362 protein-coding genes, 4 tRNA genes, 3 pseudogenes and 3 riboswitches (1 of these 372 only partly in view) are annotated in these 419,486 nt (G+C 30.3%); of the genes and pseudogenes, 116 read left to right on the top strand and 253 right to left on the bottom strand.

Going from position 1 to position 419,486, the window contains the following annotated elements; genetic code table 11:
- The 7 genes and pseudogenes from BTO04_RS12775 to BTO04_RS12750 form a co-directional block, all read right to left on the bottom strand.
- Positions 1-1,366 (bottom strand): annotated as a pseudogene (locus tag BTO04_RS12775) (collagen-like protein); the annotation flags it as partial.
- Between the two features lie 3 nt (positions 1,367-1,369).
- On the bottom strand, positions 1,370-1,855 hold the full coding sequence (locus BTO04_RS12770; protein ID WP_087564867.1) for a T9SS type A sorting domain-containing protein: 486 nt from the start codon (positions 1,853-1,855) through the stop codon (positions 1,370-1,372).
- Positions 1,856-2,135: 280 nt separating this feature from the next.
- On the bottom strand, positions 2,136-6,068 hold the full coding sequence (locus BTO04_RS12765) for a cadherin-like beta sandwich domain-containing protein (RefSeq protein ID WP_198342063.1): 3,933 nt from the start codon (positions 6,066-6,068) through the stop codon (positions 2,136-2,138).
- Positions 6,069-6,093: 25 nt separating this feature from the next.
- A complete protein-coding gene (locus tag BTO04_RS12760) occupies positions 6,094-6,933 on the bottom strand; it encodes a hypothetical protein (protein ID WP_087564865.1) in 840 nt (279 codons plus the stop codon).
- 83 nt (positions 6,934-7,016) lie between these two features.
- Positions 7,017-7,175, bottom strand: a complete 159-nt coding sequence (locus BTO04_RS15380) for a hypothetical protein (RefSeq protein WP_198342041.1) — start codon at positions 7,173-7,175, stop codon at positions 7,017-7,019.
- An 8-nt stretch (positions 7,176-7,183) separates the two neighbouring features.
- Positions 7,184-8,848 (bottom strand): T9SS type A sorting domain-containing protein, encoded by a 1,665-nt coding sequence (locus tag BTO04_RS12755; RefSeq protein WP_087564864.1) that lies wholly within the window; start codon positions 8,846-8,848, stop codon positions 7,184-7,186.
- A gap of 754 nt (positions 8,849-9,602) precedes the next feature.
- On the bottom strand, positions 9,603-9,971 hold the full coding sequence (locus tag BTO04_RS12750) for an MmcQ/YjbR family DNA-binding protein (protein ID WP_087564863.1): 369 nt from the start codon (positions 9,969-9,971) through the stop codon (positions 9,603-9,605).
- 86 nt (positions 9,972-10,057) lie between these two features.
- Between BTO04_RS12750 and BTO04_RS12745 the strand changes: the two genes are divergently transcribed.
- Positions 10,058-11,038: a CorA family divalent cation transporter gene (locus BTO04_RS12745; RefSeq protein WP_087564862.1), complete on the top strand. Its 981-nt coding sequence runs from the start codon at positions 10,058-10,060 to the stop codon at positions 11,036-11,038.
- A gap of 180 nt (positions 11,039-11,218) precedes the next feature.
- Here BTO04_RS12745 and BTO04_RS15235 read toward each other — a convergent pair whose 3' ends face one another.
- The 5 genes from BTO04_RS15235 to ruvC form a co-directional block, all read right to left on the bottom strand.
- A complete protein-coding gene (locus BTO04_RS15235) occupies positions 11,219-11,356 on the bottom strand; it encodes a hypothetical protein (protein WP_157662466.1) in 138 nt (45 codons plus the stop codon).
- Between the two features lie 57 nt (positions 11,357-11,413).
- Positions 11,414-12,163: a cyclase family protein gene (locus BTO04_RS12740; RefSeq protein WP_087564861.1), complete on the bottom strand. Its 750-nt coding sequence runs from the start codon at positions 12,161-12,163 to the stop codon at positions 11,414-11,416.
- 32 nt (positions 12,164-12,195) lie between these two features.
- A complete protein-coding gene (hemW, locus tag BTO04_RS12735) occupies positions 12,196-13,329 on the bottom strand; it encodes a radical SAM family heme chaperone HemW (RefSeq protein WP_087564860.1) in 1,134 nt (377 codons plus the stop codon).
- Positions 13,330-13,362: 33 nt separating this feature from the next.
- Positions 13,363-13,728, bottom strand: a complete 366-nt coding sequence (locus BTO04_RS12730; protein ID WP_087564859.1) for a four helix bundle protein — start codon at positions 13,726-13,728, stop codon at positions 13,363-13,365.
- Between the two features lie 82 nt (positions 13,729-13,810).
- On the bottom strand, positions 13,811-14,365 hold the full coding sequence (gene ruvC / locus BTO04_RS12725) for a crossover junction endodeoxyribonuclease RuvC (RefSeq protein WP_087564858.1): 555 nt from the start codon (positions 14,363-14,365) through the stop codon (positions 13,811-13,813).
- Between the two features lie 110 nt (positions 14,366-14,475).
- On the opposite strand from ruvC, the gene BTO04_RS12720 reads away from it, so the two are divergent.
- Complete coding sequence (locus tag BTO04_RS12720) at positions 14,476-15,390, top strand: hypothetical protein (RefSeq protein ID WP_157662465.1); 915 nt, start codon at positions 14,476-14,478, stop codon at positions 15,388-15,390.
- On the top strand, positions 15,387-16,499 hold the full coding sequence (locus BTO04_RS12715; protein WP_087564856.1) for a glycosyltransferase: 1,113 nt from the start codon (positions 15,387-15,389) through the stop codon (positions 16,497-16,499). Before BTO04_RS12720 ends, BTO04_RS12715 begins: the two co-directional genes overlap by 4 nt.
- A gap of 235 nt (positions 16,500-16,734) precedes the next feature.
- On the opposite strand, the gene BTO04_RS15660 is transcribed toward BTO04_RS12715, so the two are convergent.
- The 3 genes from BTO04_RS15660 to BTO04_RS12705 form a co-directional block, all read right to left on the bottom strand.
- The gene (locus BTO04_RS15660) at positions 16,735-16,866 is read right to left on the bottom strand and encodes a hypothetical protein (protein WP_302849197.1); all 132 of its coding nucleotides are present in this window, start codon (positions 16,864-16,866) and stop codon (positions 16,735-16,737) included.
- Positions 16,867-17,040: 174 nt separating this feature from the next.
- On the bottom strand, positions 17,041-17,703 hold the full coding sequence (gene mnmD / locus BTO04_RS12710; protein WP_087564855.1) for a tRNA (5-methylaminomethyl-2-thiouridine)(34)-methyltransferase MnmD: 663 nt from the start codon (positions 17,701-17,703) through the stop codon (positions 17,041-17,043).
- A 337-nt stretch (positions 17,704-18,040) separates the two neighbouring features.
- The gene (locus BTO04_RS12705; protein ID WP_087564854.1) at positions 18,041-18,550 is read right to left on the bottom strand and encodes a DUF4920 domain-containing protein; all 510 of its coding nucleotides are present in this window, start codon (positions 18,548-18,550) and stop codon (positions 18,041-18,043) included.
- A 120-nt stretch (positions 18,551-18,670) separates the two neighbouring features.
- On the opposite strand from BTO04_RS12705, the gene BTO04_RS12700 reads away from it, so the two are divergent.
- Positions 18,671-19,726 carry a branched-chain amino acid aminotransferase gene (locus BTO04_RS12700; RefSeq protein WP_087564853.1) on the top strand — a complete coding sequence of 352 codons (1,056 nt, stop codon included), beginning with the start codon at positions 18,671-18,673 and terminating at the stop codon, positions 19,724-19,726.
- A gap of 165 nt (positions 19,727-19,891) precedes the next feature.
- On the opposite strand, the gene BTO04_RS12695 is transcribed toward BTO04_RS12700, so the two are convergent.
- Together BTO04_RS12695 and ahcY are read right to left on the bottom strand one after the other, a co-directional pair.
- On the bottom strand, positions 19,892-20,362 hold the full coding sequence (locus BTO04_RS12695) for a DUF1569 domain-containing protein (RefSeq protein ID WP_087565417.1): 471 nt from the start codon (positions 20,360-20,362) through the stop codon (positions 19,892-19,894).
- A gap of 200 nt (positions 20,363-20,562) precedes the next feature.
- Entirely contained in the window at positions 20,563-21,876 is a 1,314-nt protein-coding gene (ahcY, locus tag BTO04_RS12690; RefSeq protein ID WP_087564852.1) for an adenosylhomocysteinase, read from the bottom strand.
- Between the two features lie 62 nt (positions 21,877-21,938).
- Here ahcY and BTO04_RS12685 point away from each other — a divergent pair, with 62 nt between their 5' ends.
- From BTO04_RS12685 to BTO04_RS12645, 9 genes are all read left to right on the top strand, one after another.
- The gene (locus BTO04_RS12685; RefSeq protein ID WP_087564851.1) at positions 21,939-22,565 is read left to right on the top strand and encodes a 4'-phosphopantetheinyl transferase superfamily protein; all 627 of its coding nucleotides are present in this window, start codon (positions 21,939-21,941) and stop codon (positions 22,563-22,565) included.
- 338 nt (positions 22,566-22,903) lie between these two features.
- Positions 22,904-23,629 carry a geranylgeranylglyceryl/heptaprenylglyceryl phosphate synthase gene (locus tag BTO04_RS12680; protein WP_087564850.1) on the top strand — a complete coding sequence of 242 codons (726 nt, stop codon included), beginning with the start codon at positions 22,904-22,906 and terminating at the stop codon, positions 23,627-23,629.
- A 116-nt stretch (positions 23,630-23,745) separates the two neighbouring features.
- Positions 23,746-24,375, top strand: coding sequence for a nicotinamide riboside transporter PnuC (pnuC, locus tag BTO04_RS12675; RefSeq protein ID WP_087564849.1), 630 nt, complete (start codon positions 23,746-23,748; stop codon positions 24,373-24,375).
- The gene (locus tag BTO04_RS12670) at positions 24,339-24,995 is read left to right on the top strand and encodes an AAA family ATPase (protein WP_087564848.1); all 657 of its coding nucleotides are present in this window, start codon (positions 24,339-24,341) and stop codon (positions 24,993-24,995) included. Before pnuC ends, BTO04_RS12670 begins: the two co-directional genes overlap by 37 nt.
- The gene (locus tag BTO04_RS12665) at positions 24,982-25,908 is read left to right on the top strand and encodes a phosphatase PAP2 family protein (protein ID WP_087564847.1); all 927 of its coding nucleotides are present in this window, start codon (positions 24,982-24,984) and stop codon (positions 25,906-25,908) included. Before BTO04_RS12670 ends, BTO04_RS12665 begins: the two co-directional genes overlap by 14 nt.
- A complete protein-coding gene (gene arfB, locus BTO04_RS12660; protein WP_087564846.1) occupies positions 25,905-26,318 on the top strand; it encodes an alternative ribosome rescue aminoacyl-tRNA hydrolase ArfB in 414 nt (137 codons plus the stop codon). Before BTO04_RS12665 ends, arfB begins: the two co-directional genes overlap by 4 nt.
- Positions 26,319-26,494: 176 nt before the next feature.
- A riboswitch (TPP riboswitch) is annotated at positions 26,495-26,586 on the top strand.
- Positions 26,587-26,663: 77 nt separating this feature from the next.
- Positions 26,664-29,006, top strand: a complete 2,343-nt coding sequence (locus tag BTO04_RS12655) for a TonB-dependent receptor (RefSeq protein WP_087564845.1) — start codon at positions 26,664-26,666, stop codon at positions 29,004-29,006.
- 292 nt (positions 29,007-29,298) lie between these two features.
- A complete protein-coding gene (locus BTO04_RS12650) occupies positions 29,299-31,824 on the top strand; it encodes a cation-translocating P-type ATPase (protein ID WP_087564844.1) in 2,526 nt (841 codons plus the stop codon).
- A 115-nt stretch (positions 31,825-31,939) separates the two neighbouring features.
- A complete protein-coding gene (locus BTO04_RS12645) occupies positions 31,940-32,296 on the top strand; it encodes a VOC family protein (RefSeq protein WP_087564843.1) in 357 nt (118 codons plus the stop codon).
- A 48-nt stretch (positions 32,297-32,344) separates the two neighbouring features.
- On the opposite strand, the gene BTO04_RS12640 is transcribed toward BTO04_RS12645, so the two are convergent.
- Entirely contained in the window at positions 32,345-32,743 is a 399-nt protein-coding gene (locus tag BTO04_RS12640; protein ID WP_087564842.1) for a DNA-binding protein, read from the bottom strand.
- 544 nt (positions 32,744-33,287) lie between these two features.
- Between BTO04_RS12640 and BTO04_RS12630 the strand changes: the two genes are divergently transcribed.
- From BTO04_RS12630 to BTO04_RS12620, 3 genes are read left to right on the top strand one after another with little or no spacing between them, the layout of a single operon-like run.
- A complete protein-coding gene (locus tag BTO04_RS12630) occupies positions 33,288-33,596 on the top strand; it encodes a helix-turn-helix domain-containing protein (protein WP_087564840.1) in 309 nt (102 codons plus the stop codon).
- Complete coding sequence (gene dcm / locus BTO04_RS12625; protein WP_087564839.1) at positions 33,586-34,890, top strand: DNA (cytosine-5-)-methyltransferase; 1,305 nt, start codon at positions 33,586-33,588, stop codon at positions 34,888-34,890. The genes BTO04_RS12630 and dcm overlap by 11 nt, the downstream gene beginning before the upstream one ends.
- Entirely contained in the window at positions 34,877-36,301 is a 1,425-nt protein-coding gene (locus BTO04_RS12620) for a MutH/Sau3AI family endonuclease (protein ID WP_087564838.1), read from the top strand. The genes dcm and BTO04_RS12620 overlap by 14 nt, the downstream gene beginning before the upstream one ends.
- A 116-nt stretch (positions 36,302-36,417) precedes the next feature.
- Here BTO04_RS12620 and BTO04_RS12615 read toward each other — a convergent pair.
- From BTO04_RS12615 to BTO04_RS12600, 4 genes and pseudogenes are all read right to left on the bottom strand, one after another.
- Positions 36,418-36,726 (bottom strand): annotated as a pseudogene (locus tag BTO04_RS12615) (hypothetical protein); the annotation flags it as partial.
- Between the two features lies 1 nt (position 36,727).
- Positions 36,728-36,961 (bottom strand): hypothetical protein, encoded by a 234-nt coding sequence (locus BTO04_RS12610; protein ID WP_157662464.1) that lies wholly within the window; start codon positions 36,959-36,961, stop codon positions 36,728-36,730.
- Positions 36,962-37,103: 142 nt separating this feature from the next.
- Positions 37,104-37,490: a nucleoside triphosphate pyrophosphohydrolase family protein gene (locus BTO04_RS12605; RefSeq protein ID WP_087564836.1), complete on the bottom strand. Its 387-nt coding sequence runs from the start codon at positions 37,488-37,490 to the stop codon at positions 37,104-37,106.
- Between the two features lie 164 nt (positions 37,491-37,654).
- The gene (locus tag BTO04_RS12600; RefSeq protein WP_087564835.1) at positions 37,655-38,377 is read right to left on the bottom strand and encodes an SDR family NAD(P)-dependent oxidoreductase; all 723 of its coding nucleotides are present in this window, start codon (positions 38,375-38,377) and stop codon (positions 37,655-37,657) included.
- Positions 38,378-38,669: 292 nt separating this feature from the next.
- Between BTO04_RS12600 and BTO04_RS12595 the strand changes: the two genes are divergently transcribed.
- Complete coding sequence (locus BTO04_RS12595) at positions 38,670-38,834, top strand: hypothetical protein (protein ID WP_368356228.1); 165 nt, start codon at positions 38,670-38,672, stop codon at positions 38,832-38,834.
- Between the two features lie 6 nt (positions 38,835-38,840).
- Here the strand turns inward: BTO04_RS12595 and BTO04_RS12590 are convergent, their stop codons facing one another.
- From BTO04_RS12590 to BTO04_RS12575, 4 genes are all read right to left on the bottom strand, one after another.
- Positions 38,841-39,758, bottom strand: coding sequence for an ion channel (locus BTO04_RS12590; RefSeq protein WP_087564833.1), 918 nt, complete (start codon positions 39,756-39,758; stop codon positions 38,841-38,843).
- Between the two features lie 113 nt (positions 39,759-39,871).
- A complete protein-coding gene (locus BTO04_RS12585; protein WP_087564832.1) occupies positions 39,872-41,902 on the bottom strand; it encodes a dihydrofolate reductase in 2,031 nt (676 codons plus the stop codon).
- Positions 41,903-41,948: 46 nt separating this feature from the next.
- On the bottom strand, positions 41,949-42,710 hold the full coding sequence (locus BTO04_RS12580) for a hypothetical protein (protein ID WP_087564831.1): 762 nt from the start codon (positions 42,708-42,710) through the stop codon (positions 41,949-41,951).
- The gene (locus BTO04_RS12575) at positions 42,710-43,270 is read right to left on the bottom strand and encodes a DNA-3-methyladenine glycosylase I (protein WP_087564830.1); all 561 of its coding nucleotides are present in this window, start codon (positions 43,268-43,270) and stop codon (positions 42,710-42,712) included. Before BTO04_RS12575 ends, BTO04_RS12580 begins: the two co-directional genes overlap by 1 nt.
- Positions 43,271-43,370: 100 nt before the next feature.
- On the opposite strand from BTO04_RS12575, the gene BTO04_RS12570 reads away from it, so the two are divergent.
- A complete protein-coding gene (locus BTO04_RS12570) occupies positions 43,371-43,802 on the top strand; it encodes a DUF6146 family protein (RefSeq protein ID WP_087564829.1) in 432 nt (143 codons plus the stop codon).
- On the opposite strand, the gene BTO04_RS12565 is transcribed toward BTO04_RS12570, so the two are convergent.
- Positions 43,803-44,291, bottom strand: a complete 489-nt coding sequence (locus BTO04_RS12565; RefSeq protein WP_087564828.1) for a dihydrofolate reductase — start codon at positions 44,289-44,291, stop codon at positions 43,803-43,805.
- A gap of 302 nt (positions 44,292-44,593) precedes the next feature.
- Between BTO04_RS12565 and BTO04_RS12560 the strand changes: the two genes are divergently transcribed.
- Positions 44,594-44,890 carry an isoamylase early set domain-containing protein gene (locus BTO04_RS12560; protein WP_087564827.1) on the top strand — a complete coding sequence of 99 codons (297 nt, stop codon included), beginning with the start codon at positions 44,594-44,596 and terminating at the stop codon, positions 44,888-44,890.
- Between the two features lie 55 nt (positions 44,891-44,945).
- Here the strand turns inward: BTO04_RS12560 and BTO04_RS12555 are convergent, their stop codons facing one another.
- The 5 genes from BTO04_RS12555 to BTO04_RS12535 form a co-directional block, all read right to left on the bottom strand.
- Positions 44,946-45,770 (bottom strand): thymidylate synthase, encoded by an 825-nt coding sequence (locus BTO04_RS12555; RefSeq protein WP_087564826.1) that lies wholly within the window; start codon positions 45,768-45,770, stop codon positions 44,946-44,948.
- 58 nt (positions 45,771-45,828) lie between these two features.
- On the bottom strand, positions 45,829-47,577 hold the full coding sequence (locus BTO04_RS12550; protein WP_087564825.1) for a NupC/NupG family nucleoside CNT transporter: 1,749 nt from the start codon (positions 47,575-47,577) through the stop codon (positions 45,829-45,831).
- A gap of 12 nt (positions 47,578-47,589) precedes the next feature.
- Entirely contained in the window at positions 47,590-48,201 is a 612-nt protein-coding gene (locus BTO04_RS12545; RefSeq protein WP_087564824.1) for a bifunctional nuclease family protein, read from the bottom strand.
- A 410-nt stretch (positions 48,202-48,611) separates the two neighbouring features.
- A complete protein-coding gene (locus BTO04_RS12540; protein WP_087564823.1) occupies positions 48,612-49,574 on the bottom strand; it encodes an electron transfer flavoprotein subunit alpha/FixB family protein in 963 nt (320 codons plus the stop codon).
- A gap of 101 nt (positions 49,575-49,675) precedes the next feature.
- On the bottom strand, positions 49,676-50,422 hold the full coding sequence (locus tag BTO04_RS12535; protein ID WP_087564822.1) for an electron transfer flavoprotein subunit beta/FixA family protein: 747 nt from the start codon (positions 50,420-50,422) through the stop codon (positions 49,676-49,678).
- 212 nt (positions 50,423-50,634) lie between these two features.
- Here BTO04_RS12535 and BTO04_RS12530 point away from each other — a divergent pair, with 212 nt between their 5' ends.
- From BTO04_RS12530 to BTO04_RS12520, 3 genes are all read left to right on the top strand, one after another.
- A complete protein-coding gene (locus BTO04_RS12530) occupies positions 50,635-51,612 on the top strand; it encodes a pyruvate dehydrogenase complex E1 component subunit beta (protein ID WP_087564821.1) in 978 nt (325 codons plus the stop codon).
- A gap of 166 nt (positions 51,613-51,778) precedes the next feature.
- Positions 51,779-52,312 (top strand): inorganic diphosphatase, encoded by a 534-nt coding sequence (locus BTO04_RS12525; RefSeq protein ID WP_087564820.1) that lies wholly within the window; start codon positions 51,779-51,781, stop codon positions 52,310-52,312.
- Between the two features lie 151 nt (positions 52,313-52,463).
- Positions 52,464-54,854 carry a sodium-translocating pyrophosphatase gene (locus BTO04_RS12520; RefSeq protein WP_087564819.1) on the top strand — a complete coding sequence of 797 codons (2,391 nt, stop codon included), beginning with the start codon at positions 52,464-52,466 and terminating at the stop codon, positions 54,852-54,854.
- Positions 54,855-54,906: 52 nt separating this feature from the next.
- On the opposite strand, the gene BTO04_RS12515 is transcribed toward BTO04_RS12520, so the two are convergent.
- From BTO04_RS12515 to BTO04_RS12490, 6 genes are all read right to left on the bottom strand, one after another.
- Complete coding sequence (locus tag BTO04_RS12515; protein ID WP_087564818.1) at positions 54,907-55,758, bottom strand: biotin-dependent carboxyltransferase family protein; 852 nt, start codon at positions 55,756-55,758, stop codon at positions 54,907-54,909.
- On the bottom strand, positions 55,751-56,482 hold the full coding sequence (gene pxpB / locus BTO04_RS12510) for a 5-oxoprolinase subunit PxpB (protein ID WP_087564817.1): 732 nt from the start codon (positions 56,480-56,482) through the stop codon (positions 55,751-55,753). The genes BTO04_RS12515 and pxpB overlap by 8 nt, the downstream gene beginning before the upstream one ends.
- Positions 56,475-57,206 (bottom strand): 5-oxoprolinase subunit PxpA, encoded by a 732-nt coding sequence (gene pxpA / locus BTO04_RS12505; protein ID WP_087564816.1) that lies wholly within the window; start codon positions 57,204-57,206, stop codon positions 56,475-56,477. Before pxpA ends, pxpB begins: the two co-directional genes overlap by 8 nt.
- Positions 57,207-58,433 (bottom strand): Nramp family divalent metal transporter, encoded by a 1,227-nt coding sequence (locus BTO04_RS12500; RefSeq protein ID WP_087564815.1) that lies wholly within the window; start codon positions 58,431-58,433, stop codon positions 57,207-57,209.
- A 98-nt stretch (positions 58,434-58,531) separates the two neighbouring features.
- Positions 58,532-60,142 carry a phosphoenolpyruvate carboxykinase (ATP) gene (pckA, locus tag BTO04_RS12495; protein WP_087564814.1) on the bottom strand — a complete coding sequence of 537 codons (1,611 nt, stop codon included), beginning with the start codon at positions 60,140-60,142 and terminating at the stop codon, positions 58,532-58,534.
- 88 nt (positions 60,143-60,230) lie between these two features.
- Entirely contained in the window at positions 60,231-60,611 is a 381-nt protein-coding gene (locus BTO04_RS12490; RefSeq protein ID WP_087564813.1) for a DUF423 domain-containing protein, read from the bottom strand.
- Between the two features lie 74 nt (positions 60,612-60,685).
- Between BTO04_RS12490 and BTO04_RS12485 the strand changes: the two genes are divergently transcribed.
- Complete coding sequence (locus BTO04_RS12485; RefSeq protein WP_087564812.1) at positions 60,686-62,050, top strand: saccharopine dehydrogenase family protein; 1,365 nt, start codon at positions 60,686-60,688, stop codon at positions 62,048-62,050.
- A 441-nt stretch (positions 62,051-62,491) separates the two neighbouring features.
- On the opposite strand, the gene BTO04_RS12480 is transcribed toward BTO04_RS12485, so the two are convergent.
- From BTO04_RS12480 to BTO04_RS12465, 4 genes are all read right to left on the bottom strand, one after another.
- Positions 62,492-63,160: a tRNA1(Val) (adenine(37)-N6)-methyltransferase gene (locus tag BTO04_RS12480; protein WP_087565416.1), complete on the bottom strand. Its 669-nt coding sequence runs from the start codon at positions 63,158-63,160 to the stop codon at positions 62,492-62,494.
- A 333-nt stretch (positions 63,161-63,493) separates the two neighbouring features.
- Positions 63,494-63,580, bottom strand: a tRNA-Ser gene (locus BTO04_RS12475).
- Positions 63,579-64,103 (bottom strand): ribosome maturation factor RimM, encoded by a 525-nt coding sequence (gene rimM, locus BTO04_RS12470; protein WP_087564811.1) that lies wholly within the window; start codon positions 64,101-64,103, stop codon positions 63,579-63,581. The genes BTO04_RS12475 and rimM overlap by 2 nt, the downstream gene beginning before the upstream one ends.
- 19 nt (positions 64,104-64,122) lie before the next feature.
- Complete coding sequence (locus BTO04_RS12465) at positions 64,123-64,662, bottom strand: 30S ribosomal protein S16 (RefSeq protein ID WP_087564810.1); 540 nt, start codon at positions 64,660-64,662, stop codon at positions 64,123-64,125.
- Between the two features lie 324 nt (positions 64,663-64,986).
- Here BTO04_RS12465 and dnaE point away from each other — a divergent pair, with 324 nt between their 5' ends.
- The 3 genes from dnaE to BTO04_RS12450 all read left to right on the top strand — a co-directional run bounded on the left by dnaE (position 64,987) and on the right by BTO04_RS12450 (position 71,371).
- A complete protein-coding gene (gene dnaE, locus BTO04_RS12460; RefSeq protein ID WP_087564809.1) occupies positions 64,987-69,324 on the top strand; it encodes a DNA polymerase III subunit alpha in 4,338 nt (1,445 codons plus the stop codon).
- A gap of 81 nt (positions 69,325-69,405) precedes the next feature.
- Complete coding sequence (locus BTO04_RS12455) at positions 69,406-70,719, top strand: D-arabinono-1,4-lactone oxidase (protein WP_087564808.1); 1,314 nt, start codon at positions 69,406-69,408, stop codon at positions 70,717-70,719.
- Positions 70,700-71,371, top strand: a complete 672-nt coding sequence (locus BTO04_RS12450; RefSeq protein ID WP_232455902.1) for an HAD family phosphatase — start codon at positions 70,700-70,702, stop codon at positions 71,369-71,371. The genes BTO04_RS12455 and BTO04_RS12450 overlap by 20 nt, the downstream gene beginning before the upstream one ends.
- 20 nt (positions 71,372-71,391) lie before the next feature.
- On the opposite strand, the gene gldA is transcribed toward BTO04_RS12450, so the two are convergent.
- The 7 genes from gldA to BTO04_RS12415 all read right to left on the bottom strand — a co-directional run bounded on the left by gldA (position 71,392) and on the right by BTO04_RS12415 (position 79,375).
- Positions 71,392-72,288 carry a gliding motility-associated ABC transporter ATP-binding subunit GldA gene (gene gldA, locus BTO04_RS12445; RefSeq protein WP_087564807.1) on the bottom strand — a complete coding sequence of 299 codons (897 nt, stop codon included), beginning with the start codon at positions 72,286-72,288 and terminating at the stop codon, positions 71,392-71,394.
- A gap of 47 nt (positions 72,289-72,335) precedes the next feature.
- On the bottom strand, positions 72,336-73,106 hold the full coding sequence (locus tag BTO04_RS12440; protein WP_087564806.1) for a hypothetical protein: 771 nt from the start codon (positions 73,104-73,106) through the stop codon (positions 72,336-72,338).
- Between the two features lie 4 nt (positions 73,107-73,110).
- Entirely contained in the window at positions 73,111-74,250 is a 1,140-nt protein-coding gene (locus BTO04_RS12435; protein ID WP_087564805.1) for a geranylgeranyl reductase family protein, read from the bottom strand.
- Positions 74,251-74,354: 104 nt separating this feature from the next.
- Complete coding sequence (locus tag BTO04_RS12430) at positions 74,355-77,126, bottom strand: carboxypeptidase-like regulatory domain-containing protein (RefSeq protein ID WP_087564804.1); 2,772 nt, start codon at positions 77,124-77,126, stop codon at positions 74,355-74,357.
- 39 nt (positions 77,127-77,165) lie between these two features.
- Complete coding sequence (locus tag BTO04_RS12425; protein WP_087564803.1) at positions 77,166-77,996, bottom strand: GLPGLI family protein; 831 nt, start codon at positions 77,994-77,996, stop codon at positions 77,166-77,168.
- Between the two features lie 172 nt (positions 77,997-78,168).
- On the bottom strand, positions 78,169-79,017 hold the full coding sequence (locus tag BTO04_RS12420; RefSeq protein ID WP_087564802.1) for a GLPGLI family protein: 849 nt from the start codon (positions 79,015-79,017) through the stop codon (positions 78,169-78,171).
- A complete protein-coding gene (locus tag BTO04_RS12415; RefSeq protein ID WP_087564801.1) occupies positions 79,007-79,375 on the bottom strand; it encodes a hypothetical protein in 369 nt (122 codons plus the stop codon). Before BTO04_RS12415 ends, BTO04_RS12420 begins: the two co-directional genes overlap by 11 nt.
- Positions 79,376-79,492: 117 nt before the next feature.
- Here BTO04_RS12415 and BTO04_RS12410 point away from each other — a divergent pair, with 117 nt between their 5' ends.
- From BTO04_RS12410 to BTO04_RS12385, 6 genes are all read left to right on the top strand, one after another.
- Complete coding sequence (locus BTO04_RS12410) at positions 79,493-81,070, top strand: sensor histidine kinase KdpD (protein ID WP_087564800.1); 1,578 nt, start codon at positions 79,493-79,495, stop codon at positions 81,068-81,070.
- Positions 81,063-81,740 carry a response regulator transcription factor gene (locus BTO04_RS12405; protein ID WP_087564799.1) on the top strand — a complete coding sequence of 226 codons (678 nt, stop codon included), beginning with the start codon at positions 81,063-81,065 and terminating at the stop codon, positions 81,738-81,740. Before BTO04_RS12410 ends, BTO04_RS12405 begins: the two co-directional genes overlap by 8 nt.
- 65 nt (positions 81,741-81,805) lie before the next feature.
- Positions 81,806-82,420: a deoxynucleoside kinase gene (locus BTO04_RS12400; protein WP_087564798.1), complete on the top strand. Its 615-nt coding sequence runs from the start codon at positions 81,806-81,808 to the stop codon at positions 82,418-82,420.
- A gap of 454 nt (positions 82,421-82,874) precedes the next feature.
- A complete protein-coding gene (locus BTO04_RS12395) occupies positions 82,875-83,738 on the top strand; it encodes an RNA polymerase sigma factor RpoD/SigA (RefSeq protein WP_087564797.1) in 864 nt (287 codons plus the stop codon).
- Between the two features lie 399 nt (positions 83,739-84,137).
- Complete coding sequence (gene rpe / locus BTO04_RS12390; protein ID WP_087564796.1) at positions 84,138-84,794, top strand: ribulose-phosphate 3-epimerase; 657 nt, start codon at positions 84,138-84,140, stop codon at positions 84,792-84,794.
- On the top strand, positions 84,795-86,147 hold the full coding sequence (locus BTO04_RS12385) for a 3'-5' exonuclease family protein (RefSeq protein WP_087564795.1): 1,353 nt from the start codon (positions 84,795-84,797) through the stop codon (positions 86,145-86,147). It abuts the gene before it with no gap.
- A gap of 66 nt (positions 86,148-86,213) precedes the next feature.
- On the opposite strand, the gene BTO04_RS12380 is transcribed toward BTO04_RS12385, so the two are convergent.
- The 4 genes from BTO04_RS12380 to BTO04_RS12365 all read right to left on the bottom strand — a co-directional run bounded on the left by BTO04_RS12380 (position 86,214) and on the right by BTO04_RS12365 (position 87,849).
- On the bottom strand, positions 86,214-86,630 hold the full coding sequence (locus BTO04_RS12380; protein ID WP_087564794.1) for a CBS domain-containing protein: 417 nt from the start codon (positions 86,628-86,630) through the stop codon (positions 86,214-86,216).
- Positions 86,631-86,816: 186 nt separating this feature from the next.
- Positions 86,817-86,890, bottom strand: a tRNA-Arg gene (locus tag BTO04_RS12375).
- A 34-nt stretch (positions 86,891-86,924) separates the two neighbouring features.
- Complete coding sequence (locus tag BTO04_RS12370) at positions 86,925-87,377, bottom strand: GatB/YqeY domain-containing protein (protein ID WP_087564793.1); 453 nt, start codon at positions 87,375-87,377, stop codon at positions 86,925-86,927.
- 4 nt (positions 87,378-87,381) lie between these two features.
- The gene (locus tag BTO04_RS12365; protein ID WP_087564792.1) at positions 87,382-87,849 is read right to left on the bottom strand and encodes a retropepsin-like aspartic protease; all 468 of its coding nucleotides are present in this window, start codon (positions 87,847-87,849) and stop codon (positions 87,382-87,384) included.
- A gap of 391 nt (positions 87,850-88,240) precedes the next feature.
- Here BTO04_RS12365 and BTO04_RS12360 point away from each other — a divergent pair, with 391 nt between their 5' ends.
- From BTO04_RS12360 to BTO04_RS12335, 6 genes are all read left to right on the top strand, one after another.
- Positions 88,241-90,586, top strand: coding sequence for a PAS domain-containing sensor histidine kinase (locus BTO04_RS12360; protein WP_087564791.1), 2,346 nt, complete (start codon positions 88,241-88,243; stop codon positions 90,584-90,586).
- Between the two features lie 76 nt (positions 90,587-90,662).
- Positions 90,663-91,640 (top strand): response regulator, encoded by a 978-nt coding sequence (locus BTO04_RS12355; RefSeq protein ID WP_087564790.1) that lies wholly within the window; start codon positions 90,663-90,665, stop codon positions 91,638-91,640.
- Positions 91,641-92,021: 381 nt separating this feature from the next.
- Entirely contained in the window at positions 92,022-92,999 is a 978-nt protein-coding gene (locus BTO04_RS12350; protein ID WP_087564789.1) for a response regulator, read from the top strand.
- A gap of 324 nt (positions 93,000-93,323) precedes the next feature.
- A complete protein-coding gene (locus tag BTO04_RS12345; RefSeq protein ID WP_087564788.1) occupies positions 93,324-94,301 on the top strand; it encodes a response regulator in 978 nt (325 codons plus the stop codon).
- A gap of 284 nt (positions 94,302-94,585) precedes the next feature.
- A complete protein-coding gene (locus BTO04_RS12340; protein ID WP_087564787.1) occupies positions 94,586-99,499 on the top strand; it encodes an ice-binding family protein in 4,914 nt (1,637 codons plus the stop codon).
- Positions 99,500-100,009: 510 nt separating this feature from the next.
- A complete protein-coding gene (locus tag BTO04_RS12335) occupies positions 100,010-100,213 on the top strand; it encodes a DUF3050 domain-containing protein (protein WP_087565414.1) in 204 nt (67 codons plus the stop codon).
- A 229-nt stretch (positions 100,214-100,442) separates the two neighbouring features.
- Here the strand turns inward: BTO04_RS12335 and nqrF are convergent, their stop codons facing one another.
- The 10 genes from nqrF to BTO04_RS12285 form a co-directional block, all read right to left on the bottom strand.
- Positions 100,443-101,753: an NADH:ubiquinone reductase (Na(+)-transporting) subunit F gene (nqrF, locus tag BTO04_RS12330; protein ID WP_087564786.1), complete on the bottom strand. Its 1,311-nt coding sequence runs from the start codon at positions 101,751-101,753 to the stop codon at positions 100,443-100,445.
- A gap of 8 nt (positions 101,754-101,761) precedes the next feature.
- The gene (gene nqrE / locus BTO04_RS12325; RefSeq protein ID WP_087564785.1) at positions 101,762-102,487 is read right to left on the bottom strand and encodes an NADH:ubiquinone reductase (Na(+)-transporting) subunit E; all 726 of its coding nucleotides are present in this window, start codon (positions 102,485-102,487) and stop codon (positions 101,762-101,764) included.
- 73 nt (positions 102,488-102,560) lie between these two features.
- Positions 102,561-103,214, bottom strand: coding sequence for an NADH:ubiquinone reductase (Na(+)-transporting) subunit D (locus BTO04_RS12320; protein ID WP_087564784.1), 654 nt, complete (start codon positions 103,212-103,214; stop codon positions 102,561-102,563).
- 3 nt (positions 103,215-103,217) lie between these two features.
- Complete coding sequence (locus tag BTO04_RS12315; protein ID WP_087564783.1) at positions 103,218-103,964, bottom strand: Na(+)-translocating NADH-quinone reductase subunit C; 747 nt, start codon at positions 103,962-103,964, stop codon at positions 103,218-103,220.
- 2 nt (positions 103,965-103,966) lie between these two features.
- Entirely contained in the window at positions 103,967-105,166 is a 1,200-nt protein-coding gene (locus tag BTO04_RS12310) for an NADH:ubiquinone reductase (Na(+)-transporting) subunit B (protein WP_087564782.1), read from the bottom strand.
- Positions 105,167-105,170: 4 nt separating this feature from the next.
- Positions 105,171-106,520 (bottom strand): Na(+)-translocating NADH-quinone reductase subunit A, encoded by a 1,350-nt coding sequence (locus tag BTO04_RS12305; protein ID WP_087564781.1) that lies wholly within the window; start codon positions 106,518-106,520, stop codon positions 105,171-105,173.
- A 305-nt stretch (positions 106,521-106,825) separates the two neighbouring features.
- Positions 106,826-110,671: a T9SS type A sorting domain-containing protein gene (locus BTO04_RS12300; protein ID WP_087564780.1), complete on the bottom strand. Its 3,846-nt coding sequence runs from the start codon at positions 110,669-110,671 to the stop codon at positions 106,826-106,828.
- A 3-nt stretch (positions 110,672-110,674) separates the two neighbouring features.
- On the bottom strand, positions 110,675-111,964 hold the full coding sequence (locus BTO04_RS12295; protein WP_087564779.1) for a hypothetical protein: 1,290 nt from the start codon (positions 111,962-111,964) through the stop codon (positions 110,675-110,677).
- A gap of 8 nt (positions 111,965-111,972) precedes the next feature.
- The gene (locus tag BTO04_RS12290; protein WP_087564778.1) at positions 111,973-120,399 is read right to left on the bottom strand and encodes a LamG-like jellyroll fold domain-containing protein; all 8,427 of its coding nucleotides are present in this window, start codon (positions 120,397-120,399) and stop codon (positions 111,973-111,975) included.
- Between the two features lie 21 nt (positions 120,400-120,420).
- Complete coding sequence (locus BTO04_RS12285; RefSeq protein ID WP_087564777.1) at positions 120,421-121,350, bottom strand: phage tail protein; 930 nt, start codon at positions 121,348-121,350, stop codon at positions 120,421-120,423.
- Positions 121,351-121,680: 330 nt separating this feature from the next.
- On the opposite strand from BTO04_RS12285, the gene BTO04_RS12280 reads away from it, so the two are divergent.
- The 3 genes from BTO04_RS12280 to BTO04_RS12270 all read left to right on the top strand — a co-directional run bounded on the left by BTO04_RS12280 (position 121,681) and on the right by BTO04_RS12270 (position 124,446).
- Positions 121,681-122,895 (top strand): DUF5103 domain-containing protein, encoded by a 1,215-nt coding sequence (locus BTO04_RS12280; protein WP_087564776.1) that lies wholly within the window; start codon positions 121,681-121,683, stop codon positions 122,893-122,895.
- Between the two features lie 49 nt (positions 122,896-122,944).
- Positions 122,945-123,331: a Co2+/Mg2+ efflux protein ApaG gene (apaG, locus tag BTO04_RS12275; protein ID WP_087565413.1), complete on the top strand. Its 387-nt coding sequence runs from the start codon at positions 122,945-122,947 to the stop codon at positions 123,329-123,331.
- A gap of 158 nt (positions 123,332-123,489) precedes the next feature.
- Positions 123,490-124,446 (top strand): DUF3667 domain-containing protein, encoded by a 957-nt coding sequence (locus BTO04_RS12270; protein ID WP_157662463.1) that lies wholly within the window; start codon positions 123,490-123,492, stop codon positions 124,444-124,446.
- Here BTO04_RS12270 and BTO04_RS12265 read toward each other — a convergent pair.
- Positions 124,412-125,125 carry an NRDE family protein gene (locus BTO04_RS12265; RefSeq protein ID WP_087564774.1) on the bottom strand — a complete coding sequence of 238 codons (714 nt, stop codon included), beginning with the start codon at positions 125,123-125,125 and terminating at the stop codon, positions 124,412-124,414. The two genes, BTO04_RS12270 and BTO04_RS12265, sit on opposite strands and share 35 nt — an antisense overlap.
- Before the next feature lie 155 nt (positions 125,126-125,280).
- Here BTO04_RS12265 and pruA point away from each other — a divergent pair, with 155 nt between their 5' ends.
- A complete protein-coding gene (pruA, locus tag BTO04_RS12260; RefSeq protein ID WP_087564773.1) occupies positions 125,281-126,906 on the top strand; it encodes an L-glutamate gamma-semialdehyde dehydrogenase in 1,626 nt (541 codons plus the stop codon).
- Between the two features lie 74 nt (positions 126,907-126,980).
- On the opposite strand, the gene BTO04_RS12255 is transcribed toward pruA, so the two are convergent.
- Positions 126,981-130,256, bottom strand: a complete 3,276-nt coding sequence (locus BTO04_RS12255) for a zinc-dependent metalloprotease family protein (RefSeq protein WP_232455901.1) — start codon at positions 130,254-130,256, stop codon at positions 126,981-126,983.
- Positions 130,257-130,325: 69 nt separating this feature from the next.
- Between BTO04_RS12255 and lipB the strand changes: the two genes are divergently transcribed.
- On the top strand, positions 130,326-131,030 hold the full coding sequence (lipB, locus tag BTO04_RS12250; protein WP_087564772.1) for a lipoyl(octanoyl) transferase LipB: 705 nt from the start codon (positions 130,326-130,328) through the stop codon (positions 131,028-131,030).
- Positions 131,031-131,162: 132 nt separating this feature from the next.
- On the opposite strand, the gene BTO04_RS12245 is transcribed toward lipB, so the two are convergent.
- Both BTO04_RS12245 and BTO04_RS12240 read right to left on the bottom strand, forming a co-directional pair.
- The gene (locus BTO04_RS12245) at positions 131,163-132,215 is read right to left on the bottom strand and encodes a nucleoid-associated protein (protein ID WP_087564771.1); all 1,053 of its coding nucleotides are present in this window, start codon (positions 132,213-132,215) and stop codon (positions 131,163-131,165) included.
- Between the two features lie 297 nt (positions 132,216-132,512).
- Positions 132,513-133,112 (bottom strand): ribonuclease HII, encoded by a 600-nt coding sequence (locus tag BTO04_RS12240; protein WP_087564770.1) that lies wholly within the window; start codon positions 133,110-133,112, stop codon positions 132,513-132,515.
- A gap of 195 nt (positions 133,113-133,307) precedes the next feature.
- Here BTO04_RS12240 and BTO04_RS12235 point away from each other — a divergent pair, with 195 nt between their 5' ends.
- Together BTO04_RS12235 and BTO04_RS12230 are read left to right on the top strand one after the other, a co-directional pair.
- Entirely contained in the window at positions 133,308-135,278 is a 1,971-nt protein-coding gene (locus BTO04_RS12235; protein ID WP_087564769.1) for a putative porin, read from the top strand.
- Between the two features lie 89 nt (positions 135,279-135,367).
- Positions 135,368-135,616 carry a hypothetical protein gene (locus BTO04_RS12230; RefSeq protein WP_087564768.1) on the top strand — a complete coding sequence of 83 codons (249 nt, stop codon included), beginning with the start codon at positions 135,368-135,370 and terminating at the stop codon, positions 135,614-135,616.
- Here the strand turns inward: BTO04_RS12230 and BTO04_RS12225 are convergent.
- Both BTO04_RS12225 and nhaC read right to left on the bottom strand, forming a co-directional pair.
- A complete protein-coding gene (locus tag BTO04_RS12225; protein ID WP_087564767.1) occupies positions 135,573-136,025 on the bottom strand; it encodes a GNAT family N-acetyltransferase in 453 nt (150 codons plus the stop codon). The two genes, BTO04_RS12230 and BTO04_RS12225, sit on opposite strands and share 44 nt — an antisense overlap.
- 1 nt (position 136,026) lies before the next feature.
- Positions 136,027-137,493: a Na+/H+ antiporter NhaC gene (gene nhaC / locus BTO04_RS12220; protein ID WP_087564766.1), complete on the bottom strand. Its 1,467-nt coding sequence runs from the start codon at positions 137,491-137,493 to the stop codon at positions 136,027-136,029.
- A gap of 122 nt (positions 137,494-137,615) precedes the next feature.
- On the opposite strand from nhaC, the gene BTO04_RS12215 reads away from it, so the two are divergent.
- A complete protein-coding gene (locus BTO04_RS12215; protein WP_087564765.1) occupies positions 137,616-138,638 on the top strand; it encodes a metal-dependent hydrolase in 1,023 nt (340 codons plus the stop codon).
- Between the two features lie 277 nt (positions 138,639-138,915).
- Here BTO04_RS12215 and BTO04_RS12210 read toward each other — a convergent pair whose 3' ends face one another.
- Together BTO04_RS12210 and BTO04_RS12205 are read right to left on the bottom strand one after the other, a co-directional pair.
- On the bottom strand, positions 138,916-139,548 hold the full coding sequence (locus BTO04_RS12210) for a MarC family protein (protein WP_087564764.1): 633 nt from the start codon (positions 139,546-139,548) through the stop codon (positions 138,916-138,918).
- A 10-nt stretch (positions 139,549-139,558) separates the two neighbouring features.
- Positions 139,559-140,758, bottom strand: a complete 1,200-nt coding sequence (locus BTO04_RS12205) for an aminotransferase class I/II-fold pyridoxal phosphate-dependent enzyme (RefSeq protein WP_087564763.1) — start codon at positions 140,756-140,758, stop codon at positions 139,559-139,561.
- A 155-nt stretch (positions 140,759-140,913) separates the two neighbouring features.
- On the opposite strand from BTO04_RS12205, the gene BTO04_RS12200 reads away from it, so the two are divergent.
- A complete protein-coding gene (locus BTO04_RS12200; RefSeq protein WP_087564762.1) occupies positions 140,914-141,372 on the top strand; it encodes an Lrp/AsnC family transcriptional regulator in 459 nt (152 codons plus the stop codon).
- A 3-nt stretch (positions 141,373-141,375) separates the two neighbouring features.
- The gene (locus tag BTO04_RS12195; RefSeq protein WP_087564761.1) at positions 141,376-142,002 is read left to right on the top strand and encodes a CPBP family glutamic-type intramembrane protease; all 627 of its coding nucleotides are present in this window, start codon (positions 141,376-141,378) and stop codon (positions 142,000-142,002) included.
- 214 nt (positions 142,003-142,216) lie between these two features.
- Here BTO04_RS12195 and BTO04_RS12190 read toward each other — a convergent pair whose 3' ends face one another.
- From BTO04_RS12190 to rsgA, 5 genes are all read right to left on the bottom strand, one after another.
- Complete coding sequence (locus BTO04_RS12190) at positions 142,217-142,855, bottom strand: YceI family protein (protein WP_087564760.1); 639 nt, start codon at positions 142,853-142,855, stop codon at positions 142,217-142,219.
- Between the two features lie 71 nt (positions 142,856-142,926).
- On the bottom strand, positions 142,927-143,646 hold the full coding sequence (locus tag BTO04_RS12185; protein WP_087564759.1) for a ThiF family adenylyltransferase: 720 nt from the start codon (positions 143,644-143,646) through the stop codon (positions 142,927-142,929).
- Positions 143,643-144,287: a TatD family hydrolase gene (locus tag BTO04_RS12180; protein ID WP_087564758.1), complete on the bottom strand. Its 645-nt coding sequence runs from the start codon at positions 144,285-144,287 to the stop codon at positions 143,643-143,645. Before BTO04_RS12180 ends, BTO04_RS12185 begins: the two co-directional genes overlap by 4 nt.
- 5 nt (positions 144,288-144,292) lie before the next feature.
- Complete coding sequence (gene dtd / locus BTO04_RS12175; RefSeq protein WP_087564757.1) at positions 144,293-144,745, bottom strand: D-aminoacyl-tRNA deacylase; 453 nt, start codon at positions 144,743-144,745, stop codon at positions 144,293-144,295.
- Position 144,746: 1 nt separating this feature from the next.
- The gene (rsgA, locus tag BTO04_RS12170) at positions 144,747-145,706 is read right to left on the bottom strand and encodes a ribosome small subunit-dependent GTPase A (protein WP_087564756.1); all 960 of its coding nucleotides are present in this window, start codon (positions 145,704-145,706) and stop codon (positions 144,747-144,749) included.
- 216 nt (positions 145,707-145,922) lie between these two features.
- On the opposite strand from rsgA, the gene BTO04_RS12165 reads away from it, so the two are divergent.
- The gene (locus BTO04_RS12165; RefSeq protein WP_087564755.1) at positions 145,923-146,564 is read left to right on the top strand and encodes a hypothetical protein; all 642 of its coding nucleotides are present in this window, start codon (positions 145,923-145,925) and stop codon (positions 146,562-146,564) included.
- Between the two features lie 281 nt (positions 146,565-146,845).
- Here BTO04_RS12165 and BTO04_RS12160 read toward each other — a convergent pair whose 3' ends face one another.
- The 4 genes from BTO04_RS12160 to BTO04_RS12145 are packed head-to-tail and all read right to left on the bottom strand — an operon-like array spanning position 146,846 to position 150,882.
- Complete coding sequence (locus tag BTO04_RS12160) at positions 146,846-147,928, bottom strand: bifunctional 3-deoxy-7-phosphoheptulonate synthase/chorismate mutase type II (protein ID WP_087564754.1); 1,083 nt, start codon at positions 147,926-147,928, stop codon at positions 146,846-146,848.
- Between the two features lie 21 nt (positions 147,929-147,949).
- Entirely contained in the window at positions 147,950-148,801 is an 852-nt protein-coding gene (locus tag BTO04_RS12155; RefSeq protein ID WP_087564753.1) for a prephenate dehydrogenase, read from the bottom strand.
- Positions 148,802-148,858: 57 nt separating this feature from the next.
- Positions 148,859-150,016 (bottom strand): pyridoxal phosphate-dependent aminotransferase, encoded by a 1,158-nt coding sequence (locus BTO04_RS12150; RefSeq protein ID WP_087564752.1) that lies wholly within the window; start codon positions 150,014-150,016, stop codon positions 148,859-148,861.
- A gap of 38 nt (positions 150,017-150,054) precedes the next feature.
- Positions 150,055-150,882, bottom strand: a complete 828-nt coding sequence (locus tag BTO04_RS12145) for a prephenate dehydratase (protein WP_087564751.1) — start codon at positions 150,880-150,882, stop codon at positions 150,055-150,057.
- Positions 150,883-151,379: 497 nt separating this feature from the next.
- On the opposite strand from BTO04_RS12145, the gene BTO04_RS12140 reads away from it, so the two are divergent.
- Positions 151,380-151,745 (top strand): DUF2237 family protein, encoded by a 366-nt coding sequence (locus BTO04_RS12140; protein WP_087564750.1) that lies wholly within the window; start codon positions 151,380-151,382, stop codon positions 151,743-151,745.
- Positions 151,746-151,751: 6 nt separating this feature from the next.
- Positions 151,752-152,174, top strand: a complete 423-nt coding sequence (locus tag BTO04_RS12135) for a hypothetical protein (protein WP_087564749.1) — start codon at positions 151,752-151,754, stop codon at positions 152,172-152,174.
- Positions 152,175-152,245: 71 nt separating this feature from the next.
- Here the strand turns inward: BTO04_RS12135 and BTO04_RS12130 are convergent, their stop codons facing one another.
- The 39 genes from BTO04_RS12130 to BTO04_RS11930 all read right to left on the bottom strand — a co-directional run bounded on the left by BTO04_RS12130 (position 152,246) and on the right by BTO04_RS11930 (position 197,078).
- Complete coding sequence (locus BTO04_RS12130; protein WP_087564748.1) at positions 152,246-153,445, bottom strand: serine hydrolase; 1,200 nt, start codon at positions 153,443-153,445, stop codon at positions 152,246-152,248.
- A gap of 265 nt (positions 153,446-153,710) precedes the next feature.
- A complete protein-coding gene (locus BTO04_RS12125) occupies positions 153,711-155,354 on the bottom strand; it encodes an alpha-glucosidase (protein WP_087564747.1) in 1,644 nt (547 codons plus the stop codon).
- Positions 155,355-155,404: 50 nt separating this feature from the next.
- The gene (locus tag BTO04_RS12120) at positions 155,405-157,135 is read right to left on the bottom strand and encodes a hypothetical protein (protein ID WP_087565411.1); all 1,731 of its coding nucleotides are present in this window, start codon (positions 157,133-157,135) and stop codon (positions 155,405-155,407) included.
- A gap of 1 nt (position 157,136) precedes the next feature.
- Positions 157,137-158,393 (bottom strand): MFS transporter, encoded by a 1,257-nt coding sequence (locus BTO04_RS12115; RefSeq protein ID WP_087564746.1) that lies wholly within the window; start codon positions 158,391-158,393, stop codon positions 157,137-157,139.
- The gene (locus BTO04_RS12110) at positions 158,393-159,442 is read right to left on the bottom strand and encodes a glycoside hydrolase family 130 protein (RefSeq protein WP_087564745.1); all 1,050 of its coding nucleotides are present in this window, start codon (positions 159,440-159,442) and stop codon (positions 158,393-158,395) included. Before BTO04_RS12110 ends, BTO04_RS12115 begins: the two co-directional genes overlap by 1 nt.
- A 942-nt stretch (positions 159,443-160,384) precedes the next feature.
- Positions 160,385-161,074, bottom strand: coding sequence for a sensor histidine kinase KdpD (locus BTO04_RS12105; protein WP_087564744.1), 690 nt, complete (start codon positions 161,072-161,074; stop codon positions 160,385-160,387).
- 167 nt (positions 161,075-161,241) lie between these two features.
- On the bottom strand, positions 161,242-161,475 hold the full coding sequence (locus tag BTO04_RS12100; RefSeq protein ID WP_087564743.1) for a hypothetical protein: 234 nt from the start codon (positions 161,473-161,475) through the stop codon (positions 161,242-161,244).
- A gap of 1,525 nt (positions 161,476-163,000) precedes the next feature.
- Positions 163,001-163,777, bottom strand: coding sequence for a peroxiredoxin (locus BTO04_RS12090; protein ID WP_198342062.1), 777 nt, complete (start codon positions 163,775-163,777; stop codon positions 163,001-163,003).
- Entirely contained in the window at positions 163,758-164,345 is a 588-nt protein-coding gene (locus BTO04_RS12085) for a hypothetical protein (protein ID WP_087564740.1), read from the bottom strand. Before BTO04_RS12085 ends, BTO04_RS12090 begins: the two co-directional genes overlap by 20 nt.
- A gap of 366 nt (positions 164,346-164,711) precedes the next feature.
- Entirely contained in the window at positions 164,712-165,071 is a 360-nt protein-coding gene (locus BTO04_RS12075) for a four helix bundle protein (protein WP_087564738.1), read from the bottom strand.
- Entirely contained in the window at positions 165,017-166,240 is a 1,224-nt protein-coding gene (locus BTO04_RS12070; protein WP_087564737.1) for an RNA-directed DNA polymerase, read from the bottom strand. The genes BTO04_RS12075 and BTO04_RS12070 overlap by 55 nt, the downstream gene beginning before the upstream one ends.
- Before the next feature lie 121 nt (positions 166,241-166,361).
- The gene (locus BTO04_RS12065) at positions 166,362-166,823 is read right to left on the bottom strand and encodes a hypothetical protein (protein ID WP_157662462.1); all 462 of its coding nucleotides are present in this window, start codon (positions 166,821-166,823) and stop codon (positions 166,362-166,364) included.
- 216 nt (positions 166,824-167,039) lie between these two features.
- A complete protein-coding gene (locus BTO04_RS12060; protein ID WP_087564735.1) occupies positions 167,040-167,924 on the bottom strand; it encodes an FISUMP domain-containing protein in 885 nt (294 codons plus the stop codon).
- A gap of 66 nt (positions 167,925-167,990) precedes the next feature.
- Positions 167,991-168,173 carry a hypothetical protein gene (locus BTO04_RS12055; protein ID WP_087564215.1) on the bottom strand — a complete coding sequence of 61 codons (183 nt, stop codon included), beginning with the start codon at positions 168,171-168,173 and terminating at the stop codon, positions 167,991-167,993.
- 13 nt (positions 168,174-168,186) lie between these two features.
- Positions 168,187-169,743 (bottom strand): T9SS type A sorting domain-containing protein, encoded by a 1,557-nt coding sequence (locus BTO04_RS12050; protein WP_087564734.1) that lies wholly within the window; start codon positions 169,741-169,743, stop codon positions 168,187-168,189.
- 210 nt (positions 169,744-169,953) lie between these two features.
- Complete coding sequence (locus tag BTO04_RS12045; protein ID WP_198342060.1) at positions 169,954-170,700, bottom strand: LytTR family DNA-binding domain-containing protein; 747 nt, start codon at positions 170,698-170,700, stop codon at positions 169,954-169,956.
- A 273-nt stretch (positions 170,701-170,973) separates the two neighbouring features.
- Positions 170,974-171,047: transfer RNA gene (locus BTO04_RS12040), tRNA-Asp, on the bottom strand.
- Between the two features lie 62 nt (positions 171,048-171,109).
- Complete coding sequence (locus BTO04_RS12035) at positions 171,110-172,030, bottom strand: DUF58 domain-containing protein (protein ID WP_087564732.1); 921 nt, start codon at positions 172,028-172,030, stop codon at positions 171,110-171,112.
- Position 172,031: 1 nt separating this feature from the next.
- Positions 172,032-174,593 carry a M1 family metallopeptidase gene (locus tag BTO04_RS12030; RefSeq protein WP_368356226.1) on the bottom strand — a complete coding sequence of 854 codons (2,562 nt, stop codon included), beginning with the start codon at positions 174,591-174,593 and terminating at the stop codon, positions 172,032-172,034.
- Positions 174,594-174,759: 166 nt separating this feature from the next.
- Complete coding sequence (trxA, locus tag BTO04_RS12025) at positions 174,760-175,077, bottom strand: thioredoxin (RefSeq protein ID WP_087564730.1); 318 nt, start codon at positions 175,075-175,077, stop codon at positions 174,760-174,762.
- A gap of 146 nt (positions 175,078-175,223) precedes the next feature.
- Positions 175,224-176,180: a methylenetetrahydrofolate reductase [NAD(P)H] gene (metF, locus tag BTO04_RS12020; protein WP_087564729.1), complete on the bottom strand. Its 957-nt coding sequence runs from the start codon at positions 176,178-176,180 to the stop codon at positions 175,224-175,226.
- Between the two features lie 260 nt (positions 176,181-176,440).
- Positions 176,441-176,563, bottom strand: a complete 123-nt coding sequence (locus BTO04_RS15655; protein WP_302849195.1) for a hypothetical protein — start codon at positions 176,561-176,563, stop codon at positions 176,441-176,443.
- Between the two features lie 3 nt (positions 176,564-176,566).
- Positions 176,567-179,242: a methionine synthase gene (gene metH / locus BTO04_RS12010; RefSeq protein ID WP_087564728.1), complete on the bottom strand. Its 2,676-nt coding sequence runs from the start codon at positions 179,240-179,242 to the stop codon at positions 176,567-176,569.
- A gap of 11 nt (positions 179,243-179,253) precedes the next feature.
- A complete protein-coding gene (locus BTO04_RS12005) occupies positions 179,254-180,267 on the bottom strand; it encodes a homocysteine S-methyltransferase family protein (protein ID WP_087564727.1) in 1,014 nt (337 codons plus the stop codon).
- A gap of 48 nt (positions 180,268-180,315) precedes the next feature.
- A riboswitch (SAM riboswitch) is annotated at positions 180,316-180,444 on the bottom strand.
- 72 nt (positions 180,445-180,516) lie between these two features.
- The gene (gene cysM / locus BTO04_RS12000; protein ID WP_087564726.1) at positions 180,517-181,410 is read right to left on the bottom strand and encodes a cysteine synthase CysM; all 894 of its coding nucleotides are present in this window, start codon (positions 181,408-181,410) and stop codon (positions 180,517-180,519) included.
- A gap of 1 nt (position 181,411) precedes the next feature.
- Positions 181,412-182,170: a serine O-acetyltransferase EpsC gene (gene epsC, locus BTO04_RS11995; RefSeq protein WP_087564725.1), complete on the bottom strand. Its 759-nt coding sequence runs from the start codon at positions 182,168-182,170 to the stop codon at positions 181,412-181,414.
- Positions 182,171-182,178: 8 nt separating this feature from the next.
- Positions 182,179-182,508 carry a 2Fe-2S iron-sulfur cluster-binding protein gene (locus BTO04_RS11990; protein ID WP_087564724.1) on the bottom strand — a complete coding sequence of 110 codons (330 nt, stop codon included), beginning with the start codon at positions 182,506-182,508 and terminating at the stop codon, positions 182,179-182,181.
- Positions 182,509-182,566: 58 nt separating this feature from the next.
- Entirely contained in the window at positions 182,567-183,622 is a 1,056-nt protein-coding gene (locus BTO04_RS11985; RefSeq protein ID WP_087564723.1) for an NAD(P)/FAD-dependent oxidoreductase, read from the bottom strand.
- Position 183,623: 1 nt separating this feature from the next.
- Positions 183,624-184,208 (bottom strand): bifunctional precorrin-2 dehydrogenase/sirohydrochlorin ferrochelatase, encoded by a 585-nt coding sequence (locus tag BTO04_RS11980; RefSeq protein WP_087564722.1) that lies wholly within the window; start codon positions 184,206-184,208, stop codon positions 183,624-183,626.
- 4 nt (positions 184,209-184,212) lie between these two features.
- On the bottom strand, positions 184,213-184,983 hold the full coding sequence (gene cobA, locus BTO04_RS11975; protein WP_087564721.1) for a uroporphyrinogen-III C-methyltransferase: 771 nt from the start codon (positions 184,981-184,983) through the stop codon (positions 184,213-184,215).
- An 8-nt stretch (positions 184,984-184,991) separates the two neighbouring features.
- A complete protein-coding gene (locus BTO04_RS11970; RefSeq protein WP_087565410.1) occupies positions 184,992-187,088 on the bottom strand; it encodes a HEPN domain-containing protein in 2,097 nt (698 codons plus the stop codon).
- A gap of 135 nt (positions 187,089-187,223) precedes the next feature.
- Positions 187,224-188,471 (bottom strand): sulfate adenylyltransferase subunit 1, encoded by a 1,248-nt coding sequence (locus BTO04_RS11965; protein ID WP_087564720.1) that lies wholly within the window; start codon positions 188,469-188,471, stop codon positions 187,224-187,226.
- A 99-nt stretch (positions 188,472-188,570) separates the two neighbouring features.
- A complete protein-coding gene (gene cysD, locus BTO04_RS11960; RefSeq protein ID WP_087564719.1) occupies positions 188,571-189,476 on the bottom strand; it encodes a sulfate adenylyltransferase subunit CysD in 906 nt (301 codons plus the stop codon).
- A 12-nt stretch (positions 189,477-189,488) separates the two neighbouring features.
- Positions 189,489-190,103: a phosphoadenosine phosphosulfate reductase family protein gene (locus BTO04_RS11955; protein WP_087564718.1), complete on the bottom strand. Its 615-nt coding sequence runs from the start codon at positions 190,101-190,103 to the stop codon at positions 189,489-189,491.
- The gene (locus tag BTO04_RS11950; RefSeq protein ID WP_087564717.1) at positions 190,103-190,366 is read right to left on the bottom strand and encodes a DUF2061 domain-containing protein; all 264 of its coding nucleotides are present in this window, start codon (positions 190,364-190,366) and stop codon (positions 190,103-190,105) included. Before BTO04_RS11950 ends, BTO04_RS11955 begins: the two co-directional genes overlap by 1 nt.
- 201 nt (positions 190,367-190,567) lie before the next feature.
- On the bottom strand, positions 190,568-190,981 hold the full coding sequence (locus tag BTO04_RS11945; RefSeq protein ID WP_087564716.1) for an Rrf2 family transcriptional regulator: 414 nt from the start codon (positions 190,979-190,981) through the stop codon (positions 190,568-190,570).
- Between the two features lie 129 nt (positions 190,982-191,110).
- Complete coding sequence (locus BTO04_RS11940; protein ID WP_087564715.1) at positions 191,111-192,277, bottom strand: PLP-dependent aspartate aminotransferase family protein; 1,167 nt, start codon at positions 192,275-192,277, stop codon at positions 191,111-191,113.
- 64 nt (positions 192,278-192,341) lie between these two features.
- Positions 192,342-195,746, bottom strand: coding sequence for a bifunctional aspartate kinase/homoserine dehydrogenase I (thrA, locus tag BTO04_RS11935; RefSeq protein WP_087564714.1), 3,405 nt, complete (start codon positions 195,744-195,746; stop codon positions 192,342-192,344).
- 57 nt (positions 195,747-195,803) lie between these two features.
- Entirely contained in the window at positions 195,804-197,078 is a 1,275-nt protein-coding gene (locus BTO04_RS11930; protein WP_087564713.1) for an O-acetylhomoserine aminocarboxypropyltransferase/cysteine synthase family protein, read from the bottom strand.
- A gap of 126 nt (positions 197,079-197,204) precedes the next feature.
- Positions 197,205-197,313, bottom strand: a riboswitch (SAM riboswitch).
- 441 nt (positions 197,314-197,754) lie between these two features.
- On the opposite strand from BTO04_RS11930, the gene metK reads away from it, so the two are divergent.
- The 5 genes from metK to BTO04_RS11905 all read left to right on the top strand — a co-directional run bounded on the left by metK (position 197,755) and on the right by BTO04_RS11905 (position 204,537).
- Positions 197,755-199,011: a methionine adenosyltransferase gene (gene metK / locus BTO04_RS11925; RefSeq protein ID WP_087565409.1), complete on the top strand. Its 1,257-nt coding sequence runs from the start codon at positions 197,755-197,757 to the stop codon at positions 199,009-199,011.
- Between the two features lie 174 nt (positions 199,012-199,185).
- On the top strand, positions 199,186-201,669 hold the full coding sequence (locus BTO04_RS11920) for a zinc-dependent metalloprotease (protein WP_087564712.1): 2,484 nt from the start codon (positions 199,186-199,188) through the stop codon (positions 201,667-201,669).
- A 159-nt stretch (positions 201,670-201,828) separates the two neighbouring features.
- On the top strand, positions 201,829-202,668 hold the full coding sequence (locus BTO04_RS11915; protein WP_087564711.1) for an AraC family transcriptional regulator: 840 nt from the start codon (positions 201,829-201,831) through the stop codon (positions 202,666-202,668).
- 88 nt (positions 202,669-202,756) lie between these two features.
- Positions 202,757-203,314: a YbhB/YbcL family Raf kinase inhibitor-like protein gene (locus BTO04_RS11910; RefSeq protein WP_087564710.1), complete on the top strand. Its 558-nt coding sequence runs from the start codon at positions 202,757-202,759 to the stop codon at positions 203,312-203,314.
- A 269-nt stretch (positions 203,315-203,583) separates the two neighbouring features.
- Positions 203,584-204,537, top strand: coding sequence for a tRNA-dihydrouridine synthase (locus BTO04_RS11905; RefSeq protein WP_087564709.1), 954 nt, complete (start codon positions 203,584-203,586; stop codon positions 204,535-204,537).
- A gap of 1 nt (position 204,538) precedes the next feature.
- Here the strand turns inward: BTO04_RS11905 and BTO04_RS11900 are convergent, their stop codons facing one another.
- The 3 genes and pseudogenes from BTO04_RS11900 to BTO04_RS15775 all read right to left on the bottom strand — a co-directional run.
- The gene (locus BTO04_RS11900) at positions 204,539-205,516 is read right to left on the bottom strand and encodes an endonuclease/exonuclease/phosphatase family protein (protein ID WP_087564708.1); all 978 of its coding nucleotides are present in this window, start codon (positions 205,514-205,516) and stop codon (positions 204,539-204,541) included.
- Positions 205,513-205,974, bottom strand: coding sequence for a hypothetical protein (locus BTO04_RS15780; protein WP_368356381.1), 462 nt, complete (start codon positions 205,972-205,974; stop codon positions 205,513-205,515). Before BTO04_RS15780 ends, BTO04_RS11900 begins: the two co-directional genes overlap by 4 nt.
- Before the next feature lie 36 nt (positions 205,975-206,010).
- Positions 206,011-206,115, bottom strand: a pseudogene (locus BTO04_RS15775) (mechanosensitive ion channel domain-containing protein); the annotation flags it as partial.
- A gap of 1,127 nt (positions 206,116-207,242) precedes the next feature.
- Here BTO04_RS15775 and BTO04_RS11890 point away from each other — a divergent pair.
- Positions 207,243-207,701 carry a hypothetical protein gene (locus BTO04_RS11890; protein WP_087564706.1) on the top strand — a complete coding sequence of 153 codons (459 nt, stop codon included), beginning with the start codon at positions 207,243-207,245 and terminating at the stop codon, positions 207,699-207,701.
- A 180-nt stretch (positions 207,702-207,881) separates the two neighbouring features.
- Here the strand turns inward: BTO04_RS11890 and BTO04_RS11885 are convergent, their stop codons facing one another.
- The 3 genes from BTO04_RS11885 to BTO04_RS11875 are packed head-to-tail and all read right to left on the bottom strand — an operon-like array spanning position 207,882 to position 210,131.
- A complete protein-coding gene (locus BTO04_RS11885) occupies positions 207,882-208,400 on the bottom strand; it encodes a gamma carbonic anhydrase family protein (protein ID WP_087564705.1) in 519 nt (172 codons plus the stop codon).
- A 1-nt stretch (position 208,401) separates the two neighbouring features.
- Complete coding sequence (locus BTO04_RS11880; RefSeq protein ID WP_087564704.1) at positions 208,402-209,232, bottom strand: glucosaminidase domain-containing protein; 831 nt, start codon at positions 209,230-209,232, stop codon at positions 208,402-208,404.
- On the bottom strand, positions 209,232-210,131 hold the full coding sequence (locus BTO04_RS11875; RefSeq protein ID WP_232455985.1) for a 1-aminocyclopropane-1-carboxylate deaminase/D-cysteine desulfhydrase: 900 nt from the start codon (positions 210,129-210,131) through the stop codon (positions 209,232-209,234). The genes BTO04_RS11880 and BTO04_RS11875 overlap by 1 nt, the downstream gene beginning before the upstream one ends.
- A gap of 193 nt (positions 210,132-210,324) precedes the next feature.
- Between BTO04_RS11875 and BTO04_RS11870 the strand changes: the two genes are divergently transcribed.
- Positions 210,325-211,995: an RluA family pseudouridine synthase gene (locus BTO04_RS11870; RefSeq protein ID WP_087565408.1), complete on the top strand. Its 1,671-nt coding sequence runs from the start codon at positions 210,325-210,327 to the stop codon at positions 211,993-211,995.
- Between the two features lie 4 nt (positions 211,996-211,999).
- Here the strand turns inward: BTO04_RS11870 and BTO04_RS11865 are convergent, their stop codons facing one another.
- Positions 212,000-214,639: a DUF5916 domain-containing protein gene (locus tag BTO04_RS11865; RefSeq protein ID WP_087564702.1), complete on the bottom strand. Its 2,640-nt coding sequence runs from the start codon at positions 214,637-214,639 to the stop codon at positions 212,000-212,002.
- Positions 214,640-214,951: 312 nt separating this feature from the next.
- Here BTO04_RS11865 and BTO04_RS11860 point away from each other — a divergent pair, with 312 nt between their 5' ends.
- The 11 genes from BTO04_RS11860 (at position 214,952) to BTO04_RS11810 (ending at position 227,370) form a co-directional block, all read left to right on the top strand.
- Positions 214,952-216,931, top strand: a complete 1,980-nt coding sequence (locus BTO04_RS11860) for an LTA synthase family protein (RefSeq protein ID WP_087564701.1) — start codon at positions 214,952-214,954, stop codon at positions 216,929-216,931.
- Between the two features lie 102 nt (positions 216,932-217,033).
- The gene (gene rplM / locus BTO04_RS11855; protein WP_087564700.1) at positions 217,034-217,489 is read left to right on the top strand and encodes a 50S ribosomal protein L13; all 456 of its coding nucleotides are present in this window, start codon (positions 217,034-217,036) and stop codon (positions 217,487-217,489) included.
- On the top strand, positions 217,489-217,875 hold the full coding sequence (rpsI, locus tag BTO04_RS11850) for a 30S ribosomal protein S9 (protein ID WP_087564699.1): 387 nt from the start codon (positions 217,489-217,491) through the stop codon (positions 217,873-217,875). Before rplM ends, rpsI begins: the two co-directional genes overlap by 1 nt.
- A 143-nt stretch (positions 217,876-218,018) precedes the next feature.
- Complete coding sequence (gene rpsB, locus BTO04_RS11845; protein ID WP_087564698.1) at positions 218,019-218,885, top strand: 30S ribosomal protein S2; 867 nt, start codon at positions 218,019-218,021, stop codon at positions 218,883-218,885.
- A gap of 51 nt (positions 218,886-218,936) precedes the next feature.
- The gene (gene tsf, locus BTO04_RS11840; RefSeq protein WP_087564697.1) at positions 218,937-219,902 is read left to right on the top strand and encodes a translation elongation factor Ts; all 966 of its coding nucleotides are present in this window, start codon (positions 218,937-218,939) and stop codon (positions 219,900-219,902) included.
- A gap of 131 nt (positions 219,903-220,033) precedes the next feature.
- Positions 220,034-220,744, top strand: a complete 711-nt coding sequence (pyrH, locus tag BTO04_RS11835; protein ID WP_087564696.1) for a UMP kinase — start codon at positions 220,034-220,036, stop codon at positions 220,742-220,744.
- Between the two features lie 27 nt (positions 220,745-220,771).
- The gene (frr, locus tag BTO04_RS11830; RefSeq protein WP_087564695.1) at positions 220,772-221,326 is read left to right on the top strand and encodes a ribosome recycling factor; all 555 of its coding nucleotides are present in this window, start codon (positions 220,772-220,774) and stop codon (positions 221,324-221,326) included.
- A gap of 96 nt (positions 221,327-221,422) precedes the next feature.
- Positions 221,423-223,801, top strand: a complete 2,379-nt coding sequence (locus BTO04_RS11825; protein ID WP_087564694.1) for an RND family transporter — start codon at positions 221,423-221,425, stop codon at positions 223,799-223,801.
- Between the two features lie 54 nt (positions 223,802-223,855).
- Entirely contained in the window at positions 223,856-225,289 is a 1,434-nt protein-coding gene (asnS, locus tag BTO04_RS11820) for an asparagine--tRNA ligase (RefSeq protein WP_087564693.1), read from the top strand.
- A gap of 24 nt (positions 225,290-225,313) precedes the next feature.
- Positions 225,314-226,771, top strand: coding sequence for an RNA polymerase factor sigma-54 (rpoN, locus tag BTO04_RS11815; RefSeq protein ID WP_087564692.1), 1,458 nt, complete (start codon positions 225,314-225,316; stop codon positions 226,769-226,771).
- Positions 226,771-227,370, top strand: coding sequence for a hypothetical protein (locus tag BTO04_RS11810; protein WP_232455900.1), 600 nt, complete (start codon positions 226,771-226,773; stop codon positions 227,368-227,370). The genes rpoN and BTO04_RS11810 overlap by 1 nt, the downstream gene beginning before the upstream one ends.
- Here the strand turns inward: BTO04_RS11810 and BTO04_RS11805 are convergent.
- The 6 genes from BTO04_RS11805 to BTO04_RS11780 all read right to left on the bottom strand — a co-directional run bounded on the left by BTO04_RS11805 (position 227,365) and on the right by BTO04_RS11780 (position 231,751).
- A complete protein-coding gene (locus tag BTO04_RS11805) occupies positions 227,365-228,042 on the bottom strand; it encodes a porin family protein (RefSeq protein WP_087564691.1) in 678 nt (225 codons plus the stop codon). The two genes, BTO04_RS11810 and BTO04_RS11805, sit on opposite strands and share 6 nt — an antisense overlap.
- A 153-nt stretch (positions 228,043-228,195) precedes the next feature.
- Positions 228,196-228,657 (bottom strand): biopolymer transporter ExbD, encoded by a 462-nt coding sequence (locus tag BTO04_RS11800; protein WP_087564690.1) that lies wholly within the window; start codon positions 228,655-228,657, stop codon positions 228,196-228,198.
- An 18-nt stretch (positions 228,658-228,675) separates the two neighbouring features.
- The gene (locus BTO04_RS11795) at positions 228,676-229,296 is read right to left on the bottom strand and encodes a biopolymer transporter ExbD (protein ID WP_087564689.1); all 621 of its coding nucleotides are present in this window, start codon (positions 229,294-229,296) and stop codon (positions 228,676-228,678) included.
- Positions 229,297-229,300: 4 nt separating this feature from the next.
- On the bottom strand, positions 229,301-229,774 hold the full coding sequence (locus BTO04_RS11790) for a hypothetical protein (RefSeq protein ID WP_087564688.1): 474 nt from the start codon (positions 229,772-229,774) through the stop codon (positions 229,301-229,303).
- An 8-nt stretch (positions 229,775-229,782) separates the two neighbouring features.
- Positions 229,783-230,505, bottom strand: coding sequence for a MotA/TolQ/ExbB proton channel family protein (locus BTO04_RS11785; RefSeq protein WP_087564687.1), 723 nt, complete (start codon positions 230,503-230,505; stop codon positions 229,783-229,785).
- 199 nt (positions 230,506-230,704) lie between these two features.
- Positions 230,705-231,751, bottom strand: coding sequence for an asparaginase (locus BTO04_RS11780; protein ID WP_087564686.1), 1,047 nt, complete (start codon positions 231,749-231,751; stop codon positions 230,705-230,707).
- Between the two features lie 105 nt (positions 231,752-231,856).
- Here BTO04_RS11780 and BTO04_RS11775 point away from each other — a divergent pair, with 105 nt between their 5' ends.
- Positions 231,857-232,555, top strand: coding sequence for a zinc metallopeptidase (locus BTO04_RS11775; protein WP_087564685.1), 699 nt, complete (start codon positions 231,857-231,859; stop codon positions 232,553-232,555).
- A gap of 349 nt (positions 232,556-232,904) precedes the next feature.
- Here BTO04_RS11775 and lepA read toward each other — a convergent pair whose 3' ends face one another.
- From lepA to BTO04_RS11760, 3 genes are all read right to left on the bottom strand, one after another.
- Positions 232,905-234,701 (bottom strand): translation elongation factor 4, encoded by a 1,797-nt coding sequence (gene lepA / locus BTO04_RS11770; protein ID WP_087564684.1) that lies wholly within the window; start codon positions 234,699-234,701, stop codon positions 232,905-232,907.
- A gap of 110 nt (positions 234,702-234,811) precedes the next feature.
- A complete protein-coding gene (locus tag BTO04_RS11765; protein ID WP_087564683.1) occupies positions 234,812-235,087 on the bottom strand; it encodes an EF-hand domain-containing protein in 276 nt (91 codons plus the stop codon).
- A 270-nt stretch (positions 235,088-235,357) separates the two neighbouring features.
- On the bottom strand, positions 235,358-236,464 hold the full coding sequence (locus BTO04_RS11760; protein ID WP_087565406.1) for a PD40 domain-containing protein: 1,107 nt from the start codon (positions 236,462-236,464) through the stop codon (positions 235,358-235,360).
- 61 nt (positions 236,465-236,525) lie between these two features.
- On the opposite strand from BTO04_RS11760, the gene BTO04_RS11755 reads away from it, so the two are divergent.
- Both BTO04_RS11755 and dusB read left to right on the top strand, forming a co-directional pair.
- Positions 236,526-237,749 (top strand): M28 family peptidase, encoded by a 1,224-nt coding sequence (locus tag BTO04_RS11755; protein ID WP_087564682.1) that lies wholly within the window; start codon positions 236,526-236,528, stop codon positions 237,747-237,749.
- A gap of 22 nt (positions 237,750-237,771) precedes the next feature.
- On the top strand, positions 237,772-238,773 hold the full coding sequence (dusB, locus tag BTO04_RS11750; RefSeq protein ID WP_087564681.1) for a tRNA dihydrouridine synthase DusB: 1,002 nt from the start codon (positions 237,772-237,774) through the stop codon (positions 238,771-238,773).
- Between the two features lie 2 nt (positions 238,774-238,775).
- Here the strand turns inward: dusB and BTO04_RS11745 are convergent, their stop codons facing one another.
- From BTO04_RS11745 to BTO04_RS11700, 10 genes are all read right to left on the bottom strand, one after another.
- Complete coding sequence (locus BTO04_RS11745; RefSeq protein WP_087564680.1) at positions 238,776-239,978, bottom strand: FtsX-like permease family protein; 1,203 nt, start codon at positions 239,976-239,978, stop codon at positions 238,776-238,778.
- Between the two features lie 15 nt (positions 239,979-239,993).
- Positions 239,994-240,389 (bottom strand): 30S ribosome-binding factor RbfA, encoded by a 396-nt coding sequence (rbfA, locus tag BTO04_RS11740; RefSeq protein ID WP_087564679.1) that lies wholly within the window; start codon positions 240,387-240,389, stop codon positions 239,994-239,996.
- A 464-nt stretch (positions 240,390-240,853) separates the two neighbouring features.
- Positions 240,854-241,147 (bottom strand): F0F1 ATP synthase subunit epsilon, encoded by a 294-nt coding sequence (locus tag BTO04_RS11735; protein ID WP_087564678.1) that lies wholly within the window; start codon positions 241,145-241,147, stop codon positions 240,854-240,856.
- An 11-nt stretch (positions 241,148-241,158) separates the two neighbouring features.
- A complete protein-coding gene (gene atpD, locus BTO04_RS11730) occupies positions 241,159-242,670 on the bottom strand; it encodes a F0F1 ATP synthase subunit beta (RefSeq protein WP_087564677.1) in 1,512 nt (503 codons plus the stop codon).
- 294 nt (positions 242,671-242,964) lie between these two features.
- Complete coding sequence (locus BTO04_RS11725; RefSeq protein WP_087564676.1) at positions 242,965-244,317, bottom strand: OmpA family protein; 1,353 nt, start codon at positions 244,315-244,317, stop codon at positions 242,965-242,967.
- Positions 244,318-245,026: 709 nt separating this feature from the next.
- The gene (locus tag BTO04_RS11720; protein ID WP_087564675.1) at positions 245,027-246,361 is read right to left on the bottom strand and encodes an OmpA family protein; all 1,335 of its coding nucleotides are present in this window, start codon (positions 246,359-246,361) and stop codon (positions 245,027-245,029) included.
- Positions 246,362-246,436: 75 nt separating this feature from the next.
- Positions 246,437-247,630 carry a glycine C-acetyltransferase gene (gene kbl / locus BTO04_RS11715; RefSeq protein WP_087564674.1) on the bottom strand — a complete coding sequence of 398 codons (1,194 nt, stop codon included), beginning with the start codon at positions 247,628-247,630 and terminating at the stop codon, positions 246,437-246,439.
- Positions 247,631-247,678: 48 nt separating this feature from the next.
- Complete coding sequence (locus BTO04_RS11710; RefSeq protein ID WP_087564673.1) at positions 247,679-250,816, bottom strand: exodeoxyribonuclease V subunit beta; 3,138 nt, start codon at positions 250,814-250,816, stop codon at positions 247,679-247,681.
- 77 nt (positions 250,817-250,893) lie between these two features.
- Positions 250,894-251,730: a ZIP family metal transporter gene (locus BTO04_RS11705; RefSeq protein ID WP_087564672.1), complete on the bottom strand. Its 837-nt coding sequence runs from the start codon at positions 251,728-251,730 to the stop codon at positions 250,894-250,896.
- 5 nt (positions 251,731-251,735) lie between these two features.
- Entirely contained in the window at positions 251,736-252,404 is a 669-nt protein-coding gene (locus tag BTO04_RS11700) for a metal-dependent transcriptional regulator (protein ID WP_087564671.1), read from the bottom strand.
- A gap of 96 nt (positions 252,405-252,500) precedes the next feature.
- Between BTO04_RS11700 and BTO04_RS11695 the strand changes: the two genes are divergently transcribed.
- Complete coding sequence (locus BTO04_RS11695; RefSeq protein ID WP_087564670.1) at positions 252,501-254,735, top strand: TonB-dependent receptor; 2,235 nt, start codon at positions 252,501-252,503, stop codon at positions 254,733-254,735.
- Between the two features lie 142 nt (positions 254,736-254,877).
- Here BTO04_RS11695 and BTO04_RS11690 read toward each other — a convergent pair whose 3' ends face one another.
- The 3 genes from BTO04_RS11690 to BTO04_RS11680 form a co-directional block, all read right to left on the bottom strand.
- Complete coding sequence (locus tag BTO04_RS11690; protein WP_157662461.1) at positions 254,878-255,381, bottom strand: hypothetical protein; 504 nt, start codon at positions 255,379-255,381, stop codon at positions 254,878-254,880.
- Between the two features lie 153 nt (positions 255,382-255,534).
- Positions 255,535-255,822, bottom strand: coding sequence for a hypothetical protein (locus BTO04_RS11685; RefSeq protein WP_087564668.1), 288 nt, complete (start codon positions 255,820-255,822; stop codon positions 255,535-255,537).
- Positions 255,823-256,595: 773 nt separating this feature from the next.
- The gene (locus BTO04_RS11680) at positions 256,596-257,186 is read right to left on the bottom strand and encodes a hypothetical protein (RefSeq protein ID WP_087564667.1); all 591 of its coding nucleotides are present in this window, start codon (positions 257,184-257,186) and stop codon (positions 256,596-256,598) included.
- A 617-nt stretch (positions 257,187-257,803) separates the two neighbouring features.
- On the opposite strand from BTO04_RS11680, the gene BTO04_RS15770 reads away from it, so the two are divergent.
- On the top strand, positions 257,804-258,082 hold the full coding sequence (locus BTO04_RS15770; RefSeq protein ID WP_368356380.1) for a hypothetical protein: 279 nt from the start codon (positions 257,804-257,806) through the stop codon (positions 258,080-258,082).
- Here the strand turns inward: BTO04_RS15770 and BTO04_RS11675 are convergent.
- Entirely contained in the window at positions 258,079-258,654 is a 576-nt protein-coding gene (locus BTO04_RS11675) for a hypothetical protein (RefSeq protein WP_087564666.1), read from the bottom strand. The genes BTO04_RS15770 and BTO04_RS11675 overlap by 4 nt on opposite strands.
- A gap of 712 nt (positions 258,655-259,366) precedes the next feature.
- Between BTO04_RS11675 and mfd the strand changes: the two genes are divergently transcribed.
- The gene (mfd, locus tag BTO04_RS11670; RefSeq protein ID WP_232455984.1) at positions 259,367-262,690 is read left to right on the top strand and encodes a transcription-repair coupling factor; all 3,324 of its coding nucleotides are present in this window, start codon (positions 259,367-259,369) and stop codon (positions 262,688-262,690) included.
- Positions 262,690-263,547: a DMT family transporter gene (locus BTO04_RS11665; protein WP_087564664.1), complete on the top strand. Its 858-nt coding sequence runs from the start codon at positions 262,690-262,692 to the stop codon at positions 263,545-263,547. The genes mfd and BTO04_RS11665 overlap by 1 nt, the downstream gene beginning before the upstream one ends.
- Positions 263,548-263,770: 223 nt before the next feature.
- Here the strand turns inward: BTO04_RS11665 and BTO04_RS11660 are convergent, their stop codons facing one another.
- Positions 263,771-264,838 (bottom strand): hypothetical protein, encoded by a 1,068-nt coding sequence (locus BTO04_RS11660; RefSeq protein WP_087564663.1) that lies wholly within the window; start codon positions 264,836-264,838, stop codon positions 263,771-263,773.
- A 62-nt stretch (positions 264,839-264,900) separates the two neighbouring features.
- Positions 264,901-266,001, bottom strand: a complete 1,101-nt coding sequence (gene dprA / locus BTO04_RS11655; RefSeq protein WP_087564662.1) for a DNA-processing protein DprA — start codon at positions 265,999-266,001, stop codon at positions 264,901-264,903.
- Between the two features lie 95 nt (positions 266,002-266,096).
- Between dprA and BTO04_RS11650 the strand changes: the two genes are divergently transcribed.
- The 4 genes from BTO04_RS11650 (at position 266,097) to BTO04_RS11635 (ending at position 269,752) form a co-directional block, all read left to right on the top strand.
- Complete coding sequence (locus BTO04_RS11650) at positions 266,097-267,002, top strand: SPOR domain-containing protein (protein ID WP_087564661.1); 906 nt, start codon at positions 266,097-266,099, stop codon at positions 267,000-267,002.
- Positions 267,003-267,082: 80 nt separating this feature from the next.
- Positions 267,083-267,592, top strand: a complete 510-nt coding sequence (locus tag BTO04_RS11645; RefSeq protein ID WP_087564660.1) for an acyl-CoA thioesterase — start codon at positions 267,083-267,085, stop codon at positions 267,590-267,592.
- Between the two features lie 11 nt (positions 267,593-267,603).
- Complete coding sequence (locus BTO04_RS11640) at positions 267,604-268,104, top strand: mechanosensitive ion channel domain-containing protein (RefSeq protein ID WP_087564659.1); 501 nt, start codon at positions 267,604-267,606, stop codon at positions 268,102-268,104.
- A 58-nt stretch (positions 268,105-268,162) separates the two neighbouring features.
- Complete coding sequence (locus tag BTO04_RS11635) at positions 268,163-269,752, top strand: NAD(P)/FAD-dependent oxidoreductase (protein WP_087564658.1); 1,590 nt, start codon at positions 268,163-268,165, stop codon at positions 269,750-269,752.
- Here BTO04_RS11635 and BTO04_RS11630 read toward each other — a convergent pair whose 3' ends face one another.
- From BTO04_RS11630 to BTO04_RS11615, 4 genes are all read right to left on the bottom strand, one after another.
- The gene (locus tag BTO04_RS11630; protein ID WP_232455899.1) at positions 269,753-271,018 is read right to left on the bottom strand and encodes a murein hydrolase activator EnvC; all 1,266 of its coding nucleotides are present in this window, start codon (positions 271,016-271,018) and stop codon (positions 269,753-269,755) included. It lies immediately after the preceding gene.
- On the bottom strand, positions 271,018-271,719 hold the full coding sequence (locus tag BTO04_RS11625) for a DUF4292 domain-containing protein (protein WP_232455898.1): 702 nt from the start codon (positions 271,717-271,719) through the stop codon (positions 271,018-271,020). The genes BTO04_RS11630 and BTO04_RS11625 overlap by 1 nt, the downstream gene beginning before the upstream one ends.
- A 70-nt stretch (positions 271,720-271,789) precedes the next feature.
- Complete coding sequence (locus BTO04_RS11620) at positions 271,790-272,761, bottom strand: lipopolysaccharide assembly protein LapB (protein WP_087564656.1); 972 nt, start codon at positions 272,759-272,761, stop codon at positions 271,790-271,792.
- Complete coding sequence (locus BTO04_RS11615) at positions 272,762-273,778, bottom strand: sugar phosphate nucleotidyltransferase (RefSeq protein WP_087564655.1); 1,017 nt, start codon at positions 273,776-273,778, stop codon at positions 272,762-272,764.
- A gap of 417 nt (positions 273,779-274,195) precedes the next feature.
- Here BTO04_RS11615 and BTO04_RS11610 point away from each other — a divergent pair, with 417 nt between their 5' ends.
- Positions 274,196-276,052 carry an ABC-F family ATP-binding cassette domain-containing protein gene (locus tag BTO04_RS11610; RefSeq protein WP_087564654.1) on the top strand — a complete coding sequence of 619 codons (1,857 nt, stop codon included), beginning with the start codon at positions 274,196-274,198 and terminating at the stop codon, positions 276,050-276,052.
- Here the strand turns inward: BTO04_RS11610 and BTO04_RS11605 are convergent.
- Together BTO04_RS11605 and BTO04_RS11600 are read right to left on the bottom strand one after the other, a co-directional pair.
- The gene (locus BTO04_RS11605) at positions 276,049-276,768 is read right to left on the bottom strand and encodes a 3'-5' exonuclease (RefSeq protein WP_087564653.1); all 720 of its coding nucleotides are present in this window, start codon (positions 276,766-276,768) and stop codon (positions 276,049-276,051) included. The two genes, BTO04_RS11610 and BTO04_RS11605, sit on opposite strands and share 4 nt — an antisense overlap.
- Positions 276,769-276,869: 101 nt before the next feature.
- A complete protein-coding gene (locus BTO04_RS11600) occupies positions 276,870-277,709 on the bottom strand; it encodes a T9SS type A sorting domain-containing protein (RefSeq protein WP_087564652.1) in 840 nt (279 codons plus the stop codon).
- A gap of 239 nt (positions 277,710-277,948) precedes the next feature.
- On the opposite strand from BTO04_RS11600, the gene BTO04_RS11595 reads away from it, so the two are divergent.
- A complete protein-coding gene (locus BTO04_RS11595; protein WP_087564651.1) occupies positions 277,949-278,644 on the top strand; it encodes a response regulator transcription factor in 696 nt (231 codons plus the stop codon).
- A gap of 13 nt (positions 278,645-278,657) precedes the next feature.
- Complete coding sequence (locus tag BTO04_RS11590; RefSeq protein ID WP_087564650.1) at positions 278,658-279,698, top strand: cell wall metabolism sensor histidine kinase WalK; 1,041 nt, start codon at positions 278,658-278,660, stop codon at positions 279,696-279,698.
- On the opposite strand, the gene BTO04_RS11585 is transcribed toward BTO04_RS11590, so the two are convergent.
- From BTO04_RS11585 to rnpA, 19 genes are all read right to left on the bottom strand, one after another.
- Positions 279,663-280,709: a glycosyltransferase gene (locus BTO04_RS11585; protein WP_232455897.1), complete on the bottom strand. Its 1,047-nt coding sequence runs from the start codon at positions 280,707-280,709 to the stop codon at positions 279,663-279,665. The genes BTO04_RS11590 and BTO04_RS11585 overlap by 36 nt on opposite strands.
- 4 nt (positions 280,710-280,713) lie before the next feature.
- On the bottom strand, positions 280,714-281,988 hold the full coding sequence (purD, locus tag BTO04_RS11580; RefSeq protein WP_087564648.1) for a phosphoribosylamine--glycine ligase: 1,275 nt from the start codon (positions 281,986-281,988) through the stop codon (positions 280,714-280,716).
- A 90-nt stretch (positions 281,989-282,078) separates the two neighbouring features.
- Positions 282,079-282,816: a glycosyltransferase gene (locus tag BTO04_RS11575; protein WP_087564647.1), complete on the bottom strand. Its 738-nt coding sequence runs from the start codon at positions 282,814-282,816 to the stop codon at positions 282,079-282,081.
- A 1-nt stretch (position 282,817) separates the two neighbouring features.
- A complete protein-coding gene (locus BTO04_RS11570) occupies positions 282,818-284,173 on the bottom strand; it encodes an exopolysaccharide biosynthesis polyprenyl glycosylphosphotransferase (RefSeq protein WP_087564646.1) in 1,356 nt (451 codons plus the stop codon).
- Between the two features lie 10 nt (positions 284,174-284,183).
- On the bottom strand, positions 284,184-285,296 hold the full coding sequence (locus tag BTO04_RS11565; protein WP_087564645.1) for a glycosyltransferase: 1,113 nt from the start codon (positions 285,294-285,296) through the stop codon (positions 284,184-284,186).
- The gene (locus BTO04_RS11560; RefSeq protein WP_232455983.1) at positions 285,297-286,358 is read right to left on the bottom strand and encodes an O-antigen ligase; all 1,062 of its coding nucleotides are present in this window, start codon (positions 286,356-286,358) and stop codon (positions 285,297-285,299) included.
- 104 nt (positions 286,359-286,462) lie between these two features.
- Complete coding sequence (locus tag BTO04_RS11555) at positions 286,463-287,713, bottom strand: DUF6418 domain-containing protein (RefSeq protein ID WP_087564643.1); 1,251 nt, start codon at positions 287,711-287,713, stop codon at positions 286,463-286,465.
- Positions 287,710-288,723, bottom strand: a complete 1,014-nt coding sequence (locus tag BTO04_RS11550) for a hypothetical protein (RefSeq protein ID WP_087564642.1) — start codon at positions 288,721-288,723, stop codon at positions 287,710-287,712. Before BTO04_RS11550 ends, BTO04_RS11555 begins: the two co-directional genes overlap by 4 nt.
- The gene (locus BTO04_RS11545) at positions 288,716-289,948 is read right to left on the bottom strand and encodes a hypothetical protein (RefSeq protein ID WP_087564641.1); all 1,233 of its coding nucleotides are present in this window, start codon (positions 289,946-289,948) and stop codon (positions 288,716-288,718) included. Before BTO04_RS11545 ends, BTO04_RS11550 begins: the two co-directional genes overlap by 8 nt.
- 17 nt (positions 289,949-289,965) lie before the next feature.
- On the bottom strand, positions 289,966-290,487 hold the full coding sequence (locus BTO04_RS11540; RefSeq protein WP_087564640.1) for an HAD family hydrolase: 522 nt from the start codon (positions 290,485-290,487) through the stop codon (positions 289,966-289,968).
- A 1-nt stretch (position 290,488) separates the two neighbouring features.
- On the bottom strand, positions 290,489-291,523 hold the full coding sequence (locus BTO04_RS11535) for an N-acetylneuraminate synthase family protein (RefSeq protein WP_087564639.1): 1,035 nt from the start codon (positions 291,521-291,523) through the stop codon (positions 290,489-290,491).
- Positions 291,520-292,260, bottom strand: coding sequence for a hypothetical protein (locus tag BTO04_RS11530; RefSeq protein ID WP_087564638.1), 741 nt, complete (start codon positions 292,258-292,260; stop codon positions 291,520-291,522). The genes BTO04_RS11535 and BTO04_RS11530 overlap by 4 nt, the downstream gene beginning before the upstream one ends.
- 8 nt (positions 292,261-292,268) lie before the next feature.
- Complete coding sequence (gene rfbC / locus BTO04_RS11525; protein ID WP_087564637.1) at positions 292,269-292,802, bottom strand: dTDP-4-dehydrorhamnose 3,5-epimerase; 534 nt, start codon at positions 292,800-292,802, stop codon at positions 292,269-292,271.
- Positions 292,802-293,656: a glucose-1-phosphate thymidylyltransferase RfbA gene (gene rfbA, locus BTO04_RS11520; protein ID WP_087565404.1), complete on the bottom strand. Its 855-nt coding sequence runs from the start codon at positions 293,654-293,656 to the stop codon at positions 292,802-292,804. The genes rfbC and rfbA overlap by 1 nt, the downstream gene beginning before the upstream one ends.
- A 1-nt stretch (position 293,657) precedes the next feature.
- Entirely contained in the window at positions 293,658-294,668 is a 1,011-nt protein-coding gene (gene rfbB, locus BTO04_RS11515; RefSeq protein WP_087564636.1) for a dTDP-glucose 4,6-dehydratase, read from the bottom strand.
- 4 nt (positions 294,669-294,672) lie between these two features.
- The gene (locus tag BTO04_RS11510; protein WP_087564635.1) at positions 294,673-295,710 is read right to left on the bottom strand and encodes a hypothetical protein; all 1,038 of its coding nucleotides are present in this window, start codon (positions 295,708-295,710) and stop codon (positions 294,673-294,675) included.
- A gap of 23 nt (positions 295,711-295,733) precedes the next feature.
- Positions 295,734-297,422 (bottom strand): hypothetical protein, encoded by a 1,689-nt coding sequence (locus BTO04_RS11505; protein WP_087564634.1) that lies wholly within the window; start codon positions 297,420-297,422, stop codon positions 295,734-295,736.
- Positions 297,423-297,461: 39 nt separating this feature from the next.
- The gene (locus BTO04_RS11500; RefSeq protein WP_087564633.1) at positions 297,462-299,093 is read right to left on the bottom strand and encodes a S41 family peptidase; all 1,632 of its coding nucleotides are present in this window, start codon (positions 299,091-299,093) and stop codon (positions 297,462-297,464) included.
- Positions 299,080-299,472 carry a ribonuclease P protein component gene (gene rnpA, locus BTO04_RS11495; RefSeq protein ID WP_087564632.1) on the bottom strand — a complete coding sequence of 131 codons (393 nt, stop codon included), beginning with the start codon at positions 299,470-299,472 and terminating at the stop codon, positions 299,080-299,082. Before rnpA ends, BTO04_RS11500 begins: the two co-directional genes overlap by 14 nt.
- Positions 299,473-299,688: 216 nt before the next feature.
- On the opposite strand from rnpA, the gene BTO04_RS11490 reads away from it, so the two are divergent.
- From BTO04_RS11490 to BTO04_RS11485, 3 genes are all read left to right on the top strand, one after another.
- Positions 299,689-300,867 (top strand): acyl-CoA dehydrogenase family protein, encoded by a 1,179-nt coding sequence (locus tag BTO04_RS11490; RefSeq protein ID WP_087564631.1) that lies wholly within the window; start codon positions 299,689-299,691, stop codon positions 300,865-300,867.
- A 139-nt stretch (positions 300,868-301,006) separates the two neighbouring features.
- A complete protein-coding gene (locus BTO04_RS15765) occupies positions 301,007-301,246 on the top strand; it encodes an SGNH/GDSL hydrolase family protein (RefSeq protein ID WP_157662487.1) in 240 nt (79 codons plus the stop codon).
- 142 nt (positions 301,247-301,388) lie between these two features.
- Complete coding sequence (locus BTO04_RS11485) at positions 301,389-304,835, top strand: hypothetical protein (protein ID WP_087564630.1); 3,447 nt, start codon at positions 301,389-301,391, stop codon at positions 304,833-304,835.
- A 68-nt stretch (positions 304,836-304,903) separates the two neighbouring features.
- Here the strand turns inward: BTO04_RS11485 and BTO04_RS11480 are convergent, their stop codons facing one another.
- The 26 genes from BTO04_RS11480 to BTO04_RS11360 form a co-directional block, all read right to left on the bottom strand.
- Positions 304,904-305,551, bottom strand: a complete 648-nt coding sequence (locus BTO04_RS11480) for a phosphoribosyltransferase (RefSeq protein WP_087564629.1) — start codon at positions 305,549-305,551, stop codon at positions 304,904-304,906.
- Between the two features lie 4 nt (positions 305,552-305,555).
- Positions 305,556-306,206: a dienelactone hydrolase family protein gene (locus BTO04_RS11475; RefSeq protein WP_087564628.1), complete on the bottom strand. Its 651-nt coding sequence runs from the start codon at positions 306,204-306,206 to the stop codon at positions 305,556-305,558.
- A gap of 458 nt (positions 306,207-306,664) precedes the next feature.
- Positions 306,665-307,378, bottom strand: coding sequence for a M48 family metallopeptidase (locus tag BTO04_RS11470; protein ID WP_087564627.1), 714 nt, complete (start codon positions 307,376-307,378; stop codon positions 306,665-306,667).
- Positions 307,379-307,402: 24 nt separating this feature from the next.
- A complete protein-coding gene (locus BTO04_RS11465) occupies positions 307,403-308,248 on the bottom strand; it encodes a universal stress protein (protein WP_087564626.1) in 846 nt (281 codons plus the stop codon).
- Positions 308,249-308,428: 180 nt separating this feature from the next.
- Positions 308,429-308,614, bottom strand: a complete 186-nt coding sequence (locus BTO04_RS11460) for a DUF2892 domain-containing protein (protein ID WP_087564625.1) — start codon at positions 308,612-308,614, stop codon at positions 308,429-308,431.
- 18 nt (positions 308,615-308,632) lie between these two features.
- A complete protein-coding gene (locus BTO04_RS11455; RefSeq protein WP_087564624.1) occupies positions 308,633-308,938 on the bottom strand; it encodes a hypothetical protein in 306 nt (101 codons plus the stop codon).
- Positions 308,939-308,977: 39 nt separating this feature from the next.
- Positions 308,978-312,172 carry an efflux RND transporter permease subunit gene (locus tag BTO04_RS11450; RefSeq protein WP_087564623.1) on the bottom strand — a complete coding sequence of 1,065 codons (3,195 nt, stop codon included), beginning with the start codon at positions 312,170-312,172 and terminating at the stop codon, positions 308,978-308,980.
- Between the two features lie 160 nt (positions 312,173-312,332).
- The gene (locus tag BTO04_RS11445) at positions 312,333-313,409 is read right to left on the bottom strand and encodes an efflux RND transporter periplasmic adaptor subunit (RefSeq protein WP_087564622.1); all 1,077 of its coding nucleotides are present in this window, start codon (positions 313,407-313,409) and stop codon (positions 312,333-312,335) included.
- 106 nt (positions 313,410-313,515) lie between these two features.
- Complete coding sequence (locus BTO04_RS11440; protein WP_087564621.1) at positions 313,516-314,820, bottom strand: TolC family protein; 1,305 nt, start codon at positions 314,818-314,820, stop codon at positions 313,516-313,518.
- A 114-nt stretch (positions 314,821-314,934) separates the two neighbouring features.
- Positions 314,935-315,387 (bottom strand): DUF4405 domain-containing protein, encoded by a 453-nt coding sequence (locus BTO04_RS11435; RefSeq protein ID WP_087564620.1) that lies wholly within the window; start codon positions 315,385-315,387, stop codon positions 314,935-314,937.
- Between the two features lie 9 nt (positions 315,388-315,396).
- Positions 315,397-316,335 carry a hypothetical protein gene (locus BTO04_RS11430; RefSeq protein WP_087564619.1) on the bottom strand — a complete coding sequence of 313 codons (939 nt, stop codon included), beginning with the start codon at positions 316,333-316,335 and terminating at the stop codon, positions 315,397-315,399.
- Positions 316,336-316,396: 61 nt separating this feature from the next.
- Positions 316,397-317,077, bottom strand: coding sequence for a DUF6799 domain-containing protein (locus BTO04_RS11425; protein ID WP_087564618.1), 681 nt, complete (start codon positions 317,075-317,077; stop codon positions 316,397-316,399).
- 434 nt (positions 317,078-317,511) lie between these two features.
- Positions 317,512-319,113, bottom strand: coding sequence for a T9SS type A sorting domain-containing protein (locus BTO04_RS11420; RefSeq protein WP_087564617.1), 1,602 nt, complete (start codon positions 319,111-319,113; stop codon positions 317,512-317,514).
- A gap of 122 nt (positions 319,114-319,235) precedes the next feature.
- Entirely contained in the window at positions 319,236-319,532 is a 297-nt protein-coding gene (trxA, locus tag BTO04_RS11415; protein ID WP_198342059.1) for a thioredoxin, read from the bottom strand.
- Positions 319,533-319,541: 9 nt separating this feature from the next.
- Positions 319,542-320,543, bottom strand: coding sequence for a DUF3365 domain-containing protein (locus BTO04_RS11410; protein ID WP_087564615.1), 1,002 nt, complete (start codon positions 320,541-320,543; stop codon positions 319,542-319,544).
- 52 nt (positions 320,544-320,595) lie between these two features.
- Positions 320,596-321,228, bottom strand: coding sequence for a Crp/Fnr family transcriptional regulator (locus BTO04_RS11405; RefSeq protein WP_087564614.1), 633 nt, complete (start codon positions 321,226-321,228; stop codon positions 320,596-320,598).
- 147 nt (positions 321,229-321,375) lie between these two features.
- Complete coding sequence (locus BTO04_RS15650; RefSeq protein WP_302849194.1) at positions 321,376-321,507, bottom strand: hypothetical protein; 132 nt, start codon at positions 321,505-321,507, stop codon at positions 321,376-321,378.
- A gap of 67 nt (positions 321,508-321,574) precedes the next feature.
- On the bottom strand, positions 321,575-322,894 hold the full coding sequence (locus BTO04_RS11400) for a TolC family protein (RefSeq protein ID WP_087564613.1): 1,320 nt from the start codon (positions 322,892-322,894) through the stop codon (positions 321,575-321,577).
- A complete protein-coding gene (locus BTO04_RS11395; protein WP_087564612.1) occupies positions 322,884-326,081 on the bottom strand; it encodes an efflux RND transporter permease subunit in 3,198 nt (1,065 codons plus the stop codon). Before BTO04_RS11395 ends, BTO04_RS11400 begins: the two co-directional genes overlap by 11 nt.
- Positions 326,082-326,084: 3 nt before the next feature.
- A complete protein-coding gene (locus BTO04_RS11390; protein ID WP_087564611.1) occupies positions 326,085-327,200 on the bottom strand; it encodes an efflux RND transporter periplasmic adaptor subunit in 1,116 nt (371 codons plus the stop codon).
- A gap of 6 nt (positions 327,201-327,206) precedes the next feature.
- Positions 327,207-327,674, bottom strand: a complete 468-nt coding sequence (locus BTO04_RS11385) for a MarR family winged helix-turn-helix transcriptional regulator (RefSeq protein WP_232455896.1) — start codon at positions 327,672-327,674, stop codon at positions 327,207-327,209.
- Positions 327,675-327,739: 65 nt separating this feature from the next.
- Positions 327,740-329,938 (bottom strand): PepSY domain-containing protein, encoded by a 2,199-nt coding sequence (locus BTO04_RS11380; RefSeq protein WP_087564610.1) that lies wholly within the window; start codon positions 329,936-329,938, stop codon positions 327,740-327,742.
- Between the two features lie 9 nt (positions 329,939-329,947).
- Positions 329,948-330,439, bottom strand: coding sequence for a DUF2271 domain-containing protein (locus BTO04_RS11375; protein ID WP_087564609.1), 492 nt, complete (start codon positions 330,437-330,439; stop codon positions 329,948-329,950).
- A gap of 11 nt (positions 330,440-330,450) precedes the next feature.
- Positions 330,451-331,953, bottom strand: coding sequence for an ankyrin repeat domain-containing protein (locus BTO04_RS11370; RefSeq protein ID WP_087564608.1), 1,503 nt, complete (start codon positions 331,951-331,953; stop codon positions 330,451-330,453).
- A gap of 81 nt (positions 331,954-332,034) precedes the next feature.
- Positions 332,035-333,390 (bottom strand): hypothetical protein, encoded by a 1,356-nt coding sequence (locus BTO04_RS11365; RefSeq protein ID WP_087564607.1) that lies wholly within the window; start codon positions 333,388-333,390, stop codon positions 332,035-332,037.
- 13 nt (positions 333,391-333,403) lie between these two features.
- The gene (locus BTO04_RS11360; RefSeq protein ID WP_232455895.1) at positions 333,404-335,827 is read right to left on the bottom strand and encodes a TonB-dependent receptor; all 2,424 of its coding nucleotides are present in this window, start codon (positions 335,825-335,827) and stop codon (positions 333,404-333,406) included.
- 100 nt (positions 335,828-335,927) lie between these two features.
- Between BTO04_RS11360 and BTO04_RS11355 the strand changes: the two genes are divergently transcribed.
- From BTO04_RS11355 to BTO04_RS11340, 4 genes are all read left to right on the top strand, one after another.
- Positions 335,928-336,911 carry an AraC family transcriptional regulator gene (locus tag BTO04_RS11355; protein WP_087564606.1) on the top strand — a complete coding sequence of 328 codons (984 nt, stop codon included), beginning with the start codon at positions 335,928-335,930 and terminating at the stop codon, positions 336,909-336,911.
- 803 nt (positions 336,912-337,714) lie between these two features.
- Entirely contained in the window at positions 337,715-338,884 is a 1,170-nt protein-coding gene (locus tag BTO04_RS11350; protein WP_087564605.1) for a GNAT family N-acetyltransferase, read from the top strand.
- Positions 338,885-338,887: 3 nt separating this feature from the next.
- Positions 338,888-339,757, top strand: coding sequence for an acyl-CoA thioesterase II (locus BTO04_RS11345; RefSeq protein ID WP_087564604.1), 870 nt, complete (start codon positions 338,888-338,890; stop codon positions 339,755-339,757).
- A gap of 30 nt (positions 339,758-339,787) precedes the next feature.
- Positions 339,788-340,141, top strand: coding sequence for an SdpI family protein (locus BTO04_RS11340; protein WP_087564603.1), 354 nt, complete (start codon positions 339,788-339,790; stop codon positions 340,139-340,141).
- Positions 340,142-340,148: 7 nt separating this feature from the next.
- On the opposite strand, the gene BTO04_RS11335 is transcribed toward BTO04_RS11340, so the two are convergent.
- The 3 genes from BTO04_RS11335 to BTO04_RS11325 are packed head-to-tail and all read right to left on the bottom strand — an operon-like array spanning position 340,149 to position 345,678.
- Positions 340,149-342,623: a TonB-dependent receptor gene (locus BTO04_RS11335; protein ID WP_087564602.1), complete on the bottom strand. Its 2,475-nt coding sequence runs from the start codon at positions 342,621-342,623 to the stop codon at positions 340,149-340,151.
- Positions 342,623-343,345 (bottom strand): DNA repair protein RecO, encoded by a 723-nt coding sequence (recO, locus tag BTO04_RS11330; RefSeq protein WP_087564601.1) that lies wholly within the window; start codon positions 343,343-343,345, stop codon positions 342,623-342,625. Before recO ends, BTO04_RS11335 begins: the two co-directional genes overlap by 1 nt.
- Entirely contained in the window at positions 343,345-345,678 is a 2,334-nt protein-coding gene (locus BTO04_RS11325) for a hypothetical protein (protein ID WP_087564600.1), read from the bottom strand. Before BTO04_RS11325 ends, recO begins: the two co-directional genes overlap by 1 nt.
- A 245-nt stretch (positions 345,679-345,923) precedes the next feature.
- Here BTO04_RS11325 and BTO04_RS11320 point away from each other — a divergent pair, with 245 nt between their 5' ends.
- Together BTO04_RS11320 and BTO04_RS11315 are read left to right on the top strand one after the other, a co-directional pair.
- Positions 345,924-346,901 (top strand): class I SAM-dependent methyltransferase, encoded by a 978-nt coding sequence (locus tag BTO04_RS11320; protein ID WP_087564599.1) that lies wholly within the window; start codon positions 345,924-345,926, stop codon positions 346,899-346,901.
- A gap of 57 nt (positions 346,902-346,958) precedes the next feature.
- Positions 346,959-347,432 (top strand): CYTH domain-containing protein, encoded by a 474-nt coding sequence (locus tag BTO04_RS11315; RefSeq protein ID WP_087564598.1) that lies wholly within the window; start codon positions 346,959-346,961, stop codon positions 347,430-347,432.
- 108 nt (positions 347,433-347,540) lie between these two features.
- Here BTO04_RS11315 and BTO04_RS11310 read toward each other — a convergent pair whose 3' ends face one another.
- Both BTO04_RS11310 and BTO04_RS11305 read right to left on the bottom strand, forming a co-directional pair.
- On the bottom strand, positions 347,541-348,179 hold the full coding sequence (locus tag BTO04_RS11310) for a hemolysin III family protein (RefSeq protein WP_087564597.1): 639 nt from the start codon (positions 348,177-348,179) through the stop codon (positions 347,541-347,543).
- Entirely contained in the window at positions 348,151-348,942 is a 792-nt protein-coding gene (locus BTO04_RS11305; protein ID WP_087564596.1) for a 1-acyl-sn-glycerol-3-phosphate acyltransferase, read from the bottom strand. The genes BTO04_RS11310 and BTO04_RS11305 overlap by 29 nt, the downstream gene beginning before the upstream one ends.
- A 104-nt stretch (positions 348,943-349,046) precedes the next feature.
- On the opposite strand from BTO04_RS11305, the gene trpS reads away from it, so the two are divergent.
- Positions 349,047-350,015: a tryptophan--tRNA ligase gene (gene trpS, locus BTO04_RS11300; RefSeq protein ID WP_087564595.1), complete on the top strand. Its 969-nt coding sequence runs from the start codon at positions 349,047-349,049 to the stop codon at positions 350,013-350,015.
- Between the two features lie 60 nt (positions 350,016-350,075).
- Here trpS and BTO04_RS11295 read toward each other — a convergent pair whose 3' ends face one another.
- From BTO04_RS11295 to BTO04_RS11245, 11 genes are all read right to left on the bottom strand, one after another.
- On the bottom strand, positions 350,076-350,606 hold the full coding sequence (locus BTO04_RS11295; protein WP_232455894.1) for a DUF1761 domain-containing protein: 531 nt from the start codon (positions 350,604-350,606) through the stop codon (positions 350,076-350,078).
- A 94-nt stretch (positions 350,607-350,700) separates the two neighbouring features.
- The gene (locus BTO04_RS11290; protein ID WP_087565401.1) at positions 350,701-351,684 is read right to left on the bottom strand and encodes a DUF4837 family protein; all 984 of its coding nucleotides are present in this window, start codon (positions 351,682-351,684) and stop codon (positions 350,701-350,703) included.
- Between the two features lie 4 nt (positions 351,685-351,688).
- Positions 351,689-353,176 carry a lytic transglycosylase domain-containing protein gene (locus tag BTO04_RS11285; RefSeq protein WP_087564593.1) on the bottom strand — a complete coding sequence of 496 codons (1,488 nt, stop codon included), beginning with the start codon at positions 353,174-353,176 and terminating at the stop codon, positions 351,689-351,691.
- A 9-nt stretch (positions 353,177-353,185) separates the two neighbouring features.
- Entirely contained in the window at positions 353,186-353,947 is a 762-nt protein-coding gene (locus BTO04_RS11280) for an exodeoxyribonuclease III (protein WP_087564592.1), read from the bottom strand.
- Positions 353,944-354,174: a hypothetical protein gene (locus BTO04_RS11275; RefSeq protein ID WP_087564591.1), complete on the bottom strand. Its 231-nt coding sequence runs from the start codon at positions 354,172-354,174 to the stop codon at positions 353,944-353,946. Before BTO04_RS11275 ends, BTO04_RS11280 begins: the two co-directional genes overlap by 4 nt.
- 1 nt (position 354,175) lies before the next feature.
- Positions 354,176-354,832, bottom strand: coding sequence for a 3-oxoacid CoA-transferase subunit B (locus BTO04_RS11270; RefSeq protein WP_087564590.1), 657 nt, complete (start codon positions 354,830-354,832; stop codon positions 354,176-354,178).
- Between the two features lie 5 nt (positions 354,833-354,837).
- Positions 354,838-355,536 (bottom strand): CoA transferase subunit A, encoded by a 699-nt coding sequence (locus tag BTO04_RS11265; RefSeq protein WP_087564589.1) that lies wholly within the window; start codon positions 355,534-355,536, stop codon positions 354,838-354,840.
- Positions 355,537-355,610: 74 nt separating this feature from the next.
- Positions 355,611-357,890, bottom strand: a complete 2,280-nt coding sequence (locus BTO04_RS11260; RefSeq protein WP_087564588.1) for a penicillin-binding protein 1A — start codon at positions 357,888-357,890, stop codon at positions 355,611-355,613.
- A gap of 2 nt (positions 357,891-357,892) precedes the next feature.
- Positions 357,893-358,348 carry a gliding motility lipoprotein GldH gene (locus BTO04_RS11255; RefSeq protein ID WP_232455893.1) on the bottom strand — a complete coding sequence of 152 codons (456 nt, stop codon included), beginning with the start codon at positions 358,346-358,348 and terminating at the stop codon, positions 357,893-357,895.
- A 22-nt stretch (positions 358,349-358,370) separates the two neighbouring features.
- Positions 358,371-359,771, bottom strand: a complete 1,401-nt coding sequence (gene ricT, locus BTO04_RS11250; RefSeq protein WP_087564586.1) for a regulatory iron-sulfur-containing complex subunit RicT — start codon at positions 359,769-359,771, stop codon at positions 358,371-358,373.
- A gap of 424 nt (positions 359,772-360,195) precedes the next feature.
- Positions 360,196-361,227, bottom strand: a complete 1,032-nt coding sequence (locus BTO04_RS11245; RefSeq protein WP_087564585.1) for a rhodanese-related sulfurtransferase — start codon at positions 361,225-361,227, stop codon at positions 360,196-360,198.
- Positions 361,228-361,395: 168 nt separating this feature from the next.
- Between BTO04_RS11245 and BTO04_RS11240 the strand changes: the two genes are divergently transcribed.
- From BTO04_RS11240 to BTO04_RS11225, 4 genes are all read left to right on the top strand, one after another.
- Positions 361,396-361,845, top strand: coding sequence for a hypothetical protein (locus BTO04_RS11240; protein WP_157662460.1), 450 nt, complete (start codon positions 361,396-361,398; stop codon positions 361,843-361,845).
- Between the two features lie 147 nt (positions 361,846-361,992).
- Positions 361,993-362,982, top strand: coding sequence for an aspartate-semialdehyde dehydrogenase (locus tag BTO04_RS11235; RefSeq protein ID WP_087564583.1), 990 nt, complete (start codon positions 361,993-361,995; stop codon positions 362,980-362,982).
- Between the two features lie 15 nt (positions 362,983-362,997).
- Entirely contained in the window at positions 362,998-364,044 is a 1,047-nt protein-coding gene (locus BTO04_RS11230) for a ferredoxin--NADP reductase (RefSeq protein WP_087564582.1), read from the top strand.
- Positions 364,045-364,143: 99 nt separating this feature from the next.
- Entirely contained in the window at positions 364,144-364,809 is a 666-nt protein-coding gene (locus BTO04_RS11225; RefSeq protein WP_087564581.1) for a LysE family translocator, read from the top strand.
- A gap of 385 nt (positions 364,810-365,194) precedes the next feature.
- Here the strand turns inward: BTO04_RS11225 and BTO04_RS11220 are convergent, their stop codons facing one another.
- Entirely contained in the window at positions 365,195-368,506 is a 3,312-nt protein-coding gene (locus BTO04_RS11220; protein WP_087564580.1) for a VCBS repeat-containing protein, read from the bottom strand.
- Positions 368,493-369,821 (bottom strand): vanadium-dependent haloperoxidase, encoded by a 1,329-nt coding sequence (locus BTO04_RS11215; RefSeq protein ID WP_087564579.1) that lies wholly within the window; start codon positions 369,819-369,821, stop codon positions 368,493-368,495. The genes BTO04_RS11220 and BTO04_RS11215 overlap by 14 nt, the downstream gene beginning before the upstream one ends.
- Before the next feature lie 105 nt (positions 369,822-369,926).
- Between BTO04_RS11215 and BTO04_RS11210 the strand changes: the two genes are divergently transcribed.
- Together BTO04_RS11210 and BTO04_RS11205 are read left to right on the top strand one after the other, a co-directional pair.
- Complete coding sequence (locus BTO04_RS11210) at positions 369,927-371,951, top strand: T9SS type A sorting domain-containing protein (protein ID WP_087564578.1); 2,025 nt, start codon at positions 369,927-369,929, stop codon at positions 371,949-371,951.
- A 27-nt stretch (positions 371,952-371,978) separates the two neighbouring features.
- Positions 371,979-372,158: a hypothetical protein gene (locus BTO04_RS11205; RefSeq protein ID WP_087564577.1), complete on the top strand. Its 180-nt coding sequence runs from the start codon at positions 371,979-371,981 to the stop codon at positions 372,156-372,158.
- Between the two features lie 84 nt (positions 372,159-372,242).
- Here the strand turns inward: BTO04_RS11205 and BTO04_RS11200 are convergent, their stop codons facing one another.
- From BTO04_RS11200 to BTO04_RS11165, 9 genes are all read right to left on the bottom strand, one after another.
- Positions 372,243-372,797: a HupE/UreJ family protein gene (locus BTO04_RS11200; protein ID WP_302849215.1), complete on the bottom strand. Its 555-nt coding sequence runs from the start codon at positions 372,795-372,797 to the stop codon at positions 372,243-372,245.
- 32 nt (positions 372,798-372,829) lie between these two features.
- Positions 372,830-374,677: a M1 family metallopeptidase gene (locus BTO04_RS11195; RefSeq protein WP_157662459.1), complete on the bottom strand. Its 1,848-nt coding sequence runs from the start codon at positions 374,675-374,677 to the stop codon at positions 372,830-372,832.
- A gap of 75 nt (positions 374,678-374,752) precedes the next feature.
- The gene (locus BTO04_RS11190) at positions 374,753-376,447 is read right to left on the bottom strand and encodes a S8 family peptidase (protein WP_087564575.1); all 1,695 of its coding nucleotides are present in this window, start codon (positions 376,445-376,447) and stop codon (positions 374,753-374,755) included.
- Positions 376,448-376,459: 12 nt separating this feature from the next.
- Positions 376,460-377,305, bottom strand: coding sequence for an MBL fold metallo-hydrolase (locus BTO04_RS11185; RefSeq protein WP_087564574.1), 846 nt, complete (start codon positions 377,303-377,305; stop codon positions 376,460-376,462).
- Positions 377,306-377,485: 180 nt separating this feature from the next.
- Positions 377,486-377,665: a hypothetical protein gene (locus tag BTO04_RS11180; RefSeq protein WP_087564573.1), complete on the bottom strand. Its 180-nt coding sequence runs from the start codon at positions 377,663-377,665 to the stop codon at positions 377,486-377,488.
- 197 nt (positions 377,666-377,862) lie between these two features.
- Positions 377,863-378,015, bottom strand: coding sequence for a hypothetical protein (locus tag BTO04_RS15225; RefSeq protein WP_157662458.1), 153 nt, complete (start codon positions 378,013-378,015; stop codon positions 377,863-377,865).
- Positions 378,016-378,403: 388 nt separating this feature from the next.
- Positions 378,404-378,474 (bottom strand) — tRNA-Cys (locus BTO04_RS11175).
- Between the two features lie 64 nt (positions 378,475-378,538).
- Complete coding sequence (folB, locus tag BTO04_RS11170; protein WP_087564572.1) at positions 378,539-378,895, bottom strand: dihydroneopterin aldolase; 357 nt, start codon at positions 378,893-378,895, stop codon at positions 378,539-378,541.
- A 225-nt stretch (positions 378,896-379,120) separates the two neighbouring features.
- Positions 379,121-379,336, bottom strand: a complete 216-nt coding sequence (locus BTO04_RS11165; protein ID WP_087564571.1) for a zinc ribbon domain-containing protein — start codon at positions 379,334-379,336, stop codon at positions 379,121-379,123.
- A 110-nt stretch (positions 379,337-379,446) separates the two neighbouring features.
- On the opposite strand from BTO04_RS11165, the gene BTO04_RS11160 reads away from it, so the two are divergent.
- From BTO04_RS11160 to BTO04_RS11145, 4 genes are all read left to right on the top strand, one after another.
- Complete coding sequence (locus tag BTO04_RS11160; RefSeq protein WP_087564570.1) at positions 379,447-381,132, top strand: glutamine--tRNA ligase/YqeY domain fusion protein; 1,686 nt, start codon at positions 379,447-379,449, stop codon at positions 381,130-381,132.
- Positions 381,133-381,342: 210 nt separating this feature from the next.
- Positions 381,343-381,648 (top strand): DUF6370 family protein, encoded by a 306-nt coding sequence (locus tag BTO04_RS11155; RefSeq protein ID WP_087564569.1) that lies wholly within the window; start codon positions 381,343-381,345, stop codon positions 381,646-381,648.
- A 156-nt stretch (positions 381,649-381,804) separates the two neighbouring features.
- Positions 381,805-382,053 carry a hypothetical protein gene (locus BTO04_RS11150; RefSeq protein ID WP_087564568.1) on the top strand — a complete coding sequence of 83 codons (249 nt, stop codon included), beginning with the start codon at positions 381,805-381,807 and terminating at the stop codon, positions 382,051-382,053.
- Positions 382,053-382,319 (top strand): type II toxin-antitoxin system RelE/ParE family toxin, encoded by a 267-nt coding sequence (locus tag BTO04_RS11145; RefSeq protein ID WP_087564567.1) that lies wholly within the window; start codon positions 382,053-382,055, stop codon positions 382,317-382,319. Before BTO04_RS11150 ends, BTO04_RS11145 begins: the two co-directional genes overlap by 1 nt.
- Before the next feature lie 106 nt (positions 382,320-382,425).
- Here the strand turns inward: BTO04_RS11145 and BTO04_RS11140 are convergent, their stop codons facing one another.
- Both BTO04_RS11140 and pgk read right to left on the bottom strand, forming a co-directional pair.
- Positions 382,426-383,466: an aldo/keto reductase gene (locus tag BTO04_RS11140; protein ID WP_087564566.1), complete on the bottom strand. Its 1,041-nt coding sequence runs from the start codon at positions 383,464-383,466 to the stop codon at positions 382,426-382,428.
- A 204-nt stretch (positions 383,467-383,670) separates the two neighbouring features.
- Positions 383,671-384,858 (bottom strand): phosphoglycerate kinase, encoded by a 1,188-nt coding sequence (pgk, locus tag BTO04_RS11135; RefSeq protein WP_087564565.1) that lies wholly within the window; start codon positions 384,856-384,858, stop codon positions 383,671-383,673.
- Between the two features lie 177 nt (positions 384,859-385,035).
- Between pgk and BTO04_RS11130 the strand changes: the two genes are divergently transcribed.
- Positions 385,036-386,178: a DNA polymerase III subunit delta' gene (locus BTO04_RS11130; protein WP_087564564.1), complete on the top strand. Its 1,143-nt coding sequence runs from the start codon at positions 385,036-385,038 to the stop codon at positions 386,176-386,178.
- 150 nt (positions 386,179-386,328) lie between these two features.
- Complete coding sequence (locus BTO04_RS11125) at positions 386,329-386,928, top strand: hypothetical protein (protein ID WP_087564563.1); 600 nt, start codon at positions 386,329-386,331, stop codon at positions 386,926-386,928.
- A 104-nt stretch (positions 386,929-387,032) separates the two neighbouring features.
- On the opposite strand, the gene BTO04_RS11120 is transcribed toward BTO04_RS11125, so the two are convergent.
- From BTO04_RS11120 to BTO04_RS11110, 3 genes are read right to left on the bottom strand one after another with little or no spacing between them, the layout of a single operon-like run.
- Positions 387,033-387,590 carry an MOSC domain-containing protein gene (locus BTO04_RS11120; protein WP_087564562.1) on the bottom strand — a complete coding sequence of 186 codons (558 nt, stop codon included), beginning with the start codon at positions 387,588-387,590 and terminating at the stop codon, positions 387,033-387,035.
- A gap of 4 nt (positions 387,591-387,594) precedes the next feature.
- The gene (locus BTO04_RS11115; RefSeq protein ID WP_087565399.1) at positions 387,595-388,362 is read right to left on the bottom strand and encodes an enoyl-CoA hydratase/isomerase family protein; all 768 of its coding nucleotides are present in this window, start codon (positions 388,360-388,362) and stop codon (positions 387,595-387,597) included.
- Positions 388,363-388,384: 22 nt separating this feature from the next.
- Positions 388,385-389,719: an MATE family efflux transporter gene (locus tag BTO04_RS11110; RefSeq protein WP_087564561.1), complete on the bottom strand. Its 1,335-nt coding sequence runs from the start codon at positions 389,717-389,719 to the stop codon at positions 388,385-388,387.
- Positions 389,720-389,814: 95 nt separating this feature from the next.
- On the opposite strand from BTO04_RS11110, the gene BTO04_RS11105 reads away from it, so the two are divergent.
- Positions 389,815-390,609, top strand: coding sequence for a universal stress protein (locus BTO04_RS11105; protein WP_087564560.1), 795 nt, complete (start codon positions 389,815-389,817; stop codon positions 390,607-390,609).
- Here the strand turns inward: BTO04_RS11105 and BTO04_RS11100 are convergent, their stop codons facing one another.
- Positions 390,610-393,363: a PD-(D/E)XK nuclease family protein gene (locus BTO04_RS11100; RefSeq protein ID WP_087564559.1), complete on the bottom strand. Its 2,754-nt coding sequence runs from the start codon at positions 393,361-393,363 to the stop codon at positions 390,610-390,612.
- A 79-nt stretch (positions 393,364-393,442) separates the two neighbouring features.
- Between BTO04_RS11100 and BTO04_RS11095 the strand changes: the two genes are divergently transcribed.
- Together BTO04_RS11095 and BTO04_RS11090 are read left to right on the top strand one after the other, a co-directional pair.
- Positions 393,443-394,243 carry an amidohydrolase gene (locus BTO04_RS11095; protein WP_087564558.1) on the top strand — a complete coding sequence of 267 codons (801 nt, stop codon included), beginning with the start codon at positions 393,443-393,445 and terminating at the stop codon, positions 394,241-394,243.
- A gap of 5 nt (positions 394,244-394,248) precedes the next feature.
- Positions 394,249-394,773: an N-acetyltransferase gene (locus tag BTO04_RS11090; protein ID WP_087564557.1), complete on the top strand. Its 525-nt coding sequence runs from the start codon at positions 394,249-394,251 to the stop codon at positions 394,771-394,773.
- Positions 394,774-395,077: 304 nt separating this feature from the next.
- Here BTO04_RS11090 and BTO04_RS11085 read toward each other — a convergent pair whose 3' ends face one another.
- From BTO04_RS11085 to BTO04_RS11020, 14 genes are all read right to left on the bottom strand, one after another.
- Positions 395,078-396,058, bottom strand: coding sequence for an acyl-ACP desaturase (locus BTO04_RS11085; protein ID WP_087564556.1), 981 nt, complete (start codon positions 396,056-396,058; stop codon positions 395,078-395,080).
- A gap of 6 nt (positions 396,059-396,064) precedes the next feature.
- Complete coding sequence (locus tag BTO04_RS11080; protein WP_087564555.1) at positions 396,065-396,793, bottom strand: 1-acyl-sn-glycerol-3-phosphate acyltransferase; 729 nt, start codon at positions 396,791-396,793, stop codon at positions 396,065-396,067.
- Between the two features lie 2 nt (positions 396,794-396,795).
- The gene (locus BTO04_RS11075) at positions 396,796-397,218 is read right to left on the bottom strand and encodes a hypothetical protein (protein ID WP_087564554.1); all 423 of its coding nucleotides are present in this window, start codon (positions 397,216-397,218) and stop codon (positions 396,796-396,798) included.
- A 103-nt stretch (positions 397,219-397,321) separates the two neighbouring features.
- Entirely contained in the window at positions 397,322-398,899 is a 1,578-nt protein-coding gene (locus tag BTO04_RS11070; RefSeq protein ID WP_087564553.1) for a hypothetical protein, read from the bottom strand.
- 14 nt (positions 398,900-398,913) lie between these two features.
- Positions 398,914-401,475, bottom strand: a complete 2,562-nt coding sequence (locus tag BTO04_RS11065; RefSeq protein ID WP_087564552.1) for a carboxypeptidase-like regulatory domain-containing protein — start codon at positions 401,473-401,475, stop codon at positions 398,914-398,916.
- Between the two features lie 211 nt (positions 401,476-401,686).
- Entirely contained in the window at positions 401,687-403,255 is a 1,569-nt protein-coding gene (gene pgi, locus BTO04_RS11060) for a glucose-6-phosphate isomerase (RefSeq protein WP_087564551.1), read from the bottom strand.
- Between the two features lie 3 nt (positions 403,256-403,258).
- A complete protein-coding gene (locus BTO04_RS11055; RefSeq protein WP_087564550.1) occupies positions 403,259-404,533 on the bottom strand; it encodes a peptidoglycan DD-metalloendopeptidase family protein in 1,275 nt (424 codons plus the stop codon).
- A gap of 108 nt (positions 404,534-404,641) precedes the next feature.
- On the bottom strand, positions 404,642-405,430 hold the full coding sequence (locus tag BTO04_RS11050) for a DUF3108 domain-containing protein (RefSeq protein WP_087564549.1): 789 nt from the start codon (positions 405,428-405,430) through the stop codon (positions 404,642-404,644).
- A 170-nt stretch (positions 405,431-405,600) separates the two neighbouring features.
- Positions 405,601-406,518, bottom strand: a complete 918-nt coding sequence (locus tag BTO04_RS11045; protein ID WP_087564548.1) for a tryptophan 2,3-dioxygenase family protein — start codon at positions 406,516-406,518, stop codon at positions 405,601-405,603.
- A gap of 140 nt (positions 406,519-406,658) precedes the next feature.
- Positions 406,659-407,822: a 4-hydroxyphenylpyruvate dioxygenase gene (gene hppD / locus BTO04_RS11040; RefSeq protein WP_087564547.1), complete on the bottom strand. Its 1,164-nt coding sequence runs from the start codon at positions 407,820-407,822 to the stop codon at positions 406,659-406,661.
- Positions 407,823-408,082: 260 nt separating this feature from the next.
- A complete protein-coding gene (locus BTO04_RS11035) occupies positions 408,083-409,240 on the bottom strand; it encodes a homogentisate 1,2-dioxygenase (protein WP_087564546.1) in 1,158 nt (385 codons plus the stop codon).
- Between the two features lie 249 nt (positions 409,241-409,489).
- Positions 409,490-410,545 (bottom strand): NAD(P)/FAD-dependent oxidoreductase, encoded by a 1,056-nt coding sequence (locus tag BTO04_RS11030; RefSeq protein ID WP_087564545.1) that lies wholly within the window; start codon positions 410,543-410,545, stop codon positions 409,490-409,492.
- A gap of 73 nt (positions 410,546-410,618) precedes the next feature.
- Complete coding sequence (locus BTO04_RS11025) at positions 410,619-410,855, bottom strand: NifU family protein (RefSeq protein ID WP_087564544.1); 237 nt, start codon at positions 410,853-410,855, stop codon at positions 410,619-410,621.
- 3 nt (positions 410,856-410,858) lie between these two features.
- Entirely contained in the window at positions 410,859-411,998 is a 1,140-nt protein-coding gene (locus BTO04_RS11020) for an Mrp/NBP35 family ATP-binding protein (protein ID WP_087564543.1), read from the bottom strand.
- 165 nt (positions 411,999-412,163) lie between these two features.
- On the opposite strand from BTO04_RS11020, the gene BTO04_RS11015 reads away from it, so the two are divergent.
- Positions 412,164-412,601, top strand: a complete 438-nt coding sequence (locus BTO04_RS11015; RefSeq protein WP_087564542.1) for a hypothetical protein — start codon at positions 412,164-412,166, stop codon at positions 412,599-412,601.
- Positions 412,602-412,655: 54 nt separating this feature from the next.
- Here the strand turns inward: BTO04_RS11015 and BTO04_RS11010 are convergent, their stop codons facing one another.
- Positions 412,656-412,985: an MGMT family protein gene (locus BTO04_RS11010; protein ID WP_087564541.1), complete on the bottom strand. Its 330-nt coding sequence runs from the start codon at positions 412,983-412,985 to the stop codon at positions 412,656-412,658.
- A gap of 144 nt (positions 412,986-413,129) precedes the next feature.
- Between BTO04_RS11010 and BTO04_RS11005 the strand changes: the two genes are divergently transcribed.
- Positions 413,130-413,564, top strand: a complete 435-nt coding sequence (locus tag BTO04_RS11005; protein WP_087564540.1) for a hypothetical protein — start codon at positions 413,130-413,132, stop codon at positions 413,562-413,564.
- Between the two features lie 74 nt (positions 413,565-413,638).
- On the opposite strand, the gene trmB is transcribed toward BTO04_RS11005, so the two are convergent.
- A complete protein-coding gene (gene trmB, locus BTO04_RS11000) occupies positions 413,639-414,310 on the bottom strand; it encodes a tRNA (guanosine(46)-N7)-methyltransferase TrmB (RefSeq protein WP_087564539.1) in 672 nt (223 codons plus the stop codon).
- A gap of 9 nt (positions 414,311-414,319) precedes the next feature.
- On the bottom strand, positions 414,320-414,529 hold the full coding sequence (locus BTO04_RS10995) for a hypothetical protein (RefSeq protein ID WP_087564538.1): 210 nt from the start codon (positions 414,527-414,529) through the stop codon (positions 414,320-414,322).
- 41 nt (positions 414,530-414,570) lie between these two features.
- Here BTO04_RS10995 and BTO04_RS10990 point away from each other — a divergent pair, with 41 nt between their 5' ends.
- Entirely contained in the window at positions 414,571-415,500 is a 930-nt protein-coding gene (locus tag BTO04_RS10990) for a DUF6427 family protein (protein ID WP_087564537.1), read from the top strand.
- On the opposite strand, the gene upp is transcribed toward BTO04_RS10990, so the two are convergent.
- Positions 415,495-416,148 carry a uracil phosphoribosyltransferase gene (upp, locus tag BTO04_RS10985; RefSeq protein ID WP_087564536.1) on the bottom strand — a complete coding sequence of 218 codons (654 nt, stop codon included), beginning with the start codon at positions 416,146-416,148 and terminating at the stop codon, positions 415,495-415,497. The two genes, BTO04_RS10990 and upp, sit on opposite strands and share 6 nt — an antisense overlap.
- A gap of 132 nt (positions 416,149-416,280) precedes the next feature.
- On the opposite strand from upp, the gene BTO04_RS15220 reads away from it, so the two are divergent.
- The 5 genes from BTO04_RS15220 to nadD all read left to right on the top strand — a co-directional run.
- On the top strand, positions 416,281-416,445 hold the full coding sequence (locus BTO04_RS15220; RefSeq protein ID WP_232455892.1) for a hypothetical protein: 165 nt from the start codon (positions 416,281-416,283) through the stop codon (positions 416,443-416,445).
- Positions 416,446-416,592: 147 nt separating this feature from the next.
- Complete coding sequence (locus BTO04_RS10980) at positions 416,593-417,489, top strand: DMT family transporter (protein WP_087564535.1); 897 nt, start codon at positions 416,593-416,595, stop codon at positions 417,487-417,489.
- 35 nt (positions 417,490-417,524) lie between these two features.
- Positions 417,525-418,391: a YicC/YloC family endoribonuclease gene (locus BTO04_RS10975; protein ID WP_232455891.1), complete on the top strand. Its 867-nt coding sequence runs from the start codon at positions 417,525-417,527 to the stop codon at positions 418,389-418,391.
- Positions 418,392-418,472: 81 nt separating this feature from the next.
- Positions 418,473-419,066, top strand: a complete 594-nt coding sequence (gmk, locus tag BTO04_RS10970) for a guanylate kinase (RefSeq protein WP_087564534.1) — start codon at positions 418,473-418,475, stop codon at positions 419,064-419,066.
- Between the two features lie 13 nt (positions 419,067-419,079).
- On the top strand, positions 419,080-419,486 hold the 5' portion of the coding sequence (gene nadD / locus BTO04_RS10965) for a nicotinate (nicotinamide) nucleotide adenylyltransferase (RefSeq protein WP_087564533.1). The gene runs 178 nt beyond the window's last position; only the first 407 of its 585 coding nucleotides appear in the window; it begins with the start codon at positions 419,080-419,082; the stop codon falls past the right edge of the window.

The raw sequence follows: 419,486 nt of genomic DNA, 5'->3' as shown, positions 1-419,486 counted from the left end.
CCATCAATTCCTGCGATTCCTGTGCTCCTATTGCTCCGACATCTCCCTGTATTCCATCAACTCCTGCAATTCCTTGTGCTCCTATTGATCCAACAGCTCCTTGGATTCCATCAACTCCTGCAATTCCTTGTGCTCCTATTGCTCCAACAGCTCCTTGGGCTCCATCAATTCCCGCGATTCCTTCTGCTCCAGTATCTCCTTTAACTCCATCTATTCCTGCAATTCCTTGCGCACCTATTGCTCCAACAGCTCCTTGGATTCCATCAACTCCTGCAATTCCTTGTGCTCCTATTGATCCAACAGCTCCTTGGACACCATCAATTCCCGCGATTCCTTCTGCTCCAGTATCTCCTTTAACTCCATCTATTCCTGCAATTCCTTGCGCACCTATTGCTCCAACAGCTCCTTGAATCCCGTCAACTCCAGCGATTCCTTCTACTCCTGTTGCTCCGACATCTCCCTGTATTCCATCTATTCCTGCAATTCCTTGGGCTCCTATTGCTCCAACATCTCCTTGTATTCCATCAATTCCCGCGATTCCTTGCGCTCCTATTGCTCCAGCAGCTCCTTGTATTCCATCTATTCCTGCGATTCCTTGTGCTCCTATTGCTCCAACATCTCCCTGGATTCCATCAACTCCTGCAATTCCTTGGGCTCCTTCTGCTCCAGTATCTCCTTTAACTCCATCTATTCCTGCAATTCCTTGCGCACCTTTTGCTCCAACAGCTCCTTGAATCCCGTCAACTCCAGCGATTCCTTCTACTCCTATTGCTCCAACATCTCCTTGGATTCCATCAACTCCTGCAATTCCTTGGGCTCCTTCTGCTCCAGTATCTCCTTTAACTCCATCTATTCCTGCAATTCCTTGCGCACCTTTTGCTCCGACATCTCCCTGCATTCCATCAATTCCCGCGATTCCTTGGGCTCCTGCATCACCTTGGATTCCTTGTGGACCAGGATTAGAACTTCCCGAACTCTTTGCATAGAATGCATAAGGCACACTCATTAACTGACTAGTACCTGTTATGGTATAACTACTACCTCCGGTTGGATCGGTTTCTGTCTGTATAAAATAAGGACCTGCACTCCAGTCGATATCACTAAAATTAGATGAACTTGTTCCAGAACCAATCGCTATACTTACCAAACCATTAAAATTCGTGGTAGCAGTTTGCCTTTCTGTATACACAGCCGTGCCTACGATGTTTGCCTGCAAGATACTAACCTGAATACCTACTTGTTGATTCGATAAAACTTTATTAGATGCGTCTCGTAAAACGATCTGGTAACTCATCTTTTCTGGCGTTTGTGCTAAAATGCTAACCGCTGCCAATAAAAAAAGCAATAGTGTGTAATTTCTTTTCATACTTTATTGACGTTTAATAATTTTAAAGCCTTTAAAGGATTCATTTTGTTGACTTACTTTTAGCAGATAAGTTCCTATAGATAAATGTTTCAACTGTATTTGTGTACTAGATGCGGTAATCACATCGTTTGCAATAGATTTACCATTTAAATCAAAAAGTGTATATCGTAAATCATTGAAAGTACTATCTGTAATTTTAAGTATAACAAAATCTTTCGTAGGATTTGGATAGACGATTATTGTTAAGTTTACGCCTGTAAGTCCTGGGATGCTGAATGACTGAAAATCAAACACTTGCTGTACGCCTTGCGATACAGAACCAGTGTTAGTTGTGTTGGTTGTATAAAATACTTGGCCCACGGAATAGCTACCTGAGCCTCCAGACCCCGTGGCTTCACCTCCTGAGGCCGTAATTGCTTCTTGTGAGTATACTAATTGAGTAGCAACTAATACAAATACTACGAGGAAACTTTTTTTTAAGAAATTCATTCGTGGGGGATAAAAATCAATGCCAAATATAGTTAATATATATTAATGTTAATAAAAAACAGTTTTGTGAAAAAAGGCAAAATAACCAATGGAGTATCTTCAAAAAATAGTTAGCAAAGAGGTCATTAAAATAACTTGATACCATAAGAAAACGTAGCTTTTACTCTTTAAGAACTTATGTTAGAAATAGCTACTTTAGCTCCTAAAAAAACCACGACAACTTTTACAAAGTTATCGTGGTTTTTTTTTGCCAAATACTTACGCGGTACTAATTAAATAATTAAAAAGCTCGAACTGCACGAATATGGGTCGCATTGGTCTTACCGATGTTGTACTTAATACCACTGAAGAAATTGAGGAACCACGCTTCACCAGTTTTGACCTCCGTAGAAGACCAGTAGGTCTTATTTCCAAAAGTAGTAAACCCAATGACATCCTCTAAAATCTCTCTATTTACATACATTTCTTTTATCGCATTTATACTTGGTAAAAACCAATCAGCACCTAGTGAACGTGCTGCTAAGGCTGCAGGTGCCGTAGGGCAATCTATTAATATATTACTAGTATTACTCTCACCATCTCCTATTTCTGCACCTAAACCTAATGGATCACTTGAAGCAGGAACATTTATAACGTTTTGTAAATCTGTATCACTACACCCCCAGACAACAATACTTTCATAATCTTCGAAAGCACATACTAAGCCATGAGTATTATCTGATGGATCTAACCAAAATACAACACCACCATCTCTTATCTCTCCTATAAAAGCTGGTGTTTTTACTGCCAGTATCGCTCCATTTCGGCTTAAAGCAATGTCTTTTCCAATTCCTCCATTTTTATTAACATAATTAGGGTTCGTAGTAGAAATCTCTCCGTTTTTTGATAAAACTGATACAGCAGTAATTGTTAAGACAGACGTTATACTCCCGCTATTATAATTTACATTCCCCGCTTGGGTGGCAGTAATTGTACTATTACCTGCACCTATAATAGTTACCGTTGTGCCATCAATTGTAGCGACTGCAGTATTGCCACTCGTATAAATGAATTCAACCGGACTATCACTAGTTGGCGCCGTTATAGTATAAGAGCCATCAAAATAAAATTTTGTAACATCATTAAAATTAGTAATGGTTGTGTCTAGTTTTTCTCTTGTTACCGTGAGCGTATACGTTTTTGTAGAAGCATCTTGTGCTGTTACTACAGTTGTAATTGTATTTGAGCCCACAACTAAGGCTAAATCACCCGATACAGCACCAGAAACTACTGTTGTTCCGTTTACAGAAATGGTTGCATTCGCATCTGATTGCGTTGGTGTTACCGTAATACTGGTTGTTGCATTGCTTACACTTGCTGTATAGCTTGTAGTTTCTGATGCAAAAACTGGAGTAATTGCACCTGCTGTGGTTGTTAAAGCACTTAAATCTGCGTTATTTGAAGTTGTACTAGGAACCGTACCTCCATATTCGTATGCTCCTATATCCCTGGTACCCACAATTGAAAACCCTCTTTGGTCTAAAGGCAGACTGGTTGTTGTACCACTATTTATTGCTGGACTCCCAGCGCCAATACTATACGTTTTTGTAAAGCCTCCGTTATCTGTTAAAGTACCTAATAATGGATCAACTCCTACAATACAATCTGCATTATATACGCCATTTAGTTGACCACCGTCAGTAGTACTTTCGATTAAACAGTTAGTGACCTCCCAACTGGTTGTATATTGTGTGTGGAGTGTAGAACCGTCTGAAGAGGCAGTATTGCCATAAAATAAACAATTTGTTATATACGTTGGCTGAAAGTTATAACCCCAGCCCATTTCACTTAGAGCCCCACCTTGTTTAGCAGAATTTCCTGCAAAAGTAGAATTGGTAATTCTAATGGATTTTGTATCCGTTGGTGTATTGAAGATAGCACCTCCAAAAGTATCACTAACATTGTCACTAAAAGTACAATTAGTAATATCCATAAAGCTTTCACTACCATTTTGAACATCGGGTATAAACGCAATTGCTCCTCCACCAGAACCATAGGGATTGTCAATAGAAGCATAATGGTTGTTATAAAAAGTACAATTTTCTGATATAAGATTTGACTTTTCCGCGTGAACACCGCCACCACCTAAATCATAGATAATTGGACCAGGATGTGTGGTAGTATTCGTTTCTATGGCACAATCTTTTAACCTTAGCGTTGTATGCACGGCGTACAGTCCTCCCCCTTTATTGGCGGAATTTCCGTGTTTAATCGTTAATCTTTCGAAGCTATGAAAATTAGTTACAGCATAAGTATCATTCGTAATATTAAAAACTCTGTCTGTTGCCGATCCTGCAACAGCGTGTGCTTGTACTATCGTACTTGCAGGGCTCACACCAATAATTGTAAGTGATTTATTTGCAATAGCAATATTCTGTTCTGTAAAAGTTTCTGCAGCTAATAGCAATACATCTCCATTACCAGCAGCATTAACTGCACTTTGAATCGTAGTATAGGTTTCGCTACTACCTACATTCAATACCTCAACAAAATTTATACTAAGGTTTGCACTAAAATTAGTGGTATTTGGAGCGTCACTATCACTAAAAGCAGCATCTTGAAAAATAATAGTAAGATTACTTATGTCGTTAGTATTTGTGTGGGCACTTGCATTTCCTGTCAAGGAAAAAGTAAGTTGTAGATTATTGTCTCTTGCAATTACCGCTGTTAATCCTGATGGAACTCCGGTAACTACCGCCTTTCCAGAAGTAACAAAATCTTCACCATCTGTACCTGTAAATGCCGCGCTTTCGTAATTGTTATGTGTAATGGTAGTTGTAGCAGTAACAGCACCATTATTTGCACTATTCTCGATGAATGTAGAAGAAGCGTAAGTTACTTTTGAGCCAGCTAATTCAATTACAGGGTTCGGACTAGAGCCATAAAAAGACGACATACTCCATTTAAGTGGATCAGGTTCATTGTAAGCAGAGGCTTGATATTGATAAGAATAGTTATTTTCAGCACTGTCACCTATCCAAGCGTCATAAGTATCACTTGATAAATAGTAAAATCCATATTGCCAAACACCAAATCCATAACTATTTTTTCCTACATAAGTGTATACACCATTAACTGCGGCCGTACCTGCTCCAGAAACTACATAGGAAGGATAAGCAATTTCTCTAGTGACCGTTATAGTATAAATTCTTAGGGTTATACCGTCTGGAGCTGTAACTTTTACATCTACCGTGTTTGCACCCACAATTAATGCCAAAGGGTCTGATTCAGTACCAGAATCTACGTCAGCATAACTTCCCGCATTTACCCGTACTTGTATTGTTGCATTCGTATCTGATTTTGTTGGGGTGACCGTTATGCTTGATCTTGCATTATTAACATCGGGAATTGTATATTCTATTATGCCAGATTCAAAAACTTGAGTATAAGCTCCTGCTGTGTTCGCTAAGTTATCTAAACCTACCATTGAGACCTCATCTGCAATTGCAATTGTTTTATTATAGTTTTCTGAAATTTCAGCAGTAGTCCGCACCACTCTCCACAGCCTTATTTCATCCAATTTACCATTCATCAAATTTCCTCCATTCTGAGCTCCAATAAGTAAATCACCTCCCTTAAATTCTTTACTATTTAAGAGAACTTTCTCATCCGTTAATGCACCATTTTGATAAATTTTTAAGGTTTTAGTAGCCCCATTCCAGGTCACTGCAACATGAACCCATACATTTAACGGTAGGTCAGTACTACTTTTCGACCACCCATCACTGTCAGGACTATATAAACTAATTACAGAAGGTACATTAGCATCAGTTCCATTTCCTTGAAAAATAAAGTCATTATAGCTCTGTCTAGAGATTATAGTGTTATTTAAATTATCAGTTTGGTAATACCACGCTTCTATTGTCATATTGACTTGCAAGTCATTAAAAAGAGCATTATCTGTTACTTGTACGTAAGAACCTTGAAAGTTTAAAGCATTTCCTGCTCCCATGAAAGCGCTAGAAGTACCCCAAGTTAGCGAACCATTATCAACATTAAAGACGCCGTCAAAACCATTCCCACTGATATCAGTAACAGTTGTTCCAGTTCCTTCGTCAAAATTCCAATAACCAACAAGCCCTGTTTGCGCTTGCGCAGAAACGACACTCAAAAAGAAAATAATACCAACACAAATAAGTCTTTTAAAGGACTTTTTTAATAAAATAAACTTCATATTTTTTTTATTTAGAAACATTTATTTAATAAAAATAATCAAACTGTATGCGGTCACCCGCCGTTAACGCATACCCCTCATTATTTGCTGGAATATAGGTTAAAGAGGTTACACTCGAGGTATATGTATAAGACGTGTTGCTAATTCTAATTCCGTTTACATACATTTTTACCTTGCTATTAGCAGATGGAGCTTGTGATAAAGTAAAAGCTGTTTGATTTGCAGTTGATGAAAATTCATCAGCTACTTCTCTAACAGTTGCTGCAGCTGCTTGCCAGCTTGCTAAACCATCTGCATCAGACGTTAATACTTTACCAACAGCAGGTGAACCTCCTGTAATTTTAACCAAGCCTGTTTCTGAAGTCCCTGTAACGGTTAAATCGGTTAAAGTTCCAACGGAGGTTAAAGAGGAACCTATTACAGTTGCATTTAAGGCAGTTCCTGTTAATGCTCCAGCAGCAGTCGCTTTTGCATACAAAGCATACGGCACACTTACTAATTGGGTGGTCCCTATAATTGTGTAGTTTGTACCTCCAGCTGGGTCGATCTCTATTTTTACAAAGTAAGATCCGGTAGACCAAACAATATCAGAAAAAATTCCTACTACATCAGTCGTCCCTGCACCTATATAAATACTTAATAAACCATTTGCATTGGTGGTTGGTGTTTGTGTTTCTTCATAAACTGCTGTTCCGTTTTCCGTGGTTTGCAAAACACTTATTTTCATACCTACAAGTTGGTTGGCAACAATGGCATTAGCGGCATCACGCACAACGGCTTGATAACTTATTTGTTCTGGTGATTGCCCAAAAATACTTACTGTAATTAATAGGGCTGCTAAAAGTGTGAATCTTATTTTATTCATGATTTTTCTTAGGTTTTGAATACTCCATATATATGGAGCTGTTTTTACGATGTTATTGTATTAGAAATTTCTTGTAATTTTAATTAAAAAGGATCGCCACCTGCTTCTGGTGGTGAACCTGCTTGTGCTTTTTGTGGACTTAAAATTATTAAGGTACCCAAAGCGGTTAATGCTGCGTATTTACTTATTTTTAACACCGCTTCTTTGCGAGAAATAAGGTCGTTATCTGTGTTTTCTTTCATGCTGTTTTCTATTGAATAAATAATTTTTGAGTCTTCACTTCCTGATCATTAGATACCTTTATAAGATACAAACCAACACTAAGTCTTGATGCATCTATGCGATGCGTAGTACTTGTCTGTTTTAGTTTCTGGCTTAATACTAAACGGCCATTTACATCATATAAAACGGCGGTAGCATCTGAGTTTAAGCTTCCTTTAATCATGATTTCTCTTGGAGAAATAGTAGTATAAATCTGTATATAATTAAAGTTATTGTTTTCTATGTCTAAAGCTTTAGCGGTATAATGTAGGTAGAAGCGTCCTGCTCCTTCTAAATCTGCCGAAGGTGTAAACGTGTACTCTTTGTTAGTTAACAAGGTAAAAGTGTTTGTTACTCGATCTTCTAAATACACATTTATATCTGCGGGTAAAGTGGTAGCAAGCGCATCTATACTAATAGTTAACGCTGCTAATTTTGCATGTATACCTAAAGGCACAACCACATCATTAAAATCTGCATAGTCTAAACTTTGTATGGCCATTGCTGAGCCTGAATTGTCAGCCACCAGATTAGAGAATATTGAAAAACCAGAAGAACTCTGAGAATACGTAGCGGCATCATAACCGATGTCTAAACCTCTAGTGGTGCCTTCTATAAAATAAATATCGGTAGTTGCTGATTTAGTTCCACTGCTTAAACGAACCTTACATAAAGCAACCTCCAAATTTGTTTGCTTTCCATTAATAAAATCATCTGCATTCCCTGTGGTTTGCATGGCGGTTGTAAATGTAACACTACCTCCTGTTGTTTTAGCCTTTACAAAAAAGGCTTGCCCTGGTGCTATTAATTCTGTAATCGCGGGATCTGCTATGGTGGCTGAGTTCCAGACCGTCCAACCATTTGAGGTACCGTCACCATTATAACCATATACGGCTTGGTATTCACCGTCAGTGTTAAATTGACCCTTATTATCAGTAAAGAAACTGTTAAAATCAATGTAGGAAGGATATGGATTTCCTATAAGGTTCCATGCATTTCCTGCACTGTCATCTGAAATGGATACATTTACATCAGCTGTACTTACGGTTCCCGTAAATTTTAAAGTGCTGCCGTCTGTGGTGGCTGCTCTATATCCTATACCTGAATCTAATACTGTTGCTGCATTGTTAGCAGTATCATAATTTTGATAAGCTCCAGCACTTGTATTATAAGGTGCAAAAGCTCTTAAGTTGCCGGAAGCTGCTAAATTTGTATTTGCAGTGGCAAAAGCTCCAAAAACTTGACCTACAACTGGCGATGAAATTAAATCGTTTGTACCGCCCTCTGCTGAGCCAATTAATGCAGTGTAGCGGTTATAGTTTACCGTACCATTAATGGAGCCCTTAACAATTAGACTTGAGAAGGAACTCGATGTTGAATTTAATGTGGTAGCACTATTAGCAGATATCATAGCACCGGCAGCTACTGTTACAGAAGCCCCAGGGTCAATCGTTAAAGTATCGAAGTAAGTATTGCTATTAGAAAAGGTAACATCTCCTGTAGTTACAACAATGGCATCTTCTGCAAAGGAAAGAGCAGTAGGGTCGATTGGTGACCAAGCAGTGTTAAAAGTATAGGTTTTTTTTTCATAGGGCTGTAGTAACCCTTCATGAATTGTAATACCATTGTCACTTGTTAAATTGGCGTAAAACACTTGACCAATAGTGTGAACTACTGTACCGCCAGCACTAATAACTTCACCTCCTGAAGAGGTTATGGCATTTTGTGAATGTACGAATTGAGTAGCAAATAAGACACACGCTACAAGCGTGTTTTTTTTTAAAGAAATTCATGGGCCCCAGTATAAAATATATTTATAAGTTAACTTTAAATAAATTCAGTTTGATTCATTTATTTAAAGGTGTGGGGGAAGTTCTCTATTACAAAATGTATTAATACATAATGCACTAATGCACTAATGCAAAGAACCTTTTTTTAATATTAAAAAAAGTCAGTATTTATACTGAAATTTAAGTTTTCTGTTGTTGTAAAAGTAGCGTGTAAAGTTCTTGGTTAACTGAAAACATTTTTAAAATATGAATTAAAAGAACTCGCTAACAACTTTCCACTAATTGGAGAGGCACGTGTGCATTTACATGATGTGAATACCATGAATTAAATTATAAACTACGATAAAAGAGAAGTGAGTTTTACTTTGAAATAGCTGCCTATAACAAAAAAGTGCCACTAACCTATAAACAAACAGCTTACGATATCTACTTGTAGTTACCATTAATAGTTTAAAAAAACGCTATTTTAATTACCAAGATAAAAAACGCTTTATAGAGAGCGTTTTTCATCTTTTTATTTTGTCAATGCGAAGAGGTAAGACGTAGAAATCTGTTTGTTTTCTAATAAAATATAAGACTCCTTAGTAATCCCTAATTTTAGGATAACAGAAATTATCTTCATAAATTTCTTAATTCTTCTTTTAGTTTTTTTGTTAATCCACGTGCCACCAATTCATAAGAATGATTTATTAATTCAATTAACAGCGTATCAGAAACATTAGAATTACTAATTAAAACAGTATTCCAATGTTTTTTACTCATATGAAATCCTGCAGTAATTCCTTCATATTCTTCTCTTAACTCTAGAGAACGTTCTGGATTGCATTTTAAATTTACTGCTCCTTCTCCACTTTCCCATTTTTTTAATGAGCTAAGCAAAAACATTTTTCCCATCACTTTAAAAACCAAGGTATCTTCATCAAAAGGAAAGTGTTCCGTAACTCCTTTTTTTGCAATGCAGAAATCTCTTAATTGTTCTATGTGCATAAACGATTAATTTTGCCTGGTAAAAAAAACTTTTTTTATAAATATTAAAAGTATCTTTATCTATCAAATTTACAACTATTTTCAAAATGGAAAATGACTTTTTAGACAATACAACCGTTATTAGTTATTCTGACAAAAATTATGAGAAAACTACTTTTTCTGCAATTTCAGAAATTGAATTATCAAAAAAAAATGGCTTAATAAAATGGTTGAATACTTATGGAACTCAATATAAAGAAGCGTTTAAGAAGATTATTAACGATAATAATTTAGATGATTTTTTAATTAAATTATTAATGGATGAAGATCACCCAAACAAAGTAATCTTATTAGAAAATTTACTATTTATTACCATTCGTGTTTTAAAAACTGAAAACCATAAATTTGATTCTGAACAAATGATTTTTATCGTTTCTGCTGATTTCTTATGGAGTATTCAAGAAAAATCTGGTGATTATTTTAACTGGATTCGTGAGCGTTTAGAAGGAAATAAAGGCATTGTTAGAAAGAAAAATGCAGACTATTTGTTGTTCTTAGTTCTTGAGTCTATTATTGACAATTATCAAGATACGTATCAAGAAAATGCTGAATTAAGTTCAATTAAATTAAACGCTTCTCATATAAAACCAACGCCAGAATTTACTTCGCTTGTAGAAAATAGAAAGCAAGAATTATTCAACTTTAAAAAAGCGACAATCAGTTTAAAAGATGTAATAATAAAATTAGAAAAAACAGAAATTAAAGATTTAGAAACAAAATATTTTAGTGAGTTAAAAGAGCAAACTAATAACTTAATTTCTAATATTGATTTTGAATTACAAGAGTTAGAAAGTAAAATAAATTTGATTTTTAGTATTCAAGGTCACAGATTAAATGAAGTGATGAAAACACTAACAATTTTGTCTGTAATTTTTATTCCGCTTACTTTTTTAGCAGGAATTTATGGTATGAATTTCGAGAATATTCCCGAATTAAAATTTAAATATAGTTACTTTATCCTAATAGGTGTTATGGTAATTATTACTATAATTTCTGTATGGTATTTTAAACGTAAGAAGTGGTTTTAGATAAAGAAACCAACTAAAAAAGAAAGAGCGCGCATTTAATTTAATACGCTTCACTTTTATTTACACCTGTAATTCCAAAAGCAGGCAAGTTCATTCTAATAACGCTATAATTTTTGTAAGTTCTTTACTAAAATCTTCCCAAGTACGCAAAGAAGCAGCTCTTCTGTGAATTAAAACTATTCAAAAACCTTTTCCATCATCTCTATAGTGAACATTCCTTCTATCTATTTCAATGGATTTCGAAAGCTCATTTACATCTGCTGTTTTTAATTCTTCAACAGCAATATCAGCAAAAGAATCCTTGTAAATTAAGACCAAAAGAAGGATACTACTTCCATAAAAAAATCTTTTTTATAGAAGATTTTTAACGTCCATTTACTTTATAATTTTATACAAAATAGGCTTACTGGGCGTAGCATCATTCTCAAAAGGAGCAATCATTAAGTTTAATAAATACTCACCATCTTCTACGTGATTTGGCACATAAATAAACTCTGTTATTGTAGCGTGCATTCTTATTTCTCCTGCAGTATTCCAAAAAGCATTATGAGACAAAAGTGCTCCTCCATCTTTTTCTTTATCTACAGAAGGCAAATCAATTAATAAATGTTTTATTCCTTTTTCTCTTAAATAAATTGCAGCTTCTTCTAATAAATAAGGTGGATTTGTATTCGAGTATTTCATCGATTTTTTATCAGATAAATTTGGTAACGTTCTAATTACAATTGCATCTCTTTTCTTATTCTTTAAAGCTGTTTTTAATTGTTTTTCAGATATAAAAAAATCTTCTCCATTATTTTCTGGAACAACTGTAACCACCTCAGCTAGAAAAATAAAATATTTTAAATTCTGGTTTACAGAATGTACTTCTTTTGTAATATGACCAACACATTCTGTATGGGTAATATGAGAATGTGGATTAAAATGAATGTTATTAAAATTAACAACGGCTCCATTTGCAACACTTATTTCAAACCCATCTTCAACTTCTGGAGAAATCTTTGGATCTTCAACATACCAAGCATTTAGACTCTCTTTAGTAACATCTATTGGTATAGAAATATCTATAGGTTCAGATATGTTTACTTCTATTTTTCTTGAATTATATTCTATAACTGCTTTCATGTTTGCTGTTTTTTAATCTTAAAAAAATATTATTAAAAGGAATCTAGCATAAATAAATCAGAAGAGATTCCGTCTGATAAAAACTTCCCTTTTTTAGTTATTTTTAAAATATCTTTTTCAAGATACAATAAATCTTGATTTAAATATTTTTTTGATTGATTTTGAAGGTATTTTATATATTTCTCACCAAATTCTTGTTCGATTTTTTGCAAAGAAACGCCCCAAATTGTTCGTAAACCTGTCATAATATATTCGTTATATTGATCTGTTTTACTCAAAACTTCTCTTTCTATTGGCAACGTATCTTCTTGTAAACTTTTAATATATTTTGCGTTATTTCTAACATTCCAACTACGTTGTTTCCCGTCAAATGAATGTGCAGACGGACCAATACCTAAATATTTTTTACCTAACCAATATGCCGTATTATTTTTACTAAAATAATTTTCTTTCCCAAAATTAGAAAGTTCATAATGTATAAATTTTTGCTGTTCTAATTCATCTATTAAAATATGAAATTGTTCTTGTGCTAATTCATCATCCACATTAGCAATTTTTCCTTTTTTGATAAGTGATGCTAAGGCCGTTTTTGGTTCAACAGTTAAAGCATAACTAGAAATATGTGGAATTCCAAAACTCAACGCTATTTGTATATTTTCTTTCCATTCTTCATTTGATAAACCTGGAATACCATATATCAAATCAACAGAAATATTCTTAAAGTGGCGCGTTGCAATAGACAGACAGTTTTTTGCTTCTTCAGAATTATGTGCACGATTCATTAATTTTAAATCCTTTTGATAAAAAGATTGCACACCAATACTTAATCTGTTTATTGGTGATGTTGAAAGTTCAATAATTTTATCTTCTGATAAATCATCAGGATTTGCCTCTAACGTAATTTCTGGATTTTCACCTACTGTGTGATTCTTATAGACGGCATCAATTAAGGTTTGAATTTCATCAACAGATAAAACACTTGGAGTTCCACCACCAAAGTAGATGGTTTCAACAATTTCATTTTGATTTTCGTCTTTTCTTATTTCTATCTCTTTTACAAGTGAAGAAATCATTTCATCTTTCTTATTTAACGAAGTAGAAAAATGAAAATCGCAATAAAAACATGCTTGTTTACAGAACGGTATGTGTATATAAATTCCAGACAAAATTAGTTATCAGTTTACAGTTTCAGTTGGCAGTTACTTCGATCCAAATTTACTGGGGTTATTAATCATATAATTAATTAGCTTTCCTACTTCTAAATTTTCGGCAGACAAGTTTTCAAATGCATTTTTATCTAAATATTCACATTTTAAAGCAAACAATAACCAAGTAAATGTTTCAGAATTTTCTGCATCAGAATCACTCAACTTACTCGCAAAATGTTTAGGGTATTGTCTTTTTCTATAAGCTTCAGAAATATTGGCAGAAACACTTCTTGAGGACCTTCTAATTTGGTCTGTTAAAGAGTATTTTTCTTCTTTAGGAAAAGATTTAGAAACCTCAAAAACCTTCATTGCTAAAGAAAATGATTTTTTAAACGCTAACAAATCTGTAAAACTCATGTTCTTTTTTCTTTTTACTTTTTACTGAATACTGATTACTGCTACTGCTTTTGCTTTTACTACTGCTACTGAAAACTAAGTATTATTTCTTAACTCGTTTTTCATTTTGTTTCACAAAACTAGCCCAACCTGTATAACTTTTTCCTCCAACAACTTTTCCTGAATTGTAAAAATGACAAACTGCAGCCGCTAAACCATCTGTAGCATCTAAGTTTTTTGGTAACGTTTTTAAATCTAACAACGATTTTAACATCAAAGCAACTTGTTCTTTACTAGCATTTCCGTTTCCTGTAATTGCCATTTTTATTTTCTTTGGTAAATACTCTGTAATCGGAATTTCACGTGATAAACCTGCAGCCATAGCAACTCCTTGTGCTCTACCTAATTTTAGCATAGATTGTACATTCTTTCCAAAAAAAGGTGCTTCGATAGCAATTTCATCTGGATGATAAGTATCAATCAATTCAATTGTACGTTCAAAAATAAGTTTTAATTTTAGATAATGATCGTCATATTTTTTAAGCATTAATTCATTCATCTGAATAAATTCCATCTTTTTACCTACCACTTTTATCAATCCAAAACCCATAATTGTAGTTCCTGGATCAATTCCTAAAATAATTTTTTCTGTTTTCAGAACCTTAGATTGTTTTTGTATGTATCATCCTCCTAAATGATGATTATTTATTACTTTGCGGATCAATGTACAACTCGCTTTCATACAAAACTAAGCAATTCTTTTGGTTGTTGATAAAACTATCTATTGTAATTGGATGTGGGTATTTTATGTACACAAAGTTGGTAGAGAACGAGCAAATCAATATTGATGATTTTTATCAAAATTTAACCAAAAAAGGGGTTTTATCAATAAAAAACATCCTTTTATTAGCTTTTTTTACATTTTTTAACTGGTTTCTAGAAATAATAAAATGGAAAGTACTAGCCTCTTTTTGCCTAGAAACCAATAAAAAGAATGCTGCCATACAAAGTTTAGCTTCCTTAACAGCTTCTTTAATAACACCTAATAGAATTGGAGAATATGGAGCAAAAGCAATTTATTTTGAAAAACCTTTGAGAAAACAAATTGTTGGTTTAAACTTCGTTGGTAATTTTTACCAAATGTTGGCCACACTATTTTTTGGACTTATTGGCTTTACGTATTTTATAATTCAGCATAAAGTAAAAATTGATTTTCATAGAGTTCTTCAAATTTTAATAGTAGTTTTAATTGTAATTTCTGCTTTCTTTTTTGGCGCAAAATATTTTAACTACAAAGGCTATTCTTTTAAAAAAGCACAAAATTATGTACATAAAATTCCTTTTTCTTTAAACCTAAAAGTTGGAGGTTTATCATTCTTACGATTCGTGATTTTCTCTCATCAGTTTTACTTTTTATTACTAATTTTTAATAGTAACATTTCTTATATCGATGCAATTTCTGCCATAACTTCTGTATATTTTATTGCTTCTATAATACCAATGTTGTCTTTATTTGATGCTGTTTTAAAAGGAACTGTTGCTGTTTGGGTTTTTACCTTTTTTAATATTGATGCACTTGCAATTTTATCAATTACTACAATTATGTGGATTTACAATTTTGTAATTCCTGCTATTCTAGGAAGTTATTTTGTACTAATTTTTAAACCTAATTTTACAAAATGATTTGGTTTTTAGTTTTCATATTTACTTGCTATGCAATTTTAATTATCTCTCTTGCTAGAGGGTTTCATAAAGTTGATGATTTTATAATTGAAAACCTTGATTCAAAAACAACATTTTCTGTAATTATTCCTTTTAGAAATGAAGCTGAAAATTTACCGCTTTTATTAAAATCGATACACCAAATTAAATATCCAACAGCATTGGTTGAATTTTTATTTGTTGATGATGCTTCTTCGGATACTTCTGTTGAAATTATTGAAGCGTTTTTTTCTAACAAAAAAATGACAATTCGGATTATAAAAAACAAAAGAACCTCTAATTCGCCAAAAAAAGACGCCATTACCACTGCAATTCATTTAGCGAAAAATAATTGGATTCTTACAACAGATGCAGACTGTGTTTTACCTAAAAATTGGTTATCTTCTTTTGATCGTTTTATACAAGAAAACAAACCGAAAATGGTTGTTGCTCCGGTAAACTTCAAGGTTGAAAATACTTTTTTAGAACAGTTTCAATTGCTTGATTTTATGAGTATGCAAGGAACTACAATTGGTGGCTTTGGAATCGATTTTCCTTTTATGTGTAATGGCGCAAATTTGGGCTATAAAAAAGAAGAATTTATTTTGAACCATGGGTTTGAAGGCAACAATACCATTGCAAGTGGAGATGATATTTTTCTATTTGAAAAATTCTTAGAAAAAGATAAAAAGAGTGTTCAGTTATTAAAATCTAAAGAAGCTATTGTAACTACATTTCCTGTAAAAAGTTGGTCAGATTTAATTAATCAACGCGTTAGATGGGCTTCAAAAACGGGTAATTTTAAATCTGTAAAAGTTAAGTTGATTGGTTTATTACTACTACTTATAAACTTCTTAGTTATTTATTATTTAGTGATTGAATCTGTAGCATTCCTATGTATTCCTTTTATTTTAAAAATGATAATTGATTTGTTTTTATTGGCACCAACGCTTCAATTTTTTAACCACAAAAAATCAATTTTTAAATGGTATGCACTTGCAAGTTTAGTGTATCCTTTTTTTAGTGTTTATGTAATTTTTAAATCGGTCTTTTTTAACTACAACTGGAAAGGGAGACGTTTTAAAAAATAGAATTTATAAAAGAATTTGCTGAAAATTAATAAAAAGTTTAGCCCTGATTGAAGCATTTGTTTGAGCTCTTTTTGAGATGCTGAACTAAATTCAGCAGAACAAAAAAGCGAGTGCGCAAAGCGGGAAATAGCTTCTAAAAAAAATTATATATGGCTTGGTACTTAGTGGTTTTTAATCCCTCAACTTGGTTGTATGTAGAAGTATTGTGTTTGCTAAAAAAACTAGCAATTCGTTTTTAGAATAACGCTTTCATGATATCATCTGCCTTAAACCAAAGTATAACTGCTGCAGCTAATAAAATTACTAAAAGAAGCCCTTTTGTAGGTTTTGATTCTTTTTTTCTTCCAAATTTTCTTTTAAATATCATATCTATTATTGTTTTTATTATTTAGAATGTAAATCTAGTAAAAGTTACTAAAACTAAGAAATGTTACTAGTTTAAGCACATAATTAGATAAAAGCATTGACACTTTTCCTCAGTTTATTAACTCACTGGTTGTAAACCGCCAACTGAACACTGAAACTGCTTACAGAATGCTACTTAATTCTTGGTTGCTCGTAACATTTCTCTTTTCCCTGGAGGTCCAGGCAAACGTTCTACGATAAAACCAACAGCTTGCATTGCTCTTCTTACGCTTCCTTTGGCTGAATACGTTACTAAAATTCCGTTTTGTTTTATTGCGGTAAACATTTTAGAAAAAATTTCTTCTGTCCATAATTCAGGTTGATTTTTTGCTCCAAATGCATCAAAATAAATGAGATCAAATTGATTAACATCTTCAATTTCATGAAAGAATTGTTTGCGTTTTGTTATTGAAAAATCATTAGAAACAGCTTGTTTTTCATCCCAAGAAACAACATGCATTTTAGTGAAAATTTCTTGGTTATTTTCTGCTTTTAATTCAGAAATATAATTCAGTTTCTCTATTTCTCCATCTTCAACAGGATACGCTTCTACCCCAACATAATCGATTGTTTTATTTGCTTTTTCCGCTTCTAAGAATGTGATAAAACTGTTTAAACCTGTTCCAAAACCAATTTCTAAAATAGAAATATTTTCTTGTGGAAATTGTTCAAAACCAGCTTTTATAAAAACATGATATGCTTCTTGAATAGCACCATTTTTAGAATGATATTGTTCATCCCAATCTGGTAAATGGATGGTTGTAGAACCATCTAAGGTAATCATTATCTCTCTTTTCAAAATTCGTTTATTAGTAGTTTTTTTATCTTAGGAATTGGCCCAACACAAATAGTTTTATGACATGCAACACAACGGTTGATTACGTTGTTGTGCTTCATTATCAATGAATCCTTAGAAGCTTTAAAGACCTCTTATAAATTCATCTGCAAAATCTTCTGGCATTTTACCGTCTAACACCCCGCTTTTATTACCTGCGCTTTTCGCATACATTTGAAGCATTAAAGCGGCCCTTTCAGACTGCTAATACCTCTTATATTTTGTTGCAGCTTCTGCTTTTTCTGCTGTTTTAGATACACATCCAAAAACGAATAAAAGCAAAACAGCAAATAGCGTTTTGTTATTCGTTGTCCATTAAAACACCATGAGCTTCAAAAGCAAATTCTCTTTTAGGTTCCGTAATTTTAGCAATTTCTTCTGCTGTTTTCCCTGCGTCTTCTGCATAGTGACGCAAATCATTAACTGAAGTTTCTGTAACATACGCTTTTCCTTCTACAATTACCTCGCTGTCTTTAGAATCTAAAGGCATAAAGAATCCGTAATCTTTAAAACGAACCATTGTTTCTGTTTCTTCACCTAAAGGAAGTTTCATCCAACATCCTTTTTTAGTACAAACTTCTTTAATAGTTGAAGCAAATTTTACATTTAATGTATCTCCTGCTTTTAATGTTTTAAATTTCTCAAACATTTCTGCAGATGTTACTGCTTTTTCGCTTGTAATTTTATCTCCAAAAGAAGCAAAGGCAACTTCTGTAGTCTTTAATTTTACAGCTGTATCTTGTTTTTTTTCTTCCTTACATGCTGTAATAACCAATAGGGTTAAAAGAAAAAATCGTATAATTAATTTCATATTTTAAATATTTAACAACTTAAAAACAAATGTAATAATTTAAACAAGAAAACCAATGGATGTCTCTGTTATCGGATAAATAAATTGTGTACATTTGTTGTCTTAAAACAATTAAAAGACATGAAATCTCATATAGAAGTTCAACATATAGAAAAATCGAAGATAGATTCTGTAGATTTTAACAATTTGCCTTTTGGTACTGTGTTTTCTGACCACATGTTAGAATGTGATTATAAAGACGGAAAATGGCAAACTCCAGTTATTAAACCTTATAGTCAAATATGTTTAGATCCTTCTGCAAAGATTTTTCATTATGGTCAATCTATTTTTGAAGGAATGAAAGCGTATAAAGACACTAAAGACAACACTTTGTTATTTAGACCTTTAGACAACTGTAAAAGATTAAATAAATCTGCTGAACGTTTGGTAATTCCTCAAATTCCTGAAGAATTATTTATGGACGGATTAAAAAAACTTTTAGAAGTTGATAATGCTTGGGTACCTACAAATGAAGGAAGTTCTCTATATATAAGACCTTTTATGTTTGCTTCTGGTAACGGTTTTCATGCATCTCCAGCAAATGAATATAAATTTATGATTTGTACTGCACCTTCTGGAGCTTACTTTGCAGGAAAAGTTAAGGTACTAATTGAAGAAAAATACGCACGTGCTGCAAATGGCGGTGTAGGTTTTGCAAAAGCTGGTGGTAATTATGCTGCTCAGTTTTACCCAACGCAATTGGCAATAGAAAAAGGATATAACCAAATCATTTGGACAGATGACAATACACATGAGTATATTGAAGAAGCTGGAGCTATGAATATTTTTATTCGTATCAATGATACTTTAATTACAAGTCCTACAAGTGATAGAATCTTAGACGGAATTACACGTAAAAGTATTATTCAGATTGCTCAAGACATGAATATTAATGTTGAAGTTAGAAAAGTTACGGTTTCTGAAGTAATTACTGCTGCTCAAAGTGGAAGTTTAAAAGAAATGTTTGGAACAGGAACTGCTGCTGTTATTTCTCCTATTGCAGGTTTTGGGTATCAAAATACAGATTATGATTTACCTGAGTTAGAAGAAACTTTTGCTGCTACATTAAAGAAAGCTATTACAGATATTCAAACTAATAAGGTTGAAGACCCTTATGGTTGGAGAGTTTTTCTTTAATACTCAAATTTAATAAAATATTTAAACCCTCAACTTTGTTGAGGTTTTTCTTTTTTGTAGCTTTAATCATACCAACCCTGCTTTATAACCAAATAGTAAAGAAAGAAGGAGCGTTCATAAATGAAGCTTCAAGTTTGTTAATGAGGTACTAATTTTGAATTGCAACTATTTCAAAATACTTTTTACAATCTTTAAATGATGATTTGTATGTGTGTCTAAGAAACGGATTACTCGCTGTTTATTTGTATTTCCAAATAATGGATGTTTAAAATAAGCGTTTTCATTTAAGTGCTGAATTCCTTTTATATTTTGTCTCGCTGCTGCTAATTGTGTACTAATAGCTGCTTCCAAAATTATGTCTGGTGATTTAAGATATTTTGGTGCTTTGGCTTTTCCTCTTGGAAAGAATCCAAGTTTTAAAAATAGTTTTCCTAAAAAACTAAAATTAGCTACATATAGTGTTGGGTCTGAATCTTCCATGCTTTTTACAACAGCATTTATCACTTTTAAACTATGATATAAATGCCATGCAACAGCTACTTTAGAAACAGCTGTATTTATACTTTCACTTTGTGGAATATAACTTTCTAAAAGATGTAACCTATTTTCTAAAATTGAAGTATTTACTATTTTCATTCCGAATTTATTTTTTTTGAAAGATACTGTTTTCAGAAATAATACATCTTGCGTTACCGATAGAAACGGCATTTTCAGTAAAAAGAAAAAACCCTTACAGCACCTGAAACGAATTCAGGTCAAGTGCAAGGGTTTATATCTATTTTGCAATCTAAAAATAAGATTGCCACGTCATTACTTCCGCGCAATGACAGCTAGTTTTAGTATCTATAGTGTTCTGGTTTGAAAGGACCATCTACAGTTACACCAATGTAACTTGCTTGGTCTTCACGTAACTCAGTTAACTCAACACCAATTTTAGCTAAGTGTAATTTTGCTACTTTTTCATCTAAATGTTTTGGTAACATATATACATCATTTTCATACGCATCTCTGTTTGTCCAAAGTTCTATTTGAGCCAACGTTTGGTTTGTAAATGAGTTAGACATTACAAAACTTGGATGACCAGTTGCACAACCTAAATTTACTAAACGACCTTCTGCTAAAAGAATAATGTCATTACCAGCAATGTTATATTTATCAACCTGAGGTTTGATAGTATCTTTTGTATTTCCGTGGTTTTTATTTAACCAAGCCATATCAATTTCGTTATCAAAATGCCCAATGTTACAAACGATTACTTTGTCTTTCATTGCTTCAAAATGACGACCTTGAATAATATCTTTGTTTCCTGTAGTTGTAATAATAATATCAGAATTACCAATTACAGTTTCTAATTTCTTAACTTCAAAACCATCCATTGCAGCTTGTAACGCACAAATAGGATCTATTTCTGTAACCGTTACAATAGAACCTGCCCCTTTAAAAGAAGCTGCTGTTCCTTTACCAACATCACCATAACCACAAACAGTTACACGTTTACCAGCTAACATAATGTCTGTTGCTCTACGAATTGCATCTACTGCAGATTCTTTACAACCGTATTTGTTATCAAATTTAGATTTGGTAACAGAATCGTTTACATTAATTGCTGGCATTGGTAAAGTACCTGCCTTTACTCTGTCATACAATCTATGAACTCCAGTTGTAGTTTCTTCTGATAAACCATTGATTCCTGCAGCTAATTCTGGATAACGATCTAAAACCATGTTTGTTAAATCTCCACCATCATCTAAAATTAAGTTTAATGGTTTTCTATCTTCTCCAAAGAATAAAGTTTGTTCTATACACCAGTCAAACTCTTCTTCTGTCATATCTTTCCAAGCATACACAGCAGTTCCTGCAGCAGCAACTGCAGCAGCAGCTTGATCTTGCGTAGAAAAAATATTACATGAACTCCAAGTTACCTCAGCACCTAAAGCTTGTAAAGTTTCAATTAAAACCGCAGTTTGAATAGTCATATGTAGACATCCTGCAATTCTTGCATCTTTTAATGGCTGAGAATCTTTGTACTCTTCTCTCAAACTCATTAATCCTGGCATTTCTGCTTCTGCCAAATCCATTTCTTTTCTTCCCCAAGCTGCTAAAGAAATATCTTTAACTTTGTTTGGTACGTAAGCTATTTTTGTACTCATATTGCGTATATTTATATTCTAATTTTGCGAGCTGCAAAGTTACGACATCCATTTTAAAAATTATGCCTCTTTACAAAACATTAACTATCAGTCCCTCAACAAATGCGTTTATTTGGAAAATTGAAGAATCTATTGAGGAATTAAAACAAGGAATTACGCTCACAGAAAGCAATGAAGCGAGAATGAATTCTATGAAGTCTAATTTACACCAAAAAGGATTTCTAAGCATTCGCCACTTACTAAAAGAAGTTGGTTTGTCTGATGCTGATTTGCAGTATGATGAATATGGCAAACCTCATTTAACAAATGGAAGGTATATTTCTATCACACACTCATTTGAATTTACTGCTATTATTTTTTCTAATGAAACTCCTGTTGGAGTTGATATTGAAAAACAGCGTGAAAAGATTTTAAAAATCGCACATAAATTTACGCCTATTGAAGAATATAAAACCATTGCAAATGTGGATGCACTAATTAGTAAATTAACCATTGTTTGGGGAGGAAAAGAGAGTTTATATAAAATTTACGGAAAGAAAAAACTACATTTTATAGATCATATATATATTAAAGATTTCTCTTTTGAAGATGGAAAAACAACGGGAGAGATACGTTACAATGGTGAAGAAACTTCTTATGAAATTCAGTTTTTAGAGTTTGAAGGTTTTACGTGTACGTATGCGTATTAAAAAGAGTTACAAAGTTATATCAGTTCGAGCGCACGAGAGAACTCTTAGTTTTTAAATGGTACTGAAAAATTAAAATCACAATAGAGACATGGAAATCACCCCTTAATTATTTCTTAATTTGATGGAATATTACACAATGTCAGTTTGAGCGCAGTAGAGAACTCTTGGTTTTTAAATGATACTGAAAAATAAAAACCACAATAGAGACATGGAAATAACCCGTTAATTATTTCTTAATCTGATGGAATATTACACAATATCAGTTCGAGCGATTCCGATTTTTTATCGGAATCGTATCGAGAACTTTTTAAAACCTTGAAGAATAACGTATTTTTGCAATCGTGAATATTTACCAAAACATTTTATCTGCTAAAAATGAAGGCAAAAAACTATTGGCAGTTTTAATTGATCCTGAGAAAATTGATATTAAAAACATCCCTTCTTTCTTTGAGAAAGTGCAGTTGTCTATTGCAACTCATATTTTTGTTGGTGGAAGTACAGATAAAAATAATGAAACTGAAATTATTGTATCTGCTATAAAAAAAGTGACCCAATTGCCTGTAATTCTTTTCCCTGGTGATGTTTCACAAATCACAAATAAAGCAGACGGAATTCTATTTTTGAGTTTACTTTCTGGAAGAAATCCTGAGTATTTAATAGAACAACAAGTAAAAGCTGCTCCTATTTTAAACAAATCAACTTTAGAGATTATACCAACGGGTTATATTTTAATTGATGGAGAAACAGCAACGGCAACTCAAAGAGTAAGTAATACAAAACCAATTGCTCAAAAAAACACAACACTTATTTTAAACACCGCTTTGGCCGGCCAATTTTCTGGAAAAAAACTCATCTATTTAGAAGCTGGAAGTGGCGCAACAGTTGCTGTAAACAAACATATTATTACTCTTGTGCAACGTAATTTGAATATTCCTTTAATTGTTGGTGGTGGCATTAACTCTAAAAAACAACTCGTTGAAGCTTACAATGCTGGCGCTGATTTAATTGTTATTGGAACTGCTTTTGAGAAAGATGAATCGTTTTTTGAAGAGTTGAAAAAATAATTATTTCTTACTTTTCTCTAAAGGTTGAAAAAACAGAAAACAGTTTTTAATCATTTTAATAGAAAAAATTACGCTAGCTAATAGAAAATGGTATTTTTACACTTCAAAAATTAATAATGACTGAGATTTTCAATTTCTTTTTTGGCCAATATGCCAATTCATCAACCTTAGATGTTTCTTTAGAAATTATCGCAGTTATTTTTGGGTTTTTATCTGTTTGGTATTCCAAAAAAAATAAAATCTGGGTGTTCCCAACAGGAATGATTAGCACCTTAATTTTTGTATATCTTCTTTTAAAATGGGGCCTTTTAGGAGATATGTTAATCAATGTTTATTATTTTATAATGAGTGTTTATGGCTGGTATCTTTGGACACGAGTTAAAAATGGTAAAGCAGCAAATCCTATTTCTAGCTCCAACTCTTTAGAAAAAAAACAAAGTGTATTCCTCTTTTTAGCAACTTTAATTTTTGTTTTTATCGTTTATAAAATTTTTGATAAATGGACAAGTTGGGTTGCCTATGTAGATACAATTACAACCGCAATTTTCTTTGTTGGTATGTGGTTAATGGCAAAACGAAAAATTGAAAATTGGATTTATTGGATTATTGGTGACATTATTTCTGTACCTCTCTATTTTTATAAAGGCTTTACCTTTACTAGTTTTCAATATTTAATATTTACTTTTATTGCAATTTCAGGATATATAACATGGAAAAAAAGCTTAGACAAAAACCAATCAACTTAGTAAAGGTTGTATTATTTGGACCTGAATCTACCGGAAAAACGACACTTTCTGATCAATTAGCCCGTCATTACAATACTGTTTGGGCTCCAGAATTTGCGCGTAAATATTTACAAGATAAATGGAATAATGAACGTAAAACATGTGAAGCAGACGATTTAATTCCGATTGCAATCGGACAAATGAAATTAGAAAACAAGCTTGCTAAAAAAGCAGATAAAATTTTAATTTGTGATACCGATTTACTAGAAACCAAAGTATATTCAGAAGAATATTATGGTGGTTTTGTTGATAAAGATTTAGACAAAGCAGCAAAAGAAAATGAGTATGACATTTATCTTTTAACATATATAGACACACCCTGGGAAGCAGATGATTTGCGTGATAAACCAGAAGAGCGTTTAGAAATGTTTACTGCTTTTGAAAATGCTTTAAAAACACATAACAAACCTTATTTACTCTTAAAAGGAGATAAAGAAACGCGTCTTAAAAATGCAATAGCCACTATTGATAAACTTATTGCTGAAAAAGATAATTTGTATTCTTTTTCTGATACTTTAGAAGGTATAGATATGCCTTTTTCACATGAGACACCAACCAACTTTAACTATGAAAACTATTAAAAGCACATTACTAATTACACTGATTCTTTCTACTTTTTTACTAAAGGCTCAAAGCACAAAAAAAATAAAAAAAGATAACATTTTTCAAACAGCTGGTTCTGTTTTTAAAACAAGTTTTAATACCATACCAAGTGATTTTGTTTTTTTAGGAAAAGAACTTTCTGATGATTGGAAAAAAACAGGCTACTATGCAGCTGGTATTTTAGGGTTAATTGCAACTGATAAAATTACGACAAAAGCTTATCATAAATATGTTGAACCAAATATAGATTATACCTTACCTAACATTACCCCTCATTTTTTAAGAAAATCAAAGGAAATGTGGACTAAAGGAGAAAACTCATATCTTACCTACCCTATTATAGGTATCTATTTGGGATCTTTATTTACCAATAGCAAGAAAGGTCAGTTTGCAGCAATAAATTCATTTAAAGCTTTAGCTTATGCTACACTGATAACTCAATTATCATTAAAAACTATTTTTGGTAGAAACAGACCTAACAGACCTTTGTCTGAAACAGCTATAGCTCCTTTCACAAATAATAATTGGGACTTTTTTAATAGTAGAAATGGGTATCTATATGGCGAGGCTCAAGGAACCGGTTTACCTTCTATGCACACAACAGGATATTTTGCTTTGGCCAAAGTGATTCAAATGGAGTTTGATAATTATTGGATCCCTTATAGTGTTATGGCTATTACTTGGTTATCTGATATTAAAAGTCACAATCACTGGGTTAGTGATATAGTAGTTGGTGGAATTGTAGGCACTTTAATTGGAAGATCTATTGTTAAAAGCAGCTGGAAAGCACGTGGTATTTTACCTCAAAAACAAAGAGAAATATCATTGAACTATATTCCTCAATTTTCTTCGGATTTTGCAGGTATTAGAATTATAGCTCACATTGAATGATTTTAAAGGAAAGCGAATTAATCAAAGAACTTAATTTTAAAGCCACCAGAAGTTCTGGTGCTGGAGGACAACATGTAAACAAAGTGTCTTCTAAAATTGAACTTTTTTTTGATCTTGAAAATACTGCTGAACTTTCTGAACGAGAAAAAGAATTACTCTATAAAAAACTGTCAACAAAGCTAACAAAAGAGCATGTTTTAATACTTACTTGTGATGAAACGCGCTCTCAACACAGAAATAAAGAACTTGTTATTAAACGTTTTTTAGAATTATTAAAAACGAACTTAATTAGACCTAAAAAAAGAAGACCTACAAAACCTACTAAAGGTTCTATCAAAAGAAAAGCAGAAGGCAAAAAAAGAACTTCTGTAAAAAAAGCCCTCAGAAAGAAGCCAAAACTCGATTCATAATCTAAACAGTTCGCAAACACGTTTAGCCCAGATTGAACGGTTTGTTTGAGCTCTTTTTGTTCTGCTGAACTAAATTTAGCAGAACAAAAAAGCGAGTAGTGAAAGCTGGAAGTAGCTTCTAAAAAAAAAATACATTTCTTGTTTCTTAATCCAAAAATCCAAATTACATTTGCACCGTTCTCATAAAGGGGTGCCAAATATCGGCTGAGATCATACCCAATGAACCTAGAACAGATAATGCTGTTTAGGGACTGAGTGACATTAGAAATAATGTCAAAAAATTAATTATTCACTATTAATCACAAGAATAATTACCTCTTTTTATTCGTTTTAAAATTATTTAAAATGAAAAAAAACATCTTTTTTTTATTCTTGTTTACAAGTATACTTGTAAACGCCCAGACATTTACACTCCAAGGAAAAGTAGTAGATGAAAACAAAAATGCTTTAGTTGGAACCACTGTTTTAATTAAAGAGTTAAACAAAGGAACTTCTACCGATTTTGATGGAAATTTTCAATTTAAATTAGAAAAAGGAACCTATCAACTTGAGGTTTCTTATGTTGGTTTTAAAACGGTAATTAAAGAAATTACGGTTACCCAAAACCAAAACATGCGCATCCAATTACTTTCTGATGAAAATGTACTAGAAGAAGTTTTAGTGGCTGCCGTGCGAGTAACCGCAGACGTTCCTGTCACTTTTTCTAACCTTTCTAAAAAGGAAATTGCAAAGCGTAATTTAGGTCAGGATATTCCTATTTTGCTAAACTATATGCCTTCTGTAGTTTCGTCTTCAGATGCGGGTGCTGGCGTTGGTTACACTTACATGAGTGTACGTGGTTCTAATGGAGAACGTATTAATGTTACCGTAAATGGAATACCGTATAACGATGCTGAAAGTCATGGTTCTTTTTGGGTGAATTTAGGCGATTTTGCTTCTTCTACAGAGAACTTGCAATTGCAACGTGGTGTTGGAACCTCAACAAACGGTTCTGGTGCTTTTGGCGCGAGTTTAAACATTTTAACAGACGCTGTTTCTGAAGAAGCTTTTGGAGAAATCTCCAATTCTTTTGGTTCTTTTGGTACCAGAAAACACACGGTAAAATTTAGTACAGGAAAAGTGAATGAACATATAGAAATTGCGGGTCGTTTTTCTAATATTTATTCAGATGGTTATGTAGACAGAGCTTTTGCAGACTTAAAATCGTATTATTTACAAGGAAGTTATACCGATGAAAACACCTTGATAAAAGCGGTTACTTTTGGAGGGAAAGAAAAAACATATCAAGCTTGGTATGGTTTGGATGCTACGCAACTAAAAGAAAATAGAAGACAAAACCCATACACCTATGACAATGAAGTTGATGATTATGAACAAAATCATTATCAATTGCATTGGAATGAAAAAATCAATAAAAACTGGTCTACAAATTTAGGGTTGAATTACACAAAAGGAGGTGGGTTTTTTGAGCAATTTAAAGAAGAGGAAGCTGCCGCTGATTTTAACAATTTAATTGTTGATAATAGTGATGTAATTGTAAGACGTTGGTTAAAAAACGATTTTTATGTTTTCAATTTTAATACCAATTACAAAACTGAAAAACTGAATTTTATTTCAGGAATTTCTTATTCTAATTATTCTGGAGATCATTTTGGGGAAGTTATTTGGGGAGAAAATTTAGCTGAAAACACTAAAATTAGAGACAACTATTATTTTTCTGATGCTAAAAAAACAGATTTCTCAATCTTTGCTAAAGCTACGTTTAGTATTAATGAAAAACTGTCTGGTTATGCAGATGTGCAAGGAAGGTTTGTAAACTATCAAACCAAAGGAATCACCTCTGACATTGTACCTATTGATGTAGATGCAGACTTTAATTTCTTTAACCCAAAAGTTGGTTTGACCTATAAAATTAACGGAGACAATAATTTATATACTTCTTTTGCAGTGGCAAATAGAGAACCTAACAGAAACGATTTTGAAGGTGGCGTTACCACACCAGAAACTTTAAATGATTTAGAATTGGGTTGGCGTTTAAAGAAAGACAACATCAAACTAAATACCAATATTTATTATATGGATTATAAAAATCAGTTGGTTTTAACAGGTGCTTTAAATGATGTTGGCGCTCCCATTAGAACAACTTCTGGTAAGAGTTACAGATTAGGGTTAGAAATTGATGCTGATATTACAATTTCTGATAAATTTTCTATCAAACCAAATGCTGCTTTTAGTGCGAATAAAAACAAAGATTTTGTTGCTCAAATAGATGGAACACTTCAAAACTTAGGAAAAACAGACTTGGCTTTTTCGCCTGATGTAGTTATTGGAAATATGTTTATTTACACGCCTATTGAAAATTTACAGATTGCATTTTTATCTAAATATGTAGGGAAACAATTTATGAGTAACTTTAGCAGTACCGTTTCTAAAAACGATGTTTTAGATAGTTTTTTTACTTCTGATTTAAACGTGGTTTATGAAATTACACCTAACAAAATAGTTAAATCTATTGTGTTTTCTGCGTTGATAAATAACCTCTTTAATAAAGAATTTGTAGACAGAGGATATTATGGTACTTATGATGATACTTGGTCTGAAGCAAACCAAACTACAACATTAGATTATGCTGGTTATTACCCGCAAGCAACAAGAAATTTTCTTATTGGAGCTACTTTAAAGTTCTAAGAAAAAACTAAAAAAACCACTAAAAAAGGTAACCAGGGAAGCTTTCTTCTCTGGTTTTTTTTATTGCTTTCAACCTCAGCTTTAAAGCTATTAATTACAAGTTACACAAATTATTGTATTCGCAGAACTTGCATAAAAATGTTCAATTTACAGGGATAACCCTTTAAAAAATTTTGACTTTATATTTGTAAATTCTTCTTTATCTTTATTAGAATTTGGTTTTTATTTATTAAATTAGATGCTAAACCGTATATAAAAATAACTGCCCTCATATAATTAAAATTAGAGTACAATGCCTGTAAATAATTTCGACATATTTGGTCTAACCAATGAGCAGGTAGTTCTTGCAAGGGAAAAATTTGGACGCAACGAATTAAACTACAAAAAGAAAAACGGTTTATTAGACACTTTAAAACAAATTTTCCAAGAACCAATGACCATTATATTATTGGTAGCTGCTTCCATCTATTTTATAAGTGGTAAAGCAGATGATGGAATTTTTCTTGTTGCGGCTATTATATTTATCACCTCCATTTCATTATACCAAGACTCTAGGAGTAAAAATGCTTTAGAAAAACTAAAAGATTTTTCACAACCCATTTGTAAAGTTATTCGCAATGGCATCACGGTAGAAATTAAAAGCGAAGATTTGGTAATTGGCGATAGCCTAATGATAGAAGAAGGTGCATCTATTTCTGCAGACGGCTACATTGTTCATTCTAACGATTTTTCTGTAAACCAATCGATACTTACAGGAGAATCCTTTGCTGTATTTAAAGACAAGACAAAAAAAGATAATTTTATTTACAGTGGCACAACTGTGGCAAGTGGTTTGGCTATTGCTACAATAACAGCTATTGGTAACGAAACCAAATTAGGTAAAATAGGAACAAGCTTAGAAAGTATCCAAGAAGAAAAAACACCCTTAGAAATACAAATTGCCAATTTTGTAAAGAAGATGGCAATTGTTGGCGCGGTAGTTTTTGTAATTGTTTGGGCAATTAATTATTCGCATTCTAAAGACCTTTTAAATAGTTTATTGCAGTCGCTAACGTTAGCCATGAGTATTTTGCCCGAAGAAATCCCTGTTGCTTTTACCACTTTTATGGCATTAGGTGCTTGGCGTTTAATGAAAATGGGAATTGTAGTAAAGCAAATGAAAACGGTTGAAACATTGGGTAGTGCTACCGTTATTTGCACAGACAAAACAGGTACCATTACAGAAAACAAAATGAGCTTAGCAAAGCTATTTTTGTTATCATCAAATAAAATATCTCACCCAAAAGATGTACTCACTAAAGACGAGAAAGAATTAATAAAATTAGCAATGTGGTCTAGTGAGCCAATTCCGTTTGACCCAATGGAACTAGCATTGCATAAAAGCTACAAGGATATTATTAAAATAGATGAACGCCCTAATTATAAACTTGTTCATGAATATCCACTAGGTGGTAAACCACCAATGATGACACATATTTTTGAAGATGAAAATCACAACCGAATTATAGCAGCCAAAGGTGCTCCTGAGGCTTTGATGCTTGTTGCTGAACTTACTGATACAGAGAAACAACAAATACATGCAGCCATTGCACTATTAACAAAGGATGGTTATCGTGTTTTGGGGGTTGGTGTTTCTCATTTTACAGGTGATAATTATCCTTCAAAACAACAAGATTTTCCTTTTCAGTTTAAAGGGGTTATTGCTTTTTATGATCCACCAAAAGAGAACATTAAAAAAGTATTAGAAGACTTTTATAACGCAGGTATTTCAGTAAAAATTATAACCGGCGATAATGCAGCCACTACAAAAGCCATTGCAAAACAAATTAACTTTAGGGGCTATGAGAAAAGCATTACAGGAGATGCCTTAATGAAATTAAACGAACAAGAATTGCAAACCTGTGTAATGAACACTTCAGTTTTTACGCGCATGTTTCCAGAGGCAAAATTGAAAATAATAAATGCCCTAAAAGCGAAGAATCAAATTGTAGCAATGACTGGAGATGGTGTAAATGACGGACCCGCTTTAAAAGCAGCACATATTGGTATTGCCATGGGTAAAAAAGGATCCGAAATTGCCAAGCAAGCAGCATCCTTAATTTTATTGGAAGACGATTTATCTAAAATGGTAGATGCAATTGCTATGGGTAGAAGAATTTATACCAACCTAAAAAAAGCAATTCAGTATATTATATCCATACACATACCAATAATTCTAACCGTATTTATTCCCTTGGCTTTGGGTTGGATTTACCCTAACATTTTTTCACCCATCCACATTATTTTCTTAGAAATAATAATGGGTCCAACGTGTTCTATTATATATGAAAATGAACCTATAGAAGAGAACACAATGCTACAAAAACCAAAACCATTGACCACTACTTTTTTTAATTGGAGAGAACTTTCTACAAGCATAATACAAGGATTGGTAATCACAGCAGGTACTTTATTTATGTATCAGTATGCTGTTGGTAACGGGTATAATGAGGCATTAACAAGAACAATGACTTTTACCGTTTTAATAGCTGCCAACATTTTTCTAACACTTATAAACCGTTCCTTTTATTATTCCTTGTTTACAACTTTAAAGTACAAGAACAACTTGGTGTTATTTATCATTCTTATAACAATTGCCATTGTTGGACTCATCCTTTATGTACCAACTTTAACTTCCTTTTTTGAATTTGAAACCTTAAATTCATTTCAATTATTAACGTGCATAGCAATCGGTTTTATTTCTGTAGTTTGGTTTGAAATTGTAAAACGATTTCACAGAAGAGAAGATAATGTTGCTACAAATAGTAATACAGTGTAAATAGGTATATTTATTACCAGTACTCCTTGTGAAGGTCTTCTGCATTTTGAAGATTAAAATTCATCTTAAATACAATGTGAGAAAACAAGAACGGACTGATTAAAACAATTAAAATATGCTCACCAACATACATCCTAAATTACCAATGCGTAACAAAAATATTACACGAGAATTTTATCTAAACAGTTTAGGATTCAAAGAATTTGGAAGTACAGACTATGATGACTATTTAATGGTAGAAAAAGACCAAATTCAACTTCATTTTTTTAAATTTAAAACACTCGACCCAAAAGAAAATTATGGACAAGTATATATTAGAACAGACAATATAGACCTGTTTTATAGGTTTTTATTGGATAAAAAAACGAAGATTCACCCAAATGGAAAATTAGAAACCAAACCTTGGGCACAAAAAGAATTCTCTGTACTAGATCCAGATAATAATCTATTAACCTTTGGGCAAAGCATTTAATAATATTGTCTGTTGTAGCAACTTGTTAATTTAGGAGAGCTTACCAAATTAAACGCTTCTGCTTCCTTCTTTATAGGTTGTAATACCTGCTTTTAGTTTGCGTTTTAACTTTATAGAAGGCTGGTAATTTACATGGTACTTTTTAATACTACGTTTTGGACTTAACATTTTAGGGTCTTCTTCTGCGGTGCATTTAAAGCCCATTTTAAACTTACCCACATCTCCTAAATCTACAATATTACCTTCTTGCAAATAATAGTCTAACTTAATGCCCAAAGCCATTAACACTGCTTTTACATCTACAGCATGCAAAGTACATTCATTACTAATAGCAGTACTTATAGCATCTAAATCTACAGTGCCTGTATTTACAGCTTGCATAATATACTGCTCCTTTTTATTCTGTATGCTATTGCTTCTTTTGGTAACTCTATAACGTATGGCCATCTATGAATTCTTTTTTGTATCTTTATCTTTCTATAAGTCAATTTACTGTGTGCAAACCTTCTACGTACACCTTTTGTAAAAATACTACTTTTTTTGAAATTTTTTTCTAGTATAATAGTAAGAGTATACTAGTATATTTATGTATTTATACTAGTACTTTTTTAAACTTGTACCGTATGCGTGTTGTAAAAGTATGAGAGTAGTGATAAGAAAGATACTGAGGGGTGTTGAAGTATAATAGTAAAAAAGAAATATTTACGTATAGTTTGGTTTGTTTCTAACCTTATTTCATGATAACTTCGCTAACTTCTGATATAAGTTTATTAAAATGATGCCATATCAGTTTTAATACTTTGTTTAATAATACCAAACGCATATTTGAGCACTTTCGGTTTTTGCCAAAACTGAATACGAACGCTCCAAAAACGAAAAACCTTAAATTTCCCATCACAACAAGCTGAATAAAAATAGTCTGAAATAAAACTTAAAAATCCAAAATGTTTTTTTAAATTTGGACAATATTTGTCTAAAACAATTTTGACCAATGAAAACATTAGGTGATACTTTAAAGTGTGCGAGAGAGGAAAAAGATTTGATTCTGCGAAAAGTTGCGGCTAAAGTTGATATTGACCAATCTTTGATTAGCAAGTTTGAAAAAAATGAAAGGAAACCAACAATGGAGCAAATAGTGAGACTCGCTAAATTTTATGGCCTTTCCGAAAGGAAATTAATAATAAATTGGTACTCGGAAAAAATTGCTGAAGAACTAAAATACACAGATTCAACATCAGAAATACTAAAAGTAGCTGAAGAAAAAATTAATTATTATAAAGCACAAGAAAATGGGAAATAAGAAAATGAAAGTTGCAGAATTATTTGCGGGAGTTGGTGGATTTCGTCTTGGACTTGAAAAAAGTAATAATTACGATATTGTTTGGAGTAATCAATGGGAACCATCGACGAAAGTTCAACACGCATCAATGGTTTATGAAAAAAAATTTGGAAAAGAGAACCATTCAAATGAAGATTTAAACGAAGTTGTAACAAGAAACATAGAGGAAATTCCAGATCACGATTTATTGGTTGGAGGTTTTCCTTGTCAAGATTATTCTGTTGCAACAACATTACATAATTCCAAAGGATTAAAAGGAAAAAAAGGTGTGCTTTGGTGGTCTATACACAAAATTTTAGAAGACAAAAAAAACAAACCAAAATATTTGTTTTTGGAAAATGTAGATAGACTTTTAAAATCGCCAGCATCACAAAGAGGTCGCGATTTTGCAGTAATGCTAAAGAGTTTAAATGATTTAGGTTATGCTATAGAATGGCGTGTTATAAATGCTGGAGAATATGGAATGCCTCAAAGGAGAAGAAGAACTTTTATCATTGGATACCATAAATCAACTGAAGTATATAAAAGAATATCAAAATCAAAAAAAACAGATTGGATTCAAGAAAAGGGAACAATTGCAAATGCTTTCCCTTTAGAAAAAATAAATAAAATTGAAGAATTTGAAATCAAAGGAAGTTTAGAAGAAATAACGACTGATTTTAATAAAGAAAGGAAACTTTCTCCTTTTCAAAACACAGGATTACTTTTTAAAGGAAAAGTTTATACAACTAAAACAAGGCCAAATTATGATGGAAAAAGAGCAGTTTTAGGTGATATTCTCCAAAATGGAGAAGTAACTGACGATTTCTTCATTAAAGACAATAAGTTAAAGAGCCCAAAATCTATTTTGGAAAAAGACGGTAGTGAGAAAATAATAACTACCGAAAAAGAAATGTGGGAATATTTAAAAGGCTCTAAATCTATTTTAAGAATTTCTAAAGAAGGCTTTAAATATAATTACTCTGAAGGCGGCATGATTTACCCTGATGCTTTAGATAATGCTTCAAGAACTATAATTACAGGAGAAGGAGGTAAATCTCCTTCAAGATTTAAACATGTAATCGTATCAGACAGAGGTTTAAGACGATTAACGCCAGTTGAATTGGAACGACTAAATATGTTTCCAGATGACCACACTAAACTGGATGGAATTACTGACACAAAACGAGCTTTTTTTATGGGCAATGCTTTGGTTGTTGGAGTTATTGAGAAAATTGGAAAAGCACTTTATAAACAAATAAATGAAAAACTTTAATAACGTAAAAGAGTTAGAAAATTTTTATAAAAAATTTGAAAATAAAAACTTAGAAAGTATTATTGCTTTTATTAACAATGAATATCCAAATATTTCATTGTCTACCAATAAAGGTATTGCTGGTCAAATTCTTGAAGCAGTAATAGGTAATGCACCTAATTCTGACCCAAATCCAGATGTAAAAAACATAAATATTGAACTAAAAGTGTTACCGTTAAGGAAAATAAGTAATAAAATACAGCCAAAGGAAAGATCCAAATTAAAATCAATAAACTATAATAAAATTATTGATGAAGAATGGAGTTCAGCAGATGTAAAGAAAAAAATAGAGAAAATATTATTTCTACTTTATGAACAACCAATTGGAAAAACTTATAAGGATTGGAAGGAATTTGTTTTTAAAGGAACTTTATTCTATGAACTTAAAAATGAAAGTGAGAATGTAGTAAGAGAGGACTGGAAAGGAATTCAATACAAAGTTAAATCTGAAATTGCTGACCAACTATCTGAAGGTGATAGTAAAATATTAGGAGCCTGTACATCTGGTTCGGGAAAGTTAGTAAAGTATGGCAATAAAAAAGAAGCAAAACAAAGAAGTTATAGTTTAAAACACAGTTACTTAAAAGTATACTACAATCAAAACAAAAACAAAATAAAGTATTCTTCTCTTAATTTAGAGGAAGATATTACACCACAAAATTATGTTATAAATGAACTTAATAAAGAATTAAAAGATAACAAATTAATTAACATTGTTGACAAATACAAAGTTGACTTTTCAAAAAACGCAAAATCTGGATTTAGTTTATTAATCAATAGAATATTAAAAATTGATGATAAAAAAAGAATACTTGAATTAGAGGAAAATGGTATAACAATAAAAACAATTCCTGTTAATAAAGAAAATAAACCTTGGGAAGCAATGTCTTTTCCAAAGTTTAGTCTTATTGATTTAACTGAAGAAGAATGGAATGGTGAAAATGAAGCAGATTTCAAGAATATAATTAATCAAGGTTATATCTTTATTCCTGTAGTTAAAGAAAAGGAAAAATACATTGTTAATGGTAAATCAAAATATCGATATAAAAATTGGAAAACTTGGGAAATAGGAAAATCTGTTTTTTGGAAGGCAAATGAATCGGAATTATCTACTATCTATAATGAATGGGAGAAAGCAAAGAGTATTGTCAAAAATGGGGTTAAAGTCAATGACGTAAAACACGGCAAAGGAACAAGGCAAGAAAATAATTTACTAAAGTCAAGTGATACGGAAATAATACATATCAGACCTCACGCTAAAAATTCTAAAGATATTGATAAACCTTATTTTGAGTTTTCAAAAATTAAAATTTCTTGGCAGAGTTTCTGGTTAAATAAATCATTTACAGAAAAAATTATAAATAAAAAATAGCGGATTAGATGCTAAAACGAAAGTAAAAAAATAAAATAAAGTTCAGTTATAGTCTGAAAAGTTAGCGATTTTAAACCGCTAATTCCAACATACTAGAACATTAACAAAAACTCTATTTACCTATCCAATATCTCACCGATATTCGGCTTAAAGTAGTTCGGTCCTTTTAGTACTTTACCATCTTCTCAGTAAATAGGTTCTCTATCTACCCCTAACTTACTCATATTACTGCGTTGTATTTCATTAAAGACTTCTTCTATTTTGTCTTGCATGCCGTGTTCTATAATAGTGCCACAAAGAATGTATAACATATCGCCCAACGCGTCTGCAACCTCAACCAAATCATTCTCTTGAGCAGCTTCTAAATATTCTTCGTTTTCTTCTTTCATTAAATTAAAACGAAGCCTATTTCTGTCTTCTCCAATACTAGGTATTAGTGCTTACTTCATGCTTCCCAAATTCAAGGTAATATTCTAATTGCATCGTTTGTACTTCATCAACTTCTAAATCTTTAGCATAAACGATAGTAGTCCAAGGAAATGAAATACCTGTGTTTAATGTTTGTATCCTAGCTCTAGATTTCTCTCCATGTTCCATAAATTCAAGAACTAAATAAAGTTGTTCAGGATCTTCATCATAGTTAGGTGTATGAAATTTCACTATTTGACCTGTTTTAATTTCTTTCATAACAAGACTAATTTTAATCAAAAATAGTATGTTATTTAACGTAAGTCAACATACAATAAGTCTCATTTTCATGACTTTACGTAAGGTATATTAAAAAAAACTCTTAAAAAGAATACTACCTATCCAATATCTCCCCAATATTCGGTTTAAAGTAGTTCGGTCCTTTTAGTACTTTACCATCTTCTCTGTAAATAGGATTACCATCTTCGCCTAACTTACTCATATTACTGCGTTGTATTTCATTAAAGACTTCTTCTATTTTGTCTTGCATACCATGTTCTATAATAGTACCACAAAGAATGTATAACATATCGCCCAACGCATCTGCAACCTCAACCAAATCATTCTCTTGAGCAGCTTCTAAATATTCTTCATTTTCTTCTTTCATTAAATTAAAACGAAGCCTATTTCTGTCTTCTCCAATATGTGCAATTGGTTTTTGATTCATGTTTAATTTAAATGCGGTGTGAAATTGGGTTACTGCTGCTATTTTGTGTTTCATATATTTTATTTTTAAGATTCCTCCTCATTCTTCATCGGAATGACATTCTTATTTTATTTATTATTCTTTCTTTGTTATTCTTGTTTTCACTACAATTGCCACGAAAGTCGCAATTACTTGAACTGTCAACTGCCAACTGTCAATTAAAAACTGCCAACTAAACCTTACATCATCTTTTTTAACAACCAAGCGGGTGCAATTTTTAAAACCCAAGCAACTAAGACCCAACGTTTAGAAACATAGGCAACTCTTTTCTTCTTTTTAATGGCGGTGTATATTTGTTTTGCAGATTTTTCTACAGGAACCAACCAAAAAACGTGTTCTCCTAAAGCCATTGGTGTATCTACAAAACCAGGGCGAATGTCTGTGATAAATACCTTTTTAGATTTAATCGTTTTTGTTTTAAGATACAAACTCTCTAAATACGCTTTTTGATAGGCTTTTGATGCAAAATATACAGGCGCAGATCTGCTTCCTCTTATAGAGGCAATAGATGAGATGCCTACTAAATGCCCAAATTGTTGTTTTCTAAATAAATTATATGCCAACACATATAATTTAGTAACGCCTAATACATTGGTATTTATGGTTTGCGATTCTTTGTCCCATTCTAATTTAGGGTTTACATAACCAACACCAGAAGATTGTACTACCAAGTCGATGGTTTTAAACTCATTTACAATTTCAGTAAAAACCTTTTCTACCGCTTCCAGATCTTGTATGTCATTATGTTTTACTAAAATTTGCGTGGGATATGCTGTTTTTAAGGCTTCTAACTTTTCTAATCTTCTACCAGTAACTGCAACGCGATATCCTTCTTTTACAAGAATTTCTGTAAGCGATTTACCAATACCAGAAGTGGCTCCAAAAACGATGGCGTTCTTCATACAGTTTATAATTTAGTAAAAATCAATTTTTTATTGATTTTAGACAGACAATATATAGAAACTTTCTGAAAAATAAAGGCTACTTTTGTGTTAATAAAGATTGCTGATTATTGCCTTGTAAAAGTTCGAAAATCAAAAATCTTTTATTGCGGTTCCTTTTTTCACGGGAATAACAATTTTAATGGAACCTAAAAGCGCCGCTTTAAGGTGTTTTTTTTTATTAATTCACAACTTACAAAGAACCTAAATTATGTTTTTAAGTGCTTATTTTACCACTGGAAGAATTATTTTTATGATTTTTTTTATCATTGCTTTTTTAGCTTTAATGATTTGGAGCTATAGAAAGGATCTTAAAAACCATGAGCGTTATTATAAAGGCGCTGGAAAAAAAGTAATTATTTACGGCGGATTAATTGTCATTATTTTTATGGCAATTCGTATTTTATCTGAAGTGTAAGCTGCCTTACATTTTTTCTACTTCACTTAATTTTTCGTGATTTAAGACGGTATACCCTTCTGCATCAAAACCATAAGAAGGCACATATTTTACATCTACCGTAAGATCATCAAAATCATACGAATATATCTGATATACTTTCTGAGCAAAAGATTCTTCATGATAACTCACCAAAACAGACAAGAACGCGTCTAATTGGGCTATTTCTTCGTTAGAATATTTAAACAATGGGCTTTTCTCATCAATTTGATGCACCACTGTCCAAACTGTTGGCAAATACATAATCTTGTCTCGCTCTAATTTTAGGGTGTAAAAATTACGTATAAAATTGCCTTTTACATCTTTCTCTGTAACCGCTAAAGTCACCTTAATTTCTGGCTCAATCATTACTGTTTTTCTACGATTCATTAAACGAAACATCAAGGCACGTTCTTTTTTAAAATCGCGTAAAATAATGTTATCACTAAACTTAATATTTGCTTTTGGTTTTGAAAAACGACCATACAATAACCCTGTTATAAATGAAAAACTTAACAAACCAATCATGGCTTCAAAAACAGCAATAAAGTTGGCCGCAATGCCGCTGGGCGCAATGCCACCATAACCTACTGTAGTTAAGGTTTGAGCGCTAAAGAAGAATCCGTTTAAAAAATTTTCAAGAAAAGATTCTTTTGGCGAGGTTATTTGCTCAATGCCGATACTTACATACAGCAATCCAAAAAGGATGTTTACCAAAAGATATGCAAGTACAATCAGTAAAAAAAAGTAGGCCCAAGAAATGTCTATAAAATACGAATATAAATCGTTGATATTCTTTTTTCTATTAACATGAATTACATTGCTGCTGCCATCATCATTAATAATATCTTTTGCGTTTTGCTTAGAATTATAACCAAAACCTGGATCTTTTATTTTTATTGCCATGTTGTAAAAATACAAAAACCGACTCTTCTCAGAATCGGTTTTTTTTACTTTATCAATTAAATTACTGCCTTACTGAATCTAGTACAGTACAAATAGCAGGAATAAGAAACCTTTTAATTTTCTGTTCCTAGAAAATTATAGTGTTTAGAATAAAACAACATCTGCTCTTCAAAGTCTTTTGGTTGTTTTACTTCAACTTTTAAAATGTTTCCTTCAGCATCCATTAAAGGTGCTAAAACCGGATTTACAAAACCACTATACGGTTTAGATGTAAATTGCTCGTTTCTTTTTAAAACTTCTTTATGCAACGCTTGGTCTACTTTTACGCCATAGCCTTCTACCAAACTTTTTGCAGCTTCAAAATCTCCTTCTGATTTTATACGTTGTGTTTCACGTAATAATTTTCCAAAAATTTCTCTTAATTTATCATAGTCGTTTATGTTAAAGTAGGTTTTACCCTCTTTTACAACTTTCTCAATTACATTGTCTTTCTGTCCTTGTTCAAAAGACCAAGCAGAAACCCATTGTCTGTTTACCATATGATCTTCTTCGATGTCTTTACCTAACTCAATTCTAATTAATTGTGCCATTAATCCGTTTCTAATGTAGCCATCATAAGCAGCAATTCCCAATTCTTTCCAATTATCCGTTAATCCTAATTCTTGTAATTTAGGGTCCATTAAAAAGTACAAACCAACTAAATCTGCTCTTCCTTCTTCCATGGTAGAAGCATAATTTTGAAGCGTTTCTTTTGGTTGCCCAATGCCTTCATTTATTTTACCAGAAGCATGCCCAACAACTTCATGCAAAGCCGTATGTAATTTGTCTGCAATTTGTCCGTATTTTTCTTCTAATCTAATTTCTTCTTCATCAAAAGCAAACTCTTTTAAACGTCCTGTTCCTCCTGCATTACTGTAAGCGCTAATAATGTTTCCTAAAGAAACAGATTTAGAACCATGTTCTTGACGAATCCAATTATTGTTTGGTAAGTTTACGCCAATTGGTGTACTTGGAGAAGCATCACCAGCTTCACCTGCAACATTTACTGTTTTGTAAGAAACACCTACAACATTGTCTTTTTTATGCGCTGGATCTAAAGGTGCATTGTCTTCAAACCATTGTGCTTTTTCAGATAAAACCGCCATTTTTCTTGACATGTCAAAATCTTTAATTTGTACCATTGTTTCATAAGAACCTCTATACCCTTTTGGGTCATTATACACCTCAATAAAACCGTTAATCCAATCTATATTTCCTTCTGTAGACGTTACCCAAGCAATACAATATTGATCCCAAACATCTAAACTTCCTGTTTTATAATACTCAATTAACAACCCTAAAGCTGCTGCTTGTTTCTCATTTTCTGCAACTCCTTTTGCTTTTGTTAACCAAGCAATAATCTGGTCTATTGCTTTACCATACATACCTCCAGATTTCCAAACTTTTTCTACCAGTTTGCCATCTTCTCTTACTAATTTTGAATTTAATCCTGCTTCTACAGGTCTTCCTTCTGGACCTTTGTAAGCCGTTTTATAGAAATCTGATACTTCTTTGTCTGTAATATCTGGTGCGTAAAAGTTAATTGCGGATGCTAAAATATTATCTACTCCGGCTTTTTTATTTACCTTTTTATTATCTGCATCATTAAAAATAACAGCAATTACGTCTCTTGGTAATTCTGTTCTCGATTTTTTTAACAACTCATCTTCAAAATATTCTCTTGTAAATGCGGGTTTAATTTTATCGTTTGAATAATGGTGGTGAATTCCGTTAGAAAACCAAACTCTTTTTAAATAGACTTTAAAAGACTTAAAGTCAGCTGTTTCTCTATCTCCGCTATAACGATTATTAATTTTTTCTAAGGCTTTTCTTATTTTTAAATTATGACGATAATTCTGGTCCCACATAATATCTCTACCTGCTAAACCTGCCTGTGTTAGATAATACACTAGCTTTTTCTCTTTTAACGTAAGCTCATTAAAACCAGCAATTGTATAACGTAAAACTTTAATATCTGCAAAATCTTCTACAAAATGATTAAATTCTCCTGTTTCTGTAGTAGCAATGTCTTCTTTCTTTTCTATGGCGCATGAAGCAAATAATGCCACCATTGAAAAGGCATAAATAATATGTTTAAAATTCATCTGTTAATTGATTTAAATTGATTTATAAATATACGCTTTTTTAAAATTACTCTTTTAAACTTCTCCATTTTTTTAATCGATTCCAAGCAATTTTATGTCGTTGTGTATAAATTGTAAAACACCCAATATCTAATAAAAAGTAAAACAAACTTATTCCGCTTGGCGGGTTATTACTTGGTAAAAACTCAAAAACTCCAAATGCAGTTGCTGGCCATTTCCAACAGCCAAAAGCGGTTCCGCCAATTTCTAAAATTGCAACTAAAATATACATTGAAAAGAAAAATAAGCGATCTTTTGGTCTTTTCCATAATAATAAAAACACACCTGCTGTCATTACAAATCCAAAAATATCTGCAAAGAAAACTAAATATGAAAGCGCAAAAAGCGAAATACAAACTGCAAAAAATTGCACGATACTTTTCTCATATTTCTGAACAACAGAAGCTTTACTAAACATAAATATTCTTCCGTATAAAGCGGCATGGCCTAAAGGAACATATAATGGCACATTTTCTAATCTATAGGTGTACATGTTTAATCCTCTAGAAAAAAGATACTCACCACCAAAACCCAAAATTATGGCGTAAATCATTAGTTCTTTAGCTCTTGGATTTGACCTATGATACATTTTTATAAACCCTGCGAGCATTAAAACATTAATCAGAATTTGCGAATCTATTACATTTTCAACAAAATAAATACTATCAAAAAACAAGACAAAAACAAAAAAGACAAACCGCCCAATTTCTCTATTAAAGATGCTAATTATTTTTTTTAGTTCTGGTTTAGGAATTGAAAGAACACTCATTATATTTCTTTGTATTTAAAACAATCTTTAGTATGGTCATTGACCATTCCTGTTGCTTGCATAAATGCATAGATTACAGTTGAACCTACAAATTTAAATCCGCGTTTTTTTAAATCTTTAGAAATCATATCAGACAAAGCTGCAGTTGCTGGTATCTCTTCTTTTTTATGAAATCTATTTAGAATGGGTTTACCATCAACATAACTCCAAATAAATTTAGAAAAAGAACCAAATTCATTTTGAACCTCCATAAACAACTGTGCGTTTGTAATTGCACTTCTAATCTTTAGCTTATTTCTTATAATACCTGCATCTTGTAATAAAGACTCGTACTTACTCTCTGGATATTTTGCTATTTTTTGATAATCGAAATTATCAAATGCTTTTCTAAAGTTTTCTCTTTTTTTAAGAATTGTAATCCAACTTAGACCTGCCTGAAACGTTTCTAGCACAAGAAATTCAAACAAGGTTTCATCATCATAAACAGGTGTTCCCCATTCACTATCATGATACTTAATATAAATTTCATCCTTATTTAACCAAAAGCACCTGTTCTTCATATTTTCATTTTTTAAAAGATGAAAATAATGTTAAAAAAATGAAAAAACAACCTAATTTGGAATAATTTTTGCAACTTTACTATGGCTAAATTCCTTGATTATGAAACTTTTAAAACAACTTCTCTTATTGTTTTCTATTAGTATATTTATATGGGCATGTAGTTCATCTCCTTTAAAAAATAAAACTACAGAAAATGAAAAACCTGTAGTTATTGCAAATGATAGTCTGGAGTATGAAGTTATAATTATAGATCCCGGATTTAATTTATTTTTAAATTCTGTTGCACGTCCAGAAGGCTATTATTCTCAAAGTTATTTAGAAACACGTAACAGAATATTTGTTACAAATTGGAATATTAGAGCTAGTAACCCGCTTCAATACAATGCTAATATCTATGAAAACGTAATAGACTACCAACCAAATACAAATTATGGTTATGAAGTAAACTACAAGCTTTATAATTATTTTATGTTTGCGCAACAAAAATATAAAATGCGTTTGGGCGCTGGTTTTTCTGGTAGAATAAGGTAACTATATTTTGTGATAACTTACAAAACTATAATCGTAGCTATTTTTCTCATCTGCTTTAAAGTCTTCACGAGTAACTTCTTTCCAAATAGTTAAATCTATTTCAGGAAAGAAAACATCTGCCTCAAATCCATGGTGAACTAGCGTAATATCTAATCTTTGTGCTAAGTTTTTTTCAATAGCTTCTTTATAAATTTGAGCGCCTCCAATAAGAAAAATGTCAGCATCATTTTCAACTAAATCAATCGCATTTTCTATACTATTCGCAATTAAACAACCCTCTTTAAAATAGCTATCATTTCTAGTGATAATAATGGTAGTTCTATTTGGTAAAGGTCTACCAATAGACTCAAAAGTATTTCTACCCATTAGAATATGATTCCCCGTTGTAACGTTTTTAAACCTTTTTAAGTCTGCAGGTAAATGCCAAATTAAATCATTGTCTTTCCCTAAAGCATTGTTATGTGCAATTGCAGCAATTATTGTAACCATATAACATGTTGATTTTATGCTAAATTACAGCAAATGTTTTGAGATTTGACGTTTTAATCGAATTTTGACGTTAAAAACCATTTTACGAATTCGATTTCGATGTAAAAACACTGAAAATCAAGTAGAAATAATTCCTTAAAATTTTAAAAATAAAGCAAATTACTCATGATTTATTTTAGAAAAACATATAATTTATTGAATGAAATTATTAAAATGATAATTTTTCTCAATTCAGGATATTTATCATTTGCTGTATATCTATTCTTACATACATTTACAAAAAATTATGAAATAAATAAATTATGGCAATTAAAAAACAATTTTTAAAAAGCAAACCAGTTTGTAAAGTAACTTTTAGTTTACTTGCTGAAGAAGCTAACAACGTAGCGGTAGTTGGTAGTTTTAACGATTGGAATGCTGAAACAACTCCATTAAAAAAATTAAAAAACGGAACTTTCAAAGGAACTGTTGATTTAGCGTCTAAAAATTCTTATGAATTTAGATACCTAGTTGATGGTGCCTATGTAAATGATGAAGAAGCTGATGGGCTTACTTGGAATGATTTTGCAAGTGCAGAAAACAGTGTATTAGCTTTATAAAGTAAATGCTATGAAAAGGTAAAAAAGAGCTTTCAAATTTTGAAAGCTCTTTTTTTTATATCGCTACTTTTCCTTTAATATGAGGATGTGGATTGTAATCTAGTAGTTCGAAATCTTCAAAAGTAAAATCTTCAATATTTTTTATTGCTGGATTCATTTTTATCGTTGGTAATTTTCTAATATCTCTAGATAATTGCAGTTCTAATTGCTCTTTATGGTTATTGTAAATATGAGCATCTCCAAAAGTGTGAATAAACTCTCCTGCTTCATACCCACAAACTTGCGCTATCATCATTGTAAATAATGCATAAGAAGCAATATTAAAAGGAACTCCTAAAAAGATATCTGCACTTCTTTGGTATAATTGACAAGATAACTTTCCTTCAGAAACATAAAACTGAAAAAAGGCATGACAAGGAGGCAAAGCCGCTTTACCATTGGCAACATTTTCTGAAAAAGAGGTAGAAGTATCTGGTAAAACTGATGGATTCCAAGCAGAAACTAACATTCTTCTACTATTTGGATTGCTTTTTAATGTAGCAATTACTTCTTTTAATTGATCTACTTCATCACTATTCCAATTACGCCATTGATGTCCATAAACAGGACCTAAATCTCCATTTTCATCTGCCCATTCATTCCAGATTCTAACACCATTTTCTTGCAAATATTTAATATTTGTGTCCCCTTTTATAAACCAAAGTAATTCATATACAATAGATTTTAAATGCACCTTTTTAGTAGTTACCATTGGAAAACCTTCACTTAAATCAAAACGCATTTGATACCCAAAAACACTTTTTGTTCCTGTACCTGTTCTATCTCCTTTTTCGTTTCCGTTTTCTAAAACGTGTTTTACTAAATCGTGGTATTGACGCATTGTTTAATCCTTTATTTGTTTATTTATGTAACCGTTTAAACAATTACACGCTTACATTTTATCCTATTATCATTCCTGCTATCGTAGCAGACATTAAAGAAGCAATTGTACCTCCAATTAAGGCTTTCATTCCAAATTCTGATAATGTTTTACGTTGCCCTGGAGCCAAAGAACCAATACCTCCAATTTGGATTCCAATAGAAGCAAAATTTGCAAAACCACATAACATATACGTTGCCATAATTATAGATTTATTATACGTTAAATGAGTTGCATTTGCTACATTCTTTAACTCTGCTAATTGTATATAACCTACAAACTCACTGGCAGCTAATTTAATTCCTAATAACTGGCCCATTAAAGCCATATCTGGTGTTGCAACACCTACTAACCACATTAATGGTGCAAAAACATATCCTAAAATGGCTTCTAAAGAAAATTGCGCATAAGGAGTATTTGCTGCCATCCAAGAATTTAAAGAAGTGACATCTCCTACCCAGCCTAAAATTCCATTTAGCATTGCTATAAAAGCAATAAAAACTAATAACATAGCGGCTACATTTACTGCTAAACGCAAGCCTTCTGTTGTACCATTTGCAATAGCATCTAAAATATTAGAACCTATTTTTTCTTGCGATACACGTACATCTGTATTTACTTTTTCTGTTTGTGGATATAAAATTTTAGAAATAATAATTGCTCCTGGAGCAGCCATTACAGATGCTGCTAATAAATGTTTTGCATACATTAACCTTAACACTTCATCATCACCACCTAAAAAGCCAATATAAGCTGCTAAAACGGCACCTGCTACTGTTGCCATTCCACCAATCATAACTAAAAGTATTTCAGACTTATTCATCTTTTCTAAATAGGCTTTTATTAATAGCGGAGCTTCTGTTTGGCCTAAGAAAATATTACCTGCAACAGACAAACTTTCTGCGCCAGATATTTTTAAAATTTTAGACAATAACATTGCCAAAGCTTTTACTATAAACTGAATTACACCTAAATAAAACAACAAAGAAGTTAATGCTGAGAAGAAAATAATGGTTGGTAAAACTTGAAATGCAAAGATGAACCCAAAAGAATCCATGTCTGTAATTAAGCCACTAAATAAAAACTCACTTCCTGCTCTTGTATAATTTAAAATTTCTATAAAAATTTTCCCTATAAATTCAAATACATTTTGTATAAATGGTACTTTTAAAACACCCACCGCAATTACAAGCTGAAAAGCCAACCCTAAACCCACTGTTTTCCAATCTATTCCTCTTCTATTTGCACTAAATAAAAATGCAATTAGCAATAAAGAAAACATTCCTAGAAGACCTCTCCATAAACTTTTTGTAGAAAATCCTGCACTTGGTATTATTGAACTAGAGGCTTCTGCTGTATTTATTTTTGTTTCATCTACTACTAATTTTACTTCTTCTTGAGGAAGTAAAGTTTCAGCATATTCTGGTGATGAAAACGTATAAATAACATCATTTTCAGAGAGTGTTAAACTGGCATTGTCAAAAGCAACAATATTGTAATATCTTACAGTATCTTTAGGTTCTTTAAAATTAAAAATCAACAAATTATTCTGACGAATATAGTTTCCTGAAGCTTTTAAATTGTCTTTACCAGAAATAGTGTAATTGAATTTTCCATCAAAAAGTGAGAACAGATCTCCTTCTTTTGTTTCTAAAACAGGGGTTCCATCTGATTTTTCTACGGAAGAAAAGTTCCAATTTTGTTCTATATTTTGAGAAAAAAGAGCAACAGAAATAAAACAAAAGGTAATTAAAAATATTTTTTTCATAAAATTGATAAATTAAGCTCGTTTGCTAATTTCGTCTCTAATTTTTGCGGCAAGTTCGTAGTTTTCATCATCAACTGCAGCTTCTAATTCAGTATGCAATTCCTCTAATGATAAGTTTGAAAAACGATCTTCTTTTTTAGCTATTATTTCATCTATGTCTAAAGATGATTCTTCTGGTTCTAATGTTTCTTTAAGTGATAACTCTTCTTCAACCTTTAAATACACACCTGCTTTATCTAAAATATTCTCGTAGGTATAAATTGGTGCTAGAAAACGAACTGCAATTGCAATTGCATCTGAAGTTCTTGTATCAATTATTTCTTCTACCCCTTCTCTTTCACAAACCAAGCTAGAGAAGAAAACGCCATCTACCAATTTATGAATAATTACTTCTTTTACAGTAATTAAAAAACGATCTGCAAAAGTTTTGAATAAATCGTGTGTAAGTGGTCTTGGAGGTCTAATTTCTTTTTCTAAAGCAATTGCAATAGATTGTGCCTCAAAAGCGCCAATAATTATAGGTAAAGTTCTTGCTCCTTCCATTTCGCTTAGCACTAATGCATAAGCGCCACTTTGGGTTTGGCTATAAGAAATACCTTTTATGGTTAGTTTTATTAAACTCATATCTCTTTCTACATATTACAAAAAAGGAATCTTTTTTTAAGTTAACTGAAAATAGTACTTACTTTTTTGTGGGCACAATTTAATAAAAATAATAGCGTAAATGCTTTATTTCTTAAAAAATACATTTATTGATACAACTTCTGCCTGCGTTAAGGATTGAGGCATTTGTTTGAGCTCTTTTTTATGCTGAATTCGTCTCAATATCTTCTATAAACAATAAATTACTTATAAATAATTACAGGTACTTAAAATAAATTCAGCCTAAAAAAAGCGAGTGCTGAAAGCCTGACGAAATTATTTGAAACTGATTGTCACAAGGACCTTAAAACAAAAAACCTATCAAAAAAGACATTCTTGATAGGTTTATAAAATATTATTTCTTCAAATAATTTGGGAACGCCCAAATACGATTACGAAGCTTTAAATGCTTTTAACTTTTCTATTAATTGAGGTACCACTTCAAAAGCATCACCAACAATACCATAATCTGCTGCTTTAAAAAACGGAGCTTCTGGGTCTGTATTAATAACTACTTTTACTTTTGATGCGTTAATACCTGCTAAATGTTGGATTGCGCCTGAAATACCAATTGCAATATATAAGTTAGATGCCACAGGTTTTCCTGTTTGCCCAACATGTTCTCCATGAGGTCTCCATCCTAAATCTGAAACTGGTTTAGAACAAGCTGTTGCAGCGCCTAAAACGCCTGCTAATTCTTCTATCATTCCCCAATTTTCTGGTCCTTTTAAACCTCTTCCTGCAGAAACTACAATATCTGCATCTGCAATTGTTACTTTACCAGTAACTCTTTCTACTTTTTCTGATTTTACACCAAAATCGGCATCAGAAACAGTCGCTTCAAAACTTTCTGTTGTTCCTGCAACTGAATTTTCATAAACTCCATAAGAGTTTTTTGCTAATCCAATTATTTTTTTATCAGATGTAATTACAGTATTTGAAAATGCTTTACTAGAAAACGCTTTTCTTTTAACTGTAAAAGGACTTGTATTACCTGGCAATGCAACTACGTTAGATGCATAACCCGCTTCTAAACCTACCGCAACTATTGGCGCAAGATACAAACCATTTATACTAGAATCGATGATTAAAACTGTTGCATTTTGAGCAATAGCTACTTGTTTTATTACTGATGCATATGCTTTTGCATTAAACGTATTTAAAGAATCATTAGAAACTGTAACTACTTTCTCTGCTCCATATTTATATAATTCTGATACATCTCCAGCATTTATGGTTAATGCAACAACTGAACTACCTAGTTGTTCTGCAATCTTTTTTCCGTAAGAAACTACTTCTAAAGCAGTTTTTTTAAATTTTCCTTCCGATGAATCGGCAAAAACTAATACAGACATATTTTTATTTTTTTTATCCTGAACTAAATTCAGGATCTTATTAATACTTTCTTTAATCTTAAATAGGTTCCGAATAGAGTTCGGAATGATTTAATTAAAAATTAAATCACTTTTGCTTCGTTATGTAACAAGTTAATTAACTCATCTACATTATCTGCAGCTACTAATTTTACAGCTCCTTTTGGTGCTGGTTTTTCAAATGACTGAATTGTTGTAGTTGCATTTGCATCTGTAGCTTCTATTACTTGTAATGGTTTTTTACGCGCCATCATAATTCCACGCATATTTGGTATGCGTAAATCTTTTTCTTCTACAATACCTTTTTGCCCTGCAACAACTAATGGTAAAGAAGTACTTAAAACTTCATTTCCTCCATCAATTTCTCTCGTTGCAGAAACGTTTGTACCGTCAACTTCCATACCAACACAACCATTAACAAAATTAAAATCTGTTAAGGTTGCTAGCATTCCAGGAACCATTCCTCCATTATAATCTATAGATTCTCTACCAGCAAGTACTAAATCATAACCACCGTTTTTTACAACTTCTGCTAATTGTTTTGCAACTAAAAAACCATCTGTTGGTTCCATATTTACTCTAATTGCATCATCTGCACCAATTGCTAAAGCCTTACGTAAAGTTGGTTCTGTAGCAGAACTACCTACATTTACAACAGTTACAGTTGCTCCTTGTTTTTCTTTAAACCACATGGCTCTCGTTAAACTAAACTCATCATAAGGATTAATTACAAACTGAACGCCATTTGTATCAAACTTTGTATCATTTTCCGTAAAGTTAATTTTTGAAGTGGTATCAGGCACATGACTAATACATACCAATATTTTCATAAATTCTATTTTTATTGATTTTTAATGAAGGCGAAATTACGGCTTTTTTTTAAAAAAATACTATGCATGCATAGTATTTTTTTAATTACTTAACAATTTACGAAAACGATTGAGTGTTTTTTGAAAGAAATATGGCCTTTTCTAAAAGCGAGTCAAAAAAAATGGCAATTATTCCCTACTTTTGCTAGATAATATATAATAACAAAACTTAGATGAAAACAGTTCAATTCAGAGAAGCAATTTGCGAAGCGATGAGCGAAGAAATGCGCAGAGATGAAAGCATTTATTTAATGGGTGAAGAAGTTGCCGAATATAATGGTGCTTACAAAGCTAGTAAAGGAATGTTGGATGAGTTTGGCGCAAAACGTGTAATTGATACTCCAATTGCAGAGTTAGGCTTTGCTGGTATTGCTATTGGTTCTGCTATGAATGGAAACAGACCTATTGTAGAATATATGACGTTTAACTTCTCTTTAGTGGGAATTGATCAAATTATAAACAACGCTGCAAAAATTAGACAAATGTCTGGTGGTCAATTTAATTGTCCTATTGTTTTTAGAGGCCCAACAGCTTCTGCAGGTCAATTAGGAGCAACACATTCTCAGGCTTTTGAAAACTGGTTTGCAAACACACCTGGTTTAAAAGTAATTGTACCCTCTAATCCTTATGATGCAAAAGGTTTATTAAAAGCGGCTATTAGAGATGATGATCCCGTAATTTTTATGGAATCTGAACAGATGTATGGAGATAAAATGGAAATTCCTGAAGGTGAATATATTATTCCTATTGGTGTTGCAGAAATTAAAAGAGAAGGTACAGATGTTACCATTGTTTCTTTTGGTAAGATAATTAAAGAAGCTTACAAGGCCGGTGAAGAATTGGCTAAAGAAGGTATTTCTGTAGAAATTATCGACTTAAGAACTGTTCGCCCAATGGATCATGATGCAATCTTAAAATCTGTTAAGAAAACAAATAGATTAGTTATTTTAGAAGAAGCATGGCCATTTGCTAGTGTTTCATCAGAAATCACATATAGAATTCAAGAACAAGCATTTGATTATTTAGATGCTCCTATTAAAAGAATTACAACTTCAGATACGCCTGCACCCTATTCTCCAGTTTTATTTGAGAAATGGCTACCTAACTCTAACGATGTTATTAAAGCAGTAAAAGAAGTTTTATATTTATAAAATAATAGTTCATTCCTTATATAGTAAAGCCCTTTTTCATCAGAAAAAGGGCTTTACTTTTATGCCTTTTTTATTTTCCGAAAACCGTTGCATAAATTATGTATAAAAATCTAAAATATTCATTATTTTTACACCAAAGTTCAAATTATTAATAGAAAGGAAAACAATGAGTAAAGAAGAAAAGAAAACGGTAACATTTGATGTACTGATAGAGATCCCTAAAGGAAGTAGAAATAAATACGAATACGATTTTAATTTACATAAAATACGTTTTGATAGAATGCTTTTTTCTTCAATGATGTATCCTGCAGATTATGGTTTTGTCCCAGAAACCTTAGCTTTAGATGGAGACCCATTGGATGTCTTAGTATTAGGCCATGAACCATCTTTCCCTATGTGTGTTATAGAAGTAAAACCAATTGGTGTTTTTCATATGACTGATGAAAAAGGACCCGATGAAAAAATTATCTGTGTACCTATATCCGACCCTATTTGGAGTGACAAAAAGGATATTGCCGATTTAAACCCACACCGTTTAAAAGAAATAGAACATTTTTTTCAAGTTTATAAAGATTTAGAAAAGAAAAAAGTTGATACTGGTGGATGGGGAAATGCTGAAGAAGCGTTAAAAATTTATAATGAGTGTGTAGCTCGTTATGACAATAGTGAACACAAGAAAAAAAGAACATTTACTATATAATTAAATTTTTTACTATATAATTACCATATTAACAATATTCTGCAAGAAAAATGAACCATCTTTAATTAAAGGTGGTTTTTTTTATCACATTAATTTAACTACTTTTAACACTTTAAATTTTAATTAACTTAACTAAATTAACTAAACAAGTATGGAATTAATAGTAAAATTTTTACCCCTTTTTGGTATTGTAGCTTTAATTTTCGTTTTTATAAAAAGCGGATGGGTTTCAAAGCAAGAAGTTGGTGATGAAAAAATGTCTCGTATAGCAAAAAACATTGCAGATGGAGCAATGGCTTTTTTAAAAGCAGAATATAAGGTTTTAGCAATTTTTGTAGTTGCAGTAGCAATCTTATTATTCTTTAAAGGAACAAATGAAGTAGGCTCAAACGGAATGGTAGCAGTATCATTTATTATAGGAGCTATTTGTTCTGCCTTAGCAGGTTTTATAGGAATGAAAGTTGCAACCAAAGCAAATGTTAGAACTACACAAGCTGCAAAAAAATCATTAGGCCGTGCATTAGAAGTTGCTTTTGCTGGTGGTGCTGTAATGGGCTTAGGTGTTGTAGGATTAGGTATTTTAGGATTAAGTGGTTTGTTTATGCTATATCAAAGTATGTGGCCTGGAGAAGAAAACTTATCAATGGTACTTAACGTATTATCAGGTTTTTCATTAGGAGCTTCATCAATTGCATTATTTGCACGTGTTGGTGGTGGTATTTATACAAAAGCAGCTGATGTTGGTGCTGATTTAGTGGGTAAAGTTGAGGCTGGTATTCCAGAAGATCATCCACTAAACCCTGCTACTATTGCAGATAATGTTGGTGATAATGTAGGAGATGTTGCTGGTATGGGTGCAGATTTATTCGAGTCTTATGTTGGTTCTATTATAGGTACAATGGTTTTAGGAGCTTTTATTCTAACACCAAATTTTGATGGTTTAGGAGCCGTTTATTTACCTTTAGTTCTTGGAGCTGTAGGTATTATAATGTCTATCTTAGGTACATTTTTTGTAAAAGTAAAAGACGGTGGAAACCCACAAACAGCATTAAACATTGGAGAATTTGGTTCTGCAGGTTTAATGGTTATAGCTTCTTATTTTATTATTAATGCTTTAATTCCAGAATCTATTGAAGGTTTACCTTTCGGAGCAATGGGTGTTTTTTGGGCAACAATTGCTGGTTTAGTTGCTGGTTTAGGTGTTGGTAAAATAACGGAATATTATACAGCTACAGGTAAAAAACCTGTAATGTCTATTGTAAAACAATCGGAAACCGGAGCGGCAACAACTATTATTGCAGGTTTAGGTGTTGGTATGATGTCTACAATGATTCCAACTCTTTTAATTGCTGCTGCTATTATGGTATCACATCATTTTGCAGGTTTATACGGTATTGCAATTGCAGCTGTTGGTATGTTGGCAAACACAGGTATTCAATTAGCAGTAGATGCTTACGGACCTATTTGTGATAATGCAGGTGGTATTGCTGAAATGGCAGAATTGCCTAAAGAAGTACGTGAGCGTACAGATAAATTAGATGCTGTTGGTAATACAACTGCAGCTGTTGGTAAAGGTTTTGCAATTGCTTCTGCAGCATTAACTGCATTGGCTTTATTTGCTGCATTTATGAAAACAGCAAATGTTATTTCTATTGATGTTTCTCAGCCACAAATTATGGCTGGTTTATTAGTTGGTGGTATGTTGCCATTTGTATTTTCTGCATTGTCTATGAATGCTGTTGGTAGAGCTGCTATGGCAATGATTGAAGAAGTTAGACGTCAATTTAGAGACATTCCTCAATTAAAAGCTGCTTTAGAAGTGATGCGTAAGTATGATTCTGATATGACCAAAGCTTCTAAAGAAGATAGAGCTATTTTTGATGCTGCTGATGGTGTTGCTGATTATGGAAAATGTATTGATATTTCTACAAAAGCTTCTATTAGAGAAATGGTATTACCAGGATTATTAGCAATAGTAGTTCCTGTTGCCGTTGGATTTATTGGTGGTGCTGAAATGTTAGGAGGAGTTCTTGCAGGTGTTACCACTTGTGGAGTATTAATGGCAATCTTTCAATCTAACGCAGGTGGAGCTTGGGACAACGCTAAGAAAACAATTGAAGAACAAGGAAGAAAAGGAACTGATGCGCACAAAGCTGCAGTTGTAGGAGATACAGTTGGAGATCCTTTTAAAGATACTTCTGGTCCTTCTTTAAACATTCTTTTAAAATTAATGTCTGTTGTGGCACTAGTAATCGCTCCAAGTATTGCTTTAAATAGCGCTGCTGTTTCTGATTACAATAAAACAAAGAAAGAAGTTAAAATTGAAATTCAAAAAACTTCTGGTGAATTAGCAATGGCTACAATTATTACGACCAAAACTATTGATGGTTTAGTAACTGAAGAAGTTCAAAAAATTGGAGGTACTATTGAAGAAATAGAAATGAAAGCTAAAGAAGCTGGAAAAATTGTTTCTGTAAATGTTCTTAAAAACAAAAATGAAATCTCAGAGAAGGTTGAAGTTATTGTTGAGAAGAAAGAATAAACACCTCAATTCATAAAAAGAAAAAGCATCCAAATTTGGATGCTTTTTCTTTTTATGAATTTTCTATAACAAACCTAAATTTATCATTTGTCGATTTTTGAGAAAGTTTATTAATTCCTTTTTCTGTAAGTTGAAGCACTCTTGGATAACCTCCTGTTACTTGACAATCTCTCATTAAAACAATTAACTTTCCAGAAGTGGTTATTTGTACAGTACCAGGTAAAACTGCTGAGGTTAAAATTGATTGTAATTCATTATTAATGATTTCACTTAATCTATAACCCATTCTATTGTTATCATTTGATATCATAAATAATTGTTCAAAGAGTAGTTTCTTTTGTTTCTCATTTAATAAATTAAATTCTGGACCTTTATAACATTCTATATCATTGGTCTCAAAATGAGATTTTAGAATTTTCATAGAAGAATTAGTCGCATCAAAATGTTCTTCAGTTTTATTTATTGGTAAAACTATATGCTTCTCTATTACAGAATTAGTAGTTATATTTTTATAAAAGCTTCTACTTCCTAAGATTTTTTCAGTTTGAAAACCTCCAAAAACAGCTACATAAGTTCGTACTCCAAAATTAATTTTCCCAAAAGATAAAACATCGTTTTTGGTTATTTTAATTCTTGCGTTTAATTGAATTGAATTATTATTTAGTTTAGGGGAAAAATCACCTCCAGAAAGACAAATAAATGTATCAGATAAAAACTGTAATTGAGTTCCTCCAAAAGTAATTTCGAGCAGCGCATCTTCTAAAGAATTACCTAAAATACTATTTGCAATATTTGCAGAATAACCATCCATTACACCAGAAACAGGAACACCTATAGAAGCAAAACCTACTCTACCTTTATCTTGAATTGAAGCATAAAAACCAGCTTTTAAAACTTTAATCATCTAACACCGTTTTAGAGATTTGATATTGATCTTGCGCTATTTCTTTTTCAATTTGACAGAACAGATTCAAAGAAATTGATTTGAATTGAATTTTATCTCCTGCTTTTGCAAAACAAGGGTTGTCCTTTTTTATATTGAATAAATTAATGGGAGTTTTCCCTATAATATTCCAACCTCCCGGACTTTCAAATGGATACACACCTGTTTGCTTTCCTCCAATAGCCACTGAACCTTTTGCAACGTTTAGTCTTGGGTTTGGTTTTCTTTCAAAATATAAGTGTTCATTCAATCCTCCTAAATATAAGAATCCTGGTAAAAAACCGATAAAGAAAACTGTGTAGAAATTATTTGTATGTAGTTTAATAACTTCATCTATTGATACATTTAACTTTTGAGAAACCGCTTCTAAATCTATTCCGAATTCTAATTCATAACAAACAGGAATTTCCCATATATAATTTATTTTCTTTTGTGCTTTTAAATTTGACTTGTAAATAACACGTAACGCTTCAACTTCATTTAAATAAGCATCAAACTGATTGCTATATTTAATTGTTAGCGAATTATAACCAACAATTAAATCAGTATAAAAACCTTCTCTAAGGGTTTCTATTTTATGTTTAAAACTTAAAATATCTGCTAAGATTTCATCATTTATAATTGAATCCCATTCAATTAAAATTGCTTTCGCTCCAAAAGGTTTATATGTAATTTCTTTAACCAATTATAATTCCCTTTTTAAGAAGTTGATGAGATAGGTATTTTAAAATAGCCAAAGAATTTTTATGGTCTCCATGAAGGCAAAAAGTAGTTGCTTTTATTACTTTTTCGGTACCTGAAGTTGTTTTGACTTTGCCTTCATTAATTATTTTATAAACATGATTTAAAACTTCTTCTGGGTCCGTAATTACTGCATTTTCGTGATTTCTAGAAACCAACTTTAAATCATCTGTATAATTTCTATCAGCAAAAGCTTCCTGTTTTATAGCTATGTTATTACTTATTGCCACTTTTTCAATCATTGAATTATAAGGAACATATAAAAAAACATCTTTGGTATAGTTCTTAATGGTCTCAACAAAATGAATTGCAAAAGCTTCATCAGATGCAATTAAATTATACAACGCTCCATGAGGTTTTATATGATGTAATTTTTCATTGAATTTAGACAGTCTTTTTACAAATAAATCCAACTGATTTTGAATACTTATTCGAAGTTCTTCCTTGGAAATATCCATTACATTTCTTCCAAAATTTTGTGTATCAGGAAAAGAGGGATGCGCTCCAATTAAAATATTATTTTCAATTGCCAATTTGATTGTTTTATCAATAGAGTTTTTATCACCAAAATGGCCTCCACAAGCAATATTACATGAAGTAATATAAGGCATTAACAAATGTTCATTTGTCATCCCTTCTCCAACATCGCAATTAATATCTACCTTCATTTATATAAAGTTAAAAACTTTTAAAATACCTTTTGCGCCTAAAAAAAATGTGATTGCTAAAATTACAAACCCTAAAACATTTTGAGTTTTACTATTAACAAACTTCCCTAAAACAGCTTTTTTATTCATAATCCATAATAAAATCCCTGCAATTACTGGTAGCAACATACCATTTGCAACTTGCGCAAATTTTATAATTTCAATAGGTTTTATACCTATTGATGAAAACAACACTCCTAAAAACAAAATGGTAATCCAAACAAATCGAAATTTCTTAGATTTCAAACCTACCTTCCACCCTAAACATCCTTTTGCTACATAAGCTGCAGCCAAAGGAGCAGTAATGGCAGAAGTTATTCCTGCTGCAAACAAACCCAATGCCAAAAAGTATTTTGCAAATTCGCCATACAAAGGCGCTAAACCTTTTGCTAAATCTGCAGCGTTAGAAATACCTTTAACTTGTATTGCAGCTGCAGAGATTATAATTGCCATAGAAACCAATCCCCCCAAAATTATGGAGATGATTGTATCTTTTCTTGCCGAAGATAAATCTTCTTTTTTATGCCAACGTTCTTTTACTAAAGAAGCATGTAAAAACAAATTATAAGGCACTACAGTAGTCCCAATTAAACCTATAATAGTTAATAAACTTTTTTCTGGAAACTTAGGAATAAACATTCCTTTAAAAACTTCTATAAGGTTCGGTTTTGTTACAATAGCTGTAACTAAAAAAGAAGTACTCATAATTAGAACTAAGGTTATTAAGGCTTTTTCTAAAAATTTATAATTCCCAATATACAAAAGAACAAAAGCAATAAAACCGATTAAGAAACTCATTAAATTAAAAGAAACTGAGCCAATGTTAAGAATTGATTTTCCGAAAATAGTTTCTAAACCTAAAATACCACCACTAATATTTCCTGCTTCATAAGAAGCATTACCTACAACAACTGCAGCTAAAATTAAAAAAGTGATAAACTGTTTAAAAAAAGGAATTTTAATTTCTTCTCTAATTACTTCTGATAGTCCTTTTTGAGAAATGATCCCTAATCTTGCAGCCATTTCTTGCAAAACAATGGTTGCAATTATAGAAAGCAACATTGCCCACAATAAATTAAACCCAAAATTTACACCTGCTAATGTACAAAGTGTAACGGTTCCTGGCCCAATAAAAGCGGCAGCGATTAAAGTACCTGGGCCAACATTTTTAAACCAATTTTTTATCATATAAAAAAATATTTAATTGATCACTAAAGATACTTTATTAAAATAAAAAACACCTCTTAAAAGAGGTGTTTTGAATATTTACAATTGTAAAAGCTATTTTAGAATGCATAACGTTGAGGACCTCCTCTTCTTATGTCTTCACTTGCTACTTCTTCAAATTGAGTAAAATTATTTCTAAATGCGTTTGATAATTTAAAAGCTGTCTTATAATAAGCTTCATCATTATCCCAAGTAGTTCTAGGACTTAATAACTCTGTTGGTACTCCAGGACAGGTTCTTGGTTGTGCAAATCCAAATACTGAATGAATGTGATAATCTTCGTAGTTATAGCTTCCTAAATCACCATTTAAAACCGCAGAGATCATTGCTCTTGTATATTTCAATGGCATTCTTCGTCCAACTCCGTATTTACCTCCAGACCAACCGGTATTTATCAACCAAACGTTGACTCCTGTATCTTGCATTTTTTGACTTAACATCTCTGCATACTTTGTAGGATGTAAAGGCATAAAAGGCGCTCCAAAACAAGCTGAAAAACTAGGTGTAGGCTCTGTAACTCCTGCTTCTGTTCCTGCAACTTTTGCAGTATAACCAGAAATAAAGTGATACGCTGCTTGACTAGGTGTTAACTTAGAAATTGGAGGCAAAACTCCAAAAGCATCTGCTGTTAAGAAAAAGATATTCTTAGGATTCTTACCAATTGATGGTTGCTGAATATTGTCTATATGATAAATAGGGTAACTAACTCTTGTATTTTGTGTAATAGAAGTATCTGCAAAATCGATCACTCCTTTTTTATCCATCACAACATTTTCTAGGATTGCTCCTTTTTTAATTGCTGCGAAAATTTCTGGTTCTTGTTCTTGCGATAAATTGATCACTTTCGCATAACAACCACCTTCAAAATTAAAAACGGTATTTTCTGCTGTCCAACCATGTTCATCATCACCAATTAAACTTCTATCAGGATCTGTAGAAAGTGTTGTTTTTCCTGTTCCAGAAAGTCCAAAGAAAATTGCGGTATCGCCGTCTTTACCAACGTTTGCAGAACAATGCATTGGCAATGTGTTTTTATAAACTGGCAATATAAAGTTTAACGCAGAAAAAATTCCTTTTTTAATTTCACCAGTATAACCGGTACCCCCAATTAAAGCTATTTTGCGTGTAAAGTTTAAGATAGCAAAGTTGTGCTGACGCGTTCCATCTACTTCAGGATCTGCCATAAAACCAGGTGCGTTTATAACGGTCCACTCTGGATCAAAGCCTTTTAACTCTTCCTCTGTTGGTCTTAAAAACATGTTGTAAGCAAACATGTTACTCCAAGGATATTCATTTACAACTCTTATATTTAACTTATAATCTTCATCTGCACAAGCATAAGAATCTCTTACAAATATTTCTTTTTCAGAAAGGTAATCTGTAACCTTATTATAAAGTGCATCAAATTTATCAGAATCAAAAGGAAGATTGATATCACTCCACCAAACTTGGTCTTTTGTGGCAGCATCTTTTACAATAAATCTGTCTTTTGGCGAACGTCCTGTAAACTCACCCGTGTCTACAGCAAGTGCTCCTAAAGAAGATTCAACTCCTTGTTCTTTTTTTAAAGTTTCTGCATGTAAGTCATTAGACGATAACTGGTAACGAACTGTTGCATTTTTGATTCCTAGACTATTTAACGAAATCGATTTCGCATTTGTATCTACCATATCAATATTTTTGTTGTGTTTTATTATCATGCAAAATTAAACAATATTTTTTTACAGGGAAGTTATTTAGTGTTTATTTATAAATATCTTATTCCTTTAATTCCATCCTTATAAAATACACGAGCATACAACCCCAACCTGTTATAAGCATCAATCCACCTAGTGGCGTTACAAACCAAATTGATTTTGCAGTAATTTCTGTTAACTGAATGAGATAAATAGATCCTGAAAAGAAGAAAATTCCAAAGAAAAACAACCAACTGATTCTATTTCTTTGGGTTGGTGAAAAACCTTTATAAGTATTCACAAAAAGCAACACAATTACATGATGCATTTGGTAACGGACCGCAGTTTCAAAACTTAATAATTGGTCTGTTGTTAAAGTGTCTTTTAAAGCATGGGCTCCAAAGGCACCTAAAATAATTGCCAACATTCCTAAAAGGCACGTAATTATTAAATTTTTAAACATTTATGATGGTTTTTGTTAAATTTTAAACAAATGATGTACCTTCGTATTTCATACAAAAATACATCATTTATCATATGAAAAGCATACTAATTATTGGAGCTGGGAAATCGAGTTCTGCACTTATAAAATATTTACTAGACAAATCTAATCAAGAATCTCTTTTTTTAACTATTGGAGATATTTCTACAGACAATGCAAAAAAGTTAATCAATAATCACAAAAATGCTAAAGCAATTGTTTTAGATGTTTTTAATAAAGAGCAACGTGAAGAAGAAATTGTAAAAGCAGACATTGTAATTTCTATGTTGCCAGCAAGATTTCATTTAGATGTAGCTAAAGACTGTATCACTTTTGGAAAACACATGGTTACAGCTTCTTATATTTCAGATGAGATGAAAGCCTTAGATCCTTTAGCAAAAGAAAAAGGATTGGTTTTTATGAATGAAATTGGTCTAGATCCAGGAATAGATCACATGAGTGCAATGCAAGTAATTGATAACATTAAAGATGCTGGTGGTAAAATGTTATTGTTTGAATCTTTTTGTGGAGGAATTGTTGCTCCAGAAAGTGATAACAACTTATGGAATTATAAGTTTACATGGAATCCTAGAAATGTAGTTTTAGCAGGACAAGGAGGCGCTGCCATGTTTATTCAAGAAGGGACTTACAAATACATTCCGTATTCTAAATTATTTAGAAGAAGTGAGTTTATCACCGTGCATGGAAATGGAAAATTTGAAGCCATTGCAAATAGAGATTCATTAAAATATAGAACTGTTTATGGTTTAGAAGGCATTCCTACAATGTACAGGGGTACCATTAGAAAAGTTGGATTCTCTAGAGCTTGGAATATTTTTGTCCAATTAGGAATGACGGATGACTCTTACACAATAGAGGAATCTGAAAACATGAGCTACAGAGATTTTGTGAATTTATTTTTAGCCTATTCACCATCAGACTCGGTAGAATTAAAGTTACGTTCTTACCTTCAAATAGATCAAGATGATGTAATGTGGGAAAAATTAATAGAACTTGACATTTTTAATCCAGATAAAAAAATTGGACTAAAAAATGCAACTCCGGCACAAATGCTTCAGAGTATTTTAGAAAAATCTTGGACTTTAGCCGAAGACGATAAAGACATGATTGTAATGCAACATCTTTTCGGTTATGAACTTGAAGGGAAAAAGTATCAAATAGAAAGTAGCTTTGTAGTTTTAGGAGAAAATCAAACCTATACTGCAATGTCAAAAACAGTTGGTTTACCAGTTGGAATTGCAGCTATAAAAATTCTAAAAGGGGAAATTAAAACGCCTGGAGTTCAAATTCCAATTTCTAAAGAAGTGTACGAACCTATTTTAAAGGAATTAGAAGAACACGGAATAATATTTTCAGAAAGAAAAGTACCTTATTTAGGGTACAATCCTAATCATGTGTAGGTAGAAAATAGTTCTTACATAGAAAGATACAAAGCGTTTTCGCAGAGATTCATAGAGGATATTTAGTTCTTTTGAATTCCTTGTGAGGACGCTTTTCTTTTTAGCTGTGTGCATCTATTTCACAGAGAAAATTTAAAGGATCACAAAGTTTTTTTGACACAAATAAAAAACTACACAAATAAACAATTTCTCAACACTTCAGTTTGATTATTAGCCAGAACCCATTACCTTAAAACTTTGGTAACAGTTAAGCCCTATATCAATTCAAGTGATTTTTAAAGGATGAAAAAAAATAAATTTATATCATTACAAGACACCAAGCAATCTCTGTATTAATACATCTCGATACAAATTTGATGAAAAATAAAATTCACTCGATGTGACGGTCTATTTATGCTTTGCGCACTTCGCAAGAATACTTTGTGTCTTTGGTGGTTAAACCTACATTTTCAAATAAAAATCTTTCGTCAAATTTATATAATCTTGTGTATATTGATGACGCTCAATTTCTATGATTAAATGCTCTTCTATAATTTCAGTTTCATGAAAAGAAAAAGACAATAAACTTCTTTTAATTTCTGAAGTAGCGTTTCCTTGAACACTACAAACTCTATTTAAGAAGAGATTTTTTTCTTTTGCAAAAGTGATAAAACGTTCTTTCTCTTTAAAAGGAAGAATAACTGCAAATTTTCCGTTTTCTGATAAGATTTTTGCAACTCCGTTTATTAATTCTTCAAAAGATAAAGACGATGTAAAACGCGCCTTATTTCTTGCTTCATCCTCAGATTCAAATTCATCCGTATAAAAAGGCGGGTTTGAAACAATTAAATCATAGGTTTCTTCTTCATCAGCAATTTCATCAGCAAATTCTTGAAAAGTACCATTGTAACAGTACAATCTGTCTCCCCAGTCTGAATGCTCAAAATTTTCCACAGTTTGCTCGTATGCATCGGCATCCACTTCAACTGCATCGATTGTCATTGCATCAGAACGCTGTGCAATCATTAAAGAAATAACTCCTGTTCCCGAACCAATGTCCAAAATGGAATCTGAATAGTTATCAACAGTGCACCAAGCTCCTAACAAAACGCCATCAGTGCCAACTTTCATGGCTGTTTTATCTTGGTGGATTGTAAATTCTTTAAATTGGAAAGGTTTAGACAAAATATAAAATCAATTATTTAGAATTAAAAAAGTTCCATGCAACTAAACACAGAACTTATAAACTTTTTTTACTTTGAAAATTTGCAACTCTTCAACTTTGTGACAAATTCTTGCAGAAAGGAAGAGATTCACTTCGTGCGTCCCAAATAGCATCTTGACACAAGCATGAAAACTTAAAAAGCTCCGCTTTAATATCTGTTCATTTTAAAAAGATTTAAAAACGAGTTTTTATCTTTTCAAAATAAATACCTGTTTACCAAATACCAAAGTTTTCTTTTGCAGAAAGGAAGGGATTCGAACCCTCGATACCGTTACCAGTATACTACCTTTCCAAGGTAGCGCCTTCGACCACTCGGCCACCTTTCTAAATATACAAAGCTATCAACCCCTCAGGAGTTTCAACTTCAATTGTATTATTTTCTCTATCTACTTTTTTAATAAACTCGTCTACCATAGGAATAAAAATCTCTGTTCCATCTCTATCTATTTCAAAAAGTGGTTGTGCTGCTTTATCGTTTATATGAACAATCTGACCAACTTCACCAAAATTCACATCGACAACCGTAAAACCAATAACTTCATGAAAATAAAATTTATCTCCAGTTAATTTTGGCAACATTGTAGAAGGTAAATAAATACCACATTTTAAAATCGAATCTGATTCTTCATCCGAGTAAATATCCTCAAACTGAACACGCAATTGATTCCCTTTGTGTAGTGAACTTTTTTCAATAAAAAATGGAACCAGATTACTGCCAAATTCGACGTAAACTGATTCCATTTCTGTATACAACTCAGGCTCATCTGTATCTAACTTGATAACAACTTCACCCTTAAAACTATATTTTGTAACGATTTTGCCTAAATAAAAACAATCTTCTTTACGCATATTCGTATAAATTTAGTTTTTATTCTGCTGCTTTTGCTGCTACATCATCAATTGTTTCAGGAGCCGCCTCAACCGCTTCTTCAACTGCAACCTCAGCAACCTCTTCAACAACTGGCTTAGCTGCTTCAATTCTTGCTTCGTTTACTGCTTTCTCTGCTGCAAATGCTGCTGCTTTCGCATCAGATTGTGCTTTAGATAATCCAGCTTCTTTATCAGAAACTTTCGTTGCTTTTTCTTCTAACCAAGCTGCAAACTTTACATCTGCTTGCTCTTGAGTTAAAGCACCTTTTCTAATACCACCAACTAAATGGTTTTTTAACATTGCACCTTTGTAAGATAAAATGTTTTTTGCAGTATCAGTTGGTTGTGCACCATCTTGTAACCATTCTACAGCTTTATCAATATCTAATTCGATAACTGCAGGGTTTACGTTAGGATTGTAAGTACCTATTTTTTCTAAGTATTTACCATCTCTTTTTGCACGAGCATCAGCGGCAACGATCCAATAGAATGGTTTCCCTTTTTTACCGTGTCTTTGTAATCTAATCTTTACAGACATAATTTGTTAATTTATTAAGGTTCTCGACCTTTATTATTAATAATCTTACCATCTCGTAGTAAGTGGGCGCAAATATACAAATTAATTTAACACAAAAACAATTCGTTTTAAAGATATTTATGCCGTTACCACAAGGGTCGGGCTTTCGCTACTGGCTCTCTTCGAGGAGCTCAAACAAACCGCTCTATCCCTAACGGTGCCCAAACAAAGACAAATCCTTTTTCAATGAACAATAGTTAATAACTTCATCCTAAATTCTATTCAAAAATACCTATTTTTACAACACAATTAAACAGTTAAACACTTCAACATTTACACCCAATAATGTACTTAATTTTTGATACAGAAACTACAGGTTTACCTAAAAGTTGGAATGCTCCAATAACAGACACAGACAACTGGCCTAGGTGTATTCAAATTGCATGGCAATTACATGATGAAATGGGAAACGTTCTAGAACACAACGATTTTCTAATAAAACCAGATAATTTTAATATTCCTTATGATGCAGAAAGAATTCATGGTATTTCTACTGAATTGGCGGCTGAACAAGGAATTTCTTTAGATGAATGTTTAACTAAGTTTAATGAAGTTTTAGGTAGAACAAAATTTATTGTTGGTCAGAATTTAAATTTCGACCTTAATATTATGGGATGTGAGTTCCATAGATTAGGCGTAGAAAATAAAATGATTTCCCTTCCAGTTCTTGATACGTGTACAGAAAAAACGGCATTAATGTGTCAGATTCCTGGAGGTCGTGGAGGAAAATTTAAACTACCAACATTAACAGAATTACACAATCATTTATTTGGAACTGGTTTTGGGGAGGCACATAATGCAACGGCAGATGTTGAGGCAACAACACGTTGTTTTTTAGAATTAATTCGTTTAAGAGAATTCACCAAAGAACAATTAGATGTTGAGGCAGATTATTTCAAAAATTTCTCTGAAGCAAACCCAAAACCGATTCAGGTAATTGGTTTAAAACACATCAACCTTAAAAAAGAAAGTGATAAAATAAGAAAACGTCTTGATAAATTAAAAGACACTAAAGAAACAATATCTACTTCAGATGGTTTAGCTGAATTAGAAAATGTTCAATTTTCACATTTACACAATCACACACAATTTTCTGTTTTACAATCTACCATGCAAATTGGTAATATTGTAAAAGCGGCAGCAAAAGACAATATGCCTGCAGTTGCCATGACAGATACTGCAAATATGATGGCTTCTTTTCATTTTGTAAGCGCTATTTTAAATCATAATAAAACGGCAGAAACTCCTATGAAACCAATTGTTGGTTGTGAGTTTAATATTTGTGGAGATCATAAAAATAAATCGCAAAAAGACAATGGTTATCAAGTTGTTTTATTAGCAAAAAATAAAAAAGGGTATCATAATTTAGCAAAAATGTCTTCCATTGCTTTTGTTGATGGATTCTATTACGTTCCAAGAATTGATAGAGAGGTCATCAAAAAATACAAAGAAGATATTATTGTTTTAACGGGGAATTTAAATGGTGAAGTTCCAAGTAAAATTTTAAACCTTGGAGAAAAACAAGCTGAAGAAGCTTTGCTTTGGTGGAAAGAGGAATTTAAAGATGACTTTTATATTGAGTTGATGCGTCATAATCAACAAGACGAAAATATTGTAAATGAAACTTTATTAAAGTTTTCTAAAAACCATAATATTAAAGTTATTGCTACAAATAACACCTTCTATTTAGAGCGAAAAGACTCGAATGCACATGATATTTTATTATGTGTAAAGGATGGTGAAAAACAGGCTACTCCTATAGGAAAAGGTCGTGGTTATAGATATGGCTTACCAAATAATGAGTATTATTTTAAATCTACAGCAGAGATGAAAACGCTCTTTGCAGATTTACCTGAAGCCATCATCAATATTCAAGAAATTGTAGATAAAATTGAAATTTTTACATTGGCACGTGATGTTTTATTACCTGCTTTTGATATTCCTGAAGAATTTAAAGATGTACAAGACGAAGAAGATAAAGGAAAACGTGGGGAAAATAATTTCTTAAAACACTTAACTTTTGTAGGCGCTAAAAAACGATATGGAGAAATTACAGCATCTATCAAAGAACGTTTAGATTTTGAGCTTTCGGTAATTGAAAAAACAGGATATCCTGGTTATTTCTTAATTGTGGAAGATTTTATTCGTGAAGCGAGAAAAATGGATGTTGCTGTGGGTCCTGGTCGTGGTTCTGCCGCAGGTTCTGTAGTTGCATTCTGTCTTTGGATTACAAATATAGATCCAATTAAATACGATTTACTTTTTGAGCGTTTCTTAAATCCTGAGCGTGTTTCCATGCCCGATATCGATATTGATTTTGATGATGAAGGTCGTGGAAGAGTTATGGATTATGTAATTAATAAATATGGTGCAAATCAAGTTGCGCAAATTATTACCTACGGAACCATGGCTGCAAAATCCTCTATTAGAGATACTGCCAGAGTTTTAGATTTACCACTTTTTGAAGCAGATAGAATTGCAAAGCTTATTCCGCTCATAAAACTTAAAAACATCTTTGGTGAAGATGCCAAAAGTAAAGGAAAAGTTGCTGGCTTAAGAGCCGAAGAAAAACAACTAGTTGAAGAGTTAAAAACCATTTCTTATGGAAATGATTTAGCCGCAGAAACTATAAATAAAGCCACCATTTTAGAGGGTTCTGTTAGAAATACAGGTATTCATGCGTGTGGAGTAATTATTACACCAGGTGATATTACCAACTATGTGCCTGTTGCATTGGCAAAAGATTCCGACATGTATGTTACCCAATTTGATAACTCTGTTGTAGAAGACGCAGGTTTATTAAAAATGGATTTCTTGGGATTAAAAACGCTGACTTTAATTAAAGATACCGTTAAAATTGTAAAAGCAAAACACGATGTTGATTTAGATCCAGAGACTTTTCCTTTAGATGATGTAAAAACGTATGAGCTTTTCCAAAAAGGAGAAACAGTTGGTATTTTTCAATATGAATCTCCAGGAATGCAAAAGCACATGCGCTCTTTAAAGCCAACCGTTTTTGCCGATTTAATTGCAATGAATGCATTATACAGACCGGGACCAATGGAATATATTCCGTCTTTTATTAATAGAAAACACGGAACAGAAGATATAGAATACGATTTACCTGCCATGGAAGAATATTTGGCAGAAACATACGGAATTACAGTATACCAAGAGCAAGTAATGCTTTTATCGCAAAAACTAGCCGATTTTACCAAAGGTGAAGCCGATGTTTTGCGTAAAGCAATGGGTAAAAAACAAATTGCAGTACTGGATAAAATGAAACCAAAATTTGTAGAACAAGCTGCTGCAAAAGGTCATAATCCAGAAAAATTAGAAAAAATCTGGAAAGATTGGGAGGCCTTTGCAAGTTATGCCTTTAACAAATCTCACTCTACTTGTTATGCGTGGATTGCGTATCAAACTGCCTATTTAAAAGCACATTATCCTGCAGAATATATGGCTTCTGTACTTTCTAATAATATGAAAGATATTAAAGCCGTTTCCTTCTTTATGGAAGAATGTAGGCGAATGGGATTAGAAGTTTTTGGTCCAGATTTAAATGAATCTTTTTTAAAATTTTCTGTAAACAAAGAAGGCGCAGTTCGTTTTGGAATGGCAGCAGTTAAAGGTGTTGGCGCATCGGCAGTAAGAGCTATTATCAAGGAAAGAGAAGAAAACGGAAATTATACTTCCATTTTTGATTTGGCAAAACGGGTAGATTTACGTGCTGCAAATAAAAAATCGTTTGATAGTTTAATAAAAGCGGGTGCTTTCGATTCTTTTGAGGATACCCATAGAGCGCAATATTTTCATACGGATGAAAAAGGTTTGACTTTCCTAGAGCGCGCTATGAAGTTTGGAAGTAAATATCAAGAAAATGAAAACTCATCACAAGTATCTATGTTTGGTGATGCTTCTACTGTTCAATTTCCAGAACCAGATATTCCTGAATGTGAAACCTGGGGAAACATGGAGTTATTATCCCAAGAAAAAGAAGTAATTGGAATTTATATTTCTGCGCATCCTTTAGATGATTTTAAAAATGAAATTAAATTTTGCAACGCCACTTTAAAACATTTTAAAGATGATCTTGCAAAATATGTAAACTTGAATTTATCTTTTGCAGGTATTATTACAGATGTTCAGCATCGAGTTTCTAAAGCAGGAAAAGGTTGGGCATTATTTACTATTGAAGATTATGGAGACAGTAATGAATTTAGAATTTTTGGTGAAGAATATTTAAAATTCAAACACTTTTTAGTCCCTAATTCATTCTTATATGTTCGCTCTACAATTCAACCAGGTTGGACAAATAAAGAGGGTGTTAAAGGTGAACCAAGATTAAAATTCACAGACTTTAAACTCTTACATGACATTATGGATGAAATGTGTAAAAAAGTGACCATCAAACTTCCGTTAAAAGATGTAAATGAAAAAACAATTCTAAATTTAGAAAGTATCTTAAAAAATAATCCTGGAAAACAATCTCTAACTTTTACAATTTGGGATCTTAAGGAAGAAATTGAAGTTAGTTTACCAAGTAGAAATACTAAGATTAAAATTTCAAATGAATTTTTATCAACTTTAGAAAGTCAGCAAATTAATTATAAGCTAAATTGATTCTTCAATAGTAGAATAAAACAAATTAAGTGCTTAAGAAAAAAAATATTACTTATTTTTGTTTAATATTTATACAAATAGATGAAACAAAATAAAAATGGTGTTTGGGCAAGTTGGAACGACAACATTAAATACAACTATAAATCTCTTTATAGTATTACTTCTGAAAAAGAATTACAAGAAATTATAAGAGAATCAGACAAAATTAAATTTTTCGGAACCAAACAATCTTCAGCAGATATTGCTTCTGGTGTGCCAACTTTGGTGGATATGACATCCTACAATAAAATACTTTCATACGATGACGATGCACTGACAATTACGGCACAATCAGGTGTGATCTTAGGAGATTTGTTAGAAGCTATTGAATCTAAAGGTTGGTGTATTCCATGTTTACCAGATATTAACACCATTACTCTTGGGGGTGCATTGGCAACGGGTACACACGGAACAAGTGGAAAGCTACTTTCTGAATACGTAACGGAATGTAGTATCGTGTTAGCAGATGGAACACTTAAAAAAGTAACTTCAGAAGATCCATTAATAGATGCGGTTCGCGTATCCCTTGGTGTTTTAGGAGCACTCTCTGAAATCACTTTTAAATGTGAGCCGATATACACCTTGCATGTAAAAGAAGGTCCAGAAAATGACGCTGAATGGCTGCCAAAAATTCAAGAGCGCCTAAAAAAACATGATTTTCTAAGAATTTTATGGCTACCTCATACAGACCACGGCTATGTAATTACAGGAGATAAAATAGATCCAGATGCTAATATTACAGAAAAACTTGGACCTAAGTACTTAAAGCATAGGAGAACAGCCTCTAAGGTATTGTACAAATATTCACATGTGTATCCTTGGATGACTGCTATTGCTAATAAAATATTATTCAAAGCTTTTTTTAGCTCTAAGAAAGAACACAAGGGCTCTTTATATCAGGCAACAGTGACCAAATCTAGAGGGTCTACAATAGAACTATCAGAATGGACAATCGGATTGGATAAATTCCCAAAAGTATTTGAAGAACTGAAAACTGAAATCAATAAATGGTCCAACAAATCTTTTATTCATATCCCAATGGATGTGCGCTTTATACAAAAAGACTCCTCATGGCTAAGTTATGCTTGCAACGAAGATATGGTAACCATGGGTTGTGTTTCTAGAAATGCAGCTACAGCAGAAACTTACGAAGCTTTTAAAAGTATTGAGAAAGTTTTTCTAAAATATGGAGGAAAACCTCATTGGGGAAAACGTTTTGCAGCGAAAGACGCGGAATTATCTAAAGTTTACAGCAAATGGGAAGATTTTAAAGTTTTAAGAAAAAAAATGGATCCAACTAACAAATTTCTGAACCCATATTTAACTCAATTATTTAATGAAAAAAGCCACAATTAACATGTTGCCTAAAGGAATTTTATTTGATTTTGACGGAGTTGTAGTAGATAGTTTCAATAGCCATTATACCGCTTGGAAATCTGCTTTTAAAGAATTATTTGATACTGAAATAATTCCTTTCCCAAAGAGTTGTACAGGGAAATCTCCACTTATAATTGCGGCACATTTTTGTAGCGTAATTGGTAAAGAAGAACAAGCTGAAGCGTTGTTTTTTCTAAAGGATAACCATTTAGATATTAATTTTACAAAACCTAAAGTTTTACCTGGCGTTTTTGAAATCACCAACTTTTTAACAGAGAAAAATATTCCTTACGGAATAGCCAGTAACGCTACCAAATTGTTTCTAAAAAACAGCATTCATCATTTAAACTTAAACTTTACAACTGTTTTTGGTGTAGAAGATTATGAAAAACCAAAACCTTCGCCAGAAGCTTATATTACTTTAGCCAAAGCATTGGGTTTTTTAGAAAATGATTTTAATAATATTTGGGTTTTTGAAGACAGCTTAACAGGAACAACAGCTGCAAAATTAGCAGGCATGAAACCTATAGGTATTTTAACGGTACACTCTGAAAAAGAATTAAAAGATGCTGGAAGTGTAATCGCATTTCCTACTCTTTTTGAAGCTTTTGAGTATTTAAACGATATATAATCAATAAAAAAAGCCTTTGACTAAGAAGTTGTAACTTCTCTAAATAGCGTTTCTAAATTTTTATTTTGAGCATTTAATCCAAGGATTTTTAATCCGTTTTCTTGCGCAAAATCAAATATTTTTGGACGCATATCTTCTTCACTTTCAAAGGTAATGTACCACGTATTATCGTAATTATTTTTATACGAAACTACGTTTGCTAACCTTTTTACAAATTGCTCTTCAATCTTATAATCAAAAGTTACTTCTATTGTTTGCTGATTGTTTTCTTTTAGTTCAGCTAATTTTTTATCAACAAGAATTTCTCCTTTTTTAATAATGATTACACGATCACAAACTGCTTCTACTTCTTGCATAATATGTGTAGAAAAAAGCACCGTTTTATCCTTCCCTAATTCTTTTATTAATGCTCTAATTTCCACTAATTGATTAGGATCTAAACCCGTTGTAGGTTCATCTAAAATTAATACTTTTGGATTGTGTAAAATTGCTGCTGCTAAACCAACTCTTTGCTTATACCCTTTAGATAATTGACTTATTTTTTTATGAGCTTCAACAGTTAAGCCTACTTTTTCAATACATTTTTCAATTTCATTTTTATCAATTTTAAAAATTGATGCTTGAAATTGCAAATATTCTCTTACATACATATCTGTATATAAAGGATTTTGTTCTGGCAAATAACCAATTACTTTTTGAGCTTCAATAGGGTTTTCTAAAACATTAATTTCATCAATAAAAACCTCACCTGAATTAGGTTTTATGAAACCTGTTAAGATTTTCATCATTGTAGATTTTCCTGCACCATTTGGCCCTAAAAAACCTATAATCTGTCCTTTATCCGCAGAGAAAGAAATATTATTTAATGCCTTTTGATTTTTGTAAACTTTAGTAACTGATGAAACTTTTATTGACATTGTACAAATGTAGTTTGAATAATATTTATAACGAAAGTATTCTTTTTTTAGTTTCTATAATTAGAGTTTTTTAAACCAATTTCTCTAATTTTTTTCATTCTTTTCCAAGCTATTTTATGACGCTGTTTATAAAACCATAACGTTCCTAAATCTAATCCAAAATAGAAAAAACTAATTCCACTTGGTGGGTTTGCACTTGGTAAAAAAGGTATTTTATTCCAAGCGATTGTTGGCCACCACCAGCATTCAAAACTTGTACCAATTATTTCTAAATAAGCAACTGATAAAAACATGACTAAATAAAATAATCTTTCTCTAGGTCTATTTCTTAAAAATAATAGTGTTATGACTGTTAATATAAAACCAAAAACATCTATTGAAAAGAGTAAAAAATAGGACGCATATAAAACTACAATAGCTGTACATACTTTTTCTAGCAATTTTAAATTTTTTTTTACATAGGTCGTCTTTGTAAAATACAATACACCTGCATAAACTAAAGCATGACCCATAGGAATATAATGAGGTATATTTTCTAACCTATAGGTATACATACCTAAACCCAAAGAGAATGCATATTCTCCTGCAACAGCAATAAGAACGGCAGAAAGCATTTGCTCTCTAATTCTGGGATTTACTTTAAAAAGTATAATAGAAAAAACCACAACCATTATTAGATTCGCTAACCATTGTAAATCTTGATAATTTTCTACTACATATGCACTATCTATAAAAAGGCCTAAAAATATATAGAGAAATAATATTCCTAATGTTTTACAAAATGCAGGTAAAAATGTCTTAGTCTTTGATACACTCATCTTTTTAAGAAAAAATTGCGCTTTTAAATTTCTTTTTAATCGTTTTCATAATATCTAAAGGATAAGATCTTTCTCCCATTAAAATTTGGGTCATAGCCTCACAAATTTTTTCTCCATATTTTTTCATTAAGAAAGTTCTTACAGTGTCGTTTTCATAAAATAATTTAGATAATTTATACGCTGTTTTTAGTTCTGGTAAAAAAGTAACTTCCAACTTTTTATTATAAATTTCTGCTGATAATTCATTATCAAGATTGCTTTCAATAATAGCTTCTGCAGCCATATTTCCAGAAAAAATAGCATTAGAAATTCCTTCTGCAGTTAATGGGTCTGCAAAACCTGCAGCATCACCAACTAAAAAAACATTTTTTCTAACAAAACCATCAGTTCTAGGAGAAACAGGTATTTGAAAACCATGCATTTCTTCTTTAATAACTTCTGTTATCTTTAAAGTTTCCTTTAAATAATCCTTATATAAATCTTTATAATTTACTTTAATTTTTCTAAAAGAAGCTAAACCAATTGACAAATGATTTTGCTTTGGAAAGCACCATCCATAACCCATAGGAATTGCATCAAAATCTAAACGGACACTTTTAGAAAGTCTTTCAAAGTCATCAGCATTTACCTCAACTTCATATTCTAAAGCAGGAATTAGTAAACGAGTTTCTTTCCAACCTGTTAGTTTTGCAGTTTTACTTAAAGCGCCATCAGCCGCAATTACAAATTTTGTTTTCACATCTCCTTTTGAAGTATGCAAAATAATATTCTCTTGAAATGTAATATCATTTAATTGATGCCCCTCTAATAAAGTAATTCCTTTTTCTTTGGCTTTTTTTACTAAAAAATTATCAAAATCATCTCTCATAACCATGCTAATAATTGGTTCTGACCTTTCAGAAGAAACATGAACCCCTCCTTTTTGGAAAAAAGCATCTACTTTAAAGAACTCTTTTTCTACAACTTCGCTAACATTAAAGGGCATTTCTCTTCTACCTCTATAAGCAAAACCTCCACCACAAGTTTTATACCTGGGCAGTGTTTCTTTTTCTATAATTACTGTAGAAACACCAGCTTCAGCTAGTTTAATTGCCGCAGAAGCACCTGCAGGACCACTACCAATTATTGCGACATCAAATATCATATCTTCACTTTTTTTACAAATATATTGTTTCTTAACTTAAATTTATAATATAAAAAAATGACTCAATTTCTTGAGTCATTTTTAATTTAAAAGTGCAATCTAAATTATAATTGATACCGTACTCTTAAACTTACAAATCTTGGTAAAATAAACGTTTCATTAATATTAAAGGAGATATTACTTTGACTTACTGTGGTTCTAGAACCTTCAGCTAACAAGTTATTACCTACTAGCTCATATTCCCATTTTGCATCCTTATCTTTTCTATACGCTAATTTTGCATTCCAAATTTTAAATGAATTCTGCTTATTTCCTTCTTGTCTAACTTCATTAAAAGTAAAATCTGAAGTAACAGTTACAGCGTTCCATACATATGCATCAAAATTTATTGAAGGAGCATGTGTTATACTTTTTATATCCTCTAGAAGTGAAGCATCTTTTTGGGTAGTAAAACTAACATTATACCTTAAACTAACGTTAGGTGCTTTTGTAAAGTTAGTTCCTATACTTGTGTTAACATTTTGATTAAAAATTTCATTTTCTATTCCGGTAGCATTTCTAAATCTATAGTTTTTATTATATGTAAAACTACCACCAATTGAAGTTCTAATTTTTTTAATTGTTTTACTAGCTCTAGCAAAAGCTGAAAATGTTTCGTTTTCTTCAGGAGAATTTAAACTATTTCTTGCAGAAACTACTGAATTTGGAATAAAGCCAATATTGGTTGCTACTTGATCTATCGTTTTTCTATAATTAACTCTCGCAAAAACATTACTAGCGTTAAATAAATTAAAACTTCTGTAGTTAAGACTCAAATTATGAAAACTAGCATTTATTAAACCTGCATCTCCAGTAAAAAAAGAATTATAATTATTGGCTACAATACCTCTTGCGATTTGATTAACGTCAGTAAAATTAACTTCTTGTTTATAGCTAAATGTTAAACTTTCGCTTCGTTTAAACTGTGCTATCACTTCAAATTCTGGGAGAAATTTTAAAAACGTATCCTGAAAAGATTCTGTCCCATATTGTGTGTTTTTTGAATTGTAAGAGTGAAAGGTAAAACCTGGTGTAAATGTAAAAATACCAGATTTTAAACGATATCTTAATCCCGCATAAATATCTGTAAAATTATACTCTGTATCATTTGTAGTTTGAGCATCATTAATACCTGGAATATCAGGGTTAGGAGTATACTCGCTTCCACTATCTAAAATTTGAAAAAATCTTGAATTAAAGTTTTGTCTACTTAAAATCGTTCCTGCAACAAAATTTAAGTTACTCTTTGTATTTAAAATATAGTAGTAATCTAATTTTGCATCTAATTGATTCGATTTTACTTTTCTGTCTTGTTCTAGGTTATAGAATGAGTTAGACCTGTCTAAACCCAAGCTCTCTGCAGCATCATCAAAACCATCTTCAAATTGGTCTAATGCATCAATATCATTTGGGTTGTTATTATTTGGGTCATTTTCTAAAGAAGCTACATAAAAAGGATCTTCATTCTGTAGTAAATGTTGCACTTCTAAAGCAAAAATACTTTTTTCACTCGCAGTATAAAAATAGCTTAAATTTTGATTTATTTTATAAGGTGTTGCTCTTTCTCTTTCAGCAATATCACTTAAAACGAGAGAATTTACGTCATCTGTTCTAAACTCATTAGAAAAACGACCTGTAACATCATAATTTAACTGATTGCTAAAGTCTTTCTTATACGTTGTACTAAATCGAAACAAACCCGTATTACTTGTTTGGTCTGTAAGACTCTGAACAAAATCATCTTCAGCATCTACATCATTATAATTAATGGTATTATTACTTTTCTGACCATTACTGTTACTTGACCAGATTAAAAAACCACTTAAATCTAATTTCTTATTAGGAGAATAACTAAAGTTTAGTGCAGATAATTTAGTTTCAATTCTATTTGCATTTCTCGCACTAGCATTTAAAAAACCGATACCTGCATCTGCAAGATTAATGTTTGTACCGTTTGATGGACTCTGACTTTGAAAGCCTCCACCAAAACTTCTCACATCTCTCCTACTTAGCACAACATCTCCAATATTATTTAAATCTCCAATAACATTTAAAGTGTATTTTGGTGTATAATAAAATAATTTTGGCTGAAAAAGATACAAACCGTCATCTGGCGAATTTCCTGCACCTACTGTTACATCTCCAAACCAAAAGTTCTTTTTACCTTCTTTTAATTTAATATTAATTGCAACTCTATCTTGATTGTTTTGAACACCACTAAGTTGATTTACGTTTGAATAGTTTCTTAATACTTGAATTTTGTCTACTGCATTAGAAGGAATATTTTTTGCAGCTAATTTTGTATCACCACTAAAAAACTCTTTACCATCTATCATTATTTTTTCAACAACTTTTCCTTCAACTTCAATCTCTCCCGCATCATTTATTTCTACGCCCGGTAATTTTTTTAATACATCTTCTAACTTTCGCTCAGAACCGTTTTTAAAAGAGTCTGCGTTATAAATAATTGTATCTCCTTTAATAGTTACTGGCATTTTATATACAATATTAATACCATCCAACACGTTATCTTCAAACATGCTATAGACTTTAGAGATATTAGTTTCCTCTGTTTTAATAAACTGACTAATGTCTTTAAAACCAACATAACTAATTTTTATGTTATAATTAGTATTTGTTTTCAACTCTAATTTAAAATTTCCCTTAGCATCTGTAAAACCATAAGAAGTAATTTTTTTGGCCACTGTATCTAATGCAATTACGTTTGCCATTTCTAGAGGGTTACCAATAGAATCTTTCACAACACCTATTAAATTAATTTGAGCAGTTGAAACCCAAGACACCATAAAAATGGAGATAAGTATAATTTTTTTCATGTAATTTTTATTAAGTTTAGTTAGAATGGTGTAGATTTATTAAAATCTTCTACCACCTCTTCCTCTGCTTTTAAATTGTTCTCTAATTTCTTCTGTTTTCTTTTTTACAATTTTATTGTATTCTTCTCTGTTAACTTCTTTACCTTTAGTTGGTTTTTTTATTTCTATTGTTTCTGAAGGGTTTAGTACAATTTCTGTACACAACATGGTTGTTCTTCCTTCATTTATCTCTAATATTAAACCAGGTAAACCAAAATAATTTGCTGGCCCTGAGCTTACAGGAATTTGAGGAGTATACCATGCAGTAACTGCTAACATTTTTACAGCTTCTTTTTTATCTTCTGTATTAGTAGAGTCTTTCTTTTTGTTGTCTCCTCTTCTACTAAACATTTTTCCCCAATCTACTTTATTATCTACTTTTACCATTGTTGCTTTGTAGCAAGTATATTGACCAATTTTTTTTGTTTCAACACCCATTTCCCATTTTGGTTGATCCATTTTTTCAACTACTAGAAAGCGTTTACTAAATTGTTCTATATCTTCAATCATTTCACGATCTTTAAGGTTTTTATAAATAGAACCTTGGCCATTATTATTACCCCATCTACGTCCAGTTGTTCCAGGAGCATCTAACTTTACATTTTCTTTAAAAGAAGATTCTGTTTTATTAAAACTTAATGTGAAATTTTTCTCTAAATAATTCTTAAAACGAGCCATCATTTGTTTCTTCTGCTGCTCGCTCATCTCGTCACCAAAGCGGCTCATGTCCATCGTGGTTTTAGACATATAACTTGCTTTACCTTGAAAATTACTTTGAGAAAAAACTGATATTGAACTAATTAAAAAGACTATAAGTAATATTTTTTTCATGATTTTTAAATTTATTTTGACAAAAATATGTGTTATTAACTTAAAAAGTCTTAAAAAAATCTAAATGTTTAATATTTTACTTAAAACAATCAACAAAAAACAACACTTTAGAACACACCTGATAAGACCTCTTAAATATTTATTAAGACTTTAAAAATTACCAAAGGTTTAATTACCCTCCAATTTTAATATTTAAACTATTTCCTAAATCAACACCTTTTCTACTTTTAAACGTCTCCATCATTTCTTTAGATTTTTGTTTTTGAATCTTATTAAACTCCTTTTGTGAAACAACTTTCCCTTTTTCTGGCTCAGCTATTTTAATTTTATCAGAAGGATTTAAAACAATTTCTGTACAAACAATTGTTTTTTTACCATCATTTATTTCCAATATTAAACCCGGTAAACCTTGATAATTATCTGGTCCATTACTAACAGAAACTTGTAGAGTGTACCAAGCAGTTGTAGTGATTATTTCTTTCTTCTCTTCTTTTTTACTTTCACCTTTATCTATGGTCATGATAATATTTTCTACTTCTTTAGTAAATGTTGCTTTGTAACAAGTATAATTTCCAATATTTTTTGTTTCAGATGACAATTCCCATTCGAACTCTGGAAGTTTGTCTTTCACTAAAAAACGTTTTCCCATAATTTCTGTTTGATTCGAAAAACGCTGCTCCTTAATATTTTTGAAATAGACACTACCATTTCCAGAACCTCCAAAAGACATCAACACAACTCCAGCCCCACCAACTTGAGGTTTTGGCGCATCTAGTTGTATTTCTTCTTTATATGTTGAAGCTTTTTGATCAAAATATAAAATAAAAGTTTTCTGATTCATCTTTTGCATTCTTGCATGAAGTCGTTTTTTCATATCATCAGACATCGTAGAATTTTTATCGTCACCAAACGAAAAAGAAGATTTAATGCTTGTTTTGTAAATTGCTTTTCCTGTAAAATTTTGCCCATTTATAATCAATGAGCAAAATAAAATTAATGTTGTTAATAATTTAATCTTCATTTTTTAATTTTTTAGTTACTTTATTTATAACTTTTATTACTTTTCTCATTCTCAAAACTAAACTATCAATTTCTCTCGCCTTACCTTCTACTTTATAACTAAAACCGTATTTCACCTTTAATTTAGTTTTTAGTTTTTCTTTAGTATTCAATTTGATCTCTAAAAAAATGTTGCTTTCTGGGCTATTATGTTTAAAAGCTTCTTTAATATCTTGCCAATTAATAGTTGCTAATTCTTTTGAAGAATCTAAAGTAAAACTTAAAGAGTTTACGTTCATATAATTTTTACTACTATTCTTATTTTGAGAAAAAAAAAGCGAGGAAGCAAAAACACAAATGGCAAAAATAATTTTATTCATAGTTATTTATTTTAAATTCTTGACAAAGATGAGCCTCATATATCTTTTACTTAGTTAACGAGTGTTAATGAGTGTTAACCAGCTCGTTTTATAATATTAACGAGCTATATTTGAAGTATGAATATCCAAAAATATCAATTGCTTTTTCACTTAATAACAGCTACCATCATAGCCACTATTGGTGTACAATTCTATTGGAATTATAAAAATTACGAAGAAAATAAGCGACAATTAACAAACGAAATTCAGTTAAGTCTAGACAATGCTATAGAAGAATATTATTCAACATTAGCGAAGGAAGAAATTACAACCATTATTAATTTCAGTAACAATAATGAGGATCCAAGTTTAGGTGGAAGCATACGGTATGATTCTATTTTTAAACATTCTAAGAAATTTCAAAAATTTAAATCTCTTATAATAAATAAAGACACTTCATTAACGAAACCAAAATTTGAAATCACCAATATTTCATTTACTAGTGATGACAAAAATGATGCTAAAAAAACAGATTCCATCGTGCAAAATTTTGCAAAAAAAATATCTAAAAATAAAAAAATAAATATTGAAGATTCTAAAAACAAACAAGATGAAAACTATTCGGAAATAAAATATTTTAAAGGAAAAAAGGCTGCTGATAGTTTAAAATTAATAAAAACTTTAAAACCAATTTTCATTTCAATCACATCAAATGAAATAGAATATCCGCAATTAGATTCACTTATAAAAAACCAACTTGATAAGAAAAAAATACCCATTACTTTTGTCTTTAATCATTTAAAGAATGATACAATTTTTCATTCTTCAAACGATTCTTTAATTATAAGAAAATTAGACAAAAGTGTTTCTAGTAAATCGACTTATTTAAAAAAAGGAGAAGAGTTTAAATTATTTTTTAATAATACAAGTTTAGAAGCTCTAAAAAGAAGTTCTTTAGGAATTCTATTATCGCTCTTATTATCACTTTTAATTATTGGTTGCTTATTTTATTTATTAAAAATAATTAATCATCAAAAAGAATTAGCAGCTATTAAAAATGATTTAATTAGCAATATAACGCATGAATTTAAAACGCCTATTGCCACTATTTCTGCAGCTATTGAGGCAATTAAAGATTTTAATGTTTTAGAAGATAAAGAAAAGACGAATAAATACCTTTCGATATCCTCTATTCAGATAAATAAATTACATCAAATGGTTGAAAAACTTCTAGAAACTGCCATGTTAGATAGTGAACAGTTAGTGCTAAAAAAAGAAACTGTTGATATAGTTAATATCTTGGAAAGATTGGTTTCTAAACATCAAATATTAGCCTACAAAAAGGAACTTTCATTTTCTATAAACTTGCAACCTTGCTATGCGAACGTTGACGTTTTTCACTTCGAAAATGTGATTTCTAATTTGATTGATAATGCGGTGAAGTATGGAGGTGATAAAATTAGAATAAATGTAATTTCTATTTTAAACTCAATAGAAATTACAGCAGCTGATAACGGATCTGGCATTGAAAAGAATCAACAAGAAAAAATATTTGATAAGTTTTACAGGGTTCCTAAAGGAAACACACAAGATATTAAAGGTTTTGGAATTGGTTTGTATTATTGCAAAAAAATCATTGAAAAACATGGAGGAATTATTATTCTTTCATCAGATAAAAATCAAACAATTTTTAAAATAAGCATTCCTAATGAATAAAATTAAAGTTTTACTTGCTGAAGATGAAGCTAGTTTAGGCATGATTGTAAAAGAAAGTTTAGAGACTAGAAATTTTATTGTTTTTCATGCAGAAAATGGTAAAGAAGCACTTGAGCTATATCAGGAACAAAAACCAGATATTTTAGTTTTAGATGTAATGATGCCCAAAAAAGATGGTTTTACATTGGCAAAAGAAATACGCCAAGAAGATAAAAGAATTCCTATTATATTTTTAACAGCAAAATCACAAACTTCAGATGTATTGGAGGGTTTTAATCATGGTGGAAATGATTATTTAAAAAAGCCTTTTTCTATGGAAGAGTTAATTGTAAGAATGAAGGCTTTATTAAATAGAATTGAACTTAAAAGTAATTCTGATCACATTAAAATTGGTGATTTCTCTTTTAATTATACAAAACAAACACTTCAATATTCTTCAGAAATAGAACAACTAACTCATAGGGAAGCAGAATTATTATTTTATTTGGTTGAAAAGAAAAACGAAATTTTAGACAGAACTTATATTTTAAATAAGCTTTGGGGAAATAATGATTTCTTTAATGCTAGAAGTATGGATGTATTTATTAGTAAATTACGTAAAAAATTAAAAAAAGATACAAACATTCAAATTATAAACGTGAGAAATTTTGGTTATAAATTGATTTGTTAATACTTTTCTAGTTGTAAATTTTTAGTACCTTTAGCAACCCTTTTTAATCTTATAGAACAATAAATATGCACGTTGCAATTGCAGGAAATATTGGTGCTGGTAAAACCACACTAACAAAACTTTTAGCCAAACATTATAAATGGAGTCCTCATTTTGAGTCTGTTGATGAAAATCCGTATTTAGATGATTTTTATTCAGAAATGGAGCGTTGGTCTTTTAATTTACAAGTCTATTTTTTAAATAGTCGTTTTCGTCAAATTTTAGAACTAAGAGAGTCTGGTAATAAAATTATTCAGGATAGAACAATTTATGAAGATGCGCATATTTTTGCTCCAAACTTACATGCAATGGGATTAATGACAAATAGAGATTATAATAACTATAGCTCTTTATTTGATTTGATGGAAAATTTAGTTACACCTCCAGATTTATTAATATACTTACGTGCAGATATTTCTACTTTAGTTGGACAAATACACAAACGAGGTAGAGATTATGAAAACTCTATAAGTATCGATTATTTAAGCAGGTTAAATGAACGCTATGAAGCTTGGATCTCTACTTACAAAAAAGGAAAATTACTTATTATTGATGTAGATAATTTAGATTTTGTAGATAACCAAGAAGATCTAGGGTATATTATTGATAGAATTGATGCTCAAATAAATGGTTTATTTTAATACCAATAAGTTATAAAAAAATTACACATGATCATTTGTCCCCCAACAAATTCATCAAACCTCAAACACCTTTAACTTACTATTTTAAATAGCATTGTCTATTCTGTTATTAATTAGTAAAAATGTTTTCTTTTTTTACTTACTAAAACAACACAAATAGTATCTATAGATCCCACTACTTTATCACTAATTACTTGTCAATTAAATTTTAAACACCAACTGTTTTCAACTTGGTTATCATTTTGACACAAAAAAAACAATAAGTCTCATTTAATTTTTTAAAAAATATAATTGATAGAAAGCAAACAATGAACGGTAGAAAACTGACTTTTGAGAATTTCTTCTTCATTTTTTTAAAAAAAAATAAACTTTTTTGTAACATTTATCTAAAGTCCTACGTATAAGTAATTGTAGCTATCATATTAATACCTTAATTTTTTTATATATAACTTAGATGAGACAACTTAAAATTACCAAGCAGGTTACTAACAGAGAAACTGCATCATTAGACAAATATTTACAAGAAATTGGTAAAGTAGACTTAATTACAGCTGATGAAGAAGTAGAGTTGGCACAGCGTATTAAAGCTGGTGATCAAATTGCATTAGAAAAACTAACAAAAGCCAATTTAAGGTTTGTTGTATCTGTTGCAAAACAATATCAAAATCAAGGGTTAACATTACCAGATTTAATAAACGAAGGAAACTTAGGGTTAATTAAAGCTGCAAAACGTTTTGATGAAACGAGAGGTTTTAAATTTATATCATACGCTGTTTGGTGGATTCGTCAATCTATCTTACAAGCATTAGCAGAACAATCTAGAATTGTACGTTTACCGTTAAATAAAATTGGTTCTATCAATAAAATTAACAAAATGTACGCTTTCTTAGAACAAGAAAATGAGCGTCCACCAAGTGCAGAAGAAATTGCTAAGAAATTAGACATGACTGTAAATGACGTAAAAGAATCTATGAAGAATTCTGGACGTCACGTATCTATGGATGCGCCTTTAATTGAAGGTGAAGATTCTAACTTATATGATGTATTAAACTCTGGAGAATCTCCAAACCCTGATAGAGTTTTATTACATGAATCTTTACGTATTGAGATTAACAGAGCTTTAGAAACGTTAACTCCAAGAGAAGCAGATGTTGTAAAATTATACTTTGGTTTAGGAGAACACCAACCAATGACTTTAGAAGAAATTGGAGAAACTTTCGATTTAACTCGTGAGCGTGTTCGTCAAATTAAAGAAAAAGCAATTAGAAGATTAAAACATACTTCTAGATCTAAAATTTTAATGACATATCTTGGATAGCCATTATCATAAATAAAAACTTAAAAACTCTCGAATTGATTTTCGAGAGTTTTTTTTTTGAAGCTATTTCCTGCTTTCCACTATATCTTTTTTGCTGCCGTCATTGCGAAGTTTGTTTTTACAAACTATGGCAATCTCATTTTTAAGAAGCAAATTACTTCGTCATACTTCCTTGTAATGACGCCAATTAAATTTAGCACAAAAAAGGATGCCGTTTCAATAAGGGCTACAGCTATTTATAACCTTTTCTTTTTTACCACATAGCACCTGTTTCTCTATGTGCCAATGTGGTCACAATTTTTAATAAATTATTGTTGTATTTTTAAGAGATTGCTTCGTACCCCGCAATGACAAATTAATTACCTTTGCAAAATAAAAAAACAACACAACAACAAACAAATGAGTAATTTAATAGCACCTTCAATTTTAGCAGCAGATTTTGCAAACCTACAAAGAGACATAGAAATGGTAAACAATAGTGAAGCAGACTGGTTTCATATTGATATCATGGATGGTGTTTTTGTACCAAATATTTCTTTTGGAATGCCTGTTTTAAAAGCAATTACAAAACACGCTAACAAAACAATTGATGTGCATTTAATGATTGTAAATCCAGATCAATACATACAAACATTTGCAGATTTAGGCGCAAATATATTAACGGTTCATCATGAGGCTTGCCCACATTTACACAGAACAATTCAAGCAATAAAAGCTGCAGGGATGAAAGCCGGAGTTGCTTTAAATCCGCACACACCAATTGCTGTTTTAGAAGATGTTATTGCAGATTTAGATTTGGTTTGTATCATGAGTGTAAATCCTGGTTTTGGAGGTCAATCCTTTATAGAAAACACGTATAAGAAAGTAAGTCAGTTAAGACATTTAATAGATTTTTCTAAATCTGAATGCCAAATAGAGATTGATGGTGGCGTTACAGATAAAAATGCGAATGCTTTAATTGAAGCTGGTGCCAATGTTTTAGTAGCAGGAAGCTATGTTTTTGGAGCAGAAAATCCTACAGAAACGATTGCTAACTTAAAAGATATTATCTCATAATTGTATTCAATAGTAGATATAGAAACCACAGGAAATGGATATAAAGGTTCTAAAATAACTGAAATATCCATTTTTGTTTTTGATGGAAAAAAAATAATTGATGAGTTTACAACTCTAGTAAACCCAGAAAGTACAATTCCTCCTTTTATTACGAATCTTACAGGCATTACCAATGCAATGGTAAGAACAGCTCCTAAGTTTTATGAAGTTGCAAAAAAGGTAGCAGAAATTACAAAAGACACCATTTTTGTAGCACATAATGTCAACTTCGATTACAATATTATTCATGAAGAGTTTAAAAATTTAGGCTTCGATTTTAAACGAAAAAAGCTCTGTACCGTTCGCTTATCAAGAAAAATAATTCCGGGCTTATCTTCTTACAGTTTGGGGAATATTTGTACTTCAGAAAACATACCAATTAACGGAAGACACAGAGCAAAAGGAGATGCAGAAGCAACTACAGAATTATTTAGAAGATTAATTATTAGAGATGATAATTTTACCATTAATTCTTTTTTAAATCCAAAATCTAGACAAGCAACCTTACCCCCTCTTTTAGATAAAATAGTGGTTGATAAATTACCAGAAACATTTGGTGTTTATTATTTTAAGAACTTATCAAAAGAAGTTATTTATGTTGGTAAGTCTAACAATATAAAGCAACGTGTTATCAGCCATTTTTATGATAAAAAGAAAAAGGAACAAACCATGTGCTTAGAAACTGCCGATATTTCTTACACCAAAACAGGTAGCGAACTACTAGCACTATTATTAGAGTCTTCAGAAATAAAACAGATATATCCCAAATTTAACAGAGCTCAAAGAAGAGCAGCAGAAGCCGTTGGCTTATTCTCTTACGAAGATCAAAAAGGAATTATTCATTTGGCATATAATCGATTAAAGTTAGCGCCAAATCCGATTATGAAATACTACTCTGTAGCCGAATGCAGAACTCATTTAGAAGCCTTGTGTGCTGAGTTTGAACTCTGCCCAAAGTATTGTCATTTGCAAACAAATGTTTCTAGTTGTTTTCAATATCAGCTAAAACAATGTAAAGGTATTTGCTGTGAAAAAGAAGCGGTAGAAAATTATAACGAAAGAGTTAGACAAGCCATAAAATCTGTAGGTATTGGTGCTGAAAATTTAGTCATCAAAGAAAAAGGTAGAACGAAAACAGAAATTGGTTTTGCGCTAATATTAGATGGAATTTATAAAGGTTTTGGGTATTTAGATTCCTCTCAAGAGGAACAATTAAAGAATCCAGAAGAGTATCAGTTCTTTGTTCAACCACAAAAAGACAACAGAGATATACAAAGAATAATAGCTGCATATTTAAAAAAGAAAGAGGCCTAAAAAGCCTCTTTCTAACTAACTAATTCACTAACTAACTAACTAACTTTTTTATTTACTTAAAAACCTTTAAAGTTGTGCTACCAAATATTTAATTAAATCTGTGGTTGTTACAATACCAACCAACTCATAATCTTCAACAACTGGTAATGCATGAAATTCTTTTTGAGCCAATAACTCTGCCACTTCTTTAATGCTTGCATAAGGAGGAACCATAAATACATTTTTTGCCATAACTTGCTTAATTGTAAACATGTCATAAACAAAAGTATCTATATTCTCTTCATCATCTGTAATATCTGCAAAACTAATTCTAAGAATATCTGAATAGCTCAACATCCCTAAAATTTCTTTATTTTCAACTACAGGGATATGTCTAATTTTATTTTTCTTGAATAACTTCTCAGCAGTCACTAAATCATCATTTATATTTAGTGTTACTACCTCTTTAGTCATTATTTCCGATATAGGTATTCTTTTTCTCATGAGACAAATAGTTTTCCTTTCAAGATCAAAATTATTAAGAAATATAATTATAAAAGATGATTTATATCATAAAAACTAAATAGTCTAAAGATTTTTTTTTAAAAATTTATTAAATTAAAGTGCATAAAAAAAAGCTAAAAATTACAGATGTAATCTTTAGCTCTTTGGCTTTAACTCCTATATGTGTGACCGCGAAGGGATTCGAACCCCCAACCCTCAGAGCCGAAATCTGATATTCTATCCAGTTGAACTACGCAGCCGTTTATGATTTCTACAAACGTAGAAATCTATTATTTAACTCATCAAGTTCTTTTTCACTAACATTGAAATTGTTTTTCCATCTGCTTGTCCTGCTAATTCTTGAGAAACCATCCCCATAACTTTCCCCATATCTTTCATCCCTGAAGCACCAACTTTAGCAATTGTAGCAACTACAACTTCTTCAATTTTTTCTTCTGATAGTGCTGCTGGTAAAAATTGCTCAAGAACTGCTAATTCTGCCAATTCTGGATCTGCTAAATCTTGTCTATTTTGTTTTAAGAAAATATCCGCACTATCTTTTCTTTGTTTTACCTGTTTTATAATAATTTTCAACGCTTGTTCTTCTGTTAATTCTTTTTGAACACCCGTTTCAGTTTTTGCTAATAAAAAGGCAGATTTGACTGCTCTTAAAGCCTGTAAAGCAATTGTGTTTTTCGCTTTCATTGCTTCTTTCATTTTATCCATTACTTCTTTTTGCAAACTCATTTTTCTATTTTTTAAATATATTATTATTCTTTTGCTTCTTTAAATATAGTACGTTTTTATTATAATCTATAAATGCTTTTCCACTATGTAGTATATCTGCACCAATAATTCCATTAACTTCTTTTGCTTTATGTTGTATCAGAGCAGTATTAACATGTGATAAATTAAAGAGCACTAAATGACATTTATTAGTTCTCCAATCGCCAATTTTTAAAACATTATTTTTAGATTGTTTCGTTTCCATGTCAGTTGCTCCTGCACCGGCCGCCTTATTTTCACTTTCTTCCGCATCCAACATAAAATACTCAATTTGATCTAAACCCACACAAGAGTTAGATGCACCTGTATCTAAAATAAAAGTACCTTTTACACCATTAATAATTGCTTTTAATTCTAAATGATTTGTAGCAATTCTCTTTAGTTTTATTTTAACGTACTTATTCTTCTTTAATATTTTTTCAATACGCTTCATTAAATTATTATTTCAGAGTTTTCAAAAATACGATTTATAAAATTTAGAGTATACTATCCTTCTAAATTTTCTTTTTAGATTCTCTTTGGAAGCAGCAAATTTACTCATGATGGAATCTGCTTATATATTTTTTTCTAAAAAGTAAAAAAACATCCGTAATACTACGTAAATTATCGTATATTTAATACATTTAAATTAATTATTTTTTAGACACATGCAACAATAAAAAGAGTATTACAACTATTTTATTGCTACTTAACAATCAGTTTTTTTTAAATAAGCAAAAACAAATAATAGTACATTTTATCAAAGAGATTATTACCGGAAAACAAAAAAAATTCTTAACCAATAAGTTACTAGAATATCAACAATAAGCATACATAAAAGAGTTATGACCAAATCCAAGAATTTAATTCTGGAATTAAAGGAACAGAATGTAGACCTTACGATTAAAAATAAAACGTTAGAGCTAGCAAAAGATCGAGCAGAAATAGTAAATCGTAAACTAAACTTATTTTATGACATTTCACCTAATGGGCATTATATTATTGAAAGTAATGGTGAAATTATTCATATTAACAAGAGTGGTTTAAGTCTTTTAAATAAAAATAAAAACGATATAGGTAATCTTACTTTCTCTGAATTTATTTCGAAAAAAGACCTTCCTAATTTCAATAATTTTTTACTAAAAATAAAACGGAAATGTAAAGACCTTCCTAATTTCAATGATTTTTTACTAAAAATAAAACAAACAGATGCTGATAATTCCTATGATGTAGAGTTATGCATAAATAAAAAAAAAATACTTATTCAATTAATAGCTACCTATTTAGAAAAAGAGCAACAATATCTTATAATTACCATAAAAACAACCCCAAAAGAGCATCTTAATAAAATATTATTAGAGAATGAGTTTATTTTTAAGGAAACTCAAAGAATGGGACATATTGGTTCATTTAAATACGATATATCTAGCAGCTTAATAGAGTTATCTGAAGAATTATATTTAATTTTTGGAATACCTAATGGAACGAATATAGATATTGATAATTGGCAAAACATTGTTCATCCTTTAGACAGAGAAATGACCTCTGATTTTTTAAAGAATTGTATTGTTAATCATAAATCATTTCATGAGGAATTCAGAATTATTCGCAAGAATGATAATCAAGTGAGATGGCTAGATGGTTGGACGGAAATTGCTTTTGATAACGCAACAAATAAACAGACTCTCTTTGGAGTAATCCAAGACATTACAGAACGAAAATTAGCGCAAGAAAAAATAAAATATACAGAAACTCGTTCTCATCAAATTTTTGAATCTTCTAAAGAAGGAATATTAATACTTGATGCAATTACAGGTCAGATTACAGATGCAAACCCTTTCTTAATAGAATTGATTGGATATAATTACAACGAGTTAGTAGGAAAAGAACTTTGGCAAATTGGTGTTTTTAAAAACATTGCGGCTTCTAAAGAAACTTTTATCGAATTACAAAACAAAGAATACATTAGATTTGAAGATATGCCATTGAAAACAAAAGATGGAAACTCAATAGATGTAGAATTTGTGAGTAACGTATATATGGCTGATAAGAACAAAGTAATTCTGTGCCATATTAGAGATATTTCTGATCGTAAAATAGCAGAGAAAGCATTGCATGAAAGTGGTCAATTGTATTATGCTATGTTCGAAAAAAACCAAACCCCACAACTATTAATAGACCCTATTAACGGTAATATAATCGACGTTAACTCAGCAGCAGCAAAATTTTATGGGCATTCTTTAGAAGAGTTTAAATTAATGACACTATCCGACATTAGTACGTTTCCTTCTGAACAAATACTGGAAGAGATGAAAAAATTTACAATCACAGGACCCTCTTATTTTGAGTTTATTCATAAGTTAGCTTCTGGTGAAACTAGAGATATCGAAATGTATACCAGTCCATTATCCATTAACGGACAGGCTTTATTAATTTCAACTATAAACGACATCTCTAAACGGAAGCTAGAAGAAGAAAGATTGGTACAATTAAATAAAAACTTAAAAGAAGTAAACCTCTTAAAATCGCAATTTATATCTACCGTTTCTCATGAATTTAGAACTCCTTTAGCAGGAATCTTGTCTAGTGTTCAATTATTACAAATTTATGGCGATACTTGGGACCAGGATAAAAAAGAAAAAATTTTTAAACAAGTATTTGATGGCGTACAACAAACAAAAGCTTTACTAGATGACGTTTCTCTTATAGATGAAGAACAAACTAGTAAATCTTTTTTTAGGCCAACAAACATTGAACTTATCCCGCTGATTGAAGAAATTATTGAAGAAAATTTAAGTGTATCAGAAACTAATCAAAAAGTAATTGTAAAATCTCAATTGAAAATTGACAACTTTTACATGGACCCAATAATGATTCGTCATATTTTTAATAACGTAATTTCTAATGCCATAAAATACAGTAGTAAAAACATAGCGTTTCATTTAAAAGAGCACAACAATAACCAGATAGAATTCAAAATTACAGATGAAGGAATTGGAATACCTCATGAAGAAATAAAATATTTATTAGAACCTTTTTACCGCGCTACTAACAAAGGTGCTGCAAAAGGAACAGGTTTTGGCTTATCTATTGTTAAAAGATTTGTAGACCTTCATAAAGGTGAAATATTAATCGAATCTGCTGTAAATAAAGGAACAACGGTAACTATTGTATTACCCTATTTGCAGTAGAAAATGTTTAGTAAAAATAAAAACTAAACGAAAACTGTGTTTTTCAATCAATAGTAATTAATTATAATGTTTTAAAATGAAAAAAATACTCATCATAGAAGATGACCCTATTTTAAGAGGAAATACTGCTGAATTTATTAGGGCGCATAATTTTGAGGTATTTACTGCAAAAGATGGGCTCGAAGGTGTCCAAAAAACTTTAAAAAATCTACCAGATCTTATAATTTGCGACATATCCATGCCTAACATGGATGGTTATGAATTTTATAATACAATTAAGCAAATTAAATCAACAGCTACAATTCCTTTAGTATTTTTTTCAGCAAAAACTGAAAAAGAAGACATAAGGACTGGTATGCAGTTGGGCGCTGATGACTATATTACAAAACCCTTTGATCTCTATGAATTATTAAAAGTTATTAATACGCGTATTGATAAATATGACCAGCTGGCAAAAATTAACACCGATAAATTTCACGCACTTATAGATCATCCAACTTTAGGAATTTACATTTATCAAAAGGATAAATTTCTATTTTATAATAAGCCCTTAGCCAATATTTTTGGGTACGAATACGATGAGTTTTCTTCACTAAGTTTTGAAGATCTCTTAGATGAAAAACAATGCGATAAGAAAGAGATTTTAAACGAGTTAGATCGTTGCTTAAAAGACCCTAAAGGTTCTATATACCATAAGTTTAAAACTACTCATAAAAACGCTAACACTATTTTTATTGAATTAACTGGTACAGCAATTACGTATGAGGGTAAATCTAGAATTGCAGGGAATATACTTAAACTAGATAACGAAGGTAAAACACCATTGTTATATAAAACTACGTTAGACAGTCCACCAAATATAACCAAACGAGAACTTGAAGTACTAAAACTCATTTGTAAAGGAAAATCTTCTTTAGAAACCTCTGAAATACTTAAACTAGGTCCACGCACAATAGATACATATAGATCTAAACTTTTAGAAAAAACAAATTGCAAAAACATTGCAGAACTTATAATGTACGCAATACGTAACAGGTTGATAAAATTAAATTAACAATTATTTTATTAAAAAAATCCTAATAGTTATTCAACTTATTTCTTAAAAAGAGAAGAGGTGAAAAAAAATACCATATTTAAAAGACTATTTGATGCTTTTATTAAAGAATTATTATAAATAAAATTTATAAATACTCAGATTCTTTCAATTGATAAATTAATTATCCGTATTAATACTGAAACATCCTTTAAGAAATAAAAAAGAGTATTAATACGGATGCTCATGATTATTTTAAAACACTACTTTGTCTAGAAAATAAATTATTGCGGTACATTTTTTATTATCGTATTTCATTAAACGCCTAATAATCTGAATTTAAAGGAATAACAAAAGAAAATGTCCCCTAATTTTAATAATAATTATTGACGATTCTATTTAATGAAAAAAATTCTTATTATAGAAGATGACATCGTGTTAAGAGGAAATACGGCAGATTTTATTAAAGAACAAAATTTTGAAGTCTTTTTAGCTAAAGATGGGGTTTCAGGTATTCAACAAACGTTAAAACACCTACCAGACATCATTCTGTGCGACATAACTATGCCAAATATGAATGGATATGAATTTTACGAAACCATAAAAAATATAAAAAAAACAAGTACTATTCCTTTAATTTTTTTTTCTGCTAGAACAGAAAACAAAGACATAAGAGCAGGAATGCAACTAGGTGCTGATGACTATATAACAAAACCTTTCGATCTTTTTGAATTATTAAAAATAATTAAAACACGACTTGCTAAATACGATAAAATTGAGCAAATTAGCAACGATGAATTTCATGCACTTATAGATCACCCAACTTTAGCTATTTTCATATATCAAAATGGAAAATTCCTTTTTTACAACAACCCTTTAGCCAATATTTTTGGTTATAACTACAAAGACTTTTCTTCAATTAGTTTAAACGAACTTCTCGATGAAAAAAATTGTAACAAGGATAAGATTTTACAAGAAATAGAAAATTGTTTAAAAAAAGAAAAAGGTTCTATATCAATAAAATTTAAAGCCACACAAAAAAGTTTAAAACCTGTTTTTATAGAATTATTTGCATCTGTAATTACCTATAAAGGAAAAACAAGTCTTGCAGGTAATATCTTTAAATTAGACCCTAAACATGAGATTACGAACAGATTGAATGAAACAATGGAGACTAAGCACAAATTAAGTAACCGGGAACTCGAAGTTCTAGAACTAATTTGTAATGGAAAATCTACTTCAGATGTAGCAGGAATTCTTTTCCTTGGACAACGCACTGTAGAAACATACAGAGCAAATTTATTAGAAAAAACAAAAAGTAAAAACATCGTTGAACTAATAATGTATGCTATTAAAAATAAATTAATTCTTATCAATTAGGAACTAACATCAAGTATTTAATCTAATTTATTTAAACAAGCCTTTAATTTTATTTAAATCCAAAAGTCTATGGATTAAAATACAGTGAAAAAAGATACTTTTTATCATTTTGTTTCACATCTTAATAACTAAGTATTTATACTTACTTTTAGTACTTTTCCTTAAAATAAATCAGTAAATATACTGACTTATTTTGTTTTTAAAAACAAGTTCTTTGTAGTAGAAGGAGAAATTATTAAGGTATGTCCCCTCTTTAATTTAAAACCAAAATAATTTTATATCTATAAATCTAACATTGAAAACTGTATTATTACAATTTTTTAAATGAAAAAAATTCTTATCATCGAGGATGACAATGTCTTAAGAGAAAATACAGCTGAATTCATTAAAGGTCAAAATTTTGATGTTTACATAGCAGAAGACGGACTTATGGGCGTGCAACAAACCTTGAAGCATTTGCCAGACCTTATACTTTGCGATATATCTATGCCTAATATGAACGGGTACGATTTCTACAAAACAATTAAACAAATTAAGTCTACATCTACCATTCCTTTAGTATTTTTTTCTGCCAGAACAGAAATTGAAGACATTAGATCAGGAATGCAATTGGGAGCTGATGATTATATAACTAAACCCTTCAATCTATATGAACTTTTGAAAGTTATAAATACACGTCTCGCAAAATACAATACGTTAAAGCAGATTAATAACGAAAAATTTCATGCACTTATAGATCACCCAACATTGGGAATTTATATTTATCATAATAATAAATTTTTGTTTTACAATAATCCATTAGCAAATATTTTTGGTTACAATTATGAGGATTTTGCATCTATAAATATTGTAGATCTTCTGGACGAAAAAAATTGTGACAAAAAAAAAATTTTAAATGATTTAGACCGTTGTTTAAAAGACTCAACAGGTTCTATCTCTATTAAATTTAAAGCTTCTCATAAAAACTCAAACCCTGTTTTAGTTGAGTTATTTGGAACCGTAATAACTTACAAAGGAAAACCTAGTCTAGCTGGTAATGTGTTTAAAATAAGAGATCTAAACAAAAACCTATCTAATTCTAAAGACAATCTAGAAACAATACCAAAATTAACACATAGAGAACTTGAAGTGTTAAAATTAATCTGTAAAGGAAAATCTACTTTAGAGACCTCTAAAATACTTTTTTTAGGCCAACGAACTATTGACACCTATAGATCAAAACTTTTAGATAAAACAGAAAGCAAAAACATTGCAGAACTTATGATGTATGCTATTAGAAATAGACTGATAAAAATAGAGTAAGAACACATATTCTTCTAATTTCTATAAAATTTAACAATTTAAAAAAACAAAGTATACCCATTCTATTCAGATTTACATCTAATAGAAAACCTTAAAACTATATAACTACAATATAAATCAAGTATTTATACCCATTGTTTTTTTATTTATTTAATAAAAATAGGTAAATATACTGAGTTTTTTCACTTAAAGATAACAGTACTTTGCATTGTAAACAGAGAATCAATGATACTTCTATTAAATTCAATTAATAGCAACGATTTCTGTTTATTGAAAAAATTAATATGAAAAAATATTTATTTTTATATACAGCAACAATACTTCTTTTACTCAATTCAAGTAGAAGTATCAGTCAAACACTTGAACTAGGAATACTTAGTTCTTTTGCAGGTTTTAGTGGAGCTGGACCAGTTACAAATGGAGCTGCAGCCGAATGGACAGGAGATGTTGGTACTAATATAGGAGTAATAACCGGAACTTACACAGGCGATGAATACAATGCAACCGCTAAAACAGCTCGAGCTAGGTACGATTTGATGAGAATGTATATTCACCTTAATGATCTTTTTGTTGATTATCCTAACACACATGCTGCTGCCTTTGGAGCAGGAGAATCTCTTTCTCCTGGAGTTTATTCTATTAGTGCTGCTGGATCTATAGCAGGAAATCTTATTCTTGATGGTGGTGGTGACCCTGATGCATTCTTTGTAATTAAATTTTTAGGAGCAATGACCGTAGGCGCTGGGTCAGAAATTATTTTAACAAATGGAACAAAACCCTGTAATGTATTTTTTATGTCTGATAGCAGTATCTCTATTGCGGCAGGTGTTATTATAAAAGGAACTTTATTTTCAAAAGTAGGGGCTATTATCATTGGTGCAGATGCTATTGTAGAAGGAAGAATGCTAACCATGTCTGGAGCAATAACTACTGGAGCTGCAGTAAGTATTAGTGTACCTTCTGGCACTAGTACTATTCCAATATTTTGTGAACATGGATGTGGTCCTGCTCCTGAAGTAGATATTTTAGGGGTTGTTTCAGAATTTACACTTTACACTAGCGCAGGTGCTGTAGGAAACACAGGTATTTCAGTAATTAATGGTGAAATTGGCACAAACGCTGGAGCTATAACTGGTTACTCTACTACTAGTATTCATTTAGGAACAGAAAATCTATTAAATGCGCTTACAGCTCAAGCTAAAATTGATTTAGACAATGCTTACATTGCACTTATGGCTTTGCCTATTTCTGGCGGTATCCATGGGGCTGGTTTTGGGGCAGCAGGTGCAGGAGAGACACTTAGTACTGGAGTTTACCATACAGCAGCAGCAGGAACTTTAACAGGAACTATTACTCTTGATGCGGCAGGAGATTCAGATGCAATATTTGTAATGAGATTTGGAGGAGCATTTAGCGTAGCAGCAAATTCAAGAATAATCTTAGCCAATGGTGCAAAACGCTGTAATGTTTTTTGGCTTGCTGGAGCCGGTGCCGCTACTGGAGCAATTACTATTGGTGCTGGAGCAGTTTTAAAAGGTAATTTCTTATCACATGGTGGTGCTTGTAATTCCGGTGTAGGAGTATTTTTAGCAGGAAGGCAACTTTCTACAAGTGGGGCCGTTAACACAAGTACAGGTGTTGTATATATTGATCCAGAATGTGTTATCTCAAGCACTATAACAACTATTGACACAGATAGTGATAGTATTACAGATGATTTAGACATAGACGATGATAATGATGGAATTGTAGGCACTATGGAAGACATTACTGATCTCGATGGTGATGGCATTCCTAATCACCTAGATTTAGATGCAGATAACGATGGTATCCCAGACAATATTGAAGCACAACCTATAACGAATTATAGTCCACTTACAGGAACAGATTCTGATAATGATGGTTTAGATGATGCATACGATGCAACCATAAATGGAAGTTCACATGGAACTAGATCAATTGGTATTGCACCCGTAAATACAGATAAAAATGCAACCATAGGAGCAGATGCAACTGCAAATTATTTAGATCTAGATTCAGATGGAGATGGAATTCCAGATAATATAGAAGCACAACCAACTGTTGGTTATGTAGCACCCACAGGAGCTGTTGGAGATAATGGACTTTATGATATATATGAAAGTGATGATACTTTTAGCGCTAATGGATTAGGAAATGCTGGTGGTGTTGATTTAATAAACACAGATGGAGGTGCTAATCCAGATTACCTAGATACAGATTCTGATAATGAAGGAGATGATGATACGATAGAAGCAGGATTAACACTTTCTGGTATAATTGCCACAAATGGCTTAGACAATAATTATGTTAACGGTACAGATCCTAATGGAATATTTGACAATACCCAAACAGATAATTTTCTCGATGAAGATGGAGATGTTCTTACTATTGGAGATCTAGATTATAGAGACCCAACTGATGATGGCATTCCTATGATTACTCAAATATATCAACTTGGTAATGAAAGATGGATCGAAATTTCGAATATTCATCCTACCAAAAGCATTGCGGCTAATCTAATTAAGATTCAATTATATAAAAATAAAGCTGGAGATCAAACTGACGTAACTCCAGATGAAAATTATTTAATTACAACTTCAATAGCTCCTGAAAAATCTGTTTTAATTAAAAACAATTCTAATACAATTGCCAATTTAGACGGTTCTGCTACGGTTGTTACTAACGACTTATTGACCGATTTTATAAATGGAGACGATATTATCACATTATCTTCATTAAATGATGTCTCTCCTTATACATCTAGATATGATGAAGTAGCGGCTATAACAGATAATACTTCTATAATAAGGGAAGATGAAATTTTAATACACAATAAAGATTACACATCAACAGAATGGATAACATTTATTAATTCAGCGCTAGATCCTTATAGAGTTTTAGCTTCCGGAGGACCAGAAAGACACCCTCATGACCCTTTAATTTCTGAAATAATAAGCGCTGATACAAATGCTAATACATTATTAGGCTTACACAAGATAGGTCTCACAACTAGATTAGCTGAATCTTGGTCTAATGGTTTTCCCGACAGGTCTAGACATGTTGTTATCAGTAACGATTACAACCACAAAAATAGCAGATTAAGTGCTAGAAAACTAGTTGTTAATGAAAATATTAAATTGTCTATTACTGATAGACTATTAGTTGTTACTAACGATATAGAATTCTCGAACACCCAAAGTGAAATTAGATTAGTGGGTTCGTCTCAATTAATACAAACACATACAGGACTGTCTCAAATAATTGGTGACGGAAAATTATTAGTAGATCAAAACTCTTTAGCACCTACCTTATATAGGTATAATTACTTCAGTTCTCCTGTAAATACAATTGGAGAGAGCACCTACAATTTAGAAGCTATTTTAAAAGATGGTACAACATCTTTAGATGCAACAACTCCTATTGGTACTATTGCTAAAGATATTTCGTTTATTGGCGGTTATGACGGGGCTACTACAGATCCTATCTCTTTGGCTGATTATTGGGTGTATACCTATTCTCCAAGCCCAGATGGGCGATCTAATTATGTTCATAAATATAAAAATCAAGAAATAAGCAAGGGAGATGGTTTTATGCTTAAAGGACCAGGAAGACCTCAAAACTATACTTTTGTAGGAACTCCTAATGATGGAACTTTTAATACGATAACTTCTATCGGTCCAAATGAATATTATTTAATAGGAAATCCTTTTCCATCTGCAATTAGTGTTAAAAAATTTATAGAAGACAATATAAATTCTACAACTGCAACGTTATATTTCTGGCAACATTTAGGGGAAGATATTACTATTAATGAATCTGATGGACATTATTTTGGTGGATATATTGGTGGTTATGCTACAAGTAATATAGCTATGGGAGTATCTGCTAATAATCCTTCTTTCAGCTCACCGGTAGATTTCACTTTAGAAGCTGAAGATGCAAACGAGTTAGATGGTACATCAATAAATGATGATGGTAAAACAGTTATTAAATTGGGTGCTATAAGTGAATATATTACGTTTTCTAATATTTCCAGAGGCGTAGATACATTAAGAATTAATTATAAATCATATGTAGATAAAAGCATTAATATTAATATAAGTAATACAAACGGAGTGAGAGGTTACAACATAATTTTAACTTCAACAAACGGTATTTACACAAATGGCATTATTGAATTATGTATAGCCACTGGCAGTAGCATTACCTTTACCTCTAATGATGTAAATTCTATTTACATAGATAATGTATGGTTTAAAGATGATGATGGTCAAATAGAATGTGCACCAAGCACTGGCGATGCGTCATATACTGCACCAGAGCCCTATATTGCAATCGGCCAAGGATTTTTTATTCAAGGAGATTCAACTGATGGTGGTCCAATCATTTTTAATAATAGCCAAAGAGAATTTAAAATAGAAGAAACTGGTACATCTGTATTTTTTAAAGGCAAAAATAATAAGTCTAAAGAGATTCTACAATCTCAATTACCGCTTTTAAAATTAGGAATGAACTTTACAGATAATCAAGAAAATCGGCTACACCGTGAAATAGGAATCTCTTTTCATGAAACAAATTCTTTTGCTTTTGATAAAGGATATGACTCTGAAATCTATGACTTAAGCGCTACTGATATGTATTGGAAATTTCCAAATGATGACCTTGCATATGTCATTGCTGGTGTGCAAGAAGTAACACCTAGTTTAGAAGTTCCTTTGGGAATTAAGATGGGTTATAATGGAAGTATTTCCATAATGATAGATGACATAAAAAACATTGATCAAGATATATTTATCAAAGATAAACTTACAAATCAAACACAAAAAATAAACAATGCTTCTGCTACTTATCAATTAGAAGAAGGTTCCTATTTAGATAGATTTGTATTATCTTTTAGTGAAGAATCTGTCCTATCTAATGATAATTTTGACCTAGTTGTTGATAATATAAAAGTCTATGTAAATAATAATAGCATTTTAATTTCTAAAGATGATGAAGTAAATATTAAAAATGTATCACTATATAGCCTTCTTGGAAAAAAAGTAAGGCTTTGGGAAATAATTAAAAACAAAAAATCTTACAGTCTAAAAATAGAAAACCAAATATCTACTGGAGTGTATATTGTTAAAATAAAAACCAGTAAAGGTGAAGTAAATAAGAAAATAATAATTGAATAAAAAGAGATAACGGCTTACATATAAATGATTTATTAAAGATTTTTTATTTTTTTATCTTTAATTGTAATTCCTAGTAGAGCCCCCACAACACTAAACTCATTTTTGTAAGCTTTTTAAAACGTATTACTGGTATAAATAATTGAATAGAATAGATAACGGCTTACATATAAATGATTTATTAAAGATTTTTTATTTTTTATCTTTAATTGTAATTCTTAGTAGCGTCCCCACAACACTAAACTCATTTTTGTAAGCTTTTTAAAACGTATTACTGGTAGAAATAAATACTATTTTTAAATTAAGGAATGAATATAGAAATGGCTTTTACTGAACTACCAACTGCGCTCCATCTCCAAAACTATTAATTGATAATAAAATTATATTATTAATTATAGGACTTATATAAGGAATCTCATACCTACATAACTACTGAATAAACAACAATTAGAACAACAAAGTTTACAAAGCACAAGACAAGTATTCTAATAATATATAAACTAGTTATATAAAATCGCTAGAAAAAAAACGAATAGAATAGAAGTTATAGAAAGTGCTGATTCTAAAAACAATTCATATAACAAGTTAACGTATTATCTTGAAAGACAAATAGAATTAGATGGATATGAACACGGGCCCTTATCACTTAAAATGATTTCAGAAATTTGTGTTAATAATGACCAGAAATGGAGTGAAACAATAATTTTAGTTAAGTAATAATAGGAAAATAGAATTCCACTTTGGCACGAGATTACGAATTAATAAAAGAAGAAAAGCACGTAAATCAAAAAATAAACGGTGTTTAATAGAAAGGTTAATTAGTAAAAAACCTTTGCTATTAATTTTTTACGTTCAATATAGAAATTAAGATACATAATGGTAATTACATAAATAAAAAAACCGATTCATTTCTGAATCGGTTTTTCTACTATTTTTAATTGAAAGCTTACCCTCCAAAATCATCAAAACGAATGTTCTCATCAGCAAGACCAAAATCTTCACCCATTTTCTGAACAGCGTTGTTCATTAATGGTGGTCCACAGAAATACAATTCTAAGTCTTCTGGCGATTCATGATGATTTAAGTAGTTTTCAATTACACAATTGTGAATAAAACCTATAAAACCATCTCCAGCTTCATCATTAATATCAGTTTTCTTAGTCCAGTTATCAGCTTCTAAAGGATCCGATAATGCTATAAAGAACTTAAAGTTTGGAAAATCTTTTTCTAAAGCTCTAAAGTGTTCGATATAAAATAATTCTGCTTTAGAACGTCCTCCATACCAATAAGTAACTTTTCTACCCGTTTTTAATGTTCTGAATAAGTGATACAAGTGAGAACGCATTGGCGCCATACCTGCTCCACCACCAACATATAACATTTCTGAATCAGATTCGTTTATAAAGAATTCTCCATAAGGACCAGAAATTACACATTTATCTCCTTTTTTCAATCCGAAAATATAAGAAGAAGCAACACCTGGATTTACATCCATCCATCCACCTTTTGCTCTATCAAAAGGAGGGGTCGCAATACGTACATTTAGCATAATTTCTCTTCCCTCTGCCGGGTAAGAAGCCATAGAATAAGCACGTTCTACAGTCTCCGTATTTTTCATTACTAATGGTCTAAGTTTAAACTTTTCCCATTCAGCTATAAATTTATCTGGAGTATCATGCTCTTCTGGATGTGCTGTAATATCAATATCTGCAAACTTAACTTCACAAGGAGGTATTTCAATTTGAATATATCCACCCGCTTTATAACCCATATCTGCAGGAATTTCAACAACAAATTCCTTAATAAATGAGGCCACATTGTAATTTCTAACAACTACTGCATCCCATTTCTTAATTCCGAATACTTCTTCTGGAATTGTAATGTTCATGTCTTGCTTCACTTTTACCTGACATGCTAAACGAATCCCTGTTTTTAACTCCTTCTTTGTAAAGTGAGGTGTTTCTGTAGGCAATGCTTCTCCTCCACCTTCTAAAACGTGGCATTCACATTGTACACAAGATCCACCACCACCACAAGCCGATGGTAAAAATATTTTTTCGCTTCCTAATGTTGTTAAAAGTGTGCTACCAGAACCCACTGTTATTTTCTTTTCTCCGTTGATCGTAATAGTTACTGGACCTGAAGGAGATAGTTTTTGTTTAACTAATAATAATAATGTTACTAATAACAGTGTTACTAATAAAAAAGCTGCTACTGTTGCAATTATGGTTCCTGTTGTACCTGCTGCTAATATCATTCCTCTCTCTAGTTTATATTTGTATTTTCAGCTACAATTTCTTTAGCTTCTTTTTTCACTTCTACTTTCTCTATACGAGCTTCAATAGTTGGTTTTTCTTCTTTCGTTTCTTCATCACCACCTGTTAACATTCCACCAAAACTCATAAAACCAATAGCCATTAATCCCGTAATAATAAATGTAATACCTAAACCTCTTAAGGCAGGAGGTACATTTGAATATCTGATTTTCTCACGAATTGCAGCAATCGCTAAGATTGCTAAAAACCATCCAATTCCAGAACCAACTCCGTAGGTTAATGATAAGCCTAAAGTAGGAATCTCACGAGACTGCATAAATAAACTTCCACCTAAAATGGCACAGTTTACAGCAATTAACGGCAAGAAAATACCTAATGAGTTGTATAATGAAGGTGAAAATTTTTCAACAATAATCTCTACCAATTGTACCATTGTTGCAATCGTTGCAATAAACATGATAAATGATAAGAAACTTAAATCGTATTCTGCATATTCTGCACCCAACCATTTTAATGCGCCTTCTTGTAAAATATATTGATCTAATAACCAGTTTAAAGGCACCGTTACTGCCAATACAAAAATTACGGCAGCTCCTAAACCTACTGCAGTAGCTACTTTTTTAGATACAGCAAGGTATGAACACATTCCTAAGAAAGTGGCAAAGACCATGTTGTCTATAAATATCGATTTGAAAAATAATTCTATATGTTCCATATTTTTTAGTATTCAGTATTCAGTTTTCAGTGTTCAGTAATTACGTATTGAGACTGCTAACTGTTTACTAATTTTAGTTTTCTTCTATTAATGATGTATTTCTACTACGTTGTATCCAGATAAGAATTCCAACCACAATTAAAGCCATTGGTGATAATAACATAAATCCGTTATTTTCATATCCATATGCGTATAAACCTGATAATTCTCCTGGAATAGGATTTCCTAATACTGGGAATCCTAACAAAGTTCCTGCTCCTAAAAGTTCTCTAAAGAAACCTACTATTATTAAAATCACACCATATCCTACAGCATTTCCAATGCCGTCTAAGAAAGATCTCCAAGGTCCATTCCCTAAAGCAAAAGCTTCAAAACGCCCCATAATAATACAGTTTGTAATAATTAGCCCAACAAAAACTGACAATGTCTTACTCAGTTCGTATGCAAATGCCTTTAGCACTAAATCCACAATAATTACCAATGTTGCAACAACAATTAGTTGCACAATAATTCTAATTTTTGAAGGTATAATATTTCTCATTAAAGAGATGACTACGTTTCCTAAACCTAGCACGAATAGCACAGAAATTGCCATTACAATAGACGCTTTTAGTTCTGCCGTAATTGCCAATGCAGAACAAATACCTAATACTTGAATTGTTATTGGGTTATTATCCGCTAATGGATCTGTAATTAATTTTGCGTCTTTTTTTGATAAAAGTCCCATAAATTATTTTTTTAATGTTTTAAAATAAGGTACATACATTGCCAAATCTTTTTTAATCATGGCAGAAACACCATCACCAGTGATTGTTGCACCAGCAATTGCATCTACTTCGTAATCTGTTTTATCTTCGTTCTTTGGATCGTTATTTCCTTTGGCAACTGTAATTCCTTTAAAAACTCCAGTATCAGACATTAAATGTTCTCCAATGAAATCATCCATAAAATAACGTTGTTTTATGTTTGCTCCTAAACCAGGAGTTTCTCCTTTATGATCAAAATAGGCTCCTAGAACAATCATGTTTTCATCTAAAGCAACATATCCCCAAATGGCATCCCAAAGACCTTTTCCTCTAATTGGCGCTACATAAAATGTTTTCCCATCTTTTTCACCAACAAACAAAGGCAATCTTCTTTGATTTCCAGCTTTTGCTGAAGTTTGTTCTTTTTTAACCTCAATTAAATAAGCGTTGTCATTTTCGGTAACTTTATCACCTTGAATAACCAATTGCTTTTTAATATATTTTGCAAACTCTGCTCCGGCAACATCTGTAGAAACAAAGTTTGCACTTGTTCCTTCATTTTCGTTTATGCCCATTGCATACAAAATATTCTGTTGTTTCTCTATTCTTTTATTCTCGTCAATATTTGGCTTTAAAGACGATGCCATAAAAGCTAATAAAGAACCTACAACTAACACCATAATTATGGCGAAAATCATTGTATAACTGTTACTATCTGTTCTCTTACTCATAATTAGGCAGTTTTAACTTTAGCACGTTTTAATCTTTTGTTTATGTTTCCTTTAACCACATAGTGGTCTATTGTTGGGGCAAATACATTCATCAATAAAATTGCTAAAAATACGCCTTCTGGATAAGCTGGATTAAATACACGAATCATAATAGATATAAAACCAATTAAGAAACCGTACATCCACTTCCCTTTATTTGTTTGCGAACCTGTTACTGGATCTGTAGCCATAAATACAGCTCCAAAAGCCAAACCTCCAATCATTAAGTGTTCGTACCAAACAGTGTTCATTAATCCGTAAAACTTACTAGATTCTGTAATAATATCTGCTGCTACAATTTGATTAAAGATGATTCCCATTGCTGCGGCTCCTAAAAAAGTAGAAACGATAATTCTCCAGCTTCCTATTTTTGTAAAGATTAAAATGGCAGCGCCTACTAAAATCAGCAATGTTGACGTTTCCCCTACAGAGCCAGGTATGAACCCTGCAAATTTATCCCAATTAGAATAAATTACTTCTTGGTTTTGAGCATAACTTCCTAAGATAGTTTCACCAGAAATTGCATCTGCAGTTCCTGTTCTGTTTACGGCATCATAGACCCAAACTTTATCCCCAGACATCCACGTTGGATATGCAAAGAATAAAAATGCTCTAATTGTTAAAGCAGGGTTTAAAATGTTCATTCCAGTACCACCAAATACTTCTTTACCAATTACAACACCAAATACTACGGCAACTGCTAACATCCATAACGGTGTATCAATAGGTACAATTAATGGAACTAACATACCAGTTACTAAGTAGCCTTCTTCTACTTCGTGTCCTTTTATGATAGCAAAAATAAATTCAACTCCAAGACCAACTCCATAAGAAACAATTACTAGTGGTAATACTTTTATAATTCCAATCCACAGATTGTCTAACGTCAAAAAGTTCGCTAATACATTTGCTCTTAAAGAACCATCTATTGCGGCATAGTGTTGATAGCCGGCATTAAACATTCCAAACAACAAACAAGGAACTAAAGCCATAATTACAATATTCATTGTACGCTTTAAATCATCTGCTGCTTTTATATGAGTTCCTCCATGAGTCACTTCATTTGGTAAATATAAAAAGGTATGGATTGCATTAAATGCAGGTGCCATTTTAGTCCCTTTATATTTCTCTTTTAAAATATGTAAGTTTTGTTTTAAGCTCATAACCTTATCCTAATTCTTCTCTCATTAAGTCTAAACCTTCACGTATTATCTTCTGGTGTGGTTGTTTAGATACACAAATAAATTCTGTTAACGCAAAATCTTCTGGAGCTACTTCGTAACCTCCTAAAGCTTCCATTTCATCTAAATCTTTTATCATAAATGCTTTTAATAATTGCATTGGATAAATATCTAAAGGAAATACATTTTCGTAAGAACCTGTAACAACAAATGCTCTATGTTCTCCGTTTGTATTTGTGTTTAAATCGTACTTTTTATTTGGAGTTAACCAAGAAAATGTTAAAGCTCTTGATGTAGAAACCTTATTAAAGATTGGTTTTGTCCATCCAAATAATTCATAATCATTTCCTTCTGGAATTGCCGTTATTTGATTGTCATAATATCCTAAAAAGGCATCTTCTTGCACTTCTTTTCCAGACAATACATTACCACTAATAATTCTAGTGTTTGCAGTATCTAGGTTTCCTTTTACAACATCAGAAATAGTTGCACCAGCAATTGCAGTAACATATTGTGGTTTACTAAACTTAGACCCCGTTAAAGCAACTGTTCTTTTAGCATTGAATTTACCCGTTAAGAGTAACTCTCCAATTATTACTAAATCTTGAGGTGCAATAACCCAAACAACTTCTCCTTTATTAATAGGAGCCACTTGTGAGATTTGAGTTCCAACATTTCCAACAGGATGAGGACCAGAAACTGTATGAATTTCTATGCCGTTTAAGTTACCAAAAGGAGATATCGCTTTATTTGCAATTGAAACATGAACTTTTCCAACTGTTAATTTTCTAACAGCAGAAAGTGCAGCTTGTAATTCCGCTTCTTTTCCTTTTAAGGTGTAATCTAAATCTGCGGCTAAAGGCGCACTTGCATATCCTGAAACAAAAATAGCTTTAGGAACTTGATTTGGATTTGCAACAACATCATAAGGACGTTGTTTTATAAAAGGCCAACAACCAGCAGCAAATAAATGATTTTTAACTTCTTCTGCAGACATTTTACCTGCATCTTTCTTGCCAAAATCTTTATACTCTTGTTTTACATCAGCAGCAATTTTCATTGCTAATACTTTTCTTCTTGCTCCACGTATTACCTCTACTACTTTACCAGAAACCGGACTTGAAAATAAAATACGTTCATCACTTTTTGAATAAAAAAGTGGTTCTCCTGCTTTTATTTCTGCGCCTTCTTTGGCAATTAACTTAGGAATGATTCCGTGAAAATCTTCTGGCTTTATTGCATATACACTACCAATAGAAAGCTCTTTTGTAGTATGTTCTGCTTCACCAACCAGCTTAATATCTAAGCCTTTTTTAATACGAATGTCTTTTGACATAGTCAATTTGAAATATTAGTTAACTAAAAAAAATCATGCAAATTTAAAGATTTTGATAGTGATGTTTGATATAATTTAACTTTTATCTTGATGAAAAATATTATTTATAATAATTCTAAATAAAGAAAACATTTTAGTCTGTTTATAATAATTGAATACTCCTTTTAAGAATTAAATTACTATGATTGATTATTGACAACAAGTAATTTTCAAAAAACAAGAACCTTCTATATTTTAACTAAAACTTATTTATATATGAACTTCTAATATAATCTCCCTAAACTATCAATTTAAATCTATCCTTTTTATTCAAGAATTACTTTTTTACGAAGCCATCCATTATTTGTTTGAATTTGAATAAAATACACACCCACCGCCAACCTTGGCAATAAAACATCCTTTACTCCACTAGACTCAAAGGAAAAACTTATTAATTCTTTACCTAAAAGTGTAAATAATTTAAAAAAGGAATTTCCATTTGGCAAACCAACAATTCTTAAAGTATTTTTATTTATTTTGTAGACACTTATATTTTGTAAAACTACGTTCCTTAAATTCAAAGAGCTCCTCGAAGTATGCAAATAGAATCTACCAATACCTTTTAAACTTTTTGAAAGCATAACTTTATAATTGCTATTATTTTCTCCTAAACTCGAAAAAACACCTGTCTCCCGATCTTCTAAAAACACTTTTATATCTGCGGGTAAATTTAAGCTTTCAGCAGAAAAAGAAATTTCTTTTCCAGCTTCTGCATTTATACCTATTGGAACAATTAGATTTTCAAAATCTCTAGGTAAAGCTTGTCTTACAAAATCCACTCCTTTACTGTTATTAACCAAATGTGTATAGATACTTAATAAAGATGGAGCACCCGTAAAAGTACCAATATCAAAAGCTGGGTCCAACTTTGTGGTTTTACCCAATGAATAATTTATTTCTGTAGCTCTATTTTTTTTGCCGTCCGAAATAATTAATTTAATAGATGAATCAGTATTCGATTTATAAAACAACCCAGAAACATTATGCCGCTGCAAAGATCTTGAAATTGTAAAATTGTCTAGATTTTCATTATTTGCACTTACAAAAAAACCTTGACCGGGGTGAATATAATCTTCACCCAGCAAAGGTTTGTAACCTCCTTCTTCCGAATTTTTAGAATTATCCCAAACATAAACAGCTAGATGAGTATTTGACAAACTTTCTAAATTTAAAGCAAGTAAATCACCTACTAAAATATAAGAAGGAAAAGGATTTCCTACTAAATTCCATTTATTTTCGTCTCCAAACCCTTTATCAATAGTAGTAAAAAAATCTTCTATTTTTATAGCTCCTGTAAAACTAATATCTGAATTTGTAATTTCATCTTTTTTTATAGAATACCCTTGACCATTATTAAAATCACCTGAATCTCCTATTGTTGGATATACCCAATCTCCATCCAAATCTATTGTATTTATGTAAGAAGCAATCGCTAAATTATTATTAGAACTTGAACTATCATCAATTAAATTATTGTCTACCCAAGCAGTATCATATGTTTCACCAACGACAGGACTAGAGACTAAATGCCATTTCGTATCGTTAACTTTTAAACTATATGTTATTTCTCCATTAGAAACCTCTTTAACAATTAAAGAAGCTCCATTTTCTGCAGTTAATGAACCGTCAATATTTAGATTCTTTATACTTACACTTGTATTCTCAGCGATTGCTGGATAATTTATTAAACCAGACGGGATGTAAACATTGTCATTAGTTGATGGCAAAACTAAATCTGAGTTCCAGTTACTAACATTCGACCAATTACTATCTATACTTCCAGACCAAACAACACTGTTTAATTCTCCTTCAGCATCCCAATCTAAAAAGAAATCATCAACATAATAATTTGTATTGGGTGTTGTAAAATATAACTTCGGATACATTTCAATTTCTGATGCATTAGAACCATCAAGAGAAACTACCGGACTAAATACTTGTATCCAAGTATTTACTGGTAAAGTAATTTTAGAAGAACTCATGTTTACTCCATCAACATTTAAAGCATAAAAAACATCGGCAATTGTTTCCGACTTTACCCAAACAGAAGTTTGATATTCTCTTTTTGTTAATTCTGGATGCTGAAACCTATTACCGACAGTTGTATTTGACTTGAATGAAACAATTCCTTTATTAGAAGCACTTGCACCACTTGTAGTTACAACTTTTAAACTTTTTAAACCATTGTGTATATTATTCACATTAGCTTCTTCAGAAATTGACACATACGTTTTACCCGAGTCAGCCTCTGTTTCAAAAAAATCTGTGTGTGCTTTCACTATTCCGTTAGCTGCATTCCATTCGATACTTGATCCTGCCAAACCTTGTTTTAAAGAAGTATCATCTATATAAAAGGTAACATTTTCTGTTTCTGGTATAATTACAGGCGTTATTTGGTCTGCCATATTTGCATCAAAATATTTAACTACATAATTCCAATTTGTATTTGTTGCTGTATATATATCAGTTAAAATTTGGGTGTTATTATTCACTCCGATTGAAATTTTATCTCCAACAGTTACTGCCTTAAGCCAAACACCAAAGAAGTATCTTCCGTCTGAATCTGCTGCAATTGGTAAACTTGTTTTTAAAAAACCTTTAGATTTTGTTGTAACAAAATACCTTAAAGCTGTTTCTGACGAAGACCCTCTTGTTTCTGATTTTTCTTGTGAAACTTGAGAATATGTATTTTGTGTTTCATCTCCTCTTTCTATACTCCAAGAATTTAAAGAAAAAGGATTTAACCAAGCTTCAAAATCATAATTTAAAACATAATTTTTTGTTTTTGTTAATGCATTATTAGAAAGCGCTCCATTATTTAAAAAATACGATTCAAAATCAGTTTGTATTGCAGAATTTCCAAAATCATCTAGAATATCAGTACTACTTTTTAATTGCACTGAAATAACCCCAACATGTGTGTTAGAATTCGCGATTTCTATTTTGTAGGCTGTATTTGAAATTTGCTCAACACTAGCAATAGACAATCCGCTAGAAGCAATTCCCTCTAACTCAAAATCTGAACTATCTACATTTAAAACATACTCACTAAATGTTACTATAAACCACCAAAGTCCAGCATCAGAATGAACAGAAATGTTATTAATTATTGGTTTGGAAATATCATAAACTAACTCTAGCTTATTTGAAATTTCAGCTAAGTTATTATTCTCATCTAAAACAACTTCTGCTGGAACTTGAATAGAAAAAGCACCTTCTGATAAAGGAATAATATCAACTTTATAACTTTTTGAATCTAAAGTTGATAAGGATGATATAACTGCATTATTTAGTAGAAAATCTGTTAACTCAAGACCAGAAACTACATTAGAAAACACAACATCTAACGTTACTGGATTTAAATTTGTATTCAAAATTTGTGTTGTAGAAATCACAACTGATGTTGGAGCTACACTAGAATCTATAGAAACTAAAATTTCGTATGCGGTAAAAGTTGCTTCGTCTTCAGACAAAACATTGTAAACAATTGGTGCTATAAAGTCTCGTGAAACACTACCAGACGTTTGTATCGTTTGATCTACAAATACTTTTGAATTTGTACTCGTTTCAAAAACAGCCGTTAAAGAAGAAATATCTGTATTCTTAGGCAAGATAATATTTATTTTATCAGATAAAATAGCTGTTTCCAAAGCTGAAATTCCTAAAAAACTAAAAGAATTAAATACCCCATTTTCGTTTAATTGTGGACTTGCAATACTATAAGATTGAAAGACACCTCCCATACTGCCATCTATTTTAAAAGATTCTGTCTTATTAATATCTATAACAATATCTGCAGTACTATTATAAATTTTAAAATTAATAGTCTCTAAATCAGTATTCGCATACACAGACAAATAAGCAACATACTTATTAGCACTTGCAACATATTCTATATTTGCTACGCCTCTTATTTCTCCATTTACAAAAGCAGCAACTTTATCTTCTTGATCTTTAAGTATTGTTCCATTTATATTTAAAAATGACGTAAATGTCATGCTATATTGATAATTAGCTGTATTTACAGACCAATTAGGGTCTTGTGCATTTATAGTTTGTATCAAAAAATAGATTAAAACTACAAAAGAAAATTTTGAAATTTTTGTTTTCATCTCTTAATTTTGATGTACGTTAATGACAGTGTTTAACAATAAGTTACCCGCTTTATCTTGTATTGTATTTACTGGCTTTATATTTAAAGAAACTACGCCATAAAAGTCTGCTATACTCATAACAGTAATTAAATAGGTTGAATCGTTTTCTTTTACTACTGTAAATGTTGCGTCAGAAACACTCACAAAATCAGACGAAGAAACATTTTCTACGTCTTCACTAAACGTTACCGTAAATTCTAGTATATCATCTTTTGTAATTTCTTCTGTCGGATCCTTTCTTTTAATAGTAGCTACATAAGGTCTTACAAGATCATAGATAAATGTCAATTTATTAGATGGTGAATTCCCTTCATTATCAGAATTTAGAACCTTATTTTGTGGTATTTCTATAGAAAAATCACCTTGTTGAATTGGCACAACTGTTAGTACATAAAGTAATTCGTTTTCTTTCTTTATATTCGAAACAACTGCATTAACGCACAAAACATCTTCCGGAATAAAGTTAGAAATAGCAACATTTGTTGTTAAATTAACCTGCAGCGGTGCTTGCTTAACAACACTATTTGCAGCACTTGTTAAAACCAATACCGGCGGATCTACATTTTCACTTGCCACAGTAACACTTACCTCATATTCCACGAATACTTCTTCATTTTCTGATAAAACTTTATAAGTAACGGTGTTGGTAAAATCTTGTACAGATGCTCCTGATAACTGTTTTGTATTTTCAAGAAAGAGGTTTGCTCCATTACTCAAAACATATTCAATCGTCAAGCCAGTAATATCTGTACCGAAAGGAAGAACAACAGCTACATTATTATTGTTCACTACTTCAGAAACTGTTGAAACCCCTTTAAAAGAAAACAAATTTAAAAGAGCTTCATTATTTAAAGCTGGATCTGCAATACTGTAAGACTGAAAAATACCACCAACATTACCATCAATGATAAAATTTTCGGTTGCTGTAATATCAACAACATTATCATTCGCACTATCATAGATTTTAAAAGTTATTGTTTCTCCATTTGTATTGGCAAATACAGACAAATAGGCTACATATTTATTTGCGCTTGCAACAAAAACTACATTTGCCACACCCCTTATTTCACCATTTACAAAAGCCGCAACTTTATTTTCACCCGAAGATAAAGTTGTGCCATTTACATTTAAAAATGTCGTAAAAGTCATGCTATATTGATAGTTCGCCGAATTTACAGACCAATTAGGATCTTGTGCCTTTGCTTTTAACCCTATTAATAATAGAGTTAAAAAAATAAAATAGTTCTTCATAGTCTATCTTATTTTTTAACCATTTTCTTAATAATACTCTTTCCATCAGAAGTACTTAACTTCATCAAATAAACTCCTTTTGCTAAACTAGAAGTATCTATTGCAGTAATATCCTTATCTGTAGAAATTGTGTTCACAAGCGCACCAATCGTACTAAATATTTCAATTTTAGTAACCTTATCTGCTTGCAGAGACGCGTTTATAATTATGCTATTTGAAAACGGGTTTGGATACATAACAACATTACTTAGAAACACATCTTCAGATGACAAACTCATTAAGTTTAAAACAACTGGTGCTTTAAGTTTTCCAAGAACTTTATTGTTTTCAAAAACAAAACTAGACATTGCATCTACTTCTGTAATTCCGTCAGAAACCTTAAACTTTAAAGCATCATTTGAATTACTAAAAACAGAAATAAAACTTATTCTTTTCTTCTGTAAAGTAACAATTGGAGACGCTCCTCTTAAAACGCCATCAGAATCATAGACTAAAACTTTAGTAAAGTTACCATCGGCTATAACTTCTGCAACAATACTCATGTTGGCATTGTATCTAGAAAATAGCGCAATGGTTTCTGCAGCATGTTCTTGACCCGATGAATCAGATTTCGCTGCGTTCTCTGAATTCGGATAATTTAACGTTTGCGAAGCTGAAGCTCCAGACTTTATCATATACCCTCTATTAGATTGCATATAATTAAGTGTTCCACTCCAGCCAGAACTGGTATCATAAATTGCAAAAGTATATTGATCTTTTATAACATCACCATCGGTAGGATTATAAAACGAAAGGGCTTCATTTAAACTAATATTTCTATGAATCGGAAACGGTAACCAGTTCCACCCTATATTAATAGTCAAGTCTATATTCGCTTCATCCACATCATTTCCAATTAATACTAAGGCGTTTGCAGCTGCCAATTTCACTTTATACATGCGGTTATTGGCTATCGTAGTTAAAGAACCATACCAATAGTTGTCTTCATAATTTGTATATTTATTTTGAGATTTAATCTGATCATTGTCTTGTAAAACCAATCCGTCAAATGTTGCTTTTACATTGTTAAATCTGTCATCTTCTACATAAAAAGAGGTCCAGGTCCAACCTTGATTTAAAGCCAATGTCTGTTCAGAAAATTCAGCTCCAGAAAATAGGACTGGGGTTGATTTTGAGCCTAAAACCGCATTCTGTAAAAAAGACGTGCTTGGCGCACCATCTATAGCAGCTATTAAAACTTGGCCATTGATTGCATCCCAAATTTTAAAGGTTATTTTTTCATCACTTGTAACATTGCTATACGCAGTTAAGTATACAAAATAACTATCATAAGCTGTATCATATTTTAAATAAGCCTCTCCTCTTGGTGTATCATTTACAAAAGCACCAATTTTAGTGTATTGATCTCTAGAAAAAACCTCATTAATTTTAATTTTACCAATAACATTCATACTACTAGAATAATCAGGCGCATTTATAGACCAATCTGGTGCTGTTGTTAACACTCTTAAATCTAAGGTTAATCTGTCGTTAAATTCGGATGCAGTTTCTAGATAGATATCTGCGTTATATGTACCCATTGCTAACTCATCATCGACTTTAAAAACCACCTGTTTTGTTGCGTTTGGTGCTACAGATCCCGACATATCCTGAACCGTTATCCAAGTTGGCACACCACTAATTGTATAGGCTTGATTGCTACCTCCTTTATTTACAACATCCATTGTAAATGAATAGGCTTCATTTACCTTTTTCTCAGCTACAATCTCTTTTGTTTGATTTTGTGTAAACCATTCTATTTCTTGTTTGCTTACAAAAGCAGACCACGTTATTGGTGAGATTTGCTCATTAAAATGTTTATCTAACATTTTAGATACAGAGAAATCTAAAATCTGCCCTTCAAAAAGCGCCCATTCTTCTGTTGTTAACGTGGGTTGAATAATCATTTGATCTCCATTAATTACCGTGGTAAAAGGAATGTTTGTAAATTGTAACTTCGGTTTTAATGGAGGTGAATCTTCCGTATAGCTTTGCGTTCCTCCATTTAAAATTGAAAAGGTAGACGACACCCCATTATTCACAACCAAATGACTGTATTTAGGACCATTTGTGGTGTTAGTATCTTCCTGATTAAAGTCTGTATACAACATTAAACCCTCAGAAGATGCTTCGATCTCAAAATAGCGATCTCTTTTAATTTGCTCGAAACTTCTTGCAGTATTCCACAAACGAATCTCATCTAAATTTCCTGTAAAATGATTGTCAATCGTTTCTGTAGAAGAAGAATCTTCATACAAACGCGCCCCTATTAAAATTTTGTTTCCAGAAACTCCTCCAATATGTGCTGAAGAAATAGAGGCTACTTCTAAAGCATCTATATAAGAACTTATAGCACCCCCTCTTTTAACAACTAAAGCAACATGATGCCAAGAGCCATCTGCGATACTTTGAGTAGTTAAGTCATAAGACATATTTTCTGATAGTAGTTCTAAATTACCGTCAGATTTCATATTTACAGACCATTTATTTCTAAAACCATTGGTTAGCTCAAGATCATCATTATTTCCTTTTCCATTAGAAAAAATAGTTCCTTTAGCTGCTATCGTAGTTTTAACCCAAAATGACAATGTGATATCTTCTGCAATACTAGGTTGCACAAAGCCTACATTTTCTAAAGATAAGTAAGAATTATCAACAAATTTATACCCGGTTCCTTGTGGATTAATAGCCCAATCTAAATTTACAATTGCATTTCTGCTTTTAGCTTTATCAACTCCTACTTTTCCATGGCCTTCATCTAAAGTCCAATAGCCTAACAAATTTAACTCTCTACCTGTTAATGTTCTGTCTTTTGCTACATTTGCTTGCGCAGGTGTAAAGGTTTTAGACCAAAAACGAATATCATGAATGTTACCAATTACATTATTGCCTCCTATAAAAATTGAGCTATTAGAATTGAAGTCTAAATCTCCATTTAAATTTGTATAACCAGTTACCTCTCCATTCTCAAATATCAGTAATTGAGGGCTGCCTCCAGTTTGATACACTAAAGAATAGAAATTATATTGAGAAGGATTTATTGTTGCAGTTACGGATGCTCCTCCCACACTAAATGTAAGGTCGTTACCTTCTAAGCTAGCATTAATTCCGTTTTCTTGAGTAATTAAATCTCCAACTCCAGTGGTTGCATTTTTATACCAAAATTGCATGGTAAATGCACCATTTGGTAATATTTGATATGGTAATTCTATTTGATTTGCACCCCCATCTAAAAATACAGAAACACTATGGTCTATTTCTTGTTGAGTCTGCAAACCCGTTACTTTAATATGAGTTAAGTCACCTTCAAAAACAGCTTCATTAAATCGCAAAGAAATATCTTCGCCAACATCTAAAATACCATCAGAAGGTTGTGGGGTGCCAAATAGCACTGGTGCATTTAAATTGACAACTCCTTGTACAATTGGCGAAACGTTAATAACATCATCAGTACAATAAGAAATTGCTCTAAACTCGTAATTGCCATCTGAAATATTTTCTCCAATAATATCCCAATTAAAGGTGTATTCTGATTTTGCAGGATCTATAACTGCACCATCGTCATCTTCTGCTGCACCCATTAAAGCTAGCGTACCATAATAGGTTTTAAACTTCATCCAATTTGCAGAGTTTGCATTTCTATATTGCAATTCTATTTTTATGAACCCCGCAAAATCGGTATTAAAATCTGTAAACGTAATGGGTAATTCGTTTGTTGTAGTGGTTGTAGCTCCATTATTATTTGTAACTGTAGTATACCCTTCTGCTCTGTTAAAAATCCAATTGTCTTGTGGTGCAGAAACAGTTACTGTAGAGCACGATGGTTTAAACTCTACCGAAACATCTATAAAAGCTTCAGAAGAATTAATATCATCACAAGGCGCTTTTAAATACACTCTAATGTTATCATATTTAAAGATACTTGACGCAGATGATTTATACACTTCAAAAGGAAATTCTACCGTTTCATTATAAGGAATATATACATTAACCCCATTAGGTGCTATGTTCGTAGAAGCACCATTTAAGGTTAAAGCGTCAACCTCTATAATGTATTCTAATGCAGATTGTGTTTCACTATTATTCTTTAGAAGTAAAGTAAACAATGCCCCTTCACTTTCTGGAATATTTTTTAGAACACTTTTGTCTGCTCTTACATCTGGTTTATACACGCTATTTGTTGCGTCTCCTAGAACCTCACCTCCAACACCAATTCCGTTTGTGCTATACGCTTCTGCTTGTTCATAAAAAATAGAGGTTGTTTCGCCTTCGTAAGGACATGAGGTAGAACCACCTTTTGTTATAAAAACAGGTCCATTACCATCAAACATATTTACCACATCTACACTTAATACATTAAATAAATCATTATCTTTTAAGGTATACGAAATTGTGGTTGTAATCTCTTCTTCAGAATTAAGTATATCTGTATCTATTTCTGAATGTACTTGAGTAAACACAGAATTATAACCTACACTATTTACAAAGTTACCAAGTTGTTCTTTAAATTCATTTGATGTTTCAATTGTTATTTCTGTAGATTTTCCATTAATTTTAACCGTAGAAATAGCACTTGTAAACGCACCCAAACCAGCATCAAAAGATTGATTGGAAAAGAAATTTTCATTTACCAAATTATTTATTTGAGTTTGATATTCTCCAAAACCATTAACTTTTTCTAAAACTTCTTGCTTATACGTTTCTCTATTATTCTTTGCATCAAACTTCGTTTTTTCATTTTCTTGAATAATTCGTTTCCATAAATTTGCTTGATTTGTGTATGACTCTGCTGTTCTTAATGATCCTACTGGCTCAGAACTTTGATCAAAACCCTCTGCAAAAGCAATCAACTCTGGTATTAAAGTTTCTACAATATGTTTTTGAGAATACGAGAAAAATGTATTTGTTGGTTGCTCTCCAATAACACGATCTTTTCTAGTACTTACATATAAATCTTTACTGTTACCTCCTTCATCTACACCTGTTATTGTAATATGTGCCACTGCTGTTCCGTTTGTTGACATTAACACGTTTTCAGTAATAAACATATTATCAAAAAGACCATAATACATATTTTTAGCATTTCCAATGTATAAATCTCCATCAGAACCTACAAAATCAATAGCATCACTAGTAGAAATTGTTTGATTAAATGTATAACTATTTGTGGTTACATTTTGGCTTGTATTAGTTATCGATTTAGACATTAAACCTTCTGTATCTGCAACAAAAGCAGTTTCTACATCTGTATATGCCGCAATTGCACCTGTACTAATTGTAATATTTGGTCCAATAGACGCATAAAAACCAACACCGTCTTCACCTGCTGAAGCATCTACTTTTTCTGATGTATAAGTTATTGTTGTTCCTTTTTCTATGGATGCAAAACTATTTGAGCCTGGTGGATCTCTTAAAATAATATCTGGAACCTCTGGTGCAATGGTAGCAAAAGCTACACCACCAGAACTTTTACCTCCTTTTACAATTCCTTCATTTTTAAAATAATCTAAATTAGAAATAGTCAATGTATTACTACCTGGTATACTATATTGAACCGTAATTGCACTTTTAAAAGAATCAGCAATTGAAATATTTGGTTCTCCTGCGTAAAAGGAGTATTTATATTGTGTTCTATTTTGAATAAGTGCCATTGTACTTGCACCTGCAATCTCAAAATTATTTGTGATATTAAAAGTTCCTTCTGTAAAAAATTCTTTAATTAAAACGTCTACTGCAGCATCTTTATTTACATAATTCTGTGAGACTTCGAACAGCATATTGTACTTTTTTCTCTGAAGATATAAAGGAACTGTTAATGCAGCAATATTATAGATATTTCCACCTATTTCAATTTCCCTCTCATATTCTTGGTTTATCAATTCTACAGTTACAGGAGCGTTGTATCTAAAACTTTTTTTATGATGAAATGCTTCTGAAAACAATTCTGTACCGTCTTTTGTTGTGTAGCTAACAGAGTCTAAAACTGGTGTTGTTACTAAATTAAGTGTTTCAGTACTGGTTAAAAAAGCACCATTTAAGGCTGGGTTTGACGGAACTTTTAAATCACCAGGTTTAATATGATATATATACGGAATTAAAGAAGTTTTATATTCGCCGGTTATGGAATCTGTTGCAACAGAAACATCTAAACTAGTGGTATTAATATTACCTTTTAAGATAATCTCTGCAATACCAATATTATTTTTAGAAGAAATTAGCTCTGTTTCTTCATTATCTGTACCTGCGTTATTTGTATAAGAAAACGCACCCTCTAATCCAAAACCTACAGGTTTATCCGATTCTATTTTACCTCCCACAACTCTACCAACTAAAGAAATTCTTGTAGTGTCTATAAACCATCTTTGTTCTATTTGGTCTTCAACAAAATTAAAGGTGTCTGAGGCTGGAAAATAACCATTATGAGCAAAAGTGTGTCCATCTTTTCTAACTTCTATCCGATGTTGTCCAATAGGTACATTAATACTAAAACTACCATCTGAATCTGTCTCTACTGGTTGGTTATTTGCATTAATCACAATGTTTCCGTCTATGTAGATATTGGCTTTCTCCAAACCAATTACGGGGTATTTTTTTAATTCTCCGTCTTCATAATATCCGTTATTAAGATTTATAGTACCGCCATCGTAATAATACTGCCCTTTATTGAGAGTAATTCTATTATTATTGCTGGTAACTTGATATTGATTATAACCAAAATCCTGAATATCTCTATAGGCTTCAGTATTATCTAAAGTAGTACTATTAAATACACCTTGAACATTATAAACTGCTCTACCATTAAATTTAAAAGAAGAAATGTCTTTAAAATTTAATTGATTCACCACACTTGCTTCTGCTCCTAAAAATAAGGATTGGCTTGCGGGTTCAAATTTATGTACACCTAAAGATGGTGAAATTACAAAAGACTCTCCTGTACCTGCATACCCAATACTAGAAATGGTATAAGCACCATTTGCATCTGTAACTCCAAAAACACCTAATTGTTTTTTTGTAGGAGTCACCGAACTAAAACCAACTTTACTGCCAAAAAAACCATCGTTTTTGTTTTGACGAAATCCTTTTTTAGAAAAATCATACACATTGGCACCTTCTTTTTCATCCATTCTTAAGTAGATGCTTAAATCAGTTTCGCTACCACTTATATACCTTCTGTAATCTCTTCTTATTTCATCTTCAGAGAGTGCACGTTGCCAAATTCTAACCTCATCTAAATAGCCATTATACCCGTCTCCATTAATACCTTGTCCAATAATTACTTTATCAATGGTAGCATCTATAGTATAATTTGAGAATACACCAACATTTAAACTAGGTTTAGAAACGCTATCAGAACCAAAAATACCATCTATATATGCTTGCGTTATTTCTCTTCCGTTAAGATAAAATTTTGGTTTACTTCCTTGTTCTAAAACAGTAGAAACATGAATAAAAGATGTATCTGTTAAAGAAGAAATATTTTCAAAAACATCATTTCCTTCATTATCTAATTCTCCTGTAGGATAAGAATCTTTTAATATAACCGTTGTAAGTTGTTGACCATTAATTAAAACTTCTAACTTGATAGAATGCACAGCGCTGTCTATGTCTATAAATTTACCCGCACTGAATTCTATATTATAATTATCTGTGGTTTGTAATTGAATAATATAATCTTGTTTAGTAACCCAAGTTTGTAGTGTTAATTGCTTGGTAGGTATTTCATATTCAATATTATTAATCTCCACAAAACCCCCTATAAATTGTAAACTAGATCCAGAATTGTTATCCGCTCCGTTTGCTTCTGCAAAAACAAGAGCATCTTGCACTGGGCTACCTCCATCAAAACTTATAGATCCAGAAACCGTGGCTGTTGGATTTCTAAAACCCACACCTGTTATATACGTAGTATACAGTTCTTCAATCTCAGAAACACCCACAGCTTCTACTTTATATTCGTATAAAACACCCCCTTGTGTTTGGGTGTCATTATACTCATAAACATCTTTGCTTACGCTACTAATTAACTGCATTGGCGTTACACTCCCTAATTCTTTTCTATAAATATTAATTTTTTCTGTAACATTCTGGTTTGCACCAAATTCCCACTTAATATTTACCCTATCGGTATAATACCCTTTTGAAACTTCGAAACCATCGATAACAAAAGTTTGCGCAATATATAGGATGCCATAAGGAAAACCAAACCTAGTTCTAAATGCACTAGGATATAAAAAAGAAGGAAGTGGATTTCCTACTTGCATTTGCAAATTATAGTCATCAGTAGATTTATAATCTATAGCAGCATTACCAACAAAAAGTTGGTGCTGACTCTGCTCTTGTGCCTTGGCAGTATGAACCAACAAACACAAACAGATAACTTGTAGTATTTTATTCATATTGTAAAATTTTAAAAATGACTATAATTTTATGATATAATTTACACCGTAACTACTTGGTCTAATCTCCTTATTATCAGTAGCCGTAAAATCTGTAGTACCTAATACGTCATGCAAGTGAGCCCCACTTTCACTAATAGCATCACCCCCTCCTGAAACAGCAGCAAAACTTTCATCTTGTCCATTTGAATCTTTTAGATGTGGCATACCACCATTACCAGTAATAATTTGACTATCCATAGGTAATTTCTCAATATCGTGTCTATGCTCTCCTGCCCCGTTCGTGAATAAACCAGCTGAACCATGCAAATGTTGCGTTAACCTAGTTTGCTGACTTTGAAATTGATTTAAAGAAATTTCATCAACGAAATCCCCGTCATCTCTTGCACCAACACCTTTTAAAAACCTACCACTAAGGTTAGGTACATTATTCCCTATTAAGTTTTTTAATGCTATTGCATCATCATTATTTTCTATACTTCTTCCATCACAAAGCACCCAACCCAAAGGAGCATCTGTACCTATATAAGGCATAATAGCACCTGTAGGAACGCCATTGGCAGCATGTTCTGCATTTATAGCATAATGGGCATAGGGTGTATATTGAAATGTTTGATCGTAAACTTCTATAGTATTACCTTCATAAACTACAGATACTTTCATTTTTAAATCTTGAATTGAGAAATCTATCTCACTAAACACAGTTGAATTCTGTGGAGTTCCATTTTTTACGATGTGAGAAAAAACACCAAAAACATCTGTCTTAATAGTCTTTGTTTCTGCATAAAGCTCTGTATTGTTATTTGTTGTAATGCTAAACGTAAAAGTTAAAGGTTTATCCGTAATGGCAGAACTTTGGGCATCTCTGGCAATTCCTTGAACAGAAATACCTTGTGCAAAAAAGTTTACAGAAATGCAAAAGAACAATAGGCTTAAAAATGATTTTTTCATGATAAATATAATTTAGGACTTAATTTACTCGCAAGTAAGGCAATAAATAATGGTTAAAGCATTAAGTGAGGAGTTAATATCTCTATAATTTTTTAGTCCTCTTTTACAAACCAAGTATAAAACCACACTAAGTAACTTAAAAACCAAGTTTTAAATAAATTATTTTTATTAAAAAAGAATAGTTTTAAAAAATAACCTTTAAATTGTGTTTTCTATATTTACTCTCTAAATGCTAAGTGTATTTTTTAATAGCTCAGAAAAGGAACACTTTTTGCGATATACATTTAAACTTAAAAAGGTCTATTTTTGAATTTCATTATCATTAAAAATATGCATCAAAAAATAACAATAATTTTAGTCTTCTTTTTTAATTCTGTAATTTCTCAGAACATAAAAACGATACAATTAAGACCTTTACAAGAAAACTACTTTTCTTCAATTGTTCCTTTAGGCACCGTTTTAGAATTGTCTTTTGATGATTTAGATGCAGATAGCAAAGAGTATAAATATAAAATTGAGCACATGACGCACGATTGGCAATCTAGCAGGTTATTATCTAGCCAATATATTGATGGTTTTAATCAAAATTCAATTATTAATGTAACAAACTCATTTAATACACTTCAGAATTACACACATTACGCAGTACAAATTCCGAATATAAATACTAAAATTAAAGAAAGCGGGAATTACTTATTATCTGTTCTTGACAAATATGATGATGTTGTTTTTACAAGACGTTTTATACTATATGAAAAAGCGACAATAGTTGGTGTTTCTGTTGAAAGAAGTAGAAATACAAAAACATTAAACACCCAACAAACCATTCAGTTTTCTGTAAATCATCCAAATATTAGAATTAACAATCCAAATCAAGAAATTAATGTTGTGATTCTAAAAAACAATAATTGGAGCGAAAAAATAACAGATTTACAACCTACTTTCTTCAAACAAAATCAACTTTTATACACGTATACAAACAAAACAAATTTTTGGGGAGGAAATGAATATTTTTATTTTGACAATAAAATCATTAGAAACGGTAGTTTAAACATTATTAAAGTAGAAAAAAAAGAGGTTTACCATCATTATTTATATCCGTTTACATTTAATGAGTTTAAAAGATACAGCTACAACCCAGATATTAATGGCCAATTTGTAATAAGAACTTTAGAAGCATCTGATGCTAAAACTGAAGCCGATTATGCAATGATGCATTTTTCTGTTTTGGTTGATACCCCTTTTACAGAAAAGGAAGTTTATGTTTATGGCGCTTTTAATGATTTTGCAATTTCTGAAGAAACCAAAATGTATTATAATGCTGAAGAAAAATCTTACAAAGGAAACTTCCTATTAAAACAAGGTTTTTACAACTACACTTTTGCTACCGTTGGTAAAGATGGTTTTGTAAACACAAACGAATTAAATGGTACTTTTTACGAAACAGAAAATGAATATTCTGTAATTGTATACTACAAACCTTTTGGTAGTTTTATAGAACGTGTAATTGGTGTTGGCACAGGTTTCTTTAATCAAAATAGATAAAAGAAAAATTGATTTGTGTTTAATCCACAAAAAAGCTACTTTTACTATAATGGTAGAGCAAATTACAAAAGGGATAAAAATATCTGTAAAAACTAAATACAACGGTACAAACTATAGAAATAATAGGTTGTTTTATACTTTTGCATATATCATTACCATAAAAAACACGTCTTCAAATACGGTAAAACTTACAGATAGGTTTTGGAAAATCTACGATTCTTTAAACAAAACAGAAATTGTAAGTGGCGAAGGTGTAGTTGGGCAAACTCCTATTTTAAAACCAAATGACGTTTACACCTATAGTTCTGGTTGCTTTTTAGAGTCTAACATGGGCGCTATGAAAGGTTTTTACACAATGATAAACCTAGAAACGTACGATCAATTTAAAGTATATATACCAATTTTTCAACTAACAACACCTGTATTATTAAACTAACTAAAACAAAGAAAAAGGTAGCAATTGCTAAAGATCCAGAATGTTTAAACTGTGGACACCCATTTAGTGGGCAAGAAAAATTCTGTCCAGATTGTGGACAAGCTAACAAAGGAAACAAAATTACTTTTAAAAATTTTATTCATGAAATTTTTAATGGATTGTTCAATTTTGATGCAAAATTTTGGAATACAATAATTCCACTTTTAATAAAGCCTGGTAAAGTTTCTAGAGACTATGTTGATGGAAAAAGACAGCGCTACTCAAATCCTTTTCGTTTTTATTTAACCGTTTCTATTCTATTCTTTTTAATCTTAGGGCTCTCTAAAAGCATCGATAAATTTAAAGAACTGAAAAACGGCACTGAAAAAAAACAATCGAGGGTAATTTCTTTTGAAACTGATGACGTTTTTAAAGCTGTTGATATAGACTCGTTAAAAAAAACTGTTAATAAAGAACTTAAAAACTCTAGGATTCCTTTAGACGCTGTCAAAAGAAAAGAAATTGTAGGTAAAGTTATTGAAGAAGCCGAAGATTCTACAAAAAAAGTTCCTAAAAATAAAATTAATTTTGGCAGCCTTCAAATTCAAGATTATTTAAAATTTCAAAAAAAACATCCTAAAATAAATATAGATGAAGCTTTAGATAGCCTTCAAAAAAACAAAACATTCCTTAATAGGTTTATCTATAGCCGAGCAAAAGTGATTAATTCTTTGATTGATGAAGCAGAAAGTCAAGAACAATTTATTAGCCAATTGCTCTCTTATGGTTCCGTAGCATTATTTGTGTTTTTACCCTTCTTCACCCTATTTTTAAAATTATTTTATATCAGAAGAAAATACACATATGTAGATCATCTGGTTTTTGTGTTTCACACACAAACCGTGTTCTTTATGCTTTTATCTATTTACTTTTTAGTAGAACTATTTGGGGCAAAACCACAATTATGGGTTTTTACAATCTTGTTTTTAATGTATCTTTTGATAGCCATGCATAAGTTTTATCAACAAGGTTATTTTAAAACCCTTATAAAATTCATATTACTCAACCTTACCTATCTTTTAATTTCTATTATTGGTGCTGTTATTGTTGGATTGATTTCTTTTGCACTTTATTAGTTGTTAGTAAATCTAAGTAAGTCATCTCTATTGCTGATGCTATTTTCTTTACCGAAGTTACACTTACAGTTTCCACAAAAGAGCGTTTCATTTTTAAAGAAATATCTGGAGTTCCTAATTTTTCATTTTGATGAAATTCAAGTATTTTATCTTGATGAAACTCATTATTATTATTTAACCAATTTACAAACCACTCTTTTCTTAAGGTTTTCATTTCATCTGCATATAAAGTAGATGAAGACCAAATTTTAGGTTCTTGTTCTAGTTTGGTTATATGTTTTATTTTTCCATCCCACACAAATTCATAGGTTTCTATTTTATTTTCCCAATCTACCAAAACAATTGTAAAAGGTTCAATTTCTGTAAAATCAAAATCATTAATAAAATCAATTCCATCATCAGCAGAAAGTACCTTTTTTACAATAACTCCTCTGCTCATTTTATAATATTGATTTCTCTGATGCTTTTCAAATCCTCCATTTAGCAAACAAACCAATCTTTTCTTATCACTAATACCAATCCAAGTTCCTCCTGCCAATTCATCTTTTGGATATATTAACTCCACACCATTCTCATCATAAGAAGTTGGAGGAATTGTTTTTCTTAAAGGAGTTTCATCACGATTAGATGTTAAAATAAAATCATTATTTCCTAAAGGGAGAAAGGTTACTGTACACATATATAGATTTACCTAATTACAATAAGTTTCAAATTTCACTCTTATTACTGAATTTACTACAATAAAAGACATTAAATATCGGGGAAATTTATTAAAACAAAAATTGTAACTTTGAGACTTATAATAAGTCGATTTAATTTTTAAAAACATAGAATATGGCAAGAGGATTTTTTAAAGTTCCAAAAGCAGTAAATGAGCCTGTTAAAGGATATGCTCCTGGCTCTCCTGAGAGAGAAGAGTTGTTAGCAACATATAAAACCATGTTTAACAGCAATATTGATGTGCCTATGCATATTAATGGTGAAGAAGTTAGAACTGGAAACACAAAAAACATTACTCCTCCACATGATCATAAACATGTTGTTGGACAATATCATACTGCAGATAAATCTCATGTAGATACTGCAATTTCTACTGCTTTAGCAGCAAGAGAAGCTTGGTCTAGCGTAAGTTGGATGGAACGTGCAGCTATTTTCTTAAAAGCTGCTGAATTATTAGCGGGTCCTTATAGAGCAAGAATGAATGCTGCAACTATGATTGCACAATCTAAAAATGTATATCAAGCTGAAATTGATGCTGCTTGTGAAATGATTGATTTCTTCCGTTTTAACGTAGAATACATGACTGATATCTTTAAAGATCAGCCAACATCTTCCGCAGGCGTTTGGAACAGAGTTGAGTATAGACCACTAGAAGGGTTTGTATATGCAATTTCTCCTTTTAACTTTACATCTATTGCAGCAAACTTACCTGCAGCAGCAGCTTTAATGGGTAATGTTGTTGTTTGGAAACCTTCTGATCATCAAGCGTATTCTGCACAAGTAATTGTAGACTTATTTAAAGAAGCTGGTTTACCAGATGGTGTTATTAATGTTGTTTATGGAGATCCTGTTATGATTTCTGATACGGTATTAGCTTCTCCAGATTTCTCTGGATTACACTTTACAGGTTCTACGCATGTTTTTAAAGAGTTATGGAAACAAATAGGAAACAATATTCATACCTATAAAACATATCCAAGAATTGTTGGAGAAACTGGTGGAAAAGATTTTATCTGGGTACACAATTCATCAAATCCTTTACAAGTTGCTACTGCAATGACAAGAGGAGCTTTTGAATATCAAGGTCAAAAATGTTCTGCAGCTTCACGTTCTTACATTCCTGCGTCACTTTGGCCGGAGGTTAAGAAACATTTAATTGCACAAACTAGTGAGCTAAAAATGGGGTCTCCAGAGGATACTTCAAACTTTGTAAATGCAGTTATTCATGAAGGTTCTTTTGATAAAATTGCAAGTTATATAGATGCAGCAAAAACAGATAAAGATGCTGAAATAATTGTTGGTGGAAACCATGACAAATCTGTTGGATACTTTATTGAACCAACTGTAATTGTTAGTAATTCTCCAAAGTACGCAACAATGTGTACAGAGTTATTTGGACCTGTAATGACGGTTTATGTTTATGAAGATGCTGAATGGGAAGCTTCATTAAAATTAGTTGATGAAACTTCAGAATATGCATTAACAGGAGCTATCTTTTCGAAAGACAGATATATTGTTGAGAAAGCTTCTAAAGCATTAGAAAATGCAGCAGGAAACTTCTATATTAATGACAAGCCTTCTGGCGCAGTTGTTGGTCAACAACCTTTTGGAGGAGCTAGAGCTTCTGGAACAAATGACAAAGCGGGTTCTGCGCAAAATTTATTACGTTGGACTTCTGTTAGATTGATAAAAGAAACATTGGTATCTCCTATAGATTATAAATACCCTTTCTTAGGATAAGAAAAATCAATTTTTTACATACATAAAAAAGCCTCATCAAATTTGATGAGGCTTTTTACTTTTATAAAAACAAGTTACTTAATAATAAGTTTTCTTGTAGTTTGTTTAACTCCATTTTTAACTCTTACTAAATATAGACCAGGAGATGTCTTATCAAAAAAGATCTTTTTAGAGAAGTTATTTTTTGTATTTAAATAATTTTTCTCGCCAATTAACCTTCCTGTAATATCAAATAATTGAACAATAACTCTGTCTGTATCTACCACTTGAAAATTTAAATTAAACGCTCCATTTGAAGGATTTGGATATAAATTAAAACCTTCAAAAGAAAAATCTTCAACTGAAACAAGACTATCTACTATAAGAGTGTAATCTTCTGTTTCACCCCATTCTGTTAAATGATCTTCATCACAAGCACCATCACCAAACCCATCAGTAGGATCATCATACTCTATAACAACCCTCATTCTTGTATTACCTAATTTAGCATCACTGGGCACAGTAATAGTAAAACTTACAGTTGCTACATTATCTACTTCTGTTCCTAAATCATATCTTTCTGTTGTTTTATCAAAAATATAATCATGATTCCAATCAATAAACACATAACAATGGTCTTGATAGCCTACTGTATCAAAAGTGACACTTACTTGATGAGTATCGCCTTGCATTACTGTTGTGTTTGTGTTTGTGAAATCTTCATAACCATCTTCAAGATCATTATGAGAAGTATTATTAATTGTATTAAAAGTTACATTGGTTATGTGTTCAGAACCCCCTGCTTCATCTGTAAAAGTTGAAGTACAGTAAGAAGGCGTATAAGTTGTAAAACTGAAAATACTAGAGTAAGAACCTTCACCACAATTATTTTTAACCTTTACCCTCCAATAATAAGTTGTATCTCCTAAAAGATCATTTGGAAAATATGAATTTGTGGTAACATTTCCACTAGATATAACGAAACTAAAATTATTATCTGAAGCTACTTGTACATCATAAGAAACAGCATTAGAATCCGCATCCCATTTTAATTCTTCTGACAAAGCAACACCTGTTGCTCCATTTACGGGTGCTATTAATGTTAACAAGTCAAAAGTAGAAGTTGTTAAATTTAATTCAACATCGATGTTTTGGCTAACTGTTGTTGCGTCTGCTTTAATGTTAATCGTATAATTTTGAGGTGTTATTCCATCTAAATTAGAAACCTCCATAACTACATCACCACTATTATTTATAGAATTTGGTGTAAAAAAAATAGTGGCATCAGAAGGTTGACCAGTTGTAGTAAAAGTTACAGCTTCTGAGAAACCATTTAAAAAATCAAAATTTAAAACATAGCTAACTGTTTCATTTCCTGAATTACATGCAGATTGAATTCCACTTGTGTTACTCATTAAAAATGTTGGAGAAGTAGAATTTATTGTAAAATCTATTGAATTTACATTATAAAAAATATTGTCTGCAGCTTCTATCATTATTCTAGCGGTAGTTGTTGCATTATCTGGAATAACAACATCCTCCGTTCCATCATTTGGAGTATTCGATTTTATAGTTATCGGAAAAGTTAAGCCTCCATCTATAGATAATTTAATATTTACATTTTGGCAATTTATAGGAGCTATATCTGTTGTTCCTTTATTCCATGTAATTGTTTGTGTAGAACCTGTGTCCCAATTAACTAAAGAATTAGGCGTTAAAACAACAAATGCTTCTGCTGCTGTTACCGTAACTTCCATATCATCTCTAGCTGTACTTCCTCCTCCTGCATTGTTATCTCTTACAAGAAAAGAAAAACTCATGTCTCTTGCTACAGATGGCAAAACCTCCCAAGTTGTAGATGTATTACCTGCAACAATTGTTGCTAATTCTGGTAAATATCTATTTGGTACTACTTTAGATGGCAATGATCTAAACAATGGTCCTACTGTATTTGTTGATAAAGGTGGCATTGATGCAACTTCATTATCTATCTGTTCCCAATTGTAAGTTAAACTAGAAGTACCATCAACGTCTGTTGCTACTCCTTTTAAAACAAAAGGAGTAGATTTTGGTATGCTATAATCAGATCCTGCATTCGCTATTGGTCCTGAATTACCCGTATCTGTTAACGTAGCACAATTTGCAGAAGATTGAATGGTATTCCACATTTCAGTGATACTTATAGAGTGAAAATAATCATCACTTTGGTTTTGTACGTTTGGTAAACAAATACCTGCATACCCCATAATTGTAGATGCACTTCCTGGCTCTACAGCTGTTACATTATTTCTATTACAATCATTATTTTGAGTATGATTAGCACCAAACTGATGGCCAATTTCATGCGCTACATAATCTACATCATAGGCATCTCCAACAGGCTCACTTCTACCAGTTACTCCTTTTGCCTTCTGACCTGGAACACAAACTACACCTCCACCTGCTAAACCATCTCCTCCAACACTAAAAATATGACCGATATCATAATTAGCATTTCCGATTTTTGTGTCACAAATAGCTTGAACTTCATCAAGCATTGTATTAGGATCTCCATCTGAAATTCCATCTGTTGCAGCATCTAAAAAAATTACTTCTTCATTATTAGCTACTAAAACCATTTTTACAGATAAATCTCTTTCGTAAATTCCATTAATTCTAGTTAATGAAGTATTCATTGCCGATAAAACAACTGCTTTCTTTTCTGCGTCCGTTGCAGATGCAGGCACATCCTGTCTTGTTAAATGAAATTGCGCATATTCTCCACTACAAACCAATGCCAAACGAAAAGTTCTTAGTTTTCCATCGTTTGCATTTCTAGCCAAATTATCTCGTTGTAAATTTTCATTTACCACCTCTTCTACTTGACATTCAAATTCTTTTTCATCTTTACCTAGATCACTTCTCTTATAAACAATATAATCTTTATTGTCTTTTGAATAAGGGTCTATATATACCGTTTTTTCTTTTCCAGAATATACAACTGCATGAAAGCCGTCTATACCAACACTAATTTTAGCCACAGATGAAGGGTCATCTATACCTTGTGCTGAATAGGATTTTATTGTTGGAAATTTCAAAGACAAATTAGACTCAAAATTTGAAGTCTCTTTAATACGAAACCTCAACAATTCTCCTTTCTCATTTGGCAATGATATAATTTGATGTTTTTTCTTTAAGTCCGTTTTTAATTTATTAATATTTAATGACAATAATTTATACTTAGAAGGAAGATTTTTAATTTTATGAATTTCTTTTCTTTGTAATAAAGAATTAGTATTCTCTAGTTTTTTCCAAACTTTTTGAGCGTTAACCTCTCCCAGAGACATAAAAAACGTAATAAATACAAAAATAAAGGTTACTCTAATTTTCATGAAGTATAATTTAAAATAGAAGTTGTAGTATTCAAATATAAACAAATATTTACCTTTGTTGTCGAGATTATGAATAGAAACATACTACTAAAAGACTTATCTGTTAAAGATTACAAAGAAACCTGGGATTACCAATCTGAACTATTGCAAAAAATTGTAGACGTAAAGATTGATAACAGAAGAAATAATCATGCCAAAAAAACAGAAAATTATTTTTTGTTTGTAGAGCACCCACACGTTTATACATTAGGGAAAAGTGGTGACTTAAGCAACTTACTACTTAACGAACAGCAACTTAAAGAAAAGGAAGCTGCTTTTTACAAAATAAATAGAGGAGGAGATATTACGTATCATGGTCCTGGACAAATTGTTGGTTACCCTATTTTAGATTTGGAAAACTTTTTTACAGACATTCATAAATATTTACGCTTATTAGAAGAAACTATTATTTTAACCATAGCAGAATATGGTTTAAAAGGCGAAAGAAGTAATGGAGAAACTGGTGTTTGGTTAGATGTTGGCACTCCATTTGCTCGTAAAATTTGCGCTATGGGAATTCGTTCTTCACGCTGGGTAACAATGCATGGTTTTGCACTGAATGCAAACACCAATTTAGGTTATTTTGATAATATTATTCCATGTGGAATTAGAGGAAAAGCTGTAACTTCTATGGAAGTTGAACTAGGTGAGAAAGTAGACGTAATAGAAGTAAAAGAAAAGATCTTAAAACACTTTAAAACTTTATTTGAAGTAGAAGAATATATAGTTTCTTAAATATGAGATTCCTTTTTTTAAACGAAATAATGTAACTATTGTTATTATAAAGAATGAAGTAACCTCATATCTAACTACATTACAAAAACAGGTTACCACTTCATGTATGTATCCTCAAAATAACAATTAAATCTATTTTTCTTCGTTGAAATATACTTTATAAAATTTCATTTTTTTCTCTTCATCATAACCTCTCTCTAAATATTCTGATGCTGCATCTGGCGCATCTACATCTAATTTTATAACAATATTTGTGTCTAGCTTAATTTCTGTTTTTAGCTTGTTTTTTTCTTTCTTTAAAACAACACCAGAAACATCGAAATTATTTCTGATTAATACATCGTTTAAAGTTTCGAAATGTTTTTTATATTCATCAAACTGTTCTTTGTGTTTCTCTTCTTCAAAAACTTCGTCTTTAAAAGTAGCGTAATCTACAGCTTCATTTTCTTTAAAATAATCTACCGTATTTGCTAAGAAGTTACCCTGTTCTTGCATACCAAGTTCGGGTTTAATTACCTCTTCTGAAAACTCTTTACACATTTCTAAATAACTTTGTGTATGAGAATTATAATCATCTGCTAATTTCACACTCAAGAAGTTTTTAATCCAATATTGAGCATCATAATTGTTGTTATCTACAGACAAAACAACAGTACCTTCTGTATCTGAAGTGTTTAAAATTAAACAGCCTTTATCTATTCTTTTTGTACTAATTCCTTTCTGAACAACGACATCAAAATTCTGATTATCATCTAAATAACTTTGGAAAAAGTCTACTTTATTTTCAATTTTAAAAACACCAATTGCTTCTGTTAACACATCTTTATATTCTATTCCTTCAATAAAAACAATTAAGACATCACCTGTTTTTATTTGTGCAGAATTAGATTGCTCATATAAATGATTTACAATGTTTTTAGAATATTCTACAAATGAGCTTTCTTCTTTAAAAACTTCTGAAGCATAGTTATTCAATTCATTTAAACGCACATCTGCATGATGAGAAAAACGATAACTCTGTGTTAAACCACCAAAAGGTTTTAATAAAAAGTTTTTCATTAAATCGTAACTTTCTTGATCGAAACGAATTAAATCTTCTGAAAAAACATTGCTTCCGCTATTAAACTTATTGGCTACTTTATGAAGTATACATTTGGTAATTTCTGCGCGTGTCTTTTTAATCATTATCTAAAATTGAGTTCGTAAAAATAGTGGAAGTATTTAAATAATTATAGAATAAATGAATGAGATTTCTAAAAGTAAGTAAGTAATTTTAACCCTGATTGCAACCGTTCAAATATCTGTTGCTATTTTTAACCTTTTTATGCTGAACTCGTTTCAGTGTCAGTTAAGTTAAAAAATATGTTTGAAAGAAGGAGCAGGTACTGAACTAAATTCAGCTTAAAAGAGATAACCTCTAGACTTCGCTCAAGATAAATTACAAGCAGGAAATAGCTACTAAAAAAGTAGTTGTTTTTCACCCTATAGCTTTAATTTAATTTGTTCTGGCAATAGTTTAAAGGTTTTTCTATGATGAATTGTTGCACCAAATTCACGAATTCCATTTCGATGTTCTTTCGTAGGATAACCCTTATTTTTAGACCAATTATACATAGGAAACTCGTTATGAATTTTCTGCATATATTCATCTCTATACGTTTTTGCCAATACAGAAGCTGCTGCAATACTCATAAATTTAGCATCTCCTTTTACAATTGTTTCGTAAGGAATTTCTTTATAATTTCTGAACTTATTTCCATCTACAATTATAAACTCAGGTACTATTTTAAGAGCTTCTATAGATCTATGCATACCAGTAATTGATGCTTGTAAAACATTAATTTCATCAACTTCTTCTTGCCAAACAAAAGAGACCCCAAAAGCAAGTGCATTTTCTTCTATAAAAGGACGTAATTCTTCTCTCTTTTTTTCTGATAATTGCTTAGAATCATTTAAAAACGGATGGGCAAAATTCTCTGGTAAAATTACAGCTGCAGCTACAACTGGTCCACATAAACAACCTCTACCGGCTTCATCTGTGCCTGCTTCTAAACAGAAGCCACTAAAATTTGATTTTAACATGCGACAAAGAAAAGAAAATTTTTCCTTTTTAGATTCCTACGAACCAACCTAGTTCAGCAGAAATTTTATAGAAATTAAAATTCTAATGAATTTTTAAAAAACTATAAGAAGAATTATAAATTATTAGATTTCATCATACTTATTACCAATTCTTTTCGTTTAATTATTTTACATTTGTGTTTGTTAAAATTTGGAATGAAAAAAACAGTTTTTTTAACCTTTGTATTATTTGGCTTTGTACTAAATAGTGTTTACTCTCAAAGAAAATTAGGCACAGGTGCCAAGAGAGAGAATACATTTGTAGGTGCAAATGGTAAAATTGATACCTTAAGAAATACAGGTTTTACCAAGGTTGTTTTATCTGGGAAAACAAAATATACAGACTACAAAATTTTCTCCCACAAAAGAGACACAACCTATATAGACACTACTTTAACAATTAAAAAAGAGTATAAATTTAATTATTTAAGAACTGATAATTTTGAGTTATTGGCTTTCCATAATCAAGGACAGGCTTTTAATAATTTAGGGTACAGCTTTAATAACATTAAGCAACTACCAGATATTGGTTTTACCGCAAAACAGTTTAGTTATTTAGATATTGATGAAATAAAATACTATGAAGTTCCTACACCAACAACAGAGATTCTTTATAGAACTGGCTTACAACAAGGGCAAGTTTTAGATGCGTTATTTACTGTTAATTTTTCAAAGAGATTAAATGTTTCTCTTTCTTATAAAGGACTCCGTTCTTTAGGTGCATATAGAAGAGCTTTAGCTAGTAATGGTAATTTTAGAGGTGCTTTTCATTACAGAACTAAAGAAAATCAATACGAAATTCGTGGCCATTTAACCAAGCAAGATTTTTTTAATCAAGAAAATGGAGGTTTAGACGCAGTTGCTTTAGAAAACTTTATAACTGAAAACCCTAATTTTGATACAAGATCTCGTTTAGATGTTAATTTAACGGATGCAGAAAATCAATTTGATGGTACAAGAGTTTATTTTGAGCATAGTTATAAATTGTTAGCCAATAAAGATTCTATTAGTAAAAAGGACTTTAGTAACTTAAAGATTGGACACGTTTTTACTAGTGAAACTAAAAGTTACAACTTTACACAACGTACAGCTACTACAGCTATTTTTGGTGATATAAATGATGCTAGTGCAGATAATAAAGAAGCAACAAATAAAATTTTAAATAATGAGTTTAATTTAGAATTTAACTCTAAATATGTTCTTGGAAAATTTAAAGCTAAAACAAACCTTACTCAATACTCTTATGGTTATGACACCATTTTAAATAGTAATAGTAGTATTAATAAATTGTCATTAAAAGGAAAAGCCATTTCTTTTGGTGCAGATTGGAATGCAAAAATTAAAAAATTTCAGTTAAATGCAGATGCATCTATAACTCCAGGAAATAGTAGATTATCTGGTAACTTTTTAAAAGGGGAAGCTTTTTATGAAAAAGACAGTCTTTTTAGTGTAAAAGGAAGTTTATTGATTAGTTCTAAATCGGCAAATTTTAATACCTTATTACACCAAAGTAAATATGATGATTATAATTGGCAAAATGATTTTAGCAATGTAAACACTAGAGATTTAGGTTTCACTTTTAACTCGAAATGGATAAATGCAGCTTTAAATTTTACAAATATTGACAATTATACGTATTTTGATGAGAGTAGTGCTCCACAACAATTTACGGATCAAATTGCATATTTAAAACTAAAAGTAAATCGTGAATTTAAAGTTGGTAAATTTGCGTTGGATAATACGCTTATGTATCAAAACGTAAGTAGCGGAAGTACTGTTTTTAGGGTTCCTGAATTTACAACTAGAAACACGTTGTACTATATGGATTATTGGTTTAAAGGAAAGCCAATGTTGGTGCAAATAGGAGCTACTTTTAAATACTTCACAAAATACAATGCAAACGCTTACAATCCTTTATTAGCTGAATTTACATTACAAAACGATGAAGAGATTGGCTACCCAACTTTTGATGTTTTCTTTAATGCTCAAGTTAGAAGAACAAGATTGTATTTTAAAATTGATAATGTAACTTCTAGTTTTTCAGAAAAAAATTATTTCTCAGCGCCAAATTATCCTTACAGAGATTTTGTTATTCGTTTTGGGTTAGTTTGGAATTGGTTTATTTAATCCACAAATGTGGAAAGTAATGTAAAAAAATTGCGCATTTATATATAAAGTAAATTTTGAAGCTTTAAAATTATTAACCTTGACAATAAATGAAAGAACAACTTAAAAATAATTGGAAACTCTTTTTAATAGCAAGCTTAACTTTAGGTTTAGCGCCTTTTAGCCCACCACATATTGTTGGAAAAATTAAATGGCTTTTTGGTGGAGGTGCTTTTTCTGGAGAAAACGCGATGCAGTTTATGGATTGGTTTGATGTTTTACTTCATGGTTCTCCATGGCTTCTTTTAATACTATCTATCGTACTAAATCTTTTTCCATCACAGGTAAAAAACGATTAAAAACAGTACTTTCTTTTTGAGAAATAGTTTTAAAACCTTGGCTTTTATAAAAACTCTCCGCATTTAAATCTGCTAATAAGTTTATAGATTTACATGCTAATTCTAAAGCTGTATCACATGAGTGTTGCACTAATTTTTTACCAATGCCTAAGCCAATAAATTTTGGTAATACAAACAAAAATTCTAATTCAATTGTTTGATTTTTTGGTTGATTTAAAATATAAAACCCTGCAACTTCATCTACTTCAAGAAATTTAAAGACCAACATTTCTTCAATCATATTTTCAGAAACAGTTAATTCATCTGTCCAACTTTCTAATTGTTCATTAGAATACCCCCAAAAAGATTTCGATTTTAAGGCTATATCTGTTAGACTTTTTGCATCAGAAAGAGTTGCAGGAATTATCATTTTATTTTTTAACTAATTGTCTAATTTTAATATTTAGAGCTGCAAACAACAATGTAGTAAATGGACTTAACCAATTAAAAATAGCATACATAAAATAGTCTGCTACATCAACTCCTAAAACACTAGATTGATATGCTCCACAAGTATTCCACGGTATTAATGCAGATGTTACAGTACCAGAATCTTCTAAAGTTCTACTTAAATTTTCTGGTGCTAAGCCTTTATCTTCGTAGGCTTTTTTAAACATTTTACCTGGAATTACAATTGCTAAATACTGATCTGAAGCAATCAAATTTAATCCTAAACAACTTACAACTGTACTTGCGAACAAACCAAAAACAGAACTAGCAACAGAAAGTAAGCTTTTTGTTATTTTTGCCAATGCGCCAATTGCATCCATAATTCCTCCAAAAACCATTGCACAAATTATTAAAAAGATGGTCCAAATCATTCCATTCATTCCTCCAGCAGAAAACAACTCTGTTAATTTAGCATCATCTGTTTGTATTTGAGTATCTGTTAAAACTGAAGACATAAGAGCTTTAAAACTAGAATCTGACAAAGTTGATAAAACATCAGACTGAAAGACAAGTGCAAAAACTCCTGCTAATAAAACTCCAACTCCTAATGCTATTAAAGGTTTTGTCTTTAATAAAATCATTGCAATTACTGCAACAGGAACCGCAAATAACCACGGTGTAATATTAAATGTACTTTTTATGGTTGCTAATAAGCCACTAATATCTGCACTTCCAGTTGTATCTATTGTTGTACTTAAAAAGGCAAACACAATTAATGTAACTATGATTGTTGGTACCGTTGTATAAGACATGTATTTTATGTGCGTAAATAAATCTGTTCCTGCCATTGCTGGCGCCAAATTTGTAGTATCTGAAAGTGGCGACATTTTATCTCCAAAATAAGCTCCAGAAATTACAGCTCCAGCAATCATTCCTGTAGGAATTCCTAATGCGCTTCCAATACCAACTAAAGCAATACCAACGGTTGCAGAAGTGGTCCAAGAGCTTCCTGTTGCAATAGAAATTATTGCTGCAATAATTACCGATGCGGGTAAAAATATTTCTGGACTTAATACTTGTAACCCATAATAAACCATTGCAGGAATAATACCACTAACCAACCAAGTTCCTGCCAAAGCACCAACTAAAAATAAAATCATAATTGGCACAAAAACACTTTTCCAATTCTCCCAAACTTCAGAAATCATTGTATTTATAGAAACTTTATTTAGAAAGCCTACAATTGCAGAAATCACACCCCCTATTAATAAAATATATTGATTTGAATAATCTCCAAACCACGCTCCATCTGCAAAGAAAATATTATATGCCAATAAACCCATCAAAATTAATACAGGAATCATAGCTTCAGTCATACTTAGCTCCTTATTATTAATAATTTCCTGATCTTCAATTTTAATTTTTGATAGATTTTTATCGTCTTGCATTGATCGCTGTTTTTAGTTCTGTAATGTTACGATTTTACAAGAAGCTATGCAAATAGGTAAAAAGTGTCATAATAAATGAGCATTTCTTAATTGCCATTTGGGTGTTTCTTATATTTGCTTCTATGGATTCATTAACTCAAATTGTTTTAGGTGCTGCCTGTGGAGAAATTGCGCTTGGTAAAAAAATTGGAAACAAGGCATTATTATTTGGTGCGATTGGTGGAACAATACCAGATTTAGATGTATTTATTGGAAAGTTTTTATACAACAATGAAATACAAGCAATGGCTTTTCATAGAGGATTTATGCATTCCATTTTATTTGCAATTTTAGGTTGTTTCTTCTTCGGATTCATCACTTTTAAACTATACAATTCTGGGAAACGTAAAGAAACTACAACCTTAAAAGGTTGGATTTGGCTCTTCTTTTTAGCCCTTTTTACACACCCTATTTTAGATTGTTTTACGCCTTATGGAACGCAATTATTTGCACCTTTTTCTGATTATAGAGTTGCTTTTAATAACATTTCTGTAGTGGATCCTTTTTATACTTTACCTTTTTTAATATGTATGATAATTGTATTATTCTATAAAAGAACAAACCTTAAAAGATTAAAATGGACGAAAGTCGGAATTTATATTAGTTCTTTTTACATGGTTTTTACTATTGGAAATAAATTGCATATAGATTCCGTTTTTAAAAAATCCTTTAAAAAAGCAGGGGTTTCCATGAATCGTTTTTCTGCACAACCAAGTATTCTAAATAATATTTTATGGTATGCTGTTGCAGAAAGTGATACGCAATATCATTTGGCTTTTTATTCTTTGTTTGACAAAAGTTCTACATCAGAAAAAATGATACATATTAATAAAAATCATGATTTAATCGATATGAATGATGAAAACTTAAAAACCTTAGCTTGGTTTAGTAATAATTATTATCACATTTCTAAAAAAGATAAAATTGGCACATATAAATATACAGATTTACGTTACCCAATGTTAAATCCTGATGATCTAAATACTGCTGTTTTTAATTTTACCATTTTCTTTGGAAATAATAAATGGGATATTTTACCTTTTAACGGAACTCCTCCTAATAAGGAGGAGTTTTCTAAATTTACAGAACGTTTTTGGGGTATTTAATTTTTATTTACTACTAACTAAAACTACTAGATAGAGTTTTCTTTAAACTTTAGAAAAACACTAGAAGAGACAGCATATAAAAATCTGTGTGTTCTAAAAAATAAAATTTATTCTTTTAAATTACTTCATTTTTAGAATTGCAATTTGCGTTAAGGATTGAGCAATTGATTGAGCTCTTTTTTGTTTTTTCTACAAAAAAAAGCGAGTGCGAAAGCCTGACTAGGTCCTGAACGCCTTCAGGATAAAGTAACGCCCAAAAAATAATTCTACCTAAAAACTATTTAAATATATCTATTAATATTGGTTTTAAACCGCTAAAGAAAAACTCTACAGCAATTACCATTACTATTAATCCCATTAAACGCATCATAACATTTATGCCTGTTTGACCCAAAATTTTTATAATTTTTGAAGCGCTATAAAGGATTAAATAGGTACATAAAATAACAACAAAAGCTCCTAATATTAAAGCTATTTTTTTCTCTATAGAATCTGCATCTTCCATCATAACAATTGCATTTGTCATTGCTCCAGGACCACAAATCATTGGAATTGCTAAGGGTGTTACAGAAATATCATCTACATAGGTTTTAATTTCAGACTCTTTCATTTTTACTTTTCCAAGTCTTGCTTGTAACATATCCATTCCCATTAAAAAGAAAATTACACCACCAACTACTCTAAAACTATTTACAGAAATGCCAAAAAAATTAAATAAAACCTGACCAGAAAAAGCGAAAACTATAATAGTTAAAAAACTAACAATAGCTGCTTTTTGTGCTGTTTTTGTTCTATGACTTTTATCTAAGTCTGCCGTCATAGTCATAAAAATTGGCATAGTACCAAATGGGTTTATCAACGTAAAAAAAGACGTAAAAGATAAAATTCCGAAAGCGATTACTTCATTCATTATAGTGAAATTATAAAACTCCTATTTCTTTCATACAGGCCTTCATTGATTGATACGTTCTTTCAATATCATTATCTAAACCAATAGAAAAACGAATTAAACCATTAGATAAGCCCATTTCTTTTTGTTCATCTTCTGGTATTTCTGATGACGTTGAACTGCCCGGAGCAGAAAATAATGTTTTATAAAAACCTAAACTTACCGCTAAATTACCAAGGTTTTTGTGCTGCATTAATTCCATTAATTCATTTGCTTTTTCTAAAGAACCAACATCAATTGTTAACATACCGCCAAATCCATATTCTGCATTCATCATCTTTTTAAAAAGTTTATGAGAAGGATGAGATGTTAATCCTGGGTACACCGTTTTTAACCCATCAACTTCAAATTTATCTGCTAAAAAAGTTGCATTATAACTATGTTGCTTCATTCTAAGATGTAGCGTTCTCATGTTTTTTAAAACTGATGAAGCTCTTAAACTATCCATCGTAGCACCCAATAACATGCTTGCTCCATCATTTACATTTCGTAAATCGTTAATAAATTCTTGTGTACCACAAACAACACCTCCAACACTATCTGAAGAACCATTTATATATTTTGTTAAACTGTGCACAACAATATCTGCGCCTAATTTTGCTGGTGAAATAGATAACGGTGAAAAGGTGTTATCTACAATTAATTTTAAATTGTATTTTTTCGCTAAAGCGGATAAACCTGCAATATCTGCAACTTCTAAAAGCGGATTACTAACAGATTCACAATACAAAACTTTGGTGTTTTTTGTGATTGCTGCTTCTACAATAGCTAATTTTGTAATATCTACAAAAGTTGTTTTTACATTAAATCTTGGAATAAAATTCTTAAGAAAAGCATACGTTCCTCCATAAATTGTTCTACTAGATACGATATGATCTCCAGCACCGCATAATTGCATTAAAACTGGCGTAATTGCGCCCATACCAGAAGCTGAAACATTTGCAGTTTCTGTTCCTTCCATTGCGGCCAAAGCTCCTCCTAAATGTAAATTACTTGGTGTAGAATGACGTGAATATAGATAACAACCATCTGCATTTCCTTCAAAAGTATCAAACATTGTTTTTGCTGATAAAAAAGTATAAGTAGATGAATCTGAAATTGATGGGTTTACACCTCCAAATTCGCCAAAGTATTGTAAATCTTGAATATTATCTGCTGGGTTGAATTTCATAACTATTAGTTTTATTTTTATACAAAATTAAATAACATAGAAATTAAATCAATACAAATTAAAAAATATAGATTATTTATCTAAATTTGATTTAATTATTAGTTTTAAAAACTAATAATTATTCATTATAAATCATTTTTTAGAAAAATTTTAATATGCATTTAGACGCTACAGATAAGAAACTCATCAATTTATTACAAAATGATAGCAAACAAACTACAAAACAGTTGTCTTTACAACTCAATTTATCTGTAACGGCTATTTATGAGCGTATTAAGAAATTAGAAAATCAAAAGGTGATTAACAAGTATGTTGCGATCATCAACAAACATAAAATTGAAAAGTCTTTTTTGGTTTTTTGTCATGTAAAATTAATTCAACATTCTAAAGAATATGTAACTACGTTTGAGCGTGAAATTCTAAAATTGGAAGAAGTTTCTGAATGTTTTCACGTAAGTGGAGATTATGACTACATCTTAAAAATCTATGTAAAAGACATGGATGAATATCGAGGTTTTATGGTAACAAAACTAACCGCTATTAAACATATTGGAAGCACACACAGTACTTTTGCTATTGAACAAGTAAAAAACACAACCGCTATAAACCTATAAAAAATGCAATCTACCCGCTATAAGTCTCTTGAGCTTTTAATAATTTTTGTTCTAATCCCTTTAAGTTTTGCATTTAATTATGCACCTATTTTAAAATTAGTAATTGGTATTTTAGGTTTTAGCTATATTATTTATGTGTTGTTTAAAATTGAAAAAATTAAAATTGAAATTGAAAAAAATATCAATTGGAAAGCCTTTTGGAAATCAACAATCATTAAATTATTAATTATTATGGTTATCACATCACTTTTTGTTTGGTTTACAGATGCAAAAAATCTCTTTACGGTGATGCTTAACAAACCCAAATTATGGGTGCTAATTTTACTCTTTTATTCTTTATTTTCAGTGTATCCCCAGGAGTTACTCTACAGAACTTTCTTTTTTAAACGCTATGAACACTTATTTAAAAATGAAAAATTATTTATTTTTATAAATGCCCTATTATTCTCTTTGACTCATTTATTTTTTAAAAACACATTGGTGCTGCTACTTACTTTTATTGGTGGAATTTTATTTGCAATCACCTTTAAAAAGTCTAAATCAACTTTACTAGTTTCTATTGAACATAGTATTTATGGTTGCTGGTTGTTTACTGTAGGAATGGGAAATATGCTTGGTTTTCCCTCTTAATAAATAACTAAAAAGAAAAACCCAAAACTTTCGTTTTGGGTTTTTAAATTATTCTTCTTTAAATAAATAGTACATTATTTATTTGCATGTGATCCGTCACAATACCCGTTTGGGTCTTGCGTATTTCCACATCCACAAGGTCTATCTGCTTTCTTAAGTTTCATATTTATAGTGATTTTTAAATTTATAGTATTAGGGTTTATAAGCGTAAGAATTATGCTTTCGTTTTTACTTCAAAAGACATTTCCATTAAGTCATTTATAAACTTATCTTTTAAGCCTTCTATCCATCTTTTAGAACCATATTTTACATTAAAATCTGCTCTGTCAACGTTAAAAACATCACTTTTAAAAGTAGTTACTCCACCTTCTTCAGAAATCATTGCAGGTATTGTAATACTCTTTGTAACATCTTTAATTTGTAAATTACCAGTAACTGCTAATTTCCCTTCAGCTTCCACTACAGAAGTAATTACAAATTTTGCAGTTGGATATGCAGCTACATCAAAGAAATCTGCTGATTTTAAATGACCTTCTATTTTTCCTGCTCCATCAGCTCCAGCCATATCTACATTTGTAATAGTACTCATATCTATAACAAATACTCCTTGAGTTAATTTACCATTTTCTACAAGTAAACCTCCACTTTTTAAAGCTACAGTTCCATTATGTGCTCCTGTTGGTTTTGTTCCTATCCATGTTAACACAGAAGATGTTGCGTCTACATTATTTAATTCGTCAACATTTACAACTACTTTTACAGCTTCTTTAACGTCTACTTTTTCTTTTTTATTTTGTTTGCATGCCGTTAAAACTGATGCTACTACTACTAATGATAAGATTATTTTTTTCATTTTTGTTTGATTTAATTTTTGACTTATTTATTTTCCATGGCAAATATACATTAATTTATTTTCCCTGGAAACTATTTATTACTTTTTATGATAAAATTAATAACATGAGCTGCTGCTTGTAAACCAAAAGCCGCTGGCATATAACTAATTGTACCATAATATGATTTTTTAAAATTGGTACCATCTGTCATTTTTACACTTTCAGAAATTTGAAATTCTTCAGAATACACCGCTTTTATACCTTTATTTACTTTCCGTTCTTTTAATCTTTTACGTAAAACACGTGCCATTGTACAGTTTCTTGTTTTACTTATATCTTTTATTCTAATTTTAGTTGCATCTAACTTTCCTCCTGCTCCCATTGAGCTAATAATTTTAACTTTTTTTCTTCTTGCAGCAACTAGTAAATTAACTTTTGGCGTAATACTATCTATGCAATCCAATACATAATCATATTCTTTTGATACAATTTCATACGCTCTTTCTGGTGATAAAAATTCTTCTAAAAGGGTAAGTTCAATAGCTGGATTTATATCTTTTAATCGACTTGCCAAAACGGTTACTTTAGGCAAACCAATTGTAGAGTTTAATGCAGGTAATTGTCTATTTTTATTAGTTTCATCAAAAACATCGCCATCTACAAGCGTCATTTTATGTACACCTGCTCTTGCAATAAATTCTGCTGCATAAGAACCTACGCCTCCTAAACCAACAACTAAAATATTGGCTTTTTTTAATTTCTCTAATCCTTCTTTTTGCACTAATAACTCTGTGCGTTCTAACCAACTCATCTTATAAATATTTTATTAAAATTTTGATGTATTTTTTTTAGAAGTGCTTCAACTTCTATCTTTTTTATTTCTGATAATTTTTGATAAACTTCTTTAATTGTTATTTTAGAATCATCTGTTTCTAACAAAACAACGTCTAACGGAATTTCAGAAATTACTTCTTGTAGTTTTTTGTTTTTGATAATTGCTGCCCCAAAAGACAATACAAATCCGTTTTTTAATACATCTTCAGCAACTTGTAGGTTCTTATTAAAACCATGAAATATCCATTTCTGTTTAGGTTGCAACTCTTTTTTAAGTTGAATAATTTCTTGAATCGCTCTTACGCAATGTATAATTAAGGGTTTTTGATATTTTTCTGAAAGTACTACTTGCTTTTTAAAAACGACAACTTGAAGGTTAAAATCTACTTCAATCATTTTATCTAAACCACATTCTCCTAAAGCGAAGCAATTTTTTAATTCTAATTTTTCTTCTACAATTAAAAGTTCTTTTTCTAAAGTTGCTTTTTGTATAAACCAAGGATGAATTCCTATAGAAAAAGGGTTTGAAAAATCTGAAGAATTTGGATATTTATTTAAAATTGAAAACACATTTTCATCTAAAGAGACACTATGTGTATGTATATCAAAATAATACATACAGCTTATTCTTTATTTTTAGAATCTATGCTAATAGTAACAGGTCCATCATTTATCAATGCCACTTTCATGTCTGCTCCAAACTGACCTGTTTGCACTTTTTTATTAATTTCCTTTTTTAAAGTTGCTACAAAGTTTTCATACAAAGGAATGGCAATTGGTGGTTTTGCTGCTTTAATATAACTAGGTCTATTTCCTTTTTTTGTTGATGCATGCAACGTAAACTGACTCACAACAATAACGTCTCCATCGATCTCTAATAAGGATGCATTCATTACACCCTGTTCATCATTAAAAATTCTAAGATTTGCAATTTTTCTAACCAGCCAATTAATATCTTCTTGCGTATCGGCTTCAACAATACCTAAAAGAAGTAGAAGTCCTTTTTTAATATCTGCAACTTTTACTTTATTAATAGTTACAGTTGCTTCAGAAACTCTTTGAATAACAACTTTCATTTTACTCGTTCTCTTCTTGATTACGAATATCTGTTCTATAGTTTTCTTCTTCGCCGTCTATAATCTGTAAGTAACTTTTATAACGAGACCAAGAAATTTCTTCAGCCTCTAAGGCTTCTTTAACTGCACAATTTGGTTCTTTAACATGAATACAATTATTAAATTTACAATGTTCTTTCAGTTTAAAAAACTCTGGAAAATAATCTCCTAATTCGTATTTATCTATATCTACAACACCAAAACCTTTAATTCCTGGTGTGTCTATAATTCTTGCATCAAAACTTAAATCGAACATTTCGGCAAAGGTGGTTGTATGCTTTCCTTGGCTATGTTGATCAGAAATTTCTTTGGTTTTTAAATTTAAAGAAGGTTCTATGGCATTGACCAAAGTAGATTTACCAACTCCAGAATGGCCAACAAACATAGATGTTTTACCCAGCATCATTTCTTTAATCTTATCTACATTTATACTTTCTGTAGCAGAAACCTCTACACATCTATACCCAATTTTTTCATAGATATCTTTAAGGTATAAAATCTCTGCACGTTCTTCAATTTGGTAAGAATCTATTTTATTAAAAACCAAAATAGTGTCTATTCTATACGCTCTGGTAGAAACTAGAAAACGATCTATAAAAGTGGTTAATGTTGGTGGGTTGTTAATTGTAATTAACAAAAACACTTGGTCTATATTTGCTGCAATTATATGCGTTTGTTTAGAAAGGTTTACAGATTTACGAACTATAAAATTATCTCTATCTAAAATAGTTTTTATAACGCCCGTTTCTTCATCTCCTTTTTTCTCTAAATCAAAAACCACCTTATCACCAACTGCAATAGGGTTTGTGCTTTTAATGTCTTTTATTCTAAATTTTCCTTTAATTCTACACTGATGAAAATCACCATCTGCAGATTTTACATGATACCAACTTCCTGTAGATTTATAAACAATTCCTTTCATTAGTACAAAGATGAGAATAAATTACGAATTTAAAATAAAAAAGACAATGTGAGTTTGAGTGATTTTCAATTTTATAAGAAAATCGTCATGAAAAAACTTAAGGAGTTATTAAGTTAAACTATCTGGAATTACTGGAAACATAAAACCCCTTTAAAACTAGTTCTTTACTCCATAAATTTTAATCCTTATATTTACTACTAAACTTAAAAAATTATTATGAAAAAATTAATTACTTTATTTACTCTTGTAATCTGTATCAATGTAGCAAATGCACAAACGAAATTATATGTTCATCCTGATGCTAAAACATATGTTGCAAACACAAAAAAAATAGCTATTTTACCTTTAAATGTTCAAGTAAAATTAAGACCAAAACAATTAAAAGACTTTACTTCTGAACAGATAATTGAAATGGGGAAAAATGAATCACTAGATATTCAAAAAGCAATGTATACATGGTTTTTAACAAGAAAAAAAAGAGGTACATTACTTGTTGAAGTTCAAAACCCAAAAAGAACGAATGCATTATTGAAAAAAAGTGGAATTGACATTCATTCATATGATGAATATTTACCAAGTGAATTAGGAGAGATACTAGGTGTAGAAACTATAATTACCGGCTCTTATGAAACATCTAAACCAATGTCTAATGGCGCTGCTATAGGATTAGCTGTTTTAACTGGAGGATTATTTGCTACAAATAGTGCAACTATGAATATGGATTTCACAAGTACTACAGATGATGAATTAGTAGTTAATTATCTTAAAAAAGTTAAAGGATCTCTTGGTTCTGATGCACAGGATTTAATTAATGTTTTAATGAGAAAAGTTTCTAGAAGAATTCCTTACACAAAATAAAATAGTTTTGTACCCAAAAAAACTGCCAATTGGCAGTTTTTTTATTCATAGAAATGTATAAAATATTCACTTAAATTAAAAAGATCCTTCAAGTAGTAAAATTTGAAGGATCTTTATATTTTATTCGTAATTTTTAAAGAACTTCCTTTTAAGGTTGCGCTTTGCGTTAAGGATTGAATGGTTTGTCTGAACTCTTTTTTGTTTCTTAAAAAACAAAAAAAGTGAGTAATGAAAGCCTGACTTTATCCTGAACGCCTTCAGGATAAAGTAACGCCCAAAAATTATCCGTTAATAACCTTTTCTTGATGATTGATAGATTCTTGGTGAATTGCTTTAAACATTTTTAAAATAAACTCTTCACTTAAACCTTTGCTATCACCTTCTAAAATCATGTTCCCAAGAATTTCATTCCAACGTCTAGACTGTAAAACAGCAACGTTTTGATCTTTCTTTAAAGCGCCAATTTTATCTGCAACCTGCATTCTCTTGCCTAACAAATCAATTAACTGGTCATCTACAATGTTAATTTGAGCTCTTAAGTTTTCCAAAGGTTCTCTGTAACCAGAAGCTGTTTCTGTTAATTTCTTAATCTTTAATTCTTCCATTATAGACTTTAACTTTGTTGGTGTAACTTGCTGGGCAGCATCACTCCATGCATTCTCAGGGTCAAAATGAGTTTCAATCATTAAACCATTAAAATTTAAATCTAAAGCTATTTGAGAAACATCTTGAATCATTTCTCTATCTCCTGTAATATGAGATGGATCGTTGATTAAAGGTAAATCTGGAAATCTATTTTGAAATTCAATAGCTAATTGCCATTCTGGTGTATTTCTATATTTTGTTTTCTCATAGGTAGAAAACCCTCTGTGTATTGCTCCAAGATTTTTAATTCCTGCAGTATATAATCTTTCGATACCACCTAACCATAAAGCTAAATCTGGATTTACTGGGTTTTTAACTAATACAATTTTATCTGTTCCTGCTAAAGCATCTGCAATTTCTTGCATGATAAAAGGAGATACTGTAGAACGTGCACCAATCCACAATAAATCAACATCGTTTTCAATTGCTAATTTTACGTGTGCTGCATTTGCAACTTCTGTACAGGTTTTCATACCTGTTTCTTCTTTTACTTTCTTTAACCATCTTAAACCAATTTCTCCAACACCTTCAAACATTCCTGGTCTTGTTCTTGGTTTCCAAATTCCTGCTCGGAAATAACTTACATCAGAATCTTTTAATTCGTGTGCAATTTTTAAAACCTGCTCTTCGGTTTCTGCACTACAAGGCCCTGCTATTACTAGAGGATGCTCTAAATTCATATCATCCAACCATGTTCTTAATTCTTTTGTATTTTCCATTTTTCTACTTGTTTTGGCTTATTATTTTATGCCGTTTAATATTTGCTTTATGTGATTTGTGCTTTCCATTTCTTTATAGATTGCTTCAAAATCGCCTTTTATCATCAACTCTTTAAATTGTTGAAGATTGTTAATATATTCTTCTAATGTCTCTATAACATTCTCTTTATTCTGTTTAAAAATTGGTGTCCACATTGCTGGTGAACTTTTTGCCAAACGAACTGTTGATTCAAAACCTGAACCTGCCATGTCAAAAATATCGCGTTCATTTTTCTCTTTATTGATAACCGTTTTACCCAACATAAATGCACTAATGTGAGATAAGTGCGAAACATACGCAATATGCTTATCATGAGAAACAGGATCCATGTATCTAATACGCATTCCAATGTCTGTAAAAAGCTTTAATGCTTTCTCTTGAAGCTTGAAAGTTGTTTTTTCAACTTCGCAAATAATATTCGTTTTTCCAACGTATAAGCCAGAAATTGCAGCTGTTGGTCCAGATTTCTCTGTACCTGCAATTGGATGACATGCTAAAAAATTTCTTCTTTTTGGATGATGTTCAACGGCCTTACAAATTGCTTCTTTTGTTGAGCCAGCATCCACTACTAAACCATTCTCAGAGATTTTATCTAAAATAGTTGGTAATAATTTTACAGTGGCATCTACAGGAATTGAAACAATTACTAAGTCTGCATTTTTTATATCATCTAAAGTTGCTTTTTCATCAATTAGATTCAATTCTAACGCCTTATTTAAGGTTTCATCTTTTCTGCTAATTCCGTGAATAACAGCATTTGGATTGTTTTTTTTAATGTCGATAGCAAAACTACCGCCTATTAAACCAATACCAATCATGTATATATTTTTCATTTCTTGCGCTTTTCGCCTTTAGCTTTTTGCTATTAGCTATTCCTCTTTTGCTAATGGTTAATTGCCAATAGCTGAAACCCTGTTAATTGCTTCTTTAATTATTTCTGAAGTTACACATAATGAGAAACGTATATATCCTTCTCCTTGAGATCCGAAAATGGTTCCGGGAGTTATAAAAATATCCTTATCATATAAAACTGAATCTGTAACTTCTTCTGATTTTTTTCCTTCAGGTATTTTTGCCCAAACAAATAATCCTGTTGAATTTTTAGTATACGTAGCGTTTAGCCTGTCTGCTAATTGCCAAATAAGGTTTCTACGTTCTGCATATATTTTATTCTGCGCTAAAAACCAATCATCAGATAATTGTAATGCTTCTATTGCTCCTTTTTGAATTCCGTAAAACATACCAGAATCCATATTACTTTTTACTTTTAAGATCTCGTTGATAAAAGTCGCATTTCCTAAAACCATACCAACTCTCCAACCTGCCATATTAAAAGTTTTACTTAAAGAATTTAATTCTAAAGCAATGTCTTTTGCACCTTCTACTTGTAAAATGCTAATAGGTTTATCATTTAAAATAAAACTATACGGATTATCATTTATAATTAAAATCTGATGTTTTTTTCCGAATGCAACTAACTTTTCAAACGTTTCTAAAGTTGCATTTGTACCTGTTGGCATATGAGGGTAATTTACCCACATAATTTTTACTTCTGATAAATCTTGACTTTCTAATTCCTCAAAATTTGGTTGCCAATTATTAGCCGCATCTAAATTGTAAAATAAAGGTGCTGCACCCACTAATTTTGTTACAGATGTATATGTTGGATATCCAGGGTTCGGAATTAAAACTTTATCGCCTTCATTTAAAAATGCCATAGAAATGTGCATGATTCCTTCCTTACTTCCCATTAAAGGCAGCACCTCATTTTCTGGGTTAGAAACTACATTAAACTTATCTTTATAAAAAGCAGAAATTGCATTTCTTAATTCAGGTAAACCCTGATAGGATTGATACTTATGAGCGCTCACATCATTCAAACTTCCTTTAATTGCTTCTAAAACTTGCGCTGGTGGTTGTAAGTCTGGTGACCCAATTCCCATATTGATAATTGGTTTTCCTGCAGCAATTAAACTTCTAACTTCTCTTAATTTTTTAGAAAAATAGTATTCCTGAACTGTCTCTAACCTTTTGGCTGCTTTAATCATAATTTTTTTTTTGATCCTGAAACGAATTCAGGACTGGGCTAACGCCTGCCGTTTTTATAGGTTCCTAAAATCTTGAACTCCTCCGCCATTATTTCAATAATTTTTATCGCTTTCTCATAGTCTTTATAAACATCAAAAGTGATATCAACAAAAAATGAATACTTCCAAGGGGTTTCAATAACTGGTAAAGATTGAATTTTTGTTAAACTCATTTTACAATCACTCAGCACATTTAAAATGGCTGCTAAACTTCCTCTTTTATGATTTAATTGAAATTTTAAAGATGCTTTATTAATTTGATCAATTCCATTTTCTGGTTCCTCAGTTTGTACAATTACAAATCTTGTTGAATTATCTTGTATTGTCTGAATTTCATCTTCAATAACTTCTAAATTAAAAATTTCTGCTGCAATTTTTGGTGCTATTGCTCCAATACCAACTAAGTTTTCTTTAGAAATTCTTTTAGCAACCTCTGCAGTATCTACATCTTCAACTAATTTAATGTAAGGGTATTTTTTAAAAAACGCCTTACATTGTAACAATGCCATTGGATGAGACCAAACTTCTTTGAGGTCTTCGATCTTCTGACCTTTTAAAGCCATTAAATGATGATGAATATTTAAATACTCTTCACCAATAATATGTAAATTATTATTGTCAATTAATGCATAATTTGGAATAATAGAACCTGCAATAGTATTCTCTATAGCCATCACTCCATAAGTTGCAGATTTATCTAATAAGCTATCTACCAAAATATCAAAAGACATACATTCTTTTAATTCTATTGATGTTCCGTAAAAGTCGCGCGCAACTTTATGGTGATTTGAGCCTTCTGCTCCTTGTATGGCAATTACTTTATTCATTTAATTAAAATCAAAAAAAAAGTCTCGAATTAAATTCGAGACTTTATATTATGTGAATGTTTCTTAACAACATGATACAGCGCCTCTTCTTTTATTGTAAAAATAAAAGTATAAATAGAAATGAGTAAAATGGTTGTTTAACATTTTTGTTATCTAATGGTTGAAAGAACAAATCTAAAGATTATATTCAGATATACAAATATTATTAAAAAAGTTTATAAATTTTTACGGAATTCTCAAAATGAGTTAATTATATTCATTAAAATTTAATTTACGTTAGATTATATTTAAATAAATGCAATAATATTTAAAGAAAACATTTTTAGAGCATCAATTGACAGCAACTTTAAAGTAGATATGATTTGCCTTAAATCTTTCTTAGCGACTGAATAGCACCAAAGATATTTAGAAATCCATGAAGAATGAGTTTGGAGCAGTGGAGTCTTAGAGAGTTAGTTTTTGTATCTTTATATTCTTAAATTTAAAAAGCGAATAAATTGGAATTAAACGTATTTAACAAACCCCTAGAAAGTTGCTGTACTGAACCTGCCACTGGTTATTTTAGAGATGGTTTTTGCAGAACAGTTTCTCAAGATGTTGGTACACATACCGTTTGTGCAGTGGTTACTCAAGATTTTTTAGATTATTCTGCTTCTAAAGGAAATGATTTAATGACGCCTATTCCGCACTGGAATTTCCCCGGGCTACAAGCTGGAGATCAATGGTGTTTGTGTATTTCTAGGTGGTTACAAGCTGAAAAAGTTGGAAAAGCACCTTTTATTAGGCTAGAAGCTACACATATAAAATCGTTACAATACACAAGTTTGTCCGTTCTTCAAAAATACGCTTTCATTAAAAAGTAATTAACATTGGACTATTCACAAATTATCCTACAAATTTCCCTTTTAGTTGATGTTGGATTGGTTGTACTTATTTGGATGGTACAACTTATTATTTATCCGAGTTTTGTGTATTACAGACCTGAAAACTTAACAAGATGGCATCAAAAATATACAACAGGTATTGCAGTGCTTGTAGTTCCTTTAATGCTTTGTCAGCTAATAGTAGCCACTACAGATCTTTTTCTGAATTTCAGTTTCCAATCACTATCTGTATTGGTTATTGTGCTATTTCTCTGGGTTTTTACTTTTTTAAGCTTTGCTCCCATTCACTTAAAAATCACCAATGGTGAGGTTACCAAAGAATTGCTAAGCCGTTTAGTTCGCTTGAATTGGATTCGAACTTTTTTATGGTCTTTATTATTCATTTTTCATCTTCTGATATCTATTTAATTAAAAAAAAAGAAAATATTTGGAGCTCTAAAGAAGAAAAAAAACATCAATCTCTAAGTGTACTTAAGAAATTAGATGACAAAATTTTCAGAAACAATTTTTCTTATTTTTTTAGTAAGTGATCTCATAGCGTTATAACTGGTATGTTCTAAAACGATAACGACCAAATCATCTTCCAAATATTTTGTGAGTCCTGTACTAAAACCGTTCCATTTTCCATAATGATAGATGCTTTTTTCTCGCTTACTACCAATTCTAAAACCGAGGCCATAGGGTACTTTTCTACCATAAACTGTTTCTCCTTTTGAATACATCAGTGCTAATGATTCTTTCGATAATAGTTTTCCTGTACTTAATCCATGGGTCCATTTATACAAATCTTCTGCAGTAGTATACACATTTTTATCGCCAACAATCGCGTCATTTACAGTACCGCGTATTTTTAAATGTCTCCATCCTCTATACAATCGGTATCCAATTAATTGGTCTTCTTTAATACTATCATTTTCAAAACTGTACACATATGACTGTTTCATTTGTAGCGGTTCAAAAATATTACTTTTTAAAAAAGAGCTAAAAGAAGTACCTGAAACTTTTTCAACAATAGAAGCCAATACAAAATAGCCTGTATTAGAATAATCAAAATTACGGCCTGGTTTAAAGTATCGCTGCACATTACTTGATTCTAAAAACTCCATCATTTCACTGTTTGTAGGGGGCTTTTTCTTTAACCATTTATGCTCTGCTACCCAAAAATATTTTGGCAATCCTGACGTATGATTTAAAAGATTCTTAATCGTAACATTCTTAAATGGAAAACATGGAAAATAAGCGTTTACAGTGTCTGTAAGCTTAACTTTATTCTGTTCATTCAAAAGCATAATGGCTGCTGCAGTAAACTGCTTACTAACAGAAGCTAATTGAAATACTGATTCTTTATTTAGGGGAATTTTCTTTTTAAAATCTGCAATTCCTATTTGGTTACTATACAAGATTTTTTCATTCTTCGCTACTAATATTGCCCCATTAAAATCATGCCTCTTGTTAATACGTTTTAATAATAAATCTAATTTGTGGCTTACATTTTTTGTAACTTTTTCAGAATAGCGTTCTATTAAAATGGGAGGTTCCTCTTTTAACGGCAATAATATAGGTTCTTTTGTTACTAACAAGACATCCTTAGATGCTGTTGTCTTTGTTATGAAAAAAAACACACATACCAAAAGCAGTAGTAATAAGGATATTTCTTTGCTATATTTTTTTAAATACAATTAGAATAGTTTGAGATGCAAGTTAACAATCCTTTTTATCTTTTTAAGATACTTGGCTTAAAATTACTCCTTACAAGCAAGTTTTATGCTTTTATTTAACTTTTAATAAATAAAAAAGCCTAGTATTTATGTCTAATTATAATCTCTTGATATTTTTTGAATTGATACTTGAGCCCTTAAATAGTCTTTAAAACATTTGTAAAACACAAAAAGCATCTCAAATCATATGCTTTTTTATAATTGCATATTTTCTGTGTTTAACCTACTACTTATTGGTTATTTTTACTATTAAGTAATTATTTGGTTGAATCGTTGTTTCTCCAAGTACTACTTTTCCCTTTGAGTCTAAGTCAACTTTTATTGCAGATTCACTAAAGTTAAAGTAACATTTAACTTTATCTCCTTGATACTCTCTAATAAAAGAGATGCAATTGTTTAAAAAGGTTAATTCCTCATACTTACCATATTGAAAAACTGGTTCAGAATTCCGTAAAGAAATCAATATTTTATAGCTATTCAACATTGACTTTTCGTTTTTAGTCAGACTATCAACATTTATATGTTCATAGTTTGAATTTACTTTAATCCAGGGTTTTGTAGCAGAAAAACCTGAATATTTTTCAGTATTCCATTGCATCGGACTTCTAGATTTATCTCTATTATGCTTATTTCCAATTTCAAGCGCCTCTTCTTTAGACCTTCCATTATCTAAGGCTAAATGAAACTTTGTACGACCTTGAATATCCATCATTTCATCAATTGAGTTGGCTTCAATGTTTTCCATTCCAATTTCCTCTCCATAATAAATAAATGGAATACCCTTTGCTAAAAGCATTAATGCCGCCAATGATTCTGCTCTTTTAGTGTTGTTTTTTGCCAATCTACTTATTAAACGAGGCATATCATGACTTCCAAAAAATAACGTTGGGTAATTGGTCATGCTTTTTTCCATACTCTGAAGTTCATCAAAAATACGTTGTGCTGAAAACTCAGGAATACTCCCAAAATTAAAATTAAAAACTACATCTAATAATTCCGTTCCTTGGTATTGCTTTAAAACCTCAATTTTATCACTTCCTATTTCACCAACAATAAAGCGATTGTCAAATTCATTTACAGTTTCCCGTATTATTTTCATGGCGTCTTTAACACCTTTCTGATTGATGTCATTTAGATGTTCTTGTTCTCCTTTTTTATTTGTTGGATTGTCTAAAGTTACACCTTCAGTAGTTAAAAAATTAATGACATCTAGTCTAAATCCATCAACACCCAAGTCTAACCAAAACCTTAAAACATCCTGAATTTCTTCAACAACTTTTGGGTTTCCCCAATTAAGGTTGGCCATTTTAACATCAAACTGGTGGTAATAATATTGGTTAGTAGTACTGTCTAATTCCCAAGCGGATCCACCAAAAAATGATTCCCAATTGTTGGGTTTATCATTCCAAATATAATAATCCCGGTAAGGATTATCCTTTGATTTTTTAGACTCTTGAAACCATTTTGATTCAGTAGAAGTATGATTTACCACTAAATCCATAATTATTTTTATATCTTTTTTATGTGCTTCATTTAAGAACAATTTAAAATCTTCTAATGAGCCATACATTGGATCAACTTTATAATAATCAGCAACATCGTATCCATTATCTACTTTTGGCGATTTAAGAAAAGGAGTTAACCAAATACCTTTAATTCCTAAGTTTTCAATATAATCTAATTTTGAAGTTACCCCTTTAAAATCACTGAAACCATCACCATCACTATCTTTATAACTGGGCATATAAATTTCATAGAAAACAGTCTCTTTCCACCAAGTTTTTTCAGTAGCGATTTTTACTTTATCTGTACAAGAATACATTATTGATGTTACTACTACTAATATGATAATCGATTTTAGGTAACGCATCTATTCAATTTAAAAATGATATGAGAGAACTATTATTACTATCAACTTTTTTAATTTACTTTGGAATATCTAAAATCAATAACAGTATCATTGGCATACAATTTTCCATCTTTTTCTAAAATTTCAGCATCTTGAGGCACTAAAACCAGTAAAGATGAATTTTCCTTATCAACTTTAAAAGTAAAACTGCCAGTTATATTTTTTGCTATAAATGCTCTTTGCATGGCATCGTAAATCATTAGTTCTTGCTCTCCTGTTGAAATAATTACTTCCTTTACTTCTGGGTTTGGATTGTAATATAAGTAAGAAGGATAGGCTTTCTCTTTATAAAAATCTGTTGCTAATAAATCTAACTGAAGAATATTCTCTACATTGGTTTTAGAAATAATGGCACCTGCAATTCCAACATGTCCGCTGCCGTAAACACTAAATTGAGATACTTTTGGATTGTCTTTATTCCAGTGCATTCCATCTCCAATTGCCACCGGAGCTTCAAGGTGTTCATATTGCTCATAATGTGCTTTTTTTATAAGTGCTTCATAAGCAATTACACCTTTAGTATGTACTTTTTCTTCAGGAATTGTTTGGTGTTCATCAGGAATTTCATTTGGATAAAATAATCGAGATGCATTGGCTGCATTTAACATCCATTTTCCAATAGAATTTGCATATCGTTGATCGTAACGAACCATAGGTACCAATGGCCACATGGTATCAAACGTATTCATTAAGAATCCAAACCCTCCATTATGAACTGTACTTCCTACTATACCAGAAACATCATAACCGTTCCAATTATCAACTAGCACTCCCCAACCTTCTCTACAGACAGAAGAACCGTCAAAAGTCCAATCTAATATTTTTGAAAAATCATAATTAGTGCCTTGTTCGGCATTCATTCTTGCTGCAACATAAGCTCCAAATGGCATTAATATTTCATAAAACCGATTCTCCTTTTGATTTAGAAGTGCTTCCAAAGAAGATTTTGCACCTTCTAAATATCTAGGATCCTGAAATTTTTGATACGCTGAATATAAAACATACGCATGACCTGCAGCAACATCTTCTTGCGCACAAATCCAATTTTTTGTAGGCTTCATAGTTGCATAATTAAAAAACGAATAGTCATAATTTCCGTCTAATACAGCATCCGCTTCATAAAATTTATCTGCTACTGAACGAAGTATTGGTTCATAGCCTTTTTCTTCTGGATAAAAATCTGCTACGGCATATAACATAACATTTGGGTATACATCATACCACCAATCTCTTGCATAACCTCCTCCTAATTGCGCAACTTCCGGACTGGTATTATTCATCATAATATTCCATTTCGTTTCTGAATTGAAATAGTTTTTCAGCATTCCAACATAGTTTTCACCATTTTGATTGGATTTATTAATACCTACTAAACTACCGCCTAAAACAGAGCCAATACTTGCCAAAGACTCATGAAAAATACCTTCATAATGTTCATTTCCTTGCCTAACATCACCCATAGCTGTATAGATACCAAACGTTTCTTGGTCAAAGTTTTTACGAGAATTATCTTTCCAAATTAATGGCCAATACTCACCTGTTTGATTCGGATCATACACCAACTTATCATAATTCTTTGCAATTTCATTGAAATCCAATATTTTAAATGGTTGTGGTAAATTTGGCATTTCTTCAACTCTGTGAATTGATTCTTGCTGAACTGGTGATGCTATGTCAAATTTAGAAGGACTACATGCCGCTAGAAATAAGCTATAACTAACTGCAAAAACAATTCTTTTCATTTTATTTTTTATGTTCATTTTCAAGTGTATCTTGTTGTTTTAATAATTGTTTTGCAATAGGTATTGAAAGTAATTGGAGCACTCCAATAATTAATAAAGCATATCTCAAAGCAACATCTGTATTTATATAAAAAGCGATAACCAAAAAAGTTCCTGCTCCTAAAAAACGACCAATAAACAACCCTACTTCATGATTTAAAATATATGAAAATTCATTTCTATTTTCTATTGATGAGAGTAAATCTATCACTTTTAATTGAATAGGAAAGTAAGCAATATCAAGCACTGGTCTTGCTATCAATAACAAAAACATGAATATAATAACACCTGTTGTGTTAAACAGCAAACCGTTAAAAAAGGATGCTAAGAAAAAACAAATTAACCCTACAGAGAATATTGTTAATCGGTGCTTTGGTTTAGATATTTTACCTAGAATAAGCATAATTACTGCTGCTATTACAGCACCAATAGATATTGCTGAACCTAATGCACCTTCAGAATTAAAAAATTTCATCATCAACATTGCTGGTGCTGTAACAATAAACCCTTGGGCCAACCCTTTTAAAACAGCCAATTGTAGCATCTTTTTCCAAAGTTTATGAAACGTGAAATATAAAAATTTCTCACTCTTGGGTTTTTCATACTTCCCAAAATGAAATACAATAGAAGCTAAAATTGTGATACCAAAAACAATCATTGTAATCACTTTATAGGCTGCATTTACACCATCATTTGCAATTTTACCTTCACCTTCATTTCCACTCATTAAAAACCACCCAATCATTACAGGAACAATAGATGCAATTATTGTATACAAAAATGTTTCTAAGCCATAATAAAAATTTCGTGTCTTATCTTTAGTTGTAGCCAGCACCAAATAGTCTCTATTTGCCCAATATAAGCCAAAAGACATTCCCATAATTAAACCAGCAACTGCTATTCCTGTATAATTAATTTCATCTAAAGACATCATAAACACCATAGAAACTCCACTTAGTATCATTCCTAATGAGAATAATTTTTTGATATTAATCTTGTTCAATAAATATCCATTTATAAAAAAAGTAATAGGAATACCTGTATAAATAGCCAATTGGTATAAAATAACTTTTGAAGGGTCATTTGAATTTCTCATAATATAAGACGCTACAAATATATCTATGACGGGCAATACAAAGGCATAAATTGTATTTGTAAGTATCAATATTTTCGCACTTCTTGTAAAATCTTTTAACCCTACTCCTGCTAATTTTACCATTATTGTTCTAGTGTTTTTAAAATTTCATTAATTGAAAAGTTTGCAGAACAAACAAATTCATCCGATGCTCCGTAATACAGATGTATTATATCTCCATCTACATAGTGGCCATTCGTAAAAACTACATTTCCAAAAAAGCCAGTTTGTTCATATGCTGCAATGGGCTCCATAATAGGCTCTTCTGATCTTGCAATTACTTTTGAAGGATCCTTTAAATCTAATAAGATAGCTCCTAAACAATATCTGTTTTCTGCTGTTGCACCATGGTAAATTTCTAACCACCCTTTTGCTGTCTTAATTGGTGCTGCTCCCGCTCCTAGACGTTTACTATCAAACTTTCCTATCCGTGTTTTAGCAATACATTTATGATTTCCCCAATGAACACCGTCAGGAGATTCTGCTAGCCATATATAGTTACCACCTAATTCAGGACTGCTAGGTCTGTGTAAGGCATAAAATAGTCCATTGATTTTTTCTTCAAAAATGGCGCAATCTTTATTATGAGGACTAAAAATCATTCCTTTTTTTTCAAAATTCCTCCAATCTTTGGTTGTCCTTAATCCTACCCCAACTCCGTTAGAAGAAACCATTGTATAGGTAAGATGGTAGGTACTATCTATTTTAGAAACTCTACAATCTTCTATTCCAAAAGACTCATATTCTCCTTCGCCAAAAATAGAAGGATATTCCTCTGATTCTTCAAAACTGATTCCATCATTACTAAAAAGCAATCTTAAATGAGAAATGGTTGTTAAATAGTCTGTTCCATCATAATTAATAACTCTAGCATCTGAGGAATCTAATTTTGGATCCTCTCTATTAAAATCAAGAATTTCAACTTCTCCAACACTATTGTAAATAGGCACTGATACAATGCCTTGTTTTTGAATTGTTCTTTCCGCAACCCTTACTAATAAACCTATTTTTCCATTAAATTCAAACACTCCAGGATTCAATAAACATTCAATTATCATGTTTTCATTGCTTGGCTTTAAATCTTTGGGAGCTAATAAAGGGTTTTGTTCTTTTCTAGTAGATATGTCTGTCATAAAACTAATTTATTGTGCTTTATTTTATCTCTGTTTTGTTAATTTTAACTGCTTTTTTCATTTTCAATAAAACAACAATCACTAAATTGTTATTTATATCTTAGTTTATTCACTTCATACAAACCTTCAATAAAAACAGGGTTAAAACCTTGTATTTTAGTTTAATTTTGTCCATTTTTCAAGACAAGCATCTAACCAATTCGTTCGATTAGTAAAATACTATTTCCTATTTTAAAATTAATAAACTTTAAATATTTCATGAACTATCGTATGAGAACCAAAAGCAATTTGAGGCTAATCAGTACTTAGATTGAATTGACAAATTGCTCAATTTTTCTTAAATATATATATTTAATTAATTTAAGCAAAACTGTTTGCACTATATTTCTAAATAGGTGCAAAACAACTTGAAATATTTCTTTAAAAAAATACAGCTATTTTAATGATGTATAAAATCGCATTAAAAAAGAGAAGTAACGTAATATCATTAATTCTCTTTTTATTTTTGAGGTATTTATATAATTTACGCTGTTTGGTAACTTTTCGGATAGAATTGCTAAACCATTAGCAGTTGAGTTAACTCTCGCTTTTCCCATAATTTGATTGATGATTGCTACAGAACCAGCATAACCTCAATTTTAATTATTCTTTCTATTAAAATTTCCTAAGATTTTTGAAAAATTTTGATTGGATACATCTAAGATAGACAACAATATTTGACTTTAATTGTTCTGTTATTTGTATCTAAATATATTGCGTTATTATCGTTTTGTCAGCTATTATCAGGAATGTTAATTCCATCGTCAAATAAGCATGATACACTAATAAAAATTAAAAGGAAGTAGAGCGTTTTGTTTATAAAAAATATATATTTAATTTTCTTACGCTAAAAAAGAGAGTATCCAACAAAAAACATACACAGGAACACACCAAAGGTTTAAACTATTTTCCTAAAGGAAATCTTAGTGAAATAATAGTACCTTTTAAAAAGTTTTTTGAAATTTCTAGACTTCCCCTATGTGCATCTAAAAGGTCTTTGACAATTAATAACCCTACACCTGAGCCTTCTTCATTATTAGTACCTAAAGTAGAATTTATTTTTTCTTTTTTAAAACCAACCCCTTGGTCTATAATCTGTATTTTAATTTCCTCTTTATTTTTTTCTGCTTTTATAATTATTTCACCTTTACATGAAAACTTTATGGCATTACTATATATATTTATTAAAATGGTATTAAAAGAATTTAAATCTGCTAAAACAGTTAACGAATCTTCAATAATTAAGCTTGTAACTAGTTGCTTCTTACAAGCTAAAGTTTGATATGGTTTAATACAATCTAAAACGCTCTTTCTAACATTAATCTGTTTCTTAAGTAAAACCATACCATCTTGTTGAGACTTTGACCAATTTAAAAGATTTTTTGTTATTTTATAATTGCGGTTGACATGTAAATTAATTATAGAAACATACTCTTTTCTTTCTTTATCTGTGAAGGTATCATAGTCTTGTTCTAATAAGCTTGTAAACCCTAGTATTGTGTTAAACTGATTTGCCAACTCGTGAGATATAATTGACAAGAATTTTCGTTTTGTTTCATTCGCTTCTATTAAAAACTTTACATTCTGTTTCATTTTCTTGTGTTTGATTTGTTTACCTTATTTTAAAGAAGAGGCATCTTTAATCATTTCTTTTTTTTTACTTTGAATCTATTTTTAAGAGTAACCAATAACTTCTTAGTACTTCCTTTTTCATTAATAATCATGAAAAAATAAGTTTTATATTCTATAGTTAGCAACAACTACAATTTAGGTAGGTTTGTTATTTTAGCAAAATGAGTAACTTCATCAACTATATCATCGTACTCTTCAAAGAACCAAGATTCGTATTCATAATCAATTGAAATATCTTTTTCAAATCTAGCAACTAAAGGATATTCTCCTCCTACTAAAACTAAGTGTTTTTCACTTTTATAAAATGTGTCGCTTACTTTTACTAAATCAGGCTCGTTGTTTTTTACATCTTTAAATTCCATAATCTTATTATTACCGAAGTTGCTAAAACTTTATATAATTAAAGACTAGTATCTACTTATTTATTAACATTATGTTTTTACTCTTAATTCTGTGTTTATCTATTTTTTAAGGTCAAAATTATTAAATTAAAATGAGGTAATCATTCTTTTCTTACCAATATAACCTGGCATTAAAAACTTAACAACTGCATCTACATTCTTTAAATTTCCTAAAAATATCTGGTTAAAACCTTTGTATACAACTTTAGAAATGCCTTGTCTTTTTTGTGAAATTAGAACATGTATTAGCACCCTTACATGAAACAGTAAAACCAAGTGCTTTTTGTTGCAAATTGTTTTAAGCCAACTCCCACAATAAATAATCGTCTAATTTATTGTAAGAGTTGGCAAATATAGATTTATATATACCAAATAAACACCGTATTAATACTAAAAACACTAAGTAATAGTACTGAAAATAACCAGTGGCATATATCTTGATAAATATAGCTTACCGTAGCGTTAAGCAACACATTACCCCTTCTAACCCAATTATAGAAACCTTTTAGGTTAACACTTACGGAAGGCGGATAAAAAAGAGAAGGTAACTTTGATTACCTATATATAATCTAACAAGTTATTTTAGGGAGACATAAAGTAAAAAGTTAAGAGAATTTGTAGCGCAGGTGTTACCAAGTTTTTAAACAATCTAACTATTTTAAAAAAAATAAACTCAATAACTTCACAACTAATGCTTTACCATTTTTATAATTATTTTCTTCAATAGTGTACTCCTACTAATATGTTTCTTTGTTTTTCTATAAGAAGTAAAGTAGAAGCGTCTTTTACACCATCGTTTTAAAGTTAACAACTTGTTTTTCTTAAAAATCACAATACTTATCTTTCCATGAATACAGTTTTGTGTTCTATTGCTCTAGACTTGTTTTTGTATTGAGTATAACTATAATCTATTAAAGAGACTTGGTCATTATCCTATTTATACATTTTTTTAGCATTTTAAACACCCTTACCTGTCCTGTTAAACGTTTTGCTTCGTTTTGACAAAAAATTTGGATTATTATGATTTTGTAAATAAGCTGCCTATTGTATATCTGGTCTACTTAAACTAGGTTGCCTTTCTCTATAACCTGTTACTTTCTTAATACTTAATTTGTTTTGCGCATTAACACCACCAAACTGTTTGCGTTCTTGCGGAGACAGATGGGGTACTTTAAGTGTAAAAGTGGTTTCTAATATTTAGAAAGTATCTTAAATGGTTGTTTATCTGTTTCTAAAAAATGACACCTGATAAAAAATTAAAGGTGTCCTATTTTTTTATTTTTAATATCTAGTTTCTAAAATAATAAAAAATAGTTATTTTTTGTAGTTTGTGTTTCAATTTTATTTTTAAGAAGGAAGACGTATAAAGCAATAACAAAATTATACTGTTACCCAGAATTTATGTCCGTATTTTTTTTTGTAAATGCTTATTTTATAGATACTACAACAAGTGTAGCAGAACAAAGAGGTAACTTTATAACAACAACTACAACTTGTGAGTAACCCAAGCATCTACTTGCCCTAAAGATCTAGGATGCACCAATATTTTTAAATCTTTATCTAATAAAAAATAGGTTGGTGTAGCGTTTATATAATAGTCTTTTGCTGCTTGGGTTTCCCAACCTTTATAATCGCAATAGGTTTGCCAAGGCGTATTTTGGTAAGTGGTTTTAAAAGCTTGTTTATCTGTGTCTAAGCTTATATACACTACTTCTATATTTTTTCTGGCTTTCCAAGTGTCATAATAGCCTAATAATTCTAAAGCTTCTTTTTTGCAGTGTGTACACCCACTTGCACCAAACACAAGCAATACCGGTTTTTTAATACTACTTAATGTGGTGCTTGCATCTAGTTGTATATCTGGTGCAATAGCACCCACTTTTAAATCTTTATATTTTTGCATCGTATTGGCTAAACTGGTGCTTAACACACATTGGTCTTGGCTTAGCATTTGGGTAGCTAAATGTGCTGCTGCAGGGTATAAACTTCGTTTTTCAAAGTATTTAAACAGTGTTTCTGAAACGGTGTTTAACAAGCTGTCATTCTTCTTTAGGCTTTTAATTAAATAATCTGTACTTGTATTCATTTGGGTATAGACACTGTCTAAATTTTGCCCCATATTTTCTAGTAAAAAATAATGCCCTTCTATCAATTCTTTAAATAAACCACTTGTTTTAAAATTTGGGTGGCTAAAGTCTATACTTCTAAACTGCTGTATGTTTTTAGGTAAGTTCTCTGTATACTTATGGATGGTTTCTGGCATGTCTTTTACCAAAGTTTGCATGGGTAAAAACCAATGTAAATAGCTTTTTTCTGGTATTAATTTTATAGCATTGGCAGCTACTTGCTCTAAACGTTCTAACTCTTTGTCTATTGTTTGTAGTACTTTTTTTTTCTGTTTTTAAAGTTTCTATATTTGTATACTTGGGTTTTAGATAACGCCATGCGCTGTACGCTTGTTTGCCTTGGGTATATGTCTTTGCATACGTTACAAATTGGTTGTTTTCTTTACTATTTATAAACTGTAAACTAGCTGCATCTTTTAAATGTGTGCCTGTAATTTGTGTTTTAGATTTTTTAAGTAGCATTACTAAACTACTATTATCTTGGGTTTTTAAGATGCCCATACCTTTGTAATTTTTTGGGTAGTTTAGGCTAAAATTACCAAGGCTATCTGCAACTGTTTTGTCTAAATCTAATGCTTTGTAATAGTTAAAGCCTATTAAGGTTATTGTTTGCCCTTTATGTTGTGTTAATGTGCCCTTTAGTGTTTGAGCCTTTGCTTGCAGTATGTTTGCTAGTAATAATGTTAGTAGTAATGCGTTTCTCATCTTAATCTTTCTTTTTTAATTATTATTTTAAAAGCATGGCAAAAATTGTTTTCCTTAATGCAACGTACCGAGAAGCCGTTTGCACGATTGTTATTGTTCATGTTAGCATTACTGCTATTGAAGTTCAGGTTACGTGCGTTCGTACTACTTACGGTACTTGACCAATAGTTGCCATTTGAGCCAACATTGTTAAGCGTACCATTACTGTTGTTGCGGTTGCCCGCAAGAGGTACTATTAAACACAAACTTGTAATTTAATATACAACATATATTTGTATACTAAATGTTTAAAAAAACATGTCCTTACAATTTGTAAGAGTTGTGTTAGGATTACAAAACACTCCTATTATTAAATTTATAAAAAATTTAGGTAATAGCTCCGGCCGTGTATTTTTGCCATGCTGTTAGTTGTTTTGATACTTCTTCTATTTTTAAGTTTAAGGCCACATAAAGTCTTGCAGTTAGTACCTCTAACTCTTTTGCTATACGAGATAGCAAACGTAACAACTCTACATGTTCTCTTGCGGTATCTATGTGTACTAATCTGTTATTTTTTTTAGCTTTGTTTGCTTTAAAAATAGCTATTAGCACCTGTATACTTTCTTCTTTTAGTTTTTCACCTATCGTGTATTTATGTTCTCTTGTAAAGGTGTTTGTATATCTATGTACGTCTAACAATACATCGTAGCTTGTTTTGTAAACAGGTAGGTTTGTGTATAGTGCCATAGCCAATAGTCTTTTTTTATATAGGTTTTAGAATAGTTTTTTGTGAACCCAAAAAAGTAATAAAATTTACTGTCTAGGTTTTGTAATGTTTTTACTATTAGGTTATAACATTTAGCATGGCTTAAAGTACCTAAATAAGCGTTTAATAATGCTCTTACTTTTATCATTGTTTCCCAGGTAATTTGAAAATTTGCAGTAATTAAATGATTTATTGTAGGTATGGCCTTATAAAAATTTGCTTTTGTACGATTGCTTATATACGCTCTGTATGGCTTTATATAATGCCCTAAAAACAAAACGCCTTTTGTGTAATGTTGCAAGTACATTTTTTTAGGATGTATTGTTAATCCAACAATGTCTAACTGTGCTTGTATTTTGGGTATTATTTTTTTTAACACTGTTTTATTTTTATGCACAAATATCATATCATCTACATACCTGCCATAATATTTAATTTGCAAGGTGTTTTTTATATAATGGTCTAGTTGATTTAAATAAATATTACCAAATATTTGTGAAGTTAAGTTACCAATTGGCAAGCCAATACCAGCGGGTTTGTTAAATAAACTTTTATCTTTTGGTAGCCCAACCCATTCGCTTTTACTACCTTTTATGTGGCAATTACTAGCTACATCTGCAAAAATTGTTTTGCGTAAAAGCTGTATTAATGTTTTTGAAGGGATGCCTAAATACTCTTTTTTAGTTATAAAAGCCATTACTTTATTGTATAGTAAGTTATGGCTCATATTCATAAAATAACCCGAGATATCTAATTTTAAAATGTACGCTTCTTGTGTATAGTTTTGTGTGCAAGAACGTATAAAATGAGTTGCTCTTTTTACGCCATAAAGTGTACCTTTTCCCTTACGGCAACTGTAACTATCTTTTATAAAAAAAGGATCTACGTGTTTATGGTATAAACACCTGTAAATTAAATGATGTACTACACGATCTGCAAAATCTGCTGCAAAAATTTCTCTTTGCACAGGTTTATTTACTATAAACGCAATAGCCGGTTTTGGTTGGTAGCTATTGGTATAAATTTGAGCTGCTAGAGTGCATAAATTATGCTCTAAATCTAGCTCGAAAGCTAATTGATTATGCGTGTTACGTTTGTTTTTACGCGCATCTAAGTAAGAGAAGTAAAGTTGTTCTGTTAAGTTTTGCAATTTTTATTTGGATATGGTTCTATAGTTGGTGGGTTTTTGGTTGCTTACTATTGCGTAAGACTATCCCAGGCTAACAAGATGTGTGCAAACAAGACGGGTTACTGTATACTAAAATAACACACTATAACATTTTTTTTAACTGTATTAAAAACTCAAAGGCTTCTATAGGTGTTTTTATTGCCATATTAAAATTTTGTAGTTGCGTACGTATGTTTGTGTATGGTTTTATTGTTTGTATTGGTTGTGCATTTGGCCTTGGCAAATTAGCACACCAACTTATATAGTTTGTTGTTTTTATAGGCTGTTGTGTTATGGTATAACAACATAAATTTGAAGCCGTATTATCTATATTTTGTGCAGTAAAAGGCTTTAAATTTAATGTATTTAAGTAGGTTACAGGAAAACCAATACTAAACACCTCTTGCTGTATATTTTTTATGTATTTAACCGTTACATTGTACCGTTTTATTTTTTGTACAAACCACATTGCATTTTGGTTATACGCTTTGTAAAACATGCCTTCTTTAAAAAGGTACAACCTATTAGGTTGTGCTGCTAAAGTTACTTTTTCTTTTAAAGTCATTGCTTTTTTTGTTAAAGACCAACGTTACGGTTTTGTTTGTTGTTTGCTTGTTGTTGCGTGAAACTCTTAGGTGCTTAAAGAAGAACACAACAAACTAGGTATAAAACAAACCTACTTTTTTAAATTTTTATTTTGACCGCTAAAGCGGTGTTTTAAAAACTGGCTGCCCTACGGGACAACCAGTTTAAGTATAAAGGGTACAAAAACCCAAAGTAATTAATCCTTAATGCAACGTACCGAGAAGCCGTAGGTACGAGTGTCATTGTACATGTTAGCATTACTGCTATCGAAGTACAGGAAACGTGCGCCCGTACTACTTACGGTACTTGACCAATAGTAGCCATTTGAGCCAACACTGTAAAGCGTACCATTACTGGAGTAGCGGCGGCCCGCAAGAGGTAATTTTAATGGGCTATCTATGGCTCCATCACTATCATTAGAAGACCAAGAAAGATGTTCTTGGGTTAATTCTGTCTCGGTTGGCACTCTATACCCAGATGGACAAGGGTCGTTAGCAGTTTTTACAGGAGCTATTTCTGTACCAGTGCTCCAACGCACATCATCTTGTGTACTTAACCAATCAGAATTACCAGTAATAAAGTTTGCACCTTCACTACCACTAGCCACTGGCCCTGCTGCAGATGAAGAAGAACCGCTTGGTGGATTAGTACCATTTGGTAATGTGGCTGCATCTCGCATTATTACTTGGTGGCCATCTGCAGCTCTACCCCATTGATATAAATTTCCATAAGATGCAAAATCTTGACTACCAGTGGCTACTTGTGTTGCTCCTAAATTACGGTCCATCCATATTTTACCGGTAGTAGATACAACATCATTTTCACCTACCTGAATATTAAAACAAGAGGTCCAGGCCCCATTTTCGAACCCTTTAAAACAGTTACTTGATAGATCGTAAATAAGCATTCCATTTACGGGAGCGGTAACTGCGGCAATATTAGCAACACGCGGCAAAAGAACACCACTAGTTGTAGACACTACATCTAAAGCTGCTTGTGGCGTTGCGGTACCAACACCAACCTGTGCAACTGTTGTAAAACTTGCCGCTATAAATGCAGCACATAATAATAGTTTTTTCATAATTTTATTTTCTTTTTTTGTTAGTTAATTGTTATTTTTATTTAAATGCTATTTGTGTGTTTATTTTTAGAAACCAGTACCTGGTGACTCAGCACTAGCAGCTTGTGCTTTTTGTGGACTTAAAATTAGATACGTACCTAATGCTGTTAAAGCAGCATACTTTCCATAATTTCCTATTTTAGAAATGGCTTCTTTTCTAGAGATTTCTTCTTTTTCTTGCTCCACAAATTTCTTGTTATTTACTTTCATTTAATTGAAGTTTTTATTCGATAATTAATTTTTTATGAAACGTACCCAATTTAGAAACAACACTTACAATGTAAACGCCTGTTGGTAACATTGGTAATGAAATTTCTTTTACACGCTGTGCAACAAATTGTGTAGCCAATACTTCTTTACCACCAATGTTATACATTTGAAGCGTAGCATTACCTTGTGCTTTTAAACCTGTAATTTTTAGCGTACTATTAGAAGTTTTATATAAGTTTACACTATTATCTACAACGTTATTCTCTAAACTTAAGACACTACTAGAGGTACGTAGGTAAAACCGACCAATACCATTTAAAGCAGTAGTAGTTGTTATTTCTACAGATGCATCGGTTAGGTTTGTAAAAGTATTGTTAAAGCTATCTTCTAAATAGACTGCTACGCCGTCTGGCACATTATTAGCAGCTACACTAAATGTTAATTTTTTATTTACAGCAGCGTACACAGATAAAGGTATTGCTACCTCACTATCTAAAACACTTGTTGGTAAAGATTGTCTGGTAAAATCGATGCCTTGGCTATCGGATACCAAATGGGTGTTTATAGAAAATGAAGGGGTACCGTCTTGGTAGGCACCTGCATCATACCCTACATCTAAACCTGTAGTTGAGCTGTCTAAAAACGTTAATTTTGTAGCTTTGTTTACAGCACCACTTGTAAGATTTACTAAAATAGTAGGTATTGAAGAACTCCCTTTATAAAAAGTGGTTGGACCACTGTTATGGTTTTGTAAACCTTTGCTAAAGGTAAATGTTTCATTCAAATTAATTGCTTTCACCATAAAAGCTTGCCCTGGAGCTAACTGTAAAGCAGTATCCGAAAGCCCTATAGGATCATAAGAAGTTCCATTCCAAACATATAAAAAAGCAAAACTTGGGTCTAAATTACCAAGGTTACCTGTTAACACATTTGCCACTGCATTTGCAGCATTATTTACAGCTAAAAATGATGGAAACGGGTTTCCAATACAACTCCAACGATGCGTACCAGCATTTACAGTTGGTATTGACACAGCAACATCTGTGTTTGCCATGGCACCAGTAAAGGTGTAAGCGCCAGTAGCGGCCTTCTTCATACTATACCCTTGCCCCGAAACAAAATTTGTTAATGTTTCTTGATTTTCTGGAGCCGTGGTTGCCGTATTATGATACGTCCAACGATTACCCGCAGCATTGGTGTTGTTGTAATAAGACACCCCGTAATTACTTGTTGTACCACTTTGAGCTACTGCATTGCCAGCAACCCCTACAAAAGTAGGAATGCTTTGACTTGTAACAGGTGCAGAAACCAAATGCCAATCAGTGTCAGGTATATAACGCTTATACGTAATGTCTCCTGTTGTGGTGCCACTCACAATAAAAGAGCCACTTACAGTAGCATCTGAGGTAGTGGTTAAGCTTGCTGATGCATCTACGGAGGTATTGCTTCCTGAAAATAATACGCTACCGGGTAACGTTGTTATTGCTGCTCCTGAACCTACATGCAGATCTTGAGACCATGCAACATTGGCACTTACAAGGCCAACTATTAAAATTATAATTTTTTTCATATCTTATTTCTTGCTGTTTAGTAACTAGCAAAAATAAACCTTACTAAGATTTAAAGCGAAAGTGAACATATAAATGCCCCCTAAAGAGCAATAAGTGCAGTTGTACAGAAATAGTTGTTAAAAAAATATTTTAACAACCCACTAAGTCCTATCTAATTTGTTAAATTAGAGACTTCACCATGAAGGGTTTGTTTTCTAAGAAAACTAGAATTATTTTATATTTAAAAATTTTTTAAATTGTTCTTGCCTTCTTAACGCTATAGATAGGTGTTTTCCATTATTCAATACGCAATAATAACCATCGGCTTTAAAAACTTTAACAACCTTGTTAACGTTAACATGGAATTTGTGGTGTATTCTAAAAAAACTATCTCCTGGCATTAATTTATCATATACTCCAATATTTTTTGATGCTACTACTGGGTCTTTGTTTTCTAGGTAAAACACAGTATAGGTACCATCTGCCTCTAAATACAAAATATCATTAATTTCTATTAAATCTATAGAGTCAATTGTAGCAACTGCTATATTTTTTTTATTATTATAGCCGTAATTATCACTCTTAATATTTCTCCTTTTTATATCAATATTTTGAACAGCAACAGCTAAAGCATTTCTAAAACTAAAAACATCTATAGGTTTTACTAAATAGGCAGAAACGCTGTGTTTGTTAATTGCATCTAAAGCATATTGTTCAAAAGAACTTGTAATAATAATTTCGGCAGTGATAAGGCCTAATTCAGCTAATGTTTCAAGCGAGGTTTTATCATCATCTAAAATAATATCAAGCAACAGAATATCTGGGTTTATTTTAAAGTATAAATCAACAAATTCCTTTGAGCTTTTTGCAGGTCCTAGGACTTCAATAGTGGGGAAATATTTCTTAAAATAAGCTTCAATTAACTTATAATTTGATATATTATTCTCAACAACAAGTACCTTTAAATTTGCAATCATATAACTCTTATATAATAATTTATTCGCAAAAATAAAATAAAAAATTAAATGAAGCATCAATTTTAGCAAAACATAGAAGTAAGTTTTTTTTAGACACTTAACTCTTTTAAAGAAGTCACTAACAATAAATACAATTCATTAATCCTCCATTAAATAACTTACCTTTTTTGGATTTTAAACCGAAGATAGAAAACAACTTAAAAGAACACGGACTAAACAGAAAACAAAAAATCCTTAACTCTCTAATAAATAGATTGTTAAGGACTTTTTAAGCGGTCTGGACGGGACTCGAACCCGCGACCCCCTGCGTGACAGGCAGGTATTCTAACCAACTGAACTACCAAACCGTTGCTTATAGCGGGTGCAAATATAACACACATTTTTAAGTACACAAGCATAAAATCAAAAATTATTTAATTTTTTTTCTTCTTATTAAATATGCGGTTAAAACCGCATTAAATCCTTGGTTAATAGCTACAGGAACATAATCTATTTTATACTGTAAACATTTATTTTTCAACTCTTTAAAATACGCACTAACAAATTCTTTATATTTTTCTTGAATATTTTCTGCGTAGATATTTATTTCTTCCCCAGTCTCAACATCTACAAATTTTTTGGGTGCATTGTCAAAATCGAAGCTTAATTCTGTTTTTTCATCATAAGTATGGAACAAAACCACCTCATGTTTGTTATATTTTAGGTGACGTAAAGCTTCAAAAAGGGCTTTATTATCTTTTGTTGGTTGAAACATATCCGTAAAAAGAAAGATTAATGACCGTCTATGAATCTTTTCTGCAATTTCATGTAAATATTTATACGTCTCTGTAGTTTTCTTAGAACTTGAAACCAGTAATTGTTCTAGCTGATGCAAAATCATCTTCCTATGACGCGCAGATCCTTTTTCTGGTGCATAATACTCATAAGAGTCAGAATAGATACTTAAACCAACAGCATCTCTTTGCCTTTTTAAAATCTCCATTAAAGAAGCTGCTGCAACTGCAGAAAAACCAATTTTATTTAGAGTACCTAAAGATTGCTTTTTTACAACTGGGTAATGCATAGAAGCAGAATTATCTATAATAATATGACAACGAAGATTTGTTTCTTCTTCATATTTTTTGGTATATAATTTTTCTGTCTTTGCAAAAAGCTTCCAATCTATATGCCTTGAACTTTCTCCTTTATTGTATAATTTATGCTCAGAAAATTCTACAGAAAACCCATGAAATGGGCTTTTATGAATACCTGTTACAAAACCTTCTACCACTTGTTTTGCAAGTAGGTCTAAGTTTTTAATTTCAGATGTTTTAACTTCGGATAAATTCATGTTATTTTTTAATGCTTTGAGCTCTGGTTAAATTATCAGTAGTTTGCAATAGCTTTTTTAATAAAATTGGATTATAATTTGGGTTTTCTTTTAGAAACTGCTGTAAAATATCAAAAGCTTCTTTAGATGAATAATTACCAATAGAACTAGCTAACCATCCTTTAGGAAAGAAAATATCTCCTGTTAATTGTACTTCTTCTAATTTTTCTAAAACCGACTTTAAATGCTTTGTTGATGAATTTTGTCTTAACGGATGATGAATCGTACTCAAAGCAGTTTGAACCCAAGACTCTTTTTCTCTGTTTTCTTTTTGTAAAAGAGAACTCATAAAAGTAGCTCTTACCTCATCATCATTAGAAAGTGATGGCATCAGCCATTTAAAACGCTCTAATCGATCTTTATTTGAAATTCTAGTATGTTGTTCTTCTACTATTTCTGCCGCTTTTGAATGTTTAAAAATTGCTAATTTTATTGCTAATGAAGTAAAATCATTTTCATTTAAAAACAGCTTTTTAATCTTCTTATTTTCTTTCCAAATTTGATATAAATTTTCTTTTCCTTCTTCAGAAATTGCAATTGATTGATATAAACCAAATAACGTTTTTTTAATATTTGCTGGCAGTTCTTTCTCTAGTAAAACAGCAATGCTATTCTCTGTTTTATTTTGAATTTTATCTTGTTGTTCTTGATGTAAAAATGACCAAAAGATAGTTTCAATTCTTCCTGATAAATAATTTACTATTAATTCGTTTTTTTCTATAAGAATCGCATCTAAAAAAACTTGAAACGTTGTTAATGGAATTTCATTTCCTAGTAACATATTTTCATATAGATTAATAAATTGATATCCTCTAGAAACCTCATCTTTGATCTCTTTAAAAGTAGAAATCTTAATTTTATAAATAGGATAAACACCATATCCAAAACCATTTGTATTGTATAAAACTTGCTCAGGCTTAAAATCTTTAACGGCTTCAGAGATATCAAAAGAAGCGCCCATGTTTTCTATATTGATCCCTTTCTCAAACCCACTTTCATCTAACAGTTTAATTTTAAAAGACTGTGTCCAAACTTTATCAGAACCATCTTCTGCATTTTGATGAATAATAAACTTCGTAACATTTCCTTTTTCATCATATTTAATCTCTTCAGAAAAAATAGGTCTTCCCGATGAATTTACCCAAACATCACTCCAGTTTTTTATATCTGCTGGTGATTTTTTATCCAAAATTGAAACCAATTCATTCCAATCTGCATTTGAGTTTTGGTAGGTTTTTATGTACTCTTGAATTCCATCTCTAAAACCTTCTTCACCCAACAAATACTCCAACTGACGCATCATAATTGGCGCTTTGTTATAAATAATTCTCCCGTACAAAGAACCTGCATTTTTAAGGTTTCCTAAATATTGACGAATAGCATTAGTGCCTTTTGTTCTGTCTTCTGAATAGGCACTTGGGTAATGACTCATCATAAAGTTTAAATCATGATTTACTTCAGGGAAAACAGGATTCATAATTTTATCTGCCATAAAGTTGGCAAAAACTTCTTTCATCCAAACATCATTAAACCATTTCATTGTAACCAAATCTCCAAACCACATATGTGAAGTTTCGTGTGCAATTAATTTTGCTCTACTTAATTTTCTATTTTGAGTTGCATTTTTATCTAAAAACAACGACGATTGTCTGTATTGAATTGCACCAACATGTTCCATACCTCCATATTGAAAAGGTGGAATTGCAGCAAAATCCATTTTTTGAAAAGGGAATTTAACAGCGGTATATTCTTCTAAAAAATCGATAGAATTCTGATGAATTTTAAATACTTCACCAACACTTTCAGTTATCTTTTCTTTGTTATTCTCCCTGTATAAAAAGCGCATATCAAACGCTCCTGGATTTTTAGTTTCTTGGGTAAATTTACCAGCTACAAAAGAAAACAAATAGGTACTCATTAAATCTGAAGTTGCAAAATTGTGTTCTGTAAAATCATCAACCTCTAAACTACTTTCTTCAAAAGCACCACAAAGAACTTTCCAATCTTTTGGAGCTGTAATTCTTAAATTGTATTTGGCTTTTATATCTGGTTGATCAAAACAAGGAAATAATGTACTTGCTCTATCAGGAACCAATAGCGTGTATAAAAATTCTTCATTTCTATTGAGTGATTTTTCTCCTGCATCAAAAAATATTTCAACACTATTTTTACCTAAACTCAATAATTTTTTATTAATAATTACATGTTCTTTTTGATGATGAATTGCTGTTTTTTTACCATTTACTTTGATTGAATGTAGTTTTGAAGCATCTTCATTAAAGTCTAGAAACACATCGTTTACTAAATCATTAATGATAAAATTTACTTCCAATATTGAAGAAATAGGATTGGTTTTTTCTTTCGGAATTTTAAAATGCAAATTATAAACAACATCAGAAATTTGTTGCTTTCTATATTTTGACAATTCAAAAGAGATTCCTGTTTCAAGTTTTAGTTTATTGTCTTGCTTGTCACAAGAAACAAAAAACACAATACATAATAGGTATAAAAAATTCTTCATCATTCTGGTTTAATTAAAAAATACAAACCTTAAAACCACAAAGGCACATAGAAAACACAAGCTATATGTGTATGTAGTAAAATAGAGTTGCATACTATTAAAGTTCTAAAAATAAAAAAAGGTTTGACGTTAGCCAAACCTTTATCTTATTAAAAAAAAATAATACTATTTATATAACAGCATCAATTTTACCCGTGTAAACATTTTTAGGTGCAACACCTACTTGTTTATCTACAACTTCTCCGTTTTTAAAGATTAAAACAGTTGGTATATTACGTACTCCGTATTTAGCTGCAAATTCTTGATTTGCATCAACATCTACTTTACCAACAATCGCTTTACCTTCATATTCTGCGTAAATTTCATCAACTATTGGTCCAACCATTCTACAAGGTCCACACCAAGCAGCCCAAAAATCTACCAATACTGGCTTATCAGACTTTAATACTACTTCTTCAAAATTTGCATCTGTTATTTCTAATGCCATATTATTTTTTTTAAATTGTTATTCTAGTTTTATGCTACAAAAGTAATCAAAATTTTAACTACTTCTATTTTACAAAAATTACTTTTTACTATTTGTCTATAAATTGTGTTTATACTTAAAATAAAACTTCAAGAACATTGTTTTAATTAAAACAACTCAGATGCTATTGCTTGTATATTATCACTTTTACCCATAGAATAATAGTGCAATACAGGAACACCTGCTGCTAATAATTCTTTAGATTGTTGAATTGCCCATTCAATTCCTACTTGACGAACATCTTTATTTGTTTTACAACGCTCAACATTAGAAATTAATGTTTCTGGTAAATCAATTCTAAAAACTTGAGGCAATAATTGCAAATGACGTTTTACAGCAATTGGTTTAATTCCTGGAATAATAGGCACATTAATTCCTGCTTTTTTGGCAGCTTCTACAAATTCAAAATATTTCTGATTATCAAAAAACATTTGCGTTACTACATAATCTGCACCAGCATCAACTTTTTCCTTCAAACGTCTTAAATCAGTTTGTAATGATGGAGATTCTAAATGTTTTTCTGGATACCCTGCAACTCCAATACAAAAATCTGGCTTAGTGGTAGACTCTATAACATCGTGCAAATATTTTCCAGAATTCAAATCATTAATTTGAGATACTAAATCTGCAGCATAATGATTCCCTCCGTCATTTGCTGTAAAATACTTTTGATGACTCATTGCATCTCCTCTCAACGCCATTACATTATCAATTCCTAAATAATGACAATCTACCAAAAGGTACTCTGTTTCTTCTTTTGTAAAACCTCCACACAACACATGAGGCACTGTATCTACATTATATTTATGCTTAATTGCAGCACAAATACCAAGAGTTCCAGGACGCATTCTAGTTATTTTTCTATCTAATAAACCATCTGCTTTATTAATATACACATACTCTTCTCTCGAAGTTGTAACGTCTATAAAAGGTGGGTTAAATTCCATTAATGGATCTATATTATTATATAAATCTTGAATATTATTTCCTTTTTTTGGCGGAATAATTTCAAATGAAAACAATGTTTTTCCTGCTGCTTTTTTTATGTGATCTGTAATTTTCATTTATGCTGAATTTAGTTCAGTATTTTATTTTTTTTGGAGTTTCTTTTCAGGTCGCGCTTTTCACTATATCTTTTTATACTGAATCAAGTTCAGCATAAAAAGGTTAAAAATATGAGCAGCTATTTGAACGGTTTCAATATCTAACGCTGCTTACTTAGTCACTTTTTTACATCTTCAAAATCTTCTTGATATTCCCAATATATCCATCTTCCATCTACATAATCTGTCAGATTATATTTTTCACTTAAAGATTTAATTCGTTAAACTGCAACTAATTTTTTACCAAATTTACCTGCAAGAATAGGTACAACTAGCTCTTTGTTATTCTTATCATAACCATGAGAAATAATATAGCTTCCTAAATGTAATTCTATAAATTCCATTTTCTATTGTTCTGCAATATTAGGATGCAACCACTTTCTTGCTTTCGCTTTTGTAATGCCTTTTCTTTCTGAATAATCTGTAATTTGATCATCTGTCATTTTACCCAAACCAAAATATTTTGCTTCTTTGTTTGCAAAATAATACCCAGAAACCGATGCTGCCGGCCACATTGCTAAACTTTCAGTTAAAGTAACTCCAATATTTTCTTCTACTTTTAGTACATCCCAAATGGTTTCTTTTTCTAAATGATCTGGACACGCAGGATACCCGGGTGCAGGTCTAATTCCCTTATAACTTTCTTTAATTAAATCATCATTTGTTAAATCTTTATCAGCATCATAACCCCAAAATTTTGTTCTCACCTGTTTGTGCAAGTATTCTGCAAATGCTTCTGCAAACCTATCTGCAATTGCTTGCGCCATAATTGCATTATAATCGTCTTCTTTTTCTTTGTAACTATCTGCTAATTCTTGTGCTCCAAAAATTCCCACACAAAAAGCCCCCATATAATCTGTTACCCCAGTTTCTTTTGGAGCAATAAAATCTGACAATGCTATATTAGGAATTCCTTCACGCTTTTTTAATTGCTGACGTAAAGTTCTAAAAATAGCAACTTCTTTTCCTTTTTTCTGAACAGAAATATCATCTTCATTAATAGAATTTGCTTCAAACAAACCAAAAACTGCTTTTGGCTTTAAAAGTTGTTTTGCAATAATTTCTTTAATCATTTGTTGTGCTTCTTCATACATTATAGAGGCTTGTTCACCCACAACTTTATCAGTTAAAATAGCCGGAAATTTACCATGTAAATCCCAACTTCTAAAAAACGGACTCCAATCTATAAAAGGAACTAATTCTCTTAAACTTAACTGCTCTAAAACTTGAATACCTAATTGATTAGGTTTTATAATTTCTGCTGTTTTCCAATCAATTTTATATTTTCTTTTACGCGCTTCTTCAATAGAAACATATGATTTTTCTTTACCTCGTTTTAAAAACTTAGTTCTAAACTCATCATAGTCTTTCTTTAATTTTGCAGTGTAAATATGTGACGTTTTTTTGTTTAATAAATCACCCACAACTGTAACAGCTCTAGATGCATCATTTACATGAACAACTGCATTTTTATACTGTGTATCTATCTTAACTGCTGTATGTGCTTTTGATGTTGTTGCGCCACCAATAAGTAATGGTAATACAAAATTTTGAAGTTCCATTTCTTTGGCTAAATACACCATTTCATCTAAAGAAGGCGTTATTAAACCAGATAACCCAATGGCATCTACGTTTTCTCTTTTAGCGGCTTCAATAATTTTTTCTGGTGGAACCATCACTCCTAAATCTACAATTTCGTAGTTATTACAAGCCAAAACAACACTTACAATATTTTTACCAATATCATGAACATCCCCTTTTACAGTTGCCATTAAAATTTTACCAACAGGTTCTTGTAAATCGCCTTTTTCTTCTTCTATAAAAGGATTTAAATAACCTACCGCTTTTTTCATTACCCGTGCAGACTTTACTACTTGTGGTAAAAACATTTTTCCTGCTCCAAATAAATCTCCAACCACATTCATACCAATCATTAAATTTCCTTCAATGACTTCGATTGGCTTTTCTGCTTCTTGTCTTGCTTGTTCTACGTCTTCAATAATAAAAGCATCAATTCCTTTTACCAAAGCGTGTGTAATTCTTTCTTGCAATGGTTTTTCTCTCCAAGATAAATCTGCAGTTTTACCTACTTTAGACCCTTTTACGGTTTCAGCAAAATCTAACAAACGTTCCGTTGCATCTTCTCTTCTGTCTAAAATTACATCTTCTACACGTTCTAATAAATCTTTTGGAATGTCATCATAAATTTCTAACATGGCAGGGTTTACAATACCTATATTCATACCTGCTTGAATTGCATGGTATAAAAACACAGAATGCATTGCTTCTCTAACGCCATTATTCCCTCTAAAAGAAAACGACACATTACTTACACCTCCACTTACAGATACATTTTCAAGATTTTGTCTTACCCAACGTGTTGCTTCAATAAAATCAATAGCATTTCTTTTATGCTCATCCATTCCTGTAGCAACAGGAAAAATATTTAAATCAAAAATAATATCTTCGGATGCAAAGCCAACTTTATGAACTAAAACATCATAAGAACGTTTTGCTATTTCTATTCTTCTATCATAACTATCTGCTTGTCCCGTTTCATCAAAAGCCATAACAATTACTGCAGCTCCATATCGTTTTATTTGTTTTGCTTCCCAAATAAATTTTTCTTCCCCTTCTTTTAAAGAAATAGAATTTACAACACACTTACCTTGTACTACTTTTAAACCCGCTTCAATGATTTCCCATTTAGAACTATCAATCATAATTGGGACTCTACAGATATCTGGTTCAGCAGCAATTAAATTCAAAAAACGAACCATCGCTTCTTTTCCATCAATTAAACCATCATCGAAATTAATATCTATAATTTGAGCTCCTCCATCTACTTGATGTCTTGCAACATCTAGAGCTTCATCAAATCTTTCTTCTTTTATTAAACGTAAGAATTTTTTAGATCCTGCCACGTTCGTTCTTTCACCTACATTTATAAAATTGCTGTTTTCATTCAAGATTAGTGGCTCTAATCCTGATAAATGCATGTATTTAGTTTGTTTCACTTTCATCTTCTTTCCCGCTAGTTAACTTTTGAAACATGTTCCGCATGTTTTCTTGGTTTATATTTTGCAGCAATATTTGCAATGACTTTAATATGTTCTGGACTTGTACCACAACAACCACCAATAATATTGATTAAATTTTTCTTTAAATATTCTTCAATTTGCTCACCCATTTCTTCTGGAGATTCATCATACTCCCCAAAAGCATTTGGCAAACCTGCATTGGGGTGTGCAGAAATCGCAAAATCCGTTTTGTTCGCAATCGCCTCTAAATGTGGTTGTAATAAATTGGCGCCTAATGCACAATTAAATCCTACAGATAATAATGGAATATGAGAAACAGAAATTAAAAAAGCTTCTGCAGTTTGCCCAGATAATGTTCTTCCTGAAGCATCTGTAATCGTTCCACTTAACATTATTGGAATGTCTATATTTCTTTCTTCTTTTACTTCTTCTATAGCAAACAAAGCTGCTTTTGCATTTAAAGTATCAAATACTGTTTCAACCAATAATAAATCTATTCCACCATCAATTAAAGCCTCTGTTTGTTGTTTGTATGCAATTCTTAAATCATCAAAAGTTACAGCTCTATAACCAGGATCATTTACATCTGGAGACATACTTGCAGTTCTATTTGTTGGGCCAATAGAACCTGCTACAAAACGTGGTTTATGAGGTTCTCTTGCAGTAAATTCATTTGCAACTTCTTTGGCTATTTTTGCAGATTGGTAATTTAGTTCATACACCAAATCTTCCATTTGATAATCTGCCATTGCAATTGTAGTACCAGAAAAAGTGTTGGTTTCTATAATATCTGCACCCGCTTCAAAATATTTTCCGTGAATGGTTTTGATAGCTTCTGGTTGCGTTAGAGACAACAAATCATTATTGCCTTGTAAAGGTGTTGGATATTCTTTAAAGCGTTCTCCTCTAAAATCTTCTTCAGTAAATTTATAAGCTTGTAGCATCGTGCCCATAGCACCGTCTAAAACCAAAATTCGTTCTTGTAAAGCTTTATATATATTTGACATTATTATGATATTTTCATCAATATGTCATCAGGAAAAGTAATTTTTTCGCTGTTATCTGTCAGATTAATTCCTGAAATAAGTTCAGGATAAACTGTAGAATGTAGCACCTTTATTTCGAAAAGAAATGGGTTGCTAAGGCGTCAACGGGTCTAATCCCTCTGCCTTTCGTGATAACGTAATCAATAAGTTAATGAACTATTTTACAAAGAAAAGGATTATTTTTTTATTTGCAGAATCTATTTGTAAAATCTAATCTTTTTCGAACAAAGTAGATGATAAGTATCTATCTCCTCTATCACAAATGATAGCAACAATAACTCCTTTGTCTATCTTTTTAGCAACTTTTAACGCAGTTGCTACCGAACCTCCACTACTCATACCTGCAAAAATACCTTCCTCAGACGCTAACCTCTGTGTCATAGCTTTTGCTTCTTTTTCGCTTACTTCAATTACCTCATCTACTTTAGATGGTGTAAAGATTGCTGGCATGTATTCTTCTGTCCATTTTCTTATTCCAGGAATTCGAGATCCTTCACTTGGTTGCGCTCCAATAATAGTTATATTAGGATTTTGTTCTTTTAAATAATCTGAAACACCCATAATAGTGCCTGTTGTTCCCATTGCTGAAACAAAATGTGTTACTTCTCCTTCTGTATCTCTCCAAATTTCTGGACCCGTAGTTTTGTAATGTGCTTTAGAATTATCTGTATTATCAAACTGATTTAAACGATAATATCCTTTTTTATACTTCAATTTTAACGCATGATCTCTAGAGCCTTCCATACCTAACTCTTTTGAAGTTAAAATTACTTTTGCCCCATAAGAACGCATTGTCTTTATTCTTTCTTCAGTTGAATTTTCTGGTAAAACCAATACCATATTAACACCTAAAACTTTTGCCATTAACGCTAATGCAATACCAGTGTTTCCACTAGTTGCTTCAACTAAAGTGTCTCCTTTTCTAATATTTTTTCTTTTAATTGCTTCAGAAATCATATTATAAGCAGCTCTATCTTTTACGCTTCCTCCAGGATTATTACCTTCTAATTTTAGCAATAACGTAACACCTTCTTTTTGTAAAATATTTTTCGCTTCTACAAGTGGGGTATTTCCTACAAAATCTATAATAGTTTTAGTTTTCATATTAATTTCTTTTTTGAAAAATATTATTTTCTGATTGCACTGTTACAATTGAGTTACTTGGGACTGAATCTGTGATACAAACATTTGCTCCAATTACAGAATTTTCTCCAATAACAACGTCTCCACCTAAAATGGTTGCATTTGCATAAATAACAACTCCACTTTCTATAGTTGGGTGTCTTTTTGTAGATGCTAAACTTTTTTTTACTTGAATACCTCCCAATGTAACTCCTTGAAAAATTTGCACATTATCTTTTATAACAGTAGTTTCTCCTATAACAATTCCTGTTGCATGGTCTATAAAAAAAGAATCCCCTATTTCTGCACCTGGGTGTATATCTGTACCTGTTGAACTATGCGCAAATTCACTCATCATTCTTGGTAAAACAGGAACTTCTAATTTTAACAATTTATGACTTAAACGGTGAACAGCAATTGCATAAAAACCAGGATACGCTAAATAAATTTCTTCTAAACTTTTAGAAGCAGGATCATTTTTTTCTGCAGCAATAGCATCTAAATCTAATTTTTGTCTGATTCCATAAAAAGAATCATTAAAACTTCTCCAAATATCTTCACCGTTTTCAATAGACAATCGCTCTAGAATCTTTAGAAATTTATTTTTTGTTTGCGCACCTTTTTCTGCCAAATGATTTGCATCAAATAAATTATTGATAATTTCTTTGGTGAAAATTTCTACAGCATCTCTTAAACACATACTATAGTTTTTTAATACTACAATTTCTTCAGCTCTCTTCATTTTAGCTATTACATTTCTGGAGCTAATACTACTTCTAACCCGTTCATTTCTGATGTCATCTGTATCTGACATCCTAATCTACTGTTATCTTCTACGTTAAACGCTTCTGCTAACATCGCATCTTCATCATCCGTGATTTCTGGTAATTTATGATCTGACACCACATAACATTGACAGGATGCACACATCGCCATTCCTCCACAAACTCCAATTGTACCTTCTTCTGCCAATTCATAAGAACGAACTACTTCCATTAAGTTCATTGCCATGTCTGTTGGCGCTACAACTTCATGAGTTTCACCGTTTCTATCTGTTATTTTTATATTGATGTCTTGCATCTTTTTTCTCTTTTATTGTTATTGTCTGCAAAATTACATAAACCTAACAAAAATTGTGCTATTGAATTGCTTTTACTACTGCTTTTGGTGCTTCTTTTCTTGTTCCGTCAAAACCATCTACACCACCAACAGTTGTATACTTCATTACATATTTTTTATTTGGAAAAATACGTTTGTAGGCACTTTGACACATTAAAGTTGCTTCATGGAAGCCACATAAAATCAATTTCAATTTTCCTGGATATGTATTTACATCACCAATTGCATAAATTCCTGGAATATTTGTTTGATAGTCTAATGCATTATTTACTTTGATCGCATTCTTCTCAATTTCTAATCCCCAGTTTCCAATTGGACCTAATTTTGGCGATAAACCAAACAAAGGGATAAAGTGATCTGTATCTACAATAAAAGCATCTTCGCCTTTTTTCTCAACGGCAACACCTGTTACTTTATCTGTACCAATAATTCCTTTTACTTCTGCAGGAGTAATCATTCTAATTTTTCCTAAATTCTTTAGCTCTTGTACTTTTTCAACTGAATCTAAAGCACCTCTAAATTCATTTCTTCTATGAATTAAAGTTACTTCTGAGGCAACATTTGATAAGAAAACAGCCCAATCTAAAGCAGAATCTCCACCTCCGGAAATCACAACTTTTTTATCTCTGTATAATTCGGGTTCTTTAATAATGTATTCTACACCTTTATCTTCAAAATTTGCAATAGTAGGAATTAGTGGCTTTCTTGGTTCAAAAGAACCTAAACCTCCGGCAATTGCAACAATTTTTGCATGATGTTTTGTTCCTTTATTGGTTGTTACAATAAACGTTCCATCATCTTGCTTATCAATTGTTTCTGCTCTTTCTCCTAAAGTAAAACCAGGTTCAAATTGTTTTGTTTGTTCTATTAATTTCTGAGTTAAATCTCCTGCTAAAATTTCTGGATATGCAGGAATATCATAAATTGGTTTCTTTGGATAGATCTCTGAACACTGACCTCCAGGTTGCGGTAATGCATCAATTAAATGACATTTTAACTTTAATAATCCAGCTTCAAAAACGGTGAATAATCCTGTTGGTCCTGCTCCAATAATTAGTATATCTGTTGTAATCATATTAAGATTCTTTTTTCTCAATTAATCCTTTGGTGAATTCGTTTAGCGTTTCCACTTTTTGTTCGAAATCTCCTTTTATTGTTTTTCTAAACTCATTTAAATTCTGTACCAAATCATCTACATTTTCAGGAATTACATCCTCAAAAAATTGACGCAATCTTTTGGCTGTTGTTGGCGATTTTCCGTTTGTAGAAATAGCCAATTTTACATTCCCTTTGGTTACAATACCTCCCATATAAAAATCGCAAAATGGAGGATTATCAGCAACATTAACTAAAATACTTCGCTTTCTACAATGCGCATAAACAGTTTCATTTACTTTAGGAAACTCTGTTGTTGCCACTACAATATGTTTTCCTTTTAAGTAACGTCTACTGTATTTTTTATTGATGAGTTTTACGTTTCCTTTTTTAGCTAAGGCTTTTGTACCTTCTCTAAACATTGGGGAAACGATTGTTACATTTGCATCTGGACTCGACTTTAATAAAAAAGTCAACTTTTCTTCAGCCACAAAACCACCTCCAATAATTAATACTTGTAAGTTTTGTGTTTTTAAAAAAATAGGATATAAATTATTTCTTTCCATTAAACTATCCTTGTAACACATTTGCATATTGTTGCTTTATATCTAAAATTATTTTACGATGTTTTACAACCTCTCCCAACACAATAATTGCAGGATTTTTTAATTCCTTTTCTGCAACAATATGTTCTATAGTAGCTACCGTTCCAATTCCTACTTTTTCTCTAACAGTAGTTCCATTTTGAATAATTGCTACAGGTAAATTACTTTTACCTTCATCTTGAAAAAACTTTACAATTTGAGATAATTTACTCATACCCATTAAAACAACTACAGTAGCACTTGACTTTGCTGCCAACGCAATATCATTAGATCTTTTATGCTCTTTTGTTGTGCCTGTAATTACCCAAAAACTTTCTGCACTTCCACGTTTTGTTAAGGGTATATTTTGATAAGCAGCTACTGCTAATGATGATGAAATTCCAGGAACAACATCAACATCTATACCAAAACTTGCAGCATATTCCATTTCTTCTGCACCTCTGCCAAAAATAAATGGGTCACCACCTTTTAAACGAACCACATGTCCGCTTGATTTTGCTCGAGCTACAATTAATTCATTTATTTGTTCTTGCTGATATTTATAACAACCTCTTCTTTTTCCTACAAAAATTTGTTCTGCTTCTGGGTTTATATAATCTAGTAATTCTTCATTCACCAAAGCATCGTACAAAACTACATCCGCAGTTTTTAAAACTTTTATTGCTTTTACTGTAATTAAATCTACATCGCCAGGTCCTGCACCAACAACTGTTAATTTTGGTTTCTTTATATTCATTCTATTCTTTAAAGAGCTTTTGTTGTTATTGCTGCTTCTCTATATGCTCTTACTTTTTGTAAAAAAATAGTTGCATTGTCTATATATTTTGATGCAAAATCTTTTGTTGGCGAAAATTTATTAATTTGATATATCATATCTGTAAAAGAAGTACCTAGGTCTATTTTTCTTGTTGAAATAAATTCTTCATCGAATTGAGAAATAATACTTGCGTGTGTATTCGTTTTCTTTTCTGCTGCCAATAACATTGCTTTTGCAGAATTGGCTAAAGACTGATATGCATAATAAATAGCACCAGAATACACTCCGTTTTCAAAAGCTTCATTTGCATTTTCAATTTTCTCTTCACTTTCAAAAAATAAAGTGGCAATTAAATCGATCATAACTCCTGCACACTCTCCAATTCCTATTGCTTTAACATATTTTTCTTCTTCTCCCCAATCAATAAAATCTTCTTGAGTTAAATTAGTAACGTCTTGTAGATCATTTAATAAATCGTAAAAATATTTTTCTCCTTTTTCCTTATAATAGGTAACAAATTGCTGTCCGTTTCCATTTGCTTCAAAATCATTAAAAATTCTTCGCAAAGCTTCAGGACCTCTTTTACTTGGTACTTTTACTACTTTATCTGCAAAAGCTCCGTTTCCATTTCCAAAATTACCTCCACCTAATAAAACTTGTAATGCTGGTGCAACTAATTTATCTGGAGTTCTTACTGTCATTCCTTGAAAACCAATGTTTGCCATATTGTGTTGTCCACAAGCATTCATACAACCACTGATTTTTATAACTAAATCTTCATTTTTTAAGTACTGAGGATATTCTGCAGCAATTACTTTTTCTAATTCTTTTGCGATTCCTGTACTACTTGAAATTCCTAAATTACACGTATCAGTACCAGGACACGCTGTAATATCTACCGCTTTATTATAACCTGCTTCTACAAATTCTAGTTTTTTTAATTCCGAATAGAAAAGTGGCACTAAATCTTCCTTTACAAAAGGGATTACGATATTCTGGCGTAAGGTTAAACGAACTTCTCCTGCTGCGTATGTCTCAACTAAATCTGCTAATAACCTTGCTTTGTCTGTATAAAAATCTCCTAATAAAACTTTAATTCCGATTGCAACATATCCTTTTTGTTTTTGAGGAATCAAGTTTGTTGATTTCCACAAATCAAAAGCTGTTTGGTCTTTAATTTCTACTTCTGGAGCTTCAATTGTAACTGGTTTTGACGTCACATAAGAGGCAACATCAATAGCAACCGTTTTAAATTCAATTGCTTTTTGTTCTTCTTCAATTAAGTTTCTAAAAGCTTCTAAACCGATATCTTTTAATAAAAATTTCATTCTTGCTTTGGCTCTACTTTTACGTTCTCCAAAACGATCAAAAACTCTTAAAACTCCTTCCATTAATGGAATAATTTTATCTGAAGGTAAAAACTCATACAACGTTTCTGCATGTCTTGGCTGAGAACCTAGCCCTCCTGCAGCCATCACTTTAAAACCTCTAACTCCGTTTTCAATTTTAGCAATATATCCTAAATCATGTAAATAAGACAAACCTGTATCTTCATCCGTAGAAGAAAAAGAAACCTTGAATTTACGCCCCATTTCTTGACAAATAGGATTACGTAAAAAGAATTTATACAATGCATCTGCATAAGGAGAAACATCAAAAGGCTCGTTAATATCTATCCCAGCAGTTTCAGATGCAGTAACATTTCTTACCACATTACCACAAGCTTCACGTAAAGTAACATCATCACGTTCTAATGCTGCCCACAATTCTGGCGTTCGTTGTAAATCTACATAGTGAATTTGAATATCTTGACGTGTTGTAATATGTAATCTTCCTCTTGAATATTCATCTGAAACTTCAGAAATTCTTCGTAATTGATTACTCATTACTTTACCATAAGGAAGCTTAATACGAATCATTTGAACGCCTTGTTGACGCTGACCGTAAACTCCTCTTGCTAAACGTAAACTTCTAAATTTTTCTTCATCTATTTGTAGGTTATTGAAAGCAGCAATTTTATCTGCTAATTCAATAATATCTTTTTCTACAATTGGATTTTCTATTTCGGTTCTAAAACTTTGCATATTAAAGCCCATCCTAACCTTCCCAAGGGGAAGGAACTCTTACTCGGTAGGTAAGAATATTGTTAATTATTTTCTATTTTTTTCATTTATTAGCAAACTTGCTAAATTTCCCCTTCGGGGAATTAAAAGGGGCTTTTATTTTATAAAACCTACTCCAACTGTATTATTCGTTTTTGGGTTGATTAAAATAAAAGATCCATTAGATTTATTGTCTTTATAAGAATCAAATAACAATGGTTTACTTACTTTTAGTTGCACATCTCCAATTTGATTTAATACTAATTCAGATGGATTTTCTTCAATTCCAGAAAAATCAGTTTTAATGATACTTGATAGTTTCGTGATTTTCGCCTGCGCATCATTTACACCATGTTTGATATAGTATTTTTGCAATGCTTGTAAAGGCTCTCTATCCATCCAACAAATAGTTGCCGCTAATTGTTTTGCAATTGTTGGTTCTTCATTTACTTTTACCAACATATCTCCTCTACTTACATTTACATTATCCTCTAAAGTGATCGTAACAGCACTTCCTCTTTTAGCAGTTGCATACTCTTTATTGAAGAAATTAATACTTTTAATTTTTGATTTTGTTTGCGATGGTAAAACAGAAATCTCATCTCCCACTGATAAATCTCCACCATAAATCTTACCTGCATATCCTCTAAAATCGTGATACTTTTCTGTTTTTGGTCTAATTACTGTTTGAACAGGAAAACGTACTTGAGAAACATCACTTACATCTTCTGTATCTAAACTTTCTAAATGATGCATTAATGTTACACCGGTATACCAAGGCATATTTTCTGATACAGAAACTACATTATCCCCTTGTAAAGCAGATAATGGAATGAAAGTTAAATTCTGACCTTTATATTCACTTTTACTTGCTAAATATTCAATTTCTCCTTTGATAACATTGTATTTCTCTTCAGAAAAATTAACCAAATCCATTTTATTTATAGCGATTACAACCTCTTTAATTCTTAATAAATTATTGATAAAAAAATGACGATAAGTTTGCTCTACCACTCCGTTTCTAGCATCAATTAAAACAATAGAAACTTGTGCAGTTGAAGCTCCTGTAACCATATTTCTAGTGTACTCTATATGACCTGGAGTATCTGCAATAATGAAACTTTTAGATGGCGTTGAAAAATAAATATGTGCAACATCAATGGTGATTCCTTGCTCACGTTCTGCAACTAAACCATCTGTTGCTAAAGAAAAATCTAAATAATCAAAACCACGCTGTTTGCTCTTTTCTTCTATTGCTTCTAATTTATCATCAGTCAATGATTTTGTATCATATAAAATACGACCAATTAAGGTACTTTTACCATCATCTACACTTCCTGCTGTTGCTATTTTTAGTACTTTCATTTTTATTAGCTGTTCGCTATTAGCTTTTGGCTATTAGCTTAGTTTGTAATCGTTTTCATTTTCCGCTAAAGGCTAATAGCCAATTGCTAAAGGCAAATTTTAAAAATACCCTTGTTTTTTTCTTTTTTCCATAGCTGCTTCAGAACGCTTATCATCAATTCTTGCTCCTCTTTCTGAAATAGAAGAATCTCTAATTTCTTCAACAACTTTTGCAATATCTACTGCATCAGATAAAACGGCTGCTGTACAACTCATATCTCCTACAGTTCTAAACCGAACCATTCTTTCTTCTACTATTTCCTCTTCATCTCTAAAAACAACTGTATCATCTGCAGACCAGATCATACCATCTCTTACAAATATTTTTCTTTTGTGTGCAAAATAGATAGAAGGAATTTCGATATCTTCTTGTTTTATATAAGACCAAACATCTAATTCCGTCCAATTAGAAATTGGAAAAACTCGTACATTTTGTCCTAAATCAATACGCCCATTTAACATATCAAATACTTCTGGACGTTGGTTTTTTTCATCCCATTGTCCAAAATCATCTCTTACAGAGAAAATTCTTTCTTTTGCTCTTGCTTTTTCTTCATCTCTTCTTGCGCCACCAATACAAGCATCAAAACCAAACTCTTCAATAGCATCTAATAACGTTTCTGTTTGCAACATATTTCTACTTGCATATCTCCCAGTTTCTTCTTTTACAGTTCCATTGTCAATGTTATCTTGAACATTTCTTACAATTAACTCAACGCCCAACTCTTTAGTCAAACGATCTCTAAATTCTATGGTTTCAGGAAAGTTATGACCAGTATCAATATGCATTAATGGAAAAGGAATTTTTGCAGGAAAAAATGCTTTCTGCGCTAAACGCACTAACGTAATACTGTCTTTTCCTCCTGAAAATAATAACACAGGTTTTTCAAATTGTGCTACAACTTCTCTAAAAATATAAATTGCTTCACTTTCTAAAGCAGCTACTTTTATTGTTTCTTGACTCATAATTTTATCTTTTTAGATATGTAATCCACATTCTCGATTACTTTCTACTTTTGTTGGATCGAAATACACAAACTCATTTGGCAAACCTTTTTCAATTAAATAAGCATCTAATTCTTGATCTGTTGCATTGTAAAACGGACTTACTTTTATAATACCATCTTTACTTTGTGAGACTACATCTATACTATCTCTAAATGCAGTTTGCCCTTTTCTTAAGTTAGTAAACCAAACTTCTGGCTGGTGCTCTTTCATTGCTCTAGAAAAAGGCTCTAATTTTACTTGCTCTGTAAAAACTACATGTTTAGGATCTTCAACTGATGGAACTCCTAAAACAACATTTCTATGAGCAACCGTTTGTTTTGGTGTATATAAATAAATGTTTAAGTTCAGTTTTTCTATTATTTCTTCTGCATGTTTATAGGTTTGTATCGTATTATAACCTGTATCGCACCAAATTACTTTAATGTCTTTTTGCACATCTGTAACCGCTTTTAATATTGCTACTTCATAAGGTCTGAAGTTGGTAGTGATTACTGCATTTTTTCCTAAAGAAAGAGCCCAGGCAATTATTTCTGCTGGTCTTTTACCTTTTAATTCTTTGTTAATTTGCTCTAAATCTAAACTCATTACCTACCCCATTTTATTTTATTCCACAATCTTTCATGAAAGAAATACAATACTAATTTGGTTAAAAAATCTACAGAAGCTATTGATGCTGCTAAAATAAATTCGCCTATTAATATATAAGAAACTATTAATGTATCTATAGTTCCTACAATCCTCCAGCTTAATGCCTTTGCAATACTTCGCAGCGGTTTCTCTGAACTTATATCTTTTTCAAAATTTGATTCTGCTTCCTTTCTACTTAAAATCATTTGCTCTACAATCATAAAAACTAAATACCCTACTAAACCAATAGAGTATGCGAAATTAATGTTTTTTTAAAGTTTGAAATGTATAAAATTAAAATAATATATATAAACCCTATAGATTTAGTAGATTAATAAAAAAAGGATGAAAAAATTAAGAATACTCAATTACTAAAAGGATTTAGTAATGAATACATTTTAATAAAATAAGAAGATGGCTTTTTAGCAATTACACAAATCTGACAACGTAGTGTTTCTAAAGATTTTTAGCGAACTATCTCTAACGTCAATCATCAATTTATTTACTGCGCAAGAATTTTCATCAGGGCAGTCTTCACATTTTTCATAGAAGTTTAAACTAACACAAGGAATCATTGAGATTGGACCTTCTAAAACACGCATAATAGAAGTCATTTGAATTTCATTAGGTTCTTTTAAAAGATAATAACCTCCACCTTTTCCTTTTTTAGATCCTAAAATTCCATTTTTACGAAGTGTAAGTAATATACTTTCTAAAAACTTTAAAGAAATATTTTCACTTTTAGATATTGTAGCAATAGAAACAGGAGTTTTATTCTCTTGTCTTGCCAAATAAGTAAGCGCTTTTATTCCGTATTTTGTTTTCTTTGAAAGCATAAAACAAAATTACACAATTTAATGTGATTACTATAGTAAAATAGTAGGACACACTTTTGTAATAAAAAAAACATGAATTATAGAAACAGAAAAGTCTATAATTCATGCTTTATATTTTTGATGTATTTATTATAATTCTAAAGCTTGTTGAATATCTGCAATAATATCTTCTGCATGTTCTAATCCAACAGAAACTCTAACCAAACCATCCGTAATACCAACCTCTAAACGATCTTCTTGAGACAATCTACCATGTGTTGTAGATGAAGGATGTGTTACAATTGTTCTAGTGTCTCCTAAGTTAGCAGATAATGAACACATTTTTATTTTATCTAAAAAAGCGCTTCCAGCTTCAATTCCTCCTTTAATTTCAAAAGCAACAATATTCCCACCTAATTTCATCTGTTTTTTAGCTACTTCATATTGAGGATGCGATTTTAAGAAAGGATATTTTACAAATGCTACATTTTCATTTCCCTCTAAAAAAGTTGCAACTTTTAAAGCATTTTCACAATGTTTTTCTACTCTTATTGATAATGTTTCTAAACTTTTAGACAACACCCAAGCATTAAAAGGAGACATGGCAGGCCCAGTATTTCTAGCAAATAAATAGATTTCTCTTAACAACTCTTTGTTACCAACAGTAACGCCACCTAAAACTCTTCCTTGACCGTCAATTAATTTTGTTGCAGAATGAATTACTAAATCAGCGCCAAATTTAATTGGCTGTTGTATATAAGGCGTAGCAAAGCAATTATCAACAATAAAAATAAGATTGTATTTTTTTGCAATTTTGCCAATCAATTCTAAATCTAAAATATCTACAGCAGGGTTTGTTGGTGTTTCTATATAAAGAATTTTTGTGTTTTCTTTGATTAAGCTTTCTATTAATTCTACTTCATTCACCTTAAAATAAGAAGTTTCAATATTCCATTTTGGTAAATAATTGGTAAACATTCCATGTGTTGACCCAAATACAGATCTACAAGAAACAATATGATCTCCTGCACTTAATAAAGCCGCAAATGAAGAAAAAATAGCTGCCATTCCTGTTGCAAAAGCATAACCTGCCTCTGCTCTTTCCATAGCTACAATCTTATCTACAAATTCTGTTGTGTTCGGGTTTGTAAATCTACTATATAAATTACGCTCTTTTTCTTCTGCGAAGGATGCACGCATGTCTTCTGCATCATCAAAAACAAAACTTGATGTTAAATATAATGGGGTAGAATGTTCAGAAAACTGACTTCTTTCTGTTTGACCTCTAATTGCTTCTGTTTCGAAATGTTTGCTCATTTTTAATGGTTATTTGTTGTTCCGAATTGACTGAAATACTGCCAACTAAAAACTACCTTCTTTTTTAGTTATTATGTTTTGCTAACCTTAAAATATCTCCAAAAACACCTCTTGCAGTTACACTTGCCCCTGCTCCTGCTCCTTGAATTACAATGGGTTGATCTCCATAAGATTCTGTGTAAATTTCAAATATTGCGTCAGAACCTTTTAAGGATCCTAATGGGGTGCTTTTTGGTGTGGAAACTAATTTCACTTCTAATTTTCCTTTATTTTGTGATAAATCTCCACTTAACTCACCAATATAACGTAGAACGTGATTTGGTTTTTGATGCTCTTTTAAAGATTGATATTCAGCATTTAATAATTCTAAATTACCTAGAAATTCATCTGCAGAACCCTTTCTTAAATTTTCTGGAATTAGATTTTTGATTTCTACTTCTGATAATTCATTTTCTAAATCTAATTCTCTTGCTAAAATTAATAATTTTCTAGCAACATCATTTCCACCTAAATCTTCTCGTGGGTCTGGTTCTGTAAAACCTTTATCAATTGCTTCTTGTAATGTTTCAGAAAAAGAAACATTCTCCGCCGAAAAAGTATTGAAGAGGTAACTTAAACTCCCTGAAAAAACACCTCTAATTTTAGTGATATTTTCTCCTGACTCATGTAATAAACGAATGGTATCAATTAAAGGCAAACCTGCACCAACATTGGTTTCATACAGATATTGCTTTTTGTATTCTTTTAGTTTAGATCTTACTTCTTTGTAAAAATCAAAAGACAACGTGTTTGCAATTTTATTACAAGAAACCAAATCGAAACCAGCTTCTATAAACGGAATATAATTACTCACAAAATTAACGCTTGCCGTATTATCTACAACGATTAGGTTTTCAAAATGGTGCTCTTTTTCAAATGCAATAATAGCATCAATAGAAGTAGTTGAATCTCCATTTTCTAAAAGATTTTCTTTCCAATCTTTAGAAACACCCTCTTTATTTAACAACACTTTCTTAGAATCAGCAACAGCAAAAACATTTAGTTGAATCTTTCTTCTTTCTAAAACAGCTTGTGTGTTTTCAATTATTTGATCAATTAAAGTTCCACCAACCAAACCTTTTCCAAAAATGGCAATATTTATTTTTTTTATAACTCCAAAAACTTGACCATGAATTACATTGACAGCTTTGTGTAATTGGTCTTTTTTAACCACCAAACTCACGTTTTTACCTGTAACCGTATTATTGAATAAAACGGGTACAATTTGGTTTTTAATCAATGCATTATAAGGATGATGAAACTCACTTAAATCTTGACCGATGATAGAAATTACTGCAACATTATTTACAATTGAAATCTGATTAACATCTTGTGAATAAAAATCATTTTCAAACTCTTTTTCAAGAGCAGCAACAGCTTCTTGTGCTTTATCAGCATCAATAATTAACCCAATTCCTCTTTCTGAAGAACCTTGAGAAATAATACTGATACTAATATTTCGATCACTTAAAGTTTTAAAAATACGAGCATCAACACCAACTTTACCTAACAAACCTCTACCTTCAAAATTTAATAAAGCAACATTATCAATTGTAGAAATAGATTTAATTCCTTTTGATGATGATTCTGCTGTAATTAACGTGCCTTTATCTTCTAAATTGAACGTATTTAAAATTCTAAGGTTTATGTTTTTTTCTAATAATGGAATGATGGTTTTTGCATGTAAAATTGTTGCTCCAAAATTGGCTAACTCATTCGCTTCAGAAAATGATAATTGCTCAATCTTCTTTGCATCTGCAACCAAATCTGGATTCGCAGTAAAAATTCCGTTTACGTGTGTGTAGTTTTGTAATTCTTCTGCATCTAAATAATTTGCCAATAATGAAGCAGTGTAATTACTACCATTTCTACCTAAAGTTGTCGTTTCATTTTTCTTATTAGAAGCAATATATCCTGTTACAACTTGTACAATTTCTGGATCAAATTTCTTAAAGTGTGCAATCACATTTTCTTTAGAAATAACTGCTATTGGTTGTGCATTTCCAAAGTTTTCATCAGTAATAATTAGCTTTCTTGCATCTATAGCATTTGCAGAAACCCCTAATTTCTCTAACAAACTTGTTATTAGTTTTACAGACAACAACTCTCCTTGTGCTAAAACGGTATCTTTAATTTTCTGGCTATAATCTCCTAAAAGAGAAACCCCTTCAAAAATGGTTTCTAAAGTTGAAAATTCTTTAGAAAAATCAACAGAACTATTTGGTTCTAATTGATATTCTTTAAATTTCTCAAAATCTTCTTTGTATGGTTTTTTATTTGCTGCCTTGTTTAAAATAGCTTCTAAATCATCTGTAGTATTTCCTCTTGCAGAAGCAACAACCGTAATTTTTTCTCCATTTTTATATTTACTTACTATAATTTCTATAGCATTTTCCAGTCCTTTTCCGTTTGCTAAAGATTTCCCTCCAAACTTTAATACCTTCATCTTCTTTTCTCTATAGTCTTCATTAAAAATAGGCTCAATAATTTTTTGTAATTGCTCATATTCAATTAAAAAAGCATCATGTCCATGCACAGAATTTATTTCGTTGTAGGTAACATTGTCTTTTGTTAATGCTAACTTTTTATGCGTTTCTTTATTCTCTTCCGCAGTAAAAAATAAATCTGAATCAACTCCAATAATGTGAATATTAGCTTCTATTTTATCAAGAATTTCTATCTTCTTTTTCCCACTATCTGTAACATCAATTGTTTTTAATAATTGATTCATTAATTTATAAGAAGATAATTGATACCGTTCTTGCAGTTTTTCTCCATGGTGCAACAACCAACTCTCTACATTAAAAACTGTAGCATCTTCATTTTTAGACCGTTGAAAACGCTCTTTAAAAGATGCTGGAGTTCTATAACACAACATTGCGTGCATACGGGCATCATGAACAGGATTGCTAGAATTTACTAAAAATTGCTCTTGTATTTGGCAATTTCCAATTAACCAATCTGTAGATTTCCAATCTGTTGCAACAGGAATAAAATGTTGCGTAATTTTAGTGTTCAAAACCATCATTTCCCAAGCAATTCCTCCTCCTAAAGAACCTCCAATTAAAGCAAATAATTTATTGATTTTTAATTCTTTTAATCCGATTAAAAACAGGTTTGCAATGTCTCTAGCAATAAAACTTTTATAGTTTTCAATTAAGAAACCATCAAAACCATTACCAGGAATATTAAAAGATAAAATGGTATAAACAGCTGTGTTAATCGCTTTATTTTCACCAACAATATCTATCCACCAACCTTCATTACCTGCAACATTACTATTACCAGTTAATGCATGATTTACTAAAACAACAGGAGCTGTACCTAATTCTTTTCCAAAAACATGAAAACTTAAATTAAGTTCAGGAATTAAAGCACCTTTTTCTGTGGTGAAATTTCCAATTTTAATATGTTGTAATTGTTCTTTCAATTCTTTTGTTTAAAAGTCTTTCAGGTTTTAAAACCTGAAAGACATATTTTACTATAATTATAATTCTGAAAAAGCGGCGCTTAAATCTGCTTTTAAATCTTCTAAATCTTCAATTCCTACAGACAATCTAATTAAATCTTGACTCACTCCTGCACCCGCTTGAGCAGCTTCATCTAATTGTTGATGCGTAGTACTTGCTGGGTGAATAATTAGTGATTTTGTATCTCCAATATTTGCTAATAAAGAGAATATTTTTGTTTTGTCTGCAATTGTTTTTGCTGCTTCAAAGCCTTTTGTAGGGCCAAAGGTTACAATACCACTTTGTCCATTTGGCAAGTACTTATCTGCTAAAGTTTTGTATTTACTACTTTCTAAACCTGGGTAATTTACCCATGCAACTTCCTCTTGTTTTTCTAACCATTTTGCTAATGCCAATGCATTTATAGAATGTTGCTTAATTCTTAAAGGTAATGTCTCTAATCCTTGAATAATATTAAATGCATTTGTTGGACTTAAAGCGCCTCCAAAATCACGTAGTCCTTCTAAAATTAATTTAAAAGTAAAGGCAGCTGCTCCTAAAGCATCATGATAAACTAAACCATGGTAACCTGCAGAAGGTTCTGTAAATTCAGGAAATTTCCCATTTGCCCAATTAAAAGTTCCAGCATCAACAATTGCGCCTCCTAAAGAAGTTCCTTGTCCACCAATATATTTTGTTAATGAATGAATTACAATATCTGCTCCATGTTTTATCGGATTCAATAAAACGGGTGTTGCAACAGTATTATCAACAATAAAAGGAACTCCTGCTGCTTTAGAATGCACAGAAATTGCTTCTAAATCTAAAACATCTAATTTAGGATTCCCTAAAGATTCTACAAAAAAAGCTCTCGTATTATCTTGAACTGCAGCTGCAAAATTATCAGGATTTGATGCATCTACAAACGTAGTTGTAATTCCGAATCTTGGTAAAGTTACACTTAGTAAATTATAAGTACCTCCATATAAACTACTTGAAGCTACAATGTGGTCTCCTGCTTTTAACAAGGTTAATAATCCTGTTGAAATAGCAGCTGTTCCTGAAGCAAAAACTACAGCTGCAATTCCGCCTTCTACAGCCGCTAACCGGTCTTGTAAAATTTGATTTGTAGGGTTATTTAATCGTGTGTAAATAAAACCTAATTCTTTTAATGAAAAAAGATTTGCTGCATGTTCAGAACTATTAAAAACATACGATGATGTTTGATAAATAGGAACGGCTCTTGTTCCTCCATTTTGTGTTACATCATGTCCGGCATGTAATGCGTTTGTTGCTAATTTTTGTGTACTCATTTTTCTAATTTTTTTTGAGTTAATAAATGATTAAACCAAAAGTCAAATGCATCAAAATTTTGATGTACTTACTAGAAAAATGTTAAAAAGAAAAATAGAATATTCCAGAAAAAGGAAAATTCTTTTTTGTTATCTATCCAATTATAAAAATTGGGTAGAATGTAGCACCTTCTTTATTTCTAAAGGGTTGCTAAGGTTTCAATGGGTCTAATCCCTCCGCCTTTCTTGATAACATTTCAATAAGTTATTGAACTTTGTGAGTGCAAATATATGTTTAGAAAAATTTAATATCCAAGTAAAATTGAAATTATTTTTAAGAAATAGTAATATCACATTAAAAGCCTATGTTTTATAATTATCATATAAATTATACTCCGCAAACTTTGTTTTATTGATGATACCATAATTAAATATTATCGTCAAAAATTATCCTATTTCAATTTATAATGTAACTTTGCAAAGAATTTAAGAGGAAAAATTTGAACTGATTGCAACCTCTGATACTGATTTTTCAGTTGAAACAAAAAATGCTAAAGCAGTAATTATCTACTACTTTTAGCGTCCAAGCAATCAATTTTTATTTTTCTTAATTTCCATTTTCTTGGGAATGATAAGTTTAAGAAAAACTCAATGTTTAACATTGAGAAATCATTTTTTAATATTAAAAAAGATTCATATGTCATATTTATTTACCTCAGAAAGTGTTTCTGAAGGACATCCAGACAAAGTTGCAGATCAAATTTCCGATGCATTAATCGATAATTTTCTAGCATTCGATAAATCAAGTAAAGTTGCTTGCGAAACCTTGGTTACTACAGGGCAAGTAATTTTAGCTGGTGAAGTAAAATCTAAAACATATTTAGACGTTCAGCAAATTGCTAGGGACGTAATAAATAAAATTGGTTATACCAAAAGCGCGTATATGTTCAATGGAAATTCTTGTGGAGTTTTGTCTGCAATTCATGAACAGTCGCCAGATATAAACAAAGGTGTAGATCGAGCTAACCCAGAAGAACAAGGTGCAGGAGATCAAGGAATGATGTTTGGTTATGCAACTGATGAGACAGAAAACTACATGCCTTTAGCATTAGAACTTTCTCATCGTTTGTTAATTGAATTAGCACTTTTAAGAAGAGAAAATAAGGATATTGATTACTTAAGACCTGATGCAAAAAGTCAAGTAACTATTGAGTATTCAGATGATAATGTTCCTCAAAGAATTGATGCAATTGTAATTTCTACGCAACATGATGATTTTGATGCGTCTGAAGGTGTAATGTTAGCAAGAATTAAAAAAGACATTGTAGAAATTTTGATTCCTAGAGTTATTGCAAAATTACCTGCTGATATTCAAAAATTATTCACAGACAATATTACATATCATATAAATCCAACAGGAATTTTTGTAATTGGTGGACCTCATGGAGACACTGGTTTAACAGGAAGAAAAATTATTGTTGATACTTATGGTGGAAAAGGAGCTCATGGTGGTGGTGCTTTTTCTGGAAAAGACCCAAGTAAAGTTGATAGATCTGGGGCTTATGCAACACGTCATATTGCAAAAAATTTAGTTGCTGCAGGACTTTGTAAAGAAATTTTAGTTCAAGTTTCCTATGCAATTGGTGTTGCAAAACCAACTAGTATTAATGTTGATACTTATGGTACTGCAACCGTTGATTTAACTGATGGAGAAATTAGTAAAATAGTAGAATCCATTTTTGATATGCGTCCTTACTTTATTGAAAAACGTTTAAAATTAAGAACGCCTATTTATTCTGAAACTGCTGCTTACGGACATATGGGAAGAACTCCAGAAGTAAAGACAGTAACTTTTTCAAATCCTATGGGAGAAACTGTTTCTCAAGAAGTTGAAACATTTACTTGGGAAAAATTAGATTATGTAGACACTGTTAAAAAAGCTTTTAACTTATAAAATCAATTCATACACAATATAAAACCTTCAAAAATATTCTTTTTTGAAGGTTTTTTTTATGTTTAAAAAACCTGTTTTTTAACACTTAAGCTACTTTCTCTTTAACAAATTTTTAAGAGTTATTTTTTTTTAGTTTGCTTAATTTCGAATTAAATTCAAATCAAATAAAATATTATGATAAAAAAAGTGATCCTACAGTTTCTTTTAGTTGCTTTTGTTTTTGGTTTTTCATCAGAAACTAATGCACAATTTTGGAAGAAAAAAAAGAAAGAAACTAAAACAGCTCCTAAGCCTAAACCTAAAAAAGGAGAAATTCAACCTTATGGAAAGGTAGTTACTAAAGAACACAAAACAGATGAAGGTTTGTTTAAAGTTCATACAAAAGATGATTCTTATCTTTTTGAAATTCCTGATTCTCTATTAAAAAGAGAAATGTTAATGGTTACAAGAATTGCTAAAACTGCAAACGGAATTGGTTTTGGTGGAGGAAAAACCAACACTCAGGTTTTACGTTGGGAAAGACAAAATAAACAAATATTATTACGAATTGTATCTTATGATGTTGTTGCAGATACTCTTTTACCAGTGCACGAAGCGGTTGTAAATTCTAATTTAGAACCTATTTTGTTCTCTTTTCCTATTAAAGCAATCAGTAAAGATTCTACGGCTACCGTAATAGATGCAACTACTTTATTTTCAACAGATGTTAAACCTTTAGGTTTTCCAGCGTCTTATAGAAAAAGATATGGTGTAACAAGAATGGATAAAGACCGTTCTTATTTAGATAGAGTAAGCAGTTATCCTCAGAACATAGAAGTAAGACATGTAAAAACATATGCTGCCACTAAAGCGCCATCAAATAGTGCATTAGGTTCTATTACTTTAGAAATGAGTAACTCAATGGTTTTATTACCTAAAGTACCAATGAAGCGTAGGTATTTTGATGAACGTGTTGGATGGTTTGCAAGAGGACAAACTGATTATGGTTTAGATGCTCAAAAAAGTAAAACTGTAACTTATTTAGATAGATATCGATTAGAAGTTAAGGATGAAGATATTGAAAAATTTGAAAGAGGAGAATTAGTTGAACCTAAAAAACAAATTGTTTATTATGTAGATAGAGCAACTCCAGAAGAATGGGTTCCTTATATTATACAAGGTGTAAACGATTGGCAAGTTGCTTTTGAAGCCGCTGGTTTTAAAAATGCAATTATTGCAAAAAGAGCTCCAACAAAAGAAGAAGATCCAGAATATAGCCCAGAAGATGTACGTTATTCTGTAATTCGTTATTTAGCTTCTCCAATTCCAAATGCAAACGGACCTCACGTTAGTGATCCACGTTCAGGAGAAATTTTAGAGTCTGATATTAACTGGTATCACAATGTAATGTCTTTATTACATAACTGGTTTTTTATTCAAACTGCAGCTATAAATCCTGATGCAAGAGGAAACAATTTTAAAACAGAAACAATGGGAGAATTAATCAAATTTGTTTCTTCTCATGAGTTAGGTCATACTTTAGGATTGCCTCATAATATGGGAAGTTCTGCTGCATTTCCTGTAGATTCTTTACGTTCTGCAAGTTTTACTAAAAAATACGGAACAGCACCTTCTATTATGGATTATGCTCGTTTTAATTATGTTGCTCAACCAGAAGATAAAGGTGTTGCTTTAATGCCAAATATTGGTGTGTATGATAAATATGCAATTTCTTGGGGATATAGACCAATTTTAAATAAAACTGCTAAAGAAGAAAAGCCTGTTTTAGATAATTGGATTTTAAAACATGCTGATGATCCAATGTACAGGTTTGGACATCAACAAGCGGGTGGCGTTGTAGACCCAACTTCTCAAACAGAAGATTTAGGTGACAATGCGATGAAAGCTTCTGCTTATGGAATTAAAAACTTAAAAAGAATTTTACCAAGATTAGAAGAATGGACTTCTAAAAAAGGAGAAAATTACGAAGATTTAGCTACAATGTATGGACAGGTTTTAAGTCAGTTTAACAGATATATGGGACATGTTTCTGCAAATGTTGGTGGTGTTACAGAATACTTTAAAACTACAGACCAAGAAGGAGCAGTTTATACGCATATTGATAAAGCAACTCAAAAAGAAGCTTTACAATTTGTGATTGATGAATTGTTTGAAACGCCAACTTGGATGATAGACAAAAACATTTTTAGTAAAACAGAATTTTCTGGATCAGTAGAAAGAGTTCGTGGCTTACAAGCAAGATCTATAAATAACCTTTTAGATGCTGGTAGAATGGCTAGAATGATAGAAAATGAAACTTTAAATGGTTCTGAAGCATATACTTTAGTAAACATGATGAGCGATTTACGCAAGGGTGTTTGGTCTGAAATTTACGCTAGAGGTTCTATAGATACGTATAGAAGAAACCTACAAAGAGTACACTTAGATCGATTAGATTATTTATTGAATAAAGCCAAAGATCAAAAAGGTAGAAATAGTGGTTACAGAAAGACTTCTGGTATTACAGTGAATCAATCTGATATTAAATCTGTAGTTAGAGGAGAATTAAAACGTTTACAACGTGATGCAAAATCAGCTTCTTCTAGAGGAAACACAATTTCTCGTTACCATTTACAAGATGTTGTAGATAGAATTGACACAATTTTAGATCCTAAATAATCTAAAAAAATACATTTTATAATTATTGAAAACCTCATCTTAATTGATGAGGTTTTTTTATACCAAAATAATCTGGATTGTTTCTAAGTTTAAAAATGCTAACTTCGTTATCGTATTAAAACTGGCCATATCAATAGAGTTAGAGACAATTAGAACACAATGAAGACAATTACCTTACCAGACGAATTAAATTTGAGCTCTTCTAAGTCTATTGTGATTTATGATTATGAAAGCACTAAAGAAATTTCTAAGCAACAAGTCTTACTAAACAAAAACACCTTTAGTTTTCTTCAAGAAGGGAAAAAAGAAGTTTTTTTTGATAATTCTTCTTTTTCAATAGATAATTCTCAATTCTTGTTGATGAAATCTGGACATTGTTTAATGACTGAAAAGCTTTCTAACATTGCAAATTACTATAGAAGTATTCTATTCTTTTTCTCTAACGAAGACGTTTTAAAATTCATAAGAAAATTTGAACTTAACCCAACAACCTCAAGCAAACTGTATTCTACGTATTCATTTAATTATGATTCATTTATAAAAAGATTTGTAGATAGTCTTTTAGATATTTCTAAACTTTCAGCATCAATTCAAAGAAATATTTTAGATGCTAAGTTTGAGGAAATAATGTTATATCTCGTTGAATTTAAAGGGGTAGGATTTTTATACTCTATAATTAACAATAGTGACAACCACAGTCAAAGGTTTATTCAGACAGTAGAGAGTAACCAATTAAATAAACTAACTATAAAAGAACTTTCATTTCTATCGAACATGAGTGTATCAACATTCAAAAGAGAATTTGAAAAACACTTTCAAAGTTCACCAAGCAAATGGTTTCAAGAGAAAAGACTTGAACATTCTGCATTCTTACTAAAAAACAAATCAAAAAGACCATCTGATATCTATGAGGAAATTGGATATGAAAATTTATCAAATTTTATTCAGGCTTTTAAGGTGAAATACGGAATCACCCCAAAACAGTATCAATCAAATTGAACTTTTATCAATAGTTTTTGAACTGTATGAAACACAAGGTTTACTACTAACTCTCTTAATTTTGTTCCCAAACTAAAAAACAAACATTATGAAAAAATCAAATTTAATTATAGGGTTACTAATCACCTTATCAAGTACAGTATTTTCTCAAAACACGTTTACTTTGTCAAGTAATGATTTGGGTGGAGAAGCTACTATAAATGAGGTGTTTAATGGCTTTGGCTGTACTGGAGAAAATCAATCACCACAATTATCTTGGAAAAATGCACCTGAAGGAACTAAAAGCTTTGCAGTAACTATGTATGACCCAGACGCACCTACAGGAAGTGGATGGTGGCATTGGCTAGTATTTGATATTCCTGTTAACGCTAAAGAATTAGTATCTGGTGCTGGAAATACAGCGCTAAACCTAACACCTGAAGGCGCTATTCAAAGCATTACAGATTATGGAGCGAATGGTTATGGTGGACCTTGCCCTCCAGAAGGTCACGGTTTACATCAATATATAATTACAGTTTACGCATTAAAAACAGACAAACTTGGATTAAATGAAAGTACGAATCCTGCTGTAGTTGGATATTACTTATGGAATAACACATTAGCTAAGGCTAGTATAGTAACATATTACCAGAGGAATAAGAAATAAAAACTATCTCTAACAACATATAAAGTCAATAGCGGTTTGGATGTAAATTCAAACCGTTTTGTACTTAATTAAATATATTGTGACCAAAAAGTAAATGTATTTTAAGCCGCTACTGCTCTTATACAAACACAATAACGAAATTCCAAATTAAAATAAAACTTACACCTTCTAAACAGACCTAAACAATTTAAATTTGTTTTGCTTTTATGCGCTATAATCTTTTCTAAATCCTCTAAAAACTATGGTATATTTGCGTAACAATATTTTTCATGAGCCAGACATTACTATCTTCTCCTTTACAGGGTTTTACAGATTATAAATTTAGAAACGCATTCAACCATTTCTTTGGTGGAATAGACACGTTTTATTCGCCTTATATTCGGCTAAATGGAAAAATGGTGATTAAAAATTCCTATCAGAAAGATATTATTTTAGAAAATAACACCGAATTAGAAGTAATTCCGCAAATTATTACAAATGATGTCGATGAATTTTTATTCGTTTCTAAATATGTTCAAGAGTTAGGGTATAAAGAACTGAATTGGAATTTAGGTTGTCCGTATCCAATGGTTACAAAAAGAGGAATGGGCTCTGGGTTAATTAGCGATTCTGAAAAAATAAATAGTATTCTTCATAAAATTCATAATGAATCAGACATTATTGTTTCTATGAAAATGAGAATGGGTTATGACAATCCTGAAGAGATTTTAGACGTTTTACCAATTTTAGATAATTATCCTTTAAAAAATATTGCAATTCACGCAAGAATTGGAAAACAATTGTACAAAGGAGGAACTAATTTAGAAGCATTTCAAAAATGTTTAGATAATAGTAAGCATAAAATGTATTACAATGGCGATATTACTTCTGTTACCGCTTTTAAAAAACTACAAGAACGCTTTACCAAAATAGATCACTGGATGATTGGAAGAGGACTCATTGCAGATCCTTTTTTACCACAAATGATTAAAAACAATACAACTGAATATCCAAAAAATAGGTTTGAAATATTTAAAGATTTTCACGACCGTATTTTTACCGAATACGATGCTGCACTTTCTGGGCCAACACCAATTAAAATGAAAATGCTTGGTTTTTGGGAATACTTTTCTCAAAGCTTTCCAAATCCTCAGAAAACCTATAAAAAAATTAAGAAAGCATCTAATGTGAAAAACTATTTAATTGCTGTTGATGAAATTTTTAAGGAAGCAAAAAACAACTAATTTACTTTAATCTAAACTTCATCTCTACAGGTAAATGATCTGAAGCTTGTTCAAATTGAGTTAATACTTTTCCTGAGATATATGCTATCGTATTTTTTGTGTAGAAGATATAATCTATTCGTTCATAAGGATTTTTTGTATCAAAAGTATTTATAGGGTTAACAGAATTAAAAGCTGCATTTCCAACACCTTCCTTTGCAAACATTTTTTGAATAATTGCTTCTTTATCTCTAGCTCTAGAATTAAAGTCGCCTAATAATATTGTTGGATAATCATCTTTATATGTATTAAAAATTGCTAAAACCTCTTCAAATTGTTTTACTCTTGTCGCTTTATCAAAAGCTTCTAAATGTATATTTATAAGCACAATTTCCTGTCCGTTTAACTCCACTTTTACAACTTGTGCTAAACGTTCTAAATAAAATACATCTCTATAAAATGGTGTATCTTCAACACGATCTAAAACAATTCTTTGGTGTTCTTTTAACGGATATTTACTAATAATAGATTGTCCTGAAATTACTTTCCCAAACTGCATACTTATTGGCCAATAAGGAAAAGGCAAATATCTTTCATCCCAATTTACAGCTTCAGCAACATAATTAAATCCTAGTTTTGCTATTTCGTTCTGTTGATTTACATCATAACTTCTTGAAGCTTTATAATCTATTTCTTGAAACGCAATAATATCTGGATTTACAGCTTTTGTTTCAGCTAAAACTTTCTGTAAATTAGTATCAAATAATTCTTTTGATTTTGGTATTGGAAGGTTGTTTGTCATTCCACTTAAATAACCAATATTGTAGGTTACAATGCTAAAAATAGAATCGTTATCAATGGTGTTTTCATATTGATTTTTTATCAACCTTGAATATTCATTTTCTTCTAAAGTTGAAGAAGATGCCCAAAAAAGGAAAATAACAACTGCTATTATTAATAATAAAAAAACACGAAAAACTATTTTTAAGATTCTTTTCATTCTGTTATTATTGGATTTTCACTATTAAATTCAGTCACAACCTTTGTAATAACTGCATCAATTCTCTCTTTATCTATATTGTATTTAAGATTCAATCCTTTTTTCTCAGGAAACTGTTCTATAGTAACCGTTGTTGATGGAAAAGCAAAATCTACCCCTAAATCTTTGGCTAATTTTACAATTGCAATATGCAATCTATGTTTAGATGACTGCTCAATGCCCCAAGCTAAACTTTTAAAATACACATTTACCATAACGAGTAAAGCAGAATCTCCAAAACCTGTAAATTCTACATTAAAAGAATCTGAACGTGTTTCTGGATGTGCTATAACTATCTCTCTAACTCCTTTTACAAAAGCTTCTATTAACTCTGGTGGCGTGTCATAACGCAAACCTAAATTGGTATTATAACGTCTAAATAAACGCAAGCCTTTATTATTAATTACCAATTCAGACAATTTACTATTTGGTATTTGATACAAAGAAGTATCTGCTGCACGAACTTGTGTAGATCTAAAACCTACTCTTTCTACGGTTCCTACAACTTCTCCTGCTTCAATCCAATCTTCAATATGAAAAGGTTTATCTAGAAAAATCATGATAGTTCCTATCAAGTTTTTCACCGTATCTTGAGAAGCCAATGCAAATGCCAAACCTCCTATTGTTGCACCTGCTAACATTGTTGATGCATCTACTCCAAATAGAACTAATAACCTAAAAAGACCAACTACAATAACCAACCCGGTAAGAAAACTGTCTAAAATTGGTACCAATTGATCATCTAATCTACCATGTGTTCTTTCTGTAAATTGAGCATAGATTTGCATTACAACTTGTACTAGCTTTAAGAAAACGTATATCCAGAAAACAGTTTTTGCAATATTTAATGTTAAAAAGACCCAAGTATTTGTTTTTAAGCCTAATTGAAATGATGGGAAAACAGTAGCAATAAAACTTACTGTAACCAATAAACTGATAGGGTGCGCTAACTTTTTAAGTACCTTATTTACTTCTATATTTGAATTTTTAGTTATTAGCTGTTGAATTCTTCTTAATATAAAAAAGGCAATTCTTTTCGCTATTAGAAAAATAAGATACCCTAAAACTAAGAGTAAAATTAAACCAAACAACTGCCATAATTGTAATCCTAAAAATTTTTTATGTCCAGAAACGGGAATTAAACCCTGTAATTTTTGCACATACCAAGGGTATACTTCCTTATATAAACTTTCTATTGAAGCAACTGTCACTGAAGAATAATACCATTTATCACCTATTTTTTCTACATAAATCTGAGGCATCCTTTGAGGAAATAAAACATACTTATCAAATGAAGAATAACCAATAGTATCTTTATAACTAGGGTTTGTGGGTATTTTATTTACATCTACAAATAAACCTTTACCATCTAAGACTTGTTTAATTTTTATTGCTCTTTGTATCGCTTCATCCTCTTCTAAACCTTGAATTGTTTTTGCCGCTTTTTTAGGTTCGTAAGAATCTGATTGTAAAAAATATAAGTGTGTATATACTGTAGCATGAGGGTTACTCAAATCTACACGAATACTGTCTTGTGCATTTGTAAAAAAAGGAATAAAAAATAAGAACCAAATTAATCTCTGCATTTTCTGAATTGTTAAAAAAGTATTAAATAAAAAACAAATTTAAACTTTTTAATTTTTTAAGTGTCAAAGAAGTATAATTAATAATATAAACATTTATAGAGATGAAAAAATTAGTAAGTATTATAGTTTTAGTATTCGCTTTTACTTTAACTACACAGGCACAGAAAAGAGGAGATAGAAAAGGACCTAAACTTTCTACAGAACAACAAGTAGATTTAGCAGTAAAGCAAATGACTTTAAAGTTAGATTTAACTGCAAAACAACAAAACCAGATAAAACCAATTCTTAGTACTCAAATGGCTGAAAAAAAAGCTGAAAGAGATGCTAGAATGGCAAATAGAGAAGAGAGAAAAAGACCTACTTCTGATGAGGTGTATGCAATGAAAAGCAAACAATTAGACAATAAAATTAAGATGAAAGCTGAAATGAAAGAAATCTTAAATAAAGAACAATTTGAGAAGTTTGATAAAATGCAGAAAGGAAGAAAAATGATGGCTCATAAGAAAATGGACAAAAGAAAAAAAGGAGAAAAGAAGAGAAAAGGAAATAAAGAGAACTAGTTTGGTTGATTGATAAAACCCGATTTCTTAATTAAAATCGGGTTTTTATTTTATACGCCATTTTGCATTAGCGCTTGAAACCGTTCAAATATCTGCTGATATTTTTAACCTTTTTATGCTGAACTTAATTCAGCATAAAAAAATATAGTGTAAAGCGCAACCTTGTGTAACACCCAAATTCTATTCTTCTTTAAACCAACTTGAGTATTTTATATAATTATCTGAAATTCTATTTATTTCTCCAGAAATTAATTCTTCTGAAATATCTTTTACTTTTTTAGCAGGAACTCCTGCATAAATACTACCACTTTTTACATGTGTATTTTTGGTAACTACTGCGCCAGCTGCAATAATTGAGTTAGATTCTATAATACAATCATCCATAATTATACTTCCCATACCAACCAAAACATTGTCATGAATTGTGCAACCATGTACAATTGCATTGTGTCCAATAGAAACATTATTACCAATTGTTGTAGGTGATTTTTGATACGTTGCATGAATTACTGCACCATCTTGAATGTTTACTTTATTACCAATTTTTATAAAATGAACGTCGCCACGAATTACTGCATTAAACCAAACACTACACTCTTTTCCTAAAGTTACCTCACCAACAATTGTTGCATTTTCTGCAACATAACAATCTTCTGGTATTTGTGGATATTTACCTCTTACCGCTTTAATTATTTTCATATTATTTTAACAACAAACGTTGCCCAATATTTAGGTTATTATTTTTTAATTCGTTTATTTCTTTCAGTTTTGCAACAGACGTTTTATACTTTTTGGCAATAGAATACAAAGTATCTCCCTTTCTTACTTCGTAAGAATCATCAATTGCATTTAAAGGTTTATTATATTTTAATTTTCCTTTTGTAACCTTAAAATCTTTCTTTTTAATGTTATCAAAATCATATAATTTGTAGGTTTCAATAATTTTAATTAATTTATTTGGGTATTGTTTATCTGTTGCGTAACCAGCTTTTTTTAATCCTTTTGCCCATTTTTTATAGTCTTTTTTTCTATAATTAAACAAAAAAGAATACCGACTTCTTTTAGTTAAAAACTCTGAATGATCATTATAAGAAGTTTCTACATATTGATATTTTCTAAAACATTCTCCTTTTTCATCATCATCATGATAAACACGTTCTCCTTGCCATTTTGTATGACATTTTATACCAAAATGATTGTTAGATTTAGCAGCTAACTCGCTTCTACCTCTGCCAGATTCTAAAATTCCTTGTGCTAAAGTTATACTTGCTGGAATTTCATAAGCATGCATTTCTTTTACAGCAATTGGTGCATATTTTCTAATGTAAGCTAATGTATGTTTGTTTAATTTTGGGTTTTTCTTTATTAACTTTTTTGTAAACTCTTTTTGATTTACGGAGGGTAATTTTTCTGGTATTGGTTCACTTAAAACCACACCAGAACCTTTCTTATTTTGAACTACTCTCTTCTTAGACCCACAACTTGCCAGCACCAAGAAAAACACACAGGATATTATAACTCTTAACTTCATTAACTCTTAATTATTTGTTGATTTTTTTTCTTTAATTTTTCATTAAACCCTCCAATTCCCTGAATTCCTCCAGTATGAATTGCTAGAATTTTACGCTGCTCTGAAAACTTATTTTTTTTGATTAAATCTATAATTCCGAATACCATTTTACCTGTATAAATTGGGTCTAGCAAAATGGTTGTTTCTTCTTTAAATTGATTGATAAAAGAAACTAAATCTTCATTATATTTTGCATAACCTCCAAAATGATAATCAGTATTTAAACGCCAATTTTCTTTATTTCTTACAAATTGATGAATTTCATTCTGTAAAAAGTCTCCTTTTAAAGCCGGAAAACCAATAACTTTTTGATGTTTTTTTGCTGAGTTTATCAAACCAGAAATGGTTCCTCCAGTACCCACCGCACAACAAATATAATCGAATTTTGAATCTTCTTTTGTTAAAATTTCTTCACATCCTTTAATGGCAAAGTCATTTGTTCCTCCTTCTGGAATGGTATAAAAATCACCAAACTTTTCTTTTAATTTATTTACAAACTCCTCACTTGTCTTATTTCTATAGGCTTCTCTAGAAACAAACTCAAAAGTCATTCCGTTTTTTTTTGCTTCTCTTAATGTTGAATTATTAGACAATGTCTTCTCTAAATCTCTACCTAATTCATCTCCTCTAATTATTGCAATTGTCTTCAATCCGTTTAAATTCCCGGCAACAGCAGTTGCTAAAATATGATTAGAAAATGCACCCCCAAAAGTTAGTATCGTTTTTTTCTGTTGATTTTTTGCTTCCTTTATATTATACTTTAGTTTTCTAAACTTATTACCTGAAATAAATGGGTGAATTAAATCTTCTCTTTTTACAAATAACTCTACCTTATGTTCTTCTAAAACCGGGAGTTTTATTTGCTGATTTTGAGTTACTAAAACACTATCGAAAAAAGAATTATTTGTATGAATCACTTCAGAAAAATTATGTTTACAAAAATAATAGTTATTATTTTGATAGCATGCTAAACTTCACATTTTAAATAAAAACCCTTTTAAAATAACTACTTTTGCCTTCTATAAATAGGATTATATAAAGACTTTGATACATTTGAACTACTTCCAACATTTTAAAGAAAACATCTCAGCAATAGCGCTTCCAAAGAAATTTACATTTCCGTTTTACTATGAACCGCATTTGTTAAGTAAAATTGCGGTAAAAGAATTGCAAGAATACTTAGAAAATCAGACAGATTTTGAACATAATTTTGGATTAAACTCAAATTTAAATGAGTTACCTATTGGAAAAATGTTTGGTGTTTTAGTTGTTAAAAATCAACAAAATGAAATTGGGTATTTAGCTGCTTTTTCAGGTAAATTGGCTGATAAGAGTTTGCCAGAAAAATTTGTTCCTCCTGTTTTTAATATGAGAACTGAAGGTAGTTTTTATATAAAAGGTGAAGATGAAATTGGTGAAATAAATAAACAAATTGGTTCTTTAAAAAAAGATGAAACCTATTTAGCTTTAAAAAAAATAGTAAAAAAGACTTCAACTATTATTGCTAATGATTTAGAGTTACAGCGAAAAAAGATGAAAGCTTCTAAAGTTAATAGAAGAATCCGTAAGAAAAAAGCGAAAGAAAATCAAAATAATGAAACATTTAAAATGCTCAAAAAAAAATTAGAACAAGAAAGTTTTAATGATCAATTTTTTTATAAAGAATTGCATGAGTATTATGAAAGTAAGATAGAAAAAGACAGAAAATCACTTGCTGACTTTGAACTTAAGATTGCTTCTTTAAAGAAAGAGCGTAAAGATAAATCTGCAATTCTTCAGCAAACTTTATTTGAAAAATATCAATTTTTGAATAGAAACAAAGTGTTAAAAGGTTTAAATACTATTTTTAATAATCCGCAAATAAAACCTCCTGCAGGCGCTGGAGAATGTTCTGCTCCAAAGTTATTACAATATGCTTTTGCTAATGATTTAACACCAATCTCAATGGCAGAATTTTGGTGGGGAATTTCTCCAAACTCAGAAATCAGAAAACATAAAAACTATTATCCTGCTTGCCAAGGAAGATGTAAACCAATTCTTTCTCACATGTTAGAAGGTCTTAAAATGGATGCTAATTTACTGCTGCAAAATTTATCAGAAAAACAAGACCTAGAAATTATTTTTGAAGATGATGTTCTACTTGTGGTTCACAAACCTACAGAGCTTTTATCGGTTCCCGGTAAAGAAATTAAAGACTCTGTATATACACGTATTAAAGAAAAATATCCTGAAGCTACAGGCCCTTTAATTGTGCATAGATTAGACATGTCTACTTCTGGCATTTTAGTTCTTACTAAAACAAAAGAGGCTAATAAAGTAATGCAAAGTCAGTTTATTAAAAGAACGATTAAAAAACGTTATGTTGCTTTATTAGATGGAAATATTAAAGAAAATGAAGGAACAATTAATTTGCCTTTAAGAGTAGATTTAGATGATAGACCTAAACAATTGGTGTGTTATGAACATGGAAAAAAGGCAGAAACAAATTGGAAAGTTATCAAAAGAGAAAATGATAAAACTTTGGTTTATTTTTATCCAATAACAGGAAGAACGCATCAATTAAGAGTTCATGCTGCACATAAAAACGGATTAAATATGCCTATTATTGGTGATGATTTGTATGGAAAAAAAGAAAACAGATTGCATTTACATGCTGAGTTTATAGCGTTTATTCATCCATCAACAAAAGAAAAAATGACCTTTAAAATTGATGCTCCTTTTTAAAAAGTTACCTCACAAATCTATACGTAGCTTTTATTAAAAAAGTATCTTCTAAGGGTCTGTCTATGATTTGATTTCGAAAACTTTTAGTTAACGAATTTCTTGAATCACCAGCACCTACACCTCCTCTAGCCCACACAAAAAACAACTCAGAACCGGGTATATATTCCCAACGTGCAACTAAATTTGTTCTAAATTGTACATAAGAATAATCGGGTTTTTCAAAACTATAATCTGAAGCAGCATCTAAATTTTCATCTATATTATAAATTGAAGTTCCATCTGCATTTAAACCTTCAGAAATCTGATTAGAAGTATACAAAATCACCTTATCATTTATACTTTCTGAAGTAGGATTATTCACATAATTAAAGTTAGAATACCTACCTCTTGCAATATAAGGTTGCCCATAAAATTGAATAGACATATTTGGGTTAATACTATAATTCATTCTTAAAGTAGTTGTCCAAGATTGATTATTTATCTTCCCTAAAATATACCTTTTTTCATTTCCAAAATCGCGCTCTGAAACATATTGTGTTTTGTCTTCTGTTTTTTCAAGCTCTGTTTCTAATGACAAATTAAAAGAATCGAAAGGTTGATAATTCATACGAACTACATATTTTTTAAAATCAACTACATTTTCTTTTGAAACTCCATCAACATACCCCAAAGTAAAACTCATTTTTTTACTTTTATCAGAACCAAAAAATAAGAAACCAAAATTTTCATCAGCAAAACGCCAACGTGGACCACCTCTTAAAAATGAATTACCAAAAATTCTTGGCTTGTGACCAAAACCAATTTCTGTCGACCAATTATTAATCCAATTTATATTTCCTTGAAATTCATATTGTGTTCTATTATGATTTCCATCAAAATCATAGGTATTAAATTGCTCTATTCTTAATTGAATATCTCTGTACGTTTTTGTTGGAACTTGCCATAAATATCTAAGATTTGAAAACTGAATTACCTCATCTGTTTGCCTTAAAAAACCAACATCATTTAACTCTAACTCTGGCGAACGCCATACAAAACCTCCGTTATAACGCCAGTTTCCTCCACCTTGTTTTCCTGCTTCAATTCTTCCTCCAGTTCCTGTTAAAGAGGTTCTTGTTGGATCTACTTCTACATGAGTTGCATCTACTCGTTGAAAATACCGTGCAATAGAACGCTGTGTATTTTCTATTGCTTCTTCGCTTCCTAAAACATGACTTAATATTGCATTTCCTTCAATATAATAAGCTCTATTTTTCCAATTATGTCTAAAATCTATTCCTCCAGAATATGCAGCTTTATGTAATTCTGAAAAATTACCGTCTAAATTTCTATTTGTTGCTGTAAAAATTCCTCCTATAAAAGTATTTCTTTTGTTAAAATCTTTTTGAGCTCTGGCTACAAAATAATTTGTTAAAGGTTCTACGATCTCTTCTCTTGTTTCGCCATCTACTTCCCTAACTTCTGTATATTCATTAGCCGTAACACTTTCTAAAACTCCTAAAGACCAACCATTTTGTGTTTTTCCAGAAAATTTTGCTGCACCTAAAATTGTTGAATTTATTGGCTCTTTAGAGAATTCTCCATCTGCTAAATTTGCAGTTCTATGAGGATTTCTACCAATTCTTCTACTATAAAAAAGATTATCTCTACCGTTTGCAAATTTAAAATCGAAGATGTTTTTATTTTCAACAAAAAACGGACGTTGTTCTTGGAAAAAAATCTGAAATCCATCTAATGCAATTGCTCCAGGATCTGCTTCAACTTGACCAAAATCTGGGTTGATTGTTAAATCTAAAGTTAAATCGTTTGTAATTCCAATTTTTGCATCTAAACCTCCATTTACTTTAAAATCACTTCCATCTCTGTAAGGATTTCCTGCTTCAGCTTCATAGTTATCATATTGTAAAACTGTAAAAGGCTGAATTTCTAATTGTTTTTGTGGCACTAGATCTATCAATCCATGCAATTCTCCTGCTTCACTTATAAATCCAGATTGATCATTTGGAATTCTTTGCCACAAAGAGCGTTCGTTTTTTCTAAAAATAGTACGATTAATATTAAAGCCCCATATTTGTTCTTTCGCTTTTCCAAAACGCAATTGACTAAAAGGAATTTTCATTTCTGCGGCCCAACCTTTATCATTTACTTTTGCATCTGTATACCAAATTGGATTCCAACTTTCATCCCAATTACCTCCATTTTGGGTTGCAATTTCTTCCCCTTTTACTCCTGCAGCAGTAGTTGTAAATACAAATGCTGTTCTTTTATCATGATAACTATCTATAATAACGTTTACTCTATCACCAGCAAAACCATCCCTTCTTGTTAATCTTTGTTGAATTAATTCTGGATTTTCATCAAAAGCAACAATAGCAACGTATAGATATTTAGCATCGTACATTACTTTAAACTTTGTTTGATGCGTTGGCGCAACACCTTCATTGGGTGTCTTTTGAACAAAATCTGTAGACCATTCTACAACATTCCAAGCAGCCTCAGAAACATCACCATCAATAATCGGTTTATTTTTAAGTGGTTTTGTTGTGTAAATTCTTTTGGTAATAACTTCAGAATTAATTTCTTGAGCAGTACTATTTATTGAAATTAAAACACAAAAAAAGAAGGTTATAAATGAATATTTCATCAAAATATTTTTAATAAAAAAGTTAGAAAATAGCTTTCAAATAAGGTGCAAAAATAGTGGACTATTCTCTTAATGATATGTTAATTATTTGCTGTTTTCTCAAAGAAAATTAACATTTAAAGAAGGGCTATGTTAAAGCCGTTTATTTTTTCAATAAAAAAATTTTCCTATTTTTACTTTTTTTACTTGTTGACTTTCACATCTCTATAGAATAAATTATACTTTTTAGAAAATGCTTTATGCTTACTAAATTGTTAAAAACCTATAACTAAGAATAATTAGCTTAAAATATTAAATTAATAGCACCCATTTATGCCACAACGAACCATCTTAAAATTACCTGAAAGATTTCAATTACTGAAAACTTTTAGCTTTACTTTTTTAGCCTTTTCTTTTATTATTCGTGCAATATTATATTTTTTAAGTTTTAATCACTTTAATTTTTCTTTTCTAAATTTTATTGAAATTTTTGGTATTGGTTTTATTTTTGATATTGGCTCTTTGTCCTATATTTTAGTTATATACACCCTATATCTACTTCTTATACCAAATAGGTTCTATGGAAGTAAATTAGATAAAATAGTAAGTAAATTCACTTATGGTTTCTTTTTGTTTCTGCTTATTTTTTCTTTTTTAGCAGAAATTCCCTTTTGGCAAGAATACCAGCGTCGCTATAATTTTATAGCAGTAGATTACCTTTTATACACGTATGAGGTTATTGAAAACATTCACCAATCTTTTCCGCTATATTTACTAGTTGGGTTAATTATTTTAATACTGATTATTAGCATTCGTTATGCAAAAAAAAAGAAGGCCTATAAAAACACTTTTGAAAGCAGAAATCGTTTTGTTTCTAAATTAATTCCCGCTTTTATAATCTTCGGAATATTCGGAATATTTCATTTTTCAGTTAAAAATATTCAAGCAGAAGTATTTGATAGTATTAGTGAAAATGAACTTGCTAAATCTGGTTTATATTCATTTTTCGCTGCCTATAAAAGCAATGAATTAAATTACAATGAATTTTATTTAACGCTACCCAAAAAAGAAAGTTTTAAAATAACAAGAAACCTAGTTAAAGCAACAAATGACAGCTTATTAAGATCTTCTAACAGTATTCTTAGGTTCACTAAAAACGTAGGTACAGAAAAGAAACCTAATGTTATTTTTATTGGTTTAGAAAGTTTGAGTGCTTCTTTCCTTAATAGATACGGATCTAAAAAAGAACTAACTCCCACGATAGATTCTTTATTAAAAGAATCGATTTCATTTACCAATATGTATGCAACAGGAACAAGAACTATTAGAGGTCTTGAAGCCATTAGCTTAGCAATTCCACCAACACCAGGAAGAAGCATTGTTAAAAGAGAAAACAATAATAACCTTTTTACCATTGGAGAGATCTTTAAAGAAAAAGGATATTCGAGAACTTTTATTTATGGTGGTGATGCTCATTTTGATAATATGTTAAACTACTTTAGTTACAATGGGTTTGATATTGTAGATAGAAGGAAATGGCATCGTATAAAAGAAGAACTACCAACTAAGAGAAATAGAATTAATGATAATGAAGTTACTTTTGAAAATGCTTGGGCAACTTGTGATGAAAATCTTTTTGATAAACTGATAAAAGTTGCAGACAAGCAATCTAAAACAAAAGAACCCTTTTTTAATTTTGTAATGACAAGTTCAAATCATCCACCTTATACATTTCCAGATGATCTAATTGATTCTAATCAAAGAACAAGAGATAATGCCGTAAAATATTCTGACAAAGCATTACAACAGTTCTTTGAAAAAGCAAAAACAAAACCTTGGTTTGCAAATACTGTTTTTGTTATTATGGCAGATCATTGTGCTTACAGCGCAGGTAGAACAGAAATTAACGTTAAAAATCATCATATTCCTGCATTTATCTATAATTTAAATGATAAAACTCCTTCAGAAGTAAATAAATTATCATCACAAATAGATATTTTCCCAACACTTTTTGGATATTTAAATTGGAGCTACACCACAAACTTCTTTGGAAAAGATATTTCTAAAATGTCACCGAATGATGAACGTGCTTTTATTGGTAATCACAGAAAAGTATCACTTTTAAAAAACAACAATTTACTCGTATTAGAAACACAAAAAAAATTCTCCTATTACGAATGGGATACTAAAAAAAACACGCTATCCCCAGTTAAAAAGAATACTCCTTTTCTTAAAGAAACAATTTCATATTACCAATCTGCCTCTGAGCTATTTAAGAGTGGGGCAATAAAGTTAAAAGGGGCTAAAAAATAAAACTAAAACCCTATTTGTGAATCAAATAAATAGTGGTATATTTGCACTCCTTTTTTAAGGAAAATTAATTATTATTAATAAACAAAAACTAATAGTGTAATTATGAACACATTAAGTTACAAAACAGTATCAGCAAACAGCGCTACCGTAAACAAGGAGTGGGTTTTACTTGATGCGGACGGGCAAACGTTGGGTCGTCTAGCTTCTAAAGTAGCAAAGCTAATTAGAGGTAAATACAAACCAAACTTTACTCCTCACGTAGATTGTGGAGATAACGTGGTTATCATCAACGCAGAAAAAATTGTTTTAACTGGAAAAAAATGGACTGAGAAGTCTTACATCCGTCACACGGGTTATCCAGGAGGACAGAGATCATTAACTGCAACAGAAATGTTTGAGAAAGATCCTACAAGATTAATCGAAAAAGCAGTAAAAGGAATGTTACCTAAAAATATTTTAGGAGCAGCGCTATTCAGAAACTTGTATGTATATGCAGGTGGAGAGCACAAACAAGGAGGTCAAGAGCCTAAAGCTATTAACTTTAACGATTTAAAATAATGGATATAGTACACAAAATCGGTAGAAGAAAAACGGCTGTAGCTCGTATTTATCTTTCAGAAGGAAAAGGAAATATTACTGTAAACAAAAAAGATTACAAAGACTATTTCCCTATTGCAACTTTACAATATAAAGTTCAACAACCATTAATGTTAACAGAAAACTTAGAATCTTATGATATTAAGGTAAATGTTTATGGTGGTGGTGTAACTGGACAAGCTGAAGCAATTCGTTTGGCAATTACAAGAGCATTAGTTTCTATTGATGCAGATCATAGAATAATCTTGAAACCAGAAGGATTATTAACTCGTGACCCTAGAATGGTTGAACGTAAGAAATTCGGTCAGAAAAAAGCACGTAAGAAATTTCAATTCTCGAAACGTTAATATTTTACAGATTTATTTCTGCAAATTATTATATCGAGAACTGTTATATAAATTAATATTAAACAGTTTAGCATCTAAATATATAAGACTCGAAAGACTACTTATACATTGATTTCAAAACAGAAAGTAAACACATTTAAAAAATGGCAAACGTAAACATTAAAGAATTATTAGATAATGGTGTACACTTTGGACACCTTACTAGAAAATGGAACCCTAACATGGCTCCATACATTTATACAGAGCGTAATGGTGTTCACATCATTGACTTGTATAAAACTGCAGCTAAAATAGAAGAATCTTCTGAAGCTTTGCAAAAAATTGCAAACTCTGGACGTAAAATTTTATTTGTTGCAACAAAAAAACAAGCAAAAGATATTGTTGCTGAAAAAGCAAAAGCAGTAAACATGCCTTTCATTACAGAAAGATGGCCAGGTGGTATGTTAACTAACTTTGTAACTATTAGAAAAGCTGTTAAAAAAATGGCTTTAATTGATAGAATGAAGCAAGATGGTTCTTTTGATGCATTGTCTAAAAGAGAGAAATTACAAATTAATCGTCAGAGAGAGAAATTAGAAAAGAATTTAGGTTCTATTTCAGATATGACTCGTTTACCTGGTGCATTATTTATAGTTGACATCAAAAAAGAGCACATTGCAGTTGCAGAAGCTCAAAAATTAAACATTCCTATTTTTGCAATGGTAGATACAAACTCTGATCCTAGATTAGTAGATTATGTAATACCTGCAAACGATGATGCTTCTAAGTCTATAGACAAAGTATTATCTTTTGTAACAAATGCAATTGCAGAAGGTTTATCAGATAGAAAAGCAGATAAAGAAAAAGTTAAAGAAACTAAAGAAGTAGCAACTCCTAAGGTTAAAGAAGCGAAAGCTGAAGAAACTAAAGAAGTAGCAGCTCCTAAAGTTGAAGAAGCGAAAGCTGAAGAGACTAAAGAAGCAGCTCCTAAAGTTGAAGCTACTGAAACTCCTGCTAAAGAAACTAAATAATTACAATTAACAATATAGGAACTTAGATTTCTATAAAAACAAATAAGTGACATGGTAAAAGTAAGTGCTGCTGATGTTAAAAAATTAAGAGAAGCAACTGGAGCTGGAATGATGGACTGTAAAAAGGCATTAGTAGAAGCAGAAGGAAACTTTGACAAAGCAATAGACGTTTTACGTAAAAAAGGTCAAAAAATTGCTGCAAAAAGAGCTGATAGAGAATCTACAGAAGGTGTAGCTGTAACAAGAATTAACGACAGTAAAACTGCTGGAGTTGCTATTGTTTTAGCTTGTGAAACTGACTTTGTTGGTAAAAACGAATCTTTCGTAGCTTTAGGTGGTGAATTTGCAGACATCGCTTTAAATTATTCTGATAAAGAATCTTTTTTAACTGCGGATTTTGGTGGAATGACTGTTGCAGAAAAATTAATAGAGCAAACTGGTGTTATTGGTGAAAAGTTAGACATAACAGCTTTTGAAAAAGTTGAAGCTGCATATGTTGGTGCTTATACACACATTGGTAAAATTGCTGCTTTAGTAGGTTTATCTGCTACGGTAGACAATGCAGAAGAATTAGCTAAAGATGTTGCAATGCAAGTTGCTTCTATGGGAGCAACAACTTTATCTTATAAAGATTTTGACGCTGCATTTGTAGCTGCAGAAACTGAAGCTAGAATTGCTGTAATAGAAAAAGACAATATTGAGTTAGGTAGATTAGGTAAAACACTTAAAAATGTACCTCAGTATATTTCTATGTCTCAACTATCTGAAGAAGTATTAGCAAAAGCTGAAGAAGTTGCAAAAGCTGAATTAGCTGCTGAAGGAAAACCAGAAAAAATCTGGGATAGAATTTTACCAGGAAAAATGGAAAGATTCATTTCTGACAACACTACTTTAGATATGGAGCAATGTCTTTTAGACCAAGCTTTTATTAAAGATGACAAGAAAAATGTTGCACAATATGTTAAAACGTTTGGTGATGTTGAAGTAAGTATCTTTAAAAGAGTTACTTTAGGATAAACGATTCTATTATTTCTATGAAAGTAGAAATTTAAAAATTATTAAAACCTCGCAACTTTGCGAGGTTTTTTTTTCTCAAAAAATTAAAAATCAAAAAAAAAACGTAATTTTGCATAACTTTCAACAAAACTATGCAATACAAAAGAATTCTATTAAAATTAAGTGGAGAAGCATTAATGGGTGAAAGACAATATGGAATCGATCCAAAACGTCTTTCAGAATATGCAAAAGAAATAAAACAAGTAGTAGAAAAAGGAATTGAAGTTGCCATCGTAATTGGTGGTGGAAATATTTTTAGAGGAGTTGCTGGTGCAGCCAATGGGATGGACAGAGTGCAAGGAGATCACATGGGCATGCTTGCAACTTGTATCAATGGATTAGCACTGCAAAGTGCGCTAGAAGCAGAAGACGTTAAGACAAGGTTACAAACTGCTTTAGAGATAAAAGAAGTTGCAGAACCTTATATAAAGAGAAAAGCAATTAGGCACTTAGAAAAAGGAAGAGTTGTTATTTTTGGCGCAGGAACAGGTAATCCTTATTTTACAACTGATACAGCTGCCGTATTAAGAGCTATTGAAATTAGTGCCGATGCAATTTTAAAAGGGACAAGAGTGGATGGAGTTTATAGCTCAGATCCAGAAAAAAATAAAGATGCAGTAAAATTTGATACAATTACCTTTAAAGAAGTTATTCAGAAAGGATTAAAAGTAATGGATATGACTGCTTTTACATTAAGTGAAGAAAATAATTTACCAATTATAGTATTTGATATGAATACAAACGGAAATTTAATGAAACTTATTTCTGGAGAAAACATTGGTACAATTGTTAATAATAAATAATCATAATCTTTAAAATTATTACTGAAGGTGAACGAAGAAACTGAATTTATACTAGACACTGCTAAAGAAGCAATGAATAATGCCATAGAGCATTTAACAAAAGAATTACGTGCTATTAGAGCTGGTAAAGCATCACCATCAATGTTAATAAATGTTATGGTGAATTATTATGGAGCACAAACTCCTTTAAGTCAAATTGCCAACGTAAGCACACCAGATCCTAGAACAATTAGCATTCAACCTTGGGAGAAAAATATGCTGCAAGAAATTGAAAAAGCAATTCAATTAGCAAATTTAGGTTTTAACCCAATGAACAATGGTGATATTATTATGATTAATGTTCCGCCATTAACAGAAGAACGAAGAAGGGATTTAGCAAAACAAGCTAAGGCTGAAGCCGAACATGCTAAAGTTGGTATTAGAAACGCACGTAAAGATGCAAATAACGACATAAAGAAAGCAGACATATCTGATGATATGAAGAAGATAGCAGAAGATGATGTACAAAAATTAACAGATGCTCATGTAAAAGACATTGAGGCAAAATTTTCTTTAAAAGAAGTAGACATAATGAAGGTTTAAAAAAACCATTTATCATAAAAAAAGGGTGTTTAACAACACTCTTTTTTTGTTTAAACACGAATACAATTTAATTACCTTTGCATAAAATTTTTCTAAATGAATTTCTGGACTAAAGTTGCTGGTATTATCTTAAGAAACCGTTATTTGGTACTATTAATAATTGCCATTATAACAGGTTTTTTAGCTTCTCAAATGAAGTATATGAAATTCTCATATACAGAAGCAAATCTTTTACCAGAAGATCATGAAGCAAACTTGGAGTATAATAAATTTCTAGAAATTTTTGGAGAAGAAGGAAATTTAGTCATACTAGGCGTTAAAGATTCTACGGTTTTCACACCCAAAAAATTTAATGCTTGGAATAATTTAGTAAAAAAGTTTGAGGAGCTAGATGAAATTGATTTCACATTATCTATTGCTGATGTTCAAAAATTAAAAGCAGATAGAAAAAATAGAAAATTTGTTCTAGAACCTTTGTACGAAGGAGATCCTACAACATCAGAAGAAGTTTTAGAAATTAAGAAACAACTTTTTGAGAAACTCCCATTTTACGATAATTTACTTTACAATAAAGAAACAGGAACACTACAAACTGCTATTTATATAAAAAAAGAGATTATAAATACTCCAAAACGTAGAGATTTCATTTTTGATGTATTAAAGCCAACCATAAAACAGTTTGAGAAAGATACTAATTTAGATGTTCGTGTATCTGGAATGCCCTATATAAGAACTTTAAATGCACAAAACATACAAGATGAAATTATACTGTTTGTTGGTGGTGCCTTAGGCATTACTGCAGTTATTTTCTTCTTCTTTTTCAGGTCTTTTAGAGCAACTTTCATAACACTTTTGGTGGTCTTAATTGGGGTTGTTTGGGCATTTGGTTTTATTGGTTTATTCCGATATGAAATCACAGTATTATCTGCGCTAATTCCTCCCTTAATAATTGTTATTGGAGTTCCTAATGCAGTATTTCTCATCAATAAATACCAGCAAGAAGTAAAAAAGCACGGTAATCAAGCAAAATCGCTGCAACGTGTAATTTCCAAAATTGGAAATGCTACTTTAATGACAAATATTACCACTGCATCTGGTTTTGCAACTTTTGTTTTTGTAAAAAGTAGCTTACTTAGAGAATTTGGTATTCTAGCTTCCGTAAATATTATTAGTATTTTTATTTTAGCGCTATTGATAATTCCTATTATCTACAGTTTTATGCCGCTGCCTAAGAAAAAACATTTAAATCACCTTGAAAGAAAGTGGATAGAAAATGTTGTAAACTGGATGGAATCTATGGTGAAAAAGCAACGTATTACTATTTATTTTGCTACAGTACTTTTTATTATTTTAGGTATAATTGGGGTTTATCAAATTAGAGTTTCTGGAAGTTTAATAGAAGACATGCCAAAAGGTTTAGAGTTTTATAAAGACATAAAATTCTTTGAAAAAGAGTTTGGTGGTATTATGCCTTTAGAAATTTTAATTGACACAAAGAAAGATAAAGGAGTTATGAAGTTATCCACCTTAAAAAAGATGGATAAAATTAATGAAGTTATTGAAAATTTTCCTGAATTATCTAAACCCATCTCTGTTGTTAACTTGGTAAAATACTCTAAACAGGCCTATTATAAAGGAAATCCAAAATATTATCAACTACCTACAAGTCAAGAACAAAGTTATATTTTTTCTTATACCAAAAACTCTGATAGCAATGCAGGAATGCTAAAAAGCTTCGTAGACTCTACGGGACGTTATGCAAGAATTACTACGTTTATGAAAGACATTGGAACTGAAAAAATGGATGTTATTCAAGAGCGATTAAAGACTGTTATTAATAAGGAATTTCCTTCAGAAAATTATACTGTTTCTGTTACAGGAAAAGCTTTGGTTTTTATAAAGGGAACAAATTATTTAATCAAAAATTTAGTAATATCATTATCATTAGCCATTTTATTAATTGCAATTTTTATGGCTTGGATGTTTAGATCTCCTCAGATGATTTTGATTTCACTTATTCCAAATATGTTACCACTTTTAATTACAGCGGGTTTAATGGGCTTTTTAGATATTCCTATAAAACCATCCACAATTTTAGTGTTTAGTATTGCATTTGGAATTTCTGTAGATGATACGATTCACTTTTTAGCAAAATACAGACAAGAGTTAATTGCAAATAAATGGCGAATAAAACCTTCAGTGTACTCCGCTTTACGTGAAACAGGTGTAAGTATGTTTTATACTTCAATTGTTCTATTTTTTGGCTTTTTAGTGTTTACACTTTCTAGTTTTGGAGGCACAATAGCATTAGGAGGATTAGTCTCCGTTACACTTTTATTAGCAATGGTTTCTAATTTACTTTTATTACCTTCATTACTATTAACTTTTGAAAAGAAAATAGCAAATAAGAAAGTTTTTAAAGAGCCTGCAATGAAAATTTTCCCCCCAAAGGAAGAAAAAAACAAAGAAAAATAAATTATCTTTGTTTCTTTACATAAAAGACTTTATTCGCATAATAATATATTAAAGATGATGAAAAGAAACGTTGCCGAAATATTAAAATCAGATGCATTTTTACAAGAAGTACATTTAAAAGGTTGGGTTAGAACTTTTAGAAGTAATCGTTTTATTGCTATAAATGATGGTTCAACAATTAATAATATTCAATGTGTTATCGATTTTGAAAACACATCAGAAGAAATACTAAAAAGAATTACAACTGGTGCTGCAATTTCTATTAAAGGGATATTAGCAGAGAGTCAAGGAAAAGGTCAATCTGTGGAAATTCAAGTTTCAGAAATTGAAATTCTTGGTGATTGTAATCCTGATGAATATCCTATTCAGCCTAAAAAACATAGTTTCGAATTTTTAAGAGAAAATGCACATTTACGTGTAAGAACAAACACATTTGGCGCTATAATGCGTGTACGTTCTAAACTCTCTTTTGCGGTTCATAAATATTTTCAAGAAAACGGATTTAACTATGTAAATACGCCAATTATTACTGGTTCTGATGCTGAAGGAGCAGGTGAAATGTTTAGAGTTACCAATTTTGAAGACAACAAAGCTCCAGTAACAGAAGATGGCAAAATAGATTTTTCTAAAGATTTTTTTGGAAAAGAAACAAACTTAACTGTTTCTGGACAATTAGAAGCAGAAACCTTTGCAATGGCTTTAGGTAAAGCGTATACTTTTGGACCTACTTTTAGAGCAGAAAACTCAAATACAACACGTCATTTGGCTGAGTTTTGGATGATAGAACCAGAAGTTGCATTTATGGATTTAGATGGAAACATGGATTTATCTGAAGACTTTATTAAATCTGTTTTAAGTTATGCTTTAGAACACTGTAAAGATGATTTGGCTTTCTTAGACCAACGTTTAACGCAAGAAGAAAAAAGCAAACCTCAAGCTGAAAGAAGCGATATGAGTTTGTTAGAAAAACTAAAATTTGTTATAGATAATAACTTTAAACGTGTTTCATATACTGAAGCTATTGATATTTTACGTAATTCAAAACCAAATAAAAAGAAGAAATTTCAATATCCAATTAATGAATGGGGAGTAGATTTACAATCTGAACACGAGCGTTTTTTAGTTGAAAAACACTTTAAATGCCCCGTAATTTTATTTGATTATCCTGCAGATATTAAAGCATTTTACATGCGTTTAAATGATGATGGAAAAACAGTAAGAGCTATGGATGTTTTATTTCCTGGAATTGGTGAAATTGTTGGTGGTTCTCAAAGAGAAGAACGCTATGATGTTTTACTTGAAAAAATTAAAGCCATGGGAATTGATGAAAAAGAAGTTTGGTGGTATTTAGATTTACGTAAATTTGGTACGGCAGTTCATTCTGGTTTTGGTTTAGGTTTTGAACGTTTGGTTCAATTTACAACAGGAATGGGAAATATTAGAGACGTAATTCCGTTTCCAAGAACGCCACAAAACGCAGAATTTTAATTAGATTTTTGTATCTTTAATTCTATGCTAAAACAAGGTTTACAATATAAACTCTTACAAAAATTATCTCCTCAACAAATTCAGTTGATGAAACTAATTCAATTGCCAACACAGGCTTTTGAAGAACGTTTAAAACAAGAGATTGAGGAAAATCCAGCACTAGATACTGGTAAAGATGAATCTGACTCTTTTGACGAGGATTTATCTAATGAATTTGATGATGAGGGTACTGAAAAAACAGATGCAGATGATATAAATATTGATGAGTATTTAAGTGATGATGACACTCCTAGCTACAAAACTCAAGCAAACAATTATTCTGCAGATGATGAAGAAAAATCAATGCCTTATGCATCTGGAACTACTTTTCATCAGTCTTTAAAAAACCAATTAAATACATTTCGTTTAAACGATGAAGAACGTTCTATTGCAGAATTCTTAGTTGGAAGTATAGATGATAGTGGATACATTAGAAGAGAAATTATTGATTTAGTAGATGACTTAGCTTTTACTGCAAATGTATTTACAACTGAAGAAAAAGTAATTTCTATCTTAAAGGATGTTGTACATACGCTAGATCCAGTAGGAGTTGGAGCAAGAAATTTAAAAGAATGTCTTATCAATCAATTAAAATCTAAAGAAAGTAATAAAATTAGAAGTTTATCTATAGATGTATTAGAATCTGCTTTTGACCACTTTGTTAAGAAACATTATGTTAAGCTTCAAGAAAAATTTAATATTTCTGAAGATGAATTAAAAGAAATTAATAAAGAGATTTCTAAATTAAACCCTAAACCTGGTAGTTCATATGCAGGTAATAATAAAATTGCAGAACAAATAGTACCCGATTTTTCTATTAAAATCATAGATGGCGAATTAGATCTTACTTTAAACTCTAGAAATGCGCCTGAATTACATATTTCTAGAGAATATAACAATATGTTAAAAGGGTATCAAGAATCTACTATAAAAAGTAAGTCGCAAAAAGATGCAGTATTTTTTATTAAGCAAAAATTAGATTCTGCAAAATGGTTTATTGACGCAATTAAACAACGTCAGCAAACTTTATTTGTAACCATGAATACAATTATGCATTATCAATATGATTATTTTTTAACTGGTGATGAACGCAAGTTAAAACCTATGATATTAAAAGATATTGCAGATAAAATTCAGATGGATGTTTCTACGGTTTCTAGAGTTGCAAATAGCAAATATGTTTCTACACCTTATGGCACAAAATTGATTAAAGAATTCTTTTCGGAATCAATGAAAAATGACCAAGGTGAAGATGTTTCTACAAAAGAAATTAAAAAAATACTTGAAACTGTAATTTTAGAAGAAAATAAAAAGAAACCATTAACTGATGAAAAACTAGCAAATATTTTAAAAGAAAAAGGGTATCCAATTGCTAGAAGAACTGTTGCTAAATATAGAGAGCAATTAGATTTACCTGTAGCACGTTTACGTAAAGAGATTTAATGAAGTTTTATAAGTATATATCTGTAATTTTACATCCCATTGTAATTCCTACAATAGGTATACTTCTCTATTTCTTATTACTACCTAATAACCTTGGAAGTAAACAAGAACTAAGTGTTTTAGTTCTAATATTTGTTACAACATATCTTATCCCTTTATTTATTTTAATATTATTTAAAAAGATAAAACTCATAAAATCGTTTAACGTTACTAGTATTAAAGAAAGGAAAATACCTGTTGCAATGATGATTGTGTTGTTCTACTTATTAGGAAACACGTTGTACAACGTATCTAATATAAGAGATATAGGACTATTGTTCTATGCTACCACTACAGGGTTAGTTTTTATTTACATTCTATTTTCTTTTCAATTTAAAACAAGTATCCATTTATTATCATTAGGTATTTTTACAGGGTTCTTTATCGTTTTAGGAATAACATACTCAAAGAATTATATTTTAATTATAATAATAGCCTTTTTACTCTCAGGAGTACTTGCTACTGCAAGGTTAAATTTAAAAGCTCACAATGATAAAGAAATATATTTAGGTTTCTTCTTAGGGTTTATATCTCCTTTTCTTGTATTCTATTTTTTATAAAAGATAAAGTATAAGACCAAATTTTATAACTTTGGTTTCTATTTTCTCACCCTCAATATTAGCATCATTAAAAATAGGTGTTAAACCATAAAAGATATTCATATTAAATTTATCATAACCTGCAGAAAGTGTTAAACCATATTGCAGTTTATTATAAGCTGAAACATTTAAGTATTTAAAATCCATGTTATTAACATCTATATACTGGAAAGAATTAGACGTGTTATAAATAAATTTCACACCACCATAAATCCTCCAAAAATCATATTTATTTGAAGTAGAAGTCCTCCACCTTAGCTCAATAGGAAGTTCTAAATTATGAGCTTTAAAAATATTAGAAGTTATTGTATTATCAGTGCTAAAAACAGTTTCATTGTTACTCTCTTCAACTTTTAATTCATGGTTAAAAACATCATAGCCATAACCAATTCCTAATGCAAAAGAAACACTCCCTTTTTTATTTAAAATAAAATCTTTTAGAAACCCTATAGATACTCCATAAGAAAAATTACTTTTTGTTATTACTGATGGTTGGTCAAAGAATTGCGTGTAAGAAATTGATGCATAAACTTGGTCATCTGCATATCTACTTCCTAGTAGTAAAGAATCTTTTTGGCCAAAAGAAATTGATGAAATTAAAAGAAAAATCAGAAAAATTAGAATTCTATTCATTGTATTATAAACGAGTTATAAAGATACAATATTTCATAAAGAATAAATTATTTATAATAAATATTGCTATTTCTAAAAGCTGAATTTAATTCATAAAAAAAAAGGGATAATTCAAATGAATTACCCCCTTTTTTAGAAAATATTATTTCTAAATTAATTAGCGCTTTTTGAAGCTGAATAACTAATTTTAAGAGCATTTACATCTCTTAACTTTAATCTAATGTCTGTAATAGTACCAACATTAGACTCTTTATCTGCTTTAATAGAAGTTGTCATAAATGGAACTTCTGCCTCAGAGACTTTTGATCTTGCGTTTATAATAAACGAAGGAACATCATCTGCACTAGCTATTTTATCATTTAATTGAATTCTATTAAATCCTGTACCATGCTTTACATCTTTAGATTTTCCAACATAAATTGTACTCACTAAACTTTTGTGCTCCAATTTTTTTACTTCTGAAGCAGATGGTAATCTTGGGTTATCAATTTTTAAATCAGTTTCTCTCATGGTTGTAGTAACCATAAAGAAAAATAACAACATAAAAACGATGTCTGGTAAAGCAGCAGTATTAACTGCAGGCATTCCTTTCTTCTTTTTTCTAAATTTAGACATATGTTCTATTTTTAAAAATTAATTTGTTGGCTCTGCATCAGAAATAATTTGAGGATAACTAGTTTTGATATCTTCAACTTTTTTCTTTAAAGCTTCATTGTTCTTGTCATCTTTATAAGCTTCTTCTAGCTCAGAAAAAGGAACTCTATATTTTTCTAAACATAGTCTATTTCTTAAGTCTCCATAAGCTCTTAACAATTCATTTTGTACTATAATATAAGTACCATATTCTGTTAATCTATCACTTTGTACAGAAATAATAGCTTTGTTTGGATGGTCTGAAGAAGATTCACTTCTTTCCCCTTTACAATACGTACAAGGTCCTGTAGCTACTCCGTTTTCAACTTTACCATCACCTCCACCATTATCTATAAAAGCAATAGCAGCATCTTTTAAATTTTTAACATCCAATCTTTCGCCTTCAACTAAAAGCTCATTATTTCTGTTAATATTAACTTCAAAGATGTTTTTTTCTTTAATAACTGGCGGTACATAATCTGCAGGTGGTTTTTCAGATAGTTTTTTTGAAACTCCTGAATCCACATTCATTGTAGTAGTTACTAAGAAAAAGATCAATAACAAGAAGGCAATATCTGCCATAGAACCTGCATTAATTTCTGGATTCTCTCTTCTTGCCATAAGTTTATGATTTTATTAATCCTTTTAATAAATCGTATACAAAAAATAGACTTGCTACTAAACCTAATGCAATACTATAATATATACCTGTACCTACCCATTTATTAGTTGCTGTACCTGCTTCTCCTCCTGGAAGTATTTTCCCTGCTGTATCTAGAACTGCATTATCATCTGCCATAAAATAAGCAACGACTAATACAACTGCCATTACAGCAACTCCTAATAAAGCCTTTTTTAAATTTTCAGGATTTCTTATCATACTCAAAAGAGAAAGTGCTAAAGTAATAACTACTGCTGCAATGAATAAGAAAGTAGAAAAATAAATTATTGGGCTAATTACACCATTCTGAAGGTCTACATCAGTTTTAAATGCATCTGCATCGTCAACCATAAAGATTCTAATAAATAGAAAACCTCCAATTACAGCAATCACTGCAATAAAAATATTTAATATTTTAGATAAATTATTACCTTTCATAATTATTATTATTTTTTATATTTTACTAATAAATCGATTAATTGAATAGATGAGTCTTCCATATTGTTGACAATACTATCAATTTTAGAAACGATATAATTATAAAAGATTTGTAAGATAATTGCAACTATTAAACCAAATACTGTTGTTAATAATGCAATTTTAATACCACCTGCAACTACAGCTGGAGAAATATCATTTGCTACTGCAATTCTATCGAAAGCATCAATCATACCAATTACAGTTCCCATGAAACCAAGCATTGGTGCTAATGCGATAAATAAAGATAACCATGATACATTTTTCTCTAAAAGTCCCATTTGAACTCCTCCATAAGAGACTACTGCTTTTTCAGCTGCATCTACTCCTTCGTCTACTCTATCTAAACCTTGGTAAAAGATAGATGCTACTGGTCCTTTAGAATTTCTACAAACTTCTTTTGCAGCTTCTATACCACCAGAACTTAAAGCATCATCTACACTTGCTACTAATTTCTTAGTATTCGTTGTTGCCATGTTTAAATAAATAATTCTTTCAATTGCGATAGCTAAACCTAATATTAAGGCTACTAATACAATTCCCATGAATCCTGGGTCACCTTCAATAAAACGAAGTTTTAATTCTTGGTGGAAAGTTCTTGATTCTTCAGCTGCTTCTTGTGCGAAAGTTGATTGAATAGCTCCAAAAAACATAAATCCTGTTACAGATAGGACATTTACTACTTTTTTCATCTCTGTTATAATTAATTTTAATAGTTAACGGGTTAAATATATAAATTTTAAACTCAAAAAAAATAATATGAAAGTTAAATTATATATAATTGCCTCCTTTTATACTTTTGAGAGTGCCAAGTAACAAAAAAATATTGAACATTAAAAAAAAAACTCAATCTATTTAATTCTTAAAAGTTGATTTTATTCAATTATAAATTTAAAAATGATATTTATCAGTTAATTCACCTCTTAATGATTTTTCAAAAAAATGTTTAAACTCAACAATTGATAAATTTTCATTTAATAAGTACATTAACTTAGCAACAGCAGATTCTGTAGTAATATCCTTTCCATTAACAACCCCTATCTCTTTTAGCAACAGACTTGTATCATAATGCCCCATCATAACACTACCACTTTTGCATTGCGTAACGTTCACAATTTTAATTCCTTTATTAATTGCATTTCTTAACAATTCGATAAAGTTTTTTGAATTTGGTGCATTACCAGATCCATACGTTTCTAAAACAACTCCTCTTAAATTTGAAATATTTAAAATACTTTCAACAACTACCTTTGAAATTCCTGGAAATAGTTTTAAAATAACTATTTCATTAACTAGGTTCTTTCTAACAATTATTTTTTTTTCTCCACCTTCTATTTGATGAACTAAATGCTCATTAAAATTTAAATGAACTCCACTTTCCGCAAGTGGAGGAAAATTCATAGAAGTAAATGCTTCAAACTGTTCTGAACTTATTTTGGTAGTTCTATTGGCTCTATATAATTTATACTCAAAATATAAGCATACTTCAGAAATAATTGGCTTGCCGTTTCTTGTTGCGCTTGCAATTTCTATAGAAGTAATTAAATTTTCTTTTGCATCTGTTCTTAAGTCTCCAATTGGTAATTGAGATCCCGTAAAAATGATAGGTTTTTGCAAGTTTTCTAACATGAAACTAATAGCAGAAGATGTATAAGACATGGTGTCTGAACCTGTTAAAATCACAAAACCATCAAAACGAGTATAGTTTTCTTCAATTATTTCTACAATTTCTAGATAATATGCTGTATTCATATTAGAAGAATCTATAGCTTCGTCAAAAGAGATACTTTCTATTTGACAGTTTAACTGCTGTAGTTCTGGAATTTTCTCTACGATCTGACTAAAATCAAATGCTATTAATGCATTTGTCTTATAATCTTTAACCATACCAATAGTCCCTCCTGTATAAATAAGTAATATGTTAGGTTTATTTGTCATTTTGTCATTTTTCTATTATTTTTTTATGTAAAAATAATCTTGGAATAATTTATGTTGTAAATTTATCAAACAAAAATGATATAAAAATTTAAAACAATATAAATTATGATAGGATTCTATATTTTAATCGGCGTTATTTCTTTAGCAAGCTGGTTAGTTAGTAATAAATTGAAAAGTAAGTTTAAAAAATATTCTCAAGTTCAATTAAGAAACGGAATGAGTGGCGCAGAAATTGCAGAAAAAATGCTTTCTGATAACGGTATATTTGATGTAAAAGTAATTTCTACTCCAGGTAGATTAACGGATCATTACAACCCAAAAGACAAAACAGTAAATTTAAGCGAATCTGTTTACAACCAAAGAAATGCTGCTTCTGCCGCAGTTGCTGCTCATGAATGTGGTCATGCAGTACAACATGCAAAAGCGTATAGTTATTTAACATTGCGTTCTCAATTAGTGCCAATTGTAAGTGTTACTTCTAAATTCTCTCAATGGTTAGTAATTGGTGGATTAATTTTAGGTGCCGCTTCGGGAGCTGGTGGAATCGGTTACTACATAGCTATTGCTGGTTTAGTTTTTATGGGCTTTGCAACACTTTTTAGTATTGTAACGTTGCCTGTAGAATATGATGCAAGTAACAGAGCATTGGCTTGGTTAAAAAATAAAAACATGGTTTCTCAACAAGAGTTAGCGGGTTCTACTGACGCATTAAAATGGGCGGCAAGAACTTATTTAGTTGCTGCTTTAGGTTCTTTAGCAATGCTGTTATACTGGGGATTGCAAGTTTTAGGAGGAAGAGACTAACATCTAAGATGCTTTTACATTTCACTATTATGAAATTAAATTTTATTAAAATGCTCTTGGTTTTATCAAGGGCATTTTTACTTAGACAACTTTCTTAAATATTTGTCATTCCTGTAAAAACAGGAATCTCTAAAAGTAAGTTTAAGCTCTTGATTTTACAGGAATGACAAATAGCTAACAAATAAGTTTAGCCCACATTGAACGGTTTGTTTGAGCTCTTTTTTTTATGCTGAACTAAATTCAGCATAAGAAAAAAGCGAGTAGTAAAAGTAGGAAATAGCTTCAAATAAAAAACCTTCTTGATTTCTCAAAAAGGTTTCTGTCTTTATTATTTTATCTTATTTCTTAGCTAGTCATTCAGCTTTAAAACTGCCATAAACGCTTCTTGCGGAATTTCTACATTACCAACTTGACGCATTCTTTTCTTTCCTTTTTTCTGCTTTTCTAACAGTTTACGTTTTCTAGAAATATCTCCTCCATAACATTTGGCAGTTACATCTTTACGTAATGCTTTTGTAGTTTCACGCGCAATAATTTTTGCTCCAATTGCTGCCTGAATAGGAATATCGAACTGTTGTCTTGGTATTAATTCTTTTAACTTTTCAACTATTTTCTTACCAATTGTAAACGCATTATCTGCATGTAAAAGCGCAGAAAGTGCATCTACTGGTTGTGCATTTAATAAAATATCTACACGTACTAATTTTGATTCTCTCATTCCTATAGGAGAATAATCAAAAGAAGCATATCCTTTAGAAACTGTTTTTAGACGATCGTAAAAATCGAAAACAATTTCTGCCAAAGGCATATCAAAAGTTAACTCTACTCTTTCTGTTGTTAAATACGTTTGATTGGTGATTTCTCCACGTTTTTCTATACACAAGCTCATTACTTGACCAACAAAATCTGATTTAGTAATTATTGAAGCCTTAATAAAAGGTTCTTCTACTCTATCTAATCTAGATGGATCTGGTAAATCTGTTGGATTATTCAAAAGAATCAATTCATTAGGGTTTTTCTTAGAATAAGCGTGGTAAGAAACGTTAGGAACTGTTGTAATAACGGTCATATTAAACTCACGTTCTAATCGTTCTTGAATAATTTCCATGTGTAACATTCCTAAGAATCCACAACGAAAACCAAAACCTAAAGCCGCAGAGCTTTCTGGCGCAAATACTAAAGAAGCATCATTTAATTGCAGTTTTTCCATAGAATAACGCAATTCTTCAAAATCTTCTGTATCTACAGGATAAATACCTGCAAAAACCATTGGTTTTACATCTTCAAAACCATCAATAATTTCTGTTGTAGGGTTTAATGCATCTGTAATTGTATCTCCTACTTTTACTTCTTTTGCTGTTTTAATACCTGTAATTAAATATCCAACATCCCCTGCTTTTACAGATTTCCTAACAACTTGCTCTAATTTTAGAGTTCCTACTTCATCAGCAAAATACTCATTATTAGTTGCCAAAAATTTAATACGCTGTCCTTTTTTAATTTCTCCATTAAAAACTCTAAAATAGGTTTCAATTCCTCTGTAAGAATTATAAACTGAATCAAAAATTAAGGCTTGTAATGGTGCTTCGGGATCTCCTTTTGGTGCAGGGATTCTATCTATAATTGCTTCTAATATATTATCTACCCCAAAACCTGTTTTTCCACTAGCGTGAATAATATCTTCTGGATCACAACCTAATAAATCTACAATATCATCTGTTACTTCTTCTGGGTTTGCAGAAGGTAAATCTACTTTATTTAAAATAGGAATAATCTCTAAATCATTCTCTAAAGCCAAGTATAAGTTAGAAATTGTTTGTGCTTGTATACTTTGTGCAGCATCTACAATTAGCAAAGCGCCTTCACAAGCAGCAATTGAACGAGAAACTTCGTAAGAAAAATCTACATGACCTGGAGTATCAATTAAATTTAAAACATATTGCTCTCCTTTATGTTCAAAATCCATTTGAATAGCGTGCGATTTTATGGTAATTCCACGTTCGCGTTCTAAATCCATACTATCTAATAACTGATCTTTCTTTTCACGATCTGTTACAGAGCCTGTATATTCTAACAATCTATCTGCTAACGTACTTTTACCATGATCAATATGTGCGATAATGCAAAAGTTTCTAATATTCTTCATACTTCGTTTTCTAACTGCGTTCAACTCGCAAAGATATGCTATTTACAGACCTTGTCAAATAAAAAAAGTACAATGAAACTCCTTGTACTTTTACTTAAAAATGTATTTAATTATAAATCTCTTTCTAGTTCAGAAATTGCTACTTTAAATTCTTCCCAATTGATAGTATCATCACTAAATATATCATATCCTTTTAATAACTCATTTGCAACAACACTTCTTAAGAAACCATTTACTTCAGCACCTTTTAATAATTTTTTTATTTCAGACTTTCTTAATCTACCCTCTTTATCTGAATCAAAAAAACGAAATGCTTCTTCTGGACTATCAAATTGATTGGTAATTAAAATTCTAATTTTTCTTAAAATATTGTCTTTTGCGCTCATGTTTTAAGTTAAATGTTTATACATCCAACAATTTACAATTTATTTTTTAAAAGTAGTACTCCCTTGTTAATCTTGCCATTCTGCAATAAACAAGTTGGTATCACGTCTTGTGGTATTTCAGAATGTCAATCCTGTTAGTCTTGCCATTCTGCAATAAACAAGTTGGTATCACGTCTTGTGGTATTTCAGAATGTCAATCTTGTTAGTCTTGCCATTCTGCAATAAACAAGTTGATATCACGTCTTGTGATATTTCAGAATGGCGATCCTGTTAGTCTTGCCATTCTGCAATAAACAAGTTGGTATCACGTCCACCTCCATTATTTCTGTTTGATGAAAAAATTAATTTTTTACCATCATTTGAAAACACAGGAAAAGCATCAAAAGTTTCTCCATGAGTAACTCTTTCTAAATTTTTTCCATCTAAATCAATCATATATAAATTGAAAGGAAATCCTCTTTCTGATTCGAAATTTGATGAAAATAAAATTTTATTTCCAGAAGGATGAAAAAACGGACTCCAATTTGCGTTGCCTAAATCTGTTAATTGACGCAATTCAGAACCATCTGCATTACAGATATATAATTCCATTTCTGTTGGCTGAACCAAACCTTCTTTTAATAAATCTTGATATTCTTTAATTGCTGCGGCAGTTTTTGGTCTTGAAGAACGAAAAATTAATTTTGTTCCATCTGGCGAGAAAAAAGCTCCTCCATCATACCCTAATTGGTCTGTAATTTGTTTTATATCAGAACCATCAATATTCATTGTAAACAACTCTAAATCTCCTGTTCTCATCGATGTAAAAACAATTTTATCTCCTTTTGGAGAAACTGTTGCTTCTGCATCATAACCAGGCGCCGTTGTTAATTGTTTTGTAATGTTCCCTTTTAAATCTGCAACAAAAATATCATAGCTTTCATAAATTGGCCAAACATATTTCCCTTCTCTTCGTAAAGGTGCTGGAGGACATTCTTTTCCTCCTAAATGCGTAGAACCATAAACAAAACTTTTATTGTCTGGTAAAAAATACGCACACGTTGTACGCCCCAATCCAGTACTAATCATTGGTGGAATCGCGTCTTTAAAAGTTTCATCAACATCCATTAAAAACATTTGATCACAGTCCACTCCCCAGTTTTTATTATTAGATTGAAAAATAAGTTGTTTATCATCAAAACTCCAGTAAGCTTCTGCATTATCACCTCCAAAAGTAATTTGCTTCATCGTTTTAAAATGAACTTCTTCAGGATAAATTAATGTATCAATCCCTTTTTTTATTTCACTAGATGCTGTATCAACATTTCCTTTTTTATTGGTTTTACATGCGCCAATTAATACCGTTATTACAAGGATAAAAAGTATTTTAAATTTCATTTTTATATAATTCATGAAGTGATAATAATTCTTTAATTTTGCAAAAATAATATTTATCATCATGAGAAACATTCTATTTTTAATCTTTTTATGTTTTTTAATTTCTTGTAAACCAGCAATTAATCAAGAAAACAGAATTAAAGAAGACGTTACATTTTTAGCTTCAGACACATTAGAAGGAAGACAAACTGGAACAAAAGGAGAAAAAGTTGCAGCAAGCTACATTACAAATAGGTTTAAAGAAATTGGTTTAGAACCTAAAGGAACAGAAGGTTTTATTCAACCTTTTACTTTTAAACCAAAAACAAACCCGCATGATGAAGTTAAGTTTGATGTAAATGGAGATGGAACAATCACTGGAAATAATGTTATTGGTTTTATAAATAACAAAGCAGAAAACACCGTAATTATTGGTGCACATTATGACCATCTTGGTTTTGGTGGTGAAGGCTCATTATATAGAGATTCTATAAAAGCAATTCATAATGGTGCAGATGACAATGCTTCTGGTGTTGCTATTTTACTAAATCTAGCTGCAAAACTAAAAAAGAAAAACACAAATAACAATTACTTGTTTATGGCTTTTTCTGGCGAAGAAATGGGTTTATTAGGTTCTAACTATTTTGTAAAAAACCCAACAATTGATACGCAATTGGTTTCTTACATGATTAATATGGATATGGTTGGCCGTCTAAAAAAAGATAGCGCTTTAGCCGTTTATGGAACTGGTACCTCTCCAATTTTTAAACAAACACTAAAATCTCATAATGATAATTTTAAATTAGTTTTGAAAGAATCTGGCGTTGGACCAAGTGATCATACAAGTTTTTATTTAGCAGATATTCCTGTTTTACATTTCTTTACTGGACAGCATGAAGATTATCATAAACCTGGAGATGATTCAGAAAAACTGAATTATGAAGGAATGGAAACTATTAGTACATACATTTTTAATGTTATTACCGATTTAAATGATAATGGTAAACTCGCTTTTAGAAAAACAAAAAATGAAAGCGAAGAAACGCCAAGGTTTAAAGTTGGTTTAGGTGTAATTCCAGATTATATGTTTGATGGAAAAGGAATGAGAATTGATGGAATTTCTGAAGATAAACCAGCACAAAAAGCAGGATTACAAAAGGGAGATATTGTTATTGAATTGGGTGGTAAAAAAGTTACCGATATGATGAGTTATATGAAAGCTTTAGCTGTATTCAAAAAAGGAGATAAATCTAAAGTTATTGTAAAAAGAGGAGAAAAAGAAGTTGAAAAAGAGGTTCAATTTTAATTAGAAAACAGATATTTACAACATGGTTAAAATAGGCAACATAGAATTACCCGATTTCCCACTTTTACTAGCACCAATGGAAGATGTATCTGATCCTCCATTTAGAGCTTTATGTAAAGAACAAGGTGCAGATGTTGTGTATACAGAATTTATTTCTTCAGAAGGGTTAATACGCGACGCTGCAAAAAGTGTTATGAAATTAGACATTTATGAAAAAGAACGCCCAGTTGGAATTCAGATTTTTGGTGCTAATTTAGAATCGATGTTAAAAACAGTGGAGATTGTAGAAAAATCAAACCCTGATATTATAGATATTAATTTTGGTTGTCCTGTAAAAAAAGTAGTTTCTAAAGGAGCTGGAGCTGGAATTTTAAAAGACATCGATTTAATGGTTTCTTTAACTGAAGCAATGGTAAAACATACTAATTTACCAATTACAGTAAAAACACGTTTAGGTTGGGATCATGATTCTATTAGAATTGTAGAAGTAGCAGAACGCCTGCAAGATGTTGGCTGTAAAGCAATTTCTATACATGGTAGAACGCGTGCACAAATGTATAAAGGTAATGCAGATTGGGGGCCAATTGCTGATGTAAAAAACAACCAAAGAATGCATATTCCTGTTTTTGGAAATGGAGATATTACCTCACCAGAAAAAGCGATGGAAATGCGTGATAAATACGGTTTAGATGGCGCTATGATTGGAAGAGCTGCTATTGGTTATCCATGGTTTTTTAATGAAGTAAAACATTATTTTAAAACGGGTACCTATTTGGCAAAACCAACTATCGGCCAACGTGTAGAAATGGCAAGAAGACATTTACAAATGGCTATTGATTGGAAAGGACCAATTTTAGGTGTTTTTGAAACTAGAAGACATTATACCAATTACTTTAAGGGAATTCCACATTTTAAAGAACATAGAATGAAAATGGTTACTTCTGATCATGCAAAAGATGTTTTTGCTGCTTTTGATGAAGTTGAAGCTAAATTTGGAAATATGATTATTCCTGAATATCAATAGTTTTATCTTTCTATAAAATCTTTAGAAATTCTACTACTTGCAATTTTTGATGCTATAAAACCTAGTATTATTATGGTTATAATAACTATAAATAAGTTAGAAAACCTAAATTCAACTGGATATGCTAAATTTGCTGTTATCATAAATAACCCAAATTGTTTTTGAAGAATAACTAATATGACTCCTAAAGACAAACCTATTATCATACCAAAAAAAGTAAGTAAAAACCCTTGAAGAACAAATACTTTTTTAATATCTTTTATAGTTGCTCCCAAACTAAAAAGTGTTTTTAAATTATCCTTTTTATCAATAATCATCATAATTATTGCTCCAATTACATTGAATAAAGCAATAATAACAATCAATGTAAAAATTAGATAAGAAACAAAATTCTCTGTATTTATTACTTTGTAAAAAACTTCATTTAATTGTTCTTTGGTCTGTACTTTAAAATTGTTTCCTAATTGTTGTTGAAGCTGCTCAGAAATTTCATCTACATCAGTATCATTAAAGAGCTTTAATTCTATTCCTGTTACTTTATTCTCTTGATAATTTAATAAATTTTGTGCTTCAGAAAGGTTTACAAAAACAAACTTATTTTCAAACTCTTCTGTTCCAGAATAAATCCCTATAATTTGCGCATTCATTTTAAAAAATGCATTTCTTGCGTTTAAAAAACCGGTTCCTGGTTTTGGGACTAAGATTGATAATGGCTCACCAAAATTATGAACTCCTAAAGACAATTTTCTAGAGATTCCGTTTCCAATTACGGCTGTATTTGTTAATTCTGGATCTAGCCAAGTGCCAACATATATTGCAGAATCTATTTGTGTAATAGAAGAATAAGTAGACTCAACTCCTTTTATATAAGCAATCTCATTTTTATCATTATACTCTAAAAAAACACGTTCCTCAATAATTTTTGAACTCGCTTTTATTGCTGTATTGTTCTCTAAAACTTGCTGAACATTATCCGTGTATAAAAAAGACTTTCCTTTAACCGATGTTATTTTAATATCCGGGTCTGAAACATCTAATAAGCTATAACTAAAAGTACGCAAACCAGAAAAACCAGAAAGGATAATAAACAACGCTAATGACCCAACAATTACTCCAAAAGATGCAATTATTGTAATAATGTTTATCGCATTATTACTGGTTTTGGTAAATAAATATCTTTTGGCTATGTATAGAGGAAAACTCAATTAAGAAGTTTGAATTTAATTCTTTTTACGTCTTGGTAAAACCTCTGGATTTTTAATAGGATTGTCATCTTCTCCTTTTAAAGACTTATCTATTTCTTCAATATAATCTAAAGTATCATCACCAAAAAACAACAATTCTGGCATTCTGCGTAATTGATTTCGAGTTCTTTTTGCCATTTCATGACGAATTAAAGGCGTATTAGATTGCACTCCTTTAATCAATTCATCTCTTTCGCTAGAAGGAAAAATACTTAAATATACTTTTGCAACCCCTAAATCTGCGGTTACATGTACTTTAGAAACAGAAATAATAATCCCTTTCATTCCATCTTGCGCCGCTTTTTGCAATACATCTACCAAATCTTTTTGTAGAACACCTGCAATTTTTCTCTGTCTGTTAGTTTCTTCCATGCCGCAAATTTACAATATTTTTATGGAGTGTAAATGTTATTTTTTATTGCATACATTACTAATTCTACTCTAATTTTTACATTCAATCTGAAGTTTAAAGGTTTCTAAGTAAAATGTTACAACTCTTACCTCTTCAACAAATGTATTGTCATCATAAGAGCTTTCTTTATGTAATTGTAAAGCTCTTTTCTAAGAAATTAAATCTTATAAGTTTTTATGCATTTTGTTTTTACTAAAAGAAGAGAATATAAAAAAATAATAACAACCTAAATGCTAGTTAAGTAATTTACTAATAATAGATAGTAGATATTATTACACTATAAATAATAAGGTGTTTACTTCTAATACTTTAATAAATAAATTTACACTATACAAATCAACTGTTTAGTAAAATTGCTATAAAACGATAAAACCTCAAAGTAAATATTTACTTTGAGGTTTTATTTTATAAAAATAGATAATACTTAATCAGCTAAGATTATTACTTTATTATCGTTTAATTCTAATGTTCCAGAATTTATAATTAATGTTAAAATTTTATCGTCTCCTTCAAGAGGAACTAGCTTCACATTTAAATCATCTAGCTTCAAGTTTACTTGTGAGTGAACATGAATATTAATAATTCCATCTTTTAGAATAGAAACTATTGGTGCGTGATTATCAAGCATTTGAAATTCTCCATTAATACCAGGAACTGATAATGAATCAACCTCTGATGAAAATAAAATAGCTTCTGGTGTTACAATTTCTAAATACATTCTCTATAGTTTTATGCTTCTGCTAACATTTTTTCTCCAGCATCAATTGCATCTTGAATTGATCCTCTTAAGTTAAATGCCGCTTCAGGATATTTATCTAATTCTCCATCCATAATCATGTTGAACCCTTTAATAGTATCTTTAATGTCTACTAAGACACCTGGTATACCTGTAAATTGTTCAGCAACATGGAAAGGCTGAGATAAGAAACGTTGAACACGTCTTGCTCTGTGAACTACTAATTTATCTTCTTCAGATAATTCTTCCATACCTAAAATCGCAATAATATCTTGTAATTCTTTATAACGTTGTAAAATTTCTTTTACAGCTGTTGCAGTATTATAATGCTCATCACCTAATACTTCAGCAGATAAAATTCTTGAAGTAGAATCTAAAGGATCTACTGCAGGATAAATACCTAATTCAGCAATTTTACGAGACAATACTGTTGTTGCATCTAAGTGAGCAAAAGTTGTTGCTGGTGCTGGATCTGTTAAATCATCTGCAGGCACATAAACGGCTTGTACAGATGTAATAGAACCTTTTTTAGTTGATGTAATACGTTCTTGCATTGCACCCATTTCTGTTGCTAATGTTGGTTGATAACCAACTGCAGAAGGCATACGCCCTAATAATGCAGATACTTCAGATCCTGCTTGTGTAAAACGGAAAATATTATCTACGAAGAAAAGAACATCTTTTCCTTGAGCATCACCTGCTCCATCTCTAAAATATTCAGCAATTGTTAGTCCTGATAACGCTACACGCGCACGTGCTCCAGGTGGCTCATTCATTTGACCAAAAACAAAAGTTGCTTTTGAATCTCTCATTCCAGGCTTATCTACTTTAGATAAATCCCATCCTCCTTCTTCCATAGAATGCATAAAGTCATCACCATACTTGATAATTCCAGATTCTAACATTTCACGAAGTAAATCATTTCCTTCACGAGTTCTTTCTCCAACTCCTGCAAAAACTGATAAACCACCATGTCCTTTTGCAATATTATTAATCAATTCTTGAATTAATACAGTTTTACCTACTCCGGCTCCACCAAATAAACCAATCTTACCTCCTTTTGCGTAAGGCTCAATTAAATCAATTACTTTAATTCCAGTAAATAGAACTTCTGTAGAAACAGATAAGTCTTCAAATTTTGGTGCAGATCTATGTATCGATAGTCCGTCTTTTCCTTCTTTTGGCAAGTTACCTAAACCATCAATTGCATCTCCAGTTACGTTAAATAAACGTCCGTAAATATCATTTCCTATTGGCATTTGAATAGGATTTCCGGTAGCGATAACTTCTGTACCTCTACTTAATCCATCAGTTGCATCCATAGAAATGGTTCTAACTGTATCTTCACCAATATGTTGTTGAACCTCTAAAACTAAAATTGAGCCATCAGATTTTTTAATCTCTAATGAATCATAGATTTTTGGAAGTTCAGCATTTTCTGTATTAAATTCAACATCAATTACCGGTCCGATAATTTGAGAAACTTTACCTGTTATTGTAGACATTACGTATCTAATTAAAGTTATTTATTTTATTTCGTGGATTTTGCACCTCTTTTCAAGGGTGCAAAGGTAATTTTTTATATGGAATTTTAAAAATGTTTTAGGTTATTTTTTACTTGTTAATTAAGATATTGAATTCACCTCTCTACTTATTGATTCGATTCACTAATTTTCAACTAAAATTCAACCCAATTATAGCAGTAAAAAATTAAGGATAACATAAACTTTCCAAAATAAATTAGAAAAAAAAAGGTCTCATCATTTCTGATGAGACCTTTTTACTATTATTTTTGAGAATTAGTTAGTTACCTTAACCTCTACTCTTCTATTTTTAGCTCTACCAGCTCTTGTTTTGTTTGAAGCTATTGGGCTCTCTTGACCAAAACCTGTAGCAGTTAATCTTGCCGCATCAATTCCATTTTCAACTAAATAACCTTTAACAGCATTCGCTCTTGCATTAGATAGTTTTAAGTTTCCAGAAACACTTCCTGAAGTATCTGTATAACCTCTAATTGCGAATTCAGCTGAAGGATATTCGTTAATAATAGCTAACATACCATCTAAGACTTTAGTAACTCCTCTTTGAAAACTTGCGCTTTCTAAGTTAAATAAAATAGCCTCTGCAAATGTGTTGATACCCATTTGTGCCTCATTTGAAATTACTTCAGGACATCCTCCTTCAGAAGCAATACCAGCAACTAATGGACATTTATCATCTTTATCTAAAACGCTATCTCCATCTGTATCTGGCCAAGGACAACCTCCGTTAACCGAAGGACCTGCTACTGTAGCACATTTATCATCTTTATCTACAACACCATCGCCATCTGTATCTGGGCAACCTTTATTTGCTTTAGTTCCTTTAGAATTAGGACACATATCATCGTTATCTGCAACTCCATCGCCATCAGCATCTGGACATCCATTCATAGCTGCTAAACCTGCAACATTTGGACAAGCATCATCAGAATCTTTAATACCATCATTGTCAGCATCCGGACACCCATTCATAACTGCTAAACCTGCAACATTTGGACAAGCATCATACTTATCATATACTCCATCGCCATCGGTATCTGTTCCTCCAAATTTAATAACTAAACCTAAAGAACTTTGGTAATGAGATTTTACTTTATCAGAAAAACCCATTTTAGTTCCTGTTTGAAAGTTGAAGCCTAAGTTATCACTAAACCAAGTGTTGAAACCAATACCCGTATTTAACATACCTTCCCCTTCAGAATCTACAGAAGTATAACCTCCACCTAAATAAACATAAGGATCAAACCAAGAAGTATCACCTACTAAGTTATTTAAATCATATTTTACATTTGCATCTAATGACCAGTAAAGAGAATCAGAATCATCTATTTCATTAATAGTCTCAATCTTATTAATAGAACCTGCTAATTGCAAAGAAAAACCTTTATCAATATACTTTTCTGCAGAAATTCTTGAAATAGAAGGTAAGACATTCCAATCATTAGGTTCTACTAGATCTGTTACTTGGTCTCCAAATGCTTCATAGTTATAAAAGTCTATAACGTTAACACCAAAACCTACTACCCAAGGGTTGTTTTCATCTTGTGCGCTTACATTACTAACAGTTACTAACGTAAACAAAGCTATCACAGCTAATTTTAATTGTTTCATTATTTAATTTTTAAATTAAGAGTTGATTTATTCTAAGCCACAAAAATAGAAAAAGAAAAGCTATCTACAAAGATAAATCTGTATGTCATTTTAAAACACGGTGTATTAAATATCAAATTAAAAAGGTTTTACACACTCTCGCTGAAAAAAATAGACGTATTCTATAACTTTTTCGTAAAGTATAATTAAATTAAATACTTTAATTCCTGTGAATAAAACTAGTGTAAAAACAGATATATCTTCGAACTTAGACATTGAACGGTTAATTGTCCCCAAACTTTATCTTCTTTTTTTAAAGAACCCTTGACTATCAAATATACCTTCCGTTAAATTAAATGAATAAATATATTTTAAATTGAAACTTCAGCATCTCTGTTTGATTCATCATTATTACCTGTAGAATTAGTTATAATAACCTATTAACCAGGATTTTTAAATAATCATAAAAATGTAACCATCGACACTTTTAATTTAAGACAAATACTTAATACTATGAATTTCAGCACTTTAAATACTTAATTTAAAATTAATTATTGATTCAATAATTTAAAAAAGAATCTATTGCTATGGCCATCTGTCTCTAAATTATTATTTTAGATATTTAACAAAAACTCCTCTTTGGGATAAATACACTTATTATGAGGTACAAAGGAGCAAAAAAAAAGGTCTCATCGCTTCTGATGAGACCTTTTATTATTTTAATTGAGAATTAGTTAATTACCTTAACCTCTACTCTTCTATTTTTAGCTCTACCAGCTCTTGTTTTGTTTGAGTCTATTGGACTCTCTTCACCAAAACCTATTGCAGTTAACCTTGCAGCAGCAATTCCATTTTTAACTAAATAATCCTTAACAGCATTTGCTCTTTTATCAGATAATTTCAAATTACCTTTATCACTTCCTACACTATCTGTAAATCCTCTAATTTCGAATTCAGCCGTAGGATATTCGTTAATAATAGCTAACATACTATCTAAAAATTCAGTGACTCCTAATTTAAAGCTAGATCTACCTGTATTGAATAAAATTGCTTCAGCAAATGTATCGATACCCATTTGTGCTTCATTTGAAATTACTTCAGGACATCCTCCTTCAGAAGCAATACCAGAAACTAATGGACATTTATCATCTTTATCTAAAATACTATCTCCATCTGTGTCTAGCCAAGGGCAACCTCCATTAGCAATTGGTCCTGCTTCAGTTGAACATTTATCATTTTTATCTACAACACCATCGCCATCTGTATCTGGGCAACCTTTATTAGCTTTAGTTCCTTTAGAATTAGGACACATATCATCTTTATCTGCAACACCATCGCCATCAGCATCTGGACATCCATTCATAGCTGCTAAACCAGCAACATTAGGACATGCATCATCAGAATCTTTGATTCCATCACCATCAGCATCTGGACATCCATTAAATTCTTTTAATCCTGGTACTTCAAGACAAGCATCTTTTTTATCATATACACCGTCTCCATCAGTATCTTTTCCTCCAAATCGAATAACTAAACTCATACTTGTTTGAAAGTGATTATCTATAACATCAGAAAAACCATTTTTAATTCCTGATTGAAAGTTTAAACCTATATCCTTACTTAACCATGTGTTAAAACCTGCACCAACATTTAACATTGCTTCTCCACTTGAATCAATAGAAGTATAACCTGATCCTGCATATACATAAGGATCAAACCATCCTGTTTGCCCTACTAAATTATTTAGATCATATTTTACCGTTGCATCGATTGAATAGTAAAGTAAATCTGAAAGTCTAGTTTTATTCAAATAACCTGCTAATTGTAAAGAAAACCCCTTGTTTAGATACCTATCTGCCGAAACCTTAGAAATAGTAGGTATGTAACTTACGTCTCCAGGCCCTATAAGTTCTTTAAACATTCCACCAAGATCACTGTTAGAGTAAAAATCTATGCCATGTATTCCAAAACCTATAGCCCACGGTTTGTTTTCATCTTGTGCGTTTGCGCTGCTAACCGTTACTAGCGTAAACAAAGCCATTACGACTAATTTAAATCTTTTCATTTTCAAGTATTTTTAATTAAACTTTAATTTCACTAAGTAAAAGTAATCTCTTAAAACGTATTCACAAAGAAAATTTTAAATAATTTTCAATTCTTTACCAACTTCAATAAAAGCTGATATCGCTTTATTTAGGTGCTCTTTTGTATGCGCTGCTGACAACTGCACTCTTATTCTTGCTTTTCCCTTAGGTACTACAGGGAAAAAGAAACCGATAACATAAATTCCTTTTTCTAATAGTTTGTTTGCCATTACTTGAGAAAGTTTTGCATCATACAGCATCACGGGCACAATTGCTGCATCTGCACCCACTAAATCAAAACCTGCTTTTTCCATTTCTGTGCGAAAATAATTTGTATTCCATTCTAATTTATCACGAAACGAGGTGTCATCAGAAATTAAATCAAATACTTTTAAAGATGCTCCAACAATTGCTGGCGCTAAAGAGTTTGAAAACAAATAAGGTCTAGAACGCTGACGTAAAATTTCAATAATTTCTTTTTTACCAGTAGTATAACCACCCATTGCACCACCCAAAGCCTTTCCAAGCGTTCCCGTTACAATATCAACTCTATCCATTACGTTTTTCAACTCTACAGTTCCACGACCTGTTTTTCCGATAAAACCAGTTGCGTGACATTCATCTACCATTACTAATGCATCATATTTATCTGCTAAATCACAAATTTCATCGAGTTTTGCTACAATTCCATCCATAGAGAAGACACCATCTGTAACAATAATTTTAAAACGATGATTCTGTTTATTCGCTTCAATCAATTGCTCTTCTAATGAAGACATGTCATTATTATTATACCGATATCTTGCTGCTTTACACAAACGCACTCCGTCAATAACAGATGCATGATTTAAACTATCTGAAATAATTGCATCCTCTTTTGTTAGTAATGGTTCGAAAACACCTCCATTTGCATCAAAACAAGCAGCATATAAAATAGTATCTTCTGTTGTATAGAAATCTGCAATTTTTTTCTCTAACTGCTTATGAATGTTTTGCGTACCGCAAATAAAACGTACCGAGCCCATACCAAAACCATGAGAATCTAAAGTATCTTTTGCGGCCTGAATTACTTCTGGATGGTTTGATAAACCCAAATAGTTGTTGGCACAAAAATTTAGCACCTCTTCGCCTGTAGAAATTTTAATGAGTGCGCCTTGTGGAGACGTTATAATTCTTTCAGATTTATATAAACCTGCTTCTTTTATTTCTTGAATCTCTTTTTCTAAAGTATCTTTAATTTTACCGTACATTTATTATTGATTTAACAAACACAAAGTTACAAAGTTTATTTTTTCTAACTATACTTCAACAACATCAATTTCTTCATTAATGTAAATAAGTAGTTTTTTGATTACATTAAAATTCATCAACTTTAAGACTTGCTCATATTTTAATAATTGTTGATGATAACTTTTAGAAGGTTTCCCTGTTTTATAATCAATAATTACAACTTCATTTTTACTATTAAAAACCAATCTATCTGGAATAATAATTTGATTATCTTGAGCTACAATCTCTCTTTCATTAAAAATAACAACCTCATCAGAAAAATATTTTTTTAATTTTGGATGATAAACAACCTTATTTATACTTTCTTCAATTTGCTTAGTTTGTATTTCATCTAAAATACCTTGCTGCTCATATTTTGAAACAATCTTTTCTATGTCTTTTTCAATTATAATATGAGCCATTATTTCATGCAATAAATTACCATAATCAATAGCTTCACCTTTTACTGTATTCCATAATTTTGATGCACTTGCCAATAAGTGTATATTATGTTCTTGCCAAGGGGTTGATATAAATTTTTGATGAATTTCTGAAATAGACTTTTCTTCTAGCCTTTCACTAACCCTCTCTTTTTCTCCAAAACAAAACTCCAACTCATCCTCATCCCAAAGGTTTTTTTGTTTTAAATAATTTATAAAAACACCAGAATAAAAACCAGTATTTTCTTCTCCTTTTGTAGATAATTTTTTATCAGTAATAATATACAATTGTTCTTCTGCTCTCGTTAATGCAACATATAAAAGATTAAAATTATCTAATTCTAATTCTTCTCTTTGATCATTATAAATCTGCAAACCTCTATCATTTACATAACTCAAGTCTTTATTAAAAGGAACTAATAGTTCATTAAAATTGGTATAACTCTCTGGCAATTGATCTAGCCAAACTTTAGGGTTTATTTGCCTATAAATATCTACATCACAAGGAAAAATAACAACTGGAAATTCTAATCCCTTCGACTTATGAATTGTCATTACCTGAACAGCATTTGCACTTTCTGGCGCAACAATACTTAACTTGTCTTTCTTAAGCTCCCAAAAGTCTAAAAACTCTTGAATACTTGTCCCTTTTCTTTGTTGTTCTAATACTGTATCTAAGAAAAATTGAATATATGCATCTGATGAATTTACGAGTTGAAAACCTCTAATAATTTCTTCAGTTTTCTCATAAAAAGGCAATTGATGAAAATTAAAAATGTTAAATAAAACTCCGTATTTTTTTAATTCATCAAAAAGAATTGAATTTGTAGATTTTATATGTGCTTTTAAAAATAAGTGTTTTGGTATTTCTATTTTTAAATGTTGATGTAAAAAGTATAAAAAATCAAAACGCGTTTCTTCATCATTTGGGTGTTGAAGCATTTGTAAAACATGCGTAATAAAAACAACTTTTGCACTATTCTGTAATAATAGCGTTTCAGAAGAAATTATAGCAATTCCGTTTTCTGATAAATAATTAGCAACTGCAATTCCGTCTTTCTTTTTTCTTACTAAAATACAAATTTCATTTAATGAAAATTCATCTGTAAGTTGATTAATTTTCTCTAAAACTTTCTTTGGATATTTTATTTTATTTTCATCTACATCCTCTTCTTTTTCTAAAAATGAGAGTGATACAAAACCTCCTTTTTTAATATTCTCCAACTGTTTATTTCCTTCTAAAAAGATATTTTTATAAGCTGTATTTTCAAGAAAATTAGAAGTGTGTTGAAAAAAATCATTATTAAATTGAATTACCTCCGAGTAACTTCTGTAATTAGTTGCTAGCTCTTTTATTTCTTTAAAAATTTGAAACGGATTTTTACTGTTTTCCTCCTCAGAACCTAAGTTAACAAACTGCTTAGCCTCTCCTCCTCTCCATCTATAAATAGCTTGTTTTCCATCGCCAACCAAAAGCAAACTACTATTTTCTTGTGCTAATGCATTGTCTATTAACGGAATTAAATTTTGCCACTGCAACACAGAAGTATCTTGCATTTCATCTATAAAATAATGCATAAAACGTTGTCCAATTCTTTCATAAATAAACGGCGCTGGCTGGTCTTTTATATTATCAGAAATTAATTGATTAAATTCTGCATTTAATCTAATATTATTATCCTCTTTTATATTGTTTAATTCTGCATTAATATTATTTAAAACCGCCAAAGGAATAATACTTTTTAATGCTAATTTATTTAAAATAAATTGCTGATAAATTTCTTGAGCTTTTCTAAAAAAAGTTATAACCTGTGGAATAATTTGTTCTATAGAGTCTGCAATTTCACTACTCGCTGTTTTTTTGTAATACTGATTGTTTTCTATCGCTTTTTCTATAGTTTCACTTCTTTTTATAAAATCAATATTTACCGATTTCTCACTTAAATCTCCAAAAAACTTAGGAATTGTTCCTCTTAAAAAATCTTTAGGATCTAAATTTGCTGAAGCAATTATTTGCAAACAATCTTCTCCTACTTTTTTTAATTCTTTTTTTAGTTCTTTTTGGTGTATAAAAAGTTTTGATTTTAAATTAGTGAAATCTTCTAATTTTTTATCCGCAAGTTTTAAAAAATGAGCATTATCTTCTTCATTTAAAAGAACTCTAGCAAACTCATTTAACTCTCTAGAAATATCCCAAGATCTATCATCATCTGTTTTATCTAAAGAAAAATCTATTAGTAATTTAGTCAATTTCTCATCTGTACCAATTTTAGAAATTAAAACATCTACCGCTTCATTTAATAAAGAAACTGCATCCATTTCTACCTCAAAATTAAGAGACAAACCTAAATCATACGCAAAACTTTTAATTATTTTATGGGTAAAACTATCAATTGTAGTAATTGAAAAAGCGGAGTAATTTTTTAAAATTACATCTAAAACCTTCTTACTTCTTTCTTTAATCGTAGCTTTATCAACTACAATTTCAGTACTAATTTTTTGAAGTAAATCACTTTCTATTCCTTCAGAGAATTCTTCTAAATTTAACAAAATACGCTCCTTCATCTCTGCAGCAGCTTTGTTTGTAAATGTTATTGCTAGTACTTTCTGAAATGTAAAAATATCTTCAGAAATCAATAAAATTTTTAAATATTCTTTTACGAGCGTAAAAGTCTTTCCACTTCCAGCAGACGCATTATAAACTTCAAAAGTAGCAGGTTTTTGCACAGAATAATTTTACTGCAAAATACAAAAAGCCGAACGAAAGTTGTTCGGCTTTTAAAATTAATTTAATTCTATCTATTCTACCCTAAACCAACATCTAAAGACATCATTACAATAAAACCACCAATAAAACCAAGAGTAGCAATATCTGTGTACTTATCTCTCTGAGTTTCCGGAATCACTTCTTCCACAACAACAAAAATCATTGCTCCTGCAGCAAATGCTAATGCATAAGGTAAAATTGGTGTAAAAAACGAAACGGCTAAAGCCCCTAAAACTGCAGCAACTGGCTCAACCACTGCAGATAGCTGTCCATACCAAAAACTTTTTAATCGACTTACACCTTGTCTTCTTAAAGGCATTGCAACTGCAAAACCTTCTGGAAAATTCTGAATCCCGATACCAATTGCCAAAGAAATTGCAGCAATTATCATTTCTGTTTGCTCTACACCAACTAAAGTTGATGCTGCTCCAAATAAAACCCCAACTGCTAGACCTTCTGGAATATTATGCAACGTAATTGCTAAAACTAACAACGTTGTTTTATGCCATTCTGTTTTAACCCCTTCTGCTTCGCTTTCCTTAAAATTGATATGTAAATGTGGTAGGATCTTATCCATCCCAAAAAGAGATAAAGCTCCTAACCCAAATCCAATTGCTGCTGGCAAAACTTTCATAAAACCTTCTCCAGGACTATTATCTATTGCTGGCGCTAGTAAACTCCAAAAACTTGCAGCCACCATTACACCACCTGTAAAGCCTAACATTCCATCTAAAACTGCTCGGTTTAATTTCTTGAAAAAGAAAACCAAAGACGCTCCTAAAGCCGTTAACCCCCAAGTAAAGAGAGATGCGTATAATGCTGCTAATATTGGATGTTCTTTTCCAAACTCAACTAATTGATCAAATGTGCTCATGATTATTAATTTTTATTGTTACTCTTTTGAATGTATAAATTATTTGCTATTTTATTTGATATTGATAATTTCTTACCAGCTATCTCAATTGAAAACGAAGCATCAAAAACTTCTTTATCTAAAATTGTAATTTCTTTTCCAAGGGTGATTCCTTTTTTATCTAAAAATCTTAAAAACTCTGATGATGAATCATTTACACCCACACAAATTCCACTTTCATTTTTTAATAACGTTGATAACAAACTCTTTTCTATTGGGTTTAAATTCCCTTCTTTATCAGGAATTGGATCTCCATGAGGATCTTGTTTTGGAAAACCTAAAAAAGCATCTAACTGATTAATTAATTTTGATGATTTTATATGTTCCAACTGTTCTGCTACATCATGCACCTCATCCCAAGAAAAATTAAGTTTTTCAACTAAAAAAACCTCCCATAAACGATGTTTCCTAACAACATTTGCCGCAGTTTTCTTACCTAAATCTGTTAACTTTACACCTTTGTATTTTATATAAATCACAACTTCTTTATCAGATAGTTTCTTAATCATATCCGTTACAGAAGATGCTTTTGTTTCTAATTTTTTAGCAATAGCATTTGTACTAACTCCCTTATTAGAAATAGCCTCTAAATGATATATTGCCTTTAAATAGTTTTCTTCTGAAAGTGTAAACATTGTAATTATTTGATATGCAAATATATTATTTTTTATTTATATAAAATATTTTTAGACACATCTAAAAATTAAATTACATTTGTCGAAAAAAAATAAATGAAATATTCAGTTTTTATAGTTTTTTTAGTTTTATCTACTCTTAGTTTTGGACAAACTATTAGTGGAAAAATAACCACAGAAAATGGTGATGAAATTCCATATGCAAATGTGTATTTAAAGAAAACTAAAATTGGTACTTCATCAGATGAAAATGGTTTTTATAAATTAAAAAACATCTTAAAAGGTAGTTACACCTTACTGGTTAGTAGTATTGGTTACAAAACAATAGCTATAAAAATTAACCTTACAAATAACAAAAAAATCGTTAAAAATATTACACTTACAGAAGATAAATCTTTAGATGAAATTGTAATTTCAGGAACTTTAAGGCCCGTATCAAAAACTGCAAGTCCTGTTCCTGTAGAAGTTTATAGTAAAAGTTTTTTTAAGAAAAATCCTACGCCTTCTATTTTTGAATCGCTGCAAAATGTAAATGGCGTAAGACCTCAATTAAATTGCAATGTTTGTAATACTGGTGATATTCATATTAACGGCTTAGAAGGTCCCTATACATTTATTTTAATTGATGGAATGCCAATTGTAAGTGGCCTTTCTACAGTCTACGGCTTAACAGGAATTCCGCAAGCTTTGATAGAAAGAGTGGAAATTGTTAAAGGGCCAGCCTCTACTTTATATGGTTCAGAAGCTGTTGGAGGAATCATAAATATCATCACTAAAAAACCAACAAATGCACCACAATTAACAACAGATACTTTTATAAGTTCTTGGGGTGAACTCAATACCGATATTGGTTTACGCTATAATATATCAGAAAAAACCCAAGGTCTTATGGGAATCAATTATTTTAATTTTCAAAATAGAATAGATAATAATAATGATAATTTCACTGATTTAACTTTGCAAAACAGAATATCACTCTTCAACAAAATTAATATCGAAAGAAAGAGTAATAAAGTTTTTACCATTGCGGGAAGATATGTTTATGAAGATCGATGGGGAGGAGAAATCGACTGGAAGCGAGAATTTAGAGGAACTAACATAAAATACGGTGAAAGTATTTATACGAATAGATGGGAGACTTTTGGAACGTATCAACTACCAACATCAGAAAATATTAATTTTCAGTTTAGTGCAAATGGGCATTATCAAGATTCTTTTTACGGAACTGATTCTTATGATGCAGAACAAGTTATCGGTTTTGGTCAGTTTGTTTATAATAAAAAAGTTAAAGAAAATCATGAATTACTTTTAGGCCTGGCTTACAGGTATACATTTTATGATGATGATACTTTTGCAACTTTTAAAGATGATGGAGTTACAAACAAGCCTTCCATAACCCATTTACCTGGCGTTTTTATTCAAGATGAAATCAGTTTAAGTAAAAGAAAAAAAATATTATTAGGTGCAAGGTGGGACCACAATAGTGCACATGGAAGTATTTTTTCGCCAAGAGTAAATTACAAATGGAATTCTAGAGATAATTCTACTATTTTAAGAGCAAGTGTTGGAAATGGCTTTAGAGTTGCTAATGTTTTTACAGAAGACCATGCTGCTTTAACAGGCGCAAGAAAGGTAGAGTTCGAAGGTGATTTACAACCAGAAACTTCCTGGAATGCAAACCTTAATTATGTAAAGAAAATAAATACAGAAAATTCTTTTATCACCTTTGATACAAGTGTTTTTTATACTTATTTTGATAATAGAATATTGCCTGATTATGAAACAGATTCTAATAAAATTATTTATGCAAATTTAGATGGTTTTTCAGTTTCTAAAGGAATTTCTCTAAATGCTGATATTCTTTTCACAAATGGCTTAACAATTAACGCCGGAGGAACTTTAATGGATGTTTCAGTAACCGAAAACAAGATAAAAACAAGACAAATATTAACCGAAAGTTTTAGTGGCGTTTGGTCTATTTCGTATAGATTTAATAACGATTTAACGATAGATTATACAGGAAATTTATACGGCCCAATGCGTTTACCTTTATTAGGTCTTAATGATAAAAGAGATGAATTTTCTCCTTGGTACAGTATACAGAATATTCAATTATCAAAGAAATATACAAATACCTGGGAAATTTATGGTGGGGTCAAAAACCTTTTAAATTTTACACCAAAAGAAAATAGTATTAACAATTCAACAAATCCTTTTAACACTGGAATTGATACAAACCAAAACCCTGAATTGGCTTTTGACCCAAGTTACGTATACGCTTCGAATCAAGGAATTAGAGCTTTTGTTGGAATTCGATATACACTTTTTTAAATTATTGCTAAGCAAATTATAACTTTCACGAAAAGACTTCTTTTTCTTTTCTTTAAGTGGTTTATAATCTATGCTCTGTAAAGTAAGGAAAAAGGTGCTTTTTATAAGATAACAACTGCCTTGATTAAATATAACAAGTCTATTAATGTTCCCACATTCTTGGTTGCATAGATCTAAACCCAAAACTATAAACAAAACCAACAGAAATCATGAAATGAGACTTTTGACTAGTAAACTTAACTTGAGAGTCTTTATACATTATCTGAGAATTAAATCCATATTTACCAGAAAACCAATAGGTGTTACCAATACCAAAGTTAGTAGTTGGTGTTAAACTGGAAGCGTTAATAAGGCTTCCCCCTATAAAAACGTAGGGTACAAGACTATTTTGAGAGGTCCCAAAATCATAACGTACTAGACCGTCAAAAGTTGTATATTTCATATTTCCTCCAATTACAGTTGAAAAAGAGCCAACAAAAGTGATATTGTAGGACATATACTTCGCTATAGAAAATCTTGGAGATTGATTTAAAAGAGAACTAGCAATAGTGCGGCCATCCTTAATTAGATATGGTATGGAAGCCAAATCTAGAGCGAAAGTCCATTTGTTATTTGCACTTTGACTATGCAGAGGAGGGAATGACATTATCAAAAACAAAAAACCAATTATATAATAATTGTATTTTATTTTCATTTTGTGTATTACATTGACGAGTAAACCAAAGGTAAACGTAAATTTTAATTTTGGGCTTCCATTTCAATATAATATATAATAAATTTAATCTTGTGAATCAAATATTCAGAAAAAAGCAAAACCTAGTCCAGCATTAATTGTATGTATTACCTCTTCGGCCATAATAAATCTTGTTCTAGCAACAATATATGGCACGAAAATTTTTTCTGATGTGCCAAAATCATATCTCGAAAAAGCATCAAAAGTTATATACTTTTGATTCCCGAATGCTACTGAAAAAGCAGCCCCTAAAGTAAGATTATGAGACATGTACCTTGATACAGAAAGCCTCGGAAACTGAACTATAGAAGTTTCATTTAGCGCTTTACTATCTGTATCTGAATAATTAGCCATTGCTACATCTACATCAAAGGTCCAATTGTTCTTTTCTTTTTGGGCATTTACATGAAATGAAAAAATAAATAAAAGTAATGAAGTTCAAATTTTAAAAATCATAATATAGGGTTTAAAGATTAGGAAATAAAACGACGTATAAGAATAATAACACAAAATATTTTAAATTTCAGAATAATAGTTTGCCATATTTTTTAGTTTAATCACATATTATAATAGCTAAACGGTATTTGTAATAATAGTCTGATGTATTATAAAACCAAAGAAATAAAACAGGTTTTTATGAATATACGACTAACATTTGTATAAAACTTAGTAGGTTGAACAAACAGCAAATTGTGAATCAATACCCAACATCTTAAAATGTTTCGCAGATAATTACACAGCTTCAACAAGAACAAAACAATTTTAAAATACAAAATTTGGTGGGTTCGTCATTTTCTTTTGTCATTTTTAAGACGTTTAAAAAAAACATACAAAGAAGAAGCTGCTTATGATTTAGAGCGACTTTTATGTGATTAAAGCGTGCTTTTTTTACCCTAATTCTTAAAGAAGACCTTATCAAATAGAAGAACCAGATACTGCTAATTTTTTAGTACGTTCTGAAGTTTTAATTAGCGTAAAAAACCAATTACCGTATTTTACTTTGATTCATTTTAGAAGTAAAACTGAAGACGGAAATTCAGGAACGCAGGAACTCACAGAAGAATTAGCTTCTTTAAATGGAAAAATTCATTATCCAACAACCACTATTTTGAATTCAAATTTAGAAATTAATGTTTCATATCCCAGATACGGCTTTGTCTTTTGCCAAAAACCGAATTCATACCAAATCTATACACAACACCCCCAATAAGCTGAACGTGAGAGGCCATTGACTCAGCATCAGAAGACACATACTTATAGATTAATCTTGCTGTAAGACCAAATCTTTTTAAAATCCAAAGAGTACCGCCACCCATAATATTTAAACTCAAAGACCCCTCAGAATTTGGTGCGGTAGTCGGACCTTGAATATACCCTAAACCTACACCTCCAAAAGGAACTATCTTTAAAAAGGTTTCTGGAAGATCATACCTTAAATAAGCATCAAAAGAAGTATATTTAAATATATTTTCAATACCACTAAATCCTAAAAGTTGAAAATTATATATGAAATCTGCTGAAATATTTTTTACTAATTTTCGGCTAACATGAATATTTGGGAATTGTGTATTTACGCGATCCTTAACTTTGTCAGAACCTTCACCACTAAAAACTACTACTGACAAATTAACACCAAAAGACCATTTATCATTCTCATTCTGACTTTTTATTGATAAAACAAACAATAAAAATACAATTATTAAATAGTTAGTTTTCACTTTAATCTATGGCTTTAAAATCAAATTAACAAATAATATTTAGCAAATATATTGTAATAATTAAGAAAATAAAACACAAAATAGTTTTTTAAAATATAAGAACTTACATTTATCAGAATGTAAATTAAATTGAGTTCCCAAAACATTTTAAATAAACACCAAAAATCTGAGAATGTTACGCACTTAATTACACAAGTTCAACAAGACAGAAACCACTTTAAAATATAGAACCTGGTGAGTTCGTAATTATCTTTTGTCATTTCTGAGACGTTTAAAAAAACCGACAAACCTTATCTTTTAATTTTTAATGACAAAAAAGAAGCTGCTTATTATTTAAATGATTTAGAACAACTTTTAGGTGATCAAAACGTTCTTTTTTACTCTAGTTCTTATAAAAGACCTTATCAAAGAGAAGAAACAGATAATGTTAATGTTTTACCGTTCTGAAGTTTTAAATAGAAGTAATTAATGCAAAAAAACCTGCACTAATAGTTATGTACTCTACTGATATTTTTGAAAAAATTGTAATTAAAAACAATATCTTAAAAGTTGCTATTGGAGAAAGTATGTAGTTTGATTTTGTTACAGAATCAAATGAATTTTCTGCACGTGGAGGAATAATAGATGTTTTTTCTTTTTCTAATGACCAATCTTATAGAATTGAATTTTTTGATAATGAAATTGATAGCATAAGAACATTAGATATAGCAACTCAACTATCTAAAGAGAAACTTAAAAAGGTTTCTATAAAGCGTGATGTAGAAAACAAAACACTACAAGAAAACAGAGAAAGCTTATTAAATTCCATTTCTTCTAATACTATTGTATTTATTAAAAACATCGATTTACTTTCAGGGAATTTAGACAAATTCTTCTCTAAAGCTGAAGAAAATTAAAATTTCATATCCCAGAGATGACTTCGCCCCTTGCCAAAACCCCTATTCCTACCAAACTTATACACAATACCTCCAATTAACTGAACGTGAGAGGCCATTGATTCAGAATTAGAAGATACATACTTATTGATTAACCTTCCTGTTAGACCAAATCTTTTTGAAACCCAAAGAGTACCACCACCCATAATATTAAAACTAAAAGATCCTTGAGGATTTGGTGTGGTAGTCGCGCCTTCAACATATCCAAAACCTATACCTCCAAAAGGAACTATCTTTAAACAGATTTCTGGAAAATCATACCTTAAATAAGTATCAAAAGAAGCATATTTAAATGAATTTGTAATATTACTAGGTACTAAAAGCTGAAAAGTATATATAAAATCAGCTGAAATATTTTTTCCTAATTTTCGGCTAACATGAATACTTGGAAATTGTGTGTTTACAATTTCCTTAACTTTATTAGTCCCTTCTTCTGCAAAAATTGCTGCGGACGCACCAACACCTAAAGTCCATTTATTTTGAGAAGCTAATGAACAAGATATTAAAAAAATAAATAATAAAAACTTTTTCATGCTTTTAAGATTTTACTTCTCAAAATTAATTGAATTAAAACCTTTTTACTATGACATATATCACTTCAGCTCTTTAAAAAAGTTGATTAAAAACTTTAAAAAAGACACTAAACCATTCTCCTTTTGAAGGGTGCTTTTTATAAAACCATTTTACTTGATTATGATTTCAATAGCATCTTATTCTAAAGCATACAAGTTCAAATTGTTTAATACTTCTTTTTCTTTGCCAAAAATCAATAAAGCATATTTTTTAAAAAAAAAACATGCTTAGCTTTTCAATATTACTTATTTCAATGCGTCAAAAGCTCTTTAAAAACAACTTCTGTAATATCACTTTTTTCTAATTCTTTAGTTTCATAACTTCTAGAAGTAAGTTTTCCTTCAACAGCAAATTAATTTACTTTTTCTAGAACTTATACATTATCCGTGTGTTAACTAAAAACATTACAGCTTGCCAAAAAGTATTCTCAAACTAGGGTTTCTCGTTGTCATTATTTACGGTAAAAAAAAATTCTATTCATATTATAAATATTTTAATAGGTATCGTTAGCATTAAAAGTCATATTCTTCTCAATTTGATCCAATAAAAAAGAAAAAGTCTGAAAGACATATAAGTATGCAGTTTTCAATTTAATATATTTGCATAAAATATTTTACGTTGAGTACCCAGAACATTGTAAATCAATATCAAAACTCTGCGAATGTTTCGCAGATAATTAAGGCCTTTCAACAAGACAAAAACCATTTTAAAATACAGAATTTGGTAGGTTCGTCATTGTCTTTTGTTATTTCTGAGACGTTTAAAAAAACAGACAAACCTTATCTTTTAATTTTTAATGACAAAGAAGAAGCTGCTTATTATTTAAATGATTTAGAACAACTTTTAGGTGATCAAAACGTGCTTTTTTACCCTGGTTCTTATAGAAGACCTTATCAAATAGAAGAAACAGATAATGCTAATGTTTTACTACGTTCTGAAGTTTTAAATAGAATTAATTCGCGTAAAAAACCTGCTGTAATAGTTACCTACCCAACTGCTCTTTTTGAAAAAGTTGTTACTAAAAAAGAATTAGAAAAAAACACCTTAAAAGTTGCTGTTGGAGAAAGTTTATCGCTAGATTTTGTAAACGAAATATTATTTGAATATAAATTTAAACGGGTAGATTTTGTTACAGAACCAGGTGAATTTTCTGTGCGTGGAGGAATAATAGATGTTTTTTCTTTTTCTAATGATGAACCTTATAGAGTTGAGTTTTTTGGTGATGAAATAGATAGCATAAGAACATTTGATGTAGAAACGCAACTATCTAAAGAGAAACTTAAAAAGGTTTCTATAATGCCTAATGTAGAAAACAAAACATTACAAGAAAACAGAGAAAGTTTCTTAAAATATATTTCTTCAAATACCATTGTTTTTATTAAAAACATCGATTTACTTTCAGGAAATTTAGACAAATTCTTCTCTAAAGCTGAAGAAGCATTTTTAGATTTATCAAAAGAGATTAATCATGCAAAACCATCTGAATTATTTTGTAATGGCAGTTTTATAAAAAACCAATTACAGCATTTCACTTTGGTTAATTTTGACGCAAAGCGTCATTCTGAACTTGTTTCAGAATCTAATCAAAAGATAGAGAAACAAGTTCATAATTTTGAAATCATAGATTTTAACACCATACCACAACCTTCATTTAACAAACAATTTAATTTATTAATTGATGATTTAAATGAGCATCATAAGGCGGGTTTTACAAACTATATTTTTTGCGCAAATGAGCAACAAGCAAATCGTTTTCATGATATTTTTGACGATCATGAACAAGAAGTTCATTATGAAACCATCGTTTTTCCACTCTATCAAGGTTTTGTAGATGTTGAGCAAAAGTTGGTTTGTTATACAGATCATCAAATATTTGAACGTTATCATAAATTCCGATTAAAAAATGGGTATGCAAAAAAGCAAGCCATTACTTTAAAGGAAATCAATAATTTAGAAATTGGAGATTATGTTACACACATGGATCACGGAATTGGAAAATTTGGTGGTTTACAAAAAATTGATGTTCAAGGAAAAAAGCAAGAAGCAATTAAGTTGGTTTATGGAGAAAGAGATATTTTATATGTAAGCATTCATTCGCTTCATAAAATTTCTAAATTCAGCGGAAAAGATGGAAAGCCTCCCAAGATTTACAAATTAGGTTCTGGCGCTTGGAAAAAAATCAAACAAAAAACAAAAGCAAGAGTTAAACATGTTGCTTTTAATTTAATTAAACTTTACGCAAAACGAAGATTACAAAAAGGACTTGCCTTTGGCAAAGATACTCATATACAACACGAGCTCGAAGCCAGCTTTATTTATGAAGATACGCCAGATCAATTTACAGCGACTCAAGATGTAAAGATTGACATGGAAAAAGAACAACCCATGGACCGTTTAATTTGTGGTGATGTTGGTTTTGGAAAAACAGAAGTTGCAATAAGAGCAGCTTTTAAAGCTGTAGATAATGGCAAACAAGTGGCAATTTTAGTTCCTACAACTATTTTAGCTTTTCAGCATTATAAAACTTTTACTGAACGATTAAAAGATTTTCCTGTAAGAATAGATTATTTAAATAGATTTAGAACTGCAAAACAAAAAACGACAGCAATAGAGGGTGTAAATGATGGAAGTATAGATATTATTATAGGAACACATCAACTTACAAATCAAAGAATAAAATTTAAAGATTTGGGTCTTTTAATTATTGATGAAGAACAAAAATTTGGTGTTGCTGTAAAAGATAAATTAAAAACCCTCAAAGAAAACGTAGACACACTTACTTTAACGGCAACTCCAATACCAAGAACGCTACAATTTAGCTTAATGGCAGCAAGAGATTTATCAGTAATAAAAACTGCTCCGCCCAATAGACACCCAATAGAAACAAATGTAATTCGCTTTAGCGAAGAAACAATTAGAGATGCAATTTCTTATGAAATTTCACGTGGTGGACAAGTATTTTTTATCCATAATAGAATTGAAAACATTAAAGAAGTAGCAGGTTTGTTGCAACGTTTAGTTCCATCTGCAAATATTAAAGTCGGACATGGACAAATGGAAGGCAAAAAATTAGAGGAATTGATGCTTGGTTTTATGGAAAATACTTTTGATGTTTTGGTTTCTACCACTATTATTGAAAGTGGTTTAGACGTGCCAAATGCAAACACCATTTTTATAAACAATGCAAATAATTTTGGATTGTCTGATTTACATCAAATGCGTGGTAGAGTTGGGCGATCTAATAAAAAAGCATTCTGTTATTTTATTACTCCTCCTTATCACATGATGACAGATGATGCTAGAAAACGTATAGAAGCTTTGGTTTTATTTTCTGATTTAGGAAGCGGAATTAACATTGCCATGAAAGATTTAGAAATTCGTGGAGCTGGAGATTTATTAGGTGGTGAACAAAGTGGATTTATTAATGACATTGGGTTTGATACGTATCAAAAGATATTACAAGAAGCTATTGAAGAATTAAAAGAAAATGAGTTTAAAGAACTCTATCCAACAGATAATTCTAAACCAAAAGAGTTTGTGAAAGATGTTCAAATTGACACAGATTTCGAAATCCTTTTCCCAGATGATTATGTGAATTCTATTACAGAACGCTTAAATTTATACAGCAAGTTAGGAAGTCTTAAAACTGAAGATGAATTACAAACTTTTGAATCTGAAATTATTGATAGGTTTGGAGAAATACCAACACAAGTTGAAGATTTATTAGACTCTGTTAGAGTAAAATGGCTAGCAAAAGAATTAGGTTTAGAAAAAATTATTTTGAAACAAAAACGCTTAGTTGGTTATTTTGTTTCTGATCAACAAAGTACTTTTTATCAAACAGAAGCTTTTACAAGAATGTTAAAATACGTTCAGAAAAATGGAAAAAGTTGTGTTATGAAAGAAAAAGAAACTAAAAACGGATTGCGTTTATTAGTTACGTTTATTAAAATTGATTCTGTAAAAACAGCTTTAAATATATTGAGCAAAATTTAATGAAAAACTTGCATGTAAAAAACATATCTCTTTTACTTTTAGCTACAATTTTTATAAGCACATCTGGTGTTTTAGGAAAATATATAGATATGTCTCCAGAAGTAATTATCTGGTTTCGATCTATTTTTGCTGGTGTGATTTTGTTTATCTATTGTAAATTTAAAAAAGTAGATTTACAGATAAAAAAGAGAAAAGATTTAGTGCCATTTGTAATTAGTGCATTTTTAATGGCAGCACATTGGATTACTTATTTCTACGCATTAAAGATCTCTAATGTTGCAATAGGAATGCTTTCTATCTATACTTTTCCAGTAATTATTGCATTTTTAGAACCACTTTTTATCAAAACGAAATTCAATCCAATACATATTTTTTTAGGTGTATTAGTTTTAACAGGCTTATATATTTTAACCCCAGAACTAACTTTTGAAAACGCTGATTTAAAAGGAATACTTTTAGGCGTTTTCTCTGCTTTTTGTTATGCAATTAGAATTTTAATTTTAAAACAACATATTGCCAATTATAATGGTAGTATGTTAATGTTTTACCAGACTTTAATTATTAGTATTTTATTGCTACCTCTTTTGTTTTTTGGAGATTTCTCTAATTTTGGAAATCAGTTGCCGTATTTAATCTTATTAGCACTAATAACCACAGCAATCGGACACACAATGTTGGTGCATTCTTTAAAGCATTTTTCAGCTTCTACAGCAAGTATTATTAGTAGTATTCAGCCAATTTCTGGAATTATAATTGCCTATTTTATTTTAAGTGAAACGCCCAATAATGCAACTTATATTGGTGGAGGTTTAATTTTACTAACCGTTATTATTGAGAGTTTTAGAAGTAAGAAATAGCTTGCTTTTTTAACAAATAGTTAGCAAACAAGTATTGCCCTGATTGAAACCGTTCAAATATCTGTTGATATTTTTAACCTTTTAATTGCTTTTATAAATATGCGTCATTGCTAAGTTTACGAAGTAATCTGTTTTAATTAAAAGATTGCCACAGTTTACAAAAAAGTAAACTTAGCAATAACAACAGTCATAAAAAAACATAATGGAAAACAGAAAATAGCTCCTAAAATAATTCTTTATTACTAATATCTAAGTAGTTACGCTTTACAAATGCGAGAATTGTTTCAAGAATTTCCCCCATATTCTTACAGTCTTTAAACTTTACATCTCCAACATAATCTATTAAATGTTTTTTTAGTAATTCTACATTTTCTGGATAAGAAATAGTGTCTGCTTTCATACACTTAATTAAGCGAGCTGTTCTTCTTGGCGCAGTAATCATTCTTTTTGCCATAAAAGAACGTTCTTCTATTTTGTATTGTATAATAGAATCATTTTGCAGTTTTTTACCAACCATTTCTACCATTTTAAAGTTCTCTTTCATAAACTGTAAGTTGTACACTTTTAGGTTTCCTTCAAAAGATTGTTGATCGAAATCTATGGCTCTAATTTTGTAAATAATATGGTCAAAATCGTGTGTTGGCGTAATTACGTAGTTATAAGAGCGCATATCGCCCAACAAACGAATTAAACAACGTTCTTTAAATTTTACAAATTCTTTAGCTATTTGAGATTTTTCTAATTCTGTACAATGTGGCAAAATATCTCTTATAAAATCGTCTCCAGGAATTCCTGCAATATGCTCTTCAATTAAGGTATCTTTATGTACTAAAAAGTTCATATTATGTGGAGATAAAATATGCTCTAATTCCAACCCATAAATTCGCGAAGCGTCTGCTTTTTTTACATAAAAATAACTAAAGTTGTCATTTAAAATATTTCTAATTTTAATTCTGAATGGTTTCGAATTTCCAAACGTACAATAATCAATGGCATCTACATTTAAGAATGGAATGCTCACTTCATTACCATCTGAATGCAACATTGTGTAGACTTTTTTTAAGCTTCTGTCTATCTCTTCTCTATCTGAATCTGAATAGTACGTTCGAATCCAAAGTGTGTCTTCATCATTTTTATCATAGACAGTAACTGAACCTTGAAAACGCAGCAAATCTTCATAATAAATAGAAATTTTTATGTTTCTATTGTAATTTTTTAGATACGCATCTAACATTTCATTTACTGGAAATGCAGGTTTTTTCTTGGACATCAATTTTTTTTCTACTGCCATCTTTTGTATTGATTTGCCTCAAAAATAAGAATAAATAAAGGATTTTTTTGAAACCAAATAATTTAAATCAATTCAAATAATTTTCCTGGTAAAGGTTTTAAAACACCTTTTAATTCCATTTGAAGTAAAATTGAGGATAGTTGATAAATAGGAATCGTACATTCTATAGAAATTAAATCTAAAACTTGTTTCCCTTTTTGATGAAGAAAATTGTATATCTTTTGTTCATTTTCATTTAATTCAACAAATAATTGTCTTTGAATTTCTTTTGGTTTTTCTACAATATCCCAATTTAGCATTTTTATAATATCTGTAGAAGAATTTAATAAAAATGCCTTGTTATTTTTTATTAAACTATTACACCCTTTACTAAATAAATCTGTTGCTCTACCTGGCAAGGCAAAAACATCTTTATCATAAGAGTTTGCAATATCTGCAGTTACTAAAGAGCCACCTTTTTCTGCAGATTCTATAATAATTGTGGCTTTAGATATGCCAGCAACAATTCTATTTCGTTTTAAAAAATTTTCTCTTAATGGGGTTTCATCATGCCAAAATTCGGTTAAAAAGCCTCCATTTTCATTTACTTGATTTATATATTTTTTATGAACTTTTGGATAAATTTCCTCAAAACCATGTGCTAAAACTGCAATGGTTTGCAACTTATTTTTTATCGCTGCTTTATGAGCACAAATATCCACACCATAAGCAAAACCACTCACTATAATTGGATTGTATTCTGCCAAATCATCTATTAATTTATTGCAAAAATGGCTGCCATAAGAACTCATATTTCTTGTACCAACAACAGAAATTATTCTTGGGTTATTAAAATCTATGTTTCCGTCTTTAAAAAAAAGAATTGGCGAATCGATACAATGTTGTAAATTAATTGGATACTCCTCTTCTAAAAAATACGAATACCCAATCTTATTTTTATTAATATAGTCTAGTTCTTGTTCTGCAAGTTTAATATTTACTTTATCAAATAAATGATTCGTAACATGCTGCCCTATTCCATTTATTTTTTGAAGTTTACCTGGACTTTCTTTAAAAATTTGTTCAACACTACCTGTTGCAGCAATTAATTTTTTTGCAATAATACAACCTATCGCTTTTGATTTTTGCAAACGCAAAATAGCTATTAATTTTTCTTCTTTCAAGTGTAACAATTTGAATACCAAGATATAAAATTTTTGTTGATAAACTTTCAGGCACTTAGTTTCATTTAGTTCTCAAAATTCATATATTTGTTACTATGACTTTAGCTACTTACATTAACGATTTATTATATAGATATGACTGCGTAATTGTTCCAGATTTTGGCGGTTTTGTTACTAATAAAATTGGCGCAAAAATAAATCACTTTACGCACACATTTTATCCACCAACAAAACAAATTACATTTAACAGTCATCTTAAACACAATGATGGTTTATTAGCTAATTATATTGCTTCAGTAGAAAATATTTCTTTTGAAAAAGCTTCAACTGCAATTTCTTTGTCTGTAATAAAATGGCAAAATGAATTAGAATCTAAATCTGTTGAAATAGATAGTTTAGGTAGTTTAACTTTAAATGAAAACCGTAAAATAGTTTTTGAACCAAATAAAGAAGTTAATTATTTAACAGCATCTTTTGGTCTTTCTACTGTAGATTCTTCTACAATAAAGAGATATAAAGCACAAGCAAAATCTTTAATCCCTATAGTTAAAAAGGAGGAGAAAAAAGGAATTCCTGTATTTATTAAATATGCTGCAACTGCTGCTATTTTATTAACTTTAGGTTTTGCAGGTTACAATGGTTATCAACAAAACCAGCACAAGGAAACACTTGCAAATCAGCAAAAAGATTTAGAAAAAAAAATTCAATCTGCAACTTTTATAATTTCTAATCCTTTACCAACAATTGAGTTAAATGTTGTAAAAGAAACAGCTAAACCCTACCATATTATTGCAGGGGCTTTTCAGTTTCCAGAAAATGCTGAGAAGAAAATCAATCAGCTAAAAAGGAAAGGTTTTGATGCCAAAATTATTGGTGTTAATAAATGGGGATTAACTCAAGTTTCTTTCAACAGTTTTGCTGACAGAGATGAAGCAACTAATAACCTTTATAAGATTCAGGACACCCTTTCTAAAGACGCTTGGTTACTTATTAAAAAATAAGATTAACCTCCTCTTTTCTTTCTATATTTTAACCTTACTTTTAATATAGTGATTAGTATCTTTGCAGAAATTACTTTTTGATGGAAGCAAAAACACCCAAAGAATCTTTAACGATACTTACTGATTTAGTTCTACCTGGAGAAACCAATTATTTAGACAATCTTTTTGGTGGAGAATTACTTGCAAGAATGGACAGAGCATGCAGTATTGCTGCAAGAAGACATTCTAGAAGAATTGTTGTAACGGCATCTGTAAATCATGTTGCATTTACAAAAGCCGTTCCTGTAGGTAGTGTTGTAACTGTAGAAGCTAAAGTTTCTAGAGCATTTAAATCTTCAATGGAAATCTATGTTGATGTTTGGATAGAAGACAGACAATCTGGTCAAAAAACAAAAGTAAATGAAGGAATTTATACTTTTGTAGCTGTTGATGAAACAGGAAAACCTGTTGAAATAGCTAAACTAGAACCAGAGACTACTTTAGAAAAAGAACGTTTTGAAGGAGCATTAAGACGTAAACAATTAAGCCTAGTATTAGCAGGTAGATTAAACCCTAATGAAGCAACTGCTTTAAAAGCTTTATTTAAATAAATTATATTTTTATGGAAATTTTTAAATATAAAATAATATACTCAATTGCAATATTTGTAATTGCTTTTTTTATTCGACTATTAATTACTAATTCTTTAAAAAAAATTCAGACAAAATTTGGGTTTCAAAAAGCAAGGATTGCAGTAACAAATAAAATAATTACAATTCTAATTTATATTACATTAATTGTAGTTGTTTCTTTTATTTGGGGAGTTGATGAGAAACAATTACTGGTCTATATTTCTTCTTTTTTAACCATTTTAGGAATTGCTTTTTTTGCACAATGGTCTATACTTTCAAATATAACAGCTGGTATTATTTTATTTATAAATTACCCAGTAAAAATTGGAGACACCATAACAATTATGGAAAAAGACAATAATATTACTGGAGAAATTAGAGATATTGGTGCTTTTTTCATCACTTTAAGAACACCAGAAAAAGAATTAATAACATTACCTAATGCTATTATTCTTCAAAAAAATATAAAATATTTTCCGCAACCAAATTAAGAAATATTCATAAAATATAGGTTGTATATTAGCAAGTACGCTTTTTACAATTAATTTTATGATACAATCTTACAAGAAAAACCCAACTTTAGCAGAAAATTACGATTCCATTATTATTGGTTCTGGAATGGGAAGTCTTACAACTGCTGCAATTCTAGCAAAAGAAGGTCAGAAAATTTTAGTTTTAGAGCGCCATTATACTGCTGGAGGCTTCACTCATGTTTTTAAGCGTAAAGGTTTTGAATGGGATGTTGGTATTCATTATATAGGAGAAGTACAAAGAGAAAACTCTGTTATAAAAAAGCTCTTTGATTACATTACAGATGCCAAATTAAAATGGGCAGATATGGGTGATGTATATGACAAAATTATAATCGGTAATAAAGAATATGATTTTGTTAAAGGAGTCCAAAACTTTAAAGACAAAATCCTTTCTTATTTTCCTGATGAAAAAAATGCAATTGATGAGTACGTAAATTTAGTTTTTAAAGCCATAAAAACGAGTCAAAAATTTTACATGGACAAAGCATTATCTCCATTATTAAGTAAAATTATTGGAAGAAAAATGCGTGAACCCTTTTATAAGTTTTCTGATAAAACTACTTATGAAGTTTTAAGTTCAATCACAAAAAACAAAGAATTAATAAAAGTTCTTTCTGGCCAATATGGTGATTATGGTTTACCTCCAAAACAGAGTAGTTTTGTAATGCATGCAGCGGTAGCTAAACATTATTTTGCTGGGGGTAGTTTTCCTATTGGAGGATCATCAGAAATAGCAAAACACATAGATACTGTAATAGAAAAAGCTGGAGGAACTATTTTAATAAGTGCAGAAGTTGATGAAATCATTATAAAAAAAAATAAAGCTATTGGAGTAAAAATGAAAGACGGAAAAGTGTTTTATGCAAAAAATATTATTTCCGGAGCTGGAATTATGACTACCTATAACAAATTAATTCCAACTGAAACTGCAGAAACACATCAACTAAAACAACAACTACAATCTGTAAAAAGAGCTGTTTCACATGCCTGTTTGTATATCGGTCTTGATGGGTCTCCAGAAGAATTAAATTTACCGAAAACTAACTATTGGATTTATCCAGATAAAATAGAACACGATACAGCTATAGACAACTACTTAAAAGATGTTAACTCAGATTTTCCTGTTGTATATATTTCTTTCCCTTCTGCAAAAGATCCAGATTGGTCTAACAGATACCCAGGAAAAAGCACTATAGATATTATAACATTATTGCCTTATGATGGTTTCGAAAATTGGGATGGAACTCGATGGATGAAACGCGGTGAGGAGTATAACGAATTAAAAGAAAAAATAGCGAATCGTTTGTTAGAGGTTTTATACAAGCACATACCACAGGCAAAAGGAAAAATTGAACATTATGAACTTTCTACACCTCTAACTACAAAGCATTTTATCAACTATGATGAAGGAGAAATTTATGGCTTAGACCATACTCCTAAACGTTTTAGGCAACGTTTCTTGAAACCAAGAACACCAATTAAAAACTTTTACCTTACAGGCCAAGATATTGTAACAGCAGGAGTTGCTGCTGCTTTATTTTCTGGCGTTATTACTACTTCTGCTATAACAAGTAAGAATATTATAAAGAAAGTGATGAAGAGATAACTATCGTTTTAAAATCCAAGAAGAAGGATTTAAACGTGTAGTGTTTTTAAATAATACAAAAATTAGTTTTGTTTTTCCTGAAACTTTATCCGTGAAAATTTTTCCAATATTTTGACCTGTGACAATTTCATCTCCCGTTTTTACATACGAATTTTGTAAATTATTATACGCAGTAATATAGTTACCATGTTGCACTAAAACATTCTTTCTTCCTTCTGAGGTTAATTGAATCGCCAAAACTTTTCCATTAAAAACACATTCTGCTATAGCTCCTGCACTAGTATTTATATGCAAACCTGTACTATTTACTGTTATTCCACCAATTGTTGGATGTGGTTGAACCCCAAATCTTCTAGTAACCAAACCTTCTTTTACAGGCCAAGGCAACTTCGTTTTATTTTGTTCAAATTTTAACGCTAAAGCTTTTGCTTCTGGACTTAAAATAAACTCGTTTTTCTTAACAAGCTTAGGTTTATAGCTAGACTTTGTCTTTAATTTAGCTTCTGCCTTTGCTTTTTCCAGTGCTATTCTATTTGCTCTAGCAATAGCTTCACGTATAATTTTATCAATCTTACTAGCAACCTTCTTCTCTTCAGAAATTTTATTTTGCAAGTCTTTTTTATACTTACTTTCTTTCTTTTTTATCTTAGAAATTAATGATTCCTTGCTTTTTTTATCAGTTTCAATTTTTAATTTTTCATCTTGTTCAGATAAAATTAATGTATCTTTTACTTGTTTTTGAAACAACAAAGAATCATTCATTTTTGTAACTAAATCTGTTTGTACAAGTATTTCTTCTCCTTGCTTTTTTCTAAAAGAAGTGTACTGCTTCATGTACTCTAATCTTTTATATGCTTGATGAAAATTTTGTGAAGACAACAAAAACATAGTTCTACTTTGTTGCGATTTACTTTTGTATGACTTAAAAATCATATCTGCATAATCTGCTTTTAAAGCTTCTAAATTTTTATTAAGATTTTCTAACTTCTTCTCATTTACTCTTATCTCTTTTGATAAAATTTTAGCTTCTAAATTAATTGTATTAATCAATTTACTTCTAACATTTATTTTTTGATTAAGATCTTTTAAATCTTCTAAAGCATTTTTTTCTTTCTTCTTTTGATCAAAAAGCAATCTATTTACTTGTACAATTTCTTTCTTTAATTTTTTTCGTTGAATTTCTAGCTGCTTTCTTGTTTGTCCTAAAACAGAAAAAGAGCTTATTAAAATAAGAAAAATTGATATATAAAATCTTGCTTTTATCACTATAAATTTATACGTTTATAACCTTTTGGTATAGAAAATGACATGTTTAAATCTGTATCAAATTCAACAGATTTTAGAATAAAATCTATATTAGTAAACTTACTTGCTTGTTTTGCTTTTATCTTTATTTCTGAAGGAAACAACTCATCATTAATCAATGTATACGATGGATAAAAAACATCTAATCGTTGGTTTTTAGCATTGTTTACAACAGATTGTTTATCTAATTTATAATGCGAAGGATTTACAGCAAAGAAAATATCAAATAAATCTGCTTGAACTTCTGGAGACAAAACATAAGAATTATCTATTATTGTTACCTCCTGTTTTTCTTCTTTTAGATTCATCATAGACTGCCCTAATAATAAGTTTTGAAGCTGTAGAAAGTTAATATCTGTACCTAACAGCTTTTCTAACATAGAAAAATCTCCTTCAAAATAATTCTTAGCATAAGGTGAATAAAAACGTACAGAATTTGGAGTTATTTTTGCTTTAAAAATAGTTATAAACTTAGTTCCTTTAAGCCAAATTACCTCATCCTTTTTAATTTTCATACTTACAGAAATACTCTGCTTAATCTTGCCGTTATTAAAATTTGCTTTTAATTTTGCGTCTACAGTTTTTTTATTAAAATTTGCAGAAACATGTTTTCTTATTACTTTTTTTGCCCCCATTTCTTTGGCAATAACATTTGTGCTCATCATATTTTTTTTTGTTTTACAGGAAACAAAAATTAAAGAAAAAACAAGTAAATATTTTATAAACTTCATGTTAGCTTTTTATCTTTTTAGACTTTTCTAAGTATTTTTTTTCTTCTATCAAATTACCTAAACCATTATAAGAAGTTGCCATTTCTTTGTAAAAATCAGATTCCATTCTATCTTCTATAACAAAATCAATACCATTCTGTAAAATAGTTAACGCTTTTTTATATAATTTCTGATTATTAAATGCTCTTGCTTTCATTAAATACATATAAGGTTGCGCTGGAAAAAGTGCAATTCCTTCATCACTATATTTTAGTAAAACGGAAGTACTATCAATAGATTTTTGCAGAATTTTTTTTAATATTTTATATGATTTATCAGAATTAAATTGTTTTATAAGTGAAGTAATATCACTCCTTTCATCAGAGGGTTTAACAACTTCTTTACGTTTTTCTAATTGTCTTTTTAAACGTTTTAACTCAGCAGACAAACCATTATCCTTCTCTATAAGGTGCATTAAAGAAATCGCTTTTTCATGTTCTTTATTGTAAAAAAACAAACCTACCAATAATTCTCTTTCTTTTGGGTTAATAGTAACAACTTTTTGCTGAACTTTTATTGCTTCAGAAAAATTTTTATCTTTAGTATAAATTTTCACTAAGTGTTTTAGCATCCAAAGATTACTAGTATCTTTTTCTAAAGCTCTATCTATATATTCTTTAGCTAATAATGTATTATTAAGTAATAAGTAATTTTTAGAAAACTCAAAATAAACAGAAATTTCATTTGATAAAATCTGATTACAACTTTCTAAATTTTCTATTGCTTTTTGATAATTTCCAATAGATTTTTGAGACAACGCTTTAAAAAAAAACTGCTGAAAATTTAACTCTTTATCTTCAGTTAGATCTTTTGCAGCAGGAATACTATCTTGTGAAAAAGTGTTTAAAGAAAAAAGAAGAAAGAAAAGAACCAACTTAAAATAATCAAATTGCGCCTTTTTTCTTTCTTCTTGTAACTTTATTCTAAATATCATTTAAGTTAACTCTGTATAATCACCTATACTGACAGAAGTATAATCTCCATTATATGTAGCATGATTACCAATCATTGCATTGTCTAAATTTGCATTAGAAATTGTTACATTAGATTGAATTAAAGAATTTACAATTGTTGAATTTTCTACTATACTATTTTCTCCAATAGAAACAAAAGGTCCAATTTTAGTGTTTTTCAACACTACATTTTTCCCAACAAAACAGGGTTGAATAATTTCTGAATTTTCTAAAATAACATCTTCAGAAACTAAATTATTACCTGCTTCTTTCTCAAAACCTAATACCTGTTTATTTGTATCAACAGTTGGGTCTTTTTTACCACAATCCATCCAAGCATCTACAGTTCCAGGAATAAATTTAGCTCCCTGTTGTTTTAAAGATTCTAAAACATTGGTAAGTTGATATTCTCCATGTTCCTTTAAATCATTATCAATTAAATACTTAATTTCTTCACGTACTTTATCTCCATCTTTAAAGTAATAAATACCAATAATAGCTAAATCTGAAACAAAATCTTTAGGTTTTTCTACAAAGTCTGTAATATACCCATCTTTCAGTTTCACAACGCCAAAAGCACTAGGATCGGCTACTTTTTTTACCCAAATTGCGCCATCTGCATTTGCATCTAATGTAAAATCCGCTTTAAATAAAGTATCTGCAAAAGCAACAACACAAGGTCCGCTTAAAGATTCTTTTGCGCAATAAATAGCATGGGCAGTTCCTAAAGCTTCTTCTTGAACATATACTGACCCTTTAGCGCCTAATTCTTTTGCTATTTGTAATAATTTTTCTGTTGTATTTGAAGGAAACCCTTTTGCAGCTGGCCCAATAATAAAAGCAATTTCATCTATTTTTTGATTTACAACAGAAGTAATATCTTCTACTAAACGTTGTACAATTGGTTTCCCTGCAATAACTGTTAGTGGCTTAGGAATTGTTAACGTATGAGGTCTTAAACGAGACCCAATTCCTGCCATTGGTACTATAATTTTCATATTTTTCTTTTATCAATATTATTGGATGCAATATACTATTAATAAAAAGATTCTGAAAGAGTGCTCTTATCTAAAAGAAACTCAAAAGTTTATAAATTAAAGCTCACAGTTTTTAGTGATTTACACCTACTTTTATTTACAATTTCGTTAAGTAGTTTAATTTTATATTCTCCTAATAAACCCACCTGATAAATTGAATTACTCTCAAAAAACCAAGCTAACGTTTGGTTTTTTTATTCCTCTTAACTGTTTACCCCAGTTATCTCATAGTTATCAGTGATAGATAGCTGCTTCTATTCACAATATCATGAAGTCATTTAATTTGATCCCCATAAGAAACCTCCTATTAAATTAAATGATTATCAAAAAACCAAGTTAACGCTTGGGTTTTTTGTTTCTTTGCAAAAAATATAACTTGTGAATTATTTATCAGTAGAAAATATTTCTAAATCTTATGGAGAACATGTCTTATTTGAAGATATATCCTTTGGAATTAATAAAGATCAGAAAGTTGCTTTTGTAGCTAAAAACGGAAGTGGGAAAACATCAATCCTAAACATTATTGCAGGTTTAGACACGCCTGATAATGGACAAGTTGTGTGTAGAAAAGGGATTTCTGTTGCCTATTTAGCTCAAAACGCAGAATTAGATCCTAAATTAACTATTGAGGAAACTATTTTTGCTACTGATAACAAGATTCTTTCTATTGTAAATCAATATGAAAATGCACTAAAAAATCCTGAAAACGCAGATGCTTACCAAGATGCTTTTGAGTTAATGGAACAATACAATGCTTGGGATTTTGAAACTCAATACAGACAAATTTTATCTAAACTTAAATTAGAAGATTTAACACTAAAAGTTGGCGCACTTTCTGGTGGACAAAAAAAACGTCTTTCTTTAGCAATAGTACTTATAAATAAACCAGATTTATTAATTTTAGATGAACCTACAAATCATTTAGATTTAGAAATGATCGAATGGTTAGAAGCATTTTTTGCGAAAGAAAAAATCACCCTTTTTATGGTAACGCATGATCGTTACTTCTTAGAACGTGTTTGTAATGAAATTTTAGAATTAGACCAAGGAAAAATATATAAATACAAAGGAAATTATTCTTACTATTTACAAAACAAAGAAGAACGTTTAGCATTAGAATCTACCAATTTAGGCAAAGCGAAGAGTTTATTTAAAAAAGAGTTAGAATGGATGCGAAAGCAACCAAAAGCAAGAACTACAAAATCGAAGTCTAGAACAGATGATTTTTATCAAATTAAAGAAAAAGCACATCAACGTAGAAAAGATCATGAAGTTCAATTAGAAATTAACATGGAACGTTTAGGAAGTAAAATTCTAGAACTTCATAAAGTGTATAAATCTTTTGGTGATAAAAAAATATTAGATGGGTTTGATTACATTTTTAAACGTGGTGAACGTCTTGGTATTATTGGTAAAAACGGAACAGGTAAATCCTCTTTTTTAAATATTATTACAGAAACAGCGCCACCAGATTCTGGTAAAGTTGTTTTAGGTGAAACAGTAAAATACGGGTATTATACGCAAGCTGGAATTGTAATTAAAGAAGGACAAAAAGTAATTGAAGTTGTTAAAGAATTTGGAGAATTCATTCCGCTTTCTAAAGGTAGAAAAATTTCTGCTTCACAATTGTTAGAACGCTTTTTGTTTGATAAGAAAAAACAATATGATTTTGTAGAAAAACTATCTGGAGGAGAACAAAAACGTTTGTATTTATGTGCTGTTTTAATACAAAATCCGAATTTCTTAATCTTAGATGAGCCAACAAATGATTTAGATGTTGTTACGCTTAATGTATTAGAAAACTTCTTATTAGATTACCCAGGAAACTTATTAGTTGTTTCTCATGACAGGTATTTTATGGATAAAATTGTTGATGCATTATTTGTTTTTAGAGGAGAAGGAGTTGTTGAGAATTTTCCAGGTAACTACTCAGATTTTAGAGCCTATGAAGGTTCTGCTCCAAAGGAATTAGCTACAAAAAAAACGATAGAAAAGGTGGAGAAGAAAGAAGTGAAAAACGCCTTAACTTTTAATGAAAAAAGAGAATTTGGTTCTTTAGAATCAGAAATTGTAAGGCTTCAAAAAAGAAAACTTACAATTGAAACTCAGTTTTTAAATGTAGAAATTGAGCCAGAAAACATTGCAGAAAAATCTAAAGAATTAGAAAAAACCATATCAGAATTAGAACAAAAAGAGGAACGTTGGTTAGAGCTTTCTATGAAACTAGACGACTAATTTACACTTATAATATCTTTATCTTTTAATAATTCTTGATTGTTAAAACGTAATAAAATTTGTGCTACAGCTATTGTGTCTTTTTCACAATAGCTTACAATTCTTTGTATGTTTCTCTCCTTGTAATAAACATCTGCAACCTCACTGCCAACAATATCATCTTTTGGCGAAGGAACCCCTAAAATAGACGTTAATAGCTTAAGAGATGTGTAATGTTTGTAATCTCCAAACTTCCACATTTCTAAAGTATCTAAATGAGGTACTTCCCAAGGTTTTTTGCCAAATAAATTTAGCTGTATAGGCAGCTCTATTTGATGAACAATCATTCTTCTTGCAATAAAAGGGAAATCGAATTCTTTACCATTATGCGCACATAAAACATTACTCTTCTTAACAAAGTGGGTGTCTAATAAAACCTTAAATTCGGTTAACAATTTATGCTCATCATCACCAAAAAAAGAGGTTAGTCTTAATTGCTTTTTATTTTCAATATCCACAAAATAACCCACAGAAATACAAATTATTTTTCCAAATTCTGCCCAAATTCCAGCACGTTCATAAAACGCTGCAGCAGTAAATTCTTCTTTACGTTGGTATTGAGTTTTCTTTTCATAGAGTTCTTGCGTTTCTTTAGGTAATTGATTCCAGTTTTCTTTTTCAGGAACTGTTTCAATATCCAAAAAAAGGATATCATTTAATTTAACAGATAAATTCATAGTAATACGTTTTTCTTTTTCACATTAAATATACAAAAAAAAGCTCCGAATAAATTCGGAGCTTTTAAGGTAAAAAATAATCTTATAGTAATAAAGGTATTTTATCTAATCACTAATTTCTTAGTAGCAGTTTTACCTTCTTCAGTTACTTTTAAAATATAGATTCCTGAATTAATTGCAGAAACATCAACATTTGATTTTACACCAGAAAAATTTGATGAAAGTACTTTTTTACCTAATACATTAAAAATAGCAAACTCTTTTTTACTACTACTGCTGCTAGTAATTGTAAATGTATTGTTTGTAATTGGATTTGGGTATGTCGCAAAGCCTTCGATATTATTCTTCTTTACAGAAGCTGTTGAATTAGTGTATGTGCCTGTAGGAAAAGGAGTTGTTGCTGTTGCATTTGTTGTTTCTCCATCAAAAACATTTATTCCACTAAATATCCAATCTGCACTGTTAAAAGTTACTGATGGTGATTGGTTATTATTTCTATATGCCCAACCATCTAAATGATCCCAATCTTCTCCTGATCCATCAGTATTAATATCACCAAAAAGATCTATTACAGCACCATTCATAAATAATTCTACAGCATCATCTCCATTAATTCCCATAGAACCATCTGTATAATCTGGATCAAAGCCAAAAAAGGCATTAAAGTTTGGTACTTCTGTAGAAATATAAATAAAAGCTCCAGCTGTAACGGCATCTGCTGGAAAAGTAAATTCTTCGCCATCAGTTCCTCCTCCATTATTTGCGCTACCAATTCCGTAAATGCTTAAATCTGCAATATCATTTATAACAAAAAGCTCTACCCCTTTTGGAGTACCACCAGTCAAACCAGCATCATAAAGACCTGTAATCATTAAATCTTGTCCAAAAGACAAAGCTGTTATTAATGTAATTAATAAAGTAAAAATGTAATTTTTTTTCATGTGTAATATTTTAAAGTTTGTTTTGTAAATATAGGAAATAATTCGATGACCTCTTGACTTACAACAGATTAATTAATTGTTAATTTTTACAAGAAACTATTCATTTGATAACAAAAGAGTTACTATTTGTTATGTTATATAAACGTTAATAGAATTCCAACAGATTAAATGATTGTTAAGGAGTTGTTTTTGTTACATAATAATCGCTATTTTTGGTATTCATACTTTTTACACCCATTATGAATAAAAGTGATATTAAAATTTTATTGGTTGATGATGAGCCAGATATTTTAGAAATTGTTGGATACAATTTAAAAAATGAAGGGTATCAAGTATTTACAGCCTCAAATGGAAATGAAGCTATAAAGTCTGCTAAAAAAAATATTCCACATTTAATCTTATTAGATATAATGATGCCAGAAATGGATGGGATTGAAGCTTGTGAAAAAATTAGAAAGATAAAATCTCTAGAAAATGTTATTATTTCTTTTTTAACAGCTAGAGGAGAAGATTATTCTCAAGTTGCCGGTTTTGAGTCTGGCGCAGATGATTACATTACAAAACCTATTAAACCAAAAGTTTTAGTAAGTAAGATAAAATCTTTGTTAAGAAGATTAAAAAACGAAGAAGAGAGTGAAGAAACTTATAAAATTGGAGATATCGTTATAGACAGAGATGAATATGTGGTCTATAAAGCAGGCACTAAAATTTCCCTTCCAAGAAAAGAATTTGAATTATTTTCTTTATTAACTTCTAAGCCAGGTAAAGTATTTAAAAGAGAAGTTATTTTAGATACTGTTTGGGGAAATGAAGTTGTGGTTGGTGGCAGAACCATAGATGTTCACATTAGAAAATTGCGTGAAAAAATAGGTGATGATCATTTTAAAACTGTAAAAGGAGTTGGTTATAAATTTGTATTAGAAGGAGCAGAATAATAAATTTTCTTTTATGAAGTTCAAAAAAACATACACATATGCACTTTGGTCTGCAACCTACTTAACTATTATTACGGTTTTAATTGCAACAATTGCCTACTTTTTTATTAGTAACCAGTTAGGACTTCCCAGTGTTTTAATATCAGTAATAGTTTTTTTCTTTATTACTTTTTTAACTATTCAATATAGAGCTGAACATTTTATATATAGACGGTTAAAAAAGATTTACGAAGAAGTGTCTATTCTTGATGTTAATGATTTAGACAGAGATTCTGCAACTACAGATATTGACAAGCTTTCTAAAAGAATGCAGAAATTTGTTGAAGGAAAGCGTTTAGAAATAGAAAGTTTAACCGAAAGAGATTCTTTTAGAAGAGATTTTTTAGGAAATGTAGCTCATGAACTAAAAACACCCCTTTTTACTGTGCAAGGGTATATTTTAACATTAATAGAGGGTGCTGTAAATGATAAAGAAATAAGAACCAAATACCTAGAAAGAGCTAATAAAGGAGTAGAAAGGTTAGTTGCTGTTATAAAAGATTTAGACATGATTGCTAAACTTGAAACAGATGGAATGAAGCTTAATATAGAATCCTTTAATGTTTTAGAGCTCATACAAGATGTGTGTGATTTGTTTGAAATGAAAGCTAAAAAGAAAAACATAACGCTAAAGTTTGATAAGGCTTATGCATTTCCTGTTTTAGTACATGGTGATATTGAAAAAATTGAGCAAGTTTTAATAAATTTAATAGTAAATTCTATTAAATACGGAAAACCAAATGGAACTACAATTATTGCTGTAGATTCTTACAATATTAACAAAGTGATTGTAAAAGTGATTGATAATGGAGAAGGAATTAAGCAAAAACATCTTCCTCGTTTATTTGAACGTTTTTATAGAGTAGACCATAGTAGATCTCGAGAACAAGGTGGTTCTGGTTTAGGATTATCTATTGTAAAACACATTGTAGAAGCTCACAATGAAACTATTTTATTGAAAAGTGTCTATGGTGAAGGATCAGAATTTTCTTTTACTATGGAAAAGGCTAAATAAATTTGAATTCAATTTAATCTCTTCTGATTTTAAACCTTTATAGTCTTTATCTTCTAATAGTTTTTCAACCGAAAAATCTTTCAAACTACACTGAGGAGCCATTCTTTTTTCTGTTAAATAATTTGCTAAATACGCTTGTTCAGGTTGATTTTTAGTTGGGATAAAAAAAACTTTTTTCTCTAAAACTGATAAATCCATTATTGAAGAATAACCAGATCTGCAAACCACAATTTTTGCCGAATTAATTAACTTCTCAAGCTTATCTGTTAGAAGAAAATTATAAAAAATTATATTTTCTTCCGCCCATTTTTTTTCTACTTCTTCAACTTTACCTAAAACAAAAACAATATTTCTTTTATCGTTTTTAAATGCTGATTTTAATGTATCCTCTAAAAAAGTTCTATTTGGTTCTGGACCAGAAATAAGAAGTAAAACATCAATCGTTTTATCTAAATTCTCTTTTTTAAACCTGCTTAAAACGCCAATATATTTTAAAGTTGAGTTTATTTTTGTTGATGATAGTTTTCCTGAAAACGTTGAATTAGGAGTGTCTGGAATCCAACATTCATCAAACTTTTTTATTATTTTTTGATGAATATAACTTGTTAAAAAAGTGGTGCTTCCTGAGAAAACATTAATTTGATGCGTAATATATATTGACGGAACTTTGCAACTTCTAACGCCAAATCTATTATCAGAAATAACGCCAACAACCTCTTTATCTTTATCAATAAACTCTGCTATTACTTTTTGTTCATTTTTAACAGCACTTACAATTTTTGGAATTTGTAAAAACAACTTCCATTGCAGATTTTTTCCATAAGATATATTGTAAGAAGGTAAATTGAAACTTTCTAAATCTGGAAACGCTTTATTTAAAAATTCTAAGGCTTTGCCATCAGAAGCAAGAACTGGCGTAAAATTATTTTCTAAGAGTAATTCAATAATTGGTACACACCTAGAAACGTGGCCTAAACCCCAATTTAAAGGTGCAACAATTATTTTTTTCATGATTTTAAATTAAATCAAAACCAATGTCTTTTCTATAATTCATCTTATCAAAAGAAATTTTAGCGATACTTCTATAAGATTTCTCTAAAGCTTCTTCTATAGTATCTCCAAAAGAAGTAACAGCCATAACTCTACCTCCATTAGAAACAACTTTATTATCTTTAATTATTGTTCCTGCATGAAAAACAGTAGATTCAGTTACATTTTCTAAGCCCGTAATTTCTTTATTTTTCTCATACGCTTCTGGGTAACCTCCAGCAACTAACATTACAGTTGTGGCTGTTTTAGAAGTAACCTTAAAAGATTTTTCATCTAAATTTTGATTTGCTACTCCATCAAATAAATCAAATAAATCTGATTCTATTCTTGGTAAAACTACTTCCGTTTCAGGGTCTCCCATTCTTACGTTATATTCTACTACAGAAGGATTTCCATTATCATTCATTAAACCAATAAAGATAAACCCACGATAATCAATTCCATCTTTTAACAAGCCGGCAATTGTAGGTTTTACTACTAATTCTTCCACTTTATTTAAAAAGGCCTCATCTGCAAAAGGAACAGGAGAAATTGCACCCATTCCACCAGTATTTAAACCTGTATCCCCTTCACTTATTCGCTTATAATCTTTTGCTGATGGTAAAATTTTATAGTTTTTTCCGTCTGTTAAAACAAAAACAGACAATTCTATTCCTTTTAAAAATTCTTCAATAACAACTGTAGATGATGCTTCTCCAAATTTATTATTAGAAACCATTTCTTCCAATTCAGCTTTAGCCTCCTCCAAAGAATTTAAAATTAAAACACCTTTTCCTGCAGCTAAACCATCGGCTTTTAAAACAAAAGGAGGTGCTAATGTTTCTAAGAAAGCGAAGCCCTCAGTTAGGTTTTCTTTTGTAAATGATTGATAACGGGCTGTAGGAACTCCATGTTTTTGCATGAATTGTTTAGAAAAATCTTTACTTCCTTCTAATAATGCGCCATCTTTTTTAGGACCAATTACTGGAATATTCTTTAAATCTTCATCAGCTAAAAAGAAATCATGTATACCAGCAACTAAAGGTACTTCTGGACCAACAACTACCATTTTAATTTCGTTTTCTAAAACCGTCTTTTTGACCGCTTCAAAATCTGTAAGACTTATGTTAATGTTTTTTGCAATTTTATCTGTTCCTGCATTTCCAGGAGCCACAAAAAGTTGATTTATTTTATTACTTTGAGATAATTTTAAAGCAAAAGCATGTTCTCTTCCACCAGAACCTAAAATTAGAATATTCATTTGTGTTGTTTTGTTAGCTGCAAATATATTTTAAATTCTTTGGATTCCCGCTTTCACAAGAAAGTCATTTTCAAGAAGTCATTTATCTCATTAGAAATTCCACTTTAAAAAATATTTTATTGCAGATGAAATATGATATAAGAATAAATTAAAGTGTTTTGAAGATCCTCTTTGATGGTGGTGTGTAATTTTAACTTTAGGAAAATAGAGTTTATTTTTGTCCATATTATCTATCTTTTTACAAATATCAGCATCTTCCATATATAAAAAATAACGCTCATCAAAACCTTTTAAATCTTTAAAATCTTGTGTTTTAAAAAGCATAAAACATCCATGAATAAAATCTGGGTAAAATGATTTCTCCAAATCTTGATTTCTATACTCATTGTTATATATTTTCTTTTTAGAAAAATTTATTTTTCTATTTATTAAATCAATAATAGTAGGGTGTTTTCTACAAATGTATTGGTATTCATTATTAGGAGATACAACTTTAGGTGAAATAAATGCAACCTCTTTATTTGCTTTTAGTTCTTTGATTAAAGCAGGAATAACTTCAGCATCAAACGCAACATCTGGATTTAAAATTAAATGAAATTGGGAATTAATTTTATCTAGAATAAAGTTATGTGCTTTTCCGAAACCACTATTTTTACCAACAAAAATATATTCAATTTCTGAATTAATAAAATGGCTTTCTAAATTATTATTAGGACTGTTATCTATTAAGTATAACTTCTTTTTAATTGGTGTGTTTAGAAATGAATCAACCGTTTTTTTAAGTGTTTCTATATTCTCATTATATAAAACAATTGAAGCTGTTATCATATTAATATGCTTTTTCTTCTCCCTTAAAAACGTTTAAAAGTGTTTGCATAATAATCTTAATATCTAATAAAAAAGACCAATTTTCTATGTAAAAAATATCAAAACGCACTCTATTTTTAATATCTGACCTCTTTTTTATTTCACCTCTGTAACCACTTACTTGAGCTAAACCAGTAATCCCTGGTTTTACAATATGTCTTTTTAAATAATCATCTACATCTTTTTGATACTCTACAGACAAGCTCTCTAAATGAGGTCTTGGTCCAACAACACTCATATCACCAAATAAAACATTTAAAAACTGAGGCAATTCATCCATGCTTGTTTTTCTTAAAAAAGCACCTATTTTAGTAACTCTTCTATCGTTTTTTGTAGCATGCACTTTGTCTGATTCCTCATTAAACCTCATCGATCTAAATTTATAACAAATAAACTCTTCACCATTAATCCCCTCTCTACCTTGTTTAAATAGTAAAGGTCCTTTTGATTCAAATTTTACAAAAACCCAAAGAATTGGCCACAACCAAGAAAGAAAAAATAGACAAACGAAAAGAGAGAACAAAATGTCGAAAACTCTTTTAATATAAAAATTTTCAGCAAATTCAAAGGGTAGTTTATTTACATTTAAAACTAATAAAGTATCATCATAATACTCTGCACTTTGATTTTTACTATACAATTCATCTGTGTTTGGAATTAGTTTTAAAATAATTTCTTTTTCAGCAGCAAATTTATTAACATCTTTAATTTGGTCTTTTGTTAAGGCTGATAACGAACAATAAATTTCATCTACAACATTTTCATTTGCATATTTAAAAGAGTCCTTTAATCTCCCTAAATAAGTAGAGTTCTTATATTCTTTATCTGAAAAAAAACCTAAATATTTATACCCTAAATTGGCCTTACTATTAAATATTTTTATAATTTTTTTAGTTGAGTCATCGTTCCCTAAAACAATAGTAGTCCTAAAATTATTACCTAATGATCTATATTTTTTAAGTAAGAAAAAAAAGAAAAACTTAAAAAAAGCAATAGCTCCTAATATTGATGTTAATATTAATAATTGATTATTAACAATACTTCCTTCTTTAAAAATACCAAAATAAGCAAAGTACCCTAGAATAAAAAGAATGAACTGCCTACCTAGTAAAGTAACAATTCTTAAACCACTATTAAACCTATATACATTATAAAACCCTAAAAAAAAACTTGCTATTAACCAAAAAATAGAAATATAAGTTAAGAATGGAACATTTAGATACTCCTTATCATAAACGAAGTATATAACACTATTAATAATGAATAAATCAATTATTACCTGTAACGGTTTAATTAAGTAAGAGTATCTTTTTTTCAATTTATTCTAATTATTTAGACAAATATAGGTTTTCTAAAACTTTAATATTTTTTTTTATATCGTAAAAACTTTCAAATTCTTTTCTGGCATTTTTTTCCATATTTATTCTTAAATCATTATTATCTAAAATCATGATAATTTTTTCAGCCATTTCATTTATATCTTCTTTCACCAAGAAGCCATTATAATTATCTTTTACTAAATCTCTATTGCCATCAACATTTGTTAAAACACATGGCTTTCTTAAAGACAAGGCTTCAATAACAGAATATGGCAGGCCTTCATATCTTGATGAGGAAACATAAACTATACTTTTGTTAAGTATAGCTAAACCCTTAGCTCTCTCTAACCAAGGAATTAATGTAATATTATCAGAAAGATTATTCTTTAAAATATTGTTTTCTATTTTTTTTAATATTGGAGAATAAAAACCAACTCCTAAAATTACTAAATGAATATTTGGATGTGTTTGTTTAATTTTTAATACAGCTTCTACTAATAGTTCTGTGTTTTTTTGATAAGATGGTCTACCTATTGAACTTATAAAATTGTTTGGAAGTTTCAATAAAAACTCACTATCTATTGATTCTATCTTATTTTCAATAGAGTTATTCCAAAGAACAATCTTTTCTTTTTTTATTTTTAAATCAACTATAGCTCTATTGTATTCTGAAGACGAACAGGCTAATGTTTTTGCAGGAAAAAACCCAAAAAAACGTTCGATATTTTTTAATAAAAAATATTTCTTTTTAGACTCTGCACTTAAATAAGAATATGCATGAGGTGTATATATTGTTTTTGTATTAGAAACAAATCCAATAATTCTTCCTAAAATCCCACTTTTAGCACTATGGCAATGTATTATATCCGGTTTTATTTTTTTTACAATTTTTAAAATTTTTATTAAACATTTTATATCATTTACAAAACGTATTTCTCTTTTTAGATTACAATGAAGGTGGTCAATTTTAATACCCAAATCATTATTAATATTAATAATATTCTCTTTTGTATTACAAATTATTACATTTGAAAACTTATTACTATCTATGTATTTAGATAATAAAGAAATATAGACACCTACTCCTGCAACAGGTCTAGCAATATGTAAAACTTTTACCATTTATTCATTTACTTTATATGGAATATTTGTTAGGCTCAAAAGTAAGGCATATAAGTAGACACCAACTTGTCTATCTAAAATATTTTCAACTAGACAAAAACTAAAAATTGAAACTAAAAACATTAATTCTAAAATATTATTTTTCTTAAAACTAGAATACAGTAAAATAACTTGAGGAATGAGTAACAACATTAAACCTATAATCCCTCCTCTTAGTAACTCATTTATATACTGGTTATGAGTGTTATAATTTTTATTTATAAATCTATTTTTCTCTGCCTCAGAACCAAATTCTTCATAATTTTTATAATGTTCTAAAAGATTATCTCTTGTCTTTTGTTCACTTCCGGATCCAAAAATATAATTCGAATTTTTAAAAAATAGTTTATTAGCTCCTTTCCAAGTAACAACTCTAGCATCTTTTGATATTTGACTAAACCTATCATTTAAAGAACTATTACTCATGAATATTAAGAATATTATGCCTAAAAAGATGATTAGAGTTTTAATAAAATTCTTTTTATTAAGCTTTTTAGAGATAACAATTAAACTTGTAAAGAATACAATAACAATGGCTAACCTTGCAGAAATGACTATTATTAACAGTAACGAAAAAAAAGAGATAATAGTACTTAATATCTTATTCTTATTTATCGAATAGTAATAAAAACAGATTACAATACTAAGAGCAGAAAAGAAACCTAAGTAAGGTCTTTCATAATTTAATATTTCATTAATTTTTGAATAATTTTTTAGAGCATATTTTTTACCTTCAGTAAAATAGTAATAGTTAATTATTCCATAAACAGAATTTAATTGAATTATTATTATACCAATAATAAGAAAAACGAACCCTTTTAATTTTATTTTATTTTCAATATTATCTAAACAAAAAGGAATAAATATAAATGGCAATAATTTAATATAGTTACTTTTTTCAACTAAAAAAGAGTTATTTAAAAACCCATTTACTAATGTAAACAAGAAAAAAGCTAACAAATAATATAAAACATTATTATTATTTATTGCTTTTTTTTTGTTAAAAATTATACTTAAAAACATTATTATCAAAAAAATATTATCTAACAATAATGATATAGGTAAGAAAAACATCATTAAAAAGTAAGAGTAATTTGAAATTTTCAAGAGTAAATCTTTTTTCATTTTTATTCTTTTTTAGTTTTTACAACTAAGTATTTGTATGTGAAAAAAATAAAAATAAAGAAAACTGGTATTAATAACTTGTTAAAATAAGCCATTGTATAAGCATAACTAGTCCAAATTAAAAGCTGAAAAAATATAATACTAATAAATAAAGATTTTCTTTTAATAAAAATACTTAACAAGGTTTGCATTAAAGAAAGAAATGAAACCAAAATAAAATTTGCGAATAGAGCAATTGGTAAAGGAAAAATTCTAATTAAGATTGAAGGATATGCATTTGTCCAACTTACACCTCTATTTGTTACAGAAATAAAATCTTGATACCTCCATGGCCAAAATTCAAGCATTAAGAGATGCATTCCTTTCCAAAGTTCAAAAATATTCCAAGTATTGGGTTTATTCAAATAAATATATTGTTCCGTTGTTCCCCAAAACACATGTCCTTGTAATCCGAAAAACCTATAAAACACAGATTCTAATGGTGTCATTTTTAAATTTCTAAAAGGATTACTAATAGTGTATTTATATAGTACTAAAAAAAACATTGCTCCAATAAATAATAATAGATATTTATTAAAAATCCATTTAAGTTTAAAGGTTATTTTTTTTTCTGAGGTAAAATATAAAGCAAGTAAAGCACCTGTTATACCTATAAAAAATCCTGTGAATTTCTGCCCTATAAGTAATAAATACGAAACATAAAGTATTAAGAAAAAAATTGATGTTTTTTTATAATATCTAAATAATATTGCAGAACCAAAAGCAACAAAAGCCATTACATTACCAACAATCGATTTTAGAAATGGAAATTTTGAGTGTTCCCAAAAATTAAACTTTGACACATTATCTGAAAAAATAGGTATTGGCGACAAAAACAAATTTAAAAAAGCCATAAAAAAGACAAAACCTATAAATACTCTTGTTATTTGGGGCTCTTTAATTTTACCAAATTTAATTTTGGTCACTTTAATATTCTTAAAAAAATTAGTGAATATTTTTTTAAAAAAAATTAAAGATATTATGGTTGTAATAAAAAAGAGTAATAAAACCAAAGTACTATAAACAAAATATCCATCTCTACCTTGCTCAACAATATGCACACCAGACTCTATAACCATTAGAGAGAAAAACATCCAAATATATTGAACAAATATCATAATTGATAATAAAAAAAGACCTAAATCTTTTTCTAAAAGGTATAACATTATAACTATAGCTATAAGTGTAATTAATATATTAAAAGCAATAATCATTTATAAATATTAAATTCAAATTTCTGGAAAATTGGTTTCAGTAAATTATTATACCTTAAAAGGACATTAAAATTAAGCTTTCTTTTAACACTATCTTCAGATTCTAGATAAATATTTAATAAGGCGCTAGAATCAAAAGAATATATATGCTTTGAACCTAATTTATTAAAAAACAAATCTTCTAATGGCTCATCTGACTTTAGGTAAACAACTTCTTTATTTAAAAACAGCGTTTTTAAGTATTCTAAATCTATTCTTTTACCATTTCTATGTGGCTTATAATATATTTTCTCTATTTGAGGGTAATCGTTTTTTGATTGAATTAGTTTAACCAAATCTTTTAAATTATTAATATATCTATTTTCACCTAATTGATTTATATACCCTTCTTGACCTATAATTAAAACTGTATCTGTTACATTTAATTTTCTTGTAGGGTATTTTAACTTTACTGATTTTTCTGGAAACTGAGACAACTCAGGAACTCTAACATACTGTCTAATAACATTTCTATTCTCTATTCCACTAGAATGTCCTTTATAATATTTAAACCTAACATTGTATGAATTACTTAGTATCCATTTTAGAAATACTTTTTTTTGTGATAAAGACTTTATTGTATGTGGATAATAGTTTAGTGTACCATCTTCTACTACAATACCTTTCATGTTTTTATTAAAAGAAAAAAGCAAGTGATTTGTTAAAACATCTTCTACGTAAGTAAAATACAAAGTGATATTTTCTTCTTTTTTGTAAATATTAAGTTCTCTTATAATCTGTTTATATTGTTTTACCTTAATAATTATATTTTTTAACTCAGATAATCTACCTGTAGACTGATTGTTAAATGATTCTTTTGCATAAATAACTTTATCCCATAACTTTAAATCATTTTTTAAAGTTTTATTAGATATTAAGATATTTTGACAGTTTGTCTTTTTTTCATCTTTTATAATTGCTTCATAAGATGAAATTTGATTTTTAGATAAACCTATATAAATATTAATCATATTTCATTTTTTTTGCTTCATTGTAACGCATGTAAAATAATATAATGCTAGAAATCACAAAAGCTGTTGCTGTTCCGTAAATTCCATAAAAATACGTTAAACTAATGGTTAATAACAGGCTAAGAATAGCAGAAAAAACCATAGATTTTAATAACGCTTTATCTTTATGATAAATATAAAGTTTAAAGTGATAAAACAATGAATAATTCATTAGTCCAGCACCAATTATCAGAAAATAGATTAAAGGTAAAAAATTTTCAAACTCAACTTTATTTTGCCACATTAACAAGGGTTTTATAATTAAAAAAATAAATAAAGATGAAATTAAAGTATGTATTAATAATGATTTTTTAAACTTTTTTAGAAGTTTATTTACATCAGGTAAATTTGCTGATTTAATAAGTTCTGGCAATTCAAAAGATATAACTATTGTATTTATATAAACTGTAATTAAAATAGATATATTAGAATAAAATAAAAAGATACCTGCTAATTCTTCTCCCATAAAGTAGTCTACAATAAATCTATTTGCATATTCCATTGACTTAAGACTAATAGTTGCAAGAAAAAATACGGAACTTATTCTTAACCCCTTTTTTACCCAATTTGAGTTAAGAGAAATTTTTATAATTCTATTATAATTCTTTATTATAGATAGAATAATAACATATACTATTGTTAAAGTATTAGCTATCAGCCAAAGAATAAAAATTTTATTAATAGTTATTAAACTATTATTATAATAGTAATAGATTATAATTGAACTCCAACTTACGGTTCTAAAAAATAGTAAAATATTTGCTAATAATACTTTTTTAAAACCAACTAATAGCCTATAAATTTCTTGGGATAAGTGTTCTGTAATTACTAATAAGAGCACTAAAAAGAGATATGGTTTTATATAATTTATACTACTAAAAATAAAGTATCCAACTACAATAAATAATATATAAACGAATAAATATAATGCGAATGTTAGTGTTACTTTGTTTATAATTTCTTGTTTATCCGAAGTTTTTAAAATATCTCTAATACTAAAATTATAAAAATCTAAACCTAAAACAAATATTAAAATTGTTATGATTGATGTTATTAATCCATAATTGCCAAAAACATCTACATCAAAATATTTAGACATTAGTGTAACAATTAAAAACTTACTACCGATACCTCCTATTCTTAAAAAAACATTCAACAGTTTAAAAAAAGGGAAAGTTTTATTCATTTTTTTAAAAAAAATTATCACTGATTATATTCATTAATCAAATTACTTTTCTTTAGAAGGTCTATTACGTCTATATTGTTACTTGATAATATTTTTTCTACAAACTCTCTAAAAACCCCTTCTCCACCTTTTTTTTCTAACTGCCAGTCGACAATTTCTTTCATGTAAATAGGCGCACTTTTAGGCACAGCGCTAAGTCCAACGTTTTTTAACACTAAATAATCATTTATATCATCTCCTATATACGCAATATCAGACAGCTGTATCTTTAGTTCTTTAGCCAAGTCTTTAACAATTTCTAGCTTATTTTTTGCACCTAGAAACAAATAATCTGCTTTTAATTTTTTTGCTCTCCTTTCTACAGATTTTGCGTTTTCTCCAGTAATTATCCCAAAAGGAATATCTAAAAGTTTACAGAATAAAACTCCTGCACTATCATAAGTATTAAACTTCTTTAACTCATTCCCTTTTTCATCATAATACATTCCACAATCCGTCCAAACACCATCAATATCTGTTAAAACTAGTTTTGGCAACATACTATTTAATGTTTTTTAAATAAACTATTTCATCTTTTGGAAGGTCGTTAATAAGAACTTTCCCTACGATATTTGTTTTATCTATCCACTTTACGCCATCACCAGGGCTTAATAAATGAATATCTTTTTCTGTAATTATACTTCCTTTTTTTAAACTTTTATTTGTAGCTATAGATCTTTCTAATTTATTTCTAGCGCTTTCCACAGAGTTTACAATCTCCATTTTCTCGTCCCCCATGGATATATCCAAATTTCTAATATCTCTAAGCATTCTATAAATACCATCAATAGCCAAAGAACCTTTTTGATCTGTTCCTTTTAAATTTCTATCTAAAGTAATATGCTTTTCAATAATTTCTGCCCCCATAGCAACTGCTGCAATTGGTGTAGATATACCAATTGTATGATCTGAATAACCAATTGAATACTGCGGATATTGTTTTTTTAAATATGTTATCGTTTTCAAGTTTACATTCTCATATCTTGTTGGATATTCGGAAACACAATGTAAGATTGAAATATTATTATGATATTTATTTATAGTCTCTAAAGCAAGATCTAATTCCCTTTCTCCTGACATTCCTGTAGAAACTATAATTGGAATTTTAGTTTCTGCTAATGCTGAAAGCAGTGGTAGATTGGTTAAATCTCTTGATGCTACTTTTAGTTTATCTGGAGTAAAAAGGTTGAGCATACTTAAACATCCAATTGCACATAATGTTTCTACAAAATCTAACCCTTTCTCTTTCGTATATTTATAAACTTCAAAATGTTGCTCATCATTTAATTCTAGAAAATCTCTATGCTCTCCATAAGTTTTCCCGAAAGAATGTGGTGTGTTATATAGACTTTTCATCTGAGTTGATGACAACTCTTGAGACAAATCTCTTTTAGTAAGTTTTACAGCATCCATTTGCTTTAAATCATTTCCAAATAAGGTGTCTTTTATGGGTCTTGCTGCAACATCTACAAGTAATTTACATAAATCTACAGATCCATTATGATTCTGCCCTATTTCACCAATTATATATGTCATTTTGTGTTTTCTTTTATTATTTTTTTCATTCCAACTAGCAAGTCTTGCCTTGTTTCTATGTATTTAATAATTTCTAAATATCCTGCATTTGGATTTTCTTTCATGAAATTAAAATAAATATCTTTAAGTATTTCAAAATCACTTTTAGTATCTAATGTACATCTAATATCATTGTTCTGAATATTTTCTTCTAAAAAGCGAACATTAAAATGATTTGGATTTTTATAAATACAATTTGTAACATGTTCAATACAATTATTATCTTTTTTAGAAGCTACTTTTTTTAATGCTTTTAAACTTACCATTTCGGTAAAAAACCCGAAATGAGTTAAAATTGAAGGAGAATTATTAATTTTATATGATAAGTAATCTTCTCCTTTATAGCTTTTAACAATTTTTTCTATGTAGTTCACATCAATAAAAGGATTATCAGAACAAACCCTTATAATTGTATTAAAATTATTTTCTTCTGCACAATCTATAAACCTTTCTAATACATTTTCTTCTGAACCTCTGTAAAATTTTATTTTATGTTTTTCAGCAAACTCCCCTAGAATACTATCTACAGATAAATTAGACGTAGCTAAAACTATAGGAAGTTTAATTTTTAATTTTTTTAACTTATTTAATAAAACATCTAAAAATGTAATTTGTTCATCTATTTCTAAAATAATTTTTTTTGGCAACCTTGTAGATGAAATTCTTGCCTGTATTATTATCCCTGTTCTTTCAACCATTACATAAACTAATTAAACGTTTTCAAATTTTTATCTTTTTCTGATAATACGATTTCCTCCTCCTTCAACATCCAATCAATTCCCAAACCTTCATCATTATAAATCAAACCATCTTCTGCATCTGGTTGATAATAATTATCACATTTATAAGATACAATAGTATTATCTTCTAAAACAGAATATCCATGTGCAAAACCTCTTGGAACAAAAAGTTGATTTTTATTTTCTCCTGATAAAATAATTGAAAAATGTTTGCCAAAAGATTTTGATTCAGGCCTTAAATCTACTGCTACGTCTAAAACTTTTCCTTTTACAACTCTAACTAATTTTGCTTGTGCAAACTTACCTTTTTGAAAATGCAACCCTCTTAAAATACCTTTATTTGAAAATGCCTCATTATCCTGCAAAAAAACTATTTCTAAATTGGTTAATTTTTGGAACTTTTCTTTATTAAAAGTTTCAAAAAAGTAACCTCTTTCATCTCCAAAAATTTGTGGTTTAATTATAAAGCAATCTTCTAAATCAGTTTTTGTAACTATCATTATAGTTTCATTAAGCTTTCTCCATAACCACTTTTCAATAAAGGTGCTACTAATTTATATAATTGTTCTTTTGTTATAAAACCACTTCTATAAGCTGCTTCTTCAATAGAACCTATTTTTAAACCTTGTCTTTCTTCTATTACCTGTACAAATTGAGATGCTTGCATTAAAGAGTCAAAAGTACCCGTATCTAACCAAGCCGTACCTCTATCTAAAACTCTTACAGATAAATTTCCGTTCTCTAAATATATTTTATTTATATCTGTAATTTCTAATTCACCTCGTTTACTAGGTTTCATGTTTTTTGCAATTTCAATCACAGAATTATCATAAAAATAAATACCTGGTACTGCATAATTAGATTTTGGATTTAATGGTTTTTCTTCAATAGAAATTGCATTCATATTTTCATCAAAATCAACTACACCATATCTTTCAGGGTCATTTACATGATAGGCATAAACAATTCCTCCATTAGGGTTGTTATTTGCTTTTAATAATTTTGGCAGACCAGATCCATAAAAAATATTATCTCCTAAAATTAAAGCTACTTTATCTTTTCCAATAAATTTCTCTCCTATAATAAACGCTTCAGCCAATCCATTTGGATTTTCTTGTATAGCATACTGAAAATCACATCCTAATTTTTTACCATCACCTAATAACCTTTTAAATAAAGGTAAATCTTGTGGTGTAGAAATAATTAATATTTCATTAATTCCTGCTAACATTAATACAGAAATCGGATAATAAATCATTGGTTTATCATAAACAGGCATTAATTGTTTACTTACAGCCAATGTAATTGGATGTAATCTTGTACCTGAACCTCCTGCTAAAACTATTCCTTTCATATTATTTTTGATATTTGGCAAGATACCATTCAATTGTTTTTTTTATCCCAGTTTCAAAATTTTCTTCTGCTTTCCAACCTAAACTTTCTTCAATTTTTGAAGCATCTATAGCATATCTAAAATCATGACCTGGTCTATCTTTTACAAAGCTAATTTGTTCCTTATATGATTTTTCTTTCGGTATAACTGTATCTAAAATCTCACAAATTGTATCAACAATATATAAATTATCTCGTTCATTTTTCCCTCCAATATTATATGTTTCTCCTGTTTTCCCCGTTCTAAACACCATTTCAATTCCTTTACAATGATCTAAAACATACAGCCAATCTCTAATGTTTTTTCCATCTCCATAAATGGGAATTTGCTCTCCAGACAAAGCTTTCCTAATTATTGTTGGAATTAGTTTTTCATCATGCTGTTTTGGTCCATAATTATTAGAACAATTTGTTGTTACAACATTCATTCCATACGTATGATAATAACTTCTAACCATAAAATCTGAAGAAGCTTTAGAAGCACTGTAAGGGCTATTTGGAGCATACGAAGTTTCTTCTGTAAATAAACCTGTTTCTCCTAAAGTTCCATAAACTTCATCTGTAGAAATATGATGAAACCTACAATCTTCAAAACCTCTCTTATATACATTTGGCGAATCCATCCAATAATTCTTTGCAACGTCCAATAAATTAAAAGTGCCAAAAACATTTGTTCTAACAAAAGCATCTGGATTTGTTATTGAATTATCTACATGAGATTCCGCTGCAAAATGAATTACGCCAGTAAAGCTGTGTTTATCAAAAAGTGATTCTACCAAGTTTCTATCACAAATATCTCCTTCTACAAAAGTATATCTATCAGATTTCTCAACTTCTTTTAAATTAGCAAAATCTCCAGCATATGTTAATAAATCTAAGTTTACAACATGATATTCTGAATTATTTTTCAAAAAAAATGGAATAAAATTAGACCCAATAAAACCTGCTCCACCAGTAACTAAAATTGTTTGCATATAATTACTTTTTATAATTTTCTAAATAGGTGTTTAATTGTTTAATTAACAATACTAAAATCATAAGTATTGCTCCAAGAACTCCAAGTAAAAAAACATAATTTTTTGTTAGTCCTTTTATTTCAGTTCCTGTTGCTTGAAAACTTGAAAGAACATTAATTATTTCATATTTTGTAGATTTTTGAAAAGTAGTCTTTTTTAAATCATCATTAATTAGCCTAGTAGTTGCAAACAATTCTAATTCTTTAGTTGTTCTTTTAACCCCTCCTAAATCTATACTTGTGCCACTTGTTTGCTTCTTAGCCTCTTCTAACATAACCTCCATATAAATATTTCTTAAAGAATCTATTTGTGTTAAATTCTGACGATATAAAGAGTCTGTTCTATTTAAGTTTTTATTTGATAATTCTTTTATTCTATTAAAATATTTATTATTTGTTATCGAATAAATTATAACATCACCTAGTTTATCAAAAATATTATTCTGTGTTGAAGTAACTGTTACTTTATGAACTCTATAATCATATGAAGTAAATCCATTTTTAAACTCAATAAAACTATAACTCTTTACAGTAGTTGTATCTACAGAAGAGACAAATACGTCATAAGAATTGATAATATCACTTCCAGTTTCAATTGGATGAATCACAAATTCCTTAAGACTGGCAGCAGCTAATTTATCTAACTTAAACGTTTCTACTAAACCTGCAGTGTCTTTTTGTTTAACAAGGTTATTGTAATAACTTATATTATCATATAATTGTCTTGTACTGTTAAAATTTGGCTCTAATAATAATTCAGATTTAAAAGTATCTATTTTTTTCACTTCTAAAAAGAAACCTAAAATTCCACCAATAATTGCTGCAACACTTATTTTAATAATATTTTTTTTTAGGAAAATAAGAATTGCAATTATGACATGAAAAGTCCCTTTAAAAATATTTCCAATAAAATTGAAAAGTTTAGAAAATCCTTTTCCCATAATTACAAATAAGGAACCTAAATCTACTTCTTCTTCGTTGTTTGTTTGGTTTGTTGACATTGTTTGGTTTTAATAAAAACAGTTTATAATTGTTGAAAAATTTGTTCTAATATTTTCTGTGTAATTGCATAAGTTGGCACTACCCCTGTCATTCCTAAACCTCCAGAGGCTAATGTTGCTCCTGTTTCTAAAGGATTATCTGACGCATAATACGCATATCTTACTTTTACATTTTCTGATATATTGCCTCTAATTTTAGATGCAGATTGAATTGCTTTTTGATAATGAGCTCCTTCCATCTCTAAGCCAATAACATTCCATGTAGAATCGTGAAAAAACTTCAATAAGTCTTTATTTTGTAATGATGTTCCTAATACTGAAATCATTGAACCATCAAAAACGGCTACACCAAAACCTTCTAAATCTTCTTTTGAAAGCTCATTTTTAAACGGATAATTGTCTGCAGTTCCTTCAAAAATATGTGCATCAGGAATCATAATATCTCCTTTTCCGCCCTCCAAAATACCTGCTTTACCCATTATAGAAACCGACTTTACATCTAAATAGCTTTTCTTTTTACTGTTTTTATATGGTTTTAACAATTCGTCCATCGTTTCATACGCTTGCTCTCCAAAAGCATAGTCCATCACAATAATTACTGGCCTCTCTGAAACAGAATTTTCTTTTTTAAACGGTGAAACATCAAAATTTATTTTATCTGTATCTATTATTTGAACATTTATATTTGTTCCTGAGGTATCTTTAATATAAATTAATCCGTTTTCAGAAGCATAATCTTTCACCGCTTTTTGCAATGGTTTGCTATCCGAATTACTTAATAGTTGATACAATTCAAATCCTTTAAATTCTTTTGCCTCCCTAGGTAAAGCACCTTGAGCATAAATAGAATTTAAAACACTATGCATATTTGCACTAATAATATGAATAGGCCTTTGTAATAGTTTGTTTTCTTTTAGTACCTTTTTAATATTATCTGCCCAAATATCTCCATAAATGTGATGACCAATTTCCTCTATTAAAACAGAACTAAAAGTTATTGTTCGTTTTTTTTCTTCAATATTTTCATTTATTGCAAGTTTACCTAGCCAATAAATTAATTGAAAAAACCTATCTGGGTTTTCTTTTGTTGAAAACGTTTCATGAATATTAGAAACCTCATCAAAAGTTCTTCCTAAAATACTTCCTAAATGAGCAATAATAACTTCTCTTTCTTTTTCTGATATTTCTATTTGATTAATAACAATATTTTCTAAATGCTTCCATTCTCTAATAAAATCTTGTCCATCATTTAAAGAAACACGTTCATAAATTTTATGCGATTCAATAAACAAAAACGTTAGATGTGTAAGAATATCATAGATTTCAGACCTTCCTCTGGTAATCTCTATATTCATTTGATCTTTATCTATTCTATAACAATTTCTCCTTCTTTTTGGAGGAATAATCGCCTTAAAATTTGAATTCCTATACCCTTCATCTGCCGTTAAATTAATAAACTGACATTCTTCTATTCCTTCTGGCAACCTCTCTATAACATAAGTTAAACCATTTAACTCTATTCTATCTTCTGCAATTGAACCATAAATCTCTGGACGTAAGAGCAATAATGATTTACGTAATGCTTCTCCTGAAATCCCCATTGGTTTATAAAAACCTCTACTAAATAAATGACGCATAGAAATGTATAGTTTTTCTATGGCATTTGTAGACTCTTGCGCTCGAGTTCTATTTATTTTTTTAGTTTGTAACATTCTTTATTTTAAGGTACAAAGGTAAGTATTTGACTCTATTTATTGATTAGATAATACTTTAACATATCTATTCTCTTCATTTAACAATTTTACTGCCTCAGATATTACTTTATCGTTTTTTAAATTATGTTTATAAACACCTTCTTTGTAATAATATCTTTTTATAATCTCAGATTTAAGATGTTCTTTTAAAATATCTTTATTTTTAGTTATTTCATCAATTTTATTCTCAAATAATTTTCTTTTTATATGTTCATATTCTTTAGAAACACTGCTTTTTTCTACTGATGAATATGCTTTTTTAAATAATGATTCTTGTTCTGTTTCAAAAGCAGTCTCATCTGCTAAATAATTTATAAACTTCTTAAAATCAACATCTTTAAATTGATAGTTTTCAACATCCTTTATTTTATTATTTTCATAAAAATAATCAGTCGCAAAATTAAAAATAGCTTTTGAAGAAAGTAACTTTTTAGTTGCAGCTGTTCTTTTTGAACTGGCTATAATTACATCTGGTAAAATACCTCCTCCATCAAAAACTTTTCTTCCATTTTCAGTTTTAAAGGCATTAATTCCAGTATCTGAAAATTTAGGCACTTTGCCATTTTTATCTCTGTTTGCATAATCTAATTCTTGAATACATCTTCCACTTGGTGTGTAGTATTTAGAAATTGTTACTTTTAATTGTGTACCATAAGTTAGCTCCCTATAGCGCTGTACAAGCCCTTTACCAAAAGAACGTTGCCCCATAATTACAGCTCTATCATAATCTTGTAAAGATCCACTAACAATTTCTGATGCAGATGCAGAACGTCCATTTACCAAAACCACAATCGGAATTTCTAAATCTAAAGGAGCATTTGTTGTTCTATAAGTATTGCTCCATTTTTTAACTTTTGCCTTTGTAGTTACTATCGTTTTTCCTTTCGGTAAAAAGAAGTTAGAAATATTAATAGACTCCATTAAAGAACCCCCAGGATTTCCTCTTAAATCGAAAACCAGGTTTTTCATACCTTTCTTCTTCAATTCTCTAAACGCTTTTTTCACTTCAGATGAAGCTTTATCATTAAAACGAGTAAGAACAATATAACCTGTTTCCTCATTTATCATCTCAAAAAAAGGAACAGGATTTACAACTATTTTATCTCTTATTAATTCTTTTTTAATAATATTTCCTTGTCGATCAATTTCTACTAAAAGCTTGCTGTTTGGTATTCCTTTTAAAAACATAGAAAGTTGATCTCTTTCCATATTGTTTATTAATTGTCCGTCAACAGAAATAATAATATCACCAATTTTTAACTCCACTTTATCTGCAGAAAAACCTTTATAAACCTCACTAATTACAATTCCTTTTTTGTTGTAAAAAACAGCAACTCCAATACCACCATACTCTCCAGCTCTTCTAATTTTAGCATCTTCAACATCTTGTTCGTTATAAAAATTGGTGTAAGGATCTAAGTCTTTTAGGGTGTTTTTAATGGCTTTGTTTGTAAGTTCAGCAGGGTTTATTTCATCTACATAATACATATTTAACTCTTTAAAAAGTGTATTGTAAATTTCAATTTGTTTTGCTACTTCAAAAAATTTGGATTTAAATGAAAACGATAAAAAAATCGTTGCAACCAATAAAATAACAAGTGTGCTGTTTTTAAAATTAACTCTCTTCATCTTCTTTATTTTTTACATCGTTAATAAATAACGTTAGTAACTTCTCCATTTTAGCATACAACTCTTCATACTTCCATTCTTCTCTACCAATATATGAAATCATAAAAACACAAGGTTTCTCTAAATTATTATATACAATTTCTTTTTGCAAACGATATGTTTCACGCATTAACCTTTTTATTCGGTTTCTATCCGGTGCATTTTTAAAATTCCTCTTAGGAACAGTAACTCCAACTTGTGCAGGAAAATCTGATGTGTGTTCTGTTTGTAAATACATCATTCTAAAAGGGAAAGCTTTAACAGAAATTCCTTCTTTATAAAGTCTTTCTATTATTTTCTTACTTTTTAAACGTTCTTGTTTTCCTAAAGTATTCTTCATTATTACAAACTTAACAGAAAAGATCAACTTTTAAGTCTTTCTGTTGATGAACTTCAATAAATTTTTAATAATATTACTTCTATAAAAGTGAAAATATATTTTTACAAAAAAGGGAAAGTTTCAAAAACAATTATTAAATTTGATTTAAAATTACATTTTTCCCAAAAAAAGGAAACATAAATTTAGAATTACATAATTTTAATAAAGAAAAAAACAATGAAAGCAGATTTATTTCAAGCCCCAGATTATTATCAAATAGATGATTTACTTTCAGAAGAACATAAATTAGTAAGAGATGCTGCCAGAGATTGGGTAAAACGTGATGTTTCTCCAATTATTGAAGAATATGCGCAACGTGCAGAATTCCCAAAACAAATTATTGGTGGATTAGCAGAAATTGGTGCTTTTGGCCCATATATTCCAGAAGAATATGGAGGCGCAGGTTTAGACCAAATTTCTTATGGTTTAATTATGCAAGAAATTGAACGTGGAGATTCTGGTGTCCGTTCTACTGCTTCTGTTCAATCTTCTTTGGTTATGTATCCTATTTATAAATACGGAAACGAAGAACAACGTAAAAAATATTTACCAAAACTGGCTTCTGGCGAATGGATGGGATGTTTTGGTTTAACAGAACCAAATCATGGTTCTAACCCAAGTGGAATGGAAACTAAGTTTAAAGATATGGGAGATCATTACCTTTTAAACGGTGCAAAAATGTGGATTTCTAATGCGCCTTTTGCACAAGTGGCTGTAGTTTGGGCCAAAAATGAAGAAGGAAGAATCCATGGCTTAATTGTAGAACGTGGAATGGAAGGTTTTTCTACTCCAGAAACGCATAATAAATGGTCGCTTCGTGCTTCTGCAACTGGAGAATTAATTTTTGATAATGTAAAAGTGCCAAAAGAAAATTTATTACCTAATAAATCTGGACTTGGAGCTCCTTTAGGTTGCTTAGATTCTGCTCGTTTTGGAATTGCTTGGGGAGCAATTGGCGCTGCAATGGATTGTTATGATACTGCTTTAAGATATTCTAAAGAAAGAATTCAGTTTGGAAAACCTATTGGACAATTTCAATTACAACAAAAAAAATTGGCAGAAATGATTACCGAAATTACCAAAGCACAATTGTTAGCTTGGAGATTAGGAACTTTAAAAAATGAAGGAAAAGCAACTTCTGGTCAAATTTCTATGGCAAAACGTAATAATGTAGATATGGCAATAAAAATTGCTAGAGAAGCAAGACAAATGTTAGGCGGAATGGGAATTACAGGAGAATATTCTATTATGCGTCATATGATGAATTTAGAAAGTGTTATTACATATGAAGGCACACATGATGTACATTTATTAATTACTGGCTTAGATATAACTGGTTTAAATGCATTTAAATAACAGTAGCAAACTGTTTTTGGTATTTCTTTTAAATTCCTTGAAGCAAAGTAATTGAATAATTATCTAATGTAACCAGTGTAATAGAGTCAGAAAATCTAACTTTAGATTACAATTACAACCTTATTAATTAAAGTTAACTATCAATTTAGGAAAAGAAAATTCAACAATTTCTGAAGCAATAAAAAAGTATAATGATTTTGCAAAGTTATTCTTTAATAAAAATAACATAACTTTTTTAAACATTACTGATATCACTCAACAAGGATTAGCAAATCCTACATTAGTTGCAAGTGATGGTCTTCACCCTTCTAAGGAAGCGTATTCTAAATTTGTAGAAAGACTTGTTCCAATCGTTTTAGAAAAATTAGGTTTAAAATAGAACCTTTTATTTTGTCTTTTTTCAATACAATACTCAATCGTATTCGTAAATTATGTTGGAGAACATGACATTCGTCAGTCTTTTCACTTTACTCTTGTTTTAATTTTGTCTTAGAAAACTATACTAACAACATCTAAACACTATGCAAGAATCAAGAAAAGACACTGTTCAATTTATTAACTTACAATTAGCTTCATTAGGGCAGCCAACTTTTAAAGACAAACCAGAAAGTGCTGACAAATTTTTAGATCCTAAGTTTGAAGAATTAACAACAGGACTTATAAGAAGTCTTCAGGCAAAATCAAGATTATTATCTAATCATCATTCTCCTGTAGATACAAGAATTCAAGATTTTATAGATGATTATCTAAAAGATGTTTTAATAAATAAATCTTTGGTTTTGCCTAACAACACATTAATTCTATCTAAAAAAGGACAAGCTAGAGAAGTTAGTTTACCACCAGATGGTGATACTTTTAAAAGTGATTTAGTTACAACAAACAGAGTAAAACAAGGAATTTTAAACAATCCTTTAAACGATAAAAGAACTACAAAAGGTACTTTTCATATTGTTGAAGGTCCTTTACCAGTTCCATTAGATAAATTTGAAGTACCAAAAATAGTATTTGCAAATCTTTTAAGTGCAGCTTTTAATCCTTCTGATGATTTAAAAACGTTACCATTTACTTCAAATCAAGAAGAACAAGCCAAAGTAATGGTTTCTACATTAATGAGACCAATAGTATGCCCAGAAGTAAAAGGTGTTATCTCAGAAAAATCTTTAGAAGTCCGATTTTTTGTTCCTGGAAATTTAGTAAGTAATTTAGATTTTGTTGAATCTATTTTTGGAAATGCAGGAGATCCTAACTTGGCACAAAATGATGCTGCTTTAGACACAGAACATTGGACAGGTCATACGGGGTGCATCATTTTAGCTCCCCAATTAAAAGACTTAAAAAAGAAAGATCTTGGTTTACCTCATTTTGATGATGCTACAGAACGTCAGAAAAAAGACGGAATGTGTTGGAAAGATGAAAATGATCTTTATAACAATGGTGGAGCATTTAAAATAACGTGTAGAGATGACCGCGGTGTTGTGATTACTTTAATTGCAGATAATTATTATGGGTATTCTAAAAAAGAAATTAAAACTCAAATTAGCTATTCTGCTAACTTATTTGGTTTAGTAGAAGAAGAACATGCTGGTGGTGCAATTGCATTTGCAAGAAGAGTTATGGGTGATACTTTAGATGGTAGAGACTATTCTGAATTCCATAATTTTCAGCATACTTTTGAAGGTGTAAAGCAACTTTTAGGGAATACAATTGATGTAAAACCAGAAAACTACGCTATAGATAAAAAATACCCAAATATTATTTATATTCCAGAGTTTGCATATGTAAACATCAATACAAATAGTATTACTTGGATGCACCATAGTAAAGAGCAAAAATTAACGTTGTCTCCTTTTAAAACGTATGTGCACCCAACAGGTAATAAATTCAAATTAGAAAAACATAAATCGATAGATTTATGGAGAATTGTAGATACGTTTGCAGAAGGAGTTTTCTGTCATAAACCGTGTACCGTTTCTGGTGGTGGAAAATCTGAAATTTCTAAATCGATGCAAAATGCGATTACATATAGTAATTTTAACATTCAGAATATAGATGAAGATTTCAAAAAGGCAGATGAAATTATAGAATATGTTTACTCTAATCGTTGGAAAATTAAAGATCCGAAGAGACCACTATCAAGATCGTTTTTAAGTGAAAAAAGATCCTTAAGTTCTGCCGTGAAATTATTAATTCCTTCTGAACATAATTCAGATGAATTTAATTCATTTTTAGATGGAATTCCTGTTCATATTCGTTCTTTAGTCTTATTTGTAAAACGTTTATACAGACAAGCTCACGGTGAGTTAAACTGGAAAGAGTATATGTCTGTAGAAATTATCAACGGAAAAAAAGGTACCGGACTTTTACATAATAACACGCCTGTTGTTGGTAGTTATGTTCGTGTTGGATTCAACGAAAAAGGAAATTGGATGTTGAATAAATTACGTTCAGACTTTTCTCCTTGTGAAAAAATACAAACTGAAGATGATATTACTGCTTCTATAACAATACCTAGAAATAGATTAAAAAACTTAAACCCTGAGTTTTCAAATAAAAGTTTGAAAATTCTTACCAATTGTGAAGCTCACTTGTTTCAAAGACCTGATGAAGCTGTTGTAAGAGGGTATGACAAAGGTGCTGAATTAGATTTAATTTCTGACGGAAGATTTTTAACAAACTATGAGTTACTTAAAAAAGAAGATGCTATTGTTTTATATGAAGACACTATCAACTTTGACAAATACACGCAACCCGTAAAAGATTTTATTGAAAGCATTGTAAAAAGTGATAAAGAAGAAGAATTTTTTGTTGTGCCTTCGCATACAAGAATTGTAAATGGGGAACCTACAAAAAACCCTCGTTATTTAGAGCCTAATAAAGTTATTACTGAAACTGAAGATACTTATTTAGCTAATTTAGGTATTCGTTTAGTAAGAAAAATGGAATTAAACGATCCTTTAAATCACGTTGTAAATGCGGTTTTACCAGGAAGAAGAAATAATCCTGTAGACAAAGCTAATGGCATTAGACCTTTGGCTGTTTATAACCCTATTCATTACCAAGAAGCTCCAGAATTGTTTATGGATTTCATTTGTAGTTTAACAGGTAAATCACCATCAACAACAGGTGCAGGTTCTGAAGGAGCTTTAACAAAAGCACCATTTAATATGCTAACGCCAACAACCGATTTAAACAATGCGTTGTTATCACATATTTTAACTGAATCTAATGGTTTTAGCACTGCAGCTGGTTATATTGGTGCAGAAAATAAAATTGACCATGATGTAAGTTTATTAATTCCTGAAATTTGGGCAAGATTAGAGCCAGTTGATAGAGATCCAAAAGCTTTAATTGCAAATGGTTCTTTAGAAAAAATAGAAGATTTTGAATTCGAAGGAGAAACTATTTTAGCCAGTAGGTTAGGCTATAGAATTACTAAAAAGTTCTCTTACAGATGTATGAATAGAATTTTTGATGAGCCTACTGCTGTTTTTAGTGACAGAATGTTAAAACCAGAATTACAAGGCTTAAGCGATTATGTAGATGGTATTAAAAACATTACTGAAGCGCAACAAAAAGTTGCATTAAACTATTTTGAAGATGGTAGTATAAAAGCTGCAATTCCGCCTTTAAAAGTACTATTAAACATTATGGCTTATGGTAATTACGAAGGAAAAGATATTAGTGATTCTGAATTACGTAAACTATTTAATAGAGACTATGTTGTTAATAGCGATTGGTACAAAGAAAGATTAGCTCTAAAACAACAGAAAGATATTGCCTTTTATGGAAAACAAATAAAATATTTAGAAGATTTTATTTCAAACCCAAGAAACAATACTTTAGTTTTAGAAATGGATATTAATGGTCGTTTAGAAAGTTTAAAACAATTTTATAAAGAAGTAAATTCTGAAAATTATTTAGAGAATTTAAATGGAACTATTGGATTAGACCCTTTATCTAGAAAGTAAATATAAAAGAAGCTAATTTTAGAATACTATAAGGGAATCAATTAAAATTGATTCCCTTTTTTTTGTGCTTATTGCAGCATTTTTTTTAAGGTACTATTGGCTTCTTCTAACAAATAAATTGCCTCATTATCACTAACTTCATTAAAATCGTCATAATAATTTCCTACCGCATTAAAATCATACGGTTGTTCAAGACAAATAACTTCATCTAAATAAGGAGAACGTTTTAGTTTTTGAATTGCTGATGGTGGAGCAACTGGAACTGCAACAATTATTTTAGCAGGATTTTCATTTTGAACTAATTCTATTGTAACCAAAATAGTATTACCTGTAGCAATACCGTCATCAACAATAATTACAGTTTTGCCTTTAAGGTTTTGAGGAGAAACATTTGTATAAAATTTTTGAAGTCTCTTTTTTAAAGTTTCTCGAACGCTATCTATTTCGCTAATAAGATATTCTTCTGAAACACTTTCAGAACCATAACCTAAAACAGAATTTTTTAAACTTACAGCACCTATTGCATATTCTTTGTTAGTAGGATGTCCAATTTTCTTTGTTAAAACAATATCTAAAGGTACATTTAACTCTTTTGAAATTACATAACCTAAAGGAAGACCTCCTCTAGGAATGGCTAAAACAACAACATTTTTATCTTTTAAATGAATTAATTTTTTTACAAGTAATTCTGCAGCCTCAATTCTATCTCTAAACATCTTTTTAATTCTTTAAATATTTACTAAACCAATCTATTGTTAGTTTCGTTACTTCTTCTAGTTTTCCATATTCTTCAAATAGATGTGATGCTTCTTGAACAATTTCAAGTTGCTTTTCACATTTTAATTTATTGTATGCCATACGATTTAGTTCAATTACAACAGCATCCAAACCCCCAACTATAAAAAGTGTAGGCGATTTTATCTTACTTAAATCGTTACCTGCAAGATCTGTTCTTCCGCCTCTTGAAACAACAGCCTTTATTGAATTCCCAAAAAATACTGCAGCTTTTAAGGCGGATGCACTTCCTGTACTTGCTCCAAAATACCCAATATCATTAATTGATGAAGTTGAATAATTATTTTTAAGCCATTGGGTAACTTTAATTAATCTTTTAGTTAATAAAACAATATCAAATCTCTTTTCATAAAGAGAATCTTCTCTTTCAGTTAACAAATCGAAAAGTAATGTTGCAAATCTTTTTTCATTAAGTAAGTTGGCAACAAAATTATTTCTTGGACTCAAATGACTGCTTCCACTTCCATGAGAAAAAACTACAATTCCTCTTACGTTTTCAGGAATTGTTAAAATTCCTTTAAGCCTGACATCACCTAAATCAATTTCTACTTTTTGGGTTGCTTCAATCAGTTTCATCTCTAAGATTTTATGATAAAATTACATATCTAAAACTGCATTTGAAATGACATTTATCATTAATAATCAGCAGATTGCAAAAAATAAGTTTTATAGAACAGCAATTTTATTGTGAAAAAAATTATGAATTTATATTGAAAACAGGTAAAATAAGGAAGGTTAATTGTGTTGGAAGTTTTTCTGAAAAAAGACAACTTAACTGCTTTAAAAGAAAAATTAATTGAGGGTAATTATGAAGCAAACAAAAATCTAAAAAAATATTAATATCACTAATAAAAAAACCAAAAAAATCCATGCACACCAGCACTAAAAAGAAAAAATATTAGAACTAAAATAATCGTTAAGAAAAGTACTGAATGAGCAGCTCTAATGGTAAAAAGATAAACTCCTAATACTAATGAAACATCATTGTTGTGTATAATTATTTTTTTTACCACAGTACTTTGTTGTGTGGCGTTTTATTTCTTTTTTCGTTTACATTCCCTTTGTAAATCTTTTGTATATGCCTCTATAATAATTTGACCTCCTAATGATTTACATTCATCATAATACTTCCAAGCATTATTACAATCACCTTTAGTCAAATATAGTATTGATAGCTTAAATGTTGTTTGTTGGTAAGACGCATCGAGGTTATAAGATTTAGACATATACGTCATGGCAGAATCCAATTTAATCATTGCCTTTTCTTTATCTGTTGGTATTAAAGCAGCGTGTTGCCACATAAAATAAGTACCATAATCAGTCAAAATACGTGTGTTATCAGGGGTGATTTTAAGTCCTTCTTCATACTGTTCTTTTGCTTTTTCGTATTGTCCTAAAGACATATAGATTGCGCCAAATCCCCAGTAAATATCTGTATTGGTTGAGTCAAGCACGTAGGCTTGATTAAATCTGTACATTGCCGTTTTTATATCATTTTTATATAAAAATTGAAAACCTAAATTTATGAAACGATTAGACGCTTTTTTAAGAGAGGAATCATGTTTAAGCATAGTTTCTATCAATATTTTATCAGCCTCTTTTTGCTTTTTAGTTTTTTCCACATTACCATATTTTGGTAGTAATCTAATGTCTGTTTTAGATTCCAATTCCCATTTTTCCCAAGATGTTTGTTGCGAAAAAACAGTTAATGATAATAATACCAATAAGCCTGTTAAAATATCTTTCATTTTTTTTGGTTTCAAACAATCTTATTATAACCAATTTTCATTAAAACTCATTAAAGGAATAGTACTTGAGGTCTCCATTTTTTTTACTAAATCTACATGAAAAAGCGTTTTCATAATACCTTTTGAGTTTCGTTCCAACATTGTTACCATATCCGCATTTTCATCCGCTAAATACTTTTTTAAAGTACTAAAAATAGTATTAGAGTAAATTATATCAGTATCAATCTTATTGTATTTAATTTTTTCTTTTAACAACTCTAAAAACCAAGCTGTTTTCTTTTCTACTTCTTTGTCATGATCTGAAGAAATATGAACTATTTTTATGTTAGCATCATAAGACTTGGCAATATTTACTAAATCGTAAATTGCACAAATATCATTCTCTTCAAAATCTGATGCGTAAACAATTGTATTAATACTTTTTATATTGTGCTCTTTTGGTATTGTTAATACAGGGCAAGGTGCTTTTTCTATAAGTTGTTTTGACGTGTTTCCTAAAAGAAGTTCTTTAAACATCTTTTCACTTTTTGTACCTGTAATTATCAAATCTGCCTCTAGTTTTTTTGCTTTTTTAATAATTCCATTTACAATAGACTTATTTTCAATAGCTTCAAAACAGATATCTAGCGCATCTAAATCACCTTCATAATGTTTATTACAAAATTTAATCAATTTATTTTGTTGCGTTATGTAAGTCTTTTCTTCAAGATTGGTATAGGGTTCTTTTAGTTCTTTATCAAAAATTGTAGGAAAATCAAAAACATGAATTACAAACAAACTCGTATTTAATTTTTTACTTAAACTAATCGCATATTTTAATGCAGAAATTGCATTTACTGAATAATCAGTTGCGTGTAATATTTTTTTCATCTTATCACAATTTTATTACATTAATAGCTCAAATTTAATATTCTTAAAGGAATTGTAAAATGACAATTATCATTAAGGTAGGTTTATTTAAGGCATCATATTATAAAAAAAACCCCCAGGCTACAAAGTATATTTTGTAGTCTGGGTGCTGTTTTAATTTAAAATCTTATCTATAAAAAATTACTTTTTAACTCCTAATTTTATTAAAATAGTTTCCAATAAACACCATTTTGTAAATGCAGATTGAATCATATTTAAACCAATAAATACAGTAAACCACATCCAATTTTCATTCACATATACTGTTAATACAACACTTAATAAAATAAACGCACCTACTAAAACTCTAAAATATTTATTTAACATTTTTACTAATTTTTAAATTTATATAAATCTTTCTACAGGAACAACAATCGCTTTAATCGGATTATTTGTTTCCAAATTATTATTGAATTCTTTAATTATATTGAATAAATCATCAATTTTTTCCTTACTAGTAAATGAGAAAAACATAATAGATTCGTTCCCTCCTTTTCCGGCAGAAAACCAATTAGAAGCCATTAATAATGAAGGTACATTTTTATACCCATCAATATCTGAACTGCTAAAGTTTTCAATATTTGCTTTTTTGAAGATTTTCAAAACCTCTTTCTGAAACTCTTCTACTGCTGTAACTAATACTAATTTCATAATTTTTTATTTTAATGTCCGTTCGAGCGCAGTCGATAATTATTTATAATTTTTCTTCTCTATCATATAATAGACCAATGGCACAACCAATAAAGTTAATACCGTTGAAACAATTGTACCACCCATTAAAGAAATTGCTAATCCTTGAAAAATTGGATCAAATAGAATTACAAATGCTCCAATTACAACGGTACCTGCAGTTAATAAAATTGGTGTAGTTCTAACTGCACCCGCTTCAATTGCTGCTTGTTTTAATGGAATTCCGTCTGCTAATCTTAAATTGATAAAATCGATTAATAAAACAGAATTTCTCACCATAATTCCTGCTAATGCAATCATTCCAATAAATGATGTTGCAGTAAAAAATGCCCCCATAATCCAGTGTCCTAAAATTATCCCTATCAATGATAACGGTATGGCAACCATCATTACAATTGGTGCTTTAAAGTTTTGAAACCATCCTACAATCAAAATATAAATCAAGATAATAGCTCCTAAAAAGGCGATTCCTAAATCTCTAAATACTTCTAAGGTAATTTGCCATTCTCCATCCCATTTAACAGTATAATCATCTTCAAAATCTGGCTGCCCTAAATACATTTCATTTAACTTATAACCTTCTGGAAGTTTAATTTCTTTCAACTTTTCTTCCATTCCTAAAATTGCATATGCAGGACTTTCTAGTTCTCCAGCCATATCTGCAACTACATAAACAACACGTTTTTGGTTTTTTCTATAAATACTTTTTGCCGCAATCGTTTCTTTAATTTCAACTAAATCTGCAATAGGAACCATGTTTCCAAGTTTCGATTTTACTTTTAATTGAGAAATATCAGAAATTGTAGATTTCTCTTTTTCAGCTAAACTCAAAACCAAACCAACTTGATTTACAGCATTTTCATCATATAAATTTGTGATTGCACTGTTAGATAAAGCCATATTCATTGTATATGCAATTTGCTGCGGTGCAACTCCATACAACATTGCTTTTTCTTTGTTTATTACAAATTGATATTCTATTTGATCATTTTCAACCATCCAATCTACATCTACTACATCTGCTGTGTTTTTAAGAATACCCTGAACTTGATTTGCTATTTTCATTTGCTCACTATAATCTGGCCCATAAACTTCAGCAACAATTGTTGACATTACTGGTGGTCCAGGAGGAACTTCTACCAACTTTACATTTGCATTGTATTTTGCTGCTATTTTCTGAATTTCTGGCCTTAATAATTTTGCAATTCCATGACTTTGAATATCTCGTTCACCTTTATCAATCAAATTAACTTGAATATCGGCCATATTACTTCCACCACGTAAATCATAATGACGCACTAAACCGTTAAAAGTTATGGGAGCAGAAGTACCAATATAATTCTGATAATTCATTACTTCTGGCCTTGTAGATAAGTACTGAGCAATTTCTTGTGTAACAACTGCTGTACGTTCTAATGTTGTGCCTTCTGGCATATCTATTACAACTTGAAATTCATTTTTATTATCAAAAGGTAACATTTTAACTGCAACAGATTTTGTAAAAAATAAAACCATTGTTGCCATTAAAACAATAAAAGTCCCTCCTAAAAAAGCCCATCTTCTCGTTTTATTTTCTAATAAAGGTCTTTCAAATTTGTTATAAATTTTATAAATAAGCGTTTCTTCTAATGGTTTTTCAGGTTTTTGTGCTGCTCCTTTTTTATCTTTTTCTCTTAAGAAAATATATCCTAAATAAGGGGTTATTGTTAATGCTACAAATAATGACAAAATCATTGCAATAGAAGCTCCAATTGGCATTGGTGCCATATAAGGACCCATTAAACCAGATACAAAAGCCATTGGTAAAACGGAAGCTATTACTGTAAATGTTGCTAAAATTGTTGGGTTACCAACTTCGTTAATTGCATATAAAGCAGCTTGTTTAAAAGGCAAGCGTTTCATTTTAAAATGCCTGTGCATATTTTCTGCAATTATAATAGAATCATCAACCACAATACCGGTTACAAATACTAAAGCAAAAAGCGTAATTCTATTCAACGTATAATCTAACATATAGTAACTCAACAATGTTAAAGCAAACGTAATGGGTACGGACAAAAACACAACCAATCCACCACGCCAACCCATCGCTAACATTACTACTAAAGTAACAGCAAAAATAGAACCTATAAGGTGTAACAGTAATTCTGACACTTTATGTGAAGCTGTTTCTCCGTAATTTCTGGTAACTTCTACATGAACATCATCTGGTATTAAAGTTGTTCTTAAATGCGCTACTCTATCAAGAATAACCTCAGCAATTTTCATAGCATCTGCACCTTTTCTTTTGGCTACAGAAATTGTTACTGCTGGATATTCAGATTTGTACGTTTGAGATTTACCACTTGCTTGTCCAAAACCTAAAGACACGTATTTTTGTGGCACTTCTGGTCCATCAATAATTGTAGCAATTTGTTTTAAATAAATAGGTTGATTTTGTTGTACACCAACTACCAAATTCTCAACATCTTTTGCAGAAGCTAAAAAATTACCCGTATTTACAAGAAATTCTGTGTCATTTTTATCAAAACTACCAGCACTTAATTGCGTATTATTGGCTTTGATCATTTCTGAAACCGACAAGAAATCTAACCCACTAGCAGCTAATTTATCCTTATCTAAAACCACACGTAATTGTCTGTTTCTTCCACCAATTTTATGCGTAATAGAAACATCATTTACTTTCTTAATTTCAGTTTCTAATTCTTCCGCCATTTGGCTTAATTGGTAATCATTGTAGTTTTCACTCCACAACGTTAAACCCAACATTGGCACATCATCAATAGCACGTGTTTTAACCAACGGAAACGTAACACCTTTTGGCATTTGATCCATATGTTTATTAATTTCATTGTATAATTTCACAAACGAGCGCTCAATATCTTCACCCACATAAAACTGTACAATTACCATTGCTTTTTCCTTCATAGAAGTAGAATACACATACTCTACACCTTTAATATTAGAAATTAATTTCTCTAAAGGTTTTACAACTCTAGACTCAACTTCTGTAGGACTTGCACCTGGGTAACCAACAAAAATATCTGCAATTGGCACATCAATTTGTGGCTCTTCTTCACGTGGTATTAAAAAAGAACTATACACACCAACAACCATAAATACGATCATTAAAAGTATAGTAAGCTTTGATCCTATAAAGACTTTTGCTATTTTTCCTGCTAAACCTTCTTTCATTTTTTTATCTTTTTTTTGGCGTTTTAACAGGCTATCCGTTGCAATCTTTTTTATTTACTGAATTAATTCAGCAAATAAAAAAGGATTTACACTGCTATCCTTAACGCGAAAATTCTAACTACTATTTTTAATTTAGACTTGTAACTTTAAAAGCTACTACTTACTGAATACTTATTTTTGCTCCGTTAAATAATTTTCCTTCCGCAGAAATTATGTAAGATTCATCAGAATTTAAACCCGATAAAACCTCAACTTTATTTCCATAAGTTCTACCTAATCTCAACCAACGCAACAAAGCTTTATTACTTTCACTTGTTGTGTAAACACCAGATAATTGCCCATTTGTAACAATTGCTTCTTTAGGAATTAAAACCAATGCTGATTTTACTTTTCTCTCTACTGGAAATTGAACTGTTGAAAACATTCCAGATAAAATATTTACATCCGTTTTTTCTAAATCTATTTTTACTAAATATTGTCCTCCCGTATTTTTAGCAGAAGTACTTACTTCGCTCACTTTTCCTAAAATATTTTTGTCAATCGATTTTACTAACACATTAACTATTGTTCCTTTTTTAATTTGTGAAATTTCAGTTTCTGGCACCATTGCCATCACTTCAAACTCTTTTGGCGTTTCCAAACTAATTAAAGGCATTCCAGGATTTGCCATATCTCCATTTTCTACATTCTTACTTGTAATTACACCACTAAAAGGCGCTGTAATATTAGAATATGCAAATTGGGCATTAATTTCATTTTTCATTTGATTTGCAGATTCTAAACCCGCTTTTGCCGTTTCATAATTAGCAGTCATGTCATCCATTTCTTTTTGAGTAACACTAGTGCTTGCAAATAAATTTTTAAAACGATTGTAATTTTTTTCAGCATTATTAAACGTAGCTTTAGCTTTTGCAATTCCTGCATTTACCTGTCCTTTTTTAGCTTGTAAATCGGTATTATTTATAGAAACTAATAATTGACCTTTTTTAACTTTATCACCAACATTTACATGAACTTTCTCCACATAACCCATCATTCTAGTACTTAAATCAGCACTATTTGTTGCTTGTATCTTACCACTTACAGGCAAAAACTGACTGTTATTATTTAATTCAACTTTGTTAACTTTAACATTAATTACTGGCGAATTATCTACTACTTTCTTGTCTTCACTACCACAACTAGTAATAAATAATGATGTAGAAATTAACGTAATGATGTAAATATATTTTTTCATTTGATTTGTTTTATTCTTTTTTTTTGACTGAATACTGTTACTGCTTACTGTTACTGAATATTGTTACTGCCTACTGCTTACTGAATACTGTTACTGCCGACTGTTTTCATTCTTTGGTTAAAAATTCTAAATAAGTTTGCGTGAAATTGTATTCAAATACGGTTTGATAATACTCTAATTGCTTTTGTGCATATTTTGTTTCTGCCATTAACAAATCAGACGTTTTTTCTAGACCTTCTTTAAATCTGTTTTTACGGATCCTTAAAGATTCTTTAGATTGTTGCACTGCTAAATCTGTTAAGTTTAACCTGTTTTTTGCATCTAATAATTGACGCTTCACTTTGTTAAACTCTAGATTACTTTTAGAAACATATTCATTATACGCTAACTTAGACTTCTCAAATTCAGCTTTACTTTTTTGCGCTTTTCCAAAACGTTTAGAACCTTTAAATAAATCCCAACTTAATTGTGCGCCAATTAAATATCCATTTGCATCACCCTGAAACACTTTGTTATCATACATTTCATAACTCCCAAAAGCATTTAAACGTGGTAAAAAAGCCATTTTATCAGCTTTATTCATTGCTTTATAAGCTTCAGATGCTAATTGCATTGCTTTAATATCAGATCTGCTTTCAGAAATAATCTTGTTATCAACATTAAAATTAGAAACCGTTAAACTGTCTGTTGGTCTGTAAACCACATAATTTTTATCATTCATTAAAAATGATACGTAATTAGACGCATTTTGCACGTTACTTTTTGCAGTTTGTAACTGATTTTTAACCTCTGTAACTCGTACTTCAACATTTAAAACATCTGCACGTTGTAAAAAACCTTGATTAAAACGATTGTCTGCTATTTTTTTGTGCTCATTTGCTGCTGTTAAAGCGCTCTCTAAAACAGCTACACCTTTATAAGCTAACTGCAATTGCATGTATGATTTTTCAACTTCAAAAGACATATAATCTACCGTTCTTTCTGTTTTTAAAGTCATTGCATTCATTTTAGATTTTGCTGCTTTTCTTTGATAAAAGCCATCTAAATTAATAAGCGGTTGCTGAATTTCTATCTTAGTTGCAAAGTTTCTAGTGGTACTTGGATCATTCAATAATGCAGGATTAAAATCGTTTTGTGTTAAAATTTCCTGATTCAATTTAGACCCAAAAGCCATTAATGGATTTGTTGTAGAAATACCTGTATGACTTGCTGTAATGTTAGGTAAAAACACTGCGTTTGTTTGGTTAAAATCTCCTTTTGCAGCCAAAACATCTTGTTGAGACATTTTAATTGTGTTGTTATTTTCTTTTACTTTAGAAATAACGTCACTTTTAGATACCAATACTACTTCTTGTGCTTGTAAAAAGAAAGAAAGTAATATTAATGGTATCACTAATAATTTATTTTTCATCATTATATGCTATTAATTTGATACAAAATTAAGGCGCGAAAAAGCGCTGGACTGTAACAATTGTTACTAACAAAGAGAAATGCACGTTAGCTTAAATAGGTGGTGAAATGATTATTAATACTTTAAAGCTAAATCATATTGGCTATCAAAACTATCGTAAACAAGTACCTGTCTTCCATTTCCTTTTTTAATTGGTTCAACTTTTGGTTCAATAAAGAATGGCGTTATTATGAGCGCTAAACAAAAAAATAAAAAAAGTAAGGCTCCTATTTTTTTGGTTAAAGATTTCTTGATGAGTTTTTTATAAACATTTTTAATACTTTTCCAATGCAAAAAAATATGTACAGATAATAATGCAATTAAAACAAGCCCTAAAATAAAATGAATTTGACCCCATTCATGCCTATCCATTCCTAAAAAATAGAGTTCTACATTACTACCATATTTTACCCAACGTTCTTGCCCAGAAATTAATATATATTTGATAAGTAAACCTGTTCCAAGAATAAAAGACATACAGATTGCCATAGTTGCATTAATTGAAAAATTTAAAACAACCTTTTTCATTTTAATTATTTAAAATTGATAACTCATACTAAATACCCAGTAAAAAGTACTTTCTAAATCCTCTTCAACAACCACATCATCTACTACTAAAGTTGCCTCATTTTGTGGTAGTACTAAAGCAGGTAAAAATGAAAATGTAAATGAATCATATACATACCACATTGGCAGACTAAATTCTATTGCCATAAGATTAAAGTCTTCGCTTTCTTGTATTCCTACCTCCGTAATTATTTGAGTGCTACCTCCACTTCCTTGGCCAGAACCTTGCCCTGAACGTCCACTTCCATAACGGTTATTTATATAATATTCTTCATAAAAATTTTGAGTCCCAAAATTAACTCCTGCTGTTGGAGAAATCTGAAATTTTTGATTATCTGAAACAAAATCGTGACTAATTTCTGTTGACAAAAAGTAATCTGAACTATCATTTTTATTAAAATAAGTATTCGCAGTTACTCCTAAATTAACAACATTAAAATCGTATTTTAAACTTGCTGTTAAATCTGATGCTACTTCTGAAATAACATTATTACTATCATCATTAAAAAAGTACTTTGTAAATGAAATATCTCCATCAAGTTTTTTAATGCTAAAGTCATAACCTGCGCTAATTAAAAACAAATCTATTCTAGCTTCATTAGATGCTGTTAAATATGATAAAGAACCACTTGCATAAAAACCATACTTATTGTGATATAGAATTGAAGGATACAAATAAGGCGTTGCAATAGAATCTTTTCTTCCCATAAAAACAGCATCATTTATAAAACTTACATTCACAGAAACATACGATACCTCTTTATTTGTCATAAAAACAGCATCATTTATAAAATTTGCATTCGCAGAAGTATAAGATGCATCTTTATTTGGCATAATTTGTCCAATTGCTTCTTCACTGAAGAAAGCAATTAATAGGATTAGTATTGTATTTAGTTTTAACTTTTTCATGACATAATTTTAATAGGTTTAAAAAGGGTTTATAGTATTATAAACCCTTTTTCTTACTGATTTATGACTTTCCCTTTTTACTTGTTGTACTTTTAATACTCGCTTTTTTTTGAACTTTCTTTTTCAATAAGTTCTTTTTTGCATTTATGTTTTTTTGCATTGTCATTTTTCTATGTGCATATGTATTTCTGTACATTTTACCATCTAAATTTAAACACTCACCATCCTTTAAATGCAACTGTTTTCTTTCTCTTGTTAAAAGTGCACCATCCGGACCTAATTGAGAACCATCACTTAATTTTAATTGTTGTTGTAATTTTTTTTGTTCTTGATTTCTAATTTGTACAATAGCACCATCAACTAACATATAATGAACTCTATTCTGGTTTCTTTCTTGAATTTGATTCTGATTAAGTCCTTTATTTTCTTGTTGTACTTTATATCTATATTGATATTCATTACGATATTTAACTCCATCCATATCTAAACATTCGCCATCTTTTAAACGAAGTCTTACTTGGTCTCGAGTTACATATTTCCCATTTGGGCTTACTACTGTTCCGTCATTCAATGTTAATTTATCTTTTAGTCTAATTTGATCTCTATCTCTAATCTGTAAGACATCACCATCAACTAACATTAACCGTACTTGGTCTTGATCTCTAACTTGGTCTTTGTCTTGTGCATTCATAACTGCTATTCCTAGAATAGCAAAAGTTATCAGTAAAATTATTTTTTTCATGAATTTGGTATTTATTTTTAATTATTAATACGAGGTCTAATTTAAGCACAGAAATGGAACAATAAAATGACGTAAGTCAATCCGGTAAACATTAAAATATATATTTTTAACTCATGCAAAACTGGAAAATACTTTTGTTTATAATCTTTTAAATTCACAATAAATTTGATAGATAAAAACATGAAAGTCAGTAACTTTAGTTGCAAAACAAAAAGAGAAAGTTTTAGAATAGGTATCTAAATTATTTAATTCTGAGAACACTATATGGATTTTATCTTTTACTAATATAGGTAGCTGAGATTGCACATTTAAATACATAAAAAACAATACACTTATCAAGACAATATTTGCATTTTTTCTATTTAAATAACTATAAAATAGATTAATAACTCTTCTTAGTAAAGGAATATGGAATGTGTATTACATCAAAACAATTATAGTTTGATTAATTTTTTCTTTATACTATTAGCGCTGTTTTTGAACTTTAAAATATACGCTCCTGAAACCATATTTGATAGATCTAAAGAGAATTTTTTTAGTCCGATAGTGTTTTTAATTTTTACACTTTTAACTTTTTTACCCAAAATATTATATATATCAAGTGTGCTTTTTTCTGTATTTGGAATAAATATTTCAATAAAAAAAACATCACTTGAAGGGTTTGGATAAACTTTTAGGTTATAAATATTCTTTGTATTCAATTCTACTTCATCAAAACCTAAAGATGTTTTATTAATAAACACTTTAAAAGCCAGGTTACTTGCACTACTCTGAGTACCATCATTTATAAAGAAAATATTCTCTTGTGTACTTTCTATTCCGCCGAAAATATAACCAACTAACACTTTACCTTGTTGTAAGTTGTTAAGATCTAAAATTTCTTCTGTAAGATAATTGGAAGTAGTATATAACGGAATAAATTCTGCGCCAGAACCTAAAAAAGCAGGCATTTCTATTTCTAAACTACTTTCCATCATTGAACCATCACTAAATCGAGATACTTTACTAATCGTTTTTACAAAGGGTATGTTATCATCTTGAATAAGGTTCTCATTTTCATCTAATTTATATTGACTCATTCCACCAAAAAATAAAGTGTGCATAATATTACTGTTAGTATCATAAATTGGAATATTAGCACTGTGATACTGGCTTAGGTATTGGTTAAATGAATTGTTAACTGTATAACCACTAGAAAGAATATCTACAGTATTTAACCAAGGTATATTTTCTGTATGTTGAAAAACACCGCTAAACATTGTAAAACCTTTTGTTCCATCTGTAAAAACCTGTGCCGCCAAGTTATAATCTCTTCTATGTAAATTATCTATGTCTTTTTGAGCTGAATAGTTTATGATTGAAAGAGCTGTTCCATTATCATTAATTTGAAAAGTTCTAATTTCATCTGTATATTTTTGAATAAAACCTGTTTCCATAGGATTATATCTCCCTTCAAAATAGTGCCCACCACATAAATAGAACACATCATCTAGCACTCCTAATTGCCCACCAGTAACTGCAAGATTCGTATTTGTTATTTGTCTAAAAAAGGAAGTAATTGGTTGACTATTTATAACTGCTGTAGCCAAACCATCTATATCTATAGCTGTTAATTTATTATGAGTAATATGATCATTTTGTATAGCACTAAATCCATAACCCCCAATTATATATAAGGTGTTACCTCTTTGGTAAAACTCTTGATTTGTTGATTGTAATTGCTCAAATATAGTAGCTTGTAAAACACTTATTGATGCACTCCACGTTTGATTAGCTTCTGGGTCTATGACAAAAACATTTTTGTTATTATCACTTTCTTGAAAAGCCGAAAAAGGTTGCCTTTGATGTAATCCATCTATTCTTCCACCTAAGATAACCCATTTCCCATCACTAGTTTTTCCCCAGGAAAAAGAGTGAATACTTGGTGCATTTGTAATAATTAAGGGCTCTATTTGAACATTAAACTGATCTTGAGACAGACTTACATTTGTTATTAAAAAAGATACGAGAATTGAAAAAATTATTTTAACCTTCATAATAATACTATTTTAACCAAAGCTATTTTAATTCGAGTTTTCATGAAATGACATGTGTCATTGTAAATAAAAAAGCACCCAAAATTTGGGTGCTTTAATTCTATTTTAAAAAGCACTAAAAATCAACCATGTTTTTTTATAATAGAAACTATTTCTTGTTTTTGTAATACGCCAGATTGTCTCCAAACTTGTTTTCCACTTTTAAAAAGCATTAACGTTGGAACTCCTCTTACTTGGTATTTTGCTGCTAAAGATTGATTCTTATCTACATCTATTTTAATAATTGAAACACCCCCTTCTAAACTGTCTTTAACCTCTTTTAAAATAGGACTCATCATTTTACATGGCCCACACCATTCTGCAAAAAAGTCTACTAAAACAGGTTTATCTTGATTAATTATTTCTGAAAATTTACTCATGATTTAATGTTATTTTTTGAAAGAAACACGCCAAATTCCTCTAACTTGATTAATATCATATCCAACAGCTTTATCGTTTGGATACAATGTATTTATTGCTGCCAATGTAGTTGGTTTAATTTGAGATATTGGTTTACCATGACATTGTAAACACCTACTATTTGTTTTTATAGGATAGTAAACAGTTACAGAATTCCGTAAATCTTCAACTATTGGTGCTGGTTCTTTGTTGTTAAGAATCTCATTCTTATAAACAGCTATATATTCTTTTTCTTTTGTTGAAGCTAAGTTTTTAAGATTACGTGGTTTATCTGAAACTCTATTTATTTTTGCATTGTGAACAACAGACATACTATCTGTTAAAGGAAATGCTTTTTCATTACAAAAATTTAAGGCTTTTAGGGTTCCTTCTTTTTGAATTTTTTCCAATAAATTTTTCCCTAAAACAGCCTTTGTACTCAACGCATATTTTACACCCTGTTCTCCAAAAGATAAGTCTTCTAAATTCATATTAGCTTGTTGCTGCTGCATTCCTCTTCCCTTTCCCATTCCATTACCATTATGCATTCCATTTCCTTTTCCTCTTTCTTCATTATAATGCTTTTCAAACCATTCTGGTTCTTCTATATCATTATCAAACAAGTAATCTGAAATTTGTTTTATTGTTTCTTCTGGGAAAGCCTGTTTTGGCATGATACCAAATTTTCTTACAGCACCATACATTTTTACGTTCTCTTGAGTTGGATTTTCAATCCAATTCTGCATCGAGTTAATAAATTGTTCTTTTGTAGTATTTTTAGATACATAATGTTTCTTAACCGCAATCATTGGTGGCGCCAATCTTTGGTTTTGGGTTGCTGTTGGACTATGACATACATAACAATTATTTTCTAAAAGTTTTTTTCCTGGATGTATTTCTTGAACGTCCTTTTTTGAAGAATAGGATGGTTTTTTTGAATCTTGACAACTCGCTAAAAATACAATAGCAATTATTAATGTAAGATATTTCATCTTTTTTTATTACAAAAATAATGATCTATAAACCTAATATCAGTAACATTTGTTACAGTTCTAATACTTTAATACTATTTCTAAAAAGCTTTATTTTCCCTTCATTTTCTAGCTTCTTAAGCAGTCTAGACACTACAACTCTAGAAGTATGTAAGTCTTCAGAAATATTTTTATGTGTTGCATGTATCACATCATCATGAGTAACCATCGCTTTGTCTTTTAAATATTTAAACAGACGTTCATCCATTTTTAAAAAAGCAATTGTATCTACAGCTTTAAGAAGTTCATCCATTCTGTTATGGTACGTTTGTAAAATGTAAGCTTGCCAAGTTTTGTATTTCCCTAACCATTCTGCCATTTTTTCTTTTGGCACCATAATTAACTCTATATCTGTTTCTGCAACTGCTCTAATTTCACTTTTTGTTTGTCCCATACAACAAGAAAGTGTCATTGCACAAGTGTCTCCTTTTTCTAAATAATATAAAACAAGCTCATCTCCATGTTCATCCTCTCTTAGAATTTTAATTGCACCCTTAATAAGTAATGGCATCGATTTTATATAATCTCCAATCCCAATAATTTCATCATATGTAGAGAATTCTTTATAAACACCTATTTCTTTAATTTCTTGGATTAATGCATCTTCAAATAAATACCCAAAACTGATATCAAGTTTACTAGTCATAACAAAATTATTTTTATAAAAATAAGACTATAAATTTAAATGAATAAACTCATATTAAATTAATTGAATATGAGTTTATTTATTTGAAGAATGTATCTTGTTTTAGAACCTAAATTTATACCTCGAATTTATCCTAATAAAGTTTATTTATTTAGCTTTTTTATCGTTTTTCATTAATAGAAAAACAGCAACAACTAAGCCAACTACAACTAAAGCAAAAATGCCTATCATAATTGTGCCATTTACCCATGAAACAAGTGGCAAGTTTAAAAAAATCATTTTTTTTCTAATTTGAGATACAAAACTAAAAATTAAGTGATTTTTAATATATGATATATATCAGCTTTTAAAAATTGAAATTTAAGATATCTCCACTTAGTTGTAAAAGTTGTAGTTCTATTAATTTTGAATCAAATTTTGCATTATTAAAAGCTGTTTTAGAATTAATTAAATTAATCTGAGCTTGTCTAAATTCTATAGAAGTAATCTGCCCTAGTTTATAACGCTCTGTACTTCTATCAAAATTATTCTGAGTAGTTAAAACGTTGGTTTCTTGTGTTTTTAGGATAAATAATTGATTCTGATAATTCTCCCAAGTATTCTTTAAATTGTTCTCAATACTTAGTTTTTGTTGTTTCAACAAGATTTGTTGATTATCTAAGGCAATTTTTGAGTTAGCGACTCTTGTTTTTGTGCTTCCGCCATCAAACAAATTCCAAGATAAACTTAAACCAGTATTTAATCCGTTTGAAGTTGATCCGGCTAAAAAAGAGGTTGCTGGGTTTTCACTTTTGTTCCACCCATAAGAAGTGTTTAAACCTAAAGAAGGCATGTAATTTGCTTTATTTATCTTAATGTTAAACTCACTAATAGCAACGTTTTTTTCGTTTTGTTTTAAAAGTGAATTGTTCCCTAAAGTCTTTTGCTGTAAATCATCAAAATTCATCATTTTAAGGAAGTCTACTTTTGTTTCAACAACATAATTCACTTCTTTTTCTATACCTAAAATAACATTTAAACCACGTTTAGCATTACTTAATTGTTGATTGGCGTTAATTAAAGTGATACGATCATTATTTACATCTACTTCTGCATTTAACAATTCTAACTTTGTAGATTGCCCATATTCATATTGATACTTTGCGCGCTGTAACCTTTGTTTAGAGATTGATAAAGCTTCATTTAAGTTGGCTTTATTTTCTGACAATCTTGCAATTTGAAAGTAAGTTGTAAACAACTGCAAGTAAGTGTTTTCTATAGTTTCTCTTGCTTGTAATTCCGTTAAATTATAGGTTTCTTTTAATTGCTGATAATTATATTTTCTACCTAATCCATCAAAAATCGTATAATTTAAGTTTAAAGATGCGTTATAAGATTTAGTTACAGCTCCATCAATACTAGTAGATGTTCCCTCTTGACGATTAATGGTTTGATTGTCTCTTCTATAATTTGCTCCAGAAGAAATAGCTGCGGTTGGCAAAAAACCCGTATTATAAATACTTGCATTGTTTTTTGCAACTTCTAAGTTATTATTAGCAATTTTAATTCCAAAGTTGTTTTCCAGCGTAATTTTTAATGCTTCTTTCTTCGTAAGAATATTCTGAGAAAACCCCTGTAAAGTCGATAAAAAAACGACGATTATTATTTTAATTTTATTAAATTTCATCTTCATCAAATTTAGATTCGATAATAGCTCTTTCTACTTCCTCTTTAGTAATTTCATTTCCAGTTATTAACCATTTAACACGCACTTTTAAGGTGTTAGAAACCGCCAATAATAACGGCAACATTACCAACGTTAATACAGTAGCAATAGCAATACCATAAGCAATTGAAATAGCCATAGGTATCAAAAACTGTGCTTGCCTACTTTTTTCAAAAATTAAAGGTGCTAAACCAGCCACTGTAGTCAAAGAAGTTAAGAAAATAGCTCTAAAACGAGATTGACCTGCTCTTACTAAAGCATCGTCAAATTTCATTCCTTCTTTTAAATAGTTGTTAAACTTCCCTATAAGAACCAAGCCATCATTTACCATAATTCCTATCAAGGCAATAATTCCTAAAAAGGATAAAATTCCAATAGCAAAATTGTGAAAATAGTGCCCCCAAATAACACCAATCATACTAAAAGGTATCATAATAATAAGTAAAATTGGCTGACTGTATGAACGGAATGTAAAAGCAATTACAATGTAAATTAAAAGTAAAACAATTGGACCAACAAGACTTAAAGAATCTGTAGTTTTTTTGGCTTCTCTATTTTGTCCTTCATATAAAGGTGTTACTGTTGGATATTTTGACAGAATTTCTGGCATAATATTCGTTTTGATATTATCTAAAATTTCTGTTTCACTTGCACTTAAATCTTTTAAATCTGCCGTAATTTGAATTTCTCTTTTTCCTTCTAAATGGTTTATTGCAATATCTCCTCTTTCTATAACGTAGTTTGCAATTTCAGAAAACGGTATCCTTATTCCTGTTGGCGTTATAATACGCATATCATCTAAATTTTTAATAGAAGATCTGTCTTTCTTGTCATAACGAACCCAAATTTTTATTTCATCTTGACCCCGCTGAAAACGTTGTGCTTGAAAACCAAAAAACCCACTACGAACTTGTGCCATTACTGATTGAAGATTTAGACCTAACAAATATGCATTGTCTTTTAAAGTAATTTTAACTTCCTTTATTCCTGCAGGATCATTATCTGTGACATCTTTTAACAAGGGGTTGTTCTCTAACTCTTCCTTTAGTTCCTCTTTTACAGCTTTTAATTCTTTAATGTTGTTTCCTAGTAAAGAAACTGCAACCGGACTCCCTCCAAAGTTTCCACCAGAACCAAAAATTAAACTCTCAACACCATATATTTTGCCTACTTTTTGCTGAATAGCATTTGTGATTTCTGGCGATGAAAAATCTCTAGTTTCACCCGGTAAAAGATTAACACTTAATGTTGCATTTGCGCTACCTGGACCAACTCTTTTAATTACATTTTCTACAACGGGTACATTACCAGTTTGCTTTTCTGAGTATTCTTTATTAACCAACCAAACTTTCTCTTCAATAAAGGAAATTAAAGAATCTGTAATTCTTTCATTAGTTCCTTGTGGCATATTAAGAGTGATTTGTACTCTATCACTTGCAATTCTTGGAAAGAAAGAGCTCTTAACGACACCGCCACTTAAAGCAGAAAAGCTTATTAAAAGTGAAGCTACAAAAACACAAAAAATAAAAAATTTATTCTTTAAAGAAAACTTTAAAAACGGCACATAATATGCATCTCTAAATTTCCCTAAAAGAGTATCTGCCTTTTTGTTTATCTTCTTAAAAAATGCATCAATTTTATTTGTTTTTTTCTCTTCTCCGTTTTCTAATTTTTTTCTATCCAAGGCTTTAGAATGGGCAATATGCGCCGGTAGAATTATCAATGCTTCAATTAAAGAAACACTTAAAGTAAGCAGAACAATTGTAGAGACTTCACCAAAGAAACTTCCTATTCTACCATCAACAAAAAAGAAGGTAGAAAACGCAATTATTGTCGTTAAAATAGCTGAAACTATTGGAGGAATTACTTCCATTGTTCCATCTATAGCTGCTTTAATTTTAGATTTTCCTAAATCGTAATAATGGTGATAAATATTTTCTCCGATTACAATTCCGTCATCAACCAAAATACCAATCACAATGATCATTCCAAATAAGGACAAAACATTAATTGTAACCCCTAGTTGTGCGGCAAAAATAAACATCCCTAAAAAAGATATTGGCAAACCAAAAGCAACCCAAAATGCCAAGCGTAAGTTTAAAAATAATGCCAAGAAAAAGAGCACTAAAAGTATTCCTGAAATTGCATTTTTAGTTAACAACCAAGTTCTATCATTTAAAGTTGTACTTCTATCGCTTGTAACATTTAACTGAACATTTTGCTGTACTTGATTGTATTTATAAATGTACTCTTTAATTTTATCTGCTGATGAAATTAAGTCTTCGTTATTGGTATTACTAACAGTAATGTCTATTGCTAAATTTCCATTATAATATAATCTATCTGGGTTCTCAGACCAAGTATCTCTTAAGTCTGCTATATCTTTTAAACGAATAATATTTCCATTAATTTCAGTTCTTACAATAAGATTTTGTAGTTCAATTCCATAGTAAGAACGATTACTCGCACGGATTAGATAATCCTCATCTGCCGTTTTTATGTTTCCTCCTGTAATTAAAATATTAGAATTTCTAACAGCATTTGCTACTTCTGCTATTGATAAGTTATAGGCTCTTAAATCGTTTTCACGAACGGCAATTTCAATTTCTTCATCTGGATATCCAGAAATTGCAACTTGAGAAATACCTTCAATGCCACGGATATCATTTTCTACATTTCTTGCATATTGTTTTAAGGCTTTTAAAGAAACATTTTCTCCACTTACGGTAAAACTAATTGTTGGACGATTATTTTCAACTTTGGCAATTACAGGTGGCTCCATGCCTGAAGGAAAAGAAGGAACTCTATCTACTGCATTTTTCACATCAGATAAAACAACATCTATATTTTTCCCTTTTTCTACTTCAACATTTACACTTGCCGAATTTTCTCTAGACACAGAAGTTACTCTTTCTACCCCGACAATTCCTTTTAAATTATCTTCAATTTTAAGCACAACACCTTCTTCCATTTCTGCAGGAGATGCTCCTGGATAGGCCAAAGAAATTCTAATTAATTGCGAATCTACCAAAGGGAAAAAGGACGATTTCATGCTAATTGCCCCTAAAATACCGAAAACAAAAAAGGCAAGTATTATTACATTTACAGCTACAGGATATTTTATAAAGTAAGTAATGATTTTTTTCATAGGTTACTTCTTTTTATTAATTTTCACAATCATTCCATCAAAAGCACCTGGTAAAGTTTGCGTTAATATTTTATCGTTATTTTTCAGTCCTTTAATAACTACATTTTCTGCTCCAAAATAAACTGTTTCTATGTTTACTAAACTTAAAACACTATCATTTTTTACAGTATAAACGGTATGATTATCTACTAACAATTTTCTTGAAATTTTTATAGCTTCACTTTCAGATTTTGCTACCATATTTACTTCTAAAAACATTCCTTCTTTTAAATCTTTATGGGCAACATCTATATATGCTTTTATGGTTTGCGATACCTGATCTACTTTACCATTTATACGAACAACTTTTCCTGTATATGTTTTTGTTTTTTCTGAATTAGAAAGTGATACAGAGTTCCCAACTTTTAATAAATCTGCAAATTCGGAATTGATAGCAACTTCCATTTCATAAACACTTGGGTCTATAAATTCTCCTAATTTTTGTCCTACTCTTACTAACGTTCCTGGACTAACTAAAGCTTCTGTTAAAGCTCCTGAAAAAGGGGCTTTAATTTGATGCTTAGCAAAACGTACTTCTAAATTTTTAACATTATAATACGCAGACACAACACCTCTACCAGAAATAAAATATTTTTCTTTATCCGATGAAAATCCAGGAAGTTTAGGAGTTGTTTTATTCATATCAAAACCTTTTAAAAAACCTTCCCATTTACTAAATTGATTTGGATAATCTAAACGTAAATCGGGTAAAATAGCCGCAACTAAATTGTATAAATTACTTTTTTGTGCTTGCAAACTGGCGTAAAACTCATCACTACTTATACTTAGTAAAGTTTCTCCTTTATTAAAATTTGTTCCAGCTTTAAATGCTTTTCTTGATGGCTTTAAAACCCCTTGAACTTCAGAAAATAATTCAATTTTATTTTTTGCAATAAGACTTCCGCTTGCAGATAAAATAATAGGAATATTTTTATTCTCTATATTTTCTACAAAAACCGTTTTTATTTGCTTATTAAACTTTGGTTTTGGTTTTTGATTTTTGTCAACTAAATATTTTCCTAAAAATATTGCTCCAACAACAGTTAAAACTCCAAAAATAGCGAGTATTGTTTTTCTCATAATAGTTTAAAATGATTTTACTTTAGTATTAAGATTAGTTTGTATTTTTTTTAATGTATTTATAATTTGGGCTTTCTCTTTTTTAGAAACACTCAACTCCATTTCTGTTATTACACCTTTAACAACAGGTTTACTTTTTAAGAATGTTTCTTTTCCTAATGGTGCTAAAAACACATTTTTTGCACGTTTATCTTTTTTACATTGTCTTCTTAAAATGTAATTTTTACTTTCCATTTTAGATAGCAGCCTTGTTAAAGAGGATTTGTTTCTTAGCGTTAAGAAAGCAAGTTCATTCTGATTTAAACCATCATTGTCAATCAATTTTTTTAAAACCACCATTTGTTCTTTAGTTAAATCTAAATTATTAGATTTAAAAGATTCATTTAAAACATAGTCTAAAACTTTAACCGTTCTTCCTAACCAAGGTCCAATTGAGCTTTCAAAATCTATATGTGTGTCTTCTTTATTCACCATGCGAATTTAACTAAAAACTTTAATTAGTTGCACGTGCAACTAATTAAAGTTTTCTTAAAAAAACATTAATAACAGTCTGTTAAAATTTGTCCTTTATTTTTGAAAGTTTCAAAAACGGGTAGATTATTTCTAAAGCAAATTTTTTCTAGAAGCTCAAAAACACCATTACGCATAGTTATAGATCCGCATAACATAATAGTTCCTCCAGTTGAAAGTGTTTTTACTATATTTTTTTCATCTCTTGTAATAATGTCTTGAACATAGTTATAAGGACTTTCTTCTTTTGAAAAAGCCACATCATAGGTTTGTAGTGTCTTTTTTTGTAGCGCTTCTAAAATTTGAGCTTTGTATAATTCTTCCGAAATTTTAGTTCGAGTTCCCCAGTACAAAGTTTTAGGAGTGTTCTTTTTTTGATGAATCATGCCTAAAAATGGGGCAATTCCTGTTCCGTTGGCTATTAAAATAACCTGTTTGCTTTTTTTAGGAAGATAAAATTGTTTGTTTTTTTGAATGGTTCCTTTTAGTTCTTGATTAGGTTTTAAGCCATTTAGAAAATTAGAGCAAATACCTAGAGAATGTTTTTTTATACTCAATAATAAATCTCCATTACTGTTTTTACCAATAGAATATAAACGTTCTGAAGTTTCATTTAGAGGCGTAATTCTTAGCAAATCTCCAGGTACAAATTTTATTCTTTTTTTTGATGCCAAGGTTAGTTTAAATGTTTCAGCATATTCATCAATAACATTTTGTTTTTCAACTACTTTAAAAATCGTCTCTTTTGGTTTTATAAAAGACAATTCCTTTGGAATTTCTAAATTTAAATTTAAGCTAGCATTCCATTCTAAAACCCAATTTCTAAACGCATTATAATTCTGGTTATGAATTAATAACGGATTTTCTTGAGGAACAGTAATCTGATTATTTAAAACAACTTGTCTTTGAACGCTTTTAGCAAATTCACAAAATTTTGAATACGAAAAAGATCCTAACCCAATTACATTACAAGTAAAGGGTTTTATAATTTTGATTTGCTGGAGTTTGGTTAAAAATAAATTTGCATTGCTTGGTGGCTCTCCATCCCCGTAAGTAGAAGTAATAATAACTAATTGTTCAATTGCAGGATAACTTTTGTAGTTGTTTAAATCATCTAAAAACACTTTTTTACCTGCTTTTAATAAAGACTGCTGCAAAGTTTTTCCTAATCTTTTTGTACCTCCATTTTCTGACCCTATTAGAATTACAAAATTAGCTTGGTTAGCGTTGTATTTATTTTTTGTTTTAGAACGCATACGTTTAAACGCAATTATACTTCCAGAATACATAAAGTATAAAACTGAAAGCGAACTAATAAATAATACTAAAGACCAAATTATACTTCCTGATCCTGTGTGCAAATTAAAACTTAATACACTTAATATTTTTGTAACAGGATAATATGTTGTTTTTACAATTTCTCCTGTTTTTTGATGAATTTCTAGTTCTCGATCTTGTAAGCTTAAAATAAAAAAATCTTCTTCATCTGTAGAAAAAGGAAATTCTATTTTTTTTACTTCTTTTAAAGTTATCGTTTTAAAAATAGGGAATTTAGAAAAAGTAATATTTAGTTTAGAAACCGATTCTTGTTGCGTAACTATAGCTTTAGTTTTTGGTAATAACGAAAACCGTTCCATTGACAAATACGTTCCTGATAACGCCAAAATAATAATAGGAATTAATAACAATCTTCCTAAAGCAACGTGGTTATATTGTATTGATTTATCGTTTATAATTTTTGAGAAAAATTTTAAAAAACCTCCTTGTCTTTTAATCGCTAATAATAAACCTGTAATGGCTATTAAAAATAATAAAAAACAGCTAAAGCCAACAAAAACCCTTCCTGGAGTTTTTAAAAATAAGGAACGATGAAAATTTGTTAAAAACTCAAACAAAACACCTTTTCTTGGAATATCGGCTATTTTATCTCCATTAAAAGGATTAATGTAAAATTGCCCGTCAATAGCTTCTTCTAAACTAAAAAGACTTGCCTTTACAAAATAATTCTTATCTACTTCAATATCTAAAACCTCGTTATACTTGTTTTTTAAAGTATCTATTAATTGCGCCACAGAAACATCTTCAGCGTTTTCAATATAGTGAGGCTGTAATTTTTCTTGAATAGGTTCAAAAGCCAAAAAAGACCCAGTAATTGAAGCTAAAAGTAGAAATAAGAAAGAAGATACAGTCAAGTAAAAATGACTGTATCTCCATATTTTGTTAAGCATATTTTTTAATTAGTTTGGTATAATTCTAACGTAACGAATATATCCTGTGCCTTCAAATTTGTTTTTTAAGTTTTCACTTTCTAACAAAATTTCTAAATCTTTTTCAAAATAATCTTGATGTTCTACAGCCGTTTCAAATCTTAATTTATTACCTGCTTTTAAATAAGATTCATCTAACTGAAAAGTAAAAATAGCACGTTCTCCTCCAGCAATAGTTGCTCCTGAAATAGCATCTACTTGGGTATCTTTTGCGGTTTCAAAAAAAGACCACCATGTTGGTATATCTGGATACCACTTTTCATCATCGCCTAAAATATGTAGCGTTTTTACATAATTATTGTCTTTATCAACTATAGATGCCACAACATAAGCGCCTTCTCCTTCATAGTTTTTTAACTGAACCATACATTTGTATTTCGATGTAAGTTCTATGTTTTTTAGGGTTGTAAAAGCCATAAATGACAAACAAAATATTCCAAGAACGAATTTATAAAGTTTCATATAAATATAATTTAAGATTGTTTTAAAAATGTAATATCACTATTGCTTAGCAGTTCGTTTTCTTTAGCTAAATCAAATGCACTTTCGTTAAAATCGGTAAGTATTTTTTTATCTGCTCCTTTGCTTATTAAAAGTTGTAACAATTTTACATCTTTAGCTTTCATTGCCGCTAAATGTAATGGTGTTAATCCATCGTTATTTTTTTGATTAATATCTGCGCCCAACTCTAAAGCTTTTTTTATTATTTTATTTTCGCCTTTAGCAATAGCAATGTGTAGTAAATTTTCGTTTTTTGAAGCATTTTTAAATGAAACTTTTGCAGTTGCTAAAGCCTTTTCAAAAGCAGTAAATGTTTTGCTATTTCTTCTACTAAAAGCATTAAATAAATGATAATATAAGTTGTTTCCTTCAGCATCAACCGTATACACATTTGCTCCATTTTGTTTTAAAAAATTAAAAGCCTCTATATTCATTCTTTGTGTTGCATAAATTATAGCAGAAAAACCTTCTTTATTTTGTTGATTGATGTTTTTAGATAATGGTGCTAATTTTTCTAAAACTAAAAAATTATTTCCTTTTGCAGCATTTAAAAAAGGAGTATTTCCTTCTTTATTTTGTTGATGAATGTTAACTCCTTTTTTTATAAAAAAGTCAACAATATTAACATCTTTAGTATTTAATGCAATATTATGTAATGCATTTTCAGAGTTGTTACTTGTTAAAATCATATTCAATCCTAAAGAATCAAAATATTGGTAAACCTTAAGCGGGTTACTACTTCGTCTTCCTCCATGACTTGCAAAAAGCACGATATTTTCTCCATCAGCATTCACTTTTTTATAGTCAAAACCTTTAGCGATGTATTTTTTTATTAAATCGATATTTCCACCTTTGGCAGCGTAAAACAAAAGATTGTTTTCTTTTTTATCTGTTGCTTTAATATCTAATCCTTTTTTCTGAAAATACTCAATAACTTTTCCGTCATTACTATGTGGTGCTATTAATAAAATAGCATTTGCTCCTGCTCGGTTGGTTTCTTTTAAATCTACACCATTTGCAATCATTAAATCGTAAATATCTGTATTTTTATGACCTGCATTTACCGTAAACGTAAACCAATTAAAACCATGGCTACCCGCTACTTTTGTATCAGCACCTTTACTTAATAATAGTTTCATGGTTTCTATATTGCCAGCGTAACCTGCCCACATTAAATAACTTCTACCATCATGAGTCGATTTATTAATATTGTTACCTGGTAAAGACAATAAATACTCAATTGTTGCTAAAGGAGCATTTGCCATAATAGCATAACAAAGAGCATCAAAAGCCTCTTGATTTGGTTTTACAGGATCATTACCTTCTTTAATTTTTTGCTTTACGATTGCAACATCTGGTTGCGTTTTCCAAAAATCTCTGTTATGAAATTCGTTGGTGTTTTGCTGTCCTTGTCCTCTTTGTGAGAAAACAAAAATTGGAACTATTAACAATAGTAAAATGATTAATTTTTTCATTATATTTTTTATTAAGAGAACTCCTTTCTTATTAAATTTAGAAAGGAGTTTTAATATGTATTTATTTTTAGTGCTCTAAATTTACCATGCCCCAATAAAGTGACTTCCAGTAGTGTTAACTAATTTTGCACCTTTAGTAACTGTGCTAGTTTCAGTATCTACAACATAAATATTTCCATTTTTACCTACAGGTGCTTGGGTTAAATATATTTCATTTCCATCAACTGCAAAACCTTGATACTGGAATAAGTAAAAATCTGGATCGTAGGGAATTTCCTCAATTTTTACAGCTGTTTTAGCATCTAGATCTACTAAAGCAAAAAAACCTTGAGCGCCTGCTAAACCATCTGCAGAACCTTCATGACGATAAGCCAACACTGCTTTTCCGTTTGCAGCTGGTCTCCAAGCAAGCACATAAGCACCAGTTACACCCAAAGCATCGTCTAAATTAAAATCATAAGAATTATCATATTCATTATTTGCTCCAATTTTTAAGATATGAGAACCTTCTGGATCGCTTTGATTTGCTTGGTAAACACTTCCATTATATTCAAAAGCATTAATACTTCGGTATCCGTTAGTATTACCATGACCAACAGTTGATGTAATTACTGTTGGATTTAATAAAGAAGGATAATCTAAAACAATGGTTTTAGAGCCTAAAATCTCATATCCACTATCCCTTTCAACGGTACTTGGATTTACTTTACTTAAACGACCACCAATATATAATTTATCTCCGGCAGCATTTAAAGTTGGCATATCAATTCTAGAAAAATAATAACCTTCTTCTTCTTCTTCTGGACTTAAACGTACAACATGTTCTTGAAATTTATTAATAGAAGAATTTTCTAAATCTAAAGTAACTACGCCTATTGTGGCTTTTGTGTATGTATAAACATCATCTGTTGCATCATCTGGTGTTCCATTATCATTTACTTGATGCTCTGTAGACACATATACTGCAGATCCGGTTTTATCTCCATCAAATAATTTTATCCATCTTGGAGCATTACCAACATAAGGAGCAATACTTACCTCAGAACCTATAGGTGTAAATTTTTGTCCTCCTGCTACAGAATATTTAGTATAATTACCACCAGTATCTCCGGCATAACTAATATTAAAAATTGTATTTCCATCTTCTGAAGCCTGTAGTCTAGCAGTTCTATTAGAAGGCGCTATAAACCCGTTTTCAAAAGGATTAATAGAAATTGTAGGGTCTTTGGCATCTTCACTAGATACAGAATAAATTAATGTTCCTCCATTTCCATCTCCTGGGTTGTCTCCCATTTTGGCTCCAGCTATTGTAATCCATCTTGTTACTTCTGGTTCTGGATTAACTGGGTCTTCATTAACATCATTACTACATGCTGTAAATATCCCAAATGATATTATTAGGGCTAGTGCTCTGTGGTTTAAAGATATTTGTTTCATTTTATTTTAATATTTAGTTAAATTTATTGATTGTGTAATTTAATTTTATGTAAAAAGCTCTTCCTGGTTTTTGTACAGATAAATTGTCAAATACAGGTTTATCGAATATGTTTTTAATATCGAAACTAGCAACTAGTTTCTTGTTTGGAAATGAATAACTAAGACCAAAATCTTGAGCTAGTTGTTGAGGTATTTTAAAAAAATCATTACCAACTGTATTGGATCCTTGAGGTACTAGGTAAGAAAACTCATCTGTAAAATACATAGAGTAGAAAATGTTTAATCTAGATTCTTTTTGAATTAAATTTTTAAAAGAGTATCGTAAACTACCGTTCATTGTATAAAAAGGTGTGTTTGGTACATCTATTTCTACATTATTATTTATAATTTTTAAATCGAAACGAGATATATTAAAATTTAAACCAAAATTTCTGTTATAAGTATAACTTAATTGTGCATCTATACCTTTAGAAGTACCGCTTCCTTGATTTACGTATACTATTAATTCATCATCAACATTAAAAGAGGTTTCTAGAGGTAAGCCAATTCTATCTTTAATATTTCGAGTAAAAACATTTGTAGAAATAGAAAAATCATGATTTTTTATATTGAAGGTTCCAAATCTAAAACCTAAATTATAGTTTTTACTTTGTTCTGGATTTATAGTTGGGTTTGCTACAACATTATCTCCATCATTACCAAAAACTTCTGTTTCATCTGGTAAACGCACTGCTTTTTCTGCAGAAGCTAATAAAGTAACTACTGGTGTAATTGCATAAGAAGCTGCAAAACCATAGCCATCTTGGTCTATATTGATACTTACAACTTCGTCTACAATACTTTTAACTCCGTTAGCGTCCGTTTTTATTTCTGGATCTATACTTTTAGTTTTTTGTTGATAATGTTTTCCAAATACGCTTGTTCTTAATCTATTTTCAAAAGCTGTAAACTCATAGGTTAAAGAGTATATGTTTTTGTAAATATTTCGAGTACCTTTAAAAGTATTTTCTAATACAGAAACTAAAACATCACTATCTTCTCTATCTACACCACTATAAACATGATTTGCTAAAATTTTATGCTGCTTATTAACAGCATAAGAAAGTCCTGTTCTTATAGATGCTACATTTCTTTTAATTTTTGCTAACGTTGGGCCTCCTTCTTGTTGGGAACCCCAAGTATAATCGTATTCATCACCTTTATAATCTATAGCTCTTTCTCCAGTCCAACTATAAGCTGCTGCAAGGGTATCATTTACAGCTCGGTTTCTTTTACCATATAAACCGTTTATATTAACATCTAGTCCATTAGTAAAAAGGTTTTTCTTTTTATATATTATATTTGCTAATAAGGCATCTGATTTTAAAAACCTGCCTTTGTAGGGTGTTATGGTCATAAAAGCACCATGTTGTACTTCTTTATAATCTTTAGAAGCATTTAAGCCAATTAAAAATTGATTTGCCCACTTTACATCTGTGTAACCAGTTTGAAATAATACTCCTGTAGATTTGTAGGCATCATTAAATCTTTTGGCTGTAATTGGTTTTTGTACACCTCCTAAACCAGTATCTACAACACTTCTTCCAGATACTTTATAATCATTATCAGAATAATTATGAAAAACAGCTGATTTTATAGTAAATCCGGATTTTTTTAATCGATACAAACCATTAACATTTGCTTGCGTGGTATTAAATGACCCGAAAGAAATAGATGCATTTAAGTTTGTTTTATCATCATTATTAAGCACAATGTTAATTGCGCCTCCCAAAGCATCATCAGACAAATGACCAGGAACAACACCTTTATAAATTTCAATGTTCTTAATCATTGATGGAGGAATGCTGTTTAAATTATAAGAAGATCCATACATAGAAATAGGAATACCGTCTATAAAAATTCTTACAGCATTGCCAGATAAACCATTTAAACTGTAATTAACATCGGAACCCAAACCACCATTTTGACGAATTTTTACACCAACTGTTGTGTTTAATAATTCGTTAGTTTGTATGTTTCTAAGACTTACATCTTTTGTTTTAATAACATTTACTGCAAAGCCTTGTGTTTCTTTTTTAGTTTTTTCTGTTTTAGTTTTAATACTTACTCCCTTTAAACCCTCAACACTTTCCGTTAATGTAAAATTTAAGGTTAGCTTTTTATTGCTTGTATTTTCTAAACTTATTTCTCTAGATCTTGAAATAAAACCCAAATATGATACTTTAACTAAATAGTTTCCATTTGGAATAAATTTAAGAATATATCTACCATCTTCTCCTGTAATTGTAGTTCGTAAATTGTTACCAAGAACTACCGAAGCTCCAAATAATGGATTTCCAAAGTTATCAACTACATTTCCTGAAACTGTATGTTGACTCTCTTGAGAATATGTTGATAGCGCTATAACAAACGTTAAAAAAAATAATTTAATATCCACTTATTTAGATTTAATAAAAATAACTACATTTGCAAAAATACGTTGTTTAGAATAAGTCTTAATAACGTTAAAGGAAATTATAATAACGTAAAAGGAATAAATGATAATTCGATTTAAAAGTTCAAAATTAGAAAGTGAAGAAATCGTTCGGAGCTTTAATAAAGATTTTGAAAAATCTCATTTATCTGAAGAAGAATTTACCAATTTTAAAAAAGGAGTAATTGGCTCGGTTAAGGAAATACATCTAAACAATGCCTACATGTTTTTTCAAGATTTTGACAATGAAACAAATGAAAATCATACATTAGAAATAGTTAATGATCAACCTGTTTTTTTGCTTCAATTTGTTATTAGTGGAAATGTTTCTTTTTCTATTAAAGATGAAGCTAGTACGTTGTATACATTAAACCAAAACAAGTATAACTTATTTTATATTCCAGCTTCAAAATGTATATACAAGTACATAAATCATAAAAAAAAGGTTTTAAATATTTTTTTTACGGAAACTTATTTAATAAAAAAAATGGGAGCTTGTTTTGTAATAAATTCAAAAAAATACAAGCAATCAAAAAAAGAAAATCAGATTTATTCCTTTTTTAATAATGGTCTAATAATAAATAGTCAACTTTTAATTATTGTAAATGAATTTCTTAATTGCACTTTTAATGGTATTACAAAGCAATCTTATTTAGAATCTAAATTAACAGAGTTGGTTTTAATAGCATTGGCAACTAATAATTTAAATCTTGTAACTAATAAAATTAGAGAAGAAGATCGAGAAAATCTAATAAAAACAGAACAGTATATTCAAGCTAATTTAAAAGAAGAATTAAGTATAGACAAATTATCTATTATGGCTGGTTTTAATACCTCTAAATTTAAAAGTGGTTTTAAAGAAATTTATGGCCTACCAGTATTTAAATATATTACTTCTTTAAGAATTGAAAAAGCAATTCAACTAATTTCTAATCAAAATTACACCATTGCGCAAGCCTCATATGAGGTAGGTTATAAAAATCCTCAACATTTTACAGTTGCTTTTAAAAAGAAAATGGGCTTTTTACCTAGCCAATTAATTAAATAACAAAAACTTGATAAAATATAATTGAAAAAAATGTTATATAATAATTGTGTTTTCTATTTTTATAAGTAAATATCATTCTGTATGTAAAACTCTTCCTTTAAAGTTAATTACAAAACTTTTTTAATAAAAGGTAATACAAGTATAATTTGTTGCTTTTAAGAAACAATTCCCAAAAGAAATAAACAAAAAAGTAAAATTATAAATTTAGAATCTCTTTTTTAAGAAAATATAAAATAATGCTCTACAGCTTTTAAAGCAACGAAAATTCAGCATTTCATATTTTTTACGCATCTTTATATCATTAAATAAAGAATAAAGATGTCTTCTAATTTTAGAATTTCTCGTGCATTTAAAAACGCAAAAAGAATTTGTTTTAATGCAGATCCTAAGTTCGTTTTTTATCGTTTCTCATAGAGGTAACAATGGTTTTTAGATCATTTTACTAGAAATAGAAACCTATTTAAACATGCTTTAGAACATTGTTTTAAAAATTATTTCACGTATATTGAATTAGATGATGGGGATGAACTTTAGGGAAACAGAAGTATTAGCAGAATATTTATTTGTGGCTTAAAAAATTTTTATGATAAAAATAGTTTGCATTTTATTTAAAAAAAATCATGACATAAAATATAAAAATTCTAAATAATTAATAAGAACTTACACTACTATTACGACTCTGTTACAGATACTAAAAAAGAAGTATAAAACGGTCATTCTTATTACGCAAGAAAATGGCACAATCCAACTTAAAAGAACTATACTAGAAGAACCAGAAGAATTAACACATTATATGAATTAACTTGAGCTGTTGTACAAACACAAATACCGCACTTTTTTTCTCTTCTATAGATGAAATTTCCTCAGAAATTTGGGAATCTTTAGAATGCTCTAAAAACATTTATTTTGATCCAAATTTTTTAAAATCGATTGAACAAAACCATTCAGAAATCCTCTTTTCATACATTGTTTTAGTTGATAAAAACAATTCTCCGACTGCTTTTGCTAGCATAAAAATTATAGATTTTCATATAAACGCTATTAAAAACGAATTAGAGTTTTTAAAGAATATTGGAAGAAAGCTACGTGTACTTCCAAGTAAAAAACCTTTAAAATTACTTATTTGTGGCAACTCTTTTGTTAGTGGTGAACATGGTGTTTTTATTAAAAAAAATGAAGATAAAAAAGCCATCATAAAAGAACTTGCAGAAAGCATTAACCATTTTGTGAATTCTGATAAAAAACTAAAGAAAGAAATTGATGCCTTTTTACTTAAAGACTTTAAAAATGAATCGTTATTTATTACTGATGTTTTAACCGATTTTAGCTATCATCCTTTTTTAGTAGAACCTAATATGGAACTTCAAATTAAAGAAGAATGGAAGACTTTTGATGATTATTTAGCTTCTATGAAAACGAAGTTTAGAGTAAAAGCTAAAAAAGCATTTAAACAAAGTGTGAATATAAGAATTGAAGAAGTTACCCTTAAAAATATAAATGAAAAATTGCCACAAATGACTGCTTTATATAAAAGAGTAGCATTAAATGCCGAATTTAATTTGGGTGATTTTAATTTGGAAAGTTATAAAAATTTAAAAGAAAATTTAGGTGATAAATATATCTTAAAATCTTATTGGTTAGATGATAAAATTGTTGGTTTTATTTCTGGAGTTATTAATGAAAACTCATTAGATGCTCATTTTGTTGGCATAGATTATCAGCTAAACAGAGAATATGCAATTTACCAAAGAATGTTATATGATTATATTGAAATTGCCATTGCTAAAAACTTAAAAACCATTAATTTTGGAAGAACAGCAAGTGAAATTAAAAGCTCTGTTGGTGCAATTCCTCAAGATTTAACAATGTATCTTCGTCATAAAAAAAGGATAAAGAATAAAATTTTAAAACTATTTTTGCAGCGTATTCAACCAACAAAGTTTCAGCAAAAATTTCCTTTTAAAGCATCATAATTAATGAAAAATATTAAAGATTTAATAGCACTTCTAAATTTAGAAGATTTAGGAGAGAATATTTTTAGTGGAAATAGTGTTACTATTGGAAGTCCACATGTTTTTGGCGGACAAGTTTTAGCACAATCTATAAATGCAGCTTATAAAACAATACCAGAAAATCGTTTTTTAAACTCTTTACATTCTTATTTTTTAGAAGCTGGAGATTTAACAATTCCTATTAAATATCATGTTGAAGTAATGAGAGATGGAGGTAGTTTTTCTACAAGAAGAGTTACTGCAAAACAAAACGATAAAACTATTTTTATTTTAGCGGCTTCTTTTCATAAAAAAGAAGATGGTTTTGAGCATCAAACAACTTTTGATAAAGATATTAAACAACCAGAAGAATTACTAAGTTGGCAAGATATGCTTGAGCAATTTGGCGATTTTCTTCCTAAATCTTTAAAGCATTTTTTAAGCATAGAACGCCCTATTGAGTTTAAGCCTCTTCATGTTCCTAATCCTTTAGATCCAGAAAATTTAGCAGCAAAAGAGGAAATTTGGTTCAAATTAAAAGGTGATGTGCAAAAAATGGATTTACAAATGAAACATCAAATTCTAACTTATATTTCTGATTATAATGTATTAAACGCAGCATTTAATCCAAATGCTAGCCAGTACAATTTTGGCAATACTCAAACGGCAAGTTTAGATCATTCTATGTGGTTTTTTAGAGACTTCGAGTTTGATGATTGGATGTTGTTTTCAGCAGAATCACCAAATGCTTATGGTGCAAGAGGTCTATCAAAAGGGAATATTTTTACCAGAGATGGCAAACTCGTTGCTTCATTTGCACAAGAAGGATTATTAAGACCTAAAAAGAAAAAGTAGGTAGTTAGCAAAACTAAAAAAATTAAAAAAATGAGTCCAATTATATATGTTTTAACAACAAACGGTTTGTTATTTTTATTGAGTATTATTTTTTGGAAATTTCCATCAAAAAAAATTAATAATATTTACGGGTATAGAACACATAAAACAATGTTAAATCAAAATATTTGGGATTTTGCAAATACTGTTTTCAATAAAAACTTAATTATTTACGCTGGTATTTCTCTTATTGCAGGAATGTTTTTTGTAAACTTTACAAATGCAGAATTAACATGGCAACCCATGGTTTTAGTGCTTTTATCTGTTTTAGTAAGTATTATAAAAACTGAAAGAGCTTTGTCTGATAATTTTACAGATGAAGGAAAAAAGAAGAAAAAGAAGTAAATAAAACTTAAAAATTAGCAACAACGGAAAGTGATAAATTTCTTCCTGGCGCAGAAACTCCAGATGCAAATTCTATATAATGCTCGTCAAGCAAATTATTTAATCTTGCTTGCATAGAAAAGTTATCATTTAAAGTATACCTTCCATTTAAACCAACGGTCATCCAACTTGGAGAGCCATAATACTTATCAACATTACTCGTTGCAGTTTCATCTACAACTGGTGTTAAATCATGATTATCTATTCCTTCTCTAAAATTAAAATCTTCAATATCTTTTTTACTATTGAATCTTATATCTGCACCTAATTCAATTTTATTATTTTTATAATTCACATCAAACTGACCAAATAACGGCGGAATTGAAGACATTGGCTCTTCAGTATCATACGTTCTCCCTTTGGTATAAGTAATAAACCCTGAAGTATTCCAAGTATTAGAAATTTTTCCTAAATAACTTGTTGTAAAACCTGTAATATAAGCGCTGTCTCTATTTTGATTTGAAACTGCTTCACCCATTTCACCATCGAATTCAATAAAAATTTTATTTCCGTCAGAATCATAAACATTGTCTCTAATGATATAATTATCAACTAAAGTATAAAAAACATTTGCTCCAAAACGAAATTTTCTATCGTTAAAATACTTTTGAAGACCCACTTCTGCATTGTACGCAAATTCTGGTTTTACATATATATTTGGTATGGTTACAAATCCGTTTTTTTCACGAACCCTACCAACATCATCTATATTTGGAGAACGAAAACCTGAGGATAAAACTCCGTTTAATTGCCAGTTTTTACCGGGTCTATATACATAACCAATTGTTGCTGTTACGGCAGAATTATTTGCACTTATATCATTGTCTTCTAACGTAATAAAAGTTTCATCAATCCATTTTGCATTCAATCGTGTATTTGTAAATCTAATACCAGAGTTTAAAGTAGACTTACTATTAATATCTTGCCTATAATCTATATAAACAGCAGAACTTAAATAATCACTTCCCCCATCTGGGTAACGAGATTGTACCTTAAAATCTCCAGAAAAACCATTAATATCTCCATCAGAAATATTTAATGTTTTACCAAAAGAATTAGAAGAAACATCATTATAGGCTAGTTCAAAACCATAAGAAAGTATTCTTTTTTTATCTGATGTTAATGGCACAGAAAAATCTCCATTTACACTAAACACATTTACATTTTCTTCTCTATAAGAGCGGTATAAGCTTCCAAATTTTCTTTGAATTCTACTTTCTTTTAAATCTTGGTAAGCAACTGTTAAAACACCATTATCAAGCCAGTTTTTATTTGGATTTATAAATAACTGAGTAGATAATAAAAACCTTTGCTGTGGTCCATAAGACCATTCTGCAAACTTTAATGTAGTGTCTTTTAACTCTGTTAAACGATCAAATCTTGGAATGTCTGAAGAGGTAGAATATTGTAAATTTATTTTTAAATCGGTAGTTTTAGATAACGGAATAAAAAACTTTTGTAACACATCCGTTTGATTATATCCTGTATTTCTTAACAAGTCTGGGTCTGAATTTACAGTTGGACTTTCACTATAATTTCCATTACTGTTTTCTGAATAATTATACACTCTTCCCCAATCTGTAAAACCATGTGAACGATTTTTTCCTGCTTTTAAATCCCCAAAATCACTATAAGAAACACTTGTAAAAGAAGCCCAATTTTTAAAACTTAATTCTGCTGAAACGTTCGTTGTTATTTCTTGATTTACTGTTGAAAACCTAGAAAAAAGCTGACTTTTAACTTCATTTTCTTCAGATAGCTTAGGCGTTTTTGTATAATAATGAATTACACCTCCTAAAGCATCAGAACCATAAATTACAGACGAAGGCCCAAAAATAACTTCCGTTTTATCTAACATATTTGGCGCAACAGTTATAGAACTTTGTAAATGACCTTTTCTATAAATAGCATTATTCATTCTAACACCATCTACAACAAGCAAAATTCTATTAGATTCCATTCCACGAATTACGGGACTTCCACCACCAAATTGAGATTTCTGAACTTTAATTCCAGGAATTGAAGCCAATAAATCTGCGGATGTTTGTGGAGATAAATTTTGAATATCTTTAGAAGATACTACAGCAATTTGCTCTGCAATTCTATTTGTTTTTTCAGCATTTTTAAATACTGATAAAACTATTTCATCTAATTGCTCGGATTGTTTTTCTAAATAAACAATAAAATTACTCTTTTTTAAAGTTGAACTCTTAATTCTTAAAACAGCATAAGAAATGTGAGAAAAGACAATTATTTCATCATTTTTAAAATATGAAATATCTATTATTCCCGAACTGTTAGTTGTTAAATTTACAGTTTGTAAATCATTAAAAACGGTAACGTTTCTAACTATTTTTCCTGTTGATTTGTCTAAAACCTTTACTTTTTGAGCAAAAACGGAAGTACTAAATAAAAAAACGAATGCAATATATATCTCTCTCATCAACTAAAAACTGCTTCTAAAACTTGTAACGATTTAGGGTTTCTAAAACCGTCCAAATGTAATTCAAAATATCTAATTATTATTTGTAATATTTGTTGTCTTTCAGCCTTACTAAAAGACACTTTTTCAATACTATCAAAATTTATGCCTAACAGCTTTTTAAATTGATAAAAATTGTTACCAGAAATAAAATTTTTTTCATGAACTGAATCAGAAAAATTTCCTTCTAATAAATTAAATCCTAATTTATTCTTTTCTGACAAATCTGGGTAAAACCCCAAAAAACCTGTTAAGTTTAATAAAAAAAGTAAATGAAAATTAGCTACATTATCATGAATGTCTAGCCAAATAAATGCCGTTTCTAAATAAGTAAATAACGAGCTATTTTTTTCTTCTTCTTGAATAGAATTTGATAAAATTTCTGATAAAAAAAATACAACGGATTGTTTTATAATATCATTATAAATAGATGTATAATGGTAAGAAACTTGAACCTCTTTTATTGAATTTAAAGTATTCTTTGTATTGTGATTTGCAACAATTTTTAATTGTGTTAAAGGTTGAAAATAAGCAATTTTTATTCCTCCTTTTTTTGCTTTAAGAACACCTCTAATTAAGTAAGATTTTACTCCTTCTTCTTGGGTGTAACATTTTACAATTAAACTAGAATCGCTATATTTTAGCGAACTCAATACAATTGCTTTTGTAGTTACAATTGCCATTAATTTACAATTGCTATTTTTGTAACTGCAGTTTCAGAAGCATCATCATTAGACAGTAAAACAATATAAACACCAGAAGCAACTTTGTTTCCTGCAAGATTCTTTTTATTCCAAACTACTTTACCTCCTTTTAGTTCTTGCCCTTCTATAACATTACTTTCATATACTAAATTACCTGCAACATCTAAAATTTTTACGTTTGTTCCTTTAGGTAAATGTGTCCCGTTTCTACCATCAATAGTTATCGTTTCATGGTTCTTTAAAGCAGGGTTTGGATATGCATAAACAGCTCCTAACTCTTCACCAAAAGGAGCAACTTTACTGTTATAAGCAACAATACCTTTATCTGTAGCAAAATAAACTTTACCATTAGAATCATCTACTTTAATTTTTAAAATTCTATTTGATGGTAAAGGTGAGTTTTGTTTACTGAAATTTGCCAATGTATTTTGCCCACTCGAGTTGGTATATAAAACGCCTCCATTATCTGTACCAAACCATTTATTATCTGCCCCATCTATTGCAATAGAATTTATAGTTTGATCTCCTAAAAGTCTTTCTCCAAAACCATTTTCATCTCCATTAATAACAACTGCTTGTGCATTTGGTGTTGCGTCATCAAAAACACCAGAAGCATTATTATAAACAACCATTCCAAATTTTGTACCTAACCAAACTCTATTACTTCCATCAATAGCAACAGTTCTAACGTTTACATCTGGCAAATTTCCAAGATTAGGAGAAGCTATTAATGCCTTTTTTCTATCTCCATTTTCGTTGTAAATATAAACGCCATTGCCTCTAGAGCCATACCAAAGGCTATTATTTTTATCAATTACAATCTCATTTAAACCAAAAGCAGCACTTGTTTCTACAGACCTCATATCTACACTAGACCATTGGTTACTTGACGAAAGTTTTTTTAATTCATTCCCAAAACCAATATTTGTAACCCATAAATTTCCACTAGAATCAAAGACAGTTCCACCAACTCTTACGGTTACTCTGTTTGATTGATCTGAGACAATATCTTCTAAAGGACTATTTAAATGATTGAAAAATGTTTTAATCTCATCATTTTCAACTACTAACAAACCTCCAGTAGAAACACTGTTAATATCATATGTATCTCCAAAAGAACTTATGTATACTTTATTTTCTGCATTTGGGTCTATAGTAATATAACTTAAATCTGTAATAGGAAAAGAAGGCCTATATTTTCTATTTACCCAATTATCTCCATTAAAATGACTAAAGCCCTGTCTATTAAAAGAAGGTCCATAAACTGTATTATATCCACCAAAAACTACCCAAAGATTATTATTAAGTACAGCAATTGAAAAAACATCATTTGAAAGAGGTCCTTCCGGATGAATCTCTATATAATTAGATGGTTGATTTAATTCTGCGCTCAAAATTCCAAATTCTTTTGTTGCCAAAAAAACAGCATTATTTTCAAAAAAAGTATTGTTTAAATTGAAGTCATAATCTGATGTTGTCAAATACTCAACAACTTTATTTAATGAAGAATCGAAAACAATAGCACTATTTATTAATGAAACAGACAAATGCGTACTAGACGCTTTTATTGCATTAATATTTTGTGAAAAAGAGTTTATCTCCCTTAAATTTAATCCCTCTAATTGATACAGTTCTTTATCTTCAGTAAGATAAATTTTATTTTTAAATATAGAAATTTGTGTAAAATTTCTACTAGAGAAATTTTGTTTCCAATTGTTAAAATCGATCAAAGAAGTACTCGTTGCATCAGCAATAAAAACGCCATCTTCTGTAGCCGCGTAAATTTGTTTGTTAAAAATTACAATTTGATTTATTTTTATTGAACTAGAACCATTTCCTATAAAATAAGTATCTCCAAATTCTAACTTTTCTATATCATATACTACAGTAGCAAACGGAGTAGACAAATATAATTTATTATCAAACTCAGCAATATCATTAATGCTTTTTTCTGCAGATTCATTAAAATTAAGAATATCTGATGAAATGGTTATTGTATTATCTTCATCTATTATTTCAATTAAGCCATTTTCATAACCAATTATTAATCTCTTAAATGTTTTATTATAATGAATTGAAGTTGTTGTTTCTCCAGATAAGCCCTGAACAGAAGATAATTTATTAATTTCTTCTGTATTTATATCAAAAGTAAAAACAGCATTGTCTGCTAAAGCATAAATTACATTTTCTACTTTTATAAAATCTTTTACATTGTTATAAGAATAAAAATCTTCCCAAGAATCACTGTAATCAGTTTGTGAAAAAATAATAAGAGAAAATAAGAAAAAATAAATCGAAAAGAGTTTTTTCATCATGATAATTTATATATCAAAGATATTTATTTATTGTTACAATAACGATAAAACACCTTACATTAGTACTCAATATAATTTATTTTGAAAAACACATTCATCAAAATACAAAAACCCACTATAATTACTAATTTTTGAAATAAAAGCAGGTGTTTTTATCCTCTATTATTTTTAATTAACCTAAACGAATAAGATCAAAATTATTACGGTTATATTATTTACCGAAAAAGTTTAAATTTTAGAAAATGAGAATAATTACATTAGATGATTTCATAGATACTTACTTTAAAATACTACAAAGAGGTAGTAGTTTCTTCTTTTCAAAATTCACTTTTAATAGAGAGAAAAGAACAAAAAGCGCTTTTGATAATACCTCGTTCATCTCTTCTTACTTTTGGACGATTCCTAAGGTTTTAGAACGTTGGAATTTTTTGATATCTGGGCATAAAGATATAAATTACATTGAATATTTGACTGAAGATTTTCTAAAAGACAAGTCTGGATTAAGACTTCTCTCATTAGGGTCAGGTATTTGTAACCGAGAAATAGAATTAGCTGAACACAATGATATTTTCAAAGAGATTGTTTGTTTAGATATTGCTGATAATTTATTACAAATTGCTTCAAAAAGCGCAATAGAAAAAAATGTAAAAAATATTAAATTTATTGCTAAAAATATTGATGATTTCGAATTTAAAGAAAATGAATTTGATATTATCTTTTTTAAATCTTCACTACATCATTTTGATAAAATTGAAACTTTTTTATCTGGTAAAATAAAGCATACTTTAAAACCCAATGGGTTTTTAATAATTAATGAATTTGTAGGGTCTACAAGGCATCAATTCTCAAAAAATCAAATTAGTGCTATCAATGATACAATATCTTTGATTCCAAAAAAATATAGAACACGATTTAAAAGTAATTTGCATAAAAACAAATATAGAGGGGTAGGAATACTAAAAATGATTATAGCAGACCCTTCTGAATGTATTGACTCTAGTAGTATTATGCCTTCAATTCATGCAAATTATAAGACTATTATTGAGAAACCTTATGGAGGTAATTTATTAATGAGTGCTTTAAGGGATATCTCTCATCACTTTTATGAAATAAACCAAGAAAAGGAAAAAATTTTAAATGAACTTTTTTTATTAGAAGATAATTATTTAAAAAGCAACCCGTCAGACTTTGTATTTGGAATTTATGAAAATGAAAAATAATTTTCAGGTGTATTTTATTTCTTCAGGTTTAAGTAAAGCATCTAAAAAAATGATTTTATGAGTTTAGAAATTGAAAGAAAATTTTTAGTTAAAAATGATAATTTTAAACAAGAAAGTTTTCAGAAAAAACAGATTAAGCAAGGTTTTTTAAATTCTGATAAAAATAGAGTTGTTAGAATTCGCATTTCTGATGACAAAGCATTTATCACTGTAAAAGGAAAGTCGAACAAAGAAGGAACAACTAGGTTTGAATGGGAAAAAGAAATTTTAAAAGAAGAGGCAGAAAAATTACTCTTATTATGTGAGCCTAGTTTGATAGAAAAAACACGTTATCTTGTTAAAAAAGGAAAGCATATTTTTGAAATTGATGAATTTTATGGTGATAATAATGGACTTATTGTTGCAGAAATTGAATTAAATTCTGAGCACGAAAAATTTGATAAACCAAGTTGGCTAGATAAAGAAGTAACTGGTGAGTTAGAATACTACAACTCTATATTAAGTAAGAATCCTTTTAAAAATTGGGTATAAAAACCTCGAACAAAAGTTTGAGAAAATTTAATAAACCTATCCCTTAAATAAGATTTATAAATTACTCATAAATTTTTAACACTTATTTTGTATATAATTAGATTCTTTTTATAAAGAATAAATAGCAAAAAAATGACTGATACTTCCAAGTAAAACAAACACATGGAAAGTGGCATGATTGTAAGGTAACTTTTTAATAGAATATAAAATTGCTCCAATGGTATAAAAAACACCTCCCGCAATTAATAAGTTCAAACTATAAGGTGTTAAACTTTCTGCTAAAGGCTTTGCAAAAAACATAACTTGCCAACCCATTAATAAGTACATTGCTGTAGAAATTTTATCAAATTTTCCTGTAAAAAACAACTTTAAAAGAATACCAATTAAGGCAAAAACCCAAACAAAAATAAACATATACCATCCTAATTTAGAAGATAGCCCAACGAGACAAAAAGGGGTGTAACTACCAGCAATTAAAACATAAATTGCTGCATGATCAAAGATATTTAACTTTCTTCTATTTTTTGGTTTTTTTGCTGCGTGGTAAAATGTAGATGCAGCATATAAAATCATTAAACTTAATCCGAAAATCACAAAACTGGCAGAATTCCAAAAACCAGAAATAGTAAATGTCTTTATCAACAAAAAAGGAAAGGCAATAATACTTGCTAATAACCCTAAAGCATGAGAAAACACATTTAGTTTCTCTTCTTTCGCACTATAACGGTGATTTAAATTTTCTTTCATTATTTGGTTTATTTGTATCCTCCATGTATTTGGTGTCATTTACCAAATCAGTGTACATAAGATTAAATGTTTGATCTAAAAGAGTATTCAAATTATTCTTTTCTAACCCTTTTGTTTCTATAAATTTGTGTTGACGAATCCTAAAAACTCCGGGTCCACCTTTTTGATAATCCCAAGAAAAAAAACGTTTACAATCATAATAAACTTGAGGAACAATAGGCATTTTAAATTCTATTGCTAAACTAAATGCTCCTTTTTTAAATGGTGATAAAACAATATTCTCTGTAGGCACTAATCCTTCAGGAAAAATAGCCATGCTTACTCCATTTTGTAGTCTTCGCCTTGCCATGTCAAAAACTCTTTTTCTACTTTTCGGATTGTTTCTATCAACCATAATAACAACTTTTTTATAGAAAAATCCGAAAATCGGAATTTTAACTAGTTCTTTTTTACCTACAAAAACAATAGGATTTTTACTTAAAACAATCAAGACAAAAGGATCCATTAATGACGCATGATTTGGGCAAAACATATAGCTTTCATCAGGTTCAATTTCTTCATCTAATTGAATATCTAGTCTAAAACCCATTCCATAAATTAGAATTTTAGCCCAGATTCTAATCATCTTCCACATTATATGATAGTATTCTTCTTTAGCAGTAAGAACTAATAAAAACGGAGACATTATAATTACAGTTGTCAACATTAATATGTAAAACCACAATCGCCAAACTAATAGAAAAGGAATTTTAAAAAATTTCATAGGTATCAAAAGTAGTAATATTCTTTTGTTTGATAGATTTTCTTACATAAAACCTTACTTTTGTCTTCTTAAAAACGTTTTTTATTCAAGTTTATTTTTCAAACATGTCAAGAATTTTAACAGGAGTACAAAGTACTGGAACACCACATTTAGGGAATTTATTAGGCGCAATTTTGCCCGCAATTGAAATGGCAAATAACCCTAAAAATGAAGCATTTCTATTTATTGCAGATATGCATTCTTTAACTCAAATTAAGGACGGAAACACCTTAAGAGAAAACACGTATAGCACAGCTGCAACTTGGCTTGCTTGTGGTTTAGATGTTAATAAAACTATTTTCTACAGACAAAGTGATGTACCAGAAACTACTGAATTAACTTGGTATTTAAGCTGTTATTTTCCGTATCAAAGGTTAACATTAGCACATAGCTTTAAAGACAAAGCAGACAGATTAGCGGATGTTAATGCTGGTTTATTTTCGTATCCAATGTTAATGGCAGCAGATATTTTATTATATGATGCAGAAATTGTTCCTGTTGGAAAAGACCAATTACAGCATTTAGAAATGACACGTGATGTTGCAAGTAGATTTAACAATATTGTAGGAGAAACTTTAGTAATACCACAAGCAAAAATACAAGAACACACAAAATTAGTTCCTGGAACTGATGGTGAAAAAATGAGTAAATCTAGAGATAACATTATTAATATATTTCTTCCTGACAAAAAGTTAAGAAAGCAAATTATGGGAATAAAAACCGATAGTTTAGCCTTAGAAGACCCAAAAAATCCAGATACAGATACTATTTTTGCACTTTATAAATTATTGGCTTCAGAAGAAGAAACTGAAGAAATGCGATTAAAATATTTAGCCGGAAATTATGGTTATGGCCACGCAAAACAAGCTTTATATGAATTAATAATTGATAAATTTGCAACAGTTAGAGAACGTTACATTCATTTTATGGAAAACAAAAATGAAATTGACGATGCTTTAGCTATAGGGAAAGAAAAAGCTAAAAGTGTTGCACAAGAAGTTTTACAGAGAGTTAGAACCAAAATAGGTTACTAATAATTTTTAGCATAAAAAAAAGCCACTTTTAGTGGCTTTTTTTTATGTTAAAAGGTTCAATTATATTCCGTATTGACAAACAAGACCCCCCATAATTCCTAAACTAACTATCCAATATCCAGCATTAATAGCTATATACTTTACACTTTTCTTTTCAAACATTGCAATAATAGCTAAAACAGGTAAAACTAAAAATACTCCTGTTAAAGCACCATGAAAGGCTCCATGCTTAAATGTTCTAAAACGATCTCCATAGTTCGCTGAAAAATCTTGAAAGTAGGTGAATGCTTCTCCTGTACTTTCTGCAAAACCAGGCTCTCCTGCTAAAGTAGAATATACGCCCATCTGATGAATTGTAGCTGGTAGCAAAAACATTGCTATAAATAAACTAAATACATAGCATAAAATAAATAGTAATGCCCTGTTTTTACGTTCCATAGATTCTTTGGTAAAACCCATTTCTTTCAACCAAGCTTTCCCTAATAAAGGTCCATACCAGATAAAACCGATTACTACAGGAACTAACGCAGTTAAAAATAAAGCTAAAAAATTCATTTCCATGATATCTAATTGTTTTTGGTTGAATTCCAAATATAGTAATTAAGAATTTAACACTAATTCTACCAAAATTTAAGCCCCAAAAACAGACTGTTTTTGGGGCTTAAATTTTGGTAAAAAAATAGTACTATTTTATCTTCATAGATTTTGCAATTGCCTCTAACTCAAAAAGAAAAGCTCTTTTATTAACAGAAGGTGCATAGGTAAATCCTTCAAAAACAATAAGTCTATTGTTCTTCTTATCTATAACCGTATAATTTACAAAAGGACCCGCCATAAAATCATTTTTTACTTCCCATTTTCCACGAGTTTCATAGGCTTTTTTACCATCAATAACTGCATCAAAAGTAAAAGGAGTATATGCTTCTTCAGTAATCATATACATTTTTTCTGGATCTGAACCTGGAATATATTTCTTACCAATAGTATTTCTAACGGCAACAATATTTTCTTCAACCTTACTTTCATCATCTAAAGGAACTGAATAAAGCAAAATATTATTACTTCCAGTTTTAGCAATTCCACTTGTTAAATGTTGGCGAAGCCAAAGAAATTCACCCGTGTCTTCAACTGTTCTAAATTTATCGTGAAGAATTAATGAAATTCCTAAATTTTGAATTGTTTTAAATTTAGAATCGTCTAATTTTATTTTTGAAAAAATACCTTGGGTCATTTTAACATCAGACTCTGTAAATGTGTCTCTAATTTCTTTTTTATGTTTTTGCAACATGGCTACCATACCAGCATCATCTTTTGCATAGACATAAATTATAGTTTGTGGTTGCGCATACACATTGTGTTTTACAGAATAACTCTCTTTATCAGATTCTCCAATAATTAAAATATTTCTCCCTACTTTCATCATATTACCAAAACCATTTGGCGCAATTTGAGAAACTGTAAAAATTGGTTCTGGTTGCGGTAAACCTACCATTATCTCTCCAAAAGAATTACGAACTTCATTTCCAACATCTCCTATCCAATCACTAGATTTAGTAACAACCATTACTTTGTTTACTTTACCAATAGATTGTTGCATAACAAATTTATCATTACCAACACAAGCTGCTAGTAAAAGTGTTATTGCGAATAGTGCAAGTATTTTTTTCATGAGTTTAGCTTTTAAAAATTTTAAGTTTAGTTCCTGGTTTAAGACTTTTAACACTCCAAATATTGTTCCACTTTTTAATTTTATCTACAGAAACATTTTTAAATTTCCTAGAAATAGTCCAAAGGGAATCTCCTTTTTTAACAGTATATGTTTCATACGTACCTTTACCAGTAGTTTTAAAAGGTTTTTGTTTTGATTTCACAACCTTAGTTGAAGCCTTTGAAACTGACATTCTTTTAGGGTAAACACTTAATCTTTGACCAATTTTAAGACGACTCGTTTTTAAACGATTCCAACGTTTTAAATCGCTAACTCTTACGCCAAACTTATTTGCAATTTTCCCTAAAAAATCGCCACTTCTAACTTTGTAACGGATACGTTTATCCATTTCAAAATACTTTGGTAAAGGCTTTTCTCTTTTAGACGCATCTGTTTCTGCTAAAGCATAAATTTCTTGCTCTTTATCTAAAAAACGAAATGTATTTTTTCTAGGTAAAGTGATTGCATAATTTTTTCCTTCTATAAAAGGAATAACATCTAGTTTATAAGATGGATTTAAAAGTTGTAATAATTCTGAACTTATTCCTGTAGTTTCTGAAATTTGATCAAAACTAATGGATTTTTTAACGTGAATTGTATCTGTTTCAAAATGACGAATTTGAGGAGCATCAGCAATTAATTCATGCTCTTTTTGATATTCAAACAAATACATTGTTGCATAAAAAGCAGGAACATAACCTGCTGTTTCTCTTGGTAAAAACGGACGAATATTCCAATAATTTCTATAACCACCAGAACGTTTAATTGCTTTTGCAACATTTCCTGGTCCAGAATTGTAAGCTGCTAAAGCCAAATCCCAATCACCAAAAATGTTATACAAATCTGATAAATATTGACACGCTGCAATTGTTGCTTTTAATGGATCTTGACGCTCATCTACATAAGAACTCACCTTTAATTTGTATTGAATTCCTGTGGTGTACATAAACTGCCACAAACCTGTTGCTCCAACTCTAGATTTTGCAGTAGGATTTAAAGCAGATTCAACAATTGCCAAATATTTCATTTCTAAAGGAACATCATACTGATCTAGATGTTTTTCAAACATTGGAAAATAATACGCTGCTTTTGCCATTAATGCAGGGTAATATCTTTTACGATATTTTAAATACGATTTTATTACCTTTTCTAATGAAGGATTATATGCAATATGAAATGGTGTTCTTGCATTAATTTTCTGCAGTCTTTCTTTTAAGATTTCTGTAGATAAATCTACATCAGCAACATTTTTTCCTTCTATATCTTTTATGATATACTCTGATGTCTCATACAATGGAGACTTGTATTTAGTATCCATTAAAAGACTATCAATCAAAACAATATCGTAATCAGAAAATAAAGCTGCTCTTGTTATTTTCTTAGGAATAGAATCGTTTGACGTTTGTGCAAAAACACTAGAAGTAAAAAGTAATAATATAAATAGTTTTTTCATTTTTGCTTTTTATAAATCCAACTCAACAACGATAGGACAATGATCTGAGTGTTTCGCTTCTGGCAAAATATAAGCTCTAGATATTTTATCTTTTAAAGGTGTTGAAACCATTCCATAATCTAAGCGCCAACCTTTATTATTAGCTCTAGAATTTGCTCTGTAACTCCACCAAGAATATTGTTGTGATTCTTGATTTAAATAACGAAAACTATCTACAAACCCACTATTAATAAAGTTACCAATCCATTCTCTTTCTTCTGGTAAAAAACCAGAAACTCCTTTCATTTTTGGATTGTGAATGTCAATTGATTCATGGCAAATATTATAGTCTCCACAGATTACTAAATTCGGAATTTCTTGTTTTAAAGTATTTATGTATTCTTGAAATTCATCCATATAATTGAACTTAAAATTCAATCTTTCTGAGTTTGTTCCTGAAGGTAAATACAAGCTCATAACAGAAACAGCATCAAAATCTACACGTAGGTTTCTTCCTTCAAAATCCATTGTTTCAATTCCTGTACCATATTCAACATGATTTGGTTTTTCTTTACAAAAAACAGCAACAGAAGAATACCCTTTTTTCTGAGCAGAAAACCAATAATGATGCGGATAACCTGCGTTTTCAAACTCAGTTACATCCAACTGTTCTTTATGTGCTTTTGTTTCTTGAATACAAATCACATCTGGATTTGCAGCTTCTAACCACGCTATAAATCCTTTTTTTAATGCCGCTCTAATTCCGTTTACGTTGTAGGATATTATCTTCATTTATCTAGCGTAATTGCTTCTTTTAAAAAAATCCAAGTAATCTGTTTCAATTTTCCTATCTGAGTTTGAATTATTTTTTTTCTTGGTGATAAAATAAAAGCTAAAACACCACAGATTCCAACTTTTAAAAGAAAGTTATCTGTAGTATACATTTGATCAAAAATGAATAAAAAAAGCACTATTAAAACAGGATAAATTAACCAATATAATTTCTTAAATAACTTCATATTAAATATTCATTTCTGGAATTTCACCAGCTATAACTAATGTTCCTTCTGTTGCCTCTTTTATTTCTTCTACAGAAACACCAGGAGCCCTTTCTAGTAAATGAAAAACATTATTTCTAACTTCTAAAACCGCTAAATTGGTAACCACTTTGGTTACACAACCAACACCTGTTAAAGGCAAAGAACATTTTTTTAAAATCTTAGACTCTCCACGCTTATTTGTATGCATCATAGCTACAATAATAGTTTCTGCAGAAGCAACTAAATCCATTGCCCCTCCCATTCCTTTTACCATTTTTCCTGGAATTTTCCAGTTGGCAATATCTCCATTTTCTGCAACTTCCATTGCTCCAAGAATTGTTAAATGAACGTGCTTACCACGAATCATTGCAAAACTCATTGCAGAATCAAAAAAACTTGCACCTGGCATGGTGGTAATCGTTTGCTTACCTGCATTAATAATATCTGCATCTTCTTCTCCTTCAAAAGGAAAAGGTCCCATTCCTAAAACTCCGTTTTCACTTTGAAATTCAACTTCTATATCATCTCTTACATAATTTGCAACCAGCGTTGGAATTCCAATTCCTAAGTTTACGTAAAATCCATCTTGAACTTCTTGTGCGATTCTTTTCGCAATACCATTCTTATCTAAAGCCATAAATATTATTTTTGTCTTACAGTTCGTTGCTCAATTCTTTTCTCATAATTTTTACCTTGAAAAATTCTCTGTACAAAAATACCTGGAACATGTACATTATTAGGGTCTAGTTCACCTACAGGAACTAATTCTTCTACTTCTGCAACAGTAATTGTTGCTGCTCCACACATATTTGGATTAAAATTTCTAGAAGTACCTTTAAAAATTAAATTTCCTGCCACGTCTCCTTTCCAAGCTTTTACAAATGCAAAATCAGCTTCAAAAGCGGGTTCTAAAATGTACATTTTACCATTAAACGCTCTACTTTCTTTTCCTTCTGCTACTTCTGTTCCATAACCTGCAGGTGTATAAAATGCAGGAAAACCAGCTTGCGCTGCTCTACATTTTTCTGCTAAAGTTCCTTGTGGTGTTAATTCTACTTCTAATTCTCCAGATAACATTTGGCGTTCAAACTCATCATTTTCTCCTACATAAGAAGAAATCATTTTTTTGATTTGTTTATTTTGAAGTAATAATCCTAAACCAAAATCATCAACTCCTGCATTGTTAGAAATACAAGTAACATCTCTAACATTTAATTTGACTAATTCTGAAATAGCATTTTCTGGAATCCCACATAAACCAAAGCCTCCAAGCATTAAAGTCATTCCACTTTTAACTCCATGTAAAGCTTCTTCTGCGTTATTTACTTTTTTGTTGATCATATTAGTAAACTTTTTTGATATTAAATTATAAATTAATAAGATAAATTTAGAACAACTAGTTAATTAAAGATTTACTAAAAATCTGTATCTTCTTCTTCAATAATAATTGGATTGATTTCATCTCCTTCTTCAGATTTTTCATCACAATTAATTTTAATAGATAAATTCTCTGGTTTTTCAAAATCTTCTTTACTGATAGTTAGCGTTTTATCAGCATAACATTTTTGCATATATAATGCCCAAGAAGGTAAAGACATTGTAGCTCCTTGCCCTTTTGCAATACCAGCAAAATGGGTTGCTCTATCTTCTCCACCAGTCCAAATTCCTGTTGCTAAATTTGGAACAATTCCCATAAACCATCCATCTGATTGATTCTGAGTTGTACCTGTTTTTCCAGCAATTGGATTTTCAAATTTATAGGGATGCCCTGTAACATAACCTGGTTTTTCCCAAGGTAAACGCAAACGAACTCCAGAACCAGAAAGTGTAACTCCTTTTAATAAATCTAAAATCACATACGCAGATTCTTCACTTAAAACTTCTTTTGTTTCGGGTGTAAATTGTTCTAAAACGGTTCCGTTTTTATCTTCAATTCTGGTTAAAATCATTGGACTAACACGTAATCCTTTATTCGCAAATGTAGAATATGCACTTACCATTTCTAATAATGACAAATCTACTGCACCTAGTGCAATCGATGGATTTGCCTGAATTTCACTTTCTATACCCGCAGATCTAGCTAAACGAGCTACATTTTCTGGCGTAACTTTATCTATTAGTCTCGCAGACATTGTATTTACAGAACCGGCTAAACCATCTTTTAAAGTTACCATTCCTCCGTATTTTAAGTTGGAGTTTTCTGGAGTCCAAGCTTCTGGAATTCCATATTTTCCTTTCGGAATTGTGTATAATGTATTTGGAAATTCATCACAAGGAGACATTCCTAATTGATTAATAGCGGTTGCGTACACAAATGGTTTAAAAGTAGAACCTACTTGACGTTTTTGTTGCGCTACAGCATCAAACTTAAAGTGTTTGTTATTTATACCTCCAACCCAAGCTTTTATATGGCCTGTTTGTGGTTCTATAGAAACTAAACCAGAACGTAAAAAGTATTTATAATATCTAATAGAATCAATTGGAGAAAGAATTGTATCTATATCTCCTTTCCAAGAAAACACCTTCATTGCTGTTTTCTTATTAAATATTTCATCTATTTCTTTTGATGATTTTCCGTATTTTTTTAAACGCTTATATCTTCCAGAATTCTTTTTTCCTCTTTCTAAAATTCCTTTTATTTGATCTTTTTCAAGGTCATAAAAAGGAGCCGTTTTATTTGTTTTTTGCTCAGCAAAAAAGTAAGATTGTAGATTAGAAATATGCTCTTCTATTGCCTCTTCTGCATATTTTTGCATTCTAGAATCTATCGTTACATAAATTTTTAATCCATCCCTAAAAATATCATATTCTTCTCCATTTGGCTTTGGGTTATTTTGCACCCATGTACGCATTACTTTTTGTAAGTGTGATCTAAAATAAGTTGCAGACCCATCACTATGTCCTTCTTTATGAATATCTAAACCTAAATCTAATTTCTGAAGAGAGTCTTTTTCTTGTTCAGTTATAAACTCATTTCTATTCATTTGCTTTAAAACAACATTTCTACGGTTTTTTACTAATTCGGCTCTCCTTAAAGGATTAAAATAGGATGAATTTTTTAACATTCCTACCAACATTGCAGATTCATGAATCTCTAATTCCTTTGGTTCTTTTCCAAAATAAATTCTGGCAGCAGAACGCACTCCTACAGCTTGATTAAGAAAATCGTATTTGTTTAAATACATTGCAATTATTTCTTGCTTTGTATATTGTCTTTCTAGCTTTGTTGCAACTACCCATTCTTTTACTTTTTGAAAGACTCTTTTAATCTTATTTCTAGATTTTCGTCCCGTAAATAACATTCTTGCAAGTTGCTGTGTTATTGTACTTGCCCCTCCACTTCCTGGTTTTAAAACGGCTCTTGTAGTTCCTCTAAAATCGATACCAGAATGCTCATAAAAACGTTCATCTTCTGTTGCTACTAAAGCCTTCACAATATTCTGTGGCAACTCTTTATATTTTATTGGAGTTCTGTTTTCTGTTGCGTATTTACCTAACGTTTTTCCATCAATAGAAATAACCTCTGTTGCTAAATTGGATTCTGGATTTTCTAATTCTTCAAAGGTTGGTAAAGCGCCTAACCATCCCCAAGATGCAGATAGAAATATGATTATTAAGGATAAAACCCCACCAAGAATGACTCCCCAAAACCATTTAATATATTTTTTAAAATTTGTTGTTTTCTTTTTTGCCATTTTTAATCTAATTTTTCTATACTGAAACCAACATCTATAATGCCCTCTAAAAACGGAATTGGGTTAATCTCACCGTTTTTTCTCATTGCTTGACGAATATTTAACCGGTACGTTCCAGAAACTGGAAATATCTTTTTTTCTTTGTAAAATAATTTGTTTTCCTTTATCTCTGTAAAACCTTCACCTAAAAATCGCCCTTTACTATCTGCCATTTCATATTGTAAAGTATCTACAATAATTGTTCCATTAGGAAAACTAAGCGCCGTAATTAAGTATAAATTACTATATGAATACTCATTATTATTTCTAATATTGATAAATAAATTTTTAGGTGAGACGGTGTCTTTTACAACAAACTCAAACAACACTTTTTTATTTGCTTCCCAAGAAGCATTTTCTATTGATTTGTATTGATTAAAATCTGATTTATCATCACAAGATGAAAGAAAAATCAGCATCAATAAAAAAATCGAAAAACTATTATTTTTCAGAATCGTTTCCATTGTTTGGATTACTATTATTACGATTTCTATTGTTATTGTTTCTTCTTGGTTTAGTTGTCTTTTTCTCTTCAGCCTTTGGCTGATTAGCATTAGGGTTTGTATTAACTTTTGGTTTTGGTTGTTGTTTTGGCCTTGGTTTTGGGTGTTGCTTCTGCGGGTGTTTCGCTTGTGGCTTTCCTTTTTGAACTGCTTTTACTGGTTGTTTATTTCCAACAGCTGCAACCGGTTTTTTATTATTCTTGTTTTTATTATTTCTTCTTCGTTTACTTGTTTTTGGAGCATCAAAACGTGTTAAGCTATCTTGCCCAACAGCATCCTCGAAGCTTACTTTTTCTGGAATAATAACATCCGCTTCATATTCTTCTAACGAAATAGATTTCTCATTATTTTTATTTAAATCAACTATTTCTAAAACTTGCTCTAAAGTTAATCTAAACCACTTAAAACGTTCTTCTTTATAAGTATACCAAAGATGTTGCTTAAAAATGTCCATCTTAACAAAAATAGCCTCTCCTTTTTCTGTTTTTAAAACAAGATCTTGTTTTGGAAATGTTTTTAAAGTGTCTAAATAAGCGTCTAGCTCAAAATTTAAACAACATTTAAGCTTACCACATTGTCCTGCTAATTTTAACGGATTTAATGATAATTGTTGGTAACGCGCTGCTGATGTTGTTACTTTTCTAAAGTCTGTTAACCAAGTAGAACAACACAATTCTCTACCACAAGAACCAATTCCTCCTAAACGCGCAGCTTCTTGTCTAGCGCCAACTTGTTTCATTTCTACTCTAATAGAAAATGCACTTGCCAAATCTCTAATTAATTGCCTAAAATCTACACGAGTTTCTGCAGTATAATAAAATGTAGCTTTATTTCCATCTCCCTGATACTCAACATCAGAAAGTTTCATTTGTAAACCTAAACGACCTAAAATTTCTCTTCCTTTTTTTTGAGTCTCTTCTTCTTTAGCTCTAGATGCTTGCCAGACATCTATATCTCTTTGGCTTGCCTTTCTATATATTTTCTTTACATCTTCATGGTCTGCAGTAATTTTGCGCTTTTTCATTTGCACTTTTACCAATTCTCCTGCCAAAGAAACAGTACCAATATCATGTCCCGGAGAACCTTCTACTGCAACTATATCTCCCATTATTATGGGTAAATTCTCTGGATTTTTATAGAAATGTTTTCTTCCGTTTTTAAAACGAACCTCAAAAATATTAAAACGTTCTTCACCACTTGGCAAAGTCATATTAGAAAGCCAATCAAAAACAGCTAATTTACTTCCACTTCCACAAGTACCTCCTGTACCACAATTACCATTACTTTTACAACCTTTTGGTACTCCATTTTCTGTTGTACCACAACTTCCACATGCCATTTGAGTATATATTATATATAGTTTTTAGTTACTAGTAGTTTGTTTTTAGCATAAACGCTACAAAACATCTTCTAAAAATTTAAAAACGTATGATTCATAATTTGATTATCAGACTGATACAAAAATACAGTCAAATCTTCACTAATTAGTAAATATACGGAATCTGAGTGAAAGTGAAAACTTAAATTTTAAGCAAAAAAAAAACCTGAGATTCGTGTCTTTTTACACTTGTTTTACTTCAATAATTTTAACAGAACATGCTTTTTTTTTACTTCATTTGAGTAATCAGGAATAGATTCATCAAAAGATTTTATGGTAAAAAACAGGGTGTTTACTATTAAATATAGTTTAACCTTTTTTTTAATGTATTCTAAATCTTCTAATGGAAACTTCAAAGTTTTCATTAGAAGATTTTTGTCTGATTTTATTTTTTGAACTTAAGAACTTCTGAACGTCCTTTTTTAAAAATCTTGTTGCTGTTTCCTTTTCCTTTTCTTAATTCTTTTTGCGCTTCAAAAGACAACTGAATTATTTCTTGACAATCTGTAGAACACGTGTTTTCCATCTTTTCTGAACACGCATCACATTGAATAAATAATAAATGACAGGCTTCATTTGCACAGTTTGTATGTTCATTACACGCTTTTCCACATTGGTGACAATTAGAAACGACATCATCTGTAATTTTTTCTGCTCTTCTGTGATCAAAAACAAAATTCTTTCCAATAAACTTATTTTCTATTCCTTCAGATTTTACTTGACGTGTGTATTCTATAATGCCGCCTTCGAGCTGAAAAACATTTTTAAATCCTTTGTGTTTGTAATAAGCTGATGCTTTTTCACAACGAATTCCGCCAGTACAATACATCAATAAATTTTTATCTTCTTTATTGTCTTTTAAATCTTCTTCAATAATATCTAAAGAATCTCTAAAAGTATCTACGTCTGGGGTAATTGCACCATCAAAATGACCAATTTCGCTTTCATAATGATTGCGCATATCTACACAAACTGTAGCTGGATTTGCTAACATTTTATTAAATTCCTCCGCATTTAAATGAACACCTTTATTGGTAACATCAAAAGTTTCATCATTTAAACCATCTGCAACAATTTTGTTTCTCACTTTTACTTTTAGCTTTAAAAACGACTTATTATCTTGTTCTACAGCCACATTTAAACGAATGTCACTCAAAAAAGAAATCGTATCTAATTGCTCTTTTAAAGCGAGAAAATTTTCTGCAGGAACAGATAATTGCGCATTTATGCCTTCAAAAGAAACGTAGATTCTTCCTAAAACATCTAAAGCATTCCATTCTAGAAACAACTTATCTCTTAATAGTTGTGGATTTTCTATCTTATAATATTGATAGAAGGAAATTGTGAGGCGGTCTTTGCCAGCTTCATCAATTAGAGCAGCGCGTTCTTTTGCGCTTAACTTATTGTACAGTTGCATGCTATACTAATTAGGTTAAACAAAAAATTATTTTTGCAAATGTAGGAAATTAATTAAAAATTGAATTGCCCCCAATTCTTTTTTAATAAAAAAAACAATACATCAAGTAGCTTTAAAAAAAAAATATTAATTTTAACGATTAACAACCTTAACCAAACAATTGTTATTATGAAATATCTATTATTTACTATTGCCTTATTTTTATGCATTAATATTACAGCCCAAGAACTTCCAAAAAAATCTAAAGTATTTGTAAGAGTTTACAATAATGAAGGTCAAAAAATTGCAAAAGGAAAAATTCTAAAGATTACAGACTCTACACTTGTCTTAAAAAAAGGAAGTAGATCAATTACAGTTCCATCAAGTGAAATTTCTAATATAAAAACAAAAAGAACGAAAGGTCACAGCGTATTAATGGGAGCATTACCCGGAGCTGCTCTTTTAATAATTTCTGATGATGCTTATGCTGTTGCCGCTTCTATTCTTTTAACCTTCGTTGGAACAACCGCTGGAATTATAGCTTCTCTTTTTAAAAAATCAACAATATATTCCTTTACAGGAGACATTGATAAATGGAAAGGGTTTAAAGAAGATATGTATAGTCCTCAACTATATTAATTTCACATCAAACAGTTTAAATTTAAACATCAAAAATTCATTTAGTCAATTTTTAAACTTTGCTTGATTTATAACGTTTTATGTAATTTACTTTATTCCTTTTTTTAGCATCTTTGCAGCTCAATTTAGAATACTAAAATTAAAGGGATGAAAATAGCTGTAGTTGGAGCAACTGGAATGGTTGGAACTGTAATGTTAAAAGTTTTAGAAGAACGTAATTTACCTATTACAGAATTTATTCCTGTTGCATCAGAAAGATCTGCTGGAAAGAAATTATCATATAAAGGAAAAGAGTATACCATTGTAACTTTAGCGGATGCTGTAAAAATGAAACCAGATGTGGCTTTATTTTCTGCAGGTGGAGATACTTCCCTAGAATGGGCACCAAAATTTGCTGAAGTTGGCACAACTGTTATTGACAATTCTTCTGCTTGGAGAATGGATCCTACTAAGAAATTGGTAGTTCCAGAAATTAATGGTGATGTTTTAACAAAAGAGGATAAAATTATAGCAAACCCTAACTGTTCTACAATACAATTAGTAGCTGCTTTATCTCCTTTACATTTAAAATATAAAATGAAACGTGTAGTAATTTCTACCTACCAATCTGTTTCTGGTTCTGGTGTAAAAGCGGTGCAGCAATTAGATAATGAAGAAGCTGGTATTGAAGGTGAAATGGCGTATCCTCATAAAATTGGTAGAAACGCAATACCTCATTGTGATATTTTCTTAGAAAACGGATACACTAAAGAAGAAATGAAGTTGGTAAAAGAACCAAAGAAAATTCTACGTGATGCTTCTTTTTCTATAACGGCAACTGCCGTTAGAATACCTACTGCTGGTGGACACTCTGAAGCTGTAAATGTTCAGTTTGAAAATGATTTTGATTTGGCTGAAGTTCGTCAGATATTAACAGATACTCCTGGTATTATTGTTCAAGATGATTTAACAAATAACGTGTATCCGATGGCAATAAATGCACATAATAAAGATGAAGTGTTTGTTGGACGAATTAGAAGGGACGAATCTCAAGAAAATACCTTAAATTTGTGGATCGTTGCAGACAACTTACGTAAAGGTGCTGCTACAAACACAGTTCAAATTGCCGAATATTTAATAGCAAATAATTTGGTTTAAAACATACATTTTTTAATGGCAACGTTTCACAAAATAAATATACAAGATGTGATAAGAGAAACTGCCGATGCGGTTTCTCTTATCTTTAAAATACCTGGAAATTTAAAATCTAAATTTGCATTTCATTCTGGGCAATACTTAACACTTAAAAAAACAATTAACGGTAAAGAAGTTAGAAGAGCTTATTCTATCTGTTCTTCTCCAACCGATAGTTACTTAAAAGTAGCAATTAAAGCGGTAGAAAACGGTACTTTTTCTACCTATGCTACATCAGAATTAAAACCAGGAAATTTTATAGAAATTTCTGAACCAGAGGGAAAGTTTGTTTTAGAACCAAAACCCAATAAAAATTATATCGCTTTTGCTGCTGGATCTGGAATTACACCAATTCTATCTATGGTTAAAGATGTTTTAGAAAACGAATCTTCGTCTACTTTTACATTAATATATGGAAACAAAACGGTTGCTGATACTATTTTTAAAAACGAATTAGATGCTTTAAAAGAAGTAAATTCAGATCGTTTTAACCTACATTATATTTGTAGTAGAGAACAACTAGAAGATTCTTTATTTGGTAGAATTGATAAAGCACACACTAATTTCTACATCAATAATAAATACAAAAACACCACTTTTGATGCTGCTTATTTATGCGGACCAGAAGAAATGATTGAAGAAGTTTCTAAAACACTTTCTGAACATGGTATTGCTGATAAAAATATTCATTTTGAATTATTTACAGTTTCTGTTGATGAAGAGGCAGTTTTAGAAATAAAAGAAGGAAGCACAGAAATAACTATTTTCTTAGATGATGAAGAAACTACATTTATTATGAATCAAACTGACGATATTTTATCAGCAAGTTTACGTAATAATTTAGACGCTCCTTATTCTTGTCAAGGAGGCGTTTGTAGCTCTTGTTTATGTAAAGTTACAGAAGGAAAAGCAGTAATGGTTAAAAACTCAATTTTATCAGATAGTGAAGTTGAAGAAGGCCTTGTATTAGCTTGTCAAGCATATCCAACTACTTCAAAAATTAGTATTGATTTTGATGATGTTTAAAAACGAATTCAAAATTAACAAATAGATTTTTTATTCAGAAAGGATGGTTTTTCCATCCTTTCTTTTTACCCTTCAATTAAATAACAGTATTTTTAGACAATGGATATTTACGACTTTAAAAATGCTTTTTTAATTGGTTTTTTCATGGCTTTCATGATAGGCCCAGTATTTTTTAAACTTATTCAAACCAGTATTTTTAAAGGTGCTAGGGCTGCTATTGCTTTTGATTTAGGTGTAATTTTAGGGGACGTTACTTTTATTTTGATAGCATATTACGGAAGTAGATCGCTATTAGAAAAAATTAAAGACGATCCAAGGCTTTTCTTTATAGGGGGTTTAGTGCTTATCATATATGGATTAATTACTTATTTTAATAAGCAAAATAAAAAAGAAGCTTTAGAGAAATCTAATATTATTGAAGTACCTATAAAGAATAATTACTTAAAGCTTTTCTTTAAAGGGTACTTTTTAAACTTTATAAATGTTGGGGTTTTAGCTTTTTGGTTAGGAATTGTAGTAGTAGTTGGACCCACTTTAGACATGAATCCTACAAGTATTTTTTGGTATTTTGCAACCGTAATTTTAGGATATGCAATTACAGATTTAGGAAAAATACTCTTAGCGAAACAACTAAAAAACAAAATGACACCTCAAGTTATTTATAAAGTTAAAAGAATAATGGGCATTATTCTAATTGTTTGTGGTGTCTTTTTAATGCTAAAAGGCTTTATCCCAAATGATAAAATTGATGAATTTATTCATTAGTGTTTTGAAACTCTCAATTAAAGATTTGACCAAACATTAGTGGTACTGATAAACCTAAAATAACTACTGAAAAAGCTAAAATAAAAATTTTCTTATCAAATCTAGATATCTTTCTGAGTACTGTAAATACAGTTAACAATACTAAAACAGCTATTAGCATAGTAGTACCTGATAGAAATATAACAAAAAATTAATCTATAAAAAATATGCAACTTTAGAGTTTTGTTAATTATATTATTGCATTAGTAGATTCTTTTCGTTCTAGAAGCTAATAAAATATATTAAGATTATTGAACGGCACTTATTCATGTGCTGCTTTTTTATTAAAAATGACTATTATTTATTTACTTTAGATACTCATAAAAAATAACTCAACTCATTCTATTTACTTATTTCTATAAAAAAGCAAGGGTCCATCATTTGTCGATACAATTACAATTTCATCAGATATTTGAATGATTTTTCGAGTATCAAAATTACCTGTAGAAAAACCACTTTCCAAAGGAGATTGAGCCTTAAATTCACCTTTTTTATTAAGTAAAACTAATCCTTTACTCGCGTCAGATTTTCCTATATTTACATCTACCCCAAAGTTATTTCCAACCAAAACAACATCCTTCTCTCCGTCTTTATTAACATCTTTTATAAGTATATCATGAACGTAAGAAAATTGAGCTTGAATAGGTAATTCTTGTACAGACATCTTACCATTCCCAAGATTTTCAACATATACAGATGCAGAGGTTTGAGACATAAAAAACTGACTTTGGTCAGGGATTATTTGATTCAAAGATGCACGAGAATACGAAGTATAATTAGGGAAAATTTTTCGAACACCTTTCATTTGCATAAAAAGTTGATCTAATCCTGCCTTTGGAAAATAGTTCTTCTCAATAGGATTGTAATAGCAGGGAATTGCATCAAGATCTTTATTTGAATCAAAATCACCATAGTATATTTTTGCAGGATGCTCAACACTGGCTTTAAACATAGAATTATTACCCCTATTTCCAACAATAAAATCTAAATCGCCATCTTGATCAAAATCATGAGCCTTAATAGTGTTCCACCAACCAGATGTATTCTCTAATCCATTATTACTTTCTTTTTCAAAAAATCCTTTATTATTCTTATTTAATTGAGTGATCTTCATCCATTCTCCAACAACCATTAAACTGTTAGAGTTTATTGATATAGCATCATTTACAATTCCAAGTTTTCCATTATTTGGAAGCAAATTAGAAACATCTTTAAAACGACCATTTTCATTTTTTAACAACCAACTTTTGTTAGAAAGTGGATATTCATTTTTCTTTACAAAACCACCAACAAATAAATCTAAATCTCCATCATTATCAAAATCGATAGGGCTCACACAAGAAGTTGAAGTAGAAATAGTAGGAAGCAAATTTATAGATCTTACAAAATTTCCTTTGCCATCATTTATGTATAATCTGTCTTGTAAATTTTTTCCGTTATAAAACTCATTACTACCACTTGAAACATATAGATCTAATGATTTATCTCCATTTACGTCTATAAATGCACAACCTCCATCCTCATAAAATTTATCAGAAACAAAATCTGGAGTTATTTTCTTTGTAAATGTTCCATTCTTTTCTTGAATAAAAAGAGTTCCTGAATATCCAGAGCTTCCACCTACGTAAAAATCATTGAAACCATCATTATTTACGTCAGCAATTTCTAAAATAGGGCCTTTATTAGATTGAAAATACTCTAAAAGAGGTTCTTGTTTAAAGTCATTATAGTTACTTTCTGTATGTTTAAAGTTTGTTTTATTTTTAAGTTGTGTAAAATACGTTTTAGATACAACATTGTTGATTCTTGAATCTTTTGCATCTAAAATATTTACAATTAATCGTTGATTTGATTTTATATTTTTAATGGTTTCGCTTTTTCCATTGGGCCAATTAATTTCTAATTTTTCTATTTCCGAAACCTCGCCAAGTCCAAAGTGAAGGGAAGCATCACTAGAGGAAAGAAAACCTCTATATGGCGTACATTCTCTAACTTGAAAACCTTTACTAGTTGTTAGTGTTACTTTAGATCCAAACCCATTTAGGTTTCCATCTTTTCCCTTAAGAACTACTGTAAGATAATTTCCTTTTCCTTGTTCTATTGCGTTATTTTTATATAGAAAAGCTTCTTGATTAAAGTTGTTTACAATTAACTCAAGATCGCCATCTAAATCTAAATCTACATATGCACTGCCGTTAGAATGAGAAAGATTGTCTAGCCCCCATTCTTTGGTTTTGTTCTCAAACTGAAGATTTCTCTGATTACTATAAGCATAATTTTTAATCTTGGTGCTTTTCATCAAGTTAATCAAATCTATTTTTTTAACATGGTCAAGTCCTCCAGCACGATTAACCTCTTCTACCGATTGATACTTTAAGTAATCGAGATCAGTAATATCTTTGTAATGACCGTTTGCTATAAATAAATCTTGCCAACCATCATTATCAAAATCAGCAAATAAAGGAGACCAACTCCAATCAGTATAAGCAACATTAGCTAATTGACCAATTTCACTAAATGTTCCGTCGCCATTATTTAATTGCAACATGTTTCTACTCACTTGACGGTGAAATCCATAATTTTCGGCAAGTTTTGTATTATCAAAAGTTCCTTGTTTTTTTAGCTGTTTTTGCCTAAAATTGTCTTCAGGTCTCATATCTACATTAAATAAGTCGAGAAAGCCATCGTTATTAATATCGGCAATGTCAGACCCCATTGCACTTAGCGGAATATGAGCAAACATACTCGCAATTTCATCTTTAAAAACACCATTTCCTTTATTAATATATGCATGGTCTACCGATACAAAATCATTAGAAATATAAAGATCTATAAGTCCATCATCATTCAAATCAGTGGCAAGTGCACTCAAACTAAAATCGTTATTAATAATTTTTGATTTTTTTGTAACATCTGTAAAACTATTATTTCCGTTATTACGATACAACTTATCTGCAGATGCGTCATCCCAAAATGAATGACCCGGAACTACATTTCCTTTTGCAGTATCTGTTTGGTAGATTGTTTGCGCATTTTCGAAATCTTTACGGTGGTTCATTACAAATAGATCAAGATCTCCATCATTATCATAATCAAAAAAAGTTGATTGATTTGAATACCCAGTATCAGCAACACCATAAGCATCTGCCATATTTGTAAAAGTGTTATCTTTATTATTAATAAAAAGAACATTCTTTCTACTTTCGGGGTCTATAGTTAAGGAACGACATAGATATATGTCTTGAAATCCATCATTATTAATATCTACAAAAGAAACATCAGTTGTAAATCCAGGAATAAAAATGTTTGCACTTTCTGAAATTTGCTCAAATTTTAAATCTCCTTTATTTAAATATAGCCTACCTCCAAATAGGTTTCCGGTCATAAAAACATCTGGCAATCCATCATTGTTAATATCTCCAATTCCTACGCCTGCACCATTAAAAAAATTCTCATAAGTGAGAACGTTTACGTCTTCGGTTTGATTTACTTCATTTAAAAAATAAAAGCCACTATCTTCTTTTGATAGCAATGTAAAAAGAGTGTTTTTATTTTTACTAAAAGAAATTTTTTTAGTGCCATTTTCAATGGTTTCGTTACCTACGCATGCAAAAAGTAAAAAAAGTAGTACTATATAAGAAAGGTTAATCAGTTTCATTATTTAATTTTTTTAATTTTTCAAGAACAATATTCCCTATGAGTTCTCCTTGTTTAACACCCTTGTAAATACCTGTTTTATAATGAATTCCTCCGTAAAAACGGCTAATTGCTGCTTCATCTGAAGCGTCTTGAAAGGATTTAAATGATCTTGGAGGCATCCCATAAGGAACTTCTGTAGAATCTGTAAACGCGTAATTTTCTCCAAAAAAAGCTGTAAGTGTCATAGAAGCTACTTTAGAAACTACACTATGTCCGCTTGTGTATTCTGGAAAATTAGGCGTTACTAGGATTGTTGACCAACTTGGATCTATCTCATTTTGAATAACCGTTACTGGACGAATATAATCTGTAGCATATTTTGTATCCCAACAGCCAATAAATGCATCAAAAATCCCTATACTTAAAGAAGTGTATGCGTAAGCAGTTGCTTCAATATCTTGTTTTGTATTAATTGCTGCAGATCTACAAATATTCATCCAATGTCCTCCGGGAGTCAACTTTTTTTCAGAATAAGAAAAATGCCCATTATGAACTACAATAATTGGGTTGCAGTCCCAAAATTTTGCTATTGCAATAGTAGTTGCTGTTTTGTTTTTTACAATTTCATAAACTTCTAACAGTTCTTTTTTAAATTCGCTATTTTCAGATAAATCGTAAGGAATAGGTGGAACTGACCTAAACTGTGATGCTGAATCTAAAACAAGTGGGCGCATTTTACCCCAATTTGGTTCTAAAGCATCCAAAAAATCTGGAGGGGTTGGCTTCCAACTTCCCTTCGTTTTTAAAAGCGTGTAATTTCCCATATTTCTGGTTAAATCATATCCATCTTCTTTCATCCAAGAAAATAATTGTTTAGAGACTTCATTTGTATATTTTTTTATTTTACTTAATTCTGGAAGGTCTGCATAAGTACTATCTAAACGCGCTATTTCTAATAAAAGATTTTTGTTTGTATAAACAAGTTCATTGGCTACAGCATAGAAACAGTATAATGCTGCTAAAGGTCTCGTCTTTTCAGAATCATATTTATGAATCACAGGGAAATCTGGAAATATCGCCTGAAGAGAAGCATATTTATCTGTTTTTTGTGCGAGTACCTCGTAAGCAATTAAGTTTGGGTATAGGTAAATTCTACTAGCTACGGGAGGTGAAAAAAAATCGTGTACAATGTCTTTTTCTAATGAAATGTTTGCTATATGAAGTTCATTTGCAGAAAGGTATATTAACTCTTTATTCGAGTTTTTAGAACAACCTAAAAAAAAAAAAGTAACTAATACAATAAAGCTACTGTTAAAAATAATTTTTAATTTCATTAGCTAAAATTTATCCAAAACTACAAATTGTGATTTATTAATCAGTACAAACAGCTTAAAATACTTTATAGTTGTCAAAAATACTTTAAAAACCCTACAAATAAAATGAAAAAAACGATACTTTTAAGCATCTTTCTGCTTTGTTCACATTTTTTATCCGCACAATGTCCACTTCAAAATAATAATGGTACACAATTTGATAGCTCATCACTAGCAGTTGGAAATAGAGTCCAAGTTGCCAGTATGTGGGGCGGCGAATATATGACAATTAATAATGTGGTAGCCGGACATACATATACATTTGATAATTGTAACACTCCTTACGATAGTGAAATTACTATATACGCCCCTTCTAATAGCGCTGTTGCCTTTAGCACGGATGGCTGTGGAGATGATGGCCAAATAACAGGGTTTGTTGCCCCTGTAAGTGGTAGTTATAAATTTCAAATAAACGGTGGTAGTTGTAGTAATGCTACCAGTTTTTCACAATTATATCTTACCCTTACCTCTAATATTAGTACTTCTACATGGACAGGTACTACAAATACAGATTGGGCAACAGCTACTAACTGGAGTTCAAATTCTGTTCCAACAGCAACAAGTAGCCCTGTAATTCCAAATGTAACGAACAGTCCTATAATAAGTTCTAGTACAGTAGCAGTTGCTAATAATATTACAATTGATGCAAGTGCTACTTTAACTGTAAATGAAGGTGGTTCTTTAACTATGGATGGAAACCTAACTCAAAACGGTACTTTTAATATAAAATCTGATGCTACAACAAATGGTTCCTTAATTGTAAAAGGTACTGCTACTGGTAATGTTACATATTTGAGATTTGTAACTGCTAATGCTGATATTAGTAAAGCTTGGCACTTAATTTCATCTCCTGTAAACGGACACAACATTGCTGGTTTTTTACCTGGCATGGCTAAGAATGGAACAAAACGAGGTATTGCTCCTTATATAAACACGAATGGAGTAAATGCTAAATGGGCTTATTATTCAGAAGGTGATACACCTGGTGCTTTCACCAATGGAAAAGGGTATACTTTAAAACTCGACCATGCTCTTATACCTAATGGAATTGCGCTAGATTTTGTTGGAACACTAAACACGAACAATGCTGGTGTAGCTATTACTGTTAATGCAACTGGTGATCAATATAACGCCATTGGAAACCCGTATACATCATATATAGATGGAGGTACATTTTTAAGTAATAATTCAATAGGAATATTGGCTGAACCAACTATTTGGTTATGGGATTCAAAAGCGAATAGTAATGTTGGTGAATACATTACAAAGAATTTTGCAAATGCATATAAAATAGCTCCAGGACAAGGTTTTTTTGTAAAAGCTTTAGCTACAGGTACTGTAAATTTATTGGAAGCGATGCAAACTCATAGTGGTGGAGGTACTTTTTTAAAGCAAGAAAACAGGCCAGAAATTAAGTTATCTATTAAAGAGGGTACAACTATAAAAAGCGCAGAAATTTTTTACATAGAAAATAAAACTACTGGTTTTGATGATGGTTATGATAGCTCTCTATTTACTGGAGTTTCTAATCCCTTTGCTATTTATACGCAACTAGTTTTAGATAACAAAGGTAAAAACCTTGCAATACAAACCTTACCAAATTCTAATTATGAAAACATGGTGGTACCTATTGGAGTTAATACAGCAGCTGATGTAGAAATTACATTCTCTTTAAATGCTTCAAACTTTACTTCTGATCTAAAAATATTTTTAGAAGATAGAGCTACTAACACATTCACACGTTTAGATGAGGCAAATAGTGCTTATAAAATTACACCTTCTACTACTTTAAACGGAATTGGAAGATTTTATATACATACTTCTAGAAGTACTTTAACGATAGAAGATATTGGGTTAGAAAATGTTAGTGTCTTTAAAACCGATACAAGTACTTTAAGAATTACTGGCTTGCAAAACAATAGTAAAACCAATGTTACTTTATTTAATCTTTTAGGAAAACAGGTATTCAACACCTCTTTTAAATCTAATGGAGTAAAAGACATTGCTTTACCAAAATTAGCCACAGGTGTTTATGTTGTAAAACTTAAGACTGATAAAGGGAACTTAAGTAAGAAAATAATATTAGAATAATAACGGTAATTTTAAAGACAAAATAGCATGAAAAAACAAAACCAAAAAACTCAAGATAAAGCTCAAGAAATTACGCGTAAACAAGCAATTAAAAAAATAGGAAATTACGGTAAATATGCAGCTTTAACTGCGTTAGGAACCTATCTAATTTTAAACCCACAAAAAGCACAAGCTGCTTCTCCAGAGGCACCAGGAACTGGGTTTTAAATTGAAATTTTCAACGTAAAAAAAAGCGAGACATTTGTCTCGCTTTTTTTATGTGTTTTCTTTAGCGTTAATTCATTTGATTATTTAATTAAAAATTTGACCAAACATTAGTGGTACTGATAAACCTAAAACAACTATTGAAAAAGCTAAAATTAAAATTTTCTTATCAAATCTAGGTATCTTTCTAAGTACTGTAAATACAGTTAACAATCCTAAAACAGCTATTAGCAGAGAAGTACCTGCTCCTAAAACAACTTCAATGATAGGAACTAACTCGCTTTCATTTTTCTGAACCTGCAACATAAGTTCACCAGAAGACCCTAATCCATTAAAAAAACCAAATAAAATTGCGAACAACAATACCTGTTTTCCATTGCTTCTAAGTATATTCTTTATTGATAAAATATTAAATATTGCAAGCATAAAAATAGTAAAAGGAATTAAAAACCTAATTATATCTATTTTTGGTATAAAATGACCATAAGCTACCAATACCATTCCAAAAGAGTAACTAAAAGCAATAGAAACAACTAACCAAAGTATTTTTTTCCATTGTTTAAAACTGAGAACAGCAACTAATAAAGTTAAAAATAAGATATAATTATATAGTGAAAGCTTTAAAACATGTTTTACTCCTATTTTTACATAAGAAACAAATGATTTAAAATTGACTATTGTTTTTTTTTCTCGCCAAAAGTATTGTTCTCTAAATTGATATCTGCCATTAATCCAGATTTATCTATCACCACAGACTTAACTTCTTTTGAAGTTTTAAAAGTATATGTTGGATTTGTCCAACCCCAATCTGTTAACACTTTAGCAGAAGTTGGTTTATGGCCACGCATCATTTCTAAAGGAATATTAAAACTTTCTTTAGTATCATCTATATAAACAACCTCAACATCTACTGGCATTGGCATTTGACCTATTCTTTCTAAAGTAATTGTTGTTCCTTCAACAGATTTAATTCCATAATCTATTGTATGCGTAGTTTGTGTCCATTCATTTAAATACCAATCTAAATTTAGCCCAGAAACTTTTTCCATAGAACGTTTTACATCATTTGGAGTAGGGTGTTTAAAACTAAAATCTGTAAAGTATTTTTTAATTCCTTTTGCGGTATTTTCTTGACCAATTATATATTCTAATTGCGATAAAAACATACTTCCTTTCGTATAACTTGCAACACCATAAGCTGTGTTTGAATCGTATCTATCTGCATGCGTAGAAAGCGTTTCTTCAATTCCGTTTTTTACAACGTAATTATAACCTCTATAAGGACCTGTATTTGGATTTTCTTTTCCTTCCTGTAAGATTTCATTAGTTGCTTTTGATGAAATATAACTTGTAAAACCTTCATCCATCCAAGGGTGCTTACTTTCATTAGATGCTAATAAAAACTGAAACCAAGTGTGTGCCATTTCATGTGCTGTAACTCCAAAAAGACTTCCAAATTTACGTTCTCCCGTAATTAAAGTAGCCATTGCATACTCCATTCCTCCATCTCCACCCTGAATTACAGAATATTGTTTGTATGGATATTGACCAACGTTTTCAGAAAAGTACGTGATTAATTCTGCCGTTTTTGGCTGTAAATCTTTCCAGTATTTCAGATACTTTTTATCTAAGTTTTTCTTGTAATAAAAATGTAAATCAATTCCGTTTTCCATTTTTAAAGTATCATGAATATAATCTGGGTCTGCTGCCCACATAAAATCGTGTACATTTGGCGCTTTAAAATGCCATGTTAACTTTTCTCCGGAAGGGATCTTTAATGGTTTGTTTTTATCTTCATATCCAAAACCAATTTCTTGTGGATTTTGCAAATATCCTGTACCTCCAACAACATAATTTTTATCAATATGAAGTGTTACATCAAAATCTCCCCAAACACCGTGAAATTCACGAGCAATATAAGGTGGTGTATGCCAACCTTCAAAATCATATTCTGCCATTTTTGGGTACCATTGAGACATAGACAGTGCAACTCCTTCTTTATTATTTCTTCCAGATCTTCTAATTTGCACGGGAACTTGCGCATCAAAATTCATGTTAAACGTTACACTTTCTCCAGATTTAATTGGCTTATTTAATGTTACTTCTAAAATTGTTCCAACGATTTTATAAGATACAGCAACCTCATTTTGTTTTAAAGAATTCACTTTTATAAATCCTATTTCCGAAGGAGATAACTTACTAATTCTGTTTCCAATTTTTGTGCTAGGATCTTTAATATTTCTAGATCTAGCATCCATTTGAGAACCCGGTTGAAATGCATTAAAATATAAATGATAAAACACTTTATTTAAATCATCTGGTGAGTTATTTGTATACACCAACTCTTGTTTTCCTTTGTATTGATAATTATTCACATTCATATCAATATCCATTTTATACGCTACACGTTGTTGCCAATAAGTAGCATTAGACACAACTTTTTGGTTAGTAACAATGTTTTTTGTTTGACCACAAGATATTAGCAGGATTGCCAAAAAGGATAACAAGAATATTTTTTTCATTATAATTTATTTTAAATTAGTATTAATAAAAAAAACATCGAAAATTAATTCGGCGTTTTTTGTAATTATTATTATTTATTTTCTGTTTACAATTCTATCTGCCATTTTTAAAGCATTGTAAGCATTTACAATTCTACCAGAAACGGATAAATCTGCAAAAGGAACTTTTTCATCTTTTGTACCTGGCTTAATAACATCAAAATTGATTTTTACTCCAGAATTCATTAAAATATGTTTTACCTGACTTGCAGATAATTCTGGATAATAAGAACGCACCAAAGCAGCAACACCTGCAGTAGAAGGAGCCGCCATAGAAGTACCACTAATTGCTTGGTATTCATCTTTAGGAAATGTTGAATAAATATCTACACCCGGTGCAAAAACATCTACATTAATTTTACCATAATTAGAAAAAGAAGCTGGTAATTTTTCATCATAATGCAAACTCATTGCTCCAATTGTAATAACATTGTCTGAAATTTCACTTAATAAGTCTTTAGAGTCATTAGGAAACGTTTTTTTAACATCTATATTTGCACCATCATTACCTGCTGCATTTACAATTAACACATCTTTTTTAGCTGCATATTTTATAGCTGCATACACCCATTCTTTGTTTGGTGAATATCCTTTTCCAAAACTTGTATTAATAACTTTTGCGCCATTATCTACTGCATATCTAATTCCTAAGGCAATATCTTTATCATGCTCATCTCCATCAGGAACAACTCTTACAGCCATAATTTTTACATTATTAGCAACACCATTTACACCTTTATTATTATTTCTAGATGCAGCTACAATTCCTGCAACGTGAGTACCATGAATTTCTAAATCTTTAGAACCAATCACATTATTGTTTCCGTAAAATTTATCATTTATATCATATAAATTGTCTCCTAAAGTTTGACGAGCATTAAAATCTAAATCATAGCTTTTACCTTCTTCTTGCTTTTTAAGATACTCTGAAAGTCTTTTTTTATACTCTTTAACTCCAGATTGAGACATTCCGTTTTTTAAAAGATTTGTAACATCTGCAATTTGTGCAGCTGCTGCTGGATTTTCTGGTTTAATACCTTTTAAATCTTCTAGTGTACTATTTTCTTTTCCTACAATTTTGTTGACTGCAATAAAACTAGCTTCAATTTGATTGATTCTCTCTTCTGTCTTTTTTAAGTTGCTAATTTCTTCTTGTTTTGCAGTGGCAACTTTATCAAACTCCTCTTTAATTTTTAAGAACTCTTCAAATTCAGTCTTATCAGCTTCAGCTATTTCTGATGCTTTTTTATTTCCAAATTTATTCATTCCTGTTTTTACAATTCTAGTAATTTCTAATTGATCTGCATTTACAATTTTACCTTCTTTGTTTCCTAAGAAATTCCACCCATGAATATCATCTATATATCCATTTTTATCATCATCTTTATTATTACCTGCAATTTCTTTTGTATTTGTCCAAACAACCTCTTTTAAATCTTCTTGCGCTACATCTATACCAGAATCTGCAATACCTACAATAACTATTACTCCTTTTTTACCTTCTAAAAAAGTGTATGCTTTTGCAATACTCATACCAGGAATAGAATCTTTTTCTAAATCTGCATGACTCCATCTGTTCTTTTCATCTTCTGATAAAGTTCCTTTTTTAGCGGTAACATTTACAATTGCATCTGACCCTGCAGGAACAGCTATTGTTGAAATTGATGATTTACAACTTGTAAAAATTAAACTAGCTATGGCTGTATAAAAAATAGGCTTTAAAATTCTCATATCTCTCTTCTCTTAATTAAATATATCTATAAATTTATGTGTGTTTTTTAATCTAACTCCCTTTTCTGTATGCTTTACAGTACAGATTTCATTTGCAGCATCATGCTCTAAAAAAAGGTAATAATTATGATCCGCTGCTTCATTTAAAAAAGCTGCTTTTTCTTTAATAGTAAGTAAAGGCCTTGTATCATAACCCATAACATAAGGCAAAGGAATATGCCCAACTGTTGGCAATAAGTCTGCCATAAAAACAATTGTTTTACCTTGATAATTTAATTTTGGTAACATTTGTTTTTCTGTATGACCATCCATAAATAATACATCAAAACCAATTTGGTCTTTTGCATTTCTGTGGATAAAGTTTAGTTGTCCACTTTCTTTTATTGGGTTTATATTTTCTTTTAAAAAGGATGCTTTTTCTCTTGGATTTGGTTCTGTAGCCCATTTCCAATGATTTTGATTAGACCAAAATAGTGCATTTTTAAAAGCGGGTTGTAATAATGTTTTAGTAGAGTTCCATTCTATAACGCCACCACAATGATCAAAATGAAGATGGGTTAAAAAAACATCTGTAATATCATCTCTATGAAAACCATATTTTGCCAAAGAAGTATCTAAAGAAAAATCTCCAAAGAGAAAATAATAGCCAAAAAATTTATCTGATTGTTTAGCACCTAATCCAGTATCAATTAAAATTAATCGATTACCATCTTCTATAAGCATGCACCTCATGCTCATATCTATTAAATTGTTGCTGTCTGCCGGATTTGTTTTTTGCCAAATAGTTTTAGGAACAACGCCAAACATTGCACCTCCATCTAATTTAAATTTTCCAGTTTCTATGGGGTAAATCTTCATTCTATAAAATTAAAATTATAATAATTGCTTATGAAAAGAATTATTTAATAATTGTAAGATAGTAAGACTCATTTTATATGAGTACATAGAATACAAAGATGCAGAAAAATATATAATTTTTTGTTAAGAACTATCTAAAGATTTTCTTAAAAAAAGAAGTAAAAAAATTGAAGTAATTTCTTAAGAAGAAAAACCTGGTTTAGCAGAAGTACTCGTAAGTTTTATTTTACTTAAAACCTTTATAATTTTCAAAATTATGAAAACAGATATTGATAATCCTAAAACCACAAATAATAATTCATTTTCAAAAACAGATTGCACTGTTGCTATGTTGTCTGCTGGTAAAATTTGTAAAAACATAATTTATAGTTTTAATTTGATACTTCAAAGGTATCAACAGGGTCAACTCGTAACCTTGTTTTTTCGATAAAAGGTTGTTTAATTCAGGTGAGTTGTATTTAAAGACCTTTAAACGGATTTAAATATCTATTTATTTCTCATACAATTTCACTACACCATAAAATTTAGCACAAAAAATAAGTGTAATACATTGATTATTATAAAGTAAATCTTAATTGACTTAAAAACTTTGTGATTTTCAAAATTGTAAAAACAGATATTGCTAATCCTAAAATAACAAATACTAATTGATTTTCGAAAACTAATTGAACTGTTGATACTTTGTCTGCTGGTAAAATCTGTAAAAACATAATTTATAGTTTGGTTTGGTTTGTTAACCAAAAGTACTATTGAATGCTTTTTTTTATGGAATTTTTCGATAAATAGACATTTAAATTCGTTGATTTACAGCTTATAAACTTTAAATAAAGTGCTCTTTACTAGTTATTTGTTGATAAATGGTATTTCCTAAGGCAGGGTTAACTTTTTTTAAAAAAGGAGGACTAGCATACTAAAATTAAATAATTTATACTTTTTAATTATTCCTTTTTACAGAAAAAAATAGGAGTAGAAGATAGAATTTTGACTTTCTTGTTTTTTTATAATTATAAGTACATTCCAAGTTTAACGAAATCAGTATTGTTAAATTAAAGTTGGTGAAAAACAAAAAACTTCAACCAAAGGTTGAAGTTTTTTTTGAGGTGTCTAGCGGATTCGAACCGCTGTACATGGTTTTGCAAACCATTGCCTAGCCACTCGGCCAAGACACCCTAATTTTCTTTAAAGGATTGCAAATTTAATCAATTTTACAATTACCACAAGTATTTTTTACTCTTATCGTTTTTTTGTTAGAATTACAACAACCTCTTCTACGTTTCCTCCTATTGGTGGATTAATTTTTGCAACAGAAACTTTTGCTTTTTTAATCTTTCTAATTTCTTTAAATAAGCGATTTAAGATACGTTGTGCAACTTCTTCTAATAGTTCTGAACGAATGGCCATTTCTTCTTTTACAACATGGTTTAAATGAACATAATCTACTGTATCTGATAATTTGTCTGTTCTTGCAGATTTTCTTAAATCAGCCACTACCTGAACATCAATGCTGTATTCACTACCTATTTTAGACTCTTCTTCTAAACACCCGTGAAATGCATGGAGTTTAATATTGTTTACCTGTATTATGCCCATTTAATTATATTTTAATCTTTTACAATTTTTTAATAAGTAGCAAATTTACGATAAAAAATAGGCTATAAATTATATTATAATGACTTTAAATGGAAATAAATGCCTGCGTTAAGGATTGAAACGGCAGCTTTTTTTTGCGCTGAACTAAATTCAGCATAAAAAAAACTATAGTGTAAAGCCTGACCTTGGTCCTGAATGCCTTCAGGATAAAGTAACGCCCAAAAATTAACTCGTAAAAAAGTCGAAAACGTTGCTAATTGCACTGGTTTTGGTTTTGTAAAATTCTGTATAGGTACAACGCTCACAAGTTACACTGGTAAATTTCTGATTTTGAATATCGAAAATTTTTGATAATGTACCTCCAGTTGCTCGCATTTGACCCAATTTATAGGTTTTGCTATTGCATTTTGGGCACGTGTAATTTCTTATTTGATCGCTCATAGTTTGTTGTGTTTATCTATTAGATGCTGAATTTACAATTTTGTTACAAATGCTAAATACCTATAAAGTATTTTATGTAATTTTGTTGCTTAATTTATAGCGTATAAATGATGTCTGAAGAGAAAAAATCGCTCAATTTTTTAGAGCAAATTATTGAAGAAGATTTGGCAAATGGAATGCCAAAAGAAAATTTACGTTTTCGTTTTCCGCCAGAACCTAATGGTTACTTGCATATTGGACATACTAAAGCAATTGGAATTAGTTTTGGTTTGGGTGAAAGATACAACGCGCCAGTAAACTTACGTTTTGACGATACAAACCCTGCAAAAGAAGAGCAGGAGTATGTAGATGCCATTAAAGATGATATTTCTTGGCTAGGTTACAAATGGGCAAATGAATTGTATTCTTCAGATTATTTTCAGCAATTGTATGACTGGGCTATTTTATTGATTAAAGATGGAAAAGCGTATGTAGACAGCCAATCATCTGAAGAAATGAGAGCTCAGAAAGGAACTCCTACTCAAGTTGGAACAAACAGTCCTTTTAGAAATAGAGCTGTAGAAGAAAACTTGGAATTGTTTCAAGGAATGAAAGATGGAAAGTTTAAAGAAGGTGAACATACGTTGCGTGCAAAGATTGATATGGCTAGTGATAACATGCTATTAAGAGATCCTTTAATGTACAGAGTTATGTACAAAGAACACCACAGAACTGGTAACGATTGGTGTATTTACCCAATGTATGACTGGACGCATGGAGAAAGTGATTATTTAGAACAAATTTCGCATTCTTTATGTTCTTTAGAATTTAAACCTCATAGAGATTTATATAATTGGTTTAGAGATAATGTATATGAATACAGTAAATCTGAATTTCCAAATCCGCCAAAACAACGCGAGTTTTCTCGTTTGAATTTGAGTTATACAATTATGAGTAAACGTAAATTGTTGACTTTGGTTGAAAAGAATATTGTTTCTGGATGGGATGATCCAAGAATGCCTACAATTTCTGGTTTAAGAAGACGTGGTTATACACCAAATGCAATAAAGAGTTTTATTGAAACTGTTGGTGTTTCTAAACGTGAAAATGTAATTGATGTTGCTTTATTAGAATTTAAGATTCGTGAAGATTTAAATAATACTGCCAAAAGAGTGATGGCAGTTTTAGATCCTGTAAAAGTAATTATTGATAATTATCCGGAAGGAAAAGAGGAAATGTTAATTGCTAATTATAATGATTATGAAGAGGGCTTTGGCAGTAGAGAAGTTCCTTTTTCTAGAGAAGTTTATATTGAACGTGAAGATTTTAGAGAAGAAGCAAATAAGAAATTCTTTCGATTAAAATTAGGTAAAGAAGTTCGTTTAAAGAATGCCTATTTTATTACAGCAACAAGTTGTGAAAAAGATGAAAATGGGGAAATTACTGTGATTCATTGTACGTATGATCCATTAACAAAATCTGGAATGGATACTGAAGAAAGCAAACGTAAAGTAAAAGGTACTTTGCACTGGGTTTCTGCAAAACACGCTGTTAAAGCAGAAGTTAGAGCTTATGATAGATTGTTTTTAGATGAAGCTCCAGACGCACATAAAGACAAAGATTATATGGAGTTTATAAATCCGAATTCTTTAGAAATTATTACTGCTTTTGTAGAACCAAGTTTGCAAACTGCAAAAATTGGAGAACGTTTTCAGTTTCAACGTTTAGGGTATTTTAATGTGGATGATGATGCTACTTCAGACAATTTAGTATTCAATAAAACTGTTGGATTACGTGATAGTTGGGGAGGAAAATAATATTCAGTAAGCAGTTTGCAGTGGCCATTTTTCAGTCTTACTGTTGTGTAAAAAACAACTAAATAGAATAAAAAACATCTCGATACAATTTTGATGAAAATCAAAATTACTCGATGTGGCAGAAACCGAGTAAAAATATGTAATGTCAGTTCGAGTACATTTTTGAGAACCAAAAAATTTTGTAGCGAGAACTATTTTAAATATATAATTATGAAAAAATTACTTTTACTATCGTTATTTATGATTGCTTTTTCTTGTGGAAACAAAAAAGAAATCAAACAAGTTGCAGAAGTTTCTTGTGGTCAATGTCAATTTGAATTAGATTCTGAAGATGGATGTAGTTTGGCTGTTCGTATTAACAACCAAGCTTATTTTGTTGATGGTTTTAATATTGATGATTTTGGCGATGCTCATGATGAACATACAGGTTTTTGTGAAGTTGTTAGAAAAGCAGAAATTACGGGTGATGTTGTAGATGGAAGATTTGTAGCGAGTGCTATAAAATTGGTTGAGTAATTAAATTACCACGAATTTACAAATTCGTTATTTTAAAATATTAAGTAAAAAATCCAAAAGAAAATTCTTTTGGATTTTTTTTATATATACATACACTTATATATAGTATATATATTATATATTTGTACTATAGCTATCTAAATATAACCATACAAAATGAAAAAATTAATAGAAATAGATGATACTATTCTTACCAAACTAAAAGTTTTGTCAGCTTTTGAAGGATTAAGTGTGAAAGCCTTGATGGAAAAAGCTATTGAATTGTTTGTAAAATCGAAAGAAAAAGAACAATTAGATCGCTTAACACAAGAACAAAAAGAAGATTTAGGCCTTTTACTTTTAATGCAACAAGCAGATAGAACCGATACAGTTAGCGAGGAAGAGTTTTTAAATGCCTTAAAATAATGGAAATTATTTATTTACGTCAGGCCTTAAAAGATGTAAACAAAATTAAAAACAGTAAGTTAAAACTGAAATTAGCTGAAGTTGTGGCTAATTTAAAAATAGCTGAAAATTTATCAGACATTAAAAATGTAAAAGCAATCTCTGGCCATCCAGAAGCTTATAGAATTAGAATTGGTGATTATAGATTAGGAATTTTTTATTCTGAAGAAACAATTACAATTGCCCGTTTTATGAAACGAAACGATATTTATAAATTATTTCCATAAAAAAACTCCTGCTTTCGCAGGAATGACAAAGTAAAAAATCCGCTGAATTCATTTTCATCGGATTTTTTTATACTGCCAACTGAATACTGTTAAACTGCCAACTGAACTAAGGCGCAGGATTAGGGATTAAATTATGTACTGCTTCAATAGCATTCAAAGCTTCTTCAGATAAATTAATATGTATACTTCCTATATTTTCTTTTAACTGACTCATTTTTGTTGCTCCAATAATATTACTAGTAACAAATGGTAACTGGTTTATGTAAGCTAAAGAGAGTTCTGTTAAAGTAATTCCGTGTTTTTTAGCGATTGCTTCATATTGTAAAACCGCTTGTTGCACCAAATCTGATTGGTATCTTAAAATATAATTAGGAAATAAAATTCCTCTAGCATCTGCAGGTTTTTGTCCTCTTAAATATTTGCCTGTTAACACACCTTGTGCTAAAGGAGAATACGCCAATAAACCAATATCTTCTCTCATAGAAACTTCAGACATTCCGTATTCATAACTTCTATGCACTAAAGAATACGAATTTTGCATGGTAATCATTCTTGGTAAATTCAATTCTTTTGCGGTTTGCAAATATTGCATTGTTCCCCAAGGAGTTTCATTAGACAAACCTACTTGTCTTATTTTTCCTTGTTTGATTAAATCTTGTAAAGTTTCTAAAATCTCTCTATGATTTTCTGCTTCTTTTCTTGACGTTTTATAAGGATAATCTCTCAATCCAAAAGTATTAACTCCTCGTTCTGGCCAATGCAATTGATATAAATCTATATACTCTGTTTGCAATCTTTTTAAACTGCCTTCTACAGCGGCTATAATTGCTTCTTTAGCAAAACCATTCTCTCTAATATGAGCAGTGTAAGGTCCTGGACCCGCAATTTTACTTGTTAAAACAATTTTATCTCTATTTCCTGTTTTCTTAAACCAGTTTCCAATAATTGTTTCTGTAGAACCATACGTATCTGGAGTTGCAGGAACTGAATATAGTTCTGCGGTATCGAAGAAATTTACTCCTTGATCTAACGCATAATCCATTTGTTCAAAACCTTCTTCTTGCGTGTTTTGTTTACCCCAAGTCATGGTTCCTAAACAAATTTTACTAACTTTTATGTCTGTATGTGGTAATTTTGTGTATTTCATTTTATGATGTGTAAACGTGTGATTGTTTATTTATGTAAATGTAAAAAGAACCACGAAATTAAAACTTAAACTTTAATAAAACAATAAGCGTGTAATTTTTTAAAATTACACGCTTATAAAAATTATAGTATGTTTTGAAATTTAAAAATCTATCTGTTAATCGGAATTTCTATTAAACAATTACACGATTAAACAAATAAACGACTATTTTAAGATAGCATTAATTCCTGGTAACGTTTTTCCTTCTAACATTTCTAACATAGCACCACCACCAGTAGAAACATAACTTACTTTATCTGCAAAACCGAATTGTTTAACAGCAGCAACAGAATCTCCACCTCCAACTAAAGAGAAGGCGCCGTTTTTAGTTGCTTTGTCAATAGAATGACCTAAAGCAATTGTTCCTCCTGCAAAAGATTCCATTTCAAAAACCCCTAAAGGTCCGTTCCATAAAATAGTTTTACACTTGTTAACAACAGTATCAAAAATTTCTCTAGATTTTGGTCCAGCATCAAGTCCTTGCCATCCATCTGGAATTTTAGTAATGTCTAAAATCTGAGTATTCGCATCATTAGAAAAATCATCTGCAGCAATAACATCTATTGGAATATGAATTTCAACTCCTTTAGCTTTTGCTTGCTTTAAAATATCTAAAGCCAATTCCATTTTATCATCTTCACAAATAGAATTTCCAACAGATCCTCCTTGTGCTTTAATAAAAGTAAAACTCATTCCTCCACCAATAATTAAGTGATCTACTTTATCTAAAATATTTTCAATAACAGTTATTTTAGACGATACTTTTGCACCTCCTAAAATTGCTAACACGGGTCTTTCAGAATTGTTTAATACTTTATCTATACTTTCAATTTCCCTTGCTAATAAGTTTCCAAAACATTTGTTTTCAGGAAAAAACTGAGCAATAATTGTTGTTGAAGCGTGTGCTCTGTGTGCAGTACCAAATGCATCGTTTACATAAACATCACCTAATTTCGATAATTTTTCTGCAAAAGCAACATCTCCTTTTTTCTCTTCTTCGTAAAAACGTAAGTTTTCTAACAATAAGATTTCTCCAGATTCTAAATTGGCAACAGCTTCTTCAACTTTTTCACCAATACAATCTGCAACAAATTTTACTTGAACTCCTAAAATATCTGTAGCAGTTTCTACAATATGACGTAAAGAAAATTCATCTTGAAATCCTTTTGGACGTCCTAAATGAGACATTAAGATACAACTTCCGTCTTGTTCTAAAATATCTATGATAGTAGATTTTGCAGCCTGAATTCTGGTAGCGTCTGTTACTTCAAATTTATCATTTAAAGGCACATTAAAATCTACACGAATTAACGCTTTCTTATTCTTAAAGTTAAAATCTTTTAGTGTTTTCATCTTTTGTTAAATCTATTTTCAACAAAAATACCTTTTTATTTACTCTTTTTAATATGGAAATCCTAAAAATCAATACAACGTTTTCGAAGACAATGTATCTTTTACAACGAATTCATAAATTAAAAGATTGATTTCTAAAATTGATGAATTAATGATAAAGTAATTTTATATTTGCTTATGCTTTTCAACCAAATTATCGGTCAAGAACACATTAAAAAACACTTAAAAGTGTCTGCTGAAAACGGCAGAATTCCGCACGCACAATTATTTGTGGGTAAAGAAGGCTGTGGAACTTTACCAATGGCAATTGCGTATGCACAATATTTGCTATGTAATTTTTCTGACGATGTAGACGTTTGTAATAGTAAGTGCAATAAGTTACAACACCCAGATTTACATTTTGCTTTTCCTGTAACAACAAACGAAGCTGTAAAAAAACATCCTGTTAGTAATTTATTCTTAGAAGATTGGCGTCAATTTATAGAAGAACAACCGTATGCAAGTTTATTTAATTGGCTGCAACACATTGGTGTAGAAAATAAGCAAGGTAATATTGGGGTTGATGAAGCAGAAGATGTTGTTAAAAGATTACAACTAAAAAGCTACGAAGGTGGTTATAAAGTAATGATTATTTGGATGGCTGAAAAAATGAACATTGCAGCTGCAAATAAGTTATTAAAATTAATTGAAGAACCACCAAAAAAGACTGTTTTCTTATTAATTACAGAAAACGAAGAGCAAATTATAAATACTATAAAATCTCGTTGCCAAGCTTTACATTTTCCTGTTTTAAGTGAACAAGATATTGCAAATGCATTGGTAGAAAAAGAACAATGTTCTGAAAATGAAGCCACAAAAATTGCACATCAGGCAGAAGGAAATTACAACAAAGCACTTCATTTATTAAATAATGATTCTAGCGATTTAATTTTTGAAGAATGGTTTATTGCTTGGATTAGAACCGCTTTTAAAGCAAAAGGAAACGCTGCTGTTGTACAACAATTAATTTCTTGGTCTGATACGATTGCAAAAACAGGTCGTGAAACTCAAAAGCGTTTTTTAGACTATTGCTTACAATTTTTTAGACAAGCTTTATTAATGAATTACAAATCTGATTCTTTAGTTTTTATGGAAACTAAAACTGGGTTTAACCTTTCTAAATTTGCTCCTTTTGTACATTCTGGGAATATTCTAGAAATTGAGAAAGAGCTAAATGATGCCATGTATCATATAGAAAGAAACGGAAATGCTAAAATTATTTTGTTAGATCTTTCTATGAAACTCACTCGTTTTTTACATAAAAAAGAAGAAAAGGTTTAGAAGCTATTTCCAGCTTTCGCTACTCGCTTTTTTTACCTCGAAAAAAGGTAAAAAAGAGCTCAAACAAACCGCTTAATCTGGGCTAAACTTGTTTGCTAACTATATTAATATATAAGAATTTTTTACAATGCCTTTATAATATAAAATTTCATGAGTAATATTAGCTATTCTTCTTTAATTGATAAAAAACCCGAACAATATATTTCTTATTTAGAAAAACTAAGTACCAAAGAATGGAATGAAAAAAGAAATAAAATTATAAAAAGAGATGAATGTACTTGTAATATTTGCAAGCAAAAAGCTACTATTTTTGAAAATGGTTTAATGTTTAAGAAGAAAACTACAAAGGAACTTGAAGAATACAAACGGAGCATTGCAAATTCTTGGTATGATTCTGTATTACCGGAATTCAAAAATAAATATGACAGAGATATTTTACCTGAAATACTAAAAAATATAAAAATAAAACCTAAACAAATTATATTACAAGTCCATCATAAATATTATGTAATCAACAATCTACCATGGGATTATCCTGACGACTCACTGATTACTTTATGTAATGAATGCCATCAAAAATTACATAATAATACTAATATTCCTATGTATTCAGATAATAGTAAAAACGTTCAACTTGAATCTACAAAATGTGCTACTTGTAACGGTAGTGGTTATCGAAGAGAATATAATTATTATTTGAATGGAATATGTTTTAATTGTAATGGAAATAAATACGTTGAATTGGGATAAATATTGTTAACAATACAGTCTTCAATTTATTACTTAAATAATCAGAAAATCATTCATAAAAAAAGTCACGCTACTAATAAATAAATAATTATATATTAAAATAGTTAAACACCTTTTTCAACTCTATTAGCAGCATATAAATCTGCAATCGTTAGATTTTCTGGACAGCTTTTTATTTGTACAAACTCATCACCCACTTTTACAAAACCGGTTTGTAATACTTTAAAATAAACACCACAAAAAGTAGTATTCCAAAATTGTTTTACAATTTTCATATCGTTAAAACGAATGCCTAATTTATAACAAGGGTTTCTTTGAACTGTAACTTCTAGAATTGTATCACCAACTTTAAAAACATCTCCTTGATGAATTTTAGTTTCTTCTAAATCATCAATCGTTAAATTTTCTCCAAACATACCTAATTGCCAATCTAATTCTGGATAAAGGGGTTTAAAAAAATCGTAATGTTTTAGAGAATACCCATAAATAGCTTGTAAAATTCCACCGTGATTTTCTCTATCGCAAATTGCATCTCCTTTTACATATTCAATATCTAAGAAAACAGGTTCATCAACAGAAAATTTAAAAATGCCTGTGGTAACTTTTTCACCTTTCCAGTCAATTTCTTTTTGTTCGCCAATATTTGTTGAAACTATTTTCACAATCCTATTTTTTAAATTTTGCTAAAGCCTTTTTTGTGAATTCTGACAAAACTAATTCTCCAGAAACCGATGCTCTTTCTGCTAATAAGTTCTTCCAGTTTTCGGTTCCTTCCCATAAAACTTTTTTCATTTGAGATAAAGCTTCAGGGTTATAAGACGCTAATTTGTTTGCCAATACTTCTACTTCATTATCTAACTCCTTTTGGGTTTCAACTACTTTTGCAAACAAGCCTTTTTCTTTTGCCCAATATGCATTTTTCCAACTTGTTGCATCTAATGTTAATTCTGATAAACCAGCAACTCCTATTTTACGTTCTACAGCAGGTGCAATTACAAATGGACCAATACCAATTGTAAATTCTGATAATTTTATGGAAGCATTTTCTGTTGCTAAAACATAATCACAAGCAGCAGCTAAACCAACGCCTCCTCCAACTGTTTTTCCTTGAATTCTACCAATAATTAACTTTTTGCAAGTTCTCATAGCATTTATCACATTTGCAAAACCAGAGAAAAAATGTTTTCCTTGTTCTAAATTTGAAATGGAAACCAATTCATCAAAAGAAGCTCCGGCACAAAAAGCACGTTCTCCTTCAGACTTTAAAACAACAACAGAAACTTCATTATTATTAGAAATTGAATTCAATTCTGTGGTTAACCTGTCTAGCAGTTCACTTGGAAAAGAATTACTTGCAGGATGCCCAAATTCTATGGTTGCAATTTTATTTTGAATGTTGGTGTATAAACTTCCATTCTCTCTATTTGTATTCATAAAAACTGAATTTTTATCAAAGTTAACTGTTTTGTGCAAGTGGTAAAAATTTCTTTCTAAATTTAAAAACTAAAGGTAATCCTCTAGCAATAATCCAAAGTGTAAAGGCTATCCAAATGGCAGTTAGTTTTAAATTGTAATAATCAAAAACCAATAATGTTGGTATAAAAACCAATCCTGTAGAAAGAATTAAGAGATTTCTTAAATATTTCATTTCTCCCATTCCTTTAAACATTCCATCAAAAATAAAAGTGATTGCACTTATGGGTTGGGTTAATAAAACAATCCAAAAAACATGATAAAATTGTTCTAAGACGTCTGGATCTTTCGTAAATATTTGCCCAATAAAATTGTAAAAAACAAAACCTAGTAAAGCAATAATAGTTCCTGTTGCTAACCCGTATTTAAAAAGTTTATTACTTAATCCTAACAAGGATTTGTAATCTTTAGCACCTAAAAATTTACCTGATAAAATATTTCCTGCACTCGAATAGCCATCAATCATAAAAGCACCCAGTAACCAAATATTTATACCAATTGTATAGGCAGCAATGTATTCTTTTCCATAATCTGTAGCATAAGAAGTTGCAAAATACAATGCCGTATTTAAAGCGATTGTTCTAACAAATAAATTACCAATCATTCCTAATAAACGAGGAACTTCTTTGTGAATAGACAAACCTATTCTCAAGGAAATAGGTGTTTTTTTCAGCAACAAAACAACAGCAATAATTGCCATTGTAACTTGTGCAATTACACTTGCATAAGCAGCTCCTTCAATATTCATTGCAGGAATATAACCTGCAACACCATACACAAAAATTACATCTAGAAAAACATTTAAAAGTGCGCCAATAATTGCAATTATCATTGGATAATAAGTGTTCTGCAAACCTCTAAAAGTTCCAAAAACAGCAAAAACAAAAAGAGAGAATGGAAAACCAAAAATTCTGATTTTGAAATAGGTAATACAATACTCTAAAACATTTCCTGATGCATTGTAAAACTGAAAAATTTGTTTCGCAAACGGATAAGAAATAGCTAAAACAAACAAACTTGCTAAAACTACAATGGCAATTGCTTGCGCTGGTAAAGTTTTAATTTCATCCAGTTTATTGGCACCAATATATTGAGAAATTATAGAAGAAATAGCACTTCTAATTTGTCCGAAGACCCAAACCAACATTGATATAAATGCACCTACAATACCAACTGCGGCCAAACTTTCTGTTGCATTTTCACTTATATTACCAATAATAGCAGTGTCTGTTATTGACAATAAAGGTTCTGCTATACCTGCAATTAAAGCAGGAATTGCCAATTTATTAATCCTTTTAAAACTAATGTTTGTGCTCAAAAACTGAATTTTTGACAAAGGTACATATCTAAAAAATGTAAAAAGAGGGTAATCAATGAAAAATAACTAACTTTGCATCCTTAAATTCTTCTATTATGAAACATATTTTAGTACCTATTGGATCTACAGAAAATGCACAAAACACATTACAATATGCTATTGATTTTGCCGCAGAAATAAATGCTAAAGTTTTAGTTTTTAGAGCTTATAACGTGCAAACGAAAGCAGGTACAATAATAAATATTGATGCAATTATTGAGCGTGAGACTAATTTATATTTACGTACAATGGTGAATGCGGCTGATAGAAAAAATGTAGATGTTAAATTAATTTCTTCTAAAAGAAGTGTAGTTGATAGTGTTGAAGCAATAGATAATGAAATAGGTATTGATTTAATTATAATTGGTACAAAAAGTAATTCTATAAAAGAAAGTGTGTTTTTAGGAAAAACTGCTGGTAAATTAGTAAAACAAACAAATTTACCAATTATTGCAGTGCCTGAAGGTTACAAATTTGCTCCCATTAAAAACATTTTAATGGCGTTTAAATCTGGAATTGTAAAACGTAAATCTGCTTTAAGTGCAATAAAGTTTATTGTTGATAAATTTGAATCTAATGTGAATTTATTATTGGTAAAAACCCCAAACTATAAAGAAGAAGATTTAATACTGAACTCAGCATTAACAAAATTTCAAACAACCTTAACTATTACTGAAAATGTAACTACTTTTCAAGGAGTTTTAGAACACTTTCAAACTCAAAAACCAGATATGTTATGTGTTTTTAGAAGAAAAAGAGGTTTCTTTAAAAAATTATGGGAAAAAAACATAATACTGAAAGAAGAATTTCATACTCCTGTTCCTTTATTGATTTTAAAAGGAATGAAGTAATTAATATTTTAAATCTGCTGGCTCTATAAAACCTATTTCTGGATTGTAAATTTCCTTGATGTAGCTTTTAATTTCCGCTAGAAATTCGTTTAATTTTTCTTCAGAGATTTCATTCTCTGGATTTCTATAATTGGATGAAAAATTGATGGATAAAAATCCTTTATTTAGATTTTTAAAAGAATAAATTCCTGCTTCTAATGATTGGGTGAAATCGTAGTTTTTGTTTTTTGTATATAATAATGCATACAATAAAACCTGAATAGCTTTGTGATGTTTTTCTTTTCGTAAGTCTTCAAAATTTAAAACTTTAAGGTTAGAATTATCTACCATTCCTGTTTTGTAATCTATAATTCTTAGTACGCCATTAAGTTCATCTACTCTATCTACTTGACCGTGAATTTTTATAGGAAAATTTAATTCATCAATAAAAATCTCTGTAGACAACGTTTCTTCTGTTGCAATAATTTTAAGTTGATTGTTTTTATCTGACAATACCCTTTTTTCTTGTGCTAAAAAATTGGAGACAAATCTCTTTGCAACCTCAAAAATTAAACGGTTTTTTCCTGTTGAAATATCGCCATTTTTAAAGTGAATTTTAAAATGTTTAACAACCAATTCATCGGCTTTTTCTTCCATACCAGAAATATGTTCTGTCTTCAGAAACTTACTTACAAAAGGGGTATATAATTCATCTAAAGTTTCATGAACAACGGTACCTAATGTATTATAAGCAACTGTTTCTTCTACATCATCAAACTCTTTTAATTTTAAAATCTTCTGTTTATAAAACGCAATTGGATTGTATAGGTAACTGGTTAAAGCAGATGGAGAAATCCCTTTTTTAGCTAATTCTTTTAATTTTTTAAAGACTTCATCATCTTTTACAATTTCTTTTAATTCTATCTTTTCTGTAACCACTTTTGGAGAAACAATTTTTTGAACCACATCTGTTCTCATCTTTTCCATTTGTGTTACAAATCGGCTTTTTTCTCCACTTCCAAAAACATCACTTTCTGTATTATAAAGAATAAAAACGTTTTTTGCTCTCTGAATTAACCTAAAAAAGTGATATGAAAAAATAGCGTCTTTTTCTCTATAAGTAGGCAAACCAAAAGCTGTTTTTACATCAAAAGGAATAAATGAATTTTGTTGGCTACTTGCTGGCAAAATACCTTCGTTTGCAGAAATTAAAATAATATTTTCAAAATCTAAAACACGTGTTTCTAACATTCCCATTAATTGTAAACCTCTTAATGGTTCTCCTTGAAAAGACAAACTTTCAGAAGAAATTAATTGTCTAAAAAACAAGTGCAAGGTTTTTAAATCTTTAAAATAAGCATATTCTTTCTGCAAGGTTTTTAATTGCGTAAATGCAGTAAAAAATCTAAATAAATATTCTTTTTCAAGTTGATTTTCGGTTTCTTTTAAAACGTTAATCAGGTTTAAAACCCGCTCTATAAATTCATTAATTGAATTGTAAGAACTAAAAATAGTTAATAAAACATCTTTAATTTGGGGGTCTACATTTATTAAAAAATCAGCAATCTGATTTTTACTGATAAACGTATTATTTTCTTTTGCTATTTCTGCTGAAAAATCATCAATTATAGATGTATTATCCTCAGAAAGCAATCCATAAATAGATTGGTGTTTAAAAAAACGAATTACATCTTTATGGTAAAACTCATTTACAATTGTTTTTTGTAATTTTTCTTGTGAAATAAACAACTGAAAAACAGACAATAATAAACTTGTTGTTGGAATATCTTTTAAAGGATACCCCATTGTAATATTAATTGCATTAATATTTTGAGGTAAAGAATTTAAGGTAATTGGCAACAAAGTTTCATCTGCTAAAACCAATGCTGTATTCTTAAAATCTGTTATTTTTTCTAAAATTTCTCCAGCATATTTTACTTGAGTATTATTTTTAGAAGCACCAATTACTTGTATATTTTTTGGCGATGAGAATGAATTTCCAATCGTTTTTATCTCATTTTTCTCATAATATTTCCATTCAGCTTTATATTTTCTAATAAAAGTTCCTGCCTGATGATTTGATTTAAAAAAAGCAACATCAATGTCCCAATAAATTTCCGAATTCCCTTTTTCTAATACTTTTTGAAATAAAAATTCCTCTGCTTTATTTAGTGCGTTAAACCCAACAAAAAAGAACTTTTTGTTTTTATTTTTTTCTAAATATGCATCAACTTTTTTACTAGCTTCTCTATACATTAAGCCCTGATAGCCTATATTTTTTTCAATAAAAAATTGATATAAAGCGTTGTAATATTTATTTAACTTTTCTAGAAAGAAATAATGATCTTTAATTAATTCTGTTTCTTTAAAAGTACCTGTGACAGACCATTTTTTTAAACGTTGTATGTCTCTTAAATAAATAAAAATTTCTTTTGTGTCTATTAAGTGTTGGTCTATTTCATTAAAATCTTGTAAAACGGTAAAAGCCCAGGAAGAAAAAACATCAAAAGAGTCTGGTGCTGTTTCAATACTTTTATAAATGGTATAAAAATGAAATAATAACTGAACGCTATCTGCTTTTTCTACACCAGAAATTTGCCTTACAAATTGTTCTATATTTAAAATTTCTGGTAAAAACCCTACAGATATTTTATCTTTAAAGGTCTGTTTAACAAAAACTTTAGCTCTTTGAGATGGCATTACAAAAACTACATCTTCAAAAGACGTTGTCGTTTTTAGAATATCATCAATCGTTTCAGAAATAAAAGTTTGCATAGAATTTTTAACGTTCGGTTTAATTTTCTAAATTACAAAAACTTACTTTTATAGGTAGTCATTCTAAAAATTAATTTTGATGCAAAACAAATTGAAAGTTGTAGGAATTCAAGCTGACTTAGTTTGGGAAAACCCTGCTAAAAACATTGCTTTTTTTGAAGAAAAAATAGTTGCTCTAGATAAAGACGTAGATTTAATTGTTTTACCAGAAATGTTTACAAGTGGTTTTACAATGAATCCTGAAAATGTTGCTGAAAAAATGGATGGAATCTCTATTTCCTGGATGAAAAAAATAGCGAAAGAAAACCAAACTGCAATTGTTGGTAGTTTAGTAATACAAGAACCTTTTGACTCCGGTCAAGGTAACAAATATTATAATAGATTGGTTTTTGTGCATCCTTCAGAAAAAATAGAAATCTATGACAAAAGACATTCTTTTACCCTGGCTGGTGAAGATAAAGTTTATACTTCCGGAGATAAAAAGCTAATTATAGATTATAAAGGTTGGAAAATCTGTCCGTTAATTTGTTATGATTTACGGTTTCCTGTTTGGGCAAGAAATCAAGAAGGTTATGATTTATTATTATTTATGGCAAATTGGCCAGTTGCAAGAATTAAAGCTTGGAAAACGCTTTTAAAAGCGCGTGCAATAGAAAACATGAGCTATGTTATTGGTGTTAACAGAACAGGAAAAGATGCTAATAATTATGAATATTCTGGTGCTTCCTTAATTATTGATTACCTAGGTGATGTGCTTTCTAATTTAGATAAAAATGAAGTTGGTATTGTAACTGCAACTTTCATTAAATCTAATCAAGATAGAATTCGTAAAAAACTAGGTTTCTTAACTGATAAAGATTCCTTTAAAATTTCTAAATAACACACATGACTATTAAAAATGTTACTCCTTTAGATATTGATAAAATATTTACATTTTACACTATTGCCTCTAATTACCAGAAAGAAAAGAAAACAGTTATTGTTTGGCCAGAGTTTAATAGAGAAATGGTTGAAACCGAAATTGCGGAAAACAGGCAATTTAAACTTCTAATTAATACTGAAGTTGCATGTGTTTGGGCAGTTACTTTTTCTGATGTACAAATTTGGGAAGACAGCAAAGAAGACAGCGCACTCTACATTCATAGAATTGCTGTAAATCCAAATTTTAGAGGGAATAATTATATTGATAAAATTATTGCTTGGGCCAAAGAATTTGCGCTTGAAAAAGACATTCAATTTATTAGATTGGATACTTTAGGAGAGAATCTTGGGCTTATTAAACATTATAGAAATGCAGGCTTCGATTTTTTGGGGCTCTTTAACTTAAAAGATACTTCCAATTTACCTGACCATTATAAACTGGCTCCTGTTTGTCTTTTTGAAATAGATTTACTTAAAAATAAAGTATAGGTAGCTTTGTTACGCTGGCACTTTGCTGCTATTTTAAACTCATAGGCACATAGAAAATATAGGTTCTTATTTGTGTTAAATCTCTAAATTAGAAAAGACCCGTTAATCCATAAGTTTCGGGATTAATGGGTCTTTAATTTTTTTAAATATTTGTGTCTTCTGACATCGCATTTACAATATCAAGCAAAAGAACTAAATACCAGCGCTCTATAGCTAGTAAAAATTCTAGCCCTAATTAAAACGACATCGTTTTTGTTTTTCACAAAAAGAGATCGTAAAAAACAGGAAATAGCTTATTATTATTTTATGCTGGTAATAGCCATTTAAAGTCAAACTTAGTATCTGGCACCTTAATTCTTTCTGTAATTCTGTACATTCTGTCTGGAAGTTTCATTAAGTAATCACGTGCTTTTTCTGCTTCTGGCGTCAAATTTGTGATTTTGTCAATTTCCCACATCTCGTTTAATTTCCTCAATATATCTACATAATCGAAACCTGTATAAACGCCTATTCTTTGCGCTACTGCAGAAAAATCATCAAATGCACTTCCTTTAGCTCCAAATGATTGTCTTAAGTGTAATGCAGGCATTACAATTTTATATTTCATCATGTGTTGGAAAGCCAACATCATTTCACTTGCATCTATCTTAAAAATTTCTTTTACAAAATGTGAATATGCCTGGTGGTGACGCATTTCATCTCCTGCAATAATTTTAGACATTTTACCTAACGCTTTGTGTCCTTTTTTCTTTGCAATTTTAGCCACGTTGTTATGAGAAACATAGGTTGCTAATTCTTGAAATGTGGTATACACAAAGTTTTTATAAGGGTCTGTAGAAGTACCAATATCAAAACCATCTGCAATTAAGTGTTGTGTAGAAATTTCTACTTCACGCATGTTTACACGACCAGATAAGTATAAATACTTGTTTAGAACATCTCCATGTCTGTTTTCTTCTGCTGTCCAAGTTCTTACCCATTTTGCCCAACCGTTATCCGGGTCTTGGTTTACACCATCTAAATCTAATAACCAAGATTCATAGGTTGGTAATGCTTCTTCAGTAATAGTGTCCCCTACTAAAACCACCCAAAAATCATCGTGTAACTCTTTAGAAATCTCTCTAATTTCTTCTACTTCTGATATAAATGAATCTTTTTGCGAGTTTGGCAAGAAATCTGTTGGTTGCCAAATTTTTTCTGCGGGAATTAAATAAGTATCCATGAAGTTTTGCATGCTTTTTTCTAACGTGAGCATTACTTCTTTTCTAATGTTATGAATAGACATAGTTATTTATTTTATATGTTCTTTAATAATTTTTTCTGTTTTTTCTAATAATTCTTCATAAGGTAAAGAACTAATTTTTATTGGTTCATGCGTTGTAATAGTAATTGGACTCCCTAGACCTAATGGAAATTTTCCATATTTAAAAACTTTCCAGGAATTATTAATAGTCAAAGGTACAATATACCCATCTTTATTGTATTTAGCAATCACTTTTAAACCATTCTTCGCAAATTCTTTAGGCAATCCGTCTCTACTTCTAGTTCCTTCTGGAAAAATAACTGCTCCCCATTTGTTTTTATTAATTCTTTTAGAAAAATTAACCAATTCAGTTATTGATTGTTTTGGATCTTTTCTATCTATTAGTGCTCCACCACCATTCTTTAAGTTAAAAGAGACACTTGGAATGCCTTTACCAAGTTCTATTTTTGAAACAAATTTTGGGTTATATTTTCTAAAATACCATCCTATTGGAGGAATATCAGAAATTGATTGATGGTTTGATACAAAAACAATTGATGTGTTTTCTGGTATCTTATGTTTATTGATTACATGAACAGTTACACCAATAAGCATTAGCGATTTAACCAAAGTAAAATTTAATGCATTTACAACTTTAGAATGCCCTTTAACTCCAAATAATGTAAAACTTAGCCACTGAAAAGGATGAAAAACAATCAATATTAAAGTGAAAGAAAATAAAAAAATTGGTGATAATATATAGCTTAAAAATTTCATATTTAGAACCAGTTACTCCAAGGAATTCTTGAAAGAATCAACAATAAGGCTAAACCATAAAAGATTAAAAATATCTTAAACTTTGTGGTATCTTCTGTTTTCTTTTTGTGTTTAGACCAACCAATTGTAATTAATACAATTGCTAAAATCATCATTATAGGGTGTTCTACTGCAATTAATCTTGCTGCTTTATCACCCATAACTTCTCCTCCATTTTCTTTTAACGCTTTATACCAAGGAGACATAAAATACCAGCCTAAACCTATTAATAATTGAATATGAGAAACAATAAGTGTAAATAAACCTAAACGTAAATCTTTGTCTTTAAATTGTTTCTTTTGGATGAAACCTATCACTGAGTTTATAACTGTAATTAATAAAATAATTAAAACTAAATAAGCCCAATAGGAATGAATTTCTTTCATAGTTAATCGCTGTTTTATAGAATGGTAAAGTTAGTAATTTTAAAGTAAAAAAAAACCACCTCGATTGAGGTGGTTTTTAAAAATTTTCTCAAAAAATAATAAATTATTGTTTTACGTATTCACTTCCTTCTTTAATAACAGCTAAACTCCAAACACCATTAGCTCCATTATAGATGTTATAAGAAACAATATATTTTTGACCTTCAGCATCAGAAGGGAAGTTATTTAATAAGATCGTATTAATCTTTTCTATACGAACTGATTCTGGTTGTTCAGTTTTACCATCTCTTACGTCAAAGTTACCATAATTACCATTACCAACTAAAGTATAATCAGCTCCAGTTAAAGTATATTTAATTGTATTATCTGGAACCCAACTTGTACCGTCATGACCGAACTTAATCGTTTCATTTATTACAGAAGGAATAGCGTTCCAAACAGAACCATCAAATACATAATTAACGTTTTGAGTACTTACGCCTCCACTATAGTAGTCATATTGTACTGCAACGAAATCGTCTGCAGCTGCAAACTGATATAATGTTCTTAAGTAGATTCCGATTTTGTAAATAGCCTCATCTTTATCACTAAAATTAGGATAACGTTGTCCCATTAAAGAATACTCATCACTCGTAAATGTTATAGGTGCAGTCCAATCATCTGTTAGTGTAAATCTTGTAGTTGCATCTCCTAAAGCGAATGTATAAAATTCGTAAGAAGTTGTACTAAAGATAGTGTAACCAGACCCATCAAATTCTACTAACATTTTTCTAGTTCCAGCAGCTCCATCATAAATTGCATACGTTACATTGTATAAATCGCCTGAAGCAACAGAAGGGAAATTGTTTAATAAAATTGTTTCAATTTTATCTCTTCTAGTTTCTACAGCTTCTTCTGGACCACCAACTCTAATATCAAAATTATTGTAAGTACCATTTCCAACCAAAGCAAAATCAGCCTCTGTTAATGTGTAATTTGTTGTTAAAGAAGCATCCGGAGCATTTTGTTGTTGCTTTACTAACATTTCTAAAGTAACATTAGAACCATCATAAGCCGCATAGGCTACATTATATTTGGTTGCGTCTGGTGCATCAGGAAAATTATTTAATAAAATAGTTTGAATTTTTGCTCTTCTTACCTCGATATCTTCTTCTGCTCTTCCTGTTCTAATGTCAAAATTGTCAAATCTTCCATTTCCTACTAAATCATAATCATCATCTGTTAATGTATAATCAATAATTGTTGGTTCGGTTTTATATGTTAGATCAACTACTGTACCTTTAACTTCACTTGGAAATTTAGCAGCAAAGAAATCACTAAAATCTCCACTATTGTTTAAACTAGTTAATCCTAAAGCAGTATAATCTGCATCAATAACCGTATAGCTTTCGAATTTAATTGGACTATATAACTTAAACGTTACCGCTGCCAAAGATTCTTTACCCCAAACTGGATATTTATTCGATAGAAAGCCTGGAATCATTTCTTTAGCATCATCTATTGAACTAAAGTTCCCGAAACTTAGGTCTAAAGCATCATAATCTGCATCTGTTAATGTAATTGTTGCTTCTCCAGTAATTACTGACTCTTTAGCATCCAATTTATCATAAATATCTTCCATTGGATTACATGAAGTAAACAATAAAGATAAAATAGCGAAAGAATAAAATATTTTTTTCATTTTTTTAAAATTTTTTAAAATTTAATTTTTAAATCTAAACTAAATGTTCTACCAAAACCAAACCATACTAATGGATCCGAAGCATCTAAGGCATCTGCGATATATTCTGTGTCAAATAGATTGTTTACACGAACTGTAACAGTAGTATCAAATTCACCTAGATTAAACCCATGACGCAAACTTGCATCAAATGTATTATAACTAGGTGCTTTCCATGTATCTCCTCCTCTTACTGCTGGAGTAGAAGGGTCAAAATCTGCTCTGTCTAATATATTAATTTGAGCATATAAATCTGCAAAATAATTATAATCTACAGTGATTGAAGTTTTGTCCCAAAATTTATATAACATCCCTAAAGCAGCAGTTGTTTGTGCAGCATCAGATACTTTTAATCCAGCAACAAGTAAATCTAAAGTACCTCTTTGATTTTGATTTTCATCAAAAATAGGCACATCTATTAAATCATTATCGTTTGTCCAGTCTCCTAAAGAAACCATTCCTGATAAACTCAATTTATCTGAAGGCTTATAGGTGAAATCAAACTCAACACCTTGATGTAAAGCGTTAACTCCTAATAAATTTGCTGTAAAATCTTCTGAACCACTAACCGTTGGATCTGCAGAGATTCCTCTTGAAAAAGATCTGTCATTCCATTGTGTTCTATATAAATTTACATTCGCTGCAAATTTGTCACTTCTTACACCATAGCCTAATTCTAAACTAAAAATCTTTTCATTTTCAGCATTTTCATTTACAGTTGTATTATTGAAACCTTGAAATACTGAATCAAAATTTGCAGGTCTTTCAAAATAACCAATATTAACAAATACATTTTGTACATCATCAATTCTGTAATTTGCTCCACCTTTAATACTGTAACCATTTAAACTTACTTTATCTGTTGTAGCTATATCTCTACCAGCTTCTGTACTTAAGTCATATTGAAAATAATCTACTCTTTGGTACGTACTTCTTTGCACAGAAGTAGAAATAAAAGAATCAAAATTTTCTGTACCATATTCTAATTGACCAAAGAAACCTAACCAACCTACATTACCATCATTATGATAACCCATTTTATCGCCAACTTGTAAAGCTGAACTTGTGCCATTAACATTAGAATCATCAAAGAAATATTGCCCTCCTAATAAATCTGTAACTTCTCTAAAGTGACTTCCTGTATAAGTTCTCCAATCTAAACCAGCAATTAAATCTAAATTATCCGTTAATTCTGTTTTAAAAGTAGATAATACACCAAACCATTCATGATCGTTTCTTGAAGCTCTTAAAATAGCTTCAGAACCCAATGCACCATTTTCCTTATTTATCTCAACAATATTATCGAAATCTACAGGTTGATCTGAACCACCAACTCTTACGTTAAATAAATCTCTATTAGAACCAGCGGTACCACCACCACCACCTTTACCATAAGAGACATAGGCTGCAGTTGATAAAGAAGTAACGTCACTAATTGTCCAATAATGATTTAATGAAGTTTGCGATTTGTGATAAAAATTATCTTCTATTGAAGTAACTTGTCCATTTTTATAACCCCAATCTGGATTAAAACGAATTCCTGATTGTGCATTTCTAATCGTTTCTACAGTACTTCTGTTTTGTCTTTGCCCATGTCTTTGTGGTGATCCAAAAGTTGTAAAAGAGATCTTGTGATTCTCATTTATTTCTTTTGTTAAGTTCAAAAAGTAATTGTAACCCTCAAACTGAGTACCATCAACATAACCTTCTCCAGACGTTTTAGAGAAAGAAACAGTAGCAGCAAGACCGCTATCCATTAACCCTGTAGATAATGTAAATCCATATTTTTGAAAACCATTATTTCCCGTACTAGCAATAATATTTCCTCCTTTTGACATATCAGAAGTTTTTGATAGAATATTAATTGTTCCACCAATAGAAGGTACAGCAACTTTAGCAGCACCTAAACCTCTTTGCACTTGCATTGCCGATGTTACATCTGATAAACCAGCCCAGTTAGACCAGTATACTCTACCATTCTCCATATCATTAACAGGAACTCCGTTAATCATAACAGCAACGTTTTCTGAGTTGAAACCACGCATATTGATCCGACCGTCTCCAAAACCACCACCAGATTTAGTAGCATATACTCCAGGAGTAGATTTTAAAATCTCTGGGAATTCTTGAGAACCTAATTTTCGTTCAATATCAGCAGCTTTAATAGTAGAAACTGCAACAGGAGTTTTTCTATCAATAGCAAAAGATGTAGCTGTTATAACGATTTCATCTAAAGAGCCAGCGTCTTCTACTAATTTAATTGTTAAATTCTTTTTTGATGAAGAAAAAGAAACTTCTTTAGCTTCGAAGCCTATAAAAGAGACTACTAAAACACCAGAATTAGACTTAGTGTTTAAGATAAACTTTCCATCAAAATCTGTTGATGTACCGTTTGTTGTTCCTTTTACAACAACACTTGCTCCAGGTAAGGGTTGGTTTGTATCATCTACAACCTTACCTGTAACTTTAGTTTGTCCTAAAACTGTAGCTGTTACAAAAAACAGAGCTACAAATAATAAGTTTTTAAAATTTTTCATTTTTTAATTTTATGTTATTAAATGTTTTGCAAAATTCCTGCTTTTGCAGGCTATTAGTGTTAATTTAATGTTAAGCTTTAACAAAAAATTTAGATAAATAAATGTAATTAAATTAATTTTTACAAACTGTAAATGAGCAATTTATATATTAACAAAATTATTAACAAAAAGCAATGTAAATGTTAATGTATTAAGTTTCTAGAATCTAATCCTACTGATTCTTCAATAATTTTTTTGCTAATTCCTTTCCTAGCTCTACTCCAAACTGGTCATAACTATAAATATTCCATAGAATTCCTTGCGTAAAAATTTTATGCTCATATAAAGCAATTAACTTTCCTAAAGACTTTGGTGTTAATTTATCAAAAAGCAGTGCATTACTTGGTCTATTACCTTCAAATACTTTAAAAGGTAATAATTTTGCAATTTTAGCTGTATCACCAGAAAATTTTAGTTCTAAATGAACTTCTTCTTTCGTTTTACCAAAAGCCAAAGCTTCCATTTGACCATAATAATTGGCCATTAATTTTTTATGATGATCTGTTAAACCATATAAAGATTCTTTGTAACCAATAAAATCACACGGAATTAATTTAGTTCCTTGATGCACTAATTGCATAAATGCATGTTGCATGTTTGTACCTGTACTTCCCCAAACAATTGTTCCTGTTTGATAATCTACTTTTTCTCCATTTCTATCTACACCTTTTCCATTACTTTCCATAATAGCTTGTTGTAAATAGTCTGGTAATTTCTTTAAATATTGTGAGTAAGGCAATACAGCTTCAGACTCTGCACCATAAAAATTATTATACCAAATACTTAACAATGCTAAAATTACCGGAATATTGTTATCAAAATCTTCATTTCTATAATGAAGGTCCATTTCTTCAGCTCCTTCTAATAATGATTTATAATTATCATACCCAACTGATAAGCTTATAGATAAACCTACAGCAGACCACAATGAGAACCTACCTCCAACCCAATTCCACATTGGAAAAACGTTACTTTTATCAATTCCAAAATTATCTACAGCTTCTAAATTTGTTGATACTGCCACAAAGTGTTTTGGAATATCAAAAATAGTTGCAGATTTTAAAAACCAATTTTTTAGTGTTTCTGCATTTGTAATAGTCTCTTGCGTTGTAAATGTTTTAGATACGATTACAAACAAGGTAGTTTCTGGGTCTAATTTTTTTATAATTTCTGATACATGATCTCCATCTACATTAGAAACAAAATGAGAGGTTAATTGATTTTTATAATACTGTAAAGATTCAACAACCATGTCTGGCCCTAAATCTGAACCACCAATACCAATATTAACAATATCTGTAATTGACTTTCCAGTATACCCTTTCCATTTACCAGAAATAACTTTATTACTAAAGCTTTTAATTTTTCTTAAAGCAGCTTGAACTTGAGGTTTAATATTTTTACCATCAACTAAAACCGGTTCATCAGAAGTACTTCTTAATGCCGTGTGTAAGACTTCTCTACCTTCTGTTACATTAATTTTTTCTCCAGAAAATTGTTTTTCAATAGCATTTTTTAAATCTACTTCATTTGCTAATTCAACTAATAAATCTATCGTTTGTTGAGTAACTCTATTTTTTGAAAAATCTACGTGTAAATCATCAAAATTTAAAGAAAAATCTTCTTTTCTTTTTAAGTCTTTAGACAAATCTTTAATTGTAATATTTTGAATATCATTAAAATGATTTGTTAATTTTTGCCAAGCATTGGTTGCAGTTGGGTTGATATTTTTTAAAGCCATTTTTTAATTTTGAGCAATTGTTTCTGTTACTATTTCTATTTGTTGTGTTGGAATTTGTTTATGATCTAACTGATATTCAAGCGGTTTTATAAACTCTAAATATCTTGGTTTCAAACTTTTCTTTAAGGGTTTTGCTGCTGGTAATTTTTGTTTAAATGGATCTACTTCTCTTCCGTTTTTCCAAAAACGATAACAAACATGTGGCCCACCAGTATTCCCAGTCATTCCTACCCAACCAATTACATCACCTTGTTTAACGTATTGTCCTTTTTTAACTTTACGATTTTTCATATGTAAATATTGAGTAGAATACGTACCATTATGCCTAATTTTTACAAATTTACCATTACCACCTCTCCTTGTAGATTGAATTACAGTTCCACTTGCAGTTGCTAAAATTGGAGTTCCAATATTTGCAGCAAAATCGGTTCCTCTGTGAGGCCTTATTCTATTACCATAATAAGCAATTCTTCTTTTTAAATTATACCTTGAAGAAATTCTATATTGAAATTTAATTGGAGATCTTAAAAACTGACTACGCAACATATTTCCTTCTTCATCATAATATTCTGGAATTCCTTTTATAGAATCTGCAATAAATCTGTATGCATAAAAATCGACTCCTCTATGTTTAAAAACTGCTGATTTTACATTTCCATAACCTGCAAAAAGAGTGTCTTCAATATACTTTTCCTCGTAAACAAGTTTAAAAGAATCTCCTCTTTGTAGTTTCTGAAAATCTAATGTCCATGCATAAATATTATCTGCAATGGTGTACGTTAAGTTAGGCTTTAACCCTAAACTATCCATTGTTTGAGATAGGCTTGAATAAATTATACCCTCAGCAATTTCCTCTACAACTTTAATTGGTTTTTTATAGCGAGTAGCTGTAATAAGAGAATCTTTAAAGTCTACAATTGTAGCATTAATTTTATCATGTTTATAAATAAATATTTGTGCTTGTTCTGTAGAGTCTTTACTTGCTAAAATAGTATAAGGCTTACCAGCTCTTACTCTTCTTACATCAAAAACATCTTTTATAGCGCCTGCTATTTTATTAATTTTTGGATAATAAACATGATGCCTATCGAGAATAATTCCAAAACTTTCTCCGCTTTTAATAGTATCTTGAATTACTTTAAAGTCATCTATTTTATATCCAAACCTATAGATTGGTTTTGGTTTTTCTTTTTTAATAAGTAAAACAGGCTTATTAACCTCTTTTTTACAAGATGAAAATGAGATAATAAGTACAAAGAGGAAAACTATTTTTTTCAAGAAACTTATCTATTAAAATTGATTTCCAAAAATACAACTAAAATTGATTTATTTTTAATCTAAAGTAGGAAGTTCCTATAACGGTTTCGTTAAAGTTTTAATAAAAATTTAATTAGTAGTTTCATCGTAAAGAACTTCAAAGGAATTTGCTAAACCCTTATAAGCTTCTAGCTCTGCACGAAGAGAACCAACAGACAATGAAGCCCTCATTTTAATTGGAATTTTATTTTCATCATCAGTAATCCAAATAGTAACACTTTCTTCTGCTTTAAACACTCTACCAGACTGAACTAACGGATTAAATATTAATGTTTTAATATCCCCAAACTTTGTTTTTATAATTTCTTTCCCTATAAAACGTAACTTAAAAGGATACACTTGTGAATCCATAAACATATCAATAGCTATTTCATCTCCTATTTTTAAGTTTTCTATATCATAGTTTCTTAAATAATAGAAAGAAGACAGCATATCTTGCACATTAGAAAAAGCAATAGAAGAATCTTTTTTATTGATAAAATCTTCAACTAACGCCTTATTTGTTTCGTAGTTAAATGTTGTATTTCTATTTTTCTTATAACCTCCTTCATCAATCTTTCTTTTAAATAAATACGGTTTTATTTCTTTTTGATCAAAATAGCTTTCATAAACATCATCTACTTTAAAAAACCACTTTATCATTCCAGAAGTCCAACCAGAACCTTTTGTATGAAATACTTTCTTTCCATTCAATTCCTCTTCTTCTACTTCAAGAATTGCTGTTCCAGCTCTTAAAAAGCCACTGTAACTCATTTTATAACGCAACCATTCTCCACTTTTAAAAGCAGTAGATTTTTCTTGACTATAGGTAGCCGTAATTAAAAAAAGTGTAAAAAATAATGTGATATTTTTTTTCATAAAAACCAAACTTATAAAAAAGTAATGACAATTAGCGTTCCAAAATGGAAAAAAGTTAATTACTAACAATTCGTAAATGACTTTTTAACGGTAATTTTTTGGTTCTCATTTTCACGGAAATGACAGTTTTATTTGGAACCTCAATGAAAGCGTTGAGGAATTAATCTGAGTTAAAATGTTCCCCAGTTTTTTAATTCATCTTCACTCCACAAGTACGGATAGAAAATTCTTCGTTGATATTTTGGATGCATATATTTACGCCAATTACTACCTCCTGTCGCTTTTAATTCAGAATCGCTTCCTCCAATATATTTTGCAGCAGCATTATAATGAGCCATTACCCACTTAACGTTTACTGTATAATCATAATGACGCATTGCTTTGATTAAATCTTCATTTTCTTGAACTTCTTTTGGAAGTTGTTTAAATTTTAAGGATAAATTAATGTCATTATAATCTTCCATAAAGTCAATAAAATCTCCCATATATTTTTTCTCAAAAAGATTTAATAATGTTGATTTTTGACCCGTTGTATAATTTTTACCCGCAGCTTGCCAGTACAGATGATTGTAGGCATTTTTAAATGATGAATTTCTATCAATAGAATCTCTGAAACGAGCATCAATTAAATTAATTAATTCTGTGGATGCAAATTCAATTTTACGATATTGAGCTGATTGAAAACCACTTGCAGGTGTTAATGTGTTTCTAAATTTTAGATATTGCTCTTTTTCCATTCCGTCTGCCATCACATCAAAAGAACTACAAAGCATATCAAAATATCTACTTATTCTACCTAAATGCATCGAAAATTTATCTGCAGTAACTTCATTTGTTTTTGCAACTTGATCAATTTCCCATAAAATCATTTTAAACAACAACTCATTTACCTGATGATACATGATAAAAACCATTTCATCTGGCTGTGTTGTTCTTGGAATTTGTAAACCAAGCAAAGCATCTGTTTGAATATAATCCCAATACGTAATAGGTGTACTATGTAATAAACCTTCTAACATCGCATCAACAGGAACACCTAATTTATTGTACTTTTCTTCTATTGCTTTTAAAATCTCGTCTCTTTCCATTGTTTATAATACTAAAAAAGAACAAAGATAAAATTCTTTCTCTTTGTTCTTTTATTATTTTTTATCGTTGCGAATCTAATGAAGCTATCTTCTAATTTTAAAGAGATTGCTTCGTCTTCTATCCTCGTAATGACGTATGCTTAAAGTGTTCCTCTTTTGGCTTGTTCTCTTTCTATAGATTCAAACAATGCTTTAAAGTTTCCTGCGCCAAAACCTCTTGCACCCATTCTTTGAATGACTTCAAAAAACAACGTTGGTCTGTCTTCTATTGGTTTTGTAAAAATTTGCAATAAATAGCCTTCTTCATCCGCATCTATCATGATACCTAAAGCCATTAACTTTTCGATATCTTCTGCTAATTCATGACTAAACTCTTGCAATCTTGCAGGAACTGATTTATAATATGCTTCTGGCGGAGTTGATAAAAATTCTACTCCATTGGCTTTTAATTGAGAAACAGTTTTAATAATATCATCTGTTGCTACAGCAATATGTTGTACACCCGCACCTTCATAAAAGTCTAAATATTCTTCTATCTGAGAACGTTTTGCTGCTTTTGCTGGTTCGTTTATTGGAAATTTAATTCTACCATTTCCGTTAGACATTACTTTACTCATTAATGCTGAGTATTCTGTATGAATTTGCTTGTCATCAAAAGATAAAAAGTTTTCAAATCCCATTACGTCTTCGTACCATTTTACCCAAACATCCATTTGATTCCACCCAACATTACCAACCATATGGTCAATATATTTTAATCCTGCACTTGGTGGATTGTATGCTGATTCCCATTTTTGGAAACCTGGTAAAAATGCTCCATTATAGTTTTTTCGCTCTACAAACATGTGTACGGTTTCTCCGTATGTGTAAATTCCTGCTCTAACAACTTCACCATGCTCATCTGACTCTACCGTTGGTTCCATAAAAGATTTTGCGCCTCTAGAAGTAGTTTCTTCATATGCTTTTCTCGCGTCTTCTACCCAAAGTGCAACCACTTTTACACCATCACCATGTTTTACAATATGATCATTTATTGGTGATTTACTATTTAATGGGGTTGTTAAAACTAGTTTAATTTTATCTTGCGTTAAAACATAACTTACAGAATCTTTAGAACCCGTTTCTAAACCACGATAAGCGTAAGACTGAAAACCAAATGCTGTTTTATAAAAATGTGCAGCTTGCTTTGCATTACCAACATAAAATTCTACATAATCTGTTCCTAAAAGTGGAAGGAAATCTTGTGCTCCTTCAAATATTTTTTCTAGACCGTAGTTTACTGATTTTATTTCTTTTTTACTCATATTTGTTTTTTGTAGGCCTCGCAGGTTTCAAAAACCTTTGAAGTTTTTGTTTATTGGTTGTGTTTTTTTGATTCATTCTTAAAAGCGTTTGAAACTCCTTTTAAGAATCTTAAAAATCTTTACGCTTTTTGTTTTGCTATCTATTTCTATACAAATTTAGCCCTGATTGGAACCGTTCGAAAAACTCTTTACATTCTTAACCTTTTTGTTTTTCGCAAAAAGATAGAGTAGAAAACAGAAAATAGCTTCTAATAATTACGCTACTCTAACCAAGATTTATAATACTCTTCATCGGCAATTTTCATTGCTTCTTCGGTAACCTGTAAAGGCTTAAAAGTATCTACCATCACTGCTAATTCTTCTGTTTTTGTTTTTCCAATACTTTTTTCTGCAGTTCCGGGGTGTGGACCGTGAGGAATCCCTGAAGGATGCAAAGAAATATGCCCTTGATCGATATCGTTTCTGCTCATAAAATCGCCATCTACATAGTACAACACCTCGTCTGAATCAATGTTACTATGACTGTAGGGTGCAGGAATTGAATCTGGGTGATAATCGTACATACGTGGCACAAAACTACAAATTACAAACGCATTGGTTTCAAAGGTTTGGTGCACTGGTGGCGGTTGATGAATACGACCTGTTATTGGTTCAAAATCGTGAATTGAAAATGCATACGGATAATTATAACCGTCATAACCTACCACATCGAACGGATGTGAAGCGTAAATCATTTCTATAATTTCACCTTGTTTTTTTACTTTGATTAAGAAATCGCCTAGTTCGTAATTTGTTTCTAATTCATAAGGCCTTCTTAAATCTCGCTCGCAAAAAGGAGAATGCTCTAATAATTGACCAAAATGATTTCTATAGCGTTTAGGTGTATAGATTGGCGAATATGATTCGACAATAAAGAGTCTATTATTTTCATCATCAAAATCTAGTTTGTAAATAACTCCACGAGGAATTACTAAGTAATCGCCGTATTTAAAATCAAGATTTCCAAGATGCGTTCTTAATTTCCCGGTTCCTTTGTGAATGAAAATAACCTCGTCTGCATCTGTGTTTTTATAAAAATAGTCTTCTGTAGACTTTTTTGGTGCTGCTAATATAATATTACAATCAGAATTTGTTAAGACAATTTTTCTGCTTTCTAAATAATCGTTTTCTGGCGGAACTTGAAATCCTCTAAAACGGTACGATTTAATATTATTTGCTTTTGCTATTTTTGGTTTAACAGAATATTGTTTGCGAATTTCTTTAACCATTGTTGGTCTGTATTCGTGGTAAGAATTGGTAGACATACCGTCAAACCCAATTGTACCAAACAATTGCTCGTAATATAAAGTCCCGTCTTTTTTACGAAACTGTGTGTGTCTTTTTGGTGGAATATTTCCTAATTTATGATAAAAAGGCATATTATTAATCTATTAATGAGTTAATAAAACGATGTAACAATAGGCTTCTTAAGTTCTAATTGTTACATTTTTAAATTGAAAAACTGAAATATTAAACGCTTATTCAGGACTGCGTTTTATTAAGAATTTTAAGTAAGATAGTAAATCTGAAAACATTTCAATCGATTTCGTTGTTCTTACAAATATATGCAAAGTCCTTTGAAGATTTAGATAATTAAGGTTGCTTCTTATACTCGCAATAACAAAATGTTACTCAATCTTTTTAATTACCGCTTTTGGCGCTTCTTTTTTTGTTCCATCAAAACCATGCACACCGCCAACAGTAGTATATTTCATTACATATTTTTTGTCTGGAAAAATTCTTTGAAAAGCACTTTGACACATTAAAGTAGCTTCATGGAAACCACATAAAATCAACTTTAACTTTCCTGGATATGTATTTACATCTCCTATAGCATAAATACCCGGAATATTAGTTTGATAGTCTAATGCGTTATTTACCTTGATAGCGTTTTTCTCAATTTCTAATCCCCAATTTGCAATTGGACCTAGTTTTGGTGACAATCCAAAAAGAGGAATAAAATGATCTGCTTCAATTGTAAATTCTTCTTCTCCTTTTCTTATAACTGAAACACCTTTAACCTTATCAGTTCCAATAATTCCTTTTACCTCTGCAGGAGTTATCATTTTTATTTTCCCTGAATCTTTTAATTCTTGTACTTTATCAACAGAATCTAAAGCGCCTCTAAACTCATTTCTTCTGTGAATTAAAGTTACTGAAGAAGCAACATCTGTTAAGAATATAGACCAATCTAAAGCAGAATCTCCACCTCCAGAAATGACCACCTTTTTATCACGATAAAATTCTGGATCTCTAATAATGTATTCAACCCCTTTATCTTCAAAATCTGAAATAGCAGGAATTGGAGGTTTTCTAGGTTCAAAACTACCTAAACCACCAGCAATTGCAACAATTGGTGCTTGATGTTTTGTGCCTTTATTTGTAGTAACAATAAAAGAACCATCTTCTTGTTTATCTATAGTTTCTGCTCTTTCTCCGAGTGTAAACCCTGGTTCAAATTGTTTAATTTGTTCCATTAGATTATTCGTTAAATCGCCAGCTAAAATTTCTGGAAATGCCGGAATATCATAAATCGGTTTCTTTGGATAAATCTCTGAACATTGTCCACCAACTTGCGGTAACGCATCAATTAAATGGCATCGTAATTTTAATAAACCCGCCTCAAAAACGGTAAACAACCCTGTTGGACCCGCTCCAATAATTAGAATATCTGTAGTAATCATTAATTTTAAAATAAGAATTGAGCAAAAATAAGTGAATCAACTGCTTATATATGTGACAAATATCACATAAAAGTTAAGCAATATTAATTACCTCTTCAATTTGTGGTGCATACTTTTTAATAGTAGCTTCCACTCCATTTTTTAAAGTCATTTGATTTACAGAACACCCATTACAAGCACCTTCTAGCTGAACTTTTACCGTGTTATTTTCTATTGACAAAAGCTTAATATTTCCTCCATCATTTATTAAAAATGGACGAATCTCATCTAAGGCTTTTTCTATATTATCTAATGTTTCTTGTGCTGTCATAATTTATTTTTTTACTGCGCTACAACCACTCATTGTTGTAATTCTAACAACTTCTGTTGGTGGTAGATTTTTGTTTCTTTTTAATAATTCTGCTACCATTTCTCTCGAAATCTCATTAAAAGCTTTTTCTAATACTGTTCCTTCTTGCAATGCAACAGGGCGCCCAACATCTCCAGATTCTCTAATACTTTGTACTAAAGGAATTTCTCCTAAAAATTTTGTATCAATATCTTTCGCTAAATTCTTTGCTCCATCTTTTCCAAAGATGTAATATTTATTTTCTGGCAACTCTTCTGGGGTAAAATATGCCATATTTTCTATAATTCCTAAAACAGGAACATTGATACTTTCTTGTTGAAACATTGCTACTCCTTTTTTTGCATCTGCCAAAGCAATATTTTGAGGCGTACTTACAATCACTGCACCGCTAATTGGCAATGCTTGCACAATTGATAAATGCACATCTCCTGTTCCTGGAGGCAAGTCGATTAGTAAAAAATCTAATTCGCCCCAATCTGCATCAAAAATTAATTGATTTAATGCTTTAGAAGCCATAGGTCCACGCCAAATTACGGCTTGATTAGGATTTGTAAAAAAACCTAAAGATAATAATTTTACGCCATAATTTTCTACGGGTTTCATTTTAGAACGCCCATCTACTTTTACAGATAATGGTTTTGCTTTTTCTACATCAAACATTAAATGCATAGAAGGCCCATAAATATCTGCATCTAAAACGCCTACTTTAAAGCCCATTTTTGCTAATGCAACTGCTGTATTTGCTGTAATTGTAGATTTACCAACGCCACCTTTACCCGATGCAATTGCAATAATATTTTTAATAGTAGGGATCTCTTTTCCTCTAATTAAATTTGGATTCTCTTTTTCCGCAGGTTTTTCAACTTTTACATTAATTTTCACATCAATGTCTTCAGCTACATTTGTTTTAATTGCCTTTGTAATTTCTGATTCAATTTTCTTTTTCGCCTGTAAAGTTGGGTTATTTATTGTAACATCTACAATAACCTCACCTCCAAAAGCTACAACATTTGTAACATTTTTATTTTCAATTAAACTTTTACCTTCTCCAGGAGCTGTAATAGTTTCTAACGCTTTATATATATCTTGTTTTTTAAAACTCATTTTTGAGGCTTTAATAGTATTAATTTTTGTATCTTACAAAGGTACAAGTTCATAAGCAGAAAATAAAGGATACAGATTGTGATTTTATTTATCATAATCATATTTTTAAATATCTACTTAAACATGACTAATATCATCTTTAAATAATCATAAAACCCCCATATTATGAAAGTAACAATTAAAATTCTAGTATTATTTTTTTTAACAAGTGTAACCTTTCAAACAACTTCTCAAAATTTAGCTTATAATAATGTAGATTACATTAAAGACTATCCAAAAAACAATGCTACCACTAGTAGTAAAGCTTTAGCAAACGGGAGCTACTTTTACAGGACAAATACAAAAAAAGTTTTAGTCGAAATAAATGGGAATTCATATACTGAATACCATCCAAATAATGAATTTATAAAAGCTGAAATTAATTGGACTACAAGTAATAGTTATAAATTAATTATTACGGAAATAAAAAAAGCTGACTTACCTTTTAAAAAAGGAACTGAGTTAAAAACTGAAATTTTAAAAGTTAAAGGTAAAAAATACATTTACAAATCAACTTTAGGTAACAATAATTGGACTGGTAAACTTATTAAGGTTTCTGAATAATAATTTAATTAAAAATGAATAAAAAAGAACTCAATTATATTGGGTTCTTTTTTGTTACAACTCATTTAAAGGAATCCAAAGTACTTTTTCTAAATCTTGAATTTGATTATCAATAACAACAATTCCTTCGCTTTCGAGTAATTGTTGCATTAAATTTGTCCCATCAAAATGATGCTTCCCCGTTAATAAACCTTTTCTATTTACAACTCTATGCGCAGGAACATCTTCTAAACTATGCGCTTTATTCATTGCCCAACCCACCATTCTTGCAGAACGTGCAGCTCCTAAGTATTTAGCAATTTCACCATAACTAGTTACTCTTCCATAAGGGATTAAGCGTGTAACTTTATATACTCTTTCAAAAAAATTATCTGAATCTTTCATGTTCTAAAAATACAAAAGGATATTACTATTTTAGTCAAAGATTAATATACGTCTATTCCTTATATTAACCTATGACTTATGTCATAGACTTATACCATGTTTAAGACTAACTTTAAGTATTATTAACATTAAACACTAAATATCATGAGAAAATTATTAAAAATTTTATTCGTTTTATTTATAACAGGTTTAACTACAATAATAACCTCCCAAAACTTAGCACTTAATGATAAAAGTGTGAAATTAAATATTCCTCAAAAAAATATTGTCGTAAAAAAAGTTTTAGACAATGGTTCTTATTTTTATTCATGTTGTACAGAAAAAATTTTAGTCGAAATAAATGGAAATTCATATACTGAATACCATCCAAATAATGAATTTATAAAAGCTGAAATTATTTGGGTTACAAATAATAGTTACAAATTAATTATTACGGAAATAAAAAAAGCGGGTTTACCTTTTAAAAAAGGAACTGAGTTAAAAACTGAAGTTTTTAAAATTAGAGGTGAAAAATACAGTTACAAATCAACTTTAGACACCCACAGTTGGACTGGTAAACTGAATAAAATTATAGAATAATAAATTATAAAATACTAATTCAAAAGCGCTGAATTATTTTTGTTCTTTATAATTTTATAAAGAACAAAAATAATTTAATAATTAAGTTTAAACTTAATATATGTAATTGGCTTACCAACTTCTAAATATTGAGATTCGTAGTATGTCTGAGTACTTGTAACTTCTTCTGGTGAACCCTCATTCTTGTATACATCATGGTTAGAATGTATTACTTCATGACCTTCTCCATGCAACAAACCTAAAGTATAACCATGCATAAATTCTGAATCTGTTTTCAAATTCATAGTACCACCTTCTTTTAAAACATGATGGTATTTCTTTAAAAACTCAGAATTTGTCATTCTATGCTTCGTGCGTTTGTATTTTATTTGTGGATCTGGAAAAGTAATCCAGATTTCATCAATTTCATTTTCTGCAAAAATATAATCTATTAACTCAATTTGAGTTCTTATAAAAGCAACATTGTCTATCTTTTCCTCGATAGCAGTTTTTGCACCACGCCAAAAACGAGCACCTTTTATATCTATTCCAATATAATTTTTGTCAGGATTTTTTTGTGCTAGAGCAATTGTGTATTCCCCTTTACCACAACCTAATTCCAAAACAATAGGTTTATCATTTTTAAAAAAAGAATGCCATTTTCCCTTGTATGAAAAGTTGTTTATTACTTCTTCTCTTGTTGGCTGAATGACATTTGGAAACGTTTCATTTTCGTTAAAACGTTTTAGTTTGTTTTTACTTCCCAAAGTATAAGATTAAGCTTTATCTTCTGTTCCTTCTTTTTTAAACTTATAAGATTGTTTCATCCAATAATACAACAAACAGAAAAATACGGCTATAAATAACCAACTTACTGTATTTGATGCCCACCAACTTAAATCACTTAAACGTAATAAGTCAAAAGAGATACTAAATAACCATTCAAAAAAGTCTCCAATTAATCTAAAAATATTGCTTGCTATCATAACTTAAGTATATTTACAGTGCAAAAATATAAAAACTAAAGATGTTAGCCAATTTTTTCGGTAAATCAAAACCTATAAATTTTATTGTTATTACAATATTGTTTTTTTTTCTCTTTCTATTCACTATTTTTTCTTCTTTTTTTATTGATGGATTTACAGTAGACGCCTTGTTAAAAAGTGGCGGTTTTTTAATTCTTTTTTTAACTATGTTTTTCTTCTACAACTTTATTGTTTCTAAGAATGCATTAACTTTTGATAACACGTATGCTTTTTTCATATTCACACTGTTTTTAATCTTTTTTTTACCAACTTTTTCCTTATATAAAGAGCTGTACTTATTTATTTTACATTTACTTTTCTTACGAAAAACATATAGTTTAAAATCTAATAAAGAAGTTCTAAAAAAATTATTTGATAGCGGGTTTTGGCTTGGTATTTCATTTATAATATCCCCATTTTCAATTGTATTTTTTATCTTAATTTATGTTGCAATTTTTTATCATCAAAAAATAACAATACACACCTTATTGGTACCAATTATTGGATTTATTGTTCCATTAATATTGTTTTTTACTTATTGTTTTTGGTATGATAAAACAGTTGTTTTTACTACCCTTTTTGATTTCAATATAGGTAACAACATCACTTTTTATACAAAAAATAGTGCTATTTGGTTGATGAGTTTATTGTTTTTACTAACATTGGCCTCTTTATTTTTAAAATCACCTAAAACGTTCTCAGTAAATAATTCTTTTAAGAAAAATTGGATCTTACTTATTATAAACACACTAGTAGCAGTAAGTTTTATATATCTAATTGAAGGTAAAAATGGTTCAGAACTCATTTTTTTACTATTTCCAACATCAATAATTATTGCAAACGGAATAGAAATTATTGAGCATAATTTAATTAAAAATATAATTTTAACTACGCTTCTAATTGGTGCAATTTTAGCTCCTTTTATTTTATAACTTATTGCCAAATGATAAATCTCCAGCATCGCCTAAACCTGGAACGATATACCCTTTGTCATTTAAATCATCATCAATTACAGCAATCCATAGATGCGTGTTTTTAGGAAAATTTTTTTCAACAAAAGCAACACCTTCTTTTGAACCAATTACACAAACCAGATGAATTTCTTTTGGAATTCCGTGCTTTTTAATGGATTCATAAACAGATACCAAAGATTTTCCTGTGGCTAACATTGGATCTGCTAAAAGCAGTATTTTATTCTCTAAAGATGGAGAAGCAAAATACTCTACAACAATTTCAAATTCTTCATCATTATTTGGGTGATGTCTATATGCTGATATAAATGCATTTTCTGCATCATCAAAATAGTTTAATAACCCTTGATGAAGTGGTAAACCTGCTCTTAAAACTGAACATAACACAATGTTTTTTTGTGCTAAACTTGTTTTTGCAACCGCCAAAGGAGTTGTAATATCCACCGATGAATAAGAAAGGTTTTTGCTTAATTCATAACTCAAAATTTCACCAATACGCTCTATATTTCTTCGAAAACGTAAAGAATCTTTTTGAATATTAATATCTCTAATTTCTGCAATAAATTTATTAAGAATAGAATTTTCTTCTGCTAAATGATGTACTGTCATATTAAATAAGGTCTAGTTACAAATATAAAGAAATTGTATAAAATTTGTTTATTCACATCACACAAAAAACCAAAATAGTAATTAAAATCTAAAAAAATCTTATTTTTTCATTCATTAAAAAGGCTGGAGCAAATGTATTTGGCATTGGAAAAACTAAAGAAGAAGAAAATGCCAATAGCACAATTTCATACAGCAATAAAAGGAGGTGATTTAGGTGAAAAAGCAATGAAATATCTTGTGTTTTTTGAAGCAACCCAACCAATGCCTTCTCACCCAAATGAAATTTACCCTAGATAAGTATTAAAAAACTCCAGATTTGATAGACGAATTAAAAGTTAACAAACAAAATTTAAAATAATTTTAGTATCTCCTGAAACTCTATTTTTATACAATTGGTCTAAAATTTATCATCAACTTTGCATTTATATTATAGATTTATTTTTTATGAATACAAGAACACTAGCCTTAATTGCTGTTTCAATTGCTACATTAATTTACGGTGTAACTTTTACAATTGCTAAAGACGTAATGCCTTTACACATTAAACCTTACGGATTAATTTTATTAAGAGTAAGTGGAGCAACAATTGTTTTTTGGCTCGCTAGTTTGTTTGTAAAAGCGGAAAAAATAGAAAAATCTGATTATAAAAAAATACTGCTTGCTGCTTTTTTTGGAGTTGGATTTAATATGTTAACATTTTTTAAAGGATTAAGTTTAACCACACCAATTAGTGCTTCTGTAATGATGGTAACTTCGCCTATTTTAGTATTCATTTTTTCTAGTATTTTATTAAAAGAAAAACTAGTCAAAAGAAAAATAATTGGCGTTATTATTGGCTTAATTGGTACAATTATTTTAATAGTTTATGGCAATGACACAGATGGAAGCGCAAGCAATAGAACATTAGGTAATTTTTTGGTGTTTGTTAATGCTGCTTCTTACGGATTGTATTTAATTTTGGTAAAAAAAATAATAGCAAAATACCACCCAATAGTTTTTATAAAATGGTTGTATTTATTTGGATTACTCATTGTTACTCCTTTTGGTCTCCCAGAATTAACGGAAGTTAATTGGCTAACAATGCCAACATCAATTTATTTAAAAGTAGGCTTTATAATTATTTTTACAACTTGTATTACTTATCTTTTTAATTTATATGGATTAACAAAACTAAAACCAACAACTGTAGGTGTTTTCATTTATTTACAACCTGTAATTGCAACAATATTTGCACTTATAGTTGGCAGTGACTCTCTAAACCTTGTCAAGATTTCAGCAACAATTATCATCTTTTTTGGTGTCTATTTAGTTACCAAACGAGTAGATAAATTTGCTAAATAAAACTATATTTGCAACTCATTTAAAACGATGATTTTATGATTCAATCTATGACTGGTTATGGCAAATCTATATTACAATTGCCAACAAAAAAAGTATCCATAGAAATTAAATCCCTAAATAGCAAAAATCTAGATCTAAACGTTAGAATCCCTTCTTACTATAAAGAAAAGGAATTATATGTTCGTAAAAAATTAGCTAGTAGTTTGGTTAGAGGAAAAGTAGATTTTTCAATTTTTGTTGAAATGACTGCAGACGAAACTTCTTCTACTGTAAATCATGGCGTTGTAAAACAATACATACAACAACTTAGAAATATTGTTCAAACGGGTTCTTCAGATGATGTTGAGTTGCTAAAAATGGCAGTAAGAATGCCAGATGCTTTAAAAACTGACCGTGAAGAATTAGACGAAAATGAATGGAGTCTAATCAATGAGAATATAGATATTGCTATTAAAGAAATTATACAATATAGAGTTGATGAAGCTGCTTCTTTAGAAATTGATTTTAAAGAACGTATTACTAATATTAGGACATACTTAGAAGAAGTAAAAGCATTAGACAACGATAGAGTTGAAAACGTAAAAACACGTTTAAAAAAGGCTATTGATGATTTAAAAGTGGATACTGATGAAAATCGTTTTGAACAAGAATTAATCTATTATCTAGAAAAACTAGATATTAATGAGGAAAAAGTGCGTTTAGCAAATCATTTAGATTACTTTTTAGAAACCATGGCTTCTGAAGATTCTAATGGTAAAAAGCTAGGTTTTATCGTTCAAGAAATGGGTAGAGAAATTAACACAACAGGTTCTAAAGCAAATTTTGCACCAATGCAAAAAGCGGTTATTCAAATGAAAAACGAATTGGAACAAATTAAAGAGCAAATTTTAAACGTTTTATAAACGTATCAGCATTCTAAACTTGTGTCAGCATCTATTAATTATGTTGCTGACACAAGTTCAGGATGACAAATAATAAATTACATGTCAGATTTTAAAGGAAAATTATTTGTGTTTTCAGCGCCTTCAGGCTCAGGTAAAACAACTATAGTTCGTCATTTACTAAAGCAAGAAAGGTTCAATTTAGAATTTTCTATTTCAGCCACTTCTAGAGAACCAAGAGGTTTTGAAAAAGAGGGTGAAGATTACTATTTTATCTCTTTAAAAGAGTTTAAAAACAAAATTAAAAATGATGAATTTCTTGAATGGGAAGAGGTTTATAGAGATAATTTTTATGGAACTTTAAAAACTGAAATAGAACGTATTTGGGGGCTAAAAAAGCACATAATTTTCGATATTGATGTTGTTGGAGGGTTAAGAATTAAGAAAAAATACCCAGAAGAAACATTATCTGTTTTTGTAAAACCACCAAGTGTTGATGAGTTAAAAATTAGGCTTAAAAAGCGTAAAACAGAAAGCGAAGAAAAAATAAATATGCGTATCGCAAAAGCTTCTGTAGAGTTAGCAACAGCTCCTCAATTTGATAAAATCATAAAAAATTACGATTTAGAAGTTGCTTTAAAAGAAGCTGAAGAATTGGTAAGTGATTACTTAGGATTAAAAGAGAGTAAAGAATAGAAAAACAAGAACAATGAGTAAAATAGGATTGTATTTTGGTACTTTTAACCCAATTCATGTTGGGCATTTAATTATTGCCAATCATATGGTTGAAAACTCAGATTTAGATGAAATCTGGATGGTAGTTACACCTCATAATCCTTTTAAAAAGAAAAACTCATTACTAGAAAATAATCATAGACTAGAACTAGTTTACAGAGCTACAGAAAGTTACTCAAAAATTAAACCTTCTGATATAGAATTTAAATTACCTCAACCAAATTACACTGTTCATACTTTAGCTCATATTTCAGAGCTATATCCAGATAAATATTTTTCTTTAATTATGGGTGAAGACAATTTAAAAAGTTTTCATAAATGGAAAAATTTTGAAACAATTTTAGCGCTTTATCACATTTATGTGTATCCAAGAATTTCTGA

The sequence above is a fragment of the Polaribacter sp. SA4-10 genome, assembly GCF_002163835.1.
In the GTDB taxonomy this organism is placed as follows: domain Bacteria; phylum Bacteroidota; class Bacteroidia; order Flavobacteriales; family Flavobacteriaceae; genus Polaribacter.
This window is presented reverse-complemented; position numbering and strand designations above follow the sequence as displayed.

What these genes read in the sequence shown, in the direction of transcription:
- BTO04_RS12770 (WP_087564867.1), bottom strand. Translation starts at nt 1,855, where the DNA reads ATGAATTTCTTAAAAAAAAGTTTCCTCGTAGTATTTGTATTAGTTGCT.
- BTO04_RS12765 (WP_198342063.1), bottom strand. Translation starts at nt 6,068, where the DNA reads ATGAAGTTTATTTTATTAAAAAAGTCCTTTAAAAGACTTATTTGTGTT.
- BTO04_RS12760 (WP_087564865.1), bottom strand. Translation starts at nt 6,933, where the DNA reads ATGAATAAAATAAGATTCACACTTTTAGCAGCCCTATTAATTACAGTA.
- BTO04_RS15380 (WP_198342041.1), bottom strand. Translation starts at nt 7,175, where the DNA reads ATGAAAGAAAACACAGATAACGACCTTATTTCTCGCAAAGAAGCGGTG.
- BTO04_RS12750 (WP_087564863.1), bottom strand. Translation starts at nt 9,971, where the DNA reads ATGCACATAGAACAATTAAGAGATTTCTGCATTGCAAAAAAAGGAGTT.
- BTO04_RS12745 (WP_087564862.1), top strand. Translation starts at nt 10,058, where the DNA reads ATGGAAAATGACTTTTTAGACAATACAACCGTTATTAGTTATTCTGAC.
- BTO04_RS12740 (WP_087564861.1), bottom strand. Translation starts at nt 12,163, where the DNA reads ATGAAAGCAGTTATAGAATATAATTCAAGAAAAATAGAAGTAAACATA.
- BTO04_RS12730 (WP_087564859.1), bottom strand. Translation starts at nt 13,728, where the DNA reads ATGAGTTTTACAGATTTGTTAGCGTTTAAAAAATCATTTTCTTTAGCA.
- BTO04_RS12715 (WP_087564856.1), top strand. Translation starts at nt 15,387, where the DNA reads ATGATTTGGTTTTTAGTTTTCATATTTACTTGCTATGCAATTTTAATT.
- BTO04_RS15660 (WP_302849197.1), bottom strand. Translation starts at nt 16,866, where the DNA reads ATGATATTTAAAAGAAAATTTGGAAGAAAAAAAGAATCAAAACCTACA.
- BTO04_RS12705 (WP_087564854.1), bottom strand. Translation starts at nt 18,550, where the DNA reads ATGAAATTAATTATACGATTTTTTCTTTTAACCCTATTGGTTATTACA.
- BTO04_RS12700 (WP_087564853.1), top strand. Translation starts at nt 18,671, where the DNA reads ATGAAATCTCATATAGAAGTTCAACATATAGAAAAATCGAAGATAGAT.
- BTO04_RS12695 (WP_087565417.1), bottom strand. Translation starts at nt 20,362, where the DNA reads ATGAAAATAGTAAATACTTCAATTTTAGAAAATAGGTTACATCTTTTA.
- ahcY (WP_087564852.1), bottom strand. Translation starts at nt 21,876, where the DNA reads ATGAGTACAAAAATAGCTTACGTACCAAACAAAGTTAAAGATATTTCT.
- BTO04_RS12685 (WP_087564851.1), top strand. Translation starts at nt 21,939, where the DNA reads ATGCCTCTTTACAAAACATTAACTATCAGTCCCTCAACAAATGCGTTT.
- pnuC (WP_087564849.1), top strand. Translation starts at nt 23,746, where the DNA reads ATGACTGAGATTTTCAATTTCTTTTTTGGCCAATATGCCAATTCATCA.
- BTO04_RS12670 (WP_087564848.1), top strand. Translation starts at nt 24,339, where the DNA reads ATGGAAAAAAAGCTTAGACAAAAACCAATCAACTTAGTAAAGGTTGTA.
- BTO04_RS12665 (WP_087564847.1), top strand. Translation starts at nt 24,982, where the DNA reads ATGAAAACTATTAAAAGCACATTACTAATTACACTGATTCTTTCTACT.
- arfB (WP_087564846.1), top strand. Translation starts at nt 25,905, where the DNA reads ATGATTTTAAAGGAAAGCGAATTAATCAAAGAACTTAATTTTAAAGCC.
- BTO04_RS12655 (WP_087564845.1), top strand. Translation starts at nt 26,664, where the DNA reads ATGAAAAAAAACATCTTTTTTTTATTCTTGTTTACAAGTATACTTGTA.
- BTO04_RS12650 (WP_087564844.1), top strand. Translation starts at nt 29,299, where the DNA reads ATGCCTGTAAATAATTTCGACATATTTGGTCTAACCAATGAGCAGGTA.
- BTO04_RS12645 (WP_087564843.1), top strand. Translation starts at nt 31,940, where the DNA reads ATGCTCACCAACATACATCCTAAATTACCAATGCGTAACAAAAATATT.
- BTO04_RS12640 (WP_087564842.1), bottom strand. Translation starts at nt 32,743, where the DNA reads ATGGCCATACGTTATAGAGTTACCAAAAGAAGCAATAGCATACAGAAT.
- BTO04_RS12630 (WP_087564840.1), top strand. Translation starts at nt 33,288, where the DNA reads ATGAAAACATTAGGTGATACTTTAAAGTGTGCGAGAGAGGAAAAAGAT.
- dcm (WP_087564839.1), top strand. Translation starts at nt 33,586, where the DNA reads ATGGGAAATAAGAAAATGAAAGTTGCAGAATTATTTGCGGGAGTTGGT.
- BTO04_RS12620 (WP_087564838.1), top strand. Translation starts at nt 34,877, where the DNA reads ATGAAAAACTTTAATAACGTAAAAGAGTTAGAAAATTTTTATAAAAAA.
- BTO04_RS12605 (WP_087564836.1), bottom strand. Translation starts at nt 37,490, where the DNA reads ATGAAACACAAAATAGCAGCAGTAACCCAATTTCACACCGCATTTAAA.
- BTO04_RS12600 (WP_087564835.1), bottom strand. Translation starts at nt 38,377, where the DNA reads ATGAAGAACGCCATCGTTTTTGGAGCCACTTCTGGTATTGGTAAATCG.
- BTO04_RS12595 (WP_368356228.1), top strand. Translation starts at nt 38,670, where the DNA reads ATGATTTTTTTTATCATTGCTTTTTTAGCTTTAATGATTTGGAGCTAT.
- BTO04_RS12590 (WP_087564833.1), bottom strand. Translation starts at nt 39,758, where the DNA reads ATGGCAATAAAAATAAAAGATCCAGGTTTTGGTTATAATTCTAAGCAA.
- BTO04_RS12585 (WP_087564832.1), bottom strand. Translation starts at nt 41,902, where the DNA reads ATGAATTTTAAACATATTATTTATGCCTTTTCAATGGTGGCATTATTT.
- BTO04_RS12580 (WP_087564831.1), bottom strand. Translation starts at nt 42,710, where the DNA reads ATGAGTGTTCTTTCAATTCCTAAACCAGAACTAAAAAAAATAATTAGC.
- BTO04_RS12575 (WP_087564830.1), bottom strand. Translation starts at nt 43,270, where the DNA reads ATGAAGAACAGGTGCTTTTGGTTAAATAAGGATGAAATTTATATTAAG.
- BTO04_RS12570 (WP_087564829.1), top strand. Translation starts at nt 43,371, where the DNA reads ATGAAACTTTTAAAACAACTTCTCTTATTGTTTTCTATTAGTATATTT.
- BTO04_RS12565 (WP_087564828.1), bottom strand. Translation starts at nt 44,291, where the DNA reads ATGGTTACAATAATTGCTGCAATTGCACATAACAATGCTTTAGGGAAA.
- BTO04_RS12560 (WP_087564827.1), top strand. Translation starts at nt 44,594, where the DNA reads ATGGCAATTAAAAAACAATTTTTAAAAAGCAAACCAGTTTGTAAAGTA.
- BTO04_RS12555 (WP_087564826.1), bottom strand. Translation starts at nt 45,770, where the DNA reads ATGCGTCAATACCACGATTTAGTAAAACACGTTTTAGAAAACGGAAAC.
- BTO04_RS12550 (WP_087564825.1), bottom strand. Translation starts at nt 47,577, where the DNA reads ATGAAAAAAATATTTTTAATTACCTTTTGTTTTATTTCTGTTGCTCTT.
- BTO04_RS12545 (WP_087564824.1), bottom strand. Translation starts at nt 48,201, where the DNA reads ATGAGTTTAATAAAACTAACCATAAAAGGTATTTCTTATAGCCAAACC.
- BTO04_RS12540 (WP_087564823.1), bottom strand. Translation starts at nt 49,574, where the DNA reads ATGTCTGTATTAGTTTTTGCCGATTCATCGGAAGGAAAATTTAAAAAA.
- BTO04_RS12535 (WP_087564822.1), bottom strand. Translation starts at nt 50,422, where the DNA reads ATGAAAATATTGGTATGTATTAGTCATGTGCCTGATACCACTTCAAAA.
- BTO04_RS12530 (WP_087564821.1), top strand. Translation starts at nt 50,635, where the DNA reads ATGAAAACAGTTCAATTCAGAGAAGCAATTTGCGAAGCGATGAGCGAA.
- BTO04_RS12525 (WP_087564820.1), top strand. Translation starts at nt 51,779, where the DNA reads ATGAGTAAAGAAGAAAAGAAAACGGTAACATTTGATGTACTGATAGAG.
- BTO04_RS12520 (WP_087564819.1), top strand. Translation starts at nt 52,464, where the DNA reads ATGGAATTAATAGTAAAATTTTTACCCCTTTTTGGTATTGTAGCTTTA.
- BTO04_RS12515 (WP_087564818.1), bottom strand. Translation starts at nt 55,758, where the DNA reads ATGATTAAAGTTTTAAAAGCTGGTTTTTATGCTTCAATTCAAGATAAA.
- pxpA (WP_087564816.1), bottom strand. Translation starts at nt 57,206, where the DNA reads ATGAAGGTAGATATTAATTGCGATGTTGGAGAAGGGATGACAAATGAA.
- BTO04_RS12500 (WP_087564815.1), bottom strand. Translation starts at nt 58,433, where the DNA reads ATGATAAAAAATTGGTTTAAAAATGTTGGCCCAGGTACTTTAATCGCT.
- pckA (WP_087564814.1), bottom strand. Translation starts at nt 60,142, where the DNA reads ATGGTAGATACAAATGCGAAATCGATTTCGTTAAATAGTCTAGGAATC.
- BTO04_RS12490 (WP_087564813.1), bottom strand. Translation starts at nt 60,611, where the DNA reads ATGTTTAAAAATTTAATAATTACGTGCCTTTTAGGAATGTTGGCAATT.
- BTO04_RS12485 (WP_087564812.1), top strand. Translation starts at nt 60,686, where the DNA reads ATGAAAAGCATACTAATTATTGGAGCTGGGAAATCGAGTTCTGCACTT.
- BTO04_RS12480 (WP_087565416.1), bottom strand. Translation starts at nt 63,160, where the DNA reads ATGAAAGTTGGCACTGATGGCGTTTTGTTAGGAGCTTGGTGCACTGTT.
- rimM (WP_087564811.1), bottom strand. Translation starts at nt 64,103, where the DNA reads ATGCGTAAAGAAGATTGTTTTTATTTAGGCAAAATCGTTACAAAATAT.
- BTO04_RS12465 (WP_087564810.1), bottom strand. Translation starts at nt 64,662, where the DNA reads ATGTCTGTAAAGATTAGATTACAAAGACACGGTAAAAAAGGGAAACCA.
- dnaE (WP_087564809.1), top strand. Translation starts at nt 64,987, where the DNA reads ATGTACTTAATTTTTGATACAGAAACTACAGGTTTACCTAAAAGTTGG.
- BTO04_RS12455 (WP_087564808.1), top strand. Translation starts at nt 69,406, where the DNA reads ATGAAACAAAATAAAAATGGTGTTTGGGCAAGTTGGAACGACAACATT.
- BTO04_RS12450 (WP_232455902.1), top strand. Translation starts at nt 70,700, where the DNA reads ATGAAAAAAGCCACAATTAACATGTTGCCTAAAGGAATTTTATTTGAT.
- gldA (WP_087564807.1), bottom strand. Translation starts at nt 72,288, where the DNA reads ATGTCAATAAAAGTTTCATCAGTTACTAAAGTTTACAAAAATCAAAAG.
- BTO04_RS12440 (WP_087564806.1), bottom strand. Translation starts at nt 73,106, where the DNA reads ATGAGTGTATCAAAGACTAAGACATTTTTACCTGCATTTTGTAAAACA.
- BTO04_RS12435 (WP_087564805.1), bottom strand. Translation starts at nt 74,250, where the DNA reads ATGATATTTGATGTCGCAATAATTGGTAGTGGTCCTGCAGGTGCTTCT.
- BTO04_RS12430 (WP_087564804.1), bottom strand. Translation starts at nt 77,126, where the DNA reads ATGAAAAAAATTATACTTATCTCCATTTTTATGGTGTCTTGGGTTTCA.
- BTO04_RS12425 (WP_087564803.1), bottom strand. Translation starts at nt 77,996, where the DNA reads ATGAAAAAAATATTACTTATAGTCTTTTTAATTAGTTCAATATCAGTT.
- BTO04_RS12420 (WP_087564802.1), bottom strand. Translation starts at nt 79,017, where the DNA reads ATGAAGATTAAATTATTAACAACATTAATTTTATTTTGCTCATTGATT.
- BTO04_RS12415 (WP_087564801.1), bottom strand. Translation starts at nt 79,375, where the DNA reads ATGAATAAAATTATTTTTGCCATTTGTGTTTTTGCTTCCTCGCTTTTT.
- BTO04_RS12410 (WP_087564800.1), top strand. Translation starts at nt 79,493, where the DNA reads ATGAATATCCAAAAATATCAATTGCTTTTTCACTTAATAACAGCTACC.
- BTO04_RS12405 (WP_087564799.1), top strand. Translation starts at nt 81,063, where the DNA reads ATGAATAAAATTAAAGTTTTACTTGCTGAAGATGAAGCTAGTTTAGGC.
- BTO04_RS12400 (WP_087564798.1), top strand. Translation starts at nt 81,806, where the DNA reads ATGCACGTTGCAATTGCAGGAAATATTGGTGCTGGTAAAACCACACTA.
- BTO04_RS12395 (WP_087564797.1), top strand. Translation starts at nt 82,875, where the DNA reads ATGAGACAACTTAAAATTACCAAGCAGGTTACTAACAGAGAAACTGCA.
- rpe (WP_087564796.1), top strand. Translation starts at nt 84,138, where the DNA reads ATGAGTAATTTAATAGCACCTTCAATTTTAGCAGCAGATTTTGCAAAC.
- BTO04_RS12380 (WP_087564794.1), bottom strand. Translation starts at nt 86,630, where the DNA reads ATGAGAAAAAGAATACCTATATCGGAAATAATGACTAAAGAGGTAGTA.
- BTO04_RS12370 (WP_087564793.1), bottom strand. Translation starts at nt 87,377, where the DNA reads ATGAGTTTGCAAAAAGAAGTAATGGATAAAATGAAAGAAGCAATGAAA.
- BTO04_RS12365 (WP_087564792.1), bottom strand. Translation starts at nt 87,849, where the DNA reads ATGAAGCGTATTGAAAAAATATTAAAGAAGAATAAGTACGTTAAAATA.
- BTO04_RS12360 (WP_087564791.1), top strand. Translation starts at nt 88,241, where the DNA reads ATGACCAAATCCAAGAATTTAATTCTGGAATTAAAGGAACAGAATGTA.
- BTO04_RS12355 (WP_087564790.1), top strand. Translation starts at nt 90,663, where the DNA reads ATGAAAAAAATACTCATCATAGAAGATGACCCTATTTTAAGAGGAAAT.
- BTO04_RS12350 (WP_087564789.1), top strand. Translation starts at nt 92,022, where the DNA reads ATGAAAAAAATTCTTATTATAGAAGATGACATCGTGTTAAGAGGAAAT.
- BTO04_RS12345 (WP_087564788.1), top strand. Translation starts at nt 93,324, where the DNA reads ATGAAAAAAATTCTTATCATCGAGGATGACAATGTCTTAAGAGAAAAT.
- BTO04_RS12340 (WP_087564787.1), top strand. Translation starts at nt 94,586, where the DNA reads ATGAAAAAATATTTATTTTTATATACAGCAACAATACTTCTTTTACTC.
- nqrF (WP_087564786.1), bottom strand. Translation starts at nt 101,753, where the DNA reads ATGATATTAGCAGCAGGTACAACAGGAACCATAATTGCAACAGTAGCA.
- nqrE (WP_087564785.1), bottom strand. Translation starts at nt 102,487, where the DNA reads ATGGAACATATAGAATTATTTTTCAAATCGATATTTATAGACAACATG.
- BTO04_RS12320 (WP_087564784.1), bottom strand. Translation starts at nt 103,214, where the DNA reads ATGGGACTTTTATCAAAAAAAGACGCAAAATTAATTACAGATCCATTA.
- BTO04_RS12315 (WP_087564783.1), bottom strand. Translation starts at nt 103,964, where the DNA reads ATGAGTAAGAGAACAGATAGTAACAGTTATACAATGATTTTCGCCATA.
- BTO04_RS12310 (WP_087564782.1), bottom strand. Translation starts at nt 105,166, where the DNA reads ATGAGCTTAAAACAAAACTTACATATTTTAAAAGAGAAATATAAAGGG.
- BTO04_RS12305 (WP_087564781.1), bottom strand. Translation starts at nt 106,520, where the DNA reads ATGTCAAAAGACATTCGTATTAAAAAAGGCTTAGATATTAAGCTGGTT.
- BTO04_RS12300 (WP_087564780.1), bottom strand. Translation starts at nt 110,671, where the DNA reads ATGAAAACAAAAATTTCAAAATTTTCTTTTGTAGTTTTAATCTATTTT.
- BTO04_RS12295 (WP_087564779.1), bottom strand. Translation starts at nt 111,964, where the DNA reads ATGAAGAACTATTTTATTTTTTTAACTCTATTATTAATAGGGTTAAAA.
- BTO04_RS12290 (WP_087564778.1), bottom strand. Translation starts at nt 120,399, where the DNA reads ATGAATAAAATACTACAAGTTATCTGTTTGTGTTTGTTGGTTCATACT.
- BTO04_RS12285 (WP_087564777.1), bottom strand. Translation starts at nt 121,350, where the DNA reads ATGAAAAAATCATTTTTAAGCCTATTGTTCTTTTGCATTTCTGTAAAC.
- BTO04_RS12280 (WP_087564776.1), top strand. Translation starts at nt 121,681, where the DNA reads ATGCATCAAAAAATAACAATAATTTTAGTCTTCTTTTTTAATTCTGTA.
- apaG (WP_087565413.1), top strand. Translation starts at nt 122,945, where the DNA reads ATGGTAGAGCAAATTACAAAAGGGATAAAAATATCTGTAAAAACTAAA.
- BTO04_RS12265 (WP_087564774.1), bottom strand. Translation starts at nt 125,125, where the DNA reads ATGTGTACAGTAACCTTTCTCCCTTTAGGAAATAATGATTTTATTTTA.
- pruA (WP_087564773.1), top strand. Translation starts at nt 125,281, where the DNA reads ATGGCAAGAGGATTTTTTAAAGTTCCAAAAGCAGTAAATGAGCCTGTT.
- BTO04_RS12255 (WP_232455901.1), bottom strand. Translation starts at nt 130,256, where the DNA reads ATGAAAATTAGAGTAACCTTTATTTTTGTATTTATTACGTTTTTTATG.
- lipB (WP_087564772.1), top strand. Translation starts at nt 130,326, where the DNA reads ATGAATAGAAACATACTACTAAAAGACTTATCTGTTAAAGATTACAAA.
- BTO04_RS12245 (WP_087564771.1), bottom strand. Translation starts at nt 132,215, where the DNA reads ATGATTAAAAAGACACGCGCAGAAATTACCAAATGTATACTTCATAAA.
- BTO04_RS12240 (WP_087564770.1), bottom strand. Translation starts at nt 133,112, where the DNA reads ATGTTAAAATCAAATTTTAGTGGCTTCTGTTTAGAAGCAGGCACAGAT.
- BTO04_RS12235 (WP_087564769.1), top strand. Translation starts at nt 133,308, where the DNA reads ATGAAAAAAACAGTTTTTTTAACCTTTGTATTATTTGGCTTTGTACTA.
- BTO04_RS12230 (WP_087564768.1), top strand. Translation starts at nt 135,368, where the DNA reads ATGAAAGAACAACTTAAAAATAATTGGAAACTCTTTTTAATAGCAAGC.
- BTO04_RS12225 (WP_087564767.1), bottom strand. Translation starts at nt 136,025, where the DNA reads ATGATAATTCCTGCAACTCTTTCTGATGCAAAAAGTCTAACAGATATA.
- nhaC (WP_087564766.1), bottom strand. Translation starts at nt 137,493, where the DNA reads ATGCAAGACGATAAAAATCTATCAAAAATTAAAATTGAAGATCAGGAA.
- BTO04_RS12215 (WP_087564765.1), top strand. Translation starts at nt 137,616, where the DNA reads ATGGATTCATTAACTCAAATTGTTTTAGGTGCTGCCTGTGGAGAAATT.
- BTO04_RS12210 (WP_087564764.1), bottom strand. Translation starts at nt 139,548, where the DNA reads ATGAATGAAGTAATCGCTTTCGGAATTTTATCTTTTACGTCTTTTTTT.
- BTO04_RS12205 (WP_087564763.1), bottom strand. Translation starts at nt 140,758, where the DNA reads ATGAAATTCAACCCAGCAGATAATATTCAAGATTTACAATACTTTGGC.
- BTO04_RS12200 (WP_087564762.1), top strand. Translation starts at nt 140,914, where the DNA reads ATGCATTTAGACGCTACAGATAAGAAACTCATCAATTTATTACAAAAT.
- BTO04_RS12195 (WP_087564761.1), top strand. Translation starts at nt 141,376, where the DNA reads ATGCAATCTACCCGCTATAAGTCTCTTGAGCTTTTAATAATTTTTGTT.
- BTO04_RS12190 (WP_087564760.1), bottom strand. Translation starts at nt 142,855, where the DNA reads ATGAAAAAAATAATCTTATCATTAGTAGTAGTAGCATCAGTTTTAACG.
- BTO04_RS12185 (WP_087564759.1), bottom strand. Translation starts at nt 143,646, where the DNA reads ATGAGTTGGTTAGAACGCACAGAGTTATTAGTGCAAAAAGAAGGATTA.
- BTO04_RS12180 (WP_087564758.1), bottom strand. Translation starts at nt 144,287, where the DNA reads ATGTATTATTTTGATATACATACACATAGTGTCTCTTTAGATGAAAAT.
- dtd (WP_087564757.1), bottom strand. Translation starts at nt 144,745, where the DNA reads ATGAAAGTTGTTATTCAAAGAGTTTCTGAAGCAACTGTAACTATTAAT.
- rsgA (WP_087564756.1), bottom strand. Translation starts at nt 145,706, where the DNA reads ATGAAAGGAATTGTTTATAAATCTACAGGAAGTTGGTATCATGTAAAA.
- BTO04_RS12165 (WP_087564755.1), top strand. Translation starts at nt 145,923, where the DNA reads ATGAAAAAATTAATTACTTTATTTACTCTTGTAATCTGTATCAATGTA.
- BTO04_RS12160 (WP_087564754.1), bottom strand. Translation starts at nt 147,928, where the DNA reads ATGGAAAATACAAAAGAATTAAGAACATGGTTGGATGATATGAATTTA.
- BTO04_RS12155 (WP_087564753.1), bottom strand. Translation starts at nt 148,801, where the DNA reads ATGAAAAATATATACATGATTGGTATTGGTTTAATAGGCGGTAGTTTT.
- BTO04_RS12150 (WP_087564752.1), bottom strand. Translation starts at nt 150,016, where the DNA reads ATGATTAAAGCAGCCAAAAGGTTAGAGACAGTTCAGGAATACTATTTT.
- BTO04_RS12145 (WP_087564751.1), bottom strand. Translation starts at nt 150,882, where the DNA reads ATGAATAAAGTAATTGCCATACAAGGAGCAGAAGGCTCAAATCACCAT.
- BTO04_RS12125 (WP_087564747.1), bottom strand. Translation starts at nt 155,354, where the DNA reads ATGCGTTACCTAAAATCGATTATCATATTAGTAGTAGTAACATCAATA.
- BTO04_RS12120 (WP_087565411.1), bottom strand. Translation starts at nt 157,135, where the DNA reads ATGAAAAGAATTGTTTTTGCAGTTAGTTATAGCTTATTTCTAGCGGCA.
- BTO04_RS12115 (WP_087564746.1), bottom strand. Translation starts at nt 158,393, where the DNA reads ATGGTAAAATTAGCAGGAGTAGGGTTAAAAGATTTTACAAGAAGTGCG.
- BTO04_RS12110 (WP_087564745.1), bottom strand. Translation starts at nt 159,442, where the DNA reads ATGACAGACATATCTACTAGAAAAGAACAAAACCCTTTATTAGCTCCC.
- BTO04_RS12105 (WP_087564744.1), bottom strand. Translation starts at nt 161,074, where the DNA reads ATGAAACAGAATGTAAAGTTTTTAATAGAAGCGAATGAAACAAAACGA.
- BTO04_RS12100 (WP_087564743.1), bottom strand. Translation starts at nt 161,475, where the DNA reads ATGGAATTTAAAGATGTAAAAAACAACGAGCCTGATTTAGTAAAAGTA.
- BTO04_RS12090 (WP_198342062.1), bottom strand. Translation starts at nt 163,777, where the DNA reads ATGCCAGAAACCATCCATAAGTATACAGAGAACTTACCTAAAAACATA.
- BTO04_RS12085 (WP_087564740.1), bottom strand. Translation starts at nt 164,345, where the DNA reads ATGAGAAACGCATTACTACTAACATTATTACTAGCAAACATACTGCAA.
- BTO04_RS12075 (WP_087564738.1), bottom strand. Translation starts at nt 165,071, where the DNA reads ATGGCACTATACACAAACCTACCTGTTTACAAAACAAGCTACGATGTA.
- BTO04_RS12065 (WP_157662462.1), bottom strand. Translation starts at nt 166,823, where the DNA reads ATGACTTTAAAAGAAAAAGTAACTTTAGCAGCACAACCTAATAGGTTG.
- BTO04_RS12060 (WP_087564735.1), bottom strand. Translation starts at nt 167,924, where the DNA reads ATGAAAAAACTATTATTATGTGCTGCATTTATAGCGGCAAGTTTTACA.
- BTO04_RS12055 (WP_087564215.1), bottom strand. Translation starts at nt 168,173, where the DNA reads ATGAAAGTAAATAACAAGAAATTTGTGGAGCAAGAAAAAGAAGAAATC.
- BTO04_RS12050 (WP_087564734.1), bottom strand. Translation starts at nt 169,743, where the DNA reads ATGAAAAAAATTATAATTTTAATAGTTGGCCTTGTAAGTGCCAATGTT.
- BTO04_RS12045 (WP_198342060.1), bottom strand. Translation starts at nt 170,700, where the DNA reads ATGATTGCAAATTTAAAGGTACTTGTTGTTGAGAATAATATATCAAAT.
- BTO04_RS12035 (WP_087564732.1), bottom strand. Translation starts at nt 172,030, where the DNA reads ATGAATTTATCCGAAGTTAAAACATCTGAAATTAAAAACTTAGACCTA.
- BTO04_RS12030 (WP_368356226.1), bottom strand. Translation starts at nt 174,593, where the DNA reads ATGATGAAGAATTTTTTATACCTATTATGTATTGTGTTTTTTGTTTCT.
- trxA (WP_087564730.1), bottom strand. Translation starts at nt 175,077, where the DNA reads ATGGCATTAGAAATAACAGATGCAAATTTTGAAGAAGTAGTATTAAAG.
- metF (WP_087564729.1), bottom strand. Translation starts at nt 176,180, where the DNA reads ATGAAAATTACAGATCACATAAAAAAAGCAGCAGGAAAAACATTGTTT.
- BTO04_RS15655 (WP_302849195.1), bottom strand. Translation starts at nt 176,563, where the DNA reads ATGGAATTTATAGAATTACATTTAGGAAGCTATATTATTTCTCATGGT.
- metH (WP_087564728.1), bottom strand. Translation starts at nt 179,242, where the DNA reads ATGAAAGTGAAACAAACTAAATACATGCATTTATCAGGATTAGAGCCA.
- BTO04_RS12005 (WP_087564727.1), bottom strand. Translation starts at nt 180,267, where the DNA reads ATGTCAAATATATATAAAGCTTTACAAGAACGAATTTTGGTTTTAGAC.
- cysM (WP_087564726.1), bottom strand. Translation starts at nt 181,410, where the DNA reads ATGAAAACTAAAACTATTATAGATTTTGTAGGAAATACCCCACTTGTA.
- epsC (WP_087564725.1), bottom strand. Translation starts at nt 182,170, where the DNA reads ATGAAGAGAGCTGAAGAAATTGTAGTATTAAAAAACTATAGTATGTGT.
- BTO04_RS11990 (WP_087564724.1), bottom strand. Translation starts at nt 182,508, where the DNA reads ATGCAAGACATCAATATAAAAATAACAGATAGAAACGGTGAAACTCAT.
- BTO04_RS11985 (WP_087564723.1), bottom strand. Translation starts at nt 183,622, where the DNA reads ATGATTACAACAGATATACTAATTATTGGAGCAGGACCAACAGGATTA.
- BTO04_RS11980 (WP_087564722.1), bottom strand. Translation starts at nt 184,208, where the DNA reads ATGGAAAGAAATAATTTATATCCTATTTTTTTAAAAACACAAAACTTA.
- cobA (WP_087564721.1), bottom strand. Translation starts at nt 184,983, where the DNA reads ATGAATATAAAGAAACCAAAATTAACAGTTGTTGGTGCAGGACCTGGC.
- BTO04_RS11970 (WP_087565410.1), bottom strand. Translation starts at nt 187,088, where the DNA reads ATGCAAAGTTTTAGAACCGAAATAGAAAATCCAATTGTAGAAAAAGAT.
- BTO04_RS11965 (WP_087564720.1), bottom strand. Translation starts at nt 188,471, where the DNA reads ATGAAAGTACTAAAAATAGCAACAGCAGGAAGTGTAGATGATGGTAAA.
- cysD (WP_087564719.1), bottom strand. Translation starts at nt 189,476, where the DNA reads ATGAGTCAAGAAACAATAAAAGTAGCTGCTTTAGAAAGTGAAGCAATT.
- BTO04_RS11955 (WP_087564718.1), bottom strand. Translation starts at nt 190,103, where the DNA reads ATGAGTTTAGATTTAGAGCAAATTAACAAAGAATTAAAAGGTAAAAGA.
- BTO04_RS11950 (WP_087564717.1), bottom strand. Translation starts at nt 190,366, where the DNA reads ATGATTGTAGAGCAAATGATTTTAAGTAGAAAGGAAGCAGAATCAAAT.
- BTO04_RS11945 (WP_087564716.1), bottom strand. Translation starts at nt 190,981, where the DNA reads ATGCTTTCAAAGAAAACAAAATACGGAATAAAAGCGCTTACTTATTTG.
- BTO04_RS11940 (WP_087564715.1), bottom strand. Translation starts at nt 192,277, where the DNA reads ATGAGCAAACATTTCGAAACAGAAGCAATTAGAGGTCAAACAGAAAGA.
- BTO04_RS11930 (WP_087564713.1), bottom strand. Translation starts at nt 197,078, where the DNA reads ATGAGTACACAAAAATTAGCAACAAACGCATTACATGCCGGACATGAT.
- metK (WP_087565409.1), top strand. Translation starts at nt 197,755, where the DNA reads ATGTCATATTTATTTACCTCAGAAAGTGTTTCTGAAGGACATCCAGAC.
- BTO04_RS11920 (WP_087564712.1), top strand. Translation starts at nt 199,186, where the DNA reads ATGATAAAAAAAGTGATCCTACAGTTTCTTTTAGTTGCTTTTGTTTTT.
- BTO04_RS11915 (WP_087564711.1), top strand. Translation starts at nt 201,829, where the DNA reads ATGAAGACAATTACCTTACCAGACGAATTAAATTTGAGCTCTTCTAAG.
- BTO04_RS11910 (WP_087564710.1), top strand. Translation starts at nt 202,757, where the DNA reads ATGAAAAAATCAAATTTAATTATAGGGTTACTAATCACCTTATCAAGT.
- BTO04_RS11905 (WP_087564709.1), top strand. Translation starts at nt 203,584, where the DNA reads ATGAGCCAGACATTACTATCTTCTCCTTTACAGGGTTTTACAGATTAT.
- BTO04_RS11900 (WP_087564708.1), bottom strand. Translation starts at nt 205,516, where the DNA reads ATGAAAAGAATCTTAAAAATAGTTTTTCGTGTTTTTTTATTATTAATA.
- BTO04_RS11890 (WP_087564706.1), top strand. Translation starts at nt 207,243, where the DNA reads ATGAAAAAATTAGTAAGTATTATAGTTTTAGTATTCGCTTTTACTTTA.
- BTO04_RS11885 (WP_087564705.1), bottom strand. Translation starts at nt 208,400, where the DNA reads ATGAAAATAATTAAAGCGGTAAGAGGTAAATATCCACAAATACCAGAA.
- BTO04_RS11880 (WP_087564704.1), bottom strand. Translation starts at nt 209,232, where the DNA reads ATGAAGTTAAGAGTTATAATATCCTGTGTGTTTTTCTTGGTGCTGGCA.
- BTO04_RS11865 (WP_087564702.1), bottom strand. Translation starts at nt 214,639, where the DNA reads ATGAAATATTCATTTATAACCTTCTTTTTTTGTGTTTTAATTTCAATA.
- BTO04_RS11860 (WP_087564701.1), top strand. Translation starts at nt 214,952, where the DNA reads ATGCCACAACGAACCATCTTAAAATTACCTGAAAGATTTCAATTACTG.
- rplM (WP_087564700.1), top strand. Translation starts at nt 217,034, where the DNA reads ATGAACACATTAAGTTACAAAACAGTATCAGCAAACAGCGCTACCGTA.
- rpsI (WP_087564699.1), top strand. Translation starts at nt 217,489, where the DNA reads ATGGATATAGTACACAAAATCGGTAGAAGAAAAACGGCTGTAGCTCGT.
- rpsB (WP_087564698.1), top strand. Translation starts at nt 218,019, where the DNA reads ATGGCAAACGTAAACATTAAAGAATTATTAGATAATGGTGTACACTTT.
- tsf (WP_087564697.1), top strand. Translation starts at nt 218,937, where the DNA reads ATGGTAAAAGTAAGTGCTGCTGATGTTAAAAAATTAAGAGAAGCAACT.
- pyrH (WP_087564696.1), top strand. Translation starts at nt 220,034, where the DNA reads ATGCAATACAAAAGAATTCTATTAAAATTAAGTGGAGAAGCATTAATG.
- BTO04_RS11825 (WP_087564694.1), top strand. Translation starts at nt 221,423, where the DNA reads ATGAATTTCTGGACTAAAGTTGCTGGTATTATCTTAAGAAACCGTTAT.
- asnS (WP_087564693.1), top strand. Translation starts at nt 223,856, where the DNA reads ATGATGAAAAGAAACGTTGCCGAAATATTAAAATCAGATGCATTTTTA.
- rpoN (WP_087564692.1), top strand. Translation starts at nt 225,314, where the DNA reads ATGCTAAAACAAGGTTTACAATATAAACTCTTACAAAAATTATCTCCT.
- BTO04_RS11810 (WP_232455900.1), top strand. Translation starts at nt 226,771, where the DNA reads ATGAAGTTTTATAAGTATATATCTGTAATTTTACATCCCATTGTAATT.
- BTO04_RS11805 (WP_087564691.1), bottom strand. Translation starts at nt 228,042, where the DNA reads ATGAATAGAATTCTAATTTTTCTGATTTTTCTTTTAATTTCATCAATT.
- BTO04_RS11800 (WP_087564690.1), bottom strand. Translation starts at nt 228,657, where the DNA reads ATGTCTAAATTTAGAAAAAAGAAGAAAGGAATGCCTGCAGTTAATACT.
- BTO04_RS11795 (WP_087564689.1), bottom strand. Translation starts at nt 229,296, where the DNA reads ATGGCAAGAAGAGAGAATCCAGAAATTAATGCAGGTTCTATGGCAGAT.
- BTO04_RS11790 (WP_087564688.1), bottom strand. Translation starts at nt 229,774, where the DNA reads ATGAAAGGTAATAATTTATCTAAAATATTAAATATTTTTATTGCAGTG.
- BTO04_RS11785 (WP_087564687.1), bottom strand. Translation starts at nt 230,505, where the DNA reads ATGAAAAAAGTAGTAAATGTCCTATCTGTAACAGGATTTATGTTTTTT.
- BTO04_RS11780 (WP_087564686.1), bottom strand. Translation starts at nt 231,751, where the DNA reads ATGACAAATAAACCTAACATATTACTTATTTATACAGGAGGGACTATT.
- BTO04_RS11775 (WP_087564685.1), top strand. Translation starts at nt 231,857, where the DNA reads ATGATAGGATTCTATATTTTAATCGGCGTTATTTCTTTAGCAAGCTGG.
- lepA (WP_087564684.1), bottom strand. Translation starts at nt 234,701, where the DNA reads ATGAAGAATATTAGAAACTTTTGCATTATCGCACATATTGATCATGGT.
- BTO04_RS11765 (WP_087564683.1), bottom strand. Translation starts at nt 235,087, where the DNA reads ATGAGCGCAAAAGACAATATTTTAAGAAAAATTAGAATTTTAATTACC.
- BTO04_RS11760 (WP_087565406.1), bottom strand. Translation starts at nt 236,464, where the DNA reads ATGAAATTTAAAATACTTTTTATCCTTGTAATAACGGTATTAATTGGC.
- BTO04_RS11755 (WP_087564682.1), top strand. Translation starts at nt 236,526, where the DNA reads ATGAGAAACATTCTATTTTTAATCTTTTTATGTTTTTTAATTTCTTGT.
- dusB (WP_087564681.1), top strand. Translation starts at nt 237,772, where the DNA reads ATGGTTAAAATAGGCAACATAGAATTACCCGATTTCCCACTTTTACTA.
- rbfA (WP_087564679.1), bottom strand. Translation starts at nt 240,389, where the DNA reads ATGGAAGAAACTAACAGACAGAGAAAAATTGCAGGTGTTCTACAAAAA.
- BTO04_RS11735 (WP_087564678.1), bottom strand. Translation starts at nt 241,147, where the DNA reads ATGTATTTAGAAATTGTAACACCAGAAGCTATTTTATTTTCATCAGAG.
- atpD (WP_087564677.1), bottom strand. Translation starts at nt 242,670, where the DNA reads ATGTCTACAATAACAGGTAAAGTTTCTCAAATTATCGGACCGGTAATT.
- BTO04_RS11725 (WP_087564676.1), bottom strand. Translation starts at nt 244,317, where the DNA reads ATGAAACAATTAAAATTAGCTGTGATAGCTTTGTTTACGTTAGTAACT.
- BTO04_RS11720 (WP_087564675.1), bottom strand. Translation starts at nt 246,361, where the DNA reads ATGAAAAGATTTAAATTAGTCGTAATGGCTTTGTTTACGCTAGTAACG.
- kbl (WP_087564674.1), bottom strand. Translation starts at nt 247,630, where the DNA reads ATGTACGGTAAAATTAAAGATACTTTAGAAAAAGAGATTCAAGAAATA.
- BTO04_RS11705 (WP_087564672.1), bottom strand. Translation starts at nt 251,730, where the DNA reads ATGAGCACATTTGATCAATTAGTTGAGTTTGGAAAAGAACATCCAATA.
- BTO04_RS11700 (WP_087564671.1), bottom strand. Translation starts at nt 252,404, where the DNA reads ATGTTTACACTTTCAGAAGAAAACTATTTAAAGGCAATATATCATTTA.
- BTO04_RS11695 (WP_087564670.1), top strand. Translation starts at nt 252,501, where the DNA reads ATGAAATATTCAGTTTTTATAGTTTTTTTAGTTTTATCTACTCTTAGT.
- BTO04_RS11690 (WP_157662461.1), bottom strand. Translation starts at nt 255,381, where the DNA reads ATGTCATTCCCTCCTCTGCATAGTCAAAGTGCAAATAACAAATGGACT.
- BTO04_RS11685 (WP_087564668.1), bottom strand. Translation starts at nt 255,822, where the DNA reads ATGGCTAATTATTCAGATACAGATAGTAAAGCGCTAAATGAAACTTCT.
- BTO04_RS11675 (WP_087564666.1), bottom strand. Translation starts at nt 258,654, where the DNA reads ATGAAAAAGTTTTTATTATTTATTTTTTTAATATCTTGTTCATTAGCT.
- BTO04_RS11665 (WP_087564664.1), top strand. Translation starts at nt 262,690, where the DNA reads ATGAAAAACTTGCATGTAAAAAACATATCTCTTTTACTTTTAGCTACA.
- BTO04_RS11660 (WP_087564663.1), bottom strand. Translation starts at nt 264,838, where the DNA reads ATGGCAGTAGAAAAAAAATTGATGTCCAAGAAAAAACCTGCATTTCCA.
- BTO04_RS11650 (WP_087564661.1), top strand. Translation starts at nt 266,097, where the DNA reads ATGACTTTAGCTACTTACATTAACGATTTATTATATAGATATGACTGC.
- BTO04_RS11645 (WP_087564660.1), top strand. Translation starts at nt 267,083, where the DNA reads ATGGAAGCAAAAACACCCAAAGAATCTTTAACGATACTTACTGATTTA.
- BTO04_RS11640 (WP_087564659.1), top strand. Translation starts at nt 267,604, where the DNA reads ATGGAAATTTTTAAATATAAAATAATATACTCAATTGCAATATTTGTA.
- BTO04_RS11635 (WP_087564658.1), top strand. Translation starts at nt 268,163, where the DNA reads ATGATACAATCTTACAAGAAAAACCCAACTTTAGCAGAAAATTACGAT.
- BTO04_RS11625 (WP_232455898.1), bottom strand. Translation starts at nt 271,719, where the DNA reads ATGAGCACAAATGTTATTGCCAAAGAAATGGGGGCAAAAAAAGTAATA.
- BTO04_RS11620 (WP_087564656.1), bottom strand. Translation starts at nt 272,761, where the DNA reads ATGATATTTAGAATAAAGTTACAAGAAGAAAGAAAAAAGGCGCAATTT.
- BTO04_RS11615 (WP_087564655.1), bottom strand. Translation starts at nt 273,778, where the DNA reads ATGAAAATTATAGTACCAATGGCAGGAATTGGGTCTCGTTTAAGACCT.
- BTO04_RS11605 (WP_087564653.1), bottom strand. Translation starts at nt 276,768, where the DNA reads ATGAATTTATCTGTTAAATTAAATGATATCCTTTTTTTGGATATTGAA.
- BTO04_RS11600 (WP_087564652.1), bottom strand. Translation starts at nt 277,709, where the DNA reads ATGAAAAAAAATTACATTTTTACTTTATTAATTACATTAATAACAGCT.
- BTO04_RS11595 (WP_087564651.1), top strand. Translation starts at nt 277,949, where the DNA reads ATGAATAAAAGTGATATTAAAATTTTATTGGTTGATGATGAGCCAGAT.
- BTO04_RS11590 (WP_087564650.1), top strand. Translation starts at nt 278,658, where the DNA reads ATGAAGTTCAAAAAAACATACACATATGCACTTTGGTCTGCAACCTAC.
- BTO04_RS11585 (WP_232455897.1), bottom strand. Translation starts at nt 280,709, where the DNA reads ATGAAAAAAATAATTGTTGCACCTTTAAATTGGGGTTTAGGCCACGTT.
- purD (WP_087564648.1), bottom strand. Translation starts at nt 281,988, where the DNA reads ATGAATATTCTAATTTTAGGTTCTGGTGGAAGAGAACATGCTTTTGCT.
- BTO04_RS11575 (WP_087564647.1), bottom strand. Translation starts at nt 282,816, where the DNA reads ATGATAACAGCTTCAATTGTTTTATATAATGAGAATATAGAAACACTT.
- BTO04_RS11565 (WP_087564645.1), bottom strand. Translation starts at nt 285,296, where the DNA reads ATGGTAAAAGTTTTACATATTGCTAGACCTGTTGCAGGAGTAGGTGTC.
- BTO04_RS11560 (WP_232455983.1), bottom strand. Translation starts at nt 286,358, where the DNA reads ATGTTTTTAAGTATAATTTTTAACAAAAAAAAAGCAATAAATAATAAT.
- BTO04_RS11555 (WP_087564643.1), bottom strand. Translation starts at nt 287,713, where the DNA reads ATGATTATTGCTTTTAATATATTAATTACACTTATAGCTATAGTTATA.
- BTO04_RS11550 (WP_087564642.1), bottom strand. Translation starts at nt 288,723, where the DNA reads ATGATTAATATTTATATAGGTTTATCTAAAAATCAAATTTCATCTTAT.
- BTO04_RS11545 (WP_087564641.1), bottom strand. Translation starts at nt 289,948, where the DNA reads ATGAATAAAACTTTCCCTTTTTTTAAACTGTTGAATGTTTTTTTAAGA.
- BTO04_RS11540 (WP_087564640.1), bottom strand. Translation starts at nt 290,487, where the DNA reads ATGTTGCCAAAACTAGTTTTAACAGATATTGATGGTGTTTGGACGGAT.
- BTO04_RS11535 (WP_087564639.1), bottom strand. Translation starts at nt 291,523, where the DNA reads ATGACATATATAATTGGTGAAATAGGGCAGAATCATAATGGATCTGTA.
- BTO04_RS11530 (WP_087564638.1), bottom strand. Translation starts at nt 292,260, where the DNA reads ATGGTTGAAAGAACAGGGATAATAATACAGGCAAGAATTTCATCTACA.
- rfbC (WP_087564637.1), bottom strand. Translation starts at nt 292,802, where the DNA reads ATGATAGTTACAAAAACTGATTTAGAAGATTGCTTTATAATTAAACCA.
- rfbA (WP_087565404.1), bottom strand. Translation starts at nt 293,656, where the DNA reads ATGAAAGGAATAGTTTTAGCAGGAGGTTCAGGTACAAGATTACATCCA.
- rfbB (WP_087564636.1), bottom strand. Translation starts at nt 294,668, where the DNA reads ATGCAAACAATTTTAGTTACTGGTGGAGCAGGTTTTATTGGGTCTAAT.
- BTO04_RS11510 (WP_087564635.1), bottom strand. Translation starts at nt 295,710, where the DNA reads ATGTCAACAAACCAAACAAACAACGAAGAAGAAGTAGATTTAGGTTCC.
- BTO04_RS11505 (WP_087564634.1), bottom strand. Translation starts at nt 297,422, where the DNA reads ATGTTACAAACTAAAAAAATAAATAGAACTCGAGCGCAAGAGTCTACA.
- BTO04_RS11500 (WP_087564633.1), bottom strand. Translation starts at nt 299,093, where the DNA reads ATGAAGAGAGTTAATTTTAAAAACAGCACACTTGTTATTTTATTGGTT.
- rnpA (WP_087564632.1), bottom strand. Translation starts at nt 299,472, where the DNA reads ATGAAGAATACTTTAGGAAAACAAGAACGTTTAAAAAGTAAGAAAATA.
- BTO04_RS11490 (WP_087564631.1), top strand. Translation starts at nt 299,689, where the DNA reads ATGAAAGCAGATTTATTTCAAGCCCCAGATTATTATCAAATAGATGAT.
- BTO04_RS11485 (WP_087564630.1), top strand. Translation starts at nt 301,389, where the DNA reads ATGCAAGAATCAAGAAAAGACACTGTTCAATTTATTAACTTACAATTA.
- BTO04_RS11480 (WP_087564629.1), bottom strand. Translation starts at nt 305,551, where the DNA reads ATGTTTAGAGATAGAATTGAGGCTGCAGAATTACTTGTAAAAAAATTA.
- BTO04_RS11475 (WP_087564628.1), bottom strand. Translation starts at nt 306,206, where the DNA reads ATGAAACTGATTGAAGCAACCCAAAAAGTAGAAATTGATTTAGGTGAT.
- BTO04_RS11470 (WP_087564627.1), bottom strand. Translation starts at nt 307,378, where the DNA reads ATGAAAGATATTTTAACAGGCTTATTGGTATTATTATCATTAACTGTT.
- BTO04_RS11465 (WP_087564626.1), bottom strand. Translation starts at nt 308,248, where the DNA reads ATGAAAAAAATATTACACGCAACTGATTATTCAGTAAATGCAATTTCT.
- BTO04_RS11460 (WP_087564625.1), bottom strand. Translation starts at nt 308,614, where the DNA reads ATGTTAAATAAATATTTTAGAGTTTTAGTAGGTGCGTTTATTTTATTA.
- BTO04_RS11455 (WP_087564624.1), bottom strand. Translation starts at nt 308,938, where the DNA reads ATGAAATTAGTATTAGTTACAGCAGTAGAAGAGTTTCAGAAAGAGGTT.
- BTO04_RS11450 (WP_087564623.1), bottom strand. Translation starts at nt 312,172, where the DNA reads ATGAAAGAAGGTTTAGCAGGAAAAATAGCAAAAGTCTTTATAGGATCA.
- BTO04_RS11445 (WP_087564622.1), bottom strand. Translation starts at nt 313,409, where the DNA reads ATGAAAAAATATATTTACATCATTACGTTAATTTCTACATCATTATTT.
- BTO04_RS11440 (WP_087564621.1), bottom strand. Translation starts at nt 314,820, where the DNA reads ATGAAAAATAAATTATTAGTGATACCATTAATATTACTTTCTTTCTTT.
- BTO04_RS11435 (WP_087564620.1), bottom strand. Translation starts at nt 315,387, where the DNA reads ATGAAAAAGGTTGTTTTAAATTTTTCAATTAATGCAACTATGGCAATC.
- BTO04_RS11430 (WP_087564619.1), bottom strand. Translation starts at nt 316,335, where the DNA reads ATGAAAAAGTTAAAACTAAATACAATACTAATCCTATTAATTGCTTTC.
- BTO04_RS11425 (WP_087564618.1), bottom strand. Translation starts at nt 317,077, where the DNA reads ATGAAAAAAATAATTTTACTGATAACTTTTGCTATTCTAGGAATAGCA.
- BTO04_RS11420 (WP_087564617.1), bottom strand. Translation starts at nt 319,113, where the DNA reads ATGAAGGTTAAAATAATTTTTTCAATTCTCGTATCTTTTTTAATAACA.
- trxA (WP_198342059.1), bottom strand. Translation starts at nt 319,532, where the DNA reads ATGAGTAAATTTTCAGAAATAATTAATCAAGATAAACCTGTTTTAGTA.
- BTO04_RS11410 (WP_087564615.1), bottom strand. Translation starts at nt 320,543, where the DNA reads ATGAAATATCTTACATTAATAATTGCTATTGTATTTTTAGCGAGTTGT.
- BTO04_RS11405 (WP_087564614.1), bottom strand. Translation starts at nt 321,228, where the DNA reads ATGACTAGTAAACTTGATATCAGTTTTGGGTATTTATTTGAAGATGCA.
- BTO04_RS15650 (WP_302849194.1), bottom strand. Translation starts at nt 321,507, where the DNA reads ATGATTTTTTTAAACTTGCCACTTGTTTCATGGGTAAATGGCACAATT.
- BTO04_RS11400 (WP_087564613.1), bottom strand. Translation starts at nt 322,894, where the DNA reads ATGAAATTTAATAAAATTAAAATAATAATCGTCGTTTTTTTATCGACT.
- BTO04_RS11395 (WP_087564612.1), bottom strand. Translation starts at nt 326,081, where the DNA reads ATGAAAAAAATCATTACTTACTTTATAAAATATCCTGTAGCTGTAAAT.
- BTO04_RS11390 (WP_087564611.1), bottom strand. Translation starts at nt 327,200, where the DNA reads ATGAGAAAAACAATACTCGCTATTTTTGGAGTTTTAACTGTTGTTGGA.
- BTO04_RS11385 (WP_232455896.1), bottom strand. Translation starts at nt 327,674, where the DNA reads ATGGTGAATAAAGAAGACACACATATAGATTTTGAAAGCTCAATTGGA.
- BTO04_RS11380 (WP_087564610.1), bottom strand. Translation starts at nt 329,938, where the DNA reads ATGCTTAACAAAATATGGAGATACAGTCATTTTTACTTGACTGTATCT.
- BTO04_RS11375 (WP_087564609.1), bottom strand. Translation starts at nt 330,439, where the DNA reads ATGAAACTTTATAAATTCGTTCTTGGAATATTTTGTTTGTCATTTATG.
- BTO04_RS11370 (WP_087564608.1), bottom strand. Translation starts at nt 331,953, where the DNA reads ATGAAAAAATTAATCATTTTACTATTGTTAATAGTTCCAATTTTTGTT.
- BTO04_RS11365 (WP_087564607.1), bottom strand. Translation starts at nt 333,390, where the DNA reads ATGAAACAAATATCTTTAAACCACAGAGCACTAGCCCTAATAATATCA.
- BTO04_RS11355 (WP_087564606.1), top strand. Translation starts at nt 335,928, where the DNA reads ATGATAATTCGATTTAAAAGTTCAAAATTAGAAAGTGAAGAAATCGTT.
- BTO04_RS11345 (WP_087564604.1), top strand. Translation starts at nt 338,888, where the DNA reads ATGAAAAATATTAAAGATTTAATAGCACTTCTAAATTTAGAAGATTTA.
- BTO04_RS11340 (WP_087564603.1), top strand. Translation starts at nt 339,788, where the DNA reads ATGAGTCCAATTATATATGTTTTAACAACAAACGGTTTGTTATTTTTA.
- BTO04_RS11335 (WP_087564602.1), bottom strand. Translation starts at nt 342,623, where the DNA reads ATGAGAGAGATATATATTGCATTCGTTTTTTTATTTAGTACTTCCGTT.
- recO (WP_087564601.1), bottom strand. Translation starts at nt 343,345, where the DNA reads ATGGCAATTGTAACTACAAAAGCAATTGTATTGAGTTCGCTAAAATAT.
- BTO04_RS11325 (WP_087564600.1), bottom strand. Translation starts at nt 345,678, where the DNA reads ATGAAAAAACTCTTTTCGATTTATTTTTTCTTATTTTCTCTTATTATT.
- BTO04_RS11320 (WP_087564599.1), top strand. Translation starts at nt 345,924, where the DNA reads ATGAGAATAATTACATTAGATGATTTCATAGATACTTACTTTAAAATA.
- BTO04_RS11315 (WP_087564598.1), top strand. Translation starts at nt 346,959, where the DNA reads ATGAGTTTAGAAATTGAAAGAAAATTTTTAGTTAAAAATGATAATTTT.
- BTO04_RS11310 (WP_087564597.1), bottom strand. Translation starts at nt 348,179, where the DNA reads ATGAAAGAAAATTTAAATCACCGTTATAGTGCGAAAGAAGAGAAACTA.
- BTO04_RS11305 (WP_087564596.1), bottom strand. Translation starts at nt 348,942, where the DNA reads ATGAAATTTTTTAAAATTCCTTTTCTATTAGTTTGGCGATTGTGGTTT.
- trpS (WP_087564595.1), top strand. Translation starts at nt 349,047, where the DNA reads ATGTCAAGAATTTTAACAGGAGTACAAAGTACTGGAACACCACATTTA.
- BTO04_RS11290 (WP_087565401.1), bottom strand. Translation starts at nt 351,684, where the DNA reads ATGAAAAAAATACTTGCACTATTCGCAATAACACTTTTACTAGCAGCT.
- BTO04_RS11285 (WP_087564593.1), bottom strand. Translation starts at nt 353,176, where the DNA reads ATGAAAAAACTATTTATATTATTACTTTTTACTTCTAGTGTTTTTGCA.
- BTO04_RS11280 (WP_087564592.1), bottom strand. Translation starts at nt 353,947, where the DNA reads ATGAAGATAATATCCTACAACGTAAACGGAATTAGAGCGGCATTAAAA.
- BTO04_RS11275 (WP_087564591.1), bottom strand. Translation starts at nt 354,174, where the DNA reads ATGAAGTTATTTAAGAAATTATATTGGTTAATTTATCCTGTTTTAATA.
- BTO04_RS11270 (WP_087564590.1), bottom strand. Translation starts at nt 354,832, where the DNA reads ATGGCTTTAGATAAGAATGGTATTGCGAAAAGAATCGCACAAGAAGTT.
- BTO04_RS11265 (WP_087564589.1), bottom strand. Translation starts at nt 355,536, where the DNA reads ATGATCAACAAAAAAGTAAATAACGCAGAAGAAGCTTTACATGGAGTT.
- BTO04_RS11260 (WP_087564588.1), bottom strand. Translation starts at nt 357,890, where the DNA reads ATGGCAAAAAAGAAAACAACAAATTTTAAAAAATATATTAAATGGTTT.
- BTO04_RS11255 (WP_232455893.1), bottom strand. Translation starts at nt 358,348, where the DNA reads ATGCTGATTTTTCTTTCATCTTGTGATGATAAATCAGATTTTAATCAA.
- ricT (WP_087564586.1), bottom strand. Translation starts at nt 359,771, where the DNA reads ATGGCATGTGGAAGTTGTGGTACAACAGAAAATGGAGTACCAAAAGGT.
- BTO04_RS11245 (WP_087564585.1), bottom strand. Translation starts at nt 361,227, where the DNA reads ATGCAACTGTACAATAAGTTAAGCGCAAAAGAACGCGCTGCTCTAATT.
- BTO04_RS11240 (WP_157662460.1), top strand. Translation starts at nt 361,396, where the DNA reads ATGAAATATCTATTATTTACTATTGCCTTATTTTTATGCATTAATATT.
- BTO04_RS11235 (WP_087564583.1), top strand. Translation starts at nt 361,993, where the DNA reads ATGAAAATAGCTGTAGTTGGAGCAACTGGAATGGTTGGAACTGTAATG.
- BTO04_RS11230 (WP_087564582.1), top strand. Translation starts at nt 362,998, where the DNA reads ATGGCAACGTTTCACAAAATAAATATACAAGATGTGATAAGAGAAACT.
- BTO04_RS11225 (WP_087564581.1), top strand. Translation starts at nt 364,144, where the DNA reads ATGGATATTTACGACTTTAAAAATGCTTTTTTAATTGGTTTTTTCATG.
- BTO04_RS11220 (WP_087564580.1), bottom strand. Translation starts at nt 368,506, where the DNA reads ATGAAACTGATTAACCTTTCTTATATAGTACTACTTTTTTTACTTTTT.
- BTO04_RS11215 (WP_087564579.1), bottom strand. Translation starts at nt 369,821, where the DNA reads ATGAAATTAAAAATTATTTTTAACAGTAGCTTTATTGTATTAGTTACT.
- BTO04_RS11210 (WP_087564578.1), top strand. Translation starts at nt 369,927, where the DNA reads ATGAAAAAAACGATACTTTTAAGCATCTTTCTGCTTTGTTCACATTTT.
- BTO04_RS11205 (WP_087564577.1), top strand. Translation starts at nt 371,979, where the DNA reads ATGAAAAAACAAAACCAAAAAACTCAAGATAAAGCTCAAGAAATTACG.
- BTO04_RS11195 (WP_157662459.1), bottom strand. Translation starts at nt 374,677, where the DNA reads ATGAAAAAAATATTCTTGTTATCCTTTTTGGCAATCCTGCTAATATCT.
- BTO04_RS11190 (WP_087564575.1), bottom strand. Translation starts at nt 376,447, where the DNA reads ATGAGAATTTTAAAGCCTATTTTTTATACAGCCATAGCTAGTTTAATT.
- BTO04_RS11185 (WP_087564574.1), bottom strand. Translation starts at nt 377,305, where the DNA reads ATGAAGATTTACCCCATAGAAACTGGAAAATTTAAATTAGATGGAGGT.
- BTO04_RS11180 (WP_087564573.1), bottom strand. Translation starts at nt 377,665, where the DNA reads ATGTTTTTACAAATTTTACCAGCAGACAACATAGCAACAGTGCAATCT.
- BTO04_RS15225 (WP_157662458.1), bottom strand. Translation starts at nt 378,015, where the DNA reads ATGTTTTTACAGATTTTACCAGCAGACAAAGTATCAACAGTTCAATTA.
- folB (WP_087564572.1), bottom strand. Translation starts at nt 378,895, where the DNA reads ATGGGCATAATACAGGTAAACAATATTAAACTCCATGCATTTCACGGG.
- BTO04_RS11165 (WP_087564571.1), bottom strand. Translation starts at nt 379,336, where the DNA reads ATGAGCGATCAAATAAGAAATTACACGTGCCCAAAATGCAATAGCAAA.
- BTO04_RS11160 (WP_087564570.1), top strand. Translation starts at nt 379,447, where the DNA reads ATGTCTGAAGAGAAAAAATCGCTCAATTTTTTAGAGCAAATTATTGAA.
- BTO04_RS11155 (WP_087564569.1), top strand. Translation starts at nt 381,343, where the DNA reads ATGAAAAAATTACTTTTACTATCGTTATTTATGATTGCTTTTTCTTGT.
- BTO04_RS11150 (WP_087564568.1), top strand. Translation starts at nt 381,805, where the DNA reads ATGAAAAAATTAATAGAAATAGATGATACTATTCTTACCAAACTAAAA.
- BTO04_RS11145 (WP_087564567.1), top strand. Translation starts at nt 382,053, where the DNA reads ATGGAAATTATTTATTTACGTCAGGCCTTAAAAGATGTAAACAAAATT.
- BTO04_RS11140 (WP_087564566.1), bottom strand. Translation starts at nt 383,466, where the DNA reads ATGAAATACACAAAATTACCACATACAGACATAAAAGTTAGTAAAATT.
- pgk (WP_087564565.1), bottom strand. Translation starts at nt 384,858, where the DNA reads ATGAAAACACTAAAAGATTTTAACTTTAAGAATAAGAAAGCGTTAATT.
- BTO04_RS11130 (WP_087564564.1), top strand. Translation starts at nt 385,036, where the DNA reads ATGCTTTTCAACCAAATTATCGGTCAAGAACACATTAAAAAACACTTA.
- BTO04_RS11125 (WP_087564563.1), top strand. Translation starts at nt 386,329, where the DNA reads ATGAGTAATATTAGCTATTCTTCTTTAATTGATAAAAAACCCGAACAA.
- BTO04_RS11115 (WP_087565399.1), bottom strand. Translation starts at nt 388,362, where the DNA reads ATGAATACAAATAGAGAGAATGGAAGTTTATACACCAACATTCAAAAT.
- BTO04_RS11105 (WP_087564560.1), top strand. Translation starts at nt 389,815, where the DNA reads ATGAAACATATTTTAGTACCTATTGGATCTACAGAAAATGCACAAAAC.
- BTO04_RS11100 (WP_087564559.1), bottom strand. Translation starts at nt 393,363, where the DNA reads ATGCAAACTTTTATTTCTGAAACGATTGATGATATTCTAAAAACGACA.
- BTO04_RS11095 (WP_087564558.1), top strand. Translation starts at nt 393,443, where the DNA reads ATGCAAAACAAATTGAAAGTTGTAGGAATTCAAGCTGACTTAGTTTGG.
- BTO04_RS11090 (WP_087564557.1), top strand. Translation starts at nt 394,249, where the DNA reads ATGACTATTAAAAATGTTACTCCTTTAGATATTGATAAAATATTTACA.
- BTO04_RS11085 (WP_087564556.1), bottom strand. Translation starts at nt 396,058, where the DNA reads ATGTCTATTCATAACATTAGAAAAGAAGTAATGCTCACGTTAGAAAAA.
- BTO04_RS11080 (WP_087564555.1), bottom strand. Translation starts at nt 396,793, where the DNA reads ATGAAATTTTTAAGCTATATATTATCACCAATTTTTTTATTTTCTTTC.
- BTO04_RS11075 (WP_087564554.1), bottom strand. Translation starts at nt 397,218, where the DNA reads ATGAAAGAAATTCATTCCTATTGGGCTTATTTAGTTTTAATTATTTTA.
- BTO04_RS11070 (WP_087564553.1), bottom strand. Translation starts at nt 398,899, where the DNA reads ATGAAAAAAATATTTTATTCTTTCGCTATTTTATCTTTATTGTTTACT.
- BTO04_RS11065 (WP_087564552.1), bottom strand. Translation starts at nt 401,475, where the DNA reads ATGAAAAATTTTAAAAACTTATTATTTGTAGCTCTGTTTTTTGTAACA.
- pgi (WP_087564551.1), bottom strand. Translation starts at nt 403,255, where the DNA reads ATGGCTTTAAAAAATATCAACCCAACTGCAACCAATGCTTGGCAAAAA.
- BTO04_RS11050 (WP_087564549.1), bottom strand. Translation starts at nt 405,430, where the DNA reads ATGAAAAAAAATATCACATTATTTTTTACACTTTTTTTAATTACGGCT.
- BTO04_RS11045 (WP_087564548.1), bottom strand. Translation starts at nt 406,518, where the DNA reads ATGGAAAGAGACGAGATTTTAAAAGCAATAGAAGAAAAGTACAATAAA.
- hppD (WP_087564547.1), bottom strand. Translation starts at nt 407,822, where the DNA reads ATGAGTAAAAAAGAAATAAAATCAGTAAACTACGGTCTAGAAAAAATA.
- BTO04_RS11035 (WP_087564546.1), bottom strand. Translation starts at nt 409,240, where the DNA reads ATGCCTTTTTATCATAAATTAGGAAATATTCCACCAAAAAGACACACA.
- BTO04_RS11030 (WP_087564545.1), bottom strand. Translation starts at nt 410,545, where the DNA reads ATGATTACTACAGATATTCTAATTATTGGAGCGGGTCCAACAGGGTTG.
- BTO04_RS11025 (WP_087564544.1), bottom strand. Translation starts at nt 410,855, where the DNA reads ATGACAGCACAAGAAACATTAGATAATATAGAAAAAGCCTTAGATGAG.
- BTO04_RS11020 (WP_087564543.1), bottom strand. Translation starts at nt 411,998, where the DNA reads ATGAGTTTTAAAAAACAAGATATATATAAAGCGTTAGAAACTATTACA.
- BTO04_RS11015 (WP_087564542.1), top strand. Translation starts at nt 412,164, where the DNA reads ATGAAAGTAACAATTAAAATTCTAGTATTATTTTTTTTAACAAGTGTA.
- BTO04_RS11010 (WP_087564541.1), bottom strand. Translation starts at nt 412,985, where the DNA reads ATGAAAGATTCAGATAATTTTTTTGAAAGAGTATATAAAGTTACACGC.
- BTO04_RS11005 (WP_087564540.1), top strand. Translation starts at nt 413,130, where the DNA reads ATGAGAAAATTATTAAAAATTTTATTCGTTTTATTTATAACAGGTTTA.
- BTO04_RS10995 (WP_087564538.1), bottom strand. Translation starts at nt 414,529, where the DNA reads ATGATAGCAAGCAATATTTTTAGATTAATTGGAGACTTTTTTGAATGG.
- BTO04_RS10990 (WP_087564537.1), top strand. Translation starts at nt 414,571, where the DNA reads ATGTTAGCCAATTTTTTCGGTAAATCAAAACCTATAAATTTTATTGTT.
- upp (WP_087564536.1), bottom strand. Translation starts at nt 416,148, where the DNA reads ATGACAGTACATCATTTAGCAGAAGAAAATTCTATTCTTAATAAATTT.
- BTO04_RS15220 (WP_232455892.1), top strand. Translation starts at nt 416,281, where the DNA reads ATGTATTTGGCATTGGAAAAACTAAAGAAGAAGAAAATGCCAATAGCA.
- BTO04_RS10980 (WP_087564535.1), top strand. Translation starts at nt 416,593, where the DNA reads ATGAATACAAGAACACTAGCCTTAATTGCTGTTTCAATTGCTACATTA.
- BTO04_RS10975 (WP_232455891.1), top strand. Translation starts at nt 417,525, where the DNA reads ATGATTCAATCTATGACTGGTTATGGCAAATCTATATTACAATTGCCA.
- gmk (WP_087564534.1), top strand. Translation starts at nt 418,473, where the DNA reads ATGTCAGATTTTAAAGGAAAATTATTTGTGTTTTCAGCGCCTTCAGGC.